The 461,373-nt window shown below is 63.2% G+C and carries 409 protein-coding genes and 17 tRNA genes (2 of these 426 running past the window's edge); 169 read left to right on the top strand and 257 right to left on the bottom strand.

Translation table 11 applies throughout. The features are described from left to right. Positions 1 to 213, bottom strand: partial view of a LysR family transcriptional regulator gene (locus tag C8C92_RS12600; RefSeq protein ID WP_116744111.1) — the start only. Its footprint begins 678 nt before the window's first position; the window shows 213 of its 891 coding nt (coding positions 1–213); it begins with the start codon at positions 211 to 213; its stop codon lies off the left edge, out of view. Positions 214 to 321: 108 nt separating this feature from the next. Here C8C92_RS12600 and C8C92_RS12595 point away from each other — a divergent pair, with 108 nt between their 5' ends. Beyond that, entirely contained in the window at positions 322 to 1,305 is a 984-nt protein-coding gene (locus C8C92_RS12595) for a cyclase family protein (protein ID WP_116745945.1), read from the top strand. 2 nt (positions 1,306 to 1,307) lie between these two features. Here C8C92_RS12595 and cobA read toward each other — a convergent pair whose 3' ends face one another. From cobA to C8C92_RS12540, 11 genes are all read right to left on the bottom strand, one after another. Beyond that, the gene (cobA, locus tag C8C92_RS12590) at positions 1,308 to 2,078 is read right to left on the bottom strand and encodes a uroporphyrinogen-III C-methyltransferase (protein ID WP_099759606.1); all 771 of its coding nucleotides are present in this window, start codon (positions 2,076 to 2,078) and stop codon (positions 1,308 to 1,310) included. A gap of 26 nt (positions 2,079 to 2,104) precedes the next feature. Further along, positions 2,105 to 3,283, bottom strand: a complete 1,179-nt coding sequence (locus tag C8C92_RS12585; protein ID WP_116744110.1) for a CmpA/NrtA family ABC transporter substrate-binding protein — start codon at positions 3,281 to 3,283, stop codon at positions 2,105 to 2,107. A gap of 157 nt (positions 3,284 to 3,440) precedes the next feature. Beyond that, positions 3,441 to 4,079 carry an ANTAR domain-containing protein gene (locus C8C92_RS12580; protein WP_099759608.1) on the bottom strand — a complete coding sequence of 213 codons (639 nt, stop codon included), beginning with the start codon at positions 4,077 to 4,079 and terminating at the stop codon, positions 3,441 to 3,443. 75 nt (positions 4,080 to 4,154) lie between these two features. Continuing rightward, the gene (locus C8C92_RS12575; RefSeq protein ID WP_116744109.1) at positions 4,155 to 5,654 is read right to left on the bottom strand and encodes a CoA-acylating methylmalonate-semialdehyde dehydrogenase; all 1,500 of its coding nucleotides are present in this window, start codon (positions 5,652 to 5,654) and stop codon (positions 4,155 to 4,157) included. 10 nt (positions 5,655 to 5,664) lie between these two features. Then, positions 5,665 to 6,462 carry a 5-deoxy-glucuronate isomerase gene (iolB, locus tag C8C92_RS12570; RefSeq protein ID WP_116744108.1) on the bottom strand — a complete coding sequence of 266 codons (798 nt, stop codon included), beginning with the start codon at positions 6,460 to 6,462 and terminating at the stop codon, positions 5,665 to 5,667. Then, complete coding sequence (gene iolE / locus C8C92_RS12565; protein WP_116744107.1) at positions 6,459 to 7,373, bottom strand: myo-inosose-2 dehydratase; 915 nt, start codon at positions 7,371 to 7,373, stop codon at positions 6,459 to 6,461. Before iolE ends, iolB begins: the two co-directional genes overlap by 4 nt. A gap of 1 nt (position 7,374) precedes the next feature. Next, the gene (iolD, locus tag C8C92_RS12560) at positions 7,375 to 9,201 is read right to left on the bottom strand and encodes a 3D-(3,5/4)-trihydroxycyclohexane-1,2-dione acylhydrolase (decyclizing) (RefSeq protein WP_116744106.1); all 1,827 of its coding nucleotides are present in this window, start codon (positions 9,199 to 9,201) and stop codon (positions 7,375 to 7,377) included. Further along, positions 9,198 to 11,144 carry a 5-dehydro-2-deoxygluconokinase gene (gene iolC, locus C8C92_RS12555; protein WP_116744105.1) on the bottom strand — a complete coding sequence of 649 codons (1,947 nt, stop codon included), beginning with the start codon at positions 11,142 to 11,144 and terminating at the stop codon, positions 9,198 to 9,200. Before iolC ends, iolD begins: the two co-directional genes overlap by 4 nt. A gap of 8 nt (positions 11,145 to 11,152) precedes the next feature. Further along, positions 11,153 to 11,938: an ATP-binding cassette domain-containing protein gene (locus tag C8C92_RS12550; RefSeq protein ID WP_099759614.1), complete on the bottom strand. Its 786-nt coding sequence runs from the start codon at positions 11,936 to 11,938 to the stop codon at positions 11,153 to 11,155. Positions 11,939 to 11,941: 3 nt separating this feature from the next. Next, positions 11,942 to 13,063: an ABC transporter permease gene (locus tag C8C92_RS12545; protein ID WP_099764169.1), complete on the bottom strand. Its 1,122-nt coding sequence runs from the start codon at positions 13,061 to 13,063 to the stop codon at positions 11,942 to 11,944. A 170-nt stretch (positions 13,064 to 13,233) separates the two neighbouring features. Next, positions 13,234 to 14,238, bottom strand: coding sequence for a sugar ABC transporter substrate-binding protein (locus C8C92_RS12540; protein ID WP_116745944.1), 1,005 nt, complete (start codon positions 14,236 to 14,238; stop codon positions 13,234 to 13,236). Positions 14,239 to 14,498: 260 nt separating this feature from the next. Between C8C92_RS12540 and C8C92_RS12535 the strand changes: the two genes are divergently transcribed. Genes C8C92_RS12535 through C8C92_RS12525 form a run of 3 tightly spaced genes read left to right on the top strand, consistent with a single transcriptional unit; the run spans position 14,499 to position 17,395 of the window. Next, complete coding sequence (locus C8C92_RS12535; protein ID WP_099759615.1) at positions 14,499 to 15,365, top strand: MurR/RpiR family transcriptional regulator; 867 nt, start codon at positions 14,499 to 14,501, stop codon at positions 15,363 to 15,365. Beyond that, positions 15,358 to 16,344 (top strand): inositol 2-dehydrogenase, encoded by a 987-nt coding sequence (iolG, locus tag C8C92_RS12530; RefSeq protein WP_116744104.1) that lies wholly within the window; start codon positions 15,358 to 15,360, stop codon positions 16,342 to 16,344. The genes C8C92_RS12535 and iolG overlap by 8 nt, the downstream gene beginning before the upstream one ends. Before the next feature lie 28 nt (positions 16,345 to 16,372). Continuing rightward, a complete protein-coding gene (locus C8C92_RS12525; RefSeq protein WP_116744103.1) occupies positions 16,373 to 17,395 on the top strand; it encodes a Gfo/Idh/MocA family oxidoreductase in 1,023 nt (340 codons plus the stop codon). A gap of 15 nt (positions 17,396 to 17,410) precedes the next feature. Here C8C92_RS12525 and C8C92_RS12520 read toward each other — a convergent pair whose 3' ends face one another. Both C8C92_RS12520 and C8C92_RS12515 read right to left on the bottom strand, forming a co-directional pair. Then, positions 17,411 to 17,707, bottom strand: a complete 297-nt coding sequence (locus C8C92_RS12520) for an addiction module antidote protein (RefSeq protein WP_207780997.1) — start codon at positions 17,705 to 17,707, stop codon at positions 17,411 to 17,413. 7 nt (positions 17,708 to 17,714) lie between these two features. Next, the gene (locus tag C8C92_RS12515; protein WP_116745943.1) at positions 17,715 to 18,077 is read right to left on the bottom strand and encodes a type II toxin-antitoxin system RelE/ParE family toxin; all 363 of its coding nucleotides are present in this window, start codon (positions 18,075 to 18,077) and stop codon (positions 17,715 to 17,717) included. 232 nt (positions 18,078 to 18,309) lie between these two features. Between C8C92_RS12515 and C8C92_RS12510 the strand changes: the two genes are divergently transcribed. After that, positions 18,310 to 19,527, top strand: coding sequence for a hypothetical protein (locus C8C92_RS12510; protein ID WP_116744101.1), 1,218 nt, complete (start codon positions 18,310 to 18,312; stop codon positions 19,525 to 19,527). 20 nt (positions 19,528 to 19,547) lie between these two features. Beyond that, entirely contained in the window at positions 19,548 to 20,582 is a 1,035-nt protein-coding gene (locus C8C92_RS12505) for a ParB/Srx family N-terminal domain-containing protein (protein ID WP_207780996.1), read from the top strand. Between the two features lie 69 nt (positions 20,583 to 20,651). Here C8C92_RS12505 and ugpC (C8C92_RS12500) read toward each other — a convergent pair whose 3' ends face one another. From ugpC (C8C92_RS12500) to C8C92_RS12480, 5 genes are all read right to left on the bottom strand, one after another. After that, on the bottom strand, positions 20,652 to 21,761 hold the full coding sequence (gene ugpC / locus C8C92_RS12500) for a sn-glycerol-3-phosphate ABC transporter ATP-binding protein UgpC (RefSeq protein ID WP_116744100.1): 1,110 nt from the start codon (positions 21,759 to 21,761) through the stop codon (positions 20,652 to 20,654). 9 nt (positions 21,762 to 21,770) lie between these two features. Beyond that, on the bottom strand, positions 21,771 to 22,646 hold the full coding sequence (locus C8C92_RS12495) for a carbohydrate ABC transporter permease (protein ID WP_071077886.1): 876 nt from the start codon (positions 22,644 to 22,646) through the stop codon (positions 21,771 to 21,773). Beyond that, entirely contained in the window at positions 22,643 to 23,527 is an 885-nt protein-coding gene (locus C8C92_RS12490) for a sugar ABC transporter permease (RefSeq protein ID WP_071077887.1), read from the bottom strand. The genes C8C92_RS12495 and C8C92_RS12490 overlap by 4 nt, the downstream gene beginning before the upstream one ends. A gap of 113 nt (positions 23,528 to 23,640) precedes the next feature. After that, positions 23,641 to 24,894 (bottom strand): ABC transporter substrate-binding protein, encoded by a 1,254-nt coding sequence (locus tag C8C92_RS12485; RefSeq protein ID WP_099759620.1) that lies wholly within the window; start codon positions 24,892 to 24,894, stop codon positions 23,641 to 23,643. Between the two features lie 245 nt (positions 24,895 to 25,139). Beyond that, positions 25,140 to 26,426: a carbohydrate porin gene (locus tag C8C92_RS12480; protein WP_116744099.1), complete on the bottom strand. Its 1,287-nt coding sequence runs from the start codon at positions 26,424 to 26,426 to the stop codon at positions 25,140 to 25,142. 344 nt (positions 26,427 to 26,770) lie between these two features. Between C8C92_RS12480 and C8C92_RS12475 the strand changes: the two genes are divergently transcribed. Further along, complete coding sequence (locus C8C92_RS12475; RefSeq protein WP_116744098.1) at positions 26,771 to 28,684, top strand: glucokinase; 1,914 nt, start codon at positions 26,771 to 26,773, stop codon at positions 28,682 to 28,684. Continuing rightward, positions 28,668 to 29,765: a LacI family DNA-binding transcriptional regulator gene (locus C8C92_RS12470; protein WP_116744097.1), complete on the top strand. Its 1,098-nt coding sequence runs from the start codon at positions 28,668 to 28,670 to the stop codon at positions 29,763 to 29,765. The genes C8C92_RS12475 and C8C92_RS12470 overlap by 17 nt, the downstream gene beginning before the upstream one ends. Positions 29,766 to 29,787: 22 nt before the next feature. Here C8C92_RS12470 and C8C92_RS12465 read toward each other — a convergent pair whose 3' ends face one another. From C8C92_RS12465 to C8C92_RS12445, 5 genes are all read right to left on the bottom strand, one after another. Then, complete coding sequence (locus C8C92_RS12465; RefSeq protein ID WP_165829411.1) at positions 29,788 to 31,428, bottom strand: diguanylate cyclase; 1,641 nt, start codon at positions 31,426 to 31,428, stop codon at positions 29,788 to 29,790. Positions 31,429 to 31,660: 232 nt separating this feature from the next. Beyond that, positions 31,661 to 32,584, bottom strand: coding sequence for a carbohydrate kinase (locus tag C8C92_RS12460; protein ID WP_116744095.1), 924 nt, complete (start codon positions 32,582 to 32,584; stop codon positions 31,661 to 31,663). Further along, positions 32,581 to 33,795 carry an AGE family epimerase/isomerase gene (locus C8C92_RS12455; protein WP_116744094.1) on the bottom strand — a complete coding sequence of 405 codons (1,215 nt, stop codon included), beginning with the start codon at positions 33,793 to 33,795 and terminating at the stop codon, positions 32,581 to 32,583. The genes C8C92_RS12460 and C8C92_RS12455 overlap by 4 nt, the downstream gene beginning before the upstream one ends. A gap of 68 nt (positions 33,796 to 33,863) precedes the next feature. Beyond that, positions 33,864 to 34,865 (bottom strand): tetratricopeptide repeat protein, encoded by a 1,002-nt coding sequence (locus C8C92_RS12450; protein ID WP_116744093.1) that lies wholly within the window; start codon positions 34,863 to 34,865, stop codon positions 33,864 to 33,866. Further along, positions 34,862 to 35,686, bottom strand: a complete 825-nt coding sequence (locus C8C92_RS12445; protein WP_165829404.1) for a tetratricopeptide repeat protein — start codon at positions 35,684 to 35,686, stop codon at positions 34,862 to 34,864. Before C8C92_RS12445 ends, C8C92_RS12450 begins: the two co-directional genes overlap by 4 nt. A gap of 152 nt (positions 35,687 to 35,838) precedes the next feature. On the opposite strand from C8C92_RS12445, the gene C8C92_RS12440 reads away from it, so the two are divergent. Then, positions 35,839 to 36,237, top strand: a complete 399-nt coding sequence (locus tag C8C92_RS12440; protein WP_165829402.1) for a DUF1090 family protein — start codon at positions 35,839 to 35,841, stop codon at positions 36,235 to 36,237. Positions 36,238 to 36,250: 13 nt separating this feature from the next. Here C8C92_RS12440 and C8C92_RS12435 read toward each other — a convergent pair whose 3' ends face one another. The 8 genes from C8C92_RS12435 to C8C92_RS12400 all read right to left on the bottom strand — a co-directional run bounded on the left by C8C92_RS12435 (position 36,251) and on the right by C8C92_RS12400 (position 50,736). Next, positions 36,251 to 38,278 (bottom strand): SWIM zinc finger family protein, encoded by a 2,028-nt coding sequence (locus tag C8C92_RS12435; RefSeq protein ID WP_116744090.1) that lies wholly within the window; start codon positions 38,276 to 38,278, stop codon positions 36,251 to 36,253. Continuing rightward, a complete protein-coding gene (locus tag C8C92_RS12430; protein WP_165829400.1) occupies positions 38,275 to 39,408 on the bottom strand; it encodes a VWA domain-containing protein in 1,134 nt (377 codons plus the stop codon). Before C8C92_RS12430 ends, C8C92_RS12435 begins: the two co-directional genes overlap by 4 nt. Continuing rightward, complete coding sequence (locus tag C8C92_RS12425) at positions 39,401 to 41,911, bottom strand: DUF5682 family protein (RefSeq protein WP_243420186.1); 2,511 nt, start codon at positions 41,909 to 41,911, stop codon at positions 39,401 to 39,403. The genes C8C92_RS12430 and C8C92_RS12425 overlap by 8 nt, the downstream gene beginning before the upstream one ends. Beyond that, on the bottom strand, positions 41,902 to 43,005 hold the full coding sequence (locus C8C92_RS12420; RefSeq protein ID WP_116745939.1) for an AAA family ATPase: 1,104 nt from the start codon (positions 43,003 to 43,005) through the stop codon (positions 41,902 to 41,904). The genes C8C92_RS12425 and C8C92_RS12420 overlap by 10 nt, the downstream gene beginning before the upstream one ends. A 17-nt stretch (positions 43,006 to 43,022) precedes the next feature. After that, a complete protein-coding gene (locus C8C92_RS12415) occupies positions 43,023 to 46,763 on the bottom strand; it encodes a DUF4132 domain-containing protein (protein ID WP_165829398.1) in 3,741 nt (1,246 codons plus the stop codon). A gap of 213 nt (positions 46,764 to 46,976) precedes the next feature. Further along, on the bottom strand, positions 46,977 to 47,870 hold the full coding sequence (mmsB, locus tag C8C92_RS12410; RefSeq protein ID WP_116744088.1) for a 3-hydroxyisobutyrate dehydrogenase: 894 nt from the start codon (positions 47,868 to 47,870) through the stop codon (positions 46,977 to 46,979). A 10-nt stretch (positions 47,871 to 47,880) separates the two neighbouring features. Beyond that, positions 47,881 to 49,395, bottom strand: coding sequence for a CoA-acylating methylmalonate-semialdehyde dehydrogenase (locus C8C92_RS12405; protein WP_116744087.1), 1,515 nt, complete (start codon positions 49,393 to 49,395; stop codon positions 47,881 to 47,883). A 123-nt stretch (positions 49,396 to 49,518) separates the two neighbouring features. Further along, positions 49,519 to 50,736 (bottom strand): ABC transporter substrate-binding protein, encoded by a 1,218-nt coding sequence (locus C8C92_RS12400; protein WP_116744086.1) that lies wholly within the window; start codon positions 50,734 to 50,736, stop codon positions 49,519 to 49,521. 121 nt (positions 50,737 to 50,857) lie between these two features. Here C8C92_RS12400 and C8C92_RS12395 point away from each other — a divergent pair, with 121 nt between their 5' ends. The 3 genes from C8C92_RS12395 (at position 50,858) to C8C92_RS12385 (ending at position 54,340) form a co-directional block, all read left to right on the top strand. Continuing rightward, positions 50,858 to 51,775, top strand: a complete 918-nt coding sequence (locus C8C92_RS12395) for a LysR family transcriptional regulator (protein ID WP_116744085.1) — start codon at positions 50,858 to 50,860, stop codon at positions 51,773 to 51,775. Between the two features lie 50 nt (positions 51,776 to 51,825). Further along, on the top strand, positions 51,826 to 52,356 hold the full coding sequence (locus C8C92_RS12390) for an isochorismatase family protein (protein ID WP_116744084.1): 531 nt from the start codon (positions 51,826 to 51,828) through the stop codon (positions 52,354 to 52,356). A 106-nt stretch (positions 52,357 to 52,462) separates the two neighbouring features. Beyond that, complete coding sequence (locus C8C92_RS12385) at positions 52,463 to 54,340, top strand: hypothetical protein (RefSeq protein ID WP_116744083.1); 1,878 nt, start codon at positions 52,463 to 52,465, stop codon at positions 54,338 to 54,340. Between the two features lie 7 nt (positions 54,341 to 54,347). On the opposite strand, the gene C8C92_RS12380 is transcribed toward C8C92_RS12385, so the two are convergent. Together C8C92_RS12380 and C8C92_RS12375 are read right to left on the bottom strand one after the other, a co-directional pair. After that, positions 54,348 to 55,511 (bottom strand): heparan-alpha-glucosaminide N-acetyltransferase domain-containing protein, encoded by a 1,164-nt coding sequence (locus C8C92_RS12380; RefSeq protein ID WP_116744082.1) that lies wholly within the window; start codon positions 55,509 to 55,511, stop codon positions 54,348 to 54,350. Between the two features lie 108 nt (positions 55,512 to 55,619). Then, a complete protein-coding gene (locus tag C8C92_RS12375; RefSeq protein ID WP_165829396.1) occupies positions 55,620 to 57,710 on the bottom strand; it encodes a TonB-dependent siderophore receptor in 2,091 nt (696 codons plus the stop codon). 198 nt (positions 57,711 to 57,908) lie between these two features. Between C8C92_RS12375 and C8C92_RS12370 the strand changes: the two genes are divergently transcribed. Further along, positions 57,909 to 58,232, top strand: coding sequence for a tetratricopeptide repeat protein (locus C8C92_RS12370; protein WP_116744081.1), 324 nt, complete (start codon positions 57,909 to 57,911; stop codon positions 58,230 to 58,232). A 6-nt stretch (positions 58,233 to 58,238) separates the two neighbouring features. Here C8C92_RS12370 and bla (C8C92_RS12365) read toward each other — a convergent pair whose 3' ends face one another. The 12 genes from bla (C8C92_RS12365) to C8C92_RS12310 all read right to left on the bottom strand — a co-directional run bounded on the left by bla (C8C92_RS12365) (position 58,239) and on the right by C8C92_RS12310 (position 69,478). Beyond that, positions 58,239 to 59,201 (bottom strand): subclass B3 metallo-beta-lactamase, encoded by a 963-nt coding sequence (bla, locus tag C8C92_RS12365; RefSeq protein ID WP_243420185.1) that lies wholly within the window; start codon positions 59,199 to 59,201, stop codon positions 58,239 to 58,241. Positions 59,202 to 59,258: 57 nt separating this feature from the next. Further along, on the bottom strand, positions 59,259 to 61,016 hold the full coding sequence (locus C8C92_RS12360; protein WP_116744080.1) for a M56 family metallopeptidase: 1,758 nt from the start codon (positions 61,014 to 61,016) through the stop codon (positions 59,259 to 59,261). Continuing rightward, entirely contained in the window at positions 61,013 to 61,405 is a 393-nt protein-coding gene (locus tag C8C92_RS12355; protein WP_071077911.1) for a BlaI/MecI/CopY family transcriptional regulator, read from the bottom strand. Before C8C92_RS12355 ends, C8C92_RS12360 begins: the two co-directional genes overlap by 4 nt. Before the next feature lie 63 nt (positions 61,406 to 61,468). Then, a complete protein-coding gene (locus C8C92_RS12350) occupies positions 61,469 to 62,959 on the bottom strand; it encodes a hypothetical protein (RefSeq protein WP_207780995.1) in 1,491 nt (496 codons plus the stop codon). 104 nt (positions 62,960 to 63,063) lie between these two features. Further along, positions 63,064 to 64,410: a DUF3422 domain-containing protein gene (locus C8C92_RS12345; protein WP_116744078.1), complete on the bottom strand. Its 1,347-nt coding sequence runs from the start codon at positions 64,408 to 64,410 to the stop codon at positions 63,064 to 63,066. A 121-nt stretch (positions 64,411 to 64,531) separates the two neighbouring features. Next, positions 64,532 to 65,740, bottom strand: a complete 1,209-nt coding sequence (locus C8C92_RS12340; RefSeq protein ID WP_099759644.1) for a multidrug effflux MFS transporter — start codon at positions 65,738 to 65,740, stop codon at positions 64,532 to 64,534. Continuing rightward, entirely contained in the window at positions 65,737 to 66,411 is a 675-nt protein-coding gene (locus C8C92_RS12335; protein WP_099759645.1) for a CerR family C-terminal domain-containing protein, read from the bottom strand. The genes C8C92_RS12340 and C8C92_RS12335 overlap by 4 nt, the downstream gene beginning before the upstream one ends. A gap of 123 nt (positions 66,412 to 66,534) precedes the next feature. Then, positions 66,535 to 67,005, bottom strand: a complete 471-nt coding sequence (locus C8C92_RS12330; protein ID WP_207780994.1) for a copper chaperone PCu(A)C — start codon at positions 67,003 to 67,005, stop codon at positions 66,535 to 66,537. A 17-nt stretch (positions 67,006 to 67,022) separates the two neighbouring features. Beyond that, positions 67,023 to 67,619, bottom strand: a complete 597-nt coding sequence (locus C8C92_RS12325) for an SCO family protein (RefSeq protein WP_116744077.1) — start codon at positions 67,617 to 67,619, stop codon at positions 67,023 to 67,025. A 64-nt stretch (positions 67,620 to 67,683) separates the two neighbouring features. Then, complete coding sequence (locus C8C92_RS12320; RefSeq protein ID WP_243420184.1) at positions 67,684 to 68,070, bottom strand: DUF2946 domain-containing protein; 387 nt, start codon at positions 68,068 to 68,070, stop codon at positions 67,684 to 67,686. A 20-nt stretch (positions 68,071 to 68,090) separates the two neighbouring features. Beyond that, positions 68,091 to 68,714: a hypothetical protein gene (locus tag C8C92_RS12315; RefSeq protein ID WP_099759647.1), complete on the bottom strand. Its 624-nt coding sequence runs from the start codon at positions 68,712 to 68,714 to the stop codon at positions 68,091 to 68,093. Positions 68,715 to 68,776: 62 nt separating this feature from the next. Continuing rightward, on the bottom strand, positions 68,777 to 69,478 hold the full coding sequence (locus C8C92_RS12310) for a Crp/Fnr family transcriptional regulator (protein ID WP_071077919.1): 702 nt from the start codon (positions 69,476 to 69,478) through the stop codon (positions 68,777 to 68,779). A 113-nt stretch (positions 69,479 to 69,591) separates the two neighbouring features. On the opposite strand from C8C92_RS12310, the gene C8C92_RS12305 reads away from it, so the two are divergent. Then, positions 69,592 to 71,226, top strand: a complete 1,635-nt coding sequence (locus C8C92_RS12305) for an acyl-CoA synthetase (RefSeq protein WP_116744075.1) — start codon at positions 69,592 to 69,594, stop codon at positions 71,224 to 71,226. Positions 71,227 to 71,236: 10 nt separating this feature from the next. On the opposite strand, the gene C8C92_RS12300 is transcribed toward C8C92_RS12305, so the two are convergent. The 3 genes from C8C92_RS12300 to C8C92_RS12290 all read right to left on the bottom strand — a co-directional run bounded on the left by C8C92_RS12300 (position 71,237) and on the right by C8C92_RS12290 (position 74,744). After that, positions 71,237 to 72,652: an MFS transporter gene (locus tag C8C92_RS12300; RefSeq protein WP_116744074.1), complete on the bottom strand. Its 1,416-nt coding sequence runs from the start codon at positions 72,650 to 72,652 to the stop codon at positions 71,237 to 71,239. A gap of 77 nt (positions 72,653 to 72,729) precedes the next feature. Next, positions 72,730 to 73,446, bottom strand: a complete 717-nt coding sequence (locus C8C92_RS12295) for a ribonuclease (protein WP_116744073.1) — start codon at positions 73,444 to 73,446, stop codon at positions 72,730 to 72,732. A 197-nt stretch (positions 73,447 to 73,643) separates the two neighbouring features. After that, positions 73,644 to 74,744 (bottom strand): branched-chain amino acid aminotransferase, encoded by a 1,101-nt coding sequence (locus tag C8C92_RS12290; RefSeq protein ID WP_116744072.1) that lies wholly within the window; start codon positions 74,742 to 74,744, stop codon positions 73,644 to 73,646. A gap of 198 nt (positions 74,745 to 74,942) precedes the next feature. Here C8C92_RS12290 and C8C92_RS12285 point away from each other — a divergent pair, with 198 nt between their 5' ends. The 4 genes from C8C92_RS12285 (at position 74,943) to C8C92_RS12280 (ending at position 78,733) form a co-directional block, all read left to right on the top strand. Beyond that, positions 74,943 to 77,492: a sulfite reductase flavoprotein subunit alpha gene (locus C8C92_RS12285; protein ID WP_116745936.1), complete on the top strand. Its 2,550-nt coding sequence runs from the start codon at positions 74,943 to 74,945 to the stop codon at positions 77,490 to 77,492. A gap of 137 nt (positions 77,493 to 77,629) precedes the next feature. Next, positions 77,630 to 77,815, top strand: a complete 186-nt coding sequence (locus C8C92_RS27220) for a hypothetical protein (protein ID WP_133250742.1) — start codon at positions 77,630 to 77,632, stop codon at positions 77,813 to 77,815. Between the two features lie 150 nt (positions 77,816 to 77,965). Then, entirely contained in the window at positions 77,966 to 78,121 is a 156-nt protein-coding gene (locus tag C8C92_RS27460) for a hypothetical protein (RefSeq protein WP_157750997.1), read from the top strand. A 213-nt stretch (positions 78,122 to 78,334) separates the two neighbouring features. Continuing rightward, on the top strand, positions 78,335 to 78,733 hold the full coding sequence (locus tag C8C92_RS12280) for a hemerythrin family protein (protein ID WP_071077924.1): 399 nt from the start codon (positions 78,335 to 78,337) through the stop codon (positions 78,731 to 78,733). 6 nt (positions 78,734 to 78,739) lie between these two features. Here the strand turns inward: C8C92_RS12280 and C8C92_RS12275 are convergent, their stop codons facing one another. Further along, entirely contained in the window at positions 78,740 to 79,567 is an 828-nt protein-coding gene (locus C8C92_RS12275) for a hypothetical protein (protein ID WP_133250741.1), read from the bottom strand. A 324-nt stretch (positions 79,568 to 79,891) separates the two neighbouring features. Here C8C92_RS12275 and C8C92_RS12270 point away from each other — a divergent pair, with 324 nt between their 5' ends. Continuing rightward, positions 79,892 to 82,126, top strand: coding sequence for a TonB-dependent siderophore receptor (locus C8C92_RS12270; RefSeq protein ID WP_165829394.1), 2,235 nt, complete (start codon positions 79,892 to 79,894; stop codon positions 82,124 to 82,126). On the opposite strand, the gene C8C92_RS12265 is transcribed toward C8C92_RS12270, so the two are convergent. Then, the gene (locus tag C8C92_RS12265) at positions 82,123 to 82,872 is read right to left on the bottom strand and encodes a nucleotidyltransferase domain-containing protein (protein WP_165829392.1); all 750 of its coding nucleotides are present in this window, start codon (positions 82,870 to 82,872) and stop codon (positions 82,123 to 82,125) included. The genes C8C92_RS12270 and C8C92_RS12265 overlap by 4 nt on opposite strands. Before the next feature lie 94 nt (positions 82,873 to 82,966). Here C8C92_RS12265 and C8C92_RS12260 point away from each other — a divergent pair, with 94 nt between their 5' ends. Together C8C92_RS12260 and C8C92_RS12255 are read left to right on the top strand one after the other, a co-directional pair. After that, positions 82,967 to 83,533, top strand: coding sequence for a methylated-DNA--[protein]-cysteine S-methyltransferase (locus tag C8C92_RS12260; RefSeq protein WP_116744068.1), 567 nt, complete (start codon positions 82,967 to 82,969; stop codon positions 83,531 to 83,533). Positions 83,534 to 83,591: 58 nt separating this feature from the next. Beyond that, a complete protein-coding gene (locus C8C92_RS12255) occupies positions 83,592 to 83,966 on the top strand; it encodes a DUF1294 domain-containing protein (protein WP_116744067.1) in 375 nt (124 codons plus the stop codon). A gap of 15 nt (positions 83,967 to 83,981) precedes the next feature. On the opposite strand, the gene C8C92_RS12250 is transcribed toward C8C92_RS12255, so the two are convergent. The 7 genes from C8C92_RS12250 to cydD form a co-directional block, all read right to left on the bottom strand. Then, positions 83,982 to 84,710 (bottom strand): hypothetical protein, encoded by a 729-nt coding sequence (locus C8C92_RS12250; protein ID WP_116744066.1) that lies wholly within the window; start codon positions 84,708 to 84,710, stop codon positions 83,982 to 83,984. 56 nt (positions 84,711 to 84,766) lie between these two features. Further along, entirely contained in the window at positions 84,767 to 86,332 is a 1,566-nt protein-coding gene (locus C8C92_RS12245; protein WP_243420183.1) for a methyl-accepting chemotaxis protein, read from the bottom strand. A 407-nt stretch (positions 86,333 to 86,739) separates the two neighbouring features. Next, positions 86,740 to 86,865, bottom strand: coding sequence for a cytochrome bd-I oxidase subunit CydX (gene cydX, locus C8C92_RS12240; protein WP_070258990.1), 126 nt, complete (start codon positions 86,863 to 86,865; stop codon positions 86,740 to 86,742). 22 nt (positions 86,866 to 86,887) lie between these two features. Further along, on the bottom strand, positions 86,888 to 88,042 hold the full coding sequence (cydB, locus tag C8C92_RS12235; protein WP_116744065.1) for a cytochrome d ubiquinol oxidase subunit II: 1,155 nt from the start codon (positions 88,040 to 88,042) through the stop codon (positions 86,888 to 86,890). A gap of 13 nt (positions 88,043 to 88,055) precedes the next feature. Next, complete coding sequence (locus C8C92_RS12230; RefSeq protein ID WP_099759661.1) at positions 88,056 to 89,633, bottom strand: cytochrome ubiquinol oxidase subunit I; 1,578 nt, start codon at positions 89,631 to 89,633, stop codon at positions 88,056 to 88,058. A 105-nt stretch (positions 89,634 to 89,738) separates the two neighbouring features. Further along, the gene (locus C8C92_RS12225) at positions 89,739 to 91,421 is read right to left on the bottom strand and encodes an ATP-binding cassette domain-containing protein (protein WP_099759662.1); all 1,683 of its coding nucleotides are present in this window, start codon (positions 91,419 to 91,421) and stop codon (positions 89,739 to 89,741) included. Beyond that, positions 91,418 to 93,118, bottom strand: coding sequence for a thiol reductant ABC exporter subunit CydD (cydD, locus tag C8C92_RS12220; protein WP_116744064.1), 1,701 nt, complete (start codon positions 93,116 to 93,118; stop codon positions 91,418 to 91,420). Before cydD ends, C8C92_RS12225 begins: the two co-directional genes overlap by 4 nt. A gap of 117 nt (positions 93,119 to 93,235) precedes the next feature. Here cydD and C8C92_RS12215 point away from each other — a divergent pair, with 117 nt between their 5' ends. From C8C92_RS12215 to C8C92_RS12205, 3 genes are all read left to right on the top strand, one after another. Further along, positions 93,236 to 93,808 (top strand): GbsR/MarR family transcriptional regulator, encoded by a 573-nt coding sequence (locus tag C8C92_RS12215; protein WP_242428456.1) that lies wholly within the window; start codon positions 93,236 to 93,238, stop codon positions 93,806 to 93,808. Positions 93,809 to 94,100: 292 nt separating this feature from the next. Continuing rightward, complete coding sequence (locus C8C92_RS27740; protein WP_243420182.1) at positions 94,101 to 94,667, top strand: FxDxF family PEP-CTERM protein; 567 nt, start codon at positions 94,101 to 94,103, stop codon at positions 94,665 to 94,667. Positions 94,668 to 94,838: 171 nt separating this feature from the next. Next, positions 94,839 to 95,018 carry a hypothetical protein gene (locus tag C8C92_RS12205; RefSeq protein ID WP_116744063.1) on the top strand — a complete coding sequence of 60 codons (180 nt, stop codon included), beginning with the start codon at positions 94,839 to 94,841 and terminating at the stop codon, positions 95,016 to 95,018. A 71-nt stretch (positions 95,019 to 95,089) separates the two neighbouring features. Here C8C92_RS12205 and C8C92_RS12200 read toward each other — a convergent pair. From C8C92_RS12200 to C8C92_RS12175, 6 genes are all read right to left on the bottom strand, one after another. Beyond that, positions 95,090 to 95,164 (bottom strand) — tRNA-Arg (locus C8C92_RS12200). Between the two features lie 94 nt (positions 95,165 to 95,258). Next, a tRNA-Pro gene (locus C8C92_RS12195) sits at positions 95,259 to 95,335 on the bottom strand. 81 nt (positions 95,336 to 95,416) lie between these two features. Next, complete coding sequence (glmM, locus tag C8C92_RS12190; protein WP_116744062.1) at positions 95,417 to 96,754, bottom strand: phosphoglucosamine mutase; 1,338 nt, start codon at positions 96,752 to 96,754, stop codon at positions 95,417 to 95,419. A 40-nt stretch (positions 96,755 to 96,794) separates the two neighbouring features. Further along, the gene (gene folP, locus C8C92_RS12185; RefSeq protein ID WP_116744061.1) at positions 96,795 to 97,628 is read right to left on the bottom strand and encodes a dihydropteroate synthase; all 834 of its coding nucleotides are present in this window, start codon (positions 97,626 to 97,628) and stop codon (positions 96,795 to 96,797) included. Between the two features lie 114 nt (positions 97,629 to 97,742). Next, positions 97,743 to 99,626, bottom strand: coding sequence for an ATP-dependent zinc metalloprotease FtsH (gene ftsH, locus C8C92_RS12180; RefSeq protein WP_071077941.1), 1,884 nt, complete (start codon positions 99,624 to 99,626; stop codon positions 97,743 to 97,745). Between the two features lie 203 nt (positions 99,627 to 99,829). Next, entirely contained in the window at positions 99,830 to 100,513 is a 684-nt protein-coding gene (locus C8C92_RS12175; protein WP_116744060.1) for an RlmE family RNA methyltransferase, read from the bottom strand. Positions 100,514 to 100,555: 42 nt separating this feature from the next. Here C8C92_RS12175 and C8C92_RS12170 point away from each other — a divergent pair, with 42 nt between their 5' ends. Then, positions 100,556 to 101,026 (top strand): YhbY family RNA-binding protein, encoded by a 471-nt coding sequence (locus C8C92_RS12170; protein ID WP_010397237.1) that lies wholly within the window; start codon positions 100,556 to 100,558, stop codon positions 101,024 to 101,026. 194 nt (positions 101,027 to 101,220) lie between these two features. On the opposite strand, the gene C8C92_RS12165 is transcribed toward C8C92_RS12170, so the two are convergent. From C8C92_RS12165 to C8C92_RS12140, 6 genes are all read right to left on the bottom strand, one after another. Then, entirely contained in the window at positions 101,221 to 101,664 is a 444-nt protein-coding gene (locus C8C92_RS12165; protein ID WP_180287782.1) for a DUF4149 domain-containing protein, read from the bottom strand. Further along, a complete protein-coding gene (greA, locus tag C8C92_RS12160) occupies positions 101,664 to 102,140 on the bottom strand; it encodes a transcription elongation factor GreA (RefSeq protein WP_071077944.1) in 477 nt (158 codons plus the stop codon). Before greA ends, C8C92_RS12165 begins: the two co-directional genes overlap by 1 nt. A 163-nt stretch (positions 102,141 to 102,303) precedes the next feature. After that, a complete protein-coding gene (carB, locus tag C8C92_RS12155; RefSeq protein WP_116744059.1) occupies positions 102,304 to 105,534 on the bottom strand; it encodes a carbamoyl-phosphate synthase large subunit in 3,231 nt (1,076 codons plus the stop codon). Further along, positions 105,527 to 106,705: a glutamine-hydrolyzing carbamoyl-phosphate synthase small subunit gene (gene carA / locus C8C92_RS12150; RefSeq protein WP_099759668.1), complete on the bottom strand. Its 1,179-nt coding sequence runs from the start codon at positions 106,703 to 106,705 to the stop codon at positions 105,527 to 105,529. The genes carB and carA overlap by 8 nt, the downstream gene beginning before the upstream one ends. 294 nt (positions 106,706 to 106,999) lie before the next feature. Beyond that, a complete protein-coding gene (locus C8C92_RS12145; protein ID WP_099759669.1) occupies positions 107,000 to 107,407 on the bottom strand; it encodes a heme-binding protein in 408 nt (135 codons plus the stop codon). Positions 107,408 to 107,477: 70 nt separating this feature from the next. Continuing rightward, on the bottom strand, positions 107,478 to 108,389 hold the full coding sequence (locus C8C92_RS12140; RefSeq protein ID WP_116744058.1) for a patatin-like phospholipase family protein: 912 nt from the start codon (positions 108,387 to 108,389) through the stop codon (positions 107,478 to 107,480). Positions 108,390 to 108,565: 176 nt separating this feature from the next. On the opposite strand from C8C92_RS12140, the gene C8C92_RS12135 reads away from it, so the two are divergent. Together C8C92_RS12135 and C8C92_RS12130 are read left to right on the top strand one after the other, a co-directional pair. Continuing rightward, the gene (locus C8C92_RS12135; protein WP_116744057.1) at positions 108,566 to 109,225 is read left to right on the top strand and encodes a hypothetical protein; all 660 of its coding nucleotides are present in this window, start codon (positions 108,566 to 108,568) and stop codon (positions 109,223 to 109,225) included. Beyond that, positions 109,222 to 109,509: a barstar family protein gene (locus C8C92_RS12130; protein ID WP_116744056.1), complete on the top strand. Its 288-nt coding sequence runs from the start codon at positions 109,222 to 109,224 to the stop codon at positions 109,507 to 109,509. The genes C8C92_RS12135 and C8C92_RS12130 overlap by 4 nt, the downstream gene beginning before the upstream one ends. A 14-nt stretch (positions 109,510 to 109,523) precedes the next feature. On the opposite strand, the gene C8C92_RS12125 is transcribed toward C8C92_RS12130, so the two are convergent. From C8C92_RS12125 to C8C92_RS12115, 3 genes are all read right to left on the bottom strand, one after another. Next, positions 109,524 to 110,495: a hypothetical protein gene (locus C8C92_RS12125; protein WP_116744055.1), complete on the bottom strand. Its 972-nt coding sequence runs from the start codon at positions 110,493 to 110,495 to the stop codon at positions 109,524 to 109,526. Positions 110,496 to 110,924: 429 nt separating this feature from the next. Then, on the bottom strand, positions 110,925 to 112,277 hold the full coding sequence (locus C8C92_RS12120; protein WP_116744054.1) for a virulence factor: 1,353 nt from the start codon (positions 112,275 to 112,277) through the stop codon (positions 110,925 to 110,927). Positions 112,278 to 112,310: 33 nt separating this feature from the next. Then, positions 112,311 to 113,816, bottom strand: a complete 1,506-nt coding sequence (locus C8C92_RS12115; RefSeq protein ID WP_165829390.1) for a DUF3274 domain-containing protein — start codon at positions 113,814 to 113,816, stop codon at positions 112,311 to 112,313. 563 nt (positions 113,817 to 114,379) lie between these two features. Here C8C92_RS12115 and leuA point away from each other — a divergent pair. Together leuA and C8C92_RS12105 are read left to right on the top strand one after the other, a co-directional pair. Next, entirely contained in the window at positions 114,380 to 116,086 is a 1,707-nt protein-coding gene (leuA, locus tag C8C92_RS12110; protein ID WP_099759677.1) for a 2-isopropylmalate synthase, read from the top strand. A gap of 170 nt (positions 116,087 to 116,256) precedes the next feature. Continuing rightward, entirely contained in the window at positions 116,257 to 117,861 is a 1,605-nt protein-coding gene (locus C8C92_RS12105; RefSeq protein ID WP_165829388.1) for a methyl-accepting chemotaxis protein, read from the top strand. A 5-nt stretch (positions 117,862 to 117,866) separates the two neighbouring features. Here the strand turns inward: C8C92_RS12105 and egtB are convergent, their stop codons facing one another. Together egtB and egtD are read right to left on the bottom strand one after the other, a co-directional pair. After that, positions 117,867 to 119,099: an ergothioneine biosynthesis protein EgtB gene (gene egtB / locus C8C92_RS12100; protein ID WP_116744052.1), complete on the bottom strand. Its 1,233-nt coding sequence runs from the start codon at positions 119,097 to 119,099 to the stop codon at positions 117,867 to 117,869. 8 nt (positions 119,100 to 119,107) lie between these two features. Then, positions 119,108 to 120,100 carry an L-histidine N(alpha)-methyltransferase gene (gene egtD, locus C8C92_RS12095; RefSeq protein ID WP_116744051.1) on the bottom strand — a complete coding sequence of 331 codons (993 nt, stop codon included), beginning with the start codon at positions 120,098 to 120,100 and terminating at the stop codon, positions 119,108 to 119,110. Positions 120,101 to 120,420: 320 nt separating this feature from the next. Here egtD and C8C92_RS12090 point away from each other — a divergent pair, with 320 nt between their 5' ends. The 3 genes from C8C92_RS12090 (at position 120,421) to C8C92_RS27935 (ending at position 127,356) form a co-directional block, all read left to right on the top strand. Then, entirely contained in the window at positions 120,421 to 121,113 is a 693-nt protein-coding gene (locus tag C8C92_RS12090) for an ABC transporter ATP-binding protein (protein ID WP_099759681.1), read from the top strand. Positions 121,114 to 121,292: 179 nt separating this feature from the next. Beyond that, positions 121,293 to 121,580 carry a hypothetical protein gene (locus C8C92_RS12085; RefSeq protein WP_034786045.1) on the top strand — a complete coding sequence of 96 codons (288 nt, stop codon included), beginning with the start codon at positions 121,293 to 121,295 and terminating at the stop codon, positions 121,578 to 121,580. Positions 121,581 to 121,866: 286 nt separating this feature from the next. Then, positions 121,867 to 127,356: a CHAT domain-containing protein gene (locus C8C92_RS27935; RefSeq protein ID WP_116744050.1), complete on the top strand. Its 5,490-nt coding sequence runs from the start codon at positions 121,867 to 121,869 to the stop codon at positions 127,354 to 127,356. On the opposite strand, the gene C8C92_RS12075 is transcribed toward C8C92_RS27935, so the two are convergent. From C8C92_RS12075 to C8C92_RS27455, 6 genes are all read right to left on the bottom strand, one after another. After that, on the bottom strand, positions 127,289 to 128,050 hold the full coding sequence (locus tag C8C92_RS12075) for a GNAT family N-acyltransferase (protein ID WP_071077956.1): 762 nt from the start codon (positions 128,048 to 128,050) through the stop codon (positions 127,289 to 127,291). The genes C8C92_RS27935 and C8C92_RS12075 overlap by 68 nt on opposite strands. 153 nt (positions 128,051 to 128,203) lie before the next feature. Next, positions 128,204 to 129,031 carry a formate dehydrogenase accessory sulfurtransferase FdhD gene (fdhD, locus tag C8C92_RS12070; RefSeq protein WP_116744049.1) on the bottom strand — a complete coding sequence of 276 codons (828 nt, stop codon included), beginning with the start codon at positions 129,029 to 129,031 and terminating at the stop codon, positions 128,204 to 128,206. A 75-nt stretch (positions 129,032 to 129,106) separates the two neighbouring features. Continuing rightward, positions 129,107 to 129,793, bottom strand: a complete 687-nt coding sequence (locus C8C92_RS12065) for a hypothetical protein (RefSeq protein WP_116744048.1) — start codon at positions 129,791 to 129,793, stop codon at positions 129,107 to 129,109. 93 nt (positions 129,794 to 129,886) lie between these two features. Next, on the bottom strand, positions 129,887 to 131,344 hold the full coding sequence (locus C8C92_RS12060) for a Ppx/GppA phosphatase family protein (RefSeq protein ID WP_099759685.1): 1,458 nt from the start codon (positions 131,342 to 131,344) through the stop codon (positions 129,887 to 129,889). Positions 131,345 to 131,507: 163 nt separating this feature from the next. Next, positions 131,508 to 132,590, bottom strand: coding sequence for an ionic transporter y4hA (locus tag C8C92_RS12055; protein WP_099759686.1), 1,083 nt, complete (start codon positions 132,588 to 132,590; stop codon positions 131,508 to 131,510). 88 nt (positions 132,591 to 132,678) lie between these two features. Next, on the bottom strand, positions 132,679 to 132,855 hold the full coding sequence (locus C8C92_RS27455; RefSeq protein ID WP_165829386.1) for a hypothetical protein: 177 nt from the start codon (positions 132,853 to 132,855) through the stop codon (positions 132,679 to 132,681). Between C8C92_RS27455 and C8C92_RS12050 the strand changes: the two genes are divergently transcribed. Next, positions 132,854 to 133,159 (top strand): hypothetical protein, encoded by a 306-nt coding sequence (locus tag C8C92_RS12050; protein ID WP_116744047.1) that lies wholly within the window; start codon positions 132,854 to 132,856, stop codon positions 133,157 to 133,159. The two genes, C8C92_RS27455 and C8C92_RS12050, sit on opposite strands and share 2 nt — an antisense overlap. A 6-nt stretch (positions 133,160 to 133,165) precedes the next feature. Here C8C92_RS12050 and C8C92_RS12045 read toward each other — a convergent pair whose 3' ends face one another. Continuing rightward, the gene (locus C8C92_RS12045; protein WP_116744046.1) at positions 133,166 to 134,317 is read right to left on the bottom strand and encodes a GGDEF domain-containing protein; all 1,152 of its coding nucleotides are present in this window, start codon (positions 134,315 to 134,317) and stop codon (positions 133,166 to 133,168) included. A gap of 37 nt (positions 134,318 to 134,354) precedes the next feature. Then, entirely contained in the window at positions 134,355 to 134,630 is a 276-nt protein-coding gene (locus C8C92_RS12040; RefSeq protein WP_099764178.1) for a hypothetical protein, read from the bottom strand. 160 nt (positions 134,631 to 134,790) lie between these two features. On the opposite strand from C8C92_RS12040, the gene C8C92_RS12035 reads away from it, so the two are divergent. Next, the gene (locus tag C8C92_RS12035) at positions 134,791 to 135,561 is read left to right on the top strand and encodes a transferase spermidine synthase (RefSeq protein WP_099759688.1); all 771 of its coding nucleotides are present in this window, start codon (positions 134,791 to 134,793) and stop codon (positions 135,559 to 135,561) included. A gap of 154 nt (positions 135,562 to 135,715) precedes the next feature. Continuing rightward, on the top strand, positions 135,716 to 138,601 hold the full coding sequence (locus C8C92_RS12030) for an EAL domain-containing protein (protein ID WP_116744045.1): 2,886 nt from the start codon (positions 135,716 to 135,718) through the stop codon (positions 138,599 to 138,601). 16 nt (positions 138,602 to 138,617) lie between these two features. Here C8C92_RS12030 and C8C92_RS12025 read toward each other — a convergent pair whose 3' ends face one another. After that, entirely contained in the window at positions 138,618 to 139,499 is an 882-nt protein-coding gene (locus C8C92_RS12025) for a LysR family transcriptional regulator (protein ID WP_116744044.1), read from the bottom strand. 69 nt (positions 139,500 to 139,568) lie between these two features. Further along, entirely contained in the window at positions 139,569 to 140,186 is a 618-nt protein-coding gene (locus tag C8C92_RS12020) for a hemolysin III family protein (RefSeq protein ID WP_099759691.1), read from the bottom strand. A 161-nt stretch (positions 140,187 to 140,347) separates the two neighbouring features. Between C8C92_RS12020 and C8C92_RS12015 the strand changes: the two genes are divergently transcribed. Continuing rightward, positions 140,348 to 140,698 (top strand): transposase, encoded by a 351-nt coding sequence (locus tag C8C92_RS12015; RefSeq protein WP_099759988.1) that lies wholly within the window; start codon positions 140,348 to 140,350, stop codon positions 140,696 to 140,698. Between the two features lie 17 nt (positions 140,699 to 140,715). After that, positions 140,716 to 141,600 carry an IS3 family transposase gene (locus C8C92_RS12010; RefSeq protein WP_243420400.1) on the top strand — a complete coding sequence of 295 codons (885 nt, stop codon included), beginning with the start codon at positions 140,716 to 140,718 and terminating at the stop codon, positions 141,598 to 141,600. 57 nt (positions 141,601 to 141,657) lie between these two features. On the opposite strand, the gene C8C92_RS12005 is transcribed toward C8C92_RS12010, so the two are convergent. Next, positions 141,658 to 143,133, bottom strand: a complete 1,476-nt coding sequence (locus tag C8C92_RS12005; RefSeq protein ID WP_116744043.1) for an NYN domain-containing protein — start codon at positions 143,131 to 143,133, stop codon at positions 141,658 to 141,660. Positions 143,134 to 143,246: 113 nt separating this feature from the next. Beyond that, complete coding sequence (locus C8C92_RS12000) at positions 143,247 to 144,377, bottom strand: CocE/NonD family hydrolase (protein ID WP_243420181.1); 1,131 nt, start codon at positions 144,375 to 144,377, stop codon at positions 143,247 to 143,249. Between the two features lie 43 nt (positions 144,378 to 144,420). Between C8C92_RS12000 and C8C92_RS27450 the strand changes: the two genes are divergently transcribed. Then, entirely contained in the window at positions 144,421 to 144,570 is a 150-nt protein-coding gene (locus C8C92_RS27450; RefSeq protein ID WP_165829215.1) for a hypothetical protein, read from the top strand. 21 nt (positions 144,571 to 144,591) lie between these two features. Continuing rightward, positions 144,592 to 144,963: a flagellar basal body protein gene (locus tag C8C92_RS11995; protein WP_116744042.1), complete on the top strand. Its 372-nt coding sequence runs from the start codon at positions 144,592 to 144,594 to the stop codon at positions 144,961 to 144,963. 12 nt (positions 144,964 to 144,975) lie between these two features. Here the strand turns inward: C8C92_RS11995 and C8C92_RS11990 are convergent, their stop codons facing one another. Continuing rightward, positions 144,976 to 145,581, bottom strand: a complete 606-nt coding sequence (locus C8C92_RS11990; RefSeq protein ID WP_099759694.1) for a TetR/AcrR family transcriptional regulator — start codon at positions 145,579 to 145,581, stop codon at positions 144,976 to 144,978. Positions 145,582 to 145,721: 140 nt separating this feature from the next. Between C8C92_RS11990 and C8C92_RS11985 the strand changes: the two genes are divergently transcribed. The 3 genes from C8C92_RS11985 to C8C92_RS11975 are packed head-to-tail and all read left to right on the top strand — an operon-like array spanning position 145,722 to position 148,577. Then, positions 145,722 to 146,783, top strand: a complete 1,062-nt coding sequence (locus C8C92_RS11985; RefSeq protein WP_116744041.1) for a sugar phosphate isomerase/epimerase — start codon at positions 145,722 to 145,724, stop codon at positions 146,781 to 146,783. A gap of 13 nt (positions 146,784 to 146,796) precedes the next feature. Then, positions 146,797 to 147,651 (top strand): alpha/beta hydrolase, encoded by an 855-nt coding sequence (locus tag C8C92_RS11980; protein WP_116744040.1) that lies wholly within the window; start codon positions 146,797 to 146,799, stop codon positions 147,649 to 147,651. Beyond that, a complete protein-coding gene (locus C8C92_RS11975; RefSeq protein ID WP_116744039.1) occupies positions 147,648 to 148,577 on the top strand; it encodes an alpha/beta hydrolase in 930 nt (309 codons plus the stop codon). The genes C8C92_RS11980 and C8C92_RS11975 overlap by 4 nt, the downstream gene beginning before the upstream one ends. 42 nt (positions 148,578 to 148,619) lie before the next feature. Here the strand turns inward: C8C92_RS11975 and C8C92_RS11970 are convergent, their stop codons facing one another. Both C8C92_RS11970 and C8C92_RS11965 read right to left on the bottom strand, forming a co-directional pair. Beyond that, positions 148,620 to 149,159, bottom strand: coding sequence for a molybdopterin-dependent oxidoreductase (locus C8C92_RS11970; protein WP_099759698.1), 540 nt, complete (start codon positions 149,157 to 149,159; stop codon positions 148,620 to 148,622). A 30-nt stretch (positions 149,160 to 149,189) separates the two neighbouring features. Next, a complete protein-coding gene (locus tag C8C92_RS11965) occupies positions 149,190 to 151,184 on the bottom strand; it encodes a TonB-dependent receptor (protein ID WP_116744038.1) in 1,995 nt (664 codons plus the stop codon). A 287-nt stretch (positions 151,185 to 151,471) separates the two neighbouring features. Here C8C92_RS11965 and C8C92_RS11960 point away from each other — a divergent pair, with 287 nt between their 5' ends. The 8 genes from C8C92_RS11960 (at position 151,472) to C8C92_RS11925 (ending at position 159,627) form a co-directional block, all read left to right on the top strand. After that, the gene (locus C8C92_RS11960) at positions 151,472 to 152,296 is read left to right on the top strand and encodes an IclR family transcriptional regulator (RefSeq protein WP_099759700.1); all 825 of its coding nucleotides are present in this window, start codon (positions 151,472 to 151,474) and stop codon (positions 152,294 to 152,296) included. 51 nt (positions 152,297 to 152,347) lie between these two features. Continuing rightward, a complete protein-coding gene (locus tag C8C92_RS11955; protein WP_116744037.1) occupies positions 152,348 to 153,502 on the top strand; it encodes an acyl-CoA dehydrogenase family protein in 1,155 nt (384 codons plus the stop codon). Positions 153,503 to 153,513: 11 nt separating this feature from the next. Then, a complete protein-coding gene (locus tag C8C92_RS11950) occupies positions 153,514 to 155,052 on the top strand; it encodes an AMP-binding protein (RefSeq protein WP_099759702.1) in 1,539 nt (512 codons plus the stop codon). 60 nt (positions 155,053 to 155,112) lie between these two features. After that, a complete protein-coding gene (locus tag C8C92_RS11945; protein WP_116744036.1) occupies positions 155,113 to 156,279 on the top strand; it encodes an ABC transporter substrate-binding protein in 1,167 nt (388 codons plus the stop codon). Positions 156,280 to 156,383: 104 nt separating this feature from the next. After that, positions 156,384 to 157,256 (top strand): branched-chain amino acid ABC transporter permease, encoded by an 873-nt coding sequence (locus tag C8C92_RS11940; protein ID WP_071077978.1) that lies wholly within the window; start codon positions 156,384 to 156,386, stop codon positions 157,254 to 157,256. Then, positions 157,253 to 158,227: a branched-chain amino acid ABC transporter permease gene (locus tag C8C92_RS11935; RefSeq protein WP_116744035.1), complete on the top strand. Its 975-nt coding sequence runs from the start codon at positions 157,253 to 157,255 to the stop codon at positions 158,225 to 158,227. The genes C8C92_RS11940 and C8C92_RS11935 overlap by 4 nt, the downstream gene beginning before the upstream one ends. Next, positions 158,220 to 158,933 carry an ABC transporter ATP-binding protein gene (locus C8C92_RS11930; RefSeq protein WP_116744034.1) on the top strand — a complete coding sequence of 238 codons (714 nt, stop codon included), beginning with the start codon at positions 158,220 to 158,222 and terminating at the stop codon, positions 158,931 to 158,933. The genes C8C92_RS11935 and C8C92_RS11930 overlap by 8 nt, the downstream gene beginning before the upstream one ends. Beyond that, positions 158,926 to 159,627 (top strand): ABC transporter ATP-binding protein, encoded by a 702-nt coding sequence (locus C8C92_RS11925; protein WP_116744033.1) that lies wholly within the window; start codon positions 158,926 to 158,928, stop codon positions 159,625 to 159,627. Before C8C92_RS11930 ends, C8C92_RS11925 begins: the two co-directional genes overlap by 8 nt. Positions 159,628 to 159,653: 26 nt before the next feature. Here C8C92_RS11925 and C8C92_RS11920 read toward each other — a convergent pair whose 3' ends face one another. Further along, positions 159,654 to 160,637 (bottom strand): HDOD domain-containing protein, encoded by a 984-nt coding sequence (locus C8C92_RS11920; RefSeq protein WP_116744032.1) that lies wholly within the window; start codon positions 160,635 to 160,637, stop codon positions 159,654 to 159,656. A gap of 164 nt (positions 160,638 to 160,801) precedes the next feature. Here C8C92_RS11920 and C8C92_RS11915 point away from each other — a divergent pair, with 164 nt between their 5' ends. Then, positions 160,802 to 161,386 (top strand): DinB family protein, encoded by a 585-nt coding sequence (locus C8C92_RS11915; protein WP_099764180.1) that lies wholly within the window; start codon positions 160,802 to 160,804, stop codon positions 161,384 to 161,386. A gap of 1 nt (position 161,387) precedes the next feature. Here the strand turns inward: C8C92_RS11915 and C8C92_RS11910 are convergent, their stop codons facing one another. Continuing rightward, positions 161,388 to 161,780, bottom strand: coding sequence for a VOC family protein (locus tag C8C92_RS11910; RefSeq protein WP_116744031.1), 393 nt, complete (start codon positions 161,778 to 161,780; stop codon positions 161,388 to 161,390). A gap of 81 nt (positions 161,781 to 161,861) precedes the next feature. Between C8C92_RS11910 and C8C92_RS11905 the strand changes: the two genes are divergently transcribed. The 5 genes from C8C92_RS11905 (at position 161,862) to fghA (ending at position 166,766) form a co-directional block, all read left to right on the top strand. Then, complete coding sequence (locus C8C92_RS11905) at positions 161,862 to 162,401, top strand: GNAT family protein (RefSeq protein WP_116744030.1); 540 nt, start codon at positions 161,862 to 161,864, stop codon at positions 162,399 to 162,401. A gap of 136 nt (positions 162,402 to 162,537) precedes the next feature. Next, positions 162,538 to 164,112, top strand: coding sequence for an oleate hydratase (locus tag C8C92_RS11900; protein ID WP_116744029.1), 1,575 nt, complete (start codon positions 162,538 to 162,540; stop codon positions 164,110 to 164,112). 148 nt (positions 164,113 to 164,260) lie between these two features. After that, entirely contained in the window at positions 164,261 to 164,932 is a 672-nt protein-coding gene (gene lepB, locus C8C92_RS11895) for a signal peptidase I (protein WP_116744028.1), read from the top strand. A gap of 47 nt (positions 164,933 to 164,979) precedes the next feature. Next, entirely contained in the window at positions 164,980 to 165,843 is an 864-nt protein-coding gene (locus C8C92_RS11890; protein ID WP_116744027.1) for an NAD-dependent protein deacetylase, read from the top strand. 56 nt (positions 165,844 to 165,899) lie between these two features. Further along, positions 165,900 to 166,766 carry an S-formylglutathione hydrolase gene (fghA, locus tag C8C92_RS11885; protein ID WP_116744026.1) on the top strand — a complete coding sequence of 289 codons (867 nt, stop codon included), beginning with the start codon at positions 165,900 to 165,902 and terminating at the stop codon, positions 166,764 to 166,766. A 9-nt stretch (positions 166,767 to 166,775) separates the two neighbouring features. On the opposite strand, the gene C8C92_RS11880 is transcribed toward fghA, so the two are convergent. From C8C92_RS11880 to C8C92_RS11865, 4 genes are all read right to left on the bottom strand, one after another. Further along, positions 166,776 to 167,441 (bottom strand): alpha/beta hydrolase, encoded by a 666-nt coding sequence (locus C8C92_RS11880; protein ID WP_116744025.1) that lies wholly within the window; start codon positions 167,439 to 167,441, stop codon positions 166,776 to 166,778. Positions 167,442 to 167,601: 160 nt separating this feature from the next. Then, the gene (locus C8C92_RS11875; protein WP_116744024.1) at positions 167,602 to 169,920 is read right to left on the bottom strand and encodes a molybdopterin cofactor-binding domain-containing protein; all 2,319 of its coding nucleotides are present in this window, start codon (positions 169,918 to 169,920) and stop codon (positions 167,602 to 167,604) included. Next, complete coding sequence (locus C8C92_RS11870) at positions 169,913 to 170,380, bottom strand: (2Fe-2S)-binding protein (protein ID WP_070218230.1); 468 nt, start codon at positions 170,378 to 170,380, stop codon at positions 169,913 to 169,915. The genes C8C92_RS11875 and C8C92_RS11870 overlap by 8 nt, the downstream gene beginning before the upstream one ends. Before the next feature lie 24 nt (positions 170,381 to 170,404). After that, a complete protein-coding gene (locus tag C8C92_RS11865; protein ID WP_116744023.1) occupies positions 170,405 to 171,703 on the bottom strand; it encodes a cytochrome c in 1,299 nt (432 codons plus the stop codon). A 201-nt stretch (positions 171,704 to 171,904) separates the two neighbouring features. On the opposite strand from C8C92_RS11865, the gene C8C92_RS11860 reads away from it, so the two are divergent. From C8C92_RS11860 to C8C92_RS11830, 7 genes are all read left to right on the top strand, one after another. Continuing rightward, on the top strand, positions 171,905 to 173,557 hold the full coding sequence (locus C8C92_RS11860) for a Na+/H+ antiporter (RefSeq protein WP_099759718.1): 1,653 nt from the start codon (positions 171,905 to 171,907) through the stop codon (positions 173,555 to 173,557). A gap of 196 nt (positions 173,558 to 173,753) precedes the next feature. Further along, positions 173,754 to 174,344, top strand: a complete 591-nt coding sequence (locus C8C92_RS11855; RefSeq protein WP_243420180.1) for a YfiR family protein — start codon at positions 173,754 to 173,756, stop codon at positions 174,342 to 174,344. Beyond that, entirely contained in the window at positions 174,341 to 175,624 is a 1,284-nt protein-coding gene (locus C8C92_RS11850) for a diguanylate cyclase (RefSeq protein WP_099759719.1), read from the top strand. The genes C8C92_RS11855 and C8C92_RS11850 overlap by 4 nt, the downstream gene beginning before the upstream one ends. Positions 175,625 to 175,640: 16 nt before the next feature. Then, a complete protein-coding gene (locus C8C92_RS11845; protein ID WP_099759720.1) occupies positions 175,641 to 176,144 on the top strand; it encodes an OmpA family protein in 504 nt (167 codons plus the stop codon). A 32-nt stretch (positions 176,145 to 176,176) separates the two neighbouring features. Beyond that, on the top strand, positions 176,177 to 176,647 hold the full coding sequence (locus tag C8C92_RS11840) for a gluconokinase (RefSeq protein ID WP_165829584.1): 471 nt from the start codon (positions 176,177 to 176,179) through the stop codon (positions 176,645 to 176,647). Positions 176,648 to 176,717: 70 nt separating this feature from the next. Then, positions 176,718 to 177,035: a DUF3144 domain-containing protein gene (locus C8C92_RS11835; protein WP_099759721.1), complete on the top strand. Its 318-nt coding sequence runs from the start codon at positions 176,718 to 176,720 to the stop codon at positions 177,033 to 177,035. After that, a complete protein-coding gene (locus tag C8C92_RS11830; protein WP_116744022.1) occupies positions 177,035 to 177,976 on the top strand; it encodes an acyl-CoA desaturase in 942 nt (313 codons plus the stop codon). The genes C8C92_RS11835 and C8C92_RS11830 overlap by 1 nt, the downstream gene beginning before the upstream one ends. Here C8C92_RS11830 and C8C92_RS11825 read toward each other — a convergent pair. The 4 genes from C8C92_RS11825 to C8C92_RS11810 all read right to left on the bottom strand — a co-directional run bounded on the left by C8C92_RS11825 (position 177,949) and on the right by C8C92_RS11810 (position 182,361). Beyond that, entirely contained in the window at positions 177,949 to 178,491 is a 543-nt protein-coding gene (locus tag C8C92_RS11825; protein ID WP_071078004.1) for a gamma carbonic anhydrase family protein, read from the bottom strand. The genes C8C92_RS11830 and C8C92_RS11825 overlap by 28 nt on opposite strands. A gap of 141 nt (positions 178,492 to 178,632) precedes the next feature. Then, a complete protein-coding gene (locus tag C8C92_RS11820) occupies positions 178,633 to 179,811 on the bottom strand; it encodes a benzoate/H(+) symporter BenE family transporter (protein WP_099764183.1) in 1,179 nt (392 codons plus the stop codon). Between the two features lie 133 nt (positions 179,812 to 179,944). Further along, positions 179,945 to 181,420: a PLP-dependent aminotransferase family protein gene (locus C8C92_RS11815; RefSeq protein ID WP_116744021.1), complete on the bottom strand. Its 1,476-nt coding sequence runs from the start codon at positions 181,418 to 181,420 to the stop codon at positions 179,945 to 179,947. Further along, the gene (locus tag C8C92_RS11810) at positions 181,417 to 182,361 is read right to left on the bottom strand and encodes a hypothetical protein (RefSeq protein ID WP_116744020.1); all 945 of its coding nucleotides are present in this window, start codon (positions 182,359 to 182,361) and stop codon (positions 181,417 to 181,419) included. Before C8C92_RS11810 ends, C8C92_RS11815 begins: the two co-directional genes overlap by 4 nt. Positions 182,362 to 182,510: 149 nt before the next feature. Between C8C92_RS11810 and C8C92_RS11805 the strand changes: the two genes are divergently transcribed. Both C8C92_RS11805 and C8C92_RS11800 read left to right on the top strand, forming a co-directional pair. After that, on the top strand, positions 182,511 to 182,978 hold the full coding sequence (locus C8C92_RS11805) for an META domain-containing protein (RefSeq protein ID WP_165829384.1): 468 nt from the start codon (positions 182,511 to 182,513) through the stop codon (positions 182,976 to 182,978). Positions 182,979 to 183,033: 55 nt separating this feature from the next. Next, positions 183,034 to 183,756 carry an HAD-IA family hydrolase gene (locus C8C92_RS11800; protein WP_116744018.1) on the top strand — a complete coding sequence of 241 codons (723 nt, stop codon included), beginning with the start codon at positions 183,034 to 183,036 and terminating at the stop codon, positions 183,754 to 183,756. Here the strand turns inward: C8C92_RS11800 and C8C92_RS11795 are convergent. From C8C92_RS11795 to ssuE, 5 genes are read right to left on the bottom strand one after another with little or no spacing between them, the layout of a single operon-like run. After that, positions 183,701 to 184,561: an ATP-binding cassette domain-containing protein gene (locus C8C92_RS11795; RefSeq protein WP_243420179.1), complete on the bottom strand. Its 861-nt coding sequence runs from the start codon at positions 184,559 to 184,561 to the stop codon at positions 183,701 to 183,703. The two genes, C8C92_RS11800 and C8C92_RS11795, sit on opposite strands and share 56 nt — an antisense overlap. 7 nt (positions 184,562 to 184,568) lie before the next feature. Next, on the bottom strand, positions 184,569 to 185,360 hold the full coding sequence (ssuC, locus tag C8C92_RS11790) for an aliphatic sulfonate ABC transporter permease SsuC (RefSeq protein ID WP_099759728.1): 792 nt from the start codon (positions 185,358 to 185,360) through the stop codon (positions 184,569 to 184,571). A gap of 1 nt (position 185,361) precedes the next feature. After that, a complete protein-coding gene (gene ssuD / locus C8C92_RS11785; RefSeq protein WP_116744017.1) occupies positions 185,362 to 186,522 on the bottom strand; it encodes an FMNH2-dependent alkanesulfonate monooxygenase in 1,161 nt (386 codons plus the stop codon). Positions 186,523 to 186,534: 12 nt separating this feature from the next. Next, the gene (locus C8C92_RS11780) at positions 186,535 to 187,545 is read right to left on the bottom strand and encodes a sulfonate ABC transporter substrate-binding protein (RefSeq protein ID WP_165829382.1); all 1,011 of its coding nucleotides are present in this window, start codon (positions 187,543 to 187,545) and stop codon (positions 186,535 to 186,537) included. A 24-nt stretch (positions 187,546 to 187,569) separates the two neighbouring features. Further along, positions 187,570 to 188,190, bottom strand: a complete 621-nt coding sequence (gene ssuE, locus C8C92_RS11775; protein WP_116744016.1) for an NADPH-dependent FMN reductase — start codon at positions 188,188 to 188,190, stop codon at positions 187,570 to 187,572. Positions 188,191 to 188,444: 254 nt separating this feature from the next. On the opposite strand from ssuE, the gene C8C92_RS11770 reads away from it, so the two are divergent. The 5 genes from C8C92_RS11770 to C8C92_RS11750 all read left to right on the top strand — a co-directional run bounded on the left by C8C92_RS11770 (position 188,445) and on the right by C8C92_RS11750 (position 193,455). After that, positions 188,445 to 189,659, top strand: coding sequence for an acyl-CoA dehydrogenase family protein (locus C8C92_RS11770; protein WP_116744015.1), 1,215 nt, complete (start codon positions 188,445 to 188,447; stop codon positions 189,657 to 189,659). 21 nt (positions 189,660 to 189,680) lie between these two features. Continuing rightward, on the top strand, positions 189,681 to 190,508 hold the full coding sequence (locus C8C92_RS11765; protein WP_116744014.1) for a MetQ/NlpA family ABC transporter substrate-binding protein: 828 nt from the start codon (positions 189,681 to 189,683) through the stop codon (positions 190,506 to 190,508). 3 nt (positions 190,509 to 190,511) lie between these two features. Continuing rightward, entirely contained in the window at positions 190,512 to 191,903 is a 1,392-nt protein-coding gene (locus C8C92_RS11760) for an LLM class flavin-dependent oxidoreductase (RefSeq protein ID WP_116744013.1), read from the top strand. A 100-nt stretch (positions 191,904 to 192,003) separates the two neighbouring features. Further along, positions 192,004 to 192,903, top strand: a complete 900-nt coding sequence (bla, locus tag C8C92_RS11755; protein WP_116744012.1) for a subclass B3 metallo-beta-lactamase — start codon at positions 192,004 to 192,006, stop codon at positions 192,901 to 192,903. A 72-nt stretch (positions 192,904 to 192,975) separates the two neighbouring features. Then, a complete protein-coding gene (locus C8C92_RS11750; protein WP_099759735.1) occupies positions 192,976 to 193,455 on the top strand; it encodes an META domain-containing protein in 480 nt (159 codons plus the stop codon). An 82-nt stretch (positions 193,456 to 193,537) separates the two neighbouring features. Here the strand turns inward: C8C92_RS11750 and epsC are convergent, their stop codons facing one another. Further along, a complete protein-coding gene (gene epsC / locus C8C92_RS11745; protein WP_099759736.1) occupies positions 193,538 to 194,491 on the bottom strand; it encodes a serine O-acetyltransferase EpsC in 954 nt (317 codons plus the stop codon). Between the two features lie 189 nt (positions 194,492 to 194,680). On the opposite strand from epsC, the gene C8C92_RS11740 reads away from it, so the two are divergent. Then, entirely contained in the window at positions 194,681 to 195,856 is a 1,176-nt protein-coding gene (locus tag C8C92_RS11740; RefSeq protein WP_116744011.1) for a multidrug effflux MFS transporter, read from the top strand. A 103-nt stretch (positions 195,857 to 195,959) separates the two neighbouring features. Here the strand turns inward: C8C92_RS11740 and C8C92_RS11735 are convergent, their stop codons facing one another. Both C8C92_RS11735 and C8C92_RS11730 read right to left on the bottom strand, forming a co-directional pair. Further along, positions 195,960 to 196,274: a hypothetical protein gene (locus tag C8C92_RS11735; RefSeq protein WP_116744010.1), complete on the bottom strand. Its 315-nt coding sequence runs from the start codon at positions 196,272 to 196,274 to the stop codon at positions 195,960 to 195,962. 80 nt (positions 196,275 to 196,354) lie between these two features. After that, positions 196,355 to 196,795 (bottom strand): carboxymuconolactone decarboxylase family protein, encoded by a 441-nt coding sequence (locus tag C8C92_RS11730; RefSeq protein ID WP_116744008.1) that lies wholly within the window; start codon positions 196,793 to 196,795, stop codon positions 196,355 to 196,357. A 103-nt stretch (positions 196,796 to 196,898) separates the two neighbouring features. Here C8C92_RS11730 and C8C92_RS11725 point away from each other — a divergent pair, with 103 nt between their 5' ends. Next, positions 196,899 to 198,371 carry a PLP-dependent aminotransferase family protein gene (locus C8C92_RS11725; RefSeq protein WP_116744006.1) on the top strand — a complete coding sequence of 491 codons (1,473 nt, stop codon included), beginning with the start codon at positions 196,899 to 196,901 and terminating at the stop codon, positions 198,369 to 198,371. Here the strand turns inward: C8C92_RS11725 and C8C92_RS11720 are convergent. From C8C92_RS11720 to trxC, 5 genes are all read right to left on the bottom strand, one after another. Next, positions 198,340 to 198,930 (bottom strand): DUF1287 domain-containing protein, encoded by a 591-nt coding sequence (locus C8C92_RS11720; RefSeq protein ID WP_099759740.1) that lies wholly within the window; start codon positions 198,928 to 198,930, stop codon positions 198,340 to 198,342. The two genes, C8C92_RS11725 and C8C92_RS11720, sit on opposite strands and share 32 nt — an antisense overlap. A gap of 61 nt (positions 198,931 to 198,991) precedes the next feature. Then, positions 198,992 to 199,327, bottom strand: coding sequence for a DUF6616 family protein (locus tag C8C92_RS11715; RefSeq protein WP_099759741.1), 336 nt, complete (start codon positions 199,325 to 199,327; stop codon positions 198,992 to 198,994). Between the two features lie 25 nt (positions 199,328 to 199,352). Beyond that, entirely contained in the window at positions 199,353 to 200,099 is a 747-nt protein-coding gene (locus C8C92_RS11710; RefSeq protein ID WP_099759742.1) for a HEAT repeat domain-containing protein, read from the bottom strand. Next, complete coding sequence (locus tag C8C92_RS11705; protein ID WP_207781077.1) at positions 200,096 to 200,605, bottom strand: MarR family transcriptional regulator; 510 nt, start codon at positions 200,603 to 200,605, stop codon at positions 200,096 to 200,098. Before C8C92_RS11705 ends, C8C92_RS11710 begins: the two co-directional genes overlap by 4 nt. A gap of 70 nt (positions 200,606 to 200,675) precedes the next feature. After that, positions 200,676 to 201,128 carry a thioredoxin TrxC gene (gene trxC, locus C8C92_RS11700; protein ID WP_116744001.1) on the bottom strand — a complete coding sequence of 151 codons (453 nt, stop codon included), beginning with the start codon at positions 201,126 to 201,128 and terminating at the stop codon, positions 200,676 to 200,678. A 130-nt stretch (positions 201,129 to 201,258) separates the two neighbouring features. Here trxC and C8C92_RS11695 point away from each other — a divergent pair, with 130 nt between their 5' ends. Next, the gene (locus C8C92_RS11695; RefSeq protein WP_116743999.1) at positions 201,259 to 202,689 is read left to right on the top strand and encodes a coniferyl aldehyde dehydrogenase; all 1,431 of its coding nucleotides are present in this window, start codon (positions 201,259 to 201,261) and stop codon (positions 202,687 to 202,689) included. Here the strand turns inward: C8C92_RS11695 and C8C92_RS11690 are convergent, their stop codons facing one another. Further along, positions 202,690 to 203,295, bottom strand: coding sequence for a LysE/ArgO family amino acid transporter (locus C8C92_RS11690; RefSeq protein ID WP_099759746.1), 606 nt, complete (start codon positions 203,293 to 203,295; stop codon positions 202,690 to 202,692). A 204-nt stretch (positions 203,296 to 203,499) separates the two neighbouring features. Between C8C92_RS11690 and C8C92_RS11685 the strand changes: the two genes are divergently transcribed. After that, a complete protein-coding gene (locus C8C92_RS11685) occupies positions 203,500 to 204,390 on the top strand; it encodes a LysR family transcriptional regulator ArgP (protein WP_099759747.1) in 891 nt (296 codons plus the stop codon). A 105-nt stretch (positions 204,391 to 204,495) separates the two neighbouring features. Then, positions 204,496 to 205,527 (top strand): alpha/beta hydrolase, encoded by a 1,032-nt coding sequence (locus tag C8C92_RS11680; RefSeq protein WP_116743997.1) that lies wholly within the window; start codon positions 204,496 to 204,498, stop codon positions 205,525 to 205,527. Between the two features lie 118 nt (positions 205,528 to 205,645). Here C8C92_RS11680 and C8C92_RS11675 read toward each other — a convergent pair whose 3' ends face one another. The 7 genes from C8C92_RS11675 to C8C92_RS11645 form a co-directional block, all read right to left on the bottom strand. Continuing rightward, on the bottom strand, positions 205,646 to 206,284 hold the full coding sequence (locus C8C92_RS11675; protein ID WP_116743995.1) for a phasin family protein: 639 nt from the start codon (positions 206,282 to 206,284) through the stop codon (positions 205,646 to 205,648). 274 nt (positions 206,285 to 206,558) lie between these two features. Beyond that, positions 206,559 to 206,894, bottom strand: a complete 336-nt coding sequence (locus tag C8C92_RS11670) for a hypothetical protein (protein ID WP_099759750.1) — start codon at positions 206,892 to 206,894, stop codon at positions 206,559 to 206,561. Between the two features lie 27 nt (positions 206,895 to 206,921). Continuing rightward, positions 206,922 to 207,293: a VOC family protein gene (locus tag C8C92_RS11665; RefSeq protein WP_099759751.1), complete on the bottom strand. Its 372-nt coding sequence runs from the start codon at positions 207,291 to 207,293 to the stop codon at positions 206,922 to 206,924. 83 nt (positions 207,294 to 207,376) lie between these two features. Then, entirely contained in the window at positions 207,377 to 207,982 is a 606-nt protein-coding gene (locus tag C8C92_RS11660; protein WP_099759752.1) for a pyridoxamine 5'-phosphate oxidase family protein, read from the bottom strand. 13 nt (positions 207,983 to 207,995) lie between these two features. Further along, positions 207,996 to 209,264 carry a YncE family protein gene (locus C8C92_RS11655; protein WP_116743993.1) on the bottom strand — a complete coding sequence of 423 codons (1,269 nt, stop codon included), beginning with the start codon at positions 209,262 to 209,264 and terminating at the stop codon, positions 207,996 to 207,998. Positions 209,265 to 209,321: 57 nt separating this feature from the next. After that, on the bottom strand, positions 209,322 to 210,215 hold the full coding sequence (locus C8C92_RS11650; RefSeq protein ID WP_116743991.1) for a creatininase family protein: 894 nt from the start codon (positions 210,213 to 210,215) through the stop codon (positions 209,322 to 209,324). A 153-nt stretch (positions 210,216 to 210,368) separates the two neighbouring features. Beyond that, entirely contained in the window at positions 210,369 to 210,836 is a 468-nt protein-coding gene (locus C8C92_RS11645; protein ID WP_243420178.1) for an SRPBCC family protein, read from the bottom strand. 349 nt (positions 210,837 to 211,185) lie between these two features. Here C8C92_RS11645 and C8C92_RS11640 point away from each other — a divergent pair, with 349 nt between their 5' ends. The 5 genes from C8C92_RS11640 (at position 211,186) to C8C92_RS27215 (ending at position 213,909) form a co-directional block, all read left to right on the top strand. Then, on the top strand, positions 211,186 to 211,602 hold the full coding sequence (locus tag C8C92_RS11640) for a hypothetical protein (protein WP_099759755.1): 417 nt from the start codon (positions 211,186 to 211,188) through the stop codon (positions 211,600 to 211,602). Next, the gene (locus C8C92_RS11635; RefSeq protein ID WP_116743987.1) at positions 211,595 to 211,960 is read left to right on the top strand and encodes a hypothetical protein; all 366 of its coding nucleotides are present in this window, start codon (positions 211,595 to 211,597) and stop codon (positions 211,958 to 211,960) included. Before C8C92_RS11640 ends, C8C92_RS11635 begins: the two co-directional genes overlap by 8 nt. A gap of 117 nt (positions 211,961 to 212,077) precedes the next feature. After that, positions 212,078 to 212,416 (top strand): hypothetical protein, encoded by a 339-nt coding sequence (locus C8C92_RS11630; protein WP_133250740.1) that lies wholly within the window; start codon positions 212,078 to 212,080, stop codon positions 212,414 to 212,416. Between the two features lie 483 nt (positions 212,417 to 212,899). Further along, complete coding sequence (locus C8C92_RS11625) at positions 212,900 to 213,415, top strand: hypothetical protein (protein ID WP_116743983.1); 516 nt, start codon at positions 212,900 to 212,902, stop codon at positions 213,413 to 213,415. A 50-nt stretch (positions 213,416 to 213,465) separates the two neighbouring features. Then, entirely contained in the window at positions 213,466 to 213,909 is a 444-nt protein-coding gene (locus tag C8C92_RS27215; RefSeq protein WP_133250739.1) for a hypothetical protein, read from the top strand. A gap of 226 nt (positions 213,910 to 214,135) precedes the next feature. Here the strand turns inward: C8C92_RS27215 and C8C92_RS11620 are convergent, their stop codons facing one another. The 3 genes from C8C92_RS11620 to C8C92_RS11610 form a co-directional block, all read right to left on the bottom strand. Beyond that, positions 214,136 to 215,782, bottom strand: coding sequence for a methyl-accepting chemotaxis protein (locus C8C92_RS11620; RefSeq protein ID WP_099759759.1), 1,647 nt, complete (start codon positions 215,780 to 215,782; stop codon positions 214,136 to 214,138). Between the two features lie 94 nt (positions 215,783 to 215,876). Next, on the bottom strand, positions 215,877 to 216,992 hold the full coding sequence (locus C8C92_RS11615; protein WP_116743981.1) for a patatin-like phospholipase family protein: 1,116 nt from the start codon (positions 216,990 to 216,992) through the stop codon (positions 215,877 to 215,879). 310 nt (positions 216,993 to 217,302) lie between these two features. Then, positions 217,303 to 218,217 (bottom strand): LysR family transcriptional regulator, encoded by a 915-nt coding sequence (locus C8C92_RS11610; protein WP_116743979.1) that lies wholly within the window; start codon positions 218,215 to 218,217, stop codon positions 217,303 to 217,305. Between the two features lie 133 nt (positions 218,218 to 218,350). Here C8C92_RS11610 and C8C92_RS11605 point away from each other — a divergent pair, with 133 nt between their 5' ends. The 3 genes from C8C92_RS11605 (at position 218,351) to C8C92_RS11595 (ending at position 222,779) form a co-directional block, all read left to right on the top strand. Continuing rightward, on the top strand, positions 218,351 to 219,892 hold the full coding sequence (locus C8C92_RS11605) for an MFS transporter (protein WP_207780992.1): 1,542 nt from the start codon (positions 218,351 to 218,353) through the stop codon (positions 219,890 to 219,892). A gap of 232 nt (positions 219,893 to 220,124) precedes the next feature. Further along, complete coding sequence (locus C8C92_RS11600; RefSeq protein ID WP_099759763.1) at positions 220,125 to 221,345, top strand: carbohydrate porin; 1,221 nt, start codon at positions 220,125 to 220,127, stop codon at positions 221,343 to 221,345. A gap of 423 nt (positions 221,346 to 221,768) precedes the next feature. Then, the gene (locus tag C8C92_RS11595; RefSeq protein WP_099759764.1) at positions 221,769 to 222,779 is read left to right on the top strand and encodes a substrate-binding domain-containing protein; all 1,011 of its coding nucleotides are present in this window, start codon (positions 221,769 to 221,771) and stop codon (positions 222,777 to 222,779) included. Between the two features lie 44 nt (positions 222,780 to 222,823). Here the strand turns inward: C8C92_RS11595 and C8C92_RS11590 are convergent, their stop codons facing one another. Further along, the gene (locus C8C92_RS11590; protein WP_099759765.1) at positions 222,824 to 223,498 is read right to left on the bottom strand and encodes a hypothetical protein; all 675 of its coding nucleotides are present in this window, start codon (positions 223,496 to 223,498) and stop codon (positions 222,824 to 222,826) included. A 324-nt stretch (positions 223,499 to 223,822) separates the two neighbouring features. Between C8C92_RS11590 and C8C92_RS11585 the strand changes: the two genes are divergently transcribed. The 15 genes from C8C92_RS11585 (at position 223,823) to C8C92_RS11515 (ending at position 244,655) form a co-directional block, all read left to right on the top strand. Next, positions 223,823 to 225,460: an alpha-amylase family glycosyl hydrolase gene (locus tag C8C92_RS11585; protein WP_116743976.1), complete on the top strand. Its 1,638-nt coding sequence runs from the start codon at positions 223,823 to 223,825 to the stop codon at positions 225,458 to 225,460. 87 nt (positions 225,461 to 225,547) lie between these two features. Next, positions 225,548 to 226,633 carry a sn-glycerol-3-phosphate ABC transporter ATP-binding protein UgpC gene (ugpC, locus tag C8C92_RS11580; RefSeq protein WP_116743974.1) on the top strand — a complete coding sequence of 362 codons (1,086 nt, stop codon included), beginning with the start codon at positions 225,548 to 225,550 and terminating at the stop codon, positions 226,631 to 226,633. A 109-nt stretch (positions 226,634 to 226,742) separates the two neighbouring features. Continuing rightward, on the top strand, positions 226,743 to 227,963 hold the full coding sequence (malE, locus tag C8C92_RS11575; protein WP_180287786.1) for a maltose/maltodextrin ABC transporter substrate-binding protein MalE: 1,221 nt from the start codon (positions 226,743 to 226,745) through the stop codon (positions 227,961 to 227,963). A 175-nt stretch (positions 227,964 to 228,138) separates the two neighbouring features. After that, positions 228,139 to 229,650, top strand: coding sequence for a maltose ABC transporter permease MalF (gene malF / locus C8C92_RS11570; RefSeq protein ID WP_116743973.1), 1,512 nt, complete (start codon positions 228,139 to 228,141; stop codon positions 229,648 to 229,650). 10 nt (positions 229,651 to 229,660) lie between these two features. Continuing rightward, positions 229,661 to 230,551: a maltose ABC transporter permease MalG gene (gene malG / locus C8C92_RS11565; RefSeq protein WP_099759769.1), complete on the top strand. Its 891-nt coding sequence runs from the start codon at positions 229,661 to 229,663 to the stop codon at positions 230,549 to 230,551. A 2-nt stretch (positions 230,552 to 230,553) separates the two neighbouring features. Then, the gene (locus C8C92_RS11560; RefSeq protein ID WP_116743971.1) at positions 230,554 to 232,194 is read left to right on the top strand and encodes an alpha-amylase family glycosyl hydrolase; all 1,641 of its coding nucleotides are present in this window, start codon (positions 230,554 to 230,556) and stop codon (positions 232,192 to 232,194) included. Next, positions 232,191 to 233,102: a PfkB family carbohydrate kinase gene (locus C8C92_RS11555; protein WP_116743969.1), complete on the top strand. Its 912-nt coding sequence runs from the start codon at positions 232,191 to 232,193 to the stop codon at positions 233,100 to 233,102. Before C8C92_RS11560 ends, C8C92_RS11555 begins: the two co-directional genes overlap by 4 nt. 94 nt (positions 233,103 to 233,196) lie before the next feature. Next, positions 233,197 to 234,483, top strand: a complete 1,287-nt coding sequence (locus C8C92_RS11550) for an aminotransferase class I/II-fold pyridoxal phosphate-dependent enzyme (protein WP_099759772.1) — start codon at positions 233,197 to 233,199, stop codon at positions 234,481 to 234,483. Positions 234,484 to 234,999: 516 nt separating this feature from the next. Further along, the gene (gene glpD / locus C8C92_RS11545) at positions 235,000 to 236,550 is read left to right on the top strand and encodes a glycerol-3-phosphate dehydrogenase (protein WP_099764187.1); all 1,551 of its coding nucleotides are present in this window, start codon (positions 235,000 to 235,002) and stop codon (positions 236,548 to 236,550) included. Positions 236,551 to 236,696: 146 nt separating this feature from the next. After that, positions 236,697 to 238,196 carry a glycerol kinase GlpK gene (gene glpK, locus C8C92_RS11540; protein ID WP_099764188.1) on the top strand — a complete coding sequence of 500 codons (1,500 nt, stop codon included), beginning with the start codon at positions 236,697 to 236,699 and terminating at the stop codon, positions 238,194 to 238,196. Between the two features lie 42 nt (positions 238,197 to 238,238). Then, positions 238,239 to 238,946 (top strand): MIP/aquaporin family protein, encoded by a 708-nt coding sequence (locus C8C92_RS11535; protein ID WP_099759773.1) that lies wholly within the window; start codon positions 238,239 to 238,241, stop codon positions 238,944 to 238,946. A gap of 108 nt (positions 238,947 to 239,054) precedes the next feature. Beyond that, on the top strand, positions 239,055 to 239,636 hold the full coding sequence (locus C8C92_RS11530; protein ID WP_116743967.1) for a DJ-1/PfpI family protein: 582 nt from the start codon (positions 239,055 to 239,057) through the stop codon (positions 239,634 to 239,636). A gap of 76 nt (positions 239,637 to 239,712) precedes the next feature. Next, on the top strand, positions 239,713 to 240,615 hold the full coding sequence (locus C8C92_RS11525; protein ID WP_099759775.1) for a methylglyoxal synthase: 903 nt from the start codon (positions 239,713 to 239,715) through the stop codon (positions 240,613 to 240,615). 112 nt (positions 240,616 to 240,727) lie between these two features. Then, positions 240,728 to 243,541: an FAD-binding and (Fe-S)-binding domain-containing protein gene (locus tag C8C92_RS11520; RefSeq protein WP_116743965.1), complete on the top strand. Its 2,814-nt coding sequence runs from the start codon at positions 240,728 to 240,730 to the stop codon at positions 243,539 to 243,541. A 97-nt stretch (positions 243,542 to 243,638) separates the two neighbouring features. Further along, the gene (locus tag C8C92_RS11515; RefSeq protein WP_116743964.1) at positions 243,639 to 244,655 is read left to right on the top strand and encodes a GyrI-like domain-containing protein; all 1,017 of its coding nucleotides are present in this window, start codon (positions 243,639 to 243,641) and stop codon (positions 244,653 to 244,655) included. 30 nt (positions 244,656 to 244,685) lie between these two features. Here the strand turns inward: C8C92_RS11515 and C8C92_RS11510 are convergent, their stop codons facing one another. Next, a complete protein-coding gene (locus C8C92_RS11510; protein WP_116743962.1) occupies positions 244,686 to 245,489 on the bottom strand; it encodes an SDR family oxidoreductase in 804 nt (267 codons plus the stop codon). Between the two features lie 164 nt (positions 245,490 to 245,653). Between C8C92_RS11510 and C8C92_RS11505 the strand changes: the two genes are divergently transcribed. Next, positions 245,654 to 246,211, top strand: a complete 558-nt coding sequence (locus C8C92_RS11505) for a TetR/AcrR family transcriptional regulator (protein WP_099759779.1) — start codon at positions 245,654 to 245,656, stop codon at positions 246,209 to 246,211. Between the two features lie 78 nt (positions 246,212 to 246,289). Here C8C92_RS11505 and C8C92_RS11500 read toward each other — a convergent pair whose 3' ends face one another. The 14 genes from C8C92_RS11500 to aspT (C8C92_RS11435) all read right to left on the bottom strand — a co-directional run bounded on the left by C8C92_RS11500 (position 246,290) and on the right by aspT (C8C92_RS11435) (position 264,222). After that, a complete protein-coding gene (locus C8C92_RS11500; protein WP_116743960.1) occupies positions 246,290 to 247,330 on the bottom strand; it encodes an AAA family ATPase in 1,041 nt (346 codons plus the stop codon). Further along, positions 247,327 to 248,706, bottom strand: coding sequence for an AMP-binding protein (locus C8C92_RS11495; RefSeq protein ID WP_116743958.1), 1,380 nt, complete (start codon positions 248,704 to 248,706; stop codon positions 247,327 to 247,329). The genes C8C92_RS11500 and C8C92_RS11495 overlap by 4 nt, the downstream gene beginning before the upstream one ends. Continuing rightward, complete coding sequence (locus tag C8C92_RS11490) at positions 248,703 to 249,296, bottom strand: hypothetical protein (protein WP_099764189.1); 594 nt, start codon at positions 249,294 to 249,296, stop codon at positions 248,703 to 248,705. The genes C8C92_RS11495 and C8C92_RS11490 overlap by 4 nt, the downstream gene beginning before the upstream one ends. Positions 249,297 to 249,383: 87 nt before the next feature. Further along, positions 249,384 to 251,153 carry a VWA domain-containing protein gene (locus tag C8C92_RS11485; protein ID WP_116743956.1) on the bottom strand — a complete coding sequence of 590 codons (1,770 nt, stop codon included), beginning with the start codon at positions 251,151 to 251,153 and terminating at the stop codon, positions 249,384 to 249,386. After that, complete coding sequence (locus C8C92_RS11480; protein WP_116743954.1) at positions 251,150 to 252,121, bottom strand: hypothetical protein; 972 nt, start codon at positions 252,119 to 252,121, stop codon at positions 251,150 to 251,152. Before C8C92_RS11480 ends, C8C92_RS11485 begins: the two co-directional genes overlap by 4 nt. Before the next feature lie 9 nt (positions 252,122 to 252,130). Beyond that, a complete protein-coding gene (locus C8C92_RS11475; RefSeq protein ID WP_116743952.1) occupies positions 252,131 to 252,604 on the bottom strand; it encodes a hypothetical protein in 474 nt (157 codons plus the stop codon). After that, positions 252,601 to 254,181, bottom strand: coding sequence for an AAA family ATPase (locus C8C92_RS11470; RefSeq protein ID WP_116743950.1), 1,581 nt, complete (start codon positions 254,179 to 254,181; stop codon positions 252,601 to 252,603). The genes C8C92_RS11475 and C8C92_RS11470 overlap by 4 nt, the downstream gene beginning before the upstream one ends. Positions 254,182 to 254,229: 48 nt before the next feature. Continuing rightward, positions 254,230 to 255,381, bottom strand: a complete 1,152-nt coding sequence (locus tag C8C92_RS11465; RefSeq protein ID WP_099759786.1) for an ABC transporter permease — start codon at positions 255,379 to 255,381, stop codon at positions 254,230 to 254,232. Continuing rightward, positions 255,378 to 256,559, bottom strand: coding sequence for an ABC transporter permease (locus tag C8C92_RS11460; protein ID WP_116743948.1), 1,182 nt, complete (start codon positions 256,557 to 256,559; stop codon positions 255,378 to 255,380). The genes C8C92_RS11465 and C8C92_RS11460 overlap by 4 nt, the downstream gene beginning before the upstream one ends. 6 nt (positions 256,560 to 256,565) lie before the next feature. Then, positions 256,566 to 257,540, bottom strand: coding sequence for an HlyD family secretion protein (locus tag C8C92_RS11455; RefSeq protein WP_116743946.1), 975 nt, complete (start codon positions 257,538 to 257,540; stop codon positions 256,566 to 256,568). A 2-nt stretch (positions 257,541 to 257,542) separates the two neighbouring features. After that, positions 257,543 to 258,952 (bottom strand): TolC family protein, encoded by a 1,410-nt coding sequence (locus C8C92_RS11450; protein ID WP_243420177.1) that lies wholly within the window; start codon positions 258,950 to 258,952, stop codon positions 257,543 to 257,545. 188 nt (positions 258,953 to 259,140) lie between these two features. Then, entirely contained in the window at positions 259,141 to 260,751 is a 1,611-nt protein-coding gene (locus C8C92_RS11445) for a bifunctional aspartate transaminase/aspartate 4-decarboxylase (RefSeq protein ID WP_116743942.1), read from the bottom strand. A gap of 45 nt (positions 260,752 to 260,796) precedes the next feature. Then, complete coding sequence (gene aspT / locus C8C92_RS11440) at positions 260,797 to 262,485, bottom strand: aspartate-alanine antiporter (protein WP_099759791.1); 1,689 nt, start codon at positions 262,483 to 262,485, stop codon at positions 260,797 to 260,799. Between the two features lie 54 nt (positions 262,486 to 262,539). Next, positions 262,540 to 264,222 (bottom strand): aspartate-alanine antiporter, encoded by a 1,683-nt coding sequence (aspT, locus tag C8C92_RS11435; protein ID WP_116743941.1) that lies wholly within the window; start codon positions 264,220 to 264,222, stop codon positions 262,540 to 262,542. A gap of 674 nt (positions 264,223 to 264,896) precedes the next feature. On the opposite strand from aspT (C8C92_RS11435), the gene C8C92_RS11430 reads away from it, so the two are divergent. After that, positions 264,897 to 265,160, top strand: coding sequence for a heavy-metal-associated domain-containing protein (locus C8C92_RS11430; protein ID WP_071078113.1), 264 nt, complete (start codon positions 264,897 to 264,899; stop codon positions 265,158 to 265,160). 38 nt (positions 265,161 to 265,198) lie between these two features. Here the strand turns inward: C8C92_RS11430 and C8C92_RS11425 are convergent, their stop codons facing one another. From C8C92_RS11425 to C8C92_RS11415, 3 genes are read right to left on the bottom strand one after another with little or no spacing between them, the layout of a single operon-like run. After that, positions 265,199 to 265,726 carry an SCP2 sterol-binding domain-containing protein gene (locus tag C8C92_RS11425; protein ID WP_099759795.1) on the bottom strand — a complete coding sequence of 176 codons (528 nt, stop codon included), beginning with the start codon at positions 265,724 to 265,726 and terminating at the stop codon, positions 265,199 to 265,201. A gap of 20 nt (positions 265,727 to 265,746) precedes the next feature. Then, positions 265,747 to 266,643, bottom strand: a complete 897-nt coding sequence (locus C8C92_RS11420) for a U32 family peptidase (protein ID WP_099759796.1) — start codon at positions 266,641 to 266,643, stop codon at positions 265,747 to 265,749. Positions 266,644 to 266,652: 9 nt separating this feature from the next. Next, on the bottom strand, positions 266,653 to 267,687 hold the full coding sequence (locus C8C92_RS11415; protein WP_116745929.1) for a peptidase U32 family protein: 1,035 nt from the start codon (positions 267,685 to 267,687) through the stop codon (positions 266,653 to 266,655). Positions 267,688 to 267,852: 165 nt separating this feature from the next. On the opposite strand from C8C92_RS11415, the gene C8C92_RS11410 reads away from it, so the two are divergent. From C8C92_RS11410 to C8C92_RS11380, 7 genes are all read left to right on the top strand, one after another. Beyond that, positions 267,853 to 268,269, top strand: coding sequence for a hypothetical protein (locus tag C8C92_RS11410; protein WP_116743939.1), 417 nt, complete (start codon positions 267,853 to 267,855; stop codon positions 268,267 to 268,269). A gap of 118 nt (positions 268,270 to 268,387) precedes the next feature. After that, a complete protein-coding gene (locus C8C92_RS11405) occupies positions 268,388 to 270,136 on the top strand; it encodes a ribonucleoside triphosphate reductase (protein ID WP_116743937.1) in 1,749 nt (582 codons plus the stop codon). Further along, on the top strand, positions 270,133 to 270,330 hold the full coding sequence (nrdD, locus tag C8C92_RS27930) for an anaerobic ribonucleoside-triphosphate reductase (RefSeq protein WP_071078116.1): 198 nt from the start codon (positions 270,133 to 270,135) through the stop codon (positions 270,328 to 270,330). The genes C8C92_RS11405 and nrdD overlap by 4 nt, the downstream gene beginning before the upstream one ends. Continuing rightward, positions 270,323 to 271,027, top strand: coding sequence for an anaerobic ribonucleoside-triphosphate reductase activating protein (locus C8C92_RS11395; protein ID WP_243420176.1), 705 nt, complete (start codon positions 270,323 to 270,325; stop codon positions 271,025 to 271,027). Before nrdD ends, C8C92_RS11395 begins: the two co-directional genes overlap by 8 nt. Positions 271,028 to 271,175: 148 nt before the next feature. Beyond that, positions 271,176 to 275,231 (top strand): Pls/PosA family non-ribosomal peptide synthetase, encoded by a 4,056-nt coding sequence (locus tag C8C92_RS11390; RefSeq protein WP_116743935.1) that lies wholly within the window; start codon positions 271,176 to 271,178, stop codon positions 275,229 to 275,231. Positions 275,232 to 275,240: 9 nt separating this feature from the next. Further along, positions 275,241 to 275,795, top strand: a complete 555-nt coding sequence (locus tag C8C92_RS11385) for a 4'-phosphopantetheinyl transferase superfamily protein (protein ID WP_116743933.1) — start codon at positions 275,241 to 275,243, stop codon at positions 275,793 to 275,795. A gap of 243 nt (positions 275,796 to 276,038) precedes the next feature. Beyond that, entirely contained in the window at positions 276,039 to 276,947 is a 909-nt protein-coding gene (locus C8C92_RS11380) for a LysR family transcriptional regulator (RefSeq protein ID WP_116743931.1), read from the top strand. On the opposite strand, the gene C8C92_RS11375 is transcribed toward C8C92_RS11380, so the two are convergent. Then, the gene (locus C8C92_RS11375; RefSeq protein WP_116743929.1) at positions 276,944 to 277,621 is read right to left on the bottom strand and encodes a phosphoribosylanthranilate isomerase; all 678 of its coding nucleotides are present in this window, start codon (positions 277,619 to 277,621) and stop codon (positions 276,944 to 276,946) included. The genes C8C92_RS11380 and C8C92_RS11375 overlap by 4 nt on opposite strands. Before the next feature lie 127 nt (positions 277,622 to 277,748). On the opposite strand from C8C92_RS11375, the gene C8C92_RS11370 reads away from it, so the two are divergent. Both C8C92_RS11370 and C8C92_RS11365 read left to right on the top strand, forming a co-directional pair. Further along, entirely contained in the window at positions 277,749 to 277,976 is a 228-nt protein-coding gene (locus C8C92_RS11370; protein WP_071078121.1) for a hypothetical protein, read from the top strand. Positions 277,977 to 278,049: 73 nt separating this feature from the next. Further along, on the top strand, positions 278,050 to 278,454 hold the full coding sequence (locus C8C92_RS11365) for a hypothetical protein (RefSeq protein ID WP_116743927.1): 405 nt from the start codon (positions 278,050 to 278,052) through the stop codon (positions 278,452 to 278,454). A gap of 111 nt (positions 278,455 to 278,565) precedes the next feature. Here the strand turns inward: C8C92_RS11365 and C8C92_RS11360 are convergent, their stop codons facing one another. The 8 genes from C8C92_RS11360 to C8C92_RS27210 form a co-directional block, all read right to left on the bottom strand. Beyond that, complete coding sequence (locus C8C92_RS11360; RefSeq protein ID WP_099759804.1) at positions 278,566 to 279,594, bottom strand: RNA methyltransferase; 1,029 nt, start codon at positions 279,592 to 279,594, stop codon at positions 278,566 to 278,568. 64 nt (positions 279,595 to 279,658) lie between these two features. Further along, on the bottom strand, positions 279,659 to 280,000 hold the full coding sequence (locus C8C92_RS11355; protein ID WP_096234803.1) for a zinc ribbon domain-containing protein YjdM: 342 nt from the start codon (positions 279,998 to 280,000) through the stop codon (positions 279,659 to 279,661). A 91-nt stretch (positions 280,001 to 280,091) separates the two neighbouring features. Next, positions 280,092 to 281,060 carry a CDF family Co(II)/Ni(II) efflux transporter DmeF gene (gene dmeF / locus C8C92_RS11350; protein WP_116743925.1) on the bottom strand — a complete coding sequence of 323 codons (969 nt, stop codon included), beginning with the start codon at positions 281,058 to 281,060 and terminating at the stop codon, positions 280,092 to 280,094. Between the two features lie 18 nt (positions 281,061 to 281,078). Next, positions 281,079 to 281,354 (bottom strand): metal/formaldehyde-sensitive transcriptional repressor, encoded by a 276-nt coding sequence (locus C8C92_RS11345; protein WP_034756961.1) that lies wholly within the window; start codon positions 281,352 to 281,354, stop codon positions 281,079 to 281,081. 37 nt (positions 281,355 to 281,391) lie between these two features. Then, the gene (locus tag C8C92_RS11340) at positions 281,392 to 282,222 is read right to left on the bottom strand and encodes a TlpA disulfide reductase family protein (RefSeq protein ID WP_116743923.1); all 831 of its coding nucleotides are present in this window, start codon (positions 282,220 to 282,222) and stop codon (positions 281,392 to 281,394) included. Positions 282,223 to 282,417: 195 nt separating this feature from the next. Further along, entirely contained in the window at positions 282,418 to 283,020 is a 603-nt protein-coding gene (locus C8C92_RS11335) for a hypothetical protein (RefSeq protein WP_099759809.1), read from the bottom strand. A gap of 290 nt (positions 283,021 to 283,310) precedes the next feature. Beyond that, the gene (locus C8C92_RS11330; RefSeq protein WP_306594669.1) at positions 283,311 to 283,976 is read right to left on the bottom strand and encodes a DUF2325 domain-containing protein; all 666 of its coding nucleotides are present in this window, start codon (positions 283,974 to 283,976) and stop codon (positions 283,311 to 283,313) included. Positions 283,977 to 284,216: 240 nt separating this feature from the next. After that, complete coding sequence (locus C8C92_RS27210) at positions 284,217 to 284,450, bottom strand: hypothetical protein (RefSeq protein ID WP_133250738.1); 234 nt, start codon at positions 284,448 to 284,450, stop codon at positions 284,217 to 284,219. 399 nt (positions 284,451 to 284,849) lie between these two features. Here C8C92_RS27210 and C8C92_RS11325 point away from each other — a divergent pair, with 399 nt between their 5' ends. Continuing rightward, entirely contained in the window at positions 284,850 to 285,137 is a 288-nt protein-coding gene (locus C8C92_RS11325) for a transposase (RefSeq protein WP_347708467.1), read from the top strand. 3 nt (positions 285,138 to 285,140) lie between these two features. Continuing rightward, a complete protein-coding gene (locus C8C92_RS11320) occupies positions 285,141 to 285,515 on the top strand; it encodes a hypothetical protein (protein ID WP_099759810.1) in 375 nt (124 codons plus the stop codon). 55 nt (positions 285,516 to 285,570) lie between these two features. On the opposite strand, the gene C8C92_RS11315 is transcribed toward C8C92_RS11320, so the two are convergent. From C8C92_RS11315 to cysS (C8C92_RS11240), 17 genes are all read right to left on the bottom strand, one after another. Next, entirely contained in the window at positions 285,571 to 286,482 is a 912-nt protein-coding gene (locus tag C8C92_RS11315; protein WP_099759811.1) for an alpha/beta hydrolase, read from the bottom strand. A gap of 9 nt (positions 286,483 to 286,491) precedes the next feature. Further along, a complete protein-coding gene (locus C8C92_RS11310; protein WP_099759812.1) occupies positions 286,492 to 288,681 on the bottom strand; it encodes a TonB-dependent siderophore receptor in 2,190 nt (729 codons plus the stop codon). A gap of 232 nt (positions 288,682 to 288,913) precedes the next feature. Beyond that, the gene (locus C8C92_RS11305; protein ID WP_116743921.1) at positions 288,914 to 290,452 is read right to left on the bottom strand and encodes a PepSY domain-containing protein; all 1,539 of its coding nucleotides are present in this window, start codon (positions 290,450 to 290,452) and stop codon (positions 288,914 to 288,916) included. A gap of 20 nt (positions 290,453 to 290,472) precedes the next feature. After that, positions 290,473 to 292,626, bottom strand: coding sequence for a TonB-dependent receptor (locus C8C92_RS11300; RefSeq protein WP_116743919.1), 2,154 nt, complete (start codon positions 292,624 to 292,626; stop codon positions 290,473 to 290,475). An 80-nt stretch (positions 292,627 to 292,706) separates the two neighbouring features. Next, complete coding sequence (locus tag C8C92_RS11295) at positions 292,707 to 294,842, bottom strand: TonB-dependent receptor (RefSeq protein ID WP_243420174.1); 2,136 nt, start codon at positions 294,840 to 294,842, stop codon at positions 292,707 to 292,709. 5 nt (positions 294,843 to 294,847) lie between these two features. Next, positions 294,848 to 296,758 (bottom strand): TonB-dependent receptor plug domain-containing protein, encoded by a 1,911-nt coding sequence (locus C8C92_RS11290; protein WP_116743918.1) that lies wholly within the window; start codon positions 296,756 to 296,758, stop codon positions 294,848 to 294,850. A gap of 43 nt (positions 296,759 to 296,801) precedes the next feature. Beyond that, a complete protein-coding gene (locus C8C92_RS11285; RefSeq protein ID WP_099759816.1) occupies positions 296,802 to 297,314 on the bottom strand; it encodes a copper uptake system-associated protein in 513 nt (170 codons plus the stop codon). A gap of 11 nt (positions 297,315 to 297,325) precedes the next feature. Then, positions 297,326 to 297,505 carry a hypothetical protein gene (locus C8C92_RS11280; RefSeq protein ID WP_133250737.1) on the bottom strand — a complete coding sequence of 60 codons (180 nt, stop codon included), beginning with the start codon at positions 297,503 to 297,505 and terminating at the stop codon, positions 297,326 to 297,328. 239 nt (positions 297,506 to 297,744) lie between these two features. Then, on the bottom strand, positions 297,745 to 298,134 hold the full coding sequence (locus tag C8C92_RS11275) for a DUF2946 domain-containing protein (protein ID WP_243420406.1): 390 nt from the start codon (positions 298,132 to 298,134) through the stop codon (positions 297,745 to 297,747). Positions 298,135 to 299,080: 946 nt separating this feature from the next. Then, on the bottom strand, positions 299,081 to 299,338 hold the full coding sequence (locus C8C92_RS28045) for a hypothetical protein (protein WP_347708466.1): 258 nt from the start codon (positions 299,336 to 299,338) through the stop codon (positions 299,081 to 299,083). A gap of 22 nt (positions 299,339 to 299,360) precedes the next feature. Then, positions 299,361 to 300,275 (bottom strand): integrase arm-type DNA-binding domain-containing protein, encoded by a 915-nt coding sequence (locus tag C8C92_RS11270; protein ID WP_347708465.1) that lies wholly within the window; start codon positions 300,273 to 300,275, stop codon positions 299,361 to 299,363. 304 nt (positions 300,276 to 300,579) lie between these two features. Continuing rightward, positions 300,580 to 300,672 (bottom strand) — tRNA-Ser (locus C8C92_RS11265). 110 nt (positions 300,673 to 300,782) lie between these two features. After that, complete coding sequence (locus C8C92_RS11260) at positions 300,783 to 302,030, bottom strand: aspartate kinase (RefSeq protein ID WP_096234796.1); 1,248 nt, start codon at positions 302,028 to 302,030, stop codon at positions 300,783 to 300,785. A gap of 196 nt (positions 302,031 to 302,226) precedes the next feature. Next, a complete protein-coding gene (gene tilS / locus C8C92_RS11255) occupies positions 302,227 to 303,645 on the bottom strand; it encodes a tRNA lysidine(34) synthetase TilS (protein WP_116743916.1) in 1,419 nt (472 codons plus the stop codon). A gap of 195 nt (positions 303,646 to 303,840) precedes the next feature. Beyond that, positions 303,841 to 304,815, bottom strand: coding sequence for an acetyl-CoA carboxylase carboxyltransferase subunit alpha (locus C8C92_RS11250; RefSeq protein ID WP_010396889.1), 975 nt, complete (start codon positions 304,813 to 304,815; stop codon positions 303,841 to 303,843). A 54-nt stretch (positions 304,816 to 304,869) separates the two neighbouring features. Beyond that, the gene (locus tag C8C92_RS11245) at positions 304,870 to 305,589 is read right to left on the bottom strand and encodes a DNA-3-methyladenine glycosylase 2 family protein (protein ID WP_243420405.1); all 720 of its coding nucleotides are present in this window, start codon (positions 305,587 to 305,589) and stop codon (positions 304,870 to 304,872) included. After that, the gene (gene cysS / locus C8C92_RS11240) at positions 305,589 to 306,986 is read right to left on the bottom strand and encodes a cysteine--tRNA ligase (RefSeq protein ID WP_099759821.1); all 1,398 of its coding nucleotides are present in this window, start codon (positions 306,984 to 306,986) and stop codon (positions 305,589 to 305,591) included. Before cysS (C8C92_RS11240) ends, C8C92_RS11245 begins: the two co-directional genes overlap by 1 nt. Positions 306,987 to 307,264: 278 nt before the next feature. On the opposite strand from cysS (C8C92_RS11240), the gene C8C92_RS11235 reads away from it, so the two are divergent. From C8C92_RS11235 to C8C92_RS11220, 4 genes are all read left to right on the top strand, one after another. After that, positions 307,265 to 307,903, top strand: a complete 639-nt coding sequence (locus C8C92_RS11235; protein ID WP_116743914.1) for a peptidylprolyl isomerase — start codon at positions 307,265 to 307,267, stop codon at positions 307,901 to 307,903. A 71-nt stretch (positions 307,904 to 307,974) separates the two neighbouring features. After that, positions 307,975 to 308,466, top strand: coding sequence for a peptidylprolyl isomerase (locus C8C92_RS11230; protein ID WP_099759823.1), 492 nt, complete (start codon positions 307,975 to 307,977; stop codon positions 308,464 to 308,466). A gap of 86 nt (positions 308,467 to 308,552) precedes the next feature. Further along, positions 308,553 to 309,308: a UDP-2,3-diacylglucosamine diphosphatase gene (locus C8C92_RS11225; protein ID WP_099759824.1), complete on the top strand. Its 756-nt coding sequence runs from the start codon at positions 308,553 to 308,555 to the stop codon at positions 309,306 to 309,308. Positions 309,309 to 309,377: 69 nt separating this feature from the next. Beyond that, on the top strand, positions 309,378 to 310,097 hold the full coding sequence (locus C8C92_RS11220; protein ID WP_116743912.1) for a DUF72 domain-containing protein: 720 nt from the start codon (positions 309,378 to 309,380) through the stop codon (positions 310,095 to 310,097). Here the strand turns inward: C8C92_RS11220 and C8C92_RS11215 are convergent. Both C8C92_RS11215 and C8C92_RS11210 read right to left on the bottom strand, forming a co-directional pair. Then, a complete protein-coding gene (locus C8C92_RS11215) occupies positions 310,094 to 311,332 on the bottom strand; it encodes a hypothetical protein (RefSeq protein ID WP_116743910.1) in 1,239 nt (412 codons plus the stop codon). The genes C8C92_RS11220 and C8C92_RS11215 overlap by 4 nt on opposite strands. Positions 311,333 to 311,335: 3 nt before the next feature. Further along, the gene (locus tag C8C92_RS11210) at positions 311,336 to 312,328 is read right to left on the bottom strand and encodes a hypothetical protein (protein WP_133250736.1); all 993 of its coding nucleotides are present in this window, start codon (positions 312,326 to 312,328) and stop codon (positions 311,336 to 311,338) included. A gap of 246 nt (positions 312,329 to 312,574) precedes the next feature. On the opposite strand from C8C92_RS11210, the gene C8C92_RS11205 reads away from it, so the two are divergent. The 3 genes from C8C92_RS11205 to C8C92_RS11195 are packed head-to-tail and all read left to right on the top strand — an operon-like array spanning position 312,575 to position 314,819. Next, positions 312,575 to 312,955, top strand: a complete 381-nt coding sequence (locus C8C92_RS11205; protein WP_116743906.1) for a GntR family transcriptional regulator — start codon at positions 312,575 to 312,577, stop codon at positions 312,953 to 312,955. Further along, positions 312,952 to 313,824, top strand: a complete 873-nt coding sequence (locus C8C92_RS11200; RefSeq protein WP_099759827.1) for an ABC transporter ATP-binding protein — start codon at positions 312,952 to 312,954, stop codon at positions 313,822 to 313,824. Before C8C92_RS11205 ends, C8C92_RS11200 begins: the two co-directional genes overlap by 4 nt. Beyond that, entirely contained in the window at positions 313,821 to 314,819 is a 999-nt protein-coding gene (locus C8C92_RS11195; protein WP_116743905.1) for a hypothetical protein, read from the top strand. Before C8C92_RS11200 ends, C8C92_RS11195 begins: the two co-directional genes overlap by 4 nt. Before the next feature lie 58 nt (positions 314,820 to 314,877). On the opposite strand, the gene udk is transcribed toward C8C92_RS11195, so the two are convergent. The 6 genes from udk to rnr form a co-directional block, all read right to left on the bottom strand. After that, on the bottom strand, positions 314,878 to 315,519 hold the full coding sequence (udk, locus tag C8C92_RS11190) for a uridine kinase (protein ID WP_116745926.1): 642 nt from the start codon (positions 315,517 to 315,519) through the stop codon (positions 314,878 to 314,880). Positions 315,520 to 315,578: 59 nt separating this feature from the next. Next, positions 315,579 to 316,082, bottom strand: coding sequence for a DUF2199 domain-containing protein (locus C8C92_RS11185; protein WP_099759829.1), 504 nt, complete (start codon positions 316,080 to 316,082; stop codon positions 315,579 to 315,581). 14 nt (positions 316,083 to 316,096) lie between these two features. Next, positions 316,097 to 316,807, bottom strand: a complete 711-nt coding sequence (locus tag C8C92_RS11180; protein WP_099759830.1) for a YceH family protein — start codon at positions 316,805 to 316,807, stop codon at positions 316,097 to 316,099. A gap of 10 nt (positions 316,808 to 316,817) precedes the next feature. Further along, positions 316,818 to 317,567: a serine O-acetyltransferase gene (cysE, locus tag C8C92_RS11175; RefSeq protein ID WP_099759831.1), complete on the bottom strand. Its 750-nt coding sequence runs from the start codon at positions 317,565 to 317,567 to the stop codon at positions 316,818 to 316,820. A 216-nt stretch (positions 317,568 to 317,783) separates the two neighbouring features. Beyond that, a complete protein-coding gene (rlmB, locus tag C8C92_RS11170; RefSeq protein ID WP_099759832.1) occupies positions 317,784 to 318,530 on the bottom strand; it encodes a 23S rRNA (guanosine(2251)-2'-O)-methyltransferase RlmB in 747 nt (248 codons plus the stop codon). A gap of 15 nt (positions 318,531 to 318,545) precedes the next feature. Continuing rightward, positions 318,546 to 321,110, bottom strand: coding sequence for a ribonuclease R (gene rnr / locus C8C92_RS11165; protein ID WP_116743903.1), 2,565 nt, complete (start codon positions 321,108 to 321,110; stop codon positions 318,546 to 318,548). A gap of 387 nt (positions 321,111 to 321,497) precedes the next feature. On the opposite strand from rnr, the gene C8C92_RS11160 reads away from it, so the two are divergent. The 4 genes from C8C92_RS11160 (at position 321,498) to C8C92_RS11145 (ending at position 322,282) form a co-directional block, all read left to right on the top strand. After that, positions 321,498 to 321,582 (top strand) — tRNA-Leu (locus tag C8C92_RS11160). 302 nt (positions 321,583 to 321,884) lie between these two features. Then, a tRNA-Leu gene (locus C8C92_RS11155) sits at positions 321,885 to 321,969 on the top strand. Positions 321,970 to 322,038: 69 nt separating this feature from the next. After that, positions 322,039 to 322,123, top strand: a tRNA-Leu gene (locus C8C92_RS11150). 74 nt (positions 322,124 to 322,197) lie between these two features. Further along, a tRNA-Leu gene (locus tag C8C92_RS11145) sits at positions 322,198 to 322,282 on the top strand. A 97-nt stretch (positions 322,283 to 322,379) separates the two neighbouring features. On the opposite strand, the gene C8C92_RS11140 is transcribed toward C8C92_RS11145, so the two are convergent. Further along, positions 322,380 to 323,231 carry an SDR family oxidoreductase gene (locus C8C92_RS11140; RefSeq protein ID WP_099759834.1) on the bottom strand — a complete coding sequence of 284 codons (852 nt, stop codon included), beginning with the start codon at positions 323,229 to 323,231 and terminating at the stop codon, positions 322,380 to 322,382. Between the two features lie 117 nt (positions 323,232 to 323,348). Here C8C92_RS11140 and C8C92_RS11135 point away from each other — a divergent pair, with 117 nt between their 5' ends. From C8C92_RS11135 to phaP, 4 genes are all read left to right on the top strand, one after another. Beyond that, positions 323,349 to 323,774, top strand: a complete 426-nt coding sequence (locus tag C8C92_RS11135; protein WP_099759835.1) for a helix-turn-helix domain-containing protein — start codon at positions 323,349 to 323,351, stop codon at positions 323,772 to 323,774. A gap of 103 nt (positions 323,775 to 323,877) precedes the next feature. After that, on the top strand, positions 323,878 to 326,130 hold the full coding sequence (locus C8C92_RS11130) for an ATP-binding protein (protein ID WP_116743899.1): 2,253 nt from the start codon (positions 323,878 to 323,880) through the stop codon (positions 326,128 to 326,130). A 47-nt stretch (positions 326,131 to 326,177) separates the two neighbouring features. Continuing rightward, complete coding sequence (locus tag C8C92_RS11125) at positions 326,178 to 326,372, top strand: hypothetical protein (protein WP_071078190.1); 195 nt, start codon at positions 326,178 to 326,180, stop codon at positions 326,370 to 326,372. 107 nt (positions 326,373 to 326,479) lie between these two features. Further along, positions 326,480 to 327,079, top strand: coding sequence for a TIGR01841 family phasin (gene phaP, locus C8C92_RS11120; RefSeq protein ID WP_071078191.1), 600 nt, complete (start codon positions 326,480 to 326,482; stop codon positions 327,077 to 327,079). A gap of 202 nt (positions 327,080 to 327,281) precedes the next feature. Here phaP and C8C92_RS11115 read toward each other — a convergent pair whose 3' ends face one another. Further along, the gene (locus C8C92_RS11115) at positions 327,282 to 328,511 is read right to left on the bottom strand and encodes an MFS transporter (protein WP_116743896.1); all 1,230 of its coding nucleotides are present in this window, start codon (positions 328,509 to 328,511) and stop codon (positions 327,282 to 327,284) included. Positions 328,512 to 328,675: 164 nt separating this feature from the next. Between C8C92_RS11115 and C8C92_RS11110 the strand changes: the two genes are divergently transcribed. From C8C92_RS11110 to C8C92_RS11100, 3 genes are all read left to right on the top strand, one after another. Beyond that, on the top strand, positions 328,676 to 329,380 hold the full coding sequence (locus C8C92_RS11110) for an SMI1/KNR4 family protein (RefSeq protein ID WP_116745925.1): 705 nt from the start codon (positions 328,676 to 328,678) through the stop codon (positions 329,378 to 329,380). Between the two features lie 94 nt (positions 329,381 to 329,474). Next, positions 329,475 to 331,127 (top strand): VRR-NUC domain-containing protein, encoded by a 1,653-nt coding sequence (locus C8C92_RS11105; protein WP_116743894.1) that lies wholly within the window; start codon positions 329,475 to 329,477, stop codon positions 331,125 to 331,127. Next, the gene (locus tag C8C92_RS11100; RefSeq protein WP_116743893.1) at positions 331,124 to 333,385 is read left to right on the top strand and encodes an ATP-dependent DNA helicase; all 2,262 of its coding nucleotides are present in this window, start codon (positions 331,124 to 331,126) and stop codon (positions 333,383 to 333,385) included. The genes C8C92_RS11105 and C8C92_RS11100 overlap by 4 nt, the downstream gene beginning before the upstream one ends. On the opposite strand, the gene C8C92_RS11095 is transcribed toward C8C92_RS11100, so the two are convergent. From C8C92_RS11095 to pstS, 14 genes are all read right to left on the bottom strand, one after another. Further along, positions 333,382 to 334,110 carry a LytTR family DNA-binding domain-containing protein gene (locus C8C92_RS11095; RefSeq protein WP_116743891.1) on the bottom strand — a complete coding sequence of 243 codons (729 nt, stop codon included), beginning with the start codon at positions 334,108 to 334,110 and terminating at the stop codon, positions 333,382 to 333,384. The two genes, C8C92_RS11100 and C8C92_RS11095, sit on opposite strands and share 4 nt — an antisense overlap. Positions 334,111 to 334,121: 11 nt before the next feature. Beyond that, a complete protein-coding gene (locus tag C8C92_RS11090; RefSeq protein WP_116743889.1) occupies positions 334,122 to 335,198 on the bottom strand; it encodes a histidine kinase in 1,077 nt (358 codons plus the stop codon). A 6-nt stretch (positions 335,199 to 335,204) separates the two neighbouring features. Next, positions 335,205 to 336,020: a DUF5668 domain-containing protein gene (locus tag C8C92_RS11085; RefSeq protein WP_116743887.1), complete on the bottom strand. Its 816-nt coding sequence runs from the start codon at positions 336,018 to 336,020 to the stop codon at positions 335,205 to 335,207. Further along, positions 336,010 to 336,393 carry a DUF5668 domain-containing protein gene (locus tag C8C92_RS11080; RefSeq protein WP_243420173.1) on the bottom strand — a complete coding sequence of 128 codons (384 nt, stop codon included), beginning with the start codon at positions 336,391 to 336,393 and terminating at the stop codon, positions 336,010 to 336,012. The genes C8C92_RS11085 and C8C92_RS11080 overlap by 11 nt, the downstream gene beginning before the upstream one ends. Positions 336,394 to 336,774: 381 nt before the next feature. Continuing rightward, complete coding sequence (locus tag C8C92_RS11075) at positions 336,775 to 337,689, bottom strand: NAD-dependent epimerase/dehydratase family protein (protein WP_116745924.1); 915 nt, start codon at positions 337,687 to 337,689, stop codon at positions 336,775 to 336,777. Positions 337,690 to 337,783: 94 nt separating this feature from the next. Then, complete coding sequence (locus tag C8C92_RS11070; RefSeq protein WP_116743883.1) at positions 337,784 to 339,730, bottom strand: ATP-dependent helicase; 1,947 nt, start codon at positions 339,728 to 339,730, stop codon at positions 337,784 to 337,786. Positions 339,731 to 339,763: 33 nt separating this feature from the next. Next, positions 339,764 to 340,960 carry a selenoneine synthase SenA gene (gene senA, locus C8C92_RS11065; protein ID WP_243420172.1) on the bottom strand — a complete coding sequence of 399 codons (1,197 nt, stop codon included), beginning with the start codon at positions 340,958 to 340,960 and terminating at the stop codon, positions 339,764 to 339,766. An 88-nt stretch (positions 340,961 to 341,048) separates the two neighbouring features. Continuing rightward, positions 341,049 to 342,365, bottom strand: a complete 1,317-nt coding sequence (phoR, locus tag C8C92_RS11060) for a phosphate regulon sensor histidine kinase PhoR (protein WP_116743881.1) — start codon at positions 342,363 to 342,365, stop codon at positions 341,049 to 341,051. Between the two features lie 12 nt (positions 342,366 to 342,377). Continuing rightward, the gene (locus C8C92_RS11055; protein WP_034755074.1) at positions 342,378 to 343,067 is read right to left on the bottom strand and encodes a response regulator; all 690 of its coding nucleotides are present in this window, start codon (positions 343,065 to 343,067) and stop codon (positions 342,378 to 342,380) included. A gap of 5 nt (positions 343,068 to 343,072) precedes the next feature. Beyond that, complete coding sequence (gene phoU / locus C8C92_RS11050; protein WP_071078202.1) at positions 343,073 to 343,783, bottom strand: phosphate signaling complex protein PhoU; 711 nt, start codon at positions 343,781 to 343,783, stop codon at positions 343,073 to 343,075. A 48-nt stretch (positions 343,784 to 343,831) separates the two neighbouring features. Beyond that, positions 343,832 to 344,626, bottom strand: a complete 795-nt coding sequence (gene pstB, locus C8C92_RS11045) for a phosphate ABC transporter ATP-binding protein PstB (protein WP_071078203.1) — start codon at positions 344,624 to 344,626, stop codon at positions 343,832 to 343,834. A 26-nt stretch (positions 344,627 to 344,652) separates the two neighbouring features. Then, complete coding sequence (gene pstA / locus C8C92_RS11040) at positions 344,653 to 345,549, bottom strand: phosphate ABC transporter permease PstA (protein ID WP_099759847.1); 897 nt, start codon at positions 345,547 to 345,549, stop codon at positions 344,653 to 344,655. Then, positions 345,546 to 346,517, bottom strand: a complete 972-nt coding sequence (gene pstC / locus C8C92_RS11035; protein WP_081344807.1) for a phosphate ABC transporter permease subunit PstC — start codon at positions 346,515 to 346,517, stop codon at positions 345,546 to 345,548. Before pstC ends, pstA begins: the two co-directional genes overlap by 4 nt. Before the next feature lie 220 nt (positions 346,518 to 346,737). Continuing rightward, positions 346,738 to 347,787, bottom strand: a complete 1,050-nt coding sequence (pstS, locus tag C8C92_RS11030; protein ID WP_071078206.1) for a phosphate ABC transporter substrate-binding protein PstS — start codon at positions 347,785 to 347,787, stop codon at positions 346,738 to 346,740. 271 nt (positions 347,788 to 348,058) lie between these two features. On the opposite strand from pstS, the gene ppk1 reads away from it, so the two are divergent. The 3 genes from ppk1 to C8C92_RS27925 all read left to right on the top strand — a co-directional run bounded on the left by ppk1 (position 348,059) and on the right by C8C92_RS27925 (position 351,011). Next, positions 348,059 to 350,152, top strand: a complete 2,094-nt coding sequence (gene ppk1 / locus C8C92_RS11025) for a polyphosphate kinase 1 (RefSeq protein ID WP_099759848.1) — start codon at positions 348,059 to 348,061, stop codon at positions 350,150 to 350,152. A 25-nt stretch (positions 350,153 to 350,177) separates the two neighbouring features. Then, a complete protein-coding gene (gene sixA, locus C8C92_RS11020) occupies positions 350,178 to 350,636 on the top strand; it encodes a phosphohistidine phosphatase SixA (protein WP_116743880.1) in 459 nt (152 codons plus the stop codon). Positions 350,637 to 350,882: 246 nt separating this feature from the next. Continuing rightward, positions 350,883 to 351,011: a hypothetical protein gene (locus tag C8C92_RS27925; RefSeq protein WP_257224845.1), complete on the top strand. Its 129-nt coding sequence runs from the start codon at positions 350,883 to 350,885 to the stop codon at positions 351,009 to 351,011. Between the two features lie 94 nt (positions 351,012 to 351,105). Here the strand turns inward: C8C92_RS27925 and C8C92_RS11015 are convergent, their stop codons facing one another. The 8 genes from C8C92_RS11015 to C8C92_RS10980 form a co-directional block, all read right to left on the bottom strand. Next, the gene (locus tag C8C92_RS11015) at positions 351,106 to 352,221 is read right to left on the bottom strand and encodes a polyamine ABC transporter substrate-binding protein (protein ID WP_116743878.1); all 1,116 of its coding nucleotides are present in this window, start codon (positions 352,219 to 352,221) and stop codon (positions 351,106 to 351,108) included. A 170-nt stretch (positions 352,222 to 352,391) separates the two neighbouring features. After that, positions 352,392 to 354,998, bottom strand: a complete 2,607-nt coding sequence (clpB, locus tag C8C92_RS11010; RefSeq protein WP_099759851.1) for an ATP-dependent chaperone ClpB — start codon at positions 354,996 to 354,998, stop codon at positions 352,392 to 352,394. Positions 354,999 to 355,119: 121 nt separating this feature from the next. Continuing rightward, positions 355,120 to 355,593, bottom strand: coding sequence for a molybdopterin synthase catalytic subunit MoaE (moaE, locus tag C8C92_RS11005; RefSeq protein WP_116743876.1), 474 nt, complete (start codon positions 355,591 to 355,593; stop codon positions 355,120 to 355,122). Next, complete coding sequence (locus tag C8C92_RS11000) at positions 355,590 to 358,181, bottom strand: DUF349 domain-containing protein (RefSeq protein ID WP_116745922.1); 2,592 nt, start codon at positions 358,179 to 358,181, stop codon at positions 355,590 to 355,592. Before C8C92_RS11000 ends, moaE begins: the two co-directional genes overlap by 4 nt. A gap of 178 nt (positions 358,182 to 358,359) precedes the next feature. Further along, positions 358,360 to 359,052, bottom strand: a complete 693-nt coding sequence (locus tag C8C92_RS10995; RefSeq protein ID WP_133250735.1) for a hypothetical protein — start codon at positions 359,050 to 359,052, stop codon at positions 358,360 to 358,362. A gap of 105 nt (positions 359,053 to 359,157) precedes the next feature. Then, on the bottom strand, positions 359,158 to 361,824 hold the full coding sequence (locus C8C92_RS10990; RefSeq protein WP_165829380.1) for a bifunctional acetate--CoA ligase family protein/GNAT family N-acetyltransferase: 2,667 nt from the start codon (positions 361,822 to 361,824) through the stop codon (positions 359,158 to 359,160). Between the two features lie 116 nt (positions 361,825 to 361,940). After that, complete coding sequence (locus C8C92_RS10985) at positions 361,941 to 362,933, bottom strand: DUF2804 domain-containing protein (RefSeq protein ID WP_116743873.1); 993 nt, start codon at positions 362,931 to 362,933, stop codon at positions 361,941 to 361,943. Next, a complete protein-coding gene (locus C8C92_RS10980) occupies positions 362,930 to 364,213 on the bottom strand; it encodes a crosslink repair DNA glycosylase YcaQ family protein (RefSeq protein WP_116743871.1) in 1,284 nt (427 codons plus the stop codon). The genes C8C92_RS10985 and C8C92_RS10980 overlap by 4 nt, the downstream gene beginning before the upstream one ends. 200 nt (positions 364,214 to 364,413) lie before the next feature. Between C8C92_RS10980 and C8C92_RS10975 the strand changes: the two genes are divergently transcribed. Continuing rightward, positions 364,414 to 366,558: a TonB-dependent receptor gene (locus C8C92_RS10975; protein ID WP_116743869.1), complete on the top strand. Its 2,145-nt coding sequence runs from the start codon at positions 364,414 to 364,416 to the stop codon at positions 366,556 to 366,558. A 62-nt stretch (positions 366,559 to 366,620) separates the two neighbouring features. Here C8C92_RS10975 and C8C92_RS10970 read toward each other — a convergent pair whose 3' ends face one another. Beyond that, positions 366,621 to 367,289: a response regulator gene (locus tag C8C92_RS10970; RefSeq protein WP_116743867.1), complete on the bottom strand. Its 669-nt coding sequence runs from the start codon at positions 367,287 to 367,289 to the stop codon at positions 366,621 to 366,623. A gap of 21 nt (positions 367,290 to 367,310) precedes the next feature. Next, positions 367,311 to 367,682: a YajD family HNH nuclease gene (locus C8C92_RS10965; RefSeq protein ID WP_010396763.1), complete on the bottom strand. Its 372-nt coding sequence runs from the start codon at positions 367,680 to 367,682 to the stop codon at positions 367,311 to 367,313. A gap of 296 nt (positions 367,683 to 367,978) precedes the next feature. Between C8C92_RS10965 and C8C92_RS10960 the strand changes: the two genes are divergently transcribed. The 3 genes from C8C92_RS10960 to C8C92_RS10950 all read left to right on the top strand — a co-directional run bounded on the left by C8C92_RS10960 (position 367,979) and on the right by C8C92_RS10950 (position 376,076). Next, entirely contained in the window at positions 367,979 to 370,999 is a 3,021-nt protein-coding gene (locus C8C92_RS10960) for a PAS domain-containing protein (RefSeq protein ID WP_243420171.1), read from the top strand. A 66-nt stretch (positions 371,000 to 371,065) separates the two neighbouring features. Further along, a complete protein-coding gene (locus C8C92_RS10955) occupies positions 371,066 to 372,292 on the top strand; it encodes an exonuclease SbcCD subunit D C-terminal domain-containing protein (RefSeq protein ID WP_116743863.1) in 1,227 nt (408 codons plus the stop codon). A 16-nt stretch (positions 372,293 to 372,308) separates the two neighbouring features. Then, positions 372,309 to 376,076, top strand: coding sequence for an AAA family ATPase (locus C8C92_RS10950; protein ID WP_116743861.1), 3,768 nt, complete (start codon positions 372,309 to 372,311; stop codon positions 376,074 to 376,076). Here C8C92_RS10950 and C8C92_RS27445 read toward each other — a convergent pair. Next, a complete protein-coding gene (locus tag C8C92_RS27445; protein WP_165829378.1) occupies positions 376,073 to 376,240 on the bottom strand; it encodes a hypothetical protein in 168 nt (55 codons plus the stop codon). The genes C8C92_RS10950 and C8C92_RS27445 overlap by 4 nt on opposite strands. A gap of 178 nt (positions 376,241 to 376,418) precedes the next feature. Between C8C92_RS27445 and C8C92_RS10945 the strand changes: the two genes are divergently transcribed. The 5 genes from C8C92_RS10945 to C8C92_RS10925 all read left to right on the top strand — a co-directional run bounded on the left by C8C92_RS10945 (position 376,419) and on the right by C8C92_RS10925 (position 379,116). Next, entirely contained in the window at positions 376,419 to 376,628 is a 210-nt protein-coding gene (locus tag C8C92_RS10945) for a hypothetical protein (RefSeq protein WP_099759861.1), read from the top strand. 61 nt (positions 376,629 to 376,689) lie between these two features. Beyond that, complete coding sequence (locus C8C92_RS10940; protein WP_116743858.1) at positions 376,690 to 377,538, top strand: hypothetical protein; 849 nt, start codon at positions 376,690 to 376,692, stop codon at positions 377,536 to 377,538. A 58-nt stretch (positions 377,539 to 377,596) separates the two neighbouring features. Continuing rightward, positions 377,597 to 378,775 carry a class I SAM-dependent methyltransferase gene (locus C8C92_RS10935; protein ID WP_165829376.1) on the top strand — a complete coding sequence of 393 codons (1,179 nt, stop codon included), beginning with the start codon at positions 377,597 to 377,599 and terminating at the stop codon, positions 378,773 to 378,775. A 56-nt stretch (positions 378,776 to 378,831) separates the two neighbouring features. After that, positions 378,832 to 378,908: transfer RNA gene (locus C8C92_RS10930), tRNA-Met, on the top strand. A 131-nt stretch (positions 378,909 to 379,039) separates the two neighbouring features. Further along, positions 379,040 to 379,116, top strand: a tRNA-Met gene (locus C8C92_RS10925). 71 nt (positions 379,117 to 379,187) lie between these two features. On the opposite strand, the gene C8C92_RS10920 is transcribed toward C8C92_RS10925, so the two are convergent. Further along, complete coding sequence (locus C8C92_RS10920) at positions 379,188 to 379,748, bottom strand: hypothetical protein (RefSeq protein WP_133250734.1); 561 nt, start codon at positions 379,746 to 379,748, stop codon at positions 379,188 to 379,190. Here C8C92_RS10920 and C8C92_RS27205 point away from each other — a divergent pair. From C8C92_RS27205 to dbpA, 7 genes are all read left to right on the top strand, one after another. After that, a complete protein-coding gene (locus C8C92_RS27205; RefSeq protein ID WP_133250733.1) occupies positions 379,732 to 380,001 on the top strand; it encodes a hypothetical protein in 270 nt (89 codons plus the stop codon). The genes C8C92_RS10920 and C8C92_RS27205 overlap by 17 nt on opposite strands. A 67-nt stretch (positions 380,002 to 380,068) precedes the next feature. Continuing rightward, entirely contained in the window at positions 380,069 to 380,587 is a 519-nt protein-coding gene (locus C8C92_RS10915; protein WP_116743852.1) for a sigma-70 family RNA polymerase sigma factor, read from the top strand. 1 nt (position 380,588) lies between these two features. Beyond that, positions 380,589 to 381,593, top strand: coding sequence for a FecR domain-containing protein (locus C8C92_RS10910; protein WP_116743850.1), 1,005 nt, complete (start codon positions 380,589 to 380,591; stop codon positions 381,591 to 381,593). Positions 381,594 to 381,695: 102 nt separating this feature from the next. Continuing rightward, positions 381,696 to 384,191 carry a TonB-dependent receptor gene (locus C8C92_RS10905; protein ID WP_165829374.1) on the top strand — a complete coding sequence of 832 codons (2,496 nt, stop codon included), beginning with the start codon at positions 381,696 to 381,698 and terminating at the stop codon, positions 384,189 to 384,191. A gap of 113 nt (positions 384,192 to 384,304) precedes the next feature. Continuing rightward, positions 384,305 to 385,969, top strand: coding sequence for an acid phosphatase (locus C8C92_RS10900; protein WP_116743848.1), 1,665 nt, complete (start codon positions 384,305 to 384,307; stop codon positions 385,967 to 385,969). Positions 385,970 to 386,336: 367 nt separating this feature from the next. Then, on the top strand, positions 386,337 to 386,573 hold the full coding sequence (locus C8C92_RS10895) for a hypothetical protein (protein WP_099759870.1): 237 nt from the start codon (positions 386,337 to 386,339) through the stop codon (positions 386,571 to 386,573). Positions 386,574 to 386,686: 113 nt separating this feature from the next. Next, complete coding sequence (dbpA, locus tag C8C92_RS10890; RefSeq protein ID WP_099759871.1) at positions 386,687 to 388,111, top strand: ATP-dependent RNA helicase DbpA; 1,425 nt, start codon at positions 386,687 to 386,689, stop codon at positions 388,109 to 388,111. On the opposite strand, the gene C8C92_RS10885 is transcribed toward dbpA, so the two are convergent. From C8C92_RS10885 to C8C92_RS10870, 4 genes are all read right to left on the bottom strand, one after another. Further along, positions 388,098 to 388,640: a hypothetical protein gene (locus tag C8C92_RS10885; protein WP_116743846.1), complete on the bottom strand. Its 543-nt coding sequence runs from the start codon at positions 388,638 to 388,640 to the stop codon at positions 388,098 to 388,100. The genes dbpA and C8C92_RS10885 overlap by 14 nt on opposite strands. Further along, positions 388,633 to 389,202, bottom strand: a complete 570-nt coding sequence (locus C8C92_RS10880) for a hypothetical protein (RefSeq protein ID WP_133250732.1) — start codon at positions 389,200 to 389,202, stop codon at positions 388,633 to 388,635. Before C8C92_RS10880 ends, C8C92_RS10885 begins: the two co-directional genes overlap by 8 nt. Before the next feature lie 42 nt (positions 389,203 to 389,244). Continuing rightward, positions 389,245 to 390,621, bottom strand: coding sequence for a cysteine--tRNA ligase (cysS, locus tag C8C92_RS10875; protein WP_116743844.1), 1,377 nt, complete (start codon positions 390,619 to 390,621; stop codon positions 389,245 to 389,247). 249 nt (positions 390,622 to 390,870) lie between these two features. Next, complete coding sequence (locus C8C92_RS10870) at positions 390,871 to 392,022, bottom strand: MFS transporter (RefSeq protein ID WP_207781075.1); 1,152 nt, start codon at positions 392,020 to 392,022, stop codon at positions 390,871 to 390,873. Between the two features lie 217 nt (positions 392,023 to 392,239). Between C8C92_RS10870 and C8C92_RS10865 the strand changes: the two genes are divergently transcribed. Further along, positions 392,240 to 393,070 (top strand): helix-turn-helix transcriptional regulator, encoded by an 831-nt coding sequence (locus C8C92_RS10865; RefSeq protein WP_099759876.1) that lies wholly within the window; start codon positions 392,240 to 392,242, stop codon positions 393,068 to 393,070. Positions 393,071 to 393,523: 453 nt separating this feature from the next. On the opposite strand, the gene aqpZ is transcribed toward C8C92_RS10865, so the two are convergent. From aqpZ to C8C92_RS10780, 17 genes are all read right to left on the bottom strand, one after another. Beyond that, positions 393,524 to 394,213 carry an aquaporin Z gene (gene aqpZ / locus C8C92_RS10860; protein ID WP_099759877.1) on the bottom strand — a complete coding sequence of 230 codons (690 nt, stop codon included), beginning with the start codon at positions 394,211 to 394,213 and terminating at the stop codon, positions 393,524 to 393,526. Between the two features lie 219 nt (positions 394,214 to 394,432). After that, positions 394,433 to 394,843 carry a GNAT family N-acetyltransferase gene (locus C8C92_RS10855; protein ID WP_116743839.1) on the bottom strand — a complete coding sequence of 137 codons (411 nt, stop codon included), beginning with the start codon at positions 394,841 to 394,843 and terminating at the stop codon, positions 394,433 to 394,435. Next, entirely contained in the window at positions 394,843 to 395,301 is a 459-nt protein-coding gene (locus tag C8C92_RS10850) for an Ivy family c-type lysozyme inhibitor (RefSeq protein WP_165829372.1), read from the bottom strand. The genes C8C92_RS10855 and C8C92_RS10850 overlap by 1 nt, the downstream gene beginning before the upstream one ends. A 65-nt stretch (positions 395,302 to 395,366) precedes the next feature. Further along, on the bottom strand, positions 395,367 to 395,777 hold the full coding sequence (locus C8C92_RS10845) for a hypothetical protein (RefSeq protein ID WP_116743835.1): 411 nt from the start codon (positions 395,775 to 395,777) through the stop codon (positions 395,367 to 395,369). Between the two features lie 38 nt (positions 395,778 to 395,815). After that, positions 395,816 to 396,946: an amidase family protein gene (locus C8C92_RS10840; RefSeq protein ID WP_116743833.1), complete on the bottom strand. Its 1,131-nt coding sequence runs from the start codon at positions 396,944 to 396,946 to the stop codon at positions 395,816 to 395,818. Between the two features lie 157 nt (positions 396,947 to 397,103). Next, a complete protein-coding gene (locus tag C8C92_RS10835) occupies positions 397,104 to 397,679 on the bottom strand; it encodes an elongation factor P (protein ID WP_071078242.1) in 576 nt (191 codons plus the stop codon). A 135-nt stretch (positions 397,680 to 397,814) separates the two neighbouring features. Then, the gene (gene earP, locus C8C92_RS10830; protein WP_116743831.1) at positions 397,815 to 398,984 is read right to left on the bottom strand and encodes an elongation factor P maturation arginine rhamnosyltransferase EarP; all 1,170 of its coding nucleotides are present in this window, start codon (positions 398,982 to 398,984) and stop codon (positions 397,815 to 397,817) included. A 99-nt stretch (positions 398,985 to 399,083) separates the two neighbouring features. Further along, a tRNA-Glu gene (locus C8C92_RS10825) sits at positions 399,084 to 399,159 on the bottom strand. Positions 399,160 to 399,229: 70 nt separating this feature from the next. Further along, positions 399,230 to 399,305, bottom strand: a tRNA-Glu gene (locus C8C92_RS10820). 122 nt (positions 399,306 to 399,427) lie between these two features. Beyond that, a tRNA-Glu gene (locus C8C92_RS10815) sits at positions 399,428 to 399,503 on the bottom strand. A 1,004-nt stretch (positions 399,504 to 400,507) separates the two neighbouring features. Then, positions 400,508 to 400,583, bottom strand: a tRNA-Ala gene (locus C8C92_RS10810). A 50-nt stretch (positions 400,584 to 400,633) separates the two neighbouring features. Further along, positions 400,634 to 400,709: transfer RNA gene (locus C8C92_RS10805), tRNA-Glu, on the bottom strand. A gap of 37 nt (positions 400,710 to 400,746) precedes the next feature. Next, positions 400,747 to 400,822: transfer RNA gene (locus C8C92_RS10800), tRNA-Ala, on the bottom strand. Positions 400,823 to 400,956: 134 nt separating this feature from the next. Continuing rightward, positions 400,957 to 401,032 (bottom strand) — tRNA-Glu (locus tag C8C92_RS10795). 54 nt (positions 401,033 to 401,086) lie between these two features. Then, a tRNA-Ala gene (locus C8C92_RS10790) sits at positions 401,087 to 401,162 on the bottom strand. A gap of 136 nt (positions 401,163 to 401,298) precedes the next feature. After that, a complete protein-coding gene (gene gltX / locus C8C92_RS10785) occupies positions 401,299 to 402,705 on the bottom strand; it encodes a glutamate--tRNA ligase (RefSeq protein WP_099759883.1) in 1,407 nt (468 codons plus the stop codon). Positions 402,706 to 402,775: 70 nt separating this feature from the next. Next, on the bottom strand, positions 402,776 to 403,687 hold the full coding sequence (locus C8C92_RS10780) for a LysR family transcriptional regulator (protein WP_116743829.1): 912 nt from the start codon (positions 403,685 to 403,687) through the stop codon (positions 402,776 to 402,778). 154 nt (positions 403,688 to 403,841) lie between these two features. On the opposite strand from C8C92_RS10780, the gene lysA reads away from it, so the two are divergent. Together lysA and C8C92_RS10770 are read left to right on the top strand one after the other, a co-directional pair. After that, a complete protein-coding gene (lysA, locus tag C8C92_RS10775) occupies positions 403,842 to 405,080 on the top strand; it encodes a diaminopimelate decarboxylase (protein ID WP_116743827.1) in 1,239 nt (412 codons plus the stop codon). A 63-nt stretch (positions 405,081 to 405,143) separates the two neighbouring features. Beyond that, on the top strand, positions 405,144 to 406,715 hold the full coding sequence (locus C8C92_RS10770) for a phospholipase D family protein (protein ID WP_116743825.1): 1,572 nt from the start codon (positions 405,144 to 405,146) through the stop codon (positions 406,713 to 406,715). Positions 406,716 to 406,847: 132 nt separating this feature from the next. On the opposite strand, the gene C8C92_RS10765 is transcribed toward C8C92_RS10770, so the two are convergent. The 3 genes from C8C92_RS10765 to apbC form a co-directional block, all read right to left on the bottom strand. After that, the gene (locus C8C92_RS10765) at positions 406,848 to 408,533 is read right to left on the bottom strand and encodes an alkaline phosphatase family protein (protein WP_116743823.1); all 1,686 of its coding nucleotides are present in this window, start codon (positions 408,531 to 408,533) and stop codon (positions 406,848 to 406,850) included. A gap of 139 nt (positions 408,534 to 408,672) precedes the next feature. After that, the gene (locus C8C92_RS10760) at positions 408,673 to 409,080 is read right to left on the bottom strand and encodes a DUF4399 domain-containing protein (protein ID WP_116743821.1); all 408 of its coding nucleotides are present in this window, start codon (positions 409,078 to 409,080) and stop codon (positions 408,673 to 408,675) included. Between the two features lie 148 nt (positions 409,081 to 409,228). Next, on the bottom strand, positions 409,229 to 410,317 hold the full coding sequence (apbC, locus tag C8C92_RS10755) for an iron-sulfur cluster carrier protein ApbC (protein WP_096234730.1): 1,089 nt from the start codon (positions 410,315 to 410,317) through the stop codon (positions 409,229 to 409,231). Between the two features lie 160 nt (positions 410,318 to 410,477). Between apbC and metG the strand changes: the two genes are divergently transcribed. The 5 genes from metG (at position 410,478) to panC (ending at position 415,292) form a co-directional block, all read left to right on the top strand. Next, positions 410,478 to 412,637, top strand: a complete 2,160-nt coding sequence (gene metG / locus C8C92_RS10750; protein WP_116743819.1) for a methionine--tRNA ligase — start codon at positions 410,478 to 410,480, stop codon at positions 412,635 to 412,637. A 19-nt stretch (positions 412,638 to 412,656) separates the two neighbouring features. Next, complete coding sequence (locus tag C8C92_RS10745) at positions 412,657 to 413,136, top strand: GNAT family N-acetyltransferase (protein WP_096238395.1); 480 nt, start codon at positions 412,657 to 412,659, stop codon at positions 413,134 to 413,136. 108 nt (positions 413,137 to 413,244) lie between these two features. Next, positions 413,245 to 413,454: a DUF3460 family protein gene (locus tag C8C92_RS10740; RefSeq protein WP_034778041.1), complete on the top strand. Its 210-nt coding sequence runs from the start codon at positions 413,245 to 413,247 to the stop codon at positions 413,452 to 413,454. A 17-nt stretch (positions 413,455 to 413,471) separates the two neighbouring features. Then, positions 413,472 to 414,398 (top strand): ScpA family protein, encoded by a 927-nt coding sequence (locus tag C8C92_RS10735; RefSeq protein ID WP_099759891.1) that lies wholly within the window; start codon positions 413,472 to 413,474, stop codon positions 414,396 to 414,398. 54 nt (positions 414,399 to 414,452) lie between these two features. After that, positions 414,453 to 415,292 (top strand): pantoate--beta-alanine ligase, encoded by an 840-nt coding sequence (gene panC / locus C8C92_RS10730; protein ID WP_071078252.1) that lies wholly within the window; start codon positions 414,453 to 414,455, stop codon positions 415,290 to 415,292. Between the two features lie 42 nt (positions 415,293 to 415,334). Here panC and C8C92_RS10725 read toward each other — a convergent pair whose 3' ends face one another. Continuing rightward, positions 415,335 to 415,793 (bottom strand): hypothetical protein, encoded by a 459-nt coding sequence (locus tag C8C92_RS10725; protein WP_099759893.1) that lies wholly within the window; start codon positions 415,791 to 415,793, stop codon positions 415,335 to 415,337. A 292-nt stretch (positions 415,794 to 416,085) separates the two neighbouring features. Here C8C92_RS10725 and C8C92_RS10720 point away from each other — a divergent pair, with 292 nt between their 5' ends. Next, positions 416,086 to 416,838, top strand: coding sequence for a glucose 1-dehydrogenase (locus C8C92_RS10720; protein ID WP_116743816.1), 753 nt, complete (start codon positions 416,086 to 416,088; stop codon positions 416,836 to 416,838). Between the two features lie 77 nt (positions 416,839 to 416,915). Here C8C92_RS10720 and cheY read toward each other — a convergent pair whose 3' ends face one another. The 14 genes from cheY to flhD form a co-directional block, all read right to left on the bottom strand. After that, positions 416,916 to 417,314 (bottom strand): chemotaxis response regulator CheY, encoded by a 399-nt coding sequence (cheY, locus tag C8C92_RS10715; RefSeq protein WP_010396677.1) that lies wholly within the window; start codon positions 417,312 to 417,314, stop codon positions 416,916 to 416,918. Positions 417,315 to 417,461: 147 nt separating this feature from the next. After that, a complete protein-coding gene (locus C8C92_RS10710; RefSeq protein WP_071078256.1) occupies positions 417,462 to 418,532 on the bottom strand; it encodes a chemotaxis response regulator protein-glutamate methylesterase in 1,071 nt (356 codons plus the stop codon). 166 nt (positions 418,533 to 418,698) lie between these two features. After that, positions 418,699 to 419,307 carry a chemoreceptor glutamine deamidase CheD gene (cheD, locus tag C8C92_RS10705; protein ID WP_071078257.1) on the bottom strand — a complete coding sequence of 203 codons (609 nt, stop codon included), beginning with the start codon at positions 419,305 to 419,307 and terminating at the stop codon, positions 418,699 to 418,701. 9 nt (positions 419,308 to 419,316) lie between these two features. Further along, on the bottom strand, positions 419,317 to 420,189 hold the full coding sequence (locus C8C92_RS10700) for a CheR family methyltransferase (RefSeq protein WP_102121798.1): 873 nt from the start codon (positions 420,187 to 420,189) through the stop codon (positions 419,317 to 419,319). A gap of 71 nt (positions 420,190 to 420,260) precedes the next feature. Beyond that, complete coding sequence (locus C8C92_RS10695; protein ID WP_116743814.1) at positions 420,261 to 421,979, bottom strand: methyl-accepting chemotaxis protein; 1,719 nt, start codon at positions 421,977 to 421,979, stop codon at positions 420,261 to 420,263. Positions 421,980 to 422,161: 182 nt separating this feature from the next. Further along, a complete protein-coding gene (locus tag C8C92_RS10690; protein ID WP_099759897.1) occupies positions 422,162 to 422,668 on the bottom strand; it encodes a chemotaxis protein CheW in 507 nt (168 codons plus the stop codon). Positions 422,669 to 422,699: 31 nt separating this feature from the next. After that, entirely contained in the window at positions 422,700 to 424,901 is a 2,202-nt protein-coding gene (cheA, locus tag C8C92_RS10685; protein ID WP_116743812.1) for a chemotaxis protein CheA, read from the bottom strand. 43 nt (positions 424,902 to 424,944) lie between these two features. Next, positions 424,945 to 425,310 carry a response regulator gene (locus C8C92_RS10680; protein WP_034758362.1) on the bottom strand — a complete coding sequence of 122 codons (366 nt, stop codon included), beginning with the start codon at positions 425,308 to 425,310 and terminating at the stop codon, positions 424,945 to 424,947. 83 nt (positions 425,311 to 425,393) lie between these two features. Beyond that, positions 425,394 to 425,942 (bottom strand): chemotaxis protein, encoded by a 549-nt coding sequence (locus C8C92_RS10675; RefSeq protein WP_099759899.1) that lies wholly within the window; start codon positions 425,940 to 425,942, stop codon positions 425,394 to 425,396. Positions 425,943 to 425,988: 46 nt separating this feature from the next. Then, the gene (gene motB, locus C8C92_RS10670) at positions 425,989 to 426,966 is read right to left on the bottom strand and encodes a flagellar motor protein MotB (RefSeq protein WP_099759900.1); all 978 of its coding nucleotides are present in this window, start codon (positions 426,964 to 426,966) and stop codon (positions 425,989 to 425,991) included. 58 nt (positions 426,967 to 427,024) lie between these two features. After that, complete coding sequence (gene motA / locus C8C92_RS10665; protein WP_116743810.1) at positions 427,025 to 427,885, bottom strand: flagellar motor stator protein MotA; 861 nt, start codon at positions 427,883 to 427,885, stop codon at positions 427,025 to 427,027. Positions 427,886 to 428,105: 220 nt separating this feature from the next. Next, a complete protein-coding gene (locus C8C92_RS10660) occupies positions 428,106 to 428,867 on the bottom strand; it encodes a class I SAM-dependent methyltransferase (RefSeq protein ID WP_099759902.1) in 762 nt (253 codons plus the stop codon). Between the two features lie 103 nt (positions 428,868 to 428,970). Next, the gene (gene flhC, locus C8C92_RS10655; protein ID WP_071078265.1) at positions 428,971 to 429,534 is read right to left on the bottom strand and encodes a flagellar transcriptional regulator FlhC; all 564 of its coding nucleotides are present in this window, start codon (positions 429,532 to 429,534) and stop codon (positions 428,971 to 428,973) included. 58 nt (positions 429,535 to 429,592) lie between these two features. Then, positions 429,593 to 429,910, bottom strand: coding sequence for a flagellar transcriptional regulator FlhD (gene flhD, locus C8C92_RS10650; RefSeq protein ID WP_034758381.1), 318 nt, complete (start codon positions 429,908 to 429,910; stop codon positions 429,593 to 429,595). A 604-nt stretch (positions 429,911 to 430,514) separates the two neighbouring features. Here flhD and kynU point away from each other — a divergent pair. The 5 genes from kynU to C8C92_RS10625 all read left to right on the top strand — a co-directional run bounded on the left by kynU (position 430,515) and on the right by C8C92_RS10625 (position 436,408). After that, positions 430,515 to 431,765 (top strand): kynureninase, encoded by a 1,251-nt coding sequence (kynU, locus tag C8C92_RS10645; RefSeq protein ID WP_116743808.1) that lies wholly within the window; start codon positions 430,515 to 430,517, stop codon positions 431,763 to 431,765. A gap of 20 nt (positions 431,766 to 431,785) precedes the next feature. Beyond that, entirely contained in the window at positions 431,786 to 432,658 is an 873-nt protein-coding gene (gene kynA / locus C8C92_RS10640) for a tryptophan 2,3-dioxygenase (RefSeq protein WP_116743806.1), read from the top strand. Positions 432,659 to 432,667: 9 nt separating this feature from the next. Next, the gene (locus C8C92_RS10635) at positions 432,668 to 433,213 is read left to right on the top strand and encodes an alpha/beta hydrolase (RefSeq protein ID WP_116743804.1); all 546 of its coding nucleotides are present in this window, start codon (positions 432,668 to 432,670) and stop codon (positions 433,211 to 433,213) included. Between the two features lie 100 nt (positions 433,214 to 433,313). Continuing rightward, on the top strand, positions 433,314 to 435,380 hold the full coding sequence (locus C8C92_RS10630) for a hypothetical protein (RefSeq protein ID WP_116743802.1): 2,067 nt from the start codon (positions 433,314 to 433,316) through the stop codon (positions 435,378 to 435,380). 2 nt (positions 435,381 to 435,382) lie between these two features. Further along, the gene (locus C8C92_RS10625) at positions 435,383 to 436,408 is read left to right on the top strand and encodes a hypothetical protein (RefSeq protein WP_116743800.1); all 1,026 of its coding nucleotides are present in this window, start codon (positions 435,383 to 435,385) and stop codon (positions 436,406 to 436,408) included. 2 nt (positions 436,409 to 436,410) lie between these two features. On the opposite strand, the gene C8C92_RS10620 is transcribed toward C8C92_RS10625, so the two are convergent. Continuing rightward, entirely contained in the window at positions 436,411 to 437,448 is a 1,038-nt protein-coding gene (locus C8C92_RS10620) for a hypothetical protein (protein WP_116743798.1), read from the bottom strand. A gap of 134 nt (positions 437,449 to 437,582) precedes the next feature. On the opposite strand from C8C92_RS10620, the gene C8C92_RS10615 reads away from it, so the two are divergent. Further along, on the top strand, positions 437,583 to 438,323 hold the full coding sequence (locus C8C92_RS10615; protein ID WP_116743796.1) for an alpha/beta fold hydrolase: 741 nt from the start codon (positions 437,583 to 437,585) through the stop codon (positions 438,321 to 438,323). Here the strand turns inward: C8C92_RS10615 and C8C92_RS10610 are convergent. From C8C92_RS10610 to C8C92_RS10600, 3 genes are all read right to left on the bottom strand, one after another. Then, positions 438,300 to 438,665, bottom strand: a complete 366-nt coding sequence (locus C8C92_RS10610) for a hypothetical protein (RefSeq protein WP_116743794.1) — start codon at positions 438,663 to 438,665, stop codon at positions 438,300 to 438,302. The genes C8C92_RS10615 and C8C92_RS10610 overlap by 24 nt on opposite strands. A gap of 125 nt (positions 438,666 to 438,790) precedes the next feature. After that, entirely contained in the window at positions 438,791 to 440,710 is a 1,920-nt protein-coding gene (gene htpG, locus C8C92_RS10605; RefSeq protein WP_116743784.1) for a molecular chaperone HtpG, read from the bottom strand. Between the two features lie 89 nt (positions 440,711 to 440,799). Further along, entirely contained in the window at positions 440,800 to 442,233 is a 1,434-nt protein-coding gene (locus C8C92_RS10600; RefSeq protein ID WP_116743782.1) for a PLP-dependent aminotransferase family protein, read from the bottom strand. A 137-nt stretch (positions 442,234 to 442,370) separates the two neighbouring features. Between C8C92_RS10600 and C8C92_RS10595 the strand changes: the two genes are divergently transcribed. The 3 genes from C8C92_RS10595 (at position 442,371) to C8C92_RS10580 (ending at position 446,299) form a co-directional block, all read left to right on the top strand. Next, on the top strand, positions 442,371 to 443,282 hold the full coding sequence (locus C8C92_RS10595) for a DMT family transporter (protein WP_116743780.1): 912 nt from the start codon (positions 442,371 to 442,373) through the stop codon (positions 443,280 to 443,282). A 176-nt stretch (positions 443,283 to 443,458) separates the two neighbouring features. Then, the gene (locus tag C8C92_RS10590) at positions 443,459 to 444,652 is read left to right on the top strand and encodes a PLP-dependent aminotransferase family protein (protein ID WP_116743778.1); all 1,194 of its coding nucleotides are present in this window, start codon (positions 443,459 to 443,461) and stop codon (positions 444,650 to 444,652) included. Positions 444,653 to 444,940: 288 nt separating this feature from the next. Then, positions 444,941 to 446,299 (top strand): diguanylate cyclase, encoded by a 1,359-nt coding sequence (locus C8C92_RS10580; protein WP_099759914.1) that lies wholly within the window; start codon positions 444,941 to 444,943, stop codon positions 446,297 to 446,299. A gap of 201 nt (positions 446,300 to 446,500) precedes the next feature. Here C8C92_RS10580 and C8C92_RS10575 read toward each other — a convergent pair whose 3' ends face one another. From C8C92_RS10575 to C8C92_RS10555, 5 genes are all read right to left on the bottom strand, one after another. Next, positions 446,501 to 448,786 carry a TonB-dependent hemoglobin/transferrin/lactoferrin family receptor gene (locus tag C8C92_RS10575; RefSeq protein WP_116743774.1) on the bottom strand — a complete coding sequence of 762 codons (2,286 nt, stop codon included), beginning with the start codon at positions 448,784 to 448,786 and terminating at the stop codon, positions 446,501 to 446,503. A 245-nt stretch (positions 448,787 to 449,031) separates the two neighbouring features. Continuing rightward, positions 449,032 to 450,609 carry an FGGY-family carbohydrate kinase gene (locus tag C8C92_RS10570; protein ID WP_116743772.1) on the bottom strand — a complete coding sequence of 526 codons (1,578 nt, stop codon included), beginning with the start codon at positions 450,607 to 450,609 and terminating at the stop codon, positions 449,032 to 449,034. Between the two features lie 3 nt (positions 450,610 to 450,612). Then, on the bottom strand, positions 450,613 to 450,840 hold the full coding sequence (locus tag C8C92_RS10565; RefSeq protein WP_116743770.1) for a hypothetical protein: 228 nt from the start codon (positions 450,838 to 450,840) through the stop codon (positions 450,613 to 450,615). A 147-nt stretch (positions 450,841 to 450,987) separates the two neighbouring features. Continuing rightward, positions 450,988 to 452,556: a glycerol-3-phosphate dehydrogenase/oxidase gene (locus tag C8C92_RS10560; protein WP_116743768.1), complete on the bottom strand. Its 1,569-nt coding sequence runs from the start codon at positions 452,554 to 452,556 to the stop codon at positions 450,988 to 450,990. Beyond that, a complete protein-coding gene (locus C8C92_RS10555; RefSeq protein WP_116743766.1) occupies positions 452,553 to 454,163 on the bottom strand; it encodes an FAD-binding oxidoreductase in 1,611 nt (536 codons plus the stop codon). The genes C8C92_RS10560 and C8C92_RS10555 overlap by 4 nt, the downstream gene beginning before the upstream one ends. A 126-nt stretch (positions 454,164 to 454,289) precedes the next feature. Here C8C92_RS10555 and C8C92_RS10550 point away from each other — a divergent pair, with 126 nt between their 5' ends. The 3 genes from C8C92_RS10550 to C8C92_RS10540 all read left to right on the top strand — a co-directional run bounded on the left by C8C92_RS10550 (position 454,290) and on the right by C8C92_RS10540 (position 457,139). Continuing rightward, positions 454,290 to 455,348 carry an AraC family transcriptional regulator gene (locus C8C92_RS10550; RefSeq protein ID WP_116743764.1) on the top strand — a complete coding sequence of 353 codons (1,059 nt, stop codon included), beginning with the start codon at positions 454,290 to 454,292 and terminating at the stop codon, positions 455,346 to 455,348. A 95-nt stretch (positions 455,349 to 455,443) separates the two neighbouring features. After that, a complete protein-coding gene (locus tag C8C92_RS10545; RefSeq protein ID WP_116743762.1) occupies positions 455,444 to 456,226 on the top strand; it encodes a 3-hydroxybutyrate dehydrogenase in 783 nt (260 codons plus the stop codon). 64 nt (positions 456,227 to 456,290) lie between these two features. Further along, a complete protein-coding gene (locus tag C8C92_RS10540; RefSeq protein ID WP_116743759.1) occupies positions 456,291 to 457,139 on the top strand; it encodes a DUF2071 domain-containing protein in 849 nt (282 codons plus the stop codon). Here C8C92_RS10540 and C8C92_RS10535 read toward each other — a convergent pair. The 4 genes from C8C92_RS10535 to C8C92_RS10515 form a co-directional block, all read right to left on the bottom strand. Further along, positions 457,111 to 458,751 (bottom strand): PAS domain-containing methyl-accepting chemotaxis protein, encoded by a 1,641-nt coding sequence (locus C8C92_RS10535; protein ID WP_116743757.1) that lies wholly within the window; start codon positions 458,749 to 458,751, stop codon positions 457,111 to 457,113. The two genes, C8C92_RS10540 and C8C92_RS10535, sit on opposite strands and share 29 nt — an antisense overlap. A gap of 145 nt (positions 458,752 to 458,896) precedes the next feature. Beyond that, on the bottom strand, positions 458,897 to 460,132 hold the full coding sequence (locus C8C92_RS10530) for an HD-GYP domain-containing protein (RefSeq protein WP_116743755.1): 1,236 nt from the start codon (positions 460,130 to 460,132) through the stop codon (positions 458,897 to 458,899). A gap of 382 nt (positions 460,133 to 460,514) precedes the next feature. Next, positions 460,515 to 461,105: a hypothetical protein gene (locus C8C92_RS10520; RefSeq protein WP_116743751.1), complete on the bottom strand. Its 591-nt coding sequence runs from the start codon at positions 461,103 to 461,105 to the stop codon at positions 460,515 to 460,517. A gap of 73 nt (positions 461,106 to 461,178) precedes the next feature. Continuing rightward, positions 461,179 to 461,373 carry the 3' portion of a helix-turn-helix domain-containing protein gene (locus tag C8C92_RS10515; RefSeq protein ID WP_116743749.1) on the bottom strand. The gene runs 159 nt beyond the window's last position, so the window shows 195 of its 354 coding nt (coding positions 160–354); the start codon falls outside the window, past its right edge; the stop codon is at positions 461,179 to 461,181.

Below are 461,373 nucleotides of genomic sequence, written 5' to 3'. Positions count from 1 at the left end.
GCGGCAGCATTCAACATAATAGGCGCGTCCGCCGTCCGACAAGCTCATGCGCCGCGTGGTGCGCACCAGCAGCACGGTGCCCAGGCGCGCCTCCAGCTGGCGCACCTGCTTGCTGATGGCCGCCGCCGACTGGTTCAGGTCCTGCGCGGCCTTGCTGAAGCTGTCACGCTCGACCACCTTGCGAAACACGCGCATGTGCGCCAGGACATCCATGATTCTTTCCTTGCAGTTGAATATCTTATTATTTTATCGCTGATTATCATTGAATTGGAAAACAATATGATGGTGGCTTCTTCATTCATGTCACGCAAGGAGCACCCCATGTTCACACCATCTGCCACCCTGACTACCCTGCTGCTGGCGCTGCTGGCAGGAGCGACGCAGGCCGCCGCCCTGCCTGAAGTGGGCATCAGCCCCTGGGGGCCGAAAGACGAAATCGGCCGCCTGAACCTGATGACGCCGGCCTCACGTGCCGCCATTCTGGCGCGCATCGACGGCGGCAAGAGCTATGACCTGGCCGTCGATTTCTATGTCGGCATGCCCAGCTGGCAGGCGGCCGGCGATCCGCCCTACCAGATGTGGATGACGCACACGCCGAAGGGCAACGTCGTGGCCGACTCCATGAACGTGGGCGAACAGATGAACCGCCACGTCAGTTACACGGGTTCGGCCGTGTCCATGTATGCGCACATGGGTACGCATATCGACGCGCTCAACCACTTTGGCTTGAACGGCAAGATCTGGAACGGGTTTACGGAGGAGCACTACCTGGGCGACCATGGCTGGACCGTGACGGGCGCGGAAAAGCTGCCGCCGATCGTGGCGCGCGGCGTGCTGATCGACGTGGCCGTGGCCAAGGGACTGTCACAGCTGCCCGACAATTACCGGGTCACGCGGCAGGACTTGCGCGCGGCGCTGGCCCAGCAGAAGATCACGCTGGAAAAGGGCGACGTGGTGCTGATACGCACGGGCCGCATGCAACACTATGAGCAGGCGCAAGCCTATATGGCCAATCCCCCCGGCCTGTCGCTCGATGCGGCGACATTCCTCGTGGAAGATGGCGGCGCCATGGTGGTAGGGGCGGACAACCTCAGTTTCGAGGCGTTTCCGTCCGAAGTGGAGGGCAATTACCTGCCCGTGCACACCTATCTGCTGGCGCAACAGGGCACGCCCATCCTGGAGCTGGTCGACCTGGAAGCCTTGTCGCGCGACAAGGTGTACCAGTTTGCCTTCATCGGCGCCTCGTTGAAATTCCGTGGCGGCGACGCGGCGCCCATCCGGCCCGTGGCCCTGCCTATCCGTTAAAATCAGATGGCAGCGGCCAGCAAGGCGCCGGTTGCATGCGCATCCCATGCATCGGCGCAGCGCACCACCTCGCCCACGACGATGATGCTGGGGCTGCCCAAGCCACTGGCCAGCAAATCGGCGGGCAAAGCGTGCAAAGTGCTCAGCAATTCGCGCTGGGCCGGCAAGCTGGCCGATTGCACCACGGCCACGGGCGTGCCGGGCGCCATGCCGCCGGCCAGCAAGCCCGCCTGGATCGCCGCCACCCTGGCCACGCCCATGTAGATGACCAGGGTCAGGCCGCTTTGCGCCAATGCCGCCCAGTTCGGCTCCGAGGCGCTATCCTTGCCATGGCCCGTGACGAAGATCGCGCCCTGGCTCCAGCTGCGGTGCGTCAGCGGCACGCCGATGGACGATGGCGCGGCCAGGCCGCTGCTGATGCCGGGTATCACCTCGACAGCCACGCCGTGGCTGCGCAAATAGGCGCGCTCTTCGCCGCCACGCCCGAACAGATACGGGTCGCCCCCTTTCAGGCGCACCACATGCTGGCCGGCGCGCGCCTCGGCCAGCATCAGGCGCTCGATGAACGCTTGCGGCGTGGAAGCGCAGCCACCGCGCTTGCCCACCTCGACCACGCGCACGCCTTGTGCCGCATGCGCGAGGATGGCTGGATTGACGAGGTCGTCGATCAGCACCACGTCGGCCCGCGCGATGGCCTTCACAGCTTTTAATGTCAACAGGTCCGGGTCGCCGGGACCGGCGCCGACCAGGGTCACGCTTCCAAGTTGCGCCATGCTGCACTCTCCAGTCAGAAATTGAGTTAAAAACAGTGGCCGATGGCAAATGATGCCGCGTACGCTTCCGGCGCGCTGCCATCCCACACCACGCCGTCACACAGGGTCGAGCTGCGCATGGGGGATTTTGGTACGGGCGTGGCCGTCATTTCCGCCGCCTGGCGGTACAGGTCGATGCGGTTGACTTGCCTTGCCACCGCCAGGTAATCGGATTCGTCACGCAACAAACCCCAGCGCCGGTGCTGGGTCATGAACCACATGCCGTCCGACAAATACGGGAAATTCACGGCGCCGGCGCCATAAAACTTCAAACCGTGCGCCTCGTCCCAGGTCTTGCCCAGGCCATCCTGATAATGGCCGAGGATGCGCGGCGCCAGCATTTCCTGCGGTGTATTCAAGTAAGCGGGCTCGGCCAGTGTAGCCGCCATGGCCAGCCGGTTGGTATCGCTGGCGTCGATCCAGCGGCCCGCCTCAAGCACGGCGGCGATCAGGGCGCGGCAGGTATTCGGATGCTGGCGCGCAAACGCGGCGCTGGTGCCCAGCACCTTGCCCGGATGGTCGGGCCAGATGGCGCCGCTGCTGGCGGCCGTCACGCCCACGCCATCGACGATGGCCTTGTAGCCCCACGGTTCACCCGCGCAAAAGCCATCCATCTGGCCCGCGCGCAAGGCCGCCACCATCTGCGACGGCGGCACCGTCATCACGCGCGCGTCGCGCAGCGGATCGATGCCATGCGCGGCCAGCCAGTATTGCAGCAGCATCGCGTGGTTGCCGGTCGGGAAAGTATGCGCAAACGCAAACGGCCGCGCCGCGCCGCGCATGTGCCGCGCCAGTGTCGGGCCATCGTGGGCGCCCTCGCGCGCCAGCGCTGCCGACAGGGTGACGGCCTGGCCGCTGTGATTCAGGTTCATCAGCACGGCCATGTCGCGCTGCTGCCCGCCGATGCCCATCTGCACGCCATACACGAGACCGTACAACACGTGGGCCGCGTCGAGTTCGCCGTTATGCAATTTGTCGCGCACGCCGGCCCACGACATCTCCCGGCTCAGTTCGATCTTGATGCCGTATTTTTCATCCAGGCCCAGCTTGGAGGCCATCACCAGCGAGGCGCAATCGGCCAGCGGCAGGTAGCCGATGCGTAGCGTCTGTTTTTCCGGATGCAGGGTGCGTACCAGCTGGACGCTGTCTCCCATTTTCTCTGTCATACCATTCCTTGCTGATAAGTACTGTTTTTCCGCGCCACCGTGGGCAAGGTTCTCCCCGTCCAGCAGCAAGGACCATGCCTGTGCACGCCTCGCCCAAGACGGCTGGAAACGCACCGCGATGGTGCACTGCACCAGCATGTGCCAGAAAATGGTCGATTCATCCCAGCAAGTCCTCCACATCGAGGATGCGCTGGGCAATTTCCGCCAGCTTCAGCTTTTTATTCATCGCCATGCTGCGCAGCCGCTGGTAAGCCTGCTCTTCCGTCAAGCCCTGATGCGTCATCAACAGACCCTTGGCCCGTTCGATCACCTTGCGTTCCAACAGCTTGTGCCGCGTGTCGAGCAATTCGGCGCGCAGTTTTTCTTCCTGGCGAAAGCGCGCCAGCGCCACGTTCAGCACGGGCAAGATGCGCTCGGCCTGCAAGCCGGCGACGATATAGGCAGACACGCCGGCCGCCATGGCCGCGTCGATGCTGGCCGTGGCGCCGTCTTCGGTAAATAATACGATGGGGCGGCGCTCGTCGCGCGTGGCGATGACGATGTGTTCGAGCACGTCGCGCGCGTCCGATTCGGCATCGATGATGATGAGGTCAGGCTGCAGTTGCGCGATGCGCTCGGGAAGGTAGAGGTCGGCTGGCAGCGAGGCGACGATGTCGAAACCCGATTCCAGCAAGCCGATGCGCAAGGCATTGCCGCGCAGCACTTGGGCAGCCAATGCCGCGTCCGCGTGCACGCCATGCTCGACAATGGTGTTGACGACAACGATGCGCAAAGGCTGGGTACGGCTGGACGTCATGGGAGCAATCTGCAATGGCTAAATGATTAACCATTGCAGTAAGCAAGAAGCGAACCAGCGGGCTTACAATGTGCTTTACTTCAGGGTCGGCATGGCAAACTCCGCGCCGGCAGCCGTCGAGGCGGGCCAGCGCTGGGTCACGGCCTTCTGTTTCGTGTAAAAGCGCACCGATTCCGGGCCATGCGCGTGGTGGTCGCCGAACAGGCTGCGCTTCCAGCCACCGAAGCTGTGGAAGGCCATCGGCACGGGGATCGGTACATTCACCCCGACCATCCCCACCTGCACCCGGTGCGTGTATTCACGCGCCGTGTTGCCATCGCGCGTGTAGATCGCCGTGCCGTTGCCATATTCATGGGCGTTGACCAGGTCCAGCGCCGTCGTAAAATCGGGCACGCGCACGATACACAGGACAGGGCCGAAGATTTCCTCTTTATAGATGGTCATCTCGGGCGTGACATGGTCGAACAGGCTGCCGCCAAGGAAAAAACCGTTTTCATGGCCGGGCAGCACGAAATCGCGTCCATCACTGACCAGCTTGGCGCCTTCCTTGACGCCGGTGGCGATGTAGCCGGCAATTTTATCCTTGTGTACTTGCGTGACGACAGGTCCCATTTCCGCCGACAAATCCATGCCCTGCGTAATCTTGAGTGCTGCGATCCGCGGCACCAGCGCTTCCACCAGTTGATCGGCCACATTGCCGACCGCCACGACGACGGAAATGGCCATGCAGCGCTCGCCCGCCGAACCGAAGGCCGCCCCCATCAGGGCATCGACCGTCTGGGGAATATCGGCGTCGGGCATGACGACCATGTGGTTTTTCGCGCCACCCAGCGCTTGCACGCGCTTGCCCTGCGCGCAGCCGGTGGCGTAGATGTACTCGGCGATCGGCGTGGAGCCGACAAAGCTGACGGCGCGCACGTCCGGATGGTGCAGCAAGCCGTCGACGGCTTCCTTGTCGCCCTGCACCACGTTGAAGACGCCATCGGGCAAGCCCGCATCCGTCAACAGCTGCGCCAGCAGCAGGCTGGCCGACGGGTCGCGCTCCGACGGTTTGAGGACGAACGTATTGCCGCAGGCAATGGCCATCGGGAACATCCACATCGGCACCATCACGGGGAAGTTGAACGGCGTGATGCCGACACAGACGCCGAGCGCCTGGCGGATCGACCAGGCATCGATGCCGCCGGCCACTTGCTCCGAGTATTCACCTTTCATCATTTGCGGGATGCCGCAGGCAAACTCCACCACTTCGATGCCGCGCGTCACTTCCCCTTTCGCGTCCGTAAACACCTTGCCGTGTTCGGCCGTGATCAGGGCCGCCAATTGATCCGCATGTTCTTCCAGCAATTCCTTGAACTTGAACATGACGCGGGCGCGGCGCAGGGGCGAGGTTTGCGACCAGGCGGGAAAGGCCGCATGGGCGGCGGCCACGGCCGCGTTCAGCTCGGCGGCAGTCGCCAGCGACACCTTGGCCGTGACCGCGCCCGTGGCGGGATTGAACACATCGCTCGTGCGCTCGGAGCGCGAAGCCATGGGGTTGCCACCGATAAAGTGGCCGATCTGTTGCGTTGTCATCTTGAATCCTCTATTTGGTATGCATCAGCCACTCATGGGCCGGGTCGTTTTTAAAGTGCCACACGCGTTTCGGGCCGGCCATCACGTTCAGGTAATAGCCGTCATAGCCATACGGCACGGTGACGGGGTGGTAACCCCTGGGCACCATCACCACGTCGTGGTTTTCCACGGCCATGGCTTCGTCGATGGAACGGTCATCCGTGTAAACTCGTTGGTAGGCAAAGCCCTGCTCCGGATTGAGGCGGTGGTAGTACGTTTCTTCCAGCGAACTTTCCAGCGGCACATTGTCGCTATCGTGTTTATGCGGCGGATAGCTGGACGAGTGGCCGGACGGCGTGACCACCTCGACCACCAGCAAGCCATCGGCCTCGGCTGTCTGCGGCAGGATGTCGCACACATAGCGGGTATTCGCACCCTTGCCGCGCACGGAGCGCGTCATGCTGGCCGGTTCGATCAGGCGCGCCGGACGGTGCGTGGTGGCCGGCGCGCTGCACAGGGCCACTTCGGCATTGCTCACGGCCGTGATGCTGACCTGAGTATCGAGCGGCACATACACGGCGTAGGGCGAGACGTCCTCGAAAACACTGGCGCGATTGCCGATGGCTTCCCAGCGCTGCTCGCCCGCCTGCACGGTGACCGTGCCCGTCAGCACGACGATGCACAGTTCGCGCTGGCCCGTCTCCAGGCTGATGTGCTCGCCGGCGTCCAGGCGGTGGGCGGCAAAGCCCACATGCGTCCAGCCGGCCGACTCGGGCGTGACTTCGACGATGGTCTGTCCCTGCCCCGCTTTCACCAGCAGCGGGCTCATGCCGCTTCCCTGCCCAGACGGGGAATCGCCTCGACGAGATGCGCCAGGTAATCGTGGCCCATCTTTGCATACTGGTAACTGGGCGCCACGGCCGGGTCTTGCTCCGCTTCCACCACCAGCCAGCCCTCGTAGCCATGCAGATACAAACGCGTCAGGATCGCTGGAAAATCGATGCTGCCGTCGCCGGGCACGCTGAAGGCGCCATTGATGACGGCTTGCAAGAAACTCCAGTGGCCATTGCGGGCCAGTTTCACCACGTTCGGGCGCACGTCCTTGCAATGCACGTGGCAGATGCGATCGATATGCTTGTTCAAAACCGCCAGCGCATCGCCGCCGGCAAACGTGATATGCCCCGTGTCGAACAGCAAGCCCACTTCCGGCCCGGTCAGGGCCATCAGTTGATCCACGTCCGCCGGGGTTTCCACATACGCGCCCATGTGGTGGTGATACGCCAGACGCACGCCGTTGTCGAGCAAGTGCCTGGCAAACGCCGTCAATTTGTCGGCATAGTCCTGCCATTGCTGCTGAGACTGGAAACGCGGGCGTTTGTACAGCGGGCGCGCTTCGCCCTGAATGGCGTCCGCCACTTCGCCGTAGACCATGACGGTCGCGCCGCTGTCGGCCAGCAGCCGTAAATGCGGGCCGACGGAAGCGATCTCTTCTTCGACAGTGCGGTGCGCCAGGCGGCCCGAATACCAGCCGGAAACACAGGCAAGATTATATTTCCCCAGCACGGCGTTCAGGGCCGGGGCATCTTTCGGAAACTTGTTGCCCAATTCAAAACCCACGTAGCCGATCTCGGCGCCCTCTTTCAGCGCTGTCTCCAGCGGGGTCTCGCCGCCCAGGCTGGGCAAATCGTCATTCATCCACGAGATCGGGTTGATGCCGATCTTGACATTCCAGGTATTCATCTCAATTCCTTTGTTTCAGACGGTCAAGTTCATAACGGGCGCGCGCAGCTTGCACGCCTGGCTGGGTGGAAACCTCGGGCACGGCCACTTCCCACCAGCAACCACCCTCTTCTGTCGTGCGCGTGTCGTCCGTATTGATGCAGATCAGATACGTACGCGGTGCGGCGCGGGCGCGCAGCATGGCCTGTTCCAGTTCAGCAATCGACCCCACGTGTTCGCTCATGGCGCCCAACGACCGCGCATGCAGCGCAAAGTCGATCACGGGGGCGCTGTCGGGCAACATATTGTTGAACGAGGCATTGCCGCACGCCTGCTGCAAGCGGTTGATGCAGCCATAGCCCCTGTTGTCGAGCACAACAATAATCAGTTTTTTGTCCAGCATGACGGAAGTGGCGATTTCCGAATTCATCATCAGGTAGCTGCCATCGCCCACCATGACGATCACCTCGGCATCCGGCTTGGCCATCTTGACGCCGAGGCCGCCGGCAATCTCGTAACCCATGCATGAGTAGCCGTATTCCATGTGGTAGCCGCCCGGTGTTTCCGTTCGCCACAGCTTGTGCAGTTCGGCCGGCAAGGTGCCTGCCGCGCAGACGACGATGTCGCGGGTGGTGGAGTCCTCGGATGAACGCTGCACGGCGCCGATGACTTCGCCGTCATACGGCAAGCCGGCCACTTCCCTTTTCCCGGTGATGGACGCCACCGTCGCGCGCCAGGCATTGCCCGCCTGCTGCGCCCGGTCCAGCCAGTGGCCCGCGCTGTTCCAGCTGCCCAGTAGCCGCGACAGGCCCTGCAAGCCAAGCGTCGCATCCGCCTGCAGCCCCATGCCCCGGCGTTTCAAGGCGTCAAAACTGTTGACGTTCAGGCTGAGCAGTTGCGCCTGCGCAAACAGGGAGTTGGAACCCGTGGTGAAATCCTGCAGGCGCGTGCCGACGGCCAGCACCACGTCCGCATCAAACGCCAGGGCATTCGCCGCAGGCGAACCCGTCACGCCGATGGCGCCCAGTTGCAAAGGATGGTCCCACGGCAAGGCACTCTTGCCCGCTTGGGTTTCCGCCACGGGGATGCCATGCCGCTCGGCAAACGCCTGCAAGGCAGCGCTGGCCTTGCCGTACAGCACGCCGCCACCAGCGACGATCAGCGGCTGTCTGGCGTTTTTCAATAGCAGCGCCGCTTCTTCCAGCTCCTGCTCGACGGGCGGCACGGCGCGGAAACGCACGATGCGCGGCTCGAAAAAGTCGGCCGGATAGTCATACGCCATCGTCTGCACGTCTTGCGGCAGCGACAAGGTGACGGGACCGCAGGCGGCCGGGTCCGTCAAGGCGGCAATGGCGCGCGGCAGGGCCGTCAGCAATTGCTCCGGATACACGATGCGGTCAAAGTAACGCGACAGTGGCTTGAACGCATCGTTGACCGAGACGCTGCCGTCGCTGGCATCTTCCAGCTGCTGCAGCACCGGGTCCGGCGCCCGCGACACGAAGACGTCGCCCGGCAGCAAGAGCACGGGCAAGCGGTTCACGTGCGCCAGCGCGGCGGCTGTCAGCAAGTTGGTGGCGCCCGGGCCGATGGAACTGGTGACGGCCATCATGCGCCGGCGCATGTGCGCTTTCGCATAGGCAATGGCCGAGTGCGCCATCGCCTGCTCGTTGTGGGCGCGATATGTGGGGAAGCTGTCGCGGTACTGGTACAGCGCTTCGCCCAGGCCAGCGACATTGCCATGGCCAAAGATGGCGAAGGCGCCGCCGAACAGCGGCTGTCCATCGTCCGTGCGCAAGGCAGCCAGGTAGCGCACCAGCGCCTGGGCCATGGTTAAACGAATCGTACTCATGCTGCACGCTCCAGGCGGTTGCGCGTGCGTTGCCACAAGCTGATGAGTTGTTCGAAGTTGGCGCGCACGGCGGCGATCAGGCCCGCATCGTCGAGGTCGCCGGCCAGCCAGCGGCGGCTCGGTTCCTGGAAGATGGTGCGCCCCACCATGAAGCCGCGGCAGGTGGTGCTGGCACTGGCTTGCTCAAAACTGGCGGCCAGTTTCTCGATCGGGGCATTCAAGCCCAGCAAGACAACGCCACGGCAATACGGATCGCGCTCGTGCACGAGGGCATCGATGGCTTGCCATTGCTTGGCCGACATGCTTTCCAGCTTCCACCATTCCGGATAGATACCCAGGTTGTACAGGCGTTTGACGGCGCGCAAGACGGTATCGTCACTGTGCGGCAGTGATTCCGACGGTATGACTTCGAGCAACAGTTCGTGACCGCTCACTTGCGCCGCGTCATACAGGGCCTTGATCTGCGCTTCCTGTTCCAGCCGGTTTTCCACGGTGTCGTCCGGGTGCAGCTGCACCAGGCATTTGATCACGTGTTCCTTTGGCCAGCTGAGCAGATGCGAACCGATGGAGCGGCCCCAGTCGAATTGCAGCGGATTCGATCCCGGCAATTCCACGGGACGGCCTATCCACCAGCCCCGCCCCGTCGCATCGTTGAGCGCGTCGACGCCATAGCGGCCATCGATCAGCACGCCCGTCTTGCCGGCCAGCTGCAAGGCCGTTTCCGTCTGCGCCACGGCTTGCACCATCAATTGCTTCAAGGCCGAGATACGCGATTCGGCTGCGCCCGTTTGTTGCGCCAGCTCAAAGAATTGCGTGCGATGGTCGAAGGCAAACACGCATAATTCATCCCATTGCTGGCGCGCGACCGTGGTGCGGTGCAAACGCGACAAGGTGGCGTCCTGGTCCGGCTGCGTCAGCTTGGCAGCATTGGCCAGGAAATAGTCGAGCTCGACGGGCGACGGCATGGCCGGTGCGCAGCCGTGGCGCGAGACGACCAGGGCGCCGCAGCCATTCGCGTAGCGGCAGCACGCTTCATAATCCTCGCCGCGCAGCCAGCCTTTCAGGAAGCCCGAGAGGAACGCATCGCCCGCACCGAGCACGTTCAGCACTTCCACGCGCACGCCACGGTAGTTATAGGCATCGTCGAGGCTTTGCGGAATGGTGGCGTCGATGACGGCGCTGCCCAGCGGGCCCCGCTTGACGACCAGGGTGGCCAGGGTAGCGGCCCGCACGGCGCGCAGGGAGGCCATGATGTCCGCGCCGCCGCCGGCGATCATGAACTCCTCTTCCGTGCCGACGATCAAGTCGAACTGCGGCAGGATCGCCTGCAAATGGCTGGTCACGCCATCGTTCGAGACGAAACGCGTTTCGCCGTCCGCCTTGCCCGACAAGCCCCACAGCACGGGCCGGTAATCGATGTCGAGCACGGTGCGCACGTTGTTGGCGCGGGCCAATTTCAATGCTTGCGTGCTGACGGCGTGCATGGCACTGGTAGAAAAATGCGTGCCAGTGATCAACAGCGCTTTGCTCGATGCAATGAAGGCCGCATCCACCGACGCCGCGTCGATGGCCATGTCGGCGCAATTTTCCCTGTAGAAGATCAGGGGGAAGGTGTTTTTATCCTTGATGCCCAGCATGACGAGGGCCGTGAGGCGGTCGCGGTCGATGCCCACATGGCTGACGTCGCAGCCCTCTTTCGACAAAGTATCGGTGAGGAAACGGCCCATGTGGTCGTCGCCCACTTTCGACAGCATGGCCGATTTGAGGCCCAGGCGGGCCGTGCCGAAGGCGATGTTCGCCGACGAGCCGCCCAGGTACTTGGCGAAACTGGTCGCGTCTTCCAGGGTGCTGCCGATCTGCTGCGCATACAGGTCCACCGCCAGGCGGCCCAGGCAAATCACGTCGAGCGCGCGGCCCTGGGCAAATTGTGTCGGGTTATTCATGGTTATCCTTAAATCGTGACACCGTCGAGTTCAGCCATCAGCGTTTGCATTTCCGCACCGCCCGCCATCATGTCGAGTACTTCATCCTTGGAAACGGTTTCCTTGGTGTAAGTGCCCAGCGACTTGCCCCGGTTCAAGAGGGTGAACGAGTCGCCCACGGGGTAGGCGTGGTGCACATTATGGGTAATAAAGATCACGGACAAGCCCCGTTCGCGCGCCTTGTAGATCAGTTTCAGCACGTTGAACGACTGCTTCACGCCCAGCGCGGCCGTCGGCTCGTCGAGGATCAGCACGCGCGCGCCGAAGTGGATAGCGCGGGCAATCGCCAGGCACTGGCGTTCGCCGCCCGACATGGTGCCCACGGCCTGGTGCGGATCGCGCACCATGATGCCCATTTCGGCCAGTTTGTCGCGCGCCGTGGTGGCCGCATACTCCATATCCATCACGGGCAGCACGCCGAACATTTTTTTGATCGGCTCGCGGCCCATGAAGAAATTGCGCGCCACCGATAGCAAGGGCACCAGCGCCAGGTCCTGGTAGACGGTGGCCACGCCCAGGTCGAGCGCCTCTTTCGGCGAATTGAAGCTGACGGGCTTGCCATCGACCAGGTATTGCCCGCTGGTAGGCCGGTGCACGCCGGCCAGGGTCTTGATCAGGGTCGACTTGCCGGCGCCGTTGTCGCCCAGCAGGCAATGCACTTCGCCCGGTTTCAGGCGCAGGGTGACGTTTTGCAGGGCGATGACGGAGCCGAAACGTTTGCTGATGTTTTCCAGCGCAAGGATGTATTCGCTCATGGCTTATCTCGCTTCCGTGACACGTGCACGGACAAAGTTGTTGAACAGTACCGCGATCAGCAGCATGACGCCGAGGAAGACGCGGAACCAGTCCGAATTGATATTCGTATAAGTAATTCCGATCTGCACCACGCCAAAGATCAGCGCGCCGAAGCAGGCGCCGACAACGGAACCGTAGCCGCCCGTCAGCAAGGCGCCGCCGATGACGGCCGCGATGATGGCTTCGAATTCCTTTTGCATGCCGCGGTCGGCGGCAGCCGATCCCACGTCAAATACTTGCAGCGTGGCAAACAGGCAGGCGCAGAAGGCGGTGAAGACAAACAGCGATACCTTGATGGTTTTCACGGGCACACCCACGTTCTTGGCCGCGTTGGCGTCGCCGCCGACGGCGAAGATCCAGTTGCCGATGCGGGTGCGAGCCAGGACGAAGCCGGACACCAGCGCCAGGCCGGCCCACCAGACGATGACTTTCGGTATGCCCTTGACCAGCGGCGCGCCATTGTCAAGCGCCGTGATCCAGCCCGCCTTGGCCATCCAGGCGAACAGCGAGGTGCCCACTTCGCCATGGAACAGGGTCGTGGCCAGCCAGTCGTCGGCGGCCAGCGCGCCGATGCCGCTGACGATGGTGCGGTTGGCAAACATGATGGACAGGGCCAGGGTCAGGCCGCGCAAGATGAACAGGAAGGCAAGGGTGACGATAAACGACGGCAAGCGCGTCTTGATGACCAGGTAGCCGTTGAGCCAGCCCAGCGCCATCGAACCGGCAAAGGCGAACAGGATGGCAGCCCACACGGGCCAGTGGAAATACACGGAAGGGATGGCGATCATCATGCCGGAAAAGCCGATCATGGAGCCGATCGACAGGTCGAATTCGCCGGCGATCATCAGCACGCAGGCGCCGATGGCGATGATGCCCAGGTAGGCGGCCACTTGCGCCCAGTTGATCACGCCGTCGAGGTTGAACATGCCAGAGTCGCCGGCCGTCAGGATGAAGAAGGCGAACACCAGGATGGCGCCCGAGATCGAGGCGAACTCGGGACGGCTGAACAGCCGCTTGAGCCAACTGACCTGCCCCACGCGCTCATCGGCAGCCTGTTTTTGCGGCGGCGTGCCCGAGGCGGCCATGCCGCCCTGTTCCACGCTGAATTTCACGGTACTCATGCTATGTCTCCCTTGTTTTATAGCAACCTGCCAGCCTCGACAACAATTTCAGGGCGGCAGGACCCGCGCGCCGGCAAGCTTGGCCTGCGCGCGGGGACAACAACCAAGTCTTGATTGAATTGAAAAGCGGGTGCTTAACGGAACTGGCCGGCGTATTTTTCCACCTTGCCGATATTGTCCTTGGTGACATACCCAGGACCGGAACCGATATGGCGCGGGCCATACGATGGTGCCAGGCCGTATTCGGCCAGGCGCGCCTTGAACTTGGCGTTATTGATCAGCTTTTCGCGTACCTTGGCCATGTCGTTGGTCTTGTCCTGCTTCATGATGGCCAGCACGGCAACGGGGATGTAGCCTTGCAGGTAGGGTTGCTGGTCGATGGCGAACTGGATGCTGCCATCCTTGATCGCTTTCGAGATTTCATCGGACAGGTCGAACGTGGCAAACCACATCTTGCCCTTCAAGCCCATTTTTTCCAGCGCCTTGAGCGAAGCGTGGGCCGAGGTGGGGCCCAGCGCCAGCACGGCTTGCGTCTTCGGATTGTTGCGCAGGTAGGCGCTCAGCTTGCTTTCGATGGTGGTCGGATCTTCGCCCGCATCCAGGGTGGCAGCCTTGAAGTCGACGCCGATCGCATCGGCAAAACCACGGCAGCGCTCGAACGACGATGGATTCGTCGCGTAATGGTTGACGCAGACGAAGGACTTGATGCCGGCCGCCTTGGCTTTTTCGCCGGCGCCCTTGCCTGCCTCGTATTCAGGCTGGCCCACATGCATCACGGCGCCCAGCTGTTCGCTTTGCGCCAGGGTGCCCGAGTTGATCGTGATGAAGGGGATTTTCTTCGCCGCCACCAGGCCCAGCGGTTTTTGCAGCACGCTGAAATCGGCGATGCTGACGATCACGCCATCGTAGTTGCGGGCCGCCGATTGCTCGACCAGGCGCGCCATGTCGGCCAGGTCGCCATTCGGCGGGTTGCGGTAGTCGACGCTGACATTGAAGTCTTCACCTGCTTGCTTGACGGAATTTTTGATCGTATTCCACCAGGAATCGGAATCGGGCGCATGGCTGATCAACACGAATTTCTCGCCCGCCGCGTGGCTGGCGTTCATGCCCAGACCCAGTCCCAGGCCGAGGCCCAGCATGGCCAGGCTCTTCAGAAATCCCTTACGCTTATTGCTTTGCATGAATGTCTCCTTGAAGGATTAATTTTTATAGTTGCCAGCTTTTGAAGCGTGTCAACGGGGAGCCGGAAAGCCGGCAAGACCCGATGCACTGCGCACAGCTTAGGCCACAAAAAAGACAAATGCAATAAAATTTTCAAAATAAATTTAAATAGAAAATCATTTCTATTTTCTGAATTCACTCCTATAATTCTCGCCAGAACCAGCCCAAAGGAAACAACATGGCAGCCACCGCCCCCATCGAACAACTGATGCAACACATCGCTGCCGAGTACGACAATCTGTCGCGCCAGTTGAAAGTCATCGCCCAATACATTGAAAAGCACCGGGCCAGCCTGATGCTCGAACGCATCAGCGACATCGCCACCGCTTGCGACGTGCAGCCGTCCGCCATCGTGCGTTTCGCGCAGCGCTTCGGCTACACGGGCTTTTCCGAAATGCAGGATGTGTTCCGCCAGGCTTATACGGACCAGGCCGGCGCCACGCCCGATTACCAGCAGCGCATCCGCAAGCTCATTTCCACACGCGACTCTGCCCTCAGCGCAGGCGACCTGACGCGCGAATTCGTCGGCGCCAGCCGTGCCGGCCTGGACGACCTGGCGGCAGGACTCGACGACGCGCAGCTGGAAGCGGCCGTCAATCTGCTGTTAAAAGCAGAAAATATTTATGTGATCGGCGTGCGCCGGTCCTTTCCGATCGCCTCCTACATCGCCTACGCGCTGGAACACACGGACAAGCGTGTGCACCTGATTAGCGGACTGGGCGGCATGCACCGCGAACAGATGCGCAGCGTGCGCGAACGCGATGTGGCGATCGCCATCAGTTTCTCGCCTTACGGCAAGGAAACCCAGCAGTGCATCAAGGCGGCGCAAGACAAGGGCGCCAAGGTCCTGGTGATTACCGACAGCAAACTGGCCCCGCTCGCGCGGGCCGCCGACGCGCTGCTCACCGTCACCGAGGGCAGCGCCTTCGCCTTCCGCTCGCTGACCAGCACCATCTGCCTGTGCCAGGCGCTGTTCATCGCGCTGGCATATAAATTAGAGCTCGACATCGAAGAAATCCACACCCCAGGAGAACATGATGATTGAAGTAGCATTGTTCGGCGCCGGACGCATCGGCAAAATCCACGCAGCCAACCTGGCTGCCCAACCCGGCGTGCAGTTCAAGTACGTGGTCGACGTCAACCAGGAAGCGGCGGCCGCGCTGGCCGGCTTGCATGGTGGCAGCAGCGCCACGGTGGAAGCGGCGCTGGCCGACCCGGCCATCAAGGCCGTCGTCATCGCGTCCAGCACGGACACCCACGCGGACCTGATCCTGCGTTCGGCCGCCGCCGGCAAGGCTATCTTTTGCGAAAAACCCGTCGACCTGACACTGGACCGGGCGCGCGCCTGCGCCGCCGCCGTCAAGGAAGCCAAGGTCATGTGCATGCTGGGCTTCCAGCGCCGCTACGACCCCACTTTCAATGCCGTCAAGACACGGATTGAGGCGGGCGAAATCGGCACGCCGGAGTTGCTCATTGTGACCAGCCGCGATCCTGGCCCGCCACCGGTCAGCTACATCAAGGTGTCGGGCGGCATCTTCAAAGATATGCTGATCCACGATTTCGACATCTTCCGCTGGATACTCGACGACGAAGCCGTCAGCGTGCACGCCACAGGCAGCTGCCTCGTCGATCCAGCCATCGGCGAGGCGGGCGATCTGGACACGGCCGTCGTCACCATCCGCACGGCGAAAGGACGTTTGTGCCAGATAAATGCCTCGCGCCGCGCCGCCTACGGCTACGACCAGCGCTTCGAAGTGCTGGGCAGCGCCGGCATGCTGCAGGCGGGCAACCACAAGCCGACGGAAGTGACGGCATATGGCGCCATCAACGTCAGCGTGGACAAGCCGGAAGACTTCTTCCTGGAACGCTATCGCGTGGCGTACGCGCAGGAAATGGCGCACTTCTTTGACGCCCTCAGCCACGGCACGCCGCTGCGCACGACCGTGCACGATGGCTTGAAGGCACTGGAACTGGCCGAAGCGGCGACCCTGTCCTGGCGCGAACAGCGCGTGGTCACTTTATAAACCAATAATAAAAATATCTGGAGACAGCATGTCATCCCCAACATTAAAAGTCGGCATCGTCGGCCTGGGCCGGCTGGGCCAGCGCCACGCCATCAACCTGGCGCAGCGCGTGCCCAATGCGCAAGTGGTCGCCGCCTGCAGCCCCGTGCCAGCCGAACTGGGCTGGGCGGCCAGCACACTGGGCATCACCACCGGCTATGCCGACTACGACGCCTTGCTGGCCCATCCGGGCCTGGACGCCGTGTTTCTCGTCACGCCCACCTCGCTGCATGCGGACCAGATCATCGCCGCCCTGCGCGCAGGCAAGCATGTATTTTGCGAAAAGCCGCTGTCGCTGGACCTGGCCGATTGCCTGAAGGTGGAAGCGGAAGCGGCGCGCCACCCGCAGCTGACCATCATGATCGGCTTCGTGCGGCGTTTCGACGCCAGCTACCATGACGCGCAGCAAAAGATCGCCCAGGGTGTCATCGGCAAGCCGTATCTGGTGCGTTCGCAAACCTGTGACCAGAACGACCCGAGCGGCGCCTTCATGCGCTTCGCCCCCACCAGCGGCGGCATCTTCCTCGACTGCAGCGTGCACGACATCGACCTGGCGCGCTGGCTGCTGGGCAATCCCGTGCCCAAGCGCGTGTATGCCAGCGGCACCAACGCCATCCACACGGGCTTGCAGGCGTTCGGCGACGTCGACAACGGCCTGGCCACGGTCGAGTTTAGCGATGGCAGCATGGCCAGCTTCATGGCCTCGCGCACCATGGCGCATGGCCATGAAACCCTGACGGAAGTGTTCGGCACGGGCGGCCGCCTGGCCGTGGGCAGCAATCCGCGCCTGAACCGGGTGGAAATCTCGGATGCGCATGGCGTGCGCAATGAATGCACGCCGGACTTCTATGCACGCTTCGCCGACGCTTTTTTGATCGAGGCGCAGGAGTTTACGGATGCGGCACTGGGCCGGCGCACGCTGTCACTGACCTTGCACGATGCGACGGAAGCGACGCGCATCGGCCTGGCCATGACGCAAGCGATGCGCGAGGCAAGGCCCGTCGAGTTTTAAGCCACAGGCAGGGACTCAGGCAGCCGGCGCAGGAAATGGACGTTCGGGCTGTTTGGGTTCCACGGCCAGGCGCAAGCCCATGGCGTCGAGGATGGCCGTCAAGGTGCTCAAGGACGGATTGCCATCGGGCGACAAGGTGCGGTACAGCTGGGTAGGATTGAGCTTGGCCGCCTGCGCCACGGCAGGCACGCCGCCAAAGGCGCGCGTCAGCTGGCGCAGCACGGCCAGCAGTTCGCCGTGATCGCCATCGACGAGGATATTGTTGATCAATTCAAGGGCGAAGGCGGGATCGTCGCGGTACAGCTCAGCCATCGCTGCGTCATGCGAGCGGTCTCTCGGTGGTTTGCTTAGTTCCTCTTTCATGTCCTCTCTCCCTCCAGTCGTGCCAGCAGGCACAGGCGTACTCGATATCTTTCGGTTGGGTGCGCTTGTCGCCTCCGCACAGCAATAAAATGATCTGTTCCCCGGCAATGGCGTAGTAAATACGGTAGCCTGCACCCACATCGATGCGCAATTCCCACACGCCGTCGTGGCAAAATTTATGGTCGCCAAAATTACCAGGCATCATGCGCAGCACGCGCCGCACGATGGCCACCCTGGCCGTATTGTCGCGCTGGCGTTTCAGCCATTCCGTATATAAATCCCTGCCCGATGACGTCAGATAGTGCCGGATCTCATACATCATATTCGTCCATAAACGAAAGAAGGTCAAGGGGAAAATCACGTGAATACAAAAGATCTCGCCATCTTGCGACCAAACCGCGTGACGCAGGTGCCGAATGCCGGGATCACTGATGTATATCAAGATGCGTTCCCCCAGTTACTGTAAAGAAATGATGTGGTGCGTACACGCCTTCACACATCCGATTGCGCTATACAATAAGCGCTGCCCAACCGCGAAAAATCCTGCCGCCATGACGCACAACGACAGCAACTCCCCTTCCCTCGCCGACGTGGCCGAACACTACGTCAAGCTGGTCCTGGCCATGGGCCAGCACGATGCCTCATATGTCGATGCGTATTACGGCCCGCCCGCATGGCAGCAAGACGTGGTCAAACAGCCACGGAGTTTGAGCGATATCAAGGATGGCGCAAACGCGGCGCTAGCCCTGCTGGCTGATGACGCATCCTTGCGCGCCGTCAACCTGTGCAAGCAGTTGCAAGCGGTACTGGCCAAGGCCGACATGCCGCAGGGGGCACGCCTCGATTTCGATACGGAAAGCGCATGCCTGTACGACGCCGTTTCGCCCCACCACAGCCGCGCATACTACGAGGCACTGGTGGCGGAAATTGACGCCTTGCTGCCCGGCGAGGGCACAGTCAGCGACAGGGTCAACGCCTTGCGTGCGCAACTCGTCATTCCCGCCGACAAGCTGCGCGCCGTCATGGAGGCGGCCATCCGCGCAGGCCGCGAACGCACCCTGCAGTACATCGCCCTGCCGGAAGGCGAAGACTTCGTGCTGGAATTCGTCTGCGACAAGCCATGGAGCGGCTACAACTGGTACAAGGGCAACTACCAGAGCGTGATCCAGATCAATACGGACTTGCCCGTGTATATCGATCGTGCCGTCGATCTCGGTTGCCACGAGGCCTATCCGGGCCACCACGTCTACAACGTGCTGCTCGAACGCGACCTGGTGCGCGGCAAAGGCTGGATGGAGTACTGCATTTATCCGCTGTATTCGCCGCAATCGCTGATCGCCGAAGGCACGGCCAATTACGGCATCGAACTGAGTTTTACGGATGCGGAACGACTGAATTTCGAGCAGCAAGTGCTGTACCCGCTGGCCGGCCTGGACCCGGCGCTGGCGCCCCGCTATGCGCAACTCAATGCGCTGCTGGCCAAACTCGGCTACGCCGACAACGACATCGCGCGCCAGTACCTCGAAGGCAGCATCACGCGCGAAGAAGCGCTGGAATGGCTGGTCAACGTACGCCTGTATCCAGCCGAGAAATCGGCGCAGCGCCTGCAGTTCTACGATGCCATGGGTGCTTATGTCATCAACTACAACCTGGGCCAGGACATGGCGAAAGCCTATGTCGAACGCCAGGGCAGTACGCGCGCCGAGCACTGGGCCGCCTTCCGCGATTTGATGTCCTCGCCGCGCGTGCCCAGCGCGCTGCTGGCATGAGGCGCGCACAGGAGAGTCGCATGCACACCACGCACACTGCCAGCGCCCTGCTGCTGGCCCTGTCCTTCAGCCATGCGGCATGGGCCAAGGATGCCGCCGTCGCCACGGCACCGGCACCGGCACCGAGTGCGCGCCAGCAGGCGCTGATGGCCACCGTCGTGGGCAGCGCCGCCCATCCGCGCATCCTGCAGGTGCGCCTCGATGAACTGCACCCGACCCAGCCCGCGATCGGTTACGACCAGGTGTACTACAAGCTGGGACGCTATGCGGCCGAAGAAAAACACATCGCCGACATCGCCAGGCCGAAGAAATTCGCCGACCTGTGCGAGGCCAATGGCCAGGGCGACGTCTTGCCCAACACGGCCAATGTGCCAGGTGCCAGCCTGGCCGCGCCACCGGCCAGCTACCGCTGCAAGGCGGCCGTGGGCAGCCGCCCGGACGACATGAAGAGCGTCGTCATCGGCCCGCGCGGCGTCGTGTACCTGACCGATGGCCACCACACGTTTTCCACCTTTTGGGAGGCCGATGGCGGGCGCAATCATCAATTGAAAGTCTGGGTCAAGGTCAGCGACAATTTCAGCGCACTGGGCGAAGCGGCGTTCTGGACGCGCATGCGCGCAGAAAACAAGGTGTGGCTGAAAAATGGCAGGAACCAGGCCATCACGCCGCAGCAGCTTCCACCCGCCATCGGCCTGGCATCGCTGGGCGACGACCCGTACCGCTCGCTCGTCTACTTTACGCGTGAGATCGGCTACAAGCCGCCCGCGCAGGCCACGGAATTTCTCGAGTTTTACTGGGCCGGCTGGCTGCGCGGCAAACCGGCGCTGGACCTGGCGCGCATCGACCTGCTTGATCGCGCCGCGTATGCCGGCGTCATCCTGCAAGCGGCACAGGCCATGGTGGCGCTGCGGCCCGATGACATCGTCAGCGGCGGCAAGCGCGCCGCTGACCTGGGCGCACTGGACAAGGTCGAGCGCGAAACGCTGGAAGAATTGACGCAGAACAAAGGCAAGCTGGGCTACGCCATCGCGTACAGGAAATCGCTGGCGCAATAATCGCCGGCGCAAACAACAACGGCCCGCCTGTCAGCTGACAGGCGGGCCGTTTTCTATTGCAGGTGCCGCTTACGCGATGCGTTCGCCATTGGCCGGATCAAACAGTGCCGCTTTCGACAGGTTGAACGACAGCTGCATGGTCTGCCCCGGCAGCACGGCTTCGCGCGGGTGCGTGCGGCACGTCACGGCCGCGCCGTTCAGGCGCGTCGTCAGCAGGGTATCCGGGCCGGTCGGCTCGACCAGGTCGATCAGACAACCGAGTTCCTGGCCCACGTCGCCGTGCGCGCTGCTCATGTCCGTGATCTGTTCCGGACGCACGCCCAGGACCACGTCGCGGCCCGCGTAGGCGCGCAGCTTGTCGGCGTCGAAAGGCAAGGCCAGGCGCATGCTCTTGCCCGCGTTGTCGATGGCGACAAACACCTCGTTACCCTCGATGACAGGCTTGACGGTAATGAAATTCATCGATGGCGAGCCGATGAAGCCTGCCACGAACAGATTCGCCGGATTGTCGTAGATTTCCTGCGGCGTGCCCAGTTGCTGCACCACCCCATCCTTCATGACGGCGATCAGGTCACCCATGGTCATCGCTTCGATCTGGTCATGCGTGACGTAGACGATGGTCGCTTTCAGGCGCTGGTGCAGCAGCTTGATCTCGGCGCGCATTTCCACGCGCAGCTTGGCGTCCAGGTTCGACAGCGGTTCGTCGAACAGGAACAGCGAAGGCTTGCGCGAAATGGCGCGGCCCATGGCCACGCGCTGGCGCTGGCCACCCGACAGCTGCGCCGGACGGCGGTCCAGCAAGTGCGTGATCTGCAGCGTTTCGGCAACGCGGGCGACGATTTCTTCCTGCTCCGCCTTCGGCACCTTTTTCACGTTCAGGCCAAACGCGATGTTTTCGCGCACCGTCATCGACGGATACAGCGCATACGACTGGAACACCATGGCGATGTCGCGGTCCTTCGGCGGCAGGTCGTTGACGACCTTGCCGTCGATGAGGATCTCGCCCGAGGTGACGCTTTCCAGGCCGGCCACCATATTGAGCAAGGTCGATTTGCCGGAGCCGGAGCCGCCGACGAGGATCAGGAACTGGCCATCCTTGATCTCGATGTCGATGCCTTTCAGGACTTCGACGCCATTCGTGTACACCTTGCGGATACCGCGTATCGATAAACTGGACATATTATTTCCTTAACCTTTGACTGCGCCTGCGGTCAGACCGCGCACAAAATATCGGCCTGCGACCAGATAGACCAGCAGGGTAGGCAGCGCGGCAATTACCGCGGCCGCCATGTTGACGTTGTATTCCTTCACGCCCGTGGACGTGTTGACCAGATTGTTCAAGCCCACCGTGATCGGTTGCGAATCGCCGCTGGCGAAGACGATGCCGAACAGGAAGTCGTTCCAGATCTGCGTGAACTGCCAGATGATGCAGACGACGAAAATCGGACCCGAAATCGGCAGCACGATCTTGCGGAAGATCAGGAAGAAGCCGGCGCCATCGATGCGCGCCGCCTTGATCAGTTCTTCCGGCACGCCGATGTAGTAGTTGCGGAAGAACAGGGTCGTGAACGCCGTGCCGTACACCACGTGCACGAAGACCAGGCCCGTGGTGGTGTTGGCCAGGCCGAATTCGCCCAGCAAACGCGCCATCGGCAGGATCACCACCTGGAACGGAATGAAGCAGCCCACCAGCAAGGCGGCGAACAGCATTTCCGAACCACGGAAGCGCCAGTGCGCGAACACGTAGCCGTTGAAGGCGCCCAGGAAGGTCGAGATCAGCACGGCTGGTATCACCATCTTGATCGAGTTCCAGAAGAACGGCTGCATGCCGTCGCAAGTGACGCCGGTGCAGGCCGAAGACCAGGCCTTGGACCAGGAATCGAACTGCCATACGTGCGGCAAGGCCAGCAGGTTGCCGCTGCGGATCTCGTCGAGCGACTTGAACGACGTCGACAGGGTCACGTACAGGGGCACGATGTAGTACACCGCGAACAGAATCAGCAGCAGGTACAACACCACCCGTCCCAGGGTGAGTTTGTTGTTACGTGTAGGAGTGTGTGTCATCTCATCGCCTTTGCGCTGCGCGTTTCCAGGTACATCAGCGGCACGAGCACGGCCACGATGGTGGCCAGCATCATCATTGCCGATGCCGAGCCCAGGCCCAGCTGGCCGCGGGTGAAGGAAAACTGGTACATGAAGATGGCCGGCACGGACGACGAGTTGCCAGGTCCGCCAGCCGTCAGTGCGATGACCAGGTCGAAGCTCTTGATGGCGATATGCGCCAGGATCAGCAGCACGCTGAAGAACACGGGCCGCATGGCGGGAATCACGATGCGCCAGTAGATCGTCGGCAGCGAGGCGCCGTCGACTTGCGCCGCCTTGATGATTTCATCATCGATGCCGCGCAGGCCGGCCAGGAACAAAGCCATGACAAAGCCCGACGATTGCCACACGCCGGCGATCACCACCGTGTAGATGGCCATGTCGGAGTTCACCAGCCAGTCGAAGGTGAACGAGGTCCAGCCCCAGTCGTGCATGACCTTTTCCAGGCCCAGACTGGGATTGAGCATCCATTTCCAGGCCGTACCGGTGACGATGAAGGACAGCGCCATCGGATACAGGTAGATGGCGCGCAGCGCGCCTTCGGCGCGGATTTTCTGGTCCAGCAGGATCGCCAGGAACAGGCCGATGGCGATGCTGCAACCGATGAACAGGACACCGAAGATGCCGAGGTTCTTGAGCGAGGTCCACCAGCGCTCATTGTCGAACAGCTCGACGTATTGCACCAGGCCGGCGAACTCGTAGTTCGGCATCAGCCGCGATTCGGTCAGCGACAGCCAACCGGTCAAAAAGATAAAACCATAGACGAATAGCAGACTGGCGATGAGCGTGGGGCCCAGCACCATCTGCGGTATCCATCGGTCGAATTGCTTGCGTATGGACATAGGAGAGCCGTAGAGAGAACTGCGTGTGGCGCCGGCCTGGATGAACACCAGGGCGGGCGCCTGCGATGCATGCGATGCAGCGGGCGCCGGCGGGAGTGCCGGCGCCGGCGTGATTACTTCACTTTTGCCGCTTTGGCCAAGGCTGCAACCGCGTCTTTCGAGCTCATGTTGGTATTCATGAACTTGGCGATGACGTCGGTGACGGCGCCTTGCGTGGCCGATGGCAGCGCCATGCCGTGCGCGAACGATGGCACCAGGCCGCCGGTCTTGTTGGTGGCGTCCATGTCTTCCATCGATTTCAGGGCGCAAGCGTCAAACTTGTCCTTCGATACGCCGGAACGCACGGGGATGGAACCCTTGTTCAGGTTGAAGATCGACTGGAACTTCGGATTCATGATGGCGTTGGCCAGGGCGATCTGCCCTTTCTTCGCATTCGCATCCTTTTGCGTGAACATGGCAAACGAATCGATGTTGAAGGTGTAAGCCTTGTCCGTGCCAGGCGCTGCCACGCACAGGTAGTCCTTGCCCGGCACCTTGCCGGCGGCCGTGAACTCGCCCTTGGCCCAGTCGCCCATGAACTGGAAGCCGGCCTTGTTGTTGATGACCATGGCGGTGGCCAGGTTCCAGTCGCGGCCGGCCGCATCCTTGTCGATGTAGGTCTTCACCTTGCCCAGGGTGTCGAACACCTTGAGCATGGTCGGGCCGGTCAATTCCTTCTGGTCCAGCTTGAGGATGGCCTTTTTGTAGAATTCCGTGCCGCCCACGCCCAGCGCGACCGATTCAAACACGGTGGCGTCCTGCCAAGGCTGGCCGCCGTGGGCGATCGCGATGCCGCCCGATTTCTTGATTTTCTCGGCCGCGTCGAAGAACGCATCCCAAGTGGTCGGGGTGGTGGCCACGCCGGCTTTTTTCAGCACTTCCGGATTGACCCACATCCAGTTGACGCGGTGGACGTTGACGGGAGCGGCAACGTAGTGACCCTTGTATTTCATGATGTCGGCGACGACTTTCGGCAGCACGGCATCCCATTTGCCTGGAACGGCGGCATCATCGATATTGGCCAGCACGCCTTCCGCGCCCCACTCCTGGATCGATGGACCCTTGATCTGGGCGGCCGTTGGCGGGTTGCCGGAAATGACGCGGGTTTTCAGCGCGGTCGCGGCGTTTTCGCCAGCGCCACCAGCCACGGCGAAGTCTTTCCAGCCGAAGCCGCTTTCTTTCACGATTTGCTGCAACTGGCCCACGGACTTCGCTTCGCCGCCGGAGGTCCAGTAGTGCAACACTTCCACGTCGGTCGCAAAGGCGCTGCCGGCAAATGCCAGGGTGGTCAGTGCGGCCAGTTGGGTAATCTTGAATTTCAGTTTCATCTCCACATTCCTTTTTTGATCAAGCTTTTAGGGGGCTTCGGCATACGGGGGCCGAAAAAGGTGAAATCTGCGCCTGTACCGGCGCTCTTGTGCTCAGACCCGCTTGCAAACGGGCATCATCTTCTGTGAAAAGACGGCGCCGTGATCCATGACATGCTTACATCGTATTTATATCACGGGACGGCGCCAAAAACGCATCCGCGAAGGATGCGCCAGGTTGATCTAGACTTACGACGCCTGCAAACTTAGAACCAGGTTTCCACTTGGAAACCATACGACGTGCCGCTGGTATTGTTGTTGTAGATCGGGCCGCCGTTGTTCGACGTATTGACCGACGCGGTGGCCGCATCGTTCCATTTGCCGTAGGTAACAAAAGCGCGCAGTTCAGGACGCGACCACAAGCCAGGACCGGCCGAGATCGTCGGCGCGATGGTCAGCTTGGTCAAACGCTTGGCCGGCAGGCCGCCCGCTTGCGTCACGCGATCCGTGCCCAGTTCGCCCACCAGTTTGAAGTTGTCGGTGAATGCATACACAGGACGCACGCCAACCGAGGTCCAGGTCGAGGAACCTTTGGCGTTCGACTCGTCTTTTTGCCACAGGGCGACGAATTCCATGCCGAAGTTGGCCATCGGCTGGATCGCCATGTCATTGAAGATGCGCGTGCGCTTGACGTCCGAACCGAAATTGGTGTCGCCCGACGCGCCGAACTGCGCGCCATTGCCGGTACCAGGACCGACGCCGTACTGCACGCCGAAGGTGTTGCCGCCGCCGAACACTTTACCTTGACGGTGGAAGGCCGACAGTTGCCAGCCGTTATTGCGCTTGCCAGTGGCGACATCATCCTTGCCTTCACCGATGATGTAGGTCGCGGCCAGGTCCAGGGTGCCGTTTGCATTGACGGGAATCTCGCCAAAGATGAAGTTCTGGCGCACGGCCGATTTGGTGTTGACGCCGCCGTTCGGCAACGCGATCTTGATGTCGTTGTCCTTGAAGAAGGCATACGAGAATTTACCCGGGCCCGCAGGAATGCGGTCCAGGCCGGCGCCCGTGCCGTTCATGTTGATGTATTGCAGATCCAGCATGTGGATGTCAGGACGGTAGTAGAAGCGTTTACCGATCCAGGCCGTGCCGCCGTTCAGGAAATCGAGTCCCTGCGCTTCGACGTAGGCCTTGACGATGCCCAGCTTGTTGTCGCCGAAATCGGAGTTTGGCGCGTAGGCGTTGACCCAGATGGTGGCCAGGTAGTTCACGCCGCCGGACTTGGCGACGGACTTGGTGTAGCCGAATTCCGTGTAGGCGTCGCACTCATTGCCCAGACGGTATTTCATGGTATTGCCGCCCAGACCGAAGCAGCCTTGCGAACCGCCGTCGCCCGACGTATTGCTGCCGGCGCCGGCGCGCAGGTAGCCATGGAAGCCTTCGGAGTCACTTGGGTACATGGGGTCGGCAGCAGCGGAACCGCTGGCGATGGCTAAGACGATGGCAGCTGGCAGCGTTTTCAACACGGCCTTCAACATGGTGCGATGCAGCATGGTAAGTCTCCTCAGTAGTTATTTTTTATCTAGTCATTCGTGGCCGAATGTACTGGCCAGAATTCTTTCCAGCAGGGACATAGTAACTATACTACGAACAAATATCAACATATTATGTTGTAATCCTACGACTACTCTGCGACACTTTATTTGCGTACTGATGTGCGAGTTGACTGCCCTGTTTTTCCGCTGGCGCCAGCGTTTCTGGCGCTGCATGCAGGCATTTGCGCAGGCACCCTGCATTTTTCGGCACGCGGCACGTATACGAATTAAAATCCTTGGTTTTTGCCCATAACGACAGTGCGCCGCCACGACCGCGCACGCAGACGAGACTAAGCAGCGCCATGAAAATTGATGAAAAAATGGAAGTAGCAGGCAGCGATCCGGCGGAGCGTTTCAGTGAAGGGCCGCGTTTGCTGGCCGACATCGGCGGCACCAATGCCCGCTTCGTGCTCGAAACGCGCCAGGGCCACCTGGAAGCGGTGGCCGTGCTGCCCTGCGACGACTACGCTTCGCTGCTCGACGCCATCACCGCGTATATGGATAGCAGCGAGGCGCGTGCCGCCGGTTCGGCGCGCGTGCGCCATGCGGCCATCGCCATCGCCAATCCCATCGACGACGACAATATCCGCATGATGAACCATCACTGGTTCTTCTCGATCGAAGCGATGCGCGCAGCGCTGGGCCTCGACACACTGCTGGTGGTGAACGACTTCACGGCGCTGGCCATGGCCCTGCCCTACCTGCGGCCCGACCAGCGCCTGCAGATCGGCGGCGGCATGGCGCGCGCCGACAGCGTCATCGGCCTGCTCGGTTCGGGCACGGGCCTGGGTGTGTCGGGCATGATTCCCGCCGAAGACCGCTGGATCGCGCTGGGCAGCGAAGGGGGCCACGTCAGCTTCGCGCCCTGCGACCAGCGCGAGATGGACGTGCTGTCCTTCGCCTGGCGCGAACTGTCGCACGTCTCGGCCGAGCGCCTCGCCTCCGGGCGCGGACTGGAACTGATCTACCGCGCCCTGTCCGAGCGCGCAGGCAAGCCCGATGCGCCGCCGCTGCTGGCGGCCGACATCACCAGCCGCGCCCTGAACAATGAATGCGACGTGTGCATCGAAGCGGTGGACTGCTTTTGCGCCATCCTCGGCTCCATCGCCGGCAACGTGGCCATGACGCTCGGTGCGCTGGGCGGCATCTATATAGGCGGAGGCATCGTGCCGCGCCTGGGTCCCCTGTTCGAACAGTCGCAGTTCCGCGCCCGCTTCGAACAAAAGGGCCGCCTGAACGAATACCTGGCGCAGATCCCCACTTTCCTGATCACGGCCGAACTGCCTACTTTTCTGGGCATCGCCGCCATCCTGGCGCAAAAGCTCAAGCGCGCCCATTCCGGCGCACCCGTGCTCGAATCGGTGCGCCAGGCGCGCGGGCGCATGAGCCCCTCGGAATGCAAGGTGGCCGACTGGGTGCTGAAAGAGCCGAACGCCATGCTCACCTTGCCGATCGCCGAAATCGCCCAGAGGGTCGGCGTGAGCCAGCCGACCGTGATGCGCTTTTGCCGCTCGATCGGCGTGCAGGGCCTGGCCGACTTCAAATTGAAGCTGGCGTCCGGCCTGACGGGCGGCGCCATCACGGTGGCGCACTGCCACGTGGAAATCTCGGACTCCGACGCGGAACTGGCGCGCAAGGTGCTGGGCAATAACGCCTCGGCCGCACTGGCCCTGCGCGACATGCTCGACGTGAAGGCGCTGACGGCCGCCATCGAACTGCTGCGCGCAGCGCAGCGCGTGGAATTGCTGGCCGTGGGCAGCGCCCGCGTGGTGGCCGACGACATGCAGCACAAGCTGCTCAACTTGGGTATCGTCAGTAGCTTCTTTGCCGATCCGCAGGCGCAGGAAATGAGTGCCGCCATGCTGAAACCAGGCGACGTGGCGCTGGTCATTTCCCGCTCGGGCGCCCTGCCCGAGCTGCTGCGCACCGTCAAGGTAGCGCAGGGCTGCGGCGCGCGCGTGCTGGCCATTACAGCCAGCGGTTCGCCGCTGGCCAAGCTGGCCGACGTGCTGCTGACCCTGAACCACCCGGAAGGCAACCTCAATTTCGTGCCCATGATCGTGCGCCTGCTGCAGCTGATGATGCTCGATATCCTGTCCGTGGGACTGGCGCGGCGCGACACGGCGCAGCGCACCAGCGCCGCCGAACTGGAAGAGGGTCAATTGCACGGCATGCGCATCAGCGGCAAGCTGAAATTCGGTGGCCACCTCGAATAAGGCGGCGCACGCCGCCCCCGCCTCCTCCGACGCCGCCAGCGGTGCCACCGTGCATGACGTGGCGCGCGTGGCCGGCGTATCGGCCATGACGGTGTCGCGCGTCATCAACGGACGCGCCAGCGTCAGCGCGGCCACGCGCGACAAGGTCGAGGCGGCGATCGCCAGCCTGCACTACCAGCCCAACCTGGCGGCCAGATTCGCCCGCACGGGCACCCTGCGCATCGGCCTGCTGTACAGCAACCCCAGCGCCGCCTTCCTCAGCGAATTTTTAGTTGGCGCCATGGATCAATGCCGCCAGGGCGGCGGCCAGTTGCTGCTCGAACGCTGCGAAGACATCGACAGCCAGCGCGCCGGCATCGCCTGCCTGGTGGCGGCCGGCGTGGACGGCATCCTGGTGCCGCCGCCCCTGTGCGATTCGCCGGCAGTGCTGGCGCAGCTGAACCAGATGGGCATCCCCGCCATCGCCGTGGCCACGGCGCGCCCCTCGCCCGATGTGTCGGCCGTGCGCATCGACGACTATGAAGGCGCGCTGGCCATGACGCGCCATCTGCTCGCGCTGGGCCACCGCGACATCGGCTTCATCGAAGGCGATCCGGCGCACACGCCCGCCCTGCTGCGGCGCCAGGCCTTCGAGGACGCCATGCGCGAAGCGGGCTTGCAGGTGCCGCCGCACAGGGTGGCGCAAGGCTACTTTACGTATCGTTCGGGACTGGACGCGGCGCGCCAGTTGCTGGCGCAAACACCGCGCCCCAGCGCCATCTTCGCCAGCAACGACGACATGGCCGCCGCCACCCTGGCCGTGGCGCACGGCATGGGCTTGCAGGTGCCGGCCGAATTGAGCGTGTGCGGCTTCGACGACACGCCCGTCGCCACCACCGTCTGGCCCGAGCTGACCACCATCCACCAACCCATCGCCGACATGGCGCGCGCCGCCGTCAGTCTCGTCATCGACGAAATCCGCCAGCGCCGCGCGGGGGAAACGGCGCCCGCCACGCATCGCCTGATGGAATTTACGCTGGTCGAGCGGGCATCGTCGGGCAGGTATGCGCCGCTGGCGGCAAAGGGCCAGCGCAGACCTTGACGCTGGCAGAACAGGCGATGTCCTACACCGTCTCGGTCAAGGCGGGGCTGCCGATGGAGGTGACGGCATAACCGTTGCGGCCAGCGCTTTTTGCCTGGTAGAGCGCCGTATCGGCCGCCGTCAACAATGTCCCTGCCGTCGTATCGCCCTGGGCGCTGAACGCCAGGCCGACACTGGTGGCGACATGCAGACCGATGCCGCCACAATCAAAATGCACGACCATCTCTTGCACGATTTTCTTGCCCAGTATCGCGAGCTCGGACTGATCCGCCAGTTGTTCAAAAATGATCACAAACTCGTCACCGGCAAGGCGCGCCACTGTATCCGAGGCCCGCACGCAAGCTTTGAGCCGTTTGGCAAATTCAATCAACACCAGGTCGCCGATGCCATGCCCGTATGTATCATTTATTTTTTTAAAATAATCGATATCCAGATAAGCCAGCGCCAGGCCCGTACCAGCGCGCCGGGCGCGCGTCAATGCTGCGGCCAGCGCTTCGTCAAACATGCGCCTGTTATGCAGGCCGGTCAGCATGTCAGTACGCGCCAGAGCAGCGAGGTTGCTCTCCGCAGCTTCCCGCTGCAGTGACAGCGCATAGAATGCACGGCTCAGCTTCCCGAACTCGTCTTTGCGGGCGATATCAAACACCGCAATATCGGCATTGCCGGAGCGTATGCTCGCCACATGCCGGCCCAGATCGCCCAAGGGACGCAAGAGCAGCATCACCGCGAGCCAGCCGGCACAACTGGCCAGCAAGGCGACGCCTGAGGAAGCAATGATGACTTTGGCATAAATATCGGTGATCGGCGTGAATGCCTCGCTTTCAGGGTAAACGGCACCGACGATCCAGTCGGCCGCATGCAAATGTTTGTACGTGATAATGGCCTGCACGCCCAGCTTGCTTTTACCCTGCGTCCAGCCATCAAAACCACGCAATGCGGCCAAGGTGGAAGGCGTAGCCCCACCCTTTTCCTCACTCACGCGCTTCAGGACGCGCGCCGGGTCCGGATGGTGAAGTATCGTGCCGTCGTCGGTCAGCATGAACAGATAACCGCTCTTGCCCGGCTTGAGCTGCTCCCACTGGCCGAAAAATGTCGGGCTTTGCAAATTGATACCACCAGCGATCACATACAGCAATGTGCCGGCGGCGTCATAGATCGGTTCGGTTACCAGCACAATCGGTTTGCCCGACAGCTGGCTCTTGAATGGACGCGATATCACGCCTTCCCTGAATTTCACGGTATCGATAAAATAGTCCCGCGCGGCAAAATTGAACTTGCCGACCACGCGCCTGTCATTCATGCTGGCAATTAATAGCCCAGTAGCATCCAAGGCGACAAGATTGAAAAATTCCTCGCGCAGGCTTGGATGCTTTTCAATAAATGCCTGCATCCGCTGCGGATGTGCAAGCACCTCTGCGGGTAGCCCTTCCGCCAGCACCTTGAGCAGTGCTTTCTTCGCATTCAAGTCTGCATCGATATAGGCAGCCGCACTGGTCAGCAAGGCATATTGCTGATTGCCGATGACGGATGCCATCTGCCCTTGCGCGACGGACAGCGATGTGAGCGCGACAGAGCCGGTCGCGCCCAGCACCAGCAGCCCAACGAGCACAGCCATCTTGAATTTGAAGCTCCTGGGATTGAAAAATTTCCAGATCTTATGCATGCGGCCTTCCTTCTCAGCGCCCATGCTCTGCAAAGCGCACAGATCCGGCCAGGTGGCGCCATGCATGGCACTGGGAGGAATGGCATATTGGTCAGCGAATGACTTGGCGCCCGTCCCCGCAGATGAATACCGTTCCCGGGACAGTCTCTTGACATGGCGAGAAAGCAAAGCTTACGCCTATTCTTGCAAGAAGGGCACCCTGGCACCGCTGAATACGCACACGCTATCCACATCATCCCAATATGGTGCGCTCCAGCAACGATTCCACCAATTGCACCGACGGCGGTGCGCCGCCGGCCGCCAGGCAGGCGCCCGCGCCGGCCGCCACGGCAAAGCGCAAGTGCTGGCCGCCATCGGCCTCTGGCCGGTACATCAGGCTGTACAGCAAGCCGCCGATGCTGGCATCGCCCGCGCCCACCGAGTCGACCACCTCGATGACGGGCGGCGCCGCCTGCCATGTCTGCTCGCCCCGGTACAGAGCCGCGCCCTGCGCGCCGCGCGTATACAAATACGTGGCGTGCCGATTCCAGCCGCGCAGCACGGCAAACGCGCCATCGATGTCATCGTGGCGGAACAGGCCCGCCAAGTCTTCGTCCGACACTTTGATCACGTCGGCCAGTTCCGTCATGCGGCGCAGGGTAGCGTCGTAGCGCTCATCCATCATGATGCGGAAATTCGGGTCGTAGCTGATCTTCACGCCAGCGGCCTTGAGTTCCTGCGCCAGCGCCACCAGCTTGCCCGCCAGCGGTTCGCGCGCCAGGCTGATGCCGCCGAAATGCACCCATTGCGCGCCCTGCATCCAGCCGGCAGGCAGCTGCGCCGCGTCGAAATGCAGGTCGGCGCTGTCGTCGCCGATGAAGTAATAGGTGGGCGGATGCAGTTCATGCACGATGGCCAGCAGCGGCGACTTCGCGCGGCGCTGCAAGAAACGCATGTCCAGGCCCGCCGCTGCGGTGGCAGCGGCCAGTGCGTCACCGAAGACGTCGAGGCTGACGGCACCGGCAAAGGCGCTGGGCACGCCCAGGCGCGCCATCACGCGCGCCACGTTCCAGGTCGAGCCGCCCACCTGGCTGCTCCAGGAGTCCGCGCCCGTGCGCAGCATGTCCGTCAGCGCTTCACCGGCCGACACAAAGCGTGGGAAATTGGCGGCGTTCATGCGGCACCTTTGAGCACGTTCAGCACTTCATGGCAGGCGCCCATGGTGTGGTAATCGACCTTGCCGGCCGGGCTTTTCTCGTTGCTGATTTTTTGATTCTCGGGCGTCAAGATGCGGTACCAGGCACCGTGTTCGTGGTCGACGAAATGCGTCCAGCTGTAATCCCAGATCTTCTCGTAGCTTTGCCAGTAGGCGTCGTCGCCCGTGCGCGCGGCCAGCACGGCAGCGGCGGCGAAGCTTTCCGCCTGCACCCAGAAGTATTTGTCGCCATCGCAGATCTCGTCCTGCGGGCCGAAACCGTAGTGGATGCCGCCATGCGCGCCATCCCACGCCTTGGCCAGCGCCGTGTCGTACAGGGCGCGCGCGCGCGGCAGCAGCCAGTCGGACGGGCCAGCCATGAATTTTGAATGGCGCTCCATGATCAGCAGCAGCTTGGCCCATTCCGTGAAGTGGCCGGGCTGGTAGCCCCAGGGACGGAAGATATTGCTCTTGTCGTGCAGGTTGTAATCCCAGTCGATAGCCCAGTCGGGCGTGTAGTGCTCCCAGATCATGCCGTTCGCCAGACCCGCCTGGCGCACCGTGATGTTGTGCGCCAGCGTCTCGGCGCGGTGCAGATAGCGCGCTTCGCCCGTCGCCTCGAACGCGGCCAGCATGGCTTCGCAAGCATGCATGTTGGCGTTCTGGCCCCGGTAGCCGTCCAGCGTCGCCCAGTCGGCACTGGCCACGTCCGCGTACAGGCCGTGTTCGGGCAGCCAGAAACGCTGCTCCATCAGTTCAAACGTTTCGTCCAGATACGCGCGCGCTTCCTGCATCCCCGCCTGCAAGGCGTGCGCATACGCGAGCAGCACGAAGGCCAGGCCGTAGCAGTGGTTGGCGCCGTCTTCCACCGTCTTGACGCCGTCTTGCCATTTCAGTTGCCAGGCGTAGCCGCCCGTGGCAGGGTCGCGGTGCACGTCGCGCAAGAAGGCCACGCCGTGGCGCAGGGCCGCCTGGTAATCGTCATCGCCGAAACGGCGGTAAGCCATGGCGTAATTGAAGATGAAGCGCGTGCTGCTGACCAAGTGCCGCGTGGCCGCGTCGTACACGGTGCCGTCGTCGAGGAAGAAGTGGTAAAAGCCGCCGCTCGCATCGATGGCGCGCGGGTGATAAAAGTGCATCGTGTGCAGGATGTGATTTTCAAGCATCTGCCTGGAGCGGAAGTCGGGATTCATGGGTCTCTCATGATATTGTTATCGATAACAATGATGATAGCATGCCGCTCCCGCTGCGTCATGCCCGCTCAGGGAGTCTTGGCCAGTATGCGCTTTTCGCGCCACAGTGCCGCCTGGGCGGGATCGGCTGCCTGTTCCAGTTCGCCCTTATCGTACACCTTGATCAGCCGTTCGATCGCTTCCACATCGCCCTGCCTGGCCGCCAGCAGGTACAGCGCAAAGGGCTTGGGCGCCGGCCCTTGGCGGGTGGGGCCGCCACGGCCCTGCTCCAGCAGCCGAGCGAAACCCGTCTGGCCCGGAGGACTCTTGGCGATGGCCGCCATTTCGTACCAGCCCAGGGCACCCTCGTCGCTCTGCGGCACGCCCTGCCCCACCTCATACGAGTAGGCCACATTGTTCAAGCCGGGCGGATCAAGCGCCTTGGCCGCGCGCATGTACCAGCCAAATGCTTCCCTGCGCTGCGCCTCGTTTTTGGCCGTCATCATCAGCCGGTAGCCGATTTCATTGTAGGCGTAAATAAAGCCGTTTTCGGCATAGTATTTGAGCCAGTGCAGCGCATGCGCCTGTTCTTCCGCGCTGCTGTGGATGTTTTCGAAGTGCATGGCCAGCGTGAAGTTGGCCAGCTCCACGCCTTGCGCGGCGCCCTTGCGCGACCAGTATTCGCCTGATTTTCGGTCGATGGCCATACCCTGGCCCAGCGTATAGGCCACGCCCAGGAAAGCCTGCGCCGGGCCATAGCCGCCTTCGGCCGATTTCTGCATCCACGCCAGGCCGGCGTCGACGTCGCGCGGCGTGCCCTCGCCGTCGTGCAGCATCTGCGCCAGGTCCAGCTGGGCGACCGTGTCGCCCCCTTCCGCGGCGCGGCGTATCTTCTCAAACGCGGCGACCTTGTCTGGCGACAGGTCGGCCGGGCGGTTGATCACAGCCTGCACCCTGGCGCGCATGGCGTCGAGGCCGGACATGTCGAATTCGACCAGCGCCGGATGCTGACGCGGCGCTGGCAGGGACACTGGCTGCGCCAGCACGCTCTGCGCCAGCACCAGGCTAAATACAAACAGGATGGTCTTCATTGCTTTTCTTTCTCGGCCAGTTTCGTGCGCCACTCGGCGGCGTCTTCGGCATTCGCCTGCTGTCCCAGTTCGCCCTTGGCATACACGTCAATCATGCGCCGCATGGCCGGCACGTCGCCGCTCCATCCCGCCCGCTCGTACCAGATCAGGGCCCACTTGTCCGACTGTTTCACGCCCAGGCCCAGCTCGTGCGCGCGGGCCAGGTTGCGCATGCCGGCCGGCTGCATTTCACGCGCCGATCTGTCATACCAGTGGAAGGCCTCGCCGCGACCCTGTTCATCGACGGCTGCCCGCATCAGATGCTCGCCCAGCGCATTGTAGGCGGGCACAAAGTGCTGCTCGTTCGCCGCCGCCTTCAGCCAGGTGATGGCCAGCGCCTGTTCTTCGGCACTGCTGTCGCCATCGATGAATTCCAGCGCCAAAATGGTTTGCGCCAGTGCGTCGCCTTGCGCCACGCCCTGGCGCAGCCAGTATTCGCCCTGCACCCGGTCGATGGGCACCTTGCCGCCCACGGCGTAGGCCAATCCCAAAGCCGCTTGCGCCGGCGCATAGCCGCCTTCGGCCGACTTGCGTATCCAGGCCATCGACTGCGCCGTGTCTTGCGGCGTACCGACGCCCAGCTGCAGCATGCGCGCCAGTTCCAGCTGCGCCTCCACGTCGCCAGTGTCAGCCACGCGCCGGGTCTCGGCAAACTCGGCGATGCTTTCCGGGCTATGGGTCGTCACATCGGCCCTTGCCTTGATGGCGATCAGCTGCAGATCGAGCAAGGTGGGCGAGGTTTGCGCCAGAACAGGCAGCGGCAATAGTAAAGGGATCAGCAAGAGTAATTTCCTGGGCATGCGGCGGAGTCGGGAAGAAGAAAACAGGCATGGTAGCCGATGGCTCGCCAGAACGGCGCGCACGGCAGGCGAAGTTTGACAGGGGGCGTTGGCAGGCTTACATTGCACGGGCTCACCACTTAGACAGGAACACCATGAACCGCCTCGCCACAACCGCCTTGACCCTGCTGCTCGCCGCAGCCTCCGTGGGCGCCAGCGCCGCAAGCGTCGCAAATGCCCAGCTGACGGGCTGCGCCGCCAAGCGCGAAAGCATCCGCAGCGAATTACGCCAAGCGCAGGAACAGGGTCTGTCCGACAAGGTCGCGGGCCTGACGCGCGCGCTCGACGAAGTCAACGCCCACTGCCGCGATAGCACCCTGATCGAACGCCACAACAAGAAGGTGCTGAAGGCGCAGGCGAAAGTGAACCAGACGGAGCGTTCGCTGCGCCTGGCCCAGGAAGCGAATAAAGAACCGAAGAAAATCGCCAAGCTGGAAGGCAAGCTGGAAAAAGCCAGGGCGGAACTGGCCGCCCTGCAGGCGCAGCAGCCCTGACGGCAAGCTGCGGCTAGCCTGCCTCCAGCGCGAGGCACGTCGTGCAGACATACGCCAGGCGCAAGGCTTGCGCCGCGCGCGGCGTGCTGACGTAGGCCACCAGCAGGCCGGCTGGCAAATCCAGGCCCAGCGCGCGCAAGGTGGCACCATGCTGCGCCAGTTCGCCAGCCAGCTCGGCTTCCAGCCGTGGCCGGCCACTACGCGCCTGCAGTACGAGAAGGTCGAGCACCTGGGCCAGCACCCGCGCTGCCGCCGAGCTTTGCTGCGGCACCGATGACGCCAGGCTGGCGCCCCCCAGACTCTTGAAAAAACGCGCCAGCGCCGATGGCAGCGTGCCTGCGTCGATCTCGAAATCGAGCGACACCACGCGCAGCTTGCCATTCTTGGCGATCAGCAGCGCCACCGGCTGCCAGCCACCTGGCTCGCCACGCGCGCGGCTGGCCAGCACGGCCCGGATATCGGCGCCATCGGCCACGGCCGCCTGCAGCCGCGTGATGCGCGGACGCAGCGCCGGCAGTGCCGGAATCTGCAAGTCCAGGGCGGCGCCACAGGTGTCGAACACTTGCCAATCGAGCCGCTGACCCACTTCGTCGAGCTGCGGCCGCGCCACGGCCGCCGGCCGCAGCACCACGCAATCGACGGGCTCCGGCGTCAAGCCGACGTTACCGCTCATGAAAGCGGCCAGCGCCGTCCAGTCGCTGAAACCCAGACTCTGCCAGCGCGCATCGTCGAGCGCCCACAGCGGCGCCGCACTGGCGCGCACCCCGCTGTCCATGGCAAGCCGCCCATCGTCGGCCAGGGACGCGCCTGCCAACTGCCAGCTCGCCCCGCACATATGCCGGGCGCTGCCGGCGCCCGTCCACAGGCTGCCCCCATCCCATGCCGATTCGCGCGTAAACGAGCGGTCGCTGGCGTCGGGCCGCGCCAGCACCGCCTGCACGATACGCCCCTCGCCCTCCTCGGCATGCTGCCAGAACGACATGGTCAGACCATGCGCGCCGCCGCGCGTTTCCCACCAATACGCGCCCAGCGGCAGCAGGTCGATGGGCGCGTCGCCGGCCGCATCGAAGCTGCGCCGCGCCTGTCCGCGCAAGCGCTGCAAGAGCGGGCCAGGCGCGTGTTCGAGCGCCGCGCACAAGGCGCCGATGGCCGCCATCTCCTCGAATGCCTGGCGCTCGCTGGCGTGGTAATCGCGCCGCACGAGCAAGTCCAGCGTACCGCCCAGGCCACGCAACAGGGCGGCAAGACGGGGCAGGTTTTCACTGCGCGCCGACATGGTCAGCGCGCGCAGCTGGCCGGCGGCAATCGCGCTGGCGTGTGACAGGCCATTGTCGTACAGCTCACCGAGCAGCCGCCGCACCTGGGCCAGGAACACCAGCTCGGACGTACTCATTCCCGGCGCTGCGGCGGCGGGCGCCGTCGCAGTGCCGTCCGGCCAGGCAAACTCCCGGCCATGCTTGCGCCAGACGCAGGCCAGCGCATACAGGTGCAGCGCCTTGCGCAGGGCGGCCGGGGTGTCGGACACCATGGCGTCCACACCGGCGCCGCGCAGATAGCTGCAGCCCAGTTTCAACAGGGGCAGCTCGATCTGCAGCCTGGCGTTGACGATGGTGACGTCCGCCTGGTCGCCTTGCGCCAGCCAGGCCAGCGCCTGGCGCACCGCCGGCTTGCCCGCCTGCTTGCAGACGGCCGCGCTGTCGAGCGCCAGCACCTCCTCCTGCACGCCGGCCGGCAGCGCATCTTGGACACCGTCCTGTCCACTGTCTTGTCCACTCTCCTGCGGCAGTTCGCGCAGCCACACGGCAGCGGCCAGGATATGCTTGCACATGCCGGGCGCCGGGCAATCGCAGCGGCCCTTCTGTGGCCCGCCCGCATCGAGCGCCACCCGCTGGCCGTCGGCGACCAAGGCGCCGCCCACGTCATCCTGCCAGCCTACCTTGCCCGCCTCGATATCTTTCAGGGCGCGGCGCAGCAGGCCCGCGTTGGCCAGCGTCGCCAGGCTGTCGTCGTCAAAGCTGCGGTACACGGCGTGCCAGCTCATCCCATCACCCCGGCCAGCCATTCGGCAAAGTGCTGTGGCGTCAGTGCCGCCACGTGCATGCCCTGATCCGCCAGGCGCTGCGCCATGCCGTGGTCATACACGGGCTGCGCGCGCGCGTCGAGCGCGGCCAGGCCCAGCAGGGTGACGCGCGACTCGTTCATGCGCTTGAGCGCCGCCAGCAGTGGCCCTGGCGGCGCGCCCTCCTCGAAATCGCTGATCAGGGCCAGTACCGTGCGCTGCGGATTGCTCACCAGCTGCTCGCAGTACTGCACTGCGCGGCCGATATTCGTGCCACCACCCAGCTGCACCGTCAGCAGCACCTCGACCGGGTCGGCGGCCAGGTGCGTCAGGTCCACCACGCTGGTGTCGAATACCACCAGCCGCACATTCACGGCCGGCAGGCCGGACAGGATGCCGGCCACCACGGCCGCATAGATCACCGAATCCATCATCGAGGCGCTCTGGTCGACGCACAGGATGACGTCCCACGGCAGGCTGCGCTTGACGCGCGCATTGAAGACGGGCCGCGCCATCAGCAGGCGGCGGCTGGCCAGATCATAGTGTTTCAGGTTGGCGGCAATGGTGGCGCGCCAATCGAAGTTCTGCGCGCTTTGCATCTGCGTGCGGCGAAAGCGGTTGCGCCGCCCCACCACCGCGTTGACGAAATCCTTGCGCAGGCGCTCGGTGATTTCCTCGACCACGTGGCGTATCACGGCGCGCACCGCGTCATGCATGTCCGCGCCGAGCCGCCCGCGTATGCCGATCAGGGCGCGCGCCAGCGCCTGGTTCGGCTCCAGGCTGGCCAGCACGGCAGGGTCGCGCAGCAAGCCGCTCAATTCATAGCGTTCGATCGCGTGGCCCTGCACGCGCTCGTACACCTCCTGCGGAAACAGCTTGCGCGCCTGCGCCAGCCAGTCGATGGCGCGCAGCTGGCTGGGGTCCAGCGAACCGCCACCGCTGGCGCGCAGCACGCCCTTGCGCTCATACTCGCGGCCATACAGATAATCGAGGCTGGCATCGAGCCGGCCATCGTTGGCGGACCAGGCTTGCGTTTGCAGCGGCTGCGCGTAGCGTCCCAGCATCAGGCGCCAGCGGCGCAGCAATTCCTGATGATGCAGATTCTCAGCCATGCGGCTTCTCCGTTGAAAGATCCAGCCAGACAGACAGCGCATCGCGCTCCAGGCAGGCGGCCAGCGCCGCGTTCAGGCGACCGCCTGCCAGCATCTCGTCTTCGCTGACGTCGTAGTGGAATTCGGCCTGCAAGGCGTCCGGCGCGGCGCCGTTGAGCACCGCCAGCGCCTCGGCCAGGTCGCTCGTCTCCTGCGGCTTCAGGCCAGTGAAGGCCAGCCGCAAATCGGGCAGATACTGAATGAAACTGGCCTCGTCCCAGCTGCCGACGAGGGTGTTGAAGCTGCGCCGCAGTCCCGGCTGCGTCAACAGCAATTCAGGTGCGGCGGCCATCAGGCCCGACAGGAAGCGCACGGCATCCTGCGGCGTGGCGCCGGCGCCGAAGTGCTGTTCCAGCAAGCGCGACAAATCCTGCTCACCCCAGGCGCCATCGAGGAACAGCAGCGCGGCGGCAGCGCCGCAGATGCCGGGCGCGCAGGTGCGCGTCGCCGTCAGGGCCTGCAGGCGCCGGTGCAGGTCGCCGGCGTCGAAAGCCAGGCCAGCCTCCTGCTCCGGCAAGGCGCTGCGCGCGGCACGGCCAAATTCGCGCAATGCCAGCAACTGCCCCACTTGCGCGCCTTCCCCGTCCATCCCCGTGTCTGCCAGTGCGGGCAGCAGGAACAGCGCGGCCGGCCAGACACGCCGCATCAGCGCCAGCACGCCCGGATGCTCGCGCACGCCCAGCGGCTCGCGCGCGCGCCACAGGGTCACCAGCGCATGGCCGCAAGCGACGACGGAGGCAAAATCGGCATCCTCATCGAGATGGCGCGACAACAGCGACAGCAGATCGGGCAAACGTTCATGCAAGCCCACCAGGCAGGCACGCACCAGCAGGGCAGCGGCGCTGCCGGCCGAACGGGCCCGGCCTGCGGCGCCCAGCGCCTGCTCTTCGCGCAGCAGCCGCGCCAGCGCCACCTCGGCTAGGGTGCTGCCATCGGCAGCCAATTCGATCAGGCGCGCTTCGACCAGCGGCGTCCACGCATACGTCCATTCCTCGAACAGCAGTTCGAGCCGGCTGCCGGCCATGAAATCGGGGCCGCCCTGCCAGCGCGCCAGGTCCGTGTCCAGATACTGCATCAGATGAAAGAAGCGGCTGCGCAGTCGGTGGCGCTGCTTGCGGTACAGGTCCAGCCGCGCCAGCCGCTTGTCGCCGTCGTCGAGGCGCAAGCCGTGGCGATGCGCAGCCGCGCGCGCGTCTTGCACCAGCGGCGGTGAACCGGCCGATGGCGGCACGTCGCCCAGCCGGCTGCCCGTCATCTGGCGCCGCACGTCGTCGAACAGGCCTTGCATGCCATCGTCGATGGCGCCCTTGACGAAGCAGGAGCGCATGGCGTCGAGCACATCCTGGCGGCCTGGTCCCGCATGGCCGCGCAAGGCCGCCAGCCTGGCCGCCTGCAGCACCGCCGCCTGTACCTGCGCCGTAGAAATGCGCTCCTGCACCCCGCGCGCGCGACTGTGCTGGGCCAGCCTGGTCAACTGATCCACGGCGACGGCAAGCTGATGCTCGCCCGGTGCCGGCGACTGCAGGGCATCCCAGACGGCCTGGTAGTAGGCGGGCGCCGGCATGCCGGCGCCGTAGCCATTCAGGGCATCGAGCCGCTCAAAGCTGTAGCGTATCAGCCAGCTGGTGCCGGCAATGGCTGGTGCGGCAGGTGCAGCAGGCGCGGCAGGCGGGGGATTCGCGTCAAGCAGTTCGATCAGCGCGCTGGTGTGAAAGCCGCCGGTGACCACCACCACGGGGCCATCGACCTGCTTGCGCCAGCGGGCGATATGCGCCGCCATGTGGCGTTCGCGCGGCAGACTGCCCTCCGCTTCCAGCACGGCCGGCTCGTAATCGAGGCGGGCCATGGCGCAGTAGGAAAACACGTCGCCAAACACGCTGCGCCAGTCCGCCAGCGCCGCGCGCGAGCGCGCTTCGAACAGGTGATCCCACAGTTCGTCCTGGTCGCGGCAGCCGGCGCGCACGGCCAGGGCGTTCAGATAGCGGCTGTGGGCCAGGTAGCGCTCGGCCATCAGGCTGCGCGCATCGGCATCGTGCGCAGCCGCCGTGCCCGCGCGCGCCTGCCACGGCAGGTCAATGAAGGCCAGCTGCGCCTGCACGGCCGCCCCCTCGCGCAGCGCCACCCATTCGGGACTGTAATCGCAAAACGGGAAAAACGCCGATGCCGTGCGTGCGCCCTCTGCGCCTGCCGCTGGTGTCTGGCACAGCAGCGCCACGGGCGGGCGCGTGCGTTCGTCCAGCAGCAAGGGCAGCATGTCTGTGAAGCCTTCCGGCCCCTCGATCAGCACGGCGGCCGGGCGCAATTCGCGCAGCATGGCCTGCAATGCCTGCGCGCATGCCGGGCTGTGGTGGCGCACCGGCGCAAAGTACACGCCCTGCCCGAACAGCCTGGCGCGCGCGGCAGCCACGCCGGCCGGCAAATTCGGCTGCAAGTTCGGCTGCGAATCCGGCTGCACTACAGCCATAGCTGGCGCGCCGCGTCGCCGAAGCTTTTCCACAAATCGTCGCGGCGACCACGTTCGCGCACCACCGTGTCGAAATAATGGCGCACGCGCTTGAGGTCATCGGCGTTGTCCTTCAGGACCACGCCCTGCAACTGGTTGGCCAGTTCGCGCGGGCGCAAGGTGCCGTCGCCGAAATGCAGCGCCTCCAGCGAGGCCGCATAGACCAGGTTGACCGCCTCGGCACTCGACATCACCGCCTCCGGCGTCTTGATGGCCGTGCCTTCGCGGGTCTGGCCGGCGCGCAGTTCCTGGAACGTGGTCACCAGCAGTTCGACCACGTCACGCTTGACGATGACGGCGGCGCCGATGGCATCGAGTTCGCGCTGCAACTGCTGCATCACCAGTTCGACTTCGAAGCCATGGTCGCGGATAGGCTTGACGGTTTCGAAGTTGAAGCGGCGTTTCAGCGCCGACGACATTTCATGCACGCCGCGGTCGCGCAAGTTGGCGCTGGCGATGATATTGAAGCCGCGCCGCGCATGCACGCGCGCGTCGCCGCCCAGTTCCGGAATCATCAGCTGCTTTTCCGACATCAGTGAAATGAGCACGTCCTGCATCTCGGGCGCGCAGCGCGTGATTTCCTCGAAGCGCACCAGCTTGCCCGCTTCCATGGCCTGGAACAAGGGTGACGGCACCAGTGCGCGCCGGCTCGGCCCTTCGGCCAGCAGCAAGGCATAGTTCCACGAATACTTGATATGGTCTTCAGTGGTGCCGGCCGTGCCCTGTATCGCCAGCGCGGAGTCGCCGCTGATGGCCGCGGCCAGCAATTCGGACAGCAGCGACTTGGCCGTACCCGGCTCGCCCACCAGCATCAGCCCCTGGTGCCCCATCAGGGTGACGATGGCGCGGTCGACCAGCGGATCGTCACCATAGAATTTGCGGCTCACTTGCAGCGCCGCGTCGCCCAGGATGAAACGGCGCACCGCGCGCGGCGACAGCTGCCAGCCCTGCGGGCGCGGATCGGTATCGGCCGCCTTCAGGCGCTCCAGTTCACTGGCGTAGCGCTGTTCGGCGCTGCGGCGCACCACCTGGTTATCGTTATCTTGTTCCGTCATGATGTTGCTTTCTTTGCTTACCACGGCATTTTACTTTCCCATTGCGCATCATAGCCGCCGCACGCCTTCGACACCGCCAGATAATCGGCATAGGTTTCGGCCAGCAGCACGGACGGCACGTCGGCCAGCGGCACCGCCTCGTCGCGCCAGGAGCGCGGCAAGGGATAGAATTGCAGCGTTTTCAGGGCGGCCGCCATCAATTCCTCGGGCAGGCTGCTGCCGGAAAATTCGATCACTGCGCGCAGGCCGGCGCTGATGAAATCCTTGTGATACTCGGTGAAGACGCCGCCATCCTCGGCCTGGCCGCGCTGATAGCCATGCTTGCCAAAAGCGCCGCGCAAGCCGAAGGTGTCGCCCACCCAGCCTTCGCGGTCCGCGATGTGCCGGCCCGCCATCAGCGCGGCGTCGGGCAACTGGTGCGCCAGCTGCTCGAACAGGGGCTTGACCTTGTAATCCTTGAAATGGCGCTGCCAGGCGGCGATCTGCGGCGCGTCCAGCAGCGAGGCGTGCGCCAGGCGCAGCCGGCTGCCTTCGGGCAGCGCGACTTCCTCGTCGTCCGCGTCGAGCAGGCTGCCATCGTCGCTGGGGCGCAGCAGGGTGCGGCCTGCGTCGTCCTCCCTGATCCACACCAGCGCCTGCACCAGGCGGCCCGCGATCGGATGGCCGAGCAGGTAATCGCGCCACTCCTGCGCCGGCCAGACACGTCCGGCGCACATGGCTTCGTACAGGCGCGCCGTCTGCATGGTGATGACTTGCTTGAGTTCTTTCTTGCACACCGATAGCTGCTGTTTGGCTTCCTTGGCCAGTTCGGGCGCTTCGTCCTGGCGCGGCTCGGGCAAGGCCTTGATCTCCTTGCCGTCGGGGTTGTGCAAGCGCGGCTTCATGGCGCCGTCCAGGGTCACCTGGAAGACCCGCTCGCCATACGACAGGTCGAGGCGGCCGCTGTCGTCGAAGCCGCCGGTCGGGATGGTGCGGTCGCCCAGCTGGTCATGGCTCCAGCCCTTGCCTTGCGCGATGCGCTCGACCAGCAGACGCGCCTTTTCCTGCACCGAGGCCGTGCGGTAGCGCCGCGCGATCCCCAGCAATAACTGGATGACGGCCGGGTCGTAGCCGTCGGCCAGGCCGTCGAGCATCGCTTCGATCTGCGCGCGGCGCGGGTAATGGTCGCGCATATACGCTTGCAGCAGGCTGATCGCCACATGGCCAGGCGTATGCGCGGCCAGCGCCAGGATGCCCTTCTCGCCGATGGCGCTGCCCAGGTATTCGGCCATCTTGTTGCGGCGGATCTGGTCGAACACCTGCTCTTCGGTCATCTTGCCCTGCGCGGCATAATACTCGGGATAGCGCCTGGCCTGGTCCTGGTAGCTCAGGTAGGCCTGCGGCGCACGCGCCTGCGCTTCGGCGGTCGCCACTTCCAGGCTCGGGCCGCGCAGATCCTCGGTGATGAACAGGCGCAGCACCGTCTCGCCCAGGGCGGCGCGGCTTGCCGCGTCGAGCAGGCCCAGATAGCGCAGCAGCAAGGCGTTACCGCCCGGCTCCTTCAATTTGCAGGCCAGCACCACCCACCAGCGGATGATATCGGCGTCGACCGGCGTGCCATCCTGCCAGTGGCAGGCGGGCAGCGCCTCGAAGACGAACCAGGCCAGGCCGACGGGCGCCCTGCCCTTCAAGCCCTTGCGCGCGGCGGCCAGCAGGATCTCGGGCGACAGGCGCGGACTCAGGTCCTCGCCCAGTTTTTCCAGCGCCGTCATCAGCGCGGCGATCACGGTCTCACGCGTTTCCTTGTCCAGCGCCTGGTACAGCGCCGGGACGGCAGCGCGGTAATCGAGGTCGGCCAGCCAGCGCGCCGCGCCGATGCGCATGTCCTGCTTGCTCGATCCCAGCGCCTCGGCCACGCGCTTGCCGATATCGGGCAGGCTGGCCAGCACCTGCTGCGCGCTGGCGCGGTGCTGCTTGCCCTCGCCCAGCGCGATCTCCATCACGCGCGGCAGCCATTGCGCCGGCAGCACCGGAAAGGTGGCCAGCACTTCCAGGGTGGGACCGAGCTCGGGCGCCACGCCCCGGCGCCTTTCGACGGCGCGCAAGCCCAGGCCCTGCTCGATCAGTTCGGGGCGTTCCGCGAACAGCGGCCAGACCATGTCCGCCGCCAGCACCTGCTGCGGCTTGGCGCCCCACCAGTTGCTGGCCACGCAGGCCATGGCCACGCTGTCATGCTCGTCGCCGGCCTCGCGCATGGCGCGCGCCAGCAGGCGCAGGTCAAACGTGGACAGGTCCTGCCGCGCCAGCCATTGCTGGAAGAAGTCATCGTGCCAGAAATGAAAAATATTGCGCCGCGTGGCCTGCAGCCAGCGTGCCATGTGCGCCACGCCAAACTCCGGCAAGGCAGCCAGCTTGCCCTGCAGCTCGACGGGTTCGCGCGCCAGGTTACTTTGCAAGGGCCCCTCGTCGCCCTTCGCTGCCTCGCCATTGAACACGCGGATGGCCGCTTCCAGCCAGGCCGGCTTGAACGCCTCATAGCGTTTCAGGCGCTCCTGCTTCCATTCGTACTTGTGTTTGGCGTGCTGGTTGTCTTCGCGCTCCTGCCGTGCTTCGGCGCGGTACTTTTCCAGCAGTGCCGCATGATTGGCCTGCAGCAGTTGCAGCGCGGCGTCGCCCAGGCGCGTCGCCGGCGGCGCGGGCGGCAGCGGCGGCACGGGCAGTTCCGCCGCGCCCGCATCGCTGGCCGCGCCCAGCCACGACAGGGCATTGCGGATGGCCGCCTGCACCGGCTTGCTCGTCTCCTGCGCCAGCGCCTGTTCCAGCAGCGCGCCCTGCTGCGGCCCCAGGCTGCGGCCCAGCAGCTCGGCCGCCTGCACGCGCTCTTCCGTCTTGCCCGTCAACAGGCATTGCTGCAGCAAGACGGCCCTGCGTTCCACGGGAATGGCGGCCAGATGCGGAGCCGCTTCGATGCGCACGCTCTTGCCGCCATCGACGGCCAGGCGCACAAGGATGGCGGCATAGGCGTCGGCCAGCGCGGGCGCGGCGCCCACACGCCTGGCCAGCTGCGCCTTGCCGCTGGCCGACAACAGCGTTGGCAATTGCTCCACCTGCGCAGCATGCGCGAGCATGTAAGCGTCGAGCGCGCCCGGCGCCAGCAGGCGCTGCAGGCAGTTATCGCGCACGTACTCGTTCAATTCGCGCCGCTCGAACACCAGTTGCAGCGCGCCTTCTTCCTCCTCGCCATCGGCGGCCAGCAGGCGCGCCAGCAGCACCACGTCCCAGCCGCGCCGGTTGACCGTGGTCGCCTGCGCGCGGGTCTCGGAAAAACTGGCGAACAACGCATCGCCGAGCAGGTAATCGAGCCACTGCGGCACCGCGGCGCCCGTGCGTTCCAGCGTATCGCCCCCGTCGGCGGCCTGCAGCAGCTTGCCCAGGCGCACCAGCAGCGCCGCGTCCAGCGTCGCCGCGTCGGACTGGGCGTAGAACTGGTGCCGGTGGCGCAGACTTTCATTGGCCAGCGCGCCATCCTTGTTACTCAAATTATGGGTATAAAAATGCGAGTACAGGCGCCCGGGCTTGCCCAGCAAGGTGCCGCCGCGCGGCGCCGCTGCCTGCACATCGAGCAGCACGCCTTCCTGGCGTCCTTCGCAGACGAACTCACAGGCGCGCTCCCACAGCGCAGGCGAGATCTGCGCCAAGCCGCGCAAGCCCTTCTTCAACTGCGCCTGCTCATCCAGGCCGACCACGCCCTGCGCCAGTGCCAGTATTTTTTTAAACATCGGGGATCCGTCTTTCCTGTTCATCAAGGCCCTTGCCGGGCATGTTTTCTTTTCGCAATCGGCGTCCATATCGGCAGCCTGCATCTTGCATCAAAACTGCTTCCAATCAAGTTGCTGATTGTATATTCTTACCGTCCTAATAGCATGTACGGTTGGATGGCGATCAACAAAAAAAAGCGCTCCCGCAGGAGCGCCATCGCCACGGCAGCGGCCTTATGCCGGCGTATCCTGCAACCGGTAGATGCTGGAGAAATCGAGCCCGCCCGATCCTGCCTTGCTGTGCATGTCATACAGCGTGCGCGCCAGGGCGCCCAGCGGTACGCTGGCGCCCGACGCCTCGGCGCTTTCCATGGCCAGGCCCAGGTCTTTGAGCATCAGGTCGACGCCAAAACCGCCCGTGTAGCCGCGCGACGCGGGCACGTTCTCGGCCACGCCGGGACATGGGTTGTACACTTCCAGGGTCCAGTTGCGGCCTGAGCTTTTCGCCATCACGTCCGACACCACCTTAGCGTCCAGGCCATTGGCCACGCCCAGGCGTATCGCTTCGCTGGTGCCGATCATGAGTATGCCCAGCAGCATGTTGTTGCAGATCTTGACCGTCTGCCCGCAACCCGAGCCGCCCGCATGGAAGATCGCCTTGCCCATGACCTCCAGGTAAGGCCGCGCCGCCGCCAGCGCCGCGTCTTCACCGCCCACCATGAAGGTCAGGGTGCCGTTGGTGGCGCCCGCCGTGCCGCCGGAGACGGGCGCGTCCAGCATGGGCATGCCCTTTTCCTCGGCCGCGCGGCCCACCTGGCGCGCCGCCTCGGTGGAAATCGTCGAACAGTCGATCAGCAGGGTGCCGCGCCGCGCCTGCGCCAGGATACCCGCGTCGCCAAGGTAAGCCCCCAGCACATGGCGGCTGGCCGGCAGCATGGTGATGACGATGTCGGCCGCCTGGATCGCTGCCGCCTGGTCATCGGACACCAGGCCGCCGCCGTCGGCAAACTGCCGCACGCTGGCCGGCAGCAAATCGAAACCCGTCACCGCATGGCCGGCCCGCACCAGGTTTTGTGCCATGGGCAAGCCCATGTTACCGAGGCCGATGAAAACGATATTGGTGCTCATCGCCGCCTCCTTATTTCATCGAGATGGTGGTATTGACGCCGCTGCCGCCGTCGTCCGGGGCAAACCAGCGCGCCGTGACGGTCTTGGTCTGCGTCCAGAAGTACAGGGCTTGCTTGCCGTTCGGCCCCAGGTCGCCCAGTTTCGACGCGCGCGAGCCCGTGAAGCTGAAATAGGCGACGGGCACGGGTATGGCCACGTTGATGCCCACTTGCCCCACATCGATCTCGTGCTGGAACTTGCGCCCCGCCCAGCCGGACGAGGTGAAGATCGAGGTGCCGTTGCCGTTCGGGTTGGCGTTAATAAAAGCGATGGCCTGGTCCAGCGTATCGGTCTCGACCACGCACATGGCGGGGCCGAAGATTTCCTGCGTGTAGACGGAGTTCGATGCCGCCACCTTCGAGAAAATCGTCGGTCCCATGAAGTTGCCGCCCTCGTAGCCGGCCACCTTGTGGCCACGGCCATCGAGCAGCAGCTGCGCGCCTTCGTCCACGCCCGCCTGGATCAGTTTTTCCGCGCGCTGCATGGCCGCTTTCGAGACCATCGGCCCCAGGTCGGCATCGCGGTCACTACCCGGCCCCACTTTCAGCGCTTGCGAACGGGCGACGATTTCCGGCAGCCAGGAACGCGCCTCGCCCACCAGCACGACGACGGAATTGGCCATGCAACGCTGGCCGGCCGCGCCAAAGGCGGCGCCGATCAGGTTATTGATCGCTTGCTCCTTGTTGGCGTCGGCCAGCACCACGCAATGGTTTTTCGCGCCCATCATCGATTGCGCGCGCTTGCCCGATTCGCTGGCGCGGCGATACACATGCGTGCCCACGTGGGTGGAGCCGATGAAGGACACGGCCTTGATGTCGGCATGGTCGCACAGCATGTTGACGACGTCGGCGCCGCCGTGCACGACGTTCAGCACACCGGCCGGCAAGCCCGCCTGGTACATCAGTTCGACCAGGTACATGGTCGATGACGGGTCTTGCTCCGACGGTTTCAATACAAACGTATTGCCGCAGGCGATAGCAATCGGGAACATGAAGCACGGCAGCATGACGGGGAAATTGAAAGCCGTGATGCCGGCGCCCACGCCCAGCGGCTGGTAGATGTTGTAGACATCGACGCCGGTGGCCGCGTTTTCCGCGATTTCGCCCAGCTGCAAGGTGGCGATCGAGCACGCGTGCTCCACCACTTCCAGGCCGCGCATGACCTCCCCTTCCGCGTCCGGCAGGGTCTTGCCGTGTTCGCGCGTGATCAGTGCGGCCAGGGCGCCGATATTTTCACGGATCAGGTGCTGGTACTTGAGCATGATGCGCATGCGCGCGGCCAGCGGGGTATTCCGCCAGGTCTTGAATGCTTCCTTGGCCGTGGCGACGGCCAGGTTGACTTCATCGGCCGTGGAAAACGGCACCTTGGCGACGATTTCCTGCGTGGCCGGGTTGACGACGTCGCGCCATTCGGTGCTGGTCGAGGTGTGGTGCTTGCCGCCGATGTGCAGGGGGACAGTAGGGACTTGGGTGAGGGGGCGATTCATGGCGTACTCCGTGATTTCGATGTTTGTTCAGCTAAACCCAACGGCGTAAAGCTGGGGTCAGTTCCTTCGGAATCGGGATTTTCCCCACTAGGGAAAATCCCCCCGGCGGGTCTGACCCCGGAATTATTTTTTAACGAGGTTGCACGCCGCCGCATCCATAGTCTTGAAAGCCTGGTCGGCGGGGATGGTGGACAGCACTTTCAGGTAGTCCCACGCGCCTTTCGATTCGGCCGGGGTTTTCACCTGCACCAGGTACATGTCGTGGATCACGCGGCCGTCGGGGCGGATCGAGGCATTGTTCATCACAAAGTCCTTGATGGGCAGCTCGCGCATCTTCTGGGCGACGATCTTCGAGTCGTCGCTTTTCGCCGCCGCCACCGATTTCAGGTAGTGGTAGACGCTTGAATACACGCCCGCCTGCACCATCGTCGGCTTGGCGCCCTTGTTGAGCGCCTCGAAACGCTTGGCGAAGGCGCGGCTGCGGTCATCATAATCCCAGTAAAAACCGTCCGCGTAGACCAGGCCCTGGGCCGTTTCCAGCCCCAGCGCATGCACGTCGGAGAGGAACACCAGCAAGGCGGCCAGGCGCTGGTCCTTGCCGCTGCCGATGCGGAACTCGCGCGCCTGCTTGATGGCCGACACCGTGTCGGCGCCGCCGTTGGCCAGGCCGATCACCTGCGCCTTGGAACCCTGCGCCTGCACCAGGAAAGATGAAAAATCGGACGCGTTCAGCGGATGGCGCACGGCGCCCAGCACCGTGCCGCCATTGTGCTTGACGACTTCGCTGGCGTCTTTTTCCAGCGAATGGCCAAACGCGTAATCGACGGTGACGAAATACCACGATTTTTGCCCCAGCTTGGTCAGCGCCGCCGCTGTGCCGGCCGCCTGCGAATAGGTGTCGAACATCCAGTGGAAGCCGTTCGGCGAGCAGTCTTCATTGGTCAGGCGCGTGGTGGCCGGGCCGCTGAACATGGCGATGCCGCCCTTCTCTTTCATCAGCTTTTGCACGGACAGGGCCACCGATGAATTGGTCAGGTCGGCGATGGCGTCAACCTTGTCGCGGTCTATCCATTCGCGCGCCTTGGAGGCGGCGATGTCGGCCTTGTTCAAGTGGTCGGCCGAGACGATTTCGATTTTCATGCCCTTGCATTCGGCTTTCAGACAATCCTCGACGGCCATCTGGCTGGCGACGACGGAGCCGCGCCCGCCCATGGCCGAATACGGGCCGGACATGTCGGTCAGGATGCCGACCTTGACGACGCCATCGGAAATCTGCGCGTGCGCGCCGCCAAAGGAAAGGGTGAGCGCCAGCGCGCCCATGGCCAGAACGGTTTTTTTCATGCGTGTCTCCAGGTGGATGAGTTTTCTTATAGGTGTAGATGCATTCTGCATGTGTAAAAATATGCACTCAAGTGAAATTAATGCATAATTCCTTTGCAAAAATGCACAGAGAGGGATTGCCATGCTCGATTGGGACAATGTACGGGTCTTCCTGGAACTGACGCGCAGCGCAGGACTCGTCGATGCGGCGAAAAAACTGGGCATCGACCATTCCACCGTGTCGCGGCGCATGCGCAAGTTCGAGGAGCAGGTGGGCACGCAGCTGTTCGACCGCAATTACGTGGGCTACCAGCTGACGCCCGAAGGCCACCGCCTGATGGAATACGCGGAAAGCATGGAGAGCACGGTGTTTGCCGCCACCGAGGAGCTGGGCGAACATAATCGCCTGCTGTCGGGCCAGGTGCGCCTGGGCGCCACGGAAGGTTTCGGCGCCATCGTGCTGGCGCCCCACCTGGCGCAGTTTTGCGGCCGCTATCCGCACATCAGCGTGGACCTGATCGCCGTGCCGCGTTTCGTCAGCCTGTCGAAGCGCGAGGCGGACGTGGCCATTTCCATCGAGCGCCCCCTGTCCGGTCCGTACGTGGTGACCAAATTGTCCGACTACCGGTTAAAACTGTACGCCACGCCAGCCTACCTGGCGCGCCACGCGCCCATTACCAGCGTGGCGCAGCTGGCGCAGCACCCGATCATCGGCTATGTGGATGACCTGGTGTTCAGTTCGGAGCTGCGCTACATGGACAACGTGGCGCCCGATTCCCTGCGCGCGTTTCGCAGCACCAGCGTGATCGCGCAATACCATGCGGCGCGCGCGGGCCAGGCGCTGGCGATCCTGCCCTGCTTCGTGGCGCAGCAGTCGAACGAACTGGTGCCCGTGCTCGATGGCGAGATCGACCTGCTGCGCGCCTTCTGGATGATCTCACCGAGCGAGCGGCGCAACATCGCCCGCGTCAGCGCCCTGTGGAATTACCTGCGTGCCGCCATCGACCTGAATCACGCCTATCTGATGGGCGAGACGGCCACGCCCAGCTGGCCAGCCTAAGCAAGCGGCAGCGCGCTACACTGTCGTCACATACTAACAAGGAGAACACCATGTTGATGGATGCAAGCAAGTCCGTACTCGTCATTGTCGACCTGCAAGGCCGCTTGATGCCGGCCATCCACGACGCCGGCCTGGTGCTGGCGCAAAACCTGCGCCTGGCGAAGATCGCCCGTCTGCTCGACGTCCCCGTGCTGGGCACGGAGCAAAACCGCCAGGGACTGGGGCCGAACGTGGAGGAAATCGCCGCGCTGTGCGAACGGACCTTGCACAAGACGCATTTCGGCGCCTGCTTTGATGGCTTGCAGGACATGCTGCCCGCCGGGCGCAAGCAAATCGTCGTCACCGGTTGCGAAGCCCATGTGTGCATGCTGCAGACGGCCATCGGCCTGCTGCAGCTGGGCTATGAAGTCATCATCGCCATCGACGCCGTCGGCTCGCGCCAGGGCGCCAGCCGCGATGCGGCGCTGGCCCGCCTGGACAAGCTCGGTGCCCATCTGGTGACGGTGGAAATGCTGGCCTTTGAATGGTTGCGCGACTGCAAGCATCCGCGTTTCCGCGAAGTATTGGCGCTGATTAAATAGAACGCAGGTTTAAGCCAGATCAAGCCTGACGGCCTTTCATTTGCTAGCTTGGTAACAGCGCCGCCACTCCGAGCGGCGCGCCTTCCACATCAGCAAGGGAGCCATCATGGCCTATATCCTGCGGGGCAAACTGTGCGGCTTGATCTGTGCCGAGTGTCCTGAACCGTTGTCGCACGTCATCGTGCGCCTGTATCGCCCGCGCGCGTCGCAAAACATCACGGCCCTGGCCGTGGCCAGCGCCAAGGAAACCTTCGCCATTCTCACGGACGAGGAAGTGCAGGCGAAAGCCCCCTCCCTGCTGGCCGAAACGCGCACGGATGACGATGGCAACTACAGCTTTACCCTGGGCGACAAGGAACAATACCAGGGCGAGGCCGTGGAAGTGGACGTGTTATGTCCCACCGTGCCGCATCTGAAAGGGGGGCCGAAAGACCCCGTGCCGCTGCAGTTTTCCATCACCACCATCCAGCCGCGCTGGCGCCAGGCTGACAATGATTTCCTCGCCGTCTGGGATTATTGCCTGCCGCAACGCTTCTGGTGCCTGGTGCGCGTCCGCTTCGGCGCCTGGACCATCTGCGGCCGGCTGCGCACCTGCGTTGCGCCCCACACGCCGATCGCCGGCGCCACCGTGCGGGCCTTCGACGCGGACTGGCTGCAGGACGATGCACTGGGCGTGGCCGTGACCGATGCCAGCGGGCGCTTCCGCATCGATTACCTGACATCAGACTTCACGCTGACGCCGTTTTCACCGTTCATCAACGTGGAGTTCGCCAGCGGCCCCGACGTGTACTTCACGGCGCAGTTGGGCAGTGTGACCATCCTGTCGGAAACGCAAGCCAACGGGCGCCAGCCGGGCCGCGAGAATGTGGGCCACTGCTTCTGCGTGGAATTGTGTTCAAAAGACGTCTTGCCACCCGATGTGGAAGGCGTGCCCCACTGGCAGCAGGTGGAAGTGTTCGATATCCACCCGTTTCCCTCGCTGGCCGGCTTTTCCGCGCAAGGCTATGCGGGCGGCGCCGGCCCGTCCTACGTGTTCGCTGGCGGCGTCACATTGAAAGGCAATTGCCCGCTGCGCAACAGCGCCATCCCCGCCAACCCGCTCGAATACCGTTTCCTGATCGGCGAGTGGTCCTGGCCCGGCGGCAGCGACGACCCGGCAGCCATCCCCACGGCGGCGCCGGCCAGCCTCGCACCGCTCACGCAAGTGCTCGGCACCCTGGTCGGCTATGTGTTTTATACGAATGGACTGGGCCTCGCCGACTCGGCACAGGTGATCGTCGACGCGGGCGACTTGCAGCCTGGCGGCTGGATAAGGGTGGACGGCAAGAGCGTCACCGTGGACATGCGCGATGGCACGACGGCCGTCGTCAACGTAGCGCCCAACATCTTCCTGCGCACGTTTGACTTGCTGACCATCAATACGCCCGCCATCACCAGCCTGCATCCGGCCAAGCTGCCGGGCGGCTTGCCCATCCTCGACGCGGGCAGCAGCCTGACGGCGGCCGAGAGCGAACCGATACGCCGCTACCGCCTGGGCTTCGAAGTACGCGACGGCATCAGCCTGGCGCTGGTGGCCACGGACGGGCTCGACTCCATCGTCTTCGACAATTCGCCCGTCATCGTGGCGCTGGACCTGGAAGAGTTGCGCAGCAATGCCTGCAACCCCATCGCGGGCGGCCTCGTGCATATCCTGTACACGATCGATCACCCGCATTTGCGCTTTTTCAATATCACGATTTCCAATAACAACGGCATCGCGCACCCGCCGCCACCGCTGCCGTCCGCCAGCTTCACGCCGCCGCCACCACCGAACAATTACCTGTTCCGCGGCGGCGCGGGTGGGCCTCATCTGTCAGGCAACAATGGCGGTTTTCCCGTCAACGTGGCGCTCGACCCGCCCTGCGCCTACCGTGTGGCGATTGCTTGGCAGACGCGGCATTACCTGGCGTCCAGCCACAGCATCGACAGGCTGTATTGTAAGTAAGCCTGCCTCAGAAATAGCGCACCCACGCCTGCTGCGAGGTGCGCTTGTAGTTGGCAAACGCGCGGCAGGGAAAGTACAGCACGGGCATCAGCAGCAAGGCCAGCAGCCAGACTTGCCAGAGTTGCTCGACGCCATAGCGGCCAGCGTGATTGGCGCCCAGCATGGCCTTCAAGGCCAGGCCGATGCCCAGCAGCAGATATAAATGCAGCAGATAGTAAAACATGGGCGCGCCGCCAAAGGTGGCGCAGGCCCGCGTGAACCAGTTATCGACGCTTTCCAGCCAGGCCAGGCCCAGCAAGCCCAGGCCCAGGGTGAACAGCAAAAAGTCCAGCGACGGCGGGTACTTGGTGAAGTTCAGCACGCTCATGACCGTGCGCACGGCCGTGTCGCCCGCCACCCAGGGCAGGGTTTCGCCATACAGATTGAAGCCGCGCAAGACGGCCAGCAGCAGCAAGCTGCCCGCGCCCAGCGCCAGCAGCAGGCGACGACGCCCCTCCGGCGAACGGCTGCGCGCGTACAGCGGCCCGGCCGCATAGCCAAGCACGATCACGCCTATCCACGGCAGCAGCGGATAGCTGACCTTGATCTTCATGGCGCCATCGACGACCAGGTAGCCGCGTTGCAGCAGCAGCGTCAGAAGGTAATAGGCAAGGCTGCCCTCTTCCGCGTGCAGTCCTGTGAACAAATGCTGGCCCGCGATGATCGCCACGCCCAGCAGCGCCAGCACTTTCAACGGCAACCGGTGCAGCACTGCCAGCGCCATCATGGCCAGGCCGATGACCCAGATCACCTGCAGATACAGCACGGCGGGTGGAAACGCCCCGCTCCAGGCAACATTGACGAACACCAGTTCCAGCACCACCAGCAGCAAGCCCCGCTTGAACAGGAAACCAGCAGCACTGCGGGGACCGGTGGCCGGATGCGCGTACAGCCAGGCGGACAGTCCCGTCAGGAAAACGAACATGGGCGCACACACGTGGGCGGCCAGGCGCGTGAAGAACAGGGCCGGATCGACGTGGGCCGCATCCATCGGGTCGCCCACCTGGTGGTGCAGGAAGACCGTTTCGCGCACATGGTCGAACAGCATGATCAGCATGACGAGGCCGCGCAGTACGTCGATGACGGCGATGCGGGTGCGCAGGGTGGCGGGGGAAGGCAGGGAGGCAGTCATTTATTCATTTTTAAATCTAAGATTAGAAACGGCATGCTTACCCCAACGGCAGAAACTGGGGTCGGACCTGAAGGTCCGACCCCGGCACTTTGCTGTTGGGTGAATACATCAAAACCTGTAATGCGCATTCAGGGTCAGCGTGCGCTCGGCCCCAGGCGCCACCCACAGCTGGCTATAGGAACTCGCATAGTAGCTGCGGTTGAACAGGTTTTCCACGTTCAGTGCCAATCGCAGTTTGGCGTTGGGCGAATACGACGCCAGCAATCTGGCCGTCGTGTAGGCCGGCAAGGTGAAACTGCTGCTGGCGGCGACGTCGCCCAGGCGCTCGCCCACGTACTGCACGCCGCCGCCCACGCTGGCCGTGCCCGTACCCAGCGCAAATTGCTGCGTGGCCAGCAGATTGGCGCTGTGGCGCGGCACGTTGGCCAAGCGGCTGCCCGCCACTATCGTAGTGTCGCCGCGCGTGACGCTGGCATTCGTGTACGCATACGCGCCCGAGACGCGCAAGCCGCGCGCCACTTCGCCCGACACATCGAGTTCCAGGCCCCGGCTGCCCACCTCGCCCGCCGCGATGGCAAAATCCGTGTTGGCGGGATTGGTGGTCAGCACATTGCTCTTGCGGATGTCGTACACGGCCAGCGTGCCCGTCAGCTTGCCCGTTTCCAGTTTCGCGCCCAGCTCATACGCGCGGCTGCGCTCGGCCGGAAAAGCCTGGTTGGCGATGCTGATGCCGCTGTTGGGGCGAAAACCCTTGGCCGCACTCGCATATAGCGACCACATTGTCGACGGCTGGTAGACGAGGCCCGCGCGGGGACTGGTGGCCGACAGCGACTGGCCGTTGCTCACGTTCAGGCGATTGTTCGTCACGTCCTGCGTGTACGTATCGTGGCGCACGCCGACCAGCGCCTTCCATTGCGCGCCCAGATCCAGTTGATCTTGCGCATACAGGCCGCGCGCCTGTTGCGCTTCCTGCGTGTCGATGGACAGGGCCAGCGGAGCGGCCTTGCCGCCATACACGGGCGCAAAAATATCAATGGCATAGGCATTCGCGGCAGAGGGATTGCGGCGCAGCTGTACCCGATGGTCGTCGAAGTGATAGGCGTCGACACCGGCCAGCACCTCGTGCGCCAGCGCGCCCGTTTTGAACTTGCCCAGTACTTCGACCCGTGCCGACACGTCGGTGGCCGAGAAATCGCGGTGGCGGCGCTGGCGGTTCAGGCTGCGGCCATCGGCCAGCAGCTTGTTCGCCTCGGTCGAATAGCCGCTCAATGCGCTGTCGCGGTAGGAAGCGCCCGCCTGCAGCGTCCAGTCGTCGGACAGCGCGTGATGGATAAACAGCTGCTGCCCCAGCGACTTGACCGTCATGGGGCCATCGCCCGGTTCGCCCAGGAAGCGCGCGACGGGGACAAGACCCAGCTGGCCATGCACGGCGACTACGCCACGGTCGAACGGCACACGCTGCCGCACCGCTTCGATTTCATACGAGACGGTCGTGTGCTCGCCCGCCAGCCAGAGGAACGAGGGAGAAAACAGGCTACGCTCGACTTTCACCGTATCGCGGAAGCTGTGCCCCTCTTCATGCGCCGCGTTCAATCGGTAGGCGACGGTGTCGCTCAACGGCCCCGTCAAGTCCAGCGCGGCGCGGCGCGTGCGGAAACTGCCGAGGGAAACGTCGGCGGCGTATTCCGGCGCGAACTTCGGCTTTTTCGTCGTGATGTTCACCGTGCCACCCGGCTCGCCCCGGCCGTACAGGGCCGACGCGGGGCCTTTCAGCACTTCCACATTCTGCGTATTGCCGGCGTCGCGCAGGCCGTTGTAGCCACGGCTGGAACTGAAACCGTTGACCATGTAGTCGGAACCGAAATTCGGGTCGCCCGTGAAGCCGCGCATGGCATAGCTATCCCACAAGCCACCCAGCGGGCTTTGCTTCGCAATGCCGCTGGCCAGGTCCAGCGCGCCGGCCAGGGTCGTCACACCCGCATCGCGCAGCAAGTCGCCGGTCAGCACGCGCACGCTTTGCGGCAAATCCATCAATAAGGCATCCGTCTTGGTGGCGCCCGTGGCCGACAGGCTGCGGTAGTGCTGGCGCTCGGCCTTGACGGTGACGACATCATCGGCCTGCGCACCATCGACTGCCAGTGACCAGGGACTGGCGGCGGCCAGCAAAAGCGCCACGGGGCGGCGTAAAAACACGGACATGGGATTCCTGACGAGGGCGTAAAACAATGCAATAAGCTTGCATTATAAATGATAATGGATTCTCATTAATGGATTTTTGAAAGATACTCGGCCCATATCTATCCTGCTGGCAGACGTGGACGATGAAACGTCCGCTTGTTTCCCGCGCGCTCAAGCGTTAATATGCAAGAATTAACTTGCATATTAACGGGACCCTTGATGCGTGAAAGACTGGAAAAACTGCTGGCGCAGGGACGCGACAGCGCCCTGCTGCGCTTTGGCCTGGGAGATGCCTGCCTGAAAGAGCATGACGCCGAGCAAGCGGCCCTGCACCTGGCGCAAGCCACGGTGCAGCAACCCGGCTACTCGGCCGCCTGGAAACTGCTGGGCAAGGCCTTGCACCAACTGGGCCGACTGGACGAAGCACAGGCCGCCTGGACCACCGGCGTGACGGTGGCCCAGCAGCAAGGCGATTTGCAAGCCGTCAAGGAAATGACGGTGTTCGTCAAACGCCTGCACAAACAGCAGCAGGCGGCCGAGTAAAACCGTTTAATGCGCGTGCGCGGCGCCCTTGGCTTCGGCTGGTAACGCAACGCCCCGCTCTTTCGCCAGGCGCTTGGCCAGCAAGCCACCCGCTTCGGCCGCATAGGCGCGGCAGGCGTTGGCGTCGATCAGCGGATTGCTTGTGGCGCTGCGCCTGGCGGCCTTGCCCAGCACGTCCGTCGTGCCCGGATGCACGGGGATGATGATGTCGCATGGCAAGGCAGCCACCTTGGCGATGCTCGCTTCGAACGAGGCCGAAACGTCAGGCGAGCCACCCTTGCCCGCGCCTTTGCCCGTGTACGCAAAATCACCGCTGGCATACGGGTTCAGGCTGTCCGCGTACACCACGTTCAGGCAGCGCTGGCCTTCGCACGAGGCCCACGTCCACGTCGTGCCGCCGGGCGTGTGGCCCGGCGTCATGTGGGCCGTCAGCACCAAAGGGCCCACCTTGACGGTATCGCCCTCGCCCACTACCTTGACCTTGGCGACTTTCGCGACATGCACGACGGGATCGGCCTGGTACTGCGGATCATCGTTGCCATTCGTACCGCTTTGCAGCCCCAGGGCGCCCGAGGCGCTGGCCACTACCGTGGCACCACTGGCCCGTTGCAGCGCGGCGATGCCGCCCGCATGATCCCAATGCGCATGCGAATTGAGGATGACTTTCACATCCTCGATGCGAAAGCCCAGCGCCTTGATGCTGGCGATGATCAGGGGCGCCGATTGCGGCAGCGCACCGTCGAGCAGGATATGGCCCTGCGGACTCGTCACCAGCACGGCGGACAGGCCGGCCGTGCCCACATACCAGCTATTGCCATACACGTTGAACGGCTTGACGGGCGCATTCCATTCCTTGCAATTGTCACAATTAACCGGTTTATCCTGCACCGGGGCCGGCGTCTTCGCCTGCACCGTACCAGCTGCCATGGTCGCAACCGTAGCCAGCATCAACTTCGCCAATAGTGTCATCTTCATCTCCAGAGTGTAAAAAGAAGGGCGCCCGCACTGGCGCGCCCGGGGGGGGTATCAGTGCATGCGGCCAGTCCTGTCGACCAGGGTGTCGCGGATGTGTCCTGCGTCGAGCGAGCGCCGCTGCGCGCCATCGGCGTCCAGCAGCACCACGGTGACGTGCTTGCCGCCGCTGCGCATGCGCATGGTCAGACAACTGCCGGCCTCATGGCTGCTGCCCGTCTTGGACAGCACAATGTCCCAGCCCTTGCCGCCCACCAGCGGGTTGGTGTTGCGCAGGGTGCGCAACTTGCCATTGACGGCCACGCTCGCTTGCGGGTGGCTGGTGATGCGCGCGATGTCGGGATAGCGCGCGGCCGCCGCGACGATCTTCGCCACCTCGCTGGCCGTGGACGTATTCGCGGGCGAACTGCCGACCGGGTCCAGCAAGGTAGTGCGGTGCAAGCCCAGGTGGCGGATCTTCGCCTGCAGTGCCTGCTGAAACGCCGTGCTGCCGCCGGGATAGGTGCGCGCCAGCGCGGCAGCGGCGCGGTTTTCGGACGGCAGCAGCGCCAGTTGCAACAGCGCGCCGCGCGACACGGCCACGCCATCGGCGAGCAGACCGTGGCGCTGCAGCGAAGCATCGCCATCGGCGCGCACGATGCGCAACTGTTCATCGGGATCGAGTCCCGCATCGAGCACCACCATGGCCGTCATCAGCTTGGTGATCGAGGCGATGGGCACGACGGCGTCCGCATCTTTCGCCATCAGCACCTGGCCCGTGCTGTCGTCAAAGACCAGCATGTGTTTGGCGCTGACGGGCAAATCCAGTATCGCGACGGCGGCCTCGGCCAGGGTCTCCCCGCTGACGGCAGGCTTGCCCTGCACCTGCAGCAGCAAGGTGGCGCAGGCCAGCAGCATGGCCGGCACGGCCAGTTTCCAGCCGGCCGTATCGGGGCCGGGTGCCATCAGGCGTTCGATACGCGTCAGCAGCGCCCCGCCCCGTGCCGACATCAGCAAACCGGAATGCTGCGGCACAGCCGTGTGCAGGGACAGCGCATGCAGCGCCGTGGCCAGCTGCTGCGGGTCTTGCAGCGCTTGCGCAGCCAGCGCGTCGGCCACCTGTTCCCGTTCGGCCCGCATGCGCGCCGACAGCCACCAGACGACGGGGTGAAAAAACAGCAGCGCTTCGGCCACGCTTTGCAACAGGTTGACCAGGTAATCCCAGCGCCGCACGTGCGCCAGTTCATGCGCCAGCAGTGCTTCCAGCAAGGCGACGGGCATGCCGCTCAGCAAGGCGGCGGGCAGCAGGATGACGGGGCGCCAGAAACCCACGGTGACGGGGCTGCTCAGTCCCCCGTGCAGCTTCAGCGGCGGCCGCCGGTGCAAGCCCATGCGCAGCGCCAGCGCATCGAGGCGCGCCTGCCAGATGGCGGGTGCGGCCACGGCCTGACGGCGCAGCCTGCCGACCCAGGCCAGGCCCAGGCACAGGCGCAAGGTCATCAGCCCAACGCCGGCGCTCCAGGCCAGCACCAGGGCCGGCATCCACGCTTGCAGCGCGGCGCGCCAGGCGGGCGGCGCAGCCATCGGCAGCTGGGCCAGTGAAGTGCCGGACAGCAGAGACAGCAGGTGAGCGGTGGGAATGCACAGGCACAGCAGCAGTGCCAGCGCGCAGACGGCATAGCGCCAGCGCGCGCTGGCGTGGCGCAGCAGCCAGAGCAGGACGGCGGAGACGGCGCCGACGATCACGCCCTGCCAGACAAAATACAGCAAGACCCAGCCCAGCGCCGGGACAAGGTTGCCCAACTCGATGCCCAAGCGCATGTCCAGGTTCATGGCGCCTTGCCGTCCTTGCTGCGCAGGATTTTTTCAATTTCCAGGCGTTCCGCATCGCTCACGTGCTCGCGCAACGCCGTCAGCACCAGCGCCTTGCCGGAACCGGAAAACACCTTGCCGATCAAGTCCTTGAGCAAGCTGGTCTGTAACTTTTCCTGCGCGTCGACGGCCGCATACAGCTGCGGCCGCTGGCTTTCATCGCGGCTCAAGAGTCCCTTGCCATGCATCAGCTGCAACTGGCGCAGCACGGTGGCGTAGCTGGCGTCGGCACGCTCTTCGGCCAGGGCGTCATACACGGCGCGCGCGTCGGACGGACCGCGCCGCCACAGGATGCGCAGCAAGTCCAGTTCGGCGGCCGTCGGATGGGGAGTGGAGGTATTTTTTAACATGCCGCTAGAATACCCAGTCTAGAACTCCATGTCTAGAACTTTTTTTCTAGAGTGTGGAAGCGGCTAAAATTCGCGCAAGCGGTCGAACAGGTCCAGCAAGGCTGCCTCATCGACGAGAGCGGCGCCCTGCCCGCTCAGTTGCCCACTTAGCTGTGCCAGCAGTTCCGCCAGCACCGTATAGATTTCCTCGCGCTCGACCGTCTCGATGATGCTCGTCCGCCGCTCGATCTTGTTGAATTCCTGGACATAGGCGCTGACCATCGCTTCCAGCACGGCGGCCGCCGCCGACGCCTCCATGGCGGCATCGATGCCGCGCGTCACGGCCAGCATGTTCTTGTAGGCCAGCGCCGCCTTTTTCGCATAGGCGGGGGAAATATGCTCGCGGCCATCCCAGTCGCGGAACGGGTTGAGCAGATTTTCCGCCAGCCATTCCGGCTTGCGCGCCTTGCTCACCGATAAGTCCAGTCCCTGCGCCGCCGCTTTCTTGTAGCCGGCCTTGATGGCCTTGGCGACGTCGGCGGGCAAGCTGGTCAGCCACAGGGCAGACAGCTGCGGCAATTGCGTGGCCGATGGAAACTCTTCCGCCTTGTAGCCGAACAGATCACAGGCGGTGAACATCCGCAGCTGGGCCAATTGCGCAAGGCTGGCCATCTGCGATGCCAGTCCCGGCTTGCCCCAGATGCGCAAGGCCGTCAGGTGAGGAAAGCGCTGCGCCACTTGCGCCAGGTCGACGTCTTTCATGCTCACCAGCGACAGGCCGCCCAGCTGGTCGAGACCGTGGAATGACGGCAGCGTCTGCTTGCACTGCAGTGTCAGATGGCGGCCATCGGCGCCATCCTTGATGCGCAGCGCCAGCGATGGTGCGCTGCGCAGCGCGAGTAGACCCAAGCCTTTGTTCAAGACCAGGCTGCTGACGCCATCGGGCTGCAGGATCAGGCGTTCCAGGCCGCTGCCGCTGAAATCGAGCGCATGCACGGTCGATGACTGCCAGTCCAGCTCATTGATGAAGGGATTGCCCTGGATAAACTCCATCAAGGCTGGCGTGCCGTGGCTGGTCTCGATGGACATCAGGCAAGGCAGTTGCTCCAGTTCGGACAGGTCGCCCAGCGCCTGCAAGACGCTGTCATTGATTTTCGTCGCGTCCTGGCGGAAGACGTGGCCGCCGAGCGTCACTTCACGCTCGCGCGACGCGGCCTTGAACTGCTGGCGCCGCAGCGGATCGATGCGCTCCCAGTTGCGCTGGCGCAGCACACTGTCGCCCACGTTCCAGCCGCTGCGGTAGCTGTTGACTTCCACGTCCACCAGCGGCGCGATATTGCCAACGAGGGTATGGCCAGGCGGCACGTTCGCCGTGGCATAGCAGTGATCGTGGCGCTTGTTCCAGAAGAAATAGTCGCACAGCAGCGGCCGCATGGCTTGCACGGCCGCCGCATCAGGCAAGGCGTCACCGGTCCAGTCCAGCTCCAGCACGGCAGCGACAGGCCTGGACGATGAAGCATCCTTGATGCGGGTGACCTGGCAAGCCACGTACTGCTGCAGCTCGGACGAAAACACACTGTAAACATCTCCAACATTCGGTAGCACGCATTTTCCTTTTCAGAACACCTGACGGTCGAATGTTGAAAGATAGCAAAAATGATAGCGCAGTGTCGTCCCGCTCAGTCCGCGTGCAGCTTGTGATGCATGCGGCGCAGCCCCAGCCACACGCCGGCCGCCACGAACGGCACCAGCGCGCCGACGAGGATTTCCGGATTCACGGGCAGCCCCATCACCTTGGCCGCCTTGCCCGTGTAGCTGAACAGGCCGATCACGTAATACGAAATGGCGGCCACGGACAAGCCTTCCACCGCTTGCTGCAGTTGCAGCTGCTGCGCCGCACGCGCATTCATCGATTGCAGGATTTGCCGGTTCTGCAATTCCTGCACGATGCCCACGCGCGTGCGCAGCAAGTCATTCGTGTTGGCAATGCGCTGCGCCATCGCTTCCTGGCGGCTGGCCATCGCTTCGCACGTGTTCATGGCAGGCGTCAAACGGCGATCCATGAATTCCTCGACCGTCGGGATGCCCTCGATGCGCTCTTCGCGCAACTCGTCGATACGCGCCTTGACCAGGCCCATGTAGGCTTTCGAGGCGGAAAAACGGTAGCTATTGTCGAGCGACAGCTTTTCAATGCGGGCCGCCAGGCGCGTGATGCGGTCAAGCAAGGCTTGCTCGGCAACGCCCTCGTCGGCCTTGGCCAGGCCGGGCGCGTCGTCCGTGTCGACCATGGCGGCGGCCAGGGTCGCCAGTTCGTTTTCGATGGCGTTCAACGAAGGCGCCGCCTGCATGGCATAGGGCAAGCCCAGCAAGGCCATCATGCGGTAAGTTTCGATTTCCAGCACGCGCTGCACCAAACGGCCCGACTGCTGCGAGTGCATGCCCGCATCGCGGATGACGAAACGGCTGAAGCCATCCGACTGGATCGTAAAATCCGTCCACAATTCGCCGCCCTGCAACACTTTGCTGCCGGCCAGAGTATTGCCCTCGAACACACGCGACAAGCCCTGCATAAAAATCTCGGCTGGCTCTGTCGCTTGTTCCAGCACCACGTGGGCGGCCACCATCAGCTTGCCCTTCAAGCCCGCCAGCCACTGCTGCGGCAACTGTTCCAGGGGCATGCGCTCGAACGCCTGTTCCAGGGGCAAGGCGGCGCCCGGGCGCTCGGCAAAGGTAAACGTGGCAAATTCCGTGTGGCATTCCCATTTCAGGCGGAAGCGGCCAAAGTCGTAATAAAAATACTTGGCTTCGGCGGCGGGCGGCGTGACGCCAAAATGCGTGCACAGGGCCGCCAGGGTGGCGTGCTGGGCCGCCATATTCGACGCACCGGGCGCCGCGCTGTCATCCTTGTAGACGGCCAGATGGGTGATCAGCTCGGGGGCATCGAGCTGCAAAAACGGCCGCGAGTGGATTTCCGCAGCCAGCGGCACGCGCAAGGCGTGGTTCAAACTGGAGTTAATCAAGTGCATGATAGCCAAAGGTAAAGTTGCAAAACTGCTTAGACCCGCGCGCGTGCTGCTATGCCCGCGGCAGGGCCTGATTGTCACAGTGTAACAAAGCAGGAAGCATGCCACTCTTTTACAGGGCCCGTCATGTTGTTTTGATAATGCCGGTCGCCCCCTGCCCCGACCCTTGGCGGCTGCCCAGCCACCAGAATACGGCGGCCAGCACCACGGCAGAGGCCTGTCCCAGCGCCAGCTTGAAGGCACTGTCGAACAGCAACGGTGCGACAAAACCGGACACCAGCGCAAACACCAGCATTTGCACGAAGTTTTGCAGGGAGGCGGCCAAGCCCCGCATCTGCGGGAAAATGTCGAGCGTCGACATGGTCATGCCCGGCAAGGCCAGCGACATGCCGAACGCGTACAGCATCACGGGCACGACGGCGAACGGGATGCTGGCCGCAAACCAGTGGTTGTAAGCAATGTTGAGCGCGCTCGTGGCCGCCATGGCCAGCAAGCCCCAGCGCACCAGCACGGCGCTTTTCACCGCATGGGCCAGCTTGCCCGACAGCGCCGATCCCAGCACCAGACCCGCCACCATGGGGATGAACATCCAGCCAAACGCCGTTTCCGGCAGACGCAGCAATTCCAGGATGAAATGCGGGGCCGAGGCGATGTACAGCGCGAAGCCGCCAAAGGCGAAGGCCACGGCCAGCGAACGCAGCAGGAACGCCCGGTGGCGCAAGGCCAGCCAGTAATTACGCGCGATGTTGCCTGGGTGGAAGGGTTGGCGTTGCTCGACGGCTAAACTTTCCGGCAAGCCTTTCAGGCAGGCGAGCGCCAGCAGCACCGTGACGGCAAAGGTGAAGACGAACGTCGATTGCCAGCCGTAGGCCACGTGCAGCCAGCCGCCGATGATGGGCGCGATGGCCGGTGCGATGCCGAACACCATCATGATATTGGCGAGCATCTTTTGCGCGGCCGCGCCCGACAGCGTGTCGCGCACGATGGCTTGCCCGATGACCCTGCCCGCTCCCGCCGAGGCGCCCTGCATGCCGCGGAAGAACAGCAGCCAGCCAAAGCTCGGTGCAAACGCGGCGCCGATGGAACCGACGGCGAAGATCAGCAGGGAAGCCAGGATCACGGGACGGCGGCCAAACGAATCGGACAAGGTGCCGTAGAACAAGGTCATGAAGGCATAGGCGGCCAGGTAGACGCTCAGGGTTTGCTGCACCAGCACGCTGCTGACGTCGAAATGCGTGCCGATCGCGGGAAACGATGGCAAGAAGGTATCCGTGGCGAACGGGCCCAGCATGGCCAGCCCGGCCAGCACCAGGGTCAGCTTGCGCGCTTTCATGCGCCCGCCTGCGCGGTGTATTGAAGGCGCATGCCTTCCAGGGCCGCCAGCGAAAATTGCGACACATGACGCGCGATGCTGGCGATGCCCGCCTCGTCATACGTCATTTCCGGCACCACCAGTTCATGCACGATGCGCGAACGGGCATAGAACACGGCCTGGCCGATCACGCTGAACACGCATTTCTGCACCACGTCCGCCGGCATGGCCGGCCCCACCACGCCACGGATCAAGCCCGTAAACAAGGCGTGCTGCGGACGCACATTGCGCTCGGCCAGCTTATGGATGGCGGCCGTCGGCTCGATCAGTTCGCGCGCCACCAGGCGGCTGAACAGCGATGCGTGCCCCGAGCGCAGCATGTCGGACACCAGCGCCTCGATAGCCAGGCGCAACTGTTCCACGGGGGGCAACTGCGCCTGCGCGCTGGCGGCGGCCACGTCGGCGGCGGAGGCCCGCGCCAGTTCGCGCGCATGGTCGAAGGCGGCCAGGTGCAGCTCTTCCTTGCTATGAAAATAGTAATTGACCATCGCCACATTGACCCTAGCCGCCTCGCATATCCTGCGCACGGAGGTGGCCTTGTAGCCCTCGCCGGCAAACAGGTCCGCCGCCGCCTGCAGGATGCGCGCGCGCGCCGGCTCCGTTTCCTTGCCACTTCTCGTTTCTTCCGTCATGTCATTCCCATCATTTAAACAGCCGTTTAATATCGCAGGGGATTATATCAAACAGCCGTTTAACTTTCAGGCAGGCACAAAAAAGCCCGGCGAACCGGGCTTTTCACGGGTGTAGCGGCAAACTTAGTGCTTCATCGCCGGCATCGGCGCCGAGGTCGCGCCCAGCGGACGGGCCACGGCGGTCACTTCGATGGTTTCGCGGCGCTTGTCCTCACCTTCGACGACCAGGGTCAGCGGGATTTTGTCGCCCGCCTTCACTTGCCCTTTCAGGTCCAGCAGCATGACGTGGTAGCCGCCCGGCTTCAGCTCCACGGCTTTGCCGGCTGGCAAGGCGATTTCCTTGACCTGGCGCATGCGCATCATATTGTCCGTCATGCTCATTTCATGGATTTCCGCCACGCCGGCCACGGGCGAGCGCACTTCCAGCAGGCGCATGGCTTTCGGCGCCGTGATCTGCATGAAGGCGCCCGTGGCTTTTTGCTGCGGCACGGTGGCGCGTACCCACGGGTCGGTAATCTGCACGGAAGTCTGGGCAGCGGCGGAGAAGGACAGTACGGTCAGGGCCGTGGCCAGCAGGGTTTTCAGATGGGTCATGATCATTTCCTCGGTAGTTATAAGGTGTATTTCGATTTCATCAGGGTCTTGATGTCTTGCACGCACTCATCGGCCGTCAACTGGTGCTTCAAGCCCAGGCGCATGCGCCCCTCGGTATCGAGCACATAGCTGATGGCCGTGTGATCCATCGTGTACGAACTGCCGCTGGGCACGCGGCGGTAGAAGACCTTGTAATTGAAGGCCGTCTGCGCCGTCGCCTGCGGGTCCGTGCGCAAGCCCAGAAAGCTGGGGTCGAAGGCGCGCATGTATTCGCCCAGCAGCTCGGGCGTGTCGCGTTCGGGATCGATGCTGATGAAGATCACTTGCAGTTTATCCCCATCGGCGCCCAGTTTCTGGCGGATTTCCAGCGCGCGCGACAGGGCCGTCGGACACACGTCCGGGCATTGCGTAAAGCCAAAGAAGACCATCACATACTTGCCCTTGAAATCGGCCAGGGTGTAGACCTTGCCGTCGGGGCCGCTCAATTTGAAGTCGGGCTTGTAATCGCCTCCCGTCAAATCGAGGCTGTTGTAATGGGGTTTCGGTGCTTGTTCGCAAGCGGCAAGCGTAAGCAATCCCGCCGTGCCGGCGAGAAGGAAAAGACGACGTTTCATGGTAATTCCAGCCCGATGGGCGTAGTTGAGACAAGTTGGGACGTAGAAGGCGTGACTATTGCGTTCAGACAGCCAAAGGCGGGCCGCGCGGGCTGGCGCCCAGCCACGCGAACTGGGGCCGTGGCGCCTGGTAAAACAAGGGTGGATAGTGGTCGTGGCCCGTGATGATGGCCAGCGGAGACAAGGTCGGCGACGGCAGGGCCACGCTGCCCGCGTGGTTCATGCAGAACGGGCAATGCTCGATGTGGTGCAGGACGGAATCGGTAGTGGATCTGGCGGCCGGCGCCAGGTCCGCTTGCGTGTAGACGGCGCCGCTGGCCGAGCAGATCTCGACGGCAGCGCTGTTCGCGTTCGCGTGCAGCGAGGCAAACGCATACGACAGGGACGGCGACAGCGCATTGAGCAGTATCGCCAGGCAGGCGAACCACATATGCCACTGTTTGCGCTTCAATAAAGATCCCATGGCCCCGATTATAGCGGAGTATGGCTTTCGCGTAGCGCGGGCGCGCCCGCCTGCCCCCGCAGGAACAGGCTGGGGCGCACGCCGGCCACGTCCACGCAGGCGTCGCAAAACGCGGGGATCGAGGCGAAACCGGAGCCGGCCGCCACTTGTGCCAGGTCGCGCTCGCCGCCTTCGCCATCGGCACCCGCTTGCGCCGCCGTGTGCAGCGCATGCGCCAGGCGCTGTTCACGCACCAGGCTGAGCAATGCCTCGCCCTCGGCAAACAGGCGTGCGCGGGCCTTGTGCGGCGTCACTTGCCACAGGGCCGCCAGGCGCGCCGCCGTCCATTTGCCTTGCGGCGTATCAAAGATGTGCTGCGCCAGCGCCTGGCTCCAGCGCTTGCCGCCGCCGTGGCCACCATCCGGCTCGTCGCCTTCCAGCGCCAGGGTAAACACGGCCGGCTTGCCCCGCCCCGGCATCACGTCGCAGGCAAAGCGCAAGAAGGCAGGCACGACAAAACTGTCGCCGCTGCCCAGTTTCTTGGTGGTGATTTCATTATGCAAGGTGACAAAACCCTGGCGCACGGTGACGCGCAGCCGGAGCGGAAAACGCAAGCCCAGCAAGTACAAGGGATGATCGGAAACGAGGGCCATGCGTCAGGTCAAGGTGGTGAACAAGCCATCAGCATGCCACACATCGCGCAAGCAGTCTGTCATCACAGCGACGCCACGCCATAGCGGCGCAAGCCATCGAGGTCGACGACGCGGATCGATTGGTAGGCGATGCTGATCAGTTTCAGCTCGGCCAGGCGGCCCAGGGCCAGGTTCACGCGCTGGCGCGAAATGCCGGTCAGCAAGCCAATTTCTTCCTGCGACAGCTCAAGCACACTGGAGGTGCGCGGATATAACATGGGGTGGAACAGTTGCGCGATCGCTTGCGCCACTTGCGCGTCGACGGCCAGCAGGCGCTGGTTCTGGATGGTGGCGATGAATTGCCCCATGCGTTCGTTCAGCTGGCGGATGACGAAAGCGTTAAAGGAAAGGCTCTCGGCCAGCAGCAGGTGAAACAGGTCCACCGGCACCAGGATGATGTTCGCGGCGCGCACGGCCACCACATCGTAGCGGCGCAGTTCGCGCTTGAGCACGCTTCCTTCGCCGCACCAGCCACCGGCCGGCACGCCAGAAAACGTGGCGCCGCGCCCATCGGCGTTGTAGACGGCCAGCTTGATCAAGCCCGTGTGCACGCCGATCCAGTGCGCCGACGGTTCGCCGCGCCGCGTGATGAAGGCGCCCGCCTCGACATGGCGAAGCACGCTGCCGGCGCGCAACAGGGCCTGATGCCGCGCATCGAGGGCCGTGAACCAGTCGTGGCTATCGAGTTCGGGCACCGCACGGTCTACACTATCGTTGCTATCCATTCCATCCTTCAGTTGTCACTAAGATGACAGTGATTTTTCAGCACCGGTGCTATGCTAACCGGTATCAATCCCGAAACAGGGAGCTACAGCATTTTATTTACCAGGAGACAAGCATGACTGCTGATTTCAATACCGGCCTCGACAAAAACAGCGCCAACTACGCCGCCCTCACCCCGCTCGACTATATCGCCAGGGCAGCGGCAGTATATGGCAATCGCCTGGCAATTGCACATGGCGCCGTGCGGCAGACGTGGCAGCAAACCTATGCGCGCACGCGCCGCCTGGCCTCCGGCCTCATCAAGCTGGGCGTGGGCACGGGCGACACGGTGGCCGTGATGCTGCCGAACACGCCCGCCATGGTGGAAGCGAGTTTTGGCGTGCCGATGGCCGGCGCCGTCCTCAACGCCCTGAATATCCGCCTCGACCTGGCGGCGCTGACCTTCATGCTGCGCCATGGCCACGCAAAAGTCTTGCTGGCCGACACGGAATTTGCCGAGCTGGCGCGCCAGATGGCGGCGCAGATTCCCGGTCTGCGCGTGATCCAGGTCAACGACGTGCTGGGACCGGAAGTGGAGGCCTTTTCCGACCTCGACTACGAAAGCTTGCTGGCCAGCGGCGACCCCGACTACGACTGGCAGCCGCCTGCGGACGAATGGGACGCCATCGCCCTCAATTACACGTCCGGCACCACGGGCGACCCGAAAGGCGTGGTCTACCACCACCGGGGCGCGGCCCTGAATGCCCTGTCGAACATATTAGAGTGGGACATGCCCAAGCATGCCGTGTATTTATGGACATTGCCGATGTTCCACTGCAATGGCTGGTGCTTCCCGTGGACCATCGCCGCGCGCGCCGGCGTCAACGTGTGCCTGCGCAAGTTCGATCCGAAACTGGTGTTCGACCTGATGCGCGAATTGCGCATCACCCACTATTGCGCGGCACCCATCGTGCACGCAGCGCTGGCCAACGCGCCCGCCAACTGGCGCGAGGGAATCGACTGGACGGTGCGCGGCATGGTAGCCGGCGCGCCGCCGCCGGCCGCCATGGTGGCAAAGATCGAAGCCATGGGCTTTGACTTGATCCACTCGTATGGCTTGACGGAAGTGTACGGCCCCGCCGCCATCTGCGCCGAGCAGGATGAGTGGGCGGCCTTGAGCCAGGAAGAGCGCGCCGTGTTGAAATCGCGCCAGGGCGTGCGCTACCACTTGCAAAGCGCCGTCGCCGTGATCGACCCGGAAACCATGCAGCACGTGGCGGCCGATGGCGAACAGATCGGCGAGATCATGTTCAGAGGCAATATCTGCATGAAGGGCTACCTGAAGAATGAAAGGGCGACGCAGGAAGCCTTCGCCGGTGGCTGGTTCCACACGGGCGACCTCGGTGTCATGTATCCGGACGGCTATATCAAGCTGAAGGACCGCAGCAAGGACATCATCATTTCCGGTGGCGAGAATATTTCCAGCGTGGAGGTGGAAGATGCGCTATACCACCACCCGCAAGTGCTGGCCGCCGCCGTCATCGCCCAGCCGGACGAAAAATGGGGCGAGACGCCATGCGCCTTCGTCGAACTGCGCGAAGGTGCCAGTGTGACGGAAGCGGAATTGATCGCCTTCTGCAAGAACAACCTGGCCGGTTTCAAGGTGCCGAAAGCCATTTATTTCGGCCCCCTGCCCCGCACGTCGACGGGCAAGATCCAGAAGTTCGAATTGCGCAAGCGCATGCAGTCGGACAAGGCCATCGACGTCTGACCTCTACCCGTCAGTCGCGCTTGCCGGCCTGCCACGCCGGCTGCGCCACCACCAGGCGCGAAAAGCTGGCGATGCTGGCCACGGCGGCAAATCCTGCCGCCAGGCACAGCGCATACGTCGTACCCCGGCTGGCCGAAACGGTGAAGCAATAGGCGACGAGCGCCGCGCCCGTCGCTTGCCCGATCAGGCGCGAGGTGGCCACCACGCCGCTGGCGCCGCCGGCCCGCTCGGGCGGCGCGCTGCCCATGATGGCTTTCAGATTGGGCGCCTGGAAAAAGCCGAAACCGATGCCGCACAAGGCCATGCGCCAGCCGATGTCGAAGGCGCTCGGGTGGGCCGGTATCCAGATCAAGGTCAGCAAGCCGCCGGCCAGCGCCGCCAGGCCGATGCCTCCCAGCACGCCCGGCGAGTAACGATCGCTGAGGCGCCCGGCCACGGGCGCCATCACGGCCACCAGCGCGGCCCACGGCGTCATCAAAAAGCCCGTTTCGACGGGTGAACGTCCCAGCGTGACTTCAAAATAGAATGGTAGCGAGACGAACGCCAGTCCCTGCGCGGCAAACGTGCAGATGGCCGTTAGCGACGACAGCAGGAATAATGGACGGCGGAACAGGTCGATGGGCAGCATCGGTGCCGCATGTCCCGCCTGGCGGCGCAGCAGCAAGACAAAGAACACGGCCACGGCCACCAGTTCCGCCAGCAGGACGTCGCCGGACGCGTGATGGGCGGCGTCGCCGAACAGCAAAATGAGCAAGCCGAAGGCACCCACGTTGTACAGCGCCGTGCGCGCATCGAGCGTGTGGCCGGACAATTTGGTGGCCGGCAGCATGCGGCTGGAGAGGAAGAAGCCCGCCACGCCCAGCGGCACATTGATGGCGAACAGCCACGGCCACGAGGCCGTCGCCAGGATCAGCGAGGCAGCCGTGGGGCCGATGGCGAACGCGACGGCCACCACCAGCGCATTGTTGCCAAACGCGCGGCCCAGCAAGTGTTTCGGATACAGGGCGCGCAGCAGCGCCGTATTGACGCTCATCATGGCGCTGGCGCCGACGCCCTGGAACAGCCTTGCCACCACCAGCGACGGCAAGGACCAGGCCACCGCACAGGCGAGCGACGCCACGGTAAATAACAGCATGCCGGAGATAAACACGCGCCGGTAGCCGGCGATTTCACCGAGGGCGGAAAACGGCAGCAGGGTCGCCACCATGGCCAGTTGATAGACATTGACGATCCAGACGGAGGCGGCCGGCGTCGTGTGCAGCTCGCTGGCGATGGCCGGCAAGGCCGTGTTGGCGATCGCCGTATCGAGCGAGGCCATGCCCACGCCGATGGCCAGCGCCAGCATGGCCCATAAACGGGCGCCGGGCGGCAAGCCGTCCTCGCCCACCATCACGGCTTGCGTTTGCCGCTGCATAGACTGCTGCATAAATACACTACCTGTTCATCTTGCTGATCCGGGCAATACACTAGCATGGATGATGGAAACCTGCAGGAGCGGCAAGCTTACTTCTGGCAGTCGATGACCTTGAAATCCTTCGAGTAGCAGATGCGCAACTCGCCCGAGTGCTTTTCATAGCCGAGCCAGCGGCCCTTCAACTGCGGGTTGTGCTGCTTCATCCACTGGAACAGCTCGTTTTTCGGCATGGTGGAGTCCGGCAACTTCAAGGCCTGGAACAGTTCGCGTTCCTTCTCGAAATACTGCTTGGCCGTATCGAAATCGCAGGCGCCATGCTTTTCCCATTCGCCCTGCAGCAAGGCTTCACCGGGCTGCATGCACATGTAAGGCAAGATCTCCGACGGCGCCAGCTTGGGCATGTTGCCCTTGCAATAGCGCGGATGCATGTCCGTCTTGCGCGGTGGCGTCACGGAAATGTCTTCGCACGTGGCGGGATTGGCCGACTGCGCCCACAAGCCATGCACGATCCAGCCGAACTGGTTGCTCTCGGCGCACTGGAAGGCGGCCTTCTTCGACACGGCGCCGCGGCGACGCTGGCTGTCGCAAAAGCCTGGCGACCACGACAGCGCGAGCATGAAGTAATCGGTGGGCACGTTGGTGCTTTGCTTGTAGCAGGTGTTTTTCTCGTCCGACGGCTTGACGTCATAATCGTAGTAGCTGACGTTGTTTGGAATGGCGCAGCTGGCGTCGGCCGCGTGGACGGCGCCAGCGGACAGGCAGAGGAAAACGGCGGCCAGCGCGGGCAAGACAGAGCGAATTTTCATCGAGTTTCCTTCAAGATATAAAAACGCCGGCAACAAAGTGCCGGCGGGGTCAAAACGAACAACATCAGTCACGACACCTGACAAAACCGTAGCGAGCGGCAGTGATTTGTGGCCGAGAAGCGCAACCGTACTCTAGTACGGTGAGCATCGCCGGCCGCAAAGCGCGACGCGCAGTAGGTTTGGTCAGGTGACATCTACTAGCAAACGGTGTGCATCCAGCCGTGGGTATCCGGTGCCGTGCCATGCTGCAAGCCCAGCAGCGCTTCGCGCAGGGCCAAGGTGACGGCGCCGTTTTCATTGTTGTTGATGGTCATTTCAAAGCCGTTCGCCTTGGCCACGCCCACCGGCGTGATGACGGCGGCCGTGCCGCAGGCGAACACTTCGGTCATGCGGCCCGAAGCGATGTCGTCGCGCCATTGCTGGACGGACAATTTACGCTCTTGCGTCGCATAGCCGAGGTCTTTTGCCATTTCCAGCAAGCTGCGGCGGGTGATGCCTGGCAGCAAGGTGCCCGTCAGTTCCGGCGTCACGACCGTGATTTTCTCGCCATCCTTGTAGACGAAGAACAAATTCATGCCGCCCATTTCTTCGATGAATTCGCGGTGCACGGCATCGAGCCAGACGACCTGGTCGCAACCCTTCTCTTGCGCTTGCGACTGGGCCATCAGGCTGGCCGCGTAGTTGCCTGCGCACTTGGCTTCACCGGTGCCGCCGGGCGCAGCGCGCACGAAGTCTTCGCTGATCCACACGGTGACGGGTTTCACGCCTTTCGGGAAGTAGGCGCCGGCCGGCGAGGCGAACAGGACGAACAGGTATTCTTCCGATGGGCGCACGCCCAGGTAAGGATCGGTGGCGATCATCAGCGGGCGCATGTACAGGCTTTCGCCCGTGTTCTTCGGCACCCAGTTGCGGTCTTGCGCAATGAGCGCATCGCCCGCTTCCAGGAACAGCTCGACAGGGATGGCCGGCATGGCCAGGCGCGCGGCGCTGCGGTTGAAGCGCTCGGCATTCTGTTCTGGACGGAAAGTCTTGATGCTGCCATCAGGCTGGGCAAACGCCTTGTAGCCTTCGAAGATGGCCTGGCCGTAGTGCAGGGACGACGCGGACGGGTCCAGCATCAAGGGGCCGTAAGCCTTCAGTTCACCTTGCTGCCACTTGCCGTCACGGTAAGGAATCACCACCATGTGGTCGGTGAAGATGCGGCCGAAGGCGGGATTGACCATGCGCGCGGCGCGCTCGGCGTCGGACAGGGGGTGGGCGGACGGGGTGACGACGAGATTCGGTGTGGAAGTGGTCATGGCGGCAATGGGAACTAGTGAACAGTATCCCTATTGTAGCGCCTATGGCACCCAATCAGGCAAACGAGGATAGCCCCCGCCCCGCGAAAACAGGGTGCCATCATTTGCGAATGATTCTCGTTTGCGTTAAAATGCCAGCCTTCCTTCTTCCCCGCCATGCATGACGCCCTGCATGGCGGCGCTATCGAAAGCCGCTTCATGACGACCTCCTCCCTGCCACACCCCCTGCCGCGCGCCAGCGCCGACGATGCGCTGCAGACTCACCAGCAGCGCCGCCAGCAGCACCAGCGTGCCGCCGCCCCGCAACAAAAGCGCTGGCACTGGAGCTGGAAGCAGGTCTGGTTTCAATTGCACTGGTTCATCGGCATCACGGCTGGCACGGTGCTGGTGATCATCGGCCTGAGCGGCGCCACCCTGGCCTTCAAGGATGAATTGCTCGACGTCATGAACCCCGGCGTGCGCCATGTGCCCGTGGAAACACGCGCGCCGCTGACGCCGGCCCAGCTGAGCAACATTGCCGCCGCCGAACACGGCCAGCGCGTGGCATCCATCACCCTGTATGCGCAGGCGGGCACGGCGCCACGCCTGTTCTTTGCGCCGAAGAACGGCCAGCGGCGCGGCGAGTCCATTTATGTGCACCCGTACACGGGCGCGACCCAGCCCGCGTTGACGGGGGCGGGCTTTTTCGAGTGGACGGAGTCGCTGCACCGCTGGCTGCTGCTGCCACGCGATCCGGGCCGCCAGGTGGCGGGCGCGCTGGCCCTGTGCCTGCTGGGCCTTGCACTCTCCGGCCTGTATCTGCGCTGGCCCCGCCGTCCGCTGGACTGGCGTACCTGGCTGAGCTTCGATCCTGCATTAAAAGGCCGCTCGTTTTTGTGGAATTTGCACGCCGTGGCAGGCACCTGGTGCCTGGTCGTGTACGTGGCGCTGACCCTGACGGGCATGTACTGGAGCTATGACGTGGTGCGCGACAATATCGATGCCTGGGCCGGCAAGCCCCCAAGGATGGCACAGGCGCCCATGAAAAAGGGGACGGGCAAGGAGAAGGAGGCGCCGGCCGTTGACATCGGCCTGGCCTGGAGCAGCTTCCAGCAACACGCCCCCGGCTGGACCCTGGCCAGCGTACGCATGCCCTCGCGCGCCGGCGAAGCCGTGCAATTTACGTGGCTGGCCAGCGATGCGCCGCACGAGCGGGCGCGCAGCCGCATGAGCATTGCCCCGGCCGACGGCACGCTCACGGAAAACGAGCCGTACAGCCAGCAGGCGCTGGGCGTGCGCCTCGTCAACATCATTTATCCGCTGCACATGGGCACGTATTTCGGCTTGCCGGGCCGCATCATCGTCACCCTCGCCAGCCTGGGCCTGCCCCTGTTCGCCATCACGGGCTGGATGTTGTACCTGGGCCGCCGCAAGGCCAAGCGCGCTGTGCAGGCGCAGCGGGCTCTGCTGGCTGGCATTGCGGACATGACGGACACGGGTTTACCCACCCTGGTGGCTTACGCCAGCCAGTCGGGCCAGGCCGAACGGCTGGCCCTGGAAAGCGCGCGCGCCCTGCAGCAGGCGGGCGTGGCCGTCGACGTGCAGTCGCTGGAGCGCTTTGATCCCGCGCAATTGCGCCAGTACGAGCGGGCTCTGATCGTTGCCAGCACCTTTGGCGAAGGCGAAGCGCCGGACGGCACGCGCCGCTTCGCGCGCCTGCTGCAGCAAACATCGGGCACGCCGCTGGCCGGCCTGGAAGTGGGCATGCTGGCCCTGGGCGACCGCCATTACAGCGACTTCTGTGGCTTCGGCCATGCGCTGGAGCGGCAATTGCGCACGCTGGGCGCCACGCCTTTGTTCCCGCTGATCGAAGTCGACAAGCACGACCCCGCCGCCCTGGCCGACTGGTCGCAAGCGCTGGCCCGTTGCAGCGGCAGCGCCATCGACGCCATCGGCGTACAGGAACAGGCATCGTACGAAGACTGGCGTTTGCTGCGCCGCGTGCTGCTCAACCCCGGCAGCCTGGGCGGCGAACTGCATGAAATCACCTTGACGGGTCCGGCCGGCGCCACCTGGGAAGCGGGCGCGCTGGCGGAAATCATCGGATGCAACGCGGACGGCGGCGAGGGTGACGCGCAGGGTGCCCAGCATGCGCCGCGCAGCTACTCGCTCGCTTCGCTGCCATCGGATGGCGAACTGCAATTGCTGGTGCGCCAGGAACGCCATGCGGGCAGCGAAAACGAGGGCCATGGTATCTGTTCCGGCTGGCTCACGCGCTTCGCCCAGCCGGGCACCACCATCCGCCTGCGCCTGCAAGCCAATCCCGCCTTCGCCCCCGCCCTGGTCGACGTGCCCTGCATTTTTATCGGCAACGGTTCCGGCCTGGCGGGCCTGCGTGCGCACCTGCGCGCGCGCCAGCGGGCCGGGCTGGCACGCAACTGGCTGCTGTTTGGCGAACGGCAGCAAGCTTTTGACAGCGTCTGCGGCGAAGAGTTGCAAGGCTGGCTGGACGCTGGCCATCTGGCGCGCCTGGACCGTGTCTTCTCGCGCGATGGTGACGAAGGTGGCAAACGTGAGTACGTGCAGGACCGCCTGCGCAGCAGCACGGACGAACTGCGCGACTGGCTGGCGCAAGGCGCCATCGTCTACGTATGCGGCAGCCTGCACGGCATGGCGGCAGGAATCGATGCTGTGCTGCAAGAAGTGCTGGGCCAGGAAGGCCTCGACGCCCTGCTGGCGGCGGGACGCTACCGCCGCGACGTGTATTGATCTGCCTCAGCACATTGCCAGCGCCGCCCGGCTATGTGGGCGGGCGCACAGTCAGCGCCAGCCATCGGACTAGAGTGGGGATATGGCGGCATGGGGACAAACCCGCGCCGCGCCACTCACTATCTGCGAGGCACCCCATGAAAAACCCCTGGATGAGCATGTACCTGAGCGCCACCAACCGCATCGCCAACACGGCGCGCGGCCACGCCACGGCCGCCGTCAAGCGTGAAGCAGCGAAAAATACGCGGCATTTGACGCAAGTGTGGTTCGATTCCTTCCTGCCGCCAACTGGCAAGCCACGGCGCAGTCGCAAGGCCAAATAAGCCCTTGGCAACAGGCGAACTGGTGCGGTGCATCACAGCAATTAGTTGAAGTTTCAATCAGATGAACTAAACTGCAAGCATGGTAGTACATAGGAAGTGACCTGCAGGCGCCGCATCCCCGCGCCGCCACCGGGCCACCGGGAGACGACCATGTTGACGCTCAAAGTGCTGGCCTGCCTTGCCCTGTCGGCCTTGCTGCTCGTGCCCCTCGTACTGCGCGACGCGATGCAGACGTCGGCCGTGCAGCAGATGCAGGTACCGAATGTCGATGCGCATGCCCTGTGGGCCCACTGGCCCAAGCACTAAAATACGCGCGGCTGAGAAAACGCCGCTCGGCAACACGTCGCATCGTTCAAATCTGCTTTGTTGCGGGTGGGATTTGTTCCCCCTTTCCAGTCCAAATGTATCAGTACCCCTCTTCACCATACTTTTGATCCAGATCATGGATTTCCCCCTACGCTGCGGCCACACTGGAACAGTCCGCTTCACATCGCGACGGACTTAACCGGGAGCATCGGCATGGGTATATCGGCTTGGAAAGATGAGATGGCGCTGGGCGTTCCCGCCATCGACGAGGCGCATGAGGCGCTGTTTCAGGAGCTGGCGCGGCTGGGCCAGTTGAGCGACCAGCATTTCAGCGTGGCGTTTCGCGAGCTGATTGCGGCCGTCGAGCGCGATTTCCGCGAGGAAGAGGATTTGATGGAACAAATCGCCTTCCCCTCGCTGGCGAATCACCGGGAACAGCATGCGCGCGTGCTCAGCGGTTTGCACCATGCGTGGGCCGCCGTCGATGAAGGCGACCTGGAACAGGGACGCCATGCGCTGTCGCTGCTGCCGCAATGGCTGATCTTCCACCAGGCCACCATGGACCTGGCCCTCGCGGCGGCCCTGGAGCTGGTACAGCGCCAGCCCAACTAGCTAGATCTACAGCAGCAGTACCGTGGCTTGCTCGGGCAGGACGACGCGGTAGTGTCCAGGGTATTTGTCTTCGCCGTCGAAAATCTTGCAAAACACGGGCTGATTGATGTCATTGACGGCCGGCTCATTCATGGGCAAGGTGGCGATCAGTTGCTCGCCATCCATCAGCTGCAAGGCGCTGCCCCGCTCGGTCGCGCAAAAGGCCAGCGATTGCACATCGCTGGCGAACGGCCGCTTGTACCATGGCGTGATGGCCCGCACGGCGCGCCGCGCATCGTGCAAGACTTGCCCCACGCGCGTGACGTTCCACGCATCGCGCGCCACGGACGGCTGGAGCACGATATTGGCCGTCAACTCGCCCCTTCCCTTGTTCACCAGGAAAGTGCCATCTTGCGCGGCGATGTCGTCGTTGAGCGGCACGACAAACACGCCGCCGGCAGACACCCTGATCGGCACGGCAGCGCCATTGCCTTGCAGGGCCACGCGCACATCGTCGATGGTGGCACTGAGCTTGGCGGGAATCAGGCGCAGGGCCATGACCACGCTGCCACTCGACACTTGCCACACCTTCCTGGCCGTCAGATAACTCTCGCGGTAAGCCATGAAACGGATGCGCGGCGCCTTGGCGTCGCTGTTGGCCGTGATCGTCACCGTTTGCGATGGCAAGGCGTCCTCTGCGGGCGCCGGCGCAGCAGATGTGGCGGATGCGGCAGCCATGGCGGGCGGCACGCTGGCGCTGTGCAGTGGCGCGGGAACAGCCGGCGGCGCGTGTTCCTGGGCTTGCCCCAACGACACGACACACAACCATCCGGCACAAGCGATCCATGTACGCATGCATTTCTTTCAATGAGGAAAATATTTTATCAGCGCCTGCATTATCGCAGAAGGCCGGACGATGCGCCTCCATTGGCCTGCCGCACTCTGTTGGTGCGCACGCTTGATTATTTGGCAAATACCACCTATATTGATAATGATTCTTATTCACGAAAGTGAGGGGAATCGCGCGCCCTTCTTTTCCACTGCCCGACCGCGCCGGGCCTTGCGGTGGAACTGCTATCCAAGCCAGACCGCGGGCCAGCGTCATGCCATCCCCCCAGCTACTGCGCACATCGCCAGACGAGATAGGAAAACACACGACTAAAATATTCCAGGAAAATGATGCAATCAACGACAGTCTTCCCTTCTTCGCGCCAGCCCGCCTTGCGCCCCCTCCCCCGTTTATTACACATCAGCCTGCTCAGCCTTGCCGCTGGCGTGGCCCTGCCGGCGCAGGCCGCCGATGCCGCTGCGGCCGACGTCACCATGCCAGCCGTCACCGTGACAGGCCAGTCGACAGCGACGACGGAAGGCACGCAATCGTACACGGCTGGCGAAGCGCGCAGCGCCACGCGCATGGACCTGTCCCTGCGCGAAACGCCGCAATCGGTCAGCATCATCACGCGCCAACTGCTCGACGACCTGGGCGCCGTGCGCCTGGACCAGGCGCTGGCGCAGACGACGGGCATCCAGGTGGGCCAGAACGACACGGAGCGCACGACCTTTTATGCGCGCGGCTTCGGCATCAACAATCTCCAGATCGACGGCATGGCGCGCGGCGGCAATGCGCCGCTGCAAGACACGATCCTGTACGACCGCATCGAGGTGGTGCGCGGCGCGACGGGCTTGATGGGCGGCAAGGGCGACCCGTCGGCCACCATCAACATGATACGCAAGCGGCCGACGAAGGAGTTCCAGGCCAGCGCCGGCCTGATCATGGGCCGCTGGGATGACCAGCGCTTCGAAGCCGACCTGTCCACGCCGCTGAACGCGGAGCGCAGCGTGCGTGCACGCACGGCCCTGGCCTGGCAAAAACGCGATTCCTACCTGGACATGTATCACGAGCGCAAGACGGTCGGCATGGTCATCCTTGAGGCGGACGTACGCCCCGGCACCCTGCTGACGGCCGGCGTCGACTTCCAGGACAACCAGCCGACAGGCGCCACCTGGGGCGCCGTGCCCTACTGGAATGCGGATGGCAGCCTGGCCAACTTGCCGCGCAACACCAGCCTCACGACGCCGTGGAGCACCTGGGCCAACAAGCAGCACACGGTATTCACGTCGCTGGATCAGCGCCTGCCCGGCAACTGGAACATGCACCTGGGCTATGCGCGCACGGAAAGCACGAACCGCACCACCGTCGCCTATGCGGGCGGCGGCAAGCCCGATCCGGCCACGGGCGAAGGCATGTTCCTGTGGACGGGCGCCTATGGCCCGGGCAAGACCACGGGCGACAACTTCGACGTGTACGCCAGCGGCCCGTTTACCTTGCTGGGGCGCAAGCATACGGCCATCGTCGGCTGGAACGGCGGCAACCAGCGCGCCCGCTCGCTGGGCGGCAAGGCGAAAATCGAGTACCCGGACTTCGTCCCCGATTACCGCAACTGGACGGGCAACATCCCCCGCCCCGTGTTCCACCCGGACGGATCGCACACGGAAACCGTCACGCGCCTGGCAGGCGGCTACGTGGCCACGCGCTTGAGCCTGGCCGATCCGCTGCACGTCATCATCGGCGCGCGCAGCAGTACTTACCGCACGGACACACGCAGCTACGATAAGCGTGGCGCGTACACGGGCAGCGGCGACTTCGTGGCAACGCGCAATGAAGTCACGCCCTACGTGGGCGCCGTGTTCGACATCAACAAGCAGTATTCCGCCTACGCCAGCTTCACGCAGCTGTTCAATCCGCAGACTAGCAAGGACCGCAACAACCAGTTCCTGGCGCCGGAAACGGGCGACAACGCGGAACTGGGTATCAAGGGCGAATTTTATGAAGGCAAGCTGAACGCGTCGGCCGCCCTGTTCCATACGAAGAAAAAGAACATGGCCGAGCTGGACCGCACGGTAGCGCCCGGCTTCTTGCTGCCCGACGGCGGCCAGGCGATGGTGGCCAATGGCGCCGGCGTGACGGCCAAGGGCGTGGAGTTCGACGTCTCCGGCCAGATCACGCCCGCCTGGGAAGCGAGCGGCGGCTATACCTATCTGCACGCGGCCGAGGCCGATGGCCGCCGCGCCGCCACCACGCAGCCGCGCCACTTGCTGCGCCTGGCCACCAGCTACCGCTTCGACGGCCGACTGGCCGGTCTGAAAGCGGGCGCCAGCATGACGGCGCAAAGCGCCACCTACAGCGAATCGTGGTACGGCCGCCCGCCAACGGGCGAGATGACGAATATCCCGCAGGCCGGCTATGCACTGGTCAACGCCATGGCCAGCTATGCCATCAACCGCCACGCCAGCGTGCAGCTGAACGTGAATAACTTGCTCGATAAAAAGTACTACCGCAACGTGGGCTTCTTCGACGGCGTGTTCTGGGGTGAGCCGCGCAACATCAGCCTGGCCGTGCGCACGGCGTTTTAAGCACGCCAGTGGGCGGGCGCTGGCAAGCTAAATCCTTCCAGCAAGGGCCCGCCCACGGGCGCCAGCACGGCGGCGGTGACGTGCTCGAACGCGCGCTGGCCCGCCGCAAGATCGCTGGCGACCAGGCGCAAGGCCCCGTCCAGCTGCTCGGCGATGGCCGCGTCAAATGCCTGCAGGCGGCGGTACAGGTGCTTGCCGCCGCCGCTCCATTCACCGGCCGCGCGCAGGTGCAGGTCGGCCAGCGCTGGATACAGCTGGCAGGCCACGGCCAGCGTCTCGCCCGGGTGCGTGCTGTCGACCAGGTCTTCCAGCGCGGTGGTGATGGCGTAGCGGCGCCGCTGCAAGTTTTCCGCGTCGAGCACGGGCGGCCCGGCAGCATCGATGGCGTGCGCCAGCGCATGCAGCCGGGCATAGGCGTCGCCGGCGGCGAGGATGTTTTCCCCTTCCAGCACCATGTGCGCCAGCGGCACCGTGCCGCCGGGCGCATCCATTTCCTTGCAAAAATAGGTGAACGTGGCCAGGTCGTGCGCGAACAGTTCCACCGTGCGCCCTTCGGCCACGATGGTCGAGCGCCAGGCGCAATCGACGTGCTCGAACAGCAGCAGCAAATCGATATCGGAACTGGGCGTCTGCCGGCCCGTGGCAAACGAGCCGCCGATGATGGCCGCCACGGCCGCGGGATAGTGTTCCTGCACTAGCCGCACGGCAATCGCGCGGATGGCGTCATAAGTGGGGATCGTCGTCAAAGCCAGTGCTCCATGCCGAAAAACGCTATCCTACACGCAATACGCGGCACGCCGCCAGCCTGCTACACTGGCGCTCTCCGATCAAGGAACAAGCATGGAATACGACTGCATCGTGGTGCCCTCGCCCGTGGGCGAGCTGACCCTGGTGGCGCGTGGCGCGGCCCTGGCCGCGATTTTGTGGGAAAACGACAAGCCGAACCGCGTGCGCCTGGGCGAGATGCGCGCCGATGACGGTTGCGCCGTGCTGCTGGAAACGGCGCGCCAGCTGCGCGAGTATTTTGCCGGCACGCGCCAGCAATTTGAGGTGCCGCTCGATTTTGCCGGCACGCCATTCCAGCAGGAAGTCTGGCGCGCGCTGCTGACCATACCGTACGGCCAGACGCGCAGCTATGGCGAGATCGCGCGCCAGATCGGCCGTCCCGCCGCCGTGCGCGCCGTGGGCGCCGCCAACGGCAAGAATCCCATTTCCATCATCGCCCCCTGCCACCGCGTCATCGGCGCCACGGGCGAGTTGACGGGCTTTGCGGGCGGCCTGCATGCCAAGGAAACGTTATTGGCGCTGGAAGGCATCGCCCTGTCCAGCGACCGCGAAGCGCTGAAGACGGGTCACGCCCGCCGCCGCGCCGTGCATGTTGATTTGGCGCAAGGCTGTTTATTTTAGACAGCAGCATCGCTCCCCGTGTGGGATACTCACGCCCCCGCTCAAGCCACCACATCCTATGCCCTACCTTGTCATCCTGTTCTTTGTCGTTTTGTATTTACTGGCCACGTTCTTTTTCCACATCCCCGCCCTGGTCGCCCTCGTGTATGGCGTGCTGAGCCTGAGCTGTTTCGTCGCCTATGCGATCGACAAGTCGGCCGCCAAACAGGGGCGCTGGCGCACCTCGGAGCGCACCTTGCTGCTATTGGGACTGCTGTGCGGCTGGCCGGGCGCCGTGTTGGCCCAGCAATGGCTGCGCCACAAGTCCAGCAAGCGTTCGTTCCGCATCCTGTTCTGGATCACCGTCGCCCTCAATATCGGCGCTTTCGTGTATTTCAGCGTGCATTACGCGGCGCCCGATATCGGCACCGAGGTCGCGCCCATCGAGCTGTAGGACTGTCCCCTCCCTTTACTCGCCCAGCAGGCGCAGCGACTCCAGCCAGTCCGCCTTCCATTCGCGCAGCAAGGGCTGCGTGGCGAAGGCCTTCTTCAGGTGCGCCATCGGCACGCGGTGCACATCGTGCAGGCCGAACGCCAGGGTGACGGGATGCCACAGGTGGCTGTTCTTGCCACCGCGCGAATTCTTGCGCACGCGCGCGCCATCGTCGCCAAAGATGCCCACGCCACTGGCCATGCCTTTGTCCAGGTCGACCTTGCCCACGCCGGCAAAGGCAAGCAAAATCTGCTCGCGCCCCAGGCCCTTCAAGGCACTGGGCAAGACAAACGGCGCGGCATTGTCAGTTCCGGCTTCCGGCTCGGCCGGCTGCGGGTGCTGCAACTCCTTGAGCAAGCGCAATAAGTCACGCTCCTGGAAGTGCAAACCGTCCAGCGGCACGCGCAAGCCAGGCGCCTTCAGTTCGATGGCGATATTGCCGGAGTCGCGCGTAAAGCGCAGCCACACGTCATCGGCGCCCGAGGCCAGGTGCTCTTTGTCCTCGATAAACACGACAGGCGCCGCATAGCGCGTCACGCCGTCATGGAACAGCTCGGCCCAGGCGTCGCTGTAATCGAGCCAGACATACGGCAAGCCGCCCTGCTCCAGCAGGCGCGCCAGGGTCCACGGCGTGCCCGTCTGTTGCGCCAGCCAGGCACAGGCTTGGGTGGCGGTGGCGCGGTATGGCAAAGAAAGGGTAGTCATGGCAGTTCCGTCGATAAAAGTGGAGCGCAGTGTAGCAGACGCCGCCATCACGCCGGTCAGGCAGACGCCAGCAATGTAAACACGCGCACTTCCTGCATCATATTGTGCGCCTGCTCCTGCATGCTGGCCGCTGCCGTTGTGGCCTGTTCGACCAGGGCGGCATTCTGCTGGGTCACTGCATCCATTTGACTGATGGCCTGATTCACCTGTTTGATGCCGTCGCTTTGTTCGTGGCTGGCGACGGCGATTTCCCCCATGATGCCCGCCACCAACTGCACAGAGGAGACGATTTTCTGCATCGTGCCGCCCGCCTCATCGGCCAGATTGCTGCCAAGCTCGACTTTTTCGACCGACTCGGCAATCAGCTGCTTGATCTCTTTGGCGGCAGTGGCGGAGCGTTGCGCCAGGGTGCGCACCTCCGACGCGACGACAGCAAAACCACGCCCCAGTTCACCGGCGCGCGCGGCTTCGACAGCCGCGTTCAGGGCCAGAATATTGGTCTGAAACGCGATGCCGTCAATCACGGAAATGATCTCGACGATACGCTTCGAGCTATCCTTGATGGACACCATGGTCGCGACGACACGGTCGACCACTTGCCCGCCCTGCAGCGCTACCGCTGAAGCCGACAAGACCAGTTGATTGGCTTGCTGGGCGTTTTCGGCAGTCTGCTGCACAGTGCTGGTTAACTGCTGCATCGCCGACGACGTTTGTTCCAGTGCACCGGCCTGTGCCTCCGTTCTCGCCGAGAGGTCCATATTTCCAGCAGCGATTTCCTGCGAGGCAGTCGAAATGGTTTCAGTACCGCTACGCACGCGGCCCACCGTGTGACGCAGGCTCTCATTCATGCTTTTCAGAGCACGCATCAATTCGCCCGGCTCGTCGTGATAATCGGTCGCGATATCGCTACGCAGATCACCGGAAGCGACAATGCGGGCAAGCTTCACGGCGTCCTGCAGCGGTCTGGTAATACTTTTGGAAATGAGCACCGCCACCGCAATCCCCGTGCCCAGCGAAAGCAGCAGTGTCAGCAACAGCATGCTGCTCGCTACCGTGATGCGCTCTCCCGACGCCGCTTCAATCGCCGACGCGCGTTGCGTGGTCTTCTCTACCAGTTGCTGAATTGCCTGCAGATGCTGGGTGTAACTGATCGTCATTTTTTTCATCGCCAACGTGGCGCCAACCTTATCCTGCGCCTCTATTGCCGGAATGAACTGTTGCAGTGCCACCGTATAGAAGGCCTGTGCCGGCGTATGGGCCTTGTTCAGCAACAGGTCGGCGATATCGGCATCGAGTTTCTCACGCGTCCAGAAGGCATGGCGCTCATCGTAATCATGTTTGAGCGTTGTAAAGCGAGCGATTAACTGCGCCTGTTCGGCACGATCCTCGGTCGCCATCAGCTGAAAAGTGACCAGATAGGATTCCAGTATGTATTCCGGTGGTGGCAACACGTCCGCAATCAGATCCTTGCTTTGCACTATTTTCTGATACACCGGGCCGTTCACTTTCCATTCTTGCAGAGTCTTGAACGACCATAGGCCATAGAGGATGAAGCCAGCTGAAAAGATCACGATCAGCACAGCTAAACGGTGCGATAGTTTGAGTGCTCGCAACATATGCATGATGTTTCCTTATCTTAGCTGTGCTTGCCTCTGGTTCAGCTACTGAGTAACACTACTCTCGCATGTATGGCAGGCGATCATTCGAAGTCATTATTCTTATTAAAAAATCATTTAATTGTTACATGAGACAACTTATTTTACATCGAATTTATGCCAATTTGACGCCTTGCTAATTAAAATTAACAAAAACAACAAAAATAAAACAAAATACATGAATTTTTATCGCGAATCTCTACCCGCATGGCGACGATTTCTATGGTGCTCGTACAACACAGCGAGTCTTTCTTCAGCGCATTCCTGTTCCTGTGGCTGCTTTCCGCACATCCGTGAACCAGCATAAAAAAACCCCGCCGGGCAGCGATGGTAAAACCATCGCGCCGGGCGGGGCCAGTCAAGCCGACACGCGCCTACTTCGGCGTGTCACGGTATTGTTCCGGCGTCGTGTCGCCATCGGCAATTTCATACCACATCGCATTGAGCACGGCGAACGTCGCCGCCAGCGGAAGACCCAGTATCCAGGCGAAATACCACATAGTTAGTTCCTTTCCTTAATTCTTAGTAAGCGTGACCGCTGTCGTCTTCGATGGCTTTGCCGTCAACCTTGCCCCACAGTACTTTATATACCCAGGTCGTGTACGCCACGATGAGGGGAATGAAGACGGCCGTGACGACCAGCATGATGAACAGGGTCATGTGGCTGGACGAGGAATCCCACACCGTCAGGCTGGCGCGCGGATCGATCGACGAGGGCAGGATGAACGGGAACATGGCCGCGCCCACGCTGAGGATGATGCCGGCGATGGCCGCCGCGCTGGCCAGCAAGGCCGGCACTTCGCGGCGCGCGCGCAGCAAGGCGAACGCCAGCAGCGGGCCCAGCAAGCCGAAGGCCGGAGCGATCCAGGTCCACGGATGAGCGGCAAAGTTGAGGAACCAGGCGCCCACGTGCACTTGCGCCGTTTTCAGCATCGGATTCGACGGACCGTCGACCACCACCGCGCTGCTGATGCGGTAGCCATCGACCCACAGCCACAGGGCCACGCCGGCGGCCGCATACAGTACCACGGTGGCAATCGCCGCCACGCTGCCGTAGCGGCGCGAACGGTCAGCTATGGCGCCGTCCGTTTTCAGCTGCAGCCAGGTGGCGCCGTGCATCACCAGCATGGCCACCGAGACGAGGCCGCACAGCAAGGCGAACGGGTTGAGCAGAGCGAAGAAGCTGCCATCGTAGAAGATGTGCATGTCTGGCGAGAAACGGAACGGCACGCCTTGCAGCACGTTGCCGATCGCCACGCCGCAGATCAGGGCCGGCACGAAGCCGCCCACGAACAGGGCCGCGTCCCAGCGGGCGCGCCAGCGCGGGTCTTCGCGCTTGCTGCGGAATTTGAACGCCACGGGACGCACGATCAGCGCCACCAGGATGACGAACATGGCCAGGTAAAAGCCCGAGAACGAGACGGCGTACAGTTGCGGCCAGGCGGCAAAGATGGCGCCGCCACCGAGGATCAGCCACACCTGGTTGCCTTCCCACACGGGACCGATACTGTTGATGACGACCCGGCGTTCCAGGTCCGTCTTGCCAACGAACGGCAGCAAGATGCCCGTGCCCAGGTCGAAGCCGTCCGTGATGGCAAAGCCCACCAGCAAGATGCCGATCAGCAGCCACCAGATCAGGCGCAGTGTTTCGTAAGAAATCATTTCATGCAAAATCATGGTCTGGCCCTCCTTAGGCGCGTTGAGTATGAATGGCTGCGGCCGCTGGCACGGGGGCCGGCGCCGTTTCTTCCGGCCCCTTGCGGATAGCCTTGAGCATCAGCTTCATTTCGATAATCAACAGCACGGTGTAGATGGCGGCAAAGCCGGCAATGGTGATGAGCAAGGTCGTCGCGCCCAGGTTGGAGACCGCCACGGCCGTTGGCAGCACGCCTTCGATGACCCACGGCTGGCGGCCCACTTCGGCTACGATCCAGCCCGCTTCAATCGCCACCCACGGCAGCGGGATGGCGAATACGGCCAGCTTCAGCAGCCAGCGGTGCTTGTCCAGGGTGCGGCGCGTCGACAGGATGAAGAATGTGCCGGTGAGCAAGATAAAGAACATGCCCAGGCCCACCATCACGCGGAAGGACCAGAACAAGGGCCCCACGGGCGGCACGGTGTCGAGCGCGGCCTTGCGGATCTGCTCGGGCGTCGCCTGGCGCGGGTCATCGACGTAGCGTTTCAGCAGCAAGGCGTAACCCAGGGACTGGCCTTTCGACTCGAACATGTCCTTCGCCTCTTGCGGCACGGGCGCGCCAGGCGCCACGCTGCGGATGGTTTGCAGCGCGTCATACGCCTTGATGCCATCCTTGATCAGCAGTTCGCCGCGGTCGACCAGCTGCTCGATGCCGGGGATTTCCGTCGTCAGCGAACGCGTGCCGATCAGGCCCATCACCATCGGGATGTGCACGGCGTAATGCGTCTCGCGCGCTTCCGCGTCGGGGAAGCCGAAGGCCGTGAAGGCGGCAGGCGCCGGCTCCGTGGTCCACATGGCCTCAATCGCGGCCAGTTTCATCTTCTGGTGTTCCGACGACAGGTAGCCGCTTTCATCACCGAGTACCACCACCGACAAGGTAGCGGCCAGGCCGAACGAGGCGGCCACCGTCATCGAACGCTTGGCCAGCTGCACGTGGCGGCCCTTCAGCAGATACCAGGCGGAAATACCCAGCACGAAAATCGACGCGGCCGTATAGCCGGCCGACACGGTGTGCACGAATTTCGCCTGCGCCACGGGATTCGTCAGCACGGCGCCGAAATCCGTGATTTCCATGCGCATGGTCTGCGGATTGAAGGCCGCGCCGACGGGATTTTGCATCCAGCCGTTGGCGATCAGAATCCACAGGGCCGAGAAGTTCGAGCCGATGGCCACCAGCCAGGTGGTGATCAGGTGACCGCGCTTGGACAGCTTGTCCCAGCCGAAGAAGAACAGGCCGACGAAGGTCGCTTCCAGGAAGAAGGCCATCAAGCCCTCGATGGCCAGCGGCGCGCCGAAAATGTCGCCCACATAATGGCTGTAATAGCTCCAGTTCATGCCGAACTGGAATTCCATGACGATGCCCGTCGCCACGCCCATGGCGAAGTTGATGCCGAACAAGACACCCCAGAACTTGGTCATGTCGCGCCAGATGGGGCGGTTCGTCATCACGTAAACCGTTTCCATGATGGCGAGGATCACTGACAGGCCGAGCGTCAGCGGAACGAATATAAAGTGGTACAGAGCTGTCAGCGCGAACTGCAGTCTGGATAAAGCGACAATATCGAAGTCCATATGATTTCCTTGGTGTTTCCCTACTGTAAGTGTAAACCTGGTATCTACATGCGGCTGTTCGATAGCTTCTGCTGCTGTAAGCTATCGGGCTGTGCCGCCCGCCCGTCAATCTCCGCGCAAGCCGGCCAGTGCCGCCTCGAAGGCCGGTGTGCCCCGGCGCGCATCACCGACGATGCGGCCATCGCGCAGGCTGACCAGCCGGTCCGCCAGCGCTGCTTCGCGCCGCAAGTGGGTTGCAATCAGCAAGCTGCGTCCGTCGCAGCGCGCGCGCAAGCGCTGCAAGACATCGATGGCCACCTGTGCATTCAGCGCTTCCGTCGCTTCGTCCAGCAGCCACAAGGTCGATTCGTGCAGGAACAGCCGCGCCAGCGCCAGGCGCCGCGCCTGTCCGCCCGACAAGCCCAGGCCGCCCTCGCCCAGCTGCGTATCGAGGCCGCCGGCAAACGCCCGCACTTCCTCATCCAGGCCGGCCGATTGCAGCGCCGCCCACAGCTGCGCATCGCTGGCGCACGGGTCGGCCAGGCGCAGGTTGTCGCGCAGGCTGTCCTGGAACAATTCCGTCTTCTGGGTAAACAAACAGGCGCGCGGCGCGGCCACCGTTCCCGACAGCGGCGCCAGCTCGCGCGCGGCGATGGCCAGCAAGGTCGACTTGCCAGCGCCGCTGGGACCGATCAAGGCCACGCGCTCGCCATCGGCGATGTGCAGGGAAATATCATGCAAAATGGCATTCTTGCTGCCCGCATGCGCGGCGCTGACGCGTTCCAGGCGCAAGCCCGGTGCGGCATCAAAGGGCGGCAGCGCCACCTCATTGCCGTCAAGGCGCGGCGCCAGGCGGCGCATGGCCAGCAGCATGCGCCCCGCTTCCAGCGCGCCACGGCGCAGCCCCGCAAACGGTTCCACGGCCGTCAGGGCGATCAGCAGAGCCAGCGCCGCCAGCGGCAAACTCATCGTTTGTTGCTGCACCAGCGCTGCCACGGCCAGCAGCACGCCAGCCAGGGTCGCGCTGCCGGCCACGCCATACGCGGCGCCGGCGGCCGTCTCCAGGCGCAGCAGGGCGAAATCGGCTTGCGCCAGCGAACGGTCGATCTGCGCCAGCGCGGCGCACTGGGCGTCGATGCGGCCCGCCATCACCAGATCCGTCTGACCGGCCACCAGGTCGATGGTGCCGGAACGCAATTTTTCGATGGCGCGCGAACGCACGATGGCGGGACGGCGGGCACGCTGCGCCACGACCCAGCTGATGCCGCCGCCGGCGACCAGCAGCCACGCGGCCAGGCCCAGGCCCAGCTGCCACTGCATCACGCCCAGCGCCACGCCGGCCAGCAAGGCTACGCACAGGGCCGTGAAGGCAGGCACCAGCAGGCGCAAATACAGCGATTCGAGCGCGTCGATATCGGCCGTCAGGCGGAACAGCAGCTTGGCGGGCTGGCGCAGCAGGCGGCTGGCCGCTTCCGGGCGCGACCAGCCGCGAAACAGCCGCACGCGAATGCTGGCCAGTGCGGCGAACGTGGCGTCGTGCGTGACGAGCCGTTCCGCATAGCGCGAACCCGTGCGGCCGATGGCCAGCAAGCGGATGCCGGCCGACGGGCCGAACACGTCGAACAGGATCGCCGTCGAGGCATGCAGGCCGGCAATCGAGGTGGCGGTAATAAACCAGCCGGACAAGCCCAACAAGGCCATGCCGGCCACCGCCGTCAGGGCCGCCAGCAAGGCCCCCCCGATCAGCTTGCCGGGCTGGGCCAGCAGCAATTGCCGCAGGACGGGGCTCGATATGAGGGAAGTTTTCATGCCAGCTGTTCCTGTTCGTGCTCCTGTGCCAGCGCCCGGACATCGACCTGTACCGTGCGCTGCAGCCGGCCGGCCAGCACGGGGTCGTGCGTGGCGACGATCATCGTCTTGCCCTTGGCCAGTGCCAGCAAGGCGTCCGTGACGCGCGCCGCCGTTTCGCTGTCCAGGTGGGCCGTCGGTTCATCGACCAGCAGCAAGTCCGCGTGCGGATGCAGGGCCACGCGGGCCAGGGCCAGGCGCACGGCTTCGCCGCCGGACAAGCCCTGGCCGCCATCGCTGAGCATGATGGCCGGCTGCGCCTGCGCCACGCTAGCCAGGTCGGCCAGGTGCAGCGCCTGCGTCACCTGCGCAGCGTTCGCACCGAGGCGGCCCAGGGTCACATTCTGGCTGACGGAGGCGGCAAACACGTGCGGACGCTGGCCCATCCAGGCCATGCGCTGGCGCAAGGTATTCACCGTGCTGTCGCTCAGGCGCACGCCGCCGATGCGGATCTCTCCACCGCCGGCGGGCAGCAAGCCGGCCAGCAAGGATAGCAAGGTGGTCTTGCCGGCGCCGCTGGCGCCCAGCAGGGCCACGTGTTCACCGGCACGCACCGTCAAGTCGAAGCGCTCGAATACGGGCGCTTCGCCGGGGTGGGCAAAGCGCAGTTGATGGATGTCGACGGCCGGTGGTGGCGCCACCGCCATGGCGGCGGCGGAAACGGCAGCCACTGCCACACCAAAGCCAGGCAGGGGCACGCCCTCGCCCGCCAGGTCATGCAGGCCGGCCAGGCCCGCTTCGCCGGCCGCCTTGTCGTGCCAGACGGCGGCCAGTTCGCGCAGGGGCTCGAAGAATGCGGGCGCCAGCAGCAGGATGAACAAGCCCTGCCCCAGGCTCAGTTCGCGGCCCCAGGTGCCGAAATTGATGCTGCCCAGCAAGGAGAAACCGATAAACGCCGCCACCATGGCCACCCCCAGCGCGGAAAACAGTTCCAGCACGGCGGACGACAAAAAGGCGATGCGCAGCACCACCATCGTGCGCCGGCGCACGGATTGCGACGAGGCATCCAGGCGTTCCGCCGTGGCGTTGACGGCGTCGAGCGCGCGCAGGGTGGCCAGGCCGCGCAGGCGGTCCAATAGAAAAGCATTCATGCTGCCCATTTCCACCATCTGCGCGCGGCTGGCCGCTTGCGCGCCCATGCCCACCAGGGCCATGAAGACGGGAATCAAAGGGGCGGCGATGAGCAGGATCAGTGCGGCGATCCACGACAGCGGCGTCACGACGGCGAGAATCACCAGCGGCACGGTGAGCACTTTCCAGCGCGCCGGCTTGTAGCGCACCAGATACGGCACGATGGCTTCGGCCTGCTCGGCGATGACGCTGGCCGCCTGGCCCGACTGCGCGCGCTGGCGGTCCAGCGGCGAACGCTGCGCCAGCGCTTGCGCCACCTGGGCGCGCAAGGTGCTCAGATGGGCGCGCGCCGCCGCGTACATGCGCCGCGCGCCCCACGCTTCGCCGCCGGCGCGCAGCACGCCCAGCAGCAGCACGCCAGCGGCCGGCAGCAGGGCCGCGCGCCACGGTGCACCGTCCAGCATGGCTTGCACGGCCCAGGCCAGCAAGGCCGCTTGTGGCAGCCACAACAAGGCGGCACCACCTTGCGCCAGGCTGGCGGCGCGGGGAAGGATAAAGCGGGGCAAAGACAGTGGCGTGGTCGGCATCTCTATACTTTTTGAGTTTTCAGAATTTTCTGTAAATTCGATTTTTTGTATAATACTGCGAAACATGACATATATCAATTGACCCTGCGGGTGTGGCGTGAAAAAATTCAGATAATTATGAAAACTCAAAATATCCACATGACGCCGCTGATCCTGACCTTTGTCAGCCATTTCGGCGAGATGGGCAGCCGCTGGGGCTTTAACCGTACGGTGGGACAAGTGTACGCCTTGTTGTTTGTCGCGGAGCATCCTTTGCACGCGGATGAAATCGCGGAACACCTGAGTTTTTCACGCTCGAACGTGAGCATCGGCTTGAAGGAATTGCAGGGCTGGGGCTTGATCCGCCAGTCGCGCATCCCCGGCGACCGGCGCGAGTATTTTTCCTCGCTGGGCGATGTATGGCAAATCTTCCGCGTGGTAGCAGCAGAGCGCCGCCGCCGCGAAGTGGCACCCACCCTGACGGTGCTGCGCGAATCGCTGCTGGCGCCGGCCACGGAACCCGTGGACCAGTATGCGCAGGAGCGCATGCGCGAAATGTATGAATTGGTCGACCTGGCCAACACCTGGTTCGACGACTTGCAGCGCCTGTCGCCCGAATCGATGGCGCAACTGATGAAAATGGGCGCCAAGGTGCAAAAGTTGCTCAACGCCAAGGATCGTCTGTTTGGCGTCAGCAACAACAACGATTGACCTCCCTCCCCAAGCCAAGGCGCCGCCAGCACAAACTGGGGCGCCTTGTCACGCCATTTCCCAACGTCATGCTGGCTATCGCTGGCACAGCCAAACATAGCCATATACGATGTTATCAAGCGAACCAATAGAATTATTAAAATTGCATTAATTTATATCAAGAGTAAGCTTTCATTTGCGTATTCGCTACGCACAGGAAATAGATAAAAACGGGCAATGGGATGACTTCCCCGGCATGCAGGGACGCGTCCAGACATGATGAAGCGACTGTCTCAAGCACAAGGGGATTTTCATGAAAAGCATAAAGAGCATTGCCATCAAGGCATCCATGCTGGCCGCAATGACTGTACTGGCAAGTGCGGCGCAAGCGGCCACCTGGATCGATGTGGGTCCGGCCAGCGGTTTCGTCATCGCCGGCAGCACCGTCACGTATTCACCATCGCCGGCACTGCAGGTGAAATATTATGACGATAATCTGGTGCCGCAGAGTCCTGCGGCCATCCAAGGTTACATCAACGGCGTGTTCGGCACCAGCCTGGGCGCCGCCGTCTCGTATTGCGACAACGCCACCTCGGGCTGCACTGCCGGCACCACGGCAGGCTGGAGCGGCGGCGTCAATTCGTATATGAGCGCGACCGCCTATGACTATCTGGCCATCCACTTCGGCAAGGGCGAACTGGTGTTCCACTGGGCCGCACCCGTGGCCGCAGGCACCACTTTCACGGTGGAAGGTCTGCCCAAGGATCTGAGCAACTACAGGGCCTTCATTTCCGCCGTGCCGGAACCTGAAACCTATGCCATGCTGCTCGCCGGCCTGGGCCTGCTGGGAGTCATGGCACGCCGCCGCCAGGGAGAGTAAGCCTCATCACAAGCTGCATAACGGCAGTGGCGCAGCAGCGCCCGCTGCCACCCTCAATGCCAGCCGCATCTTTACGCCGCGCTTGCGGCGCCAGGCCCACTGTTTACACCATTTTTAGATCCCCCTCGCTATGCTCGACAGCATCAACTGCTGATCGACGAGGGAGAACTCATGCACGAACAACCGTTTCAGCCACGCGCGCGCAGCGTGATCCGCCAGCACTTGCCCGTGCGGGAACGGCTGCGTCTGGCCCGACGGGCCAACAGAAAAATCGTTTCGCTATGTTCGGCGCTGCTGTGCGCGGTGCCGCTGCTGTATTTGCTGATCGTGGTGCTGTTTGCGCAGCCTTAAGGCCGCGTGCTGACAGACAGGAAAGAGAGAAGATGGCGGCCGCATGGCGCAAGCCGTGGCCAGTATGAAACTGGTCCGCCCAGAGGGAATCGAACCCCCATTCACGGTTTAGAAGACCGTTGTCCTATCCGTTGAACGATGGGCGGAAAGGTGCAGTATTTTAATCCATGCGCGCCAGCAATGAAATGCCAGCGCGGAATAGAAAACGGGCTGTCATTTCTGACAGCCCGCTTATGACTTTGGTCGGAGTACAAGGATTCGAACCTTGGACCCCCTGGTCCCAAACCAGGTGCGCTACCGGGCTGCGCCACACTCCGAAGACAAGATAATAACGCCCCCAGCCAATTTCGTCAATTGCCATAGACGAATTAGATGGAAAAAACTATCGGCGCTTGCCTCTACACACCGACTTTATCGGCGATGCGGCGCGCCATGCTCTCGGCCAGCTCTTTATCTTTCGCCTCGACCATCACGCGGATCAGCGGTTCGGTGCCCGACGCGCGGATCAGCACGCGGCCCGTGTCGCCCAGTTCGGCCTCGACCAATTCTTTTTCGGCCACCATGGCGGCATTTTTTTGCCAGTCGAACCCGGGCGCCACGCGCAGGTTGATCAGGGTTTGCGGGAACAGCACCAGTTCGGCCAGGCATTGCTGCAGGCTCTGGCCGCTGCGCTTGAGCGCGGACAATACCTGCAGCGCGGAAACGATGCCGTCACCCGTCGTGTGGCGGTCCAGGCACAGCAGATGGCCGGAGCCCTCGCCGCCCAGTATCCAACCCTTTTCCTTCATCACTTCCAGCACGTAGCGGTCGCCCACCTTGGCGCGCGCAAAGCCGATGCCCTGCTGCTTGAACAGCACTTCCAGCGCCATGTTGGTCATCAAGGTGCCGACGGCGCCCGCCACGGGGCCCGTTGCCAGCCGGTCCTTGACCATGACGTACAACAGCTCGTCGCCGTTATACAGGCGACCCGTGGCGTCGCACATGATCAGGCGGTCGGCGTCGCCATCGAGGGCGATGCCCAGATCGGCCCCCTGCTCCACGACGGCTTCGGCCATGGCCTTGGTTGCCGTGGCGCCGAAGCCCGCATTGATGTTGAAGCCATCGGGCTTGTTGCCGATGGCGATGACTTCCGCCCCCAGCTCATGGAACACGTGCGGCGCGATATGGTAGGCGGCGCCATGCGCGCAGTCGACGACGATCTTCAGGCCGCGCAAGTCCAGCTCGTTCGGGAAGGTGCTCTTGCAAAATTCGATGTAGCGGCCCTGGGCGTCATCGAGGCGCTTGGCGCGGCCCAGCTTGTCCGACGGCACGCAAGCCATGGGCTCATCGAGCGCCGCCTCGATTTCCAGTTCCACGCTGTCGGGCAGCTTGGTGCCCTGGCCGGAAAAGAACTTGATGCCATTGTCGTGATACGGATTGTGCGAGGCGGAAATGACGACACCGGCCGACAGGCGCAGCGCCCGCGTCAGGTAGGCAATCGCCGGTGTCGGCATGGGGCCGGCCAGCATCACGTCCACGCCGGCTGCCGACAGGCCAGCCTCCAGCGCCGCTTCCAGCATGTAGCCGGAAATGCGCGTGTCCTTGCCGATCAGCACCGTCGGGCGTGCCTTGCAGCCTTGCGACTTGGCCAGCACCTTGCCGGCCGCATAGCCGAGGCGCATGACGAAATCGGGGGTGATCGGGGCCGTGCCCACCAGGCCGCGGATGCCATCGGTACCAAAATATTTACGGGTCATCGTATTTCTCTTCTTGTTGTTTATGATAGATCTTACTGGGTCAGTGTGCCATGCGCCAGACCTTCAGCGCATCGACGGTTTCAGCTACATCATGCACACGGATAATTTCTGCACCTTGCGCTACCGCAGCAAGCGCACCGGCAACACTGCCGGCCAGGCGCTGCTCGACGGGACGTCCCGTGACGGCGCCGATCATCGACTTGCGCGACAGGCCCGCCAGCACGGGCAAGCCCAGCTCGCTGCGCAACTGGCGCGTGGCGCGCAGCAAGGCATAGTTTTGTTCCACCGTCTTGCCGAAACCAAAGCCGGGATCGACGCACAGGCGCTCGCGGGCGATGCCGGCCGCCGTCATCGTGTCGATGCGCTGGCGCAGGAAGTCGGTGACTTCGCGCACCACGTCTTCGTACTGAGGCTGGGCTTGCATGGTTTCTGGCACGTTTTGCATGTGCATGATGCACAGCGCACAATCGCTGTCCTGCACGGCCTCGATGGCGCCCGGCGCGCGGAAAGCGTTGATGTCGTTGATCATGTCGGCGCCCGCCAGGATGGCTTCGCGCATCACTTCGGGTTTATACGTGTCGACGGAGAGGGGCTTGCCGCAGTCGCGCAAGGCGTACAGTACCGGCATGACGCGCGCAAGCTCGTCCTGCAGGGGCAAGGGCGGTGCGCCGGGGCGGCTCGATTCGCCGCCGATATCGATGATGTCGACGCCGTCGACTATCATCTGCTCGGCGCGCGAGAGGGCAAATTCAAGCAGTTGATACTGGCCCGCATCGGAAAACGAGTCGGGCGTGATGTTCAGGATGCCCATCACCAGCGCCTGCGTGCCGGACAGGTTGAAGCCGAAACGGCCAAATTGCAAATAGTGTCGCATGTGAATCTTTGTAGTCGTCATGAAAATCTGGCGCGGCAACGAAAAAGGGCAAGGATCACTCCTTACCCTCGTTCTTGCCATACCCTTGCGTGCCGCCCGTCAGGGCGGCCGTTATCAGGCTGGCGCCGTCACGTTTGGCGAGATGCCGCCCGTGCCGCTGTCACCGCCCGCATTGCGGCGTGGCGGAATGACTTTCGGTGGACGCGGCTCCAGGCCGGCCATGATGTCATTGATCTGCTCTGCATCAATGGTTTCCCATTCCAGCAAGGCTTTGGTCATCATTTCGACCTTGTCGCGGTTGCTTTCCAGCAAAGTACGCGCCAAAGCATATTGCTTGTCGAGAATGTTGCGGATTTCAGCATCGACCTTTTGCTGGGTCGCTTCCGAGATCGTCTTGGTGGCGCCACCGAAGAAACCTTCGTTTTCGCTGTCTTCGTAGACCATCACGCCCATGCTGTCGGACATGCCGAAGCGGGTCACCATGGAGCGGGCCAGCTTGGTGGCACGCGAGAAGTCATTCGACGCGCCCGTGGACATCTGCCCCACGAAAATCTCTTCGGCGATGCGGCCACCGAACAGGATGGAAATTTCTTCCAGCATCTTGTCCTTGTAGGCGGACAAGTTGTCGTGTTCCGGCAGCTGCCAGGTCAGGCCCAGGGCCCAGCCGCGCGGCATGATCGTCACTTTGTGCACGGGATCGGCTTTTGGCAGCAACTTGGCGACGACTGCGTGACCGGACTCATGGTAAGCCGTATTGCGACGCTCTTCCTCGCGGATGATCATCGATTTACGCTCAGGACCCATGTAGATCTTGTCTTTCGCATCTTCGAAGTCGGCCATTTCCACCAGGCGCTTGCTGCGGCGGGCGGCAAACAGGGCTGCTTCGTTGACCAGGTTGGCCAGGTCGGCGCCCGAGAAACCGGGAGTGCCGCGGGCCAGGATATCGGCTTTCACGTCGGTACTGATAGGTACTTTACGCATGTGCACGTTCAAGATCTGTTCGCGGCCGCGGATATCGGGCAAGCCGACGGAGACCTGGCGGTCGAAACGGCCCGGACGCAGCAAGGCTTTGTCGAGCACGTCGGCGCGGTTGGTGGCGGCCACGACGATCACGCCGGAGTTCGCTTCAAAACCGTCCATCTCGACCAGCAACTGGTTCAAGGTCTGTTCGCGCTCATCATTGCCGCCGCCCATGCCGGCGCCGCGGTGACGACCGACAGCGTCGATCTCATCGATGAAGATGATACACGGCGAATGCTTTTTCGCGTTTTCGAACATGTCACGCACGCGGCTTGCACCGACGCCGACGAACATTTCCACGAAGTCGGAACCCGAAATCGAGAAGAACGGCACCTTGGCTTCGCCGGCGATGGCGCGCGCCAGCAGGGTTTTACCCGTGCCCGGAGGACCGACCATCAGCACGCCGCGGGGAATGCGGCCGCCCAGTTTCTGGAATTTGCTCGGGTCCTTGAGGAAGTCGACCACTTCGTTGACTTCTTCTTTCGCTTCGTCGCAACCGGCGACATCGGCGAAGGTGACGGTATTGCTGGCTTCATCCATCATGCGCGCCTTCGACTTGCCGAACGAGAATGCCCCGCCCTTGCCGCCGCCTTGCATCTGACGCATGAAGAAGACCCAGACGCCGATCAACAGCAGCATGGGGAACCAGGATACAAAAATAGTTTGCAGGAAAGACGCTTCCTCAGGCGGGCGCACATCAAAGTGCACGCCGTTGTCGCGCAGATCGCCGATCAGGCCCTTGTCGAGGCTGGTGGCGGTGGTACGCACCTTGGTGTCGTCCATCAGCTTGGCGGTGATCGACGAACCTTCGATCACGACATCCTTGACACGCTTGGCTTTGACTTCATCCAGCAAATCGGAATAAGCGATGGCCTTGCTGCCGCCTGTGGCGCCATGACTGTCGAATTGCTTGAACAGCATGAACAACAGCAGCAATACGACTACCCAGATGGCAGATTTGGAAAACATGTTATTCACGAAGACTCCTTGGATGCAGTGCGCATCTCTTTACCAATAGCTAGAAACACGATTTTACTCGCAATAAGCGGGCCGTGCCAAAGCCCGCCGATCCGTGCGCGCGAAAAAACCGCGCTCACGCAAAAAAAATGCAGTATAAACAATTTAGGCTTTTATGCCATCAGACGCTACTGCACTTCTCGTTCCCATGTGCGGATTCCCGCTTAAATATCAAGGGCGGAATCATCTTCTTGCACAGCATTTTTCAGCGGATTCTTGAGACCACGCCCCATCAGGAAGATTTCTGACGATTTATCGCGGCTGGCCTTGGGCTTTTTCTGCACCACGACCTTGAATTCAGCGCGGAATTTCTCCACGATCTGGCTGAAACCCATGTCTTTGAAGCATTTCACCAACAAGACGCCCGATGGTTTCAAATGCAATTGCGAAAATTCGATGGCCAGGTCGATCAGATGTTCCATGCGCGCAGCGTCCGCCGTGGCGATGCCCGACAGATTCGGCGCCATGTCCGACAGGACCACGTCAACCTTGCGTCCTTGCAACACCACTTCCAGCTGGCGCAGCACGCGCGCTTCGCGGAAGTCGCCCTGGATGAAGTGGAAATCGGCGATCGGCTCCATTTCCAGCATGTCCAGGCCAATCAGGGTACCATTGACCCCGCCGCCGTCCTTGCCGGCCAGCTTGCGCCGCAGATACTGGGCCCAGCTGCCAGGAGTGCAACCAAGGTCGACAATTACCTGGCCATGCTTGACCAGTTTTTCGTCTTCATCGATTTCTTTCAGCTTGTATGCTGCCCGGGCGCGGTAGCCCTCTTTTTGCGCCAACTTCACATAAGGATCATTTATGTGGTCGTGCAACCAGTTTTTGTTTAATTTCTTCTTTGCCATTCGCGTAGAATACTGCTTTTAAGGGAATTACTAAATATTATTATGCTAAAACTTACACCCGTAGAGCGCAGCGCACTGCGCGCCGAAGCACACGCGCTGAAGCCTATCGTCATCATTGGCGAAGCGGGCTTGACACCTGCTGTCCTCAAAGAGATCGACCTTGGCCTGGATTCGCACGGTCTGATTAAAGTCCGCGTGTTCGGCGACGACCGCGAAGCCCGCGTCGGAATGTACGATACGATTTGCGGCAATCTCGGCGCCGCCCCGGTACAACATATTGGCAAACTGCTGGTAATCTACCGTCCGAAAAAAGAAGTGGTTAAGGAGAAGGTCAGCGCCGGCAAAGGCATGCGCGAAGTGACCATCGTCAAGGCCAGCGCCAGCGGCACCAAGCGCCCTAGCGTGACGAAAGTCATGATCAAGGGCAATGAGCGCGTTACCGAAGGCGGTTCCATCAAGCGTGCCAAGCCACGTCAGAAAAGCGCCAAGAAAAGCGCACTGGGCAGCAAGTAAGCCTGTTCACCCGGCAACCGCAAGGCTGCCGGGCTTGAAGCAAGAAGCGGAGCACGGGATATCCCCTGCTCCGCTTTTTTATTGCCGCTGCGGCGTCGGATTACGCGTGGCCTACGGCCTCGCTAATCCGACCTACGTGTTGCCATGTAGGTCGGATTAGCGCGCAGCGCGTAATCCGACAACACCACAGACGATTACTGCTGCTTCCAGATCAACACACCCGCCAGCAGGCTCTGCACGGCAAAGATCAGGGTCGACACGCCATGCAGCATGCCGAAGCGGCTGCGCATGGCCTCGTCCATGATGCCCGAGGGAGCTTGCGCCTTGAGCTCGGCCATCAGCGGCGAAATACCGAAATGACTGAGCAGCGCGCACACCAGCATCGACAGCACCAGCGCCCCCAGCAGGCGGCGGCGCTTGAGCTCCAGCGCGCCCGCGCCCCATTGCAGCAAGGCCAGCAACACCAAAGCACAGGCGATCGACAGCCACGCCTCGGCACGAAACATGCTGCCGGCGATATTGCCCGCCAGCACACGGTCGCTCAAGGTAGCAAACAAGGTGGGCGCCACGATGAAGCCGATGGTCCACAGGCTGCCGGCCCACAGGGTGGCAACGAGGAAGCGCAGGCGGGCGAGCATCAGATGTACTGTACTTCCAGGATTTCGTATTCGCGCGGGCCGGACGGCGCCTGCACTTCCACCACGTCGCCGGCGTACTTGCCGATCAGCGCACGCGCGATCGGGGACGTCACGGAGACTTTGTTCTTTTTCAGGTCGGCTTCATCGAGGCCGACGATCTGATACGTGACTTTCTGGCCCGATTCCAGGTCTTCCAGGTTCACGGTCGAGGCAAATACCACGCGGCCTTCCGCGTCGAGCGCGGTCGGGTCGATGATTTGCGCTGCGCCCAGCTTGCCTTCGAGCTCGGCGATGCGGCCTTCGACGAAGGCCTGGCGTTCCTTGGCGGCATCGTATTCGGCGTTTTCCGACAAATCTCCGTGCGAACGCGCTTCGGCGATCGCATCGATGACGATGCGGCGTTCCTTGGTCTTCAAATGATGCAGCTCTTCCTTCAGAAGTTCTGCGCCGTATTTGGTCAATGGGACTGAGGTCATGTTATCTCTACTATCTGCTGGTTATCGGTGCCGTTGTCCGTGTTTTGCCACGGTTAACGGACTTACCAAGTGAAAACCACAGAGGCCGCGCGCTGCTCTGCACGGAACTCTGTGGTTGATAAGCATGCAGTGTACCGCCTAACGGCGGCCACTGCAAACGCACTTAGTTCAAGGTCTTGTGCAGACCTTGCAAATCGTACACACGCAACTCATCCAGATGGCGGATGCCTTCGACGGCCGCTTCCGCGCCCGCGATGGTGGTGTAGGTCGTCACGCGCGACGCCAGGGCCGAGGTGCGGATGGCCCGCGAATCGACGATGGCGCTGCGTTTTTCTTCCACGGTGTTAATCACCAGCACGATTTCATGGTTCTTGATCATGTCGACGATGTGCGGACGGCCTTCGATCACCTTGTTCACTGGCGTGACGGCGATGCCGGCAGCAGCGATCACGGCGGCGGTGCCCTTGGTGGCGACCACTGTGAAACCGGACTCGACCAAGTCACGCGCCACTTGCACGGCGCGCGGCTTGTCCGACGCTTTCACGCTGATGAAGACCTTGCCCGATTTTGGCAGGTTCACGCCGGCGCCCAGTTGCGATTTCACAAACGCTTCGCCGAACGTCAGGCCCACGCCCATGACTTCGCCCGTCGATTTCATTTCAGGGCCCAGGATGGTGTCCACGCCCGGGAACTTGACGAACGGGAACACGGCTTCCTTGACGCTGAAGTAAGGCGGCACGACTTCCTGCGTGATGCCTTGCGAGGCCAGCGATTGGCCGACCATGCAGCGCGCGGCGATCTTCGCCAGTTGCAGACCGGTGGCTTTCGACACGAAAGGCACGGTGCGCGAAGCGCGCGGATTGACTTCCAACACGAAGACGACGTCTTTCATTTCGCCATCGATTTCCTGCTTCTGGATCGCAAACTGCACGTTCATCAGGCCGACCACGTTCAAACCCTTGGCCATCAGCGCCGTCTGGCGTTTCAGTTCATCGATGGTTTCTTGCGACAGCGAGTATGGTGGCAGCGAGCAAGCCGAGTCGCCAGAGTGCACGCCAGCCTGTTCGATGTGTTCCATCACGCCGCCGATGAACGTCGTTTCGCCGTCGGAGATGCAATCGACGTCGCACTCGATGGCGTCGTTCAGGAAACGGTCCAGCAGCACGGGCGAATCGTGCGAAACCTTGACGGCTTCGCGCATGTAGCGCTCGAGGTCGCGCTGCTCATGGACGATTTCCATGGCGCGCCCGCCCAGCACGTACGATGGACGCACCACCAGCGGGTAACCGATTTCCTGCGCCAGCGCCAAAGCGTCGGCTTCCGTGCGCGCGGTGCGGTTAGGCGGCTGGCGCAGTTCCAGCTTGTGCAGCAGTTGCTGGAAACGCTCGCGGTCTTCGGCCGCATCGATCATGTCGGGCGAGGTGCCGATGATCGGTACGCCATTCGCTTCCAGGTCCAGCGCCAGTTTTAATGGTGTCTGGCCGCCGTACTGCACGATCACGCCGACCGGTTTTTCGATGGCGACGATTTCCAGCACGTCTTCCAGGGTCAGGGATTCAAAATACAAGCGGTCCGAGGTATCGTAGTCGGTCGAAACTGTTTCTGGGTTGCAATTGACCATGATGGTTTCGTAGCCATCTTCGCGCATGGCGAGGGCCGCGTGGACGCAGCAATAGTCAAACTCGATACCCTGGCCGATACGGTTCGGGCCACCGCCCAGCACCATGATCTTTTTCTTGTCGGTCGGATTCGATTCGCACTCTTCGTCGTACGTGGAATACATGTACGCCGTGTCGGTCGAAAATTCCGCTGCGCACGTGTCGACGCGCTTGTACACAGGACGGATGTTCAGCGCATGGCGCTGCAGGCGCACGGCCGTGTCGGTCGTCTGCAACAAAAAGCCCAGGCGACGGTCCGAGAAACCCTTCTGTTTCAACTTGTACAGGGTGTTCTTGTCCAGGTTGTCCAGCTTCTGCGTATCGAGCCACAGTTCCAGGTCGACGATTTCCTTGATCTGGATCAGGAACCATGGGTCGATCTTGGTGAGATTGTGCACTTCTTCCAAAGTAAAACCTTGGGCAAACGCATCGCCCACGTACCAGATGCGCTCAGGACCAGGCTCGCCCAGTTCTTCTTCGATCTTTTCGCGGTCCTTGGTTTTCTCGTTCATGCCGTCCACGCCCACTTCCAGGCCGCGCAAGGCTTTCTGGAACGATTCCTGGAACGTACGGCCGATCGCCATCACTTCGCCGACGGATTTCATCTGCGTCGTCAGGTGGTGGTCGGCGGTCGGGAACTTTTCGAACGTGAAACGGGGAATCTTCGTGACGACGTAATCGATCGACGGCTCGAACGAGGCCGGCGTGGCGCCGCCCGTGATTTCATTGCGCAGCTCGTCCAGGGTGTAACCGACGGCCAGCTTGGCGGCGATCTTTGCAATCGGGAAACCCGTGGCTTTCGATGCCAGCGCCGACGAACGCGATACGCGCGGGTTCATCTCGATGACGATCATGCGGCCATCGACAGGGTTGATCGAGAATTGCACGTTCGAGCCACCGGTATCGACGCCGATCTCGCGCAGCACTGCCAGACTGGCATTGCGCATGATCTGGTATTCCTTGTCCGTCAAGGTTTGCGCTGGCGCAACGGTAATCGAGTCACCCGTGTGCACGCCCATCGGGTCCAGGTTTTCGATCGAGCAGATGATGATGCAGTTGTCCGCCTTGTCGCGCACCACTTCCATCTCGTACTCTTTCCAGCCCAGCAACGATTCTTCGATCAGCAACTCTTTCGTCGGCGAGGCTTCCAGGCCGCGCTTGCAGATGGTTTCGAATTCTTCTTCGTTGTAGGCGATACCGCCACCCGAACCACCCATGGTGAACGATGGACGGATGATGGTCGGGAAGCCCAGCGTGCGCTGCACGGCCCACGATTCTTCCATCGAGTGCGCCACGCCGGAACGGGCCGAACCGAGGCCAATCTTGGTCATCGCGTCCTTGAACTTGGAACGGTCTTCCGCCTTGTCGATGGCTTCCGGCGATGCGCCGATCAGCTCGACGTTGTATTTCGCCAGCACGCCATTGTTGAACAGGTCCAGCGCGCAGTTCAGCGCCGTCTGGCCGCCCATCGTCGGCAGGATCGCGTCAGGACGCTCCTTGGCGATGATGCGTTCAACGACCGACCAGGTGATCGGCTCGATGTAGGTGACGTCGGCCATTTCCGGGTCCGTCATGATGGTCGCAGGATTGCTGTTGACCAGGATGACTTTGTAGCCTTCTTCGCGCAGGGCCTTGCACGCTTGCGCGCCGGAATAATCGAATTCGCAGGCCTGGCCGATCACGATCGGGCCAGCGCCAATAATCAGAATACTTTTGATATCTAAACGTTTAGGCATTTTTCTTTTTCTCCTCCGCAGCCATCAAGTTGATGAAGCGGTCAAACAGGTAAGCAACATCCATCGGGCCCGGCGACGCTTCAGGGTGGCCCTGGAAGCAGAAGGCCGGCTTGTCCGTGCGGGCAAAGCCCTGCAGGGAGCCGTCGAACAGCGATTCATGGGTCACGCGGCAATTCGCGGGCAGAGTTGCCGCGTCGACTGCGAAACCGTGGTTTTGCGAGGTAATCAAGACCTGTTTCGTTTCCAGGTCTTGCACCGGGTGGTTCGCGCCGTGGTGGCCGAACTTCATCTTCAAGGTTTTTGCGCCGGAAGCGATCGCCATGATCTGGTGACCGAGGCAGATGCCGAAGGTCGGGATGCCCTTCTCGATCAGCTCGCGGGTAGCAGCGATGGCGTAGTCGCACGGTTCCGGGTCGCCGGGACCGTTCGACAGGAAGATGCCGTCCGGATTCAACGCCAGGGCGTCGGCAGCGGTCGCTTGCGCTGGCAGCACGGTGACTTTGCAGCCGCGTGCCGTCAGCATGCGCAAGATGTTGCGCTTGACGCCGTAGTCGAAGGCGACCACGTGGTATTTCGCGTCCGCGTCCGCCAGTTGGCCGTAGCCTTCGCCGAGCGTCCATTCCGTTTCGCGGTACTCGTAGGCAGCCTTGCTCGATACCACCTTGGCCAGGTCCATGCCGGACAAACCGGGGAAGGAGCGGGCCAGTTCCAGCGCTTGCGCGGCGGATGGCTCATTGCCTTGCGTGCCGACCAGGATGGCGCCGCCCTGCGCACCTTTTTCACGCAGGATGCGCGTGAGCTTGCGTGTATCGATGCCGGCGATGGCAACGATATTTTCAGCTTTCAGGTAATCGGACAGGGAGAGCGTGGAACGGAAATTGGATGCCAGCAATGGCAGATCGCGGATGATGAGGCCAGCGGCGTGAACCTTGGAAGACTCGACGTCTTCCGGGTTGACGCCCGTATTGCCGATATGCGGATAGGTCAGGGTGACCATCTGGCGGCAATAGCTTGGGTCGGTAAGGATTTCCTGATACCCGGTCATCGAGGTGTTGAAAACAACCTCGCCCGTGGTATGACCGGCGGCACCGATCGAAAAACCTTTAAAGATCGTTCCATCAGCAAGCGCTAATATGGCTGGAACGGCAGGGCCAGAAAAAAATGGCGGCAAGGGCAACTCCTGATAAAGTTACCGTAGCTGCGCCACGTCAGACCGACCGCCTAGATACCCGAGCCAGATGCACTCAGGGTGTTTCAACGGTCATTTTGAATGAGGGGATGGGTAGTCGCTACGGTATATGTGTGATTGGCTAAACCTTTGAATTATAACCAAAAGGAAGCTTTTCCACAAGGAAGAAAATGTAGAGTGGGCGGCATTTTTTTGCGCAGCAGCATAAAACCCGCGCCCCATGAAAAAGCCGCCCGGCTTGCGCGGGGCGGCTTGCAAAGCAATATAGGTTGCTACTTAGGCTGTCAAAGCCGCGATACCTGCTTTGGCGATTTGCGCATCTTCGGCGGACTTCACGCCCGAGACGCCGACGGCGCCCACGTAGTGGCCATCGAACACGATGGGCACGCCGCCTTCGAGCAAGCCGTCGATTTCCGGCGCGCTCAGGAACGACACGCGGCCGCCATTGATCATCTCTTCATAGATGCGCGATTCGCGGCGGCCCAGTGCGGCCGTCTTGGCTTTCGATGGGGCGATGTGCGACGAGATCGGCGCCACGCCATCCATGCGCTGCAGCCACAGCAGGTGGCCGCCGTCATCGACGATGGCGATCACGACCGCCCAGTTATTCTTGACCGCTTCCGCTTCGGCGGCGGCAGCGATTTTCTTTACGTCGTCCAGGGTCAAAATCGGTTTCGATTGCATGGTGCATCCTTGTTATGTTGAATCAAAATTGTATACGAAATGCGCAGCGGCGCGATCGATTACTGATCGCTTACTGCTCGCGTTTGGCTTTCAGCTTTTGCTTGAGCTGCGCCATGACGGCAAACGTCGCCTGCTCGCCCGCGAGGATCGCCTGGTTGCGGCTGTTGAAATCGTTGCCCTTCATGGTGCCCAGGCTGGGCTGGATCACCACGTCCGCATCTTTCAATTCGAACTGGTTGATGCGCTGCCCCATGATGGCGAACGTCTGCATCAGCACTTCCATCGAGCTGATGGCCTTTTGCGTATCCGTTTGCGACGAGATATTCACGGCAATGATGAAATCGGCGCCCATGTCGCGCGCAAAGCGCACGGGCACGGGAGCGACCAGGCCGCCATCGACATAGGTGTGGCCGGCAATCGTCACAGGCTGAAATACGCCCGGCACGGCCGACGAGGCGCGCACGGCCATGCCTGTGTTGCCACGCTGGAACAGGATCGGCTGGCCATTTTTCAAATCGGTCGCCACCACGCCAAACGGAATCTTGAGCTTTTCCAGCGGCACGCCGCCGACAGCCTTGTTGACATAGCTTTGCAGCGCCTCGCCCTTGAGCACGCCGGACGACTTGCCGAACAGGGGCAAGGCCCAGTCCGAAATGGCCGCCTCGTCCATGTCGAAGGCCATCTTTTGCAGGGCGAAGCCCGAGTTGCCCGCCGCATACATCGCGCCCACCACGCTGCCGGCGCTGGTGCCGGTGACGATGTCGGCGTGGATGCCCTGCGATTCGAGCGCCTTGATCACGCCGATATGCGCGAAGCCGCGCGCCGCGCCACCACCGAGCGCCAGGCCGATCTTGATCTTGCGCGGCGTGACGACGATGGGTTCCGGTGGCGTCAATACTTGTATCGGTTTCGGGGCGGTCGTATCGCAGCCGGCCAGCGCAAAGGCGGCCAGGGTAAGCAGGGTCAGGCGTTTAGGGAACATGGTGGAGAGGGGAAACCGCGCGCGGCAGTGGCAATAAAGGAGAGCCGATTGTAGCGCAAGCGGGGCCGTCCGCACTGAAGGCAGTCTTAAATGTTTATGGTGACAAGGTTCGTGCAGGCCGACTCTGCCACCACACGGCTGTTAGACTGGCGCCTGGTTTGTCACTTGCTCCCACTATGTCAGAACATCCATTTGCCGACAGCCGCACACTGAGCGAACCGCTTGCGCAACGGCTGGCCAGCCACCCCGGCGACGGCGCCCTCGCCTGGCTGACCGCCATCCTTGCCATGCAGGCGCCCGCGCTGCGCTCGTCGAACGCCATCCTGCTGGCCTACACGGGCAACTCGGCCGCCATCGACTGGATCGACGCGAATATCGGCTCGCCTGTGGCAGGAGCATGGGGCGTGGCGGCAGCCCTGCTGGGCACGCCCTGGCCGCGCATCCTTGACTGGCTGCAGCGCGGCGGCGCGCACCGGCTGATGGCGCTCGACGCCCTGTACGCCTACCGAAAACCCGCCGTCAACATGTCGCCGCTGGAACAGATCGCCGCACCCGTGCTGCCGCAAGCGCCCGCGCGCGCCGGCCTCGATGCCGCGCTGGCCGCTTGCCTGGCCGCGTCCGCCACGCCGCGCATCCAGGCGGCCGTCAACTCGATCAACATGCATGCGGACGACATCCTGCGCGGCGGCCCACGCGGCGTGGCCGTGGCCGACTTGCCGCGCCTGTACCTCGATCCGGCGCCGTTCAAGCATGCGCCCGCCATTCTGGCGCAGCACGCGACCGTGGTAGACGGCATGCGCGAAAACCTGCAGAACTTGCTCAAGGGCATACTGTGAACAGGCCAGCTCTGGTGACCATCGACTTGAGCGATATCAACACCGCGCGCCAGTTGCATGCCAGCCTGGCGGCCGCGCTGGCCTTTCCTTCCATGTATGGCATGAATTGGGACGCCTTCTGGGATGCCATCACGGGCCTGGTGGATATGCCGCAACAGCTGGAACTGCGCGGCTGGCCAGCCTTCGCGGCACGCCGGCCCGGCGATGCGGCCCTCCTGCAGCGCATCCTGGCGCGCATGGCGCAGGACATGCCGGCCCAGGCAGCGCACGTGCGCTATACCTGAGCCTGCGACATTGTCTATTTCGAATACCCCTGCTCATTGAATTGCCCCGCATCCAAGGTCGCCCAGGCATGCCGGATGCCCCACCACATCAGATAGGCATTGCCGCCGCCGCGCGCGCGGAACCACGGTTTCACGGGGTCGATGGGGCGCACCTTGGCCGGCGGCAAGATCAGCACGCCGGTCGTCTGGCCGGCGTCGCTGGTGCCCGCCACCAGCACGTTCTGGCCAAAGTGATTCGCCTGCGCGATGCCCAGCGCCACGTTGGTCAAGGCGGTGGCGGCGCCCATTTCGCCCAGCAGCGCCGGGGTGTTGAAGGTCTGCTGGAGAAAATCGAAGGCCGGCAATTCCATCGTCAAGGTTTGCGCCAGGTGAGCGATGCGGTCCGATGACGCCGGATGCGTGTTGTGCGCGTCATGGACCACATAGCCGATCTCGGCATCGGTCTTGCGTCCATTCGCGGCCGCCTGCGCCAGCGTCGCCTGCCACGCCTGCACCGTGGGCGGCGGCAAGCCCTTCTGCGCCGTAAATGCACTGACCTGCTGCGTGGCCGGATAGCCTATCCACGCCAGCGCATCGCGCTCCGTCTTGTAATGGGGACCGGCCAGGACCAGCAACACCATGTTTTCATTGATCTGCTCATCTTTCGGAAAACTGGGCGCATCCCAGCTCATCACCCACACCGTTTCCTTCGGATGCGCCTGCAGGTAATCGAGGGCGGCGGCCAGGGAAATGAATCCGGCATTCGCGCCGCCGGCCGTGACGCGCACGTCGGGCGGCGTGGACTTGGTCCAGGAGTTGGGGAAGTGCGGGTTGCCGATGGAAAAAGTATCGATGATTTCTTCGCGTAGGACATCGCCAGCCTGGATGGGATCAAGCCGTTCTGCAGGCACGGCATACTCGACATGGATACCCGCCAATTCATTCCAGCCTTTTTTGTGTTTGAAGTCGTGGGCGTTATAAAAATAGGTGGGGTTGGAAAAATACATGCCATGAAATCTTGCGATCATTTGGATTACATATTTACGATGATAGCCTTTGAAAGTACCTGTCAATCTATTTGATGATGCTATATCAGACACATATTTTAGTTCAGAAAATTTCTCTGGATATAGCTCCAACATATCATCTCTCTTATTCGGCCGCACCTTCCCCATAGTCCATAATAGTTGCCATTCCGTGGAATAATCCTGACGCTGAAGCGGATTTAGCCATTGCACGCCCACCACTTGCGCCATGAAGGGCTGGGCAGTCATTTTTTCATTCTCACGGTCATCTTTGCTCACCGGATGCGTCACGCATGCCGACAAAGCCAAGCTTGCCAGCAGTGCCGCCAAGTTGCGAAAGGAAAAGAAAAGGTTCATTTTTCACCCTATTCAGCTCGTCAAGAGCGCCATCTGGCGCGCCATCCCCATCATCTATTTCGAATATCCCTGCTCATTGAATTGCCCCGCGTCCAGCGTCGCCCAGGCATGCCGTATGCCCCACCACATCAGATACGCATTGCCGCCGCCGCGCGCGCGGAACCACGGTTTCACGGGGTCGATGGGGCGTACCTTGGCCGGCGGCAATATCAACACACCGGTCGTCTGGCCGGCGTCGCTGGTGCCCGCCACCAGCACGTTCTGGCCAAAGTGATTCGCCTGCGCAATACCCAGCGCCACATTCGTCAAGGCCGTGGCAGCGCCCATTTCGCCCAGCAGTGCCGGTGTGTTGAAGGTCTGCTGGAGAAAATCGAAGGCCGGCAATTCAGTCGTCAAGGTTTGCGCCAGGTAGCCGATGCGATCCGACGAGACCGGATGCGCATTGTGCGCGTCATGGATCACATAGCCGATCTCAGCATCGGTCTTGCGCCCATTCGCGGCCGCCTGCGCCAGCGTCGCCTGCCACGCCTGCACCGTGGGCGGCGGCAGACCCTTCTGCGCTGTAAAGGCGCTGACCTGCTGCGTGGCCGGATAAGCTATCCACGCCAGCGCATCGCGCTCGGTCTTGTAATGGGGACCGGCCAGGACCAGCAAGACCATGTTTTCATTGATCTGCTCATCTTTCGGAAAACTTGGCGCATCCCAGCTCATCACCCAGACCGTTTCAGCGGGATTTGCCTGCAGATAATCGAGGGCGGCAGCCAGGGAAATAAACCCGGCATTCGCGCCGCCGGCTGTGACGCGCACGTCGGGCGGGGTGGACTTGGTCCAGGAGTTGGGGAAGTCCGGATTCCCGATGGAAAAAGTACTTGTAATTTGCTTGCGCAAGTCTTCCCCGGCGAGAAGGGGATCAAACCGTTCTGCAGGCAAAGCGTACTCAACATGGATACCGGCCAGTTCATTCCAGCCTTTTTTGTGTTTGAAGTCGTGGGCGTTATAAAAATAGGTGGGGTTGGAAAAATACATACCATGAAATTTTGTTATTATTTGCCTGACGTACTTAATATGAAAATTACTAAAAGTAATTTTTCCTTCGTTCGAAGATGCTATCCCTGCAACTGATCTGACATTCGAAAATATAGTCGGGTATAACTCCACCATGTCGTCTTTTTTATTTGGACGCACTTTTCCTAGAGTCCACAATAACTGCCACTCCGTAGGATAATCTTGCCTATGAAGCGGATTCAGCCATTGCACCCCAACTACTTGGGCAGTAAACGGCATGCCGATACCAGCAGTACCAGCTTTGCTTTTATCGATCATTGGTTCCGATTTGAGTGCGCATGACGATAACCCTAGCGTCGCCATGATCGCCGCGACAGAAGTAAATATGAAATTATTAGCCATTCCCCCTCCCATACAAATATTTTTAAATAGAAATTAAGGCACATTATTTTCACGTGAATCTCTTATTTTTTTTGGCATTACACCATCTACGGATTTTCTTACCCACTTCGAAGGCGTGACTCCATTCACTTTTCCTTCGTAAAAATATTCAATAGACATATTCATATGTTCAGGGCCTGCAAGATCGTCAAGAAACCGCCAATCCGCCATCGTCCGCAACTCCCGCAAATCCGTTTCCAGCAAATGGCAACAGCCCACGGCCACGTCATACGCCAGCGCCTTTCTGGAATGTTCGCTGTTGGTCAGGATGGTGGAGTGATCGGTGGCATAGGTGCCGACGTTGCCAGCGAGTCCCGCCTGGATTTTCCGCTGGCGCCAAGCCGTGTATTGCGCGCTCGCCGTCTCGGGATGGTCTTCTTCCGTGACTTGCTTGCCTTTCTCGACCTTGCCTTCGCGCTTGGCCATCATGCGCAGGGAGGCGTGGTATTCGTATTGCAGTGCCGCTTCGCTCTCCTCGTTGCCGCGCGCCGCATCGGTGCGCTGTTTTTCGCCATGCAGGCCGCCGCGCGGTATCGACAGCTCGCGCTCGCCATGGAACGGGTCGCCCGCCGGATGGGCGGCATCCTTGTTGCGATCCCAGCCATGCGGATGCAGTCCCATGTCAAAGCTGGGGCAGATCTCGCCAAATAACTTCGCCTGCGGAAAGAAGGTCTCCGGCAGGTCGGGCGCTTCCAGTGGGATTTTCCAGTACTTGTCGGGCGAGGCATTGATACGCTCGCGCATCAATGCGGTGGCCACGATGGCGATGGGCGCAAACGCCACGGTGAGTATCTGGAACAGCCAGTTCTCTTGCGCTTCCAGGCCCTTGGCCACGCTATACGTGGAAATCATGGAAGGCGGATTCCAGAAATGGTCGCTGCCAAAATCAATGGCAGGACGATGATCGCCCCAGTAGTCGTACGCGCCTTTTACGCCGACAGGAAAACCCTCGGCAAACACGCGCTGGGTCAATATTCCCTCACCGCCTGCCCTGGCGATTTCACCCGGATCGAGCTTGCCCTGGCGGTCTTTCTTTGGCAGTCCATTCTTGTCCAGCACAGGGCCGGCCAGGCCGCGCCAGCCGATGCCTTGCACCGTCAATGATGAGATGACCTGGTCGTGCGGATTGCAATACAGGGTCACGCGTCCCACGGTTGCACCCCGCACGCCATAACTGTCAATATCGTGCTGCGCCTTGAACGGGTGGTGCACACTGCTCATGGCCTGGTCGATTTTCCCGGCTGGCCATTGTGCGGCGCGCCGCTCGCCGATGAGGGCAAAGAAGGCCGCCAGCGTGTCGAAGCGCGCCGCGGCCGTCTGGCGGCCAGTGCTGCCGTCTGCCGCCTTCAGATTCGACGACGTCCAGTTCTCCGCCATGTTGTCTTCCACCACGCTATACGGTGGATTGCACAGGACATAGTTGTCGGCAATGCAAGGCCACTGCCTGCCTTGGGAGTCCGCCACCTTGGGCAGGCGCTCACCCGGGAAGGCCGCTGCCATGCTGAGCATATTGCCCTGGCATGCGTACGTAACATATCCAGTTCCAGCTCATAGTACTTCAGCAACGATTCCATGCCGGCAGCTCCAAAGCAGGGCGGGCGACACAGGTCGCCAGACGGAAACTGCATTATTCAATAATGATAGAAAAGTAAGTTGCGCAGGAACAATAAGTCGAGCTGCAGCATGGCAGCGGCATCGTTCCCTGCCGAAATATGCTTGACAGCCCGGCCCCACTTCCCTTACATTAAGTGCATGTCCTCCTTCAAACACTCCTCCCCTTCCCTGCTGTCGCTATCGCGACTACTGCTAGCACGCGCATAAGTTTGCCGCATTGCTTCGCCTGGCCACACGCCGGCGTGTTTCAAAAACCCTGGAAGGTTTGATGATGTTTGCACCATCCCCCGCTACACCCGTAACTTCTGACGCGACCGCCACCGCTGGCGCCGTTGCCCTGTTTTGCCTGCTAAAACTACCGACCGCTTGCCTGGCCTAGTGTTGCGTGGCCGCCCGGCAAGCTTGCGCCACAACCATTGATTTCCCCCTATCTTCAGGAGTACCCGATCATGATGTTGCAAAACCCAGCTTCCAAATACCGCGCTTTTCCTCCCGTCAAATTGACCGACCGTCAATGGCCGAACCAGATCATCAGCAAACCGCCTATCTGGATGAGCACCGACTTGCGCGACGGCAACCAGTCCTTGATCGAGCCGATGAGCGCGGAAAAGAAGCTGCGCTTCTTCGAGATGCTGATCGCCATCGGCCTGAAGGAAATCGAAGTGGGTTTCCCATCGGCATCGCAGACGGATTTCGACTTCGTGCGTAAACTCGTGGATGAAAAGCGCATCCCGGACGACGTCACCATCATCGTGCTGACGCAGTCGCGTGAAGAATTGATCCGCCGCACGGTCGAATCGGTGGTCGGCGCCAAGCGCGCCATCGTGCACCTGTACAACTCCGTGGCGCCCGTATTCCGCAAGGTCGTGTTCGGCATGTCGCGCGAAGAAATCACGCAGATCGCCACCACCGGCACCACCCTGGTCAAACAGCTGGTGGCGCAGCATCCGCAGACGGAATGGGGCTTCGAATACACGCCGGAATCGTTTTCCACCACGGAACTCGATTTCTCCAAGCATATCTGCGACGCCGTCAGCGCCATCTGGAAGCCGACGCCGGCCAACAAGATGATCATCAACCTGCCATCGACCGTGGAATGCAGCACGCCAAACGTGTATGCGGACCAGATCGAATGGATGTCGCGCAAGCTGGCACGCCGCGATTCCATCATCATCAGCGTGCACCCGCATAACGACCGCGGCACGGCCGTCGCGTCGGCCGAGCTGGCCGTGATGGCGGGCGCCGACCGCGTGGAAGGCTGTTTGTTCGGTAATGGCGAGCGCACGGGCAATGTCGACCTCGTCACGTTGGCGATGAATTTGTACACGCAAGGCGTGCATCCGGGCCTGGATTTCTCCGACATCGATACCGTGCGCAAGTGCGTGGAAGAGTGCAACCAGTTGCCCGTCCACCCGCGCCACCCGTATGCGGGCGACCTGGTCTTCACGGCATTCTCCGGTTCGCACCAGGATGCGATCAAGAAGGGTTTTGCCAAGCAACAACCGGACAGCATCTGGGAAGTGCCGTACCTGCCGATCGACCCGGCCGACCTGGGCCGCAGCTACGACGCCGTGATCCGCGTCAACAGCCAGTCCGGCAAGGGTGGCATGGCGTATTTGCTGGAACAGGAATACGGCCTGGTCTTGCCGCGCCGCCTGCAGATCGAATTCTCGCGCGCCGTGCAAGCCGTGGCCGACGCCACGGGCCGCGAAATCGCCGCGCACGATATCCATGACATCTTCCAGAAGGAATACCTGCAGCAGACGGCGCCGTACGCCTACGCCGCGCACCGCATGGTGGAAGACACCAGCAGCGACGAGTCCGTGCAGATCGACATCAGCCTGTCGCACCGCCAGACGCCATTGGCCCTGCAGGGCGGCGGCAACGGCCCCATCGACGCTTTCGTCAATGCGCTGGGCCTGGACATCAAATTGATGGATTACCATGAGCACTCGATCGGCTCGGGCGCCAACGCGCAAGCGGCGTGCTACGTCGAATTGCGCCTCGATAATGGTCCGACCCTGTTCGGCGCCGCCATCGACAGCAACATCGTCACCGCCTCGTTCAAGGCTGTCTTGTCGGCCGTGAACCGCCGCATCGGGCAGACGGAAGCTGAAAAAACAACAGCGGCCGACGTGGCGGCCAGCGCCGCCTGAACGCAGCTCGGGCATCCCTCATAGGGGAAAAAAAGCGGTACGGCTTGATCGCCGTGCCGCTTTTTCATTTCTCCATAGCAATTGTTGCTGCAAAAGAAGTATCACGCACCGTATAATCGTTTCATAATAAGACCAGCGGAGACAGATTATTAGCTACCGAAGGAATCAGTATGAAATTGACGGATATGAAGATAGGCGTGCGCCTGGGCGCCGGTTTTGGCATGGTGCTGCTGCTGATGGCAGTGCTGGTGGGTACGGGATTGTTGCGCCTGGACAAAATCGGCGGGCTCAGCGAGTCCATCATCGAGCAAGACTGGGCCAAGGCCGACGCCATCGCCACCATCCGCAGCACCACGCGTTCGAACGCGGCGCTCGTTCTGGAACTGTTCATCCATGAAGATCCGGCCCGCGCCAACGCCATCCATGGAGAAATCGATGCCAACAAGGCCACCATCAGCGATGCGCTGGTCATCCTCGACCGTCTGATCGTGCTGCCTGAAGGCAAGGAACTGCTGGCTACCCTGAAGCAGCAGCGCAAAGCCTATGTCGTCTCGTTCAGCCAGGCCGACAAGCTGCTGATGGCGGGACAACGCGCGGAAGCGGCCGTGCATGTGCGCGACGATACGCTGCCCGCCCTGAATCGCTTGCAAAAGACGGTGAACCAGCTGAACGACCTGCAGCGCGCAGTGGTCGTGCATGGCGGCCAGCAAATCCAGCACAATATTACAGCAGCGAATATGCTGATGGCCAGCCTGGGCACGGCCGCGCTGCTGCTGGGCGTGCTCTTTGCCTGGTGGGTCACGCGCTCGATCACCACGCCCATCGCGTATGCCCTGCGCGTGGCGCAAGCCGTGGCCGCAGGCGACCTGAGCAGTAAAATCGTGGCCGACGGCAAGGATGAAACGGGCCAGTTGCTGCAGGCGCTGCGCGACATGAATACCAGCCTGGCCACCATCGTCGGGCAAGTGCGTGGCGGCACCGGCACCATCGCCGTAGCGTCGAGCCAGATTGCCAGCGGCAATGCCGACCTGTCGGCCCGCACGGAAGCGCAGGCAAGCGCGCTGGAAGAAACGGCCTCGTCGATGATCGAACTGACGAGCACCGTGCGCAGCAACAGCGACAATGCGCGCCAGGCGGACAGCCTGGCCCGCTCGGCATCCACCATCGCCCAGCGCGGCGGCACGGCCATGGCGGAAGTGATCGGCACCATGGATGCCATCAATGCATCCTCGCGCAAGATCGTCGACATCATCGCCGTCATCGACGGCATCGCCTTTCAGACGAATATCCTGGCCCTGAACGCGGCAGTGGAAGCGGCGCGTGCCGGCGAACAGGGACGCGGCTTTGCCGTGGTGGCCACCGAAGTGCGCAACCTGGCGCAGCGCTCGGCGGCGGCCGCCAAGGAAATCAAGGAACTCATTGCCGACTCCGTCAACCGCGTGGGACAGGGCGCGCAGCTGGTCAGCCAGGCGGGCGCCACGATGGATGAAGTGGTGGCCAGCGTGGGCCGGGTCAGCGCCATCGTCGGTGAAATCAGCGTCGCCAACCACGAGCAAAGCGAAGGCATCGAGCAGATCAATGCCGCCATCATGCAGATGGACCAGACGACGCAGCAGAATGCGGCCCTGGTCGAAGAGGCAGCCGCAGCGGCGGCAGCCATGCATGAACAGGCAGGCGAACTGGAAACCCTCGTCAGCCAGTTCAAGCTGGAGCAGAACGCCGGCGGCAAGGCGCCAGCCCGCCCTGCGCCAACGTCCACCCCGCGCTTGAACTAGTTCAGCTATTCCACCTGGCGTGCCAGGCGGATGCCGGAAAATTGCCAGCGTGCACCAGCCGGAAAGAAATTGCGGTAGCTGGCGCGCGCATGGCCAGCCGGCGTGGCGCACGACGAGCCACGCAGCACATACTGGTTCAGCATGAACTTGCCGTTGTATTCACCGAGCGCCCCGGGCGCCGTGCGGTAGCCGGGATATGGCGCGTAGCTGCTGCTGGTCCACTGCCAGCAGTGGCCGAACATTTGCTGCAGTCCCGCTGCCGGCCCACCAGCGGCCGGATGCAGCTGGCCCACTTGCACGGCGACGCCTTGCGCCGCCACTTCCCACTCCCCTTCCGTCGGCAGGCGCGCGCCAGCCCAGTGCGCATACGCGTCCGCCTCGAACAGGGACAAATGCGTGGCCGGCGCCTGCAGGTCGAGCGGGCGCAGCCCGAACAAAGTGAATTCATGCCAGTGCCCCGCCTCATCGCGCTGCCAGTACAGCGGACATGCCAGTTGCGCGCTGCGCACCCAGTCCCAGCCTTCGGCCAGCCATAGATGCGCCGAGCGGTAGCCGCCCGCCTCGATGAAGGCGAGAAATTCGCCATTCGTCACCAGCGCAGTGGCCAGCTCGAACGGCGCCACGTATTGCGGATGGCGCGGTAATTCATTGTCGAAGCAGAAACCGTCGCCCGCATGGCCGATCTGCGCCAGGCCGCCGTCAAACGCGAGCCAGGCCGTGGGCTGCGCAGCTGGCGGCGCTGGCGGCGCGGCGTTGTCAAGATAAGGGGGAAACAGCGCGCTCTGCGCCAGCAAGTGTTTCACGTCCGTCAACAGCAACTCCTGGTGCTGCTGCTCGTGTTCGAGGCCCAGCGCCAGCAGCATGCTCAGGCGTTCGCGCTCGTCGCGCGCCAGTTCGCTCGCCAGCAGGCGGGCGATGCGCGCATCGACATCGATCCGGTAGGCGCGCACCTGCGCCATGCCGGGGCGCGTCAGCAAGCCCCGCTGGGCACGCGGATGCTTCTCGCCCACGCCGTTGTAGTAGGAATTGAACAGCACGCGGAAGGCGGGATGGAACGGCGCGAACGCCGCTTCCATGCTTTCCAGAATAAACGTTTCGAAAAACCAGGTGGTATGCGCCAGATGCCATTTCACGGGACTGGCGTCCGGCATCGACTGGGCGCCGCAATCCTCGTCGGACAAGGGTTCGGCCAGGCGCAGCGAGTGCTGGCGCACCTTGTTAAAGTGATCGATCAGCATCGTCGCCTTCAGTCTCTAATTACACGGGCGTAAATGACGGCAAACCACTGCTGCGGGTCCGTCCAGACTTGTACGGTGGAAAACCCCGCCTGCTCCAGCAAGCCGACGAAGCTTGCGCGCGTGTATTTATAGCTGTCTTCCGTATGGATGCGCTCGCCTTTCGCGAAACGCCGCTGGCCACCTTTCCAATGGACAACTTGTTCGCTGCGCGCTTCCAGGTGCATTTCGACGCGGCGCTCGTCGGCGTTGAAAAAGCCGTGGTGCTGCCAGGCGCGCACGTCGAAGTCCGCGCCGATCAGGCCGTTCACGTGGCGCAGCATGTTCAGGTTGAAGGCGGCCGTGACGCCCAGCGCATCGTCATAGGCGGCGTCGAGGATGGCATCATCCTTGATCAGGTCGACGCCGATCAGCAAGCCGCCATCGCCGTCCGCATTCGCGCGCAGGCGGCGCAAAAAGGCGGTCGCTTGCTCAGGCGCAAAATTGCCGATCGACGAGCCGGGATAGAAGAACAAGCGCCGCGCCTCGCGCACGCTGTCGGGCAAGTCCAGGCGGCTGGAGAAATCCAGGCCCAGGCCCGTCATCTCGATGTGCGGAAAGCGCTGCTGCAGCCGGCTCAGCGATTCACTCAGAAAGTCATAGGAAATATCCACGGCCACATACTGGGCCGGGTGCAGCAGAGGGAACAGGCTGGCGGCCTTGGCGCAATTGCCCGCACCGAGGTCGATCAGGGTGCTGCCCGGCCCCACGGCATGCGCGATCTCGGCGCCGTGACGGGCGAAGATGGCCGCCTCCGTGCGCGTCGGATAATACTCGGGCAAGGCACAAATGGCCTCGAACAGTTTCGAACCCAGCGCGTCGTACAGGTACTTGGGCGAGGTCCAGGCCGCGCGCGCCAGCAGGCCGCTGCTGATCTCGACTATCGTGGCAGGAGTGGCGCTGGCCACTCGGACGTTGCTGGCGGGAGACAAATTTGACTGCTGTTGTGCGAGTGGCATGGTCATGGGCTGGCGTCGTCTATCAAGGTTCACGAAGGGCTTGCGCGGTCAGCCACCGGGCGCCGCCCCTGCCATAGCGGTTTGCGGGCGCCTTTGCCGATGACTTTTTCCCATCATAGCGGAATCCGCACAAGCCAGCCGTGCGACAGGTAACGTAAGATCAAACGAGCAGTGTGTACACAAAATGGGTATTGCCCAGCAAAAATGATAATCCTGTCGTATACTACACATTGCCGGCCAATCAATCCGCGCCCCTTTGCAGTTCCCAGGCCCCCCTCTCCCCCGCGTGCCTCCCTTTACGATAGCCGTTATTAATCAAGATCACCATGCTCGAATTGCGCCATCTGTCGAAGTCCTATGCCCATGCCCGTCCCGTGCTGGCCAACATTTCCTGCCGCTTCAAGGCAGGTGAATTCATTGCCATCATGGGTGACTCGGGCGTCGGCAAGTCGACCTTGCTGAACCTGATCGCCGGCCTCGATACGCCCGATGCGGGTGCCGAAGCGCACCCTATCCTGGTGGACGGCATCGCCATGTCCAGCCTCGATGACGCCGCCGCCACCCGGCTGCGTCGCGCCCGCATGGGCTTTATCTTCCAGGCCTTCCACGTCTTGCCGCACCTGACCCTGCTGCAAAACGTGGCCCTGCCGCTGCTACTCAACGGACTGCCTCAGGAGCGTGCCGCCAGCATGCTCGAAGCGGTCGGCCTGGGCGGACGCGGCGGCGACTTTCCGCAACAATTGTCGGGCGGCGAAATGCAGCGCGTGGCCATTGCCCGCGCACTCGTGCACAAGCCGGCGCTGGTGCTGGCCGATGAGCCGACCGGCAACCTCGATCCCGATACGGCGCACAGCATCCTGCAATTGCTGCGCGCCGAAATCAAGGCCAACGGCAGTTGCGCGATCATGGTCACGCATTCGCTGGCCGCCGCCGAAATGGCGGACAGAACCATGATCCTGACGAAAAACGGCTTACAAAATACAACAACCGTCAACCAAATTGATCAAACAATCAGTTAATTTAACTGACCATCTTTCACAAGTTTTGTTATCGTAGTATTATTGAAAACACTTGCCTGGTTATCAATGTTGTAACGCGAATGGTATCACGTCACCCGGAGAGCCTTACTGCGATGACGAACTATAGCTGGGACCACATACAGTGGTCTCGTCCCTTGCATAACCTGAAGGAGGAGTAAATGAACGTTCGCCAAAAGAAGCTGGAAATGATTGAAGCGATGAACCGGGCGCGTGCGCTCGAACCATCGAGTTTTGTGCCCAACAAGCTGCTCGATACCCTGATCGAGAAGATGAACCTGAAAAATGATGCGGAACTGTGCCGTGTTCTGGAAGTCCAGCCTCCCATCATCAGCAAGATTCGTCACGGCAAACTGTCGGTCGGTGCAACGATTTTATTGCGCATGCATGAAAAGTCGGACATCACCATCCGCGAACTGAAGGAACTGTCCGCCACGCCAGTCCATTGAATGACCCGCTGTTGTAATGCCATGCCAGGCACCCAGGTTCCCGGCGCCATGAACTTTTGCCATACAATTCGCGTAGTTCGCTCACCGCAGCACATCCGAGCACGATAGCGAAGAGACCCAGCCCAAACCATGCTGACCGTTTCTCTGCCCACCCGCTCCAGCGCCATCCCCGCTTTCACTGCGCATTCCCCCTGCCAGCCAGCATTTCCACTCAAACTTGATCTGACACAACACGCATAGTCTCCGCAGGCATCAAGGTCAGCTTTTAACCAGTGATCCCAACCGCATGTCCAGCGACCCTCTTGCGCCGCCCGTGCTGCGCCTGACGCTCACGCGCGATCCCCTCGCCAACGCCGGCGACTGCCCCGCCGCGCCCGGCTGGCATGCCGAAACCCACGTGCTGTCAGGCGCGCGCGGCATCGGCAGTTGCCGCACGGCACTCGATATCGGTCCGGCCGACGTGGTGCAACTGCTGCTGTGCGACGGCAGTTCGCTGCTGGCGAGCAGCCTGGACCTGCCACGCTACCTGGGGCCGGCCACGGCGGCACGCGACGGCGCGCCCGCCAGCATCGAGGTGGGGCTGGCCTTGCGCCCGCAGGCGGCGCGCCTGCCGCCCGGCGCCAGCCGCGATGGCCTGGGCGCCTGGATGCTGCGGGCCGTGCGCGTGTACCGCTGCGGCGCCGCCGCCATGACGGCGCTGGCGGCGGCGGGCGCCTTCCAGGACCGCCAGCTGGAGCAGCGCCTGGGCCTGTACCGCTGCGGCATCGAAGCGGGCAGCATGACAGCCGTCGCCAGCGTGCCCGCCGGGCCGGAACCGGTGCTGCTGCTGTTGCATGGCACGGCCTCGTCGACCCAGCGCAGCTTTGGCGGCCTGTGGCGCAATGGCCTGGCGCCGCAGTTGGCGGCGCAATACGGCAACCGCATCTACGGCTACGAGCACCGCAGCCTCAGCGACAGCCCCATCGAGAACGCGCTGGCCCTCGTGCGCCAGTTGCCGCACGGTGCCGTGCTGCACCTGCTGGCCCATTCGCGCGGCGGCCTGGTGGGCGAATTGCTGGCGCGCGCGCAGCGCATCGACAGCCGCGGCGCCGTCGACCTGGCTGGCGACGGCTTGGAACGGCTGAGCGAAAACACGGTGGGCGGCGAAGCGTTCAACAGCCACGATATCGACCACTTCACGGCGCAGGCACGGCTGGGCGCACGCGCCGGCCACGAAGCGGATGCGGCGCGCCTGCGCGCACTGGGCGAGGAGTTGAAGACGCGCGCCATCCGCATCACCCGCTTCGTGCGCGTGGCCTGCCCGGCACGCGGCACCACCTTGATGTCGGGCCGGCTCGACCGCTGGGCCAGCGTGATGTGCAACCTTCTGCCGCAGGACGATGTGCCCGATGGCGGCATGGCCTTCCTGCTGGCAGTGGTGCAGCAGCGCTGCGACGCGCGCATCCTGCCGGGCCTGGAAGCGATGATGCCCGACTCGCCCCTGGTGGCGCTGCTCAACGCGCCCGACGTGCGCGTGGCCAGCCCGCTGCACGTGCTGGCCGGCGCGTGCAGCGGCGAAGGCTTGCTGGGCTGGCTGGGCGACTGCCTCGGCGACCAGCTGTACGGCGGCCAGAACGATCTGGTGGTCAATTGCGCCTCGATGGCCGGCGGCGCCACGCGCAGCACGCCGGTGCGGCAACTGCTGCTGCGCGGGCCGCAGACGCACCACCTGAACTACTTCGAGCGCGCAGCGTCCGGCATGGCGGCAGTGCAGGCGCTGACGGGCGACGACAGCGCCTACCAGCCGCTGGCCGGCATCGAGCACGGCGCGCTGGGACGCGGCGGGGAAGTGCCGAAGCGGCGCACGCACGCCCCCATCGTGCTGCTGCTGCCCGATATCATGGGCAGCCATCTGCAAGTGGGCAGCAACCGCATCTGGTTCGACCCCGTCAACCTGGTCGAAGGGCGCATCGAGCGCCTGGCCGTGGGCCAGCCGCACATCGTCAGCGCCGGCTGGATCGAGTCGTGCTACGAGCCGTTGGCCCGCTTTCTCGCGCAAAGCCAGGAAGTGCGGCCCTTTACGTATGACTGGCGTTTGTCGCTGCAGCACTCCGGCAACGCCTTCCTGCCCGTGCTGGACGAGGCCATGCACGACGCCGAACAGCGCGGACAACCGTTGCGCATCGTTGCCCACGGTATGGGCGGGCTGGTGGCGCGCCTGGCATTGAAGGACCGCTGGCAGCGCTTCGGCGCCCTGCCCGGCAGCCGCCTGCTGCAGGTGGGCACGGCCAACCGGGGCACGCAAGCGATGGTGCAAGTACTGCTGGGACGCGATCCGCTGGTGCGGATGCTGGCCTGCTGGATCGGCTGGAAGCACACGCGGCGCCAGTTTCTCGGCTTCGTGCGCGCCTTTCCCGGCGTGCTGGAGATGCTGCCGTGGCCGCAGCCGCAGGTGGCCGGCAGCATCGATTATTTCGATGCCGACGCCTGGGTGCAACTGGCCGCCGGCGACGCGCAAGCGGGCCTGCCCGACGGCTGGCAAGCGCCCGAGGCGCCAGCGCTGGCGGCGGCGCGCGCCACCGTGGCCCTGCTGGAGGCCGCCCCGCCCGATGCCCGCCATTGCAGCTACCTGGCCGGCTGCGCCGACACGCCGGTGGCGCTGCGCCTGCGCGACGGCGGCATCGAGACGGCCTGGTCGCCGGACGGCGATGGCCGCACGGCCTGGCAAGGCGCGGTGCCGGACGGCGTGGAAGCGTGCTACCTGCCGCTGGCGCATGGCGACCTGCTGCTGCAAAAAGAAACCTACCCGGCCATCGCGCAACTGCTCGACAGCGGCCAGGGCGCGGGCCTGTCCCGGCGCCCGCCGCACGCGCCTGGCGGCGCCCCACCGCGCTTCCGCGCGTACGCTCCCGCTGCGCGGCCGCTGTACCCGCAGCCGCAGGAACTGCTCGACGCAGCCCTCGGCGCCGCCGGCCCCGCCAGCGCGGCCGAGAGCCGCGCGCCGCAGCTGAGCCTATCCGTCATCCACGGCAGCATGGCCTCGGCCGACGCGCCCGTCATGAGCGGCTGCTACGCCTACGAGTCGCTGCGCGGCAGCATGAGTTTTCTCGACCGCCTGCTGGCCGGCAAGCTGCAGGAAATCCACGCGCTGGGGCGCTTCCCGCAGCGTCCCGACTCTGCCCTGGTGGTGCTGCAGCCCGATGCGGCGCGCCGGCCCGGCGGCGCCATCGTCATCGGCCTGGGCGCGCTGGGCGAACTGACGCCTGGCGAACTGGCACGCGCCTTTGCCGGCGGCCTGCTCGAATACGCGTGCGTCTGTCTGCAGGTGCGCGCAGCCGGCCATGCGGTTGCGCCGCCAATGGGCGCACACGGCTTGCGCGTGGCCAGCCTGTTGTCCGGTTCCGGCTATGGCGGCTTGAGCATCGCCCTGTGCGCGCGGGCCCTGATCGACGGCGTGCGCAGCGCCAACCGGCGCCTGGAAGACGCTGGCATGGCGTGCCGCATCGGCCACATCGCCATCTATGAACAGTCCGAGGCGCGCGCCATCGCCGCCGCCGTGGCCATCGAGCAGATCATGGCCGAAGCGCGCTACCAGGGCAGCTTCACGTTCGAGCGGCGCATCCGCCACAGCCCGGGCGGCTACCGGCGCATCTTGCCCAGCCTGAGCGGCGACAATGGCTGGCGCCGCGTGCAGATCGTCGCCGCGGACCTCTCCGGCGCCCTGCGCTTCACCGTGCTGACGGACCGCGCCCACAACAGCGTCGACGAGGAGCCGAACCAGCGCCAGGCCGTCGATGGCCTGATCATGGACGCCACCGACAACACCACCGACCAGCCGGGCCTGTCGCGCGCGCTGTACGAACTGATGCTGCCGAATGGGCTGAAGGCGGCCATCCCCGAGATGCGCGGCCTGATCCTGGCCGTCGACCAGAGTGCCGCCATCTACCCGTGGGAGCTGATGCGCGACGAGGCGGGCAGCGAGGAAAGCCCGCTGTCGACGCGCATCGGCATGGTGCGCCAGCTGGCCAGCCTGCGCGAACAGCCGCCCGCCACCAGCCCGCCCAGCAACAGCGTGCTGGTGATCGGCGACACCGATTCCGGCCTGCCCGAGCTGCCCGCCGCGCAAGCCGAGGCGCAGGACGTGGCGCGCATGTTCGGCGCGTACGGCTACCAGGTGCGCGAGCTGCTGCGCCCGCAGGCGCAGCGCGTGCTGGTGCACCTGTTCGACGAGCGCTATTTCGCCATCCACCTGGCCGGCCACGGCGAAGTGGCCGGCCCCGGCATCGCCCATACGGGCCTGGTGCTGGGGCCGAAGACGCGCCTGACGGCGGCGCAGGTGAGCAAGCTGAAACGCGTGCCGCAATTCGTCTTCATCAATTGCTGCCACCTGGGCGACATGCGCCCGGACGCCATCGCGCCGTGGTCGAAACTGGCCGCCAGCCTGGCCACGGCCTTCATTGAAATGGGCTCGCAGGCGGTGATCGCGGCCGGCTGGCGCATCGACGACCAGGCGGCCAGCATCTTCGCGCACAGCTTTTATCACGCCATGCTGAGCGGCGAATACTTCGGCGACGCCGTGCGCCTGGCGCGCGAGGCGGCGTATCTGCAGTTCCCGGCCTCGAACACCTGGGGCGCCTACCAGGCATATGGCGACGACCGCTACCGCTTTCCGAATACCCAGAGCCGGCCCTGGCAGGCGCCCGACTACCACTACCACGGCCACCTGCTGGCCGACCTGGAAACCCTGCATGCACGCCTGGCGGGTGCCGATGCGGCGCGCCGCGCCGCCATCGAGGAAAAGCTGGCCAGCATCGAGCAAGCCGTGCGCACGCGCTTCTTCGGCTGCGCCGACATCCGCGAAAACATGGCGGCCACGCGCGCCGGCCTGGGGGGACTGGAGAACACCCTGCGCGCCATCGAACACTACCGGGCGGCGCACAGCGCGGCCGACGGCAAGGTGGGCTTGCACGCGCTGGCGCACTGGGCGGAACTGGAGATACGCCAGGGCGCGGCCCTGTGTGGCCTCGATGCGGGCGCCGGCATCGAGGTGCCGGTGGTGCCGGATATGGCGCAGGGACGCCAGTTGCTAGAGGACGGAAAACAGCATATCGACCTGCTGGTGGCGCTGGCGCCCACGGCGCAGCGCCTGGCCCTGCTGGGACGCTACTGGGCCTTGCAGGCACGCCTGGCCTGCGCCGGGGGGAACTCCGGCGCGCCGGCGCTGCGCGCCATGAGCGATGCCTGCCTGGGGGCGCTGGAAGAAGCGCGGCGGCGCAGCGGCGTGGCCGACTGCGACCTGATTTTTCAGGTGCTGGCGGGTGCCCTGCTGTTGAAAGCCCATGGCGACAGCGACGCCTGGCGCGCACTCGATGCGCAACTGGGCGACTTGCTGCACGACGCCATCGCCCATGCGCGCCAGCGCCACGCGGACGAACACCGCGCCATCGATGCCGGCGCCCCCGTGCGCGCCGCCCTGCTGGCGGCCCTGTGGCAAGTGCCGGACGGCCAGCCCTTCGACGCGCCCGCGCGCGCCGCCTTCCTGGCCCTGTACCACGACGCCGTGCGGCGCCACGGCAGCATCGGCGAACCCGAAGCGATCATGCTGCCGCTGCGCTTCCTGCTCGACCTGCTGCCGCCCGACAGCGCGCAGACCGGCTTGCGCAGCGGCTTGCGCAGCGCCGTGCAGGCGCTGGCCAACCAGCTGCAGTCCTCACTCCCCGGCATTAGCCTTAGCCAGGCACCACGCCATAATGGCGCGCATAGCGCTCGTCCAGATTCGCCAGCGGCATCATCATGAACATGTCGGCGCTTTCGAAATCAGGGTCCCACGCCGGTTCGCCGCAAATCCAGGCGCCCGAACGCAGATAGCCCTTGATCAGCGGCGGCACTTGCGGCTTGTGCGCCGCTTCCACCTGGTGGATGGGAAAAGGCAGGTGCGGCGTGACGCGGTATTCGCTTGGGGCCATGTGCTTTTCCGCCAGCGCCTGGTACACGGCAACGGCGTTATGCCCGCCATCGGCCAGGCTGATGCTGGCGCAGCCGACCAGGTAGTCGCAGCGCTCGCGGCGCATGTACTCGGCCAGGCCGGACCACAGCAGCATGATCACGCTGCCGCCCCGGTATTTCGGATGGATGCAGGCGCGGCCCGCTTCGACCATGCGGCCGCGCAGGTTTTTCAGGCGGCTCAGGTCGAACTCATTTTCCGCATACAGCCGGCCGATCTTGGCCGCCTTGGCCGCGCTCAGCACGCGGTAGGTGCCCACCACTTTCAGGGTATCGGCATCGCGCACGATCAGATGATCGCAATGCGCGTCGAATTCATCGCTGTCGAGGCCATCGGCATTCGCCAGCGAGCTCAATCCCATGGTCTCGATAAACACCTTGTAACGCAAACGCTGGACTTCGCGCAATTCGGCTGCGGTAGTAGCCTGGCTCAGCACCAGTTGAACCGGCCGGGCCTTGGCTTCGTTTGATGCGACTATGTTTTGCATGGTTTCATCCCCTGTGATCAAGACGACTCCAGCGTACTTGTCTAATATGTCAGGGAAATGACAGCCGAATGTCATTTCCATGACGCAAGTCAATGTCAGGGGAAGAGCGTGCGCATTTACCACACTCGCCGGCGCCGTCAGTGAAAACGCCGCTTACAGCGTGATGCCGGGCGTATAGTCGACGAAAGCATCCTGGCGGCAAAAGCCCACCAGTTTCATGCGCGCCTGCGTGGCGATGGAAATGGCCAGCGAGCTGGGGGCGGAAATGGTCGCCAGCAGGGGAATTTGCATGCGCGCCGCCTTGCGCGCCAGCTCGTAGCTGCCGCGGCTGGACAGGAACACGAAGCCGCGCCGCATGTCGACAGCGTGCAGCGCGAGGTGGCCAATGAGCTTGTCGAGACCATTGTGTCGGCCGACATCCTCGAACACATGCACGATATCGCCGTCGGGCGTGCACCAGGCGGCCGCATGCACGCCGCCCGTTGCCTGCATCAGCACCTGGTGTTCGCGCAAGCCGCTCGACGCGCGCGCCAGCGCGGCCGGCAGGTCGACCTGGATCAGGGATGGCGGCAGCGCTTGCGGCTGCAAGTCGAGCATGTCGATGCTGTCGATGCCGCACACGCCGCAACCGGTGCGGCCCGTCAGTTGGCGGCGCCGGTCCTTCAGGCGCACGAAATCCTCCTGCGCGATGCTCAAGGACACTTCGGCGGAATCAGGGCGCAGGAACACTTCACAGTCGAAGATGGCGGCAGCCGTTGCCACCACGCCTTCCGTCAGCGCGAAGCCATACGCGAACGCTTCCAGGTCGCGCGGGGTGGCCATCATGACGACGTGGGAAATGCCATTGAAGACCAGCGCCACGGGAATTTCCTCGGCAACGTGGTCGATGGCATCGGTGGACTGGCCCGCGCGGTGGCGAACGATGGCACGCTCGACGAAGCCGGCGCGTTCAATACTGATTTCTTCTGACATGGCAACCATGGGGGAACTATCACAGGCCCCATGGTAAACCAGAATGGGCAAGCGAGGGGGCGCGCGCCCCCTCCGCTGGCGCCATCAATCCTTCTTCGGACGGCCCGTTTTCAACTGCGGCAAGCCGGCCAGCACGTTTTGCAGGGTCGCCAGGTCGATCTGGCTGATCAGCGCCACGCCGATGCGCAGCAATTCGCTTTTCTTGATCTCGAAACCGGCCTTCAGGCACGCTTTCTTGACCTGGCCCAGGACTTCATATTCCGCTTCCGGCATGGTGAAGCTGTCGCGCACCAGTTTCGGCTTGCGGGCTTTTTCCTTGACGGCGACGACCTTGGCGACAGGCGCTTTTTTCGCGGCAGCTGGCTTGGCGGCCGCTTTGGCTACCGGTTTGACGGCGGCTTTTGCTACCGGCTTGGCGACGGCCTTGGCGACTGGTTTCGCAGCAACCTTGGCGGCCGGCTTGGCAGCGGCTTTGGCGACTGGCTTGGCCACAGCTGGTTTGGCCACGACGGCCTTGGCCGCCGGTTTGGCGACGGGTGCCTTGGCTACCGCAGGCTTGGCGGCAACGGGCTTGACTGCCGCCGGCTTCGCAGCGGCGGCTTTGGCGGCCACTGGCTTGGCGGCGGCCTTGGCCACCGGTTTGGCTACCGGTTTCGCGGCAGGCTTGGCGGCCGGGGCGGCCTTGGCGGCTGCCGCATTGATCGAGGCGCTGGTGGGGAACATCGATACGGGCGCGCTGTCGGCTTTTTTCACTGGGACGGTTTTGGTCATGAATTTTCCAATCTAATAAATAATATAAACAATATATACTCTTTTTTTAAATCTTGCTTGCTGCACATCAAGCCATGCGCACGGCATGACCTCCTAGGCGCTGGCACGGATGGTGAAATCGACGCCGACCTCATCCCAGAATTCCTGCTCCTTCTCGATCCAGAACGACACGGTGGGATGGTGCGCCACCCAGCCGCGCTTGATGTCGAGCTCGATGCGGCTCTTCATGCGCAAGCGCAGTTCGCTGAAATCGGCTTCGATACGTGCATGCATGAGCAGAATCGACAGGCGCAGCGCCAGCACGGCCTTGGCGAAATCGGGGTCGGACAGCACTTCGCCGATCTTGCGCAAGTTGCCCTTCTGCGCCAGGATCAAGCGGCTCATGGTCTTCTGTTCGCGCGTGGTAAAACCGGGCAAGTCCGCGTTTTCCACGATGTAGGAGGCGTGCTTGTGGTAGCCCGTCTGCGACACGGCCAGGCCCACTTCGTGCAGCAGGCTGCTCCAGCGCAGGCATTTCACCAGGGCGTCTGAGGTGGGCTTGAGCTGCGCATACATGGCCAGCGCCTGCTCGGCCACCCGGCCGGCACGCTGCTGGTCGATATGGAATTTCTCCATGCAGCCCTGCACCGACTGTTCGCGGCGGTCGCGCTTGGTCGAGCGCAGGTACAAATCCCACATCACGCCCATGCGCAGGCCAGCCTCGATCGGCGTCATGACGGGAATGGCCAGTTCGCGGAACAGGCCGATCAAGATGGCCAGGCCGCCGACGATGGTGCTGGCGCGATCGGGGCGCAAGCCCGGCATGTCGATGCGGCTGGTGTGACCGAGTTCGATGAAGCGCCGTGCCAGCGCGTCGAGGCTGACACCAGACAGCAAGCCATCACCGAGCTTGTTGCGAACGATGATGTCGGCGATGGTGCGGATGGTGCCGGAAGAGCCGTAGGCCGTCTTCCAGTGCTGCGGGCGGTACGGCGGTGCCGCATCCTCGAAGTGGCTGCGCGCCGACAGGATGGCCGCCTCGAACGACGGCGCATCGATGCGCCCGCCGATGAAGAACGACAGGCTTTGTTTGACGGTGCCCAGGCTGAACGACTCGACGCGCTCGATATCGTTGCCGCGCCCCAGTATCAGTTCGGTCGAGCCGCCGCCGATATCCATCACCAGCCGGCGTTCGCCGGGAATGGCCAGCGCATTGGCCACGCCCATGTAGATCAAGCGCCCCTCTTCCTCGCCCGAGATGATCTCGATCGGGTAGCCGATGGCTTGCTCGGCCAGCGGCAGGAAGACGGCGCCGTTGCGCGCCACGCGCATGGCCGAGGTGGCCACCACGCGCACGGCATCGAGTTCGAAGCCCGCGAGGATGGCACGAAAGCGCTGCAGGCACGCCAGCGCCCCCTGCATGGCCGCCTCGGTCAGGTCGCCATTGGCGTCCAGGCCGGCGGCCAGGCGTATCGGGTCGCGCACGCTCTTGACCACGCGTATGGTGTCGCCATCATGCTTGCCGACGTGTAAACGAAAACTGTTGGACCCCAGGTCCACCGCTGCATACATACTGGCCTCTTGTCATGTCATTGCTGTGCCAACTGAAAAAGTTGGCAAAATCAGTTACTAAACTATATAAATCATTTAAACGATTTAAAAATCCTACCACACTACCCCCATCGTATGACAGCGGCGTGACAGGATTGTGACAAAACGGCAGCCGTGCGACGGCTTATGGGACGATGGTGGTGAACAGGTACACGGCGAAAATCACCAGGTGCACGGTGCCCTGCATGACCGTGGTGCGGCCCGTGCCCAGCGACAGGGTGGCCACCATCAGCGACAGCAGCAGCAGCACTGTGGATTTGATATCGAGTCCCAGGGTGATCGTCAGGCCCGTGGCCAGCGACACCACCACCACGGCGGGAATCGTCAGGCCGATGCTGGCCAGGGCGGAGCCGAGGGCCAGGTTCAAGCTCGTTTGCAGGCGGTTGGCACGCGCCGCGCGCACGGCGGCCAGGCCTTCGGGCAGCAGCACGATGGCGGCGATGACGATACCGACCAGGGTCTTTGGCGCACCCATGGCGGCAATCGCCGTCTCCAGCGCGGGCGCCAGCGACTTGGCCAGCAGCACCACGGCGCCCAGGCACACCAGCAGCGCGCCGGCGCTGACCCAGGCGACGGTGGGCGTGGGCGGCGCCGCATGCACCTCTTCGTCGCCGACGGCTTCCTTGGGCAGGAAGTAATCGCGGTGGCGCACCGTCTGCACCAGCACGAAAGTACCGTACAGGACCAGCGAGATGACGGCGATGAAAATGAGCTGGCTGGAGTTGTAATACGGGCCGGCGGCGCTGGAGGTGTAATTCGGCAGCACCAGCGTCAGGATGGCGATGGCCGCCAGGGTGGCCAGCGACGCGCTCACGCCCAGCAGGCCGAAGGTCTGCTCGCGGTGGCGCCCGGCGCCCAGCAGCAGGCAGATGCCGACGATGCCGTTCAAAATGATCATGATGGCGGCAAACACGGTGTCGCGCGCCAGCCCCGTCGTTTCCGGCCCGCCGGCCAGCATCAGCGAGACGATCAGCGCCACCTCGATCAGGGTCACGGCCAGCGCCAGCACCAGGGTGCCATACGGTTCGCCGATGCGGTGCGCCACCACTTCCGCGTGGTACACGGCGGCCAGCACGCTGCCGATCAGGCCAGCCACCAGCAGGATCTGATAGTAGCCGCCGACATTGAAGGTGGAACCGAACAGGAACAGCCAGCCGGCAAGGGGGGCGGCAAGCGGCCATACAGGCAGAGATTTGAGCATTTTCATTATGGGCCTGGCAAGAGTAAAAAAGGGGAACTGCGGTGCGGACGACAAGAGGGGCCGAGCGTGCACCCCACAGCATAACTTGCCTAGCTTAAATGAAAGTTAGAGAATGCACATGTTCGGCGTGCCGGCGGCCAGCATGGCCTGCCTGGTAACATGCCGTTGCAATTTTCTTGTCTTGTTGCTTGCTGCCGCCGTCATACTGCAGGGTACGCCTTACCGGCAACGACCAGGGACAGACCTTGATTTCAATAAACAACACGGCCATGCGCACCTTCTTCTTCGCCGGCAGCCTGCTGTGCGCCGCCGCACACGCGGACACGCCGCCAGCGCAGGTTGACGCGAACTGGGCCACCCCGCCTGCGCCTGCCGCTGAGTCAAAGTGGCAAGACAGCCTGCCGCCCGCGCCACCGGTGGCGCCGCGCGAAGAAAAGATCCTGCCCAAAAGCGAATGGCTCACCGTCGAGCCGATGAAGGCGCCTGACCGGCGCTGCGATCCCGGCCTCGACGCCCTGTTCCTGAGCAAGGAATGCGGCAAGGAACCCAGCTGGCTGGGCTCGCGCAAAAAGTAAGCCGATTTACATCTCCAGGGTGCTGGCGCCTTGCGCTTCCACCACCCTGTTGCGGCCGGCCTGCTTGGCCGCCTGCAGCGCCTCGTCGGCCCGCTTGAACAGGCTGACGGTGCTGTCCTCGGCGCGGATGGTGGTCACGCCCAGGCTGGCCGTCAGCTGCAGCACGGCGCGTTCCGTCTTGACCGGCAGCACTTCGACGGCGGCGCGGATACGCTCGGCCACCATCAGCGCATCGGCCAAGGTCGTGCGCGGCAGCTGGATGGCAAATTCGGCGCCGCCCAGGCGACCCATCAGGTCGCTGTCGCGCAATTGCTGGCGGCACGTGTCGACGATGGTTTTCAGCACCGCATCGCCCACCGGATGGCCATAGCTGTCGTTGACGCGCTTGAAATGGTCGATATTGAGCACCACCAGGGCCGTCGGCAAGCCGGGCCGGCGCGCCAGCGCCATCCACGGCACCAGCGCCTGGTAAAAGCCGCGCCGGTTCGGCACGCCCGTGGCCGCATCGTGCACCTCCAGGCGCGCCAGTTCGCCGCCCAGTTTTTCACGCGACAGCAGCAGGTAGCCGAAGGCGTTCGTCAGCATCATCAGGTACAGGGCGCCAAAACCGGCCAGCTGCAGCAGCTCGGCGTCGACATCCGGCACGGCGGCGGCGAGCACGCCACGCGCGGCGATCAGCAGCGACAGCAGGCCCATGCTGACGACGAGGAAGCGGCGCAGCATGCTCGCCTCGCGCCATTTGAGGCACAGCGCGGCTACGCCGGCGAGGAAAAAGCCGGCCACGATCAGCGAGCCGCCGGCACTGCGCAGCAGCGGCGCCATATTAAACAGGTAGCAGGCGGCAAACAGCGCCACCGACAAGCCCAGCGCCGGCAATACATAGCGGCGCCAGCCGCTGCGCCCGGCCGCCTGCCACAGCGCGCCCGCGTCCAGCGCCATGCCGGCAAACAGCAGACTGTTGCCCAGCAAGATGGACAGCATATCGGGCAAGACGCCGCGGAAATACAGCAAACACCAGGCCACGGCCTGGCACTGCTTGGCTACCGCCCAGGTGGACAGGCTGAGCGACTTCTTGCGCTCATACTCGAAGAAGAACAGGGCCGCGCACAGGCTCAGGTTGCCGAGCGCCAGGGCCAGTACCAGAGTCTTGATATCCATGGGCTACGTTATCGATGCGCAGGCGCGGCGCGCCAGGTCAGATTTCGTGTTCGACATTCGTGCTGCCGTCGCCGACCTTGCTGGCCCACGCCTGCACGAAATACTGCTTTTCCACATCACTGGGCGCCTCATGCCAGAACACGATGAGGGTGCCCTTGTGGTCATGGATCTGCGCCACTTTTTCAATGAATCCGAAGTTGGCGGCCACGTCGGCCAGCGCCGCCGCATAACCATATACGCGCGTCAGCCGCTCGATGCGGTCAGGCTCGGTAAAACTGTTCGTCGCGGTAATGATGGGGTGATCCAAAAACATGCTTGTCTCCATGGTGCCCGACTGCGCGGCCGTGCCGCCGCGCGTCATATGCATATACGCATGCTCGGCGCGGATTAATCGGGTATGCTCACGGGAAGCTTATCAGATTTCTCTGAATGCAACAAAGCATCTTCCCCAGTCCACTCAGCGAAGTCGTCCTATGCCGGATCTCAAATTACCTGCCCTGCGCGCGCCCCAGGTGCATACCTGTGGCGACCGGCGCCGCCTGGAATTCCAGCCAGGCATGATCCAGAGCGAAATGCTGCTGTCGCGCCCCGACCATCTGCTGCTGCGCTATGCGCGCGCCATGATGTGCTTCACCCTGTTCGTGCCGCGTCCCAAGCACATCCTGATGGTGGGACTGGGCGGTGGCTCGCTGCTGAAATTCTGCCACCGCCACCTGCCCGAGACGCGCATCACGGTGCTGGAACTGCGCGCCGACGTGATCGCCCTGCGCGAGCAGTTCATGCTGCCGCCCGATGACGCGCGCCTGCGCATCATCGAAACGGACGCCGTCAGCTATATCCGCCAGCATCCGGGCTGCGCCGACGTGCTGCTGCTCGACGGCTACGACGAAACGGGTCTGCCGCCGGCACTGGGCAGCGCGCGCTTCTATGCGGACTGCCTGCGCACCCTGCTGCCCGGCGGCGTGCTGGTAGCCAACCTGTTCAGTTATGACGAGCACTACCCTGCCATGCTGGCGCGCCTGATGCTCACCTTCCGCGGCGCCGTGTGCCACTTCGACGGCATCGCTGGCAACAACCGCATCGTCTTTGCCGCCAGGCCAGACAAGCTCGGGGCGGGCCGTGCCCTGCGCGTCGTGCGCCTGGTGCGCTGGCGGCGCGCGTGCGGCCTGGGTTTCCTGAACCGCTGGCTGCCCGCATGGCAGTTGTGGCGCGTGCGCCGGCGGGCAGGCGCGGGCAGCGGCTGAACGTCGTCTTTCCCGGCCATGGATCTTGTTGCTTAATAGCAGTAATTTGGTGCAAAATCAGCATGATGGATGTGGTTTATGACACACTATGGCCTGCGCGGGGCCGGCAGGCGCCGCCGAATCCAGGTATCCATGAAGTGAGATAGGAAAAAACATGCTGCGTCGTCGCCTGCCATTGTCGATTTCTGCCGCGGCCGCGCTGACCCTTGCCTGCGGCGCCAGCATCACCGGCGTGCTGTTCGCCGCCATCAGCCAGCTCGAATACGACAAAATGAGCCTGAGTCTGCAGCAGCGCGCCGGCGCGCGCGTGGCCGCCATCGAGCAGGGACTCGACGACGCGGTCGAGGTGCTGACCACGACCAACCAGCTGTTTGCCGCCGTCGTGCCGGTCACGCGCGAGCAGTTCCACGACTTCACCACGCCGCTGCTGCAGCGCCACCCGTTCATCCAGGCCTTCAATTTCCACCGCATCGTGCCGCATGCGCAGCGCGCGGCATTCGAGGCCGAGCTGCGGCGCATCGTGCCCGATTACGCCATGACGGAAATGCGCGATGGCGTCGTCTTGCCCGCGACAACGCGCGCCAGCTACCTGGTGGTGGATTATCTCGAACCGCTGCAGGGCAACCGCCCCGCCTTCGGCCTGAACGTGCGCCCTGACGGCTTGCTGGCCGGCGCGCTGGAACAGGCCATCCTCAGCGGCCAGACTACCGCCACCGGCCTGCTGGCCCTGGCGCAGGGTCCGCAGCAGGGTTTCGTTATCCTGCGCCCCGTGTACCGCCATGGCGTGCCCCTGCAGACGGTGCCGCAGCGGCGCGCGGCGCTGATCGGCGATACGGCGGCCATCGTCCGGGCCGGCGAACTGGTGCAGAAAATCCTCGCCGGCGCCGACCTGCTGGGCGACCCGCAGCTTGAACTGAGCGTCTACGCCGATGCGAAAGCCGACCCGCGCCACTTGATCTTCCGGCATGGCCAGGCGCCTGCCGCCGAAGCGGGCGACGCCTGGGAGTCGCTGCCACGCTGGCTGCGATTTGCCTATCACAGCCATTATGACCGGGGTTTTGCCTCCGCCGGCCGGCCCTGGCATGTGCGCGTGGTGGCCCATCCGCGCCCCTTCCTGGCCGACCATCTGGGCTCATTGTTCACCCTGATCACGGGTTTGCTGTTCAGCGTGCTGACGGCCGCCTTCGTGCAATCGCTGACGCAGCGCTCGCGCCGCGTGCAGTTGCTGGTGGAACAGCGCACGGCCGACCTCAAGCGCAGCAATGAACTGCTCAGCGCCGACGTGCGGGCGCGCCAGCGCACGGAACGCGCCCTGCAGGAAAGCGAAAAGCGCTTCCGCCGCCTGCTGGCCCTGTCCTCGGACTGGTACTGGGAACAGGATGCCAACTTCTGCTTCACCCACATCACCGGCGGCTTTACGGACAAGTCGAACATGCCGCTGGAACGCTTCATCGGCATGACGCGCTGGGACAACAACCCGGAGATGCGCAATTCGCGCTGGGGCAAGCAGCATATCGCCAACCTGGAAGCGCACCTGCCCTTTTCCAACCTCGAATATGCGATGAAAGACCGCGATGGCCAGCTGCGCTGGTTCAGCATCAATGGCGAACCGCTGTTCAACGAGCTGGGCGAATTTCACGGCTACCGGGGCACAGGGTCCGAAATCACGGAGCGCAAGCTGGCCGAGCAGCAAATCCAGCACATCGCCCACCACGACGTGCTGACGGGCTTGCCCAACCGCGCCCTGCTGCGCGACCGCCTGGCGCAGGCCATGGCCCTGTCGCGCCGAAAGAACCGGGCCCTGTGGGTGCTGTTGATCGACCTCGACCGTTTCAAGTTCGTCAACGACAGCCTGGGCCACAAGGCCGGCGACCAGCTGCTGAAAACCATCGCCACGCGCCTGCAGGCCAGCCTGCGCGAAAGCGATACGGTGGCGCGCCTGTCGGGCGACGAATTCGTCGCCATCCTGTGCGAACAGGCCGACGAAGTGCTCAGCGGCGCCATCGTGCAGCGCGTGATGGATGCCGTGGCGCAGCCGGTACTACTCGACGGCAAGGAATTTTTCGTCACCTGCAGCATCGGCGTGGCCGTCTACGACATGTCGCGCTACGACGCCCCCGGCGACGTGACCTTGCATGGCGAGACGCAGAACCTGATCGAGCAGGCCGACATCGCCATGTACTGCGCCAAGAAACAGGGCCGCAACAACATCAAGTTCTACACGACGGCCATGAACCAGGCCACGCTGGAGCGCCTGCGCATCGAGACGGCGCTGCGCAACGCGCTCGAACGCGAGCAGTTCGTGCTGCATTACCAGCCGCAGGTGGACCTGGCCAGCGGACGCATCGTCGGCGTGGAAGCGCTGCTGCGCTGGCAGCACCCGGAACTGGGCATGGTGGCGCCGCAGCGCTTCATCGCGCTGGCAGAAGATACAGGCCTGATCGTGCCGATCGGCGCCTGGGTCATGCGCGAAGCGTGCACGCAGGTGAAACGCTGGCATGCGGCGGGACTGGACACGCTGCGCCTGGCCGTGAACCTGTCGGCGCGCCAGTTCAACGAGCCGAACCTGGTCGCCTCGATCGCCAACGTGCTGCTGGAAACGGGCCTGCCGCCCGCCAGTCTGGAACTGGAGCTGACGGAGAGCCTGTTCATGCACGACGTGGCGCTGGCCGTCAGCCAGTTGCACGACATGAAGGCGCTGGGGGTGCAACTGTCGATCGACGACTTCGGCACCGGCTATTCCAGCTTCGCCTACCTGCGCACCTTCCCCATCGACGTGCTGAAGATCGACCGCAGTTTCGTCGGCGACGTGGCGCGCGACGCGGACGACGCGGCCATCGTCGTCTCCATCATCGCTCTGGCGCACAACCTGAAGCTGCGCGTGGTGGCCGAAGGCGTGGAAACGGCGGAACAGCTGGACTACCTGCGCCAGCACGGCTGCGACGAGGCACAGGGCTATTACTTCAGCCATCCGCTGCCGGCGCACGAGGTGGAAACCTTGCTGCGGGCGGCCATCCATGACACCGGCGCCCTGGCCTGAGCGTACGGCGCGGGCCTTACAGCTTCTGCTGCAGGAATTCGAGGAAGCAGCTGATGCGCTGCGCCAGCTGCGTATTGCGGTAATACACGGCGTGGATCTGCTGGCGGTAGCCCGTGTAGAACGGTTGCAGCACCTGCACCAGGCGGCCGGCCGCGATGTCGTCCTTCGTCATGAAGTCGGACAGGCAGACGATGCCCTGGTCATGCAGCGCCAGCTGGCGCAGGGTTTCGCCGCTGGAAGCGGCCAGCGCAGGCACGATCTGCAGGCTGTTGCCGGCAGCGTGGCGCAGCGGCCAGTTGTTGCCCAGGTCGTACTGGGCAAAGCCCAGCAGCGCATGGCCGGACAGCGCTTCCGGCGTGGCGGGTTCGCCGTGGCGCGCCAAGTAGGCGGGCGTGGCCAGCACGTGCAGGGGACTGGCGCTGAGCGGGCGCGCATGCAGGGTCGAGTCGACCAGGGAGCCGATGCGGATGGCGATGTCGGTACGGTGCTCGAGCAGGTCGGCGATCTGGTCGTTGCTGGTCAGCTCCAGGCGGATGTCCGGGTACATGGCGCGAAACTCGGCCACGTGGGGCACCACGCAATGGAGCATGAAGGGCGAGGCGGCATCCACGGACAGGCGCCCGGCCGGCTTCTGGCGGCGGATGCGGATCGATTCCTCCACATCTTCCATCGAGGCGAGGATGGCGCGCGCCTTGTCCAGGAACAGCTGCCCCTCTTCCGTCAGCTCCATGCGCCGCGTGGTGCGCGTCAGCAGCGAGGTGGCCAGCTTGTCTTCCAGGCGCGACAGCGCGCGGCTGACGCCCGAGGTGGTTTGCCCCAGGTGCACGGCGGCCGCGCTCAGGGTGCCGCTGTCGATGACGGTGACGAAGATTTTCAGGTCGTCCGAGTTGATATCCATTCTTGCCCTTGTTTCACAGATCGCGCCATTATAATGGAATGACGGCAACAGTGAGGGCGGGCGGCTACGTCAGGCAACGTAGAACAAAATGGCGATAAAATGACAGCTACTGCCGGCCAGCACGAACAGATGCCAGATGCCGTGACCATGGCGCAGCTTGTGGTCGGTGGCGTAGAAAGCGATACCGCCCGTGTAGCACAGCCCGCCTGCCACCAGCCACAGGAAACCGTTCCACTCGAGCGCCGCCAGCAGCGGCTTGATGCCGATGACGACCAGCCAGCCCATGGCCACGTAAATCACCAGCGACAGGATGCGCGCGCCTTTCGCGTACACATATTCCTGCACGATGCCAAACAGCGCCAGGCCCCAGACGACGCCGAACAGCGACCAGCCCCACGGCCCGCGCAGGGTCACCAGCATGAAGGGCGTGTAGGTTCCCGCGATGAGCAGATAGATGGCGCAGTGGTCGAGCCGCTGCAGTATGGCCTTGGCCTTGCCGCGCACGCTGTGATACAGGGTGGACGTGAGGTACAAGGTCAGCAGCATGGCCGCATACACGCTGCAGCTGACGATTTTCCAGGGGTCGCCCGTGCGGGCCGCCGCGACGATCAGGATGACGCCGCCGATAGCCGCCAGCGCGGCGCCCACCGTATGGGAAATGCTGTTGAACCGTTCACCGTGGTACATGCTTGACCGCCCGCTTCGTTAAAAACAGGCTCATCGTACACGCTTGCGAGAATGGCGGAGCGACTTCAACCCAATAGAAAGGCTGGGGTCGGACTGAGCTAGCCCGGATTTGATGGAGGGTCACTAATTTGAGAAAATAGTGACATCCAAAGGAATCCATCATGACCAAGAAGCCATCGCTTGCCGTATCAGACGCTGTTCCCGCTACGCAAGTGCGGCGGGAACGCACCGTTTTCTCCAGGCAGTTCAAACTCACTGCTGTAGAGCGCATGCAGGAACCTGGCTGCAGCCCGGCCGCCTTGGCGCTGGAACTGGGCATCCGCCGCAATCAGCTGTACAAGTGGGCTGCCGCGCTCAAGCAAGCTGGCGAACTGCCGGCGCCGAAAGTGGTAACGCCTGTCTCGACCACGGATCTGGCCAAAGAGAATGTCCGTTTAAAGCGTGCACTGCAGGCTTCGCTGGAGGAGAACGCCATCTTAAAAAAGCTCGATGCGTACTTAACGCGGCGTTAAAGCACAAGTACGCTTTCATTACCGCGCACCAAGCCGAGTTTCGGCTCGCCGCGATGTGCCGGGTACTGCAGGTCAGTCCCAGCAGTTATTATGCGGCCGCGAAACGGTTGCCCAGCTTGCATGACACTGTCGATCTGGCGCTGCGCGAGGACATCAAGCGCCTCCATGCAGAACATCGCTGTGCGCCGGGCGCGGTCAAGACCTGGCGGCTGTTGCATGCGCAGGGAATCATCTGCGGCAAGCACCGCGTGGCACGCCTGCGCAAGCTCGATGGCATTACGTCGATGCGCCGGCAGCGCTTTCGTGTCATGCAGACACATCAACACACCGAGCCTCCAGCGCCTGATTTGTTGCAACGGAAGTTCAATGTTGCCGCGCCCAATACGGCCTGGGTGGGCGATATCACGTCGATACGTACGCGTGAAGGATGGCTGCATCTGGCCATCGTGCTCGACCTGTTTGCACGCCGGGTGGTGGGATGGTCGATGGATACGTCGCAGCCTGCCATGCTACCCATCGCGGCCTTGAGGATGGCCATTGCGCAGCGCAAGCCGCCTGCCAATCTGATCTGTCATACCGATCAGGGCAGTGTGTACGGATCGGCGGCCTATCGCAGCGTGCTGCAGGAGCATCAGTTGCGGCCCAGCATGAGCCGGCGTGGTAACTGCCACGATAACGCCGTGGCCGAGAGCTTCTTCTCGCAGCTGAAAAACGAAATCACGCACAATACGACGTATGCCACACGCGAAGAGGCCAAGGCTGCTATCGTCGATTACATCGAGGTGTATTACAATCGGATGCGCTTGCATCAAAGCTTGAAATACCGCACCCCAATCGAGGTTGAGGTGCATTACGCATCGATTAAAAATCCCCCGCACCGCGAGGGAGTGACTCTCCATTAAAACCGGGACACCTCAGACCCTGAGGGTCCGACCCCGGTTCTTGCTTTGGGGTTTCAATCAAGCTTCTTCCGCCTTCTTGCGGGCCGGACGGCGTGCCGGTGTCTTGCGCGGCGCCTTGGCCGGCTTGTCTTCAACGACCGGAGCCACTTCGACCGGAGCAGGCTCGATGACTTCGACTACCGCCTCAACCGCCTTCTTGGCCGGTTTTTTCGCCGCTGCAGTCTTGCGTGCCGGCGTGCGCGGCTTGGCCTTCGGCTTCGCTTCCACGACGGCTTCCACTACCGGCTCAGGCACAGGCTCAGGCATGGTTTCCACCACCGGCGCCACCTCGACGGCGACAACTTCGGCGCGCGCTTCACGCCCGCCATCGCCATTCTTGCGGCCGCCACGGCCATTGCGGCGCGAACCGCGCTTGGCGCTGCCTTCCTCGGCCACCGCTTCGGCCACCTCGTGCAGCACTTCCGGCTGCGGCGCCGGCGCATACTGCTCGATGACGTCCGATTCGGCCTCGGCCACCGGCACGAAGGCCTGTGGCGCTTCACTACGGCGTTGCTCGTTCTGCTTGCGACCGCCACGGCCATTGCGGCGCGAATCGCGGCGGCTGCCGCCTTCGCGGCTGTTGCCCTCTTCCGCCGTCGCGCCGGTCTCGCCACTGGCGATGGTCTCGCTGGCGCCATCGGCGTTCACGGCAGCCGGTACGGCCACCAGGCCGCTGCTACGGTAGACATACGCGCCCGATTTCTCGTCGCGGCCAAATTCCAGCAAGCCGCGCGTCTGCGCTTCTTCCAGCAGGTTGCCGAAGGTGCGGAAACCGTAATACGATTCACTGAAGTCCGGCTTGCGGCGTTTGATCGCTTCTTTCAGCATCGACGCCCAGATCTTGCCGCTGTCGCCCCGTTCGGACACCAGCGCGTCGAACGTTTCGACGGCCATCTCGATCGCTTCCGTCTTGCGCGACTCGTATTTTTCCTTGCGGCGCACTTCTTCGTCGGGCGAGCGCTTGACAGCGGCAGCCGGGCTTTCGCGCGCGTCGCGCTTGGCGGCCGTGCGGCGGCTCTCGCGCACCAGGTCATCGTAGAAAATGAATTCGTCGCAGTTCGCTACCAGCAGGTCGGAGGTCGACTGCTTGACGCCCACGCCGATCACCTGCTTGGCGTTTTCGCGCAGTTTCGACACCAGCGGCGAAAAATCGGAATCGCCGCTGATGATGACGAAGGTGTTCACGTGGGCCTTGGTGTAGCACAGGTCCAGTGCGTCGACCACCAGGCGGATGTCGGCCGAATTCTTGCCGGACTGGCGCACGTGGGGAATTTCGATCAGCTCGAAGTTCGCTTCGTGCATGGTGCCCTTGAAACTTTTATAACGGTCCCAGTCGCAATATGCCTTCTTGACAACGATGCTGCCCTTGAGCAGCAAGCGTTCGAGGATGGGCTTGATATCGAATTTTTCGTAATTTGCATCTCGCACGCCGAGCGCGACGTTCTCGAAGTCGCAAAACACGGCCATGCTGAGGTTTTCTGGGGATGACGCCATAAGGATGAATTCTCGCTGGATAATAAGGGCGGACGGGAAGCGCAACGCCTCCCTTTTCGCCTAGTATATTCGCCCATCCCCCGTTTCGGCGACAACTATCGTGCGCGGTGCACCTATTGCGCACCGCCGACGGCGCTGGCGACTGGCCAAACCACGCTTTCATCGACCGAATACAACTGGCACGGCAGGCTGCTGCGGCGCTGGCACGAAGCGAGTGCGCGCACATCGGGACTTTCGCCCTCCTCGGCCCAGCCCCAGGCGCCGCTGGCCGACAGGGCAAAGGCGCGCGGCGCGGTTTTCTCGAGAAAGACGCGGTAGGCGGCGCGGCCCTGCTCTGCCAGATACGGCACGGCGGCGATATCGTCCTGCGGCGCGAAATGCGTGGCGGGTGGCGACGGCGCATCGGCCACGCGGTAGACCTGGCGCACCGGCATGCCGATTCTCTGCAGGAAGCGCTCCGTGGCGGGCAGCCACACGGCAACGCCGTCACGGCTGCCCAGGGTCAGGTGGGCATCGCGCTTGAACGGGCCATACGCGACCAGTTCCGCCTGCCCGCCGGAACCAGTGAAAGAGCGGAACAGGCGCTGCGCCAGCGCCGGCGAAAAATACGAGTCGTTCGCGCCATACAGCCACAGGCTGGGGATGTGATTGTAGGCGCCGAAGGTGGCGAAAGTCTTGGCCAGCGCCCCTTGCCAGTCGCAGCCGGGCATGTCGACGCGCAGGCCGCCGGAAAAATTGAGCACGCCGCGCACGCCGGGCAGTACCCGCGTGGCCAGCGCCAGCGCCGCCATGCCGCCATACGACTGGCCCGCGACGACGATGCGCTGCGGATCGACCCAGCTCTGGCGGCGCGCATACGCCAGCGCAGCCAGCATGTCGCGTGCCTGGCCCTGGGCATTGCCCAGCATGTCGCAGCCGAAATCGCGGTAGGCGCCCGTGGAGCGCGCAAAGCCGGCGCGCATGGGCAGCATCACCGCATAGCCGCGGCGCACGAATTCGGTGGCCATATAGATGAAGCGCTCGCGCTGCTGCAGCCGGGCCGGGCCGGCCTGCTTGCCGTGATTCATCAACAGCAAGGGAAACGGACCGGGGCCGGCGGGACGGAACACCGTCGTCTCCAGCGCCTCGCGCAAGCCGTCGCCGGCCGGCAGCATGATCACCTGCTCGTGCAGGCGCGCATCGAGCGGCAACTGCGAGGGAACAAGCTGGGCTTTCAGGGGCGCACAAGGAAAACTGAGTAGCAAAGCCAGGAAAATGGGGCGACGCAGATGGAAAATGGCGGACTCCGTGGACGACTTCCCTGCCAGTCTAGGCAGTGAAATGCCACAGAGCAATATGAAAATATTACGTGATGCAGCTATTTTTTGCGGCAAGAGCCAACAGGAAAAATTGTTGCCTTGCACCACCACACTTTTCCCGCTGGCGGGAGTAAACTAGGCGTATTCTGAAGGAGTCGCCATGTCCATCTCCGCCCTCACCAGCGGTACCTCGGGGCTGACCGCCAACCAGCGCGCGCTGGATGTGGCCGCCAACAATATCGCCAATGCGAATACGCCGGGCTTCCAGCCGCAACAAGCCGCGTTCCAGGAGTCCAGTCCGGCCGGCACGGGCGTCACGCTCTCCGTCGAAGGGCGCAAGCTGGCCGCCAGCGAAAGCGTCAGCGGCGCCAATGCAAATGCGCTCAAGGCGGCCGAAAGCCGGCCGAACGGCGTGGGCCTGGCGTCCGAACTGACGGATAACCTGGTCTACAAGGCCGGTTTCAACCTGTCGGCGAATGTCGTCAAGGCGGCCGACCAGGCCTTGGGCAGCCTGATCGACGTCAAGACATAAACCTGCGACTATCTACAACGTAGCCTGGGAAGCCAGCGCCAGCGGCGCCATGGCTGGCGCAATCAGCGCCAGCAGCCGTTCGGCCGGAATGCCGTCGCGCGCCTGTACCGACAGGCCATGCAGCAGCGCCGCATAATAATCGCCCAGCGCCTGCACGTCGGCGTCCCCTTTTAACTCTCCCGCCAGCTGCGCCGCGCGCAGGCGCTCGATGACCGCTTGCGTGCGCGCGCGGCGGTGCTGCGCCAGCCAGTCGGCGATGCCCGCGTTGTCCGCGCTCGTGTTGGTCGCGGCCGTGACCACCATGCAGCCTTGCGGCTGGCCGCTGCGCGTGTACAGCAGCACGGCTTCTTCCAGCATGCGCGCCACCGCCTCGCGCACATGCAGGCTGGCGGCCAGCGCATGCACGGCAAACGCGCCTTCTCCCGTTTCATACAATTCCACGGCTTCGCGGAACAGCTGCTCTTTCGAGCCGAACGCCGCATAGATGCGCGCCGAGGCGATGCCCAGCGCCGCCACCAGGTCGGCCATCGACACGCCTTCATAGCCGCGCGTCCAGAACGCGTCGCGCGCCTTTGCCAGCGCCAGCGCGCGGTCAAATTCCCTCGGTCTTCCTGCCATTTTCATCCTCTGCTTGCGAACTGGCGGCCAGTATAACGCCTGGCACGCCACCCGCCTTCGCCATTTATTTTGCAGCTGCGCCTTGACCGCGCCAACAATTTCACCTATTCTTTGTCGATCGACAAACAATAGGAGCCGATATGAAAACCATCCAGGGACCGAGCCTGCACCTGGCACAATTCGCCGCCGACACGGCGCCCTTCAACACCTTGCCCGCCATCGCCGCGTGGGCGGCCGGCATGGGCTTCAAGGCCCTGCAGATTCCCGCCTGGGATGCGCGCCTGTTCGACGTGGCGCAGGCCGCGCACAGCCAGCAATACTGCGATGAACTGGTCGCCATGCTGGCCGGCCATGGCCTCGTCATCAGCGAACTGACGACGCACATCCTCGGCCAGCTGGTGGCCGTGCACCCGGCCTACGACGCGCTGTGCGACAGCTTCGCGCCGGCACACCTGCACGGCCAGCCGGCCGCGCGCACGGCGTGGGCCATCGAACAGGTGAAACTGGCGGCGATGGCCTCGAAACGCCTGGGCCTGACCGACATGGGCACGTTTTCCGGCTCGTTCGCCTGGCCCTACCTGTTCCCGTTCCCGCAACGCCCGCCCGGCCTGATTGAGGCGGCCTTCGACGAACTGGCGCGCCGCTGGCTGCCCATCCTCGACGTGTGCGAGGAACAGGGCGTCAACCTGTGCTACGAAATCCACCCCAGCGAAGACCTGCATGACGGCATCAGCTTCGAGATGTTTTATGAAAGAGTGGGCCGCCACCCGCGCTGCAAGATGCTGTTCGACCCCAGCCACTTCGTGCTGCAGCAGCTCAATTACCTGGAATTCATCGATATCTACAAGGAGCACATCCGCATGTTCCATGTGAAGGATGCGGAATTCAATCCGACGGGACGGCAAGGCATCTACGGCGGCTACCAGTCGTGGGAAAACCGCGCCGGGCGTTTCCGTTCGCTGGGTGATGGCCAGGTCGATTTCAAGGCGATCTTTTCAAAGATGGCGCAAAACGATTACGCCGGCTGGGCCACGCTGGAATGGGAATGCTGCCTGAAGGACCAGGAAGTGGGTGCGCGCGAAGGCGTGGCCTTCATCAACGCCCACATCATTGCCGTGACCGACAAGATCTTCGACGACTTCGCCGGCGCCCCCGTCAGCGCGCAGCAGATCCATCAATTGCTGGGCATCCAGCACACCTAATTAGGGAAACCATATGAACGATTTTACACACGACTACGTCCGCATCGACGGCCAGCGCCTGCATTGCGTGATTGCCGGCGCAGGCAAACCCGTGCTGCTGATCCCCGGCTGGCCGCAAACCTGGTATGCGTGGCGCCATGTGATGACAGCGCTGGCCGCCAACGGTTACCAGGCGATCGCCATCGACCCGCCCGGCAGCGGCCATTCAAGCCGCCCGGCCGATGGCTACGACACGGGCACCGTGGCCGCCACCCTGCACCGCGCCATGCTGGCGCTGGGCCACGCGCAGTACGACGTGGTGGGCCACGACATCGGCATGTGGGTCGGCTATGCGCTGGCCAGCGATTTCCCGCAGGCCGTGACGAAACTGGCGCTGACGGAAGCCGTGATTCCCGGCCTGGCACCGGCGCCGCCGATTTTTGTTGCGCCATCCGACAATATCTTCCTGTGGCACTTCATGTTCAACCAGGTGCTCGATTTGCCGGAAATGCTCACGGCGGGCAAGGAGCGCGAGTACATCCGCTTCATCTTCGACCGCTGGTCGTACCGCCGCGACAAGGTGGCCGTCGACGTGTATGCGGACGCCTACGCCACGCCGGGCGCCCTGCGCGCGGGCTTCGCCTACTACCGCGCCATCCCCGAAACCATCAAGCAAAATCTGGAACGGGCCAAGCGCAGCCTGGCCATGCCCGTGCTGGCCATCGGCGCCGACCACGCGACGAATGACGCGCCCCTGCTGACCATGCAGGGCAAGGCGGATCATTTACAAGGCGCCATCGTCGCCGAATGCGGCCACTTCATCATGGAAGAACAGCCGGAAGCGTTCATCGCCCACCTGCTGCCCTTCCTGGCCGGAGAACCAGCGTGAGTCTCGATCCGCTGATCGCCGCCTGGCTGGAAGAAACAAAAGATGCGCCGCCGCCCGCCTCGCTGGCAGACCTGCGCGCCGCCACGGAAACGGGACTGCGCCAGTTGCATGGGCCACTGGAAGACGTCGCGGCCATCAAGGACTACGTGCTGCCCGGCGAGCATGCGCTGGCCATGCGCGCCTACGTGCCGGCCGGCGCGGACACGGACCAGCGCTTGCCGGCCATCGTCTTCGCGCATGGCGGCGGCTGGTGTCTGTGCTCGCTGGACCTGTACGACAACCCGTGCCGCGCACTGGCCAACGCCACCGGCTGCGTGATCTTTTCCGTCGATTACCGGCTGGCGCCCGAGCACAAGTTCCCCGTGCCGCTAGCCGATTTTTATCGGGCCATGTGCTGGGTCGCCGACCATGCGGCGGCGCTGGGCGTCGACGTGAAGCGCCTCGCCGTGGGCGGCGACAGCGCGGGCGGCAACCTGGCGGCGGCAGCGGCACTGATGGCGCGCGACCAGGCCGGTCCCGCGCTGGCGCACCAGCTGCTGCTGTACCCGGCGCTCGATTTTGCCTTCGACACGGCTTCTTACCAGCGCTATGCGCAGGGCCATTCGCTGACGCGCGAAGCGATGCGTTTTTGCTGGTCGGCGTACCTGAACGAGCCAGCCGAAGGCGCGCAGCCTTATGCTGCGCCCCTGCGGTCAACGTCGCTCAAGGACTTGCCGCCGGCGACCGTGCTGGTGTGCGAATTCGACCCGCTGCATGACGAGGGGGATACGTATGCGCAGCGGCTGCGCGATGCCGGCGTGGCGGCCGAGTGCGTACAGCTCGACGGCATGATCCATGCATCGATACACATGCTGGGCCTGACGCCAGCGGCGCGGGGATTGTTTGACGTGGCAGGCCAGGCAATGCGAAAAGCGCTGGCCATATAAGAAAATCGGCCGCCGGGGATGGCTCCACGGCGGCGCTTTTCATTATTCCACCAGCTTGCGCACCTCGATGCCGTTCAGCCATTTCACGTGGCGCGGCCCCGTGCGAATGTCTTTGGCCGAGATGAGGGCAATCTCGCCATCGTTGTCGTCGAGCGCCTTGCCGTTTTTTTGGTAGTAGACGATCACGCCCTCGCCGGCCGGCGCGTTATACAGCTCGCCCCAGGAAAACACCACCGCGTAGCCATCGGTAGCCGTGGCGATGATGGCGAGCTTCTTGACGTCGTTGTGGCCAGGTGCGTCGAGCACCGCCTTGTCGAGAACATCGCGCAGGCGCACTCCACGATAACTGGTGATGGTCTCGGCCTTGTCGCCGTTATGGCGCGTGACGGCAATCTCTCCGCCATTCGCGGGCGGCAGCTGGCGCAGGTCGGCCACCTTCAGGGTCAGCGGCGTTTCCACCATGCCCGTCACGGCCAGCGCGTGGCTCATGTTGTCGCGCGCGGCAGCGGGTGCCGACCACGCGGCCGGTGCCGCCGCCAGCAGCGCGGCCGAAGCAAAGCCAGCGAATATTTTCTTGATCATGCTGTGTCCTTTCATTAAACAGTCAAAAAATCAGAACTGGACCTGTGCATTGGCCAGCCAGGTGCGCCCGGCGCTGGGGAAGCCGTCGGACAGCGCGTAATTGCGGTCACCCAGGTTCGCCACGCCCGCTTCCAGCGTCAATGCCGGCAAGGGGCGGACCACGGCCTTCAGGTTCAGCGTCGTAAAACCACCGAGTTTCAGGGTGTTCGAGACCCAGCGCCCGCTGTTCGATTCAGCGATGGCCACCACGTCGACCTGGCGCGCCGCGTGCAGCACGGCGTGCGCCGTCAGCTTGTGGCGCGGCACGTCCGTCAGGCGGATGGCGCGGTCGCTGACATTTTTCATGTCCGTATACGTGTAGTTGCCGCCGAAATCGAGCCAGGCGCCAACGCGGCCACGCAAGCCCAGCTCCACGCCGCTGATATGCGCCCGGCCCGCGTTGCGCATCTGCGCGCGCGCGCCCGAGACATTGGCCACGCTCTGGATCTTGTCCTTCACGTCGCTGTAGAACAGCGCTGCTTCCAGTGCCAGGCCTTGCGCATTGCCTTGATAGCCCAGCTCATAGTTCATCGCTTCTTCCGCGCGCAAGGCCGGGTTTTCGATATACGTGCCCAGGCGCTGCGAGTAGCGGTCCTTCAGGGTCGGCAGGCGCGACTTGCGCGCCACGGTGGCGTACACGCGCGATGCAAGACCGGTCTTGTAGAACAGGCCCGCCTGCAGGTCGGTGGCCGATTGATTATCGGGCAAGGTATACGCATTGCCGGCGCTGTAGACCGTGTCCGGGCGCAGCTCATTGCGCGAGGCGCCCAGCGACAGTTCCGTCGCGGCGTTCAGGGCGATGCTGTCTTCCGCGCCCAGGGTCCACAGCGCGTCCTTGTACCAGGTGGTGCGCACGCCCTTGGCATCGAGTTCCTGGTGTTCGTCGGCCTTGACGCTGGCCACAAAACGCAGGCGGTGCGCGGCCAGGCGGAACGATTCGAGTTCCACCGCGCCGCCGTTCGTGCGGTCGTTATAGATGCTGCGCCCGCCGCTGACGCTGCCCTGGCCGCTGGTTTTCAGGGTCGTGTAGCTGCCATTGGTAAACGAGGTGATTTCATTGTCGTAGCTGTCGTGGTACAGCCGCAGTTTCACGCGTTCCTGCTGGCCCAGGCGCGTCTGCGAGACGAAATACACGCTTTCCTTGTTCCAGTACGGCCACTGCCAGTAGCGCGCGCCGACGGGGTTCGTCGATGGCGGCTGGCCCTTTTCGCCATGCTGCTTGTAGTAGCTCAGTGCATACTCGTCGCCCGCATGCGCGCCATCGGGTGTGTAGCCCACCTTGAACGACAGCTTATGGTCCTTGCGGTAGGCATTATTGCGCATGCCGCCGTCTTCCGTGGCCGTCGGGCGGAAGTCGGACGACATGGGGAAACCGTCGCTGTCGATATACGACACGCCCGCCTGCAGATACCACAAGCCCTGGTTGGTGCCCACGTTGGCCGATACCTGGCGCTCGCTGCCCGAGCCGAAACCGATCGAGGCATCGCCCTCAAGGCGCGCCGCGGGTTTGCGCGAGATCAGGTTGATGGCGCCGCCCAGGGTATTGGCGCCGTAGGCCACGGAGCTGAAGCCCTTGGCCACCTGGATGGCGGCCAGGTCGCCAGTCGTGAAGCGGTTGAAATCGACGTAGCCGTCATACGGCACGTAGACGGGAATGCCGTCGATATACAGCGGCACCTGGCGCGCATCGAAACCGCGGATGGCGACGGTTTTTTCGTTGCGCGCATTGGTCGACAGCGACACGCCCGACAGCAGATTGAGGGCGTCACCCACGTTGTCGCGGTTAAAGCGGCGCATCTCGGCGCGACTCACTTGCGAACCCACCTGCTGCCCATCCAACTGCGCTACTTGCCCCAGCTGGTCGCGCTGGCCGATCACCGTCACCGTGCCCAGCACGAACGGCGCCGCCGCATCCGCGTCTTCCTTGCCAGCGGCCTGCTGTGCCAGCGCCAGCATCACGGCGCCTGCCATTACCTGTTTCAACATCGTCTGACTCTTTCCATTATCGTTGTATATCACGCTATATAGCGCTACGCAAAAAAATACAAAAAAGCGGCCACGTCTGCGGCGGCTGTCACCCAACAGCGCAATATACAGATGTATATAGCGATGCTCAAGCGAGAAGGCCAAAAGCGCACGCACAAGTCAAATTTCACGCTTTTTTCATGCAGCGCAGCATTTCGCTGTGCGAACGCATGTTTCATAAAACGGTTGACATGCGGGATCCGGCTAGGCAAACTCATTTCCAGGGAGTCAAAAAAATGAGGGCAAATATGAGCAATACTCAGGCCGCAGCCGATCCGGAACTCATCGTCTTCAGCGATGACGAAGAAGGCAAGGACCGCCAGTTCGTCAACGCGCTGGCGCGCGGTCTGGAAGTGCTCCGGTGCTTCCGCCCCGGCGAAGTGTTTCTGTCGAACGCGGACATGGCCAAGCGCACGGGCATCCCGAAACCGACGATTTCGCGCCTCACCTATACCCTCACCAAACTCGGCTACCTGAATTACTCGGACAGCCTGGGCAAGTACCAGCTGGGCGCCGGCGTGCTGGCCCTCGGCTACCGCATGCTGTCGAACCTCGACGTGCGCAAGATGGCGCGTCCGCAGATGGAAGAACTGGCCGAACATGCGCAGGCATCCGTGTCGCTGGGCACGCGCGATCGCCTCAGCATGGTCTACGTGGAAACCTGCCGCAGTAGCGCCAACGTCACCCTGCGCCTCGATGTCGGTTCGCGCATTCCCCTGATGACGACGGCCATGGGCAAGGCCCTGTTGTGCATCCTGCCGCAGGCCGAGCGCGACTACCTGATGGACCATGCGCGCGAGCACGAGACGGAGCGCTGGCCGCGCATCAAGGCCGGCATCGAGCAAGGCTTCAAGGATTACCAGGACCGGGGCTTTTGCATCTCGGCCGGCGAGTGGCAGAACGACGTGCATGCGGTGGGCGTGCCCATGCTGGGCGCCGACGGCGAGCAGGTGATGGCCTTCAATTGCGGTGGCCCCGCCTTTTTGCTGTCGCGTGAAAAACTCGAGTCCGACCTGGGACCGCGACTGGTCGCCCTGGTCAAGACAGTGGAAAAAAACCTGGGCCGCGGTTAGACTGCGCGCCCCCTCTCAACGACAGCTCAACTCAAAGCGCCGAGGAAACCGATGATACGCGACGAAGAAACCCTGAACATCCTGCTCGACAGCATCGCCCGTTTCGTGCGCGAAGTGCTGGTGCCGAACGAGGCGCTGGTGGCCGAAACGGATACGATACCGCCCGCCATCGTGGCGCAGATGCGCGAACTGGGCCTGTTCGGCCTGTCCATCCCGGAAGCCTACGGCGGCCTGGAACTGAGCATGGAAGAGGAAGTCAGGGTCGCGTTTGAAATCGCCCGCACCTCGCCCGCCTTCCGCTCTCTGATCGGCACGAACAACGGCATCGGCTCGCAAGGCATCGTCATCGACGGCACGGAAGCGCAAAAACAATACTATCTGCCCAAGCTGGCGGCCGGCGATATCATCGGCTCGTTCGCCCTGACGGAAGCGGGGTCCGGCTCCGACGCGGCCTCGCTGCGCACGAGCGCCGTGCGCGATGGCGATTTTTATATCCTCAACGGCAGCAAGCGCTATATCACCAACGCGCCCGAAGCGAGCATCTTTACCGTCATGGCGCGCACGGACCCCGTCAAACGGGGCGCCTCGGCCATCTCCGCCTTCATCGTGGAAAGGGACACGCCGGGCCTCTCGCTGGGAAAAATCGACAGGAAGATGGGCCAGCAAGGCGCGCATACCTGCGACGTCATCTTTGAAAACTGCCGCGTGCCGGCCGCGAACATCATCGGCGGCAAGGAAGGCGTGGGTTTTAAAACGGCCATGAAGGTGCTCGACAAGGGCCGCCTGCACATCGCCGCCGTCTGCGTGGGCGCGGCCGAACGCATGCTGGGCGACGCCCTGGCGTATGCGATGGAACGCCAGCAGTTCGGCCAGCCCATCGCCGAATTCCAGCTGATCCAGGCCATGCTGGCCGACAGCAAGGCCGAGATTTACGCGGCGCGCAGCATGGTGCTCGATTGCGCGCGCCGGCGCGACAACAAGGAAGACATTTCGACGGAAGCGTCGTGCTGCAAGCTGTTCGCCTCCGAAATGTGCGGCAGAGTGGCCGACCGCTCCGTGCAGATCCACGGCGGCGCCGGCTACATCAGCAAATACGCGGCCGAGCGCTTCTACCGCGACGTGCGCCTGTTCCGCATCTATGAGGGCACGACGCAGATCCAGCAGATCGTCATCGCCCGCAACATGATCAAGGCAGCGCAAAAGTGAAGGCGACCGCGATGGACATCCCCGCCCTGCTGGCCGGCTTGCCGGCGCGCCTGTCGGCCATTCCCGCCTACTGGGCGGCGCGCGCGCCGGACGCGCCGGCGCTGCATGAAGGGGGCCGCAGCTGGACCTACGCGCAGCTGCAGCACAGTGTGGAAAGCGCCGCGCAGTTGTTGCGCCAGCTGGACGTGCGCGCCGGCGACCGCCTGATGGTGGTGGGCGAGAACTGCGCGCTGCAAGTGGCGCTGATTTTTGCTGCCGCCAGCATCGACGCGTGGATCGTCAACGTCAATGCACGGCTGTCGGCGCGCGAGATCGACACCATCGCCGCGCACAGTTCCGCGCGGCGCATGCTGTTTCTGGCCGGTGCCTCGCCGGAAGCGGCCGCGCATGCCGCGCGTCTGGGCGCGACCACTGCCACGGTCGACGGCATGGGCGAGCTGCTGGCGGGAGCATTGAACGAAGCGTCCATTCCGGAAGCCACGGTCCCCGGCAACGAACAAGTGGCCGCGCTGATCTACACGACGGGCACCACGGGCCAATCAAAAGGCGTGATGCTGACGCACCGCAACCTGCTGTTCATCGCCGCCGTCTCCAGCACCTTGCGCGGCCTGACGCGCAGCGACCGCGCCTATGGCGTGCTGCCGATTTCGCACGTGTACGGCCTGGCCTCGGTGGCCCTGGGGACCCTGTATGCGGGCGCCGCGCTGTACCTGGTGCCGCGCTTTTCCGTCGATGGCCTGCTCTCGGCCCTGAAGGACGACGGCTTGACCATCGTCCAGGGCGTGCCCGCCATGTACGCCAAGCTGCTGCAAACCCTGGGCGGCGCCGACACGCCGCTGCCCACGCGGCTGCGCTTTGCGTATGCGGGCGGCTCGCCGCTGGCGCCGTCGCTCAAGCGCGACGTGGAAAAGCTGCTGGGCACCGCGCTGCACAATGGCTACGGCATGACGGAAAGCGCGCCCACCATCAGCCAGACGCGCCTGGAAGCGCCGCGCCGCGACGATTCCGTCGGCATGCCGATCCCGGGCGTGGAAGTACGCGTGGTGGACGTGGCCGGCCTGGATGTGACGCCGGGCGCGGCGGGAGAATTATGGATACGCGGACCGAACATCATGGCCGGCTACTACCGCGAAGCGGCCATGACGGAGGCCACCATGCGCGAAGGCGGCTGGCTCAATACGGGCGACATGGCGCGCCAGGAACCGGACGGCGCGTTGTTCGTTGTCGGGCGCACCAAGGAACTGATCATCCGCTCCGGCTTCAATGTGTATCCGTTGGAAGTGGAAACGGCGCTCAACGCCCACCCCTGCGTGGTGCAATCGGCCGTGGTGGGACGCACCCTGGACGATGGCAACGAGGACGTCATCGCCTATGTGGAGCTGGACCCGCGCCAGCCCGCCAGCGTGGCACAATTACAGGCCTGGCTGGCGCAAACGCTGTCGCCGTACAAATGCCCGTCCGCCATCATCGTCATGGACGCGCTGCCGGCCGCCGCCACGGGCAAGATTTTAAAGGGGCAGCTGCGGCAAATGGCGCAGAATGCCCGATAAGTTGACCATGTAGTACCAGACTTGAGAACAAAACCAAGCCACATCACCGGAGGAGACACGATGAAACGCACCTACACACGCATCGCCATGGCAGCGCTGGTTGCCAGCGCCTGGATGACGCAGGCCAGCGCCGACGAATTCCTGGTCGGCGCGGAAATCCCGCTGACGGGCAACCTGGCGCGGGTCGGCGCCGGCATGCAGGAAGGGATCATGGTCGCGGCCGAGGTCTTCAACAAGACCAACGGCAAGCACACCATCAAGATCATCACCGTCGACGACGAATCGGCGCCCGCCAAGGCCATCGCCGCCGTGGAAAAGCTGGCCAGCCAGGGCGTGGTGGCCATCACGGGCGGCTATGGCTCGAACAATATCTCGCCCGCCTCGGACACGGCCAATAAGCTGGGCCTCGTCTACATCACCTCGGGCGGCGTGGACGACAGCCTGGTAGCGAGCGGGCGCAAGAATTTTTTCCGCATCAATAACACGGCAGGCTACGAAAAAGCCATGCTGGGACTACTGCAGGACGTGGGCGCCAAGTCCGTCTCCATCGTGTATTCGACCAAGGACGCCACCACGGGCCTGGCGAAAGACGTGGAAAAAGCCTTGGCGGCCAAGGGCGTGAAGGTGACGACGCATTCGTTCGACCCGGCCATTACCGACTTCAAGCCCATCATCAACAAGATCAAGCTGCAGGACAAATCGGAAGTCGTGGCCATGGTCGGCTACGAAAACGATTACGTGGGCATCATCCGCGCCGCGCGCGTGCTGAAACCGAAGATCAAGGCCATGGTGGGCGTGTGGTCGCTGGCCACGCCGAAAATGGCGGCCGACTTCCCCGACCTGATGCCGAATGTGTTCGGCACGGCCCTGCTGCCCTTCCCGACCGAATTCAAGACGGCCGACGGCAAGGCCTTCAGCGACGCCTACAAGCAGCTGTACAAGAAAGAGCCCGATTACCTGGGCCAGTTCGGCTACGTGCAGTCGATGCTGCTGTTCGAAGCGATCGCGCGCGCGGCCGACAAGGGCACGCTCAAGAAAGGCGGCGTGGCCGACGAGATGCGCAAGACGGACCGCGACACCCTGATCGGCCGGGTGCAGTTCGCCGCGAATGGCGACAACCTGAACTTCGTGCACCGCATGGCGCAGCACCAGGACAAGAAAGTGGTGATCGTCTGGCCGAAGGAACACGCCACGGGCAAGCTGGCCTATCCAGCCCTGCCCTGGTAAGCAGCCTCCCGCTGCACATGCGCGCGCCTGCCGGGCGCGCACCGATGAACGGCAGTTCTGCGCTGTGTACACGCGGCGCCAGGGCTGCCTGACGGGATGACGACATGACAGAATTAATCTTGCAAGCCCTGTATTCAGGCTTGCTGCAGGGTGGCTCCTACGCCCTGATCGCACTGGGACTGGCGCTGGTCTTCGGCACCATGAAAGTGATCAACCTGGCGCACGGCGAACTGGTGCTGCTGGCCGCCTACATCGCCTACAGCGTCGAATCGGGCCTGGGACTCGGGCCCATGTTCGCCATTCCCATCGCGCTGGTGATCGTCAGCCTGACGTCCGTGGGCGTGTATCTGATCGTCAGCCGCATCAAGAAAGACCGCGAAATCAATTCGCTGATCCTCACCTACGGCATCGGCGTGATACTCACCAATGTCATTTTGCTGGTCTGGAAGGCGGACATCCGCTCGACCTCATCGAGCTGGCTGCAGGAAGGCATCGAAATCGGCCCGTTTTTCAGCATGCGCAGCGAAGTGATTTTCTTCGGCGTCAGCCTGGTGCTGATGGCGGCGCTGTGGCGCTGGCTCGCCACCAGCTGGTATGGCCGCGCCGTGCGCGCCGTCTCCAGCAACCGCGACGCGGCCAAGCTGATGGGCATCGACCCGGGCCGCACGGAACTGGTGTCGTTTCTCGTCGCCGGCATCCTGGCCGCCTTCGCCGGCGTCGCCCTGTTCAGCTATGGCGTGATCCAGCCCGCCTACGGCGGCGCGCTGACGGTGAAAGCCTTCATCATCACGGTATTGGCCGGCATCGGTTCCATCCCCGGCGTGCTGCTGGCCGCCGTGCTGCTGGGCGTGGCCGAAGCGCTGACCGTCACCCTGGCCAGCTCCGCGCTGCAGGAATTGTCCGGCATGGTGCTGTTCCTGCTGGTGCTGTTCATCATGCCGAACGGCTTGTTCGGCGCACAACGGAGGCGCGGATGAAGCGCTCAACTTTCCTTTCAACGGCCGCTTTGCTGCTGGCCGCGTATGTCGCGGTGCCGCTGGCTCTGGGCGGCAACCAGTATGTGATGAGCATGGTGGTGGCGGCCCTGGTCATCGGCGGCGTGGCCATGTCCTGGGCCCTGCTGGGCAATCTGGGCGGCATGGTCAGCTTCGGCCATGCGGCCTTCTTCGGCGTGGGCGCGTATGTCTCCGCCCTCACGACCGTGAAACTGGGCGTGCCCGTATTTGCCGCCATGCTGCTCGGTGGCGCGGGCGCGGCCATCGCCGCCGTCATCATGTTGCCCGTGCTGCGCCTGCGCGGGCCGTACTTTGCGCTGGCCATCCTCGCCTACGCCCACATCTTCCGCATCCTGGCAACGGAATGGAGTGCCGTCACAGGCGGCGCCGGTGGCGTGAACAATATCCCCACCTTGCCCACCGTCTTCGGCTTCGATTTGGCCAGCAAGACGGGCGCCTACCTGGTGGTGCTGACCCTGGTGGTGGCGTGCGCCTTCGCCTACAGCCGCATCCGCGCCAGCCATTACGGCATCGCCCTGCGCGCCATGCACGACAGCGAAGACGCCACGCGCGTCGTCGGCGTCAACAGCACCTTGCTGAAAGGCGCGATGCTGCTCGTGTCGGCCTTCATGGCGGGCCTGTTCGGCGCCTTCAACGCCCATTACATCAATTTCCTGGAGCCCGACTACGCCTTCAATAGTCTGTGGGTGACCTTGCCGATCGTGGCGGCCATCTTCGGCGGCTACCGCACGATACTCGGCCCCGTGCTGGGCGCCGTGGTGGTCTATCTGGTCGACCAGCTGATTTTCAAGTCGCTGATCCCCACCGGCCACCAGTTGGTGCTGGGCGTGCTGCTGGTGGCGATGATCGTCTTCAGTCCGAACGGCTTGCTGCCGCTGCTGCAAAAATGGCTGAAAAACATGTTCCAGGCGAAGGAGAAAGCACATGCTTGAACTCGATAATGTGTCCGTGCGCTTCGGCGGCCTGACGGCCGTCGATTCCGTCACCTTGAACGTGGGCAGCCACGACGTGATCGGCCTGGTGGGCGCGAATGGCGCCGGCAAGACCACGCTGTTCAATGCAATTTCCGGCCTGGTGCGCCCCACCAGCGGCGGCATCCGCTTCGAAGGGCGCGACATCATGGCCACGCCCATGTACCAGCGCGCGCGCCTGGGACTGGGCCGCACCTTCCAGATTCCGCAGCCGATGCATGAACTGACGGTGCGCGAGAACCTGATCGTGGCGCAGCGCTTCGGCACCGGCAAGGTGGACATGCGCAAGATCGATGAAATCCTTGATTTTACGAGCCTGCTTGACAAGGCCGGGCGCGATGCGGCCAGCGAACTGGCGCTGACGGAACTCAAAGCGCTGGAAGTGGCCAAGGCGCTGGCGACGAACCCGAAACTGCTGCTGCTCGATGAAGTGCTGGCCGGGCTGGAAACGAACGGCAAGCGCCGCTTCATGGGCATGCTGAAGGACTTGCACGCCGCCTTTGGCGTGGGCATCGTCATGATCGAGCACGACATCGAGACCATCAGCAACCTGTGCCAGCGCGTGGCCGTGCTCAATTTTGGCCAGCTGATCGCCGACGGCACGCCGGATTGCGTCTTCCGCGATCCGGCCGTCATCGAAAGTTATACAGGGGCAGCCCATGCTTGAGATAGAAAATCTGCGCGCCGGCTATGGCGCCATCAATGTGCTGTGGGATGTGTCGCTGTCCATCCAGAAGGGCAAGCTGACCACCATCATCGGCCCGAACGGTGCCGGCAAGACCACCCTGCTGCGCGCCATCATGGGGCTGCTGCCCGTGGGGGCGGGCAGCATCGCGCTCGACGGCGTGGCCATCAACGGCACGCCCACCTGGAAGATGAGCGATGCGCGCGTGACGATGATCCCCGAGGGGCGCATGACGTTTCGCGACATGAGCGTGGAAGAAAACCTGATCATGGGCGCCTTCCCGAAAGAGCACCGCAGCCACATGCCGGCGCGCCTGGCCGACGCCTATGCCATGTTCCCGCGCTTGCACGAGAGGCGCCGCCAACTGGCCGGTTCATTGTCCGGCGGCGAAGCGCAGATGCTGGCGATGGCGCGCGGGCTGATGTCGGACCCGTCGCTGCTGATCATCGACGAGCCTTCGCTGGGCCTGGCGCCGCTGGTGGTCAACGAACTGTTCGAGATCCTCGCGCGCCTGAACGACGGCCGGCGCACCATCATCCTCGTCGAGCAGAACACGGCGCGCGCCGTGGGCGTGGCCGATCACGTCTATCTGATGCAAAGCGGCAAAGTGGCGCTGTCGCAGGCAGCTGCCGAAGTCGAGCTAGAACACCTGCACGAACTCTATTTTGCGCGCTGAGTGATATCCACCGCACGCGGCTGGCATCACTCGTCGTCGTCGGCCAGTTTGCCAAACGCCAGCAGCTCACTCTTGCCGAGTCCGGTCGTCACGAAAGGATCGTCGGCAGGAAAGCGGCCGCTGTCGGCCAGCATGCGCAGCTTGCTCAAGCGCTCGCCCAGCGCCAGCGCCTGCGCCTGCGGATCGGCATCGGATTGCCCCACTTGCCCGATCGCGCGGGTCACGGACTGGGGAAATTCCCACAATTCGGCGATGCGTACCGACAAGATGCGCGCTTGCGCAAACACTTGCGCAATGAAGGCGTCCGATTGCGGAAAGACATCGGGCCCATGCATCTGGTCGATCAGCCGGAACGCCACCACCAGGCCGACATTGGCCATCAGCCCCGCGAGATAGGCATCGAAGGCGTTGGCATGCATCGTCGGCGCGACCAGACTGGCCGCCAGCGCACATTTTTCGGACTGGCGCCAGATCAGCGGCGCCGTGCGCACGGTCAGCCCGCCGCTTTGCATGCTGACGATGGGACGGAAGGCGACGCGGGCGAGCAGCATGCGCATGCCGTTTTGCCCGAGCAGCATGATGGCGCCTTCCATGTTGTTGATCGACGGGCTGGCGTTGTAGCGCGACTGGTAGCAGGGCCGGTTCGCTTCGCGGTAGACCTCGGCGACCAGCAGCACATCCTGGGCCAGCTGGGCCGACAGCTTGGCCGCGCTCATGTTTTCATCTTGCAAGGTACGCATCAACTGCGGAATGATGGCTGGAATGCGCGGCACCAGCGCGGCGCCAGCGATCGGTTCACGCACCAGGCGCGCCAATTCGTCCAGAATCTGCTGTTCGGTCTCCGCCGGAGCCTGCGCCGATCCCGCAGCCGCCAGCCAGCGGTAGTACATGGCATCGATTTCGGTGATGGTGGCTGGCTGCAGCGTCGCCTCGGGCGCTGCCGCTGCCGTGACTGGCGCAGGCTTGTTTTTTTCGTCGCCGCCGTTCAGTAATTTTCCTATCCAGCCCATTTTGCTATCCCAAGCCCTGTATGCATCATTATCGCGAAGTTCGCTCCATGATTTTACTTGATGACAGCAGCGCTGGTGCGGCTGGCGTGAGCGCTTTGTCCACCTGCCGCAACATGCTAAAGTGGCACGACATACACCCTGCCCTGCTCAACCAGCGATCCATCATGAACAATCCACTCGCGCACTACATCACCAGCCAGGCGTATAACAACGCCTGGGCCAACCACCGCCTGCTGAAAGCGTGCGGGCAGCTGACCCAGGCCGAGTTCCAGGCAACGCGCGTCAGCTTTTTCCCCACCATCGGCTTCACGCTGAACCACATCCTCACATGCGACTGGTTTTATCTCGACGCGCTCGAACGCGAGCTGCGCGGCGCGGCGCCCCATGCCGACTGCTATGTCTTCTTTGAAACGGACGAACCGTTCACCGACTGCACGGCCCTGCATGCGGCGCAGCGCGCCTCGGACCTGCGCCTGATCGCCCATTGCCGCAGCCTGTGCGATGCGGACCTGGCGCGGCCCGTGACGATCTTGCGCGACAATCCGCAAATCGACACACGCCAGCGCCTGCTGGCGCATGTGTTCCAGCACCAGATCCACCACCGGGGGCAAGTGCACGCCATGCTGGCCGGCACGCGCATCGCGCCGCCCCAGCTCGACGAATTCTATTGCGCCGGCGAGGCAAGCGAGCGGGCGCAGGATTTCCTGGAACTGGGCTGGACGGAAGACGACGTCTGGGGCCCGCGCTGAATCATTCTTCGGCGTGGCAGCAGACGCACAGCTTGTTGCCATCGAGGTCGCGGAAGTAGGCGCCATAATAATTGGCGTGATAATGGGGCCGCAAGCCAGGTGGCCCCTCGCACACGGCGCCCAGCGCCAGCGCGGCCTGGTAGCTGCGCTCCACCTGGGCGCGGCTGGCCGCCAGCCAGGCCGTCATCTGGCCATTGCCGGGCGTCGCCGGCAAGCCGTCGTGCGGCGCCGTCAGCACGAACAGGGGGCGCGGCGCGTCCCGCGCCATCCAGCCGGCCCAGGGTTGGGCCGGATCATGAAACTTTTCGATCAAATCGAGTTCTCCCAGCAGGGCCGTGTAGAAGGCGTAGGCGCGGGGAAAGTCGTTGGTGCCGAGGCAGAGATGGGACAGCATGCTGCTCCTTCATGAATTCAAGCATGTGCGGCAAAATGCGCCAGCTGATTATAATGGCGCATCGCTTTCCGACACGCTTCCATGCCAGACCTCGACCGCCTTCAGTTGCTCCCGCCCTCCAGCGCCGACCTTCCCGCCTTGCTGGCCTTCGAACTGGACAACCGTGCGTATTTTGAAAGCTGGGTCACGGCGCGCGCACCGTCCTATTACCACCAGGAAGCCATCGCCGCCGCCATCGAGCAGGCGCAGCGCGAGCGCCAGCAAGACCTCGCTTACCAGTATCTGGCCAAGCTGGACGGACAAATCATCGGCAGGGTCAATCTGACGGCCGTCACGCGCCCCTACTTCAACAAGGCGACGCTCGGTTATCGCATCGGCGAACGGTTCGGCGGACGCGGCTACGCCACGCGCGTGGTCGCCCTGTTGCTGGAAGAGGCGTTCGGCACACTGGAACTGTGGCGCGTGGAAGCGACAGCGCGGCCGCAAAACATGGGGTCGATCGCCGTCATGCAGCGCAACGGCTTTCACCAATATGGCCACTCGGAAAAAGCCATGCGCTTCCAGGATGCCTGGTCGGATCTGCTGTACTTTGAACGGCGCAAGGAACACGCTGACGCCTGAAAAAACCGAACGAACGCTCTATTTATCCGCCGAGCCTCCCCCTGACGTTGTAAAATAGGCAAATATGGCACGACATCGGCCGTGCCGCTTGCAAGCCTTTCGCGCATGCGGATGCGCTCACATTCAGGGGAAAACCATGACCAATACAAACAAAAAAGCCTACCTGGTCGGCGGCGGCATCGGCTCACTGGCTGCGGCCGCCTTCATGATCCGCGACGGCGGCATGCAAGGTAGCAACATCACCATCTTCGAAACATCGCCCGTGACGGGCGGCAGCCTCGATGGCGGCGGCAATGCCGAGGATGGCTACACCTTGCGCGGCGGGCGCATGCTGACCACCGATAATTACGAGTGCACCTGGGACCTGTTCAAGAGCATCCCTTCGCTCGAACATGCGGGCCAGAGCGTCTACGATGAAACCATCGCCTTCAACGAACGGCACATTCCCCACTCGCGCGCGCGTCTGGTCGACCGCAACCGTTTCAAGGTTGATGTCAGCAGCATGGGCTTTTCCATGCAGGACAGGCTGGAACTGCTGAAGCTGACGGAAGCCGATGAAGACACTCTGGGCAGCAGCGCCATCACGGATTGGCTCTCGCCCGAATTCTTCGACACCAAGTTCTGGTATATGTGGGCCACCACGTTTGCCTTCCAGCCCTGGCATAGCGCCGTCGAGTTCAAGCGCTATCTGCACCGCTTCATGATGGAATTTTCGCGCATCGAAACCCTGGCCGGCGTCAAGCGCACCGTCTACAACCAGTACGATTCGCTGGTGCGCCCGCTGGTCGCGTGGCTGCAGGAGCAAGGCGTCAACATCATCATGGATTGCACGGTGACCGATATCGAGGTCCAGGAACCCGAAGGCCGCCTGACCGCCACCGCCCTGCACTGCCAGCGGCGCGGCCTGGCCGACGTGATTCCCGTCGCCGCCGACGACCTGGTGTTTTTCCAGAACGCATCGATGACGGATGCCTCCAGCTATGGCAGCATGCACAGCGCGCCGGCCAAGCGCACAAAAAACGACAGCCAGGGTTGGCTGCTGTGGGAAAAACTGGCCGAAGGCCGCCCGGCGCTGGGCCGTCCAGCCGCCTTCAACAGCAGCATCCCCGAATCGTACTGGGCCTCGTACACGGTCACCCTGAAAGACAGCGCCTTCTTTGACCGGATGGAGCAATTCACGGGCAACAGCGCGGGCACGGGCGGCCTCGTCACCTTCAAGGACAGCAACTGGTTCATGTCCGTCGTGCTGGCGCACCAGCCCCATTTCGCCGGCCAACCGGAAGGCGTGCAAGTATTCTGGGGCTATGCGCTGCACCCTGACCGCATCGGCAACTTCGTCGCCAAGCCCATGTCCGAATGCAGCGGCGAGGAAATCCTGCGCGAGCTGTGCGGCCACCTGAACTTCGACCTCGACATCATGGCTACGGCCAATTGCATTCCCTGCCGCATGCCCTACATCACCAGCATGTTCATGCCCCGCGCAAAGAGCGACCGCCCGCTGCCCGTGCCCGCCAACTCCGTCAACCTGGCCTTCGTCAGCCAGTTCGTGGAGCTCGCCGACGATGTCGTCTTCACGGTGGAATACTCGGTGCGCGCGGCGCAGACGGCCGTCTACCAGCTGCTCGGCGTGCAGCGCGCAGTGCCGGCCATCCACGCGCACGACAAGTCGCTCAAGGTCAAGCTCGATGCCGTCATCAAGGCGTTCAAATAGCCTCGTTGCTGACGCTTGCGCGCAACATCGGCCGCGCAGGCGCTTGATTTAAGACTGGCTTCAGCCTCGCCGTGCATCGTGGATAGGGCGCCAGCAGCAATGGCGCCTTCCCTCACACTCACGGGCATTGCCCAGCGAAAGAGCCAAGATGAAAACATGGATGCGCGCCAACAAAGGTTTTTTGATGTTTATCCTGCTGTTCGGCGTGTTCCGCACGGCCGTGGCGGACTGGAATCCCATACCGTCGGCATCCATGCGCCCCAACCTGCTCGAAGGCGACGTGGTCTTCGTCAACCGCCTGGCCTTCAACCTGAAAGTGCCGCTCACCGATATCGTGCTGCAGCGCCTGGGTGAACCGCAGCGGGGCGATATCGTCACCTTTTCCTCGCCGAAAGACGGCACGCGATTGATCAAGCGCATCATCGCCCTGCCCGGCGACACGGTGGAAATGCGCAATGAACAGCTGGTCATCAATGGCCAGCCCGCCCAGTACACGGCGCTCGACACGGCGCCCGAAACCATCGCCCACCTGGGCCAGCTGACGGCGCAGCGCATCAGCGAGCGCAACGCGACCGAGCAGCACCGCATCCAGGTCTTGCCGCAAATCGCGGGCGCGGCGCGCAGCTTTGCCCCCGTGACGGTGCCGGCGGACCACTTCATGATGCTGGGCGATAACCGCGACAACAGCGCCGACTCGCGCTATTTCGGCTTCGTGCCACGTGAATTACTGATCGGCAAGGCCGAGCGCATCCTCGTCTCGGCCAATATTGACGAGCATTGGCAGCCGCGGCTGCAGCGTTTCGGCATGAAGCTGGAGTAAACATCCGCTTGCAACGGCGCCGTGCTTTTCGGTTAGCATGGCGCATCATGCAAAACTTTCCCTCAGCCAGCCAGCAGCGCGCCAGCGACGATCCCGCCCTGGAGCAACTGGCACAGTTCCTGCTGCGCCATCCCGACGTGCTGCTGCTGACAGGTGCCGGCATCAGCACGGCATCGGGCATACCCGACTACCGCGATACGGACGGCGTGCGGCGCGGCAACGCGCCCGTGCAAGGCCCCGATTTTCGCCGCCAGGAAGCCGTGCGCCGCCGCTACTGGGCGCGCAGCATGGTGGGCTGGCCAACCCTGGCGCGCGCCACGCCCAATCCCGGTCACCTGGCCATCGCGCAACTGGCCCAGCGCCAGCACATCGGCGGCCTGGTCACGCAAAACGTCGATGGCCTGCATCAGCAGGCAGGCAGCGCCGCCGTCACGGAGTTGCACGGCAGCATACATGGCGTCGTATGCCTCGATTGCCATGCCCGCCATACGCGCCGCCTGATCCAGGATCAGCTCGAACGCGACAATCCGCAGATGCTGGGTGCCACGGCCACGCCGGCGCCCGATGGCGACGCCTTGCTGGAGCCGTCCCAGCTGGCCACCTTCCACCTGCCCGCCTGTCCCCGCTGCGGCGGCACCCTGCAGCCCGACGTGGTGTTTTTCGGCGATGGCGTGCCCGCCTCCTGCACGGCCGAGGCCGAAAGCAAGATGCAGGCGGCCAGCGCCCTGCTGGTAGTGGGCTCATCCGTCATGGTGTATTCGAGCTTTCGCCTGTGCCGCATGGCGGCCGAGACGGGCAAGCCCGTGGCCGCCATCAACCTGGGCAAAACGCGCGCCGACCATTTGCTGGCCTTCAAGACCGAAGCGCCGGCACAGGACATCTTGCCTGCAATAGCGGCCATGCTGGGCTGATGCCATGCCAGCGGCGCGCCACTCTGGCTATACTGTGGCATTAACGAGGAGAATTCATGCTGGAACTGTTGAGTGAACACGCCTGTTTTGGCGGCGTACAACGCTTTTATCGCCACGACACGCACGCCATCGGCTTGCCCATGCGTTTCTCGGCCTTCATTCCCGATACGCCGCCAGGCGCCACGGTCAGCACCAAACGCCCCGCCCTGTTTTACCTGGCCGGTCTGACGTGCACGGAAGAAACGTTCATGATCAAGGGTGGCGCGCAGCGCGTGGCGGCCGAGGAAGGCTTGATCCTGATTGCACCCGACACCAGCCCCCGTGGCGCGAATATCGCGGGCGAGACGGATGCCTGGGATTTCGGCGCGGGCGCCGGCTTTTACGTCGATGCCACCGAAGCGCCGTGGCGCAGCCACTATCGGATGTATAGCTACCTGCTGGAACTGCGCGCCCTGCTGGTACAGGAACTGGCGATCGACGCGCAACGCACGGGCATTTTCGGCCACTCGATGGGCGGCCATGGCGCGCTGGTGCTGGCCTTGCGCAACCCTGACCTGTTCCGCTCCGTCTCCGCCTTCGCCCCCATCGCCGCGCCGAGCCAATGTCCGTGGGGCAAGAAGGCGTTTACGGGCTACCTGGGCAGCGACGCAGCCAGCTGGCAGCAGTACGACGCCAGCGCGCTGATGCGCGGCCTGCAAGGCCAGCCGCCGCTGTTCCCCGAAGGCATCTTGATCGACCAGGGCCTGGCCGACAAATTTTTACCGGAGCAACTGTACCCCGAGGTGTTCGAAGCGGCGTGCCGCGACGCCGGCCAGCCTGTGCAGCTGCGCCGCCATGCCGGCTATGACCACGGCTATTACTTCATCGCCAGCTTCATGGAAGAGCATGTGCGCTTCCATGCGAGGAACTTGCGCGCCGCCTGATCTGCTGCGCTACTGCGCCGTACTGGTATGCCCGTTGAAATGGCGCATGTACCAGTCCGTAGCCAGCAAGGCCGCCTGGTGGCGCGTGTCGGGGCCGCCAGGCGCGGCGATCTGTTCCAGTTGTTTATCGCAGCGCAAGGTGGCAAACGCCATGCGGTTCAAGCCCGCCACGTCGGGGTCGCGCCCACCCACGATTAACAGCGATGGCACGCGCACGTTTTCCAGCGCCGCCTTGCCGGCCATTTCCACCTGGCCATCGCAGACCGCCAGCGCAGCGATTTCCGCGCTGCGCCAGGCTGCCAGCTGCATCACCACGGCGGCACTGGTGCCATAGCCATACAGGCCGCAGGGCAAGCGCCGCGTGGACGGGTCGACCTGCAGCCAGCCCAGGGCTTTTTCCAGTTGACGCGCCAGCAGCACGATATCGCTGCGCACGAAATACGCATGCCCATTGCTGCCGCCACCGGGCCCGACACCGCCCTGGTCGAAGCGCAGGGTGGCGATATCCGCTCGCAAAAAATCCTGGGAAGTGGCGTGGCTGGACGCGCCAAGGTAATCGCTATCGGCGCCCGCGCCATGGGCAAACAGGACGATGCCCACGGGCCGCTCGGGCATTTCAAGCACGCCGTCCATTTGAAGTTCATCGGCCGTGATGCTGACAAATTGTTCTTGCATGGCTGCCTCCGCTATCGAACTTGGATCAAGCTGACATAAAGCTGCTATTGCGCTGATGTTGCCAGACCGGGCGCCGCCTGCGCGCCCTGAGCTGCAAGCTTCAGTGTAGCAGCCTGCGCCCGTTCACGCGCGGCGCACGTCATTTTGCCGCGCGCCCGCATCAGACGGCGCCGTGCCGGTCCAGCCCCTTCAGCACGGCTTCCGGGCGGATCGGCAAATGCCGCACGCGCGAGGCCACGGCGGCGAAGATGGCGTTGCCGATCGCCGGCGCCACGGCCGTCGTGGGCGGCTCGCCCATGCCCGTCGAAGTTGCCGTGCTGGCCACGAACTCGATGTCGAGCTCGGGCACGTCGGCCATGCGCAGCGGTGTGTAGGTATTCAGGTTGGTATCCTTCACTTCGCCGTTGAGGAAAGCCGTGCCTTCATGCAAGGCCATGCTGACGCCCCACAGGGCGCCCCCTTCCGCCTGCGCCAGCGCGCCATCGGGGTCGACGATGCTGCCCGCGTCGATGACCATGAACAGCTTTTCGACTTTCACCATGCAAGTGCTGCGGTCCACTTTAACCCGGGCGACGCAGGCCGTCCAGGTCGGCATGTCGCGCTCCTGGCCGAACGTGGCGGCGATGCCCAGGCCCGTGTCGGGCGGCATGGCGGTGCCCCAGCCCGCCTTGTCCGCCACCCGCTGCAGCACGTGGGCCAGGCGCGCGGCGCCACCGACGGCGTTCGGCGCGCTGCCCGCATTGCGCCCCGTCGCCTGCAGCAAGGACAAACGGAAGGCCAGTGGGTCGACCTTGGCCGCCTGCGCCGCCTCGTCCATGAAGCTTTCCACGGCCCAGTTGGTCCAGCCCGGCCCCACGGAACGCAGCCAGCCGGGGCGGAAACTGCTGTTGGCCAGGTCGTTCGACACGGCCCGCACGCGCTGCGCGCCCACCGTGTACCAGTGGTCGGCGCCGGCGATGGCGAACGGGTCGTACGGATGGCCCTGCTTATCCTTGGCCAGGAAGGCGGGTATCATCGCTTGCGTGGGCCAGCCTGCGCTCGCTTCGTGCACCATCGCCGAGACCTTGCCCGCATCGTCGAACGCCATGCGCACATGCTGCACGGATGGCGAACGGGGCGAATCGAAACGCGCATCGTCGGAGCGCGTGCAAATCATCTTGACGGGCCGCCCCACGGCTTGCGCCGCCAGCGCGGCCGGCACGCAATAATCGCCATTCAGGCGCCGGCCGAAGCCGCCGCCCAGCAGATAAGTGTGCAACATGACCTTGCTCTCGGGAACATTCAACGCCTGCGCCAGCACGGGCAGGATCAACGATTGCCACTGGTTGCCCGCATGGATATGCCAGACGCCGTCGATTTCCTGCGCCAGGGCATTGACCGGTTCCAGCTGGAAATGCAGCACGGTGCTGGTCGTGTAGTGGCGTTCCAGTTGCAGGCTGGCATCCTTGAACGCTTGTTCCACGCCATCATCATCGACCACGCGGGCGCCCAGGCTGGCATCGGCCAGTTGCTTGCCCGCATAGTTGACGATATCCTGCTCCGACACGTGCGCCGCCGCACCGGCCCGCCATTTCACTTGCACCAGGTCGGCCGCGCGCATGGCGGCCGCATACGTGTCGGCCACCACCATGACCCAGCCGGGCACCGTGCCGCTGGGGTCTTGCAAGGCGAACGAACGCAGGTAGCCCTGCACCTTCCTGGCCGCCGAGTCGTCGATGGACACCACTTTCGAGCCGTAGCGCGTGGGCGGGATCTTCGGGCGCGCATACAGCATGCCCTCGATTTCCGCATCAATGCCGTACACGGCCGTGCCATTGATTTTCGCCGGGATGTCCAGCGCCTGCACCTGCTGGCCGATCAGGCTGCGCTGCCGCGGCGTTTTCAGCACGATGGCTTGCAATTGCTCCGGCGTGTACTGGCGCGCCAGCTTGCCACGGCGCACGATGTCGCCATAGCTGATCGAGCGCCCACGCCCATGCACGACGCCGAGCCGGGCGTGGCAGGCGGAGACGGGCACGCGCAGCAGGCGCGCGCCCTCCTCGACCAGCGCGAGGCGGCCAGCCGCGCCGGCACGGCTGAGCGGATCGAAATTCTGCCAGACGGACCAGCTGCCGCCCGTCACCATCAAGCCCCATTTCGCGTCCGTGTCCACGTAATGCAGGCGCACCTTGCTCCAGTCCGCTTCCAGCTCCTCGGCCACGATGCGCGCCAGGGCCGTGCCGATATGCTGGCCCATTTCCGCCTTGGCGATATTCACGGTGATCATGCCGTCACGCCCGATCTGGAACCAGATGCTGGGGTCGAACACGGGCGCCGCAGGCTTGACGGGCGGCGCGGGCGCCGTCTTGCCAGCGGCCAAAGAGCTGTCGGCGCGCAAAAAGGCCAGGGTAAAACCCGTGCCGGCGGCGGCGATCAGGAAACCGCGCCGTCCCAGCGCGCTGGGATGGGCAGCAGAATTTTCTTTTGGCAGCTTAAACACCGGGCGCCTCCTGCATGCCAGCCGCCAGTTTAATTGCCTTGCGGATGCGCACATACGCCATGCAGCGGCACAGATTGCCGCTCATGACGGCATCGATATTCGCATCCGTCGGCTGCGGATAGTCTTTCAACAAGGTGGCCGCCTGCATGATCTGGCCCGACTGGCAATAGCCGCACTGGGGCGCCTGCGTGGCCAACCACGCCCGCTGCAGCGGGTGCGTGCCATCGGGCGAGAGACCTTCGATGGTGGTGATGGCGCAACCGGCCACGGCGGCAATCGGCGTGATGCACGAGCGCATGGCACGGCCATCGACGTGCACGGTGCAGGCGCCGCACATGCCGATGCCGCAGCCAAACTTGGTGCCTTTTAAATGAGCTTCGTCGCGCAGCACCCACAACAGGGGCGTCTCGGCGTCGGCTTCGGTGCCGAAGGGCTGGCCATTCACGGTAATGTTATACATAAATATTCAAGATACTTTCAAGAGTTACTTGCCGGCCCGCGCGCGCGCCACCGCCGCTTCCAGGTTCGTCCAGGCGGGCTGGGTGCTGCGGCTGCGGCGCAGATAGGCTGCCAGCTGGGCCACGTCGTTGTCCGTCAGCGACGCGCCAAAACCGGGCATCAGCACGCCGGGCATCGCGTCGTCCTTGCTGATGCCGTGCAATATCACCTGGATCAGGTTGGCGGGATCGGGCGCACTGACGGCGCTGTTCAGGCTCAGTTCCGGACGCAGGGCCGCGGGCCGGCCGTCGCTGTTCGAGTGGCACGACGCGCAGGCGGCCACGTACAGGCTGGCGCCACGGTCGTTGTCGACCAGGCTGACCCGCTGCGAACGCTGGATGCCCGCCTTGACCACGGTATCGGTATCGATCTGGCGTTGCTCTGCGCCGGCCACGCCGGCAAAATACGTGGCCAGCGCGCGGATATCGCTGTCGGGCGACGCACCCATGCCTTCGTGCACGACGGCCGACATCGGGCCGGCCGCCACGCCGTGCAGGGTTGTCGCTCCCGTGCGCAGGAAGGCATACAGCTCGTCCTGCGTCCACGGCAAGGGCGCCGTGTTGGCACTGGTCAAGGCCGGCGCATACCAGTGATCGATGGAAGCGCCCAGATACGACGAGCCAGCAAGCTCGGCGCCCAGCGCATTGCGCGGCGTGTGGCAGGCGGCGCAATGGGCCAGGCCCTCGGCCAGGTAGCGGCCCCGGTTCCAGTCCAGCCCTTGCGCGGGGTCGAGCTGATAACTGGCCGGTTTGAAAAACAGCAACTTCCAGCCCGCCTGCAAGGGGCGCAAGTTCAAAGGGAAAGGCACGCTATTGGCGGGCGCGACCGCATACACGGGCGGGCGCGTCATGACATACGCGTACAAGGCCGTCAGGTCGGCGTCCGAGACGAGGTTGAAATGCGTGTACGGAAAGACGGGATACAAATGGGCGCCATCGCGGCCCACGCCTTCGCGCATGGCCCGCTGGAAGGCGGCCAGCGACCAGCGGCCGATGCCCGTCTGCCGGTCCGGCGTGATATTTGTCGCGTAGATCGTGCCGAACGGCGTGGCCAGGCCATGGCCGCCCGCGTAATCGGCGCCGCCCTGGACCGTATGGCAGGCGGCGCAATTGCCCATGCCGGCCAAAATGCGGCCCTTCTCCACCACTTGCGGGGAAAATGCCGTGGCGGCGGGCGGATCGATGGGCGCCAGCGCGGGGCGCCAGTAATACAAGTAGGCAGCCAGCGCCGCCACGATGAGCAATGCCAGCGACAGCAGCAGGCCGGTGAAAATCTTTTTGAGCAAAACAGGAGTCCGGTAAAAGGCCAAGCACAAGGCTAAGCACGCGCCTGCCGCGCACGGACGGCAGCAGCAGGGCAGATTGTGGCAATGAATGGGAGAATCTTACCGCGATTGTGACTTGTTGTATGTACGCATTGACACGCAGATAACGCCATGCGCGGGCTGCGCCTTATAATCAGCGTTTCAGCACGCCGCCGCTCCTTCATGCATACCGTTACCATCATCCTCATCCTCGTCTTGAGCGTCGTCCTGTGCGGCTTCATCGCCCGTTCGCGCTGGGTCAAGCTGCCGCTACCGCTGATCCAGATCGCCGGCGGCACGGGATTGGCCCTGTTTGGCGTGCAAGTGCCGCTCGATCCCGATATCTTCTTCCTGCTCTTCATTCCGCCGCTGCTGTTTCTCGATGGCTGGCGCATTCCCAAGGGCGCCTTCTTTTCCGATGCGCGCTCGATCCTGATGCTGGCCATCGGCCTGGTGCTGTTTACCGTGCTGGGCATGGGTTTCTTCATCGACTGGCTGATCCCCAGCGTGCCGCTGGCCGTCGCCTTCGCGCTGGGCGCCATCCTGTCGCCGACGGACCCCGTGGCCGTCTCGGCGATTGCGGCCGGCAACCCGATCCCGCCGCGCCTGATGCACATCCTCGAAGGCGAATCGCTGCTGAACGACGCCTCGGGCCTGGTCTGCTTCACGTTTGCCGTGGGCGCCATGATGACGGGCGGCTTTTCCATCGGCGCCGCCTCGCTCAGCTTCCTGCAAGAAGCAGGCGGCGGCATCGTCATCGGCCTGGCCATCTCGTGGGGCGTGGGCCTGGCGAATAAATGGCTGGTGAGCAAGGTCGGCGAAGAGCCGGGCCTGCAAATCCTGATCAGCATCCTGATTCCGTTCGCCGCCTACCTGGGCGCCGAGCAAATCCACGGCTCGGGCATCCTGGCCGCCGCCACGGCGGGCGTGTCCATGCATTACGCCGACCTGATCGGCCGCCCGCTGGCCGCCACGCGCACCCAGCGCAAGGCCGTGTGGGATACCGTGCAACTGGTCTTGAACGGCGTGATCTTCGTCATGCTGGGCGCGCAACTGCCCACCACCGTGGCCGGCTTGCCGGCAGCATCGGCCGAAATCGGCGCCGGCAGCGCCTGGAAACTGCCCCTGTTCGTCATCGCCATCACGGTAGGGCTGACCTTCATGCGCTTCATCTGGGTCTTCATTTCCATGAAACTGACCCTGTTCAAGCACCACAAGAAAATGGCTGGCGAACCGAAGGACGCGGCGCTGCTGGCGCGTCCCAGCCTGCGCCTGCTGCTGGTGGCCTCGTTTGCGGGCGTGCGCGGTGCGCTGACCCTGGCCGGCATCCTGACCCTGCCGTTGTTCTTACCTGACGGAAATCGTTTCCCCGCGCGCGACCTGGTCATCTTCCTGGCCATGGGGGTGATCTTGCTGTCGCTGATACTGGCCAGCGTCACCCTGCCCTTGCTGACCAAGGGCCTGGTGTTCGCGCCGCCCGCGCGCCGCTCGACGGAAGAGCGCGATGCCCGCGCCGCTGCCGCCGAAGCGGCCATCGCGCGGCTGGAAAAAGTCTGCGAAGGCATCGACAAGAATGACAAGCAGCAAGTCGTCACCGAGGCGGCCAACCGCCTAATCGAAGCCTACCGGCGCCGCCTCGCGTACGGCGAAAGCAGCAACGACGAAGCGACGCGGCTGCAGGAACTGGCCAAGGCCGAGCGGGCGCTGCGCCTGGAAGCGCTGAATGCGGAACGCGATGAACTGTACCGCCGCCGCATCTCGGGCGAACTCGACGACACCATCCATTTGCGACTGCTGCGCGAAATCGACTTGCTGGAAGCGACACTGGAAGAATAGCAACACTCTGTAGCACGATAATAGTGTCGATCAGTTAATTATCATGGTAAAGAATGCAAGTTTCGGCATTCGTGTTTATAATGCAAGCTTTATGGCGTAGCGCCATCATTTACTTTCAGCATGGACTTCCGTACAGTCTGTGTTGTTGAGTAAGGATGTGAATCGCCGCCCGACCTGCATAAAGATACCCGACGCCGTGCCCTCCTCCCACCGCCACCAGCAGCGCTGCGCGCCGCCCGCCCTGCTCGCAGTGCTGCTGACCTCGCTGCTGGCCTCGCTGTTCGCCTGCGGCGCGCTGACCCCGTGCGCGGCGTGGGCGCAGACGGGCGCGGCGGCCGACGCCAGGCGACCGGCCGAGGTGGCCCAGGTCCTGTTTGGCATCATCAGCTATGTGCGCTGGCCCGTGGCGCGCCCGGAAGTGCGCGTCTGCATGCTCGGCGTGCCCCGCTATGGGGCAGCCATCGTCGACAAGCCCGCCTCCAGCCTGGGCCAGCGTATCCGGGTGAAAGTCCCGGCGGCGGCCGCCGCTGCCAGCGAATGCGACGTCATCTACCTGGGCAGCCTGCCCGAGGGCGAACGCGACCAACTGCTGGCGCAGATCATCGGCAAGCCGATTTTATCGGTCGCCGAACCCGGCACGGCCTGCAGCGTGGGCACCATGTTCTGCCTGCGCCTGAACGACGCGCAGATCGGCTTTGACGTCAACCTCGACGCCATCGCCCGCAGCGGCCTGCGCGTGCATCCGAACGCCTTGCAAATTGCACGTCGCAAGGCACCGCAGCCATGAGCGCCAGCATGCCCCCAAAACTGGCACGCAAGCCCCGCCGCACGCTCGACAGCGTGCTGCGGCGCGCCCACCTGAGCGTGTCGCTGATTGCCGTGATGGCGGCCGGCCTGACCCTGACGGCCGTGGCGCTGCTGGCCCTGCGCGTGTATTCGGACCAGAACCTGCGCCTGGTGGCCCGCTCGATGAGCTACACGGTGGAAGGGGCCGTCGTCTTTGGCGACGCCCTGGTAGCCAAAGAAGCGCTGGCCTTGATCGGCGTGAATGAAGATATCGACCAGGCGCAGGTGAGCGACATGGCCGGCAAGGTGCTGGCCCGCTGGGAACGGGGCGAACACGGCACGCGCTATTACATCGAACGCGCGCTGACGGGCTGGATGCTGCCCGATTCGCTGACCTTCCCCGTCATGCGCAATGAGCAGGCCATCGGCAGCATCACCCTGGTGCCGCACAGCCGCAGCCTGCTGCCCTTCCTGCTAAGCGGCCTGTCCTGCCTGCTCGCCTGCCTCGTGCTGAGCCTGGTCGTCGCCGTGCGCCTGTCGCGCCGCATGGAAAAGGAAATCACCTCGCCCCTGCGCCACCTGGCGGAAACGGCGCACCGCGTGCGGCGCGACCGCTCGTTCGAATTGCGCGTGCCGCCCGCCAACATCGCCGAACTGAACCAGATCAGTGACGACTTCAACGCCCTGCTCGACGAACTGGAGGCATGGCAAAGCCATCTGCAAAAGGAACACGCCTCGCTGTCGCACCGCGCCAACCACGACAGCCTGACGGGCCTGTCGAACCGCGCCTTCATGGAAGCGGAGCTGGAACGCGCCATCCTCGAAGCGCGCATCGGCAATGGCAAGGTGGCCGTGCTGTTCCTCGACAGCGACCGTTTCAAATACATCAACGACACCTTCGGCCATGCCTCGGGCGACCGCGTGCTGGTGACGATCGCCGCGCGCATCAAGCAGCAATTGCGCGAGGGCGACCTGGTGGCGCGCCTGGGCGGCGACGAATTTGCCATCCTGCTCAAGCCGCTGCGCAACAGCAGCGACGCCATGCACATCGCCGACAACATCATCACCGCCATGGCGCAAGCCATTGAACTGCCTACCGGCAACAGCATTGTCACCTCGCTGACCATCGGCGTGGCCGTCTTCCCCGATCACGCCATCGACGCCGTCTCGCTGGTCGGTGCGGCGGACGAAGCCATGTACCGCGCCAAGCAGGCGCAGCGCGGCACGCGCCAGGTGGCGCGCCTGCCGCAACCCCACACTCACCCCCACACTCACCCCTGAACCAAGGAGCAACACCATGCAATTCATCTACACACAATTACGCCGCGGCTTCCTCGGTCTGTTCATGCTGGGCCTGCTGGCCGCCTGCCAGAGCACGCCAGAGACCAAACCGCTGTTCAACGCCGAGCAAGTCGCCACCTTGACGGAACAGGGCTTCAAGCAGACGGACGAAGGCTGGGAGCTGAGCTTTACCGACAAGCTGCTGTTCGATTTCGGCGCTTCCAGCCTGACGGCCCCGAGCCGGGCCGCCATCCAGAAAATCAGCGCCGCCCTGCTGAAAGTGGGCATTAGCCACATGCGCGTGGAAGGCCATACGGACAACGAAGGTGCCGAAGTACTCAACAACAAGCTGTCGCTGGCGCGCGCCAACGTGGTGGCCGATGCGATGGGCGTGGTCGGCATTCCACGCGGCAATATCGTCGTCAAGGGCATGGGCATGAGCAAGCCCGTCGCCTCGAACGCCACCAAGGCTGGCCAGGCAGAAAACCGCCGCGTCACCGTCATCGTTTCGGCGCCTTGAACGTGGGCGTGCCCGCCGTGCGCTGGGTCGTGATGGGTGTCTCCGGCTGCGGCAAGAGCGCCGTCGGCAGCCTGCTGGCCGACGCCTTGCACGTGCCGTACGTGGAAGGCGACGACGTGCATGCCCCGGAAAACGTGGCCAAGATGGCCGCCGGCATTGCGCTCGACGATGCCGACCGGGCCGGCTGGCTGGCCGCCCTGCGCGAACGCATCGCCACGGCCTGCGCGCAAGGCAGCGGCCTGGTCGTGTCCTGCTCAGCCCTGAAGCGCGCCTACCGCGACGTGCTGCGCGAGGGCGACCCGGCCCTGCGCTTTGTCCACCTGGACGGCCCGCGCGCCGTGCTGGAGCACCGCCTGCAGCGCCCCGGCCATTTCATGCCGGCCAGCCTGCTCGACAGCCAGCTGGCCACCCTGCAGCCCTTGCAGCCGGACGAAGACGGCATCGTGCTCGATATCCGCCAGCCGCTGCCCATTTTGCTGGAACAGATCCTGCAAGCGCCCTGACCGGCAGCCGCGCGGCTGGACAGCCTGCGCCCCCCTGTGTAGACTGGCGCGCACTTTCATAGGGATTTTCATGAACACACCAACGACAAAACCAGCACCGGGCCCGGAATTCTGGGAACGCGCCGACCAGGTCATCGCCCTGGCCAATGAGCAATGCCAGCATAGCGGCGGCAATGAAGTGGCCACCTCGCTGCTGTACGCAGCCGCCCGCTTCAACGCCTTCCTCGTCGCCAGCAAGAGCAACGACGTGGCGAAGATGCAGGAAGAGAAGGAAGGCGCCGTGGCGTTCTTCACGGAACAGTACAAGCGCATGCTGACCGACAACTTCAACGACTACATCACCAACTTCGACAAGTACACGCAACCGTCGTCGGCCCCCGAGGGTTGATGACGGTTGCCAGCCTGGACAGCCACCGCGCCCGCGCCACGCACGCCGGCAGCGTCATTGACGGCGCGGTGCGCCATGCGCCTTTGCCATCGCTGTGGCTGACAGCCATGCTGGCCGGTGCCGTGACTGGCGCCCTGTTCTTCTTCAGCTGGACGGGCCTGCTGCTGTTTGTCATCAGCACGGCCATCGTCCTGCTGTTCGGCCATTCGCTGGGCAGCCACCGCAAACTGATCCACGACAGCTATAAATGCCCGCAATGGCTGGAATATGTACTCGTCTACCTGGGCGTGCTGGTGGGACTCAGCGGCCCGCTGGGCCTGCTGCGCCAGCATGAGCTGCGCGACTACGCCCAGCGCCTGCCCGACTGCCACCCCTATTTGCGCCACGGCGCCGGCTTCTGGCGTGATGCCTGGTGGCAATTGTTCTGCCGCCTGGACCTCGACCATCCGCCGCGCATCGCCATCGAGCCGCGCATCGCGCACGACCGCTTTTACCGTTTTCTGGAAGCCACCTGGATACTGCAGCAACTGCCGTGGGCGCTGCTGTTCTTTGCCTGGGGCGGTTGGGGTTTCGTCTGCTGGGGTGTCTGCGCCAGGGTCAGCGCCGGCGTGCTCGGCCACTGGCTGATCGGCTACTTTGCCCACAACCATGGACAAATGCACTTTCATGTCGATGGCGCCGCCGTGCAAGGCAGGAATATCCGCCTGACGTCGCTGCTGACCATGGGCGAATGCTGGCACAACAACCACCACGCCTATCCGGGCTCGGCCAGGCTGGGCCTGCTGCCGGGCGAATGGGACCCGGGCTGGTGGGTCTTGCTGCTGTGGCAACGCATGGGCCTGGTATCCGGCCTGCGCCTGCCGCAAGACCTGGCGCCGCGGCCGGAACTGCGCCGCCTCGATCATGCCGACAATCAGGCGTCGTCGCCACCGGCCAGGTAATTGTTCTTCACACGCACATAATGTTCGGCCGAATAGCGCAGGTAGGCGATCTCCGCCTCCGTCAGTGCGCGCACCTTGGCGGCGGGCCGGCCCACGTACAGATGGCCGCTTTCCAGCACCTTGCCCGGTGACACCAGGCTGCCCGCGCCCAGCATCACGTGCTTTTCCACCACCACGTCATCCATGACGATGCTGCCCATGCCGATCAGGCATTCGTCGCCGATGCTGCAGCCATGCAAGATCACGGAGTGGCCGATGGTCACGTATTTGCCGATGGTCAAGGGAGAACCGTCGGGCTTGGCCGCATTCTTGTGCGACACATGGCCCATGGAAAAGTCCTGGATATTGCTGCCTTCGCCGATGACGATGCGGTTGACGTCGCCACGCAGCACGCTGTTGCACCAGATGGAACAGTCGTCGCCGATCTGCACATCGCCAATCACTTGCGCCGTGTCATGCAGGTAGACTCTTTCGCCCAGCACAGGACGGGTATTCAGGTAGGAACTGACAGGCATCGCTTTCTCACTCTTCATTAATAGTAAAAGTAAACATTCACACCCAGCCGGCGGCCATCGCTCACATCGGGGAAAGTACTGTGCCAACGGGCACGGGCGCAGCAATTGTATGCGGCGGCTGGCAAAATGGCTATGCCGCCGTCAAGCCGCCTTGCGCCAGCCATGCATCAGCACGTGCGCCGCCAAGCCCGCTGCCAGTCCCCACAGGGCGCCGCCCACGCCCAGCAGGGTCACGTTCGCCGCCGTCGCCAGGAAAGTGATCAGCGCTGTTTCGCGCATGCGCACGTCGGCCATCGCCTGCGCCAGGCTGTTGCCGATGGCGCCCAGCAGCGCCAAGCCCGCCAGCGCGGTAATAAAACTGCGCGGCAAGACCATGAACAGGCTGGCCAGGGTGACGCCGAAGATGCCCACCAGGATATACAGCACGCCGCAGGCCAGCCCCGCGACATAGCGCTTCGACGGCTCCGCATGCGCATCCTTGCCCGTGCAGATGGCGGCCGTGATGGCGGCCACGTTGAAGGCGTGCGCGCCGAACGGCGCCATGAGCAGCGAACCGAGTCCCGTCACCGTCAAAATGGGATTGGCGCTGACCGGGTAACCGTCATTGCGCAGCACCAGCATGCCGGGCATGTATTGGCCCGTCAGGGTGATCAGGAACAAGGGTAGCGCCACGCCCAAGAGCGATGCCACGGAAAAGCGCGGCATCTCGAAGACGGGCGCGGCCAGGGCCAGTTCGATGCCTTGCGCATCGATGCGCCCTTGCGCCAGCAGCAGTGCCAGGCCGATCAGCATGATGCCGACCACGGCAAAGCGTGCCGTGAAGCGGCGCAGCACGGCGTACGACAGCAGCAGCACCACCACCAGCAGCGGGTCGGCGCTGGCGCCGCCAAACGCGTTCACGCCGAACTGCAGCAAGATGCCTGCCAGCAAACCCGCCGCGATTCCGCCAGGAATCCATCGCACCAGGCGCTCGAAGGCGCCCGACATGCCCAGCAGAATGAAGGCGATGGCGGACACCATATAGGCGCCGATCACCTCGGCATACGGCGTGTGCGGCATGACGGTGGCCAGGAAGGCCACGCCGGGCGTGGACCAGGCCGTGATGATGGGCGCGCGGTAGCGATAGCTGAGCCAGATGCCCGTCACGCCCACGCCGATGCTCAGCGACCAGACCCAGGACGCCGTCTGCGCCGCGCTCAGCTGGGCCAGCTGGGCCGCCTGGAATACCAGCACGAAGGTGCCGCCATAGTTGACGAGCACGGAGATGCAGGCGGCCATCGTGGGGGCAGCAAGATCGCGCCAGTGCAGCCGGTCGGCCATGGCGGCGCTTGTGGTGGTGGTGGTGGTGGTTGTCATGTGGATGCCCCTGCCATTGAAAGGGAGCATCTTAATGGCCACATGGACTGCTCAAGCAGTCCAATTCAAACACATATAACAGACCACTTTGACGGCATCAGCCCAAGGCGCGCGCCAGGCGGACGATGCCGCTGTCGATCTCGTGCGGCGTGAGCGCCGCAAAGCCCAGCAGCCAGCCGCCGCGCTTTGGTGGCGTCGCATACAGCCGGCTCAGGCCCGGCAGCACGATGCCCGCCTGCGCCGCCTGCCGTAGCGTGTCCAGCTCTACCCTGCCCTCGTGCAGCAGACACGGCATTTGCAAGCCACCCGGCGGCAGCTGCGCCGTGACCACGTGCGGCAAGTGCCGCCGCACGGCCTGCGCCATCGCGTCGCGGCGCACGGCGTAAACCTTGCGCATGGCGCGCACATGGGCCGCGAAATGGCCGTCCGCGATGAAACGGGCCAGTGTCAATTGATCGAGTTGCGGCGTGTGGCCATCGAGGATGCTGCGCGCATAGGTCATCGGTTTGACCAGCGCGGGCGGCAGCACCATGTAGCCGATGCGCAGGCCTGGATACAGCGACTTGGCGAAGGTGCCCAGATAGATCGTGCGCTGCTGCGTGTCGAGCCCCTGCACGCACGCCGTCGGCAAGCCCGCGTAATGAAACTGGCTGTCGTAATCGTCTTCGATGATCCAGCCCTGGCGCTCGGCAGCCCAGGCCGTCAGGGCCAGGCGGCGCTCGAGCGCCAGCGTGACGCCCGTCGGGTATTGATGCGACGGCGTGACGTACACCGTGTTGGCGCCGCTGCGGTCCGCCCGCAAGTGGTCGATCGACAAGCCCTGCGCGTCGACGGGCACGGGCAGCACCCGCAATTGCGCCATCTCGAACGCCTTGCGGGCGCCAAAATAGCCGGGGTCTTCCATCAATATCGGGCCATGCGCATCGGCCAGCACTTGCGCGCACAGGTACAGCGCCTGGCGCGTGCTGCTCAAGACCAGCACCTGATCTGCCGTGGCCCGCGCGCCCCGCTCCAGATTCACATAGTCGGCGATGGCTTGCCGCAGCGGTGCGGCACCTTGCGGGTCGCCGTGCAGCAGGACGCCGGCACGGTGTTCGCCGGCCGCCTGGCGCCGCAAGCGTTCCCACACGTCGAGGGGAAAGGCGCGCGTTTCCGGCAAGCCCGTGGCGAAAGCTTTGACGCTCTGCTGGTCGGTGACGCCGCCGCTGGCGAGAATCTGCGCACCGCGCGCGCTGAGGGCCACCGGCTGCGCGGACAAGGGCGGCAGCGCAGCCGCAGGCTTGCCCAGCAAGCTCGCGCCTATCGTCGGCGAGACAAAACTGCCCGATCCCGCCTGCCGCTGAATATACCCGTCCAGGCGCAGCTGTGCATACGCCATTTCCAGCGTATCGCGCGACACGCCCAGCGACTGCGCCAGCGCGCGCGTGGCCGGCAGGCGCAGGCCCGGCGCCAGCACGCCATCGAGTATCAGTTGGCGCAGCGCGCGCTGCACCCGCACGCGCAAGTCGAGCGCCGCCAGCTCGGGCGCGGCGAGGCGGATTTTCAGGGTGTCGAGCTCGAACTGCGCCGTCATATGGCCTTGGCGCGGGCGGCAGCAACGGCAGCCACGGCAGCCATGCTGCTGGCCAGCGAAAAGCCGTGCTGCTGCAGCACCGCCACCAGCTGTTCGCTGGCGCAGCCCAAACGCAGGTTTTCCGCCACCCAGTCCTGCCAGGCGGCGCCGATCTCCGGCATCGGTTCAGCTTCCAGCGTGAGACCGAGTATGCAGCTGGCCAGCACGCCGTTGATCCGTTTTGTGTCGATCAGGTGCTGCACCACCGCGTGGCCCGAATGGGGAAACGGATGCAGGGTGCAGCGGCCGAAGGCGGCCAGGCGCTGCGCGTGCATGGCGTCGAGATTCACCGATTCGCTGGCGCTGGCGCCTGAGTTGGCCGCGTCGGGCCGCGTGCCGAACAGCAGGTGCAGCTGCGTATGCTCGGTCGCTCTGGCGCGGCACAGGGCCGCAAGGTCATAGTAACCCGAGAGCGGCGGGTCTTGCGCCAGCGATTCCATCACGGGCAGCCAGCGCAGCTCATGGTACAAACGCGCCTGCTGCACGTCGAGGAAGGACAGCGGCCCGAAGGCGACGATCTGCTGCGCATCGAGCAGCAAGCCAAACATGACGGCCGCATACGCGCCCATGGACTGGCCGAGGGTAGTGAGCTGGCTAGGCGCGATGCGGCGCACCAGCTCGCGCAGGGCCTGCGCCGTTTCATCCACGTGATTACCCAGGCCCGCGATCTGGCGGTGATACCAGGCATTGCCCGAATCGCGCACGAGGATTTTGTTCAGCGGCTGCCCGCTGACCTGCTCCAGTTTTCTCAGGCGTCCATAAAAATCGAAGGCGGGACGCGAGGTCCACGAGACGAAGCCGAAGGCGATCACCAGCGGCGCGCCGGGCACGATGCGGTCGACCAGCACGTCGTCGCCAGTGGTGGCGACCAGTCGATTATCCAGCGCTTGCGCTTGCAGCATCGGCCCGGCTCCCCGATCAAGGTTGAAACAGCAGAAAGCATGAGTTTAATGCCAAGGCTGGCAAAATGGAAAGCAATAGCCGCTACGGTACGCTAGCCGGCACGAAAAATCTGCTAATGTGCGGGCATCCCCCCTCACAGGAGCATCCCATGCTGCATCGCCTGACGCATCATCTCAAATACCTGCCCCTTGCCGCCGCCATCGCCATGGCCGGCGGCTGCGCCGCCACCAGCGATAGCGCCAAGCCAGACAACGGCCTGGCGCCGCAGGCCAGCCTGACGAATACCTACTGGAAGCTGACGCAGCTCGATGGCGCCCCGGTGACGATGGCGCCGCAGCAGGAGCGCGAAGTGCGCATCACCCTCAGCGACGATGGCAAGGTCACCGGTTTCACGGGCTGCAACCGCGTGATGGGCGGCTATACGCTGGCCGGCACGGCCCTGCGTTTCACGCAATTGGCTGGCACGCGCATGGCCTGCCCGCCGCCCCTGATGCAGCTGGAAAGCGCGGTGCTGGCCAACTTGAACAGCGTGACGGGCTACCTGCTTGAGGGCGAGAAGCTGATCCTGCTCAAGGATGGCGCGCCCGTGGCCCGCTTTGAATCGGTCTACCTGTGAAATAAAAATCGACTGCCGTTACAATGGCTTCCAGCCCATCATCCGGAAGGAAGCCATGTCCGCACTGCCCTCGCCGTTTTCACCCCCGCCACCATCGGCCGCCGGCCGCTACCGCGCTTTTCTGTTCGACATGGACGGCACCGTCATCAATTCCATCGCCGCCGCCGAACGCATCTGGGGCACCTGGGCGCAGCGCCAGGGCCTCGACGTGGCAACCTTCCTGCCCACCATCCACGGTGCGCGCTCGGTCGACACCATCGCCAAACTGCGCCTGCCCGGCGTCGACGCGCAGCGCGAATCGCAGGGCATCACGGATGCGGAAATCATCGATGTGGAAGGGATTATTGAAATCGCGGGCGCGCTGCGCTTTTTACAGTCGCTGCCGCCCGCACAATGGGCCATCGTTACGTCGGCGCCGCGCGCGCTGGCGACGGCGCGCCTGAAGGCGGCCGGCATGCCCATTCCCGCCATCATGGTGACGGCGGAAGACGTCAAGGCAGGAAAACCCAGGCCCGATTGCTACCTGCTGGCGGCGGAAAAACTGGGCGTGGCGCCCTTTGACTGCCTGGTGTTCGAAGATGCCTCCGTCGGCATCGAGGCGGGCGAGGCGGCCGGTGCGAAGGTCATCGTCGTCACGGCCACGCATGCGCACCCGCTGGCCACGCGCCACCCGGCCATCGACAGCTATGAGAGCATCGTGGCGACCGTCGATGCGGATGGGTTCATCGTGCTGGCGCAGTTGTCCGACCCTGCGGTTGCAGCACCCGCGACAAGATAGTCTGCTCCAGCGCGGCGAAAGCCGCATGGCCGCGCTGACGGGGGCGCGGCAAGTCCACTTGCACGTCCAGGGTGATCCGCCCATCCTCGATCAGCAGCACCCGGTCGGCCAGGGCCACGGCTTCGGCCACATCGTGCGTCACCAGCACGGCCGTAAAACCGCGCGCCAGCCACAGCGACTCGATCAGCTGCTGCATCTCGATGCGCGTCAGCGCGTCGAGCGCGCCCAGGGGTTCATCGAGCAGCAGCAGTTGCGGTTCGTGCACCAGGGCGCGCGCCAGCGCCACGCGCTGCCTCTGCCCACCCGACAGGGCCGCCGGCCAGTCGTCGGCGCGTTCGGCAAGACCCACCGTCCACAGCGAGGCGGCCGCCGCGCCGACTGAGCGGGGTAGCCCCAAGGCCACATTGTCGAGCACCGTCTTCCACGGCAGCAGCCGCGATTCCTGGAACATGATGCGGATATCGGGCGCGCCCACGCCGCTGCCGATGGCGATTCTGCCCTCGTCGATGCTTTCCAGGCCCGCGATGGAGCGCAGCAAGGTGCTCTTGCCACAGCCGCTGCGCCCCACGATGGCGACGAACTCGCCCGCTTCCAGCTGCAGGTCGACGTTGTTCAGCACGGGGCGCTCTCCATAGGCCTTGCTCAATTGCGTCAGTTCCAAAGGCACGCCGCGGCGCGCCAAAGGAGCTTGCGGCGCGATCTTGGCTTGCGGCGGCGCGCTGGCCGGGTCGTACTGCACGAAGTGCGACAAAAAATCCGTTTCGATCTGGATGGGGGCGAGCAGCATGGTGTCTTCTTTCGTCATTTCGTCACTATCGGTAGGCGGGATTCCAGCGCAGGCAGTGGCGCTCCAACCCCCGCGAGAACAAATCGGCCAGCTTGCCCAGCAAGGCGTACAGCAAAATCCCCACCAGCACCACGTCCGTTTGCAGGAATTCGCGCGCATTCATGGTCATGTAGCCGATACCGGCCTGCGCCGAGATGGTTTCGGCGACGATCAGCAGCACCCACACGAGGCCCAGCGAAAAGCGCACGCCAACTAAAATGGAGGGCATGGCGGCCGGCAGGATCACGTCGCGGTACAAGGGCCAGCCGGACAAGCCATAGCTTTTCGCCATTTCGATCAAGCCCTGGTCGGCCGAGCGGATTCCGTGGAAAGTGTTCAGGTAGACGGGGAAGAACACGCCGACGGCCAGCAGAAACAGCTTGGCCGTCTCGTCGATGCCGAACCACAGAATCACCAGCGGGATCAGGGCCAGCGCCGGGATGTTGCGCACCATTTGCAAGGTCGTGTCGAGCAGGGTTTCCGCATGGCGGAAGCTGCCCGTGAATAATCCCAGCAGCAAGCCCAGTCCCGCGCCGATGACGAAACCGACCGTCGCGCGCCACAAGCTCGTTTTCAGGTGCAGCCACAGTTCGCCCGATGCGGCCAGGTGCCAGAAGGCTTTCGCCACGGCCCACGGCTCGGGCAGGATGCGGCTCGACAGCCAGCCCCACTGCGCGGCCAGCTGCCAGGCCAGCAGCAGCGCCACGGGCAAGGCCCACGGCGCCAACGCATTGCGCCATGGCGTGCCGGGCGGATGCCTGACGGTGGCCGTCGCCATCTCAGGCTGCCTTTTTCTGCGGCGCGGCCGGCACGATATTGCTGGCCATGACTTCGCCGAAAGGCCCCGTCAGTGACTGCTCACCCACGGCCTTGCCCTTGCCCAGCAGCGGGAACACCAGTTCGGCGAAGCGGTATGCTTCTTCCAGGTGCGGGTAACCGGAGAAAATGAAGGTGTCGATGCCCAGGTCCGCGTATTCCTGCATGCGCGCCACCACCGTGGGCGCGTCGCCCACCAGGGCCGTGCCCGCGCCGCCACGCACCAGGCCCACGCCGGCCCACAGATTCGGCGACACTTCGAGCTTGTCGCGCCGCCCGCCATGCAGGGCCGCCATGCGCTGCTGTCCCACGGAATCCATCTTGCCGAAGGCCGCCTGCGCCTTGGCGATGATGTCGTCGTCCAGGTGGCTGATCAACTCATCGGCCGCGCGCCAGGCGGCTTCGTTCGTTTCGCGCACAATCACGTGCAGGCGGATGCCAAACCGGACTGTGCGACCTTTTTTTGCGGCACGCGCGCGGATGTCGGCGATTTTCTCGGCCACGGCGGCGGGCGGCTCGCCCCACGTCAGGTACACGTCCATCTGCTCGGCCGCCAGTGCATGCGCCGGCTCCGACGAGCCGCCGAAATACAGCGGTGGATACGGTTTCTGCACGGGCGGGTACAGGGTTTTCGCGCCCTTTACCTGGATATGCTTGCCCTCGAAATCGTAGCCAGCCGCGCCGCCCTCGCCCGCCAGGGTGGCCCGCCACACCTTGATGAATTCATCGGAGATTTCATAGCGCTTGGCGTGGTCGGCAAACAGGCCGTCCGCTTCCAGCTCGCCCTGGTCGCCGCCCGTGACGACGTTGATCAAGAGGCGCCCGTTCGACAGGCGGTCAAACGTGGACGCCATGCGCACGGCCAGGCCGGGCGTGGACAGGCCGGGGCGGATGGCGACGAGGAATTTGAGCTTTTGCGTCACGCTGATCAGCGACGACGCCACCACCCACGCGTCTTCGCAGGAGCGGCCCGTCGGCAGCAGCACGCCGTCGTAGCCGAGCGTGTCGGCGGCCACTGCCACTTGGCGCAAGTAATCGGCATCGACGGGGCGCGCGCCCTGCGACGTGCCCAGGTAGCGGCTGTCGCCGTGGGTGGGGATGAACCAGAAGACATTGAATGACATGATATTTGTTCCTTATTTTGTGCTGGTAGCGAGCTGGCGCGCCGGCAGCAGCGCGTCCTTGACAACGATCGGTTTCGGAATCAGCTTCAGGCTGGAAAAGGCGTCCGCCACCCTTTGCTGCGAAGCGATGACGTCGACGGAAACGGGTTTCACGCCATACGCATAGCGCGAGGCGGCCAGCGCCACGACCTCCTTGCTCAGACCCGTCTGCGCCGACAAAATCGTCGCCACTTCGTCCGGGTTGTTGCGGCCCCAGTCATCGACCTTGGCCACTTCATCGAGCACGATGCGCAGGATCTCGGGATTTTTTTCTGCATACGTGCGCGAGGCCAGATAAAACTGGTAGTTCGCCACCAGGCCCTTGCCATCGGCCAGCACGCGCGCGCCCAGCTGCTTTTCAGCCGCCGCCAGGAACGGGTCCCAGATGGCCCAGGCATCCACGCTGCCCCGTTCAAAAGCGGCGCGCGCATCGGCCGGCGGCAGGAACACGGGCTGGATATCGGCATACGCGACGCCGGCTTTTTCCAGTGCCTTCAACAGCAGGTAATGCACGTTCGAGCCCTTGTTCAGGGCGATTTTCTTGCCCTTCAAATCGGCCAGGGTGCGCAAGCCGGAACCCTTGGGCACGACGATGGCTTCGCTGGCCGGCGACGCCGGTTCATTGCCGACATACACCAGGTTGGCACCGGCCGCCTGTGCAAAGATCGGCGGCGCCTCGCCCACGGTGCCGAAATCGATGCTGCCCACGTTCAAGCCTTCGAGCAGCACCGGGCCGGCCGGGAACTCCGTCCATTTCACGCCCACGCCCTGTTCGGCCAGGCGTTTTTCCAGCGTGCCGCGTCCTTTCAGCAGGGTCAGGGTGCCGTATTTCTGGTAACCGATACGCACCTGCACCTGCAGCTCCCCTTTGGCCTGCGCCAGCGCCGCAGCCGGCATGCCGGCCGCCATCACGCCGGCGGCGGCGGCAAACAGCAAGCCCAGAGTGGTACGGCGCGAGAGTCGTTGTGCGTGGCGGTGTGTCATGAGGGTTCCTTGGTCGGTAAATAATCAGGCGGCTTGAAATTGCGGGGCGTAAGGCTGGTCTTGCAGCGAACGCAGGGGATGCGGGACCTCTGTTGGCGCGGGCGGACGCCGGCCCTGCAGCACGAACAGGCCGGTGGAGAGCTCTTCGATGCCGGCCTGCACGCGTGCGGCAATCGGCGCGTCCAGGCTCAGGCCCCGCTCTACGTGCCATTCCAGCTGCTGCGCATTGGCGTAGATGCTGGTAAACACCTGCTTGGCGCCCAGCGCATGCAGCACGGGACGCAGCGCATAGTCGAGCGCCAGGGTGTGGGCGTGGCCGCCGCCCGTGGCCAGCGGCAGCACCAGCTTGCCGGCCAGGCCATCTTGCGGCAGCAGGTCGAGAAAGGCTTTCAGCAATCCTGTATACGCGGCCTTGTAGATGGGCGTGGCGATCACGATGGCGTCGGCATCGGCCACGGCGTGCACGGCGCGGGCAATCGCCGCGTCGTCGTAGTCGGCCAGCAGCAGGGCGCGCGCCGGCAAGTCGCGCACATGCAGCCTGGCGCAGCTGTGGCCTTGCAGCGCCAGCTGCTCGCCGATATGCAGCAGCAAGCGGCTGGAACTCGATGGGAGTTGCGGGCTACCGCCCAATAACAAGATGCTCATGTGATGCCCGTCCCTGTAGGTGATCGAAAGTGGCGTTGCCCGGATGCTTGCAGCCTATCGCCATCAGCGGCCTGGCAAAACGAATGCTTTCGCGCTTCGATATGCGTTTTTTGACTATCCGGGCCTGACGCCCCTCACGCCATCGCGCATTCTGCCGCGCGGCTTTTTTCGCATATCCATGCGCGGTTTTCTTCGTGTACGGCGCACGCGGGGCGGTGCAATATCGGCCTCATCGTCTTTCTGGAATATCACTCATGTCTAGCGCTTTACTGCATGCCCCCCTTCCCAAGTCGCCTGTGCAGGAACCCTTGCAGGACGCCATCCGCATCGCAACAAAGCTGGCCGCGCGCCTGGCCGAAACGGCGAATGCCCGCGACCAGGCCGGCGGCCATGCCGCACAGGAGCGTGAATGGCTGCGCGAGTCGGGTCTGCTCACCTTGTCGATTCCCGTGGAATTCGGTGGCCAGGGCGCGTCGTGGCCCCTCGTGTACCAGGTGATCCGCATCCTGGCGCGCGCCGACAGCGCGCTGGCGCATGTCTTCGGCTTCCACCATTTGCAGCTGGCCGGCCTGCAGCTGTATGGCAGCGCGCAACAGCAGCGCCGTCTGCTCACCCTGACCGTCGACGAGCGCCTGTTCTGGGGCAATGCCTTGAATCCCCTCGACAAGCGAGTCACGGCCAGCGACACCAACAGTGGCTTTATCCTCGATGGCATCAAGAGCTTTTCTTCCGGCTCGGTCGGTTCCGACTGGCTGACCGTCTCGGCCTGGCACGCGCCAACGCAAACGGCGCTGATCGCCGCCCTGCCCACGCGCCAGGATGGCGTGAGCGTGCAGGCGGACTGGGACGCCTTCGGCCAGCGCCAGACGGACAGCGGCAATGTGCATTTCCAGGCGGTCGCCCTGCCCCACGAGCTGGTGCTGCAGGCGCCCGCGCAGGCCGCCACACCGCAAGCGACCGTGCGCTCGCAGATCGCGCAGCTGATCATGGCAAATTTATATCTGGGTATCGCCGAAGGCGCGTTCGAAGCGGCGCGCCGCTACACGGACGAGCAGGCGAAAGCCTGGTTTGCCTCGGGCGTGGCCAAGGCAACGGACGACCCTTTGATCCAGCACCGCTATGGCCAGCTGTGGCTCTTGCTGCGCCCCGCGCAAGTGCTGGCCGACTCTGCGGCGCAGGAACTGGAAAAGGTGTTTCGCAAGGGTGCGCTGGTGACGGCGCGCGAACGGGGCTTGCTGGCGGTGGCCGTGGCCGAAGCCAAGTGCCTGGCGCACCAGGCGGGACTGGAAATCAGCAGCCAGATGTTCGAACTGACGGGCGCCCGCTCCACCTCGGCCCAGTACGGCTTCGACCGCTACTGGCGCAACGTGCGCGTGCATACCCTGCACGACCCCATCGACTACAAGCTGCGCGACCTGGGACGCTTTGCCTTGACCGGCACCGTGCCCGAGCCGACGGCGTACTCATAATTCACCCACCAAGGAGCCAGCATGACCATCACCCGCCGCAGCATCCTCCTCAGCGCCCTGACTCTGGCCTTGACGGCCAGCTTCGCCCACGCCAAGGACCCGAAGGAGATCACCATCGGCACCAGCGCCGGGCCGTACGCGGACCAGATCAAGCTGGGCATCAAGCCTATCCTGGAAAAGCAGGGCTACAAGGTCAAGCTGGTGGAATTCAATGACTACATCCAGCCGAACTTCGCGCTGGCCGAGGGTTCGCTGGACGCCAACGTGTTCCAGCACATCGTCTACCTGAAGAAATTCGCGCTGGAACACAAGCTGGCGCTGACGGACCTGATCACGATACCTACGGCGCCGATCGCCATCTACAGCAAGAAGCACAAGACCCTGGACGACGTGAAAGAAGGCACGACGGTGGGCTTGCCGAACGATCCGACCAACCAGGCGCGCGCGCTGGTGCTGCTCGACCAGCTGGGATGGATCAAGCTGCGCGCCAGCTTCGACCCCGTGCGCGCATCGGAAAAGGATATCGCCGTCAACACGAAGAAAATCAAGCTGCTGCCGCTGGAAGCAGCGCAGCTGCCACGCTCGCTGGGCGATACCGATTACTCCTTCATCAACGGCAATTACGCGCTGGCGTCGGGGCTGAAACTGACGGAGGCGCTGGTGGCCGAGAAAATCTCGCCCAACTACATCAACTTGGTAGCCATCCGCACGGCCGACAAGGACAAGCAGTTCGCGAAAGACCTGGCGGCAGCCTACCGCTCGCGCGAATTCCTCGACATCACGAATAAACACTTTGCCGGCTATTCGAAACCCGACTACCAGCAAGCCTTGCAGACGGCGGCAAAATAAGCCATGGCAAAGACGATACGTTTCAACGCCTTCCAGATGAATAGCGTCGGCCACCAGTCGCCGGGGCTATGGACGCATGCGCGCGACCGCAGCCACCGCTATACCGATCCTGCGCACTGGACGGAACTGGCACGGCTGCTGGAAGCGGGCCTGTTCGACGCGGTTTTTCTTGCCGACGTGCTGGGCGTGTATGACGTGTACCGGGGCAGCCTCGATGCGGCCCTGGAACACGGCGTGCAAGTGCCGCTGAACGACCCGCTGGCCCTCGTGCCCATCATGGCGCAAGCCACCACGCACCTGGGTTTCGGCGTCACCTGCGCCCTCACCTACGAGCATCCGTACACGTTCGCGCGGCGCATTTCCACCCTCGACCACCTGACGGGGGGACGCATCGGCTGGAATATCGTCACCGGCTATTTAGACAGCGCGGCGCGCAACCTGGGTTTGCAGCAGCAACTGGGTCACGACGAGCGCTACGACCTGGCCGACGAATATCTCGACGTCGTCTACAAGCTGTGGGAAAAGAGCTGGGACGACGACGCCGTCGTCAACGACAAGGCGCGCGGCATCTACGCCGATCCGGCCAAGGTACATCCGATCAACCATGCCGGGCGCCACTACCAGGTGCCCGGCATCCATTTGTGCGAGCCGTCGCCGCAGCGCACGCCCCTGCTGTACCAGGCGGGCACCTCGCCACGCGGCACGCGCTTTGCGGCGCGCCACGCGGAAGCCACCTTTGTCAGTGGTCCCAGCAAAACGGTGGTCAAGCGTTACGCCGACGACTTGCGCGCCGCCGTGCGGCAAAGCGGGCGCGATGGCGATGCGCTGCTGATCTACGCGCAGGCGCTGGTCATCACGGGCGCCACGCAAGAAGAGGCGCGCGCCAAGCACGCCGACTACCTGCGCCACGTGAATATCGAGGCGGCGCTGGTGCTGCTGTCGGGATGGACGGGCGTCGATTTCAGCCGCTACCCGCTCGACGCCACCATCGACTACATCGATTCCCCGGCCGGGCGCTCGGCGCTGGCGTCGTTCAGCCAGGCCAACCCGGACCGCAAGTGGACCGTGCGCGAGGCCGCCGAATACATCGGCCTGGGCGGACGCGGCCCGGTGCTGGTGGGCGATGCGCGCCAGGTAGCCGACCAGCTGGAAAGCTGGCTGGACGAAACGGGCATCGACGGCTTCAATCTGGCCTTCGCCGTGGCGCACGACAGCATGGCCGACGTGGTGACCCACATCGTGCCGGAACTGCAGCGGCGCGGCCGCTATCGCACCCACTACGAGGAAGGCAGCTTGCGCCACAAGGTCTTCGGCCAGGGCCCGCGCCTGCCCGCCAGCCACGCGGGTCGCCAGGTCAGCATCGAGCCCGGCAGCGCCACCCTGGCTACGGCCTGAACACCCGCTTCGCCAGCAGCCATGCATGCAAGGATGCGTTTGCGTCCAGCCCCGTTCCGTGTCAGCATACGCCACCCTGGCAACACGGATAAGGATTGCAATGCCCCTCACTCTTACACGCGCGCTGGCACTGGCGCTGCTGGCAGGCCATGGCTGCCTGGCATGGGCGCAGGCGCCAGCCACGCCGCCGACGCCGGGCTGCGACGTCTGCGCCATCTGGAATGCTGACCAGGCGCCGTTCCGCATCTTCGGCAATACCTATTATGTGGGTGTGAAAGGCCTCAGTTCCGTGCTGGTGACGTCGCCGCAGGGCCACGTGCTGATCGACGGCGGCTTGCCGGAATCGGCGCCCAAGATCATCGCCAATATCGCCACCCTGGGCTTTCGCATCGAGGACGTCAAGCTGATCCTCAATTCGCACGGCCACATCGACCATGCGGGCGGCCTGGCCGAACTGCAGCGGCGCAGCAATGCGCTGGTGGCCGCCAGCCCGTCGGCGGCGCTGGACCTGGCGTCGGGCGAAGTGGGGCCGGACGATCCGCAATACCATGCGCTGCCCAAGTACCCGCCCGTGAAGGACATGCGCCTGGCGCGCGATGGTGGCCATTTCGACGTCGGCCCCGTCAAGCTGACGGCGCACGCCACGCCGGGCCACACGCCCGGTGGCCTGAGCTGGACGTGGCAATCGTGCGACGGCCCCCGCTGCCTGAACATGGTCTACGCGGATAGCCTCAACGCCGTCTCGCGCCCCGGCTTCAAGTTCAGCGCCAGCAGCGAGTATCCAAACGCGGTGGCGGATTTGCGCCACAGCTTCGAGACCCTGGAAAAACTGCCCTGCGACGTGCTCATTTCGGCGCATCCGGAAGCGTCGCAGCTGTGGGAGCGGCTCGAAGCGAGCGCCACGGCCGGCAGCGATGCCTTCATCGACCCGCAAGCCTGCCACGCCTACGTGGCGGCGGCGCGCACCTTGCTCGACTCTCGCCTGGAACAGGAGCGGTAGGCTTTTCAACCGTGCACGCTGGCGTGGCGCCAATCTGCTACGCTGGCGCCATTCATTTGAAGAAGGATTGCCATGTTCACACTCGCCAGACTGATTCCCCTCGCCGCCATCGTCGCCATCACCGCCGGCTGTGCGCAAACGCCCGTGCGCAGCGACGCTGCCGCCGCCGCGCCAGGCGCTACCTCGCCCGCCAAGCCGGCACCCAAGCTGACGGGCACGCAGTGGAAGCTGAAGGAATTGAAGGGCAAGCAAGTGGTGCGCAAGGCGCCTGAACAGCGCGAAGTGACCCTGCAGCTGGCCGAAGGCCGCGCCAGTGGCCACAGCGGCTGCAACCAGATGATGGGCGGCTACACCAGCGATGGCATCAGCACCTTGAACTTTGGACAGATGGCCGGCACCATGATGATGTGCCAGCCGCAGGACATGGACCTCGAACGCCTGCTCCTGACCACCCTGGGCGAAGTCAATGGCTATCGCTACGCCGACCAGGAATTGCTGCTGCTGAAAGATGGCGTGCCAGTGGCGCGCTATGAAGCGCTGACTGTGAAGTAAGCCCAAGCGCAAATACCGGGGTCGTACCCTGAGGGTACGACCCCAGTTTCTGCGCTGGGGTTCGTTGTCCCTTCCATCCTTCTCAGTCGTTGCGCATCTGCGCCTGCGACACGTTACTCTCAGGCGGCACGCTCTGCGTCAGCCACACATTCCCCCCGATGGTCGATCCTGCGCCGATGGTGATGCGCCCCAGCACGGTCGCGCCCGCGTAGATGACCACGTCGTCCTCGACGATGGGATGGCGCGGCGTGCCCTTGATCAGCGCGCCGCTTGCGTCAGCCGGAAAACGCTTGGCGCCCAGGGTGACGGCCTGGTACAGGCGCACCCGCTGGCCGATGATGGCCGTCTCGCCGATCACCACGCCCGTGCCGTGGTCGATGAAGAAGGACGCGCCGATGTGCGCGCCCGGGTGGATATCGATGCCCGTCAAGGTGTGCGCGATGTCGGCGATCAGGCGCGCCAGGAACGGCGCGCCCAGCGCGTGCAACCGGTGCGCGAGACGGTGGTACAGGATGGCGATGGTGCCCGGATAGCACAACATGATTTCAGCCACTGACGTGGCGGCCGGGTCGCCCGCGTAGGCAGCCTGCACGTCCGACACCAGCAAGGCGCGGATATCGGGCAGGCTGGCGGCAAACGCGCGCGTGATCTCGCGCGCCTGCTGCGCCAGGGCCGCATCGTCGCTGGCGCCATCGCCCTCATCGCCGGCCGGCACGGCGTGAGCCGGAGCCGAGAACAGCAGGCCGCGCCGCACCTGCTCGCTGAGGCGGTTCAGCGTAGTGTTGAGCGTGTCACCGACAAAATAGTCGATGCTTTCATCGGTCAGGTTGGGCCGCCCGTAATGCGTGGGGAACAGCGCTGCCGACAGGCCATTGACGATGGTGGTCAGCGCTTCGCGCGACGGCAGTTCGCGCACCCTGCCGTTATGGCGGATCTTGTGCTTGTCTTCGCGCGAGGTGCGCAGCGCCGCGATCACGGGCCCCAGGTTCCACTGGGCCGTGTCGTCGGCGGGCGCTGCGGGATAAATGCTGTGCATGGCGTATCACTTCCAGAAAAAGGCAAACAGGCCGGGTCGCCCCAGCTTAACGGCGCAGACAGGCAAAGCCAACGAAGGATTGCGAGCTTTGATATGCGAAAAACGCATATGGATGGCAAACCGCGGCGGCACCGGACCCGATTCCCGCCGCTAGCGTAAAATGACGGACTAACAAAAACACTCTTTGACATGACTAAATTATTAACCTGGATTTTGGCGGGCCTGGCGATGGTCGGACCGCTGGCAATTGACACCTATCTGCCGTCTTTCCCCGCCATCGTGCAAGATTTCAATGCCAGCCCCCTGCTGGTGCAGCAGACCCTGAGCTTTTTCCTGTTCACGTTCGCCTTCATGATGCTGTTTTACGGCACCCTGTCCGATTCGTTCGGCCGCCGTCCCGTGATTCTCGTCTCGCTGGTGCTGTATGTGGTCGCCTCCGTGGGTGCCGCGCTGGCGCCGTCGCTGGGCTGGCTGCTGGCCTGGCGCGTGCTGCAGGGGCTGGCGGCGGGCGCCGGTTCCGTGATCGGCCGCGCCATCGTGCAAGACCGCTATTCGGGCGCCGCCGCGCAAAAAATCCTTTCACACATCATGATGGTGTTCGCGCTGGCGCCGGCGATTGCGCCCGTGCTGGGCGGCTGGCTGCAGGTGGGCCTGGGCTGGCGGTCGATCTTCTGGTTCCTCACGGCCTTCGGCGTGCTGATGTTCATCGTCGTCTGGCGCGCGCTGCCGGAAAGCCTGCCGAAGGAACAGCGCCACGCCTTCCACCTGGGCGACATCGCCGTCAATTACTGGAAAGTACTGTGCCACCGCCAGTTCCTGCTGCTGTCGACGGCCATCGGCGCCGCCTTCGGCGGCTTCGCCCTGTACATCGGCTCGGCCGCCTACTTCATCATCAACATCCTGCATTTGCCGGAAACGGCATTCGCCTGGCTGTTCATTCCCTTAATTAGCGGCATGGTGTTCGGTTCGGCCCTGTCGGCGAAAATCGCCCACCGCTACAGCCAGCGCCAGATGATCTGGGCCGGCTTCATCCTGATGCTGGTGGCGGCTGCAGCCAACATCGGCTACAACTACTTCTTTGCCGCTGAAGTGCCATGGGCCGTGCTGCCGCTGTTCTTCTACTCGTTCGCGCTGTCGATCGCCATGCCGCCGATGACCCTGATGGCCTTGAACCACTTCCCCAACAACAGCGGCCTGGCCTCGTCGATGCAATCGTTCATCCAGATGCTGCTGTTCGCGCTGGTCTCGGGCCTGGTGGCGCCGCTGCTGTTCGACAGCGCCCTGAATCTCGCGTATGGGGTGATGGCGGGGCTGCTGGTGAGTTTGGTTTGCTGGGTGTTTGCGCAGGGTAAGGCAGAAGCGTAGGTCGGATTAGGTTCGCAGAACCGTAATCCGACAACATTGTTGGCGGGTGACGTCGGATTACGCGCAAGCGCTAATCCGACCTACGAGCAATATACAGCCAGGATTACGGCCACGGTGCAGGGGTGACGTCAACATACTGCGCCCCGCCCTGCTCCGGGGCCGGCTCCGCCGCATCGCGCGCGGCCGGCTGGTTCAACGATCCGGCCGGCGAACGCAAACTCAAAATCTCCTTGCGCGCCTCGACGAAGTCGGCGGAACTCAAGGGATGTTGCTGGTCGGGCCAGTGGCTGACGGCCCATTCCTGCAAGGTTTCAAAACGCCGCCACAGTTCGGCGATGAATGCGCGGCGTGCTTCTTCCTCCGCTTCTTCCTGCTGCCCCGGCGTCTTTTCGGCGCCTTCCCCCGTATGTATTTGCATGGCTGCTCCCTAGGATATCAATCGTATGGTCAGCCTACGCAGGAACCAGCCAGACGTCTGTTCGCGAACGAACAAAGAGCTTATTCAGGCATCTTGCGGAAACCCACGGCCAGGCGGTTCCAGGTATTGATGGAGCCGATGGCCAGGGTGACGTTGACCATTTCCGCCGGCGTCAATTGCTGCGCCAGCGCCGCATACACGTCATCGGGCGCCTGGCTTTGCGGCAGCAGGGTCAGCGCTTCCGTCCAGGCCAGCACGGCCCGCTCGCGTGCCGTAAAAAATGGCGTTTCGCGCCAGACGGACACGGCATACAGGCGGCGTTCCGTTTCGCCCGCCTTGCGCGCATCGCTCGTGTGCAAGTCCACGCAAAAGGCGCAGCCATTGATTTGCGAAGCGCGCAGGCGGATCAGCTCGAGCAGCGAGTGTTCCACGCCCAGCTTGGCAATCGCCGCTTCCAGCGCGTACATGGCCTTGACGGCGTCGGGCGAAGCTTGTGTAAAATCGAGTCGTTGCTGTGTCATGATGCATTCCTTGATGATGAGAGATGCACTATTCTAGAAGCGCGGCAACAGTGCGCGGCAGGCCAATCCCCCCGAAAAGCAGCAGACCACCAGCAGAAACCCCATGGAATTACATATCCTGATCGACGGCACGCGCGACCTGGGCGGCCAGCTGTACCGCCAGCTCAGCGCAGCCATCCGCTCGGGCCGCCTGACGGATGGCCAGCAATTGCCGCCCACGCGCCTGCTGGCCAGCCAGCTGGGCCTGTCGCGCAAGACGGTGTCCGACGTGTATGACAAGCTCGGCTATGAAAAGCTGCTGGTCGGCAAGGTCGGCGTGGGCAGCTTCGTGCAGACGCCGCACGCCTCGCCGCAGCGCCGCCATGCCAGCACGCCGCTGGCCAGCGCGCAGCGCATCGCCCGCTGGGAAGCGACGCCCACGCCTTTGCGCCGCGCCAGCCAGGAAACGCCCGCGCGCTACGCCTTCATCGGCGGACGCGCCACGCCCGCGCACTTCCCGCAGGATGAATGGCGCGCCTGCATGCTGCATGCGCTGCGCCAGGGTGGCCAGGCACGCGGCCGTTATGGCCCTGCGGAAGGCTTGCCCACCTTGCGCGCGGCGATCGCCGGCCATGCCGCCTTCAGCCGCGGCATCCATTGCACCGAGGAACAAGTGCTGGTCACCAGCGGCGCGCAGCAAGCCTTGCACTTGCTCGCGCTGACCCTGCTGGAGCCGGGCGACACGGTTGCCGTGGAAGAACCCGGCTACCCGGTGGCGCGCGCCGTGTTCGCCAGCCAGGGCGCGCGCGTGGTGGGCATCGACGTGGACGAGGATGGCCTTGTCGTCGCGCAAATCCCCGACGGCACGCGCTTGATCTATGTCACGCCCGCGCATCAATTCCCGCTCGGCATGCCGATGAGCATGGCGCGCCGCCACGCCTTGCTGGAGCGTGCCCGGCAGTTGGGGGCCATCATCATCGAAGACGATTACGACAGCGCCTTCCGCTATGAAGGCCGGCCCGAGGATGCGCTGCAAAGCATGGACCGCTATGGCGTCGTGGCGCACGTGGGCAGCTTTTCCAAGATCATGCTGCCGGAATTGCGCCTCGGCTATGTGGTGCTGCCGCAAGCCCTCGTAGCCGCCATGCAGACGGTGAAATACCTGAGCGATTGCCATACGGCCAGCCTGGGCCAGCATGCGCTGGCCAAGTTCATCGGCGATGGCCATTTGCTGCGCCATATCCGCCGCTGCCACGACATCTATGCGGGGCGGCGCGAACGGCTGCAGCACTGGTTCAACGGCCCGTTGGCACCGTGGTTCCGCCTGGTGCCGGCCAGCGCCGGCTTCCACGTGGCGGCGCTGGCGCAGGCGCCGCTCGATATCGCCGAATTGCTGCGCTGCGCGCGCCTGGCCGACGTCAGCCTGTATGCGCTGGCCAGCTTTTACCATGGCCCCGCCCGCCATGAAGGCCTGTTTCTCGGCTATGGCGCCATCGACAAACTCGATATCGACACGGCGCTGGCCCTTGTGCTGACGATCCTGCAAGAGATGGCGCCCCTGCCACTCAGCGGGGTTGCCAGCGATAGTGCCCCGTGATCGGATAGCTGAATAATATATTTTCCTCGCGCGCGCCCTCGCCGATGTTGTGGATGATCAGCGGCACGCCGCTCCACGACTGCTTGTCGCTGACGATGCCGATGTGCGTGAGGTTGCGCGGCAGGCGCCAGGTGACGATGTCGCCCGCGCGGTAAGCGTTCGCTTTCTTGCTTGGCGGCAGGCTCGTGCCGTGGCGGGCAAAGTAGGTACCCAGGTTCGGCACGCGGCGGTGGTCGATATTGCGGTCCGGCCCTTTCATTTGCCAGCGTCCCTGCTGCTGGTACACCTGCCACGCCTTGCGCATGTCTTCGTGCACCAGCACCTGCAAGTCCTGCCCCAGCTGGCGGTAGGCGCGCACCACCACATCCGTGCACACGCCCCGCTCCAGCGGCACGTCGCCGCCCGGATAGGCCAGCCGTTCATAGCGCGGATCGTACTGCACGGTCACGCCCACCTGCTTGCGGGCGGCGACGACGAGGGCTTGCGGGGTGGCAGGGATTGCCGACGCCAGCATGGGCGCCAGGGCAAGCATCAGGGTGGAAAGCAGTTTGATTGGCATCAACGTCGGTGGTGGAATGGAAATGCCAACTGTACCGCAGCGGCAAGAAAAACGTCGGGCGCTAGGCTGCGGCCAACTGCGCCAGGTGCGCGGGGAAATCCACGGCCGGTCCCGCCGCATTGATGGTCTCAAAGTAATCATGCCAGCCCGTGGCGGCGATGCCGGCCAGCAAGGTATCCAGTGCCGCCTCGTCCGGGAAGCGCCAGACGGCATAGAATTGCTGGGCAGCCGCGTGCAGCTTGCCGCCGTCGATGGCGCCCATGGCCAGCGCTTCGGCGCCGCTGCCCGACAGGGCCGCCATGCCGGCGCCCACCTTGGCGAAATACGCCTGGCGCGCGGCGCCATCGAGGGCCAGCCAGGCGGGTTTCGGGCTGTACAGTTCTAACAGGTAATGCATGGTTTCTCCTTAAAAAGATGAATCGTCAGGCCAGCGAGCGCTGGGCCCGCTTGCAGATGCGCTGTGTGGCGCCATTGGGACTTTCCTGCAGCCATTGCGCGCACAGGCTGCGTACCCAGCCTGGCTGGCTCTTGGCCGCATCGTTGAGCCAGTTGGCCACGGAATCCTGCACGTAGACGGCCGGGTCGGCGCGCAGGGGTTGCAACAGGGGCAAGGCCAGCTGCGGCTGTTCTTTTAACTGGGCGATATGCGCGCACCACACGCCGCGCGGACGCAGCGCTTCGCAGGCAAAGCGGCGCACTCTTTCCGACGGGTCCGCCGTCCACGGCGCCAGCAGCGCGATGGCGTCAGGCAGATGCTCTGCCAGATGGGGCCGCAGCGCCAGCCAGGCCCATTCGCGCACGCCAAAGTGGCCATCGTCGGCCAGCGGCCGCATGGCGGCCAGCTGTTGCGGCAGGGTACGGCCAGCCTGGGCGGCGATGGCAAAGCAGGCCCAGCCACGTACCGTGTCGGATGGATGCGCTTGCAGCAAAGCCAGGTCAACATTGGCCTCCAGCAGCAATTGCGCCGCCAGTGCCATGCGTTTGGTGATGCCCGCGGCGGCCTGCGCGCGCATCCGCTCCAGGCGGGCGGCGCCGAGATCGGGTACGGCTGCAGCCAGCAGCTGGGCGAAATCGATGGCCAGCCCCTCCGTCAGGGTGGCGCTGGCCACGCTGCCCCCATTCAGCAGAGCCAGCCGCGCGGGCGTCACGTCAGCGATGCCACCGCTCATGCAGCACCTCGGTCCGTCTTGCGCCAGGCTTTTTCCAGCAGTCCACTCAATAATTGCATCTCTTCCGGCGTGAAATCGGCAAACAGGCTGGCGATCCATTGCGCATGTTCATCGATCAGGGTGGCGGCGGCAGCTTCTCCCTTGGCGCTCAGGCGCACCAGCAGCTTGCGCCGGTCGACCTGGTCAGGATGACGCGCCAGGAAACCATCGCGCTCCAGACCGTCGAGCAAGCCCGTGATGGTGCCGCGCGTCACGCCGGCCCGCTCGGCCAGTGCGTGCGGCGAGAGTCCGTCAGGCACGTCGCGCAGCAGGGACAGCAAGACGAACTTGCCTTCCGACAAGCCGTGCCGGCCCAGGCGCGTGGCGCAATCGCCATCGATGGCCGATGCCAGGCCCAGCACTTCAAAGCACAGGCGCAAGCGCGCCGTGGACTGCGTCATGTCGAGACCGCTGGCGCGGCGCTGCACGTCACCCAGCAGGGCCGTATATTTCTGTTCGAGCTTTATCATATGGCGCAATATAATATGGCGCCATACTAAATGTCAAATGAAAACCAGTGATGGTTTGCCGAGCGGCTCACAGGCGGGCTTTGTCCCTGGCCCAGGCGACGATGGCATTCGCATCGATGGCGCCCGGCTGGCGCGCCACTTCCATGCCCTTGCGAAACAGGGCCAGGGTGGGAATGCTGCGGATATTGAAACGGCTGCCCAGGTCTGGCGACGCTTCCGTATTGACCTTGACGACACGAAACGCCGGCTCCAGTGTCCTGGCCGCTTGCACATAGAATGGCGCCATGCTGCGGCACGGGCCACACCAGGGCGCCCAGAAATCCACCAGCACGGGAATGTCGCTGCGTTCGATATGCTTGAGGAAACGGGCGCTGGCCAGGTCCACGGGCTGGCCCGTAAACAAATCCTTCTGGCACTTGCCGCAAGTGGGCTGTTCAATCAGGCGGGCGGCCGGCAAACGGTTGACGGCGTCGCAATGGGGGCACACGATGTGCAGGGAGTCTGGCGTGGTCGGGGTCATGGCATTCCTGGAAAGGGTAGCGTACAGTTGCCGGACATTTTACGGCGTATCGTGCGGCGGCGCTGATCCGCATAGTCCACTATAGTGTGCTGGAATGACGCGCATATTGCCCAGCCAGCCAAGGAGAAACATGCCTGATGTCGCAAACAACATGGAGCTGAAGAACGCCGGGCTGGCTGCCGCCCTGGCCGTGCAGCGTGCCGCCTGCCGGGCCCACCCCCTACCCACGCTGGCCGAGCGCAAACGCGACCTGCAAACCTTGCAGCGCTTCATCCGCGAGCATACAGACGCGCTATGCGAAGCGATCAGCGCCGATTATGGCAACCGCTCCCGGCACGAAACCTTGCTGGCGGAGATCTTTCCCGCCATCGACGGGATCGATCACGTACTGAAACAGTTGAAAAAATGGATGAAGCCGCAACGCCGCAGCGTGGACTGGCGCACTTTTCCAGGCGCCCGCAACCGCGTACTGCCCCAGCCGCTGGGCGTGGTGGGCGTTATCGTGCCGTGGAATTTCCCCATCAACCTGAGCCTGGTGCCTTTGACCTACATCTTCGCCGCCGGCAACCGCGCCATGGTCAAGATGAGCGAGAATTCACGCCACCTGGCGCAACTCTTGATCGAGAAGATGCCCGCCTATTTTCCGCCGGACAAGCTGCAGTTTTTTGACGAGACGGGCGGCGTGGGTATTGAATTTTCACAACTGCCGTTCGACCACCTGCTGTTTACGGGTTCCGGCCAGACGGGCCGCGCCGTCATGGCGGCGGCCGCGCGCAATCTGTGCCCCGTCACCCTGGAGCTGGGCGGCAAGGCGCCGGCCATCGTCTGCGCCGATTTCGACGTGCGTACGGCGGCCGAGCGCATCCTGTTCGTCAAATACCTGAACGCGGGGCAAATCTGCACCAGCGTCGACCACGCCTGGCTGCCCGAGGCCAGCATCGCCGCCTTCGTCGAGCATGCGCGCCAGATCATGCCCACGCGCTACCCGCGGCTCGATACGCCCGATTACACGTCCATCATCGACGAAGCCGCCTTTGAGCGCCTGCTGCTGGCGCTCGACGAAGCGCGGGAACGGGGCGCGCAAGTGATTGCGCTGCTGCCGGGTCCAAGCCACGACCGCGCCACGCGCAAGATCGCGCCGCACATCGTGCTCGACGCGCCCGCAGACAGCCTGCTGCTGACGCGCGAAATCTTTGGCCCCATCCTGCCGCTGCGCGGCTATACAGATCTGAACACGGTGATCGACAGCATCAACGCGGGGCCGCGCCCGCTGGCCATCTATCCGTTCAGCAACGAAACAAGTACGGTGCAGTTGCTGATCGACCGGGTGATGTCGGGCGGCGTGTCCGTCAACGACGCGCTGTACCACGTGGGCCAGCACGACCTGCCGTTCGGCGGCGTTGGCGAGTCCGGCATGGGCCACTACCACGGCGTGGAAGGTTTTCACACCTTCAGCAAGCTGCGCCCCGTGTTTTATCAGGCGCGCTACAGCGCGTTGAAACTGCTGTGGCCGCCGTATGGCAAGCTGGCCAGCCGCGTATTGAACTTCCTGACCCGCTGATTACAGGAACAGCGAGGCGGCGATGGCCCACATGACGACGGCGATGATGCCATCGAGCACGCGCCAGGCCATGGGCTTGGCAAACACGGGCGCCAGGTAGCGGGCGCCAAAGCCCAGCAGGAAGAACCACAGGGCCGAAGCCAAGATGGCGCCACCGGCAAAGTAGAAGCGTCCCACACCTTCATGCTGTCCGCCGATCGAACCGAGCAGGATGACCGTGTCGAGGAAGGCGTGCGGGTTTAGCAGGCTGAACGCCAGCGCCGCGCCGATCACGGCCCAGTAGCCTTCGGGCGACTTGGCCGCCGATACCGTCAGGGCCGTTGGACGCCAGGCCGACTTGGCCGCCCGCAAGCCATACGCGATCAGGAACGTGGCGCCACCAGCCTTGGCCCACAGCAAGAAATTAGGATTGTCGGCAATGAAAGTGCCCATGCCGGCCACGCCGGCCGTGATCAAAATCGCGTCGCACAGCAAACAGACGAGTATGCAGGTGAGCACGTAATGGCGCTTCAGCCCCTGCTTGAGCAAGAATGCATTCTGCGTGCCGATGGCCACGATCAGGCTCGCTCCGAGCCCCATGCCTTTCAAGAAAATTGCGCTGTCCATATCGATTCCTTTCTATTGCTTTCCATCACGCGCACGGCCGCCCACGCTCTGCCGGCAACGGCAAAGTCATCAGAGGTAGGTGGAGGGTGGTGCGGAACCAGGAGGACCGCGCGGGAGAGTGGAGTTGTTACCCTATTTCAACAGTGTAAAGAAAAAGTAAATATAAGTATAATGAATGATTCTAACCATATATAAGAGAATCTTATGCGCGTCGTCGATTACCGTGGATTGGCCGCCCTCGACGCCGTGATTGGCCTGGGCAGCTTTGAAAAGGCCGCGCAGGCACTGGCGATCAGCCAGCCGGCCGTGTCGCAGCGCATCCGCACCCTGGAAAACCTGGAAGGCACTTTGTTGATCATCCGCAGCCACCCGCCCCTGCCCACGGAAGCGGGCCAGCGCCTGATCGCCCATTACCGGCAAGTCAAGCTGCTCGAGGCGGCGCTCGACGCCCAGCCCGGTCCCACCACGCAATTGCCGGAGCTGGCCATCGCCGTCAACGCCGACAGCGCCGCCACCTGGATCCCGGAAGCGCTGGGGCCGCTACTCTCGCCGCCGTCCTGCCTGCTCGATATCCGCCTCGACGACCAGGACCACACCCTGAGCCAGCTGCGCGAAGGCCGCGTATTTGCCTGCGTCACCAGCGCCAACGACCTGGTGGCCGGCACCACGGCCACGCCGCTGGGCGGCATGCGCTACCTGTGCGTGGCCTCGCCCGCGTTTGCGCAGCAATGGTTTCCCCATGGTTTTACGGTGGAGGCCGTCAGCCAGGCGCCCGCCATCACGTTTGGCAGCAAGGATGCACTGCACGAGCGCTATCTGCAGCACCGCCTCGGCTACACGGGCCGCTATCCGCACCATGTGCTCGGTTCGGCGCGCGATTTCGTGCGCTTCATCGAAGCGGGCTATGCCTATGGCATGGTGCCTTTGCTGCAGGCGGAGACGGCGCTGGCCACTGGCAGGCTGGTCGACGTGGCAGCCGGGCAGGCGCTCGACGTGCCCCTGACCTGGCATGCCTGGGATATCCAGACGCCGCTCACGCGCACCCTGTCGGACGCCGTCATCGCCACGGCGCGCAAATGGCTGCTACAGGATTGATTGACGCATGCAACATTTATCTATGCTGGACAGCAACTTCCCCATGTGCGCCCTGCCCTGCCTGGCCTACACTGCAAACATGACCCATCACCATCAGGAGCTGGCATGACGACCCTGCGCACCACATTGCTCGGTTTGCTGGCGACCATCCCGCTCGCCGCCGGCCTGGCAGCTTGCTCACCCTTGAGCGTCATCAATGCCTTGTCGTCCGGCAGCGCCTCGCAAGTGACGCGGGGCCTGGCCTACGGCCCCCTGCCGCGGCAAAAACTCGATGTGTATGCCCCCAAGACCCGCACGGGGCCCGTACCCGTGGTGGTGTTCTTTTATGGCGGTAACTGGACGGCGGGCGAGCGCGCCGACTATGCCTTCGTTGGCCACGCGCTCGCTGCGCGCGGCTACCTGGCCGTGATCGCCGACTACCGGCTGTATCCGGACGTGCACTACCCGGAGATTTTGCAGGATGCCGCCCGCGCCGTGGCCTGGGCCGCGATGGAATCGAGCCGCCATGGCGGCGACCCCGCCCGTTTGTTCGTGATGGGCCATAGCGCGGGCGCCTACAATGCGGCGATGCTGGCGCTCGACGCCAGCCTGCTGGCGCGCCACGGCATGCACCCGCACGACTTGCGCGGCTGGATAGGCTTGGCCGGTCCCTACGATTTCTTGCCGATCGAAAATACCACCACCCGGCCCGTCTTCTTTTACCCGGATACGCCCGCCGCTTCGCAGCCCATCCACCACGTGACGGCCGAGGCCCCGCCCGCCCTGCTGATCGCCCCCTTGCCCGGACAGGACAAGCTGGTCAATCCACAACGCAATACGGGCGGCCTGGCCACCGCCTTGCGGGCACTGCACCGGCCCGTGACGGAAACGTATTTCGAAAAGGTCAGCCATACTACCCTGGTCGCCTCGCTGGCCAGCCCCCTGCGCATGCTGGCCCCCACGCTGGACGCCGTGAGCGCCTTTATCGATGCCAACAGCAAGGTCGATACCATGCTGACACGTAAGATGGGCGCGGGCACGGGCGTGGGCACGGACGGGCGGGAAACTCCCCCCACGCCGCCACGTCCTGCAACGGCGCAAAGCACCGCCACGCAGGCTGTCGTCGCGCGCGCCCACGACAAAACGCCCGCCCCCTGAAGGACGGGCGCTCTGCCCGGACCACTACGCACGATGCTGCGCGTCAACCAGCCGCATCCCAAGGCTCGGCCCTTGCGATGCGGATTCAGCTGGCATTCAGCTACCGGCAGCAGCCCGCTTACTCTTTACGGCTGGCGCTGCTGGTTTTGCTTTGTGCGGAGCCCGCTTGCGATGCGCTGCCGCTGGCGGAGCTTTCGCTGCCGGCCGACTGCTGGCTACCTTGCTGGCCAGCGCTTTGCAGGCTTTGACCATCACGGCTTTGCGCGCCGCGCTGCTGATCGCGGTTGGCGCCATTTTGATGGTAAGCCTGAAACGGTTCGGCGACGCGCTGCATGGCTTCCTGCTGCTTGCGCACGTTTTTCTGCGTTTCTTCCGAAGCCGTGCGGGCCACTTCTTCGGCCAGCGCCTTGGCCGTACGGCTCGTTTCATTCACATGCTGCTCGGCCACGTTGGCCAGTTCGACCTGCGTATCGGCGGCCAGACGCGACAGCTGTTGCTGATACTTGCGCAATTGCTCGGCGGCTGGCTGGCCCGCTGCGGCAGCCACCTGGAACACATCTTCGGCACGCTCGACCGTCAGCAGGTTCTGGCTGGTAACAGTGGTTTCTTCCAGCAAGCCTTGCGCCAGCTGCATGTTCAGGTCACTGAAGTGCTGCACCGACTGGAACATGGACTTCGACAGACCATTGAAAAAAGCCAGTTGCGCTTCCAGGTGGTTTTTGACGGCTGGGGTAACACTACGGGAATATGGATACATGGAGTTCCTCATTAAATAGCGGTTGGGTAGACACAAGGCGACACCCCCGGTTGTCGAACGGTGAAGCAGACGACCGGGCTACGCCACGAAACGCGAAAAAACATATCCGATTGGTGGGAAGATGCTTTGCAACGCGAGTCCCAAGGCTACGTGAGCACCGCAGGTGAGGCATGATCTGGATCAAACGTGCGCTAAGCTGCGCAGAAAGTTTTGGCTGGACAGCTTGCCCTTGGCAAACGTCAGTGACAGGAAGGAAAATCTGTGCCAGGCACGCTCAACGCGCGGCGCCGGTGCCCGGCACGACGGGCTTGTAGCCATGGCTGCGCAGCGAAGCTTCCAGCCAGCGGTTGCCATACCAGCCACGTGCCAGCAGGTAACTGAGCTCTGCGGCGGCCATCAGCAGCATCATGGGACCGATGTGCAGTTCGGTGGCCAGATGGCTGCCAAACCACAGGCAGACATCCATCGCCAGCATCAGCAGCAATAGCCACCAGCGGCGCTTGGCCACGGCCCAAAACGAGCCCAGCAACAGGGCCGGCCAGGAAAATCCCGTTTTCACGTAGGCATAGCGGCCCGCATCGTCGGCAAACAGGGTGGCGCTGTGCTTCATGCTGCTCTCTTCTGGTAATGAACGGTGTCAGGGTTCGGGATGGTGGCAGACGGCTTCGACATTGTGACCGTCCGGCCCCAGCACGAAGGCGCCATAGTAATTCGGATGATACATGGCGCGGATGCCGGGGGCGCCGTTATCCTTGCCGCCCGCTGCCAGTGCCGCCTGGTAAAACGCGTCCACCTGGGCGCGGTTGCCCGCCGTGAAGGCGAGATGCATACCGGCATGCGGCGTGCCGCCCACGCCAAACCAGAAATCGGGCTTGCCATCCTTGCCCAGGCCAACCCATCCCTGCTCTTCCATCACCACCGACACGCCCAAGGGCGCCAGGGCGGCCGAAAAGAAGGCCTTGCTGGCCTGGGCATCGCTGACATTCAAACCGATGTGATCAAGAATCATGATGGTGCTCCTCGCAGGTAAGGGGACAGCTAAGGGGACAGCTAATGCAGTATGCGCCAATATTGCCTTTAAAGCAAGCAAAGCTACAGATCCGGCGCGTAGCGGGCGACCATCTGCGCCTGCGTTTCCTGCGGCCCGCTGCCGCCCGTCTGCTCCGCAATCATCTGGCCCATCGTCGGCAAGACGCAGCGTTCGACTTGCGCCGTGCTGTCCCACAGGCGCGCACGCATGAGGGCCTTGGCGCAGTGCAAGTAAGCCTCGGCCACGCGCAGGCGCATGACCAGGCGTGGCGGGTTGCGCTCGGCGGCAAAGTGCGCCAGCAGCGCCGGATCGTCGCTGAGACTGGCCTCGCCATTGACGCGCAAGGTTTCATCGACGCCGGGGATCATGAACAGCAGCCCCGCCCTGCCCGTCTCGGCAATATTGCTGAAACTGTCGAGGCGGTTATTGCCCTTGGCATCGGGCAGCAGCAAGGTATGGGCATCGAGCACGTGCACGAAACCGGGCGCGCCGCCGCGCGGCGAGGCGTCGAGCTGACCGCCAGCGCCGCCCGTGGCCAGCACGACGAACGGCGACAGCCCGATAAAGGCGATGCAATGCGGGTCGAGACGGTCGAGCTGCTTGCTCAGCGAACGCCCCTGCGCGGGCGGATAATGCGCGCGCAGTTGCTCCAGCGAATCGATTTCCATGCGCTTCCCCTGCCTAGCGCAGGTTGCCCGTATGGCCGAGCGAATAACGGCCCGGCTGCGGCCACACGGTCAGGCCGTGCGGTTCCTGGCCAACTTTCACCTTGGACACGTCGCCGCTGTTCGTATCGATGCGGTAGACCACATCGTCGAAACGGCCGGACAGCCACAGATACTTGCCATCGGCGCTCACATTGCCCATGTCGGGGCTGCCGCCACCGGGAATCGGCCAGTTCGCCACCACTTTTTCGGTGGCGAAATCGATTACGCTGACGCTGCCCTTGCCATTGCGCTTGCCGTGGATGCGGTGCGTGCCGCGGTTTGCCACGTACAACTTTTTACCGTCACGGCTCGGGTACAAGCCATGCGCGCCCACGCCCGTCTGGATGAAGCCGATTTCCTTCAGGGTGGCGCCATCGACGATGTGCACGCCGTCGGCGTCCATGTCGGCGATAAAGAATTTCTTGCCGTCTGGTGAAATGCGTATGTCTTGCGGCATGCCCTTCTTGACGCTGCAGATTTCATTCGCGGGACCGCCCACGGGACCGGACTCGGCAAAGCGCTTGGCCGGCATCTGCAATTTCAGGTAGCCGTCGACCTTGCGCCCCACCAGGTCGATCTTGGCGATGGTGCCGTCGAACTCGCAGGTGAACATGGCGTAGCGGCCGTCATTCGAGAAATCCGCATGGTTGATGCCGCCGCACTGGGGCGTGTCGATCGAATACTGTACCGCCATGGTCTTCGGATCGCGGAAATCGAGGCGGTGGCGCGCTTCGGCCACGACGATGGCCGACTTGCCATCCGGCGTGAAATACATATTGTAGGGATCATCGACGGGCACTTCCTTGCCCGGCTTGCCCGTCAAGGGGTCGACCGGCGTCAGACTGCCCTTGTCCGTGCGTTCGGCATTGTTCGCCACCCACAGCGTACGCAAGTCCCACGACGGCACCACGTGCTGCGGGCCGCTGCCGACCTTGAACTTGTCGACCACTTTCAGGCTGTCCTGGTCGATCACGTACACATCGTTCGAGCGCAGGTTGGGCACATAGACTCTGCGCAAGTGATCCTTGACGACGGGACTCATATTGCTGCTGCCGATGCTGCCGTATACGTTTTTCGGGTCCAGCAGCGGCGGCATGCCCGGCAGCGGCGAATAGGCGGCAGCCGGCGCGGCGGCGGGGACCGGCGTGCTGGCGCCGATGACCTGGCTGGCCACGCCCAGGCCGGCCAGTGCGGCAGCCAGGGCGGACAAGGTGACGATGGTGCGTCGTTGAGATTTTTTCATGTGATTTCGCGTCGTTTCGTTGCAAAAGCCGCCAGTTCAGCACTGCCGGCGGAGAATTTACTTGTTACGTTGCAGCAATTGCTTGATGGCGGCCACCGACGTATCCACCTGCAGCTTGATGCCGATCTGGCCCAGTTCAGCCGTGGCACGCGTGGCGTCGCCGCGCACGCCGTCCGCCACACCGGGCTTCGGTCCGTGCGCCAGGGCCTCGCTGCGCACCAGCGACGGGTCCGTCGCCAGCATCAGCGCCGCGTCCGCCAAGCCTGCATGCAGGCCGATCTCGGCGCTGCTGTGGCCGCGCTTCTGCAGCTCGGCAATATATTGCGATTGCGTGATGTCATAGTAATCGAGCAAGGCATACGCGCGCGCATCTTTGGCAGCGGATGCTTTGCCCCAGGCTCGATTGAGCTTATTTGCCACATTCTGCTCGTTCTTCTGGTAACCACCGTGATCACCAAGGAAAATGATGTCGCGAAAACCATGCTGGCGCAGGCTGGCGGCCGCGCCTTCCAGCACGGCCTCGAAGGCGGCTGGCGGTATCGAAATCGTGCCGGCAAAGCGCATGTGGCTGGCCGGCGGAGAAATCGCGCCTTCCGGCACGTAGGACACGACGGGGGCGACGATGGTATTGCCCAGCTTTTGCGCAATCTGGCGCGCCAGCAGACCGGCACGCACATTGTGCTTGCCCAGCGCGATATACGGCCCGCTCTGCTCGACGCCGCCGATCGGCACCAGCACGGTGGTGGCGCCGTGGTCGATACGGCTGCGCAGCTCCGTGCTGGTCAGTTCTTCCAGCATGACGCTGCTGCTGGCAGGCGTGGCCGCCAGGGCGGACGCGGCAGGAATCAGGCAGAACAGGGTCAAGGAAAACACGGAGCCGAATGGCTTGGACAGAATGGAAGGCGCGCACGGCGCAAGAGGTACATTCGGCCGGGGGAACTGCAGAGTCATAAGCAAACATCTTTCCAAGGTCAAAGCGTGACGCCGTGCCCGGCCTTGCCAGGCAAGCTGGCTGCCACGCAGGAATTGTATTCCATCATGACGGGAAGGGCACGTTAATTTGCGGCAGTGCTTTGCAAGGAATTGACGAGGGAAAACTATCTGTCAGGCTGTTGTCGCCTTGGCCCCATCCACCTCGCCATCATGGAGAGCCGCGTGGCGTTTCTCGGCATAGGCCTTGAGCGAGCGCATCGTTTTGGGTAGCCCTTGCCGGACTTGTTTGGCAACGCCTGGCCCGAACAGAAAGGCAAGCGCTCCAGTGAACCACACGCGGTGAACGACTTCCGCTCCGCCATCCACTGCGGCAACCGTGTGCTCGAAGTGGATGCGGAACAGCGGGATGTAGCCCTCGACGGTGAACGAGCGGCCTGCGGTGCGCTCGGTAAGCACCATCGGAATACCCATCCCCTTGTTCGGCACGATCCTGCCCTGTGTTCCCGCTGCGAATGGCCCATTGAGCCGGGCTTGCTTGGTATCCGGATCCCACAAGTGCCATCGGTCGACCTCGCTCCAGATTTGATCGATGACCGTGGGCGGGACTGCAATGTGGATGCTTTCTTCAATATGCGCCAATTGGGGGATCTCCCTATCATTGTGATAAAAGTAACTGCGTCTGCTATCCGGCATCGCGCAGTGCCTGGGTATTGGTCAGCGGCATAGCAATTATCAAAAGATACTCCGCCAGCAGGAACAAACACCGCGGCTTTTCCTGTACATCGACAAAAAATATACCTGCCGCAATTGGAGGATACACTGTTTTCTTGCCATATAAATAAAGTTGAATTCTGGCTATACTTGTCGCAGACAAAGCCGGACCATCATGACAGCCTTATTTGGCGCCAAGATTAAGGGGTGCGCCAGTGAGCAGGAACCACAAGCTGCGGTTCGTCATGGCCGTGAGCCTATAGGATGTTGAGAGATTATGAACGCGACACATTGGCGGGTTGAAGAGCTAAAGCATCACGCTGCGGATATCGTCTGGCTTGATGCCGAGGATGCTCGCCACGCATATCATTTAGTGGGCCTTCATGATTCGAAGACGCATCTCGGCCTGGACGTTAACACCGTTGCCTCCATCGAGCGGTTCGCATTCGGCGATGACGTGGTCAGCGCAACCAGGTGGTTACGTGCCCGTATGCCGGGAAGTCAGCAGGTCGTAGTTGTGTTTGGAGAAGACGAATGCTTCGTATGCAGCAGTGTGTTCCTGGTCGAAAATTGGTCGGATATTGTTGTCCCTTCACGTGACGACGCGATGATCTATTCGAACGACACGCCGCTTATCCTGTTTTATTGCCATGAAAATGCATACGAGGTGGGGCAGCGAATGGCCTATGATTAAAGGCAGCGTTCGGCCAGGAGCCGCCGCTGCGTTAGAGCTACACCCGGCCCTGATTAACTCGACAGATATGTGCAACAAGCAAGTAACGATAGATCTTACCTACGCGAAGAACGCATTGTTCGTTCGTCAATCCGTTGCGGTCGCTTTTGGCGTGCCAATCGATAGGGAAATAACTTGGAACTTCCTTCAAGATCTGCTCTGTAATTCCAGCGAGTTTGCATTACCTGCGCGGGTGTTGGTCTGTGGCCTGCCAAGTGTTAGCGGCGCGATTGGAGATGAGATTCGAATGCTCCGCACCTTTCTCCGCGCGCTTGCGACAACGCGAAGCATCGAAGTTCAGATTGTTTTGCACGATTAAACATGTAGTGCTCGTCCCCTAATCTGGGGGACGACAGTTGCCGTACACTGTATGGCTGAGATCGGCCACAAGCGGACATTGACGACGGGCGGTTTCAAATTTAGGAGAGTGTGGGACATGTACCGTTTGTATCGCCTCAAAACGCCGACGGACTCCAGCACTCTATGGCTGGACTATCAGTGGAAAGACACATTTCAGAATATTGAATGGCGGCCTTGCGTCGAGCACTTTCTGAATGAAGTCACAGCCTTGGGACATACGGTCGTCGCGTTGCCGGCACCGGACTTTAGGTGCGGCGAGGACTACGTGGAGATCGCCTATTTGGTGGACGGGAACAAAACAGCATTCTCGTCGGATCTTCTGCTTTCTCTGATCGTCATCGAACCTGACGATCCTCAGCTCATCCGGCGCATTTGGGCGGACATTGGCAACAAGGTCGGATGGGTCGGTGGATAAGTCAGACTGGTACCATCGATTCATTGCCGTGTATCGCTTAATTTAGTGTTCATAAACGCACATTGGATGCCGTTCAACGGATGCGCAAGCGCAGCTCGGTCTAAACGTTAGCTTCGGGGCGACAACGGCGTGTCAGGGCAGACCATGATTTTTTCGCAACGGCAACATGCTATGCTGGCGCGACCGGCAGAGAACGGCCAAGAGCGGCCACTTGAAATTTTTGGAAAAAAGCGATGCATTTTAGTACCTTATTAATACACGACGCTACGCTTTCAGCCATCTACGTCAGCTGGGAGGCCGCCCGATGCGATATACGTTTACTGCCAGTTGGCTTGCCGCCTCATATGCTTGTATTTGAAGGATTTACAAGCATTGAACTTCCAAGACGCGAGAGTTGGGGACCGTCCTCATCAGTCAATAGTTCTGCGGAGTTAAAGACTGGGCAATTTGAAATAGAGCTGCAATCTGGCGACACGCTTAGGATTGAAGCTGCCCATTGGTCATTTCGGCCGGAAGTCGGCTGACGGCAAGCGGCCAGAAGCAGACGGACTACTGGACGTCGATAACATCTCAACTGTAGTGGAGGCGAGAATTCAAAGCTATCTATTCGCATCGTCAAACGAATTAATTGCAACAGCATCGTTGTCCATTGACACCTTGATGGCGGCGGCCTGTGCCGAGCTTTTCTCGGTTACGCTCGCCAGTGACGACGAATTGGAGTTGCTGATGGGTTTGCTCGGCATTGAACCACTACGCTCGATATCCTTGCGGTCGAACACTGAGTTCCTTGCGCTCTTCGATTATTCCGATAAGTTTTTACCTCAAATGACTCAGGAAGACTTTGACGTATTTTATGAGAAATGGCTACGCTTGACTCACCGGGATTCAAATATGGATGAATATGGACAGCTATTATTTCTTCAAGGGCGGGCAACTAGCTGGAACCAGATGGCGAGTAGGCTCATACTCCGCGAAGCCCCCATGACGTCAACAGAGTGACTCCTGCCGGCCAAAAGCGGGCATACGAAAAAAACTGAGATCACCTTACAATGGCAATTTGGCAATATGATATGTTCTTAGTTGGCGAAGAAAATACACTGCCGCTTCCGAAGGATGACGGTTGGGAGCTTCCTCAACTACTTGCCGCATCAACACTAAACGCACAACGAACTTTGGTTGGCTCGATGGGTAATCCATGGCTGATGATGGAAGACTGGATAGTATTCGGGAGTGAAGTCGGCACCCGCGTTGATCTTCTCTTTGACTCAGACAAAGTAGAAATTCTCATTCGCTTAGACGCATCAGCAACTGAACGAGAACTTAATGCTGTCTGCTCCTTTGTAGGCGAGCTAAATGGTCGACTCTTCGATCCAGCCACGCGGACACTGCTGCAACCCGACCGCACGACATTAGCTTCTGCTCTGGCCACGTCCCGTGCGGCGGCGTTTTCCCAATCCCCGCGATCTTATCTGTCAGGACAGTCAAGAGGATAATTAGCTCCACATGCACCGTCCTCTTTGGGGCGCAAGCGGACTCACGCGCCCGACAGTCAGGCAGACACCTTGACTACTGCGAAACCGGACGGCGCCGCCCACCGTCCCTTCCGCCCTGCCAGCCCGAACAACTTTACTGCCACTCGCCACAGTCGCAGAACTCAAGGCCCCCATCCGACGACGCCAACACCAAAAAAACCCCGGCGTACCGGGGCAGTCACAAGGTTCAAGCGCGGGCGCTGCGGCCGGGCAGCGCCAGGCGGCGGCTGGCGGCGCTTGAAACCGGGGCCGGCAAGCCGCCCGCCACTTTCAACGATTTGGCCTGGGCATCGCCACGCAGGCGGAACACGGCCACCACGTCGACCAGTTCCACGGCGCGCTCTTGCAGCGAAGACGCTGCGGCGGCCGCCTCTTCCACCAGGGCCGCATTCTGCTGGGTCACCTGATCCATTTGCGAAATGGCCTGGTTCACCTGCTCGATGCCGGCGCTCTGCTCGTGGCTGGCGTTGGCGATGTCGCCCATGATGTCCGTCACGCGACGGATGCTGGCGACGATTTCTTCCATCGTCGCGCCGGCCTGGTCGACCAGCACACTGCCCGTGTTGACTTTATCCACGGAATCCTCGATCAATCCCTTGATTTCCTTGGCCGCAGCCGCCGAGCGCTGCGCCAGGTTGCGCACCTCGGTGGCGACCACGGCGAAGCCACGGCCCTGCTCGCCCGCGCGTGCCGCCTCGACAGCCGCATTCAGCGCCAGAATGTTGGTTTGGAAGGCAATGCCGTCGATCACGCCGATAATGTCGGCGATCTTCTTCGCCGACTCATTGATCGAACCCATCGTGCCCACCACTTGCGCCACCACGGCGCCGCCCTTGCGGGCCACGTCTGAGGCGGACACGGCCAGGGTATTCGCCTGGCGCGCATTGTCCGTATTCTGGCGCACGGCCGAGGTCAGCTCTTCCAGGCTGGAGGCGGTTTCTTCCAGCGACGACGCCTGCTGCTCCGTGCGCACGGACAGGTCCGCATTGCCGGCGGAAATCTGCGCGGCCGCCACGCTGACCGTATCGGCCGAGGTGCGCACGGTGGCGATCACGTCGACGATGCGCTCGAGGAATTTATTGAAGGCGGTGGCCGTACGGCCCACTTCATCCATGCGCTCGACGGGCATGGCGGCGGACAGGTCCAGCGAGGCGCTGACGCGCTCCAAGGTGTTTTCGATATTGCCCAGGCCGCCGCTGATGGTGCGGTAGATATGCCAGGCCAGCGCGCCCGTCAGCAGCACGGCTACACCCAGCACGGCCAGCATGGTATTGAACGCCGTGTCGTAGGCGGCCAGGCTTTCAGCCTTCACGTCATCGACCAGCTTGTTGTTGTAGGCGATATGGTCATCCATGCTCTTTTTCGCGGCAGCGGCCGTGATGGCCAGCGGCGTGCCGGCCAGCAAGGTGGCACGCACGCCATCCATGTCGCCCGCGTAGGCGGCGGCAAAGAATGGCACCAGCGCGCGGCGGTACGCTTCCATGGCGGCCTGGTCGGCGTCGAGCATCTTGCTGTCCGTCGCGTCGTACAGGCGCTCGGCGCGGTAGGTGGCGATGACCTTGTCGAAATTCGTGTTGGCGCTGGCCACGGCCTTGTCCAGCGCCGTCTTGTCGGCCAGGTTCGAGAATACGGACAAGCGGTAACCGGCCAGACGCGAATCGGCCAGGAAACCCTTGGCCGCATTTAAGCCCTGGATGCTGGGGATGATGCGGTTTTGCACGGTGTCAAAACGTTCCTGGGCGCGCTGCAGCTGGATGGCGCCGCCGGCGCCCAGCAATAGCAGGGCCAGCAAGGCGATGGTGAGGGTCAGAATTAATTGCTTGGTGATATTCATGGTGTTTCACAGTCAAAAAAGCAGCCTGGCAGGGCCAGGCGGGATGAGTAGCTGCCGATCAGGTGGCCGGGACCGGTTGCAAACGGCGCGCGCTTTAGGCCGCCAGCGGGGAAACTTCAGGCGTGCGGCGCAGCAAGTCGCCATGCTGGCGGCAAAACGCCAGGCCCGCCTTGTGGCCCACGTCGAACAGCAGCTGCATGTTCGAACTGGACCAGTCCAGGGTGTCGGGCCAGTGTTGCTCCGGGATGCCGCCCATCAGATCGAGTTTCAGCAGACGCCGCTTGGGCTGGCCCGTGCGTGCATCCGTGTTGTGCTCAAGCTCGAACAGGCGCAGTTCGCTTTTGGAAATTTTCACCAGTGGCGTGATGATGGAGCGCACCCAGGCGTCGTACAGGTTGCGCGGCTTGCGCAGCAGGCGCTCGTCGCCGAGGATGTCGAGGATGACCAGGGTGTCGGCGTCAGCGTGTTCGCCCTTGCCTTCGATAAACGGCTCGAAATTGAGCGTGTCGAGCGCCGCGCCTTCGATGTAGTCGTCGCCATCGATGGTGGTGGGCGCATACAGAAAGGGAAACGACAGGGCCGCACGCACGTGGATCGGTGCGATCTCGTGCTTGCCCCAGATTTGCATGCGGTGCTCGCTGAGGTTGTAGGCATTGATGTAGAAATCGGGACGCATGCGCGCCACGCCCGAGAAATCCACGGCTTTTTCCAGGAAGGGCAGATGCGCGCACAGGCCCAGGCTTTTGGCCGACAGGTCCGATGGCGACAGCGATGACACCATCAATTTCCCCCAGTCCGACCAGGCCGTTGGCACGCCCGCAAACGTTTGCTGGAACGCCTGAAAAAAAGGATTGTTGGCCGGCGGCTGGAAGGCGTCGCGGAAAGTGCTCGCCTGCATGCCCGGCTTCTGGAACACCTTGTAGTTGATCGGGATCATCTTGTAGATGCTGTCGGCCACGCCCGTGTCGGCCCAGCTTTGCAAGGCCTGGCGCGGCGTGGCTTCGTGCGGCGTCGTGTAAAGCAAGCCCATCAGCACACCGGCGCCGGAGGCGGAAATGACGTCGAATTCGATGCCTTCATCGAGAAACGCGGCCAGCGCGCCCGCGATCAAGGTGGAATTTGGTGCACCGCCACCAAGCAGCAGGCCCGTCTTGCGGGCAGGTGTCGCGGCTGGCGCCGGATGTGGCGGCGTCGTGCTTGCTGTCTTCATGCACACTCCCTGAATGGAACCGGGCTCACGCCCTAATTGTTGGTTACTACACGCTGACTACGCTGATGCATGCCCATGTTCCAGCAACAGGAAACTATTGCAATATTGCCGAAACAGATATGAAATTAACATAATTAAATTCCTTATGGCAATTTAATTAACGCATGATGGGTATTCAGAAAGGGTATAAGTTGACGGTACGCGGCGTGGCGTGACGCATCGCAGCAAATAAATATTCTGCAATGTTAGGAAAAATCTCTTTGGGGTAGGAATATTCCGCAACTGGCCGCCATGGCGGCGGCCAGACCGCTCAGGGGACGGGAGGTGGGGCTGAAAAATGCAGGTGGGTACACAGATGGTCAACAAAGACGCGGATTTTCGGTGACAGATGGCGGCTCGATGGCCACAGCACCCAGAACTTGCTCGCGTGCAGCAAATAGCCGGCCAGCACGGCTTGCAGTTCGCCGCGCGCGATGGCGTCGCGCACGATAAAGTCGGGCAAATACGCGAGGCCCACGCCCTGCGTGGCGGCGCCGATCAAGGCTTCGATATTGTTGCAGGTCAAGGCCGTCGGCAAGCGCAGTTCGCCGCCGCTGTCGCCCTCGGCACGCTGCAGCGCCCATTCCTGCAACTTGCCCGTGGTGGGAAACTTATAGCGCACGCAGGCGTGCCCTTCCAGCTCGCGCGGCGTGGCCGGCACGCCATGGCGGGCGAAGTACGCGGGAGAACCGACGATGGCAAACGCGAACGGCCCCAGTTCGCGCGCCATCAGCCGCGAATCCGTCAAGGTGCCGCTGCGCACGGCCACGTCGATGCCTTCGGCCACCACGTCGACCAGGCGGTCATTGAAATCGAGGTCGAGCTCGATCTCGGGATACTTGCGCGTAAAGTCCGCCAGCAGGGGCAGGATGATGCGGTAGCCGATCACGGGCAAGCTGACCTTGAGCTTGCCGCGCGGCGCCTCGGCCAAGTGCGACAATTCCGCCTCGGCATCGCCGAGGTCGGCCAGGATGCGCTGGCAGCGCTCGTAAAACAGCGCGCCCTCGTTGCTCAGGCTGATGCGCCGCGTGCTGCGGTTGAGCAGGCGCACGCCCAGCTTTTCTTCCAGCCGCGCCACGCTCTTCCCAACGGCCGAGGCCGACACGCCAAGCAGCCGGCCGGCCGCCACATAACTGGAAGTTTCCGCCGCGCGCACGAAGGCGGCAATGCCGTTCAGATTATCCATGCCACCTCGCCATCTCCATTAAGGAATATTTATCCGTTATGAGTGGATTTTCAGCCACTTTTTCATCGATTGCGTCCATATTATCATCAGATTCCCTCTTTCTGGAATCACTCCCATGGATACAAACTACCGTATGAAGCCAGCCTCCCCGGCCCGGCGCGCCTTCGTGCTGGCCGCCGTCTGCCTGGCCGCGCTGTGCATGCCGCTCAGTTTTACGGGGCCGGCCATCGCCATCCCCGCCATCGCCGCTGACTTGCACGGCACGCCGCTGGCGCTGGCGTGGATCACGAATGCCTTCATGCTCAGCTTTGGCGGCTGCCTGATGGTGGCCGGCGCACTGGCCGACCGCTATGGCCGCAAGCGCGTGTTCTTGCTGGGCATGGGCGTGTTTTCCGCCGCCGCGCTGGCACTGTCAGCCGCGCCCGGCATTGTGTGGATCGACGTGCTGCGCGCCGTCCAGGGCCTCGGTTGCGCCATGGCCCTGTCGAGCGGACTGGCGGCGCTGGCGCAGGAATTCGACGGCGCGGCCCGCGCGCGCGCCTTCAGCCTGATCGGCACGGCCTTCGGCGTGGGCCTGGCTTTCGGTCCCTTCCTGGCCGGCACCTTGATCACGCACACGGGCTGGCGCGCCATCTTCATCGCCACGGCCGTGGCCGGCCTGACCGCCCTGCTGGCCGCCGCGCGCGCCATGCGCGAATCGCGCGACCCGCAGGCGCAGGGCGTCGATTGGCCCGGCGCGCTGACGTTTACCGGCGCGCTCTCTTTGTTTACGTATGGCTTGCTGCAGGCGCCCGACAGTGGCTGGGACAGCGCGGCCAGCGTGGGGCTGCTCGGTAGCGCGGCCCTGCTGCTGGCCGCGTTCATCCGCGTGGAGCGCCGCGCCGCGCGGCCCATGCTGGACTTGACCCTGTTTCGCCTGCCTGCCTTTGCCGGCGTGCAACTGCTGGCCGCCGCGCCCGCGTTTTCCTTTGTCGTGCTGCTGGTGCTGCTGCCGGCCCGCTTCATCGGCATCGAAGGCTACAGCGCGCTGGAAGCGGGACGCATGATGATCGCCCTGTCGGCGCCCATGCTGGTGCTGCCGGTCCTGGCCGGCATGGCGGCGCAGCGCATTGCCGCCGCGCACATCTGCGCCTGCGGCTTGCTGCTGGCGGCAGGCGGCCTGCTGTGGCTCTCCACCTGCGCGCCGGGCCAGGCGCCCGCCAGCTTGCTGGGACCGCTGCTGCTGATCGGCTGCGGCATCAGCCTGCCCTGGGGCTTGATGGATGGCCTGGCCATCAGCGTCGTGCCCGTCGAGCGGGCCGGCATGGCGGCCGGCATCTTCAATACGACGCGCGTGGCGGGCGAAGGCCTGGCGCTGGCCATCGTCAGCGCGCTGCTGGGCACCTTTGCCGTGGCGGCGCTGGGTCGCGCCGGCCTTGCCGGCATCGGCGCGCAACAGGCGGCGCATGCGGGCCCCTTCCTGGCGCTGGGCGAGCTGCGCCATGCGGCTACCCTGTTGCCGCAGGCGGGCGCGGCCGAACTGGCGCAAGCGTATGGCACGGCGTTCCGCCACTTGCTGTATGTGCTGGCCAGCATTACGACGGCCTCGGCCCTGCTGATCCTGGCATTTTTGCGTCATCCTGCCCCTGCCGCAACGGACACGGCCGCCCTGCCCGCCTGCAAGGCACAGCAATAATTCGCCATCGTAGTTTCTCTTGCCGCACACGGCGGCGCCCCCGCGCCGCCGCCCGCCTTTGATGTTTCTCCGCAACACCTCAAAAGTTCAAGAAGAATTCAAAGAACAAAACTAGTTTACTCATCAAAGCGCTTTGAACTATACTCAAAGCGCTTTGAAACATAGTTAAAGCGCTTTGGTTGTGCAAAGTGATGCGCACCGATCCCACACCTATAAAAACACTGGAGACGCAATGAACAAACATTTCTTGAAAACTTTGCCTGCCGCCGTGGCGTTGGCCTTGAGCGCTTCGGCTGCCCAGGCTGCCCTGCCGATCGACTTCGGCGGCTACATCCGCTCGGGCCTCGGCACCAGCAGCGAAGGCGGCAAGGAAGCCTGTTTCGGCCTGGCCGGCGCCTCGTCCAAGTATCGTCTGGGCAATGAGTGCGAAACCTACGGCGAGCTGAAATTCGGCGGCGAAGCCTTCAAGGCAGCCAACGGCACCACCTTCCGCATCAACACCCTGGTGGCGTTTTCCGTCAACCAGAACCAGGACTGGGAACAGTCGGACCCGTCGTGGCGCGAAATGAACGTGGTAGCCGACAAGATCGGCACGGGCGCTTTCGCCGAAGCGCGCGCCTGGGTCGGCAAGCGCTACTACGACCGCCAGGACGTGCACATCACCGATTACTACTTCTGGAATAACAGCGGCCCCGGCGCCGGCCTGGAAAACATCGACCTGGGCGCCGCCAAGCTGGCCTACGCCGTCGTGCGCACGGCCGATGACGGCGACAGCAAGCGCATGGGCCTGTCCCACGACCTGCGCTTTTCCGGCATCAAGGTCAACCCGGACGGTGAACTGACGCTGGGCCTGCAATTCAATCAGAAACGCAACGCGCAAGGCGCGGCCCCCATCGCCAGCGGCCACTTGCTGACCATCATGCATACGCAGGGCAACCTGCTGGGCGGCTTCAACAAGGTCGCATTGCAGTATGGCAAAGGCAGCGCCGCCAACACGGGCGGCTTCAGCCTGGGCGCCGGCAAGGATGACAAGGTCGTGCGCCTGACGGAACAGATCATGATCCAGCCCAAAGGCGCCTGGTCGGGCATGGGCACCTTCGTCTACGAAGACAAGGAAACGGCGGGCGTCAGCAGCAAGTGGACCTCGATCGGCGCACGCCCCGTCTACCACTTCACGGACAACTACAGCCTGGCCGTGGAACTGGGCCACGACATCGTCAAGCCGGAAGGCGGCGAGAGCCGCAACCTGACCAAGCTGACCTTCGCGCCGCAACTGTCGGCCGGCAACAGCTTCTGGTCGCGTCCCGTGCTGCGCGCCTTCTACACCTATGCCAAATGGAACAAGGCAGCCCAGTCGGCCGCCGCGGCGGAAACCGCGCTGTCGTCGACGGGCGTGTTCGGTGGCAAGACCAACGGCAGCTCGGTTGGTTTCCAGGTCGAGTCGTGGTGGTAAGAGCATCTGAAAAACGTCCATGGCGGCGTTGCACGGTCTTGCCGTACTAGCGTACTGTCTGCGACCGTGCGCCTTGCCCTGAACGTTTTATCAGACGCTCTTTATTAATCACAGGCATCCAACACTGGCTGATGCCGCAAGGCGCCAGCCACTGGCAGCAACACCGCCCGCCTTCCTGGGGGCATGCTTTAACCGGACCCACCATTTCGCCGCTGCACGCGATGGCCGGCAGCTTCAATGTAGTGATTCAGCAGTATCCTCTTTTAGCGCGGGCGCCCCTGGGTTTGCCCGCGTATTTTTTTGGGCGCTGCCGCCGCAGGTCATCCCCCTGATCATTCCGGCATTTATCAGATAAACTACCCGTCATTGCACGACACCGCAACGCTCCCGACCCACCCTGGATAGACCCCGACTGCAGCATCCATGAACCTCAAAAATCTCGCCAAAACGCTAGGAATATCCGAAACCACCGTCAGCCGCGCCTTGAATGGCTATCCGGAAGTGAGCGAACGCACGCGCGAGCGGGTGCTGGCCGCCGCGCAGGCCGCCGGCTACCGTCCCAATCCCATGGCGCGCAGCCTGGCCGTGGGACGCACGAATATCGTCGGCATCATCTACCCGCTGATGCCGAACGACCTGGCCGACCCCATGTTCATCGACATCGTGGGCGGCATGTCGGAAGCGCTGGAAGCGCAGCAGATGGACATGATGATCGCGCCCGCCTCGGCCACGAATGAATTCCACACCTATCAACGCATGGTCAAGGGCCGCCGCATCGATGGCCTGATCGTCGGACGTACGAAACCGTACGACGAGCGCATCGCCTACCTGGCGCAGCAAGGCATGCCGTTTGTCGCGCATGGCCGCACGCAGCTGAACCAGCCGCACGCCTGGTTCGACTACGACAACGAGGCGGGCATGCGCCTGGCCGTCGAGCGCCTGGCGCAGCTGGGCCACCAGCGCATCGGCCTGATCAGCGCAACGCCCGACCTGAACTTCGTGCGCCAGCGCGTCGAGAGTTTCCAGCACGCCATGCAGGCGGGCGGCCTGGCCGTCGATCCGGACAACCTGGTCGACAATGCGCACGACCGCCGCGCCGGCTACCAGGCCATGCAGCGCCTGCTTGCCCGCTCGCCCCGCCCCACCGCCGTCATCGTCGACAATCACATGTCGGGCGTGGGCGCCGTGCGCGCCCTGCTCGACGCGGGCATCGCCATCGGCAGCGAGATGTCGCTGATCGTCTGGGGCGTGATGGAAGATTCCCTGGCCGGCCACAACGTCACCACCGTCGTCCAGCCCGACCCGCGCGGCGCTGGCGCGAAGATGATCCACATGCTGCTGGCCCTGATGGATGGCACGCCCGTCAGCGACTTGCAGGAACTGTGGCCGTGCGAACTGTTGCCGGGCGAGTCGGCCGGGCCGGTAGCGGCCTGATGCCCCTGCGCCGCAGCCCTTGAGCAGCGTGGACGGCGTGCGCCTCAGCGGGCCTGGCTTGGCGAGATAATCTGCAACTGCTGCGCGCTTGCCGCGGCCTGTCCAGCACATTGGCTGACCTTGTCTTCGCTCCCCTCGCAGAACAGGACGGAAACTCCTTTTTTCAAGGCCAGACCATGGGTGGGCGCCAGAAAATATACGCCGCCTTTGCGTTGTGTAATCCTGTTCATCGCCGCCGAAAAATCAGGTGGCGAAGGCTGCCCGGTCCTCGCTTCCAGCCATGCAAGCAAGATCGGCTTGGTCTCCAGGGCCGGCACCTGGCTCCCTGGCTCAAATCCAGGATGAAACATCAGGGCCGAATCGGGCTGTTCGGAGGAAAATTCCCTCACCTCGCCGCCCATGAATGCGATTGCGCATGCCGATGCGCAAATGCCTTCGGCAACCGTTGTTAATTTTTTCTCTGCAATTAATTTCCCGACCCTGAGCCCCCAGGAAAATGAACCGCCGCCTGAATTCTTGAAGACGACCTTGGAAATTTTCTCAGTTGCAAGAATTGCAGATAACTTTTCATACTCTTCCAATCCGATGCGGCCGCTGACGGTGACGGCATGCCCGTCGGCAACCACATCGGCCCTGGCCGCATGGGCGCCAAGGATGAACAGCAGGAAAAATATCGCGATGAAACGATAGAGTAATGCTTGGCGGTAAAGAATTTTCATCGGTGGAAAGCGCAACCCTCGAGTCTTCGCCTTGCGCAGGGCCAGAACAGGTTTCCTCGACGCACGACGATGCCGCCATTATGCAACTGTTCCACCCGCACAGGCGCTGGAAAACAGGGACAGTGCAGGCGCCACGGCGCCGGGCCGCGGCCTCGAAAAAATTTCACGGTTTCGGCACACGGTATCGCTTTACTTTTCAAAGCGCTTTGAACTATACTCATTTCATACCCAAAGCGCTTTGAATTTTAAAATAAGACGTTCGCCTACCAACCAGCAGCGCTGCCCTGATAGCCAAGGCTACAGGCAACTTTTAAGAAATCATTCATGCCGACCATCCAGAACAATCTCGCCAACCTGCCCGCCGACTGGTGGCGCAGCGCCGTCATCTATCAGGTCTATCCACGCAGCTTCCTCGACAGTAATGGCGACGGCATCGGCGACTTGCCCGGCATTACCTCCAAGCTCGACTACATCGCCGCCCTGGGTGCCGACATCGTCTGGATCTCGCCCTTCTTTACGTCGCCGATGAAAGACTTCGGCTATGACGTGGCCGACTTCTGCGACGTCGACCCCATGTTCGGCAGCCTGGCCGATTTCGACCGCCTGGTGGCGCGCGCGCATGAACTGGGCCTGAAAGTAATGATCGACCAGGTGCTGTCGCATTCGTCCGACGTCCACCCGTGGTTCGTGGAAAGCCGCTCCAGCCGCGACAATGCCAAGGCCGACTGGTATGTATGGGCCGACCAGAAACCGGATGGCACGGCGCCCAACAACTGGCTGTCCGTGTTCGGCGGTTCCGCCTGGCAATGGGAGCCGCGCCGCGGCCAGTACTACCTGCACGATTTCCTCGTCAGCCAGCCCGACCTGAATTTCCATAACCCGGCCGTGCAGCAAGCGCAGCTGGACAACCTGCGTTTCTGGCTGGAACGCGGCGTCGATGGCTTCCGCTTCGATTCCTGCAACTTCCCGTATCACGACCAGTTGCTGCGCGACAATCCGCCAGCCGCCCAGCGCGATGCCAGCAGCGTGTCGGCCATCAACCCGTATGGCATGCAAGCGCACGTGTACGACAAGACGCAGCCGGAAAACATCGCCTACCTGCAGCGCGTGCGCGCCATACTCGATGAATACCAGGCCATTTCCATCGGCGAAGTGGGCGACGACAATGCGCTGGCCACCATGGCCGCCTACACGGGCGCCGACAAGCTGCACATGGCTTACAGTTTCAACTTGCTGACAGCGGAATTTTCCGCCGCGCACATCCGCACACAGGTGGAAGAATTCGAAGCGCAAGTGGCCGACGGCTGGGCTTCCTGGTCCGTGGGCAACCACGACAGCGTGCGCGTCATGACGCGCTGGGGCGGCGAAAACCCGTCGCCGTCGCTGGCCAAGGTGGTGCTGGCCGTGCAAGCGGCGCTGAAAGGCACGCCGTGCCTGTACCAGGGCGACGAGCTGGCCCTGACGGAAGCGGACATTCCTTTCGAGGCGCTGCAGGACCCGTACGGCATCCCGTTCTGGCCCCAGTTCAAGGGCCGCGACGGTTGCCGCACGCCGATGCCGTGGGTGGCTGACGCGCCGCATGGCGGCTTCAGTTCGGCAAAACCCTGGTTGCCCGTGCCGCCCGAGCATCTGGCGCGCGCCGTCGACGTCGAAGCGCGCGATAGCGCCTCGCCCTTGACGTTTGCGCAGAACATCCTCGCCTGGCGCCGCACCTTGCCGCAATTGCTGCGCGGCGATATCGTTTTCTGCGATGCGCCGGAACCCGTACTGGCCCTGCGCCGCGACTTGGCCGGCCAACCGTCCGTGCTGGCCGCCTTCAACCTGGGCACCGAAACGGTCACGTTTGACTTGCCGGCCGCCGCAGCAGCAGCCGACCTGGCCGGTCACGGCTTGCCAGGCACCAAAGATGGCCAGCAGATCAGCCTGCCACCGCATGGCGGCTGGTTCGGCACCCTGGCGTAAATCGCAGGCTTTGGCGGCCGTGCCGCCAATTACAATAACGAGCCCCGCGCATCAGCGGGGCCGAATTGACAGAATGAGGATGGAGACATGGCTGGACTGAAGTTAACAGGCCTGAAGAAGGCATATGGCGACGTGCAAACCCTGCACGGCATCGACCTGGAGATCGCCGATGGCGAATTCATGGTCTTCGTGGGCCCGTCGGGTTGCGGCAAATCGACCTTGCTGCGCAGTATCTGCGGCCTGGAAGAAATCAGCGGCGGCGATTTGTTCATCGGCAAGACGCGCATGAACGACGTGCCGCCCGCCAAACGGGGCATCGCCATGGTGTTCCAGAGCTACGCCCTGTACCCGCACATGAGCGTGGCGCAAAACATGGCGTTTGGCCTGAAGCTGGCCGGCATGAGCAAGGTGCAAATTGCCGACGCCGTGCAGCGCGCCGCGCAAATCCTGCGCATCGAACCGTTGCTCGAACGCAAACCGAAAGACTTGTCGGGCGGCCAGCGCCAGCGCGTGGCCATCGGCCGCGCCATCGTGCGCAAGCCCGACGTCTTCCTGTTCGACGAACCGCTGTCCAACCTGGACGCCTCGCTGCGCGTGCAGATGCGCATCGAACTGGCAAATCTGCACCGCGAATTGCGCTCGACCATGATTTACGTCACGCATGACCAGGTCGAAGCGATGACCCTGGCCGACCGCATCGTCGTGCTCAACGCGGGCCGCATCGAACAGGTGGGCGCACCGCTGGAGCTGTACCACCACCCCGCCAACCTGTTCGTGGCCGGCTTCCTCGGTTCGCCCCGCATGAACTTCCTCAAAGGCAAGATCCACAGCTATGTCGACGGCGTGGCCACCATCGCCACGAATGCGGGCGGCATGCTGCAGGCGGCGTTGACGCAGCCATTGGCCAGCGGCACCCCCGTCACCATCGGCGCGCGTCCCGAACACGTGCAGGCTTGCGCGCCCGGCGCTGCGGCCGCCATCACGGCTACCGTACAGGCGGTGGAAAAACTGGGCGACATCAGCTATCTGTATGTACAGGTACCGGGCGGCGACGAGCCGCTGGTGGTGCGCGCCGATGCCGATACGGACTGGGCGATTGGCCAGTCCGTGGCGCTGCAGGTGGCGCCCGCCCGCGTCCACGTGTTCGACGAGCACGGCCAGACCCGGACCTGACACCCGAATTAAGGGGCCAGGCGCTACAGGCGCCGCCTGGCCTGGTTGCATCGTTTCAGCCTTGATACTCAACATAAACTTAGCATAAAAAAAGATACTGGAGATTGACATGTCCTTCACGCACCCGAAACGCAGCTTCATCAAAACCACCCTGATCGCCGCCGCCCTGGCCGGCATCGGCAACCTGGCCGCCGTCAGCATGGCGCACGCGGCCGAAGCAGGCACCCTGTTGATCTGGATCAATGGCGACAAGGGCTACAAGGGCCTGGCCAAGGTCGGCGAAGAATTCACCAAGAAAACGGGCATCAAGGTCGTCGTCGAACACCCGGAAGATGCGCCGAACAAATTTCAGCAGGCAGCGGCCGCCGGCAAGGGCCCGGACATCTGGATCTGGCCGCATGACCGCATCGGCGGCTGGATCGACGCCGGCTTGCTGCAACCAGTGACGCCAAGCAAGGAAGCGCGCGCCGCCATCCTGCCGCTGGCGTGGAACGCCTTTACTGTCGGCGGCAAGACCTGGGGCTACCCGATCTCCATCGAAGCCGTGGCCCTCGTCTACAACAAGGACCTGGTGCCGAACCCGCCCAAGACGTTCGAGGAAATCGCCGCGCTGGACAAGAAACTCTCCGCACAAGGCAAGAAAGCCATCCTGTGGGATTACACGAATACCTATTTCACCTGGCCTTTGCTGGGCGCGGGCGGCGGCTTCCCGTTTGAAGTCAAGTCCGACGGCCGCTACGATGCGGCCAAGACGGGCGTCAACAATGCCGGCTCGCAGGCGGGCGTGAATGCGCTGATGACCCTGATCAACAGCGGCGCCATGCCGAAGGGCGCCGGCTATGCCGAGATGGAAGCGGGCTTTAACCAGGGCAAGATCGCCATGATGATCAACGGCCCATGGTCGTGGGACAATGCGCGCAAATCGAAGATCAATTACGGCGTGGCAACGATTCCTACCGTGGCCGGCAAGACGGCCACCCCATTCGTTGGCGTGCTGGGTGCGATGATTTCGAAAGCCAGCCCGAACAAGGACCTGGCGACGGAATTCCTGGAAAACCAGATGCTGCAACTCAATGGCCTGAAGACCATCAACGCCGACGTCCCGCTGGGCACGCCAGCGAACAAAGTGCTGTTCGCGGAATTGAAAACCAATCCGAACATCCAGGCGACGATGGAAAGCGCCCAAGCGGGCCGTCCGATGCCGAACAACCCGGAAATGGGCCGCTTCTGGTCGTCGATGCAATCGGCGCTGGAAAACATCACGCAAGGCCGCCAGACGACCAAGGATGGCCTCGATGCGGCGGCGAAGCGGATTACGACCGCGAATTAAGCGATTATCGTTGGCTTGGTTGATGCTTTCAACATGAATCAACCCTAAACCCAAAACGACATCCGGGGTCGGACCCTCAGGGTCCGACCCCGGCCGTTCAACGGGTTCAGCCATCAACACGCCAACATCGTTTTAGCACCATCCTTACAGCGCTTCATTTTCACAGGTATCCATCGTGCGCAAGTTTATCGGCCCTACGGTATTGACCATCAGCATGGCGCTGGGTCTGTATCTGCTCTTCATGTTGTACATTTCCGGCCAGACCATGCTGGCCGCCGTTTTCCTCGGCTTGCTGACTCTGACGACGTTTGTCTTCACGTCGCCGCGCGCCTATGCCTACCGCTATCTGTTTCCCGGCATCACGGCGGTCATCGTCTTCGTGCTGCTGCCGATGGTGTACACGGTGTCGATCGGCTTTACCAATTTCAGTTCGCGCAACCTGCTTACCTACGAGCGGGCCACGCAATATTTGCTGGACGAGACGCAGCGCGTGGAAAGCACGGGCTACGCGCTGACCGTGCACCCGGACAACAAGGAATACCGCTTGCGCCTGGAAAGCCCGGACACGGGCGACGTGCTGCTGTCCGAGCCGCTGGCCCTGAAGCGCGCCGTACCTTTGACCGTGGAGGTAGCGCCGCTGGACCCGGTGCAGGCGCCCGTGCTGGCCCCGCCGCTGCCCATCAAGGACATCATCGCGCTGCAAAAGGATTTGAAACAGCTCACCCTGGTCATGCCGAACAAGATCGAGCTGCGCATGGTGGGCTTGCGCGAATTCGGCCCCGTCGCGCACGTCTACAAGCAACTGCCCGACAAGACCCTGAAGAAAATCGCCACGGGCGAACTGGTCACACCGAACTTCAAGACGGGCTTTTATGAAATGCCCGATGGCACGAAACTGGAACCGGGCTTCAAGGTCAATGTCGGCTTCGCCAACTTCGTCAAGATCTTCTCGGACGAAGCGTTCCGTGGCCCCTTCCTGCGCATTTTTGTCTGGACCGTCGTTTTCGCCCTGATCAGCGTGGCCACCACGACGGGCCTGGGCATGGTGCTGGCCGTACTGCTGAACTGGGATGCGCTGCGCTTCCGCGGCTTGTACCGCACCCTGCTGTTCCTGCCGTACGCCGTACCGGGTTTCATTTCCATCCTGGTGTTCAAGGGCCTGTTCAACAACAACTTTGGCGAAATCAACCTGGTGCTCGACGCCCTGTTCGGCATCAAGCCCGCCTGGTTCTCGGACACCACGCTGGCCAAGGCCATGATTTTGATCGTCAATACCTGGCTCGGCTACCCCTACATGATGGTGGTGTGCATGGGCTTGATCAAGGCGATCCCGTCGGATCTGTACGAAGCCTCGGCCCTGGCCGGCGCGGGACCGCTGACGAATTTCTTCAAGATCACCTTACCGCTGATCATCAAGCCGCTCACGCCCTTGATGGTGGCCAGCCTGGGTTTCAACTTCAACAATTTCGTACTGATCAGCTTGCTGACTGGCGGGCGTCCCGATTTCCTCGACACCACCTTACCGGCCGGCACGACGGACTTGCTCGTGTCCTACACCTACCGCATCGCGTTCGAAGATTCCGGCCAGAACTTTGGCCTGGCCGCCGCCATCTCGACCCTGATCTTCTTCCTCGTGGCCGCGATTTCGCTGGTCAACATGCGCCTGACGCGCATGAACAAAGCATAAAGGACAGACCATGGCTATCGTTGTCGACCGTTCCAACCGCTGGCGCATCCTGGCGGCCCACGTCGCCGTGATCGCGCTGATCGCGCTGGTGATGTTCCCCTTCCTGATGATCTTGTCGATCTCGCTGCGACCCGGCAACTTCGCCTCGGGCAGTCTGATCCCGCCCGAGATCAGCTTCGAACACTGGCGATTGGCGCTGGGCATGTCTTACCAGGCGCCCAACGGCACCCTGGTCGAACCGGACTTCCCCGTGCTGCTGTGGCTGTGGAATTCCATCAAGGTGGCCAGCATGAGCGCCACCGTGACCGTGCTGCTGTCGACCACCTGCGCGTATGCATTCGCGCGCATGCAGTTCCGCTTCAAGTCGCAGACGCTGTCCGCACTGATGCTGCTGCAGATGTTTCCTGCCGTGCTGGCCCTGGTGGCCATCTACGCCATCTTCGATGTGCTGGGCAACTACGTGCCATGGCTGGGCATCGACCACCACGGCAGCCTGGTGCTCGCTTACACGGGCGGCATCGCCCTGCACATCTGGACCATCAAGGGCTACTATCAAACCATTCCCATCGAAATCGAGGAAGCGGCCAAGGTCGATGGCGCCACGCAATGGCAGGCGTTCATCTACGTGCTGCTGCCAATGACGGTGCCCATTTTGATGGTGGTGTTTTTGTTGTCCTTCATCGGCGCCATCATCGAATATCCGATCGCCTCCGTACTGCTGCATGAACAGAACAACCTGACCCTGGCCGTCGGTTCGAAACTGTTCCTGTACGAGCAAAAATACCTGTGGGGCGACTTCGCCGCGGCAGCCATCTTGTCCGGCTTGCCCATCACGGCCGTATTCCTGCTGGCGCAGAAGTGGATGATCTCCGGCCTGACGGCTGGCGGCGTGAAGGGCTGACCATGCGCCGCCCCCTGACTACGCTGGCCGCCCTGTTCCTGTGCGCTTCGGCGCAGGCAGGCAAGGTTTCAGATAAATTCGCTGACAACCCCATCGTCTACTTTGCCGTGACGGACCGTTACGCCAACGGCAATCCCGGCAACGACCACAGTTATGGCCGCGCAGCCGACCCGCAAGGCGGCGATGTCGGCAGCTTTCACGGCGGCGACATCGCCGGCATCACGCAACAGCTGAAAGCCGGCTATTTTCAAGAGCTGGGCGTCAACGCCCTGTGGATCACGGCGCCGTATGAACAGATCCACGGCTGGGTGGTGGGCGGCAAGCAGCAATTCCAGCACTACGCCTACCACGGCTACTGGGCGCTCGATTACACCACCATGGACGCCAACATGGGCACGCGCGAAGAATTGCGCGAGATGATCAACACGGCGCATGCGCAAGGCATCCGCGTGCTGTTCGACGTGGTGCTGAACCATCCCGGCTATGCGGACTTGCGCACCCTGGCCGAATACAAGGTACCCGTGCTGTGGCCGGGCCATGAAAAGGCCGGCCTGCGCGACTATCACAGCTTCATCGACTACAACAACTTCGCATTCGCGCAGTGGTGGGGCCCGGACTGGGTGCGCGCCGGCTTGCCCGGCTATCCCGATGGCGGCAAGGACGACTACACCATGCAGCTGGCGTATCTGCCCGACTTCCGCACGGAAAGCGGCAAGGCCGTCGGCTTGCCGCCCATCCTGCAGCGCAAGGCCGACACGCGCGCCGTGGCCCTGCCCGATGCGACAGTACGTTCTTACCTTGTTCATTGGCTGGCCGACTGGGTGCGCGAATTCGGCGTCGACGGTTTTCGCGCCGACACCGTCAAGCACGTGGAACCAAACAGCTGGCTGGCCCTGCGCGCGGCCGCCACCGATGCCCTCAAGGATTGGAAAACGCGCCATCCGCAGCAAAAAATCGACGATGCGCCATTCTGGATGACGGGCGAAGCGTGGGGCCACGGCCCCGAACGCAGCAGCTGGCACGACGCGGGTTTCGATTCGATGATCAATTTCGACTTTCAGCATCGCGCCAGCGGCGACTGGAAAAGCATCGATGGCGTGTACCGCCAGTACGCCGGCTTGCTGAATAAGCGTCCCCGCTACGACATCCTGTCGTATATCTCCTCGCACGACACCAGCCTGTTCCCGCGCGAGCAATTGAAACATGGCTTGTCCGCCCTGCTGCTGGCGCCGGGCGGCGTGCAGCTGTTCTATGGCGATGAAAGCGCGCGCCAGCCTGGCGCGGCGCCCGCCGGCGACGAACAGCAGGCCACCCGCTCCGACATGAACTGGACATCCATGGACTCTGCAACTCTTGCGCATGCGCGCAAGCTGGGCCAGTTCCGGCTGCGCCACCCTGCCCTGGCGCGCGGCGAGCACCGGTTCATCAACGACAAGCCGTACGCCTTCGCCCGCGTGATGAAGGACGACGCCGTCATCGCCGTGCCCGAAGCGCAAGGCGCGCTCGACCTGAAGGTGCACGGCGTGTTCGCTGACGGCGCCCTGCTGCGCGACGCCTACACCAATCAAAACTACACCGTCAGCAATGGCGCCGTCGCCGTGAACGCGGCCGGCAGCGTCCTGTTAGAAAAGGCAGCACCATGAGTAGCTATGACATCTTAGTGGTCGGCGGCGCCGGCATCGACACAATAGTGCGCGTCCCCGACCTGCAATTACCCGTCGCCGATTCCGTCCACGTGCCGCCCATCCGCGACTACGTGGCGCACACGGGCAATGGCGTGGCGCTCGGTTGCCATGCGCTGGGCTTGCGCTGCAAATTCATCGACTTCATCGGCGACGATGCGCAAGGCGCGGCCATCCTGCAGCGCTACAAAGAGGCCAAACTCGATTTTTCGCATCTCGTCGAACCCTCGGGCACGCGGCGCAGCGTCAACCTGGTCGACCCGCAGGGGCGCCGGCTGTCGCTGTACGACGGCCGCCATCCAGAGGACGTGCGCATGCCGGCCGCCTTTTATCTGCCCTACCTGGGACCGGCGCGCCACGCGCATTTTTCCATCATGGGCTGGGTGGCCGCGCTGTTTGACGACGCGCAAGCGTGCGGCACGACGGTATCGACCGATTTGCACGACTGGGATGGCGTCAACCCGCACCACAAGGTGTTTGCGCTGCGCGCCGACCTGGTCTTCCTCAGCACGGCGGCGCTGGGCGAGCGCATGGAGTCCGTCATGCACGCGATTGTCGCGCAAGGCCGCGCGCAGCTTGTCGTGGCCATGGCCGGCGCCGACGGCGCCTACCTGCTGGAACGCGCCAGCGGCGAAGTGCGGCACTACCCGACGGCAGGCTTGACGCTGCCCGTGGTGGACACGAATGGCGCCGGCGATTCGTTCGTCGCCGCCTTTTTGCACGCCTGGCTCGATCGACGGCCGCTGGACGAGGCCATGCGCCGCGGCGCCATCGGCGGCGCGTTTGCCTGCGCCCAGCACGGCACGCATGAACGCTTCATCGGATCGGCGGAGCTGCATGACTTAGATCAAGACGGCACTAGCTTATGACTTAATATTCTATCAAGCGTAGCAACGGGCTAACGGGCGCATGGCACAATGGCTGCGGATTTGACCACCGCATACCATCGACACCGGAGACCACATGAGAATCGAAACCCTGGCCGTGCACGCCGGCTACACACCCGACCCGACCACCAAGGCCGCCGCCGTCCCCATCTACCAGACGGTGGCCTACGCCTTCGACAATGCCCAGCATGGCGCCGACCTCTTCGACCTCAAGGTAGCCGGCAATATCTACACGCGCATCATGAACCCGACGCAGGACGTGCTGGAAAAGCGCGTCGCGGCGCTGGAAGGCGGCGTGGCCGCGCTGGCCGTGGCGTCGGGCATGGCGGCCATCACCTACGCGATCCAGACCATCGCCGAAGCGGGCGACAATTTCATCTCCGCCAGCCAGCTGTATGGCGGCACCTACAACCTGTTTGCCCACACCCTGCCGCAGATCGGCATCGAAGTACGCTTCGCCGACGCGCGCCAGCCCGAGACCTTCGCCGCGCTGATCGACGCGCGCACCAAGGCCATCTTCTGCGAATCGATCGGCAACCCGCTGGGCAATGTCACCGATGTGGCCAAACTGGCCGAGATCGCGCATGCGCACGGCATCCCGCTGATCGTCGATAACACGGTACCGAGCCCCTATCTGTTCCGCCCCATCGAGCATGGCGCCGACATCGTCGTCCATTCGCTGACCAAATACCTGGGCGGTCATGGCACCACCGTGGGCGGCGCCATCGTCGACAGCGGCAAGTTCCCGTGGGCCGAGCACAAGGAGCGCTTCAAGCGCCTGAACGAGCCGGACGTGTCGTATCACGGCGTGGTCTACACGGAAGCGTTCGGCCCCGCCGCCTTCATCGGCCGCGCGCGCGTCGTCCCGCTGCGTAACATGGGCGCGGCCATTTCGCCCTTGAGCGCCTTCCAGCTGATCCAGGGCATCGAGACCCTGGCCTTGCGCATGGACCGCATCTGCGACAACACGCTGGCCCTGGCCAAACACCTGAAAAACCATCCGAAAGTCGCGTGGGTCAATTACGCGGGCCTGGAAGACCACCCGGACCACGCCCTGGTGAAAAAATACATGAACGGCCGCGCCTCGGGCATTTTATCGTTCGGCCTGAAACTGGCCGATGGCGAAGATCCGCGCGCAGCCGGCGCCCGCGTGCTCGACGCCCTGCAGCTGTTCACGCGCCTGGTCAATATCGGCGACGCCAAGTCGCTGGCCACCCACCCGGCGTCGACTACGCACCGCCAGCTCAATCCGGCGGAACTGGCCAAGGCGGGCGTGTCCGAAGACATGCTGCGCCTGTCGGTCGGCATCGAGCATATCGACGACTTGCGCGAAGACCTGGAGCAGGCGTTGAACGCCGCCTGAGTTCAGGCTGAAAGCCTGTCCCGGCATAGGCATGCAGACCGCGCCGGGACAGGTTGCTGCAAACCGTAAAGCGAAGCCGGCGTTCACGCAGAGCGCCAGCGACGCGTCTGTCATCGTCCCCATGGTGGCACTGGATCGCCCCCCGGTCCAGCCCGGAACCTCCTTCCCCCCCTCCCCGCATCCCCTGATATCACGCCTATGCCATGGCAAGTGGCGGGCAGCTGACGTATGCGCCGCTGTTCATGGTCGATATGCTCGTGTTGCGAAAACGAATCGAAACGAACAAAAAAGAAGAATTAGATGTTGTTAAATTTTCGAACGTGCGTAGAATAAACAAAAAAAGGCGCGTTATTCTTCACTTCAGCGCAGTTCTCTTCTTGTTCGCATGAACGCCCGGATGTGCCCACGGCAGTGGCAGGCAGGCGCATGGCAGCGACTGCGTGGCGCGATGAGAAACACCTGAAACCATGCACTTTTTATAGCCCATAGCGGCCTATCACCACCTTCAGGATCATGATGCAATCGACAATCAAGCAGCTAGCGCAACAGGACTGTGATCTTTTAATCGTCGGCGGCGGCATCAACGGCGTCGGTATCGCGCGCGATGCGGCCGGCCGCGGTTTGCGCGTCATCCTGTGCGAGCAGCACGATCTGGCCCAGCACACGTCCTCGGCCAGCACCAAACTGATACACGGCGGCCTGCGTTACCTTGAGTATTACGAATTCAAGCTGGTGCGCAAGGCCTTGCAGGAACGCGAATTGCTGTTGCGCACGGCACCGCACATCATGTGGCCGCTGCGCTTCGTCATGCCGCACGATGCCGGACAACGGCCGGCCTGGATGATCCGTGCCGGACTGTTCCTGTATGACCATCTGGCGCGACGCGCTTTCCTGCCGGCCTCGCAAGGCGTGTCGCTGCGCCGGCACGTGGCGGGCGGCCCGCTGAAAGGCGATTTCGGCAAGGGCTTCGTCTACTCCGACGGCTGGGTGGACGATGCGCGCCTTGTGGTGCTCAATGCGCTGGACGCCAGCGAACGCGGCGCCAACATCCTGACCCGCACCCGCTGCGCGGCGGTGCGCCAGGAAGGCCAGGGCTGGCATGCCACGCTGGAGAGCGAGCAGCATGGCCGCATCGAGGTGAAGGCGCGCGCCATCGTCAACGCCGCCGGCCCCTGGACCGCGCAATTCGCCAACGCCGCCTCGGGCGTGAGCAATACGCACGGCCTGCGGCTGGTCAAGGGCAGCCACATCATCGTGCCGCGCCTGTTCGACCATCCTTACGCGTATATTTTCCAGAACCAGGACAAACGCATCATCTTCGCCATTCCCTATCAGGACGAGTTCACCCTGATCGGCACCACCGACCTGGAATACACCGGCGCGCCCGGCAAGGTGACGATCAGCGACGGCGAAGTGAGCTACCTGTGCGAGGTGGCCAACCGTTACTTCACCAAACAGATTGCACCGAGCGACGTGGTCTGGACCTATTCCGGCGTGCGACCGCTGCTCGACGACAGCGCGCAAAACGCCTCGGCGGTGACGCGCGACTACCTGCTCGAATGCGACCCGAACACCGCCCCCTTCCTCAATATCTGGGGCGGCAAGATCACCACTTACCGGAAACTGTCGGAAGAGGCGCTGGCCATGCTGCAGCCGCGCCTGGGCGGCGATGCGCCGGACTGGACCGCCTCGGCACCCTTGCCGGGCGGCGACTTGCAGCAAGCGGGTGCGCTGGTTGAGAACATCGACTTCGAGCGCTTCGCACAACAACTGCACGCCCAGTACCCATGGCTGCCGGGCAAGCTGGCGCAACGTTATGCGCGCTGTTACGGCACCCGCGCCCGGCGCATGCTCGGCACGGCAAAGAATATGACGGATCTGGGCGAGGAACTGACGCCCGGCGTGTACGAACAGGAAGCGCGCTATCTGTTTGAGGTGGAATGGGCGCGCTGCGCCGAAGACATCCTTTGGCGCAGAACCAAATGCGGCTTGTATTGCCAGCCGCGGCATGTGGCGCGTCTGGAGGAATGGATCAAACAGATGTCGATGCCTGAGATGAGCGCTTGAAAAAACAAGCCTGAGAGCCAGGCAGGTTTGCCTGCCTGGGCCATCTCCTTGGACACGAGATGAAAGTTTTACCGAGTGACCGGCGCGGCAAAGACCGGCAAAAAAAATCAACTATAGACGGAGAAGAAGACATGCAGAAAATGGCGATGCAGGACCAATACATTCTTGCGCTCGATCAGGGAACGACAAGCTCACGCGCAGTATTGTTTGATCGGGCCGGCAACATCGTCTCGGTGGCACAAAAGGAATTTCCGCAAATATATCCGCAGCCGGGTTGGGTCGAACATGACCCGCAGGATATCTGGTCGACGCAGGCCGGCGTCGCCGCCGAAGCCGTCACGCACGCGGGACTGAATGGCGCATCGATCGCCGCCATCGGCATCACCAACCAGCGCGAAACGACCATCGTCTGGGACCGCGAGACGGGCCGCCCGGTGTACAACGCCATCGTCTGGCAAGACCGCCGCACGGCCGATTTCTGCGATGAACTGAAAGGCCGCGGCCTCGAAGCCATCGTGCGGGAAAAAACCGGCTTGCCGATCGATTCGTATTTCTCCGCCACCAAGATCCGCTGGATACTCGACAATGTTCCAGGGGCGCGCGAACGCGCCAACCAGGGCAAGCTCGCCTTCGGCACTGTCGACAGCTGGCTGGTCTGGAATCTCTCGCAGCAGGGATTGCACGTCACCGATGTCACCAACGCCTCGCGCACCATGCTGTTCAACATCCACACGCTGGAATGGGACGACGAGTTGCTGGCCATGATGGATATCCCGCGCAGCATGCTGCCGGAAGTGCATCCTTCTTCCGCCGTCTACGGCACCACCAAAACCACCTTGTTCGCCTCCGCCGTGCCGCTGGCCGGTATCGCCGGCGACCAGCACGCGGCGCTGTTCGGCCAGATGTGCACCAAGCCAGGCATGGTCAAGAATACCTACGGCACAGGTTGCTTCCTGGTGATGAACACGGGCGACAAACCGATCGAATCGAAGAACAATCTCGTCACCACGATCGCGTGGCAGATCGGCGAGCAAGTCAACTACGCGCTCGAAGGCAGCATTTTCATCGGCGGCGCGGTCGTGCAATGGCTGCGCGACGGGCTCGGCATCATCAAGAGCGCCTCTGAAATCGAGGAACTGGCACGCTCGGTGCCGCATGGCGACGGCGTCTATCTGGTGCCGGCCTTCGCCGGCCTGGGCGCACCGCATTGGAATCCGCGTGCCCGCGGCACGCTGTTCGGCGTGACGCGCGGCACCACGTCGGCCCACATCGCGCGCGCTGCGCTCGACAGCATCGCCTACCAGTCGCTGGACGTATTGAAGGCCATGGAAGCCGACTTGGGCGGCAAGATCACCGAATTGCGCGTCGACGGCGGCGCGGTGGCCAACGATTTGTTGATGCAATTCCAGTCGGACCTGCTCGGCGTGGACGTGGTGCGCCCGCAAATCACCGAAACGACGGCCCTGGGCGCGGCATATCTGGCCGGCCTGGCGGTCGGCTACTGGAAGGATGTCAGCGACATACAGGACCAATGGAAACTGGACCGCCGTTTCACGCCGGCGCTCGACGCGAACACAGTGAAGAGCCACATACAGGGATGGCAGCGTGCGGTCAACGCCAGCAAAGCCTGGGCCGATGCGGTCTGATCGACCACAAGCCCATCCCCACCACCTCACTGGAAGTTTCACATGCATCCTTTATTCGCCGAATTCATCGGTACCACCTTGCTCGTCCTGCTGGGCAATGGCGTAGTCGCCAACGTCATCTTGCAAAAAACCAAGGGCCACAACAGCGGCCTGATCGTGATCGCCATCGGCTGGGCGATGGCGGTCTTTGTCGCCGTGCTGTGCACCGCCACCGCCAGCGGCGGCCACCTCAATCCGGTGGTGACCGTGGCGCTGGCGGTGGTCGGGAAATTTCCCTGGGCAAATGTCCCCGCCTATGTCGCCATGCAGATGCTCGGCGGCATGATGGGAGCGTTTCTGGTCTGGGTCATCTACTACAAGCACTTCGAGGCCACCTCCGATGGCGACACCAAACTGGCGGTCTTTTGCACCGGCCCGGCGATCCGTGGCACCTTCGGCAGCCTCGCTTCCGAAATGATCGCCACCTTCGTTCTCGTGTTTGCCGTGTTGAACATGGCGGCGCCGAGCTTCGGACTGGGCGCCATGAGTGCCTTGCCGGTCGCCCTGCTGGTACTGGGCATCGGCGTGTCGCTCGGCGGCACCACCGGTTACGCGATGAGTCCGGCGCGCGACTTCGGTCCGCGCATCATGCACGCGATCCTGCCCATCCCGGGCAAGCGCGACAGCGATTGGCGCTATGCCTGGGTGCCGGTCGTCGGCCCGCTGCTGGGCGCCGTTCTGGCGGCACTGCTGTACAACTATAAATCTTAATTCCACTACTCCCCCGCGTCTGCCGTACAGGGCCGTCTTGCCATGCAGGACGGATGACGACGCACGGCCGACGCGGCGTGGAGCAGGCACTTTCACCAGGAGACACACATGGCAGCGAAAAAAATCTTGTTTTTGACCGGCGATTTTGCGGAAGATTATGAAATGATGGTGCCGTTCCAGGCATTGCAGATGGTCGGCCACACGGTGCATGCCGTCTGCCCGGGCAAGAAGAGCGGCGACAAGATCAAGACCGCGATTCACGACTTCGAGGGCGACCAGACCTATACCGAGAAGCCGGGGCATCTGTTTGTGCTCAATGCCAGCTTCGACGAAGTCGAGGTGGACAACTACGACGCCCTGATGATCACGGGCGGTCGCGCACCGGAATATCTGCGCCTGAACCCGCGCGTGATCGAGATCGTGCGCCAATTCGCGGCGGCCGGCAAACCGATCGCGGCCATCTGTCATGGCGCGCAAGTACTGGTCGCCGCCGATGTCATCCGCGGAAAGCGCATTGCGGCGTATCCCGCGTGTGCGCCGGAAGTGCGCCTGGCCGGTGGCGACTATGCGGACATTGCAGTGGACCAGGCAGTCACCGATGGCGCTTTCGTCACGGCGCCGGCATGGCCCGCGCATCCGCAATGGCTGGCGCAATTTCTCCAGCAACTGGGAACAGCCATCACGCTCTGATCCGTGACAAAGATTGGCCTCGCGCCCGTTCCGGACGCGAGGCCACCCGCAGCGCCGCCTTGAAAGCCGAACCATCATGCCCTTGCATTGTCCCCGCTACAGAATCGGTCTGGCTGCAAACCGGGCGCATCAGGATGCCGCCGACTCGGCCCTGGTGCGCTTGCTCCAGGGTGGGCAGGCGGCGATCGAAAACCACCTGCAGCCGCAACTCGTCGTCGTGGGCAGAACCCTCGATGCGATCCTGAGCCACGGTTTGCTGCCGCACTACCCGTCGATCGAGCGCTTTCCTTATGGCCGCGAAGGCGGCCTGATGATGCTCGTGTCGCGCGTCGTCGAGAGCGATCCGGCCAAGGCGCTGGACGCAGTGATTTACCTGATGGACCCGCTGGACCCGTCGTCCAATTTTCCCGAAGCGCTGGCCTTGAAACGTCAATGCGTCATTCATGGCAAACCATTCCTGTCGACCCTGGCCGGCGCCAGGGAGTGGCTCGAACTGGAAGCGGTGGCCGTTGGCGCAGCGCCCGATGCGACGCTCGATTCCACCTTTGACCTGGCCAATGAAAGCATCGCCCTGATTGCGCACGACGCGATGAAAGGCTGCATGCTGGCCTTGGCGGAGCGGCATTTCGCATTGCTGGACAGCTTCGCGATGCGCTGCGCCACGGGCACCACAGGCGGCTTGCTCAATCAGCTGGCGCAAAAGATCAAGGGAGAAGTGGCAGGCCGCAACTGGGTGCGACCTTTCCGCAGCGGTCCCCTGGGCGGCGATGCGCAAATTGCCGAACTGATCCTGAACCGCCAATGCCGCCGCGTGCTGTTTCTCGAAGACCCGCATGTGGCGCGCCAGCACGAGGCGGACATTCAACTGCTTGAACGCGCGGCGCGCACCGTCACCGACTATGCATCGTGCAGCAGCGATGTGAAAGGCGTGGAACGCTGGCTCAATTTGCTGGCCCTGCGCTGCAAGCGGGTGGCCTGAACGCCCTTGCGTGACGGAAGCGTTGGCATGTCAGCGATAACAATGAGCATGGCAAGGCCATGATGGTAGTGGCTTCTGTCTTGCCGAAGATAATCAACAGGAGTACGCCAGCATGAACCGATCGAACACCGCAGCAACCACCCCGAACCCGGCCTTGATCGCGGCGCTGCGCGCACGCTTGCCGGACGCGCGCGTCATCACCGATGAACTGCGCCGCCTGAGCTGGGGCAGCGACGCCAGTTTCTACCGCATGCTGCCCCAGGTGGTAGTGGTGGTGGACGACGAGGCCGACGTGGCGCATGTGCTGCAGGTGGCGCGCCAGCATCAGATGCACCTGACCTTCCGCGCCGCCGGCACCAGCCTGTCCGGGCAAGCCGTGACCGACGGCATCCTGGTGTTGCTGGGCGACGGCTTCGCGACCTATGCGCAGGACGACGGCGCGCTGAGCGTGCGACTGGGGCCGGGCATGATAGGCGCCGAAGTGAATCGCCGCCTGGCGCCGCTGGGCCGCAAGATCGGCCCCGATCCGGCCTCGATCGCCACCTGCAAGATCGGCGGCATCGCCGCCAACAATGCCTCGGGCATGTGCTGCGGCACCTCGCAAAACAGTTACCGCACCCTGCGCGCGATGCGCGTGATGCTGGCCGATGGCGCCCTCCTCGACAGCGCCGACCCGCTCAGCGTCGCCGCCTTTCAAGCCAGTCACGGCGCACTGCTGTCGACACTGGCGCAACTGGGCCGGGAAACGCGCGCAAACCTGGCGCTGGCGGCCCTGATCCGGCGCAAGTACAAGATCAAGAACACGACCGGATACAGCCTGAACGCACTGGTCGACTTTGACGATCCGATCGACATCCTGTGCCATCTGATGATAGGCTCGGAAGGCACGCTCGGTTTCATTTCCAGCATCACCTACGACACCGTGCCGGAACACCGGCACAAGGCCAGCGCGCTGGTTTTTTTCGCCGACATCGCCGGCGCCTGCGCCGCCGTGCTGGCGCTCAAGCCACTGGCCGTGTCGGCGGTGGAGTTGCTCGACCGCGCCGCGCTGCGCTCGGTCGAGAACAAGGCCGGTCTGCCGCCGATGCTGCGGCAACTGGACGCCGGCGCGGCCGCCCTGCTGATCGAAGTGCGCGGTGGCGACGAAGCGGCCCTGGAACGTGGCGTGGCGGCGGCACTCGCAGCGCTGCAAGCGTTTGACACGCTAGCACCGGCGCGCTTTTCGAGCGACCCGGCGCAATGCGACATCTACTGGAACGTACGCAAGGGCATCTTCCCCAGCGTCGGGGCGATGCGCGCGACAGGCACCACCGTCATCATCGAAGATGTCGCCTTCCCGCTCGATTCGCTGGCCGCCGCGACGCTCGATTTGCAAGCCTTGTTGCGCCAGTACGCATACCACGAGGCGGTCATTTTCGGCCATGCGCTCGAGGGCAATTTGCACTTCGTGTTCACGCAGGATTTCGGCCAGGCACAGGAAGTGCAGCGCTACCGCCGCCTGATGGAGGCACTGTGCGACCTGGTGGTGAACAAGTACCAGGGCTCGCTGAAGGCTGAACATGGCACCGGACGCAATATGGCGCCTTTCGTCGAGCTGGAATGGGGCCGCGAGGCGACCGCCCTGATGTACCGCATCAAGCAAAGCTTCGACCCCGCCGGTTTGCTCAATCCCGGCGTCATCCTCAACGACAATCCCACAGCCCATCTGGAGCATCTCAAGCCGCTGCCGACCGCATCGGCATTGGTCGACAAATGCATAGAGTGCGGCTTTTGCGAGCCGAAGTGTCCCTCGCATCAGCTCACACTGTCGCCGCGCCAGCGCATCATCGCCTGGCGCGAAATGTCGCGGCGTGAACTGGCCGGCGAGGCGCCCGGCAAACTGGCCGAGGACTACGTGTACATGGGACTGGGCACCTGCGCCGGTTGCAGCCTGTGCGCCAGCGCCTGCCCGGTCGGCATCGATACCGGCGCCCTGGTGCGCGATTTGCGCGGCCGCCGGCACAGCGGCGCGGCGCGCCGTATCGGGCGCTGGAGCGGCAACCATTTCGGCGCCGTCGCCCTGCTCGCGCGGCTGGGATTGCGGCTTGGGCATAGCGCCGCCAGTATCGTCGGCGAACGAACGCTGGCCACGGTATCGGGCGGCGCCTGGCGGCGCAGCATGCCGCGCGCGGCCGCCAAAGTGACGCAGCATGCTCCCGGCCCGGGCGAACCGGTGGTGTATTTCCCCAGTTGCGCCAGCCGCATCTTTGGACCGGATCAGGCCGGCGAAGCACCGCTGCCCGAGGTGATCCAGACATTGCTGCAGCGCGCCGGCTACGCGCCACGGCTACCGCGCGATGTCGAACAACTGTGCTGCGGCCAGATGTTGGCCAGCAAGGGCATGACGGAACAAGCCGATGCCAGCGCCAGGCGGCTGGAAGCGGCGCTGGCCGAAGCCTCCGAAAACGGACGCTATCGCATCGTCACCGATGCCAGCGCCTGCGCCCTGCGCCTGCAACAGCACATGGCCGGGCGCCTGAGCGTGTCCGATTTCCATGAATTTGCGCATGACGCCTTGTTGCCCAAGCTCAGCCTGGTCAAACAGGCTGGCCCGATTGCCTTGCATATCAATTGCTCGGTTCAGAAAAACGGTTCAGACCAGAAACTGCGGGCCGTGATGAGCGCCTGTGCCGAACAGATCGTGCAGCCGGCCAGCGTGGGCTGCTGCGGTTTCGGCGGCGACCTGGGCTTCGCGGCGCCTGAACTGAACCGCCACGCGCTGCGCAAGATCGAGGCGGAACTGCCCACCGGCTGCGCCTGCGGCGTATCGACCAACCGCACTTGCGAGATCGGACTCTCGTCCGAAACGGGCCGCCCGTATCGCTCGATCGCCTGGCTATTGGAGCTGTGCAGCCGACCAGCGGGTTATGTATCACTGCCGGCATAAATCGACGACTGGCGCAACGAGCTGGAACCGGCCTTGAATGCGGCATGAGGCCCTGTTGCAAACCGCACGGAGGGGACTTCATGCCATAATCGGCGGCATGTCTTCTCCTCCTATTCCCCCTGAGCAGCCGCTATCTTGCCAGTTCCGTGGCCAGTTCCGCGGCCAGTTCCGCGCCGAATATGCGCGGCGCATAAATGCCGTGCTCGATCATATCGACCGCCACCTCGACACGCCGCTGGACCTGGCGCAGCTGGCCGACGTCGCGCATTTTTCGCGCTTCCACTTTCACCGCGTGTTCGCTGCCTGGATGGGCGAAACGCTGGGCGACTATGCGCGCCGCCGGCGCCTGGAAACGGCCGCCTTGCGGCTGGCCTGCCGCGCCGACGAAGCGATACTGGACATTGCCCTGGCGACGGGCTTCGGTTCCGGCGAAGCGTTTGCGCGCGCCTTCAAACTGAAATTCGGCTGTACCCCGACGGCCTGGCGCGCCGGCATCGCCGCGAAAAACGCCGCCATGCTCACGGCCATGCGCCAGCGCCGGCAAGATAGCAATCCGGATCAGGCCATGCGCAATGCGGATCAGGAAAACGCACCGAACTTCCAGCACCATGGGCACTCCAATCCATTTTATAGAGAGCATCCCATGCAAGTTACCATCCTCGATCTGCCGCCCGCCAGCGTGGCATGCCAGCGCCATATCGGCCCTTACGGCCCCGCCATCAGCGCCTTCTGGCGCGACACCGTCGCACCGTGGATGCAGTCGCACGGCCTGGACGACGCCATTTGCTACGGCATCGGCCATGACGATCCCAGCATCACGCCGCCGGACAAATGCCGCTACGACGCCTGCGTCGCTTTGCCAGATGGCTTCCAGCCAGGCGGCCGGGCCAGCATCACCACCCTGCCCGGCGGGCGCTATGCGGTAACGCAGTTCAAGGGGCCGTCCAGCGCCATCGCCGAGACGTGGACGCGCATGACGCGCGAATGGCTGCCGGCCAGCGGCCTGCAGTGGGACGAGCGCCCCTGCTTCGAGCGCTTTTCCGCCGCCACGGCAATGGACCCGGCCACCGGCGAATTCTCTTGCGAGATCTGCATTCCCGTGCGGCCGCTGTAGCTTCGGCGCGCGGCGCTGGCCGCCCGCCGGTCAGCCAGTGAGGCCGTAGCGCGATGCCGGCTTGCCGTGCATCGCGCCTGCGAACAGCGCTAGGCGGGCCGCGTCGAAGCGCTCCCACAGCGCCTGGTCTTCGACGGAAGGCAAGGTCACCAGCTCGCCCTGGTCCAGGCCCGCCAGGGCCGCATCGACGCAGTCTTCCGCGCGCATGATGGTGGCCTGGTCCAGCTGCGCCAGCGGCACGCCGCTCAATTCCCAGATTTCCGTCGCCGTCGATGCGGGTAGCACCAGTTGCACCGTGATGCCCGTGCCGGCCAGTTCCTGCTGCAAGCCCCGCGTGAAATTCATCACATAGCCCTTGGTGGCGCTGTAGATCGTGCTGACCGGCAGGATGTGGAAGGACAACACGGAACCGATGTTGATGATGGTGCCACTGTTGCGCTGCTTGAATTGCGGCAGCACGGCATAGGTCAGCTGGGCCAGCGCCGTCACGTTGACCCCGTCCATCGCGGCGATGCCCTCGCGCGGCGAGTCCACCACGGCGCCCAGGGTCGAGACACCCGCATTATTCACCAGCATGGTGATGGCCGGGTTGCCGGCCAGTTCATCGGCCACGCGCTGCAGGTCGGCCGGCGCAGACAGATCGGCCGCCATGGCGCGCACGGCCACGCCATACTTTTCCGCCAGCGACTTGGCCAGCACGCCCAGGCGCTCGACCCGGCGCGCCACCAGGATCAGATCAAAGCCACGGCTGGCCAGGCGGTCCGCATACACGGCGCCCAGGCCAGACGATGCCCCAGTGACGAGGGCCGTTCCTTGGATATTGCTTGTACTCATGATGATTCCTTTAGGATTCTCAAATTGAAATGCAGGGACAGCAAGCATGATACTGATCATGCTTCGATGCGACATTAAACATGATGATCATCATGTTTAATGTCGCAAACATGACGTACGTCATGTATGATGTCAACAGAAATGTGCAATGAGCGGAGAACACCATGCGATACCCAGCGGCCGAGACGGCAGAAAAACACCAGCGTATCCTGCGGGAAGCGGCACGGCTATTCCGTGAGCAAGGCTTTGACGGCGTCAGCGTGGGACAGATCATGCAGGCGACGGGGCTGACGCATGGCCCCTTCTACAACCACTTCGCCTCGAAGGAAGCGCTGATGGCCGAAAGCACCCTGCACGGCTCGGAACACTCGCGCGCGGCGCTCGATGCGGCAACCCTCAGCCCGGAAACCATGCGCCAGTATGTGCGCGACTATGTAAGCGCGGCCCACCGCGATGCGCCGGGCAATGGCTGCCTGCTGGCGGCCCTGGCCGGCGACGCGCGCAAGCAGCCGGCCGTGCGTCCCGCCTTTACCTTCCACCTGAAATCCATCATCGGCAAGCTGGCGACGCATTTTCCGTGGCAGAAAAAGCGCAACCCACGCCAGGACGCGATCGTCATGCTGTCGACCATGGTGGGCGCCGTGGCGCTGGCGCGCGCCGTCGACGATGAAGCGTTTTCCGATGAGATCCTGAAAGCCGTGAACGCTGCTTTTACGACGTAGGTCGGATTAGCGGCGCAGCCGCGTAATCCGACAACATTGTTGACGTATGTGGTGATGTCGGATTACGGCCCTTCGGGCCTAATCCGACCTACGCGCGAGCCACTGCGCGACTTGCCCGACCCTGTCTGCGATCGTGCCGGACATATTGACATAGAAGATGCCCCGCCGCGCCAGCTCGACCTGGTACCACGCATGCTGGCGCGCGCGGAAATCGCCGTCACGGCGCGTGCCATCCTGGATGAAGGGAAAGTCGGGCGCGCACAGCAGCACCAGGTCGTAGCGATGTTCGGCCAGCTGCGCCAGTTCCTGCTCGGCCCTGCCGAACATCTCGACACAGTAAAAATAGGTGGTCAGGGGCGACGTGTCGCAAAACAGCCAGCGCTGCGCGGCCATGGCGGCTTGCGCTTCGCGGCGCAACTGTTCCCTGCCGATGTTCAGCAGATCGTCGTAGTGCAAAATGCCATCCTGGCTTTCCCACAGCTCGCGGCCATACTCGGCCACCCAGCCGGTATCGAAATGCGCTGCCAGCGCGGCGGCCAGGGTGGTCTTGCCGCTCGATTCGCCCCCCAGCACGCACACCCGCGTGACGAAGTCGGCGCGCACGACGGGCGACAGGAAGGCGCTGTGCGCCTGCGCGTCTTGCCTTACCCGCGTTCCGGACACGGGCACCAGCGTTCTCGCCTGATCCACGCTGACGTGCGCCACCGCCCCCATCGCGTAATGCCGTGCCAGCACCTGCGCAAAGCCGGGACCGTAGTCCTCGCTGCTGAACACCGCATCGACGGGTAGCGCCAGCACCGTCCAGCACAGCCAGCCCATGAAGTGGCGATGCGCATCGCCCTCGTCGTCGTTGTGCGGCAGCGGACGCGCAGGCACGCCGCGCGCCGCGCACAGGGTGGCCAGGCGAGCATCGTCGAGCACGACGATGTGCGCCTGCGGGAACTGCGCGTGCAGCCAGGTTTCCCGGCGCGCCGGCTCCAGGCCGGGAAATTCAGGCTTGGTGTAGCTGACCACCAGCAGTTCTTCGCAAGCGTCTTGCGCACGCTTGATCAACAGTTCGTGGCCCAGATGCAGCGGACAGAATTTGCCCACCACGAGGCCGCGTTTATAAAGGTTCATGCCACTGCTTCCCGCAAATCCGAGGTGTATTGAATGATCTTGTCTTCCGCCAGCAAAGTCTCGACCGTGATGGCGCCGAAAAAAGGCGCGAGCAAGGTGCGCGCCCGGTCAGCCTGCGGCATGGCGCCCGGCGCCAGGCGCAGCGAGACGCTGCCATCGCCATGCTGGTGCACGCCGAACAGGGCGATGGCCAGCGGCTTCAAGGCGTGCGTGATGTCGATATTGTTGATCCACTCGCCCTTGACCGTGCGATAGCGCAAGGGGCTGCGGCCCGCCAGGCCCACCAGCACGGGACCGTGCGGGCCATGCACCAGCGAGGCGTAATCGCCCGTGCGGTAGCGCAGCAGGGGCAGGCAAAAGTTAAAACCGCCCGTTACCGTGATTTCGCCGCGTGCGCCCTCCGGCACGGGCTGGCCCGCACTATCGAGGATTTCCACATACAAGCGGTGCAGCAGCAGTACGTGGCCACCCGCCTGCTCGTCGTAGACGGCCACCGGTCCCACTTCATTGAGCGAGTAGATGTCGAGCACGGGACAACCGAAACGCTGTTCCAGGCGCGCGCGCATGCCGGGCAACAGCATCATCGAGACTGACAGCAGCGCGGCCGGCTTGTGCGTCATGGGCAGGGATAACAGCTCGGCAAACGAGATGGGGTCGCCCGCGATCAGCTCGGGCGCCATGGCGTCCAGGTAGCGCGCGCGGTCTTCAGGTTGACGCCAGTCGTCCGGGTGCAGATTGATCTTCGCCAGGCCCGATTCGTCCATCGTGGGCGTGACGGAGACATAGGTGAAGCAGCGGCGCTGGTGCCCCAGCAGCATGACGCCCACCTGGCCCGCGCCATGGCGCAGGGTCACGCCGAAGCGGCGCAGCGCGCGCTTGTGGAAGGCCAGGTAGCGCCCCGCCACCAGCGGGTGCGAGGCGATCAGCAGCGGGTGGCCCGTGGTGCCCGTGGTCTGGAAATTGATCATGCGCGCCAGATCCGCCTCGTCGGGCACGAAGGCGGCGATATCGTGCGCCAGCTCGGCGCGGCTGATGGGCGCCACGTCCTGCAAACGCGCTGGCGGCGAACCGCAGGCGCGATAGTACGGCACCGTGGCATAAGTCGCCTTGAGAAAATCGGGCAGCCAGGATGGCGGCGCAGCCGCGCTCCAGGCGATCATCGCCTGCATGACTTCCTGCTCATAGGCGCGCAGCGCTTCAACCTCCCCGGCCAGCAGCTTGTTGCCGCTGCGGTTGCGGTACTGGGGCGCGCAAGGATGGCCGCGCAGTTTTTCCAGCATGCGCGCGCCCGCCAGCGTCAGGGTGGGACAGTAGTCGCGGTCCGATTCCCAGGCGCCGCCCGGCAGATTGACGTCAGGTTTGCCAGCGAGCGTCATTCGCGCGACCACTTGTCGGCCGATTCCTCGGCCGCCTTTTTCGCCAGCGCCTCGCGGATTTCGCGCGCGCGCTGCTCGGCCAGGCGGCTCGCTTCGAGCAGGCGGCGGCGCTCCGTGCCGCTGATGGCGGACAATCTGTCCGTGGCCTGCGCCACGCTTTCGTCGCGCGGCCGAAAGCCCAGGCGCGCCAGCACGATGCGCGCCAGTTCCTCGCGCCGCTCCGGGTCTTGCGTGAACTGGTGGGCCGGCGTGGCGGCTGCCAGTTCGCGCGCCGCCTCGCCCAGCACCTGCAGCAGATCCTGCTGCGGCAACTGCTGGCCGATGAACCAGTCGTCGGCCAACAGCCAGCACAAGATCATGGCCAGGGCCAGACGGTTGCGGTCCGCCTTCACTTGCGCGCCGATAAAACCCTGCAGGGACGCGGCCGGCGCACGTGCGCCATGCAGCAGCAAAATGTCGTTGACCAGCGCGGCAACCGCCACCGCCTGCGCGTTGGCGACGCCGGCGATGCGGGGTTCGGCGAGGAACTCGACGGGGGTGTCGGCCAGGCGGTGGGTCAGGGTTTCGAGCAATGGGCCAGGAGTATTCATCTTTTTGCTTTGAAATTCCAACCCCAAAATGCAACTGCCGGGGTCGGACCCTCAGGGTCCGACCCCAGGTTTAGACGTTGGGGTAATTTATACATAATGCCTGCGGCTGAACGCGCGCGCAAAGTCCAGCAAGTCCTCGTAGCGCTCGACGGCGTGGATATCCCAGCCCTGCTCGCGGCGTGCGCGCTTTAAATCGTCATAGGTTTGCTGCAGCCACTTGTTGGCCGCCGCGCCATCCCAGTCGCGCTCCAGGTTCAGGGCCATGGTGCCGCCCGCGCCGCCCTGGGCCAGCGCCTTGGCGGAAATATCCCAGCCGCTGTTGCCCAGTTCATCGTTGTCGAACATGGTGGTGATGCCATCGTCGGAAATCATCAAAATGTGCGCGGGCCGTTCGCGCTTGCCCGCATAGGTCTGGCGCAGGCGGTGGATGGGAAAGCACGTGCCGCCGCCAAAGAATTCCGTCAGCACGCCCAGGATCATGTCTTCATCGCGCACGAAACCGGGCGTTTGCATCACCTCGTTCTTGCCGCTCCACAGGGTCACTTGCACTTTCGCGCCGGCGCGCAAGGCGGACAAGGCGATGACGGCGCCGGCCAGGGTCAGGAACGAGGTGTGCGCCTGCGGATTCGGCATGGAGCCGGAACTATCCACATACATGTCCAGGTCGACGGGCACGGCGTCGATGGCGCGCGCCGGTTCGCGGCCATATACGCGGCGCACGGTGGTCACGCCCGGCACGGGGCGCGGCGACTGCATCACCGATTGCAGCCAGTCGATGTCTTCCAACGGGTCGCCGATTTCCCACGCTTCCAGCCCTTCCATCTGCGGCTCCTGCGACTCGGGCGCGGGGCGGCTGGGAAACGCCACCAGGTGCGGCAAGGCCCGCTCGCGGTAATAACGGATGGCGATTTCATGGTCGCTCAGGTCCACGCCCGAGGCCTTCAAAATGTCGCCCAGCTCGAACGGTTCGCGCAGTTGCCCGCCACCCGATCTGGCCGGTGCAGCCGCTTGCGGCTCCTCGCCATCGAGGCCCGAGATGCGTTTGTCGTGCACGGGATGGATGGCGCCGCCCTCCTCGTCATCCTCGATCTGCTGCGCGCCATACGTCTGGCAGCCCCTGGCCGCGTCGCGCGTGTCGAGCAGGTAGCGACTCGGGCTCAATGCATCCGTATCCTCGACCAGGTAAGGCAGCAGCAAGGTGGCGAAGCGGCCCGCCGCCAGCATCCAGTCGTTCGCGTAGACGCGGATCAGGCGCGCGCCCAGCCAGGCATCCGTATCGAGGCGCTCATCCACATTGGCGCCACCCAGCTCGCCCTTTTCCAGCTGCCACAGGTTTTCATAGATGCGCATGTACAGGGTCCATACGCCGCCGCTGGCCTTGTCCTTGGCGTCAGCTTGCGCCGTGCGCCCCTGCTGCAGCGTGCGGTAGATATCGGCCATGCGCAAATTCGCCTGGCGCTGCAAACGGTCGTTGATGAACAGGTCCGTGTACAGATTGGCCACCATGGGCGCGTGCTGCTCCAGCGTCGGCAAGGCGCGGCGCATGCGCGCCAGCAGGCGGAACTGGTCGCTGGCGCTGCCCGGCGCGAGGATGTGGTGGCCGATTTCATGCGCGAGGATTTCCAACGCATAGTCGTCCAGGCCCAGTTCCGTCACCAGCGGCAAATCCACCACCACGCTCTGGTCCAGCAGACGGATCATGGCGAAGCTGCCGGACAAGCCCTGCTTGCTGGCCTCGATACGGCTGGCGCACAGATTCGGGTCGCGCAGGCGCGTAAATTTGCTCCACACGGCCAGCGCTTCGGGCCAGGCGGCGCGCCAGGCGTCGATCAGGGTGGTGTCGGCGCTCGTCTTCATGCGAGCGGCAGCAGGCGGATCGCGTGCGTCCACGGCGACGTGATGGCCAGCGTATGCGCATTCGCGGCAAGCGCGATGTCGCCGGCCGGCAGGTCGAGCGCGATGCTGCGCGCGCCGAGATGCACGGTCGCGCCATCGAGGCGCACGGACGATGGCATGCCGGTATTGGCCTGCTCATACTCCTGCGCCGTGGCGCCATGCAGCACGGCGCCGTAGGCATCGGCCACCAGCAGATAATGGCGTTCGCCGCTGCGCACGATAAAACCGTCATCCGTGGCGCGCACTTGCGGCGGCGTGGCGAAGTCGCCGCCCAGGCCCGTAAAGGAACCGAACTCCCGACCGTCCGCATTGCCGCGCCAGGGATAGTCCAGCAACTGCGCACGCACCTGCGGCCATTGCGCACCGGGCTCGCCAAAGGCGGCCAGCGCCAGCGCGGGCGGCAAGGTGTCGGCGGCGGCCAGCGCGCCCTGGCGAAAATGCGCGACGCCGGCGCGCCAGGCCAGCACCTGGCCCACGGCGCGCAGCTGCGCCAGCGTGACGATCTGCGCTGCCAGGGCAGCCAGCTCGCCCTGCCACTGCGCGGGACGCGCACCGGCCACGGAGGCGATGTGGATGGCGGCATTACTGAGCATGCCCAGCACGTCGACGGGGGCCGTCGCCAGCAGCGGTGCAAACGATGGTGCAAGTTCGCGCCAGACGGTATTGACGAAAGGGTTTTTCGCGGCCGGACCGGCCAGGCCGTGGCCCACCAGCTCCAGGGCCATGTCGTAGGCGGCCAGGGTCGCGCTGCCCACCCGCTCAGGCGCAGCGGCGGCCACGGCCACCACCAGCGGATCGACTCCATCGTGCAAAAAGGCGCCAAAGGCGGCCATGTCGAGCGAGGGAAAGCGCCGGCGCGCTTCCACAGCACGCGCATTGAACTGGGCGCGGCCGCTGGCGAGTATCGAGGCAAAGGCAGGAGAAATCATCGCAGCCTGTCAGTCGCTGTGCGAAAAGTGCAGCAGATAGCGTTCATCCCCCAGTTCGAACGCGATCTCGTCCCAATGAATCGCATACCAGAAACCGGAGGGCGGCGTCATCGTCACTGCGTGCAGGGAAAATCCACCGAGCGCGCCGTCGAGCGACTCGATGAAGGCGGCCACCAGCTGCGCGCGCAAGCGCCCGGCCGGCGCCGCCTGCATGTGCCGCGACGAGAAAAACCAGCGCTGGCACAGCTGTTCCAGGTGCGCGCGCCCGCACGGCGCCGCATGGAGGCGCCACAGCGCGGCAGGCAAGTCGCGTGCCGGTACGATGACGTGCAAGGCGTAATGCTCGACGCGCAAGCCCAGCGCCGTGGCAAGGTCCGGCGCATCGGGCAGGCGCTGCAACTCGTAGCTCGCACACAGGTCGCTCGCTTCACTATTGAGTAGCGCCAGCGCTTCCAGGAAGCCTTGACAATGCAGCACACTCATTGCGAACGCAGCCAGTTGCGGTAATTCGTATAGCGCTGATGCAGGTATTTGAGCTTCAGCAAATCGTCGTACAGGGGGCCATACAGTTTTCTGCCCTTCGTGCGTTCGCCGATCAGCTTTTCGATGCGGTTCAGGCGCGCCAGGGTTTCGCGCTCGCTGACGCCATCGAGACCCAGGTCGAATTCGGCCGACAGCACGCCGACAGGATCGTCGCGGTCCAGGTCCAGGCGGTTGAATTCATCGTTGGACAAATCGAACAAACGGCGCAGCCAACCCAGTCTGTCGCTACGGTAGGCGGCGTTTTCCGGCAACGCGAAGAATGGCGCGTCCGGGTCCGGCTGCAGCTTGTTATGCAGGACGAAGGGCAGCACCTGGCGCAAGTCTTCCAGCTCCACTTCACCGTTACCGCGAAAATACGCCATGGCCTTGGCATAGATCATCAGCGCCATCAGGGTGCGCACTGAGATGCCATTCAAGGTCTGGCAGCCGAGATCCTTCAAACGGTCGCGCCCATTGTCGGCCGCCTGCGCGGCGCCCCGGTCGGCACCGGCCAGGCGGGCCGTATCCTTGGTCATGTATTCGAACTGGCCACCGGCCGTCTCGAACAGCTCGAACTGGCTGGCGAAAAATTCCAGGCGCCGGCGCACGGCGTCCGGTATGCCCACCTGGCGGATCGCTACGCCTATTTGATCGACCTCGCCTTCCGTGAAGATGATATCGGGCGGCACCAGCTCTTCGGGGCGCACGTTTTCTTCCACGCGCAGCAGCAGCTCATTCAAAAAGCGCGGGTTGAAGGCCAGCGCCTGCACTGTCACGTCGACCCGGTCGCGCAGCGCTTCGATCACCTGGTAGGTGCCGCCGCCCTGATCGTCGTTGGCCGTCAGATACCAGGCCGCTTCCGGACATTCGTAAATGTGGTTCAGCACTTCCGCGTAATTGTCGCCCATGACGGTCAGCAGCGCGCTTTGCGTGCGCGTGGGAATGCGGTTGTATTCATCGACGATTTTCACGCGCATGCCCAGCCAGGCACGCCAGGCGATGCGGATATCGTCCATGCTTTGCGCGTTGACCAGGTCCGCCGGCAGCGGATTGCCGAGCAAATCGGCCACCGTCATTTGCGGGTGACCATGCTGCATGGCGCGTTTCACCTCCTTGACGGTGGAACCGGCCAGCACGCCCATCAGCAGCGCGCTGGCCGTCTTGCCCCGCCCCGGCCCGCCGACGAACAGGCATTTGCGGCGCGTGGCGAACGTCAGCAGCGGCAGCAAGATGAAACTCGAATAGCTTTGCGCCGACGGCAGATTCAGGGTGCGGCGGCTGTCGCCCACGGAGTAGGTCTGCGACGGGCCATCGTTGTATTCGATATCGTAATGGGGGCTGATGATGGCGTGATTGACGATCCAGAAATACGCCTGGCGCAGCTTCTCATCGAAAGGCCGCGCTTGCGCCTCGCCTTCTGTTCCCAGCGCAATGGGGCCCTGGTACAGGTCCGCCACGTCGAACTGCCGCGCAACGGGGGCCACCTTGGGCTTGGTGGGGGCTTGAGAAAGACGCTGGAACAAGTTAAAGGCGGACATAATGTACAGGCAACGTGAGGGAAACGAAATTATTGCATATCGTTCCCACTACGCCTTGTTCAAATCAACAACCGTTTCTTCCAGCTTGCGCCAGCGCCACCAGCCCAGCGCCACGCACGCTAGAAGCAAGGCCAGCAAGCCTGCCACTTCATGGCGGATTTCATACAGCGAGGCGCCCATCTGGTTCAGTGCGACAAAGCCCTGGATGCCGGCCGTCGATGGCAGCAGCCAGCGCAGCCATTGCAGCACGACGGGCATGGACGACACGGGCCAGGTCAGGCCCGCCAGGAACAGCACCGGCATCGAGGTGGCGATCATCAGCTGCGTGCCCCGTTCGCGCGTGCGGAACAGCATGCCCAGCAGCATGCCGAAGGCCGCTTCCGCCAGCGAGAACAGCACAAGCAGCAAGAGCATGCCGCCAAAGTTGCCGCCACGGGGGTAATCCTGGAACCAGAAGACGAAACCGAAGAAATAGCAGCAGTTGAGAAATGCCACGCAGGCAAACGCCAGCAGCATGCCCGCATAGCCGCCAGCGGTGCGCTTGCCCGCCAGGGGAAAGCTCTTGCGCTGATACCAGGTGCCGAACAGCATGGTCATGCCGATCAGCAAGGTCTGCTGCACGATCAAGGTCGCCACGCCCGGCACGACATACGCGCCATAGCCTTCCTTGACGTTAAACAGGGGCACGGCGTCAAACGCAATGGGCGAACGCTGCTGGCTGGCCTGCACGCTGGACGGCGTGCCCGCGCCCAAACGCTTGAGCTCGATACCGGCCGACACGGTGCCCACCACTTCGGCCAGGCCGTTCAAGGCCACCTTGTTGAGCATCAAATACAAGCCATTGCCCGCCACTTGCGCATGGGCGGCGCGGCCGGCCAGCACGTCCGTCTGCAAGCCCTCGGGCAGGATCAAGACGCCCATGACCTCGTCGCGCCACAATAAATCCTGCGCGACCGGCAAGTCCGGCGTGACGGCCACGACTTGCAATGAAGGATGGGCCATGGCGAAGCGCGTCAGCTGGCGCGACATGGCGCTGCGGTCCTGGTCGACGACCGCCACGGGCACGCGCTGGACGATTTCCGTCGAGTACGGCAAGGGATAGAAGAAGGAATAGATGATGCCGCCGATGAACAGCAAGGTCAGCGCGCCCTTGTCCGTCAGCATGGCGCGCCAGGTGGCGAGGAAGGATTGCCACATCATGTGCGTCCCCAGGCGGCAGGCGTATTCGCGCGGCGCGCCAGCAGGAAGACGCCCACGGCGCCGCAGCCGACGGCAAAGCCAGCCAGTATCAGCATTTCCTGCACGCCATAGCGCCACGGTGCGCCGGCCAGCCAGTATTTCGTTTGTAGTTGCAGATAATGCGTGAGCGGCAAGGCTTCCGCCCAGGCGCGCGCCGGCGCCGGCATGGCCATCAAGGGAAAGGCCTGGCCCGCAAACGCGAAGGCCGGCGCCGTGATGAAGGCCGCGCCCGACAGGGCCAGGCGCAGCGACAGGGTGGCGGCGATCAGCAAGGTAGCCAGGCCACAGTAAGCAAGCACCAGCAGCAGCATACTCATCAGCAAGGCGGGCAAGCTGCCCGCCACGGCCCAGTCCCGCACCAGGCTGAAGAACAGCAAGTACAGCAGCGCCAGCGCGCAATAGGCGATGACGGGGAACAGCAGCTTGGCGCCGACGGCGCGCAGCCAGCTGCCATGGGCCGAGGCCAGCCATTGCGGCACCGTGCCGTCGCGCAACTCACGCCCGATGCTCGTGACGACGGCGACGACGATGAAAATCTGCAGCATGGCCGGCATCAGGGCCAGGGTCAAAAACGCTTCATAGCTGGTGTTTTCATTGTATAGACTGTTCAGTGTCGTGCGGATCGGTTCGAACTGGGCGGCCGCCTGCACACCCGACATGCCCTTTTTCACCCGTGCCGTCATCTCGATGCCGGCCGACAAGGTCGTGCTGACCGTGCGCACGTCGCGTAGCAAGGCGCCCGCGTGCGAGGAAAATTGCGCGTTGTACAGCCATTGCACGGTGGCTTGGCGGCCGCCCAGCAGCTTCTGTTCGAAATCGCCGGGAATGACCAGATAGCCAAACGCCGTGCGTTCGCGCAAGCGATGCAGGGCTTCGTCGCTGGACGCCACTTTCGCCGCCACGGCAATGCCAGGCGAGGCGTCGAGCCAGCGCGTCAACTGGCGCGACAAGGCAGAATTATCGTTATCGATGACGACGATAGGCAAGTCGCGCGCGATGCCGGCGGAAAACACCAGCCACAACATGCCGCACAGCACGACGGGAATCCAGCTGAGCATGCCGAAGTCCCAAAAGTCGCCGCGCAGCCGCCACCACTCGCGCGCCAGCGCCGCCGGCTGCTCTTTGTCAATCTCGCTCATCGGCTATCAGAGCGGTGGAAACACGACTGACATGCCCGGACGCAAGCCATCGACCTTGATGGCGGGACGCAAGCGGATTTCAAACGTGCGCAAGTCCGTGCCGCCCGGACGGGCCGCGCGCCACGTGGCAAAATCGGGCAGCACGGCCACCGAGCTGACCTTGAAGCTCACTTGCTGTTTCAGCGCCGGCACGTTGGCCGTATGCGTGCTGCCCATGCCAAACGCGGCCATTTCATCTTCGCGCACCTGCAGCACGGCCCAGGCGTCATCAAGGTTCACCAAAGTAATCACGGGGAAACCTTGCGGCGCCAGTTCGCCGGGCTGTATCTGGATCTTGCTGACCTGGCCCGCCACCGGCGCAGCGATCTTCGTTTCCGCCAGGGCGATCTGCGCTTCCGTCAGCACGGCGCCCACCTGGCGCGCCTGCGCGGCGGCGGCCGTCTTGTCTTCCGGGCGGGCGCCCTTTTGCGCCATGTCATATTGCGCGCGGGCCGCCTGCGCCAGCTGGTCGGCGGCGCGCGATTGCGCTTGCGCCTCGTCACGTTTCTGCTGGGCAATCACGCCTTGCTCGAACATATTGTTGACGCGCGTGTACGTGGTCTTGGCGATGGTGGCCCCCGTTTGCGCCCGTTCCCAGTTGGCTTTGGCGGCCGCGACTTCTTCCGGACGTGCGCCCGCTTGCGCCTTTTGCGCCACGGCATCGGCTGCCTGCGTGGCGGCCGTCGCTTGCGCGATCTTCGCGTCCACTTCCGGGCTCGTCAGCTGAAACAGCAGCTCACCTTTCGGCACCGTCTGGCCCAGCTTGACGTACAGCTCGCCCACCCTGCCCGGCACTTTCGACGAGACATTGACTTCCTGCGCATCCATCTGTCCCTGCAAAGGCAGGCGCTGCGGCTGGAACGCCTGGTACAAGCCCCAGCCGACGAACCCCAGGATAACGATGCCGGCGACGATGGCCAATGGTTTTTTGGAGGTACTCATTATTATTTGTCCACAGGTAATTGGATATCGGCCGCGGCGGCCAGGCTGCCCAGGCGTTGCGTCTCGCCCGTCGCTTCCAGCAATTGCGCCAGCCCCATCACATAGTGATAGGCGGTCTGCGCGCGCTGGGTCTCGACCTTGGCCAGGTTCAGGCGCGCATCGACCACTTCCAGCGACGTCACCTGCCCTTGCTGGAAAGCGACTGTTTGCAAGCGGATATTTTCGCGCGCCAGCTCCACCGACGAGGCCGTGGACAGATACTGGATACGGGCATTTTCCAGCGCGCGCCAGTTCTTTTCGATCAGGGTAGGAATGTCGCGCTCGGCCTGGCGCGCCACCACTTCCACCCTCTCCTGGTCGAGCTTGGCGGCGGCGATCATCTTGCCCGTATTGATGCGGTGCACGAGTGGCACGGACACGACCAGGCCGATGGCCCAGTTCGAGCGCACGAGCTTTTCGCTGCCGCGATTCAAATTGTAGTTACCGATGGCAAACACGGTGGGCGCGTATTCCTTGCCATGCAGCTTCAAGGCTTGCTCGGCCTGCACGCGCTTGCTGTCGATCTTTTTCCAGTTCGCATTTTCGCGCATGCCCGTGCTGATGAACGATTGCAAAGTGCCAACCGGCAAGCTGTTGACGAACAGCGGCGTGCTGGGCAGCACTTGCGAGTTGACGGCAAGCAAGCGGTCGAGCGCCACCTGCGCGATTTCCTCATCGCTGCGCGCCTGCGCTTCCTCGCTGCGGGCGCTGTCCAGGGCCACGTCGGCGCGCAGGCGTTCCGCGCGCGAAATCAGGCCGCCCTTTTCCAGCTTGGCCGCGTCGCGCTGGTGCTGCGTCACGCCGGCCGTCACTTCGGCCCGCACGGCCACCACCCGCTTGGCCAGCAACAATTGGAAATAGCGCTGCGCCACCAGGGTGGCCAGCTGTTCTTCCGCTTCTGTGTGCTCGGCCTGTGCGGCCAGGGTCCGGCTGGAAGCGAGGCCCTTGACGGCATCGAGGCGTCCGCCCGTGTAGATGGGCCACATGCCCAACAAACCGAACGAGGTCAGGTCCGTCACCACTTCACGGTTCAGGGAATTGGGAATGTGGGGCGTGGGCAAGCCGGGAATCGGCGGCAACACCGATTCGATGCCGCCCACCACGCCGGCCAGGCCGCTCGTATCGATACTCAAATCGGTCGACAAGCGGCCGCGAAACGCCGTCAAGTCCACCGACGGGCCATCGATATTCGACAAGGCTTCCGCCTTCAGTGTTTTTGCGCGCACGTCGAGCGCGGCGCCCTGCACGGCGCCCGAAGCCTTGGCCGCTTGCTGCAGCGCTTCGCTGAATGTCAGCGGTTCCGCCAGGGCGGGCATGGCCGCGCCCAGCGCGCCCGCCAGCAATAATGATATGTGTCCTTGCAATCTGCCCATGTAGCGTCCAGTCAATGAATGAGGGGAAAGCACGGGGTTGCCATGTTTATACTTTCACAATAACAATTATATCCACGGATGTCCATTCCAGGCTGCACTGTTGGTTACTGCTGCTGCCACGTAAAAACGGGCGCCTCTTGCGGGGCGCCCGTTAAGCTCATGCAGCTGGCTGCTTATCTACTTTTGGCTTACTTCTTGGCCTTCTTGCTACCCTTCTCTTTTTCCTTTTCGAACACGGCAAAGAACTCGGACGCCATGTTGCGGATGGCGCGGCCGATGTTGGCGTAGTCGTATTCGTTCAGGTTGGCCAGCGAGACGCGGCCGGAAGGATGCGTGGTGCCGAAACCGCGACCCGGCAACAGGATGACGCCCGTTTCCTCGGCCAGGCGGAACAAGGCTTCGTTCGGTTTGAGTTTTTTCAGCAACCACTGCGAAAACTCCACGCCATGCATCTGCGCGGCCAAGGACTCCATGTCCAGCAAGTGGTAGTAGCGCACGGAATTGGCGTCGTGCACCATCGGCAGGCCCAGTTCGCGGTACAGCGCTTCCTTGCGGCGCAGCACGATGCGCTTCATCGACTGCTTGTACTTTTGCTCTTCATCCATCAACGAGAACAGCGAGAACAAGGTCATCTGCGCCTGCACGGGCGTGGACAGGCCGGCCGTGTGGTTCAGTGCCACCGTGCGGCTGTCGGCCACCAGGCGGTCGATGAATTTCAGCTGACGCGGCTCGGTGGTGATCGAGTGATAGCGCTCATCGAGCTGCTTCTTGATGGTTTCCGGCAACTTGGCAATCTTGTCGTCGAGCACATTGTTTTCATGCGTGGCCACCACGCCCATGCGCCAGCCCGTCGCGCCGAAGTATTTCGAGAACGAATACACGAGGATGGTGTTGAACGGACAAATGGCGAACAGCGAGACGAAATTGTCGGCAAAAGTGCCATACACGTCATCGGTGAGGATGATCAGGTCCGGGCGCTTCTTGATGATCTTGGCGATGTATTCCAGGGTCTCGTCGTCGATCTTGACGGAAGGCGGATTGCTGGGGTTGACGAGGAAGAAAGCTTTCACTTTCGGGTCCAGCAGCTTGTCCAGCTCCTTCTTGGTGAATTGCCAATTGTTCGATTGCGGCGCATCGATGTGCACGGTGTTCAGCTTGTAGTCGTTCAGCTGGGGAATCTCGATGTACGGCGTGAAGATCGGCATGCCCAGGGCGATGGTGTCGCCTTCCTGGATGATGTGGTTCGATTTCAGACTGGCGAACAGATACGTCATGGCCGCCGTGCCGCCTTCGACGGCGTACATGTCGAAGTTGCCGATAAACGGATGGTCACCGATCATTTCACGGTGAATATACTGGCCGACGATTTTCTCGGACAGGCGCAGCATGCGGTCCGGCACGGGATAGTTGCAGCCCAGAATCGCTTCGCACATTTCATAGATGAAATCGCCCGCGCTCAGGCCCAGCTGGTCGCGCACATACGATACGGCCGCCTCGATGAAGTGCGCGCCCGGGTTGCCCTCGTGTTTACGCACGAAAATTTCAAAGCGCGCCTCGATGCCCTCGCGCGTGGGAAAGCCGCCCACGTCATCCATGTAGACATACGAACGCTCCGCTTCCGTCATGGCGAACTGGCCGAACTGGAAGAAGCCGTGGCGTGGCGTGGTCGCCAGGAAATTCGGGTTGCCGCGGCCCGCGTTCAGCATCAGGCGGTTGCTTTGCTTGGCCGTCTGGATCAGCGCATCCTTCAGTTCGAAGGGGCTCAACAGGGCGAGTTTGGCAGGGTTACTGAAATCCATTTTTGCTACTCCTTTAGACAGACAATGTGCAGGGTTCTTGCAGACTCAGACGAAGGCCACAATCAGCGGCCCCAGCAAGGTCAGGAAAACGTTGGCCAAGGCATAGGTAATGGCAAACGGTACGGTGGGAATCGAGTTTTGCGCCGCATTCAGCACTTCGCCGAACGCGGGATTGGCGCTGCGCGAGCCGGACAAGGCGCCCGCAAAGATGGCCACGTTGTCATAACGCAAGATGTAACGGCCGATCAGCATGGTCAAGATCATCGGCAGGATGGTCACCACCACGCCCACGCCAAACAGGGTCAGGCCGTGTTCGCGCACGGTTTGCACGGCTTGCAGGCCGGACGTGAGGCCGACGACGGCGACAAAACCGGCCAGGCCCAGGTCCTTCAGGATTTGCACGGCGCCGCTGGGCATGTAGCCAAACGTCTGGCGCTTGGCGCGGAACCAGCCGAACACCAGGCCCGACAGCAGCACGCCGCCACCACTGCCCAGGGTCAGCGGAATCGAACCGATGCGCGCCACCAGCAAGCCCACCAGCAGGCCGACGACGAGGCCGGCGCCCATGTAGACAAAGTCCGTCTTGGCGCTCGGCACGATCATGTAACCCACTTCGGCTGCCACGCGCTTGACGTCTTGCTCGGCGCCATAAATGGTCACCACGTCGCCCGTCTGCACGATGGTTTCCGGTTGCATGGGCAAGATCTTGCCCATGCGGCTCAGCTGCACGACAAAGATGCCGTGACGCACGCCCGGCGCCGTCGCGCTGCGGATTTCGCCCACCGTCTTGTTGTGATAAGCCTTGTTGGTCAGCACCATGTCGCGGCGCTGCATCACCAGTTCCATGCCTTCGACGGCCAGCAATTCCTTGCCCAGCTGAGAAGAGACGCTGAGCATGGCTTCGCGCCGGCCCACCAGCAGCACGATATCGTCGGCCGCCAGCACCAGGTCCGGGCTGACGTCGATGATCTGGCCATTGCGCTTCACGCGCTCGATGGTAATGGCCGTGTTCGGATGCGCGCTTTCGATCTCGGCCACCGAGCGTCCTGCGCCCGGGCCCACGTCGTAGATGCGGCCGATCAGGTCAGGCGCGGCCGGCGTCTGGCCAGGTCCCAGCACCTGCACGCCTGCCTGCAGTGCCGTTTCCGCCTTGATCGCATCTTCGCGGATGGTGCGTCCCATGAGTTTCGGCAAGATATTGACGCAAACGATGATGGCGCCAAACGAGCCGAACACGTAGGTGACGGCATAGCCGACGGCCACGTTGCCCTGCAAGCGCGCCACCTCGTCGGCCGCCAGGCCCAGCTTGGTAATCGCGTCACCGGCCGTGCCGATGATGGCCGACTGCGTCAAGCCGCCCGCCGCCACGCCGGCCGCCAGGCCCTTGTCCAGGCCAAAGACCTTGGCCATGATGACCACCGTCAACAGCGCCGTCACGGCCAGCACGACGGCCAGGATGATTTCGCGCACCGACTGGCGCCCCAGGGAATTGAAGAACTGCGGTCCGCTTTCATAGCCGACCGCGTAAATGAACAGCGCGAACAGCACCGACTTGACGCCGGGATCGATGGCCACGCCTACCTGGCTGACGAGGACCGCCACCAGCAGTGAACCGGCGACCCCGCCCAGCTGAAACGAGCCGAACTTGATCTTGCCGATGTAGTAACCCACTGCCAGGGAGAGAAACAAGGCAATTTCGGGCGACTTCTTGAATAACTCATGCAACCATTCCATACGGACCGCCTTTCGTGTTGAAGGAATTCTTTACTGCCTGTGCTCTTGCGTGCTTCACGCGTGGACCGAGCCGGCCAGGGCCACGATGAGCGGCCCCAGCAGAGGCAGCACCACGTTCGAGATCGCATACGTGATCGTGTAGCCCAGCAAGGGCGTCGAGTTGCCGGCCGCGTTTTGCACGGCCGACAGGGCCGGCGTGCTGCACTGCTGGCCGGCGATGGCGCCCAGCAGCACGGGCGCTTCCAGCTTGAGGAAAAAGTGGCCTACCAGCAACGACAGCGAGGCGGGGACGACGGCGATGAGCACGCCCATCAGCGGTAGCGACAGCCCGTACTGGCGGATCAGATCGATCGCCTGCGGTCCCGACGCCAGGCCCACGCAGGCGATGAAGGTGGCCAGGCCGATATCCTTCATCATGTCGAGCGCGCTGGGGTGGATGCCCGGCATGCCCGGCTTTCTCGCCTGGTACCAGCCGAATACCAGGCCCGTCAGCAAGGCGCCGCCGCCCGTGCCCAGCGAAAACGGGATGCCGCCCAGCTTGGCGGTAAAGCCGCCGATATACACACCGAGCACGATGCCGATGCTGGCGTAGACGATATTGCTGCGGTCCCCGGTGGGCACGCGCTTGCCGATGGCGGCCAGCGCCGTGTTCAGCTCGCGCCCTTCCGCCGTGCCGTACAGGCGCAGCACATCGTCGCGCTGCAGGGCCAGGTCCGGCAGGGGCGGCATGCTGTGCTCGCCACGCACGACGGCCGCCACGTGCACGCCGGAAGGCAAGGCCAGCTGGCGCAAGGGCTGGCCCACGAGGGCCGCCTGCTGCAGCACCACTTCGACGGCCGAGACGGCCATGTTCAAGCCCGTCGTGTCGGCAAATTCCTCGCCCAGGATGGCTTCGGCCGCCACCAGCGCGGGACGGTGGCCGATCACCAGCACTTCGTCATTGGCGCGCAGGCGCAGTGCCGGTTCCAGGTCCAGCACCTTGCCGTGCCGGCGCACGCGCGTGATGCTGGCGCGGCCCGCAAAAATATGCTGCAAGGCATCGAGACGGCGTCCCGCGCCACGGCTGATGCGGTAGGCGCGGCCCACCATGTCCGGCGTGGCCTGCGCGCCGTCGCCATCGGTCTGCGCGCCGCCCATCTTTTCCCACAGCTTGTCCGCTTCCTCGCGCAGGTTGACGCGCAGCAACAGCGGGAAAATCTGGCTGGTGACGATGACGATGGCGATCAGGCCGAAAATATAGGTGATGGAATACGCGGTGACCACGTTGGCCTGCAGCTCGGCGATGCGCGCCGCCGGCAGCGCCAGCTTCGAGATGGCATCCGTGGCCGTACCGACGACGGCCGATTCCGTCGCCGCGCCCGCCATCATGCCGGCCGCCGTGCCCTGGTCCAGGCCGAGGAAACGCGTGGCCAGCAGCACCAGCGCCAGTACCACCACCACTTCGATCAGGCAGAGTATTCCCAAGCGCAAGCCCTTGGCATTCAGGTTGGCAAAGAACTGGGGACCGCCCGCATAGCCGAGGGCAAAGATGAACAGCATGAAGAAGACATTCTTGACGCTGGCGTCCAGCGTGATGCCCAGCTGGCCGATCAGCAGCGCGGCGATCAGGGTGCCGCACACGCCGCCCAGCTGGATGGGACCGAAGCGTATCTGCCCTACCGCATAGCCCAGGGCCAGGGACAGGAACAAGGCCAATTCCGGCACCTGGTGCAATACCGACGCGATCGAATCGAGCATGGACGAACCTTCGAAAAGTGACGGTTGGTTACCCGTTCTCGGGCTGGCAGGCGCTGGCGGATGAACGGGCGTACAGGAGCCCACGCAGCACCGGCCCTGAAGGCCCGTGCCGGGGAAATGTTGTTACGAGGAATCATGTTCGGTGAAAATTTTACAAGTGTCAACAGGTGTTCTGTTGAACTCGCCTTGCGTTTCATCAAACATCCTGCGCACGATTGAAGCGATGGTTTGACACCGATCAACAAAACCACTAGTAATGATTTGGACGATACCAAAGTGCCTTGCGCGCCAGTGGCGTCTCTTCCGGCAGGTTGGGATTGAGCAGCTCCAGCACAGAAAGTCGGGATAGGCACTTGCCGACAAAGAAGCAAGAAGGCCGTCACATGGCACTGGCCGGCAAGCAGGAGCAGGAGGCGCCGCCGCACGGCCCCTCCTGTCCAGTACCTTCATCAAGAACATTATTAAAACGACACTATTATTCAGCAGAGCACGCTTGTCGACTGGAACAGGGCAACTGTGTATCACGCGACAGCAGTTTCAGACTGACCAGGAGCGGCTGGAATTAATCCAGATCAATAAAACCGCAAATAGAAAATAAATCTTGCGTGCTGCTCTGGACGGCATGCGCACCGCTCGCCTACGCTGTTTTTTTATCTGAAAAACAAGAGGAACCCATGCAGACAGCACGCTTGAATATTATCGGGATGGATCACGAAGGCTGCGCCGACAGGCTGACGGGCGCGCTCGAGGCCGTCACGGGCGTGGCCACCGTGTGCGTCTCGCTGGCGCGCCACGGCGCCACGGTGCAATTTGACGAACGGCTGGCCACGCAGGAGCGCCTGCTGGCCGCCGTCAACGACGCCGGCTTCATGGGCGAGGCCTCCGATGAGGAACAACTGCCATCCTGCAGCGGCGCCTGCGGTCACTGCCGCCATTGAACGCCGGCTGCGGCAATTCTCCGCTCCCCCTGCTCCGCTCAGCCTTCCCGCGCGCCCCGGTCGCGCAGATGCGCCAGCACGCGGCGCGGTCCCAGCGCCTGTAAATCGAACGGCGGCAGCTCGATGGCGTCGAGCGTATTCTTGAACAGCAGACCCAGCTCCGTATCGCCTTCCAGGCTCAAACGACGGCTGAAGAACAGTGTGTCAGGATCTTCCTGGCGCCGCGCCAGCAGCATCAGGTCATGCACGCTGGCGGCGATGCACAGGTCCGGCACGTCCACATAGCGCTCGGCCACGAACACCGTGCCCTGCCACTCGAAATCGAAGGCGATGCCCGCGTCGACCAGGCGCAGGCGCAGGCTGCGCCCCTCCAGGCTGCGCCGCACATCGTCGGGCAATTGCGGCGCCAGCAGGCGGTTCAAGCCTTGCACGAACAGCCAGGAGGCGGGATACGGCGGCAGCTTGGACAGCAATTCGGCCAGCGGTTCGGGCAGCCGGTACGACATGGCGGGCTTGCTCATGGCGGGCTTGGCCGGGATGGGCAATCTTTCCAGTTGATCTTGCATGGTGCTTCCTTTCGATGCGTTCAATGAGCGGCGTGCTGTTCCATGCCGGGCTGGCCGTGCCAGTAGCCGTCGCAAGCGCCGGCCGGCTGGCAGGCCGCCAGCTGGGCCTGGGCGCCCACGCCGCTGACCTGGCCGCGGCGGGCGCGGTCGAAAATGGCGATGACTTGTTCCGTATGCATGGCCTGCGGGCTGATGCGCGCCACCGCCACGCCCATGTCGCGCATGGCGTCGAGTTCGCGCACCAGGTTGTAGACGAGGGCCGACTGCGTCTGCGTGCCATTCAGGACGAGGAAGGGCACTTCGTCGCGCGTGCGCAGCAGCAGGCCGTCCGGCTCTTCCAGACAGCTGTAGCCGCAATCGTCTTTCGGCAGGTTGCGGTTGCGCGCCGTGAAGCAGCGCGCGGAAAACGCCAGCGGCATGCGGCCGTAGGCGAACACTTCCGTCTCCAGCCCTTCCGGTTTCTGGCGCTGCATCTCGGCCAGCGCCGTCTGCCCCATTTCCAGCGGCATCACCCAGCGCCGCGCGCCCAGGCGCGCCAGCAGTTGCAGGCTGGGGCCATTGAACAGGTTCAGATGGGGACCGGCGACGAAAGGCGCGCCCTTTTCCATGCAGTGCACGGCGCCCATGTCGTTGGCTTCGACCGTATAGCGGCCATTGCCCGTGATGCGGCGCAAGGTCGCCAGTTCGGCGCCCGCCTCGATCAGCGCCTGCGTCGACAGCACCACTTCCTTGCCGGCAGCGGCCAGCATGTCGGCGATATCGAGCCAGTCGGCCAGGCGCACTTCATGCCGGCGCGAGCACACGGTTTCGCCCAGATACACGATCTCGACGGCGCTGCCGGCGATCTGCTGGTAAAACTCGAAGACGGTGGCGCGCGGCCAGTAGTACAGCAAGGGGCCCAAAGAAAGCTTCAGCATGTTCATCCTCTATTTCCAAGATCTATGATAGGCGCCGAGTGTGTGCTGCTGACCCTCGGCCAGCTTGTCCATCGCCGCCATCCAGCCCGGCTTGACGGCGTAGCGCGGATTGCCTTCGCGGCAGGCGTCGATCGCTTCGCGCCACACGCGCGTGACCTGCGCCACGTAGGCGGGGCTGCGCTGGCGCCCTTCGATCTTCACCGCGCGCACGCCCATGGCGATCAGTTGCGGCAACAGCGCCAGAGTATTCAAGCTGGCCGGCTCCTCGATCGCGTAATACTCTTCGTCATTGACTTCGAAACGGCCCTTGCACAGGGTCGGATAGCTGGCGTTTTCACCGGGTGCGTAGCGGTCGATCAGCACGCCGTTCAGGCGCGACTCCAGGCCATTCGGCGTTTCCAGCCAGCGCACGGCCTTGGCCGGCGAGCACACGCCGTGCGTGTTCGGCGCCTCGCCCGTCGCATACGACGACAGCGCGCAGCGCCCTTCGACCATCACGCACAGGCTGCCGAAACCGAACACTTCGATCTCTACCTCCGTCTTGGCTATCAGTTGTTCCACCTGCGCCATCGACAGCACGCGCGGCAGCACGGCGCGGGCGATGCCGAAGTGTTCATGGTAAAAATTGATGGCTTCGTAGTTGGTGGCCGAGCCCTGCACGGACAGGTGCAGGCGCAGCTGCGGCTGGTGCTGGGCCGCATACGCCATCAGGCCCGGATCGGCGACGATCATGGCGTCGATGCCGGCCGCTGCAGCGCGGTCGATGGCGCTGCGCCACACGGCCCAGTTGTGCGGCTGCGGATAAGTGTTCAGCGCCAGCAGCACCTTGCGTCCGTACTGGTGGGCGTAGCGCACGCCTTCGGCGATGGCCTTCTCGTCAAAATTGAGGCCCGCGAAATTGCGCGCATTGGTGGCGTCGCGAAAGCCCAGGTACACGGTATCGGCGCCATTGTCGACGGCCGCTTTCAGGGCAGGCAGGCTGCCGGCGGGGCAGACCAGTTCCAGCGGTCCGGCCACGCGGGTGGCGGTGGTTGAATCAAGCATCATGATGTTCACAGTCCTGTATCGGCTCAGGGTGCAGACTATAGCCCCGCCGATACCGCCCAGTCCTTGACGCAGGTGAAGGAATGCATGCATGGCTGGCGCACCTTCAACTTGCTTGACCTGGCTGTAAAATGCCCCCCTTTTCTCCCTCTTCGATTGCCCACCATGACCCGCAAACCGCTGCTGATTTTCCTTCTGACCCTGTTCCTCACCGCGCTGCAAGTGCAGTGGGCCAGGCCGGCCGATGGCTATGACGCGGGGACCCTCTCCGTGCTGTCGCCGGAAGTGCTGGGCGCCTATCCGGGCGTGCTGCTGCTATTCCTGCTGGCCGTGTTCGCGCGCCGCCAACTGCCGCTGCTGCGCCAGGCCGCCATCTGCACGGGCCTGCTGGCCATCTACTGGCTGCTGGCGAACTACGTCACGTTCGATGCGCGCGTGGCCAGCTGGAGCACCTATACGCCGCTGGAAATCTGGGCCCACGTGCTGCCCGCTTCCGTCGCCAGCATCGCCGCCTGCGGCGCCGCGTTCTTTTGCGCGAGCTGGCTGATCCTGCGCGAAACGCGCTGGAACAAAACCGGCTGAGGTGGTTTTTTCACCTGGATCAAGGATACGCGAATCGCTTGCACGCTACCTTTGACGCCACTACATTTAGTAGATAACCTTCATAAAAACACCGCATGTTGTGTTTATTGGAGGTTTCATGACGACGAATGCAGTTTCCCCCACACGCGGCCAGGTCGATGTCGCCGCGTCCATCAATGAATACCTGGAGCGGCGCGACTGGCGCGTCAATGCCAACGCCAACCAGGGTTATTCACTGGGTGGCCTGATCCTGAATGTGTCGGGCAAGGTCATCGCCAACTACTGGCTGGACCAGGTGTATCCGCCGGAAGTGGGCGCGGCGCACCGCGAAGCGGCGCTGCACATCCACGACCTCGACATGCTGGCCGGCTACTGCGCCGGCTGGTCGCTGCGCACCCTGCTGCATGAAGGCTTGAATGGCGTGCCGGGCAAGATCGAATCGGGCCCGCCGAAACACATGTCGAGCGCCATCGGCCAGATCGTCAATTTCCTGGGCACCCTGCAAAACGAATGGGCCGGCGCGCAGGCGTTCAGCTCCTTCGACACCTACATGGCGCCCTACATCCGCAAGGACGGCCTGCGCTACGAAGACGTGCGCCAGTACATGCAGGAGCTGATCTTCAACCTCAACGTGCCATCGCGCTGGGGTACGCAAACGCCGTTTACCAACCTCACGTTCGACTGGGTCTGCCCGGACGATCTGCGCGAGCAGATTCCCGTCATCGCCGGCCAGGAGATGGACTTCTGCTATGGCGAGCTGCAGGCGGAGATGGACATGATCAACCGCGCCTACATCGAGATCATGATGGCGGGCGACGCCAAGGGCCGCGTCTTCACCTTTCCCATCCCCACCTACAACATCACCGAGGATTTCGACTGGCATAGCGACAACGCGGAACGCCTGTTTGAAATGACGGCCCGCTACGGCCTGCCCTACTTCCAGAATTTCATCAATTCGGAACTCAAGCCGAACATGATCCGCTCCATGTGCTGCCGCTTGCAGCTGGACTTGCGCGAACTGCTGAAACGGGGTAATGGCCTGTTCGGTTCCGCCGAGCAGACGGGCTCCCTGGGCGTGGTGACCATCAACTGCGCGCGCCTGGGCCACTTGTGGCGCGGCGACGAAGCGGCACTGATGGCCGACCTGGACCGCCTGCTGGAACTGGGCAAAGTCAGCCTGGAAATCAAGCGCCGCACCATCGAAGAACTGATGCAGCAAGGCTTGTTCCCCTACACGAAGCGCTACCTGGGCACCCTGCGCAACCACTTTTCCACACTGGGCGTGAACGGCATCAACGAGATGATCCGCAATTTCAGCGGCGACGCTTACGACATCACGTCCGCCGAGGGTCATGCGCTGGCGATACGCCTGCTCGACCACGTGCGCGCACGCATGGTGGCATTCCAGGAAGAGACGGGGCACATGTACAACCTGGAAGCGACGCCGGCCGAAGGCACGACGTACCGCTTTGCCCGCGAAGACCGCAAGCGCTATCCCGCCATCCTGCAGGCGGGAACCAGCGACAACCCGTATTACACGAACTCGTCGCAACTGCCCGTGGGCCATACGGACGATCCGTTCGAGGCGCTGGAATTGCAGGACGCGCTGCAGCGCAAGTACACGGGCGGCACGGTGCTGCATCTGTACATGACGGAAGCGCTGTCGGATGCGAATGCCTGCCGCGAATTGGTCAAACGCGCCCTGAGCCGCTTTTCGCTGCCCTACATCACCGTCACCCCCACGTTTTCCATCTGCCCGCGCCACGGCTACCTGGCCGGCAAACATGAATTCTGCCCCACCTGCGACGCGGAACTGATCGCCCGCAAGCAAGCCCACCCTGTTCCATCACTTGAGGAAACGCCATGAACGCACGTCCCGACTTCACTCCCGCCATCACCCTGCTCGACAGCGAACGCCAGCGCTGCGAAATCTGGACCCGCGTGATGGGCTACCACCGCCCCGTCGCCTCGTTCAACATCGGCAAGCAGGGCGAATTCCACGAGCGCCAGTACTTTACGGAAGCGAGCGCCCGGGTTGGCCAGCCCGCCTGCCGTGGCTGAGTTGAAAGTGGGCGGCCTGACGCCCTTTTCCGCCACCGACTACCCGGGCAAGCTGGCCGCCGTGGTCTTCGTGCAGGGCTGCCCCTGGCGTTGCGGCTATTGCCACAATCCGCACCTGCAGACGCGCACGCCGCAGGGCACCATGCCCTGGCAGGATGTACTGACCTGGCTGCGCCGCCGCGTGGGCCTGGTCGACGCCGTCGTCTTCAGCGGCGGCGAGGCGTGCATGGACCCGGCGCTGGCGCGCGCCATGCTCGACGTCAGGGAACTGGGGTTCGGCATCGGCCTGCACACGGCTTGCATCTATCCGCAGCGCCTGCAGGAAGTGCTGCCCCTGGTCGATTGGGTGGGCTTCGACATCAAGGCGCCGTTTGCCCACTATCGTCATGTGACCCGCGTGGCCGGCAGCGGCGACCCCGCGCGCGCCTGCCTGGACGCCATCCTCGCCAGCGGCGTCGCCTACGAATGCCGCACCACCACCCATCCGGACTTGCTGCCGGACGATCAGTTGCTGGCCCTGGCCACCACCCTGGCCGCGAAAGGCGTCGACAACTACGTGCTGCAGCAGTTCCGCGCCGAAGGCTGCGCGGACGCGGCGCTGGCCGGCCGCCCCCTGCACGGCTATCCAGCGGCGAGCACGGTGGCGCAAATCGGCGCCATGTTTCCGCGATTTACATTCCGTAATCATGGCAGTTGATCCCGCCGCCACATAATTGCCGAAAGCTCTACAAAATTCCCCGTTCTGCAACGCTGAAATGTCTGGCGTGCTGTAAGGTATCGACTGTGCCACGCAGCATGCGCAGCCCGTCAGATTCCTCACACCGCATTACAGATAAGCGTCATCCATGAACGATTTCACCGCAGTCAGCCCAGGCACCCCTTCCACCCACGCCGACATCCTGTACGGCCCGCCGCGACCGGATCTGCTGCGCGAGGAAGTGCTGGCCGACCTGCTGGAGGCGACGGCCCGCCGCTGTCCCGGACAAATCGCCCTGATCGACGGCGCGCACCGCATCACGTATGCGGAACTCGATGCGCAGGCTGGCCTGGCCGCGTCGCGCCTGGTGGCGGCCGGCGTCAAGCCCGGCGACATCGTGGGCCTGTGGCTGCCGCGCGGCGCCCCTCTGCTGTTGATGCAGGCTGCCATCGCCAAGGCGGGCGCCGCCTGGCTGCCCGTCGATGAAGACACGCCAGTGGAACGCCTGCAGGTATGCCTCGATGACGCCAACGGCTTTGGCGTCGTCAGCTGCGCGCAGTTTGCGCCGCGCCTGTTTGATGCTGGCATCGTGCGCCCCGTGTGGACGGCGGAAAGCCTGCTGGCCCCCGCCGCACCGGGCGAACTGCTGCCCGCGCGCGCCACCGTCCTGCCCGAACACCCGGCGTATGTGATCTACACCTCGGGTTCCACGGGCAAACCCAAGGGCATATTGATCAATCAGCGCAGCATCTGCCACTTCCTGCGCAGCGAAAACGCCGTGCTGGAAGTGGCGCAGTCCGACACCGTCTACCAGGGCTTTTCCGTCGCCTTCGACATGTCGTTCGAAGAAATCTGGATCGCCTACCTCGTGGGCGCCACCCTGTGGCTGGGACCGAAGGAAATCTCCGGCGACCCGGAAGCCTTGCCGCGCGCGCTGGCAACCAACCATGTCACCGTGCTGCACGCCGTGCCGACCTTGCTGGCCCTGTTTGCGGAGGAAGTACCGAGTCTGCGCCTGATCAACCTGGGCGGCGAGATGTGCCCGGAGTCCCTCGTTGAGCGCTGGTCGCGCCCGGGCCGCGCCATGTTCAACACCTATGGCCCCACGGAAGCGACCGTCTCGTGCAGCCTGGCGCGCCTGCGGCCCGGTGAACCCGTCACCATCGGCACGCCGCTGCCCAACTATGGCTTGCTGGTGCTGCAGGTGGCCGAGCCGGGTGAAAACCGTCCCCTGGTTTTGCTGGCGCGCGGCGAAACGGGGGAGCTGTGCATCATCGGCCCCGGCCTGGCGGAAGGCTACCTGGGCCGGCCCGACCTGACCGTGGAAAAATTCCTGCCCAATCCCTGGAGCACGGGGCCAGACGACGCACGCCTGTACCGCACGGGCGACCTGGCGCGCATCGATCTTGATGGCCAGGTGCTGTGCCTGGGCCGCGCCGACGACCAGGTGAAAATTCGCGGCTTTCGCGTGGAGCTGGGCGAGATCGAAGCCGTGCTGGCGCAGCAGGCGGGCGTGGGCACCGTGGCCGTGTTGCTGCGCAAGGACGATGGCATCGACCAGCTGGTGGCCTACATCGTCGGCAGCGACGATGCCCCCGACGAGGCCCTGACGGCGAAAACCCTGCGCGCAACCTTGAACCTGCATCTGCCCCCCTACATGGTGCCGGGCCGCTTCGAATTGCTGCCGCTGATGCCGCGCCTGACCTCCGGCAAGATCGACAGAAAAGCGCTGAAGGCCATGCCACTCTCGACGCCGCCGGCCGGCGAGGCGGGTGAATCGGACGTGCCGGAAACGCCGGCCGAAGCGGCCCTGTTCGCGGCGCTGGCGACACTGTTCCCGGGCCAGCCGATACGGCGCCAGTTTGACTTCTTCAGCGACCTCGGTGGCCATTCCTTCCTGGCCGCCCGCCTGGCGTCCGCCCTGCGCGCCAATCCTGCCTACGCCCACATGACGGTGCGCGACATTTATCACAATCGCCAGATCGGCAAGATCGCCGCCGTGCTGAACGAAGCGCCCGCGCTGGCCACGCCGGAAGCGGATTGGACACCGCCATCGGCCATGAAGCGCTGGCTGTGCGGCGCGGCGCAGGCGGCGGCCGTGCCGGGCCTCGTCACCCTGCGCATGGCGCAGTGGATGGCGCCCTTCTTTACCTATCACTTCTTCACGGGCGACACGGGAGACACCGTGCCGCGCGCCATCGCCGCCTCGATCGGCGTGTTCTTGCTCGCCACCCTGGCCGAATTTGCCATCGCGATTGCCGGCAAGTGGCTGATTGCCGGGCGTTTGAAGCCGGGCAGCTATCCACTGTGGGGCGTCACCTACTACCGCTGGTGGCTGGCCGACCGCCTGGTCGAATCGGCGCCCACGTATCTGCTCAGCGGCTCGTCGCTGAACAGCTGGTGGCTGCGCGCGCTGGGCGCGAAAGTCGGCAAGGAAGTGGTCATCGGCTCGATGACCCTGCGTGCGCCCGACCTGCTGTCCATCGGCGACAACGTCAGCGTGGGCAATGCCGTCAACTTTGAAAACGCCCGCGTCGAACGGGGCCGTTTGCTGCTGGGCCAGATCAGCATCGGCGACGATGCCTGCATCAGCTCTTACGCCATCATGGAGGGCAATACCAAGGTGGGCGCCTTCGGCCACCTGGAGGGACAGTCCGCGCTGGCCGATGGCGTGAGCGTGCCGGCGGGCAGGGTCTGGACCGGTTCGCCCGCGCGCGACATCGGCCCCTACGACCGGGCCAGCCAGCCGCCGCGCCCCGCCGTCTCGCGCCTGCGCCTGACGGGCGAAACCCTGTTCTTCTGCTTCGGCATGGTCCTCATCGCCGTGCTGTTCTTCATGCCCGTCTTCCCAAGCTTCGTGCTGATCGACTGGTTCGACGAGCGCGAAATGATGCCGTGGCTGCAGGGCCGCGACGTGACGACCCAGCTGGCCCGCTACTTCCTGCTGGCCTTCCCCGCCAGCGCCGTGCTGATCGTGCTGACGGCCCTGCTGTCGGCCGCCATCCGCTGGGGCGCGCTGCCCCGCCTGAAGCCGGGCAGCTCGCCCGTGCACAGCAATATCTATTGCGCCAAGTGGCTGGTCAGCCATATCCAGGAATCGAGCCTGAACGTCCTGCACGGCATCTACGCCACCGTGTACGCGCCGTACTGGTACCGCCTGCTGGGCGCCAAGGTCGGCAAGGGCGCCGAGATTTCCACGGCGCTCGGCGTGGTGCCCGACATGCTGACCCTGGGCGACGACACCTTCATCGCCGACGCCGTCATGCTGGGCGACGAGCAGATCGACGGCGGCTGGATGACCATGCGCCCCACCGTCATCTCGCACCGCAGCTTTGTCGGCAACGGCAGTTATATCCCGGACGGCACCGTGCTGCCCGAGCACGTGCTGATCGGCGTGCACACGCATGCGCCGCGCAATGCGCAGATGCACAGCGGCGATACCTGGCTCGGTTCTCCCCCGATGCATTTGCCCGCGCGCGAACAGGTCAGCGGCTTTGCCGAGCACCTGACCTTCAAGCCATCGCTGTTGCGCCGCCTGGGCCGCAGCTTGATCGAAGCGTTCCGCATCGTCGCGCCGCACGCGGTGGTGATCGCCGTCGGCTACACCCTGGTGCTGGACGTGATGCCGATCGCGGGCGCCGGGCGCTGGGGCGAAGTGGTGGGCGACCTGGCGATTGCCGGCATCGCCTACGGCATCGGCAACTTTTTAGTGGTGGTGCTGTTCAAGTGGCTGCTGCTGGGACGCTACCGCAAGCACGCGGCCCCCATGTGGACACCGTTCGTGTGGATTTCGGAAGGTGTCACCAACCTGTACGAAGGCATCGCCGTGCCCAACTTCATGCGCTACCTGCGCGGCACGCCGTGGCTGCCGCTGGCTTTCCGCCTGTTTGGCTGCAAGATCGGCCGCGGCGTCTACATGGACACGACGGACATCACGGAATTCGACTGCGTGCATATTGGCGACTACAGCGAATTGAATGCGCTGACCTGCCCGCAGACGCATTTGTTCGAAGACCGCGTGATGAAGATCGACCACGTGGACATCGGCCAGCGCGTCTACATGGGTCCGCGCAGCTCGGTGCTGTACAGCGCCAAGGTGGGCGACAATGCGCGCCTGGGGCCGTTGACCCTGGTGATGAAGGGCGAACATATCCCCGCCGGCAGCAACTGGGCGGGCTGCCCGGCGGCACCTTTGCGTAGCTGATCGCAACTGATGGATGCCACCGTGCTCTGGTCGGGCGACGGCGTGCTGGTGATCGGCATCGCCGCCGTCCTGCCGCGCTGGGAGGCCCGCTTGCGCATCCGCGCCGCCGTGCGGGCAGCGGCGGCGCAGTGGCTGAAGATGGATATTGAATCGATTTCGCTGGAGTCGATGCCGGGTGCTCCTCCCCGTTTGCTGCTGGCCGGCCGCGCGGCAGGTTTGTCATTGACCCATGATGACGGCATGTCGCTGGCCGCCATCCATCTGCATGGCGCTGTCGGCATCGACGTCATGCGGGTGCAGGACATTCCCGATTGGTTCAGTCTGGCGCGCGACTACCTGGGGCCGCAGGTGGCCGAGGAACTGGCCGCCTGCCCCGATGCACAGCGCCCGCTGCGGTTGGCGCAGGCGTGGACGGCGCGCGAGGCGGCGCTCAAGTGCGTGGGCAGGCAGTTGACGGAGTGGGATGGGGTGGCATTGAATTGCAATGTACAGCACATCGCCTTGCAGGACGGATTTGTCGCGATGCTGGCAACCCCAAAGACGGAAACTGGGGTCGGACCCTGAGGGTCCGACCCCGGCCTTTTTGCCGTTGGGTTGATTCGCTATCAATCCTCTTTACCGTCAGCCGCCCCACCGATCTGGACGAAAATCAGTTTTGCGATAATACTGACGAGCAGTCCCAGCACCCCGATCAATTCCAGCATGGTCTTTCCTTTGCAGTGACAGCAGACCAGGCCACTGTAACGCGAACGACGGGGCCGGGCCAATATCAAATCCGGCAGTCTCCGATCTCGAAAAGGCATACGATTGATTTCCATCAGACAGTTCCGCTATTTTGTCGAAGTCGTCGATGCAGGCAGCTACTCGCGTGCGGCGGAAAAGCTGTACATTGCGCAGTCGGCCCTGAGCCGGCAGATCAAGGAGCTGGAAAGCGAGGTGCAAGCACTGCTGCTGACGCGCGACGCGCGCCATATCGAACTCACGCCCGCCGGACAGGTATTTTATGAACGGGCAAAGCGCATCCTCGAAGACATCGATGAAACCGTGCGCCAGACGCGCCACGTGGGGCAAGGCGCGCAAGGCATCATCCGCCTGCTGCATTCAAGCTCCGTCACCCTCACGCCCGCCATCGGCGCCGTGCTGAACCGCCTGCTGGCGCAGTTTCCCGGTGTGACGCTGGACGTGTCGAAAGGCTCGTCGGAAAACCAGGCGGCTGACATCGAAGAAGGCCGTGCCGACCTGGGCCTGGTGCGCCTGCCCACCCTGCGCAAGCACGCCAATATCGTCGTGCGCGAACTGTTTGCGGAAAAGCTGGTGGTGGCCGTGTCAGCGATGTCGCCGCTGGCCGCGCTGCAGCGCACGACGATTGCCGCCCTGCGCGACGAGGCGTTCGTCTCGATCCCGCACAAGGACCGCGGGGGCCTCAGTTACCTGGTGGCGGGCCTGTGCCTGGCGCAGGGTTTCTTTCCGAAGGCGGCGCGCGCCCTGTCGCGCAAGACCTCGCAGCTGCACCTGATCGAGGCCAACATGGGCATCGCCATCGTCCCCGACAGCATGCGCCTGGTGGCGCCACCCGGCGTGCGTTTTATCGCGCTGCCCGACGAGGAGTCGCACTCCGTCGTGGGCCTGATCTCGCCGCGCGCGGCGGGCGGCATGGTGGCCGCGTTTACGGAAGCGTTCGTGCGCGAAATGAACGCATTGGCAATAACGGATTAACCTTCCGCATACAGCGCCGCATCCACGTCGCGCACGGCCGCCATCAGCAGGGCCAGCTTCATGACATCGAGCTTGCCATCGGTGCGCACGCGCGAGCACAGGTCGATGCCGTAGGGCCGCACCTGGCGCAGCGCCTCCATCACGTTGTTGGCATCGAGGCCGCCGGCGAGGAAGACGGGACGGGGACTGGCGCGCACGAAGCGCGCACTGATGGACCAGTCGTGCGTGCGGCCCGTGCCGCCCAGTTCCGGCACCGCCGCGCCAGGGCGGCCGGAGTCAAGCAGGAAGGCATGCACATGGGGCGCGTAGGCGGGAATCAGCGCCAAAGCCTCGGGCCCTTCCACATGGATCACCTGTACGCGCCGCACATGCGGCAGCAGGCGCGCCAGCTCCTCGACTTCACGCGGGTCGATATGCCCGACGATCTGCACGGTCGATGGCTGCGTGGCGCGCACGTGTTCGGCGATGGCTTGCGCCGTCGTCTCGGACGTCAGCAGAAACGTGGCCACGGGTGGTGGCGTCCAGGCGGCGATCTGCGCGATGCACGCGTCGGGAATCGGACCGGGGCCGGACGGCATGGCCGCCACCAGGCCCAGCGCGTCGGCGCCGGCGGCAATCGCCAGTTGTGCTTCGTCGATGGAAGCGATGCAGCAGATCTTGATGCGGGTTCTCATGGCCTTGCGTGTTCAAATGGGATGAGCAACATTACAACACAGGGCCGCGCGCGCACCAAGACACGCGGTCAAGGCCGCACACGATTGTGTGCCAGAATGGGGACATTTTCCACTTACCGACGATTCCATGGCCGACTACAAAAACCCCAGCTACGTGGCCCGCTCCATGCACCCGCGTTTCGATGAACTGACCTCGCCCGGCGAAGCCGTGCCGTACTCGGGCATCTACCGCTGCGACGGCTGCGCGCACGAGATCGTGTCGACGGAAGGCCACATCATGCCACCGCAAAACCACCATCAGCACAGCAGCGAGCAAGGTGCCATCCGCTGGCGCCTGATCGTCAGTCCGCGCTGATTGACAGGCGCCTGTTGGCGGACGATACTGGATTCAGCCGGCATCGCCATTGGAACGTCACTGGAACACCAGCATGCGCATCGTCGATTTTGAAGTCCGCAAGGAGTGTCCGCCGCAGCTGTGCGACTGCGAACGCGAGCGCCTGCTCGACGATGCGCAGGCGGATCTGTCCATCCTGCGCCTGAACCTGACGGAAGAAAAGCGTTTGCTGGCGCACATCGAGGGCATCGCCACGTATGCGCAGTTGCAGAAGCTGCAACTGCTGTTGAAGAGCAACCTGGGCGTGCAATTGCAGATCGCGCCGGGCGGCGGCGAAGTGCGCACCGTGCGCGGCTTCCAGATCCGCCTGCTGGAGCAACCGGGCCTGTGCCGCAAGACGCGCGCCGCCATTCCGGCCGCCGTGCGGCGCTGCCTGGCCGCGCATCCCGAGATCGCGTTTGCGATATTGAATGAAAACGATTTGCTGGGCGGAGTGTGAGCAGAATAGGTCGGATTAGCGGAGCGTAATCCGACACCATTGTTGGCCTCGCAATGTCGGATTACGCGGTTCCCGCTAATCCGACCTACGCCTACGCCGCTGACCCCGGTTTTACGCTGCGTGTATCTCGATCACTTTCTTGCCCTTGGCCTCACGCGCGCGCAGCTGCCCGCAGCCGCCCTCCACATCCTGCCCGGCCGAATCGCGCAATTTGGTCAGCACGCCGCGCGCGTGCAGGGCGGCGGCGATGGCGCGCGCCTTTTCCCAGCTGGGACGCTTGAATGGCAAGTCGTCGATGGTGTTGTACGGGATCATGTTCAGTACCGCGTACTTGCCCTGCAAGAGCGCCACGATGCCGTCCATCTCGTCCTCGCCATCGTTGATGCCCTCCATCAGGGTCCATTGATACTGCACCGGGTAGCCGGTCAGGCGCGCATACGACTCGCCGAACTCCACCAGTTCGCGCGGCGTCAGGCGCGGCGCGCGCGGCAGCAACTGTTCGCGCAGCTCCGGCTTGGTCGTGTGCAGGGACAGCGCCAGCGCCGGCTTGACCCTTCCCTGCGGCAGGCGCTCGAAGGCGCGCGGGTCGCCCACCGTGGAAAACACCAGGTTCTTGTGGCCGATATTGCCCTCGGTACCCAGCAGCTCGATCGCTTCCATCACATTGTTCAGGTTATGCGCCGGTTCGCCCATGCCCATGAAGACGACTTTTTTCACGGGGCGCATGGTGCGCGCCAGGACCACCTGCGCGACGATCTCGCCACTGGTGACTTGCCGGATCAAGCCGTCGCGGCCCGTCATGCAGAACTGGCAGCCGACGGCGCAACCGACCTGGCTGGACACGCACAGGCCGTCGCGCGGCAGCAGCACGCTTTCCACCGTCTGGCCGTCGTGCAGTCCCACCAGCAGGCGCGCGGAACCGTCCGCGCCCGGATGGGTGCTGAGCAGTTTCAGCATGCCCTGCAATTCGAGGTCGAGCGCGGGCAAGGCTTCGCGCACGGGCAGCGGCAAAAAATCTTCGGCGCGGCGCCGGCCCTGGTCGTGCGGCTGCCCCTGGATCCAGTCGCGCAGCACGCGCTGTTCGTGCAGGGGCTTGGCACCGAGGGCGCGCAGGCGCTGGCGGAGATGATCGATTTGCATGGATTCTGAATAAAAAAACGGCGCGCAGGAATGAAGCCAGCGCGCCGTGTTACAGGTAAAAGCGTTACACCTTCTTGACGAACTCGGTTTTGAGGCTCATGGAACCGAAGCCGTCGATCTTGCAGTCGATATCATGGTCGCTGTCGACCAGGCGGATGTTCTTGACCTTGGTGCCCATCTTGACGACGCCGCCGCCGCCCTTCAATTTCAAGTCCTTGATGACGCTGACCGTGTCGCCATCCTGCAGGATATTGCCGGCCGAATCGCGGTACACCTTGGCGCCCTCTTCCGCCGCCTCGCCAGCGGTGGCCGACCATTCATGCGCGCATTCAGGGCAGATCAACTGGCTGCCGTCTTCATACGTGAATTCGGATTTGCATTGCGGGCATGGTGGTAATGTGCTCATTTTCTTCTCTGTCTGGTGAACAGCGCGTGCTGTAAAAGCCGACATTATACTGCCTACGCCCCGCATCAGCTTGCTTTTTTCACCATCATTATCAAGGGCGACGCACAATCTCGATGGTGCTGTGGACAATTTCCTCGTGGATGCCGATGCGCGCACGCAGCTCGGCGCCTGTCAGCGTGGGGTCGCGGCTGACGACGGACAAGGCGCACGAATACAGCTGCTTGCCGACTCGCCACACGTGCAGGTCGACGATGCGCGGCGTGTCGCCGGCGCTTTCCACCTCCACGGCCTCGCGGATTTCGTCCACCACGGGGTGGTCCATCTCGCGGTCCAGCAAGACCTTGCCCGTCTCGTGCATCAGCTTTTTCGCCCACAGCGCCACCAGCACGGCACCGACGATGCCCATCACGGGATCGAGCCAGCGCCAGCCGTAAGCCCACGCGCCGCCCAGCGCAACGATGGCCAGCACCGACGTGGCGGCGTCGGCCAGCACGTGGATGTAGGCGGCCTTCATGTTCAGGTCTTCGCCGTGGCCGTGGCCGTGGTGATCATGATGGTCGTGATGCTCGTGGCCATGGTGGTGATCATGGTCGTGGTGGCCGCCGAGGATCAGCGCGCACACCAGGTTGACAGCCAAGCCGAAGGCTGCCACCGCCATGGCCTGCGGATAGTGGATGGGCTGCGGCGACAGCAGGCGCTCGACGGAAGCGGCCACCATCAGCACGGCCACGCCCAGCAGCAGGATGGCGCTGGTGTAGCCGGCCAGCACCTCGATCTTCCACGTGCCGAAGGCAAAGCGGGGGTCGCGCGCATAACGGCGCGCCGCCGCATACGCAAAGGCGGCCAGGCCGATGGCCAGCGCATGCGAACTCATATGCCAGCCATCAGCCAGCAGGGCCATGGAGTTGTACCACCAGCCGGCGACGATCTCCAGCGCCATGGTGGCCAGGGTGATCCACATGACGATGCGCGCGCGGCGTTCAGCCTTGTCGCTGGCCCCGCCAAAGACGTGTTCGTGCTGCCAGGCGGACAGATCTTCCTCGATATGTTGCAGTTTCATGCTGGTCTCTCCGGCGGATTATTTGAGGTAGGTACGCAGGATGCCCGCGATGTCGTCGGCACCCCTGGCCCGCTCCTCGCCGGAGATATCGGGACTGGCCACGTGCTCACGCAAATGTTCTTCGATCACTTCGGCCATCAGGCCATTCACGGCGCCGCGCACGGCGGCGATCAGCTGCAGCACTTCGCCGCAGTCGCGGCCCTCTTCCAGGCCCCGCTCCAGGCCTTCCACCTGGCCGCGGATGCGCTTCACGCGATTGAGCAGCTTGGTCTTGTTATGCGCCGTGTGTCCCATGATTTCACCTCGATAAATACTATAGGGGGGTATACTATCAGAGAGAACCGGGCGGTGCGATTTTTTGCAGCTTGCTGGCCAGCGAGGCATCGGACAATTCGCCCAGGTGGGTATCGACCAGGCGCCCCTGCGCGTCATAAAACAGGGTGGTGGGCAGGGCCGAGGAACCGGCCGCCTTGCCCAGCGCCGCCGCGCTGTCGAGCACCACATTGCGCAGGGTCACGCCGCTGCTGTCCAGGAAAGCGCTGGCGGCCGCCGCATCCTCGCGCTGGTTTGCATACACGAAGACGATATCGGCACGCGCCTGCTGCGCGGCGGCCAGCACGGGCATCTCGCGCCGGCATGGCGGGCACCAGCTGGCCCACAGGTTGACCACCATCGGCTTGCCGCCGGCCAGCGCCGCCAGGGTCGTCGGCGTGCCATCGACTGCCTGCAGCGCCACGGCCGGCAAGGCCGTCGGCTTGTCATACGCCAGCGACATCCCTGCGCTCAACACACCCCAGGCCAGCGCGCCGGACGCGACGCTGATGGCCAGGGGCCGGCGCATGGCCGCCATGGCGGGACGCCGGCAGCGCCACGCGGCGATGGCCAGCGCAGCGGCGACGCCGGCCGGCGCCAGGAAGCCGCCATCGCGGATATTCAAAATGGACCAGGGAGCCGCGAAGTATTGTTCGTGCCAGCGCAGCACGAACGCCAGGCGCGCCGCCAGCAGGCCGGCGATCAGCAGGTCGGAAACGAGGGGGCCGGCGTCGGGCAGCTGGCGGTAGCGCCGCAGCCACCACGCCACGCCGTAGGCGACGCACAGGGAAAGGAACAGCAGGACCAGGCCCGTGGGCAAAGCCAGGGGGCCGATTTGCAGGGACAGCATGGGCGCTCTCTATCACGTCGAATGGACGGCCATTGTGGCCCCTGCGGATTAAGCGTGCATTAACCCGGCGTCAAGAAGCGGCCAGTGCTTCCAATCCACGGCATGACCAGGCGGCGTTGTGGATAGTCCGACAGCGAGATATCGACAACTGTGCTGGCCAGCTTCCGCGCGGCGCCCCATCGGCTTCCGTCACAATCAGACTTTAGGCAAGCAGGTTCGCAAACGCGCCAACACAGCCTCTTGCATCGCAATAGCTTCCCGCATAGTCGTGTAGCTGGGCAGTCGGGCCCATTCGATCTGGACAAATAATTGGCGCTTCTGATCGACAATCAACGACAGGCCTGCGTATTTCCCTTTGAGTATTTTTTTATTTGCCGTCAACAAGCGAGCACCGTCAGCCAGTGGCGTCTCTTGCACAGGCACGTCCATGAGGCTCGCCGTATGCTGTAACAAGCGCTGGCGCCACACCATTTGTTCCTGAAACTCTTCAACGACGGGACGGTCCAGCCTTAGCGTCGCCACTGGCGGCGCATCACGGCTGGCTTGCAAAGGCAATACGACCCTGTCCATCACCGCCACCCAATAGCGATCGCCATCAAGGTCGATGCCAAAGCCGGTAACGCCTTCGTCAAGCAATTCGCCTGCTTGAAAAGATGGTTGCGCGCAGGTACTAAACTGCTGCGCCATGGTCTGCAGCGATGGGGGCGCGGCGATGGCCGAAGCCGGTACAGACAGCAGGCTGACGCACAACAGGAACACAAAGCTCGACAATTGGGCGACATGCGTGGATTTGGGCATATGGACTCCAGGACTTGTGTGAGGAAGATAAAAGCGGACCGAGCATCTATTGTGTTTCACATGAGCAAGGTGTCGCTTGATGCAGAGCAATCTGGAGTGCCCCACCCACAGGAGAGGGACAAAATAGCAGTAGTTATTGAGCCGGGTACGACTTGGGCTTTGCACTATCGACCGAACCGAAGGGATGAAAGGGGACTGCGCGCCTCGCAGGCGCATAAAAAGCGGCGGATCATGCGAAGAATAGTGTTACCTGAAGGTGCGGAGGAACGTATACATACCCGGCTGGAGCCTCAGCCGGCCAGTGCTTCCTTGCGTATGAAATGCATGGCTTGCGGCTGGTCCACCAGCACGCACTGCTTGCCCGTGCGCTGGCAATGGTCATGCACGCGCCAGTAGGCGTCGTGGCTGACGCAGCCCGTCTGGCAAATCACCAGGTCGGCCGCCACCAGACCCGCTTCCAGTGCCGCCACGTCGTCGGCGCCATCGTCGCCGCCCGCATGGTGCAGGAAGCGCCCGCCTGCCTGCTCGACGGCCTGCTGCGCCATCAGCGCGCCGTCCGCAGCCTGAGTCAGATAGCTGCCCACATACAGCACGGCTTTTTCACGCACGTCGGCCTGCAAGCCTGGCGCGGGCAGCCACTGCAGGCGCAGCAACTCGCGCATCAGGTCCTGCACGCGCTCGCCGAGCCATTCGACCCGGCGCGCCAGCCTCGCGCGCGTCGGCAAGCCCGGCACGCTGGCCGCCAGTTCGGCCAGCTCGTCGCGCGCCAGCGCCAGCTTGGTATCGCGGATCACGACCTGCGCCCGCGCGCGCATCAATTCCGATTCCAGCTGCGCGATGCGCGCCGCCTGTGCAGCCAGCTGCGCACTGCAGCGCGCCTGCGCCCGGCCATACTCGCCCATCAGCACGCGATGCTCATGCGCGATCAAATCCTCGTTGCCATACATACTGCCCATTATGCCCTCCCTCACCACGCATGGCGCCATGGCGCCGACCCATCGCCACCCCATAGCACTATATTATAAATGAGAATCATTATTATTTGTGTATGCGCATGCGCGCAGCAGGGGTATGCGGGGCTGCCAGCGTCACGCTGTCGGCGGGCAAGACAGCTCACCTGCTCCCCGAACTGCGCCACTGGACACTGGAGGCCGGTCCGACTTGACGACGGCCGCCACGGGACCGTCAATCCCCGCCTACGGCGAAAAGCCCATGCGTTCCTGCAATTCGACCGTGCAGGCCTCGCCCTTGACGTCGATCTGGTAGCGCCCCGTCCCATCCTGTACCAACAGGTCAGCCTGATGGTAGGAAGGTTGGACGCAATGGGCGTACTGATAGACGAACACGTCGAGGAACGGCGGTGCGGCCGGGGTGGATACCGCGCTGGCGCACGAAGACGGCGCGCGTGCCGCTGGCGTCGACCACCACACCAGGCCGGCATGGATGCTGGCCGCGCGCCGCGCGTGGCGCCGGCGGGAGAACTGGCCGCTACTGCCTGAGATGAGGGGACGGCGTTGGCCGCTGCGCGGCCAACGGGGCCGCGCGGGGCGCGGCAGATGGGCGATTCGGAGAGCCTGCGCGCCCTTCAGGGCGCTCCGTCTTCGAATCCCACCGTTCCGTCCAGACAAATAAAAAAGCCTCCCGCAGGGGAGGCTTTTTTATTTGATTCTGGCGGAGACGGTGTCCGTAGAACATCCCTATGAAATGCGACTCACTTTTGAGCGCTACCCCCCTGTCTCCCCCCCCACACACAATTACTGGATTGAGAGGTCGCTAAGTGTTTAGTTTCGTGCGATCATATTTCTCGTCATTCAGACACGACCTTAGCCATGCCAATGTCCCAACCTCTGCGCGATCTCGGTGCCAATGCGTACGGATCAGATAACGTCTACCGCGTGACGCGCCCCCTACACCTCAAATTTCCCGGCGCCCTCTACCACGTTACTTCGCGCGGAGACCGGCGTGGCACCATTTACCGGGACGATACCGATCGCCTTGACTGGCAAGAGGTACTAGCCCTGGTCTGCGAGCGGTACCATTTTGTCGTGCACAGTTTCTGCCAGATGAGTAATCATGATCATCTGCTCGTTGAAACGGCGGAAGCGAATCTGTCATAGGGCATGCGCCAGTTGAATGGCGTTTATGCCCAGCATTTCAATCGGCGCCACAAGCTTGTCGGGCATGTATTGCAAGGCCGCTATCAAGCCATCTTGGTGCCGCAAGAAAATTATCTGTTGGAATTGGCCCGCTACATCGTCTTGAATCCAGTCCGGGCGCACATGGTGGCATCACCCGACGACCGGTACTGGAGCAGCCCTCACTACGTTTTGGACAAAGCAGTGCCTCCATGCTGGTTGGCGGGTGTGGCGGTTGAGAACCGACGGGCCATCAGTCGATTAAAAGACTTCCGTGCTGTCGCCATACGCTTCAAAAAACGCGGGCATAACTTTCTCGCCGCCGTGTCGGTGGCAACAATGATGCTACGGCTCCAGTGAAGAGAGTCAGACACGTCCTAGTCGAAAAATCCCTATCGCAGCAATGCAGCCTTGATCATATGAGACCGCGAGACTGCATCCACCATGCCAACTCGTCGAACCAGTGGTCACTTGTCGTGCCTTTCTGCTTGAGGTCGAACCCATGACCGCCACGCTCGTAGACGTGGAGTTCGGCTGCTGCTCCCGCCTGCCGCCAGGCAGCGTAGAGCTGTACGGCATCGTTAGGCTGATACTCGTCATCGGCCGCGGCGGCGATGAAGGCCGCTGGTGCATCAACAGGAACAGGCGTTCGTAACCCGCCGTACAGCAAAGCGACGAAGTCAGGTCTCGAAGCCTTTTCTCCAATGGCAAGATCCGCGGCGAGATATGCTCCAGCGGAAAATCCGATAAAACCGACCCGCTTGGGGTCGATGCACCATTCTGGCGCGCGCTGTCGCACGATCCTCATGGCGCGCGCGCCATCCTCCACCGCGTGTTGCTCACCGGCAAAGCGCGGTAGCTCGATAGGAACTCCGCTCTTAGCCCGCGCCATGACTACTTCCATCTCCTTCATATGAACTTCGGGCAGTTGCATCGCATCAGGAACACTTCGGATCGTACGGTATTTGAGCACAAAGGCGGTGACGCCACGCTGCACCAGCAGACGCGCAACCGCGGTGCCTTCGGCCTCGTAACCCAGCCCAACAAAACCGCCGCCTGGAGCGACAATCATGGCTGTGCCATTCGCTTGGCCCGGCGCGGGACGGAACAGTTCAAGCGTGGGCTCACTGACGTTGCGGATCATGGTGTCGCCTGTTTTATCCAGATGCTCTCGGATTTCTGGTACGCCGAGCGAGACGGTTGTGCCTTCGGGATAGAGCGGGATAATCAACCCATCGTCTGTCGATATCTGTGCAGTAACTGTCGACGAAAGCAGTATCGCTGCGATACATAGGCTGATTCTTCTGATGTGGTGCTTCGTAAGCATTGTCGGCTTTCAGAACTTGGTTTTGAGGATGATGAATGCAGAACGTGGCTGAGCCGGCATCACGAGCGGGTTTCCGAAATACTGGTAGGTATCAAATGAGCGTCGCCCAGCCAGATTAACAACGGACGCCTGTATCGTAAATCGTCCGAAGTCATAGGCTGCCTGGGCGTCGATCATTGCGTAACCGGGTACACTCAGCGTGTTAGGAAGCGTAAGCTGACGGGCGCCGAGCGCGGTTACGCCTGCGCCGAACGACAAGCCTTTGGCCGCTCCGCTAAGGATGCGGTAGTGCGCAGCGATGCGCCCACTATTGCGAGGCACGCGGGTCAATTCGCTGCCGACAGGAATCGCATTATCTGCCGTAACCCTGGTGTTCGTGTGGGCATAATTGGCGAGCAACGAGAACGCCGGCGTGGGTTCCCAGATCAGGTCTGCTTCAACACCGCGTGCCCGTTGCTGGCCAGTCTGGATATTGAACCCAAGATTGTTCGGATCCGCCGTGGCGACATTGTCGCGGGTCTGGTTGAAGACCGCGATAGTGCCCGACAAGCCGGCTGTCGGTAACGCCAGCTTTATGCCGCCATCGACGTTACGCGAGGTCTCAGGCTTGGGCACAGCCACGCCAACGAAGCCAAATGCCGCGCGAAAGGCCGTCGCATAGCCCGCAAAGAGCGCGACACCGGGAGCGACATCAAAGGTCGCCCCGACCTTGGGCGAAACGCGGTGGTAGGTGTCCTCATTCGCCACCCCGATATTGCTGACTTCCTCGAATTTGAGCTGCGTATAGCGCAACGCGCCTGTCACGTGCAGCCTGCCGTAGGTCGCCTGATCCTGCAGATAAAAAGCTATCGTCCGATAATGGTCGGTCTGGAGGGAGTTGACCGGTAACTGCGGTGTGTAGACGACGTCATAGACCGGCTTGGCAAGGTCGATGCTGCCCTCTGGCGTGTTACTGACGAATAGTCCCATATTGCTGGAGAAACGAGTCCAGTCATAGTTAGCACCTACGAGAAAAGTATGCATTCCCCCTAGTATCTCGGCCTTTGCCAGCAAGTTGGCGTCGAATGTCGCCTCCTTCGTATCGGTGATCATGGTAATGGGGAGGATCGGATAGATGGTGGGCGTGGCCGGATCTGGCGGCATCATATCGGGATCGACAAAGCTGCCATACTGCCGGATCGCGCTATTGTAATAGCGGCCACTGACAGTCAGTTTGACATTGTCGGAGAAGATACGGCGCAGCGTCGCCTGCCCCATCCGATTGTCGTTCGTGGTCAGTGGCTGTGCAACCGGCGATCCAGGAAATGCGTTGCGGTCGATCTGCCCCGCCAGTGCCTGCCCAGCAGGAAGGCCCGAGTATTCCAGTTGGCTGCGGTGATTGGCCTGGGCCTGAAGCAGAAGATCAGTCCGGGGATCGATCTGGAACGACAGACTGGGCTGCACAGACCAGCGTCGACCATGGACCTTATCTATCCAGCTTTGGTTGCTCTGGTATTCGGCCGCGACCCTGGCCGCTATCCCTGGCGCTAGAGGCACGTTGAGATCGCCATAAGGCCCCCAAGTGGAGAAACTGCCAGCACGCATCGCCAGGAAGCCGCCGAGCTTGTCGTTCGGGCGCACAGATTCAATATTGATGATGCCGCCCAGCGGCGTACCCAGACCGCCGCCGTAGAGCGTGGCGCTAGGCCCCTTGAGTACGTCAATTCGTTCCACGCCCACCAGGCTGGTGGGATCGAACGCCTGCTGGTTGCCAGCGTAAATCGGCAAGCCATCCAGATAGACCTCGGCGGGAAAGCCACGTACGAGCGGCGGGATCAATAGCTGCTCCTCGGATCGCGTGGGGACAACGCCGGAAACATTGACCAGTGCCTCGCCCAGAGTGCGCCGGTCCTGTTCCTCGATCAGCGAGCGGGTCAGTACTTGCACCGACTGCGGCACCTCGATTAGTGGTGTATCGGTGCGAGTAGCGGCCGCTGCGGTAGGTACGGTGTAACGCTCGCGCCTCGCAGTTACAACAACTTGTTTAATCGTCCAGCTTGATGCACCCTCTTTTTGATCGGACGGCGTGTCCGTCTGGTTGGCCGCTGCATACGGAACGGGAGAAAGATCCGCGACCGGCACAATTGCGGCTTGCGCGTGGAGGTCAAAGCTGGTGGCATAGGCCGCAGCAACGCAGATGCACAGATAAGTTTTTTTCATGAGATGCCTGATTCAAGTCGTTTTTGCGCCAGGATGGCGTGGAAAAAAATTGAGAGCTAACCTTGGTTTAGCGCGCTAAAGATAGGGGCCGTCGCCTGTTCTCGTGCGTGGAACCGTCACTGGGTGCAGCCCATCGAGCCGCTCATGTGAAGCCGGCCATTGCTGGCCTGGTCCCGTGCATACACGGCGATGGTCTGATAACGATCGTTCTAGGTGAAGCCCGGAGGGTCACTCATGCCATCCTCCTTTCCTTGTGCCGCACCTTGTCGCGCAGCCAGATACGCAGGCGACGCAAGCCAATCACGACGCCGGTGACGCTCAGGGCCAGGCCCCCCATGCTCAACAGGATCAGGACCGCGTCGCGCCATGGCCCCGTGCGCAACAACGGCGGCAGATCCCAGCTGTGCAGGAAACTGAACAGCCAGCGGCTCACACGCTGCGACCGGTCCAGCGCCAGCGCCACGTCGCCCGTGTAGGGGTCGATATAGGCCCAATTTCCATGAGGATCGAGGAACTGCACGCACAACACGGGCAGGCGCCGCTCCGCAGCGCCCATCATGGCCTCGGGCTGGCGCCCATAATAATAAGCATCGTATTGCCCAAGCCAGGCATGGCCCGCTCCGATACCAGGCAGTAGCTTGCTGGCTGCGTGCAGCAATGCCTCTGCCCCCCACTGTTCCCGCACCTGCACGTTGCTGCCACTGTTCACGATCAGGCGCGTGCGCGCCGCCGCATCGCGCGCCAGCAGATAGGGCTGCCCGTCGAGTACGCGCCACTCAAGCTCGCTGGCATGAAATCCCTCTGCCTCCAGCATGTACAGTGCCCGTTGCGGTTCCAGCGCAAGGCGAGCTGTCGCCGGCGTGCCGCCGCGATAGGCTGCCAGGTCCGGCCGCTCGCCCTTGGCGTCGAAGATGCGGAAGGGATTCATGGACATCAGCCCGCTGAAGATCCAGGTACACACGATGGCCGCAAAGAGCAGTCCGATGATGTGGTGCCAATGCATATAGGATTCGCGATACGGTGACCTTGCGCCGGACTTGTAGCGTTGTGTAAAACGCCAGCGCCAGATACCCACCAACGAACCCGACAGCGCCGTCACGGTAGCGATAGCTGAAAGTATGATCACCGTCCAGCTCCATAGCGGATCAGTGGAGCGCTCGCGCAAGGGATACACCCAATGCAGCCAGGCGCCAACGAAATTCCACAGGCGCTGGGTACGCGGCGCATCGATCACGACCTCTCCCGTGACGGACGACAGATACAACAGCGTATCGTCGGCATCATCCATTCGTACCATGTGCAATGGTCGATGCGGATCCAGCCCCCGTGAATGCGTCCAGCGATCTTCGCGTACCTCGCCCAGATAAGCTGCCTTTGCGCCGGGCAGGAAAGCCTGCGCCGCAGCCAGCGCTTCAGCGGGGCCGGCCAGGCCGGCAGGTTTGCCGCTGCGCGCATCAAACAACTGAAAGTGGCCGCGGTCGTCCCGCACGCGATACACAGGGCTGCCGCCTACCGACGTCAGGACCAGATCGCGCACGCCGGCCGGTGCGGCCAGTTGTTCAACTATCTTGTCCGGGCTGATGCAGCATGTCGCCGGCTGCAGCGCCGGCATGTTGACCAGTCGTTCCCAGGGCGTCAACTTGGGATAGCCGACAAATAGCATCACCATGCCACTGATAAACCACAATGCCATCAGGACGCAGGCAAACACACCCGTCCAGCGGTGCAGCTGGTAAGAAAAACGCTTGGCGCCGGACATCACGGCGGACATCCTATCTCGTTGTACAACCATCAGTAGCGATAATGCACTGTAGCCTCGACGCGACGGCCAGGCCCGTTGAACCACTGGTTGGTGGTGTAGTAGGCGGTCGTGAAGTACTGTTTGTCGAAGGCGTTCGTGGCGCGCAGCGTCAATGTGGTATCGCGCGCGGCCTCCCAGCGCAGGGCAAAATCAGTGGTGGCATACGCAGGCATCACTATCCTGTTGGCATTGTCGGCGTAGCGGTGGCCCACGTAACGCACGCCGCTGCTGGCGCTCCAGTCGGGCAGGAAATTCCAGCTCAGCCACACATTGGCCAGTTTCTCGGCAACGTCTGGTGGCACCTTGCCCGCGCGTGACACGGCTGCACCGGCTTCTGCTTCGACAAAATCATCATATTTGGCGCGCAGCACCGTGGCATTCGCGTCCAGTTGCCAGCCGGACGCCAGTACCAGCGACAGCGTGGCTTCCACTCCGGTAGACGAGCGTTGACCGACCTGTACGCGCAACTGCGGATTGCTCGCATCGCGGGCCAACAAGTTGTTTTTCCTGATCTGATACGCTGCCAGCGTCCACTCACCTTGCTTGCGCCAGAAAGACTGTTTCAAGCCCACTTCCAACTGCTTGCCGGTGGACAAATCGAACTTACTGTTGGCCGCACTGATCGACAACAAGCCACCGACCGGATCGGCTGCCTGGGCGTACTGGGCATACAGGGCTAGATCCGGTGACAGGTCGTACACGCTGCCAAGGCGCCAGCCGATATTGGCATAGGTCTGCTCGAATTCCGTCTTGGCACTGATCAAATTGCGGCGCGAAATCTCCGCGTGGTCATAACGCAATCCTGCCAAGAGGGCCCAGGATGGCGTCAGCTCCAGGCGGTCTTCGGCGAAAATGGCGTATTGCCGGGCCTTGTTGCGATAGCGGGGAATGGTCGGCACGGCGCTCACGAACACGCCCGCCACCGGCAGGTATGGATCGACCGCAGCCGGGTCCGGGCTGCCAACATAGGTGTTATTGGTGTGCTTGAAGGTGCTGGCGTTCAGGTCGAAGCCCACGGACACCTGGTTTTTCAGGCCCCACAACACGCTGCGATGGCAGACGTCGGCACCCGCCCCGGTTTGGTCCTGGTCGTGGAGGATTTCCGTGTCGCCGGAGCGGTCAATCAGCCTAGTGGTGGCATTGTACGCATAGGTTTCGGCGTTGCGGTAGTGACGTGCACTGCGAATGTCATACAAGCGCGCACGCACGGTCGTGCCGCTCGATGGCGTCCATTCCATGCCCAGCTCGCCCCAGCGGTCATCGTAACGGATCACGCTGTCGCTCACGTTGTAGTTTTTTTCGCGCAGTGCCGGCAGTTGTCGACCATTCACCAGCGGCGTGCCAAAGTAGCGCATGGGATGCTGCAAGCCCTGGGCATAGCTCAGTTTCAGACGCAGTTGCGGCGTCGCATCGAACTGCACAGCGCCCGCAAATGCGAGGTCGCGCGATTGCCCCATGTCGACCCAGCCATCCGAACGGTTGCCGCTCAGGTCGACGCGATACGACAGCGTGTCATTGATGGCGCCACCGCTGCCCAGGCCGATACGCTGCGTATTGTCACTGCCGATCGTCGCCTGCACTTCGTTGCGGATGGCCCCGGGCGTGGGCTTCTTGGGAATGACGTTGACCACGCCGCCGATGGCACCGTCGCCGTACACGACGGAGGCCGGTCCGCGCAGCACTTCAATGCGTTCCACTGACCAGGTATCGAAGGGAAACGTCAGGCCGATGCCGCCGTACTGGCGCACACCGTCATACAGGCGCATGACGGACGTGGCGTCCGTAAAGCCGCGCGCCGACAGCGAGCTGCCGCCATTACCAGGATGGGCCATGCCGCTGATCCCCGCCGAGCGGGTAATCGCGTCGACGAGGTTGCTGTCGCCGCGCTCTTCGATCTGGGCGCGGGAAATGATGTCGACGCTGGCCGGCGTCTGCATCGGCGTCAGGTCCAGATTCGAGCCGATCGATGCTGGCGACTTGAGCGTGACCGCTTTGTCAGCCGTCACCAGCACCGCTGGCAGGGTCGGTGCTTCGGCGGCGCTGGCGCCGCCAGAGAACATGGCCAGCGATAAAGCACCATGTGCACCCAGTGCTAGCCGGGCCAGCAACTGTTCCGTTAATCGGGTCTTGCGTAAGTTAATCATGATAAGTCTACAAAAAAAGAGGCATGGGGTTTGCCGCAGGCCATATCCAGCGGCAAGCACAAAAAGAGGTTAGCAGCGGCTTAAAAGCGCATGGTCGCCGACACGTACAGGGCCCGGCCATCGCCAGGCGCATGACGGGTGACGTTATTGACCCAGACATACTCGTAGTAGCGATCAGCCAGATTCTTCAGTTGCATGTCCAACGAGAGCGAGCGGGAAACACGGTAAGTCAGGCCCAGGTTGAGCAAGGCATAGGCGCCGTACTTGGCGCCGGTATTGGCGGTCGTCAGAAAGTAGTCGCCCTGTCCATTGCCCCAGGCGGACAGCTTGACTGCCGGACTCAGCTCGAAGTCGTAGCCGGCCGAATAGAGATGGCCAGGCACATGATCGATTTCTTTCCCCAATGTGGCCGGCGCAGCCGGATCCGGTTCGACGATGCGTGTGCGCTGGCGTGAATAGGCAAACCAGGCGCTGTGTCGTTCGCCCTGGTGCACATTCAGTTGCAGATCTATGCCTTCGCGACGAGTCTTGCCGACGTTTTCCGAGTCTCCCGTCGGATCGTTGAGCTTGCGTTTGACCTCATCGGAGGCGTCCTGGCGCCACAGGGCAATGCGGCCATCCGCCCAGGCTATTGGCTTGAATTTGACGCCGGCCTCCCAGCCTTCATTCATCGAGGGACGCAAGCGGTTCGCATTGGACTGATACGCCCCCGCACCCGCACCAACCTGGAAGGTCTTGCCCCAGTTCGCGTAGATGCTGGCTGCCTGCCATGGACTGTAGACGGCACTGAACTTCGGTTGCCGGATCAGGCCATAATCCTGAATCGGGTAGTGCACTTGCTTGGAAGGGTCCGAGAAGTCGCCTTGCACCTTGTCGACGCGGTAGCCTGGAATGATCTTCAGGCCGGGAACAGGCAGGAAGACCGCTTGAACATAGGTGCCGTAGGTATCGAAGTCAAAGCGCTGGTCGCGCGTCGTGGCCTTGCGTACCTTGTCCACCGTGCTGTAGCGCGGGCTGCGGTCTTGCTGATGTTCCGCATTCGCGCCAACCTCGACCGACATGCCGCGCGCCCATGCTGCAGAGAGTGCTTGTGGCCGATATGTCAGGCTTGCCAGTACGCCAACATGCCTTTCGTCGATGATGCGCTCTTGCTGTGATGCAAGTAGCGAATAACGTAGCCAGCGCTGGTCGCGCACGCTGTTGACATATGCCTTGGCCGACAGCGACAGGCTCGGGGTCAGGTCGGAATCGAGGTGCGCACTCAACTGGCTCATCTCACGGTTGCCACCGTCCGACTGCGCATACGGATAAGAGGCGGTCGGCGTGCGATGCGCATCGGCCGCTTCCAGATAGCCCGCCTCGTCGCCATGGCTTTGCGTGTGGCGCGCGATCACGCCGATGCGGGTGCGCGCGTCGTTGGTGGTGTAAAACAAGTTCGCCGACAGTGTATATTTGTCAAAGGCGGAATTCTGCCGATAGCCGGCAGACTGCAGATAACCGGCGAAGTAATTTTGCGTCCAGTTACCTTGTTCCATGCCTTGGGCCAGCTGCATTTCGCGGGTGCGGAAACTGCCATAGCTGAGCCGCGCTTCGCCGTCATTACCTCCCGTGCGCGTATGCATATTGACATTGCCGGCGATATTATGCAGGCCATAGCGCGGATCGTTGGTGCCGCGCACGATTTCGATGCGGCTGATCTCCAGGGGGAACAGCATGTCCAGGAAGGGCATGCCGCCGCCGTTGTCATTGCTGGGTATGCCATCGATCAGGAGCTTGACAGCGTTAACCTCGCCTTCGCCGTTAAAGCCGCGGAACGACAGTTTTCCCGATTCATTGCCTTGCCTGAATTGGGTCAGCATCACGCCTGGCGCGCGCGTCAGCAGTTCCCAGGTGTGATTGACCTGCTGTTGCTGGATCACTTCCGGTGCGAGGATATCCACCGAGCTCAGTATGTTACGCGACGACAGCGGGCCGCTGCTGCGTGCATTGACTTCGACCTTGCCCATCTGCAGCACGGCGTCATCGCCTTGTACTTGCTCCTGCGCATGGGAAAAAGCCGGGAGCGCGATGGCACCGATCTGTGCACACAGCAACAAAACGCGCGGCGCTGTAACGCTCCGGCGGAGGGGGGAAACAGGAAAATTTTGATTCAACATAAACATCCAATAAAGCGCCGCCAGCGATGGCTGGCAGACGCAAGGGGTAATAAAGAACACCGGTATTAGAAACTGGCCGAAGCACCTATCTGTGCGCTACGTCCGGGCATCGGGTAGCCCGGACGGTAGGCGTACTTGCGGTCAAACAGATTCTCCAGCGCCAAAAACACTTCCCCTTTGCGGCCAAGTGCAGGCACGGGATAGGCAATACGCGTATTGGCGATGGCGAAGGAGGACACCTGCTCGTTGTTCACGGCCCCGGCGGTGCGGGTGCGGTTCAGCGCCCATACTTCCGATTGATATTGCGCATCGACAGCAACACGCAACAGGCCCAGGTTGCCGTTCAGTCCCGCAGTCAAGGCGCGTTTCGGGGTGTACGGCAAATTGTCAATCTCTGGATTGAGCAGAGTCACTCCTGCAAATGTCGACCAGCCTGTGGCAATCGCCTGGCGCAAAGACAATTCCATGCCGCGCATACGGTAGGATCCCAGATTCAGGAACTGCGGCGGCGGTGGCACATCCGGCGGGAAGCCAAACACATAGCGGTTCTTGACCTTGTCCTGGAACAGGCTCAGATCAACTTGCGTGGCCGGGACAGGTGAAAACTTCGCGCCCAGCTCCAGATGGTCCAGCTGCTCCGGCGCCAGCTGTTTCCAGCTGCTGCCCAGGGCGGGGATGAGCGAGGCCAGCAGCGGCGCTTCCAGGCCGGGATAGTTGATACCGCGCGACAGGCTGGCGAATACAGTCAATTTGTCCGATACCAGGGACAGCCCCGCATGCGGCGCCGATTTCGAGGCGAACTGGCTGTGCTCATACCAGCGGATGCCTGCCGATGGCACCAGACTCCAGCGCTGGTCCAGCGCCCATTTCTGTGTGTAAGCAAAATACGGCGAAGTCAATGTAACAGTGGGCGCATCGAAGCGCGCCTGCGGCGCCGGCGCGATGCGCAGGAATTGCACATCGCCGGACAGGCGTTCGTAATCGATTCCTCCGAGCACCGTGGCACCGTTACCCAGCACATACTGCTCCTTCCAGCGTGCGCCGCTCATGCTGAAATGGCTCGGCGTGTCGCCGTCGGGCGCTGGCTGCTTGAGCCAATTGCCGTCGCCGCTGTTGTGGTACACCTTCAGCTCGCCGGACAGTTCGCCATGCACGTGCGCTAGCGACGCGTGCAACATGTTGGCGCGCGTGTTGTATTCGGGTATCTGCGTTAGGGCTGGCTGGCGGTTGTCGCCGGGATCGCGTGCCTTGTTGTCGACGTACAAAAAGCCCGCGCCCAGCGTCCAATGGGGATCCAGGCGCCATGCCAGGCGTCCCAGCAGATTATTCAATTCGCCATCGGCACCACGGCGGTGCCCGTCCGACTTGGCATGGCCCTGGGCCAGCAAGAAATCCAGGTTGCCCTGGCGTCCGACGATATCGGCCTGTTCGATCAACGTACCGAAGGAGCCGGCGGAGATTTTTCCGAAGCCGTGAACGCCTTCTTCGCTTGCCTGCTTGGTGTCCAGGTTGATCGAGGCAAAATTGTTGCCATTGACCTGGGGCTGGGGGCCTTTCATCACCTCGATTGCGCGCATGCCGTTGATGGGCAGCAGGTCGAGCAAGGGGTGGTTCCAGACGCCCATATAAAACGGTATGCCATCGATATAGGTCTTGATCTCGCTACCAGGACGGCTCACGCCCATGCCGCGGATAAATACCGCGCCACCCTGGTCGCCGCCAAAAGCACCGACCGGATTGTAGCGCGACACCTGTACGCCAGGCGTGCGGCGTAGTGCCGAGGCGAGATCGACGGCGTTCTGATCGCGCAACTGCGCTTCGGTGATGATGGCAGTATTGCTGGAAAAACCGTCAATATCGACTTCTTCAACAATGGGTTGTCCTGTGACGGTCACGGTTGGCAATACATCGGTTTGCGCGCGCGCGGTGCTGGAAAAGGCCAGGGAAAGGGCCAGCGCAATGTGGTGTGGTTTCATATTTTAAGAATGGAATGTTGTTTTTTAAAAATGAGTTACTGTTTTAATGGTGAGCGTGATGGGCATCTGTACTGCTTTGCTGGTCGAACAGGCCGAAGCGACGCAGCCGCTCTTTGCTGACAGTGCGTTCCACCTCGCCAAGTTTGCGCAGTAGTTCGCTGGCGTCCTTGGCCGGAATGCCAGCGTCGTGCAGGGCATCAGCCTGCTTCAGTCCATCGCCACCACAAACAAGGATTTCCCATGCGCCGCCTGTCTTACGTAGCAGGGCCCGCCCACCGCGTTCTCCCTGTATCCAGTCGGCAATGGCGTAGTTGCCAGTAATAGCGATGGGATCCGTTTCGACCTTGTGCGCAGGTTGATCATAGGTATGCGCAATCAGACCGCGCACTTGCTGCTGGTCGGCGCGCTCCGTCGCTGGCGCAGCGCCGACCGGCGCCGTGAAGAAAAGCAAAGCCAATAGTGCAGTTGCGACGAAGGTAGTGCCAGATGGAGCGCGGGCGAACAAAGTGTCCGAAGTGAACGGCGACGGACGTTGTGGGTCGATAGCATAAGGCATGAAAATCTCCTTCAGGTGGTGGTGGACGACAACGGCAGCGGCGTCAGCGGCAGATGGACCGCTGGCGCGTTGTTGAGGCAATAGGCGGCGAAGTAATAACAAGCCAGGGCGATAAATGCGGCCGTATTGAAACAGCGAACGGCATGCAGCAGCACCGCGAGGAGCGGCAGATTCTTGCGTGAAGAAGTCATCTTGTCTTCCTGGGACATAGCGGCAACTCTCCCATTGAGAGAGGCATTGCCGACCATCATCTTGGGATCGCGCGCGTCAGCATGATCGCCGGGCAGCAATTGCGGACGTTGCTATCGGCAGACGGTATGACACCGTCCTTGGAACAACCATGCAAACATCAGAGCCAGGAGTCAACAGGCGCGGGCGACTTTGAACTGCAGCGTCACAACCGGTTGACGTGACGTCCGCAGGCAAGCATTTACATTGCTAGCGGAGGCCCACGGGGATTCGCCGACGACCAGACGAAGAGCGTGCGGGGGGCACGATAGAATAAGGGAGGAAATATGGCACGCGTGCCAGGGATGGCTAACGGCAGGTCTGAAGTTGGCAGCAAGGCAAAGGAGCCTGCATGCGTGAAACAATACGGACAGTGTTCAAACGCGTGTACGACAGGGTCGACTGCAGGCTGTCGTTCAGCATCGCCTGCAGGCGCCGCCTTGAGGCCATCGACAGTACAAATTTGTAGCAACGCCGAAGGCATCGCCGATGGTGAGGACGCGGCCAAGGCATGTGAAATGGTAGGCGCGAGCGCAGCGAACAGCACGGCCAATACGGCCAGCCATATGTGCAACACGCGTTTTCTTACCATTTTATGCATGCTGCATTATAGCCAATAACTGGTTTCTATCGCCACCTTTAACGCTACTTGCCTAAAGGATACGCATATTTTGTGGCCCGTCTGACCGCCAACCGGCTTGCCTTGGCAAGTCGCCAGGGCCACATTCTGTGCCCTCCTTCGGCCGCTGGGCCTCGCAGAGCAGGCTACCGTTGAGCACGAAGTGCGAATAAGCAGGTGTGAAGTTAGCCAACCGAAGGTTAGCTAACTTCACCTATCCTGCCCCGCTTCGCGCAGCGACTGAACCACTAAAATCGTCGGACGCAACGTCGACCAAACCCCTTTTTTGGCACGGCGGAAAGCAAATAAGGCCTTATAAGGCCTTATTTGTGCCATATCTGCTTCAACCGTGGCATTTTAGGCTTCAACCGTGTCAGATTTGTGGTTCAACCGTGGCAGATTTGTGGTTTAACCGTGCAAGTTCCGCACGACATGAGGGCGATTAAATACCATGAAGAATCCTGTGCAGAACAACTGCATGCCTGGCTCAAACGCCACCATCAGCGAAGCGCGTCCAGGATTTCGTCGCATTTCTGGCCTTCAGCGACGATACCCGCAGCAACAAGCAACTGGTGACGCCAGGATGGCGATCCGCTCTGCGCCAGTGCCGTCGTACTGGCACCGATCCTGCCTCACCGTTGAAGAGAAACACGTCCCAAGTGACTCCTACCTCCCGCCATAGTACCTTGGCGCGCTTCAGCCGCCTGCCTGGAGTGTCGGCAAGCAGCGGAAAATGGGGGTAGCAGGATCTAAGCAAGCGCCAAGGAAGCTACCGTCCTGGCCTCCGTAAGACTCCAGGGCCGCTTGCAGGCCTGGTTCAGGAACGCGTGCCAGCACGGGATGCGGACAGTGGCTGCAAGGCGCCTGAACACGCATGCCAGTCCTCAGCCCGCGCAAGGATACTCCATGGGGCATGCCATCACACGACAGACGGTGCGGGATTGCTGCAAAAGTCAGACCATGCCTGCATCAGCACGATACGCTTGTCGAACAAGTCGCCGCGCCGATAGGCGGCTTCCACCCTGTCCGGCAAGCGGTGCGCCAGCGCATGCTCGCATACCTCACGTGAAAAGGCATTGGCCGCCGCCTCGGCGCACCAGTCACGGAAGGAAGAACGGAAACCGTGCACGGTGATGTCGTCAAACTGCATGCGGCGCAAGACTGCCGTCAAACTCATGTCCGACAACTGCGTGCCACGCTTACGGCCTGAAAAGATGATGTCCCCCTGACGCGGCACCGCGCAGCAGCGCAAGCGCCCCACCAGAGAGCGGCACGCGATGCTCCTTGCCTGCCTTCATGCGCTGCGCTGGAATCGTCCACAGGGCCGCCTCCAGGTCAATCTCCGGCCACCGCGCACCCCTGACCTCTCCTGAGCGCGCAGCCGTCAGGATGGCAAACGCCAGCGCCCTGGCAGCAATCCCTTTCTGACCCGATAAGGCGGCCATGAATCTGCCGATCTCTTGCCACGGCAGGGCCGGCCTGTTTTTCACCGGAGAAACCTTGTTCGGATTGGCCAGCAGATTTTCCAGATGGCCTTTCCAGCGCGCCGGATTTTCTCCCTGACGAAAGCCGCTGACCGTTGCCCAGTCGAGTATGCATTCGATTCTGCCGCGTATGCGCGTTGCCGTCTCCGTCTTTGACAACCAGATTGCATCGAGCACCTTGACGACCAGATCGGTGTCGATCGCCGCGACAGGCAGCGCCCCCGCCAATGGGAACACATAGGCGGCCAGGGTGTTTTCCCACTGCGCCACATGTTTGGCATTTCTCCAGCCATGCCGGTGCGCCGCGATATACGACGCCGCACACTGTTCAAAGGTCATTTGACGCGCACGCGCCAGCATCCCGGCCTGTTTTTCCTGGCGGCGCATTGCCAGCGGATCGCGCCCTTCGCTCAGCAGCAAACGGCATTGCCGCGCCTTTTTGCGCGCCTCGACCAGATCGACTGCCAGACAAGAACCCAGCCCCATTTCGTGACGCCTGCCAGCTACGCTGTAACGAAACAGCCAGCTCCTGGCGCCAGCGCCGGATACTTGCAGCACCAGTCCGCCGCCATCCCCGTAATACCCTGGCTCCCTGGTGCGACCGACGACCAGCGCCGACAGCTTGTTCATCCTGATTGCCATGACACCACTCCCGCATTGCGAGAACCGGTACTAATTTTAGCGCGCGATCAAGCGCGTGCTGGCAACGACACTTGATCCTGCACAAGGCAAGTTGCGGCAACAGGCTGGACATAACAGGACCGGTGACGTACGCCTGAAGGCAGCGCACACAGCCATACCTACCCCCCAGCCTACCCCCCAGCAGATGCAGGATTGACGCGGCAGGCAGCGGACGCTGGCGGATGGATTTACGTGGTTTCTCCTATGAGGAGCGGAAATGAAAAAACCCGCCGAAGCGGGTTTTTAGAAATACTGGCGGAGACGGTGGGATTCGAACCCACGATACAGGTATAAGCCGTATGCATCCTTAGCAGGGATGTGCCTTCGGCCACTCGGCCACGTCTCCTAGCTGATTACTCAACTATGTCTCTGTAGCTAACTGCGCTGCAGCGACGAACGTCATAATATCGATTGCCCCCCCTTTGGTCAAGGGCGTGGGGCAATATTTTTAGATATTTAAGCTTTTTCCAGCTCGAACGCTTTATGCAGCGCGCGCACGGCCAGTTCCATGTACTTTTCATCGATCAGCACGGAGATCTTGATTTCGGAAGTGGAGATCATCATGATGTTGATGCCCTCTTCCGACAGGGTACGGAACATTTGCGATGCCACGCCAACATGGCTGCGCATGCCCACGCCGACGACGGACAGTTTCGACACTTTCGCGTCGCCCGTGATGCTGGCCGCGCCCAGCGATTCGCGGTTCGCTTCCAGCACGGCCAGCGCGCGCGTGTATTCGCCGCGCGAGACGGTGAAGGTGAAGTCCGTTTTACCGTCGACCGACTGATTCTGTATGATCATGTCGACCTCGATGTTCGCGTCCGCCACCGGTCCCAGGATATGGTAGGCCACGCCTGGACGGTCGGGCACGCCGAGCACGGTGATTTTGGCTTCATCGCGGTTGAAGGCGATGCCGGAGATGACTGCTTGTTCCATGTTTGTATCTTCCTCAAACGAAATCAGGGTGCCTGAATTGGCTTCTATTTCCAGCGGCAACATCGGGTCGGTCAGCGACGACAGCACGCGCGTGGGCACGCGGTAGTTGCCGGCAAATTCCACCGAACGCGTTTGCAGCACTTTGGAACCCAGCGAAGCCAGTTCCAGCATTTCTTCAAAGGTGATGGTCTTCAGGCGGCGCGCCTCGGAGACCACGCGCGGGTCTGTCGTGTAGACGCCGTCGACGTCCGTGAAGATCAGGCACTCGGCCGCCTTCATGGCGGCGGCGATCGCCACGGCCGAGGTGTCGGAACCACCGCGACCCAGGGTCGCGATATTGTCGTTCTCGTCGACGCCCTGGAAACCGGTAATGATGACAATCTTGCCCGCATCGAGGTCGCGTTTGACTTTTTCGTCATCGATCGACTGGATGCGTGCCTTGGTAAAGGCGGAATCGGTCTTGATCGCGACTTGCCAGCCAGCATAGGATACGGCTTGTTTGCCGATCGCCAGCAGTGCCATCGACAATAGGCCGACGGACACCTGTTCGCCTGTCGAGGCGATCATGTCAAGTTCACGGGGATCGGGTTGATCCATGATTTCCTTGGCCAGTCCAATCAGGCGGTTGGTTTCGCCCGACATGGCCGATGGCACCACCACGATTTGATGCCCCGCGTCGTGCCACTTGGCAACGCGCTTGGCGACATTCTTGATACGGTCAGTCGAGCCCATCGACGTACCGCCATATTTGTGGACGATTAAAGCCATAAGAGTGAAGTTTCCGCTCAAGAAGAATAAAAAAGGAGGGCTTTACTCTACATGCCGCAATGCAAAATAACAAGCTAAAAAGCGCATTAGCTCATACCGATTGCGCATATGGAAATAACCAATCCATGCAGTCGGGAGCGCATGGGCAGCCACTTGCCAGCCACCCCGAGAGTGGCCGTGGCGGCTGTCCTTACGCTCAGCAGGAGAGCCAGCGCAGGGTCACGCGGGGACGCTCTAGCAGGCTCAGACAATGACAATCGAGGCCAATCCCCGCCGCATACAGCAATTGTTGCGCCGCACAGACAAGTGGCAGGCGTTCGCGCTCCCAGGCGGGCACGTCAAACGCCTGATAATGGTATTTCAGACTTTTAGTCGGGCGGTTCAGGGCCAGTTTCAGGCGCTCGCCCCCCTGGCGGAAATCGATCGTCAAGGTTTGCGCTTGCAACCAGGCTATATCGATACCCTGGCCGCCCGCTTCCACCGCATCGAAATGCAGCACGCCGCCATACGCGGGAAAGGCCAGGCTCGCTTCGCCTTGCCAGACAAATTGCTGGCCAGCCTTTTCCAGGCCGGGAATGCCCGCGTCGTCACGCTCGCGCATGCCGGCCAGGTCATCGAGCTTCGGCGTCAGATATAAACGGTCGCGGTGGCGCCGCACATGGCACTCGGGATGCGTCACCAGCAATTGCGCATCGGGCCGCGCTTCCAGCAATTGCGCCAGCATTTCCGCCAGCCATGCCGTCGACGGCATGCGCAAGCCGCGCGTGCCGAACCAGTGGCGCAGCAGGTTGTAGCAGCGGTCCGCGCTCAGCTCGCGCAACTTCGCCAGTTCGATGCAGTCGCCATCGAGGCAATTTAGCAAATCCTGCGTCGCCAGTTCCGTCAGCAGGCGCTGCGCCGATTGCGCGTGCTGGGCGCTGCGGGCGAAGCGCTCCTGGAAACCGGGAAAGGCCTGCGCCAGCACGGGCATCACCTGATGCCGCAGAGCATTGCGGGCAAAACGGGGATCGTCGTTCGACTCGTCGTGGATGTGGGTGATCGCATGTTGCGCCACGTAGGCTTCGAGCTGTTTGCGTGACACGGACAGCAGCGGGCGCGCCATCACCAGGTCCGGGTTACCCAGCAGCTCGGGCGCGCTGTTGGCGCCATCCATGCCGGACAGGCCCGCCGTGCCGGAGCCGCGCAGCAATTGCAGCAGCACCGTCTCGGCCTGATCGTCCTGGTGGTGGGCGGTGAGCAGCAGGCGCACGCCGTGCGCCGCGCACAGCTCGCCCAGGGCCGCATAGCGGCGCTTGCGGGCCGCCTCCTCCGTGCCCGTCTTCGCATTCTTTTCCAGCGTGACACGGCGCGCCTCGAAGGCGATGCCCAGGCCGGCGCACAATTGTTCGCAATGGGCCAGCCAGGCATCCGCATTCGGGCTCAGGCCGTGGTGAACGTGAAACGCGTGCAAGGCCACGCCGTGCTCCTGCGCCCAGGCATGCGCCAGGTGCAGCAGGGCTGCGGAATCGAGGCCGCCGCTGAGGGCGATGCCGACGGAACCGCCGGCTGGCGGCACGCAGGCGTCCAGCGCGCGGGCGAAGATATCGGGCACGGTGGCGGTTTGTTGCTTTTTCATATGACTCCTGGAATGCAAAGAGGGACAGGCGGTAGCCGAGTGCGCTCGACTACCAACTGTCCCTGGTGTTTTATGCTTGCGTTAACCCAAGACCTTGAAGACCGGGGTCAGTCCCTTCGGGATCGGAATACGCGCCATTGGCGCGCATTCCCCCTGAGGGTCTGACCCCGGCATTTGCCGTTGGGTTTAAATAAATTACTCGCTCGGCGTGGTTTCCTTGAACTTGCCGTAGCTCAGCAGTTTCTCGTGGCGCGCGGCCAGCAGGTCTTTGGTTTTCATGCCGTGGAACTGGCGCAGGGTGTCGGCCAGTGCGCGTTTCAGCAAGGTCGCCATCTGTTTCGGATCGCGGTGGGCGCCGCCCAGCGGTTCGTTGATGATCTTGTCGATCAGGCCCATGGCTTTCAGGCGGTGCGCCGTCAAACCCAGCGCTTCGGCCGCGTCGGAAGCGCGCTCGGCGCTCTTCCACAGGATCGAGGCGCAGCCTTCCGGCGAAATCACGGCGTAGGTCGAGTATTGCAGCATCAGCACGGCATCGCCCACGGCGATGGCCAGCGCGCCGCCGGAACCGCCTTCACCGATGATGGTGGCGATCAGCGGCACTTTCAGTTCGGCCATCACGTACAGGTTGTGGCCGATCGCTTCCGACTGGCCGCGCTCTTCCGCGTCGATGCCGGGGAAGGCGCCTGGCGTGTCGACGAAGGTGAAGATGGGCAAGTTGAATTTTTCAGCCACTTTCATCAGGCGCATGGCCTTGCGGTAGCCTTCCGGCTTCGGCATGCCGAAATTGCGCAGGGCGCGCTCTTTCGTGTCACGGCCCTTCTGGTGGCCGATGACCATGCACGGCTGGCCGTTGAAGCGGGCCAGGCCGCCCACGACGGACAGATCGTCCGCGTAGCTGCGGTCGCCATGCAATTCGTGGAAATCGGTAAAGATTTCATTCACGTAATCCATGGTGTAGGGGCGCTGCGGGTGGCGCGCGATCTGCGCCACTTGCCACGGCGTCAGCTTGGCGTAGATATCTTTGGTCAGCTGCTGGCTCTTCTTGGCCAGGCGGTCGATCTCTTCCGAGATGTCGACGGCCGAATCGTCTTGCACGAAGCGCAACTCTTCGATCTTGGAATCGAGTTCCGCGATCGGCTGTTCAAAATTGAGGAAAGTCGTTTTAGTCATTGTACCTCCAGGTTTTACCGGCCACGGCGCCAGGGCGCGCGGCGTCATCTATGTTTATTTTACCGTACCGGCTGCTGCGCCGGGGGCTGCATCGGGTGCGGCAGGGGCGGCTGCAGGGTCGAGACTGCGCCACAAATACCACGTCGCCACGGTGCGCCACGGTTCCCAATTGGCGGAAACTTCGCGCGCATCGCTGCGGGAAACTGGTTCGCCGGAGAAATAATTGACGCTGATGCCCTGGATCAAACCAGGGTCGTCGAGCGGCAAGACATTCGGCCGTAACAGATTAAATATCAAAAACATCTCGGCTGTCCAGCGGCCGATGCCGCGGATCTGCACCAGTTCGGCGATGACGGCTTCGTCATCCATCTGGTCCCACTGGCTCGCGTGCACGCGCTTGGCCTTGAAATGGTCTGCCAGGTCAAGGATGTATTCGGTCTTGCGTTTGGACAAGCCGCAGGCGGACAGTTGCTCGGCGCCCGCCTTCAGCACTTGCGAGGGCGTGCATTTCGGGCAAGCCAGCAACAGCTTTTTCCAGGCGGCATCCGCCGCCTTGGGCGTGATCTGCTGCCCCACCAGCGAACGGGCCAGGGTGGTAAACGGGTCGCTATGGCCGACCAGGTGCAGGTCGCCAAATTGCGGGATGAGCTTTTTCATGATGCGGTCGCGCTTCATCAGCTCGATCTTCGCCTCTTCCCAGTAGTGCGGCACCTGGATCACTTGCGCCAAGTCCGTCACCTTGGGGGCTTCCCCGTTTTCCCTGGACGTTGGCATCATGCGCGGCGCCAGTTGGTCGAGCCGTCAGGCTTGTCTTCAAGAATGATGCCCGCCGCCAACAGTTCGGCGCGGATCTTGTCGGACTGCGCAAAGTCGCGCGCCTTTTTCGCCGCGCTGCGCGCCGCGATGGCCGCCTCGATGCCGGCAGCCTCGTCCTGCCCACCGGCGGCAGCGCCGACGGTCGCTTGCAGGAATTGCTGCGGCGTACGTTCCAGTAAACCAAATACGCCCGCCAGGCCCTTCAATTGACGCGCCAGGGAAGGCGACTTGCTCTTGTTGACTTCCGTCGCCAGGTCGAACAGGGCGGCCACGGCCAGCGGCGTGTTGAAATCGTCATCCATGGCGTCGCGCACGCGCACGGCATGCGCTTCGCTCCAGTCGATGGCGCCCTCTTCCACCGCCACGTCGGCCAGCGCCGTGTACAAGCGCGTCAGGGACAGGCGCGCATCATCGAGGTGCACGTCCGAGTAATTCAAGGGGCTGCGGTAGTGTGCGCGCAGGATGAAGAAGCGGATCACTTCGGCATCGAATTTTTGCAGCACTTCGCGGATGGTAAAGAAGTTGCCGAGCGACTTGGACATTTTTTCATTGTCCAGACGCACGAAACCATTATGTATCCAGTAATTGACGCTGGTATGGCCGAACGCGCCTTCGGATTGGGCGATCTCGTTTTCGTGGTGCGGGAATTGCAAGTCCGCCCCGCCGCCATGGATGTCGAACTGTTCACCGAGCAAGGCGCAGGACATGGCCGAACACTCGATATGCCAGCCCGGGCGGCCGCGGCCCCACTTCGAATCCCATTTGACTTCTTCCGGCTCGGACTCTTTCGACGACTTCCACAGCACGAAGTCGAGCGGATCGCGCTTGCCCGTGTTCACGTCGACTCTTTCGCCCGCGCGCAGGTCGTCGAGCGACTTGCCCGACAGCTTGCCGTAGTGAGGGAAGTTGCGCACAGCGTAATTGACATCGCCGTCAAGCCCCTGGTAAGCCAGGTCTTTCGCTTCGAGCTGTTCGATCAGGCGCAACATCTGCGGCACGTACTCGGTGGCGCGCGGCGTGTGGTCGGGCGTCAAGATGCCCAGCGCGGCCGTGTCTTCATCCATGTACTGGGTGAAACGCGTCGTCAGCTGGGAAATCGTCTCGCCGTTTTCCACGGCGCGGCGGATGATCTTGTCGTCGATGTCCGTAATGTTGCGCACATACGTGACGTCGAAACCGGAGGCTTTCAGCCAGCGGTAGATGACGTCGAACGCCATCATCATGCGCGCATGGCCGATATGGCAATAGTCGTAGATGGTCATGCCGCAGACGTACATGCGTACCTTGCCAGCTTCCATCGGGACGAATACCTGCTTCTCGCGAGCCAGGGTGTTGTAAATCTTTAGATTGCTCATCGTACTTTGCAAGTGGAGCGGCCACCAGCCTGGCAAAACGACAGACAGGCGCGGACACCGGGGGTGCCGCGCCACTGAACTGCCGTGTGCGCCAAGACTGGTCGAGCCGCTATAGTGTTGTTCTTGTTTGTTAGAATTAGGGCGTTAGCGGTCAAGTATAACATTGATAAAAACCATACTGGCCCGATATGGATCAGGTTTTTACGATGTTCAACCGAAACTCACTTCTTTTAGCATTAAAGCAAGTTTAGAGAAAAATAACGATCAAGGACACCTTCATGCAAGAAATCAAATCGAAACGCCTGTCTTTCCTGGCGCGCTTTTGCACCCTGTTTGCCGGCCTCACCCTGGGTAGCGCCGTCGTGGCAGCCGCCCCCGCAGCCCCTTCGGCTACCCTCGACCCCACGCCGCACGTGGCCCTGAAAACCAGCATGGGCGAGATCGTGCTGGAACTGGACCAGGAAAAAGCGCCGCAAAGCGTGGCCAATTTCTTGCAGTATGTCAACAGCGGTTACTACAAGGGCACCGTATTTCACCGCGTCATCGACGGCTTCATGATACAGGGCGGCGGCTTCGACAAGAACATGAAGCAAAAAGCCACCAAGGCCCCGATCAAAAATGAAGCGCAAAACGGCTTGCAGAACGTCAGCTACAGCATCGCCATGGCGCGCACGGGCGACCCGCATTCGGCCACATCGCAGTTCTTCATCAACGTGAACAATAACGGCGCGCTCGACTACCCTGGCCGCGACGGCTTCGGCTACACGGTGTTCGGCAAAGTCGTCAGTGGCATGGACGTGGTCGACAAGATCAAGGCCGTGCCCGTGGCCGACAAGGGGCCGCACCAGAACGTGCCCGTCACCCCCGTGGTGATCGAATCGGTGACTTTACTCAAATCAGCGCCCGCAAAACTGTAAAATAGCGTTTTTGCGGCCCTGAACCACGGGGGCCGTCGAATCATTCTTCATCTAATTTATTAAGGATCATCATGACCTCCGTCATCATCACCACCAATCTGGGCAAGATCACCGCTGAACTGGACGCCGAAAAAGCACCGAAAACGGTTGCAAACTTCCTGGCCTACATGCAAGCCGGTCACTATGACAACACGATTTTCCACCGCGTCATCGACGGCTTCATGATCCAGGGTGGCGGTTTCGAGCCAGGCATGAAACAAAAGCCTGCCGACACCACCGTGGAAAACGAAGCCAAGAACGGCTTGAAAAACGATACCTACACGCTGGCCATGGCCCGCACGTCGGACCCGCACTCGGCATCGGCCCAGTTCTTCATCAACATCAAGAACAACAGCTTCCTCGACTACCCAGGCCAGGACGGCTGGGGCTACGCCGTGTTCGGTAAAGTCACCGAAGGCAAGGAAGTCGTCGACGCCATCCGCGCCGTGAAAACCTCGCGCACCGGCATGTTCGCCGATGTGCCAGTGACGGACGTCATCATCGAGAAAGTCGAAGCCGCGTAATCAGGCTTTGGTATCATGAATAACAGGCATTGCAGCGTTTTCGCCTCTCCATGCACTTCACTTTTTGGGAGCGTTGAACGATGACAATGCCTGCCGCACTCTTTATTTCCGACCTGCATCTGCAGAGCTCGCACCCGCGCACCAGCGCGGCGTTTCTTTCTTTCCTGGAACACCATGCGCAATATGCGCAAGCGCTGTATCTATTAGGCGACCTGTTCGAATACTGGGCCGGCGACGATGACCTGGAAGACCCGTTCAATGCGCGCATGACCGCCGCCATCCGCGCCGTCAGCGATGCTGGCGTGCACGTGTACTGGATCGCCGGCAACCGCGACTTTCTTGTCGGCTCCGGCTTTGCCGCCGCCGCCGGCGCTACCCTGCTCAGCGAACCACATGTGGCCACCATTGCCGGCCGGCGCATCGTCTTGCTGCATGGCGACGCCGAATGCACGAAAGACGTGCAATACATGGAGTTTCGCGCCATGGTGCGCCAGCCTGCCTGGCAAAAACAGTTCCTGTCCATGCCGCTGGCGCAACGCAAGGCCATCATCGATGGTTTGCGCCAGAGCAGCCGCGCACACAATGGCGAAAAATCCATGGATATCATGGATGTCACCCCCGATGCTGTCGCGCAAGTGTTTGCCGAACAGGCCAGCACCATCATGATCCACGGCCATACGCACCGCCCTGCCGTGCATAAAGTTGACGAAACCTTGCGCTATGTCCTGCCCGACTGGGAATGCGACGTGACGGCACCGCAACAGCCACGCGGCGGCTGGATCGCCATCGATGCGCGCGGCAACATCACGCGCCATGACCTGAGCGGCGAGATCATCGACTAGGCTTGCGCCGACCGCTGCACGGGCGTTTGTCCGATAGCCGCGCCCGCCTGGCCTTGCTGTAATGGCGCCATGCACACTATTTACATCGGCACGGCCGGCTGGAGCCTTTCCAGCGCCGCCGCCAGCCACTTCCCCCTCGATGGCAGCCATCTGCAGCGCTATGCCCGCGTCTTGCCCTGCGTGGAAATCAACAGCTCCTTCTACCGCCCGCACCAACCCGCCACGTATGCGCGCTGGGCCGCCAGCGTGCCCGAACATTTCCGCTTCAGCGTGAAATTGCCACGCAGCATCACGCACGAACGGCGTTTGCGCGACTGTGCGGCCGAACTGGAGCGCTTTGCGGGAGAAGTCATGCAATTGGGGAATAAACTGGGCTGCGTGCTGGTGCAGCTGCCGCCCAGCCTGCGTTTCGAAGCGGACGTGGACGCCGCATTTTTCCAGGTGCTGCGCCAGCGCTTCGACGGCATGCTCGCTTGCGAAGCGCGCCACGCCAGCTGGTTCGCGGCGGATGCCACCGATCTGCTAACGATGCAGCGCATCACGCGCGTGCGCGCCGATCCGCCCGCCGGCCAGCCGGGCCCGCATGTGCCGACCACCAGCGTGGCCTACCTGCGCCTGCATGGCAGCCCGAGAATCTACTACTCGGACTACCCGCCCGACTATCTGGCAAGCCTGGCCACCGCCCAGCGCGCACCGGTGCAGGCCGGCAGCTGGTGCATCTTCGACAACACGGCAGCCGGGGCCGCCCTGTTCAATGCGCTGAATTTGCAGGCGCAGATCACCGCCTAAGGCAACGGCGTCTGCAGTACCGCCTGGTTCGTGAAACCGTACAAGGTACCGTTGCCGAAGGCGAGGATACTGATGTCAGGATGGCCCCATGCCAAGGCTGGCGTGGAAATGACGCCAGCCGCATCGATCTTGCGCACCCAGCCCTGGCCGCTCAGGTACAGATTGTCGCTCGCATCGACAGCCAGGCTGGACGTGCCGGAAAAGGACAGCCCCCCAACGCCTGGCGGACCATCGCCGCCGCTGCCCTTGTTGAGGGTGCCGGCAAAAACGCTGGCCTTGCCTGCGCGATCGACATTGAAGACGACTTGATGCACATGATCGTCAAAGTACAGATTGCCTTTGCTGTCAAAAATCAGGCTGTTCGGGTCAATGTGTTGCCAATTGTAACCAGTCTCACCCAGCGAGCGCATCATGGCTTCAAATGACACAAACGCCGAGAACGTTCCGCCGGGAGGACGGCGGAAGATGCCGTCACGCCCCCAGCCCAGCCAGGCCATATAGCCATCCTTGTCGATCGCCAGCCGATACTGCAAAGGCTTGCCGGTGCCGGTAGGCAAAGCTTCCTGTGTCGACACCTGGCCATCCTTGCTGATCTTGCGCAAGTTAAACGCGGTGCCAGCCGCTGCCTTGTCGGCAACATAGACGGCGCCATCCTGGTCGCAAGCGATTGCGACAGGACCAGACATGGTCGCGCTTGCACGCGGCCCGTCATTGCTGCCGGCGACACCAGCAATACCCGCGTAAACGCTGAATGCGCCATCCGGAGTGACACGGCGCAACACCTTGTTTGGCATATCGAGCAAATAGACGTTGCCGGCAGGATCGCTGCACATGCCCGAGCTCCCCACAGATCCCACACGGGCCGCCCCGCCGACAGCTTCGATCACCCCCCTGTTGCCCGGCATGAAAGGCATGGCGGACAACACCTTTGCCGTGTCCAACCTGTTCAAACGGTGCTTGCTGGCATCGTGGACTAGCATGCTGCCGGAAGGTTCCAGCAACAGCGAACCGAGGTTCGTCCAGCCAGCCGAAGCCCCCGCCGCATCGGTCACCGTCCCGCCCACCAAAGTCGTCACACTGCCATCGGCCGTCACGCGGCGAATAGAGGCGGTATCGGCCAGCAGCACATTGCCTTCACGGTCGGCCACCATGCCACGGATGTTATTAAAACTGGCGGCGGCGCCTTTGCCGTCCGCGCTCACGCGCTTGTTGCTTCCCGCAACCACGATGGCCACGCCCTACTGCCAGCGGAATAGCCGGCTGCCAGCGCCTTCACTGAAGTAAATCGTGCCGCTGGCATCGACCGCCAGTTGCGATGGGTATATCCGCGCGCCTCTGCCATCGACCAGCTTCTCGGAACGGACCAGGCCACCGGGCGTCACCCTGCGAATGGCCTGGCCCGTAAAATCGGCAAGCAGGATATCGCCATTGCTATCGATGACCATGCCCATCATCCAGCCGAATTGCGCCTGCGCGCCTTGTCCATCGGCGACCACCGCTTCCGGGGCGGACCAATCGCAGGCTGCGCTGCGCTGCCCCGCCACCGTGCTGACCACGCCGGCTGGCGTAATCTTGCGCAAGAGTGCATTGCAATTGTCGAAGAGATACAGATTCTCTGCACGGTCGATGGCCAGGACCGAGAAACCGATACTCATGTGAAAGGTGGCTGCCGCAGCGGCGCCATCGTCGGCGCCCGGCTTGCCGGAGATGCCCGCGTACACGCTCAAGGCGCCGGCCGGCGTGACCTTATGGATGACTTGTCGCACAGCATCGGCGATGTAATAGTTGCCGGCCGCATCTTGCACCATGCCGGACACATTCTGGATTTTTTCCTGCACGCCGGCCAGCACGACGGGCAGGCAACGCACGGCCAAGGTGTCGACGTCGGCATTGCCCACCGTCGCCGCGCCCTTGGCGATGCTGCAACCGAGGCCCTCGGACGTGCTGTCGATCTTGCCATCGTAGCTGGCGCCCGGTGCCAGCTTGCCCGCAAAGTGAAAGGCGCCGTTGGCGCTGACGGTGACTTTGTCGCTGCCGTTGGCCAGCACCACCTGGGCGCCGGGCACCAAGCCGCTGACCGTGCCGCCTACCAGGTAGCCAGGCGCTTCAGCCACCGTCACGACCGGCGCACCAGCATCGCTGGAATCACCGGAACCGCCGCCGCAGGCGCTCAGTCCGATTAACAAGGTGACGCCGCAGGCCGCGCGCCCGAACAGATTCTGTTTCTCCATGCACTTCATTCTCATCGTTGCTTTCATTACTGTTGAAGAAGATTTTCGCTGAATAGTTGCCGTATGGAATTATTCGAGAGCCAGTATATTACCCGTTTAACAATGTTGAAAATACACAGATTGTATTGACATGCGATTTTTTACTGTTATAGTTAACTACAACACCGATCAACTAAATCACGGAGCTTCGATGCCTACAGCATTTTTCACGCGCCGCACCGCCCCGCCCTTCTCGGAGCGCATTCCATGAGCGCGGCATGGAACGACAATAGCCCCATCTACCGCCAGCTCAAGGCACGGGTGGTGGGCATGATGCTCGATGGCGTGCTGCAGTCCGGCGACGCCCTGCCGTCGGTGCGCCAGGTGGCGGCCGATTATCAATTGAATCCCATCACGGTTTCGCGCGCCTATCAGGAACTGGTCGACGATGCCCTGGTGGAAAAACGCAGAGGACTCGGTATGTATGTCTTGGATGGCGCCCGCGATAAATTGCTGGCCAGTGAACGCGAGCGCTTCATGCGCGAAGAGTGGCCGGCGATGCTGGAACGCATCACGCAACTGGGCCTGGACCTCGATCAACTGCTGCAAGCGAGCCGCGCCAGTGGCACACACGGAGAGAGCGCATGAATGCATTGAACAACGATAGCGTCATCAGCGCACGCGGCTTGCGCAAGCAATATGGCAAGCAGGTGGCCATCGATGGCATCAGCTTTGATATCGCGCCAGGGCGCATCGTCGGCTTGATCGGGCCTAACGGCTCCGGCAAGACCACCACCCTGAAAGCCATCCTGGGCCTGACGGGCTTCGAAGGCGAACTGTCCGTGCTGGGACGCGACCCGCGCGTGCAGCGCGACGCGCTGATGGAGGACGTGTGTTTCATCGCCGATGTGGCCATCCTGCCCGGCTGGCTGCGCGTGCGCGATGCGATCGATTTTGTCGCCGGCGTGCATCCGCGCTTCGACCGCAGCAAAGCCGAGCGCTACCTGGCCCACACCAAGCTGGCGCCGAAGATGCGGGTCAAGAGCATGTCAAAAGGCATGATCGTGCAATTGCACCTGGCGCTGGTGATGGCCATCGACGCCAGGCTGCTGGTCCTGGATGAACCCACCCTGGGCCTGGACATCCTGTACCGCAAACAGTTTTACCAGAACCTGCTGGAAGACTATTTCGATGAAAACAAGACCATCATCATCACCACGCACCAGATCGAAGAAGTCGAGCACATCCTCAGCGACCTGATGTTCATTCGCGACGGCAAGATCGTGCTGGCCTCGTCGATGGAAGAAGTGGGCGAACGCTACATTGAAGTGATGGTGGGACCGCAGCACGTGAATCCGGCGCGCGCGCTGCAGCCGATCAGCGAACGCAGCGTCTTTGGCAAGTCCGTGATGCTGTTCGATGGCGTCGCCCGCAGCCAGCTGGCCACCCTGGGAGAATTGCACACGCCGAGCCTGGCGGACCTGTTTGTCGCGACCATGAAAGGATCGTACCCATGAGCATCACCCCTGTGAACAAAATGAAATGGCTGATCCGGCGCGAATTGTGGGAGCACAAGGGCATGCTGCTGTGGACGCCCGCCATCATCGGCATCGTCATGACGGCGCTGGCCGCCCTGATGACGGCAGGCGCCGTCGCCAAGCTCAAGATGCGCACGGCGCTGATCATCAACGGCGAAGAAATGTCCTGGAGCGCCGTCTTCAACACCCGGACCTTGAGCCCGCGCCGGACGGAAATCATCGACACCATCGCCAACAACTATACCTACGTGGCCGCGCCGCTGTTCCTGGCCCTGGGCTTCCTGGTATTTTTCTATTGCCTGAGCGCCCTGTATGACGACCGCCGCGACCGCAGCCTGCTGTTCTGGAAGTCGCTGCCCGTCTCCGACGCCCAAACGGTGCTGTCGAAGCTGGCCATCGCCATCGTCGTCACGCCGCTGATCGTGGTGGCCGCGGCCTGCCTGACCTCGCTGGCGCTGATCCTGATACTGAGCGGCGTGCTGGCGCTCAACGGCATCTACGTCTTGACGGAACTGCTGGCCGCGCCGGGCTTGTATCTCGGCCCGCTGCGCCTGTTCGGCCTGATTCCCGTCTATGCCCTGTGGGCCTTGCCCACCGTGGGCTGGTTGCTGATGGTATCGAGCTGGGCACGCTCGAAGGTCTTGTTCTGGGCCCTCGGCGTGCCACTGCTGCTGCTGGTCCTGACCGTCTGGGTCGGCAAGCTGAGCATGACGGAAGCCGATATCGGCTGGATACAAATGAACGTGATCGCGCGCGCCCTGCTGGGCACGATTCCAGGCAGCTGGTACCTGTTCGAGCCGGGACTGCTGCCACACATCAACACCATGGGACCAGGCTCGCAGATGGCGCGCATCGACATCTTCGCCAACTCCTGGTCCAGCCTGGCCATGCCAGCGGCATGGCTGGGAGCCGCCGCCGGCGCCGCCATGCTCTACGCCGCCATCCGCCTGCGCAGCTGGCGCGAAGAAGGCTGAGCTGGGTGGCGCCCTGCGCGTATGCCAGCCCGGCATACGCGCAGCTGGCCGGCGGGAATCAGGCCCGCGTCAGCTGGCCGATCACGCTGGCCACCTTGGCGGTGATCATGTCGACGGCGGGGCCATTCGCGCCATGCGGCAAAATGACATCGGCATTGCGCTTGGTCGGTTCGATGAATTGCTTGTGCATGGGGCGCACGGTTTCCAGATACTGCTCGATGACGCTTTCCACCGAGCGGCCGCGTTCCGTGATATCGCGTTGCATGCGGCGGATGAAGCGCACGTCGGAGGCCGTATCGACAAAGATCTTCAGCGACATCATGTTGCGCAAGTCTTCGTCATACAAGGCAAACAAGCCTTCGATGACGATCACCGGCGCCGGTTTGACGCGAATGGTCCGGCTGGAGCGGTTGTGCAGCGTGAAGTCGTACTCGGGCATCTCGATGGCTTCGCCATTGCGCAAGGCCTGGATATGCTGCACCAGCAAAGACCATTCGAACGCCTGCGGATGGTCGTAATTCTGCTGGCGCCGGACTTCAGGGGAGAGATGGGTTTGGTCGCAGTAGTAATCGTCCTGCATCACGACGGAGACCATGTCAGCGCCAAACGACGCCAGCACTTGTTGGGATACGGTGGACTTGCCACTGCCGCTGCCGCCAGCGACACCAATAACAAACGGTTGGAAGGAAATAGTATTCATGCCGAATGATACCGGAAACATGAGCGCACTGACAGGGAGCGGCTGCAAAGCCGGGCCTGTCACGCGCCATGCACCAGCCGCGCATACAGCTCGGCCACCCGCTCTGCCGTGATGCCGTCGCGCTGTTCGATGGCCAGCGGATGCTCCGTCGGCTCCAGCTCGATGGATGGGCGCACGCCATCGTCGCGCAGGTGGACGCGGGTTTTCAGGTTCAGGGTATCCGGGTAAACGGGCAGCTGCGTGCTCAGCCAGCCGAAGAAGGGGCCGATGTGCGCCCGCTGCGCGTCATTGAAGCAGGCATCCCAAGAGTCGAAGCTCTCGCCGCTCAGTGACACCCACACGCCCCAGCTGAACGGCTCATCCGAGCCATGCACGGGGATGTCGATGGTGGCGCGCACGAAACAGTGCGCTTCATCGACGATGCAGGCGTCGCTGTCGAGCTGGCAGCGCGCTTCGCGCTCTGCAGGCGCCATCTGCTCATACAGCCACGGCGCATCGGCGCCGAAGCTGGGCATGCCCGTGTGGGTTTCGCCGCAGGAGCGGCACAGGAAGGAAAACGTCACGCGCCGATGCCGCCTTACTCGAACTGCTTGCGGAACGCTTCGAATTGCGCCGCCAGGCCATCGAAGTCGCTGCGCAATTGCAGCACTTCCTGTTCCAGCTGGGCCACCCTGCTGCCCTGCTGCGGCGCGCTGACGGCGCCGGCGAAACCGGCCGCCGTCTCGATCTGCGCCAGCGCTTCTTCGCCGCCCAGCAAATGGCCGTAGCGCGGCTCCTTGGCGCCGGGAGCGACAGCCAGCTTGGCCACCAGCGGCGGATATTTGTCGATCAAAAATTGCAGGCCGGATTCCACTTCCGCCACGGACTTGAATTCATGCACGCGGCCGCTGCGGCTGCGGATCTCGCCCGCCGTCTGCAAGCCGCGCAGCATCAAGATCGTCAGGATGGCCAGTTTATCCTGTTCCAGCGACCACTTGATGCGCATGCGGTGTTCATACTTGGCGACCCTGGCACCGGCCTGCGTGATGCCGTTGACGAACTTGCGCTGCATCAAACGCTGCAGCACGTCGTAGACGGTTTCCTCGGACAGGGCCATGACGGGGTCGCGGCTCGACAGCTGGTTGCAGCCGTTCGTCAGGGCATTCAGGGAGAGCGGATAGCTGTCCGGCGTCAGCGCTTCCTTTTCGGCCAGCACGGCCAGCACGCGGATCTCGAAGGGGTCGAGCAGATTCGGATTGTCACTGCTTTTTTCTGCTGCGTTTTCAGCTATGTTTACGTCTGTAGTCATGCCTGTATCCTTAATCAACCAGCTTGTTCATTTGCTCAGAATCAAATTTATCACACTCAGGCACAGCCTGGCAGCAGATGCCCGCCGCCTTCAGGGTGGCGACGATGGTTTCGATGCGCTGCTCCTGCGCCACGGCATGCGTGATCAAGCCCTGCAGGGCTTTCGACAGCGGATCGTCGCCGTTCGGCGTGACGCCATACGCGGCGAACAGGTGCGCCGTGCTGCCCTCGCGCAAGGCGCTGACATCCTTTTGCACGATGTGCGCGGGGTTGCCGACGGCCGTGGCGCCGGACGGCACGGGTTTCAACAGCACCGCGTTCGAGCCCACCTTGGCGTACTCGCCCACGGTAAAACTGCCCAGCACCTGGGCGCCGGCGCCGACGATGACGCCGCGCTCCAGGGTCGGATGGCGTTTGCTTCCGCTGTGCAGCGAGGTGCCGCCCAAAGTGACGCCCTGGTAGATGGTGCAGTCGTCGCCGACGACGGCCGTCTCGCCGATCACCACGCCGAAGCCATGGTCGATGAAGACGCGCCGGCCGATGACGGCGCCCGGATGGATCTCGATGCCCGTGATGATGCGGGCGATATAGGAAATGAAGCGCCCCACCCACTTCATGTGCCGCTTCCAGCACCAGTGCGCCCAGCCATGCATGACGATGGCGTGCAAACCCGGATAACAGGTCAGCACCTCCCAGCCATTGCGGGCGGCGGGGTCACGTTCAATGATGCTGTTGATATCTTCGCGCAGGTGGTGGAACATAATGACAATGGATAAGGTGGAACGCAAATGGTAGCGTATTCGGCGGCGTGCTGCCGGAGAGGCAGATAAACAACCGCCGCCTCAAGGGCGGCGGCTGATCAAATGCACTCAACCCAACGGCGAAAGTGCCGGGGTCGTACCCTGAGGGTACGACCCCAGGATTTGCTTTTGGGGTAAAAATAGATCAAGCAAACGGCACGCCGAGGACTTGTACTCTTATTTCGGCTCCAGCGCGATGCGCTGGCGGCGGGCTTCGTAGAGGCACACGCCGGAGGCGACCGACACGTTCAGACTCTCGACGGAGCCGAACATCGGGATGCTGACGAGGATGTCGCAGGTATCGCGCGTCAAACGGCGCATGCCTTCACCTTCGGAACCCATGACGAGGGCCGTCGGGCCCGTGAAATCGGCTTCATACAAGCCTTTTTCGCCATCGTCGGTGGTACCGATCAGCCAGATGCCACGCTCTTTCAATTCACGCATGGTGCGCGCCAGATTCGTCACGGTGATGTACGGGACGGTTTCGGCGGCGCCGCTGGCGACCTTGGCGGCCGTGGTATTCAAACCCACGGCGCGGTCCTTCGGCACGATGACGGCATGTGCGCCGACGCCGTCGGCCACGCGCAGACAGGCGCCCAGGTTGTGCGGGTCGGTAATGCCGTCGAGTATCAACAGCAGCGGCGGGCCGTCGATGGCGTCCAGCAGCTCATCGAGATTGCGCGCCAGCGACAACTGCGACGCAAAGGCGATCACGCCCTGGTGGCGGCGCGTGCCGACGATCTTGTCCAGACGCGACGAATCGACGGGCATGACGCGCACGTTGGCAGCCTTGGCGGCGGCGATCATGTCTTTCATGCGGCCATCGACGCGGCTGGCATCGACGAAAATTTCTTCCACGGACGACGCTTCATGACGCAGGCGCGAGGTGACGGCGTGGAAGCCGAAAATCATTTTATTCTTCATGTGTTATCGCTTCTTTTATCGCTTGCTTTTGCTTGTTTTTGATACAGTTTTTGCTGCACGTGGTGCCGCTGCGGCAGGTGCCGCAGCAGGTTTCTTGCTGCGCTTCGGCGCGGCGGCCTTGGGGGCTGCCGCCTTGGGGGCTTCCTTCAGGACGGCCTTGGCTGCAGGCTTGGCTTGCGCCTTGGCGCCGTTGGAACGACCGCCGGAACCATTGCCGGGTTTGCCACCGTTGCTGACGCTGGCTTTGATCTCATGGCGCTGCTCGGTCGCAGGACCGGGCTTGAGCATCGATTTCTTTTCGCCCTTGCGCTTGCCGCCGCCGTTCGGCTTGGCTGGCGCTTCTTCGCCCGCCAGTTCCGCATCGGTCACCAGGCGCAGGTCGATCTTGCGTGTTTCCAGGTCGACTCTTGCCACTTGCACCGTCAGACGGTCGGTCAATTGATAACGCTTGCCCGTGCGTTCGCCGCGCAATTCATGGCGCGCATCGTCGTACTGGAAGTAGTCGGTGCCCAGCTCGGTGACGTGCACCAGGCCTTCGACAAACAGGGTGTCGAGTTGCACGAACACGCCGAAGGTGGTCACGCCGGTGATGGTGCCGGTGAATTCCTCGCCCAGTTTGTCCTGCATGAAGTAGCACTTCAGCCAGGCTTCCACGTCGCGCGACGCTTCGTCGGCGCGGCGCTCGTTGGCCGAGCAATGCACACCCAGCGCGTCCCAGATCGTCAGGTCCGTCTTCTTCGGCTTGCCGTCGGCCTTGTCCTTCGCCTGCTGCTTGCGCGTGGCGTTCGACACGTTGGTGTTCAACACGACCTTATCGGACAGCTTCGGCTCGTATTTCTTGCCTTGCAAGATGGCCTTGATGGCGCGGTGCGTCAGCAGGTCGGGATAGCGGCGGATCGGGCTGGTGAAGTGGGCATACGCCTCGTACGCCAGGCCGAAGTGGCCGATATTGTCGGGGCTGTAGACGGCTTGCTGCATCGAGCGCAGCAACATCGTTTGCAGCAGGGCCGCGTCGGGACGCAGCTTGATCTGCTGCATCAGGGTCTGGTAATCCGAGGCCGACGGCGTGTCGCCGCCCGTCAGGTTCAGGCCAACCTGCTTGAGGAAGGTGCGCACTTGCGTGAGCTTTTCCTTGGTCGGGCTGGCGTGAATGCGGTAAGTGCCTGGATGCTTATTGCGCAGCAACAAGTCGGCCGCGCAGACGTTGGCCGCCAGCATGCACTCTTCGATGATCTTGTGCGCTTCGTTGCGCGTGCGGGGGATGATCTTTTCGATCTTGCCGGCGCTATTGCAGACGATATACGTTTCCGTCGTCTCGAAATCGATGGCGCCCCGCTCCGTGCGGGCTTTCAGCAAGGCGCGGTAGACGGCATCCAGGTTTTGCAGGTGCGGCAGGATGTCCGCGCGGCGTGCCGCTTCGGGTCCTTTGGTGTTGCCCAGCACGGCAGCGACTTCGTCATACGTGAGGCGCGCGGCAGAGTGAATCACGGCCGGGTAGAACTGGTACGCCTTCAGTTCGCCCTTGTCGCTGACGACGGCGTCGCAGACGAGGGTCAGACGGTCGACTGCCGGGTTCAGCGAGCACAAGCCATTCGAGAGTTTTTCCGGCAGCATCGGAATCACGCGGCGCGGGAAATACACGGACGTGCTGCGCTCAAGCGCATCGATATCGAGCGCGTCATTCGGCTTCACGTAATGGCTGACGTCGGCAATCGCCACGATCAGGCGGAAGCAGTTGGCGCGGCCGATCTTGACGGGTTCGCAATACACGGCATCGTCGAAATCGCGCGCGTCTTCGCCGTCGATGGTGACAAGTGGCACGTCGCGCAAGTCGACACGCTCTTTCAGGTCGGCGTCGCGCACTTCGAACGGCAGTTTTTCTGCTTGCTTCAGGGCGGCGGCGGAGAAAATGTGCGGCACATTGAATTTGCGCACGGCAATTTCAATTTCCATGCCTGGGTCATCCAGGGCGCCCAGCACTTCGACGATCTTGCCGACAGGCTGCTTGAAGCGCATCGGTTGCTCGGTCAGCTCGACGCTGACGATCTGGCCGGCTTTCGCCTTGCCCACCGAACCGGTGACTAAAATGTCCTGACCGATGCGCTGGTCTTCCGGCGCCACGACCCAGGTGCCGTTTTCCTGGATCAGACGGCCGATCACGTGGCTATTGGCGCGGTAAGTGACTTCGACGATCGTGCCTTCCGGGCGGCCGCGGCGATCCGTGCCGACGATGCGGGCCATGACCTTGTCGCCATGCAGTACTTTCTGCATTTCTTTCTCAGGCAGGAACAGGTCGGCGCTGGCGTCGTCGGGAATGACAAAGCCGAAGCCATCGCGGTGGCTGGTGACGCGACCGGCGACAAGCGCGCTCTGGTCGGCCAGGCTGAAAACACCGCTGGCGTCAGACTTGAGCTGGCCGTCGCGCTCCATCGCCTTCAGGCGACGGACCAGGACATCCATGGAATCGGCATGCACTTGCAGCGTTTTCCCGAGAGACTGCGGGTCAAGAGGCGCGTTGACGCTGCGGAATATGCCGAGAATGTCCTCCCGGCTGGGGATGGTGTGGGTATTTTGGCTCAAAAGTATTTCTATAGTTGTTATTGACAGTGATCAAACGGAAGACAAAGACCGATGACATCACCGTCAATATTGACACGGTGATGTGCGGTAGTGTACCGGAGGACGCCTTGGTTTGCCTAACGGACAGCGTGTCGGAAACAGTACAAGACGCCCGCCGATGAAAAAAAGGAGAAAAGCTGCGCAATGCATTTGACTTCGGCAAATATTGCTCTATAATCCTGGTCTCTTGCAGCGACAAACCCTCACGGGAATGCAGTTGCAGGAAAGCGGTACAGGGTTGATGTGCAGTACGGAGCGAAAGCTCATCTGGCGCAAAACTCTTCAAGTCGCTATAATAGCAGAATTGTTGCTAAGTTATTTTGCAACAAGTAATACAGCAGCATCAGTGCCCACGTGGCGGAATTGGTAGACGCGCATGGTTCAGGTCCATGTGCCTTCGGGTGTAGGGGTTCGAGTCCCTTCGTGGGCACCATTACCTAATTCGCAAAAAGGCCGCAAACTTTCACGAGTTTGCGGCTTTTTTCATTTCCGCAGCGAAAAGCCCTCGCCTCCCGGCAAGCAGGTCGCCAGACATGGCCGCAGACAGAAACCTGCAAGAAAACGCTGAAAAAAGAGGCAGATTTGAGCTTTTTTCATAGGGAGCAGCCGTTTTCAGGCGAAAAAACATGTTTCTTGAAGAAAAGTGCAAAATGTTGATTGACCGAATGCGCGCCAGCCCTTATGATTTTGTCCTCGCTGCAGAACACGCAGCGACAAGCAGCAAGCAGTAACAATGCCCACGTGGCGGAATTGGTAGACGCGCATGGTTCAGGTCCATGTGCCTTCGGGTGTAGGGGTTCGAGTCCCTTCGTGGGCACCACCAGCAACAAGTTGTTGATTGTTGTGATCCGCAGTACAGTAGCAAGATAGTAGTAACAAGCAGCACAATGCCCACGTGGCGGAATTGGTAGACGCGCATGGTTCAGGTCCATGTGCCTTCGGGTGTAGGGGTTCGAGTCCCTTCGTGGGCACCACCAGCAACGAGCTGTTTTCGTTGTAGTCCGCAGTACAGTAGTGAGATACAGTAGCAAGTAGTAGCAGCATCAGTGCCCACGTGGCGGAATTGGTAGACGCGCATGGTTCAGGTCCATGTGCCTTCGGGTGTAGGGGTTCGAGTCCCTTCGTGGGCACCATTACCTAATTCGCAAAAAAGCCGCAAACTTTCACGAGTTTGCGGCCTTTTTCATTCCAGAATGCCGCGCAGTCTTCCCGACCCGCGGCACCCTCCCCTTACTTGGCCAGCGCCGCCTTCACGGCGTCAAGCAGGCGCGTCGTCGGACGGCCAATCAGCGCGCTCAATTGCTTGCCATGGTCTTCCAGGCCACCCCTGGCCGCGCCCGCATCGGAATCGGCCAGCAGATCGGCAAAGCCTTCCGGCACGCCCACGCCCACCAGCGCCGCCTTGAAGTCAACCTGCGGCAAATCGTTATACACAATCGCCTTGCCCGACTGGCGCGCCACTTCGGCCGCATATTCGGCCAGGGTAAAGCTCTGGTCGCCAGCGAGTTCATAGATGGCTTGCGGTTTGTCGGCCGTCAGGACGGCGGCAGCGGCGGCTGCGTAGTCAAGACGCGCGGCGGACGAAAAACGCCCGTTTTGCGCCGCGCCCAGCACCACACCATGCTCGAGCACGGGCGCCAGGTGTTCCGTATGGTTTTCCAGGTACCAGCCGTTGCGCAGGAAAGTGTACGCCAGGCCGGACGCGCGAATCGCCGCTTCCGTAATAACGTGCTCGGCAGCGAGGCCCAGCGGCGACGTGTCGGCGCGCAACACGCTGGTGTAGGCCAGCAGGGCCACGCCGGCCCGCCTGGCCGCATCGATGACGTTCTGGTGCTGCTGCGCACGCTGGCCCACTTCGCTCGACGAAATCAGCAAAATCTTCGTTGCACCTTTGAACGCCGCGTCGAGACTGGCGCCATCGCTGTAGTCAGCCTGGCGCACTTGCACGCCCAGTGCCAGCAGGTTGGCGGCCTTGGCCGGATTGCGCACGGCGGCGATGATGCTGGCTGCGGGAACGGATGTGAGCAGGCTGGCGATGACGTGCTGGCCCAGCTTGCCTGTGGCGCCGGTGATGACAATCATGATTTCTCCTTGGTACGTGGGTGGTAAAACCCTATAATAGGAGTATTACTTACTTATTGTAAGTACGTACCTTTTGGTAAGTATGAATTAAAACGACAATTGTTAAGGCCAACTATCATGTCCACAGACACCCCCGGCGCCAGCCTGCGCGCCGCCCTCGCCCGGCAAAACCAGGGAGCGCATCTGCTGGCAGCCGCCTGCCCGTCGCGCGCCGTGCTCAGCCACCTGACCAGCCGCTGGGCCGTGCTGGTACTGGTATTGTTGCTGAGCGGCACGCGGCGCTTCAGCGAACTGCGCCGCGAAGTGGGCGGGGTCAGCGAAAAAATGCTGGCGCAAACCCTGGAAGCGCTGGCGGGCGACGGCTTCGTGCTGCGCCAGGCCTATCTGGTGATACCGCCCAAGGTGGAATACAGCCTCACGCCGCTGGGACGCGAAGCGGCCGAACGCCTGGCCGTGCTGGTCGACTGGATCGAAGATAATTACCCGCGCATCGAACAGGCGCGCGCCGAACTCGCGCTGCCGTACGCACAAAACGCAGCGTAACACGGCGCGCAAACGCATTGCTTTTGACCATCAAGAATTATCGTTTACTCCTCCTTGCCTTGATGTAATACTAGCCTCACAATACGCGTAAGGACGCGACATCATGAATCAGTTGATTTCTTCCATCGCCGACCGGGCCAACGTGCTACTGGTCAGCAATTCGCCGAACGATGTGCGCGAACTGCTGTATGTGCTGGACCGGCATAATCTGGGCACGGGACTGGCGGGCGATATCGACGAAGGTGTGGAACTGGCCGCTGGCGGCACGGACCTGATCCTGCTCGACGCGGCCCTGGCCGGCACGAATATCGGCGCCACCTGCATGCGCCTGCGCAATGCGGGCGGACGCCATGGCGTGCCCCTGCTGCTGATGTCAGCAACCCCCAGCGCCGAAGAACAGGGGCGCAGCGTGGGCGCCGGTGCTTCCGACTACATCAAGATGCCCTTCAATGCGCGCGATGTGGCGGAAAAAATCCTCATGGAACTGGCGCTGCACAAGGCCGAGGCGTCCGCCGCCCGCCCTTCCGCCACCCTTGCCACACCGCCGCGCCCCCTGCATCCGCAAACGCTGGAAGTCAATTACCACTCCATCCTGGCCGGCTCGCCCGATGCCGTGCTGCTGTTCGATATCGACAACCGCCTGCTGATCGACGCCAACCACCTGGCCGAAGAACTGTTCGACATGCCGCTGGCCGAGCTGCTGCAAGGCGGCATGGAGCCGCTGTTCCCCAAACATCAGAGCGATGGCCGCGCCTCGCCGCAATTGCTGGAAGAAAAGATCCGCGATACCTTGCAAGGCAAGATCGTCGTCTTCCGCGCCAGCTGCTGCCACCGCGACAACCACCCGATCGCCTGCGAAATCCGGCTGATGCGCCTGTCCGTGCCGGGCCGCCAGCTGGTGCATGCGCGCATCATCGATTTGACCGAACGCAACCTTGCCGAAGCGATGCGCGCGGGCCAGAGCGCCTTGCTGGAGATGGTCGCCAAGGGCGCGCCCCTGACCCCCACCCTGAACCAGCTGCTGCTGCTGATCGAAGGCCAGTCGCGCGGCGTGCTCTGTTCCATCATGCTGCTCGACGACGACGGCATCCACATGCACAGCGCGGCCGGCCCCAGCCTGCCGCCCGAGTACATGGCCCTGCTCGAAAACGTGGCCATTGGCCCCGGCGTGGGTTCTTGCGGCACGGCCATGTTCCTGCGCGAACCGGTGGTGGTCAGCGACATCATGCGCGATCCGCTGTGGGCGCCCTACCGCGAGCTGGCCGCACCGTTCGGTTTGCGCGCCTGCTGGTCGCGCCCCATCTTCGGCCAGGATGGCAGCGTGCTCGGCTCTTTCGCCATGTACTACCGCGAAGTGCGCCAGCCCGATGCGCGCGACCTGGAACTGATCGACACGGCAAGCGACCTGGCCGGCATCGCCATCAGTCGCATGCGCCACGAACGCGAGCTGCAGCGCCACCGCGCCCACCTGGAAGAGCTGGTGGCCGTACGCACGGCGGCCCTGACGCAGGCCAAGGAACAATCGGAGCAAACCAACCTGGAACTGGCCGCGGCACTGGAAAACCTGTCCATCACGCAAGCAGAACTGGTGCGCCGCGACAAGCTGGCCGCGCTCGGTGCGCTGGTGGCCGGCATCGCGCATGAACTCAATACGCCGATCGGCAACGGCCTGGTGGTGGCCACCACCATGGCCGAGCGCACGCGCGAAATCCAGGCCAGCTTCCTCGATGGCTTGCGCCGCTCCGAACTGGGCGCCTACCTGACCCAGGCCAGCGAGGCGGACGCCATCATGCTGCGCAACCTGCAGCGCGCCGCCGACCTGGTCTCGAGCTTCAAGCAGATCGCCGTCGACCGCGCCAGCTCGCAGCGCCGCCATTTCCTGCTGCGCCAGTTCGTCGCCGAACTGATGCTGCCCATGTCCACGCCCCTCAAGGCTGCCGGCCTGAGCCTGACGCAAGACGTGCCGGACGGTCTGGCCATGGACAGCTACCCCGGTCCACTGGGCCAGGTGCTGAGCAACCTGCTGGAAAACTGCCTGCGCCATGCCTTCGAGGGCCGCAGCGGTGGCAATATCGCCATCACCGCGTCCAGCAGCGACGACGGGCAGACGATCAACCTGTCCATCAGCGATACGGGCGTGGGCATCGCCGCCGACGACCTGGTGCATGTCTATGACCCCTTCTTCACGACCAAGCTCGGTTCCGGTGGTTCGGGCCTGGGCCTGCATGTGGCGCACAACATCGTCACGGGCGTGCTGGGCGGCCATATCGACGCCATCAGCAGCACCGGCGCCGGCAGCGGCACCACCTTCACCCTGCAGCTGCCCGCCGCCGCGCCGCAATCGCCCGCCCCCTGAATGGCAGGCACGCTACAATGCCCGCAGGCTTTTCTTTCGGAGCACCCATGAAATACCTGATCGCCACGGCCCTGCTGGCCGCCTGCGCCTGCGCAATGGCCGGACCGGCGCCCTGGTACCAGTGGCGCAGCAAGGTCGACGGCACCCTGTCGTGCGCCCAATCGACCTTGGGATTTGGCTGGGAACTGGCCTCTGGCCCCTACAAAGATAGCCGTTGCGAAAAACCGGCGCTTGTTAAATAATGGGGCCATGACCACACGGGGCACCGGCTTGAGAGCAAGCGATGGCATTGCGGCGTCGAAAGAGTATGGAACGATAAGAACGTATCTATTCAAACCGAGGAGACCACATGTTTACGAATCCCGAACAATTCGCATCGGCCACCAAGGCCCTGTTTGAATTCCAGCTGATGACCTTCAACACCCTCACCTCCAAGGCCGTGCAAGGCGTGGAACAGGTGCTGGCGCTGAACATGGCCACCGCCAAGTCCGGCATCGAGGATGGCCTTGCCGCCGGCAAGGAAATCAGCCAGGCCAAGGATCCGAAGGCCGCCATGGCCGCCGCCGCCGCCCAGCTGCAACCGGGCGTGGCCGGCGCGAAAGCGTATAAACAGCAACTCGACGACATCATCAAGGAAATCCACACGGAATTCACCACGGCCGCCGAAGCCCATGTGGCCGAAGCGAAAAGCAATTTGAGCGCCCTGATCTACGACGTCACGAAAAACGTGCCGCCAGGCTCGGAAAACGCCGTGGCCATCGTCAAGGCCGCCATCGACAATGCCTTCCTCGGCTACGAGCAAGTCACCAAGGCCACGAAGCAAGCCGTGAAAACCGTGGAAGATCAAATTGCCAAGGCCAGCGCGCAAGTGGCGCAAGCCACGGCGGGCGCGCAAGCTGCGGCTGAAAAGGCGGCGCCGGCGGCCAAGCCGAAGGCGGCTAAAAAGTAAGCGATGTAGGTCGGATTAGCGCGGCAACGCCGCGCGTAATCCGACGTATTGTTGGCGCTAACGGTGATGTCGGATTACGCGCTTGCGCGCTAATCCGACCTACCCGACCTACAACGAATCCACCGGCACGATCCAGTACCCGCACCGCCCCCCTCCAGCAGATATCCCCCCCCAAAAATACCCGCCGAAAGATAGCCAACTCCTAGCTGCAGAAATCCTCGCATGCCTTGGCGCCCACGGCGCCGTCCAGCTGCCGGCGCCAGGCCACCATGCGCCACGCGGCCCAGGCGGCGGACACGGCGCCCGCAACGAGGATCAGGCGCGTGTCGATCAAGGTCAGCACGGAGCCGCTCAGGGCGACAACGATGTTGGCAATGCAAAAGGTGGTGGCCAGCAAGCCCATCACGGCACCCTGCCCGTGCGCGCTGAAGCGCTCGGCGCACCAGCCCTGGATCACCGTGTTGTACAGCGCATTCGGTATGCCGAACAGCACGATGGCGGCGATGCCCACCCAGATATTGCCCAGCGCCAAAATTCCGACGGCCAGCGCCACGCCGCAGGCATACCAGCTGGCGCGCAGCAAGGGCGCATGGCGGCTGGGCCCGCCCGCCAGCAAGGACGTGATGGTCATCGTGCCGCACAAACCCACATTCACCCAGGCAATCTCCTGTGCATGGTAAGCGGCCGTCTCGACCAGCCACAGCGGGTAAAACTCGTAAAAACTGGCCACGCCGCAAGTGAACGCCAGTTGCACGATGAACAGGGTGCGCAGCTCCTCATGGCGCAGCAAGTTCAGCGAATGGCGGTCGCGCGCGACTTGCCACCACGACGTCGTCAAGAGCGAAGGCGTTTCGCGCGGCAAGCCCACGGCCACCAGCACGGCGACGAGCATCAGGGCGGCGGCAGCGATCCAGAACGGCACCGTCACGCCCCAATGCAGGGTCGCGCCCGCCAGGATCGGGCCCACCAGCCAGCCCAGATAAAACGCGCCATTCAGCCACGACATGGCGCGCAGGCGCAGCGGTCCCGTCAGCTGGTCGGCCAGCATGGCGCGCGCTACCGCACCGTTTCCCTCCAGCAAACCCGTGATGAAACGGGCGACAATAAACAGCGGATAGGACTGGATCACCAGCGCCCAGGCCGTAATCGCATGGCCGATGGCGGCGCCCACGGCCGTGCGCATCAGCAAGGGACGGCGGCCATAGCGGTCCGACAGCGGCCCCAGCAAGGCCGAGCCGATCAGCAAGCCCAGCGGGTTGATGGTCAGCGCCAGGCCGAACAGCAATTTGGAGGGCAAGCCGAGGAAATTGTTGAAGGCATTCGGCGCCTCGGCGGCGAACAGCGGCGGCAGGATCGGATAGGGCAGCGAGGCGCCGATGGTCGACAGCAGCGCCAGCAGACAGGCGGCGGAAATCAGGATGATGTTTTTCATGCGGGTTTGGCGGATTTCAATCTGGCAAGCATACGTGACCATGCCACACCAGCAAACTTAAATGTTTATGAATGATGCCCATCATTACCGCCGTGAAGCGTGCCAGACACCGCCTCGGCTATCATGCCAACATGAATCACGATTTCACGATTAACAGGGCAAACATGACACTGTCAGAAATGGAACAGCAACACGGCTTTACTTACCCTTCGCTGTACCGCCAGCTGGAGCGCGACGGCATGCTGGCCGTGGGCGAATATGGCCCCGACTGGTACAAGCTGGTCTATCCCACATTAAAAGATAAACCTACCCTGCTGCTGCATGCCGATGATTTCGAATTGCTCAATATCGAGGCCGTTGCCGAAGCAGCGGACACCTTGCGCGACGCGGACGATTATCGGCAGATCGACCCCGCCTTGCAGTTCATCCCGTTCGCGCAAACGGGCGCGGGCGACCATTACTGTTTTTTCGCTTCCAGCGAGCAGGACGGCGAGATACCGATCGTGCTGCTGTGGCATGACCAGAATGAAGCCCAGTACCTGGCGAAAAACCTGCACGACTTCGTGTTTCACATGTTGTTGAACAGCATGGCGGACCAGGATACCTACAACGAGGTCAGCGATGATGCATTCAGGGAGCAACTGACAAACACCCTGGGCACGCATGCGCGCTACCTGACGGCGCGGCAAGCTGAAGTGTTGCAGACTTTGCTGGCAAGGGACATCGTCGATTACGAGATCAATCTGCCCAAAGGAAGAAAAGAGGCGCATCGGGGCTTGCTGACCGATATAGAACTGGCCGGCCTGCGCGCCGACCTGATTCCCTACGAAAAGTTCGACAGCTGTTTCGCCTACAGCACGGCTGGCTGAACATAATTCGCTGGGCAAGCGGCGGCGGAAGGTTTAAACTGTATATAAACACAGTAAAAACCATCGCCTTGCCACTTGCCCTATTACCATCCCCATGCTGAGAGTCCTGGAAAATCCCCTGTACTATCTGGACAATTTCCAGGACGTGCTGAGCTGGATCAGCGCGCGTTACGCCGATCTGCTGAGTCTTGAGGAAACGCAGTTCATCGCCGCATTCGGCGCATTGCCGCAGCCGTCGCGCGCGCTGTTCGTGCGCCTCGTCATGCGCAAAGGCTGCCTATTTCGCGCCAGCAAGCTCAATTACCCGGAAATCGGCGACACGCGCGCCGCCGCCCTGCCCTTGCTCGATACGGGCTGGGTCGAGGCCGATCCCGCCATCTCGATCGATGCGCTGTTCGAGCAACTGCTGAAAGGGGAAATCGCCCAGGCCTTCGGCCTCGCCGCGCCCCTGAAGGCGGCGCGCAAGGCCGAGCAGCTGGAAGCCTTGCGCGAGCAGCATGCGGACAATAAACCGTTTTCCACCTGGCATCCGGCCTCCGGCGACGTGCTGTACCGTATCGGCCTGCAAGCGCTGTGCGACCGCCTGCGCCTGATTTACTTTGGCAACTATCACCAGGACTGGTCGGAATTCGTGCTGTCCGACCTCGGTGTGTACCAATACGAAAAGGTGGAATTCTCGCCGCAATCGCGCGGTTTTCGCACGCGCCAGGATATCGAGCACTATGAAGTGCTGCACCAGTGCCGCGAACGCTACAACGACAGCGCGCCGGCAGACGATGTGCTGCAGGAACTGGCCGCGTTGCCCTTGTCCGAGGACAATACCTGGCTGGCCAGCCGGCGCGACAAGCTGCGCTTCCAGATCGCCCAGCACCTGGAGAAATGCCAGGACTGGCCCGCCGCTTACCGCGCCTACGCCGATTGCCGCTATCCGGGCGCGCGGGGGCGCGCCATCCGCGTGCTGGAAAAAGATGAGCAGCCGCAAGCGGCCTACGAACGCCTGATGATCGCCCTGGCCGCGCCGGAAAGCGAAGCGGAACATCAATTGCTGCTGCGCATGGCACCCCGTTTGCGGCGCAAGCTGGGCCATGCGAAACAGGCGGCCAACGCGGCGGCCAGCGTCGAGCGCATCGACCTGCTGCTGCCGTATACAGGCGAAGCGTGCTACGTGGAAGGGGTGGTGCAGCAGCATTTGATGCAGGACGACGCGCCCGTGTATTACGTGGAAAACACCCTGATCAACTCGCTGTTCGGCCTGCTGTGCTGGCCAGCCATCTTCAAAGCCATGCCCGGCGCCTTTTTCCACCCGTTTCACCGTGGCCCGGCCGACTTGCACAGCGCCGATTTTCACCAGCGCCGCAGCCTGGACTTCGCCGCCTGCCTGGCCCAGCTGGACGACGGCACATATCACGCGACGATACGCGCCACGCTTGCCGCCAAGCATGGCATCGTCTCGCCCTTCGTCAGCTGGGAGGTGCTGGACGATGGCTTGCTGGACCTGGCGCTGGCCTGCATCCCGGCCACCCACCTGAAGAAGGCGTTCGAGCGCATCTTGCTCGACATCAAAAGCAACCGCAGCGGCTTTCCCGACCTGATCCAGTTCTGGCCGGCCGAGCAGCGCTACCGCATGATCGAAGTCAAGGGCCCGGGCGACCGCCTGCAAGACAACCAGCTGCGCTGGATCGCGTATTGCGCCGAGCACGCCATGCCCGTCAGTGTGTGCTACCTGCAGTGGCAGGCGGCAGCATGAGCCGCAACACTTACACCATCGCCGTGCGCGCCCTGTGCGAATTCACGGCCAAGGTGGGCGACCTGGACTTGCGCTTCACGCCGTCCCCCACGGCGCAGGAAGGCATGGCCGGCCACGCCACCGTCACGAGCCGGCGCGACGACAATTACCAGCGCGAAATCAGCCTGTCTGGCGACTTTGGTCCCCTGCATGTACGCGGCCGCGCCGATGGCTACGATCCGGCGCGGCGCCAGCTGGAAGAAATCAAGACCTACCGGGGCGACCTGGCCGCCATGCCAGCCAACCACCGCCAGCTGCACTGGGCGCAGGCGCGCATCTATGGCCATTTGCTGTGCCGGCAACTGAACCTGCCCATGCTGCGCGTGGCGCTTGTGTACTTCGACATCGTGAGCCAGAAAGAAACCGTGATGCACGAGGAATGCACGGCCGAGGCGCTGCGTCTGTTCTTCGAGCAGCATTGCGCCCTCTTCCTCGACTGGGCCGAGCAGGAAATGGCGCACCGCGCCAGCCGCGACGCGCAGCTCACCAGCATGGCCTTTCCCCATGCGGACTTTCGTCCGGGCCAGCGCCAGCTGGCAGAAGCCATGTACAAGGCCAGCAGCCGTGGCTGCGGCTTGCTGGCGCAGGCGCCCACGGGCATCGGCAAGACGGTGGGCAGCCTGTTTCCCATGTTGAAAGCGACAGCCGCGCATGGCCTCGATAAACTGTTTTTCCTGGCCGCCAAGGTGCCGGGGCGGCAAATGGCGCTCGACGCCTGCGCCATCCTCAAGGATAGCGCGCCGCTGCTGCCCCTGCGCGTGCTGGAACTGAGCGCCAAGAGCAGCGCCTGCGAACATCCTGACAAAACCTGTCACGGCGAATCATGCCCGCTGGCCAAGGGTTTTTACGACCGCTTGCCGCTGGCGCGCGAGGTGGCGCTAACCAGCGGTTTAATTTTGGACAAGGAAGCCGTGCGCGCCATCGCCTTGCAGCAAGGTATTTGCCCCTATTATCTGGGCATGGAATTGGCGCGCTGGAGCGACGTCGTCATCGGCGACTACAATTATTACTTCGACCTCAGCGCCATGCTGTACGGCATGACCCTGGCCCACGACTGGAAAGTCAACGTGCTGGTCGACGAGGCGCACAATATGGTGTCGCGCGCGCGCAGCATGTATTCGGCCGAGCTGGAACAGATCAATCTGAAGCTGCTGCGCAAGTTTGCGCCCGAAGGGCTGAAAAAGCCGCTGGACCGCCTCTCGCGCCAGTGGACGGCTTTATTAAAAGAACAGGATGGCGACTATCACGTGCATCCCGCCTTGCCCGAGAAATTCTTTGGCGCCCTGCAAGGGGTGGCCACGGCCATCGGCGATTACGCGGCCGAGCATGCGGCGGCGCTCGACGAAGACTTGCAGCGCTTTTATTTCGACGTGCTGCTGATCAACCGCCTGGCAGAGAGCTTTGGCGCGCATTCGCTGTTCGACGTCAGCAAGACTGACACGGGTAGCACTGTGTGCATCCGCAATATCGTCCCTGCCCCGTTTCTCAAGGAACGCTTCGCGGCCAGCCACAGCACGGCCCTGTTTTCCGCCACCCTGAGTCCGTGGAATTACTACAGCGACACCCTGGGCATGCCGGCCGACACGGCCTGGGTCGACGTGGAATCGCCGTTCCAGGCGGAGCAATTATCCGTGCGCGTAGCCGACAGCATTTCCACGCGCTACCAGCACCGCGCCGCGTCCTTGCTGCCCATCGCCCAGCTGATGGCGCGCCAGTACGCAGAAACGCCGGGCAATTATCTGGCTTTCTTCAGCAGCTTTGATTACATGGAAAAGACGGCCACGCTGTTTGCCCAGCATTACCCGGACGTTCCCCTCTGGCAGCAGCCGCGCCGCATGGATGACGCTGCCCGCGCGCAATTCCTGGGCCGTTTCGGCCTGGACACGCGCGGTATCGGCTTTGCCGTGCTCGGTGGCGCGTTTGGCGAAGGCATCGACTTGCCCGGCGCGCGCCTGATCGGCGCCTTCATCGCCACCCTCGGTTTGCCGCAGATCAATCCCGTCAACGAGCAGATCCGCCAGCGCATGGGCGACATCTTCGGCGCCGGCTACGACTACACGTATCTGTATCCGGGCATGCAAAAGGTGGTGCAGGCGGCAGGCAGGGTCATCCGCACGCAGTCGGACAAGGGCGTCGTGTATCTGATCGACGACCGTTTTTCACGGCCGGAAATCCGCCAGCTCTTGCCGACGTGGTGGGATGTGCAGCTGGCCAGCTAGCCAACCAGTAATTTGAGCTTCTGGTAGCCCGCCTTGCTCACGGGGATCCGCGTGTCATCGCGCAAGATGGCCACGTGGCTGTCTTTGGTAGCCGCCTCGATGCGGCGGATGCCATCGATATTGAGCAGATACGACCTGTGCACGCGCAGGAACTTGGCGGGATCGAGCTGGGTCTCCAGCTCCGACAGTCGCTGGCTTTTCAGGTAAGATTTGCCCTCGGAACGGATGCTGATGTAATCGTCCTGCGCCTCGATGTAGTCGATGCGCGCGCTGGCGATCACGTGGACCTTGGCGCCATCGCGTATCAGCACGCGGGCCAAAGGTGCGGCACGCGTGGCCGCCTCGCGCGCCAGCGTTTGCACAGCCTCGGGCGTGCCGCGGCTGGCGCGCGCATGGGCCAGCGCCTGGTCGAAGCGCTGTTCGCTGAATGGTTTCAACAGGTAGTCCAGGGCATGGCATTCGAACGCCTTCAGGGCGTACTGGTCGTAGGCGGTGACAAAGATCAGCTTTGTCTTCGCGCCGATCAATTCGGCCACTTCAAAGCCGTCCAGGCGCGGCATCTGGATGTCGAGGAAGACCAGTTCCGGCTCCAGTTCCGCGATGGCCTTGACGGCGTCAAAACCGTTGGCGCATTCGGTCACGATGTCGATATCATCATGGCGCGCCAGGTATTCGCGCAACACGCTGCGCGCCAGCAATTCATCGTCGACGATGGCCACCCGCATTCTTGCCTGCATCATGCTTCCTCCGTGTCGCCGGTCTGCGCCGGCATGGAAATCATCACTTCGAAATGGCCGTCGCGCCGGCCCCAGTGCACGCTGGCCTCGTGGCCATACGCGCCCGCCAGGCGCTGGCGCACGTTCTCCAGCCCTACGCCATTGCCGCGAGCTGGCCCTTGATCCGCATCGACCGGGTTGCGCACGGCGATCTGCAACAGGCTGCCCACGCGCCGCACCTCGATGGCGATCAGGCCACCCTCCGTCAAGCCGCAGATGCCGTGCTTGACGGCATTTTCCACCAGCGGCTGTATCAGCATGGGCGGCAACAGGCACGCCAGCGCGCCGGTGTCGATGGCTTCCGCCACTTGCAGGCGTGCGCCGAAACGCACTTGCTCGATGGCGAGAAAGTGGCGGATCAACACCAGTTCCTGTTCCACGGTAATGTGCTTGTGCGCTTCCAGGCTCAGGCTCTGGCGAAAGAAACTGGCCAGCTGCACCGTCATCTGGCGCGCCCCCGCCGCATTGATGGACGTCAGGGCGCTGATCGAGTTCAGGCTGTTGAACAGGAAATGCGGATCGATCTGCGTGCGCAGCATGCGCAATTGCGCTTCCTGCGCCATCAGCTGCGCTTCCAGGCCCCGCTGTTCGGCCATCCTGGCGCGCACGAATTCCAGCAACAGATAATGCACGGCGGCGGCCAGGCAATACAGCAGCGCGCCCAGGCCGAAGAACAGGGCCAGCATCGACTGCGTCAGGTTCACTCCCAGCCAGCGTACGTCCGGCAACAGGCTGACACTGTTCAAAAATTGCAGCAGGGTCGCCCACAGCAAGCCCGCGAACAGGGCCGCCACGCTCATCACGCCGGCGATGGCGAGCGGATGGCGGACGTGCAAGGGGTAGGCGCGGCACAGGTAAAACGCGGAAAACCCCGAGCCGATCGCATACACGAGCGTGGCGGGCACCACCAGCAGGGTCGCATTGAGCCAGGGCGCATGGGCCACCCTGGCCAGGATGAACGCCAGCGCCAGGCCCAGCGCAATGCACACCAGGAACACCACCACGGCACCGCGCCGCTTCGACAAGGGCCCGGGCATGCGCGCCTAGTTGCGGATTTCCAGGCCGCCCATGATGGCGTAGCCCGTCACGTACAAACGCTTGTTCTGGTTCGGCGGCACGATGGTCTTTTCTTCGAAGCCCCCGAGGATGGGCGTGCCCTGCAGCACGACGCTCCAGTCGGGCGGAATCTTGATGGTGACGCCGCCACACAAGGCGAACACGTTGAGCACGGCTTCGCCGTCGATCGATGCCTGGCGCAAGTCGATTTCGCAGCCCGCCATGATGACGTTGATATCGCCGCCCCTGAAGCGCTGCGACGACACGCGCCGCACATAGCCGCCGAGGATGGCCGTCACTTCGATGATGCTGTCGTCGTCCGCCTGGCCGCTGGCGCCGGGCGCTGCAGTGGTATCGGCGGCGTCCTTGTCGAGCGACACGGCGCCATTCCTGGCCTGGCCAAATGCGTCAGGCGCTGCCGTGCTGTCTTGCTGCGCGGCAAAGCGCCGGCGCCGCTGCCGCTGCTGTGCGCCGGGCAAGGACTTCGACACCACGGCCACGCCCAGGCCGATAATCAGCAAGGGCCACAGCAAGTCCCAGTTCATGTAAAAGATGCCCATGTGCTTGAGGGTCCAGACCACGCCCAGCAGCACCAGCATGCCACCCAACAAATAGCCGTTCGCGCTGCGGCTTTGCGACAGTTTCAGCAGGCCAAACACGATTAGCGCCGTGGGCCAGAAGCGAAAGGTGTAGCGCACATTAATAAAACCGAGGTTATCGAGCAGGAACAACAGCCCCAGGCCGATGACGATGACGCCCAGCACGATCTGCGATGGCGAGTGCAGCGGCGGTTTATTTTTCATGCTCGGACTCCCGGTAGGCAATAAAATGTTTGTTCAGCAGCGGTTCCAGCACGAGGCCCACGCCCCAGGCGATCAGCAAGGCTGGCCAGCTATTGTAGAAATTCAAATTCCACAGTTCTTCATACGAGACATACCACCAGGCAGCAAAAAAGATCAGCCACAGGCCGCTCAGTACCTGCTTGGCGGACACGGGCGTGAGCAGCTTGTTGAGGCCGAAGACGACCAGTATCAGCGGCCAATAATGCCATAGAGCATAGTAATCGTGGAGATAGATCACATCGAGCCGGTCCAGCAGGATGACGGCGCCGATGGCGATCAGCAGCACGCCCCACAGCAGCTGGGTACGGCGGCAATAGGCTGGTTCAGGTTTCACGGTCACCCCTTGAAGTTGGTTGATCGTAAAGATACGCGGATTTCGGCGAGGGGAAAACACCGTTTCGGCGAATGGCGGACAGGTGACGGTGAATGGCGCGGCGGCGAAAACGCCAGGCAAAAAAAGACCGGCTAGGGCCGGCCTTGAAGGGGTTCGCAGTACACACCACGACCTGGAGTTGCAGTGCACAGCCGCAGAGCGCGAACGCGCCGGCGGCAAGAATCTGGTGCCGATCCTTGAGGCGACCGGCTGACCTGCTGGAAGATCGAACATGCCGCCAACTTCACGGCAGTGCGTCTCAACCAAGCAAAGCCATCATACTCCTGATCGCCACATTGCACCGTTCGCTAGCGCACACAGATGCGCTTTTGCTGAGCGGCATCAAGCGGCGATGGCGTGCGGCGGCTTGAGCATGTCGCTCCCGATCCACTCCAGCACCGATGGCCCCTGCGGCTGCCAGCCCAGCAGGGTGCGCGCCCGTGCGCCGCGCACGCGGCTGTTGGAACCGAGGCCGTAAGACGCCATCTCGTAACCCCATTCGGCAATCGCCTCGGGCAGCGGCCAGTCCTGCGCAGGACCCAGGTCCAAAGCCTGGGCGATGGCCGCCGTCATGTCGCGGAAGGCCGCCTCGCCCGACTCGACAAAGTAAAACGTTCCAGCGGGCGACTTTTCCAGCGCCAGCAAATACAGGCTGACGACGTCGTCGATATGCACGTTCGACCAACTATTGCGGCCCGGCCCCACGTGGCGCACGATGCCACTCTTGCGCGCCTGTTTCAGCAAACGGGGCAGCTGCACGCTGTCGCGCGGCAAGGCGCCAGGGCCGTAGATCAGGGTGTTGCACAGCACGCTGGCGCGTACGCCCTTGTTTGCACTGGCCAGTACAAGGTCGTCGATGGCGACCCGGGCCGCCTTGTCGGCCGTGGGGGCCGGCAGCTTGTCTTCGTAATAGATGTGTTCCGTGCCCTCGCCGCCCGACGCGTCGCCCACGATGGACGAGCCGCTGGTGTGCAGGAACGGCTTGTTCGTGCCAGCCAGCGCTTCAATGATGGCTTCGACGGCGGCCCGGTGGTCGCTGCTGGCCGCGTTGATGACGGCATCGGCCGCCTGCGCCTGCTCGATGAGCAGTTCGCGATCATTGAGCGTGCCGACGATGCCTTGTACGCCGATGGCAGCCAGCTCGGCCACCTGTTCCGGCTTGCGCACCAGGCCCGTGACCTGATGGCCGGTGCGCACGAGGCCCGCCGCGATGGAACTGCCGATGAAACCTGCCGCGCCTGTCAAAAATACTCGCATCATTACTCCTTTGTTGGTTCAGATTGCAATCAATCACACCAACAAAGTATGCCCGCTTTCGTCTTTCGCAAAAAGCAGTCGCACGGCAAAAGATTTATGACTTTGGCGCAACAATCTTCTGTTTGAGCTGCAGCGCGGCGATGTAGCGGCTCCGGTAAGCGGGGTCCTCCGGCGTCAGCAAGGTCAGCCTGTCGCGTGCGCGCGTGGCGGCGACATAGAAACGGTTTTCCTCTTCCAGCGGGTCGGTCTTGCTGCGCGGGAATTCATCGACGGCAAGGTAGGGCAAGATGACATGGTTGTATTCGAGGCCCTTGATCTGGTCGATGCAGGCGATCACCAGTTTGGCCTTGCCGGTCGAGACCGTCACGGCTTCTTCCATCTCGCCCAGCCAGCCAGCAAAGCCGCCGAGCGCCACGCCCGCTTCGCGGCACACGGCAATGAAACCGTGCAGGGAACGGGCGACGACCCGCGCCTGGGCCGGGTCGACATAGATGCGGCGCGCCGTCTGTTCCAGCTGCATCAGGCCAAAGATGTGCTGCAGGGCGTCGCCCGCCAAGGCGTCCGCAGGCAAGGCGCGCAGGTAATCGACGGCGGCCAGGGTCAGCGCCGCCTTGTCCTGGTTGTGCGATTTGGCCAGCTGATTCGTCAAAAAGCCTTCCAGCAAGTCCGGGTAATTGGCCACGTCGGCCTTGGCTTGCTGGAGCTCACCGCGCGTAAACGGGATTTCCGCGAAGGCCACCAGCGCTTCGAGGATTTCGCCACGGCGCGGGCCGCTCTTGATCGCATGTAAATCCTTGCGGGCGATGGCGACCATGCCGCGCAGCATCAGCACTTCCAGGCTCAGCAAATAGCTGTTCATGTCCACCAGGCCATACGCGATGCCGCTCTGGAACAAGGCCGTTTCCACGCGGATGGCCTGGTCGCGGTCGCGCAGCAAAATGGCCGTGGTGCCCGCATGCGCGTGTTCGAGCGCAGCGATCAGCTGGGCGCTGCACGCTTGCGGCTGCGTATGGTCGTACTCGAGCACATCGATATGGGTGGCGCGCGACAGGGCCGACACGCTGGCCTTGTTTTTCAACACGCCCACGGCCTGTGCCAGCTGCGGGCCGTAGCGGTAGGATGCCGTCAGCGGCAGGCGCTGCAAGGCGGGAAATTCCTGTTCGAAGCGCTGGCGCAAAAAGCGGTGATCGGCGCCCGACCACGTGTAAATCACTTGATCCTTGTCGCCGGCGCCGCAGAAAAACGCGTTGCCGCGGCGTATCAGCATGGTCAGCAGGCGGAACGACGCTTCGTTCAAATCGTGCAATTCATCGGCCACGATGATCTGGAAGGCCGGCAATTGCTGGCGCAGCGGTTCGTCGCCGTCGAGCATGCGCACCAGGTCATAGGTGGCGTCGAACGGGGCGCGGAACTGGATATCGCCCGTGTCGGCGCCGCGCAAGGCTTCGTATTCGCGCAGCCACAGATAATGCGTGCGCGACATGCCCAGCAGCTCCAAGTTGTCATCGAGGGAATTGCTCTCGAAGTCAGGATTTTGAAAATCCAGGCGCGCCTTGGTGCGCAATTGCAGTTTCAGGAATTCGGCGATGGCCCCGTTGGTCGTATTGATTTCCAGCGGATAGCGGTGAGCGTATTTCTCGGAGACCACTTCCAGTGCTTCCCACGCCACGGGGCGCAGCTCTTCATCGCTGCGCATGAATGCCACCTGCATGTTTTCCAGCTGCAGCAGTACCTTGGCGGCAAACGCGTCGAAGGTATCGATGACGAGGCGTTTGACGACGCCGAGCGGCACGCCCACTTCCAGCAGGCGCTGGCGCAGGGCCACGCGCGCCGCTTCCGTGAAGACGAGGGCCAGCATGCGCTCGGGCGCGCGGCCCCGGTGCAAGGCCTCGGCCAGGCGCAGGGCCAGGGTCGTCGTCTTGGCGGCGCCGGCATTGGCGTCGATCAAGACCACTTTCTTTTGCGCCGTCTGGATGGCCACCTGCTCCGGCGTAGGCGTGATGCGTTTGGGAATGAACTGCGGGGCGTTATCTGTACTCAAAGGTATCCTGAAATGATGTCTGTTCTCGGTGCGCTACCAGGCGCAGGTGCGCAGGCCGGCAAAGATGTCGCCCCGTTCGGGCGCGTGGAAGGCGCGCATGCGGGCCGAATGCAGGCGCAGCGGCGTGGCGAAGGCCGCGCCGCGCAGCACCTGGTGCTGCATGAAATACGGCGCCGAATACTCGCGCCAGGCAGCGGGCACAAAGCCCGGATACGGCTCGAACGGCGTCGCCGTCCACTCCCATACCTGGCCCCAGTGAAAGCGCGGGTGGCCGGACAGCGCAGCATACTCCCATTCCGCCTCCGTCGCCAGGCGGCGCCCCGCCCAGGCGCAGTACGCTTGCGCTTCATACAGATTGATGTGGCGCACGGCTTCATTCGGCGGCAAGGTGGTGCGCTGGCCGAAACGCATGGTGCGCCACTGCGTCGCTTCGCGCAGCCAGTACAAGGGCGACGAGCGCTCCTGCCGCATCAGCCAGGCGCTGCCGGCCGCGCTCCAGAACTGGCGGTTCTGGTAACCGCCATCGGCGACGAAATCGGCAAACTGGGCGTTCGATACGGCGCAAGCATCGATGGAAAACGGCGCCACGTAGCAGGCATGGGGCGGCGATTCATTGTCGAAGGCAAACCCGGCCCCGCGCGGCGAGCCCAGTACGATGCTGCCGCCTGGAAAGGCGATCTCGCCCGCGCCTGGCGGCATAGCCGGGCTGGCAGCAAGGGATTCGGGGGCTTCCAGGCCCAGCCATTGCAAGCCGGCCAGCATTTCCTCGCCACACAAGTCTTCCTGCGCCAGCGCCAGCCGGTACGGCGCCAGGGCGCTGTCGATGTTGGGTTCGCGCGAGAGTTTATCGAGCACCCGGTCGAGCACTTCGCGGCAATACGTTTTCACGGCGCCCGGACTGGGCAGTTCCAGCTTCCAGCGCGCACGCTGCTCCAGCATATTGGCGTCGAACATATCGTCGCCACGTGTCAGCAGGGAATTGTAGATGGCGTCGGCCGGATGGCTGGAAGCGGCTTCGCGCAGGATGAACCACTCGGCGAACCAGGCGATATGCGCGAGCTGCCATAACGGTGGATTGAGGCGCGGATGGCGGGGCAGGCCCGCCACCACGTCCAGCCCGGCACTGACATAACAGTCGAACAGGGAAAGCGTGTTCTGGCGCGCAGCCTGCAGCGACTGGGCCAGTTGCTGCGCGCCGGCGTGGCGAAAAGAAGTGTTAATTAAAGTCATGGCACGATTGTAACGACTTATGCCAACATTGCACCAGTCGCCGCAGGAACAAGGAGGGAACTCCCCTCCCCGGGACTACTTGACCGGACTACTTGACCAGCAATTCGCCCTGCAGCGGCGTGACGACGGATTTCGGCATGCTGACGATGAAGCTGCTGCCCTTGTCGGCCACGGACTGGATGGCCAACGTGCCGCCGTGGCGCAGCAGCACGTGCTTGACGATGGCCAGGCCCAGGCCCGTGCCCTGGGTTTCGCGCGAACGGCTCTTGTCGACACGGTAGAAACGCTCGGTCAGGCGCGAAATATGTTCCTGGCTGATGCCGATGCCCGTGTCTTGCGCGATGAATTGCGGTCCGGCCGGGCCATCCTGCCAGCGCAGGGTGATGCTGCCGCCGGCCGGCGTGTAGCGCACGGCGTTCGACGCCAGGTTGCCGAACGCGCTGTACAGCTCGTCATAGCTGCCCAGCACGTCGGGACCGTTGCATTCCATCTTGATCTCGTGCTTGCCGGCCGACAAACCTTTGGCGTCGCGCAAGACCTGCTGCATGAGCTTTTTGATATCCACGGGTTCGGGGCGCAGCGGGTAGTCGACCGACTCCAGGCGCGACAGGGTCAGCATGTCCTCGATCAGATGCTGCATGCGGTGGCCCTGCTCCGTCATCAGCTTGAGGTGGGCGGCGCGCGTGGTGGCATCGAGGTCCAGCTCGGCGGAAGCGATTTCCAGGAAGCCGACGATGACCGTCAGCGGCGTGCGCAGTTCGTGCGAGGCGTTGGCGATGAAGTCGCGGCGCATCATTTCGATGCGTTCCGTCTCCGTCACATCGTGCGTGACGAGGATCTGGCGGCGGTTTTCAAACGGAATGATTTGCACGATCAGCTTGCGGTTGCGGAAGGTGATCGTCAGCGGCTGGTCGTAGCGGCCCAGGATGATGTAATCCATGAACTCCGGACTGCGGATCAGGTTAGTCACGCGCATGCCCTTGTCGCGCTCGTGCGTGAGACCCAGATGCTTCTCGGCGGCCGGGTTGCACCATTCGAGGAACAGCACGTCATCCATGATGACGACGCCGTCCGGCAGCAGGTGCATGGCCTGGCGGAAACGCGCCAGCCATTCCGTCAGCTCGGCCTGGTTTTTCTCGTCATCGCGGCGCATGCGGTACAGGCGCGCGAAGATGCTGGTCCAGGCGCCCCAGCCGTCGGGCAGCTTGGCGCTTTGCGGATTGTCCAGCCAGTTACTCAGCTGGAACAGATACGACAGCTGCACGAACACCATCATGGCCATCAGCACGAAGGCGATGCCCAGCGCATACGTGGCGCCAAACAGATACCAGACGACGGCCACGCCCAGCAGCGCCAGCACCATGCGCAAGGCAGCCGGTACCCAGAACAGCAATTTCGGATTCATAAGAGACAGGCTTTATTTTTCAGACAACATGTAGCCGACGCTGCGCACCGTCTTGATCAGGCTTTCCGCCTCTTTCAAGGCTTTGCGCAAGCGCAATACGTGGACATCGACCGTGCGTTCCTCGATCACCACATGGTCGCCCCACACCTTGTCGAGCAGCTGGCTGCGCGAAAACACGCGCTCCGGATGGGCCAGCAGGAATTTCAGCAGCTTGTATTCGGCATGGCCGATATCGATCTTCTGTTCATCCATCATCACGGTGCAGCTGACGGGGTCCAGCGCCACGTTGCCGGCGCGCATGGGCGCCTGCGCGTGTTCCGGACTCTTGCGTCGCAACAGCGCTTTGGCGCGTGCCAGCAGCTCGCGCGGCGAGAACGGCTTGGTGACGTAATCGTCGGCCCCGCTGTTCAGGCCGGCCAGCTTGTCTTCTTCCATGCTCTTGGCGGTGAGCATGATGACGGGGATGGCGGCGAAATTGCGGTCGGCGCGGATGCGCGACAGCAGGCGCAAGCCCGTCTGGTCCGGCAGCATCCAGTCCAGCAGTATCAGGTGCGGCGTGCGGTGCTGGATGAATTCCCAGGCGTCGGCAACGTTTTGTACGGAACAGCAATTCCAGCCGGATTCGCGCAGCGAATAGGTCACCAGTTCAACGATGGCCGGCTCATCTTCAACAATCAATACCGTGGTTTTATCAGATGCCATAAAGCTTACTCAGGGAGCTCCTCGGAAATGGCGGGAGCCGCCACCTTGGTGTGGCGGATATCCTTGCCTTCAACCACGTAAATCACGTATTCGGCGATGTTTTTCGCATGGTCGCCGATCCGTTCGATGGCCTTGGCCACCCACAGGGTATCGAGCGCCGCCGAAATCGTGCGCGGGTCTTCCATCATAAAGGTGATCAAGTTGCGCATGATAGACCGAAACTCATGGTCGATGATGGCATCTTGTGCAATTAATTGTAAGGCCTGCTTGCCATCGTTGCGGGCGAATGCGTCCAGCGCATCGTGCAGCATGTCGGTGGCCGTGTTGGCAATGCCGCGCACCATCTCGTAATGGTTGACGACGCCGTTGCCCCGCTTGTGCAGATTCTTCGCCACGCGGGCGATTTTGGTCGCCTCGTCGCCTACGCGTTCGAGGTCGGTAATCACCTTGATGGTGGCCATGATGGTACGCAAATCGTTGGCGGCCGGCTGACGGCGCACGATCAAATGGCTGCACGCGTCGTCCAGCGATACTTCCAGCTGGTTGACGACGTCGTCTTCGCGCATCACGCGGTCGGCGCGTTCCGGGTTGCCGATGCGAAAGCACGTCATCGCGTCGAGGAACTGGGTTTCAACGATGCCGCCCATCAGGAGCACTTTCGAGCGGATCGCTTCGAGTTCGTTGTCGTATTGCTTGGATGAATGTTCGCCTAACATGCTGTCTCTCCGTATTCAGTTGTCTTGTATGTCGTTATTCTGGGTGGATCAGCCGAAGCGACCCGTGATGTAATCCTGCGTTTCCTTGCGGGCCGGATTCATGAAAATCTGGTCCGTTTCGCCGAATTCCACCAGCTCGCCCAGGTACATATAGGCAGTGTAGTCGGAGCAGCGCGCCGCCTGCTGCATATTGTGCGTCACGATGGCGATCGTGTAATCCTGTTTCAGTTCGCTGATCAGCTCTTCCACCTTCGACGTCGAGATCGGGTCCAACGCCGAGGTCGGCTCGTCTAACAGCAAGACGTCCGGCTTCACGGCCACGCCGCGCGCGATGCACAGGCGCTGCTGCTGGCCGCCCGACAGCGACAGGCCGCTCTTGTTCAGCTTATCCTTGACTTCGCCCCACAGCGCGGCCTTTTTCAGGGCCCACTCGACGCGCTCATCCATCTCGCCCTTCGACAGGTCTTCATACAGGCGCACGCCGAAGGCGATGTTGTCGTACACGGACATGGGGAACGGTGTCGGCTTCTGGAACACCATGCCGACCTTGGCACGCAGCATGTTGACGTCCTGGTCCGCGTCGAGCACGTTGCGGCCGCGGTACAGGATCGAGCCTTCCGCGCGCTGGCCCGGATACAGGTCGTACATGCGGTTCAGGGTACGCAGCAGGGTCGACTTGCCGCAACCGGACGGGCCGATGAAAGCCGTGACTTTCTTTTCGTGGATGTCCAGATTGACGTTATGCAAGCTTTGCGTTTTGCCGTAAAAAAAGTTCAGGCCCGAAATCTCGATGGTTTTTTTCTTTGGTGCCAGGTCTTGGGCTGGATTCATTTGCGTATTCATATGGGTTCGCTTCGCTCGGTATCTGTTTAATTAGGGACTTTTTGGCTGAACACGGTGCGCGACAGGATATTCAAGGCCAGCACGCTGAAGGTGATCAGCAGTGCGCCGCCCCAGGCCAGCGAGCGCCAATTGTCGTACGGGCTCATCGCGAACGATGCGATGACGGACGGCAAGTTGGCCATCGGCGCATTCATGTTGAAGCTTTGGAACTGGTTATTCAGGGCCGTGAACAGCAGCGGTGCCGTTTCGCCGGCGATGCGGGCCAGGGCCAGCAGCACACCGGTAATGACACCGGCTTTAACGGCGCGCAAGCGCACCAGCGTGGCGACTTTCCAGCGCGGCGCGCCGAGGGCAAACGCGGCTTCGAGCAGGCTGTTCGGTACCAAACGCAGCATATTGTCCGTCGTGCGCACCACCACCGGCACGGCGATCAGCGACAGCGCGATGGCGCCCGCGTAACCGGAGAAGTGCTTCACGTGCGCCACGTACAGCGCATACACGAACAGGCCGATGACGATCGATGGCGCCGACAGCATGATGTCCGTCACAAAGCGCGTGACTTGCGCAAACTTGTTTTCTTCGCCGTATTCGGCCAGGTAGATGCCGGCCAGGATACCGATCGGGGTGCTGACGACAGTCGCCAGGCCCACCATCAGGGCACTGCCGACGATGGCATTGATCAGGCCGCCGCCTTCGCTGCCGGGTGCCGGCGTGGTTTGCGTGAACATGTCGATGGACAGCGCGCCGAAACCCTTGACGACCAGGGTGAACAAAATCCATACCAGCACGGCCAGGCCCAAGGCCATGGCCGCCACCGACAGGGCGATGCCGATGCGGTGCATCAAGAGGCGCTTGCGGTAGACAGGATTCATGGCCGGCTTGGCCGGAACGTCGCGGGTGCTAACTTGGCTGAGTTGGCTCATTTCGTGCCTTCCTTGCGGGACATGCCTGCCAGCATCAGCTTGGCGGCGGATAAGACGATAAAGGTGATGACAAACAGGATCAGCGCCAGCGAGAACAGCGAAGCGACGTGCAGCTCGGATTGCGCTTCGCCGAATTCATTCGCCAGCAGCGAGGTGATACTGTTACCGGCGGCAAACAGCGACCACGACAGCTTGTTCGCGTTACCGATGACGAAGGTTACGGCCATGGTTTCACCCAGTGCGCGGCCCAGGCCCAGCATGACGCCGCCGACGACGCCGGTCTTGGTGTATGGCAAGACGATCTTGCGCACCACTTCCCAGCGTGTGCAGCCCAGGCCGTATGCGGATTCTTTCAGCACGGCAGGCACGATTTCAAACACGTCGCGCATCACGGAAGCGATGAAAGGGATGATCATGATGGCCAGCACCAGGCCGGCCGTCAGCAAGCCGATGCCCATCATGGGGCCGCTGAACAGCTGGCCGATGACAGGCACGTTGCCCAAGGTGGCTTTCAGGATGGGCTGGACGTGGTCGGCAAACAGGGGCGCAAACACGAACAGGCCCCAGATGCCGTAGATGATCGATGGCACGCCGGCCAGCAGTTCGACAGCCGTGCCCAGCGGGCGGCGCAGCCAGGCCGGGCAGATTTCCGTGAGGAACAGGGCGATGCCGAAGCTGACGGGAAAGGCGATCAGCAGGGCGATGACGGACGTCACCAGGGTGCCGATGATGGGGATCAGGGCGCCGTACTGGTCATTGACGGGGTCCCATTCCGCGGACACGATGAAATGCAGGCCGAATGTCTTGAAGGCCGGTATCGATTCCATGATCAGCGAAATGATAATGCCGACCAGGACGATCAGCACCGACAGGGCGAACAGCATCGTCACCTTGTGGAACAAAAAATCCTGGATACGCTGCTTGCGCATGGTGGAAAGCATTTGCGCGTGACTGAGGGAATCGGTCATGGTGCCGCCTGGCATGGGGATCGTGGAGGAGGTAGATTGTGCGCTCATAATGTGCCATGTGGGTGGTACTGCAGGTACTGCTATTTTTATCGTGCTCTTTTAGCCGGGAACGCCTGCAAGGGCTTGCGGGCGGTCCTGGCTAACTCCCTGCCCCGCCGTGCTGCTGGCGGGGACAAGGATGGGTACTTAGGATAGATATTTATGCAGTCAAGCTAGCGGATTAATAGATCGCTTTGCCCGATGCATCTTTCAAATTGGCTTTCCACGATTCCTGCACCAGTTTCACGACCGATGCTGGCATCGGCACGTAATCCAGTTCAACGGCAGCGGCGCCGCCGTTCTTGTAGGCCCAGTCGAAGAATTTCAGGACTTCTTTAGCCTTGGCTGCGTCAGCCTGGACTTTGTGCATCAGGATGAACGACACGCCCGTGATAGGCCAGCTGTTCTTGCCAGCCTGGTCGGTCAGAACCACGCCGAAGCCTGGGGTTTGCGTCCAAGGTGCCGAAGCGGCTGCTGCCTTGAAGTTGTCGTCGTCAGGCTGCAGGAAGTTGCCGTCCTTGTTTTGCAACTGGGTGTGCGACATCTTGTTTTTCTTGGCGTAAGCCCACTCGACGTAGCCGATCGAACCCTTGATACGCTGCACGTTGGCGGCGACGCCTTCGTTACCCTTGCCGCCCACGCCCACGGCCCATTTCACAGCCGAGCCAGCGCCGATTTTCGATTTGAATTCCGGGTTGGTTTTCGACAGGAAGTCGGTGAACAGGAACGAGGTGCCCGAACCGTCGGCGCGGTGCACCACGGTGATTTCCGTATCCGGCAGCTTGACGCCACTGTTCAGTGCGGCGATCTCAGGCGCGCTCCACTTGGTGATCTTGCCCAGGTAAATGTCGCCGACGACTTTACCGGTCATTTTCAGCTGGCCTGGGGTTACGCCGTCCAGGTTGACGATGGTGACCACGCCGCCCATGATGGCAGGGAACTGCATCAGGCCTGCTTCTTCCAGCTCTTCTGCCTTCAAAGGCATGTCCGAGGCGCCGAATTCAACAGTCTTGGCCTTGATTTGCTTGATACCAGCGCCGGAACCGACGGACTGGTAGTTCAGGCCGTTACCGGTATTGGCTTTGTAAGTCTCGGCCCATTTGGCGTAGATCGGGTACGGGAAAGTTGCACCAGCACCTGTCATATCTGCCGCCATGACGGAAGCGGAAGAAAATGCCATCGCTGCCGAAGCACCCACGACGATAAATTTGAACATTTGCTTCATTTGCATATCAAGTCCTCAGGGTTGTTAGGGCTCAAAGTCCCGGTTGAATGCTGCGCAGTCTAGCAAGCGAATATGACAGCTTTATGACATGCGCAAAATTTCATGAAATATTTGCCTACGCCCCGGGAAGTGCCCTTTCCGGCATGAAAAATGACAGGACGGACGGCGCTTTATGACAGAGTATGTCACGCTGACGTCATATTTCATGATTACACTCACAGCGCGTCATACATGATGAAATACGGCTAGAATTAACTATCTGCAAAGACAAAAGAATATGAAACCTGAACTGCACATGGAAGTGACCAAATCGGGCATCCTGCTTGACCGCGAACTGTCGCAACTGACTTTCAACCGGCGCGTGATGGCCCAGGCGGAAGACCCGAACATTCCGCTGCTCGAGCGCCTGCGCTACCTGTGCATCGTCAGCAGTAACATGGATGAGTTCTTCGAAGTGCGCGTGGCCAGCCTGCTGGCAGCCGGCAGCATCGGTGGTACGCTGGCGGGCCACCCTGCCCTGGCGGCCAACCTGGAGCGCATCGGCAAGGAATGCCATGCGCTGGTGGAACGCCAGTACGAGATATTAAATAACGACGTCTTGCCGGCCCTGCGCGAAGCGGGCGTGCATTTGCTGCGCGACAGCGACCGCAACGAGGCGCAGCGCGCGTGGGTCAAGCAATATTTCGACCGCGAAGTGCGCCCCCTGCTGACACCGATCGGCCTGGACCCTGCCCACCCGTTCCCGCAAGTGGTGAATAAAAGTCTCAATTTCATCGTTTCGCTGAGCGGCAAGGATGCGTTCGGGCGCGGCACGGCGATCGCCATCGTCAAGGCGCCCCGTGTCTTGCCACGCGTCATCAAGCTGCCGGACGACATTTCCGGCGACGGCGTGTCCTTCTGTTTATTGTCCTCCGTCATCCATGCGCATATTTCGGACCTGTTCGCCGGGCGCGAGGTGATTGCCTATTCACAATTCCGCGTCACGCGCGACAGCGACCTGTGGGTCGATGAAGACGAAGTCAAGAACCTGCGCCAGGCCCTGAAGGGCGAACTGGTGGGGCGCCAGTTCGGCACCTCCGTGCGCCTGGAAGTGGCGCGCAATTGTCCACCGGAACTGTCGCAATTCCTGCTCGACCAGTTCAGCCTGGATCAAAGCCGGCTGTACCGCGTCAACGGCCCCGTGAACCTGGTGCGCCTGTCGGAAATGATCGACCACGTCAAGCAGCCCGAGCTGCGCTTCCCGCCGTTCTTCCCGGGCCTCGCGCACAAAGCCATCGGCAACGACATCTTTGCCGCGCTGAACAAGCACGACATCCTGCTGCACCACCCGTACCAGTCGTTCCAGACGGTGATCGACTTCATCCGCAGTGCCGCCTACGATCCGTCCGTCGTCGCCATCAAGCAGACGATCTACCGCACGGGCATGAATTCGGACCTGATGGAATCGTTGATCACGGCGGCGAAGATGGGCAAGGAAGTGACCGTCATCGTGGAATTGATGGCGCGTTTCGACGAAGAAGCCAATATCAACTGGGCCGACAAGCTGGAACAGGCGGGCGCGCAAGTCGTGTACGGCGTGGTGGGACTGAAAACCCACGCCAAGGTGGCGCTCGTCATCCGCCGCGAAGAAGGCGCGCTGCGCTTCTATGCCCACCTGGGCACCGGCAACTACCACCCCACCACCACCAAGCTGTACACGGATTTTGGTTTACTGACGGCCAACCAGGATCTGGCCGTGGAAGTGAACGAAGTGTTCATCCACCTGACCAGCCTGACCAAGCCGCACAACCTGAACCATTTGTGGCTGGCGCCGTTCGGCCTGCAAAGCGAGATCATCAAGGCCATCCGCAACGAGGCGAAGATCGCCCGCGCCGGCCGGCGCGGACGCATCATCGTGAAAGTCAACGCGCTGGTCGATGAATCCGTGATCCGCGCCCTGTATGCGGCCTCGACCGATGGAGTGAAGATCGACCTGATCGTGCGCGGCGCCTGCACCCTGAAGCCGGGCGTGCCTGGCCTGTCGGAAAACATCAAGGTGCGCTCCGTGATCGGCCGTTTCCTTGAACACAGCCGCATTTACTACTTCCGCAACGACCTGGCGCACGATGTTTACCTGGCCAGTGCCGACTGGATGAGCCGCAACCTGTTCCGCAGGGTGGAAGTGGCCTTCCCCGTGCTGGACCGTGCGCTGAAGCGGCGCGTGATCGCCGAGGGCCTCAATCCGTATTTGAAGGATAATACGAATGCATGGGAACTGGAGCCGACGGGCCACTACGCGCGCCGCAAGCCGCGCGGCAAGCAAACGCCATTCAGCGCCCAGCAGTATTTGATGCACACACTGGGCACGCCGGGCGCGGAGGTCGGCGAATAGGCAACTCTACACACAGGAGCACAGCATGGATCTCATCTTGTGGCGACACGCAGAAGCCGAGCCGGGCCTGCCCGACCTCGAACGCGCCCTGACCATCAAAGGTCAGAAACAGGCGCGCCGCATGGGCGAATGGCTGGCCTCGCAACTACCGGAAAATTGCCGCATCCTCGTCAGCCCCGCCTTGCGCACCTTGCAAACGGCGGAAGCGCTGGGGCGCAAGTTCAAGCTGATGCCGGAACTGGCACCGGGCGCCGAGGCGGAAGACATCCTCAAGGCGGCCAACTGGCCAGCCGGCAAGGAAAGCGTGCTCATCGTCGGCCACCAACCCACGCTGGGCCAGGCGGCCGCCCTGCTGCTGACGGGCGAGGAGCAAGAATGGGAGATGCGCAAAGCCAGCGCGTGGTGGTTCTCGCAACGAGAATTAGGCGACCCGATCAGCGTTTATTTGAAGGCCGTGATGGCGCATGATTTGGTGGTGAAGTAGGCCACGGGGTCAGACCCGCCGGGGGAATGCGTCCCAATGGGACGCATTCCGATCACGCAGTGACTGACCCCAGATTGAAATGCGCGAATAATGCGCTGGGACAAATACTGGCAGGAATTACAACTCAGCAGCCTTGCAAAGCGCTGCCGATCTGCTAGAGTTTAATTGCATCAACTACGTGCAAGAGCCCTGCTCCGGCACCTTGAGCAACCCAGCGGACGGCCGTCCAACGGCGGCTGAAAGACCATGTTAATCACCTTCCTCGTTTTTCTCTTCATCGCCATCTTCGCCGCCATCATCGGCTTCGTCGCCTTTGAACTGATCGAAGAAATGCGCGGCAGTCACCACAAGCTGATGGACCGCTACCACGAGTAGTGTTCACCTCGGCACTATCGCATGGCGCCAGTGACGGCATATCCCCGTCCCTCGCGCCATCCTTGTTTTTACACTCCGCTATGACACCCTCCTCTTACACTCCCGTCTTGAACTTCGTATAGATGCGCGTCATCAAGCGGCGGATATCGGCCGTGGTCGCTTCTGGCGCCGCCATGCGCTGTTTGTCGGCATCCGACAGGAAGATGGCCTTGTTCTCGCCGATATCCTTGCGTACATATTTGATGCTGGCCGGATTCGGATTCGCGTAAAACACCTTGTTGCTCAGGCTGGCATGCACTTGCGGACGCAAAATGTAGTTGATGAACAGGTGCGCATTGTTCGGATGCGGCGCGTCGGCCGGAATGGCCATGGTATCGAACATCAGCGCGGCCGTCTTCGGCACCAGCACCTGGATCACATTGCCGTTTTTCGCATCGATGGCGCGCTGGCGCGCGATATTGATGTCGCCCGACCAGCCCAGCGCGACGCAAACGGAACCGTTGGCCATGTCGTTGATGTAGCCTGACGAACTGAACAGGGTTACGTAGGGGCGGATCGCTTGCAGTACCTTGCCCGCTTCCTGATAGTCGCCAGCCGTTTTCGAGTACGCGGGCTTGCCCAGGTATTGCAGGGCGGCCGGCAGCACTTCGGACGGCGAGTCGAGGAAGGACACGCCGCACGATTTCAGCTTGGCCGCGTATTTCGGGTCAAAGATCAGGTCCCAGGCGTTATCGGGCATGGGCATGCCGCCCAACGCGGCCTTGACCTTGTTGACGTTGATGCCCACCGTCGTGTAACCCCACAGCCAGTCGACCAGGTAATCGTTGTTCGGGTCGATCTTCGACAGCTTGGCCTGCAGGTTCTGGTCCAGGTTGCCCAGGTTCGTCAGCTTGCTCTTGTCGAGTTTGCGCAGCAGGCCCGCATCGATCTGCAGGCGCGCCCACTGGGCCGTCGGCACGACGATATCGTAGCCGGACTTGCCCGCCACCAGTTTCGCATTGAGGATTTCGTTATTGTCGAAAACGTCGTAGCGAACCTTGATGCCCGTTTCCTTCTCAAAATTCTTGATCGTATCGTCGCCGATATAGTCGGACCAGTTATAGATGTTCAGGACTTTTTCTTCCTGAGCATGGGCAGGCAATGCCAGCACGGCCGCCACCAAGGCCAATCCCACTCCAATGCGCCGCCCTGTTTGCCATGTGTTTGCCATCGTACCGCCTCCGGAATTAGTCAGAAAATAGTGACGATGATAGCAAGAAGGGCGCGATCAGGTCTAGCCTGATCGCGCCCTTGCTTATTACTGCCAAATCAACCCCCACCGCAAACACCGGGGTCGGACCCTCAGGGTCCGACCCCAGCCTTTCGCCGTTGGGGTAAAAATTACACCTTGTCCAGCCCCACTTGCGCACCCGAAAACACCAGGTTGCCGTTCTGGGCGTCGATGCGGATCTCGTCTTTCGGACCAAAACGGCCTTCCAGGATCAGCTTCGACAGCGGATTTTCGATCTGCTGCTGGATCGCCCGCTTCAGCGGACGGGCGCCATACACCGGGTCGTAGCCCGCTTCGGCGATTTGCTGCAGTGCCGCGTCCGTCAAGCTCAGCTGCATGTCCATGCGCGCCAGGCGTTCTTCGAGAATTTTGAGCTGGATCTTCGCGATGGCGCCAATGTTTTTCTCGTCGAGGCCGTGGAACACGACGATTTCGTCGATGCGGTTGACGAATTCGGGACGGAAGTGCGAGCGTACCTCGGCCATCACGGCCAGCTTCACGACACCGGGATCATCGCTTTCCATGGCCTGGATTTTATGCGAACCCAGGTTCGAGGTCATGATGATGACGGTATTCTTGAAGTCCACCGTACGGCCCTGGCCATCCGTCATGCGTCCGTCGTCGAGCACTTGCAGCAGCACGTTGAAGACGTCGGCATGCGCCTTTTCCACTTCGTCGAGCAAAATCACGCTGTACGGCTTGCGGCGCACGGCTTCCGTCAAATACCCGCCTTCGTCGTAACCGACATAGCCGGGTGGCGCGCCGATCAGACGGGCCACGGAATGCTTCTCCATGAACTCGCTCATGTCGATGCGGATCATCGATTCTTCCGTATCGAACAGGAAGGTCGCCAGCGCCTTGCTCAGCTCGGTTTTACCGACACCCGTCGGTCCCAGGAACATGAAGGAACCATATGGACGGTTCGGGTCGGAGAGGCCGGCGCGCGAGCGGCGGATGGCGTCAGCCACGGCCGTGATCGCCTCATCCTGGCCCACGACGCGCTCATGCAGCTTCTCTTCGATATGCAGCAGCTTGTCGCGCTCGCCCTGCATCATGCGCGACACGGGGATGCCCGTCGCGCGCGACACCACTTCGGCGATTTCCTCGGCGCCCACTTCCGTGCGCAGCAGTTTCGGCTGGTCGGGATCGCGTTTCGGGATGCCGCTGTCAGCCTGCTTGAGCTGGGCTTCCAGCTGCGGCAGCTTGCCATATTGCAGCTCCGACACTTTCTGCCAGTTGCTCTCGCGCGTGGCCTGCTCCATCTGCAGCTTGACGTTCTCGATCTCTTCCTTGATGTGCGTGCTGCCTTGCACCACGGCTTTTTCCGCCTTCAGGATTTCCTCGAAGTCGTTGTATTCGCGCTGCAGCTTGACGATCTCTTCCTCGATCAGGCCCAGACGGCGCAACGATGCTTCGTCTTTTTCCTTCTTGACGGCTTCGCGCTCGATCTTCAGCTGGATCAGGCGGCGTTCCAGCTTGTCCATCACTTCCGGCTTCGAGTCGATCTCGATCTTGATCTTCGCCGCCGCTTCATCGATCAGGTCGATTGCCTTGTCGGGCAAAAAACGGTCGGTGATGTAGCGGTGCGACAGCTCGGCAGCGGCGATGATGGCCGCGTCCGTGATTTCCACCTTGTGGTGCAGCGCGTACTTATCCTGCAAGCCGCGCAGGATGGCGATGGTCGCCTCCACGGTCGGCTCGTCGACCAGCACTTTCTGGAAGCGGCGTTCCAGCGCGGCATCCTTCTCGATGTACTTGCGGTACTCGTCGAGCGTGGTGGCGCCCACGCAGTGCAGTTCGCCGCGCGCCAGCGCCGGTTTGAGCATATTGCCAGCATCCATCGCGCCGTCGGCCTTGCCCGCGCCCACCATGGTGTGCATCTCATCGATGAAGACGATGGTTTGCCCTTCATCCATGGCCAGTTCCTTCAGCACGGACTTCAGGCGTTCTTCAAACTCGCCGCGGAACTTGGCACCGGCAACCAGGGCGGCCATGTCCAGCGCCAGCACGCGCTTGCCTTTCAGGGACTCGGGCACTTCGCCGTTGACGATGCGCTGCGCCAGGCCTTCGACGATGGCCGTCTTGCCCACGCCCGGCTCACCGATCAGCACGGGATTGTTCTTGCTGCGGCGCTGCAGGATCTGGATGGTGCGGCGGATTTCATCGTCGCGGCCGATCACAGGGTCGAGCTTGCCCTTGCGTGCCCGCTCCGTCAGATCCAGGGTGTATTTTTTCAAGGCTTCGCGCTGACCTTCGGCCTCTTGCGAATCGACCTTGTTGCCGCCGCGCACGGCGTCGATGGCCGCTTCCAGGGCCTTGCGGGTCAGGCCGTTTTCACGCGCCAGCTTGCCGCAGTCGGACTTGTCCTCCGTCATGGCCAGCAAGACCATTTCGCTGGACACGAACTGGTCGCCCGCCTTTTGCGATTCCTTGTCGGCCAGGTTCAGCAAGGCCACGAATTCGCGGCTGACCTGCACGTCGCCGCCCGTGCCCGACACCTTCGGCAAGCGTTCGATCGAGGCGCCCAAAGCCTTGGACAGGCCGCCCACATTGACGCCGGCCCGCTGCAACAGCGAACGGGCGCCGCCGTCGTCCTGGTTCAACAGGGCCGTCAGCAGGTGGACTGGTTCGATATAGGGGTTATCGTTACCCACGGCCAAGCTTTGCGCATCGGCCAGGGCTTCCTGTAATTTGGTAGTGAGTTTGTCTTGTCGCATGAAAAGCGCTCCCGGTTAATTAGTTGTTAACCAAATTGGGGTGAGGCAGTACTTTTCAAGCATACACAAAACAGAAAACTGATGCATTCTTGCAAATGCTGGCGTGTGCGGCAGAAACACCTCAAATGGCGGGTGCTTTTGCCGTCCATTTGTCCAGCGCCGTCTCGTCGCTGTCGCGCGCATCGACCCAGCGCGCGCCTTCCGGCGTGTCTTCCTTCTTCCAGAACGGCGCTTCCGTCTTCAGGTAGTCGATGATGAATTCGCAGGCGGCGAAAGCCTCGCCCCGGTGGGCGGACGAGACGGCCACCAGCACGATCTGCTCCTGCGGCAGCAAGGGACCCACACGGTGGATCACCAGCGCGCCAGACAGGGGCCAGCGGCCCCGCGCCTGCTCGACGATGGCTTCGATGGACTTTTCCGTCATGCCCGGATAGTGCTCGAGTTCCATGGCGGCCACGTCCAGCCCTTCGTTCATGTCGCGCACCGTGCCGACAAAGCCGACGACGGCGCCCACCTTGGGGTTGCCTGCACGCAATTGTGCAATTTCTTGACTGAGGTCAAAATCGGCTTGCTGGACACGGACGGAAGTGCTCATTTGGCATGGCCTCCAATACGGCGCAGCAAGGTTTCGATACGGCTGGCCGTACGCGCATCGGTGGCAGCGGCAATCGCGCACAGTTGCATCAGCTGCGACGCTTGCGTGAGCGGCTTCTGGCCCGATTTCAGCGACGATTGCAACACCTCCACCTGCATTTTCAGGCGATCGCGGGCAAATTCGGCGCCGCTATCGACGCCGGCGACGATTTCCAGGCGCAACACTTCATCGCGCAAGCGCTCCTGGTTGGCCTGCAATTGCTGCACGTAGGCGGCGTTGCCCTCGCCCAGTGCCGCCTGCGCGGCGGCAAAGCGCTGCTGCAGGCTGCGTTCATATTGCGTGTCCAGCGCTGGCAAGGCGCTCCAGCGTTCGCTCCACGCTTGCGCGTCGGCGCCAGCGTCGCCATCGGCCAGTGCCGTTTCCAGCGATTGCACCAGGCGCAGCTTGTCGCGCAGGGCGTTGGCCTGGGCCGCACCAGCGCGCTCGGCGATGGCATCCGCTTGCGCTTGCACGCCAGCCACAGCGGCCTGATAGCGCTGCTCGATCTTCGCTTCGCTGGCGCGCGGCACGGGGCCGGTGGCATTCCAGGCGGCGCGCGTGTCGCGCAGCAAGTGCTGGATGAAGGTGCTGCGCGCCTTGTCGTCGCCCTCGGGCACGACGGCCGTTTCCAGCGCGGCGCACAGCGCTTCGCGCGCATGCAGGTGTTCGCGGCGCTCGTGGTCGGCCGCGTGGGCCGTTTCCTTGCGCCTGGAGAAGATATCATCGCAGGCGGCGCGGAAGCGCTGCCACAGCGCCTGTTCCGCGCGACGCTCCAGCGGCAGGGCTTTCGCCAGTTCCTGCCATTTGTCTTGCAAGGCTTTCAGCATGTCGACCGTGTTGCGCTCGGATGGTTTCAGCAAGCCCACCTCGACGATCAATTGTTCACGCCGCGCCGTCTCGATCTGGCGCTGCGTGTCCAGCGGCTTCGACAAGGCATCCAGCGCGGCGCCGAACTCCGTATCCAGGCGTTTCTTTTCCTTGCGGTCGATGGTGCCCAGGCGCGTCCACGCCTGGCGCAAACGCTGCGAGGCGGAGGCGACGTGTTTCCAGTCGGTACTCTCTTCGGCCGCCAGGGCCGCCGTTTCCGCGATCAGTTCCTGGGCCTTGGCCGCATTGCCGTGGCGCTCTTCGGCCAGTTGCTTGAAATGCTGGGCCGCCGGCGCGTACGCCAGGCTGCAGGCGGCGTCGAAACGCTCCCACAGGGATTTCGGTGCCGGGCCGGACAAGGTATCGAGCGATTTCCAGCGCTCGCGCAGGCTGCCCACTTTCTTGGCCAGCTCGGCCATCGGCAATTGTTGCGCCGGCAATTCTTCGCCCGCCTTGACCAGCTCCTCGCGCGACACGTTGCCGCCCCAGCGTGCCCAGTCGGCCAGGCGTTTGAATTCTGCGCGTACATGGGCCAGGCGGTCCGCTTGCGCCGGCGTCAAACGGCCGTGCTTGCTATCGCGCAAAGTCTTGTCATGCTCGGAAGCCACGTGCAACAGCCCGTCCTGCAAGGCCGCTTCCATGGCGTCGAGCACCGTGAAGAACTGCTGCGTCGCTTCTTTCGACACGGGCGCATGTTCCTGGCGCGGCTTGCGCAGCACAGGTCCAGGTCCAGGCTCGGCATGGGCCGCTGCGGCCTCTGGCGCTGCCGCCTGCACGGGTGCCGGCGCGCTGGCCAGCAGGGCTGCAAATTGCTGCTGCAGGCTGTCGGACAAGCTGGATTCAGGCAGGCGCGGCAAGGCTTGCCACGCGCGTTTCAGGGTATCCACATCGAGGGTGGCGGCGTCCTGCGCCTGCCATTCGGTCAGCGCGGCCTGGCGCGCGTCGAACAGGGCCTGGTGCTGCTGCAGCGCTTGCAAGGCGGACTGCGCCTGCTCGCGCGCCTGGATGAAATCGCTTTCCAGGTGTTTCGGCAAGGAGCCGCGCTCGGGCGATTGTGCATGTTGCGCATGTTCCGCATCCAGGCGGGCCAGTGCCTGCGCCAGTTCCCCGGCGGACTGGCCATTGCTGGCCAGGGCGCGCGCGGCGGCGACGGCGTCGATCACGGCGCGCTGCAATACCACTTGCGCTTCCAGGCGTGCGGCCAGCGCGGCACGCGCAGCGCTAAAGGCGTTCGCCAGTTCGGGCGTGGCCTTGATGACTTGCCATTGGCGGTCCAGTTCGGCTACCTGGTTGGGACTGAGCTTGTCATCATTCAGCAGGCGCTGGGCGGTATCGATGCTGGCCTGGGCGCGCTGGGTTTCCGCCGCCTGGTGGCGGATCAGGTCGATGCGGCCCTGCATCAGCTTGGCGACGCGGCGGTCCGTGTTGCGCATGGCCTGGTGGACTTTTTCCAACAGGGGCAAGGCATGCACGTGTTCAGCGGCGATCAGACGGGCATCGGCAAATTCGCTGGAAACAATAAATTCAACGGCGGCGGCTTCGTCGCCCGCCACGGCGTGGGCACGCGCAACCTGTTCGGCGCGGCGCGATGCGCTCTGCGCCGAGGCGGCGGCCTGTTCTGCCACGACAGGGTCTGGTGCGGAAGGCTTGCTGGCAGAACGCTTGAAAAGAAATTCGAACATGACGGGTTTCGCGTGGATCAAAACCACCATCATAACAAAGCCCGGGGTATTGCATCGGACAGGTCTGTACAAGTTACCAAATGACTAACACAAGATTTCTTCCTGGCTGGCGCCAGCGCAAAATCAGGAGCGCGCAGCCGGTGCAAACGGGTGGACGGGGTGGGCGCTCGCTACCCGCTCAAGCCTGCGCACGCAGCGGCTGCTGGATGGCAGGCATGGCCGCCAAAGCATCGTCCGCCGAGGTGCCGGCGATGCCGGCGATGCCCGCGGTGTCAGCGGCGCCAGCAGGCGTGCCCGGCGCTGGCAAAGGTACGGGCAAAACAAAGGGCAGCACTTGCGCCTTGCCACGGCGCGCTTCCTGCGCGCGCGCATCGTGGGCGAGGAACTGATAGGCGATGGCAAACCACGCTTCGCCCACGATGACCTTGCGCGCCAGCGCGAACAGTTCACGCTCTTCTTTTTCCAGGCGCTGCAGCAAGGCCACGCAAAAGGCGTCGATGGCCGCGCACAGCTGCCCGGCCTGCAATTCGGAATGCTCGAAGGCGGCGCCCGCGCGCTGCTGCACCAGATTGATGCTTTCCAGCGCCGCATGGTTCAAGCCGTTCAACTCATTGAGCAAACCGTCGAGCAAGCCATCCGCCTGCGGCGTGGCCTGGCGAATGGCGGGGATCAGATACATCTCCACCTTGCGCCAGTAGCCGCCCTGGTACAGCCGGTTCAGCCAGTCGCCCGTGTACTGCAGTTGCGCCAGGCTCAGCCTGCTCTGCTGGCGCAGTTGCACCTGCATGTATTTTTGAAATGCCAACAAACTCATGCGGATACTTGCCTGTTCCACCGACAGGGAAACCAATATATATGTTGCAGTAAGCATGCACTCACTCCCGAAAATGCGCTGGATGTCTGATCCTGGAAGTGAAAGTGTAAAGACTACCGACAGGGTCGGGTTTGATCCTGCACAAACCCGCAGCGCCTTCTTTCAGGGCGCGCGCAGGCCGATATGCAGGTTGACCACGCCCGGCTCTTCCGATGGCGTGACTTCGCCGCCAAAACTTTTCACCAGCCGCTGCATGCCCTTGTTGCGCGCCATCGCCTCGCCCACCAGCGCTTCCGTGCCGCGGCTGCGGAAGTAGTCGACCAGTTTTTCAAACAGGATGTGGCCCAGGCCCTTGGCTTTCAGGGCCGAGCGCACGGCGATGGCGAAATCGGCGTGGATATTGTCCGGGTCGGCCACGGCGCGCACCACACCCAGGGTTTCCGGCTTGCCGTCCGGGCCCGTGTGCGTGGCGATGAAGGCCATGGCACGGTCGTAGTCGATCTGCGTCAGGCGCGCCAGCTGCGACACGGGCAGCTCGCGCATGGAGGTAAAGAAGCGCAGGCGCACGTCGTCCGGGTCCAGTGCATTGAACAGGTCCATGTGCTGCGGCGCGTCTTCCGGGCGGATGGGGCGCAGCAAAATGGATTGCCCCATCCACGTCACCTGCTCTTCCAGCTCTTGCGGGTACGGGCGGATGGCCAGGCGGTCGCTCTTCTGACCCGGTTGCAAACGGATGCGCGCGTCGAGGGCGATCACGCCGTCCGCGTCAGCCACCAGCGGGTTGATGTCGAGTTCGGCCAGCTCGCCGATATCGGCCACCAGCTCGGCCACCTGGATCAGGGTGTAGCAGATGGCGTCGATGTCGGCCGGCGGCTGGTTGCGGTAACCGGCCAGCAGTTTCGACACGCGCGTGCGCGCCAGCATGTCGCGCGCCAGCACCATGTTCAGCGGCGGCAGGCCGATCGAGTGGTCGGCCGTCACTTCCACGGCGATGCCGCCCTGCCCCACCAGGATGACGGGGCCAAAGGCGGCGTCCGTGGTGACGCCGACGATCAGTTCATGCGATTGCGGCCGGCGCGCCATCTGCTGCACCGTAAAGCCGTCGATCAGCGCATCGGGGCGCATGCGGCGCACGCGCTTGAGCATGGCGGCAGCGGCCGCGCGCAGGATGTCGGGCGTGTCGAGGTCGAGCGCCACACCGCCCACGTCGGATTTGTGGGCGATGTCGGGCGAATGGATTTTCAGCGCCACCGGGTAGCCGATGTCCACCGCCACGGCCAGCGCCTCTTCCACGTCGGCCGCCATGCGCGTGATCGCCACGGGAATGCCGTAGGCGGCCAGGATCTCCTTCGAGCGGCACTCGCCCAGCACCGTCTGGCCGGCCGCCAGCGCGGCGGCGACGATTTCGCGCACGCGCGCGCGGCGCGGCGTGGCCGACATGGGCAGCTGCGCCGGCACCTGCATCAGGGTTTCCTGGTTGCGCCGGTACTGCACGATCTGCATGAAGCCATGCACGGCCTTTTCCGGCGTATCGTAGGTGGGAATGCCGGCGCGGTTGAAGACCTGGCGCGCGGGCGCCACGGTGGTGCCGCCCAGCAGGCACGACAGCACCGTGCGCGAGGTGGCCTTGATCAGCGGCGTGACGGCTTCGGCGATGTCGATCGACGAGACCATGGCCGTGGGCGCGTGCAGCAGCAGCAAGGCGTCCGCCTGCGGCTCGTCGAGCAGCGGCTTGATGGCGTCGACATAGCGCTGCACGGGCGCGTCGCCGGGCAAGCCGACGGGGTTGTCGTGCGACCAGCCGCGTGGCAGCGCTTTTTCCAGCGCGATGACGGTATCGGGCGAGAGTTCGGCCAGCTTGCCGCCGCTGCCCACCAGCGCATCGGTGGCCATCACGCCCAGACCGCCGCCGTTGCACAAAATCGCCAGGCGCTCACCGCGCTGCGAACGGATATGCGTGAGCGTTTCCACCGCGTCGAACAGTTCCTCGGCCGAATACACGCGCAGCATGCCGGCGCGGCGGATGGCCGCGTCGTACACGGCGTCGGAACCGGCCAGCGCGCCCGTATGCCAGGCCGCCACGGCGGCGCCTTCGGCCTCGCGTCCCGCCTTCAGGACGATGACGGGCTTGCTGCGCGCGGCGGCGCGCGCCGCCGACATGAATTTGCGCGCCGCCTGGATGTCTTCCATGTACAGCAGGATGGCGGCCGTGTCGATGTCACCGGCCAGGTAATCGAGCAGGTCGCCGAAATCGATGTCATAGCTGCCACCGAGCGAAATGAACTTGGAAAAACCCACGCCGTGCGCATTGGCCCAATCGAGCACGCCCGACACCAGCGCGCCCGATTGCGACACGAAGGCGATCTTGCCGCTCGTCGCGCCCAGGTGGGCGAAGCTGGCATTCAAGCCCAGTTTCGGCACCAGCAGCCCCATGCTGTTGGGACCGAGGATGCGCAGCAGATGCGGCTTGGCCGCTTTCAGCATGGCCAGGCGCAGCGACTGCTCGCGCACGGGGTCGAGGCCGGACGTCATGACGATGGCCGCGCGCGTGCCCAGCGCGCCCAGGTCGCGGATCAGCGCCGTGATGGTGGCCGGCGGCGTGCAGATGATGGCCAGGTCCGGCGCCTTGGGCAAGTGCGCCAGCTTGCGGTAGCATTTCAGGCCCATCAGCTCGTCGTACTTGGGATTGACGGGCCAAATGCTTCCTTGATAGCCGCCCCCCAGCAGATTGGCCAGGGCGATGGCGCCCAATTTGTGGTCGCGCGCCGTGGCGCCGATCAGGGCCACCGAGGCCGGCTTGAACAACTTGTCGAGATTACGGATACTCATGTTCTGGCCTCATGGATTGCCGGAGCGGGATTGCCGGAGTGGCTGCGCCAGTGTATAGGATGCGCCGTCAAAAAAACTTGACCTTGTGGCGCGTTTCGCAAAAAAACCGCGCGCGCCTACCAGCGCGAGCGGTGGCTTTCCGTCACGCCCGCCAGTTGCGCCACGATGCGCTTGGGAGATTGCGCGCTGGTGCGTACCCAGCCGCTGAAAGTGCCGATGGGCTGGATGTAGCGGCTGGCGGCGATCCCCAGGTTTTTGTCTTCGCGCCGCGCCCCTTCCGGCTTGAAGTGCAGGTCCAGCAAATCGTCGTCCGTCCATACGTGCCACGGCGCCAGCGGGTTGTCGGGATTGAAGTCGAAATGCGCGCGGCCCAGCGCATATAGCTGGCCATCGAGCCACAGCGCGTTTTCATGCGCGCCGAAATAGCCGGCCTGCAGGTTGAAACCCAGGTCCAGGCTGTGCGCCGAGGCCCAGCGCCATTCCGTCTCGCGCGCCAGCAAGCCGTTCGAATAGTCGAAGCTGGCCACGCCGTCGTCCAGGCTGTAGCCGATGGCGCCGCAGCGCACGCTGCCCCACAAGGGCAGGCCGCCCGACTTTTGCGTCGCATGCACGCTGCCGCCTTCGGGCACCGGCCCGATCGCCAGCAGGGTCGGCGCCACGGGCGGGCCGAATTCCGCATCGATGCCGAAATGGCCGCAATCGAGCCGCAAACGGTAGCGCTGCTGCGGCTGCGCCTCGATGGAGATCAGGTGCGAGAGGAAGCGAAAACGGCTGCTGGCGCCCGCGTGCGGCGCCACCGATGCGCACAGGCCGGGGATGCCATCTTGCGAAAAGCTGGCCACGATCTTGCCCTTGTGGCGGTCGAAGGCATACGCGAACGCCGTGCTGGTCCAGCCCAGGTCGACGATGGCCACGCCGCAGAACAGGGTGGGCGTGGACAGGGCCACGTAATGCCAGCGCTTGTGGTGAAACAGGCGCCAGAGGGCGCCGCGCGCGTGCGGCGGCGCCAGCGCGGCCCAGTCGAAGGCGTTCAATTGCCCCGTGTAGCGGCCAAAACATGGCACGCCGTCAGCGTCGAGCAAGGAGGAAGGAGCCGGTGGCAGCATCATGCGGCCCGCCTTGCGGCAGCGCCGCTGTCGTGCAGGGCCTCGGCCAGCTGCGCACCGAAGGCTGCCGGCTGCGCCTGGGCTATCTCGACCTGCGGACACGCATGCCAGAGCGCCAGGCGCTGCACGGCGCCGGCCACGTCCTGCACCAGGCGGGCGCTGAGGCGCACGCCGTCTTCCAGCACCAGCGACTTGATCTCGAAGCGCCCCTGCGCGCGGTGCGCCTTGGCGTCCAGTCGCCCCACCAGCGCGCCGCGCCGCAAAATCGGCAGCGTGAAGTAACCATAGCGGCGTTTTTCAGCGGGCGTGTAGCATTCGAGCCGGTAATCGAAGCCGAACAGTTCCAGCGCGCGGCGCCGGTCCCACACGACGGGATCGAATGGCGACAATATCGTCGTCAGGGTGGGCGAGAGCTTGCCGGCCGCCGCGTCGTGCAGCAATTGCCCATGTTCCGCATGCACGTACACGGCATCATCCCAGCCGGCCACCGCGCGGCGCAGCAGCGCGCCCTCGTCCACCAGCGCCTGCAGATCGTGCACCAGGCTGGCGCGCGCTTGTTTCGTGCGGAAGTAGTCGCTGATCCAGCTGGCCCGCGCCAGGCCCAGCGCCTTCACGCTGGCCAGCAGCAGGCGCCGGCGCACCTGCTCTTCAGGCGGCAGCAAGCCATCGTGCCAGCCGGGCAGCACGCGCTCGGCCAGGTCGTAATAGCGCTGGAACTGATGGCGCTTGGCGATCATCAGCACGCCCGACGTAAACAATACCTCCAGCGAGCGCTTTTCCGGTTTCCAGCTCCACCAGCCGCCCACCTTGCCGTCCGTGCGTTCAAAATCGGCCGAGCGCGCGGCGCCGTTGGCGCGGATGTGCTCGAGCACCGACGCCACGGCATCACCCTGCTCGGCCATCCATTTGACCGAATACTTCCAGCCCATGGCGGCCGGATCCAGCATGCGGTGGCGGTACAGGCCATAGTCTTCGATAGGCACGAAGCACGCTTCATGCGCCCAGTATTCGAACAGCGCGCCCTCGGCCAGCAATTGCTCCAGCCACGGTTGCGGATAGTCGCCCAGCCGGCTCCACAGCACCAGATACGGGCTGCGCGCCACCACGTGGATGGTGTCGATCTGCAGCACGCCCATCTGCCGCACAGCGGCCAGCACGTCGGCCTTCACGGCTTTCTTGCGGCGCGCCTGCAGCAAACCCTGCGCGGCCAGGTGCAAGGCGCGCGCGGCGGCCAGCGATAACGGGGGGAGGTCGGAAGGAATGGGCTGGTGTGGGCTGTGCATAGCTGAAAGATACCGCATTCCGCGTGACACTTGCAGGTTTTATCGCTATTAAGAATCTCTTAAGAACTTCTGCGCATGATCCGGGACGACATATTTTTTGGGATGCTACGCGTGCAATTGTAAATGATTCTTATTGCCCCCATGATTCCCATTCCCCAAACAAGACAGACCAATCACTAATCCACCCTTCAGGAGTTTGCATGTCCAACCGCACCCGCCGCGCGCGCCTGCCGCGTCCCACCACCCTGGCCCTGGCCTTGACCGCCCTGTCCTGCCTGCCGGCCTACGCCCAGACGGGCACGCCTGCCAGCATGCCCGAAGTGGTGGTCTCCGCCTCCGGTTTCGAGCAGGACATCAAACAGGCGCCGGCGTCCATTACCGTGCTGACGCGCGAAGAGCTGTCGAAGGAGCGCTTCGGCAACCTGACGCAGGCGCTGGAAAGCGTGGAAGGCATCGACGTGGGCGCGGCGGGCGACAAGACGGGCGGCATGAACATCAGCATCCGCGGCATGCCCAGCGACTACACGCTGGTGCTGATCGACGGACGGCGCCAGAATGCGGCCGGCAACGTCACGCCGAACGGTTTCGGCGGCACGCAGACGAGCTTCATGCCGCCGCTGGCCGCCATCGAGCGCATCGAAATCATCCGCGGCCCCATGTCGACCCTGTACGGCTCGGACGCCATGGGCGGCGTGATCAACATCATCACGCGCAAGGTGGGCAAGCAGTGGATGGGCTCCGTCTCGGCCGACTACACCGTGCAGGAAGAATCGGATTTCGGCGACGTGAAAAACGGCCGCTTCTACCTGAGCGGCCCCATCGCCACCGACCTGCTGGGCCTGTCCCTGCGCGGCAGCAAGCAGCGCCGCGATGCGGCCGACATCCGCATCCCCAACGCGGCCGGCGCGGAAGTGCCCGCCAGCATGGGCGCCAACCCGGTGCGATCGGACGTGGAAAACTTTGGCGCGCGCCTGGCCTTTACGCCTAACCGCTACCACACCGTCATCCTCGACGCCGACGCGGGCCGCCAGACCTACGACAATTCGAAGAAGCAGCTGGGTACCCTGGGCTTGCAGGGCGGCTACGGTCCCGAGCAGAAATACAACCGCGACCAGTGGACCCTGTCGCACACGGGCCGCTTCGGCTTCGGCACCCTCGACAGCAGCTACATGGTGAACAAGACGGAAACCCTGGGCCGCACGATTCCGCCAGGCACGCCGGGCGCCGTGGCCGGCAGCGCGCGCACGCTGGAAGTGGAAAGCCAGGTGTTCGACACCAAATTGGTCATGCCTTTGGGCAAACACATGGCGACCGTCGGCGCGCAATGGTGGAAAGCGGAAATGACGGACGGCGTGGCGCCAAAGACATTCGAATTCACGCAAAAAGCCCTGTTCGTGGAAGACGAATGGCAGGTGCTGGAGCATCTCGCGCTGACCGTCGGCGCCCGCTATGACGATCACAGCATCTTCGGCGGCCAGACCAGCCCCCGCGCGTATGCCGTGTGGAACGCGACGCCGAGCTGGACCGTCAAGGGCGGCGTCAGCAAGGGCTACAAGACGCCGCGCGTGGAACAACTGTCGCCAGGCATCAACGGTTTCGGCGGCCAGGGCACGATTCCCCTGGTCGGCAGCCCGAACCTGAAGCCGGAAACGAGCACGACAACAGAAATCGGCGCGTATTTCGACAACCTGGCCGGCTGGACCGCCAGCGGCTCCCTGTTCAACAATACATTCAAGGACAAGATCACGACGGGCACCGGCCTCGTCAACTGCGACTACCGCCCGTCGCCGAACCGTCCCGGCTGCGTCAGCTTCGGCAACTGGCCCAACGTCGATGCGTTTGGCCAGTCGGTCAACGTGGATGAGGCCGTCACGCGCGGCGTCGAGCTGAACACCCGCTTCCCGCTGGGCAAGGCGCTGTCGGCCAGCGCCAACTACACCTACACGGAAAGCGAACAGAAGAGCGGCAGCAACGCCGGCAAACCGCTAAGCGACACGCCCAAGCACGCCGTCAACGCGCGCCTGTCGTGGGATATCTCGCGCGCATGGAATGGCTGGCTGCGCGCCGAGTACCGCAGCGAACGCTTCCGCGATCCGGGCACCTCGGCTTCCACGCGCGCCGCCAAGGCCGCGCTGGGCGACTACAAGGGCTACACCATGCTGCACCTGGGCAGCAGCTATCAGCTGAACCAGCGCGTGACCCTGAACGCGGCCGTGTACAACCTGCTCAACAAGGACTTCATCGACTATCAGCCGTACCGCGCACCGGCATTGACCTACGCCAACCGCTATGTCAACAGCATGGACGGTCGCCGCTTGTGGCTGTCGGCCTCCGTCGATTTCTGATGCGTTGATGGCTGACCAGCCATAGAGCATAACGGGCGGCCTCAGGGCCGCCCGTTTTTACGTCAAGCCGCTTTGGGCTTGTCGATGCAGTAGCCGATCGCATGCACGGTGCGTATCAAGTCCCGCCCCAGCTTCTTGCGCAGGTGGTGGATATGCACTTGCACGGCATTGCTCTCCACTTCATCCCCCCAGCTGTACAGGTTTTTCTCCAGCTGTTCCCGGCTCAGCACCCGGCCGCCGTGCTCCAGCAGCAATTGCAGGATGCGGAACTCCTTGACCGTCAAGGTCACGGGCATGCCCCCTTGCGTCACCTGCCGGTCGGCGATATCGAGCACCAGCTCGCCATGCACGAGGTTTTCGCGCAGGCGGCCGGCGGCGCGGCGGCAGGCGCTGCGGATGCGCGCGGCCAGTTCGTCGAGGTCGAACGGTTTCACGATGAAGTCGTCGGCGCCCGCGTCCAGGCCGGCGATGCGCTCGCCCACCGTGTCGCGCGCCGTGACGATCAGCACGGCGCCGCTGTAGCCATTGTCGCGCAGCATGCCCAGCGCCTGCATGCCGTCCTGCCCCGGCAAGCCCAGGTCGAGCAGGATGCAGCCATAGTCGTGCAGGCGCACTGCCGTGTGCGCGTGTTCAGCGCTCGTGACCCAGTCGACGGCATGGCCGCCCTGTTCCAGGCCGATCTGCGTGGCGCGGCCCAGTTGCGGGTCGTCTTCGGTCAGCAAGATGCGCATGGGGAAAGCGGCGCAGCCCGCTCAGTCCTTCTTCTTGATCAGGCCGGCCAGCGCGGCGAACGGATTGTGCGTCGCGGGCGCCACCTCGGCCGACAGCAGGCCGGCGCCACGGTCCGCTTCCAGGTAGCGCGAGTGCTCATTGTCGTGGCAATACAGGCACAGCAGCTCCCAGTTGCTGCCGTCCGGCGGATTGTTGTCGTGGTTATGGTCGCGGTGGTGCACCGTCAGTTGCTGCACGTTGGCACGCGTGAATTCGCGCGTGCAGCGGCCGCATACCCATGGATACATCTTCAGCGAGCGCTCGCGGTAGCCACTCTCGCGCTGGTCGGCGGCGCGGCGCGCTTCGGCCACGATCTTGTCCAGTCTTGCCGCGTCGGGCTTTTTACTCTGCATGACAACTTTCGATATGGGAGGATGAAGTCACCATTTTAATGACGATGCAGGTCGAATTGTACTTTTTCTGCCACTTCCCATGCCCGTGCCACCACTGCGGCGCTTTTTTTAGCATGCGCAGCGCCACGCATGTTTGATTTAACGCAGAATTAACGCAGAATAGGACCAGCGACAGACTACGAACGGACGATGGGGACAGCAACACGGCACAGCGCAAGCAGGTCGAATCGGCTATCATGCGCGCCACGCCGCTCCTCCACGTTCCCCTTTTCCATGACTCTAGCCTGCAAGCGCCCGTGATAGCGATAACAAGACCCCTGCAACGCCTTGCCCGCCGCCTGTACCGTCTCAGCCTGGTGCCCCTGTTCGCGCTCATCTTGCTGCTGGCGCTGTGGGCAGCCGTCTTTTACCAGGTGGGCCAGGAGCGCGCCAGCGCCGTGCGCGACGCCGTGGCCGTCAGCCAGTCGCTGGCGCGCACCCTGGCCGACCATACCAGTTTCACCCTGCGCCAGACGGACCACGCCACGCAATTGTTCAAGCTCAAATACGAGGAAACGGAGGGCAGCCTGCGCCTGAATGAATTCATGCGCCGCCAGGGTCTGCTCGACAGCGTGCTGCCGTCGAAGCTGGCCTTGCCGATCGCCCTCATCGATGCGCATGGCAATGTGATCGACAGCGCCAATGCGTATTGGCCGGAAAACCTGGCCAGCCAGGCATTTTTCAGGGCGCTGGCCGCCAATGCATCCGACACGGCCATGGTCGACACGCCCATGCTCGACGCGGCCAGCAAGCACTGGAGCATCCGCCTGGCGCGCCGCCTGAACGATGCGCAGGGCCGCTTTGCCGGCGCCATCATCATCCACGTCGACCCGACCTATTTTGTCGACGATTACGACCGCCTGGACCTCGATGAACAGGGTGCGCTGATGCTGGTGGCGCGCGACAGCGGCCTGACGGTGGGGCGCATCGGCGAACAGCGCATCCTCAGCGACCGCATCGACTTCCGCATGCCCGGGCCGCCCCAGCATGCCGCCGAAGAACTGCTGATCGAGCCGCCCGTCGACACGACGGCGCGCATCTACAGCTACCGCGAACTGGCGCGCTACCCGCTGCTGGCCGTGGTAGGCGTCAGCCGCGCCGTCGCCCTGGCACGCTTCGAACAGCGCCGCCTGGCGTATCTCGGCGCCCTGCTCGCCGCCAGCGTGCTCATTGCCGGCTTTACGGGCCTGCTGATGCGCCAGAACGCACGCCTGCGCCGCAGCATCCGCCAGGCCACGGAAACGCAAGCGCTGTTGCGCGCGGCGCACCACGGCAGCCTCGACTCCGTGCTGCTGCTGAAAGCCTGGCGCCCCGCGCCGGGCAAGCCGGTGGAAGACTTCACCTTCGCCGACGTCAACGAACGGGCCGCCGACATGCTGGGCAAGCCACGCTCCGAACTGCTGGGCCTGCGCGTGCTGCAGCACATGCCGCTGCTGCGCGGCGAGCGTTTCTTCCAGCGCTTCGTGCGGGTGATGGAAACGCGCCAGCCGCTGGAGGACGAATTCGAGCTGACACTGGCCTCGGGCGGCACGCGCTGGCTGCGCCACCAGGTGGTACCCATCACCGACGGCGTGGCCGTCACCTCGCGCGACATCAGCGCGCGCAAGCACGACGAACTGGCGCTGCAGGATAACCGCAGCTTCCTGCAGTCGCTGATCGACCATTTGCCCGTGCTGGTCTACGTGAAAAGCGCGCGCCCGGAAAACTTCGGCAAGATGGAGGTGTGGAACAAGGCGGCCGAGGATATCACCGGCCACCTGGCCGCCGACGTCATCGGCAAGACCGATTGCCAGGCCTTCCCGCCCGGCTTCGGCCTGCACGATGCCGGGGACGACCGCGCCATCCTGGCCGAGCGCGGCGTCATCGACCATACGGAAAAGCCGCTGCGCCTGGCGGACGGCAGCCTGCGCTACGTGCGCTCCGTCTCCGTGCCCGTGTTCGACGAGCGCCAGCAGATCGAACATATCCTGTGCATCGCCGAGGATGTCTCGCAGCGCCGCCAGCAGGAACTGGAACTGCGCCAGAAACAGGCCGAGCTGGCCGCCGTCAACGACGCCTCGCCGCTCGGGCTGGTGCGCCTGGACCGCCAGCGCCGCTGCACCTACGTCAACCGCACCTTCGAATCGATCACGGGCCTGCCGCGCGCCGCCGCCCTGGGCGCCGGCTGGACCAGCGCCCTGCACCCGGACGACTATCCGCTGATGCACGTGGCGCTGGAACAGCTCAAGCGCAGCCACGCGCCGTTCCAGTCCACCCTGCGCTGCCTGCAACCCGACGGCAGGCTGGTCTGGGTCTCCGTCAAAATTGCCCCCATCCTCATCGACGGCCAGATCGATGGCTACGTGGGCAGCCTGGACGACATTACCACCTTGCGCGAATCGGAAGTGGCGCTGCTGGAGAGCGAAGCGCGCCTGCGCACCATCGCCGACACCTTGCCGGCCATGATCGCCTACATCGACGCCGACCAGGTCTACCGCTTCCTGAACATCGCCTATGAACGCGAATTCGGCCTGAGGGGCCGGCTGGCGCTGGGCAAGAGCGTGCGCGAGACCGTCGGCGAGGCGCGCTACCGCACGGTGGCGCCGTATATCGCGCGCGTGCTGGCAGGTGAAACCCTGAGTTTTGAAGAGGATGATGAAAAAGAAGGCATCGAGCGCTGCATGGAAGTGATCTACATTCCGCAGATCGGCGAAGACAAGCTGCAGGTGGCGGGTTTTCACGTGATGCGCCAGGATATCACCGTGCAAAAGCGCGAAAAACAGCGCTTGCTGAAGCTGGCCCAGGTCGACGTGCTGACCGGCTTGTCGAACCGCGCCGGCTTCCAGCAAAAACTCAGCGACGCCATGCACGCCAGTCGCCAGCAGCAGCACCTGATGGCCGTCATGTACATGGATATCGACCGCTTCAAGCCCGTCAACGACACGCATGGCCACGGCACCGGCGACGCCCTGCTGCGCGCCTTCGCCCAGCGCCTGACGCAGACCATGCGCGTTACCGACATCATCGCCCGCCTGGGCGGCGACGAATTCACCATCATCATGGAACAGATCACCCGGCCCGACGACGCGGCTCTGCTGGCGGAAAAGATCGTCACCGCCATGCAACAGCCGTTCGAACTCGATGGCATCACCGTGCGCATTTCCGCCAGCATTGGCCTGGCCTTCTACCGCGATGAAGACATCCCCCCTGCCGTACTGCTGCAGCGCGCCGACGTGCTGCTGTACCAGGCCAAGCAGGATGGGCGCAATACCTACAGGGCCGGCGCGACCGTGGATTGAAGGCTGGGGTCTGTCGCCTGTCATTCCTGCTATATTGGCGCCTGTCTTCCCTACCCTTGCCCCATCATGCGCCTGCTGCACACTTCCGACTGGCATCTGGGCCAGACCCTGCACAACTATGAACGGGGCTACGAACACCAGCGCTTCCTCGACTGGCTGCTCGACACGCTCGTGGCCGAACGCGTCGACGTGCTGCTCGTAGCTGGCGACGTGTTCGACAACGCCAACCCGTCGGCCGCCTCGCAAAAGCAGCTGTACGTGTTCCTGCAGCAGGCGCGCGCGCGCCTGCCCGCGCTGCAGCTGATCGTCGTCGCCGGCAACCACGATTCGGCTGGACGGCTGGAAGCGCCCGCCCCCCTGCTGGCCGCGCACGGCACGCACGTCATCGGCCATTTGCTGCGCGGCGAAGATGGCGATATCGACCTGGAACGCCTGCTGCTGCCACTGTCGGGCGCCGATGGGCAGGTGCAGGCCTGGTGCCTGGCCGTGCCCTTTTTGCGTCCCGGCGACGTGCCGAAGCTGCCCGCCGGCGACACCCAGGACGCCTACCTGGGCGGCATCGCCCTGCTGTACCGCCAGTTGACGGACCTGGCGCTGGCGCGCCGCCAGCCGGGGCAAGCCATCGTTGCCATGGGCCATTGCCACATGGTGGGCGGCGAAATGTCGAACGATTCGGAACGCCGCATCGTTATCGGCGGCACCGAGATGCTGCCGTCGGGGATTTTTGATACCACCATCGCGTATGCGGCGCTGGGCCACCTGCACAAGGCGCAGGCCGTGGGCGGACAGGAACATATCCGCTATTGCGGCAGCCCGATCCCCCTGTCGTTTGCCGAAGTGAACTACCGCCACCAGGTGCTGTGCCTCGATATCGACGGCGAAACGCTGCAGTCGGTGCGCGTCATCGAGGTGCCGCGCGCCGTGCCGCTGCTGCGCGTGCCCGCCGCGCTGGCGCCGATAGCCGAAGTGCTGGCGCAGCTGGCCGCCCTCGATGTGCCGGACGCACCGGCCGAAGCGCAACCGTTCCTGGAAGTGCGCGTGCGCCTCGATGCGCCCGAGCCGGGCCTGCGCACGCGCATCGAAACGGCGCTCGACGGCAAGCCGGTGCGCCTGGCAAAGATCGAAACGTCGAGCGCCGCGCGCAGCAGCGCGCCCGAGAACATGACGCTCGACCAATTGGGCCAGCTGCAGCCCGACGACATCTTCCGCCGCCTGTATCAGCAAAAATACGCCAAGGAAGCACCACCCGAACTCCTCTCGGCCCTGGCCGAACTGCTGCTGCCCGGCGCCTGACTGCTCCCGAAAAACCATGAAAATCCTGAACATCAGCGGTAAGAACCTGGCCTCGCTGGCCGGCGAATTTGAAGTCGACTTCCAGCAGGAGCCGCTGGCGTCCGCCGGCCTGTTCGCCATCAGCGGCCCCACGGGCGCGGGCAAGAGCACCCTGCTCGACGCCCTGTGCCTGGCCCTGTACGACGCCACGCCGCGTTTGCTGAAAGTGCTGGGCCGGGGCAGCGCCCTGCCCGACGTGGGCAAGGAAACCGTCAACGCCCAGGATACGCGTACCCTGCTGCGCCGCGGCACGCCGGACGGTTACGCGCAAGTGGACTTTGTCGGCAACGACGGCGGTCACTACCGCGCGCGCTGGAGCGTGCGCCGCTCGCGCACCCGGGCCGAAGGGGCGCTGCAGGCGACCGCCATGAGCTTGCACCAGCTGCCCGCGCTGCAAGCCATCGGCGGCACCAAGACGGAAGTCAAGGAAGAGATCGAAAAACGCATCGGCCTGTCGTTCGACCAGTTTACGCGCGCCGTGCTGCTGGCGCAGAACGAGTTTTCCACCTTCCTGAAGACGGAAGACAATGAACGGGGAGAGTTGCTGGAAACCCTGACGGGCAGCAGCATCTATACCGACATTTCCATGCGCGCCTTCGAGCGGGCAAAGAAGGAAAAGCAGATCCTCGAACGCCTGGGCGAAAAATTGGCCGACCAGCGGCCCTTGTCGCCGGCTGAGCGGTCCGACACCGAGGCGCTGTGCGGCGCGGCCGACACCACGCTGCAACACATCGACTTGCGCAAGGCGGTGCTGGAACTGCAGCAGCGCTGGCACCAGGAGACGCACAAGCTGCAAACCCAGGTGACGGCCGCGCAAGAGGCGCTGGGCAGCGCGGATGCCGAACGCGCCGCTGCGCAAGAACGTCGCGCGGCGCTGGCGCAATGGGAATTGCTGCAGCCGGCGCGGCCCCTGATCGACGAGGTGGCGCGCTTGGCCAGCGACATCGCCGGCAGCGGCGCCGCACTGGAAGCGTCGCGCGTGCAGGCGGCGCAAGCCGTCGCCGCCGAAGTGCAACTGGCGCAGGCCGTGCAGCTGGCGACGGCGGCCTTGCTGGCCAGTGAAGCGGCGCAGCGCGATGCGGCGCCCCTGCTCGATCAAGCCAAGGCGCTCGACGCCGGCATTGCGGCGCAATTGCCCGCGCATGGCCAGGCATGGCAGGCCGCGCAGGCCGCCGACCAGGCCAACGAAGCGGCGCGCAGCGCGCTGCAGGCGCTGCAGCAGCGCCAGCATGCCGCGCTGGCGGAACAGGAAGCGGGCCGTCTGTGGCTGGCATCGCACCAGCAGTGGCAGGCGCTGGCGCAAGCGTGGCAATTGTGGGATCAATTGTTTGCCCAGGCAGGACAAGCGGCCGCGCAAGCCGATGCGGCCGACGCCAGCATGGCCGAATCGGCCCGGCAGGCGCGCCAGGCCTTTGACGCCACGCAGGCGGCGCAAGCGGCGCTGGCCAGCGCCGCTGCCGCGCTGGCCGTGCGCGATGCGGAAAGGCGCAAGGCGACAGCCGCCGTGCAAGCCATCGATGGCCAGGCGCTGCAGGAACAGCGCGGCCAGCTGGAGGCGCACGCGCGCATCTTGACCAGCGCGGAAAAAACCTGGAGCGAACTGGCACGCCAGCAGCAGGCGCTGGCGCACTGGCAAGCCAGGGCAGCCCAGCTGGCGCAGGCCGCGCAAACGGAAAGTACGGCTTTGGCGGCGGCAGCGGCGCAAACGCCGCTGCTGGAAGCGCGCCTGGCGCAGGCAGAAAAATCCTTGAAGGGCGCGGAAGCGGCATGCGCGGCCAGCGTCGAGCAGCTGCGGGCCACCTTGCAGGATGAGCAGCCCTGCCCCGTCTGCGGCGCGCTGGAACACCCGTACACCCACGCTGGCCACGCCGATGACGCCTTGCAGGCGATGCTGGCCAGCTTGCAAGATGAGGTGCTGGCTTGCCGCATGCAAGCGCGCGGCAATGTGGAACGCCTGGCCACGCACAAGGCGGCGCTGGCCGCCCATGTGCACGAACAGGCACAGACGGCGGAAGAATTATCTGCACTGCCGTCCATCATCGACAGCCTGAATGCGCAGTGGCGGCCGCATGCGGACACCCTGCAACTGCCGCAGGAAGCGCAGCGCGCGGACTGGTTCACGCAGCAGCTGGCAGCCAATGTGGCCGGCTTGCAGGCGCTGGCGCAGCAGGAGACGGCGCTGCGCCAGGCAAGTACACTGCGCGAGCAGGCGCAGGCGGCATATGAACTGGCGTCAACCGAGCACGCGCGCTGCACCAGCAGCGTCACCGATGCACAGGCGCGGCTGGCGCAGCTGCAGGCGCAGCAAGCGGGCAACGCCGACAAGGGCGAGACGGCGCGCGCCGCGCTCGATGCCTTGCTGGCGCAGCTCGATGGCGCGTTTGCCGACGCCGACGGCGCCGAAGACTGGAAAGACAACTGGCGCGCCGGCCCGGCCGCCTTCCGCGCCGCGCGTGAAACGGAAAGCCGGCAATGGCTGAAACAGCAGGCGGACCAGGACCACCGCGGCCACGCGCTGGCCACCCTGGCCGCGCAGCTGGATGCGGCGCTGCTGGCCGCCGGCAAGGCGCAGCAAACGGCGCAGGAGACCCACGCCGCGTTTGCCGCCGCCGACAAACAGCGCACGACACTGCAAGCCGGGCGCAACGCGCTATGGCAGGGCCAAGCCGTGACCGAAGTGGAAGGCGCGCTGGCAGGCGCCATCGCGGCGGCCAAAGCGCTGCTGGCGCAGCAGCAAACGGCGGCGCAATCGGCCAGCCAGCAGCGCACGCGCCTGGACGAAGCGTGCGCGCAGCTGTCGCAGCGCCTGGCCGCCTTGCGTGAACAGGAACACGGCGCCAGCGCCGCACTGCACGACTGGCTGCGCCAGTTCCAGCTTGCCCACCCTGGTCACGCGCCCGCCGACATGGCCGGCTTGCGCGCGCACCTGGCCATCGCGCCGGACGCCATGCGCGCCGAACGCGACGCCCTGCAAGTGATCGCCGACCGCCACACGGCCGCCGTTTCCGTGCTGGCCGAGCGCCGGCAGCAGCTGGCCGCGCACGTGCAGCAGCCGCCGGAAGCGCTGGAAATGGACCGGGCCGCGCTGCAGATGGCGCTGGACGCACTGCTGCTGGAACGTCAGGCGGCCAACCAGGAAGCGACGCGCTTGCGCCTGGCCATCGCGCAGGACGACGCGCGGCGCCACAGCGCGCAAGCGATGCTGGCGCAAATCGAGGCGCAAGCCGTCATCGAGCGGCGCTGGGCCAGCCTGGATGACTTGATCGGCTCGGCCGACGGCAAGAAATTTCGCAACTACGCGCAGCAATTCACGCTCGAAGTGCTGCTCGGCTATGCCAATGCGCATTTGCAGCATCTGGCGCGCCGCTATCAGCTCGAGCGCATCGACAATCCGGACAAGCCGTCGCTGGGCCTGATGGTGCGCGACCAGGACATGGGCGGCGAGCTGCGCTCCGTGCACTCGCTGTCGGGCGGCGAATCGTTCCTCGTCTCGCTGGCCCTGGCGCTGGGCCTGGCCTCGCTGTCCTCGAACCGGGTGCGCGTGGAATCGCTGTTCATCGACGAAGGCTTCGGCAGCCTGGACACGGAAACCCTGCGCGTGGCCATGGACGCGCTCGACGGCCTGCAAGCGATGGGCCGCAAGGTGGGCGTCATCTCGCACGTCCAGGAAATGACGGAACGCATCGCCACCCGCATCCTCGTGCAGCCGGGCTCCGGCGGCAAGAGCGTGGTGACGGTGCGCTAGCGGCTGGCCGCCTCCCGGCACAGCTTGAGCATATCCCAGCCCAGTTCGCGGCGGATCTGCTCGGGGTCCGGCGGCGGCCGGCGTTGTGCCAGCTCCGCTTTCAACCACTTCCTGACCAGCTCCTTGGCGGGCTGTACAGGCTTTTCCTTGTCATGCTTTTCCATGGTGCTACCTCTTCACTGGCGGTCAGACGACCTCCCATATACGCTCAACGTCACGGCACGGATTCAGTTGACGTGCGCGTGGCGCAGATGCAACAACGTGTAACGATGGCCGGAGTGCGTTAAAATCGCCGCCTTCGCGCAGGCACCGCCTACGCCCCGCAACAATTCAAGGAACCCCATGAAAGCCGCCCGCAGCCTCACCTTCAAGTGCGTAAAATGTCACAAATCCATGCAGGTCTACCTGCAAAAAGTCTCCGCCTGCTCGCATATCCAGCCGTATCAGGGCATTTGCGCATGCGGCGAACTCAAGCGTCACGCCACGGGCCAGGCCGATGCCGTCAAGTCTTACCTGGAGTCGGCAGACGGTAACTGGGCGCACCACCACTAATGGTTAAAGAATGGGCGTAGAACGCCGTTAATAACGGTACTTCGCTCATTGAGAAACCGCCATGTCCCAGCTTCCCGCCCTTGCCAGCCGTCAACCCGCCACGAATACGCTGGCGGGCCAGCAGCCGTCCCGCACGGGCAGCGGCGCCACAGGGCTGGCGGCTTCGCCCCTGATGCAGCGCACGGCGCAAGACGTGGTGGCCCTGTCAAAAAACGGCCTGGACCTGTCGGCCAAGGGACTCTCGCAACGGACCGATGCGCTGGGCAACGCCACCGTCGATGTGGCGCAAGATTTTCTTGGCAACATGACGCGCCAGCTGTTCGGTGACGGTGCCACTGTCGCCTTCGATTCGGTCGACCTGCAAGCCGGTTCCAGCTTCAGCAGCGGCAGTGCCAGCATCTCGGGCACCAAAGGCAGCAGCCGCACCGCCGCCTTCAGCCTCGATGAAAACGCGCATTTCATCGGCAAGGGCAAGATCACCACGGCCGATGGCCAGACCTTCGACTTCGAACTGGAAGTGCAATATCAATCGAACATCAGCGCGGGCGCCTTTGCGCACACGCAAGATGATGCGCAGGAAGTTCCGCCATCCGATGACGCCGCCCTGCCCGCCAAAGAGTTGCCCACCACGACCTTCGCAGGCAATCTGCACGACCTGTTCAAGCTGCTGGGCCAGCAATTGCAAAGCAATCTCTATCACGGTACGTCCGACGGCGCCAGCGCCAGCGGCAACAATGGCGAGCTGGCGGGCAGCCTGAGTTTGCGTTTGCTCAAGCTGGTGCAGCCTGACAATACCGCCGAGGCCGCCAAAAAAACCGTGGAAAGCACGCCCGCAGACCAGGCGCGCGCCCGCGCGCTGGCACTCGCCTATGGCACGGACAGCGCTGACGGCACGGCCAGCGACGTATAATGGAAGACGGCCTGCGCAGGCGACCATGCCGCGCGCCCCCTTCTATCGATTGAATCCCATGTCCGACACCTCTTCACCTACCGTTCATCCGCAGATCCACTGGAGCGAAAACGGCGCCGAGCATTCGGCCCGCTGGCGCTCGGAAAGCGGCATGCCGCCACCCAAGCGCGTCGTCATCGCCGATGACCGCACGACGGCCGACCAGGCCTACCGCCTGGCCTGCGAAGGCACGGCCATGCTGTGGCGCGGCGACTTCCAGAACGCGCGCCAGCTGCTGCAGGCACTGGCGCGGCGCGCCGACCACAAGAACGACAAACCGAGCAAAAAAGCCATGGCTGCCAAGCTGGCAAAACCGGAACCGTCCGCCACCGAAGCGTTTCACCTGCACCGCCAGGCGCAGTCGCAACGCGCCCGCACCCTGGCCATGCTGCTGCTGCCTTTTGACGTCGACTACACGATCCCGCTGCGCCGCGCGCCGGACGTGAAACTGGCATGCAATGAGGCGTACGGCCGTGGCGAAGTAGCCTTCGTCGCCTCGCTGCGCGAACTGCTGGGCCTGATCGGCGCGCATGAATGGCGCCGCACGGGCGTGGACCTGCCGGCCCTGGGCCAGCGCATCCACCCGCATTACGGCGTGTTCGCACCGATTCGCGGTGAATACGTGGGCCTGGTGGCGGACGCGCCGCTGCCCGCGCGCGCCAGCCTGGCCTTCGACATCGGCACCGGCACGGGCGTACTGGCCGCCGTGCTGGCGCAGCGCGGCATCAAACGCATCGTCGCCACCGACCAGGACCCGCGCGCCCTGTCGTGCGCGCGCGAAAACCTGGCGCGCCTCGATTTGCTCGATAAGGTCGACGTGGTGCAGGCCGACCTGTTCCCTGCGGGACGCGCGCCGCTGATCGTATGCAATCCACCATGGCTGCCGGCGCGCCCAAGCTCACCGATCGAATACGCCGTCTACGATCCGGACAGCCGCATGCTGCGCGGCTTCCTCGCCGGCCTGGCCGAGCACCTGGAAGCAAATGGCGAAGGCTGGCTGATTTTGTCGGACCTGGCCGAGCACCTGGGCCTGCGCCCGCGCACGCAATTGCTCGAATGGATAGCGCAAGCGGGTTTGAAAGTGATCGACCGCCTGGACGTGAAACCCACGCACCCGCGCGCGCAAGATGCGACGGACAGCCTGCACGCTGCACGCTCGAAGGAAGTCACGTCGCTGTGGCGCCTGGCGGCGGCGTAATCCTGGGTCTGACACCAGGCCATTGCGCATTGCAGCAAACCCGGCTATAATTCGGATGCGGGGTGGAGCAGTCTGGCAGCTCGTCGGGCTCATAACCCGAAGGTCACAGGTTCAAATCCTGTCCCCGCAACCAATACCTGAAAGCCGCTGACTCTTGCAAAAGATCAGCGGCTTTTTCCATTGCGGCGCAGCATCTCCACGACCATCAGGCAAACCGATGTAATCGGCCCTTTCGCAATGCAACAAACTCGGTTATAATTCGGCTGCGGGGTGGAGCAGTCTGGCAGCTCGTCGGGCTCATAACCCGAAGGTCACAGGTTCAAATCCTGTCCCCGCAACCAATACATAAAAACCGCTGACTTCTGCAAGGGATTCAGCGGTTTTTTCATTCCTGGCCTGGCCTGACCCATCTTTACGCGGTGACGCTGGCCCGGATCTGCCTGGCCGCCGCGTGCAAACTGGCCGCCACTCTTTCCAGCTTGTCGGCGCCCGCCGTTTCTGCCAGGGCGGCAAAGGCGCTGATATGAAACGTGGCCACCATCGCCGGCGACACTTCGAACTCCAGCGCGGTCTTGCTCAATTCCGTCGACGCCTCGAGGTAAGGCTCGCTGCCCGCCTCGAAGGCTTGCTTGGTTTCCAGTAATTCCTGGCCACCCTGCGCCTTGGCCAGGCAAGCGTCGACCTTTTGCTGGAAGGCTGGCAAGGTATCACGCACGGGGCCTGGCTCAGGTGCCGGTTCCGGCTCCGCTGGTGCGGGCGCGGCAGGCGCCGGCTTGTCCGGCATCGGCATCTCGCGCAAAGTCAGCCAGCGCTCGACGGCGAGAAAGTCGGCAAACGGCTCTTCTACCTTGGGATTCATCAACCAGACCTCGCCCGTGCGCCAGTCGATCCGGGCGCCGCGCTCATTTCTCGCCAACAAAATATCCTTGCCACCATCGGCATTCGACACCCGGCCGATGTCGAGCCAGTTCATCAGCTCAGCCTGGCGCGACATCGCGTTGACCCGATGGAAAAAGGCCAACCATAAAAATCTGGCGACCAAAAGAACCAGGGCACCGCCAACCATCCACATCATTTTGCGCTCCGCACCACATCGACAAGCCGCATTTTCTCACATGAAAGCTTGCGCCAAGGAAACTTTTACATCTGCCGTGCGCAAGCGCAAGTCCGTTGCCGCAGGCGGCCCGGGCGCGCAGTCGCATTTCAGCAACGCCGCGTTTTCCTGATTGCCTGGCGTGCGCGGCTGCGCTATTATGAGAACAATTCTCATTTAGATTAAGCCGTACTGTACCCATGCTGTCCGCCCCTTCCCCGCCGTCCGATTTCCAGGCCCTGTATGCCGAGCACCATTCGTGGCTGTTGCACTGGCTGAAGCGTCGCCTGCACGACGCGGGGCTGGCGGGCGACCTGGCGCAGGATACCTTCCTCAAGATTTTCCTTGCACGCAGCAGTGCTGAAATCGCGCAGCCGCGCCCCTTCCTGGCCACCATCGCCAAGCGCCTGCTGGCCAATCACTGCCGGCGCGAAGAACTGGAACGGGCCTACCTCGACGCCCTGCGGCATCAGCCGCAAGCGTGCGCGCCCTCGCCGGAAGCGATGTCCATCCTGCTCGAATCGCTGCAACGGATCGACCGCGCGCTGGACCAGCTCTCCGCCAAGGCCAAGGCCGCCTTCCTGCTGGCCCACCTGGACGGCATGAGCTACGCCGAGATCGCCGCCGAGCTGGGCACCACCACGCATTCCGTCAAAAAATACCTGAGCAAGGCCAATTTGCTGTGCTTTTTTGCCGTGCCCGATTTTGCCAGCGCCTGACATGCGCACCGCCACCGTCCATGCACTGGGCCAGCCCATCGACCTGGCCATCGCCATGCAGGCGGCCGAATGGCTGACCACCCTGATGAGCGGCGCCACCACGCCGGCGGAAAAGACGGCCTGGCAAGAGTGGCGCCAGGCGCACCCCGACCATGAACGGGCGTGGAAACACATCGAAAGCGCCAGCGGCGGCTTGCGCGAACTCGATGCGCAAGCGTGCCGCACGGCGCTGGCACGGCGTCCTGCCGCGCCCATCTCGCGCCGCAACAGCCTGCAACTGCTGGCGTGGGTATCGGCCATCGGCATTACGGGCTGGTTCGGCGCGCGCTCGGAATATGCGCCCGACATGGCCCGCGCCGCGCTGGCCGACATGGCCACGGGCGTGGGCGAGCGCCGCGAGCTGGCCCTGCCCGACGGCAGCCGTCTGCACCTGAACAGCGGCAGCGCCGTGAACATCCGCTTCAGCGGCACGCAACGGCTGCTGCAACTGGTGCAAGGGGAGATATTCATCGCCACCGCCCGCGAAACGGGCCGGCCCTACCGCCCCTTCCTCGTCGAAACCGCGCATGGCCACGCCCAGGCGCTGGGCACGCGCTACTCGGTGCGCCAGGCGGACGGCAATACCCTGGTCGCCGTCGAAGAAGGCGCCGTGCGGCTGACGCCGCGCCATGGCGACGGCAACCGCGTGATCCATGCGGGCCAGGGCGGCGGCATGACGGCGCAACAGCTCTTGCCCGCGCACGCCATCTCGCCCGACATCTGGGCCTGGCGCCAGGGCTTGCTGCTGGCCGACGCCATGCCGCTGCGCGACTTCCTAAATGAATTGAGCCGCTACCGCCACGGCTTGCTGGGCTGCGACGACGCCGTCGCCGGCCTGCGCATCTCCGGCGTCTTCCCGCTGGCCGACCTGGACGCCGTGCTGCTGTCGCTGCCCGACTCCCTGCCCGTCGATGTGCGCCTGCGCACGCGCTACTGGGTGCAGGTGGAGGCGCGCCGGCAGCGCTAACAATTTATTTGACGCCCGCCGCAAAAAAACCTTACCCGTTTGCGTTTCTCGCGTGACCTGTGTAGGCAACGTTCTTTTTGACGACTACACCACAAGGTAACCATGTCTCTTGCCATTCATTCCACGCCGCGCATCAAGCGCATGGCGTATGCCATCCAACTCGTTTTCATCGGTTCGGCCCTGCTGCTGAACGTCCAGGCGCCAGCCCTGGCGCAGGAAAGCGCCGCAGCGCCAGCCACGAGTCAGGATTTCCAGGTGCCGGCCGGCGACCTGGCTGCGGCGCTGCGCCAGGTCGCCAGCCAGTCCAGGGTCATCCTCAGCTTTGCGCCGGAACAGACGCGCGGCAAGACCTCCGCAGGCCTCATTGGCCGCCACGACGTACTGGCGGCCCTGAACGGCGTGCTGCGCGGCACCGGCCTGAAGGCCGAGCGCAGCGCCAATGGCAGCTATGTGCTGCGCCCGGCGCAGTCGGAATCCGGCGCGGACGCCATCGCCATGATGCCGGAAGTATCGGTCAAGGCGCAGCAGGATGCGACGGAAGGCTCGGGCGCGTATGTCTCCGCCCTGCCGGTTTCCACGGCCACGCCGCTGGGCCTGTCGATCCGGGAAACGCCGCAGTCGGTCAGCGTCATCACGCAGCAGCGCATGCAGGACCAGGGCCTGAGCACCATCGCGCAAGTGATGGCGCAAACGCCGGGCATCACCCTGTTCTCGCTGGGCAGCGAGCGCACGGGCTTTACTTCGCGCGGCTATTCGATCACCAATTACCAGCTCGATGGCGTCAGCACGCATTCGGAAAACCTCGGCCTGAACGCGATACCGTCGCAAAGCCTGGCCGACATGGCGCTGTACGACCGCATCGAAGTGCTGCGCGGCGCCTCGGGCCTGATGACGGGCGCGGGCGATGCCTCGGGCGCCATCAACATGGTGCGCAAGAAGCCGACGGCGCAGTTCCAGGCCTCCGTCGAGGGCGAGCTGGGCTCCTACGATGAACGGCGCGGCATGGCCGATATCGCCGGTCCGCTGAACGAGGCACGCACCGTGCGCGGCCGCCTGGTGACGGTGTACGAGGAAGGCGACGGCATCATCGACGGCTACAGCCGCGACAAGAAAGTGGTGTATGGCGTGGTCGAGGCGGACCTGTCCGCCGGCACGAAACTGACAGCCGGCGTCACGCACCAGCGCAAGCGCTCGAATGGTTCGCTGTCCTACCTGGGCTTCCCCCTGTTCTACAGCAATGGCGCCATGACGGATCTGCCGCGCTCCTTCAGCCCGGCGGCCAAGTCGAATCGCTTCGACACCAAATCGACCGACCTCTTTGCCACCCTGGAACACGCACTGGCGAACGACTGGAAGCTGAAAATCTCGGCCAACCGCGTGCAGTCGTCGCAAGAAGAGCGCTCCATCTACCTGGACGTGAGTGGCGGCTTTCCCGACCAGGCCACGGGCGACGGCCTGCTGCTCAATGCCGACTACCGCGATTACCAGCTCCAGGTCAACAGCGTGGACGTCAATGTGCGTGGCCCGTTCAGCGCGTTCGGCCGCCAGCACGACCTGGTGCTGGGCATGGACTATAGCGAATTCCAAAGCACGACGGATGGCCGCTTCGGCGGCGGCGTCGCAAGCACGCCCGCCAACCTGTACCGCTGGAACCGCACGGCAACACCGGCGTTTGGCAATGCCGTTGTCACTTACGACAGCACGCGCCGCCAGGCCAGCGCGTATGCCGCCACGCGCCTCAACCTGTCCGAGCGCCTGAAATTGATCGCCGGCGCAAAAGTGCTGCGCTACAGCGAGAATTACATCTCGGACGCACCTTCCGTGAATTTTTACAGCGCCTCGCCAGCCTCGGAAAGCCGGGTCTTCACGCCGTATGGCGGCCTGGTGTTCGACATCGACGGCACGCACAGCGCCTACGCCAGCTACTCCACCATCTACCAGCCGCAGGCATCGCAGGACCGCTACGGCAAGCTGCTGGCGCCGCGCGAAGGCAAGACCTTTGAAGCGGGCATCAAGAGCGGCTGGCTCGATGGCCGCCTGAACACGGCTGCCGCGCTGTACCAGATCCGCCAGAGCAACCTGGCCGAATCGGATCCCGGCTACACCGTACCCGGCACGAACAATCCCGCCAACCGCACCATCCAGGGTGCCAAGACCCAGGGCGTGGACTTGGAAGCGACGGGCGCCATCACCCCAAGCTGGAACATTTCGGCCTCGTGGTCTTACAGCCAGACGGAAAACAATACCGGCAAGGCGATCCTGACCACCTTCCCACGCCACCTGGTGAAACTGTGGACCACTTATCGGCTGCCCGGCGAGCTGCATCGCCTGACGCTGGGTGGCGGCGTGAACTGGCAAAGCCGCGTGTATTCCGACATCGACGCGTGGCAGATCAACAGTACCCTGCACTGGGAACAGAAGGCGTACTCGGTGGCCAGCCTGATGGCGCGCTACGACGTCAGCGACAAGCTCTCTGCCACCGTCAACGTGGCCAACCTGTTCGACAAGCAGTACACGGCTTCCGTATCGGACTGGTGGTACTCGGGCATGTATGGCCCGGCGCGCAAGGTGGCGTTGACCGTGCGGTATCAGTTCTGATGCACTGAACGGGGCGGGCCGAATATTTCGCATCATCCAGGGGCCGGTGATACAATTTTCCGCTTCACGGGCACAAACACTGCCCGTGCCACAGAAACACCCAAGGAGAATGTGTGAAGGACCTCGCCCCCGCCCTGCCAGCCGATCCGGCCGACCAACCCGCCAATCCCTCGCGCCGGCGCATTTTCCAGGCCGCTTCCGCAGTCGGCCTGGCCGCCAGCCTGCCGGCGCTGGCCGACGCCGCGCCAGCCAGGAAGAGCATCGCCAAGGGTTCGCTCGACGCGAAACTCAAGGCGCACGTCAAGAACGTGGTCGTGATCTACCTGGAAAACCGCAGCTTCAACAACCTGTTCGCCAACTTCCCCGGCACCAGCGCGCCCCTGTCCGCCGTCACGGCGGAACAGGCGCGGCAGCTGGACCGCGACGGCAAGCCGCTGGCCACCCTGCCGAAGATCTGGGGCGGCCTGGTGCCGAACCAGCAAAATATCGGCGGCACCGATTACCTGATCAAGGAAGAGCAGATTTCCGGCCTGCCGAACGCGCCCTACAAATTGAGCGACGCAGCCGGCAAGCCCCTGCCCGAGAGCATCATCACGCGCGACCTCGTGCACCGCTTCTATAACAACCAGATGCAGATCAATGGCGGCAAGAACGACGGCTTTGCCGCGTGGGCCGACAGCGGCGGCCTGGTGATGGGCCACTACGGCGAAACGTCGAAAAACCTGAACCTGTGGCAGATCGCCGAGCAGTACACGCTGTGCGACAACTTCTTCATGGCGGCCTTCGGCGGCTCCTACATGAACCACCAGTTCCTCGTCACGGGCCGCGCCAACGAATACTTCAACGCGATTGATACGGCGGCGAAGAAAAAGATCGCCGTACTGTCCGACGGTCCGCAAGGCGTGCGCCTGGCGATCTCTCCCGAGTGCCCCGCCTCCGCGCTCGATGGCAAACCGAAGTACGTCAACGACGGCGCCCTCACGCCGGACGGCTATGCCGTCAACACCATGGCGCCGCCATATCAACCGAGTTACGTCCGCCCCGCCTTCGATGGCGACCCGCTGCATGCCGACCCGGCCGATGCGAACACCCTGCCACCGCAAACCTATGACACCATCGGCGACCTGCTGTCGCGCAAGGGCGTCAGCTGGGCCTGGTATGGCGGCGGCTGGCAAGCGGCGCTCGACCAGAAGGGCGGCGGCAGCAAGCCCAACTTCCAGTTCCACCACCAGCCGCTGAACTACTTCAAGCAGTTCGCGCCTGGCACGGCGGCGCGCGCCGAACACCTGCGCGACGGCGGCACGGGCGACAGCCCGATCTCGAACAAATTCCTCGCCGCCGCCGTGGCGGGCAAGCTGCCGGCCGTGACCTTCTACAAGCCGCAGGGCAATCTGAACCTGCATGCCGGCTACTCGGATATCGAGTCGGGCGACCAGCACGTGGCCAACATCATCCAGCATCTGAAGGAATCGCCGCAGTGGAAAGACATGATCGTGGTGATCACGTTCGATGAAAACGGCGGCTGGTGGGATCACGTGGCGCCGCCAAAAGGCGACCGCTGGGGTCCGGGCACGCGCATTCCCGCCATCGTCGTCTCGCCGTACGCGAAAAAAGGCGCCGTCGACCACAGTTTTTATGACACCACGTCCATCCTGCGCCTGATCACGCGCCTGCACGACTTGCCACTGCTCGAAGGCCTGAAAGTGCGCAATGATGCGTTCGCGTCACGCGGCGCGCTGCCGCCGGGTGACTTGACTGGCGCCTTGAGCTTCCGCTAAGCCCCACACAGTGCGGCACGCCTGTGATACACTGCGTGCCGCACTTTGAACCTGTCCCGGCAGATGAATACATCAGCAGCAGACAGCCCCTCGGAAGCGGGTACTGCGTTGTTCGTCGTAGCCTGGCTCGCCAGGCGTCCTCCTCACGCCTTGTCCGCGCTCCCGATGAGCAATCTGCTGCAGACGCTCCCTACCGGGACAGGTTCTTAAATCCGCAGGTCAGGTATTCCTGACGGATGTTCCAACAATGAGCCCGACTCCAGTAGCCGGGCTTTTGTTTTGTGGATGAAGTTAAAGCGTATAGACATAGGCGGGCAGCACCTTGCCCGCCCCTTGGCTTTCGCAGGCCAGGGACAGAGGTTAGTAAATGAGAGATAAAAAAGACAACGCCACCATCGACTTGCCCGGCTTCGGCCAGCTGCCTGCGCACGAGGCGCCAGAGCCGGCGCCGGAACCGCAGCGCCGCACGCGCGCGCGCAAGGTGGCTTTGAAGCAGGTGCAGCTCGAATTGCTGGAGCCGACGGACGCCACGGGCCTGCCCGTGTGGACGCGCGACGCCGGCCTTGATCTCACCGGCTTGCCCATCTGGGCGCCTGACAACTGATACCCCAACGCTGGCGGCCGTTTGCCGCCGGCTTCCACACCACCATCCGCACAAGGGCGTTGAACGCCTGTAGACTGTGCCCATCCACCCGCTTTTTACCGGCTCCGCCCTTTATGACCACCACATCCGCTACCACTTCTTTTTCCAGCCTGCCGCTGACGCCCGCCTTTCTGGCCAATCTGGACTCGCTCGGCTACCACGAGATGACCACCATCCAGGCGCAAAGCCTGCCGGCGGTGCTCGATGGCCGCGACCTGATCGCCCAGGCGAAAACGGGCAGCGGCAAGACGGCCGCCTTCGGCATCGGCATCCTGCACAAGCTCAATCCGGCCTGGTTTGCCGTGCAAGGCCTGGTGCTGTGCCCCACGCGCGAACTGGCCGACCAGGTGGCCAATGAGCTGCGCCGCCTGGCCCGCGCAGCCGGCAACATCAAGATCCTGACATTGACGGGCGGCGCGCCGATGCGCCCGCAAATCGCCTCGCTGGAACACGGCGCCCACATCGTCGTCGGCACGCCGGGCCGCATGCGCGACCACCTGGGCCGCGGCACCATCAACCTGAGCCACGTGCAAACGCTGGTACTCGATGAAGCGGACCGCATGACGGACATGGGCTTTTACGAGGAAATCGCCGGCATCGTCAGCGCCTGCCCCGCACGCCGCCAGACCCTGCTGTTCTCGGCCACGTATCCGGAAGACATCCGCCGCGCCACGGCATCGTTCCTCGTCAATCCGCTGGAAGTGACGGTCGAGGCGCAGCACGATAACGACAAGATCGAACAGCGCTTCTATGAAATCGGCTTCGACGAGCGCAATGGCGCCGTCGGCAAGCTGCTCAAGCACTTCAAGCCGGAATCGACGCTGGCTTTCTGCAACACCAAGGTGCATTGCCGCGAACTGGCCGAAGAACTGCGCCAGCAAGGCTTTTCCGCGCTGGCCCTGTATGGCGAGCTGGAACAGCGCGAGCGCGATGAAATCCTGGTGCTGTTCGCCAACCGCAGCTGCTCCGTGCTGGTGGCCACCGACGTCGCCGCGCGCGGCCTCGATATCTCCGACCTGGGCGCCGTGATCAACGTCGACGTCTCGAAGGACACGGAAGTGCACATCCACCGCATCGGCCGCACGGGCCGCGGCAGCAAGAAGGGCCTGGCCCTGTCGCTGTGTGCGCCGAACGAGAAGAAATGGGTCAAGCTGATCGAGCAGTACCAGAACAGCGCCGCCGAATGGCACGACCTGAAGGAACTGGCGGAAGATGACGGCATGGAGGCGCTGCCGGCGCCGATGGTCACCCTGTGCATCATGGGCGGCAAGAAGGACAAGCTGCGCCCGGGCGACTTGCTGGGTGCGCTGACGGGCGACGCGGGCCTGACCAAGGAGCAAGTGGGCAAGATCAACGTGTTCGAGTTCATGACCTACGTGGCGCTCGACCGCAAGGTGGCGGAAGCGGCCTTCAAGCGCCTCAACGCCGGCAATACCTTGGGCCGCGACTTCGGCAACATCAAGGGCCGCAGCTTCAAGATGCGCTTTATCGAGGCGTAAGCTGCTGCAATGCACGCAGGGCCGCCATGGTCCTGCGTCCCGGGTAATCGTCCCACACGGGATATTGCCCGCGGTAGTAGCAGCTCCAGTAACTGATACTGCGCCGCTCCAGAGTGGCCACATACGCGGGGTTTTCCCGCAGATAGCGCGCCAGTGCATCGGCATTCCAGGCCGGCAGCGCCGCGCCAATTATCTCAATAATCTCCAGCACGTATTCGCCGCACAGGTGCACGACGAACGGCACCGTCCACGCCCGCTCTTGCAGCAACAGCTGTCTTGCACACGCTTCGCGCAGATGGCCGTCATGGTGGCGTGTGCCCAGGCACAGGGCGACCACGCCCGCGTCGCCGGGCAGCAGGGTACAAGCGAGCAGCTGCTCGCGGTCATAGTACGTGCGCGTCGGGATCAGCAAGGCCTCGCCATTCTGGTACACGGCAAATGGCGGGTGTGCCCGGCTGCTCCCCAGCACGGGCAGCAGCTGCGCCACAGTGCCGGCCAAGGCGGCCGGAAAAGCGTCCGCTTCAGCCATCGCGCCCTTCCCTGCAAACCTTGCGCACACCCAGCGCAGGCTTGTCCATCTTTTCAAAGATCACATTCGAATACCATGCGGCGGGATCGCCTTCGGTGGGCTTGCCCAGCGAAATATAGTAGCCGCCCTGCGTGAACAGGGCCGTGGTTTCCTTGCCCGGCGTGATCCCCTGCAGGAAGGCCGGCCATGCCGCCTTGTCGACCTGGCTAAAACGCGCGGCCAGCAGCGCCAGCAAGCGCGCGTGCGAGGCGGGCGCATACGGGAACAGATACAGGTATTCGACCAGCTCACCGCCATCGGCCAGGCGCGTGACGGCGGATGTCGCCGCATCGACTTCACTGCCAAAACGACAGAGCACCCCGCCGCTGTAGGCGAAATCGATGATGGTCGCCGGCACGCACGCCTGCCGTTCGCGGTCGATGCCGACGGGCGGCAGCGCGCGCACTTGCGCCAGCAGCGCCTCGCCTGATGTGGCCAGCGCGGGAAAGCCCGGACACTCGCTGGCCGCCTGCACGGCAGAAAAGGCCAGGCAACAACTCAATAGCAGCACACGACGCTTCACGGCCTCTCCATTTTCATCAGGCGGCCATTATGCAGGACATCTTCACAAAGGCCGCGCCTGTTGCCCTTGCGGCGTATCGTCGATGTCATAGCCGGCCGCGCGCGCCAGTGCGCGCAAGCGGTCCGCCTCGCCCCACTGCCGCTGCGCACGGGCGATGGCCCGTTCCGCCATCCATGCCTGCACGGGCTGCGGCACTTCCACCTGCGCCGGCTGCCAGGCCAGCAGATCGAGTCCCAGTGCCGTATCGAAACGGGCCATGGTGGCCTTTTTCACGGCGTCGGGCAGGTCGCCTTTCAGCAGTTCCCAGGCCACGGCCAGCGCGCGCGGAAAATTCAGGTCCTCGTTGAGCTGTTCCGTGAAGCGGGCCAGCCACGTCGGATCGGCCTCGCCTTGCGCCTCGCCAAGGCCATGCACGGTAGAGCGCATGCGGGCCAGGCCGCTGGCGGCGGCGCGCATGGCGTCATCCGTGAAATTGAGGCTGCTGCGGTAATGGGCGCCCAGGCACAGGTAGCGGTAGGCGAGCGGATCGATCCCCTGCTCCAGCAAGCTTTGCAGGCGCAAAAAGTCCCCTGAGGATTTCGACATCTTCGCATCCTGCGTCTTGAGGAAGGCGCCGTGCAGCCAAAAGTTGGCCAGGCGCGTGCCGTGGCGCGCCTGCGTTTGCGCGATCTCGTTGCTGTGGTGGACGGCCACGTGGTCTTCGCCGCCGCAATGGATGTCGAAATACGTGCCCAGGTGCTTTTCCGCCATGGCCGAGCATTCGATGTGCCAGCCGGGAAAACCCAGGCCCCAGGGGCTGTCCCACTCCATCTGCCGCTGGCCCGGCACGCCGCTGAACTTCCACAGCGCGAAGTCGCAGATGTCGCGCTTCTCGCCCAGCTCCACCCGCTTGCCCGCTTGCAGGCCGTCGCGCTTCAGGCGCGCCAGCTTGCCATAATCGTCCTGGCGCGTGGTGTCGAAATAGATGCCGTCGTCGGTGCGGTAGGTATAACCCTTCGCTTCCAGGTCGAGGATGAAGGCGATCTGTTCCGCGATGTGGTCCGTGGCGCGGCACCAGACGGTGGGCGGCAGGATATTCAACTGGCGCAGATCGTCTTCAAACGCGCGGGTAAATTCAGCGGCGATGTCCCAGGCCGACTTGCCGCTGCGGGCGCTGCGCACTTCGATCTTGTCGTCGCCGCTGTCCGCGTCCGACGTCAAATGGCCCACGTCAGTGATGTTCATCACGTGGCGCACCTGCAAACCGTTGAACGCGAGCGCGCGGCGCAAGCCGTCGACGAACAGATAGGTGCGAAGGTTGCCGATGTGCGCATAATCGTAGACGGTGGGCCCGCAGGCATACAGGCCCGCCTGGCCCGCGGCGATGGGTTCAAACGGCCGCAGGCTGCGGCTATACGTATCGTACAAATGGAGTGTCATGCGGGACTTTCATTAGCGCTGCGGAAAAAGAAAATGGCCACAGGTTTTTCAACACTGTGGCCATCGAATGAGGAGTAAAACGTTTAACGGCGCCGGGCCGCATCCTCACGAAGCCAGGTACACGGACACAGCGCAGCGGCGGCGCCGGATGCAAAGCCGGATGCAAAAACTGGAGGGAGGATGAAAGTGCTCATGGAACAAATATCGCATGTACGCGGGCGGGCCGTCAAGCCCTCCCGCGCCGCCCGCTTATTTTTTCGCCTGCTCGATATGCGGCAACAGCACCGTCAATATGCCCAGCAGCGGCAGATAGGAGCAGATTTTGTACACATAGGCAATGCCCGCCACGTCGGCCAGGTGGCCCATGGCGGCGGCGGCGATGCCGGAGACACCGAACATCAGGCCAAAGAAGATGCCCGCGATCATGCCCACCTTGCCCGGCACCAGTTCTTGCGCAAAGACGACGATGGCGGAAAAGGCGGAGGAAATGACGAAACCGATGATCACCGTCAAGACGGCCGTCCAGAACAGGTCGACGTACGGCAGCAGCAGGGTAAATGGTGCGGCGCCCAGGATGGAAATCCAGATCACGCGCTTGCGGCCGATGCGGTCGCCGATGGGGCCGCCCATGAAGGTGCCGGCCGCCACGGCGGCAAGGAACAGGAACAGGTACAGCTGGGCATCGCCGAGCGACAGGTGGAATTTGTCGATCAGGTAAAAGGTGTAATAGCTCGACAGGCTGGCCATGTAGATGTACTTCGAAAACACCAGCAGGGCCAGCACCCCCAGCGCTTGCAACACCTTGTTGCGCGACAAGTTAGGCCCTTGGCCGCCCGCCTTCGGCTTGAAGCTGGCCAGGTGGCCGCCATACCAGTGGCTGACCTTGTACAGCACGCCGATGGCCAGCACGGCCAGCAGGCTGAACCAGGCGACATTGCCGTGGCCGCGGTTTACGATGACGGCCGCCGCCAGCAGTGGTCCCAGTGCGGAACCGACATTGCCACCCACCTGGAACAGCGATTGTGCAAAGCCATAGCGTCCGCCCGAGGCCATGCGCGCCACGCGCGACGCTTCCGGGTGGAAGGTCGAGGAACCGACGCCGATCAGGCCCGATGCGATCAACAGGGTCGGGAAGGTCGAGACGATGGACAGCATCAGCACGCCGGCCAGGGTAAAACACATGCCGATGGGCAGCAAGAATGGCAGCGGACGACGGTCCGTGTACAAGCCGATCCAGGGCTGCAGCAACGATGCCGTGCACTGGAACGTCAGGGTGATGAGACCGACCTGGGTAAAACTGAGTGAAAACTCGGCTTTCAGCATCGGGTAAATCGACGGCAATAATGCCTGGATCAGGTCATTGAGCAAATGCACAAAGGCGACGGCGCCCAGGATGTGCATGGCCAGACCGGATGGTTGTTGGGAACGATGAAGCGAGGGAGCCGCCGGCACGGACTTGGCCAATGCCGGGGCAGGTGTGGTTGTGTGCATGTGTCTTCCGCAATAATCGGGCACGACGGGCGGCCCGGCAAAGAAGCCAGTATAGTATGGTCGCTGAACTGACAACTTCCAATAATCGTCGCCCAAGTGACAACCAAGAGACTAGCCAACGCCCCCCATGTACAGCCCCCCAACCGCCCAGACCCACCCCGATGGCGTGCCGTTCAGCCGCAGCACCAGCTCACACGATTACCAGCACGTGCCGCGCCCCGTGACGGCCATGTCCCGGCAATATGCGCTGGGCGACTATACGGCGCCGCACAGCCATGTGCGGGCGCAACTGCTGTATGCAACGGAAGGCGTGATGCGCGTCTCCACCGGGCACGGCGTGTGGATATTGCCGCCCCGGCGCGCCCTGCTGATCCCCGTTGGCGTCGTGCATGAAGTCCACATCTTGAGCGAACTGAGCATGCGCACCGTGTACATCGATGCGCAGGTGGCGGCCCGGTATGGCCCCGATTGCAAGGTGCTGGAAGTGAGCCGGCTGCTGCGCGAGCTGATCCTGGCCTTGCTGGCCGAACCGATCGAGTATGCGCTGGCGGGACGCGGCGACTGGCTGGCGCACCTGATCCTGTCGGAACTGGCGGCGGCCGATACGGTGCCCCTCGCCATCCCCTGGCCGCGCGACCGCCGCCTGGTGGCCGTCTGCTCGGCCATCATGAGCGCACCGGGCAGCCGGCGCAGCATCGAAGACTGGGCGCAGGATGCGGGCGCCAGCGCGCGCACCCTGATCCGTCTGTTTCCCAAGGAAACAGGCTTGCACTACCGCCAGTGGCTGCAACAAGTCCACCTGGCCGAGGCATTCTGCCGCCTGGACCGGGGCGAAGGCGTGGCGGCCATCGCCTATGCGCTGGGCTACGCCAGCCCCAGCGCCTTCAGCGCCATGTTCCGCCGCATCCTGGGCCGCACGCCGCAGCATTACCTGAGCGAGTGGCGCGCCGCCGATTAAACGAAAAAAGCAAGCCGTGGGCTGCTTTCGTCAAGTGGTTTGTCGGCAATTGTCGGCTTACGCCCTGCGGGCTAAGCAGACCTACTCTTTTTCGCCAGCAATCAAGCGGTAGCCTCGTAGGTCGGCTTAGCGTGGCGTAGCCGCGCGTAAGCCGACAAGCTACGCTGTTCGCATCGTCGGCTTACGCCCTGCGGGCTAAGCCGACCTACTCTTTTTCACCAGCAATCAAGCGGTAGCCTCGTAGGTCGGCTTAGCGTGGCGCAGCCGCGCGTAAGCCGACAAGCTACGCTATCGGCATTGTCGGCTTACGCCCTGCGGGCCAAGCCGACCTACTCTTTTTCACCAGCAATCAAGCGGTAGCCTCGTAGGTCGGCTTAGCGTGGCAAGGCCGCGCGTAAGCCGACAAGCTACGCTATCGGCATTGTCGGCTTACGCCCTGCGGGCTAAGCCGACCTACTCTTTTTCACCAGCAATCAAGCGGTAGGCCAGCGCGCCCAGCAAGGCGCCGATGATGGGTGCCAGCCAGAACAGCCACAACTGGCTGGTGGCCCAGTCGCCCACGTACAAGGCCACGCCCGTGCTGCGGGCCGGGTTGACGGAAGTATTCGTCACGGGAATGCTGATCAGGTGGATCAGGGTCAGCGCCAGGCCGATCGGCAGTGGGGCAAAACCTGCCGGCGCGCGCTTGTCGGTGGCGCCCAGGATGACGATCAGGAAGAACATCGTCAGCACGATTTCAATCACCAGCGCCGACAGCATCGAATAGCCGCCTGGCGAATGGGCGCCATAGCCGTTCGAGGCAAAGCCCTTGCTGACATCGAAACCGGCCTGCCCGCTGGCGATCACATACAGCACGCCGCCGGCCACGATGGCGCCCAGCACTTGCGCGATGATGTACGGCAACAGTTGTTTGGCGGGAAAGCGGCCACCGGCCCACAGGCCGATCGAGACGGCGGGATTCAAATGGCAACCCGAGATGTGGCCGATGGCGTAAGCCATGGTCAGCACCGTCAGGCCAAACGCCAGCGCCACGCCGGCAAAACCGATGCCAAAGCCGGGAAAGGCAGCCGCCAGCACGGCGCTGCCGCAACCGCCCAGCACCAGCCAGAACGTGCCGAGGAACTCGGCTCCATATTGTTTCATGATGTATTCCTTTAAAGAGACGAGAAAACGTGCCAGGGATGACCAATCGGACCGCTCACCACCTTTGCCCGCGCCCAGGGGGCGACGACAAAGCACAGCACCAGCAACACCGCACGCTGCAGAGCACGAATAATGACATGACGTCATTATCAATGCAACATTATTTAATATAATAATGCTAACGGTTGTCTTACTACTTAAAGGTTTTTTTGATAATTATTAAGGCGCAGGGCGGCGCATGTATTTTTGCGGCGCCTCCAGCGGCGCAAAACCAAAGCCCGCATACAGGCCATGCGCGTCATCGGTTCCCAGCATCCAGGCAACATCGCGCAAGCGTGCATCGCCGAGCACGGCGGCCACCATCTGCTTGCCATATCCGCGTCCCTGATATTGCGGCAGCACGAACACATCGCGCAGGTAAGCAAAATCCGTGTAATCGGTGATGACCCTGGCGAACGCCACTTGCTGGCCATCGACATAGCCGCCGAAACACAGCGCGTTGGCGATCCCCTTGCGCACCGCGTCAATCGCCACGCCGCGCTTCCAGTACGACTGCTCGCTCAGGTAGCGGTGGATCATGGGCACGTCCAGTTCGCCGCGCTCACTGGAAATGCGCAGTGGCGCGTGCATCAGTTCTTGAACAACAGGTCGGCTTCGGCGATGCTGGGTTCGCCGAAGTACACGGTGCGCAGTTCCCCCTTGGCGTCGCTGCCCATGTACACGCCCGTCATGCTGCGCTCGGCCGGGTCGTACAGGATGGTGTAGTGGTGGCCGCAATTGTGCGGTTCGCAAACGCTGCTCAGCAGGCGCGCCTTGCCGTCGATCTCGACCGGTTTGAGCGGACTGGCCACGCCATCGGGCACCCAGCGCTGCCGCTTCAGGCCGGCTTTTTTCAAGCCCACATTGAAGGCCTTGCGAAACGCGTAGTCCGCCTTGTAGACGTCGGGGAAGTACGGACAGGTATGGCCACCGTCGCAGCTTTGCGCTTGCTCAATGAGCGACAGCCTGGGCGTGCGCGCTTGCGCCGGCATGGCGGCCAGCGCCACGGCGGTGGCCAGGAACAGGGGGGACAGCAAACGTGCGGACATGACTTCTCCTAAAGGCATCGGATAATGCGGGCAGCATAGCAGAATGCCATGCTGGCACACCCGCATCAGGGGGAGCAGCGGATGCCGACGACCCCGTTGACCTTGCCTTCCGGCCAACCCGTTTCGCGCCAGCGGTACACGCCGGGCGCGACGATAATCAGCTGCCACTCCACCAGCTTGCCAGCGGCATTGAGGCGGGTTTCATTGTCATAGCGTAACGTCAGGCTGCGCTCCGTTTCCGCCACCACGGTCGCGGCAAAGCGGTTGGTTTCACCGAGCTTGCTTTTCCAGGTGCGGTCGCTGAAGATCGCCAGCCGCTGATGATCATCAGACAGCTGCATGCGCGTAAAGTGCCGCGCTTCTTCGCAAACACTGCTCGTATTCGCGCTGTCGGACCAGCTGCCAGACAGTTGCGCGGCATCAAAAGGAGTCGGGATGGCGGCGACGGCCGCACTGAGCAGCAAGGTTGCGAGCATAGTTTATCGAAAGAAAGCGAAAAGAATCATCATCATGGTCAACGCAGCGCCTGCGTGATGCTGGAAGGTAATGCCGGCGTGCGCCGGTGCAACGTCGCCTGCTCATAAGCATAGGCCATCGCGATGAGCGGCAGGTCGCCGTGGGCAGATCCGATGAAGGACAAACCGACGGGCAAGCCCTCCACCACGCCGGCAGGCACCGTAATCTGCGGCAAGGCGCACTGCGGCTGCGATACGCCATGACACGTGGGCCCCACCAGCGCATCGAGTTCATGCGAGCACAGCAACGCTGCGATGCCGCCAGGCACGGGCGCAGGCGGCGTCTCGATCAGTTCCGCGCCCTGTTCGCGCAGCACCAGCAGTGCCTGCTCGATCACGGCATCGGTGCCGGCGCACTGGCCGAACAGGTGGCGCGCCACGCCGATGCGGCGCCCATGCAAGCCGGCGGCGTCAAGCACCATGCCATCGGCCAGGCGCTCGCCCGTCAGGGCAGCGAGCAGCCAGGCCGCCTCGCGCACGCTGGGCGCCATCGGTCCCGCCGTGGCTGGCTCGCCACCCTGCCCGGCGGCTGCCCTGCCCGTGGGTTTGATGGCGACCAGGCCGCAGTTTGAAGCAGGCGCGACGATGGAGCCGTCCGCCGCGCTGTCCACGGCCAGGATGGTCAGGCCGGCCCAGCTGGCACTGGCATGCGGCACGCTGACGGCGGCCCACTGGCGCAAATTGCTTTTGCCGATGATGACGGCGCCGGCCGCGCGCAAGCGCGCCGCGACAAAGGAATCGCAACTGGCCTGCGTGGCCAGCGGCGCCTGCGTGCGCGTCTTCATGCGGTCACCGGTGGCGATATTGTCGCGCAAGACGATGGGGATGCCATGCAAGGGGCCGCGCACCTTGTGCCCCTGCCGCTCGCGATCCATTTCCAGGGCAATTTTCAGCGCATCGGGATTGATTTCAATGCCGGCATAGGCACGCGCGCCGATGCTGCACAGGGAGCGGATACGCGCCAGGTACTGCGACGTCAGCGCATGCGAACTGAGCTTGCCTGCCTGCATCATCTGCTGTTGCGGCAAGACGCCCGCATCGAGCAGGTGGGCCATGGGGCTGGCGGGCACCGTGGCACGGGCCAATACGGGACGCGACGCGCCACCGCGTAACATCTGACTGCGCTGCATGGTATCTCCAGGAAACTTCAATGTTTCTGCCGCAATAATGTTCTAGCTATAGCATAGCAGTCCTTGCAACACAATTGTTGTCAAAGGTAATTATTTTTTAAGCAAAAAAAACGCTGCCCGAAGGCAGCGTTTCTTGATGATTTGGCACTGGGGCAAATCAGTTGCGTACGACACGCTTGTATTCGTTGGTACGGGTGTCGATTTCGATGACATCGTCCTGTGCCACGAACAGCGGCACTTGCACGATGTGGCGATGCGCTTCGATGGCGTTTTCGATCTTGGCTTCTTTCAGGACGTTGCCCGAAGTGTTACCCTTGACTGCAGGCTCCGAGTACACCACTTGACGGGCGATGGTCGTAGGCAGTTCAACGGAGATTGCCTTGCCGTCGTAGAAAATGGCTTCGCATTCCATGCCATCCTTCAGGTAATGCAGTGCATCGCCCAGGTTTTCTTCTTCGATTTCATACTGGTTGTACTCGGTGTCCATGAAGACGAACAGCGGGTCGGCGAAGTACGAATACGTCACTGGCTTTTTATCCAGAACAACAACGTCAAACTTGTCGTCGCCGCGGAACACGTTTTCCATCGGGGTGTTCGTCAGAAGATTTTTCATCTTCCATTTGTAGGTGAAGCCCGTGCGGCTCGAACCGTTGACATCAGAACGCAACACGATCATTGGCTTGCTGTCGACCATGATGATATTGCCAACACGAATTTCTTTTGCGGGTTTCATAGGAATGTACGTAAAAAGTGGGTTGCATGAAGACCATTTGCCGCCTGTGCGCCATCAGCGCCGCAAGCTTGCGTTTGATCGGTTAAAAATACGTTAGAAATAACCGGGCATTTTACCTTAATTTTTGGCAAGCGCCTATCTCGTCGCGCCGGCGAACGCCAGCAAGTTACTTGCCAGATCGCCATTGGACTGCATCTGCCGCTGCCAGGCCTGCGCGCGCGCCCTGATGCGCGGCAGGTCGGCCTGCAAGGCGGGCCACAGCAGCGTCCACGGCAAGGCGTCCGCGCTGGCGCCATTCCAGGCCAGCGCCGCCTGCGCCAGGCTGTCGATGACACCATCGGCATCGGCCGCATAGCGCTGCAGGAAGGCGCGCAATTTCACGTGATGCAAGTTTTCATCCTGCAAATAGATATGCCAGAGAAACGGCTGGCCAGCCCATTGCGCGCGCACGAAGGAATCCTCGCCGCGCACGAGATTGACGTCGCAGGCCCACAGCAAGCGGTCGTAATCGTCTTGCGGCACGAAAGGCAGCACGCGCACAGTGAGCGCGCCACGCGTGCGCGCCGCACCAGCCGTCGCCGCATCGTCGCCGATAAACGCCTGAACGGCATCGAACGCGACGCCTTCCGGCACCAGGCACGTCACGGGCTCGCTGCCCGCCTGCCACACGCCAAACAGCTCGGCGACGGGCGCGGACGGGTAGCAGAACAGCGACACTTTCAAAGCAGACATTTCCGCCGGACGCACGCCGAATTGCCCGAGGAATGCCGCCATCGCGCCGGCATCGGCCTGGAATGCCAGCCTTTTTTCATCGAGCGCCGCCTCGCGCAGCAAGCCGCCCGTTTTATTGGTAAAACCGGGGAAGAAGAAATGCTTGATCATGCCGTGGCGTGGCGAGGTCAGCGCATGGCAGCCTTCGACCCACTCTTCCGCCGTCAAGCCTTCCAGGTTCAGCCACACCGACTGCGGCGCGCACTGCGCCATGGCGGCGATGTAGCCGGGCGGAATGTCGCAGGCAAAAAACTCGATGACGATATCGGCGATATCGGCCGGCGCAAACACGCCCTCCTGATCGCGCCAGTGGCGCACCGTGACGCCGCCTGCCTGCTGCACTGGCGCAGTCACGTCGATTTCCGGGCAGATACGCCGGAAACTGGATAAATCGTCGACCCACAGAGTGACGGCGACACCGTGTTCGCCGCTCAACTGCCGCGCCAGGCGCCAGCAAATGCCGATATCGCCGTAGTTGTCGACGACTTTGCAGAAGATGGCCAGGGATGGCGCGCGATCGCTAGGTAATGGCATGAGCAGGCAAGAGTGAAGGAAAAACGTTGGCATGCCGGCAAACAACAAAAAAGCCGCGCTGTTACCAGGCGGCTTTGTTGTTGGCTGATTCAGCCGGTCTGGCGTCCCCAAGGGGATTCGAACCCCTGTACTCACCGTGAAAGGGTGATGTCCTAGGCCTCTAGACGATGGGGACAGAAAATCTGTCCTGAATGCGCTGCTTTGCATCCCGACCTGTTACTTTACTTGCTTACTACTTGCGAATCTGGCGTCCCCAAGGGGATTCGAACCCCTGTACTCACCGTGAAAGGGTGATGTCCTAGGCCTCTAGACGATGGGGACAGAAATCTGTCCTGAATGCATTATTTCGCATCCTGACCCGGTACTGCAGCAATATGACAGAAACAAAAAAAGCCTGACTTGTCAGGCCCGTTCAGCACTGCACTCACTTTACAACTGAATCCTGGCGTCCCCAAGGGGATTCGAACCCCTGTACTCACCGTGAAAGGGTGATGTCCTAGGCCTCTAGACGATGGGGACCTGTGCTGGCTTACCTCTCAGCGAACTCTTCGTTGAAGGCTTTGCTTAGCCCCTCAAAAAAGCGTGCGCGAAGTTTAACACGAAGCGATTCACGAAATCAACTGCTGGGGGTTTTATTTTCCATCTTATTTGCAGAGATCCCCCTATGGGACAGAAGATGCTCGTGCGATATGGAAATACTGCGCTATTGCAATTTCAGCAGGCGTAAAAAAAGCCGCATAAGCGACTTGGCATGAATATCGATGTTGATTTAGGTCGACGGCGTTGTCGGATTACGCTGCGCCTCGGCGGCCCCGCTAATCCGACCTACGCCACATTCCCCCGAGGGGCATGGCGGAAATAAAAAAAGCCGCTCTAGGCGACTTTGATTATCATGTGATTTCTGCGCTGTTGGTGGAGGTTGGCGGGAGCTAACCCTAACCTCTTGCATGCCATGCAAGCACACTAACAGCTTAGCCATATTCCCCCAAGCGAAGAAATCGCTGACGCAAATAAAAAAAGCCGCTCAAGGCGACTTTGATTAACATCTGATTTCTGCGCTGCTGGTGGAGGTCAGCGGGAGCTAACCCTGACCTCTTGCATGCCATGCAAGCACACTAACAGCTTAGCCATATTCCCCCAAGCGAAGAAATCGCTGACGCAAATAAAAAAAGCCGCTCAAGGCGACTTTGATTAACATCTGATTTCTGCGCTGCTGGTGGAGGTCAGCGGGAGCTAACCCTGACCTCTTGCATGCCATGCAAGCGCGCTGACAGCTTAGCCATATTCCCCCGAGGGGTATGGCGGGAAGTGTCGCGGAAATAAAAAAAGCCGCTCGAGGCGACTTTGATTAACATCTGATTTCTGCGCTGCTGGTGGAGGTCAGCGGGAGCTAACCCTGACCTCTTGCATGCCATGCAAGCACACTAACAGCTTAGCCATATTCCCCCAAGCGAAGAAATCGCTGACGCAAATAAAAAAAGCCGCTCGAGGCGACTTTGATTATCATGTAATTTCTGCGCTGTTGGTGGAGGTAAGCGGGATCGAACCGCTGACCTCTTGCATGCCATGCAAGCGCTCTCCCAGCTGAGCTATACCCCCCGGGCGCAGAAACACTGCTACTTCTTCACTACCACAACACCAGACTGAACTGGCGTCCCCAAGGGGATTCGAACCCCTGTACTCACCGTGAAAGGGTGATGTCCTAGGCCTCTAGACGATGGGGACCACGGAACTACAGTTTGCTGCTTTACCTCTGCGCTGTTGGTGGAGGTAAGCGGGATCGAACCGCTGACCTCTTGCATGCCATGCAAGCGCTCTCCCAGCTGAGCTATACCCCCCGGGCGCAGAAATAATAAAAGCCGCACTTGGCGACTTTGTTCCACTACTTGCTTTCCATCCAGAACCTGTTTTTTACGGGCCTGAACTTACAACAATCAGTACAAACAACTGCCACTACTATACCACAACTACCTGGCGTCCCCAAGGGGATTCGAACCCCTGTACTCACCGTGAAAGGGTGATGTCCTAGGCCTCTAGACGATGGGGACCGCGGAACTTCCAAACAACATCTGCACCACTTCAACAAGCAACATCATTGCTGCTGGTGGAGGTAAGCGGGATCGAACCGCTGACCTCTTGCATGCCATGCAAGCGCTCTCCCAGCTGAGCTATACCCCCGTTGGTGCAGAAACAAGAGTATAGCAAAGAAGTTTCACTCTGCAAATACCCTTTTTCGTCTATGAGCAACTTTTCATAGGGGCGGTTTCCGCACGCTGTTTCTACACATATTTTTACGCGTATTTAATCGCGATGCTTACAGCCACTTTGCCAGGCGTGCCAGCACGGTCTCGCGGCCAAACATCACCACCACCTGATCGATGGCCGGCGTCTGCAGCTGGCCCGTCAAAATCAGGCGCAAAGGCATGGCCAGCAGCGGCATCTTGATGGTGTTGGCGGCCAGCACTTCCTTGATCATGGCGGCCACGGCTTCCTTGCTCCACTCCACCGTGGCGATGCGCTCGGCAAACTGCGCCAGCACGGGCTTGATGGCATCCGTGATGTGCTGCGTTACCAACTCTGCTTCCGGTTGCGGCGCGCGGAAGAACAGCATCGAGGCGACCGCCAGTTCATTGACCGTGTTGGCGCGCTCTTTCATCATGCCCAGCACTTGTGCCAGGTCCGGCGCACCTTCGAAGACGGCACCGGCGGCGACCATTTGCGGACGCGCCAGGTCGGCCAGACGGGTGTTGTCGGCCTGCTTGATATAGTGATTGTTCAGCCAGGCCAGTTTTTCATTGTTGAACTGGGCCGCCGATTTCGACAGGTGGTTCAGGTTGAACCACTCGCAGAACTGCTCGGTCGAAAACACTTCATCGTCGCCATGGCTCCAGCCCAGGCGCGCCAGGTAGTTCAGCATCGCTTCCGGCAGGAAGCCCTGCGCCGGATAATCCATCACGCTGACGGCGCCGTGGCGCTTCGACAGCTTCTCGCCGTCCGCACCCAAAATCATCGGCAGATGGCCATACAGCGGCAGCGGTGCGCCGATGGCGCGCAGGATGTTGATCTGGCGCGGGGTATTGTTGACATGGTCGTCGCCGCGGATCACGTGCGTGATCTGCATGTCCCAGTCATCGACGGCGACGCAAAAGTTATACGTCGGCGTGCCGTCCGGACGGGCGATCACCAGGTCGTCCAGCTCACGGTTGGAAATCGTGATCGTGCCCTTGACGACGTCGTCCCAGGTCACTTCGCCATCGAGCGGATTTTTGAAACGCACGACCGGCTTGCGGTCGGCAGGGATGGCCGGCAGGGTCTTGCCCGGCTCCGGACGCCAGGTGCCGTCGTAGCGCGGCTTTTCGCCGGCGGCGCGCATGCGCTCGCGCATCGCTTCGACTTCTTCCGGCGAGGAATAGCAATGGTAAGCCGTGCCCTCTGCCAGCATCTGCGCCACCACTTCGCGGTAGCGGTCCATGCGTTGCATCTGGTAGAACGGACCTTCGTCGTGGTCCAGGCCCAGCCACTTCATGCCTTCGATGATGGCTTGCACGGCTTCCGGCGTGGAACGCTCCACGTCCGTGTCTTCGATGCGCAGCACGAAGGTGCCACCGAAGTGGCGGGCATACGCCCAGCTGTATAAAGCGGTGCGGGCGCCGCCCAGATGCAGATAGCCGGTCGGGCTGGGAGCGAAACGGGTACGGACGGGAGTAGCGGTTGTGGTCATCGAGGTAATCAGGCTTGAATAAGTAAAACGCCATTTTACTCTGTTGACCGCCGCCGCTCCACAAGCGCCGTCACAGCTGCAGCAAGCGCCTTTTCACCTCGTCCGCCTGGGCATGCAGCGCCTGCTCGAACAGGGCGACCAGTTGCGACAAGGGCCGGTGCAAAGGTTTCACGAGATTCACCGTGAACGGCAAGGATACGGCGAAGCGGCGGATCTGCAAGCCCTGCCCCGCGTAGTCCAGCGCCGTGAGCGGATTGACGATGGCCAGCCCCACGCCTTCGCGCACCATGGCGCAGACGGAAGCGGCGCTGTGCGTGTCAAGCGCCATGCGCCGCTCCACGCCGGCCTGCGCGAAGATGGCGTCGATCTGCTGGCGGTAGGGGTCGACGGCGGCCAGGCTGATGAAAGGCTGGCCCGCGAAGTCCGCCGGCTGCAGCACGGGCTTGCTGGCGAGCGCATGACCATCGGGCAGCACGCACACTTCATCGACGGACATCAATGTCGCGAGTGCGGTGCCCGGCGGCGCATTGTCCACTTCCGTCAGGCCGATGTCGTGGCGCTGCGCCGACAGCCACTCTTCCAGCAGCGGCGACTCCTGCGGCGTGATGCTGATGCTCACCTTCGGAAAGTCGGCCACGAAGCTCTTGCACGCCTGCGGCAGCAGCGACTGGGAAAACACGGGCAGGCAGGCGATCGACAACTGCCCCTGGTCGAACTGGCGCAAGGCCGCCGCCGTGCTGACGATGCGCTCCAGGCCAAAATACGCGCGCTGCACTTCCTCGAACAGCTGCAGCGCCTGCGCCGTCGGGCGCAGCCGCCCCCGCTCGCGCTCGAACAGGGTCAAACCCGTCAAGTGTTCGAGGCGCGCCAGTTCGCGGCTGACGGTGGGCTGCGACGTATGCAGCATGGCGGCGGCCGCCGTCACGCTACCCGTCGTCATGATGGCGCGAAAGACTTCGATATGGCGCAGAGAGATAGTCATGGTCATATCATAAATGAATAAGGTAGGCCTAAATAGATATTTTATGTTTACAAAGAAAACCCGCATCATGATCGGCACGTAGGTCGGATTAGCGCAAAGCGCGTAATCCGACACCACATCCGACGCCACCCATAACATGACAAAGACAACCACCATGAAACCAGTGCCAGACGCCACCCTCGCCCAACTCGCCCAGCAACACGGCACGCCCCTGTGGGTGTATGACGCGGCCACCATCCGCGCGCGGGTGGCGCAACTGGCGCAGTTCGACACCGTGCGCTTCGCGCAGAAGGCCAATTCGAACATCCATCTGCTCACCCTGATGCGCGAGGCGGGCGTGCACGTGGACGCCGTCTCGCTGGGCGAGATCGAACGCGCCCTGCAGGCAGGCTTTACGCCGGCGCAAACGCATGGCGCCGCCGGGGTGGTATTCACCTGCGACCTGTTCGACCGCGCTACCCTGGCGCGCGTGGCGGCAGCCAAGATCGAAGTCAATTGCGGCTCCGTCGACATGCTGCGCCAGCTGGGCCCCGTGTCGCCCGGCCACCGCGTCTGGCTGCGCATCAATCCCGGCTATGGCCATGGCCACAGCAACAAGACCAATACGGGCGGCGAAAACAGCAAGCACGGTATCTGGCATGAAGAGCTGCCGGAGGCGCTGGCCGTCATCCGCGCGCATGGCCTGCACCTGGTGGGCCTGCACATGCACATCGGCTCGGGCGTCGACTACAGCCACCTGGAAACCGTCTGCGGCACCATGGTCGACCTGGTGAAGAACATGGGCCACGACATCGAAGCCATTTCCACGGGCGGCGGCCTGTCCGTGCCTTACCGCGAAGGCGAGCAGCCCGTCGACACGAACCATTATTTCCAGCTGTGGGATGCGGCGCGCAAGCAGATCGAGGCGCACCTGGGCCATCCCGTGCACCTGGAAATCGAACCGGGCCGCTTCCTCGTGGCCGACGCGGGCTTGCTGGTGGCCGAAGTGCGCGCCACCAAGCAAATGGGCGGCAACCACTTCACCCTGCTCGATACGGGCTTCAATGAACTGATGCGCCCCGCCATGTACGGCAGCTACCATGAAATGTCGGTCATCGCGCATGACGGCCGGGCACTGGACACGCAACACGCCACCGTGGTCGGCGGTCCCTTGTGCGAATCGGGCGACGTGTTTACCCAGCGCGATGGCGGCGTGGTCGAAACCCGCTTGTTGCCGGCAGCGCAGGTGGGCGACTACGTGGTGTTCGAAGGCGCGGGCGCATATGGCGCGTCGATGTCGTCGAACTACAACAGCCGCCCGCATGCGGCCGAATACCTGGTCGATGGGGAGCAATCCCGTTTGATCCGCCGCCGCCAGACGGTGGCCGAGCTGATCGCGCTGGAACAACTGTAAAACCGCGCCCGCGTGCGGGCATGCGCATCTGCTAACATCGGGGCAACTCGATGAAAGCCTGCCATGCCCGCCACCACCCTTGCCCGCCGCAGCGGCGTTTTTCTACTGCCTCTGCTGCCCCTGCTGCTATCGGCCGTCCTCGCCGGCTGCGCCTCACTGCCTTCGCTGGAAGGCCGCAGCACGTCGACCGTCATGGCCGACACACAGCACACCCAACTGGCCACGGCCATCGCGCCGCTGGTGGCGCAGCATCCGGGCGTATCCGGCATTTACCCGCTGGTCGACGGGCGCGACGCCTTTGCCGCGCGCGCGCTGCTGGCCGCCGCCGCCCAGCGCAGCCTGGATGTGCAGTACTACATCTGGCACAAGGACATCACGGGCACGCTGCTGTTCGACGCCCTGCGCCAGGCGGCCGAACGGGGCGTGCGCGTGCGCCTGCTGCTCGACGATAACAACACGGCGGGTCTGGACCAGACCCTGACCATGCTGGGCAAGCAGCAGCATCTGGAAATCCGCCTGTTCAATCCCTTCGTGCCACGCGCGCCGCGCGCGCTGGCCTTTGCCACGGATTTTTCGCGCCTCAACCGGCGCATGCACAATAAATCGTTCACGGCCGACAACCAGGCCACCATCGTCGGCGGGCGCAATGTGGGCGATGAATATTTTGGCGCGGCCGGCGATGTGCTGTTTGCCGACCTTGACGTGCTGGCCGTCGGCCCCGTCGTCGACGAGGTCTCGCAGGATTTCGACCGCTACTGGAACAGCGCCTCGGCCTACCCGGCCAGCCTGCTTCTGACCAGCCCCGTCGAGGGCGACGCGGCCACCATCGCCGCCGAGGCGGACCGCATCGACGACACCAGGGCGGCCGAGGAATACGTGCAGGCGCTGCGCACCTCGCCCTTCGTCAGGCAGATGATGGAACGCACCCTGCCCTTCGAATGGGCGCGCACGCGCATGGTCAGCGATGATCCGGCCAAGGTGCTGGACAAGGCCAGGCCAGGCACGGGCGTGGCGGAAAACCTGCAAAACCTGCTCGGCGTGCCAGAAAAGGAAGTGGACCTGGTGTCGCCGTATTTCGTGCCCGGCAAATCGGGCACGCAAGCCTTTGCGGACCTGGCGAAAAAAGGCGTGGGCGTGCGCATCCTGACGAATGCGCTGGAAGCGACCGACGTGGCGGCCGTGCATGCGGGCTATGCGAAGTGGAGAAAGCCTCTGCTGGAAGCGGGCGTACTGCTGTATGAATCGCGCCGCTCGTGGGAACGCGGCGATGCGCGCGCACAGCCCGGCCACCTGGGCAGCTCCGCATCGAGCCTGCATGCGAAGACCTTTGCCGTCGATGACCGGCGCATCTTTGTCGGCTCATTCAACTTCGACCCGCGCTCGATCGAGTTGAACACGGAAATGGGCCTCGTCATCGACAGCCCCGCGCTGGCCAGCCAGCTGGGCCTGGCCATGCGCACCACCATCCCGCAACGCGCCTACCAGGTGCTGATAGGCGACGACGGCGCGCTGTACTGGATCGCCCGCGACGCCAGCGGCGCCACCACGCGCTACGACACGGAACCGGGCACCAGCGTGTGGAAGCGCATGGGGGTGGCGATTCTGTCGCTGCTGCCGATTGATTGGCTGCTGTAAGCTGTTTTGCCAACACTGTTGTCGGATTACGCGGGGCTTTGCCCCGCTAATCCGACCTACGCTCTTCGCAAGGTCATCGTAGGTCGGCTTAGCGCACAGCGCGTAAGCCGACAACACCATAGTCCAAGATCGTTACCGCACCACCTCCGTCAACACCCGCCCTTCCGACGCCGACGGCTGGCGTATGCGCAGCAGATGGGCCAGCGTAGGCGCAATATCGACCACTTCCGCATACTGGCCATAGGCGCCCGGCTTGATCCAGCGGGGGCCGAAGACCATCAGCGGCACGTTGGTGTCATACGTGTACGGCGTGCCGTGCGAGGTGCCACCAGCGCCCTTGCCAAAGTACCAGGCCGGCTTTGTGACGACCATCAGGTCGCCCGACAGCTGGCGGTTCCAGGCGCGGCGCATCAGCGTGTCCATGCGCGTGGCGACGGCCCCCGTTTCCATCTGCGTGCGCGTGTAGACCTGCGCCAGACCGTCCTGCTGCAGCAGGAAGCGGGCCGCTGCGTCTTCCAGGGCGGCGCGATGGACGCCGCTCTTTTCCCCCAGCGCGTAATCGAGGTAGATATTCGGCAGCGACGACGTCGTCACCAGTTTATCGATGCCCAGAGTCGTTGCCAGGTGCTGGTTCAAGCCATCGACTAGTTTGGCGCCATCGATGCGCTTGGCGGAGAAGCCCCGGGTTTCAGCAAATTCCGGCACGTTGGCAAAGCCATGGTCGGCCGTCAGCACCACCAGCACGTTATCCATGCCGACTTTTTTATCGAGGTCGGCAAAGAAACCGGCCAGCATGCGGTCCAGGCGCTGCAGGTGGTCGTGCGACATCCTGCTTTCCGGGCCGTAGGCATGGTTCACATAATCGTGCGCGGACAGGCTCACGCCGAGGATATCGGGCACGCCGGCCGGGTTGCGGCCCAGGTTTTCGCCATCGACGGCGGCGCGCGCAAATTCCAGGGTCAGTTCGTCGAGGAAGGGACCGGACTTCAAGCGGCTGTAGTACTCGCCATCGAGCTTGCCGCTGTCGCTGTAATAGGCAAACGGGAAGGTGTTGCGCGTGCCCGGCTTGGCCGGCACCAGATCATCACGGGCGTCGCGCGCATAGGCCGCATCGGCCAGCAGCGGCGTCCAGCTCTTGCCGTAGTAGCGGTCCTGCGGCTTGCCGGCCTGGTAGCGCTGCACCCATTGCGGATGCTGCTGCATGTAATAGGTGCTGCTGGCGAAATTGCCCGTCTTTTCCATGTACATATAGGCCGTGCCCGTTTTCCCCGCCAGCAGGATGGCGCCGCGGTCCTTGCCCGACACGGTGACGACCTTGGCCTTGTCGCCCGTGGCATAGCGCAACTCGTCGCCCAGGGTGCTGACGCGCAGCCTGGTCGGCGCCGTGCCGTCGTCGGGCTGTGTTGCTTCGCCGATGTAATGGAAATTGCCATCCTCGGTGCAGTACACGGATTTTTTCGTGACGGGATCGATCCAGTTGTTGCCGATCACGCCATGCTGGTACGGGTAAGCGCCCGACAGCACGGCCGAGTGGCCGATGGCGGTGACCGTGATGCCATGCGCCTGGTGCGCATCGCTGAACCACGCACCCTGCTCCAGCAGACGGCGGAAGCCGCCCTGGCCGAACTGGTCTCGGTAGCGCGTCACCTGTTCCTGCGGCAAGCCGTCCACCACCAGCACCACCACCAGCTTCGGCTGCGCCGCAGTGGCAGAAGCAGCAGGAACCGCCTTGGCCGCATGCGCCTGGCACGCCGCCACGCTGGCCACCAGCAGCAAGGCCTGCGCCAGTTGCCGGGAAAGGGAGAAATTCTTGCTCATATGCACTCATCCAAAGTTAGGCCATCGGGCAGCATACGCCGACTATATGACGCAATGATGACAAAAAGCAATAACAAGAAAAAGGCCGGGTTCCATCGCTGGAACCCGGCCTGATGCCGACATGAATCAATGTGCGCGATTACTTGACCGTCACCTTGATGCTTTTGCTCAACTCCGGCCCATACGACTGGTGTGCGCCATTGGCGAACTGCATGGTCAGGGTGTACTGGCCCGGCGGCAAGGTGACGTCCGTTTCCGTTTGCGCTTTGCCGAAATGCAAATGTTTTTCGTCCATGGGTATCATCTCGCCCGCCTTCATCGGCCCCATATTGATGAGCAAATGATGGTGGCCCGTCTTGGCCGTCATGTCGCCGGCCGGCTTGACGTCCATGCCACTGACGGCAAATTTCACCTTGAACGGGCTCTTCACCGTCGCGCCATCGACGGGCTCGACGAACGAGACGGATTGCGCAAACGCGCTGGCGGCCAGCAGGCTGCCAGCAACCAGGGCTGCGGCTTGACGCAGGAATACAGTGTTCAGGTGCATGATGTCTCCTCTTGTTTAGTAACAACACGGACTGCATGAAACCATATTACTGACGACCATGGCGCAGGATTGTTAACCCATGAAGGACCGGGGTCGAACCCTGAGGGTTCGACCCCAGTCTCTGCCTTGGGCTTAAGCAGGCTATCGATCAGTCGTTTTTAATGACGATCGACGGGAACTTGCTGGTCATATCCTTCGCCTTTTCCGCCACCTTGATGGCGATGGTGCGGGCGATCTGCTTGTAGATCGCGGCGACGGGGCCATCGGGCTCGGCCACGACGGTGGGCGTGCCCGAATCCGTTTGCTGGCGGATGGCCATGGTCAGCGGCAAGGCGCCGAGGAATTCCACGCCGAAGTCGGCACACATCTTCGCGCCGCCGCCGGCGCCGAAGATTTCTTCCGCATGGCCGCAGTTCGAGCAGATGTGCGTGCTCATGTTTTCCACCACACCGAGGATCGGGATGCCGACTTTCTCGAACATTTTGAGACCCTTGCGCGCATCCAGCAACGCGATGTCCTGCGGCGTGGTGACGATGACGGCGCCGGTGACGGGCACTTTTTGCGACAGGGTCAGTTGAATGTCGCCCGTGCCTGGCGGCATGTCGACGATCAAATAATCAAGGTCGCGCCAGTTGGTCTGGTCCAGCAGTTGCTGCAAGGCTTGCGTGACCATCGGGCCGCGCCACACCATCGGTTCGTCCGGATCGATCATGAAGCCGATCGACGACACTTGCAGGCCGTGGTTTTCCATCGGTTCCATGCTTTTGCCGTCGAGCGTCTTCGGCTGGCCGCTGATGCCCAGCATCATCGGTTGCGACGGGCCATAGATATCGGCGTCGAGCATGCCGACGCTGGCGCCTTCGGCAGCCAGGGCCAGGGCCAGGTTGACGGCCGTGGTCGATTTACCCACACCGCCCTTGCCGGAAGCGACCGCAATAATGTTTTTCACATTGCTCATCGGCTTCAAGCCGCGCTGCACCGTGTGCGAAATGATTTTCGACGAGACGCCCACGCTGACGTTGCCCACGCCCGGCAGCACGCGCAGCGCGGCCAGCACGGACTTGCGGATCAGGTCGATCTGGCTTTTGGCGGGGTAGCCCAGCTCGATGTCGAGGGAAATATCATTGCCATCGACCTTCAGATTCTTGACGGTTTTGCTGGAAACGAAATCTTTATGTGTATTTGGATCAATAACTTGGGCCAGAGCGGCCTTGACGTCTTCTACTGTGATGCTCATGTAAATCTCCGTGTGTACTACATATGTGCAATACGCGCAGTCTAGCGCAAATTTGCATGGCGCGATGGCGGCAAAAGCATCACTTGCCAGCGCTGCATCTGCTCATATTGCCTTTCCGCTGTTAAAATGCCCTATTATCCATCCCAAAAGTGCATCAATCATGACTCGCAAGCTGTTCGTCACCACTGCCCTGCCTTACGCAAACGCCGCTTTTCACATTGGCCACATCATGGAATACATCCAGGCTGATATCTGGGTCCGGTTCCAGCGAATGCAACGCGATGGCGCAGCCGGCCGTGAAGTGCACTTTGTGGGCGCCGACGATACGCATGGCACGCCCATCATGATCGCCGCCGAAAAGGAAGGCATCACGCCGCAGCAATTCGTCGCCAATATCGCCGCCGGCCGCGCCCAGTACCTCGATGGCTTCCATATCGCCTTCGATAACTGGTATTCGACCGACTCGCCGGAAAACGTCGACCTGTCGCAATCGATCTACCGCAAGCTGCGCGATACGGGCCTGATCGTCACGAAAACCGTCGACCGCTTCTTCGACCCGGTCAAGGGCATGTTCCTGGCCGACCGCAACATCAAGGGCGAATGCCCGAAATGCGGCGCCAAGAACCAGTACGGCGACAATTGCGAAGTGTGCGGCGCGGCCTACCAGCCGACCGACCTGGTCAACCCATTCTCGGTGTTCACCAACGCAACGCCCGTGATGAAGCCGTCGGAACAGTATTTCTTCAAGCTGTCCGACCCGCGCTGCTTCGAATTCCTGAAAAGCTGGCTCAATACGCCAGGCCGCTTGCAGCCTGAAATGGTCAACAAGGTCAGCGAATGGCTGGGCGAAGCCGGTGAAAAGCTGGCTGACTGGGATATCTCGCGCGACGCGCCCTACTTCGGCATCCCGATTCCCGATGCGCCGGGCAAGTTCTTCTATGTGTGGATGGACGCGCCCGTCGGCTACCTGGCCAGCCTGAAAAACTATTGCGACAAGAAAGGCATCGATTTTGACGCCCTGCTGAATGACCCATCGACGGAACAGATCCACTTCATCGGCAAGGATATCGTCTCCTTCCATTTGCTGTTCTGGCCCGCCATGCTGAAGTTCGCCAATCACCCGGTGATCGACAAACTGAAAGTCAACGTCCATGGCTTCCTGACGGTCAACAACGAAAAGATGTCGAAGTCGCGCGGCACGGGCATCTCGCCGCTGCGCTACCTCGATCTGGGCATGAACCCGGAATGGCTGCGCTACTACATCGCCTTCAAGCTGAACTCGAAAGTGGAAGACCTGGACTTCAACGGCGAAGATTTTGTCGCCCGCGTGAACAGCGACCTGATCGGCAAGTACGTGAACATCGCCAGCCGCTGCGCCGGCTTCATCGCCAAGCGCTTCGACGGCAAGCTGGCATCGACGCTGTCGGAAGGCGCGCAAAGCTGGATCAACCGCGCGCTGACGGTGGACGTCAACGGCGTCATCGTCGAGCGCCAGGCCAGCATCGCTGCGCACTTCGAGAACCGCGAATTCGGCAAGGCCTTGCGCGAAATCATGGAAATCGCCGACATCACCAACCAGTATGTCGATGAAAACAAGCCGTGGATTTTGGCCAAGGATGCGGAAAAAACAGCCGAACTGCACGATGTGTGCACCACGGCCCTGATCCTGTTCCGCCAGCTGACGATTCTGCTGTCGCCAGTGCTGCCGGGCGTAGCCAAGAACGTGGCCTCGTTCCTCAACGACGCCGAGTTCAGCTGGGCGGATACGCAAGTGTTCGGCGACGCCGTCGCAAACAGCATGCTGGGCCGCACCATCGGCGCCTACAGCCATTTGATGACGCGCATGGATGCAAAGATGATCGAAGCGCTGTTTGATGCGCCGCAAGCAGCTCCCGCCGTTGCCGCGCCGGCCGGCGACGCCGCCAACGACGCCGCAGCGCCTGAAGCTGCCACCGCTGCCGCCATCGAAGAACTGGCGCCCGAGATCAAGATCGACGACTTCCTCAAGGTCGACCTGCGCATCGCCAAAATCGTCAACTGCGAACTGGTGGACGGCTCTGACAAGCTGCTGCGCCTGACGCTCGATGCGGGCGAAGGCCGCTTGCGTAATGTGTTTTCGGGCATCCGTTCGGCTTACCAGCCGGAAGAACTGATCGGCAAGCTGACCGTGCTGGTGGCCAATCTGGCGCCGCGCAAGATGAAGTTCGGCATTTCCGAAGGCATGGTCATGGCAGCGTCCGCCGCCGACGAGAAGGCCAATCCGGGCATCTACATCCTGAACCCGTGGCCGGGCGCCGAACCTGGCATGCGCATCCGCTAAGCCCCCACAAGGACCGATGATGAATATCGTGGTGCGCGAAGCAACAAATGCCGATGCACAACTGATGGCCGAGCTGACCCGCGCCGCGTGGGCCGGCAAGGTGGCGGCCTCGTCCAGTGGGCACCACGAGACGGCGCAGCAGGTGGAAGCGCAATTGCGCCACGGCGGCGGTTTTCTGTTGCTGATCGACGACATTCCAGCCGGTTCGCTGCGCTGGATGCCGCTCGACAGCGACCCCGCCATCTGGAAGATTTCACGCATGGGCGTGCTGCCCGCCTACCGGGGCAGCCACGTCTCGCAACACTTGCTGGAAGCCATCATTCATCACGGCCTGTCGTGCCAGGCCGAGGAATTGCGCCTGGCAGTGCGGCGCGACCAGCGCAAACTGATCGATTTTTATGCGGCCTTTGAATTCGACCTGGCCGAAGAACTGGAATATTCGCACGCCAACCCCGCCGAACCGGCGCCGATGGTGATGCGGCGTTTGTTGCGTTATTGATTTTTAGCAATTTCGCCCCCGGACTTGCCGATACAACAACCCGCCAGGCGGCACGGCGCGGTAAAATACGGCCGGCTGACCTTACTTATAAGACACTCAGAAGAGAATATGAAACTGCCTGCAAAACACAACAACTACGTATCCGACCACACCTTGTTCATCGCCGAACTGAAGGCCAAGAATCCTGGCATGGAAGCGGGCCAGCAAGCGGGCCGCGCCCTGCTGTGGGACAAGCCGGCCGTCAGCATCGATGAGCAGGAACGCCAGCTGGCATCGGCCGTCAAGCAACAGGCTTACGTTTACCAGAACAAGAACTAAGATCTGGAACCGGCACGATGCTGCCTGAAGAGTCTGTAGTCACGCCGGAGGCCGATGCTTCCGGTGCCGGCGCAGTCATCGAGTCGCCCGAACCCGCCACTGGCGGCGACGGCAGCGGCGACCCTGCAGCATCTGCAAGCACGGACGCGGCGCCCGCCGCCGACCCGCCAGGCATCGTCCGCCTGTATGGCGAACCGATGCTGCGCATGCCGACGGATTTGTACATCCCGCCGGACGCGCTGGAAATCTTCCTCGAAGCCTTCGAAGGCCCGCTCGACTTGCTGCTCTACCTGATCCGCAAGCAAAACTTCAACATTCTCGATATTCCGATGGCGCAGGTGACCCTGCAGTATCTGAAATATGTCGACCAGATCCGCGTGAGCAACCTGGAACTGGCCGCCGAGTACCTGTTGATGGCGGCCATGTTGATCGAGATCAAGTCGCGCATGCTTTTGCCATCGCGTAAGAGCGACGTCGAGGAAGACGGCGGCGATCCCCGTGCCGAACTGGTGCGCCGCCTGCTCGAGTACGAGCAGATCAAGCTGGCCGCCTACGACCTGAACACCATTCCCCAGTTCGAGCGCGATTTCGTGCGCACGCAGATTTTCATCGAGCAAAGCCTGACGCCCACCTGGCCCGACGTGGAACCGGTGGACTTGCAGCAGGCCTGGCTCGACGTGCTGAAACGCGCCAAATTGACCCAGCACCACCGCATCAGCCGCCAGGAACTGTCCGTGCGCGAGCACATGTCGAGCATCCTGCGCCATTTGCAGTCGTCGCGCTTCGTCGAGTTCAGCGAGCTGTTCGACATTGCCGGCGGCGTGCCCGTGGTGGTGGTCAACTTCGTGGCCCTGCTGGAACTGGCCAAGGAAACCCTGATCGAAATCACGCAGGCAGAACCGTTTGCCCCCATCTACGTCCGGCTGGCGTATTCGCCCGCCTGATCCCTTCCCTTTGTCACTGACCACCGTACAACGGGGTTTTAGCGAAAGCAATCCATGAAAATTATTTCCGACATCGAAGAATTGCGCGACCAGCTCAGCGGACAGCTGCGCACGGCGTTCGTCCCCACCATGGGCAATCTGCACGAAGGCCATCTGTCGCTGATGCGTCTGGCGCGCAAGCATGGCGACCCTGTCGTCGCCTCGATCTTCGTGAACCGCCTGCAATTCGGCCCGAACGAAGACTTCGAAAAATATCCGCGCACCATGGCGGCCGATGTCGCCAAGCTGGAAAAGGAAGGCGTGTACGTGCTGTTCGCGCCGACGGAAAAGGAACTCTACCCGGAACCGCAGGAATACCGCGTGCGCCCGCCCGATGACCTGGGCAATACCCTGGAAGGGGAATTCCGTCCCGGCTTCTTCGAAGGCGTATGCACGGTCGTCACCAAGCTGTTCTCGTGCGTGGGTCCGCGAGTGGCCGTGTTCGGTAAGAAGGATTACCAGCAACTGATGATCATCCGCAACATGGCACGCCAGTTCGCGCTGCCGACGGAAATCATCGCCGCCGAAACGTATCGGGCCGACGATGGCCTGGCCTTATCGTCGCGCAATATGTACCTGTCGGAAAGCGAACGCGCGGAAGCGCCGGAGCTGTACAAGGGACTTAATTTCGTCGCCGAGGAAGTGCGCAAGGGTAACCTGGCCGTGGGTGAACTGGAACAGGCTGCGATGCAACTGCTCGACGGCCGCGGCTGGAAATCGGACTACATCGCCGTGCGCAAGCGCGCCAACCTGCAAGCGCCGAGCGCCGCCGAACTGGCCGCCGGCGAACCGCTGGTGGTGCTGGCTGCGGCCAAGCTGGGACAGACCCGCTTGATCGACAACCTGGAAATCTAAGCGCATTCACAACGGGGCCATTCGGCCCCGTTTCTTTTTTCTTTACTTCTCCATCCCCACCAGCTTGAGCTCGGCAAACAGCAGTTTGTGATGGCCGCGTACCGCCTGCAACATGTCATAGCTGGCCGCATCGAGCACGATTTCCTCGCCCGCCCACAGCTTGCGCTGGTTCGCAGGCAGCCTCAGGCTGCGCAGGATGGCCCGTGCCTGGGCCGGATCGGCTGCCAGCAGCCGGATCGCGCGCGCACCGCGCTGCGCCCCCGTGAGTATCGGCAGGCCGTCCTGCGGGCCATGCTGGCTCAGGCTGACATAATCATGGCCACCCACGCGGTGCAGATAAGCATGCCGGCCATCGCCGTCGGCAGGCAACTGCACGGCCGGCTCCGGCGCCTCGACGACGGCAGGCGCGACAGGGGCAACGCTGGCTTGCTCAAGGCTCACGCCGCAAGCTGCCAGCAAGGCCGTGCTCAGGGCAAAGAATAATACGGGTGCTCGGCGCATGTGGCGCTCCTTCTTGTCGGGGTCGGGGACAGAGGTGGAATAGTGCAGCGATCATGAGCCACTTTAGTTGACGTGTAAAGTTAACTTTGAGAAATATTTCATTCCATGTTGCAACTTGTTGCATGGCAGCTTTTCCCCGATGGCTGGCGCCATGCCTTCTGCACGATTGTTGATCTGGATTGCACACTAAAACCATCAAACCAGTCTTTATCCACGCAACAATAAAGATCACAATCGCCATACCGGCTCGCAGACATACCGCGCGGGCCACCCACACGACAGGAGAAGCAGCATGCATACCATACTCACCCCAGCCAGGGTCGCCATCGTCACGGGCGCCTCGCGCGGCATCGGCGCGGCCATCGCCCGCCGCCTGGCGCGCGACGGCATGCAGGTGGTCGTCAATTACGCCAGCGGCAGGGAGGCGGCCGACGCGCTGGTGGCGGCCATACTGGCCGACGGCGGCGCCGCCATCGCCGTCAAGGCCAACGTGGCCGATGCGGGCGACGTGCAAGCACTGTTCGCTGCGGCCGAAGCGGCCTTCGGCGGCGTCGACGTGCTGGTCAACAACGCCGGCATCATGCCGCCCGCGCTGCCGGCCCTGGCCGACACGGACGACGCCACCTTCGACAGCCTGTTCGCCATCAACGTCAAGGGCAGCTTCCACACCATGCGCCAGGCGGCGACGCGCTTGCGCCACGGCGGCAGCGTGGTCAACTTCTCGAGCAGCGTGATTGGCCTGGCCCTGCCCGGCTACAGCATCTATGGCGCCAGCAAGGCGGCCATGGAGACAATGACGACTATCTTCGCCAAGGAATTGCGCGGCAAGAACATCACCGTCAATGCCGTCGCCCCCGGCCCCACGGCCACGGCCCTGTTCTTGAACGGCAAGACGGCGGAAATGATAGAACGCATGAGCAAGATGGCGCCCCTGGAACGCCTGGGCACGCCGGACGACATCGCCGCCGCCGTGGCCTTCTTGGCGGGCCCCGACGGCCGCTGGGTGAATGGACAAACGTTACGCGCGAATGGCGGCCTGGTGTAAACAAGGTACGAGCCGACGAAAAAAAACGCTGCCAGTTCGCACTGGCAGCGTTTTTTTTGAAGCAGTTCAAACCGTGATCAGGCGCCGGCTTTTTCCAGCTTCTCGAAAATCTTGTTCAGCTTTTCATCGAGGGTCGCGGCCGTGAACGGCTTGACAACATAACCGCTGGCGCCAGCTTGCGCGGCGGCGATGATGTTTTCTTTTTTCGCTTCGGCCGTCACCATCAGCACGGGCAGCTTGGCCAGTGCGGGATCGGCGCGGATATGCTGCAGCATCGTCAGGCCATCCATATTAGGCATGTTCCAGTCCGAGACGACGAAATCGTAGGATTCCGCACGCAGCTTGGCCAGGCCCATCACGCCGTCTTCCGCCTCATCGACGTTGGCATAACCCAGTTCCTTCAACAGATTCCGGACAATGCGGCGCATCGTCGAAAAATCGTCAACGACTAAAAATTTCATCTTTGGATCAGCCATGAATAACTCCGTTGTTTCTGTAGCGGTTTGTTAATAATATCGACATGAATGCCGACATTATGGTCGACACTACGGCAGCAAGTTGTAGGATAGCATTTTCGTTGCTTTTAGGCGAACAAACTTGCCCCAGATCATACAAAACGTGGCTTACACGCGCAAAGCACGCATACCATGCGCAGCCAGGTGTCCCAGCACCATGCCGGGCAGCGCCGTCAAAGCGCCGACCTCATGCGTGGCGCCGATGGCGATCGCCTCGCGCGGCATGCCGAACACCACGCAACTGGCTTCATCCTGCGCAAAATTATACGCTCCTGCGGCCTTCATCTCCAACATGCCTTGTGCGCCATCCTTGCCCATGCCGGTCAGGATCACGCCGACGGCATTTTTACCCGCCGATTGCGCGGCCGAACGGAACAGCACATCGACCGACGGGCGGTGGCGGTTGACCGGTTCGCCCTGGTCGATCTTGGTCATGTAGTTGGCGCCGCTGCGCGTCAAGGTCAGGTGCGAATGGCCGGGCGCGATGTAGGCGTGGCCGGGCAGCACCCTTTCGCCGCCTGCCGCTTCCTGCACCGAGATCTTGCACAGCGAATCGAGGCGGCGCGCAAACGAACGCGTAAATCCTTCCGGCATGTGCTGCGTGATCAGGATGCCGGGGCAATCGGACGGCATCTGCATCAAAAATTCGCGGATCGCTTCCGTGCCGCCCGTGGAGGCACCCACGATGATCAGCTTTTCGCTCGACGTCAAGGGGCTGCGCAGCGCAGGCAGCGGTGCGGCTACTCTGTCGCCCGCCGACGGCAGCGTGCGCGCACGGATGCGCGCCTTCGAGGCGGCGCGGATCTTGTCGGCGATCATGTCCGTATACTCGCGCATGCCGCTCTGGATGGAAATCTTTGGCTTGGTGACGAAATCGACGGCGCCCAGCTCCAGCGCGCGCATGGTGATTTCCGAACCGCGCTCGGTCAGCGACGACACCATCAGCACCGGCATCGGACGCAAGCGCATCAGTTTTTCCAGGAAGTCGAGGCCATCCATCTTCGGCATCTCGACATCGAGGGTCAGCACGTCGGGGTTGGTCTGCTTGATCATCTCGCGCGCCACCAGCGGATCGGGCGCCGCCCCCACCACTTCCATGTCGGGCTGGCTATTCACGATTTCCGTCATGACGCTGCGAATCAGCGCCGAATCATCCACGATCAATACTTTGATCTTCATAAAATATCCTTCCAGGCCTTGCGGCCCTTATTCTTAATCGGTAAAAACGCCAGACAAAACCGTAGCGAGCGGCAGTGATTTGTGGCTAAGAAGCGCAACCGTGCTGAAGCACGGTGAGCATCGCAGGCCGCAAAGCACGACGCGCAGTAGGTTTGGTCTGGTGTTACTAGAACAGCTCGATCTCGCCGCCCACCGGCGCGACTTTCAAGCGGCTGGCGTAATCGAGTTCGCGGCGCACCAGCGTATCGTTGTGCGTCTGCATCAGCTTTTTCACCAGCACCTTGCCGCTACGGGGGAAAAAATACACCTTGCGCGGGTGAATGTCATTCAAGTCCTCGGCCACCACGCGCATCTTTTCCGCCTTCAGGTAATTGATGACGAAAGCCGCATTGCGTTCACCGACGTTGATCGCCGTGAAGCCACGCAGCACGGCGCCGCCGCCAAACACCTTCGCTTCCATGTTCTCGCGCCGCGCGCCCGCCTTCAGCAGATCATTGATCAATATCTCCATGGCGTAAGTGCCATAGCGCATCGACGCGGAAATCGGACTGTTCGGATCGCTGCCACCGTCGGGCAGCATGAAATGGTTCATGCCGCCCAGGCCCGTGACACGGTCGCGGATGCAGGCCGAGACGCAGGAGCCGAGCACGGTGACGATCAGCATGTCCTTGTTGGTAAAGTAATACTCACCAGGCAAGATCTTGGCGGCGTCACAATTGAACGTCCTGTCGTAATAGACGTTAGTGGCAAATTGCTCTTTGGATTCCAGGCTCATATTTCACTCTCATGTACGATGCGACGATGCCTTGGGCGCGGCGCCCCGCGGCTGATCGAGCTCATAGACTGTTTTACCGCGCAGCTTCAATGAATCCGACACGTACAGAAAATTCTCCGAATGGCCCGCAAACAGCAGCGCATCCGGCTTCATCAACGGCACAAAGCGCGACAGGATCTTGCGCTGCGTCGCCTTGTCAAAATAAATCATCACGTTACGGCAAAAGATGACGTCGAACTGTCCCGTCAGGGGCCAGCTGTCGGCCAGCAGGTTGAGCGGCTTGAAGGTGATCATCTGGCGCAGTTCCGGGCGTACCCGCACCTGCCCCTCGCGATCGCCCTTGCCGCGCAAGAAAAAGCGCCGCGCACGGTCGGCCGGCATCTTCTCGAGCCGGTCCAGGTTGTAGACGCCATTGGCGGCCGTGGCCAGCACATTCGTGTCGATATCCGTGGCGATGATGGTGACGGGCGGCGTGAGCGTATTGAACGCCTCGCACACCGTCATGGCGATCGAGTACGGCTCCTCGCCGGTGGAACTGGCCGAACACCAGATGGTGATCGGACCGCTCAGTTTTTTCACATGCTCGGCCAGCAGCGGGAAGTGATGCGCCTCGCGGAAGAACGACGTCAGGTTGGTCGTCAGCGCATTCGTGAACGCTTCCCACTCGTCGCCCATGCGACCCGCTTCCAGGTCGTCCAGATAGCGAACGAACGAGGAAATGCCGGTCGCGCGCAGGCGCCTAGCCAGGCGGCTGTAGACCATCTCCTGCTTGCTGTCGGCCAGCGCGATGCCGGCCCGCTTGTAAATCATGGCGCGGACCCGTTCGAAGTCCTTGCCAGTGAAATCAAATTCCTTGACCGAATCCGTTTTAGTTTGCGGCATTTTGTTTTTACCTCTCTATGACTACTCTGACCAATGCCTTTGCAAGTATAACTAGCGGGACCGGGTTGGCGTCAGAACTCTTCCCAATCGTCGCCGCCGGCCGCCGCCAGCTTTTTCGCGGGCGGTGGCGCGCCGGCCTGCGCCGTCTTTGCCAACCGCCGTGTCGTTGCCGCCACCGCGGGTGCAGGCCGTGCCGCCGCCTTCACCGGCGCGGGTGCTTGCATGGCCGCCTGCGCCGCGCTCTCGCCGTCCAGCTTGAAGATGCTGACGGCATCGGCCAGTTTCTGCGCCTGCTCCTGCATGCTCTCGGCGGCCGCCGCCGCTTCCTCGACCAGCGCCGCATTTTGCTGCGTCATCTGGTCCATCTGCGCGATGGCCTGATTCACTTCCTCGATGCCATGGCTCTGTTCCTGCGTTGCCGCCGTGATCTCGCCCATGATGTCGGCCACCTGCCGGATCGACGTGACGATCAGGCCCATGGTCTGCCCTGCCTCGTCCACCAGGCGGCTGCCCGCATCGACCTTGTCGACCGAGTCGCCGATCAGGCCCTTGATCTCTTTTGCCGCGCCAGCGGAGCGTTGCGCCAGATTGCGCACTTCCGACGCCACCACCGCAAAACCGCGTCCCTGCTCGCCTGCGCGCGCCGCTTCGACGGCCGCATTCAGCGCCAGGATATTCGTCTGGAACGCGATGCCGTCGATGACGCCGATAATATCGACGATCTTGCGCGAACTGTCCTTGATGGAACCCATGGTATCGACCACTTGCGCCACCACCTTGCCGCCCTGCTCCGCCACTGACGATGCCGACACGGCCAACTGGTTGGCCTGGCGCGCGTTGTCCGCGTTCTGCTTCACGGTCGACGTCAGCTCTTCCATCGACGACGCCGTCTCTTCGAGCGAACTGGCCTGCGTTTCCGTGCGCGCCGACAGGTCCGCATTGCCGCTGGCGATCTCGCGCGACGCCACGGTAATCGTGTCCGTCCCATTGCGCACGTCGCTGACCGTCTGCACCAGGCTCTCGTTCATGTCCTTGAGCGCCTGCTGCAGCGCGCTCGTTTCATCCTTACCCTCGACCACCACGCGCGATGTCAGCTCGCCCGCTGCCACCTTCTGCGCCACCGCCAGTGCACCAGACAGCGGCACCGTGATCGAACGCGTGATGAAGATGGCGCACCAGGCGCCGATCAACACCGCCGCGCCGCCCAGGATGAACAGTACCGTCATCAGGCGCGCATCGGCCGCCAGCGAGTCGTCCATGAAGCTTTGCTGCGCCACATGCTGCAAGTCGAGCAGCTTGTTGATATCGGCCAGGGTCGTCTTGTTCAAGGGGTCGATGCGGGTGGCAATCACCTTCGCCGCGCCCTCGCTGTTAAACGCCAGCACCTGCCCCATCGCTTCCTTGAAGGCGGCATCGACTTCGCCGTCGACCCTGGCGATATTGGCCAGCAGCGTCTTCTCGCCATCGGACAGGCCCAAGGTGGCCAGCTTGCCGCGCGCGCCGTCGTACAGCTTGCGCTGCTCGCGCACCTTGCCCTCTTCCACCTGCATCAGGCCCACATCGCCCTGCAGGCCGATATTGCGCATGGCGATACCGGTTTCCAGCATCGCACTTTTCATCAGCGACGCCTGCGTATTTTTTTCGCTGGCCAGTGCCAGGCCCGTGAGCAACTGGGCCTTGTTACGATAATTCAGTGCATTCGCCGAAACGATCACCACCACCAGGATGGCAAGGATGCTGCCGAAACCTATCCCCAGCCGGGTGCCTATCTTGAAATCGCGCAAACTCATTACAGTCTCCAATATTTATGTGAACGGCGCCCGTTCAACCGGACGGCGCCGTGTTGTGGCCTGGTCTCTGTCGGACCTTGCAGCCTGCCGGCGCGCCTCTGGCTGATGCCCGCGCCGGTACATGCATATCTGTAGTGATACTTGCGGTAAAACTGCGGCGCCAATGGCGCCGCTGCTGCCGCTTACGCCGCCAGCTTGTCGATCAGGCCCATCTCGCTGCTCGACATCAGCTTGTCGATATCGACCAGGATCAGCATGCGCTCGTCGATGGTGCCCAGGCCGATCATGTAGTCGGTCGAGAAGGCGGTGCCCATTTCCGGCGCCGGCTTGACCTGGTCAGGCGTCAGGGTGGTGACGTCGGAAACGCTGTCGACTACCATGCCGACGATGCGGCCGCCGATGTTCAGGATGATCACCACCGTGAACTGGTCATACACGGGCGTGCCCAGGTTGAACTTGATGCGCATGTCGACCACGGGAATGATGATGCCGCGCAGGTTGATCACGCCCTTGATGAATTCAGGCGCGTTGGCGATGCGGGTGACCGCTTCGTAACCACGGATTTCCTGGACCTTCAGGATATCGATGCCGTACTCTTCCGAGCCCAGGGTGAAGGCCAGGAATTCACGTCCGGCGATGTCCTTGCCGTCGCCCGTATTGCTTCCGGATGTTTGTTGAGTATCTGACATGGTGCGTTTTCCTATCTTTTATCTATCGGTATTACGAAAAAATGGACTCGTCGGCCAGCTGGCGAGAGGAACGGATCAGGGCGGCGACATCGAGAATCAGCGACACACCGCCATCGCCCAGGATGGTGGCGCCAGAAATACCCACTACCTTGCGGTAATTCGATTCGAGGTTTTTCACCACGACCTGCTGTTGTCCCACCAGGTCGTCGACAAACAGGGCCGCCTTGCGCCCTTCCGTCTCGAGAATCACGCAGATGCCTTCCGAGGGACTGGTAAAGCGCGGCGTGATGTCGAACATCTGGTACAGCGGAATCAGCGGCAGGTACTCGCCGCGCACTTTCACCACTTGCCCCTTGCCACTGATGTCCTTGATATCCTCAACGGCCGGCTGCAGCGATTCGATGACAAAGCCCAGCGGTAAAATATACACTTCGTCGCCGACGCGGATCGACATGCCATCCAGGATGGCCAGGGTCAGCGGCAGCGAGATCGAAATCGTCGTGCCGAAGCCCTTCGCCGAACGGATGTCGACGACCCCGCCCATGGCGCTGATATTGCGCTTGACGACATCCATGCCCACGCCGCGGCCCGACACGTCGGTGACCGCCTCGGCGGTGGAAAAGCCGGGCGCGAAGATCAGCTGCCACACGTCGGCGTCGCTCATCGTCTCGGACACGTCGAGTCCCTGCTGCTGCGCCTTGGCCAGGATGCGCTCGCGGTTCAATCCCGCGCCATCATCGGATACTTCGATGATGATGTTGCCACCCTGGTGGCTGGCCGAGAGGAACAAACGGCCGGCCTCGGTCTTGCCGGCGGCCACGCGGGCGGCCGGCATTTCCACGCCGTGGTCGATACTGTTGCGCACCAGGTGCGTCAGCGGATCGACGATGCGCTCGATGAGGCCCTTGTCCAGTTCCGTGGCGGCGCCATTGGTGATGAAGTCGACCTTCTTGCCCAACTTGGTCGCCAGGTCGCGCACCATGCGCGGGAAGCGCGAAAAGACAAAATCCATCGGCATCATGCGGATCGACATCACCGCTTCCTGCAAGTCGCGCGTATTGCGCGTCAGGTGGCTGACGCTGTCGAGCAGTTTCTCGTGCAGCATCGGGTCGAGCGCGCCGGCGCGCTGCTCGATCATCGCCTGCGTGATCACCAGCTCACCCACCAGGTTGATCAGCTGATCGACTTTTTCAATCGAGACGCGGATCGACGACGACTCGGTGCCTGCCTTCTCGCCCTCTTTCTTGGCAGGTTTCTTTTCCTGCTCCACTTCGGTCGCGGCGCTCGCCACGACCGGCACGGCGACAGCGCCAGCGTTACCCGCCTTGGCCGCGTCGGCGCGAATCTGTTCGAGCGGCTGGAAGAAGCCGTAGCCCTGTTCGGCGTCGCTCTGCACGCCGGCGGCGGCGCGGATGTCCTCGAGCGGCTGGAAGAAGCCATAGCCGGGATCCGCCGCGCCCTGCGTGCCGGGCGTGCCTGGCAGCGGGTCGAAGAAACCATAACCCTGGGCTTTTTCCTGTGCCGCGCGGGCCGCTGCGGCTTCGCCTGGCGCCAGTGGCGGCGCCTGCGTGATGACCATGTCGTCGGGATTGAGCACGAACGAGCAGATGGCCAGGATATCGTCCAGGCTTTCATGCGTCGTCACTTCCAGCACCTTGCGCGCGTCGGCCAGGGTGGACACGGCGACGTCACCCAGCAAGCCCAGTTCGGCCGCCAGCGCCTCGACTTCGCGCTGTTCCATGTTCGGCAGCTCCAGGCGGATGCGATGGCCGCCGGCGTGGCTGACGGCTGCTTTTTCCGCCGTATGGAACGCTGGCGCGACGGGCGTAAGCGCGGCCACGGGCACGTCCTGCGAAAACGACTGCAGCATCATGCGCACATTGGCCACGGCATCCTGGTCGACGGCGCTGCCCAGACGATGACCGTCGAGCTGCATCTTGAGGATGTCCTTGGCGGCCAAAAAGGCGTCGACGTGCTCCGCCGTCAGGGCCATCTGGCCCTGGCGGATTCGGTCGAGCAGTGACTCGAGGATGTGCGTCACCTCGCTCATGTCGGAGAGGCCGAACGTCGATGCGCCGCCCTTGATCGAATGGGCAGTGCGGAAAATGGCATTCAGGTCTTCGGCGTCGGGCGCCGCAATATCGACGGCCAGCAGCAGCCGTTCTTTTTCAGCCAGCAGTTCTTCGGCCTCATCGAAAAAGACCTGGAAAAACTGGCTAATATCGATGGTCATAGGGTGACTCCGTCATTTGCATCGTTGCACTGCGCGGCTGGCATCAGCCGATCACCTTCTTGACCACTTCAATCAGGCGTTGCGGATCGAAGGGCTTGACCAGCCAGCCATTGGCGCCGGCGGCACGTCCCTTCGACTTCATTTCATCCGACGACTCCGTCGTCAGCATCAGAATCGGCACCTTCTGGTAGGTCGGCAGTTCGCGCAGCAGCTTGATCAGCTCCAGGCCATCCATGCGCGGCATGTTCTGGTCCGTCAATACCAGGTCCACCGTTTGCAGCTTGGCTTTTTCCAGTCCATCCTGACCGTCGACGGCCTCCACCACCTGGTAACCGGCGGCTTTCAGGCTGAACGCCACCATCTGGCGCAATGAGCTCGAATCGTCCACTGCAAGTATCGTTTTGGCCATCTTTGCTCCCACTTATTCCGGGCATCCTGCCCGAGTATTTGATTAATCAATCCATGCAACCGCAAGCGTTCCACACTGGCATGCTAGAACAACTCGATGTCGCCGCTTTCCAAATGCTGTTGACTGACAGCCTTGCGCAGCACGCTGCGCAACTCCAGGCTTTGAATCGCCAGCGCCATGCTGACCCGCCCCAGCAAGGCGACAATTTCTTCATTGTCGCTCTCCGGCAACATTTCCGCGCCATGCGAACCCAAGGTACCGAGGAACTCGCGCAAGCCCGTCACGCGCTTCAGGGTGCGCTCGATCAGCTGACTGGTCATGTCCTGGAACTGCAGGCTGGTGATGGCGGCATTCACGTAGCCCCCCACTTCGTCCTGCAATGCCAGCAGTTTTTCCCGCTGCTGCTCGGCCGGAATACCGCCTGCGAGCAGCAGGGCGATGGTATCTTGCTGCGCAGCGACGGCTGCATGTATCGCCATGAAATTGAAGGACAGCTTCTCGATCGCCTCTTCCAGCAAGATGCCAGTCTGCACCAGGTCGGTTTCCACCTCCGTCAAGTGCTTGCGGCCATGGTCCGACACGCCAGATAGCAGGCGTTTTACATGCGAGCCAAGTATTTTCTTTCTTGTCATAAAGGTCTCATTGTTTCAATACACTACGCGTTGACAGCCTTGCGTGTTATTTTTTCGCCGCTGCCGGGCCGGGAGCTGGCGCCGCCGCAGGCGGCGCACCGGCCACCAGCCCCGAGGCGACAGCGGCGGAAGCGGCATCGGTCACCGGTAACTCTATCGCCGACCCATCGCGCAAGACATTTTCTTCTGTGCGTTTGTTCATGACGATGATGCTGATGCGCCGGTTGATCGGATTGAAGGGATCGAGCTTGTCCAGGTGGGCGGCCGAGCCCAGTCCCACCACGCGCAATACTTTTTCTTCCTTCATGCCACCAATCACCAGTTCGCGCCGCGACGCATTCGCGCGGTCAGCCGACAATTCCCAGTTGCTGTAGCCGGCATCGCTCATGTAGGGCGTCGAATCCGTATGCCCGGACAGGCCGATGCGGTTCGGTACTTCATTGAGCACAAAGCCGATGGCGTGCAGGATTTCCTTGGTATAGGGTTGCAGATTCGCATTGGCGAGTGCAAACATCGGACGATTCTGCTCGTCGACGATCTGGATGCGCAAGCCTTCGCTGGTGAGATCGAGCAGCAATTGGTTCTTGTATTTCTTCAGCAGTGGATCGGCGTCGATGGTCGCTTCGATGCGCGCCTTGAGCGCCTGCAGGCGCTTGCCTTCCTCGCGTTCAAGCGCGGCCTTGGCGGAATTGAGGTCGAACGACTTGCGCTGCGGCTCTTCCTGCGCCTTGCGCACTTGTCCATCCTGGCGCGACAGGTCCTGGCCGCCGCCCTGGATCACGGAATTGCTCTCGCCGCTGCCGGAACCGCCCGCCATCGCCACTTTCAGCGGTGTCTTGAAGAATTCGGAAATGCCGTTCAAGTCGCCCTTCGAGGTGGAGCCCAACAGCCACATCAGCAGGAAGAAGGCCATCATGGCCGTGACAAAGTCGGCGTAGGCGATTTTCCACGCCCCGCCATGGTGGCCGCCAGCCGTCTTCTTGATACGCTTGACGATAATCGGGCGCATGCCTTCATCGGCCATGGCGTCCCCCTTCCGTGTGCTGCAAATGAATCATGGTGTCCAGGCGTGTGTTCACTGCTTACTTCGTTTTCGATTTCTTGATGTGGTCTTCCAGCTCGTTGAACGTCGGACGCTCGGTCGAGAACAGGACCTTGCGGCCGAACTCCACGGCCAGCGCCGGCGCATACCCGTTCAGGCTGGCCAGCAAGGTGACTTTCACGCACTGGAACATCTTGCTCGACTCATCGAGCTTTTGCTCCAGCAGGCTGGCCAGCGGGCCGACGAAACCATACGCCAGCAAGATGCCGAGGAAGGTGCCGACCAGCGCGTGCGCGATCAGCATGCCCAGCTCGGCTGGGGGGATGCCCACCGATTCCATCGTGTGCACCACGCCCATCACGGCGGCGACGATACCGAAAGCGGGCAAGCCGTCGCCCACTTTGGCGATCACGTGGGCCGGCACGGCGCCTTCGTGATGGTGCGTCTCGATTTCATTGTCCATCAGGTTTTCGATCTGGAACGCATCCATATTGCCCGACACCATCAGGCGCAGGTAATCGGTCATGAATTCGATGATGTGGTGATCGGCCAGCACGGCCGGATACTTGGAAAACAGAGGGCTTTCTTCAGGCTTGTCGATATCGCCTTCGATCGACATCAAGCCTTCCTTGCGCACCTTGCTGAGCACTTCGAACAGCAGCGACATCAGTTCCATGTACAGCTCTTTAGTATAGCGCGACCCCTTGAACAGGCTGGGCAAGGCAGCGATCGTCGCCTTGATCGCCTTGTTATTGTTACCAACAAGGAAGGCGCCCAGGGCGGCGCCGCCGATCATCAGCAACTCCAGCGGCTGGAACAGCGCCGCCAGATGGCCGCCGGCCATTGCGAAGCCGCCAAAGACCGAGGCGCAGACGATGATGTATCCGATTATGACTAACAAGTGCCCTGACTCCCAATAATGGCCGAGGCTGTATGCCCGGCATGTTCAAACCTGTTCCTGCCTTCTGGCGGCTGCGCCGCCGACGAAGAGACAGCGACAAAAAAGCAACCGGAAGTTAATTCAGATGCACTGCTTTTCAAGACAATTCCGAGAAAATGCCGTGTGGAACTACAATAACGTGAGATTGCCCTACGGGCAAGCAAATAACGCAGACAATTGCTTAAAAGCACCATATGTAAAGTAAAGGGCCACCCTCTGTGGCGGCGATGGTCTTATCGGGTTCGCGTGCCGCGATCTGGAATTCGTAACTAAGAAGCATACTACCGGGCAACATTTCCTTTTCCGCCTTGCGCCACAGGGCCGCCATCGCCGCTGGCGACAGGTAAGCAAAGACCGCATCGTAACGGCTGAAATCGAGCGCTTCGTAGTCGCCGCGCAGAAAGCGCGCGCGACTGCCCGCCAACCGCGCGCGCAGCTCGCTTGCCAGCCACGGCAGCGGTGCCAGTTCGATGCCGGAAAACTGCCCATCGGGACGCCGCCGCGCCAGGTCCAGCACCAGGCCGCCCAGGCCGCTGCCGATATCGATCAGGCGCACGCCGGGACGGTCCGCGATCAGCTCGGCCACCGCCCGCCACACCTTCGGCCCGGACGGGTAAAACGGCACTTGCGTGCGAAACGTGGACCAATACAGGCTCAACAGGAAAACAAAGGCCACCAGGAACACGACCGGCGGCCAGTGCAGCAGGCTGGCCGCCAGCAGCGCGGGCGCAAACAGCAGGCCGATGGCGCACCACCAGCGCGCCAGGCCAGCGCGCCAGGTAATGAGCGCCGCCAGCACACCCTGCAGCAAGGCCACGACCGGCAACGACATGGCCACGCCTGCGCGCGCCAGGCCATACACCAGCAGCAACATCAAGGGAAAGGCCAGCACCTGGATCAGGATGGCCTTGAGCGCGGGCGCGCGCAGGATTTGTTGCAGCATGGGCTAGTCAAAGGAGGAAAACGCCAGTGTAAGCGAAAGCACCATGAAAAAACCGGAGTCCGGTCTGGCGACCGGCTCCGGCTTGAACGATGCGGGGGCAGTATCAGGCGGTCACACGCGGCGACGCGACCGCGGCCGCTTCATCGCGCGCCTTCTTGGTCTTGCCGGCACGCGAAGGCATATGGCACAGGCCGCAGACATAATCGGCATTCAGGTCGAGGCAATTGACGACAAACTTGCCGCCGCACTTGCCGCAGGGCGCCATATTGAGCATCTTGCTGCTGAAAAAGCGCACCAGGGTCCAGGCCCGCGTCAGCGACAGCAGCGGCTCTTCACCCGCTTCGGGCGGCATCTGCTCCAGATACAGTTTATACGCCTTCATCACGGCTTCGATGCCGGTGGCGCCGGCGTGGTCGACGAGGAATTTGTGGATATTGATGAATAGCGAGGAATGGATATTCGGCTGCCAGGTGAGGAACCAGTCGGTGGAAAAGGGCAGCATGCCCTTGGGCGGCGAGACGCCCTTCAATTCCTTGTACAGATTGAGCAGGCGTTCGCGCGACAGCGAGACTTCCGTCTCCAGCAGTTGCAGGCGCGCGCCCAGCTGTATCAATTCGATGGCCAGCTGGATTTCTTGCGCTTCCGATACGACACTTTTCTTGGCCATGCTGTGTACTCCGCGACTGACTGATACTGACTACCGATACTGACTGATAAGGTTGACCTTAAGCGATTTCTTCGACGCCTTGGCCGGCCATGAGAATGGCAGCATGCGACTGGGCCAGCGAGCGGTCTTTATTGTAGTTCGTCAACATGCCCAGGATGGCGCTGTCGTCGAAGCGGAAGCGGGCCAGCATCATGTTGCCGCCAGCGAGCTTCAGGATCTGCGCATTGCTCATGCCTTCGATCAATTCGGCGATTTCGGCGGCGATGCCCAAACGGAAGATGGCCGTTACCTTGTCCGCACGAATCATTTGCTGGGCCAGCATCAGGTAGCTCAGGTTAGCGTCGCGAATCTCAGCCATCATGTCGTTAGCAGTCATTTCCATCTCCTCAATCCGTTGAATTCAGCTGGCGTTGTCTGTTGCCAGTGAGATACATTCTGCAGGAGCAACATCAAACGCAACAGAGGCGAAGGACTGTATTTTTGGTCGGGAAATGGCGGGCAGGACCGTAGGTGTTTGTCTGACAAACACTACTCGATCATGGTCGCACGCCAGTAACGGCGCGGATGCGGGAGGTGGGCATTGAAGGGGATTTACCCGGCTTCAGGCCTGTAAAAAATATCACTTCTTTACAACAACTTGACCAAGATCAAGTCTGCTTACCTAGATAACGGCTGCCTTGACAGGAACTTTAGGGCTTTTTCGAAAATATTTAAAAGACCTGCGTTCTTTTTGGCGGCGTGACGCCGTTCATGTAATCGTTGACGGCGGCGAATCGCAGAACTTTAGAGCGATTTGAAAATATTTTTAAGAAATCGTGATTTTTTTCGTTGACGCCCCACAAGGCGGCACTTTCCACCCCTCATCCCAGGCGGAAATACCGCTTTTTGGCGCGGATTTGCTACACTGCCTGCTTGCGCACGATACTTTAGACCTCAAGCAATATCATGCCATTAATGCAAATCTCAACATGAAAGCCTCCATGATTTCTCGACATGACTGCAGCACGCGCGATCTCGACGACCCCCTGGCACCCTTGCGCCAGCAATTCGACTTGCCGCAAGGCATCATTTACCTCGACGGCAATTCCCTGGGCGCCCGACCGAAAGCGGCTCTGGCCCGTGCCCAGCACGTCATCACGGCCGAATGGGGCACCGACCTGATCCGCAGTTGGAATAGCGCCGGCTGGTTCGACCTGCCCAAGCGCCTGGGCGACCGCCTGGCGCCGCTGCTCGGCGCGCAGACTGGCGAAGTGGTGATCACCGACACGACTTCCGTCAACCTGTTCAAGGCCCTGGCCGCCGCCCTGCAGATGCAGGCCAGCGATCCCGCGCATGCCGCGCGCAGGGTCATCGTCAGCGAACGCAGCAACTTCCCCACCGACCTGTACATGGCGCAAGGCCTGGCCGCCTGGCTCGACCGCGGCTACCAGCTGCGCCTGGTCGACAGCCCCGAGGAACTGGCGCAAGCCATCGCCGCCGATTGCGCCGTCGCCATGCTCACGCACGTCAACTACCGCACCGGCTACCAGCACGACATGGCCGCCATCAGCAGCCATTGCCACGCGCAAGGCGCGCTGGCGCTGTGGGACCTGGCCCATTCGGCCGGCGCCGTGCCGCTGGACCTGAACGGTGCCGGCGCCGACCTGGCTGTCGGCTGTACCTATAAATACCTGAACGGCGGCCCCGGCTCGCCCGCCTTCATCTGGGTGCCGGAAAAACATCAGGCGCGCTTCCGCCAGCCGCTGTCCGGCTGGTGGGGCCACGCCACACCGTTCGCCATGGACCCGGGCTTTGCGCCGGCCGACGGCATCGCCCGCGCCCTGTGCGGCACACAGCCGATTGTCTCGCTGGCCCTGGTCGAATGCGGACTCGATATCTTTGCGCAAACGAGCATGGAAGCGATCCGCCGCAAGTCGCTGGCCCTGACCGATTTGTTCATCGCGCTGGTAGAGCAGCGCTGCGCCAGCCATCCGCTGGGGCTCGCCACACCGCGCGAACATGCGCGGCGCGGCAGCCAGGTCAGCTTCACGCACCCGCACGGCTATGCCGTGATGCAGGCACTGATCGCGCGCGGCGTGATCGGCGACTACCGCGAGCCGGCCATCATGCGCTTCGGCTTCACGCCCCTGTACACGAGCTTTGCCGACGTCTGGGATGCCGTGGAAATCCTGCGCGACATCCTCGACACACTCGCCTACGACATCGCCGCCAAGCGCGATGCCGTCACCTGAACCTGGACCAGGAAAACACCATGAGCAAAGAAAACAGCAGCGGCTGCCCCATGCATGCGGGCGCCCAGCAAAGTGCCGAATGGCATGGCGCGCAGATGGATTTCAGTGAATCGATGAGCTACGGTAACTACTTGGCGCTGGACCGCATCCTGACGGCGCAGCATCCGCTGTCACCGAACCACAACGAAATGCTGTTCATCGTGCAGCACCAGACCAGCGAATTGTGGATGAAGCTGATGCTGCACGAAATGCACGCCGTGCGCGCCAACCTGCAAAGCGGCGACCTGGCACCCGCCTTTAAAATGCTGGCCCGCGTGGCACGCATCATGGACCAGCTGGTGCATGCCTGGGACGTGCTGGCCACCATGACGCCGCCCGAATACACGGCCATCCGGCCCTACCTGGGTGCCTCGTCCGGCTTCCAGTCCTTCCAGTACCGCGAGATCGAATTCATCCTGGGGAACAAGAACGCCGCCCTGCTCAACGTGCACACGACGGCTCCCGACACCTTCCAGGTGCTCGATGCGGCCCTGCGCACGCCGTCCGTCTACGATGAAGCCATCAAGCTGCTGGCGCGCAGCGGCCTGCCTATCGCGCCCGAGCGCCTGGACGCCGACTGGACCCTGCCGACCAGCACCGACGCTTCCGTAAAAGCGGCCTGGCTGGAAGTCTACCGCGACCCGTCGAAACACTGGGCCCTGTACGAGCTGGCCGAAAAGCTGGTCGACCTGGAAACGGCCTTCCGCTTCTGGCGCTTCCGCCACGTGACGACGGTGGAGCGCATCATCGGCTTCAAGACGGGCACGGGCGGCACGGCGGGCGTCAGCTATTTGCGCAAGATGCTCGACGTGGTATTGTTCCCCGAGTTGTTTGCTTTACGCACCGAACTTTAAGGAGCATCGATGTCGCCTCTGGTCCTGACCCTGGCCGGCCTGTGGAATTCCGGGCCGCAGCACTGGCAAACCCATTGGGAAGCACGCCACCCGCAATGGTCGCGCGTGCCGCACCGGGAATGGCAGACGCCGGACAAGGACGAATGGGTGGCGGAGCTCGACCGCGCCATCGCCGCCTGCGAGCGAGCGCCCGTGCTGGCGGCGCACAGCCTGGCCTGCGCGCTGGTGGCCCATTGGGCGGCCAGCGGTTCACCGCACAAGATTGCCGGCGCCTTCCTGGTCGCCCCCAGCGATGTGGAAGCGCCATCCTACCCCGCCGGCACCACAGGTTTCTCGCCCATGCCGCTGCAAGCCTTGCCGTTTCCCAGTCTGGTGGTGGCCAGCGGCGACGATCCCTACGTCAGCTTCGCGCGGGCACGCGCGTTTGCCAGCGCCTGGGGCAGCGATTTCACCATGATCGGCGACGCCGGCCATATCAACGGCGACGCCGGCTACGGCCCCTGGCCGGACGGCGAACAGCTGCTGCTCGATTTTTGCGCCGCGCAGCAGGCCTGAACGGGGGGAGGCGCGCACGATAGATCCGCATTTGCCCACAACCAAGAACACAGGCAGAATCGTGGCCTTTCCATAGCGGCGCCCCGGCGCCTGCCCCACGATGAAACATCCGCTCTTGCCAGTTCTTCTGCCCTTGCTGCTTTGCTCCGCCCTCGCCCACGGTGCGCCCTTCTACGAAGGCAAGAGCCTCGCCCATCCCGCCATCAATGCATCGCAGGACAGCGGCTTCGACATCGCCTTTCTCAAGGAAAAAGAAGGGATCAACGGCTATTATTGCGAGTGCAAAAGCAGCAATTCAAAGCCCATTTTGCTCGACCAGTTCGGCAACGCCGTCATCCGCTCCGTCTTCTACGCCTCGCTGGACAAGGAAACGGACGACAGCGTGCAAAGCATGCTGGTGCTGTTCCGCCAGGGTGACAAGAACGGCTTGCGCGCCTACCGTTACCATCGCAGCTCCGGCAAGTACCGGCGCCTGGACGGCTTGCAGCCGGCGTTGAACCGCATCGTGGCGCAAAGCGCCGCCCCCAACGCGGGCCAGGTCAAGGTGGCGCTGGCGAAACTGGCGCCGATGGACTACAGCGTCGCGCGCGGCAAGAGCGGCAATGCGGAGGTCGACGCCATCGACCATACACAAGGCACCATCGTCGGCTACTACAGCGATGACGGCAAACCCGTGGCAGCCGGCGGCAAGGACGCCATCACCTACAAGAAAACCTTCCAGAAAAAAGGCGAGCGTTTTCTCACCGCCAGCTACACCCTGTACAGCGATGCGGGCGCCGGCATCCTGCCCAATTACCGCCTGTGGCAAGTGACGTGGGAAACGGCGCCGCAGCAATTCACGGGCAGCGAAGACGGCCCGTCCGTCATCTACAGCCTGGCCTGGGACGACGGCTCGGTCGTCGAGCGGGGCCAGTACGTGAAAGGCAAGCGCCAGGGACTGTGGGTACGCGAAGGCATGCATGAAGGCAGCGAAAAAGGCCATTTCGTCAACGGCCTGCAGGAAGGCCTGTGGTCCTTCAACTATCCCAGGCAGAGCGAGAGCGGCATGTACCGGGCCGGCAAGCGCGAAGGCCGCTGGACGGTCGAGAACTATGCCGATGCAGAGGAAGTGACGGGTTTCGACACCTACGCGGGCGGCCAGCTGAACGGCCCGCATGAGCGCAGCATGGGCGGCAAGCTGCAAACGCGCGGCAACTACGTCAACGGCACGCGCCATGGCGCATGGATCACGCAAGACGGTGACGGCAGCTTCATCGACGGTTTGCGCGACGGGCCGTGGAAGCTCAAGCTCAAGGACAAGGTCACCCAAAGCGTCACTTTCGTGCAAGGCAAAAAACAGGGCGAAGCCCTCGACACGGACGCCAGTGGCGCGCTGCGCCAGCGCGACCACTACCAGGCGGGCGAGCTCGATGGCACGCGCACGCGCTATCTGGGCCCGGCCGGCAAGGAATACGCGGTCTACACGGCCACCTACCGCAACGGTCAGCTCGATGGGCGCGAACAGGCGTTCGACGACAGCGGCAAGATCCTGCGCCTCGACACGCTATGGGACAAGGGCAAGAAGCAGGGACTGGACGCGCGCTACTACCCGAGCGGCAAGCCGGAACGCCTGGCCGTCATCGACCAGGGACGCCTGCTCACGCACCTGCGCGAATACTATGCAGACGGCCAGCTGATGAACGACATCCACCGCTGCACCTTCAAGGAGTACGGCAGCACGCGCGACGACGTGTGCGAATACCACCACATGTACTACCCGGACGGCAAGCCGCAGTATTACTACGCCTTCCAGTACGGCCAGCGCCAGGAAGGCTATTCGAACTACCCGGACGGCAAGCGCAAGGACGAATTGCTGGTCGACCGCGCCGCCGACACCTCTGTCTTCAACGCGTATTATCCAGGCGGCCAGCTCAAATGCACGGAGCCGCGCAGCGGCCACAGCACGCGCACGGTGAATGGCGAGTCGATGATCAGTTACGCCTCGGCCGACCGCGATGGCGACAATATCTGCTACCACCCGAACGGCAAGGTGGCCAGCATCTACACCTTCCGCAAACGCGTGCTCGTCGAGTGCGGCAAGCGCTACGACGACACGGGCAAGCAGACGTTCCCGGGGCCGGAAGGCTGCCCGCCACCCAGGAAAGTAGACTATCCGATAGGACTGTGAGCATGACGCAAACAAGACAGCCGCAGCGCATCCAGAACCCCGAGCGCATCGACGCCGGGGCGATCCGCGCCGCCATCGCCAGCGGCCAACAGGTGCTGGTGCAGTTCAATACCCTGGGCGAGCCGGGGCCGCTGCTGGCCGACCTCGACGCCCTGGCCGCCACCTGCGGCTCGGCGCTGACCATCCGCATCTACGGTTACGATCCGAAGGTGTTCGATGCCCGCATCCTGCGCGCGCTGCCACATGTGGCCAGCCTGTCCATCGACTGCCACCGGCAAGCCATCCATCTGGAAGCGTTGGGCGAGCTGCGCCACCTGAAGCGCCTGAGCCTGGGCGTGTACGAGCTGGCGCAAGCCGACATCCTGCAGCTGGACAATTTGCGCGGCCTCGAATACCTGAACCTGGGCGAATCGGCCAGGAACAATATCGACCTGGCTCCCCTGCGCCACTACGCGCACCTGGCCAGCCTGGCCATCGAGGGCCACAGCCAGCATATCGACACCCTGGCCGGCCTGCCGGCGCTGCATGAGCTGTCGCTGTACCGCATCAAGAACAAGGTAGCGCTGGATTTTATCTCGGAGATGGCCCGCCTGGACAGGCTGCTGTTGCAGCTGGGCGGGCGTGAATCGCTCGCGCACATCGAAGCGCCGCTGTTGAAGAAACTGGAAGTGATACGCGTGCGCGGCCTGGAAACGCTGGGCGATATCGGCCGCTTCCCCCTGCTGCAGGCACTATGGGTGGAAGACCAGATCAAGCTGCGGCACATCGCGCTGGGTCCCAATCCCGTGCTCGAACGCCTGAACCTGCACACCTGCAAGACGCTCGACAGCCTGCCCGGCCTGGCCACCTTGCCGGCCCTGCGCCAGCTGTCGGCATCCGAGACCATGCTCGACATCGACGCGTTGCTGGCGCACGGCTTGCCCGCGTCCCTGACGCATGCGCGCCTGCGCACCGGCAGAAAAACACGCGACGACGCCATCGCAGCGCAGCTGGTACAACTGGGCTACGAACAAGCGCGCCCTGACTAAAATCAGCGGCCGGCCGCCAGCTTGCGCTGCCATAGCGCCACGTCGATCATCACGCCATCCGCACCCGTGTTGCGGATGTAGACGCGGTAGCTGCCCTGCCCCATGTCGCCATCGAGGTAGGCCGTGCGCTCATTGCGCTGCAGCCTGGCGCCCTTGGCCAGCTGGCGGTAGCGCTCGACCACCGCATCGAAGCTGGCATAGCTGCGCAGCGCCACTTCCAAGTCGCGCGGCGGGCGGCCTTCGGCATGGTCCAGCACATTGTTCTGTTTCTTGCCCTTCAAGGTGAGCGGATAGGCAAACACGCCGGCGCCGGCCGACGTCAGCACCGTCGATTTATCGAGCAGCAGCGGCAACAGCGCCGGCGGATAGGCGGGCGGCAGCTGGGCGCGGTTCCAGCCCGGCAGAGCCGGCTGCGCCAGCACATACTCGACCGTGGCGATCTTCTGCCCATCGGCGCCCGCTTCCTTGTCGCCCGCGATCAGCGCCAGCATGGGCGGCAATTGCCGGGCCCAGGCCAGCAGGGGCGCCGCGTCGCCGACCAGCATGCCCTTGCGGTGGAATACCGTCAGCACCGCATTCGGATCGGGATTGCAGACTTTCGCCAGCGGCTGGCCCTCCAGGTGGCAATGTCCGTTGACCAGGCCAAAAGCGAGGATGGCGCCGCGCTTGTCGAGCAGCATGGCGCCCCGTTCACGGCCCTGCTTGCGGTCATTCATCGACGCCAGCAACTGGCGGCCATCGGCCAGCGCGGTGCGCGTGGCGTCGCGCTTTTCGCTGATCGCTTCGAGCGCCTGCGCCAGCAGCAACTCATCGTCTTCCGTGTAGCTGCCGCGCGCGTAACCGAAGAAATCGAACAGCGCGGCGCGCACTTGCGGGTCTTCGCTCAGGCGCGGCAAAGGGCCGCCGGCCAGCAGCGAGGACAGGCTTTTCCCGGCCGGCGCCGAGGGTGCCGCCTTGGCGCCGGCCGGCTGGGAAAGGACGCAGGCCGCTGCCAGCAAGACGCCGCCCAGGGTGCGGTAATTCGAAAAAATGATATGCATGATTCTGTCTGTCGGGGATTTGACCGCGATTACGGCCACGCATGGCGCGCCGGCGATTCTAGCATGGCGCCAGCCCCCATGCCCTGCGGCTGGCGGACGGCGTGTGCGCCGAGGCCGCTGTTATGATGGCCGCAATGACGATCTCTTCCCCCGCCCCAACACTGCTTGTCCTCCTGCCCGGCATGGATGGCACGGCCCGGCTATTCCAGCGTTTTGACGCCGCCTTGCGCGCACAGACCGCCATCGAGACCCAGGCCATCGCCTATCCGGCCGCACCACTCGACTATGCGGCACTGGAAGCGTTCGTGCGCGAACGCTTGCCGCGCAACCGCCCTTTCGTCGTACTGGCCGAATCGTTTTCGGGCCCGCTGGGGGCAGCTTTGCGCGCCGATCCACCGCCGGGCATGCGCGCGCTGATACTGTGCTGTGCATTCGTGCGCAATCCGCGCCCGCTGCTGGCACCGCTGCGCCACCTGCTGGACTTGATCCCCTTTGGCGCCCTGCCCGGCTTCGCCCTGCGCCAGGCATTGCTGACGCCCTACGCCACGCCGCCACTGCAAGCGGAACTGGCAGCGGCGCTGGCGCAAGTGCCGCCCAGCGTGCTGCGCCAGCGCCTGCGCGCCGTGCTGGAAATACGGGAAAAGGACGCCTCGCCCAGCTTCGCGCGCGGCAGCCTGCCCGTGCTGTATCTGCGCGCCCGCCACGACCGCCTGGTGCCGCCGGCAAACGCCTTGCAGATACTGCGGCAGGCGCCCGGCACGCAACTGGTCGATATCGACGCGCCGCACATGCTGCTGCAGGCGGCACCGCAAGCGGCCGCCGATGCGGTCGCCGCCTTTGTCAACGGCCTGTCAGCCGCGCAGGAAACGGATTAAGCGCGCGCTGGCCAGTACGGCCAGCCAGCTCAAGCCACCCGACAGCACGCTGAAGTAGATGGCACGCAGCGGATGCTGCGGCAGCAGATACGCAAGCACGGCCGCGCCCAGCAAGCCACACAGCGCAGGCTTCCACCAGCCGGGTGGCAGCAGCGCCAGCAGCAGATTCGTGCCCGCATACACATAAAACACCAGCAGCAGGGCCAGGCCGCCGGCCACGCCGCGCGAGCCAAGGCTGCCGAACAGCTGCGTGTACAGGTAAAACCCCAGCCAGCTCAACACAATAAACAGCAGGCAGCCCAGCGCATGCGCGCCCAGGCCCGCCATCCAGCGGATTTTCATGAGGCTCCTTAAAGAAAAAGCCGGCCCTTTCACGAGGAAAGGGCCGGCTTCAGTACATCGGTCACCGCCGTAGTGTCGGATTACGCTGCGCTAATCCGACCTACGTTTTAGGCATGCGGCGGCGATTACTTCGCCGTATTGAGCAGCAACTCGTTGAGACGCTTGACAAAACTGGCCGGGTCAGCCAGCGAACCGCCTTCGGCCAGCATGGCCTGATCGAACAGGATATTGGCCCAGTCGCCAAACTTGCCGCCTTGCGCATCTTCGTATTTCAGGCGCGTCACCAGCGGGTGGTTCGGATTGATTTCCAGAATCGGCTTCGATTCCGGCGCGCTCTGGCCAGCAGCTTTGAGCATGCGCAACAGGTTGCCCGACAATTCATTTTCATCGGCCACCAGGCAGGCTGGCGAATCGGTCAGGCGGAACGTGACGCGCACATCCTTGGCCTTGTCGCCCAGCACGGCCTTCATCTTGCCCACCAGGTCGGCGTACGAGGTTTCCGTTTCTTCGTGCTCTTTCTTTTCCGCCTCGTCTTCCAGCGCGCCCAGGTCCAGGCCACCCTTGGCGACGGAGACCAGTTCCTTGCCTTCGAAGTCCTGGATAAACGACAGCATCCATTCATCGACACGGTCCGTCAGCAGCAGCACTTCGACGCCCTTCTTGCGGAAGATTTCCAGGTGCGGGCTGTTCTTGGCGGCGGCGTAGTTGTCGGCCGTGACGTAATAGATCTTGTCCTGGCCTTCCTTCATGCGCGCCACGTAGTCGGCGAACGAGGTGATTTGCCCGTCGCTGTCATTAGCGGTCGAGGCAAAGCGCAGCAGCTTGGCCAGGCGTTCCTTGTTGGCCGCATCTTCGCCGATGCCTTCTTTCAGCACCTGGCCGAATTCCTTCCAGAAGACGGCGTACTTGTCCTTCTTGTCCTGCTCGTCCGCATTCGCCAGTTCTTCCAGCATGCCCAGCACGCGCTTGGTCGAGCCTTCGCGGATCACCTTGACGTCGCGCGATTCCTGCAGGATTTCACGCGACACGTTCAGCGGCAGGTCGGCCGAGTCGATCACCCCGCGCACGAAGCGCAAATAGGTCGGCATCAGCTGCTCGGCATCGTCCATGATGAAGACGCGCTTGACGTACAGCTTGATGCCGCCGCGCTTGTTGCGGTCCCACATGTCGAACGGCGCCTTGGCCGGGATGTACAGCAGTTGCGTGTATTCGCTGCGGCCTTCCACGCGGTTATGCGTGTGCGTGAGCGGCGACTGGAAGTCGTGCGAGACGTGCTTGTAGAATTCGTCGTACTGTTCCGGCGTGATGTCGGCCTTGTTGCGGGCCCACAGGGCGCTGGCCTGGTTGACGGTTTCGAATTCGTCTTTCAGGACGGTTTCTTTTTTCTCTTCGTCCCACTCTTCCTTCTGCATCACGATCGGCAGCGAGATATGGTCCGAGTACTTGCGGATGATGGACTTGATCTTCCAGCTCGACAGCAATTCGTCCTCGCCTTCGCGCAGGTGCAGGATGATGTCCGTGCCACGGCCCGTTTTTTCGATGGTTTCGATGCTGTAATCGCCTTCGCCGGCCGATTCCCAGCGCACGCCCTCGGACGCGTCAGCGCCGGCGCGGCGCGTTTCGACGGTGATCTTGTCGGCGACGATGAAGCCTGAATAGAAGCCCACGCCGAACTGGCCGATCAGGGCCGCGTCCTGCTGCTGGTCGCCCGACAGCTTGCCGAAGAATTCCTTGGTGCCCGACTTGGCGATGGTGCCCAGGTGCGAGATCGCCTCGTCACGGGTCATGCCGATGCCGTTGTCGGAAATGGTGATGGTGCGCGCATCCTTGTCGAAGCTGACCTTGATCTTCAATTCGTGATCGTTGCCGTACAGGGCGTCATTATCGATCGCTTCGAAGCGCAATTTATCGGCCGCGTCGGACGCGTTCGAGATCAGTTCGCGCAGGAAGATTTCCTTGTTCGAGTACAGGGAATGGATCATCAGGTGCAGCATTTGCTTCACTTCGGTCTGAAAACCCAGGGTTTGCTTTTCGGAGACAGCCATTTTTACCTCATAGTCTTGTGGATGGGACGGATTTGATGAAGTTGGGGATTATATAAGCGATTTCAAGGGCTCCCGTTTCACGCCGTGTCTTATCCCAGCGCGCGGTCGAAAAAGTCCCATACCCGCTCGTCCTGCACGGTGGCCAGGTTCAGGCGCATGCGGGTCGACGGCAGCTGGCGCGGCGAAAACAGGCTGCCCGGCGCCAGCACCAGCCCCTCGGCCAGCGCCTTTTCGGCCAGCAGGTTCGTGTCGCAGCCCGCATCGGCCCACACGAACATGCCGGCAGGCGCAGGATCGAAGCGCAGGCCGGCCCGCTCGGCGCGGCGGTACGTCTCCTCGCGCACCTTGTCGAGCCGCGCGCGCAGCCGTTCCGCATGCTTGCGGTACAGGCCTTGCGAAAGGATTTTATATACGACCCGCTCGCCGATGTCGCTGGTGGTCAAGGTGGCCAGCATCTTGCGGTCTGCCAGCCGCTGCGCCCATTCAGGCGAGGTGGCGATGAAGCCCACGCGCAGGTTCGCCGCCAGGCTCTTGGAAAAGCCGCCCAGATAGATCACGCGGCGCAGCTGGTCCAGCGCGGCCAGGCGCGTGGCCGGCTGCACCGCGCCCCCCGGGTGCATGTCGCAATAGATATCATCTTCGACGATGAGGAAATCGTGCTGTTCGGCCAGGCGCAGCACCTGGAATGCCTTGGCCGCCGACAGCGACGTCGAGCTGGGGTTGTGCAGCACCGAGTTGATCACATACAGCTTGGGACGGTGCAGCGCCGCCAGCTCGGCCAGCACGGCGATATCGGGGCCATCCCCCAGGCGCGGGATGCCGATGACATGCATGCCCATGGCGGCAAAGGCGCCAAACATCAGCCAATACGCGGGATCGTCGACAAAAATGGTCTCGCCAGGGCGGACAAACTCGCGCGCCACCAGGTCCAGCGCCTGCATCACGCCCACCGTGGTGACGATCTGCTCGGGCGGACAGGCGATTTCCAGCCCCGCCAGTTTCAGCTGCAACTGCTGGCGCAGCGGCAGAAATCCCTGCGGCGCGCCATAGCCCAGCAGCAAACTGCCGGGCTGGCGGCTGACGTCGCGCAGGGCGCGCGCCACCAGGTCGCCATCGAGCCACTCGGCGGGCAGCGTGCCGGAGCCGGGCGCGGGGATGACCGGCGTCTGGCGGAACATGTTACGGATCAGCCAAACCACGTCCATCGGCTGCGCCGCCGCATCCTGCGCACCAGCGGGCGGCGCCGGCGCGTTCAGCGGCGAGCGCTCGCGCACGAAAAAGCCCGCGCCGCGCCGCGATTCGAGGTAGCCGCGCGCCACCAGCTTGTCGTAGCTGGCCACCACCGTGGCGCACGACACTTCCAGGCTGGCGGCGCACTGGCGGATCGAAGGCATGCGCGCGCCGCCGCGCAGCAGCTTGTCGTCGATGCGCGCCGCCAGCGAGCGCACGATCTGGTCGATCAGCGTTTCGCCCGAGGCGCGCGACAGCAAGGGTAGGGACGGCAAGGCAGGTGTATTGCTCATATGACCATGACAGTATGTGAAATTATGCGTAGAAGTGTACTTGTACTGTATTGCTATTGAGCCCTAGGATAGCAGTACCGGGCGGATTCATCCACATCTGCCCGTCTTTCTTCCACACCACCCGTACCAGGACAGTCATGCCATCGCCCGCCACCACCTCCCCCAGCTCCCTCCCGCGCCTCGGCGCCGACCGCGCAGGCCTGTTGCTGGGCCTGATCGCCGTCGCCCTCTTCAGCCTGACCCTGCCCTTCACGCGCCTGGCGGTGGCCGAACTCGACCCCACCTTTGTCGCCCTGGGCCGCGCACTGGTAGCCGCCTGCCTGGCCGGACTGTGGCTATGGCAGCAGCGGGCGCCGTTGCCGCGGCGCGAACAATGGCTGCCGCTGGCACTCGTCTCGCTGGGCTGCGTGCTGGGCTTCCCCTGGCTGACGTCGATCGCCATGCGCAGCCTGCCTGCCTCGCACGGCGCCGTGCTGGTGGGGATTTTGCCGCTGGCCACGGCCGTATTTGCCGTGCTGCGCGGCAAGGAACGTCCATCGCCGGGGTTCTGGCTGATGGCCCTGCTCGGCACGGCGCTGGTGGTGGCGTTCGCGCTGCGCCAGGGCGGCGGCAGCTTCCATCTGGCCGACTGGCTGATCTTTGCCGCCGTGCTGCTGGCGGCACTCGGCTATGCCGAAGGGGGACGCCTGGCGCAAGCCATGCCGGGCCAGCATGTGATTTCCTGGGCGCTGCTGCTGGCCGTGCCTTTTGTCTTGCCCGTGGTGCTGTGGAACGCCTGGCCGCAGCGCGCGCTGATGGCGCAGGCCAGCAGTGCGGCCTGGCTGGGCTTTGCCTATATCTCCGTGTTTTCCATGTTTATCGGCTTCTTTTTCTGGTACCGGGGCATGGCGCTGGGCGGCGTGGCGCGCGTGGGGCAGACGCAGTTGCTGCAGCCTTTCCTCACCTTGCTGGGCGCGGCCGTGCTGCTGCACGAACCCCTGACGGGCGAAAGCCTGCTGTTTGCCGGCGCCGTGATCGCCGTGGTGGCCATCGGACGCAAGCTGAAGTAAAGTTCCCTGACGCCCATTTGCAACGCCCTTGCGCGTGCGGATGGGCACAGCGGCGTGCAAGCCGTACAATACCGCAGCACCATGGCGACGCCTATCCGGCGCCGCTTGCGCATGCACCGCCACAAGCGGGCCAACAAATCCAGCCGGCGCAGCTCGGCATCTTCTGTGAGACTCGTATGAAAATTGAAAATCCGAATCCGATCCAATGGCGCTTTGCCGAACGCGCGGAACAGCTGCAAAGCTCGTTCATCCGCGAAATCCTGAAGATCACGCAGCGTCCCGAGATCATCTCGTTTGCCGGCGGCCTGCCCTCGCCCGCCACCTTCCCCGTGGAAGAAATGAAAATCGCCTTCGACAAGGTCCTGTCGAACAATGGCAAGGTGGCCCTGCAATATGGCCCCACCGACGGCTACCTGCCGCTGCGCCAGTGGATCGCTGACTCGCTCTCGATCAATGGCAGCACCATCGTGCCCGAGCAAGTGCTGATGACGTCCGGCTCGCAACAGGCGCTGGACTTGCTGGGCAAGGTCCTGATCGACGAAGGCAGCCGCGTGTTGGTGGAGACCCCCAGCTACCTGGGCGCGCTGCAGGCGTTTTCCGTCTACCGTCCCGAATTCGTTTCCGTCGACACCGATGACGAAGGCCTGGTGCCGTCGTCGATCGACCCCGTCGCCGATGGCGCGCGCCTCTTGTACGCGCTGCCGAACTTCCAGAACCCGACGGGCCGCAGCCTGTCCGTGGCGCGCCGCGTGGAACTGGTGGAAACCTGCGCCCGCCACGGCCTGCCGCTGATCGAGGATGATCCGTACGGCGCCCTGAGCTACAGCGGCGAGCCGTATCCGAAGATGATCAACATGAATCCGGATGGCGTGATCTACATGGGTTCGTTCTCGAAAGTGCTCACGCCCGGCATCCGCCTCGGCTACGTGGTGGCGCCGACGCCGCTGGTGCGCCGCCTGGAACTGGCCAAGCAGGCGGCCGACCTGCATACCTCGCAGTTGACGCAGATGGTGGTGCATGAAGTGATCAAGGATGGCTTCCTGGACCGGCATATTCCCAGCATCCGCAGCCTGTACGGCAACCAGTGCCAGGCCATGCTGTCGGCGCTGGAAGAGCACTTCCCGGCCGGCGTCACGTGGACGAAGCCGGAAGGCGGCATGTTCATCTGGGTCACCCTGCCGAAGCACATCGATGCCATGAAACTGCTCGATGAAGCCATCGCCAACAAGGTGGCCTTCGTGCCGGGCGCGCCGTTCTACGCGAACACGCCGGACACGCACACGCTGCGCCTGTCGTTCGTGACGGTGCCGCCGGAACGCATCCGCGAGGGCATCGCCATCCTGGGCAAACTGATCGCCGCAAAAATGTAATGGCACTCTCCACGCCCCGCCTGCCGCGGGGCGTGTCACTGCTGCCCCAGCGCCAACGGGCACGCCTCTCTCCGCCCAAAAGCCGCCTTCACGGCAGCAACTGCGTGTATTTATTCTTAAAAATGCCATAAGAATAATATTTTACCATCTGCCACAGCATCGATTTTTCCACCCAAGAAATTGGCAAGGCGGTATGATTTGACCGCTGTATCCAAATGAACCCGGTCAGCATCACGGAAAATGCAGCAAACGCTGGCAGCGCAGAGTACATCGAGAAGGCCGGAAGCAATGAGTTCAGGCAGTGTGGAGCATTCCCAGCGGCGCAACGCCGCCATTTTGATTGTCGACGATGCGCCGGCCAACCTTGAGCTGCTGCGCAAGCTGATGAGCGAACAGGGTTATCAAACCTATGTCGCCACGTCCGGCGAACGGGCGCTGGCGATCGCCCAGCGCGCCCGCCCCGACCTGATCCTGCTCGACGTGCTGATGCCGGACATGGACGGCATCGAAACGTGCCGCCGCCTCAAGCAGCACCCGCTGACGCATGGCATCCCCGTCATCTTCATGAGCGCCAGGACGGAAACGGAAGACGTGGTGGCCGGCTTCGACTGCGGCGCCGTCGATTACATCAACAAGCCGCTGCGCATGGCCGAAGTGTGCGCGCGCGTGCGCGCCCAGCTGCACATCCGCAGCAGCAATGAAACCCAGCAGGAGCAGGCCGAGCGCCTGCACACCATCGTCAACAACATGGCCGAGGGCTTGCTGATCATCGAAGCCGATGGCCGCATCCAGTACACCAACCCGGCCTGTGACCAGTACCTGGGCTACCGCGAAAACGAGCTGGCCGGACGCTCGATCGCTGAACTGCTCAGTCCCCTGGTGACGCAGGAATACCTCGATTACTTCAGCATGTACGCAGCCAATCCGGAGACGGCGCACAACCACGGCACGCGCGAAGTGGTGATCCGCCACCGCAATGGCGCGGCGCTGAGCATGGACCTGACGCTGACGCCCATGTATCTGCGCCAGCCCCTGTATATCGGCCTGCTGCACGACATCACGCACCACAAGCAGTCGGAAGACGCGCTGCAGCGCGCCGCCTATCTCGATCCGCTGACAAAGATCGCGAACCGCCGGCATTTCGACAGCTTCCTGGAAAAAGAGTGGCAGCGCGCCGTGCGCAGCGGCGGCGCCCTGTCGCTGGTGGTGCTCGACGTCGACCACTTCAAGCTGTACAACGACAGCCTGGGCCATCCGGCCGGCGACAGCTGCCTGCAGCAGGTGGCGCAAGCCATCGCCTCGCACGCCGCCCGCCCGGGCGACCTGGCGGCCCGCTACGGCGGCGAGGAATTCGTCATGCTGTGCGCCGACACGGATGCCGACGGCGCCCTGCATCTGGCCGAAACCATCCGCCTGCACATCGAAGCACTGCATCTGCCGCACCCGCGCTCCGCCACCTCGCCGTGGATCACGGTCAGCATCGGCGTGGCGACCATCATCCCGCACCAGCCGGACGACCGCGAAGCGCTGTTCGTCGCCGCCGACCGCGCCCTGTACGTGGCCAAAGAAGGGGGCCGCAACCAGGTTCGCGTCACGCACTCGAACAGCACGGCCTGGAAAACGGTCAAGGCGTTGGTACTGCGTTAACAGGGAAGCTCAACGAAACATGTCGCGAACCAGGAGTAGGCCCACGCCCCAAACAAGGGCACTCCGGGCCAAGCGAGCCTGAAAAATGTCGAGGGCAAGGCGCAGCGACGCAGACAGTACGCAAGTACGGCAAGGAAGCTGCAACGCCGCCATCGGCATTTTCTCAGGCCCGCGTCTCAGGCCCGCTGTTCCTAAAATTAATCAAAACTTACGAGACACGCTCAACTTTGCATTGCGCCCCACGCCGGTAACCGCTTCGCTCAAGTAGGGCATGTAATTGCGATTGAAAACATTATCAACCGTCAGGCGCACTTCCGTGCCGCGCCACACGCCTTGCCGGCCATTCCACGACGCGAACAAGGTATGCAGCGCATAGCCTTTCGACGGCGGCAGGCGGTACACGCTGCCCACCGGCAGCACGCGCTCCTGCTTCGCCACGAAGCGACCCTGCCAGCCCATGCTGGCACCCAGGTCGGGCATGCGCCAGCCCAGGCCCGCCATCAGTTTGTCCGGCGCAATCGTCGACACGGGCTCGTCCTGCCCCCACGGGTCGCGCTGGGTACCGGTGCGCGTGCCGCGCTGCTTCGACAACGAAGCGCTGGCAAACAGGCGCGGCGCGTTGTAGTAGGATTCGACCTCCACGCCCTGCGTGCGGAAACCGGCCAGGTTGCGGTAGTCGGACAGCGCCGGCGGCACCTTGCCCGATCCCGGCACATAACCTTCGATCAGGATGCCTAGGCGCGGGCCGATATTGTCGCTGACGCGGTTCTGGTACGCGGTCAGGCGCAGCTGCACGTCGTCGCGCTGCATGAAGACGTTCTGCCGATGCAGCATGACGCCCGCGCGCACGGCCGTCACGCGCTCGACGGCCAGGTTGCGGCTGGTGGCCGGCGTCGATGAACCGAGGCGCGGCGACACATAATATTCATTCGAATACATCTCGTCGATGGTCGGCGCGCGCCAGGTGCGGCTCAAGTCGCCGAACAGCGCCATGCTGCTCGATGCCTTCCAGAACAGGCCCAGGCGGGGCGACCAGTCTGCATGCACTTTCTCGCTGAAATCGTGGCCGGCAGCCGGCAGCGGGCTGTTGTAGCGCGACGCCTTGTTCGGCACCCCCTCGGAGACGACCCGGTCGTGGCGCAGCGCCGCCGTCAGCGTCAGGTCGCCATACGTCATCGCATCCTGCAGATACAGGCCCGTGGTTTCCTGGCGCCCGGCCGGCATGTAGTAAGGCTGGAAGTAGCCGTAGTTGTAGCTAGGATCCTTCAGCGCCGTCGACGACGGGTAGTACATCAGGGTATCGCGCACGTTCTTGTGCCACTGCAGGCCCGTTTGCAGCACGTGCGACACGGCGCCAGTCGCAAACACGCTCTCATTGCGCACCTCAAAAATGCGGTCCACGTACGACGCCCAGCTCTCGTTGCCCAGCGAACCCAGATAGGAACCCAGCGAAGCCGATGGCAGGCGCTTGTCATGCTGGTCCGTGTGCGAATAGCCGGCGCTGGCCGTCAGCTTGATCCATGGATTGTTCTGCGGCGCGTACTGCCACTTCACGGAATACGTGTCGTCGTCCTGGTCGCGGTACACGGCCTTGCGCTGCCACGCTTCTTCCAGCCCGTACTTCCTGATTTCCGCCTCGGTCGGCGTGGGCACGTCCTCGCCCATGGCGGCGAACGGACCCCAGCCCGTGCTGCCGCTCTTCATCGCCGTCAGGGTCAAGAGCTGCTCCGGCGTCAGGCGGATATTCAGCTTGGCCAGGCTCGATGGCGCGTCGATGGCAGAAAAACGGAATGGCTTGCCATCGGGTTTGCGCAAATCATCGGACTTGCGCTGCGTGGTAAAGGCCATCGCATCGAAGCGGCCATCTTGCGTGCGGCCGTAAACGGCCACGGTGGCGTCGTTTTCAGCATTGTTCGAATGGCGCGAATACTTCAGCATGGCGCCCACTTTCTCGCCGCCTTCCAGCAAATCTTGCGCATCCTTGGTCTCGACCGTGATGACGCCGCCGAAACCGCCATTGCCATACAAGCTCGTATGCGCGCCCTTGTTCACCTCGATCTGCTTGATCAGTTCCGGCTCGATGAAGATGGAGCCCTGACGGTATTTTTCAAAGCCCTTGGGCACGCCATCGAGGATGACTTTCACATCCTGGACTTTATTGAAGCCCCAGATATTGAGGCTCTGGCCGCTGGGACGGGCCGTGCCGGCCAGGTCCACGCCTGGCAGGGTGTCGAGCAAGGAGGCGACATTGTCGGCCTGCTGGCGCTCGATGTCGGCGCTGTTGATGTACGAGCGCCCGGCCGTGCCAGCGCTGATGGCGTCGCCAAACACGCTGATGGCGGGCATCTGCACGGCGTCAGCCTTGTCAGCCTTCTCGGCCTTGTCGGCCATCGCTGCCGCCCACGCAGGGCCCTGCGCGCCGCCCAATGCCAGCGCCAGTGCGGCGGCCAGCGGGGTCCATCGTTGTTTGCTGCTGCTGCTCTTCATCGCTATCCTTGCCTGGGTTTGCTACTTCATGCTTGTGGAATGAAAAAACGCTGAGCAGAGGATAGGCGGTGCACGATCAAGCGGCGGCGTTGACGGAAGCGTTGCGGCGGAACTCTGCCCGCGCGGACACGCCGCCGGCGCATGGCCGGCGGCGCACTGCAGTCACCGGGATAAATTGCCTTAGTGAAATGCGGAACACATCATATATCGGATGCGAATGATTCGCAATACGATTTAATGCCTAGTTATTCCGGATAGCCGGTGATGTCGGCGATCTCGCGGTACAAGGGCTGCAGCCGCGCATACATTTTCTGGTACACGCGCCGGTACAGCTGTTCGTAGATTTTGCGGTGCTCGGGATGCGGCTGGAATACCTTGCCCTTGCGCGTCATCGCCTGCACGGCGGCGGGAAAATCCGCATGCCAGCCCAGGCCCACGGCGGCGGCGATGGCCGCGCCCAGGCCCGAACTCTCATACACGTGGGCGCGCGCGGCGGGCAAGCCGAAGATGTCTGCCGTCAGCTGCATGGCCGCGTCGCTTTGCGAGCCGCCGCCCGCGACGCGCAGCTCCGTAATCGCCATGCCGCTGCGCCGCTCGATGCGCTCCTTGCCTTCGCGCAGCGCATACGCGAGGCCTTCGAGGATGGCGCGGTACATGTGCGCGCGCGTGTGCACGTCGCCAAAGCCGATCATGGCGCCTTTCGCTTCCGGGCCAGGCACCTTGATGCCGGGACTCCAGTACGGCTGCAGCATCAAGCCCATGGAGCCGGGCGGCACGGCGTCGACCAAACGGTCGAACAGCGCTTCGGCAGACAAGCCCGTGCCATCTTCGGCGGCAGCCGCCCGTTCGCGGTCGCCGAACTGCTCCTTGAACCAGTTGACCATCCAGTAGCCGCGGAAGATCTGCACTTCCGTGCTGTAGGCGCCCGGCATGGCGGCCGGATACGGCGGGATGAAGCGCGTCACTTCCACGTACTTGCGGTTGGTCGTGTTGATGGTGGCCGTGGTGCCGTAGCTCAGGCACGCCACATGCGGTTCGACGCAGCCCGCGCCCAGCACTTCGCACGCCTTGTCGGCGGCGGCCGCCAGCAGCGGCGTGCCTTCCAGGATGCCCGTCGCTGCGGCGGCCGCCCTGGTGATGGCGCCCATGCGCGTGCCCGGCGTCACCAGCTCGGGCAACATGGAGCGCTGGATCGCCAGTGCCTGCCACTTCCAGTCGAAGCGCCCGGCCCAGGCATGGCGCTTGTAGTCGAACGGGATATACGCCACTTGCGAGCCGGTCGAATCGATATACTTTCCACAGAGGCGGTGGTTCAGGAAACCCGACAGCAGCAGGAATTTATGCGTGCGGCGCCAGATGTCGGGCTGGTGCGCGCTGATCCAGTTGATTTCGGCCTCGCGGCGGAAGTAGGCGATCGTGCCATCGAGGCGCGTGGCGCGAAACAGCGCGCGCCACCATGGCGCCAACTGCGGAATATCGCGCGTGCTGCGCTGGTCCAGCCAGGTGATGGCGGGGCGCAGGGGGACGCCATGTTCATCCACATTGACCACCGTGCCGCGCTGCGTGGTCACGGCCACGCCGGCCACCGAGGACTTGGCTATGTCCGTGCTGCGCCACAGCTGCTGGCAGGCTTCGCACACGGCTTGCCAGTAACCATCGGCGTCATGCTCGGCCCAGCCGGGGTGCTCGGAGTAATACGCTTCGAGGAACACTTGCGCCTTCGCCGCCAGGTTGCCGTCCCGGTCGAACAGCAGCGCGCGCACGCTTTGCGTGCCATTGTCGATGGAGAGGATATACGGGCCATTGCCCGCTACGCTGGCCATCGCTTATGCCACGCTGGCCAGCGCAGCGCGCAGCGCGGCCAGCAGCGCCTGCGGATCTTTTTCCGGCTGCGCGCTGAAGACGGGCGCTTCCCAGTCCTGCCCGCGCACGGCCACCACGCGCAAGCATCCCTGTTCATTCCAGGCCGGATACCAGCCCACGTCGACGATGTCGCCATTCGCGCACGTGATTTGCAGCAGGTCTTCGCCCAGATCGTCGACGAGATGCTCCACGCTCTGGCGCAGGTCCAGCGGCGACAGGCTGTCATAGGTGATGCGGGCGTCGCCCAGCGCCAGAGGCTGGCCAAACAGGGTGGTCTCGATGATGCTCTCCTCTTTGATATTTTTATCGTTGTTTTTATCGTTGTTTTTATCGTTGCTTCACTCGCCCTGCGGCACGCTGTAATGGCTGCGCCACAGGGCCAGGTAGCGCGCCTGTTCCGCATCCCAGCGCGCATCGTCCCAGCCCAGTTCATGCTGGCAGATGGCGCGCAAGCGCGGCATGATAGCAAGCGCGCCGCCGGCCAGCTGCAAACCGAGGCGCGTGCGCCGCAGCAGCAGGTCGTCCAGGTGCTGCACGTCCTCGTTGCGCGCGCCCCAGCGCAGCTGGGCCCACAGGGTCTGCGTGCCGGGAACCGGCGCCAGTTCGCCCTCGTACGCCGCATCGCACAGGGCCTGCGCGGTCGCGCCATGACGGCCCAGCAGGCGCGCGCGCTGCTCGCCATCGAGCAGCAAGGCCTTGCCCGACAGGGGCGGCGTTGCGTCAAAGATCGGCAAGGGGCGCAAATCCGCCTGCCAGCCCGGCAGCAGTGGCGCGGCCCGGCGCAATGCATCGAGGGCGATCACGCGGAACGTCGTCAGCTTGCCGCCCGCCACCGTCAGCAAGCCATGTTCCAGCCATAACGCATGTTCGCGCGCTTCCTTCGACGGGTCAAGCTGGCCGCTGTCGATGACGGGACGCACGCCGGCAAACGTGGCCAGCACGTCGTCTTCGCCCAGCGCCAGCTGCGGAAACTGCCAGCGCAGCGCCGTCATCAGATATTCGAGTTCGCCGCGCGTGATGGCAGGCTCCAGGTCCAGGCTGGCGCCGTGGTCGACATCGGTGGTACCCACCAGTGTCACGCCCTCCCACGGATACGCAAATACGGGACGGCCATCGTGCGGATGCATCAGGCTGACAGCTTGCGCCAGCGGCAGGCGCCAGGCCGGCAGCAGCAGATGGCTGCCGCGCAGGGGCCGCAGTTTCGGCTGCTCTCCCACCTGGCCGCGCAAGCCGTCGGCCCAGGCGCCCGTGGCGCTGATCACCAGGCGCGCGCGCACGGTGCATGCCATGCCATCGACCACATCGTTCAACGTGGCGCCGACGACCTTGCCATCTTCACGCAGCAGCGCTTCCACGCCCAGGTAATTGACGGCCACGCCGCCATGGCGGCGCGCTTCCTGCAGCACGCGCAGCACCAGGCGCGCGTCGTCCGTCTTGGCGTCCTGGTACAGCATGCCGCCCTGCAGGCCGTCGCGCCGGATGTGCGGCGCCAGCATGGCAAAGTCCGCCGCGTCGACATAGCGGCGCGCGCGCCGGCCCGCCATCACGTCATAGATGGCCAGGCCCAGCATGAACTGGCGCCGCCCCGGTTTCCTGCCCGTGTAATCGCCAAAGGCAAAGCCTTGCGGCTCGACCAGCCCCGCCGCATCCGTCAGCAAAGCTTGCCGCTCATGCACCGATTCGCGCGTCAGCGCGAACTGGGCCTGCTTGAGGTAGCGCAAGCCGCCGTGCACCAGCTTCGAGGAACGGCTCGATGTGCCCCAGGCGAAATCGCGCTGTTCCACCAGCAGCGCCTTCAAGCCGCGCCGCGCCGCTTCCAGCAGGATGCCGGCGCCCGTGATGCCGCCGCCGACAATCAAGATGTCCCAGTCGCGCGCCAGCACGCCAGGCAACTGCGCCCGGTTCACAACGGGCCTTCGACGTCAGGCAGCAGTTTGCCGGGGTTCATCATGCCCTGCGGGTCGACCTGGCGGAACAGTGCGCGCATGGCGGCGATGCCCAGCTCTCCCTTTTCGGCGGCCAGCCACGGGGCATGATCCGTGCCTACGCCATGCTGGTGGCTGATGGTGCCACCGTTGGCCACGATGGCGGCGCAGGCCGCGTCTTTCAGGCTGCGCCAGCGCGCCATATTGTCTTCATACGTGGGCGCCAGCCGGTACACATACGTGGTGTAGACGCTGGCGCCCTGCGCATACACGTGCGACAGGTGCGTATACACGTGCACCCGCTCGCCGTGCGCGGCCAGCGCATTCGTGCCCGCCTGCTCCAGCGCCGCCATCATGGGCGTGACGCGGGGCCAGTCGACGGCCGTTTCCACCGTGTCGATGACATAGCCGTGCTCCCAGGCGCCATTGCGCAGGTAGACGTTGCGAAATCTCCCCTGCTTCCACTTGTCGCCCATGTGGCGTCCCACGTGCACGCCCTTGTGCCGCCGCGCCAGCGCCAGCGCGCCGCGCAGGGCCGCGCGCGCCGGTTTCGCTTCTCCGCTGACGCCCAGCATCAGCATGCACTTGCCTTGCGCGCAGCCGCGCAGGGACAGGTAGCGCTCCAGCAGTCCCACCAGTTTCTTGTGGCCGGCCAGGGTCAGCATGGTTTGCGTTTCGAGCGCGTTCGACAGGCGCAGCATGCACAGGGGCAGGCGCGACTGGGCCAGCGCCCGCACGGCCGCCTGTGCCTGGCCCCAATCGGCGAAAAACACGGCATGGAACGCTTCGTAGGGCGGCAACGGCGAGATGCGCACCGTGGCCTGCGTCAGGATGCCCAGCCGCCCTTCGGAACCGAGCACCATTTCGCGCAGGTCGATGCCGGCCGCCGAAGCGGGAAACGTGGGAATCGTCAGGGTGCCGGACGGCGTTTCCACCTCGCCGCCCGCGAACAGCTGCTCGATGCGGCCATAGCGCAGCGATTGCTGGCCCGACGAACGCGTGGCGATCCAGCCGCCCAGGGTGGAATATTCGAACGACTGCGGATAGTGGCCCAGGGTATAGCCATGCGCGCGCAGCTGCGCTTCCAGGTCGGGGCCGTAGACGCCCGCGCCAAACGTGGCCAGCTGCGCTTCGCGGTCCAGGTGGCCCAGCGCAGACAAACGCCGCAGGCTCAGCGCCAGCACGGGGCGCGCCCCCGCCGCCACCGTCAGGTGCCCGGCCACGCTGGTGCCGCCACCGTGCGGTATCACGGCCACGCAGGCCTGGCGCGCGTAGTCGAGCAGCTGGCGCACCTGCAGTGGGCTGTCGGGAAACGCCACGCCATCGGGAACAACACCGATACGGCCGTGGCGCAATTTGAACCAGTCGGGCAGGCTTTGACCGAGCGCATGGCGCACGCGCGTGGCAGGCACGGTATCGATCAGCGGATGCGGTGCCAGACGCGATGCAGGCACCTGCGCGCAGGCGTCATCGAAGGTGGCATCGAGCATGCCGCTGCCCGGCCCCAGGCGCTCGCCCAGGAATGCCAGCGCCTCCGCGCTCAGCGCGTACGTGACGCTCTCGTCCCCCCAGCCATTCCAGCGTTGCATTGACATCCCCTGTATTTGGCCAGTTGCTCGCCACGGCGGCTTGCTATACTGTCCTTGCCTTCTCAACAGCATATGCCGCCACAGGCCAAGGGTATTGGTTTTTCATGACAATCGCATTGTTCCATCATGACAAGTACTGACGGCCGTGTCGCCGGCGCCTATCTGCTGCCGCTGCTCGAAGCGGCCGGCGCGCACGGCATCGCGGCAGCCACCCTGGCGCAAGCGGCCGGCGTGCCGCCGCACAGCCTGGAAGCATCCGCGGCCAGCCTGGCCGCGCGCGACTACGTGCGCCTGCTCGATGCGGCAGCAAAGCTGGCGGGCGACGCGCATTTCGGCCTGCACGTGGGCCAGCGCGTGCGCATGGGCACGTACAGCGCCTACGGCTTGATTTTGCTCAGTTGCAAGAACGTGGGCCAGGCGCTGGAACAGACGGCCCGCTACGAGCGGCTGGCGCACGACCTGGGCCGCTCGACGCTGCAGCGCGACGGCGCCGTCGCGCATTACCGCTGGGCCAGCAATTACCCGGGCGCCAGCCGGCACCTGGTCGACAGCGTCTTTGCCGGTGTCAAAGTGTGCGGCGACTGGCTGGCCGGCATGCCGCTGCCGCCGGCCAGGCTGGCGTTTACCCATGATGGCGGCGGCGAGCTGCTGCGCCACGCCACGCACCGCGACGAATACGTGCGCGTGCTGGGCAGCCTTCCTGCATTCAACGCCCCCGCCAACACAGCCACCTTCGACGCGCAATTGCTGGACTGGCCCGTGCCAAACGCGGACGTCAGCCTGTACCCCGTGCTGTGCCAGCATGCGGAACAACTGCTGGCGCAGCGCCAGGCCGAAACGGGAGGCGGCGCCGGCATCGAGGCGCACGTGCACGCGGCCATCGTCACGGGCTTGCGCCAGGGTTCGGCGCGGCTGGCCAGCGTTGCCGCCACCCTGGCCGTCACGCCGCGCACCTTGCAGCGCAAGCTGGCCGACGCGGGCACCAGCTTCCAGGCCCTGCTGGACCAGACCCGCTACGGCCTGGCGCGCGATTATTTGCGCGAGCCGGATTTGTCGCTGGTCGACATCGCCTTTCTGCTCGGTTACCAGGAACAAAGCGCGTTCAACCACGCGTTCCGCGTCTGGGCGGGCACCAATCCCGGCGCCTGGCGCCTGCAGCAATTACAGGAGAAGCAAGCCGGCTGACAGGCGTGCGCGGGTCATCCTTGACGCGTTTTCTGGCTATACTGGCATAGTCTGACTTCCCACGATCACTCCAACCCGCAATGCAAAGGATTAATATGCAGCTCAAAGACAAAGTCGCACTGATTACCGGCGCCGCCAGTGGTATCGGCAAGGAAATGGCCATTGAATACGCGAAACAAGGCGCCAAGGTGGTCATCGCCGACCTGGCCCTGGAAGCGGCCAGCAAGACGGCCGAGGAAATCAAGCAATCGGGCGGCCAGGCGTTTGCCGTCGCCATGGATGTCTCCAGCGAAGCGCAAGTCGACCAGGGCGTGGCCGATGCCGCAGCCCACTTCGGCGGCATCGATATCCTGATCAGCAACGCGGGCATCCAGATCATCAGTCCCGTCGTCGACTACCCGTTCGAGCAGTGGAAAAAGATGCTGGCCATCCACCTGGACGGCGCCTTCCTCACCACGCGCGCCTGCATGCGCGAAATGATCAAGGCCGGCCGCGGCGGCGCCATCATCTACATGGGTTCCGTGCACTCGCACGAAGGCTCGCCGTTCAAGAGCGCCTACGTGGCCGCAAAGCATGGTTTGCTGGGCCTGGCCAAGGTGGTGGCCAAGGAAGGCGCCAAGGACGGCATCCGCGCCAACGTCATCTGCCCCGGCTTCGTGCGCACGCCGCTGGTCGACAAGCAAATCCCCGAACAGGCAGCCCAGCTGAACATCAGCGAAGAAGACGTGATCAAGAAAGTCATGCTGAAAGACACGATTGACGGCGAATTCACCACCACGCAAGACGTGGCGCAAACGGCCGTCTTCCTGGCGGCGTTCCCGTCGACGGCACTGAGCGGCCAATCCATCGTCGTCAGCCACGGCTGGCATATGCAATAAATAGCTAGCGTCTCCGGCAGGCGGCGCCGTCCGCCTGCATCACCGCACTCGAAAGACTTCCCAATTGCAAGACAACACTTATCGTCACCCGCGCGCGGGCTGGCCGGGGCGCCTGTTTGCCGCGCTCGCCAATTGCACGCGTTTCGCCAATGTGCGCCAGGCTGTCATGGCGCGCCTGCCTTTCCTGACCCTGCACAGCGATGTGCGCGACGTCGTGTACGTGAGCTGGCTGGTCGACGCCGCTGCCGCGCAAAAATTATTGCCGCCAGGTGTGGCCTTGTGGCAGCGCGACGGCAAGACGCCGTTTACCGTGCTGACCTACCGCCACGGGCATTTCGGCCCTGCCCTGCCCGGCCCCTTGCGCCAGCTGCTGCCGTCACCCCTGCAAAGCAACTGGCGTTTATATCTGGATCACACGCCACCGGGCGCGCCCGCCGTGCCCTGCGTGTATTTTCTGAAAAACATCATGGATAGCTTGCCCCATGCGCTGGGCACGCGGCTGTTCAGCGATATCTTGCCGACGCACCTGGCCGCCGGCATGACGCTGGAAGTTGGCGCCACGCAGGCGCACTGCAGCATTGCATCCGGCACCGGCAGCGCCCCTGCGCTCGATGTGCAGGCGGACATCACGGCGGAGCATGCTCTTGATGCCGACTGGCAAACGCTGTTCGGCAACTGGCACGCTGCCGTCGCCTTCCTCGCTTGCCAGGATGCGGCCATCGCGCACGTGCCGCGCAACGGCAAGCTGGTCTTCGGCGAAATCGACTTGCCCGTTGATGTGGATCAAGTGCAAGCACTGACGGCCTGGCGCGCCGACTGCGACATGCTGAGGCAGTTGCCGCCCCTTTCAACACCGTTTGCCTTTCTCGTACCGCAAGTGGACTTCAAGGCGCTGTCAGAGCGCCTGCTGTAGCGCGGCGCTCCGGCGCGCGCAAGGGCGTGGCCGGGCCGCCGCGCCGCCGTTCCAGCTTGAACAAGGACATGGCTTGCTCCAGCTGCAAGGCCTGGTCTTGCAGCGACGCGGAGGCGGCTGCCGATTCCTCCACCAGCGCCGCGTTCTGTTGCGTCACTTCATCCATCTGCGTGACGGCCATGTTGACCTGGCCGATGCCATGACTCTGTTCGCGCGAGGCCGAGGCGATCTCCGCCATGATGCCGTGCACGCCCTGCACGGCGCCCAGCATTTCGGCGCTGCTGGCACCTGCCTGTTGCGCCAGCTTCGCGCCCGCCTGCACCTGCGCCAGCGATGCCGTGATCAATTGTTTGATTTCCGTGGCGGCCGAGGCGCTACGCTGGGCCAGGTTGCGCACCTCGCCCGCCACGACGGCAAAGCCACGTCCCTGGTCGCCCGCGCGCGCCGCTTCCACTGCCGCGTTCAGGGCGAGGATATTGGTCTGGAAGGCAATGCCTTCGATGATGCCCGTAATGTCGCCGATCTTCTTTGACGAGGCGTTAATGTCCGCCATCATCGTCACCATCTGGCCGACGATTTCGCCGCCGCGCCCCGCCAGGCCATGCACCTTGCCCGCCATGTCGCTCGCTTGCACGGCGTTGCCGCTGTTTTGCTGCACCGTGGCCGCCAGTTGCTCCATGCTCGATGCCGTCTGCTCCAGGGCCGATGCCTGCGCTTCCGTGCGGCCCGACAAATCCATATTGCCGGCGGCGATTTCCTGGCTGGCCATGCTGATGCGCAAGAAATTGCCGCGCACATCGCCAACGATGGAGTGCAAGTTCACGCGCAGCTGGCGCAAGGAACGCAGCAGCTGCCCCATCTCGTCGCGCCGCGTGGTATCGAGCTCGCCCGTCAGGTCGCCGCCCGCCATCACGTCGCAGGCCTGGCGCGCCCGCTGCAGCGGTTGCAGCACGGCGCGGTGCAAGCTGTGCCAGAAATACAGGGTCGCGCACAAGGCCAGCGCGGACAGGCCCGTCAGCCAGCCGCCCGCGCTGGCCGGCAGAACGCCCGCATTCCACGCCAGTTGCAGCAGCAGTATCAGGCTCAGCAAGCCCAAATTCCAGCCGATGCGTTTGCCCAGCGGCAGGTCGCGCAAGCTCGCCAGCCTGGCCAGCCAGCCCGTGCGCACAGCCGCGCCCTGGCTGAGGGCGATGCCATCGGCCTGCCCTGCCTTGATGCGCGCGTACAGGGCCGACGCCTGCGCCACCTGCTGACGCGTGGGCTTGGTGCGCACGGACATGTAGCCAACAGCGACGCCGTCTTCCACCACTGGCGTCACGTTTGCCAGCACCCAATAGTAATCACCATCCTTGCAGCGGTTTTTCACCATGCCGCTCCACGAACGCCCGGAACGGATGGTGGCCCAGAAATCGGCGAAGGCTTCGACCGGCATGTCCGGATGCCGGAGGATGTTTTGCGGCGCACCGATCAATTCTTCCGCACTGTAACCGCTGACGGCGATGAAATACGGGTTTGCATACGTGATATTGCCTTGCAAGTCGGTAGTCGAGACGATGGTCTCGGTATCGCTCAGATTGATCTCGGTATCGCTGACGGGAAGATTGATTCGCATGGTCACATCCTCAGTGGTAGCCCGTATGGTGGCGGGTGTGCGGACAAGGAACGGTCGCCAGACAGGAAAACGGACGCGGCACTGGCACCATTATTTTAATATTTTATTATTAATAAAATATACTTTATTCCCGCCGTGGCTACCGCTATGCCACCGCAGGTTCGCCGGCCCAGTAACGGTCGACGTCCAGCAAGCCCCACTGAGCCGCGCTTTCCGTGGAAATAATGCGCTCCTGGCAACCCGGCGCCGCCAGGTCGATGAGGCAGGGTGCGATACAAGTGCCGGCGCGGATGGAAAAAAATGCGCGGACCGTGGGCGAGGTCAGCGTCTTGCCCGCCGCCTGCCCCACCACCACGGCCAGGCGCTCCGATTGCAGCCGCACCAGGGTGCCCAGCGGATAAATACCCAGGCATTTGACGAAGGCGGCAAACAGTGTCGCGTCCAGATGCCCGCCGCGCCAGGCCGCCATGCGGCGCAGCGACTCGGCCGGGCACCAGCCCTGCTTGTACGGCCGGTTCGAGGTGATCGCGTCGTACACGTCGCAGATGGCGCCCATGCGCGCATACAGGCTGATTTCCTCGCCGCACAAGCCTTTGGGATAACCGCTGCCATCGAGTTTTTCATGGTGGTGCAGACACACGTCCAGCGCCACCGGATCGATCTCGTCCACCTCGAGCAGCATGCGATGGCCGGCCGCCGGATGGGCACGCACGGAGCAAAACTCCGCGTCGCTCAGGCTGCCAGGCTTGTTCAGGATGGCCGACGGCACGGCCATCTTGCCTATGTCGTGCAGCAAGCCCGCCAGGCCGGCCGAGCGCACCTGCTCGGGCGCCAGCTCCAGCTCCCTGGCCAGCGCCGTCATCAGCGCACACACGGCCACCGAGTGCATATACGTATAGTTGTCGGCCGTTTTCAGGCGTGCCAGGCCCAGCAGCAGGCCGCCGCCGCGCAGCACCGAAGAGGCGATGTCGTCGACCAGCTCGTAGGCCTGTCCCACGGCCAAAGCCTTGCCCATGCGCGCTTCGTCAAACATCGTCTGCACGGCCTGGCGCGTGCGCTCGAGCAGGCGCCGGGCGTGCGCCATTTCCGCCTCGCGCGACAGGGCAGGCGCCACATGCGCAACGGCGACGGGGACGGCCGGCACGTCAGCTTCCGTGCCGGCTGCGTCAGTTACGACAACGGCAACAGGTTCAGGCGGCGCCAGCCCGCGCGCCGTGTCGATCCACACTTCATTCAGGCGGGCCGCCCGGATACGCTCCAGGTCAGCCGGCGATTCGAGCAAAAAGGAACGCTTCCAGAACGGGTTCTCCAGCCAGGAGCGGCCGAGGCGTTCGACGTACATTCCCAGCATGAGTTCGCTACTCGATATTTTTTTCAGCACGACGGTTCTCCACCCATTCGGATCGCGGCATTTACTTGCCCATTATCAATATCATACGTCAAAAATAATGATTAAACCAAATAAATTAGTTTATATGGCGAAATCACAACAAATACAGCAATAATCACCAATTCTATCGTTTTCGCTGGAAATAAATGATTAATCAGCAAATATATCAATTAATCCATATTGGTTTTGTGGAATTGCAGGCATCCTGCCGAGGAGGGAGGCGCATGTCTGCCGGCGGCCTCATGGGCCACCAGACGGGCATGCTGTGCAGGAAAGGAAAGCGGCGCCAGCGCCAGACGTCGCGAAAAGACGCTGGCGCCATGCAGGGAGAAGTATCAGGCTGAGGCGAGAGCGGCGGGCGGCGGGCGGCGGCCTAGCGCGGCACGTAGCGCCAGTTGCCGCTGTCCAGCATGAAGGTCAGTTCCGTCTTGATGCCATCCGGACGGCTCGGCACGCTCAATTCCGTGTCGCACACGAGGTAGCCCGTCTTGCGCTTGACGTCGCACGCGTTGACGGCCTTGACCTGCATGGTGCTCTGCGCTTCCTGCATCTGCACGTCCTTGGCCGCTTCCGGATCGCGCGCCACTTCTTCCTTGGCCCAGGCGCGTATCATCGCTTGCGCCTCGGCCGGCGACGGCCCAGCGAACTGGGCGTTCTTGCGCTCGACGCCGACCCAGGTATCGCCCTCGTTCCGCAGCGGCAGTACGTTAAAAGCATCGCGCATGCCGGCGCTCATGCCCACCAGGCACACCACTTCGCCCGGCACTTCCTGCGACTCCTGGCAACCCTGCAGGCTGGTGACCTTGACGGCGAACGGCATGGCTGACTGCGTCTTCGCTTGTGTCCTGGCCACGCCCGCCTGCACGGCGGCATGGATTTGTTCGAGTGTCGGCATGCTGGCCGCATGGGCCGGCAAGGCGGCGAACAGGGCGGCGGCGGTCAGGGCTAGGGAAGTCAGGCGCATGGGTATCGAGAGTAGTGAGCTAAGGCCGGCAGTCTAGCACTTTGCATAAAAACAGCTGTTTCTCTAGAGACATTTATTCAGCGTCGGACGCAAGAAAGGCGCCGCCCGCATCCGCCTGCCCGCGCAGGCGCAAGCCAATGGCGCGCAGCATCTCGACCAGCTCGCGAAGGCGCAGGCCCTCGTCCGTCAGCCGATATTCCACCTTGACGGGCACTTCCGCGTAAATCGTGCGCGTCAGCAAGCCCGCCTCTTCCAGCGCGCGCAAGTC

The organism is Janthinobacterium sp. 78, assembly GCF_003096775.1.
GTDB classification, from domain to species: Bacteria; Pseudomonadota; Gammaproteobacteria; order Burkholderiales; family Burkholderiaceae_D; genus Janthinobacterium; species Janthinobacterium tructae.
This window is presented reverse-complemented; position numbering and strand designations above follow the sequence as displayed.

Coding starts and splice junctions, on each gene's coding strand:
- C8C92_RS12075 (WP_071077956.1), bottom strand. CDS start 128,050: ATGCAAAACATAGTCGCATCAAACGAAGCCAAGGCCCGGCCGGTTCAA.
- C8C92_RS11825 (WP_071078004.1), bottom strand. CDS start 178,491: ATGCCTGTCAGTTCCTACCTGAATACCCGTCCTGTGCTGGGCGAAAGA.
- C8C92_RS11365 (WP_116743927.1), top strand. CDS start 278,050: ATGCGCATCGTCGATTTTGAAGTCCGCAAGGAGTGTCCGCCGCAGCTG.
- ssuE (WP_116744016.1), bottom strand. CDS start 188,190: ATGAGCATCTTGTTATTGGGCGGTAGCCCGCAACTCCCATCGAGTTCC.
- C8C92_RS12040 (WP_099764178.1), bottom strand. CDS start 134,630: ATGTTTTTGGATCACCCCATCATTACCGCGACGAACAGTTTTACCGAG.
- C8C92_RS10550 (WP_116743764.1), top strand. CDS start 454,290: ATGACAAGTACTGACGGCCGTGTCGCCGGCGCCTATCTGCTGCCGCTG.
- C8C92_RS11940 (WP_071077978.1), top strand. CDS start 156,384: ATGACAGAATTAATCTTGCAAGCCCTGTATTCAGGCTTGCTGCAGGGT.
- C8C92_RS10545 (WP_116743762.1), top strand. CDS start 455,444: ATGCAGCTCAAAGACAAAGTCGCACTGATTACCGGCGCCGCCAGTGGT.
- C8C92_RS11560 (WP_116743971.1), top strand. CDS start 230,554: ATGCGCCGCCCCCTGACTACGCTGGCCGCCCTGTTCCTGTGCGCTTCG.
- C8C92_RS10995 (WP_133250735.1), bottom strand. CDS start 359,052: ATGCTTACTGCAACATATATATTGGTTTCCCTGTCGGTGGAACAGGCA.
- C8C92_RS12170 (WP_010397237.1), top strand. CDS start 100,556: ATGCTAAAACTTACACCCGTAGAGCGCAGCGCACTGCGCGCCGAAGCA.
- C8C92_RS12165 (WP_180287782.1), bottom strand. CDS start 101,664: ATGCTCGCCCGCCTGCGCTTCCTCGTTGCCACCCTGTGGGCCGGCAGC.
- C8C92_RS12375 (WP_165829396.1), bottom strand. CDS start 57,710: ATGTCCGTGTTTTTACGCCGCCCCGTGGCGCTTTTGCTGGCCGCCGCC.
- C8C92_RS12065 (WP_116744048.1), bottom strand. CDS start 129,793: ATGACCAAAACCGTCCCAGTGAAAAAAGCCGACAGCGCGCCCGTATCG.
- C8C92_RS12390 (WP_116744084.1), top strand. CDS start 51,826: ATGTTGATGGATGCAAGCAAGTCCGTACTCGTCATTGTCGACCTGCAA.
- flhD (WP_034758381.1), bottom strand. CDS start 429,910: ATGACTGCTAACGACATGATGGCTGAGATTCGCGACGCTAACCTGAGC.
- kynA (WP_116743806.1), top strand. CDS start 431,786: ATGAGCAAAGAAAACAGCAGCGGCTGCCCCATGCATGCGGGCGCCCAG.
- C8C92_RS12585 (WP_116744110.1), bottom strand. CDS start 3,283: ATGACAGAGAAAATGGGAGACAGCGTCCAGCTGGTACGCACCCTGCAT.
- cheA (WP_116743812.1), bottom strand. CDS start 424,901: ATGACCATCGATATTAGCCAGTTTTTCCAGGTCTTTTTCGATGAGGCC.
- C8C92_RS11360 (WP_099759804.1), bottom strand. CDS start 279,594: ATGCAAATCGATCATCTCCGCCAGCGCCTGCGCGCCCTCGGTGCCAAG.
- C8C92_RS11920 (WP_116744032.1), bottom strand. CDS start 160,637: ATGGGCTGGATAGGAAAATTACTGAACGGCGGCGACGAAAAAAACAAG.
- C8C92_RS11915 (WP_099764180.1), top strand. CDS start 160,802: ATGAACAATCCACTCGCGCACTACATCACCAGCCAGGCGTATAACAAC.
- dmeF (WP_116743925.1), bottom strand. CDS start 281,060: ATGAAACTGCAACATATCGAGGAAGATCTGTCCGCCTGGCAGCACGAA.
- cysS (WP_116743844.1), bottom strand. CDS start 390,621: ATGACACTCCATTTGTACGATACGTATAGCCGCAGCCTGCGGCCGTTT.
- C8C92_RS11300 (WP_116743919.1), bottom strand. CDS start 292,626: ATGATTAACTTACGCAAGACCCGATTAACGGAACAGTTGCTGGCCCGG.
- C8C92_RS11860 (WP_099759718.1), top strand. CDS start 171,905: ATGCATACCGTTACCATCATCCTCATCCTCGTCTTGAGCGTCGTCCTG.
- C8C92_RS11820 (WP_099764183.1), bottom strand. CDS start 179,811: ATGGCCGACCGGCTGCACTGGCGCGATCTTGCTGCCCCCACGATGGCC.
- cheY (WP_010396677.1), bottom strand. CDS start 417,314: ATGGCTGATCCAAAGATGAAATTTTTAGTCGTTGACGATTTTTCGACG.
- C8C92_RS11950 (WP_099759702.1), top strand. CDS start 153,514: ATGGACATCCCCGCCCTGCTGGCCGGCTTGCCGGCGCGCCTGTCGGCC.
- C8C92_RS11530 (WP_116743967.1), top strand. CDS start 239,055: ATGGCAGCGAAAAAAATCTTGTTTTTGACCGGCGATTTTGCGGAAGAT.
- C8C92_RS11900 (WP_116744029.1), top strand. CDS start 162,538: ATGACCAATACAAACAAAAAAGCCTACCTGGTCGGCGGCGGCATCGGC.
- C8C92_RS11555 (WP_116743969.1), top strand. CDS start 232,191: ATGAGTAGCTATGACATCTTAGTGGTCGGCGGCGCCGGCATCGACACA.
- C8C92_RS12340 (WP_099759644.1), bottom strand. CDS start 65,740: ATGAAAGCGCGCAAGCTGACCCTGGTGCTGGCCGGGCTGGCCATGCTG.
- C8C92_RS10595 (WP_116743780.1), top strand. CDS start 442,371: ATGCCATCGCCCGCCACCACCTCCCCCAGCTCCCTCCCGCGCCTCGGC.
- motB (WP_099759900.1), bottom strand. CDS start 426,966: ATGGCCGATGAAGGCATGCGCCCGATTATCGTCAAGCGTATCAAGAAG.
- C8C92_RS10600 (WP_116743782.1), bottom strand. CDS start 442,233: ATGAGCAATACACCTGCCTTGCCGTCCCTACCCTTGCTGTCGCGCGCC.
- C8C92_RS11525 (WP_099759775.1), top strand. CDS start 239,713: ATGCCCTTGCATTGTCCCCGCTACAGAATCGGTCTGGCTGCAAACCGG.
- C8C92_RS12105 (WP_165829388.1), top strand. CDS start 116,257: ATGAAATTGACGGATATGAAGATAGGCGTGCGCCTGGGCGCCGGTTTT.
- malG (WP_099759769.1), top strand. CDS start 229,661: ATGGCTATCGTTGTCGACCGTTCCAACCGCTGGCGCATCCTGGCGGCC.
- C8C92_RS11275 (WP_243420406.1), bottom strand. CDS start 298,134: ATGGTAAGAAAACGCGTGTTGCACATATGGCTGGCCGTATTGGCCGTG.
- C8C92_RS12430 (WP_165829400.1), bottom strand. CDS start 39,408: ATGGCTGAGAATCTGCATCATCAGGAATTGCTGCGCCGCTGGCGCCTG.
- C8C92_RS10695 (WP_116743814.1), bottom strand. CDS start 421,979: ATGAGTTTGCGCGATTTCAAGATAGGCACCCGGCTGGGGATAGGTTTC.
- C8C92_RS12255 (WP_116744067.1), top strand. CDS start 83,592: ATGCCCTACCTTGTCATCCTGTTCTTTGTCGTTTTGTATTTACTGGCC.
- C8C92_RS12300 (WP_116744074.1), bottom strand. CDS start 72,652: ATGCAGCAGTCTATGCAGCGGCAAACGCAAGCCGTGATGGTGGGCGAG.
- C8C92_RS11690 (WP_099759746.1), bottom strand. CDS start 203,295: ATGGACAGCGCAATTTTCTTGAAAGGCATGGGGCTCGGAGCGAGCCTG.
- C8C92_RS12580 (WP_099759608.1), bottom strand. CDS start 4,079: ATGACGTCCAGCCGTACCCAGCCTTTGCGCATCGTTGTCGTCAACACC.
- C8C92_RS11500 (WP_116743960.1), bottom strand. CDS start 247,330: ATGAACCTTTATAAACGCGGCCTCGTGGTGGGCAAATTCTGTCCGCTG.
- C8C92_RS10970 (WP_116743867.1), bottom strand. CDS start 367,289: ATGCGCATCTTGCTGACCGAAGACGACCCGCAACTGGGCCGCGCCACG.
- C8C92_RS12060 (WP_099759685.1), bottom strand. CDS start 131,344: ATGTATGCAGCGGTGGACCTGGGGTCCAACAGTTTTCGTTTACACGTC.
- C8C92_RS12360 (WP_116744080.1), bottom strand. CDS start 61,016: ATGAACCTGGACATGCGCTTGGGCATCGAGTTGGGCAACCTTGTCCCG.
- C8C92_RS10765 (WP_116743823.1), bottom strand. CDS start 408,533: ATGAGCAAGAATTTCTCCCTTTCCCGGCAACTGGCGCAGGCCTTGCTG.
- senA (WP_243420172.1), bottom strand. CDS start 340,960: ATGACTTTAATTAACACTTCTTTTCGCCACGCCGGCGCGCAGCAACTG.
- C8C92_RS27740 (WP_243420182.1), top strand. CDS start 94,101: ATGAAAAGCATAAAGAGCATTGCCATCAAGGCATCCATGCTGGCCGCA.
- C8C92_RS11280 (WP_133250737.1), bottom strand. CDS start 297,505: ATGACTTCTTCACGCAAGAATCTGCCGCTCCTCGCGGTGCTGCTGCAT.
- C8C92_RS11930 (WP_116744034.1), top strand. CDS start 158,220: ATGCTTGAACTCGATAATGTGTCCGTGCGCTTCGGCGGCCTGACGGCC.
- C8C92_RS12460 (WP_116744095.1), bottom strand. CDS start 32,584: ATGAACGCCGCCAATTTCCCACGCTTTGTGTCGGCCGGTGAAGCGCTG.
- C8C92_RS11945 (WP_116744036.1), top strand. CDS start 155,113: ATGAAACGCACCTACACACGCATCGCCATGGCAGCGCTGGTTGCCAGC.
- C8C92_RS11315 (WP_099759811.1), bottom strand. CDS start 286,482: ATGCTTACGAAGCACCACATCAGAAGAATCAGCCTATGTATCGCAGCG.
- C8C92_RS12250 (WP_116744066.1), bottom strand. CDS start 84,710: ATGACTACCCTTTCTTTGCCATACCGCGCCACCGCCACCCAAGCCTGT.
- C8C92_RS11425 (WP_099759795.1), bottom strand. CDS start 265,726: ATGCAAGATCAACTGGAAAGATTGCCCATCCCGGCCAAGCCCGCCATG.
- C8C92_RS11830 (WP_116744022.1), top strand. CDS start 177,035: ATGACGGTTGCCAGCCTGGACAGCCACCGCGCCCGCGCCACGCACGCC.
- C8C92_RS12480 (WP_116744099.1), bottom strand. CDS start 26,426: ATGCTGCATCGCACCATGTTGAAGGCCGTGTTGAAAACGCTGCCAGCT.
- C8C92_RS11230 (WP_099759823.1), top strand. CDS start 307,975: ATGACCTCCGTCATCATCACCACCAATCTGGGCAAGATCACCGCTGAA.
- C8C92_RS11180 (WP_099759830.1), bottom strand. CDS start 316,807: ATGACTACAGACGTAAACATAGCTGAAAACGCAGCAGAAAAAAGCAGT.
- C8C92_RS11375 (WP_116743929.1), bottom strand. CDS start 277,621: ATGAGAACCCGCATCAAGATCTGCTGCATCGCTTCCATCGACGAAGCA.
- epsC (WP_099759736.1), bottom strand. CDS start 194,491: ATGCACAGCATTTATCCCGCAGCGCCCGCCGACGACACGGCCCAGTGG.
- C8C92_RS12035 (WP_099759688.1), top strand. CDS start 134,791: ATGCCGGATCTCAAATTACCTGCCCTGCGCGCGCCCCAGGTGCATACC.
- C8C92_RS10845 (WP_116743835.1), bottom strand. CDS start 395,777: ATGCTCGCAACCTTGCTGCTCAGTGCGGCCGTCGCCGCCATCCCGACT.
- C8C92_RS12305 (WP_116744075.1), top strand. CDS start 69,592: ATGACTGCTGATTTCAATACCGGCCTCGACAAAAACAGCGCCAACTAC.
- C8C92_RS12540 (WP_116745944.1), bottom strand. CDS start 14,238: ATGCTGGGCCTCGGCCTGGGACTGGGTCTGGGCATGAACGCCAGCCAC.
- C8C92_RS11250 (WP_010396889.1), bottom strand. CDS start 304,815: ATGACTAAAACGACTTTCCTCAATTTTGAACAGCCGATCGCGGAACTC.
- C8C92_RS11650 (WP_116743991.1), bottom strand. CDS start 210,215: ATGACTCTGCAGTTCCCCCGGCCGAATGTACCTCTTGCGCCGTGCGCG.
- C8C92_RS11640 (WP_099759755.1), top strand. CDS start 211,186: ATGAACGCGACACATTGGCGGGTTGAAGAGCTAAAGCATCACGCTGCG.
- C8C92_RS11465 (WP_099759786.1), bottom strand. CDS start 255,381: ATGATGTGGCAATCCTTCCTCGCCACCTGGCGCGCCATGCTGACGGAC.
- apbC (WP_096234730.1), bottom strand. CDS start 410,317: ATGAGCATCACAGTAGAAGACGTCAAGGCCGCTCTGGCCCAAGTTATT.
- C8C92_RS12205 (WP_116744063.1), top strand. CDS start 94,839: ATGCACGAACAACCGTTTCAGCCACGCGCGCGCAGCGTGATCCGCCAG.
- C8C92_RS11015 (WP_116743878.1), bottom strand. CDS start 352,221: ATGGCAAACACATGGCAAACAGGGCGGCGCATTGGAGTGGGATTGGCC.
- C8C92_RS11485 (WP_116743956.1), bottom strand. CDS start 251,153: ATGAAGACGAGCGCCGACACCACCCTGATCGACGCCTGGCGCGCCGCC.
- gltX (WP_099759883.1), bottom strand. CDS start 402,705: ATGACCACAACCGCTACTCCCGTCCGTACCCGTTTCGCTCCCAGCCCG.
- C8C92_RS11805 (WP_165829384.1), top strand. CDS start 182,511: ATGCTGCATCGCCTGACGCATCATCTCAAATACCTGCCCCTTGCCGCC.
- C8C92_RS10965 (WP_010396763.1), bottom strand. CDS start 367,682: ATGCAGAGTAAAAAGCCCGACGCGGCAAGACTGGACAAGATCGTGGCC.
- C8C92_RS27205 (WP_133250733.1), top strand. CDS start 379,732: ATGTCGAGCCAGTTCATCAGCTCAGCCTGGCGCGACATCGCGTTGACC.
- C8C92_RS11635 (WP_116743987.1), top strand. CDS start 211,595: ATGATTAAAGGCAGCGTTCGGCCAGGAGCCGCCGCTGCGTTAGAGCTA.
- C8C92_RS10590 (WP_116743778.1), top strand. CDS start 443,459: ATGAAAATTGAAAATCCGAATCCGATCCAATGGCGCTTTGCCGAACGC.
- C8C92_RS11075 (WP_116745924.1), bottom strand. CDS start 337,689: ATGCGAGTATTTTTGACAGGCGCGGCAGGTTTCATCGGCAGTTCCATC.
- phoU (WP_071078202.1), bottom strand. CDS start 343,783: ATGTTAGGCGAACATTCATCCAAGCAATACGACAACGAACTCGAAGCG.
- C8C92_RS11115 (WP_116743896.1), bottom strand. CDS start 328,511: ATGAAAAACATCATCCTGATTTCCGCCGCCTGTCTGCTGGCGCTGCTG.
- tilS (WP_116743916.1), bottom strand. CDS start 303,645: ATGAAAAAGCAACAAACCGCCACCGTGCCCGATATCTTCGCCCGCGCG.
- C8C92_RS12295 (WP_116744073.1), bottom strand. CDS start 73,446: ATGAAAATTCGCTCTGTCTTGCCCGCGCTGGCCGCCGTTTTCCTCTGC.
- C8C92_RS11000 (WP_116745922.1), bottom strand. CDS start 358,181: ATGTTCGAATTTCTTTTCAAGCGTTCTGCCAGCAAGCCTTCCGCACCA.
- C8C92_RS11515 (WP_116743964.1), top strand. CDS start 243,639: ATGTCTTCTCCTCCTATTCCCCCTGAGCAGCCGCTATCTTGCCAGTTC.
- clpB (WP_099759851.1), bottom strand. CDS start 354,998: ATGCGACAAGACAAACTCACTACCAAATTACAGGAAGCCCTGGCCGAT.
- C8C92_RS10760 (WP_116743821.1), bottom strand. CDS start 409,080: ATGCACCTGAACACTGTATTCCTGCGTCAAGCCGCAGCCCTGGTTGCT.
- C8C92_RS11925 (WP_116744033.1), top strand. CDS start 158,926: ATGCTTGAGATAGAAAATCTGCGCGCCGGCTATGGCGCCATCAATGTG.
- C8C92_RS11870 (WP_070218230.1), bottom strand. CDS start 170,380: ATGTATAACATTACCGTGAATGGCCAGCCCTTCGGCACCGAAGCCGAC.
- C8C92_RS11810 (WP_116744020.1), bottom strand. CDS start 182,361: ATGCTGCAAGCGCAAGCGCTGGATAATCGACTGGTCGCCACCACTGGC.
- C8C92_RS11450 (WP_243420177.1), bottom strand. CDS start 258,952: ATGGGCAGATTGCAAGGACACATATCATTATTGCTGGCGGGCGCGCTG.
- cydX (WP_070258990.1), bottom strand. CDS start 86,865: ATGTGGTATTTCGCCTGGATACTGGGTCTTCCGCTGGCGGCGACGTTC.
- egtB (WP_116744052.1), bottom strand. CDS start 119,099: ATGCTGATCGATCACTTTAACAAGGTGCGCCAGCACTCGCTGCGCCTG.
- sixA (WP_116743880.1), top strand. CDS start 350,178: ATGGATCTCATCTTGTGGCGACACGCAGAAGCCGAGCCGGGCCTGCCC.
- C8C92_RS11985 (WP_116744041.1), top strand. CDS start 145,722: ATGAAAACCATCCAGGGACCGAGCCTGCACCTGGCACAATTCGCCGCC.
- C8C92_RS11725 (WP_116744006.1), top strand. CDS start 196,899: ATGGAATTACATATCCTGATCGACGGCACGCGCGACCTGGGCGGCCAG.
- C8C92_RS10920 (WP_133250734.1), bottom strand. CDS start 379,748: ATGAACTGGCTCGACATCGGCCGGGTGTCGAATGCCGATGGTGGCAAG.
- C8C92_RS12175 (WP_116744060.1), bottom strand. CDS start 100,513: ATGGCAAAGAAGAAATTAAACAAAAACTGGTTGCACGACCACATAAAT.
- C8C92_RS11715 (WP_099759741.1), bottom strand. CDS start 199,327: ATGCATTACCTGTTAGAACTGTACAGCCCGAAACCCGCCTGGCTGGCC.
- C8C92_RS12260 (WP_116744068.1), top strand. CDS start 82,967: ATGGAATACGACTGCATCGTGGTGCCCTCGCCCGTGGGCGAGCTGACC.
- C8C92_RS12025 (WP_116744044.1), bottom strand. CDS start 139,499: ATGGATATCAACTCGGACGACCTGAAAATCTTCGTCACCGTCATCGAC.
- C8C92_RS12415 (WP_165829398.1), bottom strand. CDS start 46,763: ATGTTTAAAAAAATACTGGCACTGGCGCAGGGCGTGGTCGGCCTGGAT.
- cydD (WP_116744064.1), bottom strand. CDS start 93,118: ATGCCGACCACGCCACTGTCTTTGCCCCGCTTTATCCTTCCCCGCGCC.
- C8C92_RS11685 (WP_099759747.1), top strand. CDS start 203,500: ATGCGCGTCGTCGATTACCGTGGATTGGCCGCCCTCGACGCCGTGATT.
- C8C92_RS11740 (WP_116744011.1), top strand. CDS start 194,681: ATGACTAAATTATTAACCTGGATTTTGGCGGGCCTGGCGATGGTCGGA.
- C8C92_RS12525 (WP_116744103.1), top strand. CDS start 16,373: ATGTCATCCCCAACATTAAAAGTCGGCATCGTCGGCCTGGGCCGGCTG.
- C8C92_RS10615 (WP_116743796.1), top strand. CDS start 437,583: ATGACGATCTCTTCCCCCGCCCCAACACTGCTTGTCCTCCTGCCCGGC.
- C8C92_RS11235 (WP_116743914.1), top strand. CDS start 307,265: ATGCAAGAAATCAAATCGAAACGCCTGTCTTTCCTGGCGCGCTTTTGC.
- C8C92_RS12310 (WP_071077919.1), bottom strand. CDS start 69,478: ATGGATAGCAACGATAGTGTAGACCGTGCGGTGCCCGAACTCGATAGC.
- C8C92_RS27460 (WP_157750997.1), top strand. CDS start 77,966: ATGTTGACGCTCAAAGTGCTGGCCTGCCTTGCCCTGTCGGCCTTGCTG.
- lysA (WP_116743827.1), top strand. CDS start 403,842: ATGAAACCAGTGCCAGACGCCACCCTCGCCCAACTCGCCCAGCAACAC.
- C8C92_RS12510 (WP_116744101.1), top strand. CDS start 18,310: ATGACGCACAACGACAGCAACTCCCCTTCCCTCGCCGACGTGGCCGAA.
- C8C92_RS11130 (WP_116743899.1), top strand. CDS start 323,878: ATGAATCAGTTGATTTCTTCCATCGCCGACCGGGCCAACGTGCTACTG.
- C8C92_RS11320 (WP_099759810.1), top strand. CDS start 285,141: ATGCGCCAGTTGAATGGCGTTTATGCCCAGCATTTCAATCGGCGCCAC.
- C8C92_RS12015 (WP_099759988.1), top strand. CDS start 140,348: ATGACCAAGAAGCCATCGCTTGCCGTATCAGACGCTGTTCCCGCTACG.
- C8C92_RS11260 (WP_096234796.1), bottom strand. CDS start 302,030: ATGGCTTTAATCGTCCACAAATATGGCGGTACGTCGATGGGCTCGACT.
- C8C92_RS27445 (WP_165829378.1), bottom strand. CDS start 376,240: ATGGAAAAGCATGACAAGGAAAAGCCTGTACAGCCCGCCAAGGAGCTG.
- C8C92_RS11055 (WP_034755074.1), bottom strand. CDS start 343,067: ATGGCATCTGATAAAACCACGGTATTGATTGTTGAAGATGAGCCGGCC.
- C8C92_RS11695 (WP_116743999.1), top strand. CDS start 201,259: ATGCCTGATGTCGCAAACAACATGGAGCTGAAGAACGCCGGGCTGGCT.
- ssuC (WP_099759728.1), bottom strand. CDS start 185,360: ATGGCGACGGCCACCGTCAGGCATCCGCCCGGCACGCCATGGCGCAAT.
- carB (WP_116744059.1), bottom strand. CDS start 105,534: ATGCCTAAACGTTTAGATATCAAAAGTATTCTGATTATTGGCGCTGGC.
- udk (WP_116745926.1), bottom strand. CDS start 315,519: ATGAATACTATTTCCTTCCAACCGTTTGTTATTGGTGTCGCTGGCGGC.
- C8C92_RS12215 (WP_242428456.1), top strand. CDS start 93,236: ATGAAAACTCAAAATATCCACATGACGCCGCTGATCCTGACCTTTGTC.
- C8C92_RS10935 (WP_165829376.1), top strand. CDS start 377,597: ATGTCCGACACCTCTTCACCTACCGTTCATCCGCAGATCCACTGGAGC.
- C8C92_RS11480 (WP_116743954.1), bottom strand. CDS start 252,121: ATGATTTCTCCTGCCTTTGCCTCGATACTCGCCAGCGGCCGCGCCCAG.
- C8C92_RS11085 (WP_116743887.1), bottom strand. CDS start 336,020: ATGAAAAATAAACCGCCGCTGCACTCGCCATCGCAGATCGTGCTGGGC.
- C8C92_RS12535 (WP_099759615.1), top strand. CDS start 14,499: ATGGCAGCCACCGCCCCCATCGAACAACTGATGCAACACATCGCTGCC.
- C8C92_RS10580 (WP_099759914.1), top strand. CDS start 444,941: ATGAGTTCAGGCAGTGTGGAGCATTCCCAGCGGCGCAACGCCGCCATT.
- C8C92_RS11935 (WP_116744035.1), top strand. CDS start 157,253: ATGAAGCGCTCAACTTTCCTTTCAACGGCCGCTTTGCTGCTGGCCGCG.
- C8C92_RS11510 (WP_116743962.1), bottom strand. CDS start 245,489: ATGAGTACAAGCAATATCCAAGGAACGGCCCTCGTCACTGGGGCATCG.
- C8C92_RS11520 (WP_116743965.1), top strand. CDS start 240,728: ATGAACCGATCGAACACCGCAGCAACCACCCCGAACCCGGCCTTGATC.
- C8C92_RS10680 (WP_034758362.1), bottom strand. CDS start 425,310: ATGGCCAAAACGATACTTGCAGTGGACGATTCGAGCTCATTGCGCCAG.
- C8C92_RS11140 (WP_099759834.1), bottom strand. CDS start 323,231: ATGATTGTCATCACCGGCGCCACAGGCAAGCTGGGCCAGCACGTCATC.
- C8C92_RS11590 (WP_099759765.1), bottom strand. CDS start 223,498: ATGAAAATTCTTTACCGCCAAGCATTACTCTATCGTTTCATCGCGATA.
- C8C92_RS10850 (WP_165829372.1), bottom strand. CDS start 395,301: ATGTCCGCACGTTTGCTGTCCCCCCTGTTCCTGGCCACCGCCGTGGCG.
- C8C92_RS11220 (WP_116743912.1), top strand. CDS start 309,378: ATGCACACTATTTACATCGGCACGGCCGGCTGGAGCCTTTCCAGCGCC.
- C8C92_RS12425 (WP_243420186.1), bottom strand. CDS start 41,911: ATGGCTGTAGTGCAGCCGGATTCGCAGCCGAACTTGCAGCCGAATTTG.
- C8C92_RS10835 (WP_071078242.1), bottom strand. CDS start 397,679: ATGAAACCCGCAAAAGAAATTCGTGTTGGCAATATCATCATGGTCGAC.
- phoR (WP_116743881.1), bottom strand. CDS start 342,365: ATGAATCCGAAATTGCTGTTCTGGGTACCGGCTGCCTTGCGCATGGTG.
- C8C92_RS10780 (WP_116743829.1), bottom strand. CDS start 403,687: ATGACTATCTCTCTGCGCCATATCGAAGTCTTTCGCGCCATCATGACG.
- C8C92_RS12290 (WP_116744072.1), bottom strand. CDS start 74,744: ATGACCACTTCCACACCGAATCTCGTCGTCACCCCGTCCGCCCACCCC.
- iolC (WP_116744105.1), bottom strand. CDS start 11,144: ATGAATAACCCGACACAATTTGCCCAGGGCCGCGCGCTCGACGTGATT.
- C8C92_RS27455 (WP_165829386.1), bottom strand. CDS start 132,855: ATGGCCGTGTTGTTTATTGAAATCAAGGTCTGTCCCTGGTCGTTGCCG.
- C8C92_RS10575 (WP_116743774.1), bottom strand. CDS start 448,786: ATGAAGAGCAGCAGCAGCAAACAACGATGGACCCCGCTGGCCGCCGCA.
- C8C92_RS11710 (WP_099759742.1), bottom strand. CDS start 200,099: ATGAGCGGTGGCATCGCTGACGTGACGCCCGCGCGGCTGGCTCTGCTG.
- C8C92_RS12450 (WP_116744093.1), bottom strand. CDS start 34,865: ATGAAGACCATCCTGTTTGTATTTAGCCTGGTGCTGGCGCAGAGCGTG.
- glpD (WP_099764187.1), top strand. CDS start 235,000: ATGCAATCGACAATCAAGCAGCTAGCGCAACAGGACTGTGATCTTTTA.
- C8C92_RS10945 (WP_099759861.1), top strand. CDS start 376,419: ATGAAAGCCGCCCGCAGCCTCACCTTCAAGTGCGTAAAATGTCACAAA.
- C8C92_RS11585 (WP_116743976.1), top strand. CDS start 223,823: ATGCCGACCATCCAGAACAATCTCGCCAACCTGCCCGCCGACTGGTGG.
- C8C92_RS10840 (WP_116743833.1), bottom strand. CDS start 396,946: ATGCAGCGCAGTCAGATGTTACGCGGTGGCGCGTCGCGTCCCGTATTG.
- C8C92_RS11595 (WP_099759764.1), top strand. CDS start 221,769: ATGAACCTCAAAAATCTCGCCAAAACGCTAGGAATATCCGAAACCACC.
- C8C92_RS11600 (WP_099759763.1), top strand. CDS start 220,125: ATGAACAAACATTTCTTGAAAACTTTGCCTGCCGCCGTGGCGTTGGCC.
- bla (WP_116744012.1), top strand. CDS start 192,004: ATGCCCCTCACTCTTACACGCGCGCTGGCACTGGCGCTGCTGGCAGGC.
- C8C92_RS27925 (WP_257224845.1), top strand. CDS start 350,883: ATGTTAATCACCTTCCTCGTTTTTCTCTTCATCGCCATCTTCGCCGCC.
- C8C92_RS11680 (WP_116743997.1), top strand. CDS start 204,496: ATGACGACCCTGCGCACCACATTGCTCGGTTTGCTGGCGACCATCCCG.
- C8C92_RS27220 (WP_133250742.1), top strand. CDS start 77,630: ATGAAAAACCCCTGGATGAGCATGTACCTGAGCGCCACCAACCGCATC.
- C8C92_RS11960 (WP_099759700.1), top strand. CDS start 151,472: ATGAGCAATACTCAGGCCGCAGCCGATCCGGAACTCATCGTCTTCAGC.
- C8C92_RS11125 (WP_071078190.1), top strand. CDS start 326,178: ATGAAATACCTGATCGCCACGGCCCTGCTGGCCGCCTGCGCCTGCGCA.
- C8C92_RS11405 (WP_116743937.1), top strand. CDS start 268,388: ATGACGACGAATGCAGTTTCCCCCACACGCGGCCAGGTCGATGTCGCC.
- C8C92_RS12355 (WP_071077911.1), bottom strand. CDS start 61,405: ATGTTAAAAAATACCTCCACTCCCCATCCGACGGCCGCCGAACTGGAC.
- C8C92_RS11905 (WP_116744030.1), top strand. CDS start 161,862: ATGCCAGACCTCGACCGCCTTCAGTTGCTCCCGCCCTCCAGCGCCGAC.
- C8C92_RS11730 (WP_116744008.1), bottom strand. CDS start 196,795: ATGACACAGCAACGACTCGATTTTACACAAGCTTCGCCCGACGCCGTC.
- C8C92_RS11605 (WP_207780992.1), top strand. CDS start 218,351: ATGAAGCCAGCCTCCCCGGCCCGGCGCGCCTTCGTGCTGGCCGCCGTC.
- C8C92_RS11505 (WP_099759779.1), top strand. CDS start 245,654: ATGCGATACCCAGCGGCCGAGACGGCAGAAAAACACCAGCGTATCCTG.
- C8C92_RS12270 (WP_165829394.1), top strand. CDS start 79,892: ATGCAATCAACGACAGTCTTCCCTTCTTCGCGCCAGCCCGCCTTGCGC.
- C8C92_RS12385 (WP_116744083.1), top strand. CDS start 52,463: ATGGCCTATATCCTGCGGGGCAAACTGTGCGGCTTGATCTGTGCCGAG.
- C8C92_RS11420 (WP_099759796.1), bottom strand. CDS start 266,643: ATGCTGAAGCTTTCTTTGGGCCCCTTGCTGTACTACTGGCCGCGCGCC.
- C8C92_RS12455 (WP_116744094.1), bottom strand. CDS start 33,795: ATGAATCCCGACTTCCGCTCCAGGCAGATGCTTGAAAATCACATCCTG.
- C8C92_RS11720 (WP_099759740.1), bottom strand. CDS start 198,930: ATGCCAATCAAACTGCTTTCCACCCTGATGCTTGCCCTGGCGCCCATG.
- C8C92_RS27215 (WP_133250739.1), top strand. CDS start 213,466: ATGGCAATTTGGCAATATGATATGTTCTTAGTTGGCGAAGAAAATACA.
- C8C92_RS10745 (WP_096238395.1), top strand. CDS start 412,657: ATGAATATCGTGGTGCGCGAAGCAACAAATGCCGATGCACAACTGATG.
- C8C92_RS10675 (WP_099759899.1), bottom strand. CDS start 425,942: ATGACAAGAAAGAAAATACTTGGCTCGCATGTAAAACGCCTGCTATCT.
- trxC (WP_116744001.1), bottom strand. CDS start 201,128: ATGACCCCGACCACGCCAGACTCCCTGCACATCGTGTGCCCCCATTGC.
- malE (WP_180287786.1), top strand. CDS start 226,743: ATGTCCTTCACGCACCCGAAACGCAGCTTCATCAAAACCACCCTGATC.
- C8C92_RS12380 (WP_116744082.1), bottom strand. CDS start 55,511: ATGACTGCCTCCCTGCCTTCCCCCGCCACCCTGCGCACCCGCATCGCC.
- C8C92_RS11535 (WP_099759773.1), top strand. CDS start 238,239: ATGCATCCTTTATTCGCCGAATTCATCGGTACCACCTTGCTCGTCCTG.
- C8C92_RS11735 (WP_116744010.1), bottom strand. CDS start 196,274: ATGCAAATACATACGGGGGAAGGCGCCGAAAAGACGCCGGGGCAGCAG.
- C8C92_RS11475 (WP_116743952.1), bottom strand. CDS start 252,604: ATGAGTGTGCTGCATTGTCAAGGCTTCCTGGAAGCGCTGGCGCTACTC.
- C8C92_RS11095 (WP_116743891.1), bottom strand. CDS start 334,110: ATGCGGGTGGCCATCGTCGACGATGAATTGCTGGCGCGCAGCGTGTTG.
- C8C92_RS12005 (WP_116744043.1), bottom strand. CDS start 143,133: ATGGCGTCATCCCCAGAAAACCTCAGCATGGCCGTGTTTTGCGACTTC.
- C8C92_RS10660 (WP_099759902.1), bottom strand. CDS start 428,867: ATGCTGCAACAAATCCTGCGCGCGCCCGCGCTCAAGGCCATCCTGATC.
- earP (WP_116743831.1), bottom strand. CDS start 398,984: ATGCCATTACCTAGCGATCGCGCGCCATCCCTGGCCATCTTCTGCAAA.
- C8C92_RS11455 (WP_116743946.1), bottom strand. CDS start 257,540: ATGAGTACCTCCAAAAAACCATTGGCCATCGTCGCCGGCATCGTTATC.
- C8C92_RS11795 (WP_243420179.1), bottom strand. CDS start 184,561: ATGACGAAAGAAGACACCATGCTGCTCGCCCCCATCCAGATCGAAACG.
- C8C92_RS11290 (WP_116743918.1), bottom strand. CDS start 296,758: ATGAAACCACACCACATTGCGCTGGCCCTTTCCCTGGCCTTTTCCAGC.
- C8C92_RS11815 (WP_116744021.1), bottom strand. CDS start 181,420: ATGACGGCGCAGTTCGAGCTCGACACCCTGAAAATCCGCCTCGCCGCG.
- C8C92_RS10955 (WP_116743863.1), top strand. CDS start 371,066: ATGCGCCTGCTGCACACTTCCGACTGGCATCTGGGCCAGACCCTGCAC.
- C8C92_RS10690 (WP_099759897.1), bottom strand. CDS start 422,668: ATGTCAGATACTCAACAAACATCCGGAAGCAATACGGGCGACGGCAAG.
- C8C92_RS12115 (WP_165829390.1), bottom strand. CDS start 113,816: ATGGCAGCGGCCTTCCCGGGTGAGCGCCTGCCCAAGGTGGCGGACTCC.
- C8C92_RS10910 (WP_116743850.1), top strand. CDS start 380,589: ATGCGCACCGCCACCGTCCATGCACTGGGCCAGCCCATCGACCTGGCC.
- C8C92_RS11660 (WP_099759752.1), bottom strand. CDS start 207,982: ATGGAAATCGATTCGCTGGAGCAACTGCGCGCGCATTATCCGCCCGCG.
- C8C92_RS11840 (WP_165829584.1), top strand. CDS start 176,177: ATGGGTGTCTCCGGCTGCGGCAAGAGCGCCGTCGGCAGCCTGCTGGCC.
- C8C92_RS12335 (WP_099759645.1), bottom strand. CDS start 66,411: ATGACGGAAGAAACGAGAAGTGGCAAGGAAACGGAGCCGGCGCGCGCG.
- C8C92_RS12435 (WP_116744090.1), bottom strand. CDS start 38,278: ATGAGCTGGCACGCCGTGTACCGCAGCTTTGACGACGACAGCCTGGCG.
- ugpC (WP_116743974.1), top strand. CDS start 225,548: ATGGCTGGACTGAAGTTAACAGGCCTGAAGAAGGCATATGGCGACGTG.
- C8C92_RS11345 (WP_034756961.1), bottom strand. CDS start 281,354: ATGGGACACACGGCGCATAACAAGACCAAGCTGCTCAATCGCGTGAAG.
- rlmB (WP_099759832.1), bottom strand. CDS start 318,530: ATGAAGAATAAAATGATTTTCGGCTTCCACGCCGTCACCTCGCGCCTG.
- C8C92_RS11195 (WP_116743905.1), top strand. CDS start 313,821: ATGAGCATCACCCCTGTGAACAAAATGAAATGGCTGATCCGGCGCGAA.
- C8C92_RS10975 (WP_116743869.1), top strand. CDS start 364,414: ATGTCCAACCGCACCCGCCGCGCGCGCCTGCCGCGTCCCACCACCCTG.
- fdhD (WP_116744049.1), bottom strand. CDS start 129,031: ATGGTTGCCATGTCAGAAGAAATCAGTATTGAACGCGCCGGCTTCGTC.
- C8C92_RS10940 (WP_116743858.1), top strand. CDS start 376,690: ATGTCCCAGCTTCCCGCCCTTGCCAGCCGTCAACCCGCCACGAATACG.
- C8C92_RS10610 (WP_116743794.1), bottom strand. CDS start 438,665: ATGAAAATCCGCTGGATGGCGGGCCTGGGCGCGCATGCGCTGGGCTGC.
- C8C92_RS12475 (WP_116744098.1), top strand. CDS start 26,771: ATGAAAATTGATGAAAAAATGGAAGTAGCAGGCAGCGATCCGGCGGAG.
- C8C92_RS12325 (WP_116744077.1), bottom strand. CDS start 67,619: ATGAAACGTCGTCTTTTCCTTCTCGCCGGCACGGCGGGATTGCTTACG.
- flhC (WP_071078265.1), bottom strand. CDS start 429,534: ATGGCCAAGAAAAGTGTCGTATCGGAAGCGCAAGAAATCCAGCTGGCC.
- C8C92_RS11780 (WP_165829382.1), bottom strand. CDS start 187,545: ATGACACACCGCCACGCACAACGACTCTCGCGCCGTACCACTCTGGGC.
- C8C92_RS10855 (WP_116743839.1), bottom strand. CDS start 394,843: ATGCACGCGCCACTGCGCATTTCCAGTGAGCGCGGCGAACTGGACGTG.
- iolD (WP_116744106.1), bottom strand. CDS start 9,201: ATGAGTACGATTCGTTTAACCATGGCCCAGGCGCTGGTGCGCTACCTG.
- C8C92_RS11135 (WP_099759835.1), top strand. CDS start 323,349: ATGTCCACAGACACCCCCGGCGCCAGCCTGCGCGCCGCCCTCGCCCGG.
- C8C92_RS11620 (WP_099759759.1), bottom strand. CDS start 215,782: ATGAATATCACCAAGCAATTAATTCTGACCCTCACCATCGCCTTGCTG.
- kynU (WP_116743808.1), top strand. CDS start 430,515: ATGATTTCTCGACATGACTGCAGCACGCGCGATCTCGACGACCCCCTG.
- C8C92_RS10915 (WP_116743852.1), top strand. CDS start 380,069: ATGCTGTCCGCCCCTTCCCCGCCGTCCGATTTCCAGGCCCTGTATGCC.
- ugpC (WP_116744100.1), bottom strand. CDS start 21,761: ATGTCCAGTTTATCGATACGCGGTATCCGCAAGGTGTACACGAATGGC.
- htpG (WP_116743784.1), bottom strand. CDS start 440,710: ATGGCTGTCTCCGAAAAGCAAACCCTGGGTTTTCAGACCGAAGTGAAG.
- C8C92_RS10625 (WP_116743800.1), top strand. CDS start 435,383: ATGACGCAAACAAGACAGCCGCAGCGCATCCAGAACCCCGAGCGCATC.
- cydB (WP_116744065.1), bottom strand. CDS start 88,042: ATGATTTTGCATGAAATGATTTCTTACGAAACACTGCGCCTGATCTGG.
- C8C92_RS11495 (WP_116743958.1), bottom strand. CDS start 248,706: ATGACGCTCGCTGGCAAACCTGACGTCAATCTGCCGGGCGGCGCCTGG.
- C8C92_RS10990 (WP_165829380.1), bottom strand. CDS start 361,824: ATGAGTATCCGTAATCTCGACAAGTTGTTCAAGCCGGCCTCGGTGGCC.
- mmsB (WP_116744088.1), bottom strand. CDS start 47,870: ATGAGCACCAATATCGTTTTCATCGGCCTCGGTAACATGGGCTTGCCC.
- C8C92_RS10885 (WP_116743846.1), bottom strand. CDS start 388,640: ATGGCTGAAGCGGACGCTTTTCCGGCCGCCTTGGCCGGCACTGTGGCG.
- C8C92_RS11370 (WP_071078121.1), top strand. CDS start 277,749: ATGGCCGACTACAAAAACCCCAGCTACGTGGCCCGCTCCATGCACCCG.
- C8C92_RS11355 (WP_096234803.1), bottom strand. CDS start 280,000: ATGAGCACATTACCACCATGCCCGCAATGCAAATCCGAATTCACGTAT.
- C8C92_RS10535 (WP_116743757.1), bottom strand. CDS start 458,751: ATGCGAATCAATCTTCCCGTCAGCGATACCGAGATCAATCTGAGCGAT.
- C8C92_RS10725 (WP_099759893.1), bottom strand. CDS start 415,793: ATGCGCCGAGCACCCGTATTATTCTTTGCCCTGAGCACGGCCTTGCTG.
- aspT (WP_099759791.1), bottom strand. CDS start 262,485: ATGGAATGGTTGCATGAGTTATTCAAGAAGTCGCCCGAAATTGCCTTG.
- C8C92_RS12120 (WP_116744054.1), bottom strand. CDS start 112,277: ATGGCTAATAATTTCATATTTACTTCTGTCGCGGCGATCATGGCGACG.
- C8C92_RS11845 (WP_099759720.1), top strand. CDS start 175,641: ATGCAATTCATCTACACACAATTACGCCGCGGCTTCCTCGGTCTGTTC.
- C8C92_RS10950 (WP_116743861.1), top strand. CDS start 372,309: ATGAAAATCCTGAACATCAGCGGTAAGAACCTGGCCTCGCTGGCCGGC.
- C8C92_RS10635 (WP_116743804.1), top strand. CDS start 432,668: ATGTCGCCTCTGGTCCTGACCCTGGCCGGCCTGTGGAATTCCGGGCCG.
- C8C92_RS11750 (WP_099759735.1), top strand. CDS start 192,976: ATGTTCACACTCGCCAGACTGATTCCCCTCGCCGCCATCGTCGCCATC.
- C8C92_RS10905 (WP_165829374.1), top strand. CDS start 381,696: ATGTCTCTTGCCATTCATTCCACGCCGCGCATCAAGCGCATGGCGTAT.
- lepB (WP_116744028.1), top strand. CDS start 164,261: ATGAAAACATGGATGCGCGCCAACAAAGGTTTTTTGATGTTTATCCTG.
- glpK (WP_099764188.1), top strand. CDS start 236,697: ATGCAGGACCAATACATTCTTGCGCTCGATCAGGGAACGACAAGCTCA.
- C8C92_RS11390 (WP_116743935.1), top strand. CDS start 271,176: ATGAACGATTTCACCGCAGTCAGCCCAGGCACCCCTTCCACCCACGCC.
- C8C92_RS11995 (WP_116744042.1), top strand. CDS start 144,592: ATGTCCATCTCCGCCCTCACCAGCGGTACCTCGGGGCTGACCGCCAAC.
- C8C92_RS11210 (WP_133250736.1), bottom strand. CDS start 312,328: ATGGAGAAACAGAATCTGTTCGGGCGCGCGGCCTGCGGCGTCACCTTG.
- C8C92_RS11910 (WP_116744031.1), bottom strand. CDS start 161,780: ATGCTGTCCCATCTCTGCCTCGGCACCAACGACTTTCCCCGCGCCTAC.
- C8C92_RS12520 (WP_207780997.1), bottom strand. CDS start 17,707: ATGGCTGAGCTGTACCGCGACGATCCCGCCTTCGCCCTTGAATTGATC.
- C8C92_RS11385 (WP_116743933.1), top strand. CDS start 275,241: ATGGATGCCACCGTGCTCTGGTCGGGCGACGGCGTGCTGGTGATCGGC.
- C8C92_RS11415 (WP_116745929.1), bottom strand. CDS start 267,687: ATGCTTGATTCAACCACCGCCACCCGCGTGGCCGGACCGCTGGAACTG.
- C8C92_RS10770 (WP_116743825.1), top strand. CDS start 405,144: ATGCCCGCCACCACCCTTGCCCGCCGCAGCGGCGTTTTTCTACTGCCT.
- C8C92_RS10720 (WP_116743816.1), top strand. CDS start 416,086: ATGCATACCATACTCACCCCAGCCAGGGTCGCCATCGTCACGGGCGCC.
- C8C92_RS11955 (WP_116744037.1), top strand. CDS start 152,348: ATGATACGCGACGAAGAAACCCTGAACATCCTGCTCGACAGCATCGCC.
- C8C92_RS11615 (WP_116743981.1), bottom strand. CDS start 216,992: ATGAAGACAGCAAGCACGACGCCGCCACATCCGGCGCCAGCCGCGACA.
- cysE (WP_099759831.1), bottom strand. CDS start 317,567: ATGTTCCACCACCTGCGCGAAGATATCAACAGCATCATTGAACGTGAC.
- C8C92_RS12575 (WP_116744109.1), bottom strand. CDS start 5,654: ATGACAACGCAACAGATCGGCCACTTTATCGGTGGCAACCCCATGGCT.
- C8C92_RS11800 (WP_116744018.1), top strand. CDS start 183,034: ATGTCCGCACTGCCCTCGCCGTTTTCACCCCCGCCACCATCGGCCGCC.
- C8C92_RS12090 (WP_099759681.1), top strand. CDS start 120,421: ATGCTCGAATTGCGCCATCTGTCGAAGTCCTATGCCCATGCCCGTCCC.
- C8C92_RS10985 (WP_116743873.1), bottom strand. CDS start 362,933: ATGATGCTGCCACCGGCTCCTTCCTCCTTGCTCGACGCTGACGGCGTG.
- C8C92_RS11880 (WP_116744025.1), bottom strand. CDS start 167,441: ATGCAAGAACAATTTGTCAGCATCACGGCCGATGAACTTCAAATGGAC.
- C8C92_RS11760 (WP_116744013.1), top strand. CDS start 190,512: ATGGCAAAGACGATACGTTTCAACGCCTTCCAGATGAATAGCGTCGGC.
- folP (WP_116744061.1), bottom strand. CDS start 97,628: ATGCGACACTATTTGCAATTTGGCCGTTTCGGCTTCAACCTGTCCGGC.
- C8C92_RS12045 (WP_116744046.1), bottom strand. CDS start 134,317: ATGGATATCAAGACTCTGGTACTGGCCCTGGCGCTCGGCAACCTGAGC.
- C8C92_RS12505 (WP_207780996.1), top strand. CDS start 19,548: ATGCACACCACGCACACTGCCAGCGCCCTGCTGCTGGCCCTGTCCTTC.
- C8C92_RS11305 (WP_116743921.1), bottom strand. CDS start 290,452: ATGTCCGCCGTGATGTCCGGCGCCAAGCGTTTTTCTTACCAGCTGCAC.
- C8C92_RS12465 (WP_165829411.1), bottom strand. CDS start 31,428: ATGCATAAGATCTGGAAATTTTTCAATCCCAGGAGCTTCAAATTCAAG.
- C8C92_RS11270 (WP_347708465.1), bottom strand. CDS start 300,275: ATGAACAAGCTGTCGGCGCTGGTCGTCGGTCGCACCAGGGAGCCAGGG.
- C8C92_RS12280 (WP_071077924.1), top strand. CDS start 78,335: ATGGGTATATCGGCTTGGAAAGATGAGATGGCGCTGGGCGTTCCCGCC.
- C8C92_RS11550 (WP_099759772.1), top strand. CDS start 233,197: ATGAGAATCGAAACCCTGGCCGTGCACGCCGGCTACACACCCGACCCG.
- C8C92_RS11445 (WP_116743942.1), bottom strand. CDS start 260,751: ATGGATTTCAGTAACCCTGCCAAACTCGCCCTGTTGAGCCCCTTCGAA.
- C8C92_RS11225 (WP_099759824.1), top strand. CDS start 308,553: ATGCCTGCCGCACTCTTTATTTCCGACCTGCATCTGCAGAGCTCGCAC.
- iolB (WP_116744108.1), bottom strand. CDS start 6,462: ATGAGCCCGCTGCTGGTGAAAGCGGGGCAGGGACAGACCATCGTCGAA.
- C8C92_RS11090 (WP_116743889.1), bottom strand. CDS start 335,198: ATGCCCGGGCCCTTGTCGAAGCGGCGCGGTGCCGTGGTGGTGTTCCTG.
- C8C92_RS12490 (WP_071077887.1), bottom strand. CDS start 23,527: ATGTCCATACGCAAGCAATTCGACCGATGGATACCGCAGATGGTGCTG.
- C8C92_RS11890 (WP_116744027.1), top strand. CDS start 164,980: ATGCAAAACTTTCCCTCAGCCAGCCAGCAGCGCGCCAGCGACGATCCC.
- C8C92_RS11245 (WP_243420405.1), bottom strand. CDS start 305,589: ATGCCAACGTCCAGGGAAAACGGGGAAGCCCCCAAGGTGACGGACTTG.
- C8C92_RS11430 (WP_071078113.1), top strand. CDS start 264,897: ATGCAGACAGCACGCTTGAATATTATCGGGATGGATCACGAAGGCTGC.
- ssuD (WP_116744017.1), bottom strand. CDS start 186,522: ATGTCATTCAATGTCTTCTGGTTCATCCCCACCCACGGCGACAGCCGC.
- moaE (WP_116743876.1), bottom strand. CDS start 355,593: ATGAGCACTTCCGTCCGTGTCCAGCAAGCCGATTTTGACCTCAGTCAA.
- C8C92_RS10865 (WP_099759876.1), top strand. CDS start 392,240: ATGTACAGCCCCCCAACCGCCCAGACCCACCCCGATGGCGTGCCGTTC.
- aspT (WP_116743941.1), bottom strand. CDS start 264,222: ATGCTCGATTCGATCGCGTCGGTATTGCACCAGGTGCCGGAATTGGCC.
- C8C92_RS12545 (WP_099764169.1), bottom strand. CDS start 13,063: ATGGCCGCCTCGGGCACGCCGCCGCAAAAACAGGCTGCCGATGAGCGC.
- C8C92_RS12285 (WP_116745936.1), top strand. CDS start 74,943: ATGACGACCTCCTCCCTGCCACACCCCCTGCCGCGCGCCAGCGCCGAC.
- iolG (WP_116744104.1), top strand. CDS start 15,358: ATGATTGAAGTAGCATTGTTCGGCGCCGGACGCATCGGCAAAATCCAC.
- ppk1 (WP_099759848.1), top strand. CDS start 348,059: ATGAAACCTGAACTGCACATGGAAGTGACCAAATCGGGCATCCTGCTT.
- C8C92_RS28045 (WP_347708466.1), bottom strand. CDS start 299,338: ATGAGTTTGACGGCAGTCTTGCGCCGCATGCAGTTTGACGACATCACC.
- C8C92_RS12495 (WP_071077886.1), bottom strand. CDS start 22,646: ATGACACACACTCCTACACGTAACAACAAACTCACCCTGGGACGGGTG.
- C8C92_RS11980 (WP_116744040.1), top strand. CDS start 146,797: ATGAACGATTTTACACACGACTACGTCCGCATCGACGGCCAGCGCCTG.
- C8C92_RS12345 (WP_116744078.1), bottom strand. CDS start 64,410: ATGCACTTGATTAACTCCAGTTTGAACCACGCCTTGCGCGTGCCGCTG.
- C8C92_RS12275 (WP_133250741.1), bottom strand. CDS start 79,567: ATGCGTACATGGATCGCTTGTGCCGGATGGTTGTGTGTCGTGTCGTTG.
- C8C92_RS12485 (WP_099759620.1), bottom strand. CDS start 24,894: ATGAAACTGAAATTCAAGATTACCCAACTGGCCGCACTGACCACCCTG.
- C8C92_RS11490 (WP_099764189.1), bottom strand. CDS start 249,296: ATGAATACTCCTGGCCCATTGCTCGAAACCCTGACCCACCGCCTGGCC.
- C8C92_RS12315 (WP_099759647.1), bottom strand. CDS start 68,714: ATGGCCCTCGTTTCCGATCATCCCTTGTACTTGCTGGGCTTGCGTTTT.
- C8C92_RS12225 (WP_099759662.1), bottom strand. CDS start 91,421: ATGAAAACTTCCCTCATATCGAGCCCCGTCCTGCGGCAATTGCTGCTG.
- C8C92_RS10630 (WP_116743802.1), top strand. CDS start 433,314: ATGAAACATCCGCTCTTGCCAGTTCTTCTGCCCTTGCTGCTTTGCTCC.
- nrdD (WP_071078116.1), top strand. CDS start 270,133: ATGAACGCACGTCCCGACTTCACTCCCGCCATCACCCTGCTCGACAGC.
- cobA (WP_099759606.1), bottom strand. CDS start 2,078: ATGGCGCAACTTGGAAGCGTGACCCTGGTCGGCGCCGGTCCCGGCGAC.
- C8C92_RS12440 (WP_165829402.1), top strand. CDS start 35,839: ATGAACCGCCTCGCCACAACCGCCTTGACCCTGCTGCTCGCCGCAGCC.
- glmM (WP_116744062.1), bottom strand. CDS start 96,754: ATGACCCGTAAATATTTTGGTACCGATGGCATCCGCGGCCTGGTGGGC.
- C8C92_RS11285 (WP_099759816.1), bottom strand. CDS start 297,314: ATGCCTTATGCTATCGACCCACAACGTCCGTCGCCGTTCACTTCGGAC.
- C8C92_RS27935 (WP_116744050.1), top strand. CDS start 121,867: ATGTCCAGCGACCCTCTTGCGCCGCCCGTGCTGCGCCTGACGCTCACG.
- C8C92_RS11470 (WP_116743950.1), bottom strand. CDS start 254,181: ATGTCCGCCTTTAACTTGTTCCAGCGTCTTTCTCAAGCCCCCACCAAG.
- egtD (WP_116744051.1), bottom strand. CDS start 120,100: ATGACCATGCCACTCGCACAACAGCAGTCAAATTTGTCTCCCGCCAGC.
- C8C92_RS12135 (WP_116744057.1), top strand. CDS start 108,566: ATGTCAGAACATCCATTTGCCGACAGCCGCACACTGAGCGAACCGCTT.
- C8C92_RS11205 (WP_116743906.1), top strand. CDS start 312,575: ATGAGCGCGGCATGGAACGACAATAGCCCCATCTACCGCCAGCTCAAG.
- C8C92_RS11655 (WP_116743993.1), bottom strand. CDS start 209,264: ATGAAAAAATCTCAACGACGCACCATCGTCACCTTGTCCGCCCTGGCT.
- C8C92_RS12125 (WP_116744055.1), bottom strand. CDS start 110,495: ATGTATTTTTCCAACCCCACCTATTTTTATAACGCCCACGACTTCAAA.
- C8C92_RS12050 (WP_116744047.1), top strand. CDS start 132,854: ATGCGCACCTTCTTCTTCGCCGGCAGCCTGCTGTGCGCCGCCGCACAC.
- C8C92_RS11330 (WP_306594669.1), bottom strand. CDS start 283,976: ATGGGCAGTATGTATGGCAACGAGGATTTGATCGCGCATGAGCATCGC.
- cysS (WP_099759821.1), bottom strand. CDS start 306,986: ATGAGCAATCTAAAGATTTACAACACCCTGGCTCGCGAGAAGCAGGTA.
- C8C92_RS10700 (WP_102121798.1), bottom strand. CDS start 420,189: ATGCCGCAAACTAAAACGGATTCGGTCAAGGAATTTGATTTCACTGGC.
- C8C92_RS11850 (WP_099759719.1), top strand. CDS start 174,341: ATGAGCGCCAGCATGCCCCCAAAACTGGCACGCAAGCCCCGCCGCACG.
- pstA (WP_099759847.1), bottom strand. CDS start 345,549: ATGAGCCAACTCAGCCAAGTTAGCACCCGCGACGTTCCGGCCAAGCCG.
- C8C92_RS12550 (WP_099759614.1), bottom strand. CDS start 11,938: ATGAGCGAATACATCCTTGCGCTGGAAAACATCAGCAAACGTTTCGGC.
- C8C92_RS12595 (WP_116745945.1), top strand. CDS start 322: ATGTTCACACCATCTGCCACCCTGACTACCCTGCTGCTGGCGCTGCTG.
- C8C92_RS11665 (WP_099759751.1), bottom strand. CDS start 207,293: ATGATTCTTGATCACATCGGTTTGAATGTCAGCGATGCCCAGGCCAGC.
- C8C92_RS10895 (WP_099759870.1), top strand. CDS start 386,337: ATGAGAGATAAAAAAGACAACGCCACCATCGACTTGCCCGGCTTCGGC.
- C8C92_RS11990 (WP_099759694.1), bottom strand. CDS start 145,581: ATGGCAGGAAGACCGAGGGAATTTGACCGCGCGCTGGCGCTGGCAAAG.
- C8C92_RS12245 (WP_243420183.1), bottom strand. CDS start 86,332: ATGCATATGTTGCGAGCACTCAAACTATCGCACCGTTTAGCTGTGCTG.
- C8C92_RS11460 (WP_116743948.1), bottom strand. CDS start 256,559: ATGAGCGAGATTGACAAAGAGCAGCCGGCGGCGCTGGCGCGCGAGTGG.
- iolE (WP_116744107.1), bottom strand. CDS start 7,373: ATGAATACCTGGAATGTCAAGATCGGCATCAACCCGATCTCGTGGATG.
- C8C92_RS11770 (WP_116744015.1), top strand. CDS start 188,445: ATGTCTAGCGCTTTACTGCATGCCCCCCTTCCCAAGTCGCCTGTGCAG.
- C8C92_RS10980 (WP_116743871.1), bottom strand. CDS start 364,213: ATGCACAGCCCACACCAGCCCATTCCTTCCGACCTCCCCCCGTTATCG.
- C8C92_RS10740 (WP_034778041.1), top strand. CDS start 413,245: ATGAAACTGCCTGCAAAACACAACAACTACGTATCCGACCACACCTTG.
- greA (WP_071077944.1), bottom strand. CDS start 102,140: ATGACCTCAGTCCCATTGACCAAATACGGCGCAGAACTTCTGAAGGAA.
- C8C92_RS12330 (WP_207780994.1), bottom strand. CDS start 67,005: ATGACCCATCTGAAAACCCTGCTGGCCACGGCCCTGACCGTACTGTCC.
- C8C92_RS11970 (WP_099759698.1), bottom strand. CDS start 149,159: ATGATCAAGAAAATATTCGCTGGCTTTGCTTCGGCCGCGCTGCTGGCG.
- C8C92_RS12405 (WP_116744087.1), bottom strand. CDS start 49,395: ATGAATCGCCCCCTCACCCAAGTCCCTACTGTCCCCCTGCACATCGGC.
- C8C92_RS12020 (WP_099759691.1), bottom strand. CDS start 140,186: ATGTACCACGGTGAACGGTTCAACAGCATTTCCCATACGGTGGGCGCC.
- dbpA (WP_099759871.1), top strand. CDS start 386,687: ATGACCACCACATCCGCTACCACTTCTTTTTCCAGCCTGCCGCTGACG.
- C8C92_RS11105 (WP_116743894.1), top strand. CDS start 329,475: ATGCTGAGAGTCCTGGAAAATCCCCTGTACTATCTGGACAATTTCCAG.
- C8C92_RS10870 (WP_207781075.1), bottom strand. CDS start 392,022: ATGCACATCCTGGGCGCCGTCGCCTTTGTGCATTTGCTCAATGACCTG.
- C8C92_RS11200 (WP_099759827.1), top strand. CDS start 312,952: ATGAATGCATTGAACAACGATAGCGTCATCAGCGCACGCGGCTTGCGC.
- C8C92_RS12145 (WP_099759669.1), bottom strand. CDS start 107,407: ATGCAATCGAAACCGATTTTGACCCTGGACGACGTAAAGAAAATCGCT.
- C8C92_RS11410 (WP_116743939.1), top strand. CDS start 267,853: ATGACCCGCAAACCGCTGCTGATTTTCCTTCTGACCCTGTTCCTCACC.
- C8C92_RS10555 (WP_116743766.1), bottom strand. CDS start 454,163: ATGCAACGCTGGAATGGCTGGGGGGACGAGAGCGTCACGTACGCGCTG.
- C8C92_RS12370 (WP_116744081.1), top strand. CDS start 57,909: ATGCGTGAAAGACTGGAAAAACTGCTGGCGCAGGGACGCGACAGCGCC.
- C8C92_RS12230 (WP_099759661.1), bottom strand. CDS start 89,633: ATGGACTTCGATATTGTCGCTTTATCCAGACTGCAGTTCGCGCTGACA.
- pstS (WP_071078206.1), bottom strand. CDS start 347,787: ATGCAAATGAAGCAAATGTTCAAATTTATCGTCGTGGGTGCTTCGGCA.
- pstB (WP_071078203.1), bottom strand. CDS start 344,626: ATGAATACGCAAATGAATCCAGCCCAAGACCTGGCACCAAAGAAAAAA.
- aqpZ (WP_099759877.1), bottom strand. CDS start 394,213: ATGAAACAATATGGAGCCGAGTTCCTCGGCACGTTCTGGCTGGTGCTG.
- C8C92_RS10620 (WP_116743798.1), bottom strand. CDS start 437,448: ATGCATATCATTTTTTCGAATTACCGCACCCTGGGCGGCGTCTTGCTG.
- C8C92_RS11100 (WP_116743893.1), top strand. CDS start 331,124: ATGAGCCGCAACACTTACACCATCGCCGTGCGCGCCCTGTGCGAATTC.
- C8C92_RS11340 (WP_116743923.1), bottom strand. CDS start 282,222: ATGCTGTCCCTGCAAATCGGCCCCCTGGCTTTGCCCACGGGCCTGGTC.
- C8C92_RS12055 (WP_099759686.1), bottom strand. CDS start 132,590: ATGAAAATGCTCAAATCTCTGCCTGTATGGCCGCTTGCCGCCCCCCTT.
- C8C92_RS12515 (WP_116745943.1), bottom strand. CDS start 18,077: ATGTATGAGATCCGGCACTATCTGACGTCATCGGGCAGGGATTTATAT.
- leuA (WP_099759677.1), top strand. CDS start 114,380: ATGATGTTGCAAAACCCAGCTTCCAAATACCGCGCTTTTCCTCCCGTC.
- C8C92_RS10735 (WP_099759891.1), top strand. CDS start 413,472: ATGCTGCCTGAAGAGTCTGTAGTCACGCCGGAGGCCGATGCTTCCGGT.
- metG (WP_116743819.1), top strand. CDS start 410,478: ATGACTCGCAAGCTGTTCGTCACCACTGCCCTGCCTTACGCAAACGCC.
- C8C92_RS12395 (WP_116744085.1), top strand. CDS start 50,858: ATGCTCGATTGGGACAATGTACGGGTCTTCCTGGAACTGACGCGCAGC.
- fghA (WP_116744026.1), top strand. CDS start 165,900: ATGCTGGAACTGTTGAGTGAACACGCCTGTTTTGGCGGCGTACAACGC.
- C8C92_RS12420 (WP_116745939.1), bottom strand. CDS start 43,005: ATGACGGAACAAGATAACGATAACCAGGTGGTGCGCCGCAGCGCCGAA.
- C8C92_RS12400 (WP_116744086.1), bottom strand. CDS start 50,736: ATGAAAAAAACCGTTCTGGCCATGGGCGCGCTGGCGCTCACCCTTTCC.
- C8C92_RS11110 (WP_116745925.1), top strand. CDS start 328,676: ATGACACTGTCAGAAATGGAACAGCAACACGGCTTTACTTACCCTTCG.
- C8C92_RS11610 (WP_116743979.1), bottom strand. CDS start 218,217: ATGGATAATCTGAACGGCATTGCCGCCTTCGTGCGCGCGGCGGAAACT.
- cheD (WP_071078257.1), bottom strand. CDS start 419,307: ATGAGCCTGGAATCCAAAGAGCAATTTGCCACTAACGTCTATTACGAC.
- panC (WP_071078252.1), top strand. CDS start 414,453: ATGAAAATTATTTCCGACATCGAAGAATTGCGCGACCAGCTCAGCGGA.
- bla (WP_243420185.1), bottom strand. CDS start 59,201: ATGACACTATTGGCGAAGTTGATGCTGGCTACGGTTGCGACCATGGCA.
- pstC (WP_081344807.1), bottom strand. CDS start 346,517: ATGACCGATTCCCTCAGTCACGCGCAAATGCTTTCCACCATGCGCAAG.
- C8C92_RS11630 (WP_133250740.1), top strand. CDS start 212,078: ATGTACCGTTTGTATCGCCTCAAAACGCCGACGGACTCCAGCACTCTA.
- C8C92_RS11675 (WP_116743995.1), bottom strand. CDS start 206,284: ATGTATCCATATTCCCGTAGTGTTACCCCAGCCGTCAAAAACCACCTG.
- C8C92_RS12085 (WP_034786045.1), top strand. CDS start 121,293: ATGAACGTTCGCCAAAAGAAGCTGGAAATGATTGAAGCGATGAACCGG.
- phaP (WP_071078191.1), top strand. CDS start 326,480: ATGTTTACGAATCCCGAACAATTCGCATCGGCCACCAAGGCCCTGTTT.
- C8C92_RS10710 (WP_071078256.1), bottom strand. CDS start 418,532: ATGAAGATCAAAGTATTGATCGTGGATGATTCGGCGCTGATTCGCAGC.
- C8C92_RS11765 (WP_116744014.1), top strand. CDS start 189,681: ATGACCATCACCCGCCGCAGCATCCTCCTCAGCGCCCTGACTCTGGCC.
- C8C92_RS11965 (WP_116744038.1), bottom strand. CDS start 151,184: ATGTTGAAACAGGTAATGGCAGGCGCCGTGATGCTGGCGCTGGCACAG.
- C8C92_RS12030 (WP_116744045.1), top strand. CDS start 135,716: ATGCTGCGTCGTCGCCTGCCATTGTCGATTTCTGCCGCGGCCGCGCTG.
- C8C92_RS10520 (WP_116743751.1), bottom strand. CDS start 461,105: ATGCGCCTGACTTCCCTAGCCCTGACCGCCGCCGCCCTGTTCGCCGCC.
- C8C92_RS11335 (WP_099759809.1), bottom strand. CDS start 283,020: ATGCCCAAATCCACGCATGTCGCCCAATTGTCGAGCTTTGTGTTCCTG.
- C8C92_RS11310 (WP_099759812.1), bottom strand. CDS start 288,681: ATGAAAAAAACTTATCTGTGCATCTGCGTTGCTGCGGCCTATGCCACC.
- C8C92_RS11835 (WP_099759721.1), top strand. CDS start 176,718: ATGAACACACCAACGACAAAACCAGCACCGGGCCCGGAATTCTGGGAA.
- C8C92_RS11670 (WP_099759750.1), bottom strand. CDS start 206,894: ATGAAGCACAGCGCCACCCTGTTTGCCGACGATGCGGGCCGCTATGCC.
- C8C92_RS11325 (WP_347708467.1), top strand. CDS start 284,850: ATGCCAATGTCCCAACCTCTGCGCGATCTCGGTGCCAATGCGTACGGA.
- C8C92_RS12140 (WP_116744058.1), bottom strand. CDS start 108,389: ATGTTCCCTAAACGCCTGACCCTGCTTACCCTGGCCGCCTTTGCGCTG.
- C8C92_RS10570 (WP_116743772.1), bottom strand. CDS start 450,609: ATGGCCAGCGTAGCGGGCAATGGCCCGTATATCCTCTCCATCGACAAT.